403 protein-coding genes, 5 tRNA genes, 2 rRNA genes, 1 other RNA gene and 3 pseudogenes (1 of these 414 running past the window's edge) are annotated in these 407,925 nt (G+C 63.3%); 205 read left to right on the forward strand and 209 right to left on the reverse strand.

The window, feature by feature from the left end:
• From putA to OVA00_RS17050, 6 genes are all read left to right on the forward strand, one after another.
• On the forward strand, nucleotides 1-619 hold the end of the coding sequence (putA, locus tag OVA00_RS17025) for a trifunctional transcriptional regulator/proline dehydrogenase/L-glutamate gamma-semialdehyde dehydrogenase (protein ID WP_268089361.1). The gene continues 3,089 nt to the left of window position 1, outside the view; 619 of the gene's 3,708 nt are visible here — the last part of the coding sequence; its start codon lies off the left edge, out of view; the stop codon is at nucleotides 617-619.
• A 220-nt stretch (nucleotides 620-839) separates the two neighbouring features.
• Nucleotides 840-1,424, forward strand: coding sequence for an IMPACT family protein (locus OVA00_RS17030; protein WP_113504569.1), 585 nt, complete (start codon nucleotides 840-842; stop codon nucleotides 1,422-1,424).
• A gap of 177 nt (nucleotides 1,425-1,601) precedes the next feature.
• Nucleotides 1,602-2,588 carry an aldo/keto reductase gene (locus tag OVA00_RS17035; protein ID WP_268089362.1) on the forward strand — a complete coding sequence of 329 codons (987 nt, stop codon included), beginning with the start codon at nucleotides 1,602-1,604 and terminating at the stop codon, nucleotides 2,586-2,588.
• Between the two features lie 40 nt (nucleotides 2,589-2,628).
• The gene (locus OVA00_RS17040) at nucleotides 2,629-3,060 is read left to right on the forward strand and encodes a DUF1810 domain-containing protein (RefSeq protein WP_113187521.1); all 432 of its coding nucleotides are present in this window, start codon (nucleotides 2,629-2,631) and stop codon (nucleotides 3,058-3,060) included.
• Between the two features lie 492 nt (nucleotides 3,061-3,552).
• The gene (locus OVA00_RS17045) at nucleotides 3,553-3,930 is read left to right on the forward strand and encodes a MerR family transcriptional regulator (RefSeq protein WP_060607201.1); all 378 of its coding nucleotides are present in this window, start codon (nucleotides 3,553-3,555) and stop codon (nucleotides 3,928-3,930) included.
• A gap of 220 nt (nucleotides 3,931-4,150) precedes the next feature.
• On the forward strand, nucleotides 4,151-4,834 hold the full coding sequence (locus tag OVA00_RS17050; RefSeq protein WP_268089363.1) for a hypothetical protein: 684 nt from the start codon (nucleotides 4,151-4,153) through the stop codon (nucleotides 4,832-4,834).
• Nucleotides 4,835-5,069: 235 nt separating this feature from the next.
• On the opposite strand, the gene OVA00_RS17055 is transcribed toward OVA00_RS17050, so the two are convergent.
• From OVA00_RS17055 to OVA00_RS17065, 3 genes are all read right to left on the reverse strand, one after another.
• A tRNA-Arg gene (locus tag OVA00_RS17055) sits at nucleotides 5,070-5,146 on the reverse strand.
• Between the two features lie 321 nt (nucleotides 5,147-5,467).
• Nucleotides 5,468-6,949, reverse strand: a complete 1,482-nt coding sequence (locus OVA00_RS17060; RefSeq protein WP_034797295.1) for a sensor histidine kinase — start codon at nucleotides 6,947-6,949, stop codon at nucleotides 5,468-5,470.
• Nucleotides 6,950-7,396: 447 nt separating this feature from the next.
• Nucleotides 7,397-9,400: a methyl-accepting chemotaxis protein gene (locus OVA00_RS17065; protein ID WP_268089364.1), complete on the reverse strand. Its 2,004-nt coding sequence runs from the start codon at nucleotides 9,398-9,400 to the stop codon at nucleotides 7,397-7,399.
• A gap of 397 nt (nucleotides 9,401-9,797) precedes the next feature.
• On the opposite strand from OVA00_RS17065, the gene rpmH reads away from it, so the two are divergent.
• The 6 genes from rpmH (at nucleotide 9,798) to OVA00_RS17095 (ending at nucleotide 14,626) form a co-directional block, all read left to right on the forward strand.
• On the forward strand, nucleotides 9,798-9,932 hold the full coding sequence (gene rpmH, locus OVA00_RS17070; protein ID WP_060519824.1) for a 50S ribosomal protein L34: 135 nt from the start codon (nucleotides 9,798-9,800) through the stop codon (nucleotides 9,930-9,932).
• A gap of 20 nt (nucleotides 9,933-9,952) precedes the next feature.
• On the forward strand, nucleotides 9,953-10,351 hold the full coding sequence (rnpA, locus tag OVA00_RS17075; RefSeq protein ID WP_268089365.1) for a ribonuclease P protein component: 399 nt from the start codon (nucleotides 9,953-9,955) through the stop codon (nucleotides 10,349-10,351).
• Entirely contained in the window at nucleotides 10,351-12,138 is a 1,788-nt protein-coding gene (yidC, locus tag OVA00_RS17080) for a membrane protein insertase YidC (protein ID WP_034797302.1), read from the forward strand. The genes rnpA and yidC overlap by 1 nt, the downstream gene beginning before the upstream one ends.
• A gap of 159 nt (nucleotides 12,139-12,297) precedes the next feature.
• Nucleotides 12,298-13,230 (forward strand): DMT family transporter, encoded by a 933-nt coding sequence (locus tag OVA00_RS17085; protein WP_060519820.1) that lies wholly within the window; start codon nucleotides 12,298-12,300, stop codon nucleotides 13,228-13,230.
• A 56-nt stretch (nucleotides 13,231-13,286) separates the two neighbouring features.
• The gene (gene yihA, locus OVA00_RS17090) at nucleotides 13,287-13,940 is read left to right on the forward strand and encodes a ribosome biogenesis GTP-binding protein YihA/YsxC (RefSeq protein ID WP_060607324.1); all 654 of its coding nucleotides are present in this window, start codon (nucleotides 13,287-13,289) and stop codon (nucleotides 13,938-13,940) included.
• Between the two features lie 149 nt (nucleotides 13,941-14,089).
• Nucleotides 14,090-14,626, forward strand: coding sequence for a DUF1269 domain-containing protein (locus tag OVA00_RS17095; protein ID WP_034797308.1), 537 nt, complete (start codon nucleotides 14,090-14,092; stop codon nucleotides 14,624-14,626).
• Between the two features lie 13 nt (nucleotides 14,627-14,639).
• Here OVA00_RS17095 and msrB read toward each other — a convergent pair whose 3' ends face one another.
• From msrB to OVA00_RS17115, 4 genes are all read right to left on the reverse strand, one after another.
• On the reverse strand, nucleotides 14,640-15,131 hold the full coding sequence (msrB, locus tag OVA00_RS17100; RefSeq protein WP_090295070.1) for a peptide-methionine (R)-S-oxide reductase MsrB: 492 nt from the start codon (nucleotides 15,129-15,131) through the stop codon (nucleotides 14,640-14,642).
• A 212-nt stretch (nucleotides 15,132-15,343) separates the two neighbouring features.
• A complete protein-coding gene (locus OVA00_RS17105; protein WP_268089366.1) occupies nucleotides 15,344-15,901 on the reverse strand; it encodes a fasciclin domain-containing protein in 558 nt (185 codons plus the stop codon).
• A 166-nt stretch (nucleotides 15,902-16,067) separates the two neighbouring features.
• A complete protein-coding gene (locus tag OVA00_RS17110) occupies nucleotides 16,068-16,787 on the reverse strand; it encodes an anti-sigma factor (protein ID WP_060607221.1) in 720 nt (239 codons plus the stop codon).
• Nucleotides 16,784-17,323: a sigma-70 family RNA polymerase sigma factor gene (locus OVA00_RS17115; RefSeq protein WP_034797319.1), complete on the reverse strand. Its 540-nt coding sequence runs from the start codon at nucleotides 17,321-17,323 to the stop codon at nucleotides 16,784-16,786. Before OVA00_RS17115 ends, OVA00_RS17110 begins: the two co-directional genes overlap by 4 nt.
• A 152-nt stretch (nucleotides 17,324-17,475) precedes the next feature.
• Between OVA00_RS17115 and argB the strand changes: the two genes are divergently transcribed.
• Nucleotides 17,476-18,363 (forward strand): acetylglutamate kinase, encoded by an 888-nt coding sequence (gene argB, locus OVA00_RS17120; protein WP_034797321.1) that lies wholly within the window; start codon nucleotides 17,476-17,478, stop codon nucleotides 18,361-18,363.
• A 64-nt stretch (nucleotides 18,364-18,427) separates the two neighbouring features.
• Here the strand turns inward: argB and bchE are convergent, their stop codons facing one another.
• The 5 genes from bchE to OVA00_RS17145 form a co-directional block, all read right to left on the reverse strand.
• Nucleotides 18,428-19,957 carry a magnesium-protoporphyrin IX monomethyl ester anaerobic oxidative cyclase gene (gene bchE / locus OVA00_RS17125; protein WP_268089367.1) on the reverse strand — a complete coding sequence of 510 codons (1,530 nt, stop codon included), beginning with the start codon at nucleotides 19,955-19,957 and terminating at the stop codon, nucleotides 18,428-18,430.
• 147 nt (nucleotides 19,958-20,104) lie between these two features.
• Nucleotides 20,105-20,875, reverse strand: coding sequence for an isocitrate lyase/PEP mutase family protein (locus tag OVA00_RS17130; protein WP_090295077.1), 771 nt, complete (start codon nucleotides 20,873-20,875; stop codon nucleotides 20,105-20,107).
• A complete protein-coding gene (locus tag OVA00_RS17135) occupies nucleotides 20,872-21,951 on the reverse strand; it encodes a bifunctional transcriptional activator/DNA repair enzyme AdaA (protein ID WP_268089368.1) in 1,080 nt (359 codons plus the stop codon). The genes OVA00_RS17130 and OVA00_RS17135 overlap by 4 nt, the downstream gene beginning before the upstream one ends.
• 57 nt (nucleotides 21,952-22,008) lie before the next feature.
• Nucleotides 22,009-22,923 (reverse strand): DMT family transporter, encoded by a 915-nt coding sequence (locus OVA00_RS17140; protein ID WP_090295078.1) that lies wholly within the window; start codon nucleotides 22,921-22,923, stop codon nucleotides 22,009-22,011.
• Nucleotides 22,924-22,981: 58 nt separating this feature from the next.
• Nucleotides 22,982-23,773, reverse strand: a complete 792-nt coding sequence (locus tag OVA00_RS17145; protein WP_162731809.1) for a sterol desaturase family protein — start codon at nucleotides 23,771-23,773, stop codon at nucleotides 22,982-22,984.
• A 155-nt stretch (nucleotides 23,774-23,928) separates the two neighbouring features.
• Here OVA00_RS17145 and OVA00_RS17150 point away from each other — a divergent pair, with 155 nt between their 5' ends.
• Nucleotides 23,929-24,642 carry a pyrimidine 5'-nucleotidase gene (locus OVA00_RS17150; protein ID WP_090295082.1) on the forward strand — a complete coding sequence of 238 codons (714 nt, stop codon included), beginning with the start codon at nucleotides 23,929-23,931 and terminating at the stop codon, nucleotides 24,640-24,642.
• 168 nt (nucleotides 24,643-24,810) lie between these two features.
• On the forward strand, nucleotides 24,811-25,332 hold the full coding sequence (locus OVA00_RS17155; protein ID WP_162728662.1) for an EF-hand domain-containing protein: 522 nt from the start codon (nucleotides 24,811-24,813) through the stop codon (nucleotides 25,330-25,332).
• A gap of 118 nt (nucleotides 25,333-25,450) precedes the next feature.
• Here OVA00_RS17155 and OVA00_RS17160 read toward each other — a convergent pair whose 3' ends face one another.
• The gene (locus tag OVA00_RS17160; RefSeq protein WP_077962548.1) at nucleotides 25,451-26,350 is read right to left on the reverse strand and encodes an LOG family protein; all 900 of its coding nucleotides are present in this window, start codon (nucleotides 26,348-26,350) and stop codon (nucleotides 25,451-25,453) included.
• 365 nt (nucleotides 26,351-26,715) lie between these two features.
• Here OVA00_RS17160 and dapD point away from each other — a divergent pair, with 365 nt between their 5' ends.
• The 3 genes from dapD (at nucleotide 26,716) to OVA00_RS17175 (ending at nucleotide 30,072) form a co-directional block, all read left to right on the forward strand.
• Complete coding sequence (dapD, locus tag OVA00_RS17165; RefSeq protein ID WP_268089369.1) at nucleotides 26,716-27,573, forward strand: 2,3,4,5-tetrahydropyridine-2,6-dicarboxylate N-succinyltransferase; 858 nt, start codon at nucleotides 26,716-26,718, stop codon at nucleotides 27,571-27,573.
• A 5-nt stretch (nucleotides 27,574-27,578) separates the two neighbouring features.
• Nucleotides 27,579-27,962 (forward strand): DUF805 domain-containing protein, encoded by a 384-nt coding sequence (locus OVA00_RS17170; RefSeq protein WP_034797357.1) that lies wholly within the window; start codon nucleotides 27,579-27,581, stop codon nucleotides 27,960-27,962.
• Between the two features lie 139 nt (nucleotides 27,963-28,101).
• A complete protein-coding gene (locus OVA00_RS17175) occupies nucleotides 28,102-30,072 on the forward strand; it encodes a DEAD/DEAH box helicase (RefSeq protein WP_268089370.1) in 1,971 nt (656 codons plus the stop codon).
• A gap of 164 nt (nucleotides 30,073-30,236) precedes the next feature.
• Here the strand turns inward: OVA00_RS17175 and OVA00_RS17180 are convergent, their stop codons facing one another.
• On the reverse strand, nucleotides 30,237-31,148 hold the full coding sequence (locus OVA00_RS17180) for a LysR family transcriptional regulator (protein ID WP_034797362.1): 912 nt from the start codon (nucleotides 31,146-31,148) through the stop codon (nucleotides 30,237-30,239).
• Between the two features lie 140 nt (nucleotides 31,149-31,288).
• Here OVA00_RS17180 and OVA00_RS17185 point away from each other — a divergent pair, with 140 nt between their 5' ends.
• From OVA00_RS17185 to OVA00_RS17205, 5 genes are all read left to right on the forward strand, one after another.
• Nucleotides 31,289-32,113 (forward strand): alpha/beta hydrolase fold domain-containing protein, encoded by an 825-nt coding sequence (locus OVA00_RS17185; RefSeq protein WP_034797364.1) that lies wholly within the window; start codon nucleotides 31,289-31,291, stop codon nucleotides 32,111-32,113.
• A 79-nt stretch (nucleotides 32,114-32,192) separates the two neighbouring features.
• Nucleotides 32,193-33,395, forward strand: coding sequence for an efflux RND transporter periplasmic adaptor subunit (locus OVA00_RS17190; protein WP_112974825.1), 1,203 nt, complete (start codon nucleotides 32,193-32,195; stop codon nucleotides 33,393-33,395).
• 128 nt (nucleotides 33,396-33,523) lie between these two features.
• Entirely contained in the window at nucleotides 33,524-36,709 is a 3,186-nt protein-coding gene (locus OVA00_RS17195; RefSeq protein ID WP_268089371.1) for an efflux RND transporter permease subunit, read from the forward strand.
• 222 nt (nucleotides 36,710-36,931) lie between these two features.
• Entirely contained in the window at nucleotides 36,932-38,125 is a 1,194-nt protein-coding gene (dapE, locus tag OVA00_RS17200; protein WP_034797369.1) for a succinyl-diaminopimelate desuccinylase, read from the forward strand.
• Nucleotides 38,112-38,711 (forward strand): hypothetical protein, encoded by a 600-nt coding sequence (locus tag OVA00_RS17205; protein ID WP_034797371.1) that lies wholly within the window; start codon nucleotides 38,112-38,114, stop codon nucleotides 38,709-38,711. The genes dapE and OVA00_RS17205 overlap by 14 nt, the downstream gene beginning before the upstream one ends.
• A 10-nt stretch (nucleotides 38,712-38,721) precedes the next feature.
• Here the strand turns inward: OVA00_RS17205 and truA are convergent, their stop codons facing one another.
• The 3 genes from truA to def all read right to left on the reverse strand — a co-directional run bounded on the left by truA (nucleotide 38,722) and on the right by def (nucleotide 41,088).
• Nucleotides 38,722-39,465 (reverse strand): tRNA pseudouridine(38-40) synthase TruA, encoded by a 744-nt coding sequence (gene truA / locus OVA00_RS17210; protein ID WP_192437448.1) that lies wholly within the window; start codon nucleotides 39,463-39,465, stop codon nucleotides 38,722-38,724.
• Nucleotides 39,465-40,400 carry a methionyl-tRNA formyltransferase gene (gene fmt, locus OVA00_RS17215; RefSeq protein ID WP_268089372.1) on the reverse strand — a complete coding sequence of 312 codons (936 nt, stop codon included), beginning with the start codon at nucleotides 40,398-40,400 and terminating at the stop codon, nucleotides 39,465-39,467. The genes truA and fmt overlap by 1 nt, the downstream gene beginning before the upstream one ends.
• A 163-nt stretch (nucleotides 40,401-40,563) precedes the next feature.
• On the reverse strand, nucleotides 40,564-41,088 hold the full coding sequence (gene def / locus OVA00_RS17220) for a peptide deformylase (protein ID WP_034797616.1): 525 nt from the start codon (nucleotides 41,086-41,088) through the stop codon (nucleotides 40,564-40,566).
• Nucleotides 41,089-41,239: 151 nt separating this feature from the next.
• Here def and OVA00_RS17225 point away from each other — a divergent pair, with 151 nt between their 5' ends.
• The 3 genes from OVA00_RS17225 (at nucleotide 41,240) to OVA00_RS17235 (ending at nucleotide 46,149) form a co-directional block, all read left to right on the forward strand.
• The gene (locus tag OVA00_RS17225; RefSeq protein ID WP_060519794.1) at nucleotides 41,240-42,433 is read left to right on the forward strand and encodes a DNA recombination protein RmuC; all 1,194 of its coding nucleotides are present in this window, start codon (nucleotides 41,240-41,242) and stop codon (nucleotides 42,431-42,433) included.
• Between the two features lie 52 nt (nucleotides 42,434-42,485).
• Complete coding sequence (locus tag OVA00_RS17230; protein WP_034797380.1) at nucleotides 42,486-43,385, forward strand: ribokinase; 900 nt, start codon at nucleotides 42,486-42,488, stop codon at nucleotides 43,383-43,385.
• 358 nt (nucleotides 43,386-43,743) lie between these two features.
• On the forward strand, nucleotides 43,744-46,149 hold the full coding sequence (locus OVA00_RS17235; protein WP_110818539.1) for a methyl-accepting chemotaxis protein: 2,406 nt from the start codon (nucleotides 43,744-43,746) through the stop codon (nucleotides 46,147-46,149).
• A gap of 75 nt (nucleotides 46,150-46,224) precedes the next feature.
• Here the strand turns inward: OVA00_RS17235 and OVA00_RS17240 are convergent, their stop codons facing one another.
• Complete coding sequence (locus OVA00_RS17240; protein ID WP_060519791.1) at nucleotides 46,225-47,169, reverse strand: nucleoside hydrolase; 945 nt, start codon at nucleotides 47,167-47,169, stop codon at nucleotides 46,225-46,227.
• 240 nt (nucleotides 47,170-47,409) lie between these two features.
• On the opposite strand from OVA00_RS17240, the gene OVA00_RS17245 reads away from it, so the two are divergent.
• Together OVA00_RS17245 and OVA00_RS17250 are read left to right on the forward strand one after the other, a co-directional pair.
• On the forward strand, nucleotides 47,410-47,841 hold the full coding sequence (locus tag OVA00_RS17245) for an Hsp20 family protein (protein ID WP_034797386.1): 432 nt from the start codon (nucleotides 47,410-47,412) through the stop codon (nucleotides 47,839-47,841).
• Between the two features lie 47 nt (nucleotides 47,842-47,888).
• Nucleotides 47,889-48,146: a DUF1150 family protein gene (locus OVA00_RS17250; RefSeq protein ID WP_034797387.1), complete on the forward strand. Its 258-nt coding sequence runs from the start codon at nucleotides 47,889-47,891 to the stop codon at nucleotides 48,144-48,146.
• A gap of 220 nt (nucleotides 48,147-48,366) precedes the next feature.
• Here OVA00_RS17250 and trmB read toward each other — a convergent pair whose 3' ends face one another.
• The 18 genes from trmB to mutS form a co-directional block, all read right to left on the reverse strand.
• Entirely contained in the window at nucleotides 48,367-49,065 is a 699-nt protein-coding gene (gene trmB, locus OVA00_RS17255; protein ID WP_268089373.1) for a tRNA (guanine(46)-N(7))-methyltransferase TrmB, read from the reverse strand.
• Nucleotides 49,066-49,232: 167 nt separating this feature from the next.
• Nucleotides 49,233-50,501 carry a methionine adenosyltransferase gene (gene metK, locus OVA00_RS17260; RefSeq protein ID WP_089043190.1) on the reverse strand — a complete coding sequence of 423 codons (1,269 nt, stop codon included), beginning with the start codon at nucleotides 50,499-50,501 and terminating at the stop codon, nucleotides 49,233-49,235.
• Nucleotides 50,502-50,704: 203 nt separating this feature from the next.
• Nucleotides 50,705-51,124 (reverse strand): helix-turn-helix domain-containing protein, encoded by a 420-nt coding sequence (locus OVA00_RS17265; protein WP_034797393.1) that lies wholly within the window; start codon nucleotides 51,122-51,124, stop codon nucleotides 50,705-50,707.
• A gap of 146 nt (nucleotides 51,125-51,270) precedes the next feature.
• Nucleotides 51,271-52,866: an apolipoprotein N-acyltransferase gene (gene lnt, locus OVA00_RS17270; RefSeq protein WP_060519783.1), complete on the reverse strand. Its 1,596-nt coding sequence runs from the start codon at nucleotides 52,864-52,866 to the stop codon at nucleotides 51,271-51,273.
• A gap of 229 nt (nucleotides 52,867-53,095) precedes the next feature.
• Complete coding sequence (locus OVA00_RS17275; RefSeq protein ID WP_034797397.1) at nucleotides 53,096-54,256, reverse strand: hemolysin family protein; 1,161 nt, start codon at nucleotides 54,254-54,256, stop codon at nucleotides 53,096-53,098.
• Between the two features lie 12 nt (nucleotides 54,257-54,268).
• Entirely contained in the window at nucleotides 54,269-54,775 is a 507-nt protein-coding gene (gene ybeY / locus OVA00_RS17280; protein WP_060519781.1) for an rRNA maturation RNase YbeY, read from the reverse strand.
• Nucleotides 54,776-54,793: 18 nt separating this feature from the next.
• Entirely contained in the window at nucleotides 54,794-55,849 is a 1,056-nt protein-coding gene (locus OVA00_RS17285; RefSeq protein ID WP_034797402.1) for a PhoH family protein, read from the reverse strand.
• Between the two features lie 27 nt (nucleotides 55,850-55,876).
• Nucleotides 55,877-57,277 (reverse strand): tRNA (N6-isopentenyl adenosine(37)-C2)-methylthiotransferase MiaB, encoded by a 1,401-nt coding sequence (miaB, locus tag OVA00_RS17290; RefSeq protein WP_060607267.1) that lies wholly within the window; start codon nucleotides 57,275-57,277, stop codon nucleotides 55,877-55,879.
• A gap of 71 nt (nucleotides 57,278-57,348) precedes the next feature.
• The gene (locus tag OVA00_RS17295; RefSeq protein WP_089043187.1) at nucleotides 57,349-58,140 is read right to left on the reverse strand and encodes a lysophospholipid acyltransferase family protein; all 792 of its coding nucleotides are present in this window, start codon (nucleotides 58,138-58,140) and stop codon (nucleotides 57,349-57,351) included.
• A gap of 154 nt (nucleotides 58,141-58,294) precedes the next feature.
• The gene (locus tag OVA00_RS17300) at nucleotides 58,295-58,792 is read right to left on the reverse strand and encodes a GNAT family N-acetyltransferase (RefSeq protein WP_060519776.1); all 498 of its coding nucleotides are present in this window, start codon (nucleotides 58,790-58,792) and stop codon (nucleotides 58,295-58,297) included.
• A gap of 6 nt (nucleotides 58,793-58,798) precedes the next feature.
• Nucleotides 58,799-59,458, reverse strand: coding sequence for a tRNA (adenosine(37)-N6)-threonylcarbamoyltransferase complex dimerization subunit type 1 TsaB (gene tsaB, locus OVA00_RS17305; RefSeq protein ID WP_060580662.1), 660 nt, complete (start codon nucleotides 59,456-59,458; stop codon nucleotides 58,799-58,801).
• A gap of 101 nt (nucleotides 59,459-59,559) precedes the next feature.
• Nucleotides 59,560-60,126: a NifU family protein gene (locus tag OVA00_RS17310; RefSeq protein ID WP_034797411.1), complete on the reverse strand. Its 567-nt coding sequence runs from the start codon at nucleotides 60,124-60,126 to the stop codon at nucleotides 59,560-59,562.
• Nucleotides 60,127-60,231: 105 nt separating this feature from the next.
• Nucleotides 60,232-60,723 (reverse strand): universal stress protein, encoded by a 492-nt coding sequence (locus OVA00_RS17315; RefSeq protein WP_034797413.1) that lies wholly within the window; start codon nucleotides 60,721-60,723, stop codon nucleotides 60,232-60,234.
• 166 nt (nucleotides 60,724-60,889) lie between these two features.
• Nucleotides 60,890-61,954 (reverse strand): tryptophan--tRNA ligase, encoded by a 1,065-nt coding sequence (trpS, locus tag OVA00_RS17320; RefSeq protein WP_034797415.1) that lies wholly within the window; start codon nucleotides 61,952-61,954, stop codon nucleotides 60,890-60,892.
• A 111-nt stretch (nucleotides 61,955-62,065) separates the two neighbouring features.
• Nucleotides 62,066-62,458, reverse strand: a complete 393-nt coding sequence (locus OVA00_RS17325; protein WP_060607278.1) for a VOC family protein — start codon at nucleotides 62,456-62,458, stop codon at nucleotides 62,066-62,068.
• Nucleotides 62,458-64,062, reverse strand: a complete 1,605-nt coding sequence (gene murJ / locus OVA00_RS17330; RefSeq protein WP_268089374.1) for a murein biosynthesis integral membrane protein MurJ — start codon at nucleotides 64,060-64,062, stop codon at nucleotides 62,458-62,460. Before murJ ends, OVA00_RS17325 begins: the two co-directional genes overlap by 1 nt.
• Nucleotides 64,059-66,902, reverse strand: coding sequence for a [protein-PII] uridylyltransferase (locus OVA00_RS17335; protein WP_090295106.1), 2,844 nt, complete (start codon nucleotides 66,900-66,902; stop codon nucleotides 64,059-64,061). Before OVA00_RS17335 ends, murJ begins: the two co-directional genes overlap by 4 nt.
• Before the next feature lie 236 nt (nucleotides 66,903-67,138).
• On the reverse strand, nucleotides 67,139-69,892 hold the full coding sequence (gene mutS, locus OVA00_RS17340; RefSeq protein WP_268089375.1) for a DNA mismatch repair protein MutS: 2,754 nt from the start codon (nucleotides 69,890-69,892) through the stop codon (nucleotides 67,139-67,141).
• A gap of 103 nt (nucleotides 69,893-69,995) precedes the next feature.
• Between mutS and OVA00_RS17345 the strand changes: the two genes are divergently transcribed.
• The gene (locus OVA00_RS17345; RefSeq protein WP_060519765.1) at nucleotides 69,996-72,281 is read left to right on the forward strand and encodes an NADP-dependent malic enzyme; all 2,286 of its coding nucleotides are present in this window, start codon (nucleotides 69,996-69,998) and stop codon (nucleotides 72,279-72,281) included.
• Nucleotides 72,282-72,630: 349 nt separating this feature from the next.
• Here the strand turns inward: OVA00_RS17345 and OVA00_RS17350 are convergent, their stop codons facing one another.
• The 5 genes from OVA00_RS17350 to OVA00_RS17370 all read right to left on the reverse strand — a co-directional run bounded on the left by OVA00_RS17350 (nucleotide 72,631) and on the right by OVA00_RS17370 (nucleotide 78,474).
• Nucleotides 72,631-73,521, reverse strand: a complete 891-nt coding sequence (locus OVA00_RS17350; RefSeq protein ID WP_034797430.1) for a GNAT family N-acetyltransferase — start codon at nucleotides 73,519-73,521, stop codon at nucleotides 72,631-72,633.
• A gap of 121 nt (nucleotides 73,522-73,642) precedes the next feature.
• Nucleotides 73,643-75,919, reverse strand: coding sequence for an ATP-binding response regulator (locus OVA00_RS17355; RefSeq protein WP_442780519.1), 2,277 nt, complete (start codon nucleotides 75,917-75,919; stop codon nucleotides 73,643-73,645).
• A 55-nt stretch (nucleotides 75,920-75,974) separates the two neighbouring features.
• On the reverse strand, nucleotides 75,975-76,466 hold the full coding sequence (gene lspA / locus OVA00_RS17360; protein WP_060519760.1) for a signal peptidase II: 492 nt from the start codon (nucleotides 76,464-76,466) through the stop codon (nucleotides 75,975-75,977).
• Entirely contained in the window at nucleotides 76,463-77,323 is an 861-nt protein-coding gene (locus OVA00_RS17365) for a TrmH family RNA methyltransferase (RefSeq protein ID WP_043615629.1), read from the reverse strand. Before OVA00_RS17365 ends, lspA begins: the two co-directional genes overlap by 4 nt.
• Nucleotides 77,320-78,474 (reverse strand): class I SAM-dependent rRNA methyltransferase, encoded by a 1,155-nt coding sequence (locus OVA00_RS17370; protein ID WP_113079945.1) that lies wholly within the window; start codon nucleotides 78,472-78,474, stop codon nucleotides 77,320-77,322. The genes OVA00_RS17365 and OVA00_RS17370 overlap by 4 nt, the downstream gene beginning before the upstream one ends.
• A 308-nt stretch (nucleotides 78,475-78,782) precedes the next feature.
• Here OVA00_RS17370 and OVA00_RS17375 point away from each other — a divergent pair, with 308 nt between their 5' ends.
• Nucleotides 78,783-79,241 (forward strand): SRPBCC family protein, encoded by a 459-nt coding sequence (locus OVA00_RS17375; protein WP_034797441.1) that lies wholly within the window; start codon nucleotides 78,783-78,785, stop codon nucleotides 79,239-79,241.
• Nucleotides 79,242-79,302: 61 nt separating this feature from the next.
• Here the strand turns inward: OVA00_RS17375 and OVA00_RS17380 are convergent, their stop codons facing one another.
• From OVA00_RS17380 to sppA, 3 genes are all read right to left on the reverse strand, one after another.
• A complete protein-coding gene (locus OVA00_RS17380; RefSeq protein ID WP_034797442.1) occupies nucleotides 79,303-79,647 on the reverse strand; it encodes a lipopolysaccharide assembly protein LapA domain-containing protein in 345 nt (114 codons plus the stop codon).
• A 107-nt stretch (nucleotides 79,648-79,754) separates the two neighbouring features.
• Nucleotides 79,755-80,150: an integration host factor subunit beta gene (locus OVA00_RS17385; RefSeq protein ID WP_370689537.1), complete on the reverse strand. Its 396-nt coding sequence runs from the start codon at nucleotides 80,148-80,150 to the stop codon at nucleotides 79,755-79,757.
• A gap of 36 nt (nucleotides 80,151-80,186) precedes the next feature.
• Nucleotides 80,187-81,146, reverse strand: a complete 960-nt coding sequence (sppA, locus tag OVA00_RS17390) for a signal peptide peptidase SppA (RefSeq protein WP_034797445.1) — start codon at nucleotides 81,144-81,146, stop codon at nucleotides 80,187-80,189.
• A gap of 263 nt (nucleotides 81,147-81,409) precedes the next feature.
• Here sppA and lptC point away from each other — a divergent pair, with 263 nt between their 5' ends.
• From lptC to ptsN, 6 genes are all read left to right on the forward strand, one after another.
• Nucleotides 81,410-82,078: an LPS export ABC transporter periplasmic protein LptC gene (gene lptC / locus OVA00_RS17395; protein ID WP_034797447.1), complete on the forward strand. Its 669-nt coding sequence runs from the start codon at nucleotides 81,410-81,412 to the stop codon at nucleotides 82,076-82,078.
• Nucleotides 82,079-82,093: 15 nt separating this feature from the next.
• Nucleotides 82,094-82,654: an LptA/OstA family protein gene (locus tag OVA00_RS17400; RefSeq protein ID WP_034797449.1), complete on the forward strand. Its 561-nt coding sequence runs from the start codon at nucleotides 82,094-82,096 to the stop codon at nucleotides 82,652-82,654.
• Nucleotides 82,655-82,666: 12 nt separating this feature from the next.
• Nucleotides 82,667-83,485: an LPS export ABC transporter ATP-binding protein gene (gene lptB / locus OVA00_RS17405; protein WP_034797451.1), complete on the forward strand. Its 819-nt coding sequence runs from the start codon at nucleotides 82,667-82,669 to the stop codon at nucleotides 83,483-83,485.
• A 194-nt stretch (nucleotides 83,486-83,679) separates the two neighbouring features.
• Nucleotides 83,680-85,170: an RNA polymerase factor sigma-54 gene (rpoN, locus tag OVA00_RS17410; RefSeq protein WP_414436864.1), complete on the forward strand. Its 1,491-nt coding sequence runs from the start codon at nucleotides 83,680-83,682 to the stop codon at nucleotides 85,168-85,170.
• 223 nt (nucleotides 85,171-85,393) lie between these two features.
• Nucleotides 85,394-85,966, forward strand: coding sequence for a ribosome hibernation-promoting factor, HPF/YfiA family (hpf, locus tag OVA00_RS17415; RefSeq protein WP_034797455.1), 573 nt, complete (start codon nucleotides 85,394-85,396; stop codon nucleotides 85,964-85,966).
• Nucleotides 85,967-86,138: 172 nt separating this feature from the next.
• Nucleotides 86,139-86,603: a PTS IIA-like nitrogen regulatory protein PtsN gene (ptsN, locus tag OVA00_RS17420; protein ID WP_034797457.1), complete on the forward strand. Its 465-nt coding sequence runs from the start codon at nucleotides 86,139-86,141 to the stop codon at nucleotides 86,601-86,603.
• Nucleotides 86,604-86,657: 54 nt separating this feature from the next.
• Here the strand turns inward: ptsN and OVA00_RS17425 are convergent, their stop codons facing one another.
• A complete protein-coding gene (locus tag OVA00_RS17425; protein ID WP_268089376.1) occupies nucleotides 86,658-87,470 on the reverse strand; it encodes a helix-turn-helix transcriptional regulator in 813 nt (270 codons plus the stop codon).
• Nucleotides 87,471-87,620: 150 nt separating this feature from the next.
• On the opposite strand from OVA00_RS17425, the gene OVA00_RS17430 reads away from it, so the two are divergent.
• Nucleotides 87,621-88,388: an SDR family NAD(P)-dependent oxidoreductase gene (locus tag OVA00_RS17430; RefSeq protein ID WP_060519753.1), complete on the forward strand. Its 768-nt coding sequence runs from the start codon at nucleotides 87,621-87,623 to the stop codon at nucleotides 88,386-88,388.
• A gap of 11 nt (nucleotides 88,389-88,399) precedes the next feature.
• Nucleotides 88,400-89,635 carry a D-arabinono-1,4-lactone oxidase gene (locus tag OVA00_RS17435; protein ID WP_268089377.1) on the forward strand — a complete coding sequence of 412 codons (1,236 nt, stop codon included), beginning with the start codon at nucleotides 88,400-88,402 and terminating at the stop codon, nucleotides 89,633-89,635.
• 94 nt (nucleotides 89,636-89,729) lie between these two features.
• Here OVA00_RS17435 and grpE read toward each other — a convergent pair whose 3' ends face one another.
• Nucleotides 89,730-90,338, reverse strand: coding sequence for a nucleotide exchange factor GrpE (gene grpE / locus OVA00_RS17440; protein ID WP_034797465.1), 609 nt, complete (start codon nucleotides 90,336-90,338; stop codon nucleotides 89,730-89,732).
• A 262-nt stretch (nucleotides 90,339-90,600) separates the two neighbouring features.
• Nucleotides 90,601-91,680 carry a heat-inducible transcriptional repressor HrcA gene (gene hrcA / locus OVA00_RS17445; protein WP_034797467.1) on the reverse strand — a complete coding sequence of 360 codons (1,080 nt, stop codon included), beginning with the start codon at nucleotides 91,678-91,680 and terminating at the stop codon, nucleotides 90,601-90,603.
• Nucleotides 91,681-91,942: 262 nt separating this feature from the next.
• On the opposite strand from hrcA, the gene rph reads away from it, so the two are divergent.
• From rph to hemW, 4 genes are all read left to right on the forward strand, one after another.
• Nucleotides 91,943-92,662, forward strand: coding sequence for a ribonuclease PH (gene rph, locus OVA00_RS17450; protein WP_034797469.1), 720 nt, complete (start codon nucleotides 91,943-91,945; stop codon nucleotides 92,660-92,662).
• A gap of 15 nt (nucleotides 92,663-92,677) precedes the next feature.
• Nucleotides 92,678-93,073, forward strand: coding sequence for a VOC family protein (locus tag OVA00_RS17455; RefSeq protein ID WP_060519747.1), 396 nt, complete (start codon nucleotides 92,678-92,680; stop codon nucleotides 93,071-93,073).
• A 17-nt stretch (nucleotides 93,074-93,090) separates the two neighbouring features.
• Nucleotides 93,091-93,735, forward strand: a complete 645-nt coding sequence (rdgB, locus tag OVA00_RS17460; protein WP_090300958.1) for an RdgB/HAM1 family non-canonical purine NTP pyrophosphatase — start codon at nucleotides 93,091-93,093, stop codon at nucleotides 93,733-93,735.
• An 81-nt stretch (nucleotides 93,736-93,816) separates the two neighbouring features.
• On the forward strand, nucleotides 93,817-95,001 hold the full coding sequence (hemW, locus tag OVA00_RS17465) for a radical SAM family heme chaperone HemW (protein ID WP_268089378.1): 1,185 nt from the start codon (nucleotides 93,817-93,819) through the stop codon (nucleotides 94,999-95,001).
• 28 nt (nucleotides 95,002-95,029) lie between these two features.
• Here the strand turns inward: hemW and OVA00_RS17470 are convergent, their stop codons facing one another.
• The 6 genes from OVA00_RS17470 to OVA00_RS17495 form a co-directional block, all read right to left on the reverse strand.
• A complete protein-coding gene (locus tag OVA00_RS17470) occupies nucleotides 95,030-95,644 on the reverse strand; it encodes a glutathione S-transferase family protein (RefSeq protein ID WP_060580653.1) in 615 nt (204 codons plus the stop codon).
• Between the two features lie 107 nt (nucleotides 95,645-95,751).
• The gene (locus tag OVA00_RS17475) at nucleotides 95,752-96,123 is read right to left on the reverse strand and encodes a DUF1801 domain-containing protein (RefSeq protein WP_060519741.1); all 372 of its coding nucleotides are present in this window, start codon (nucleotides 96,121-96,123) and stop codon (nucleotides 95,752-95,754) included.
• 27 nt (nucleotides 96,124-96,150) lie between these two features.
• Nucleotides 96,151-96,546 carry a DoxX family protein gene (locus OVA00_RS17480; protein WP_034797480.1) on the reverse strand — a complete coding sequence of 132 codons (396 nt, stop codon included), beginning with the start codon at nucleotides 96,544-96,546 and terminating at the stop codon, nucleotides 96,151-96,153.
• Nucleotides 96,547-96,633: 87 nt separating this feature from the next.
• Nucleotides 96,634-97,905, reverse strand: coding sequence for an RNA polymerase sigma factor (locus OVA00_RS17485; RefSeq protein WP_060608319.1), 1,272 nt, complete (start codon nucleotides 97,903-97,905; stop codon nucleotides 96,634-96,636).
• Complete coding sequence (locus tag OVA00_RS17490; protein WP_034797485.1) at nucleotides 97,902-98,276, reverse strand: YciI family protein; 375 nt, start codon at nucleotides 98,274-98,276, stop codon at nucleotides 97,902-97,904. The genes OVA00_RS17485 and OVA00_RS17490 overlap by 4 nt, the downstream gene beginning before the upstream one ends.
• 122 nt (nucleotides 98,277-98,398) lie before the next feature.
• Entirely contained in the window at nucleotides 98,399-99,358 is a 960-nt protein-coding gene (locus OVA00_RS17495; RefSeq protein ID WP_268089379.1) for a DMT family transporter, read from the reverse strand.
• A 134-nt stretch (nucleotides 99,359-99,492) separates the two neighbouring features.
• Here OVA00_RS17495 and gcvA point away from each other — a divergent pair, with 134 nt between their 5' ends.
• The gene (gcvA, locus tag OVA00_RS17500) at nucleotides 99,493-100,437 is read left to right on the forward strand and encodes a transcriptional regulator GcvA (RefSeq protein ID WP_268089380.1); all 945 of its coding nucleotides are present in this window, start codon (nucleotides 99,493-99,495) and stop codon (nucleotides 100,435-100,437) included.
• A gap of 51 nt (nucleotides 100,438-100,488) precedes the next feature.
• Here gcvA and dnaA read toward each other — a convergent pair whose 3' ends face one another.
• From dnaA to mutM, 4 genes are all read right to left on the reverse strand, one after another.
• Nucleotides 100,489-101,934 carry a chromosomal replication initiator protein DnaA gene (gene dnaA / locus OVA00_RS17505; protein WP_060519887.1) on the reverse strand — a complete coding sequence of 482 codons (1,446 nt, stop codon included), beginning with the start codon at nucleotides 101,932-101,934 and terminating at the stop codon, nucleotides 100,489-100,491.
• Nucleotides 101,935-103,078: 1,144 nt separating this feature from the next.
• Nucleotides 103,079-103,345: a 30S ribosomal protein S20 gene (gene rpsT, locus OVA00_RS17510; protein WP_034797494.1), complete on the reverse strand. Its 267-nt coding sequence runs from the start codon at nucleotides 103,343-103,345 to the stop codon at nucleotides 103,079-103,081.
• 191 nt (nucleotides 103,346-103,536) lie between these two features.
• Nucleotides 103,537-104,310: an enoyl-CoA hydratase gene (locus tag OVA00_RS17515; protein WP_060519737.1), complete on the reverse strand. Its 774-nt coding sequence runs from the start codon at nucleotides 104,308-104,310 to the stop codon at nucleotides 103,537-103,539.
• Between the two features lie 46 nt (nucleotides 104,311-104,356).
• Nucleotides 104,357-105,247, reverse strand: a complete 891-nt coding sequence (gene mutM, locus OVA00_RS17520) for a bifunctional DNA-formamidopyrimidine glycosylase/DNA-(apurinic or apyrimidinic site) lyase (protein ID WP_034797500.1) — start codon at nucleotides 105,245-105,247, stop codon at nucleotides 104,357-104,359.
• 172 nt (nucleotides 105,248-105,419) lie between these two features.
• Between mutM and ubiE the strand changes: the two genes are divergently transcribed.
• The 5 genes from ubiE to OVA00_RS17545 all read left to right on the forward strand — a co-directional run bounded on the left by ubiE (nucleotide 105,420) and on the right by OVA00_RS17545 (nucleotide 109,897).
• On the forward strand, nucleotides 105,420-106,196 hold the full coding sequence (ubiE, locus tag OVA00_RS17525) for a bifunctional demethylmenaquinone methyltransferase/2-methoxy-6-polyprenyl-1,4-benzoquinol methylase UbiE (protein WP_060580649.1): 777 nt from the start codon (nucleotides 105,420-105,422) through the stop codon (nucleotides 106,194-106,196).
• Between the two features lie 5 nt (nucleotides 106,197-106,201).
• Nucleotides 106,202-107,776, forward strand: coding sequence for a 2-polyprenylphenol 6-hydroxylase (gene ubiB, locus OVA00_RS17530; RefSeq protein WP_060608328.1), 1,575 nt, complete (start codon nucleotides 106,202-106,204; stop codon nucleotides 107,774-107,776).
• A gap of 222 nt (nucleotides 107,777-107,998) precedes the next feature.
• The gene (locus OVA00_RS17535) at nucleotides 107,999-108,529 is read left to right on the forward strand and encodes a GNAT family N-acetyltransferase (RefSeq protein ID WP_060519729.1); all 531 of its coding nucleotides are present in this window, start codon (nucleotides 107,999-108,001) and stop codon (nucleotides 108,527-108,529) included.
• A gap of 169 nt (nucleotides 108,530-108,698) precedes the next feature.
• Nucleotides 108,699-108,959: a hypothetical protein gene (locus OVA00_RS17540; RefSeq protein ID WP_034797516.1), complete on the forward strand. Its 261-nt coding sequence runs from the start codon at nucleotides 108,699-108,701 to the stop codon at nucleotides 108,957-108,959.
• A 158-nt stretch (nucleotides 108,960-109,117) separates the two neighbouring features.
• On the forward strand, nucleotides 109,118-109,897 hold the full coding sequence (locus tag OVA00_RS17545) for an SDR family oxidoreductase (protein WP_090300971.1): 780 nt from the start codon (nucleotides 109,118-109,120) through the stop codon (nucleotides 109,895-109,897).
• A 52-nt stretch (nucleotides 109,898-109,949) separates the two neighbouring features.
• Here OVA00_RS17545 and OVA00_RS17550 read toward each other — a convergent pair whose 3' ends face one another.
• Nucleotides 109,950-110,822: a LysR family transcriptional regulator gene (locus tag OVA00_RS17550; RefSeq protein WP_060608333.1), complete on the reverse strand. Its 873-nt coding sequence runs from the start codon at nucleotides 110,820-110,822 to the stop codon at nucleotides 109,950-109,952.
• 358 nt (nucleotides 110,823-111,180) lie between these two features.
• On the opposite strand from OVA00_RS17550, the gene OVA00_RS17555 reads away from it, so the two are divergent.
• The 3 genes from OVA00_RS17555 (at nucleotide 111,181) to OVA00_RS17565 (ending at nucleotide 113,738) form a co-directional block, all read left to right on the forward strand.
• The gene (locus OVA00_RS17555; protein ID WP_034797632.1) at nucleotides 111,181-111,774 is read left to right on the forward strand and encodes an ankyrin repeat domain-containing protein; all 594 of its coding nucleotides are present in this window, start codon (nucleotides 111,181-111,183) and stop codon (nucleotides 111,772-111,774) included.
• Between the two features lie 11 nt (nucleotides 111,775-111,785).
• Nucleotides 111,786-112,256: a nucleoside deaminase gene (locus OVA00_RS17560; RefSeq protein ID WP_112770632.1), complete on the forward strand. Its 471-nt coding sequence runs from the start codon at nucleotides 111,786-111,788 to the stop codon at nucleotides 112,254-112,256.
• 213 nt (nucleotides 112,257-112,469) lie between these two features.
• Nucleotides 112,470-113,738: an MFS transporter gene (locus OVA00_RS17565; RefSeq protein WP_268089381.1), complete on the forward strand. Its 1,269-nt coding sequence runs from the start codon at nucleotides 112,470-112,472 to the stop codon at nucleotides 113,736-113,738.
• 6 nt (nucleotides 113,739-113,744) lie between these two features.
• Here the strand turns inward: OVA00_RS17565 and OVA00_RS17570 are convergent, their stop codons facing one another.
• Nucleotides 113,745-114,521 (reverse strand): bestrophin-like domain, encoded by a 777-nt coding sequence (locus OVA00_RS17570; RefSeq protein ID WP_268089382.1) that lies wholly within the window; start codon nucleotides 114,519-114,521, stop codon nucleotides 113,745-113,747.
• A gap of 212 nt (nucleotides 114,522-114,733) precedes the next feature.
• Here OVA00_RS17570 and OVA00_RS17575 point away from each other — a divergent pair, with 212 nt between their 5' ends.
• The gene (locus OVA00_RS17575) at nucleotides 114,734-115,636 is read left to right on the forward strand and encodes a cation diffusion facilitator family transporter (RefSeq protein WP_034797525.1); all 903 of its coding nucleotides are present in this window, start codon (nucleotides 114,734-114,736) and stop codon (nucleotides 115,634-115,636) included.
• A gap of 5 nt (nucleotides 115,637-115,641) precedes the next feature.
• Here the strand turns inward: OVA00_RS17575 and OVA00_RS17580 are convergent, their stop codons facing one another.
• Entirely contained in the window at nucleotides 115,642-117,222 is a 1,581-nt protein-coding gene (locus OVA00_RS17580) for an ABC-F family ATP-binding cassette domain-containing protein (protein WP_268089383.1), read from the reverse strand.
• Nucleotides 117,223-117,383: 161 nt separating this feature from the next.
• On the reverse strand, nucleotides 117,384-119,195 hold the full coding sequence (locus tag OVA00_RS17585) for a sensor domain-containing diguanylate cyclase (RefSeq protein WP_268089384.1): 1,812 nt from the start codon (nucleotides 119,193-119,195) through the stop codon (nucleotides 117,384-117,386).
• Nucleotides 119,196-119,463: 268 nt separating this feature from the next.
• On the opposite strand from OVA00_RS17585, the gene coaBC reads away from it, so the two are divergent.
• Nucleotides 119,464-120,672: a bifunctional phosphopantothenoylcysteine decarboxylase/phosphopantothenate--cysteine ligase CoaBC gene (coaBC, locus tag OVA00_RS17590; protein WP_060580642.1), complete on the forward strand. Its 1,209-nt coding sequence runs from the start codon at nucleotides 119,464-119,466 to the stop codon at nucleotides 120,670-120,672.
• A 338-nt stretch (nucleotides 120,673-121,010) separates the two neighbouring features.
• Here the strand turns inward: coaBC and OVA00_RS17595 are convergent, their stop codons facing one another.
• Nucleotides 121,011-121,817, reverse strand: coding sequence for a class II glutamine amidotransferase (locus OVA00_RS17595; RefSeq protein WP_034797533.1), 807 nt, complete (start codon nucleotides 121,815-121,817; stop codon nucleotides 121,011-121,013).
• Nucleotides 121,818-122,089: 272 nt separating this feature from the next.
• Here OVA00_RS17595 and OVA00_RS17600 point away from each other — a divergent pair, with 272 nt between their 5' ends.
• The 7 genes from OVA00_RS17600 (at nucleotide 122,090) to OVA00_RS17630 (ending at nucleotide 130,958) form a co-directional block, all read left to right on the forward strand.
• The gene (locus tag OVA00_RS17600) at nucleotides 122,090-123,217 is read left to right on the forward strand and encodes a Gfo/Idh/MocA family protein (protein ID WP_113553024.1); all 1,128 of its coding nucleotides are present in this window, start codon (nucleotides 122,090-122,092) and stop codon (nucleotides 123,215-123,217) included.
• Between the two features lie 247 nt (nucleotides 123,218-123,464).
• A complete protein-coding gene (locus tag OVA00_RS17605) occupies nucleotides 123,465-124,319 on the forward strand; it encodes a MurR/RpiR family transcriptional regulator (RefSeq protein WP_060519708.1) in 855 nt (284 codons plus the stop codon).
• A 124-nt stretch (nucleotides 124,320-124,443) separates the two neighbouring features.
• Nucleotides 124,444-126,381 (forward strand): bifunctional 5-dehydro-2-deoxygluconokinase/5-dehydro-2-deoxyphosphogluconate aldolase, encoded by a 1,938-nt coding sequence (locus tag OVA00_RS17610; RefSeq protein ID WP_268089385.1) that lies wholly within the window; start codon nucleotides 124,444-124,446, stop codon nucleotides 126,379-126,381.
• 73 nt (nucleotides 126,382-126,454) lie between these two features.
• Complete coding sequence (gene iolD / locus OVA00_RS17615; protein ID WP_113293155.1) at nucleotides 126,455-128,308, forward strand: 3D-(3,5/4)-trihydroxycyclohexane-1,2-dione acylhydrolase (decyclizing); 1,854 nt, start codon at nucleotides 126,455-126,457, stop codon at nucleotides 128,306-128,308.
• Between the two features lie 98 nt (nucleotides 128,309-128,406).
• Complete coding sequence (iolE, locus tag OVA00_RS17620; protein ID WP_268089386.1) at nucleotides 128,407-129,306, forward strand: myo-inosose-2 dehydratase; 900 nt, start codon at nucleotides 128,407-128,409, stop codon at nucleotides 129,304-129,306.
• 262 nt (nucleotides 129,307-129,568) lie between these two features.
• Nucleotides 129,569-130,369 (forward strand): 5-deoxy-glucuronate isomerase, encoded by an 801-nt coding sequence (gene iolB, locus OVA00_RS17625; RefSeq protein ID WP_060580637.1) that lies wholly within the window; start codon nucleotides 129,569-129,571, stop codon nucleotides 130,367-130,369.
• 169 nt (nucleotides 130,370-130,538) lie between these two features.
• Nucleotides 130,539-130,958, forward strand: coding sequence for a GFA family protein (locus tag OVA00_RS17630; protein WP_268089387.1), 420 nt, complete (start codon nucleotides 130,539-130,541; stop codon nucleotides 130,956-130,958).
• Nucleotides 130,959-130,976: 18 nt separating this feature from the next.
• Here OVA00_RS17630 and OVA00_RS17635 read toward each other — a convergent pair whose 3' ends face one another.
• Entirely contained in the window at nucleotides 130,977-131,672 is a 696-nt protein-coding gene (locus OVA00_RS17635) for a DUF2268 domain-containing putative Zn-dependent protease (protein ID WP_268089388.1), read from the reverse strand.
• 190 nt (nucleotides 131,673-131,862) lie between these two features.
• Here OVA00_RS17635 and OVA00_RS17640 point away from each other — a divergent pair, with 190 nt between their 5' ends.
• From OVA00_RS17640 to OVA00_RS17650, 3 genes are all read left to right on the forward strand, one after another.
• Nucleotides 131,863-132,669 (forward strand): AraC family transcriptional regulator, encoded by an 807-nt coding sequence (locus tag OVA00_RS17640; protein WP_134885671.1) that lies wholly within the window; start codon nucleotides 131,863-131,865, stop codon nucleotides 132,667-132,669.
• A 94-nt stretch (nucleotides 132,670-132,763) separates the two neighbouring features.
• Nucleotides 132,764-133,681: a DMT family transporter gene (locus OVA00_RS17645; RefSeq protein WP_268089389.1), complete on the forward strand. Its 918-nt coding sequence runs from the start codon at nucleotides 132,764-132,766 to the stop codon at nucleotides 133,679-133,681.
• A gap of 33 nt (nucleotides 133,682-133,714) precedes the next feature.
• Complete coding sequence (locus OVA00_RS17650) at nucleotides 133,715-134,413, forward strand: B3/B4 domain-containing protein (protein ID WP_268089390.1); 699 nt, start codon at nucleotides 133,715-133,717, stop codon at nucleotides 134,411-134,413.
• 75 nt (nucleotides 134,414-134,488) lie between these two features.
• Here OVA00_RS17650 and OVA00_RS17655 read toward each other — a convergent pair whose 3' ends face one another.
• The gene (locus OVA00_RS17655) at nucleotides 134,489-136,072 is read right to left on the reverse strand and encodes a peptide chain release factor 3 (protein WP_034797554.1); all 1,584 of its coding nucleotides are present in this window, start codon (nucleotides 136,070-136,072) and stop codon (nucleotides 134,489-134,491) included.
• Nucleotides 136,073-136,163: 91 nt separating this feature from the next.
• Here OVA00_RS17655 and dut point away from each other — a divergent pair, with 91 nt between their 5' ends.
• Nucleotides 136,164-136,637 carry a dUTP diphosphatase gene (gene dut / locus OVA00_RS17660; protein WP_113187245.1) on the forward strand — a complete coding sequence of 158 codons (474 nt, stop codon included), beginning with the start codon at nucleotides 136,164-136,166 and terminating at the stop codon, nucleotides 136,635-136,637.
• A gap of 204 nt (nucleotides 136,638-136,841) precedes the next feature.
• On the opposite strand, the gene OVA00_RS17665 is transcribed toward dut, so the two are convergent.
• Nucleotides 136,842-137,279 (reverse strand): Lrp/AsnC family transcriptional regulator, encoded by a 438-nt coding sequence (locus tag OVA00_RS17665; RefSeq protein ID WP_060608367.1) that lies wholly within the window; start codon nucleotides 137,277-137,279, stop codon nucleotides 136,842-136,844.
• 130 nt (nucleotides 137,280-137,409) lie between these two features.
• Here OVA00_RS17665 and OVA00_RS17670 point away from each other — a divergent pair, with 130 nt between their 5' ends.
• On the forward strand, nucleotides 137,410-138,327 hold the full coding sequence (locus OVA00_RS17670; protein WP_034797558.1) for a DMT family transporter: 918 nt from the start codon (nucleotides 137,410-137,412) through the stop codon (nucleotides 138,325-138,327).
• Entirely contained in the window at nucleotides 138,324-138,629 is a 306-nt protein-coding gene (locus OVA00_RS17675) for an NIPSNAP family protein (protein ID WP_268089391.1), read from the forward strand. The genes OVA00_RS17670 and OVA00_RS17675 overlap by 4 nt, the downstream gene beginning before the upstream one ends.
• A gap of 39 nt (nucleotides 138,630-138,668) precedes the next feature.
• Here OVA00_RS17675 and OVA00_RS17680 read toward each other — a convergent pair whose 3' ends face one another.
• Nucleotides 138,669-139,301, reverse strand: coding sequence for a LysE family translocator (locus OVA00_RS17680; protein ID WP_060519681.1), 633 nt, complete (start codon nucleotides 139,299-139,301; stop codon nucleotides 138,669-138,671).
• A 174-nt stretch (nucleotides 139,302-139,475) separates the two neighbouring features.
• Here OVA00_RS17680 and OVA00_RS17685 point away from each other — a divergent pair, with 174 nt between their 5' ends.
• Together OVA00_RS17685 and cysK are read left to right on the forward strand one after the other, a co-directional pair.
• Nucleotides 139,476-140,093, forward strand: a complete 618-nt coding sequence (locus tag OVA00_RS17685; protein ID WP_060580631.1) for a LysE family translocator — start codon at nucleotides 139,476-139,478, stop codon at nucleotides 140,091-140,093.
• 136 nt (nucleotides 140,094-140,229) lie between these two features.
• Nucleotides 140,230-141,198: a cysteine synthase A gene (cysK, locus tag OVA00_RS17690; RefSeq protein WP_268089392.1), complete on the forward strand. Its 969-nt coding sequence runs from the start codon at nucleotides 140,230-140,232 to the stop codon at nucleotides 141,196-141,198.
• Between the two features lie 67 nt (nucleotides 141,199-141,265).
• On the opposite strand, the gene OVA00_RS17695 is transcribed toward cysK, so the two are convergent.
• From OVA00_RS17695 to rsmI, 9 genes are all read right to left on the reverse strand, one after another.
• Nucleotides 141,266-142,798: a YifB family Mg chelatase-like AAA ATPase gene (locus OVA00_RS17695; protein ID WP_110818549.1), complete on the reverse strand. Its 1,533-nt coding sequence runs from the start codon at nucleotides 142,796-142,798 to the stop codon at nucleotides 141,266-141,268.
• A gap of 216 nt (nucleotides 142,799-143,014) precedes the next feature.
• Nucleotides 143,015-143,962, reverse strand: coding sequence for a glutathione synthase (gene gshB / locus OVA00_RS17700; RefSeq protein ID WP_112770645.1), 948 nt, complete (start codon nucleotides 143,960-143,962; stop codon nucleotides 143,015-143,017).
• Nucleotides 143,963-144,109: 147 nt separating this feature from the next.
• The gene (locus OVA00_RS17705) at nucleotides 144,110-145,099 is read right to left on the reverse strand and encodes an endonuclease (protein ID WP_268089393.1); all 990 of its coding nucleotides are present in this window, start codon (nucleotides 145,097-145,099) and stop codon (nucleotides 144,110-144,112) included.
• Nucleotides 145,096-146,208, reverse strand: coding sequence for a sn-glycerol-3-phosphate import ATP-binding protein UgpC (locus OVA00_RS17710; RefSeq protein WP_060580627.1), 1,113 nt, complete (start codon nucleotides 146,206-146,208; stop codon nucleotides 145,096-145,098). The genes OVA00_RS17705 and OVA00_RS17710 overlap by 4 nt, the downstream gene beginning before the upstream one ends.
• Before the next feature lie 66 nt (nucleotides 146,209-146,274).
• Nucleotides 146,275-147,117 carry a sn-glycerol-3-phosphate ABC transporter permease UgpE gene (gene ugpE / locus OVA00_RS17715; protein WP_034804459.1) on the reverse strand — a complete coding sequence of 281 codons (843 nt, stop codon included), beginning with the start codon at nucleotides 147,115-147,117 and terminating at the stop codon, nucleotides 146,275-146,277.
• Nucleotides 147,118-147,127: 10 nt separating this feature from the next.
• Nucleotides 147,128-148,132 (reverse strand): ABC transporter permease subunit, encoded by a 1,005-nt coding sequence (locus tag OVA00_RS17720; RefSeq protein ID WP_246801840.1) that lies wholly within the window; start codon nucleotides 148,130-148,132, stop codon nucleotides 147,128-147,130.
• Between the two features lie 5 nt (nucleotides 148,133-148,137).
• Nucleotides 148,138-149,436 carry an extracellular solute-binding protein gene (locus tag OVA00_RS17725; protein WP_112983948.1) on the reverse strand — a complete coding sequence of 433 codons (1,299 nt, stop codon included), beginning with the start codon at nucleotides 149,434-149,436 and terminating at the stop codon, nucleotides 148,138-148,140.
• Between the two features lie 160 nt (nucleotides 149,437-149,596).
• Nucleotides 149,597-149,965 carry a YraN family protein gene (locus OVA00_RS17730; RefSeq protein ID WP_112983947.1) on the reverse strand — a complete coding sequence of 123 codons (369 nt, stop codon included), beginning with the start codon at nucleotides 149,963-149,965 and terminating at the stop codon, nucleotides 149,597-149,599.
• On the reverse strand, nucleotides 149,955-150,884 hold the full coding sequence (rsmI, locus tag OVA00_RS17735) for a 16S rRNA (cytidine(1402)-2'-O)-methyltransferase (protein WP_112983946.1): 930 nt from the start codon (nucleotides 150,882-150,884) through the stop codon (nucleotides 149,955-149,957). Before rsmI ends, OVA00_RS17730 begins: the two co-directional genes overlap by 11 nt.
• A gap of 252 nt (nucleotides 150,885-151,136) precedes the next feature.
• Here rsmI and dnaN point away from each other — a divergent pair, with 252 nt between their 5' ends.
• From dnaN to OVA00_RS17770, 7 genes are all read left to right on the forward strand, one after another.
• A complete protein-coding gene (gene dnaN / locus OVA00_RS17740; RefSeq protein WP_034804468.1) occupies nucleotides 151,137-152,255 on the forward strand; it encodes a DNA polymerase III subunit beta in 1,119 nt (372 codons plus the stop codon).
• Between the two features lie 238 nt (nucleotides 152,256-152,493).
• The gene (pmtA, locus tag OVA00_RS17745; protein ID WP_082005986.1) at nucleotides 152,494-153,096 is read left to right on the forward strand and encodes a phospholipid N-methyltransferase PmtA; all 603 of its coding nucleotides are present in this window, start codon (nucleotides 152,494-152,496) and stop codon (nucleotides 153,094-153,096) included.
• 4 nt (nucleotides 153,097-153,100) lie between these two features.
• The gene (locus OVA00_RS17750; protein WP_060519665.1) at nucleotides 153,101-153,688 is read left to right on the forward strand and encodes a histidine phosphatase family protein; all 588 of its coding nucleotides are present in this window, start codon (nucleotides 153,101-153,103) and stop codon (nucleotides 153,686-153,688) included.
• 3 nt (nucleotides 153,689-153,691) lie between these two features.
• Nucleotides 153,692-154,396 (forward strand): orotidine-5'-phosphate decarboxylase, encoded by a 705-nt coding sequence (gene pyrF, locus OVA00_RS17755; protein WP_034804475.1) that lies wholly within the window; start codon nucleotides 153,692-153,694, stop codon nucleotides 154,394-154,396.
• Between the two features lie 115 nt (nucleotides 154,397-154,511).
• The gene (locus OVA00_RS17760) at nucleotides 154,512-154,799 is read left to right on the forward strand and encodes a DUF1330 domain-containing protein (RefSeq protein WP_034804478.1); all 288 of its coding nucleotides are present in this window, start codon (nucleotides 154,512-154,514) and stop codon (nucleotides 154,797-154,799) included.
• A 120-nt stretch (nucleotides 154,800-154,919) separates the two neighbouring features.
• The gene (locus OVA00_RS17765) at nucleotides 154,920-155,900 is read left to right on the forward strand and encodes a complex I NDUFA9 subunit family protein (RefSeq protein ID WP_268089394.1); all 981 of its coding nucleotides are present in this window, start codon (nucleotides 154,920-154,922) and stop codon (nucleotides 155,898-155,900) included.
• A 240-nt stretch (nucleotides 155,901-156,140) separates the two neighbouring features.
• On the forward strand, nucleotides 156,141-156,302 hold the full coding sequence (locus OVA00_RS17770; protein WP_034804494.1) for a hypothetical protein: 162 nt from the start codon (nucleotides 156,141-156,143) through the stop codon (nucleotides 156,300-156,302).
• A gap of 165 nt (nucleotides 156,303-156,467) precedes the next feature.
• On the opposite strand, the gene OVA00_RS17775 is transcribed toward OVA00_RS17770, so the two are convergent.
• On the reverse strand, nucleotides 156,468-157,274 hold the full coding sequence (locus OVA00_RS17775; protein ID WP_034804497.1) for an undecaprenyl-diphosphate phosphatase: 807 nt from the start codon (nucleotides 157,272-157,274) through the stop codon (nucleotides 156,468-156,470).
• Between the two features lie 161 nt (nucleotides 157,275-157,435).
• Between OVA00_RS17775 and OVA00_RS17780 the strand changes: the two genes are divergently transcribed.
• The 10 genes from OVA00_RS17780 to OVA00_RS17825 all read left to right on the forward strand — a co-directional run bounded on the left by OVA00_RS17780 (nucleotide 157,436) and on the right by OVA00_RS17825 (nucleotide 168,993).
• Nucleotides 157,436-158,128: a glutathione S-transferase family protein gene (locus OVA00_RS17780; protein ID WP_077962684.1), complete on the forward strand. Its 693-nt coding sequence runs from the start codon at nucleotides 157,436-157,438 to the stop codon at nucleotides 158,126-158,128.
• The gene (gene queG / locus OVA00_RS17785) at nucleotides 158,109-159,311 is read left to right on the forward strand and encodes a tRNA epoxyqueuosine(34) reductase QueG (RefSeq protein ID WP_442780524.1); all 1,203 of its coding nucleotides are present in this window, start codon (nucleotides 158,109-158,111) and stop codon (nucleotides 159,309-159,311) included. The genes OVA00_RS17780 and queG overlap by 20 nt, the downstream gene beginning before the upstream one ends.
• Nucleotides 159,299-160,174, forward strand: a complete 876-nt coding sequence (locus OVA00_RS17790) for an SDR family oxidoreductase (RefSeq protein WP_127889737.1) — start codon at nucleotides 159,299-159,301, stop codon at nucleotides 160,172-160,174. The genes queG and OVA00_RS17790 overlap by 13 nt, the downstream gene beginning before the upstream one ends.
• A 460-nt stretch (nucleotides 160,175-160,634) precedes the next feature.
• Nucleotides 160,635-161,009 (forward strand): septal ring lytic transglycosylase RlpA family protein, encoded by a 375-nt coding sequence (locus tag OVA00_RS17795; protein WP_060519659.1) that lies wholly within the window; start codon nucleotides 160,635-160,637, stop codon nucleotides 161,007-161,009.
• Between the two features lie 136 nt (nucleotides 161,010-161,145).
• Nucleotides 161,146-162,432: an RsmB/NOP family class I SAM-dependent RNA methyltransferase gene (locus tag OVA00_RS17800; protein WP_034804507.1), complete on the forward strand. Its 1,287-nt coding sequence runs from the start codon at nucleotides 161,146-161,148 to the stop codon at nucleotides 162,430-162,432.
• 189 nt (nucleotides 162,433-162,621) lie between these two features.
• On the forward strand, nucleotides 162,622-163,902 hold the full coding sequence (locus tag OVA00_RS17805) for an imelysin family protein (RefSeq protein WP_029742958.1): 1,281 nt from the start codon (nucleotides 162,622-162,624) through the stop codon (nucleotides 163,900-163,902).
• A 49-nt stretch (nucleotides 163,903-163,951) separates the two neighbouring features.
• Nucleotides 163,952-165,481 carry a di-heme oxidoreductase family protein gene (locus OVA00_RS17810; protein WP_268089396.1) on the forward strand — a complete coding sequence of 510 codons (1,530 nt, stop codon included), beginning with the start codon at nucleotides 163,952-163,954 and terminating at the stop codon, nucleotides 165,479-165,481.
• Nucleotides 165,481-166,596: an imelysin family protein gene (locus OVA00_RS17815; RefSeq protein ID WP_268089397.1), complete on the forward strand. Its 1,116-nt coding sequence runs from the start codon at nucleotides 165,481-165,483 to the stop codon at nucleotides 166,594-166,596. The genes OVA00_RS17810 and OVA00_RS17815 overlap by 1 nt, the downstream gene beginning before the upstream one ends.
• A 242-nt stretch (nucleotides 166,597-166,838) precedes the next feature.
• Nucleotides 166,839-167,828, forward strand: coding sequence for a magnesium transporter CorA family protein (locus OVA00_RS17820; protein WP_034805161.1), 990 nt, complete (start codon nucleotides 166,839-166,841; stop codon nucleotides 167,826-167,828).
• Between the two features lie 79 nt (nucleotides 167,829-167,907).
• Entirely contained in the window at nucleotides 167,908-168,993 is a 1,086-nt protein-coding gene (locus OVA00_RS17825) for a DUF1513 domain-containing protein (RefSeq protein WP_268089398.1), read from the forward strand.
• Between the two features lie 13 nt (nucleotides 168,994-169,006).
• Here the strand turns inward: OVA00_RS17825 and OVA00_RS17830 are convergent, their stop codons facing one another.
• Complete coding sequence (locus OVA00_RS17830) at nucleotides 169,007-169,561, reverse strand: GNAT family N-acetyltransferase (RefSeq protein ID WP_268089399.1); 555 nt, start codon at nucleotides 169,559-169,561, stop codon at nucleotides 169,007-169,009.
• Nucleotides 169,562-169,645: 84 nt separating this feature from the next.
• On the opposite strand from OVA00_RS17830, the gene OVA00_RS17835 reads away from it, so the two are divergent.
• The 4 genes from OVA00_RS17835 to guaA all read left to right on the forward strand — a co-directional run bounded on the left by OVA00_RS17835 (nucleotide 169,646) and on the right by guaA (nucleotide 173,032).
• Entirely contained in the window at nucleotides 169,646-170,098 is a 453-nt protein-coding gene (locus tag OVA00_RS17835; protein WP_268089400.1) for a TspO/MBR family protein, read from the forward strand.
• A gap of 76 nt (nucleotides 170,099-170,174) precedes the next feature.
• Nucleotides 170,175-170,627, forward strand: coding sequence for a PaaI family thioesterase (locus tag OVA00_RS17840; protein ID WP_034805179.1), 453 nt, complete (start codon nucleotides 170,175-170,177; stop codon nucleotides 170,625-170,627).
• Entirely contained in the window at nucleotides 170,624-171,262 is a 639-nt protein-coding gene (locus OVA00_RS17845; protein WP_268089401.1) for a 5'-methylthioadenosine/S-adenosylhomocysteine nucleosidase, read from the forward strand. The genes OVA00_RS17840 and OVA00_RS17845 overlap by 4 nt, the downstream gene beginning before the upstream one ends.
• Nucleotides 171,263-171,469: 207 nt before the next feature.
• Nucleotides 171,470-173,032 (forward strand): glutamine-hydrolyzing GMP synthase, encoded by a 1,563-nt coding sequence (gene guaA, locus OVA00_RS17850; protein ID WP_034804526.1) that lies wholly within the window; start codon nucleotides 171,470-171,472, stop codon nucleotides 173,030-173,032.
• Nucleotides 173,033-173,133: 101 nt separating this feature from the next.
• Here guaA and OVA00_RS17855 read toward each other — a convergent pair whose 3' ends face one another.
• Nucleotides 173,134-173,580, reverse strand: a complete 447-nt coding sequence (locus tag OVA00_RS17855; RefSeq protein WP_268089402.1) for a MarR family winged helix-turn-helix transcriptional regulator — start codon at nucleotides 173,578-173,580, stop codon at nucleotides 173,134-173,136.
• A 148-nt stretch (nucleotides 173,581-173,728) separates the two neighbouring features.
• On the opposite strand from OVA00_RS17855, the gene OVA00_RS17860 reads away from it, so the two are divergent.
• The 6 genes from OVA00_RS17860 to OVA00_RS17885 all read left to right on the forward strand — a co-directional run bounded on the left by OVA00_RS17860 (nucleotide 173,729) and on the right by OVA00_RS17885 (nucleotide 177,642).
• On the forward strand, nucleotides 173,729-174,487 hold the full coding sequence (locus tag OVA00_RS17860; protein WP_034804533.1) for an alpha/beta hydrolase: 759 nt from the start codon (nucleotides 173,729-173,731) through the stop codon (nucleotides 174,485-174,487).
• A 265-nt stretch (nucleotides 174,488-174,752) separates the two neighbouring features.
• Nucleotides 174,753-175,487: an SDR family oxidoreductase gene (locus OVA00_RS17865; RefSeq protein ID WP_060580615.1), complete on the forward strand. Its 735-nt coding sequence runs from the start codon at nucleotides 174,753-174,755 to the stop codon at nucleotides 175,485-175,487.
• 124 nt (nucleotides 175,488-175,611) lie between these two features.
• Nucleotides 175,612-175,941 carry an ArsR/SmtB family transcription factor gene (locus OVA00_RS17870; protein WP_060580687.1) on the forward strand — a complete coding sequence of 110 codons (330 nt, stop codon included), beginning with the start codon at nucleotides 175,612-175,614 and terminating at the stop codon, nucleotides 175,939-175,941.
• Nucleotides 175,938-176,405 (forward strand): SRPBCC family protein, encoded by a 468-nt coding sequence (locus OVA00_RS17875; protein ID WP_034804539.1) that lies wholly within the window; start codon nucleotides 175,938-175,940, stop codon nucleotides 176,403-176,405. The genes OVA00_RS17870 and OVA00_RS17875 overlap by 4 nt, the downstream gene beginning before the upstream one ends.
• A gap of 118 nt (nucleotides 176,406-176,523) precedes the next feature.
• Nucleotides 176,524-176,937: a GFA family protein gene (locus OVA00_RS17880; protein ID WP_268089403.1), complete on the forward strand. Its 414-nt coding sequence runs from the start codon at nucleotides 176,524-176,526 to the stop codon at nucleotides 176,935-176,937.
• Nucleotides 176,938-177,069: 132 nt separating this feature from the next.
• A complete protein-coding gene (locus OVA00_RS17885) occupies nucleotides 177,070-177,642 on the forward strand; it encodes a 2'-5' RNA ligase family protein (RefSeq protein ID WP_268089404.1) in 573 nt (190 codons plus the stop codon).
• Between the two features lie 66 nt (nucleotides 177,643-177,708).
• On the opposite strand, the gene OVA00_RS17890 is transcribed toward OVA00_RS17885, so the two are convergent.
• Nucleotides 177,709-178,335, reverse strand: coding sequence for a glutathione S-transferase family protein (locus OVA00_RS17890; RefSeq protein WP_034804548.1), 627 nt, complete (start codon nucleotides 178,333-178,335; stop codon nucleotides 177,709-177,711).
• A 171-nt stretch (nucleotides 178,336-178,506) separates the two neighbouring features.
• Between OVA00_RS17890 and OVA00_RS17895 the strand changes: the two genes are divergently transcribed.
• Nucleotides 178,507-179,565 carry a succinylglutamate desuccinylase/aspartoacylase domain-containing protein gene (locus OVA00_RS17895; RefSeq protein WP_060519636.1) on the forward strand — a complete coding sequence of 353 codons (1,059 nt, stop codon included), beginning with the start codon at nucleotides 178,507-178,509 and terminating at the stop codon, nucleotides 179,563-179,565.
• Nucleotides 179,566-179,593: 28 nt separating this feature from the next.
• Here OVA00_RS17895 and OVA00_RS17900 read toward each other — a convergent pair whose 3' ends face one another.
• Nucleotides 179,594-180,067 carry an Lrp/AsnC family transcriptional regulator gene (locus tag OVA00_RS17900; protein ID WP_089043352.1) on the reverse strand — a complete coding sequence of 158 codons (474 nt, stop codon included), beginning with the start codon at nucleotides 180,065-180,067 and terminating at the stop codon, nucleotides 179,594-179,596.
• Nucleotides 180,068-180,308: 241 nt separating this feature from the next.
• On the opposite strand from OVA00_RS17900, the gene tatA reads away from it, so the two are divergent.
• The 5 genes from tatA (at nucleotide 180,309) to OVA00_RS17925 (ending at nucleotide 183,786) form a co-directional block, all read left to right on the forward strand.
• The gene (gene tatA, locus OVA00_RS17905) at nucleotides 180,309-181,478 is read left to right on the forward strand and encodes a tyrosine aminotransferase (RefSeq protein ID WP_034804559.1); all 1,170 of its coding nucleotides are present in this window, start codon (nucleotides 180,309-180,311) and stop codon (nucleotides 181,476-181,478) included.
• 8 nt (nucleotides 181,479-181,486) lie between these two features.
• Nucleotides 181,487-182,119, forward strand: a complete 633-nt coding sequence (locus OVA00_RS17910; protein WP_268089405.1) for a YitT family protein — start codon at nucleotides 181,487-181,489, stop codon at nucleotides 182,117-182,119.
• A 121-nt stretch (nucleotides 182,120-182,240) separates the two neighbouring features.
• Nucleotides 182,241-182,594, forward strand: a complete 354-nt coding sequence (locus OVA00_RS17915) for an ArsC family reductase (protein WP_268089406.1) — start codon at nucleotides 182,241-182,243, stop codon at nucleotides 182,592-182,594.
• A 21-nt stretch (nucleotides 182,595-182,615) separates the two neighbouring features.
• Nucleotides 182,616-183,089: a Cys-tRNA(Pro) deacylase gene (gene ybaK, locus OVA00_RS17920; protein ID WP_090296298.1), complete on the forward strand. Its 474-nt coding sequence runs from the start codon at nucleotides 182,616-182,618 to the stop codon at nucleotides 183,087-183,089.
• A gap of 109 nt (nucleotides 183,090-183,198) precedes the next feature.
• The gene (locus OVA00_RS17925; protein ID WP_060519626.1) at nucleotides 183,199-183,786 is read left to right on the forward strand and encodes a dual specificity protein phosphatase family protein; all 588 of its coding nucleotides are present in this window, start codon (nucleotides 183,199-183,201) and stop codon (nucleotides 183,784-183,786) included.
• A 283-nt stretch (nucleotides 183,787-184,069) separates the two neighbouring features.
• Here OVA00_RS17925 and OVA00_RS17930 read toward each other — a convergent pair whose 3' ends face one another.
• A complete protein-coding gene (locus OVA00_RS17930) occupies nucleotides 184,070-184,525 on the reverse strand; it encodes a MarR family winged helix-turn-helix transcriptional regulator (RefSeq protein WP_268089407.1) in 456 nt (151 codons plus the stop codon).
• A gap of 84 nt (nucleotides 184,526-184,609) precedes the next feature.
• Between OVA00_RS17930 and OVA00_RS17935 the strand changes: the two genes are divergently transcribed.
• The 3 genes from OVA00_RS17935 (at nucleotide 184,610) to OVA00_RS17945 (ending at nucleotide 187,595) form a co-directional block, all read left to right on the forward strand.
• A complete protein-coding gene (locus tag OVA00_RS17935) occupies nucleotides 184,610-185,281 on the forward strand; it encodes a glutathione S-transferase family protein (protein ID WP_268089408.1) in 672 nt (223 codons plus the stop codon).
• Between the two features lie 66 nt (nucleotides 185,282-185,347).
• A complete protein-coding gene (locus OVA00_RS17940; protein WP_268089409.1) occupies nucleotides 185,348-186,253 on the forward strand; it encodes an MBL fold metallo-hydrolase in 906 nt (301 codons plus the stop codon).
• Between the two features lie 88 nt (nucleotides 186,254-186,341).
• Complete coding sequence (locus OVA00_RS17945; protein ID WP_268089410.1) at nucleotides 186,342-187,595, forward strand: aminopeptidase; 1,254 nt, start codon at nucleotides 186,342-186,344, stop codon at nucleotides 187,593-187,595.
• A 90-nt stretch (nucleotides 187,596-187,685) separates the two neighbouring features.
• On the opposite strand, the gene OVA00_RS17950 is transcribed toward OVA00_RS17945, so the two are convergent.
• The 3 genes from OVA00_RS17950 to OVA00_RS17960 all read right to left on the reverse strand — a co-directional run bounded on the left by OVA00_RS17950 (nucleotide 187,686) and on the right by OVA00_RS17960 (nucleotide 189,689).
• Complete coding sequence (locus OVA00_RS17950) at nucleotides 187,686-188,084, reverse strand: VOC family protein (protein WP_034804610.1); 399 nt, start codon at nucleotides 188,082-188,084, stop codon at nucleotides 187,686-187,688.
• A gap of 21 nt (nucleotides 188,085-188,105) precedes the next feature.
• Nucleotides 188,106-188,735: an RNA polymerase sigma factor gene (locus tag OVA00_RS17955; RefSeq protein ID WP_090296431.1), complete on the reverse strand. Its 630-nt coding sequence runs from the start codon at nucleotides 188,733-188,735 to the stop codon at nucleotides 188,106-188,108.
• 75 nt (nucleotides 188,736-188,810) lie between these two features.
• Nucleotides 188,811-189,689, reverse strand: coding sequence for an EamA family transporter (locus OVA00_RS17960; protein WP_034804613.1), 879 nt, complete (start codon nucleotides 189,687-189,689; stop codon nucleotides 188,811-188,813).
• Nucleotides 189,690-189,778: 89 nt separating this feature from the next.
• Between OVA00_RS17960 and OVA00_RS17965 the strand changes: the two genes are divergently transcribed.
• Nucleotides 189,779-190,273, forward strand: coding sequence for a MarR family winged helix-turn-helix transcriptional regulator (locus OVA00_RS17965; protein ID WP_090426724.1), 495 nt, complete (start codon nucleotides 189,779-189,781; stop codon nucleotides 190,271-190,273).
• A 6-nt stretch (nucleotides 190,274-190,279) separates the two neighbouring features.
• Here the strand turns inward: OVA00_RS17965 and OVA00_RS17970 are convergent, their stop codons facing one another.
• The 4 genes from OVA00_RS17970 to OVA00_RS17985 form a co-directional block, all read right to left on the reverse strand.
• Complete coding sequence (locus tag OVA00_RS17970; protein WP_060580606.1) at nucleotides 190,280-190,870, reverse strand: NAD(P)H-dependent oxidoreductase; 591 nt, start codon at nucleotides 190,868-190,870, stop codon at nucleotides 190,280-190,282.
• 165 nt (nucleotides 190,871-191,035) lie between these two features.
• Nucleotides 191,036-191,620, reverse strand: coding sequence for a chloramphenicol phosphotransferase CPT family protein (locus OVA00_RS17975; protein ID WP_268089411.1), 585 nt, complete (start codon nucleotides 191,618-191,620; stop codon nucleotides 191,036-191,038).
• Between the two features lie 66 nt (nucleotides 191,621-191,686).
• Nucleotides 191,687-193,291 carry an exodeoxyribonuclease VII large subunit gene (gene xseA, locus OVA00_RS17980; protein ID WP_034805207.1) on the reverse strand — a complete coding sequence of 535 codons (1,605 nt, stop codon included), beginning with the start codon at nucleotides 193,289-193,291 and terminating at the stop codon, nucleotides 191,687-191,689.
• A gap of 73 nt (nucleotides 193,292-193,364) precedes the next feature.
• Entirely contained in the window at nucleotides 193,365-195,173 is a 1,809-nt protein-coding gene (locus OVA00_RS17985; RefSeq protein ID WP_268089412.1) for a hypothetical protein, read from the reverse strand.
• Nucleotides 195,174-195,321: 148 nt separating this feature from the next.
• Between OVA00_RS17985 and OVA00_RS17990 the strand changes: the two genes are divergently transcribed.
• Genes OVA00_RS17990 through OVA00_RS18005 form a run of 4 tightly spaced genes read left to right on the forward strand, consistent with a single transcriptional unit; the run spans nucleotide 195,322 to nucleotide 197,686 of the window.
• Complete coding sequence (locus OVA00_RS17990; protein ID WP_049811024.1) at nucleotides 195,322-196,383, forward strand: glycosyltransferase family 2 protein; 1,062 nt, start codon at nucleotides 195,322-195,324, stop codon at nucleotides 196,381-196,383.
• Nucleotides 196,380-197,087, forward strand: a complete 708-nt coding sequence (locus OVA00_RS17995) for a class I SAM-dependent methyltransferase (RefSeq protein ID WP_268089413.1) — start codon at nucleotides 196,380-196,382, stop codon at nucleotides 197,085-197,087. Before OVA00_RS17990 ends, OVA00_RS17995 begins: the two co-directional genes overlap by 4 nt.
• A 3-nt stretch (nucleotides 197,088-197,090) precedes the next feature.
• A complete protein-coding gene (locus OVA00_RS18000) occupies nucleotides 197,091-197,459 on the forward strand; it encodes a transporter (RefSeq protein WP_234798717.1) in 369 nt (122 codons plus the stop codon).
• 17 nt (nucleotides 197,460-197,476) lie between these two features.
• Nucleotides 197,477-197,686, forward strand: coding sequence for a hypothetical protein (locus OVA00_RS18005; RefSeq protein WP_034804625.1), 210 nt, complete (start codon nucleotides 197,477-197,479; stop codon nucleotides 197,684-197,686).
• Between the two features lie 4 nt (nucleotides 197,687-197,690).
• On the opposite strand, the gene OVA00_RS18010 is transcribed toward OVA00_RS18005, so the two are convergent.
• Nucleotides 197,691-198,470 carry a helix-turn-helix domain-containing protein gene (locus OVA00_RS18010; protein WP_034804627.1) on the reverse strand — a complete coding sequence of 260 codons (780 nt, stop codon included), beginning with the start codon at nucleotides 198,468-198,470 and terminating at the stop codon, nucleotides 197,691-197,693.
• 77 nt (nucleotides 198,471-198,547) lie between these two features.
• On the opposite strand from OVA00_RS18010, the gene OVA00_RS18015 reads away from it, so the two are divergent.
• Nucleotides 198,548-199,003, forward strand: coding sequence for a hypothetical protein (locus OVA00_RS18015; RefSeq protein WP_051659679.1), 456 nt, complete (start codon nucleotides 198,548-198,550; stop codon nucleotides 199,001-199,003).
• Between the two features lie 66 nt (nucleotides 199,004-199,069).
• Here the strand turns inward: OVA00_RS18015 and OVA00_RS18020 are convergent, their stop codons facing one another.
• Nucleotides 199,070-200,056: a Gfo/Idh/MocA family protein gene (locus OVA00_RS18020; RefSeq protein WP_029742452.1), complete on the reverse strand. Its 987-nt coding sequence runs from the start codon at nucleotides 200,054-200,056 to the stop codon at nucleotides 199,070-199,072.
• A gap of 199 nt (nucleotides 200,057-200,255) precedes the next feature.
• Here OVA00_RS18020 and OVA00_RS18025 point away from each other — a divergent pair, with 199 nt between their 5' ends.
• Both OVA00_RS18025 and OVA00_RS18030 read left to right on the forward strand, forming a co-directional pair.
• Entirely contained in the window at nucleotides 200,256-201,206 is a 951-nt protein-coding gene (locus tag OVA00_RS18025) for an aldo/keto reductase (protein WP_268089414.1), read from the forward strand.
• Nucleotides 201,207-201,225: 19 nt separating this feature from the next.
• Entirely contained in the window at nucleotides 201,226-201,699 is a 474-nt protein-coding gene (locus tag OVA00_RS18030) for a GNAT family N-acetyltransferase (RefSeq protein WP_029742450.1), read from the forward strand.
• On the opposite strand, the gene OVA00_RS18035 is transcribed toward OVA00_RS18030, so the two are convergent.
• Both OVA00_RS18035 and OVA00_RS18040 read right to left on the reverse strand, forming a co-directional pair.
• Nucleotides 201,651-202,286 (reverse strand): hypothetical protein, encoded by a 636-nt coding sequence (locus tag OVA00_RS18035; RefSeq protein WP_060519598.1) that lies wholly within the window; start codon nucleotides 202,284-202,286, stop codon nucleotides 201,651-201,653. The genes OVA00_RS18030 and OVA00_RS18035 overlap by 49 nt on opposite strands.
• Before the next feature lie 80 nt (nucleotides 202,287-202,366).
• Nucleotides 202,367-203,257 carry a LysR family transcriptional regulator gene (locus OVA00_RS18040; protein WP_268089415.1) on the reverse strand — a complete coding sequence of 297 codons (891 nt, stop codon included), beginning with the start codon at nucleotides 203,255-203,257 and terminating at the stop codon, nucleotides 202,367-202,369.
• A 249-nt stretch (nucleotides 203,258-203,506) separates the two neighbouring features.
• Between OVA00_RS18040 and OVA00_RS18045 the strand changes: the two genes are divergently transcribed.
• The 3 genes from OVA00_RS18045 (at nucleotide 203,507) to OVA00_RS18055 (ending at nucleotide 205,358) form a co-directional block, all read left to right on the forward strand.
• Nucleotides 203,507-204,502 (forward strand): aldo/keto reductase, encoded by a 996-nt coding sequence (locus OVA00_RS18045; RefSeq protein WP_034804639.1) that lies wholly within the window; start codon nucleotides 203,507-203,509, stop codon nucleotides 204,500-204,502.
• A gap of 98 nt (nucleotides 204,503-204,600) precedes the next feature.
• On the forward strand, nucleotides 204,601-204,963 hold the full coding sequence (locus tag OVA00_RS18050) for a nuclear transport factor 2 family protein (protein ID WP_034804642.1): 363 nt from the start codon (nucleotides 204,601-204,603) through the stop codon (nucleotides 204,961-204,963).
• On the forward strand, nucleotides 204,960-205,358 hold the full coding sequence (locus OVA00_RS18055) for a VOC family protein (protein WP_268089416.1): 399 nt from the start codon (nucleotides 204,960-204,962) through the stop codon (nucleotides 205,356-205,358). The genes OVA00_RS18050 and OVA00_RS18055 overlap by 4 nt, the downstream gene beginning before the upstream one ends.
• 62 nt (nucleotides 205,359-205,420) lie before the next feature.
• On the opposite strand, the gene pheT is transcribed toward OVA00_RS18055, so the two are convergent.
• The 9 genes from pheT to OVA00_RS18100 form a co-directional block, all read right to left on the reverse strand.
• Nucleotides 205,421-207,847 carry a phenylalanine--tRNA ligase subunit beta gene (pheT, locus tag OVA00_RS18060; protein ID WP_268089417.1) on the reverse strand — a complete coding sequence of 809 codons (2,427 nt, stop codon included), beginning with the start codon at nucleotides 207,845-207,847 and terminating at the stop codon, nucleotides 205,421-205,423.
• Nucleotides 207,848-207,880: 33 nt separating this feature from the next.
• Nucleotides 207,881-208,963: a phenylalanine--tRNA ligase subunit alpha gene (gene pheS, locus OVA00_RS18065; RefSeq protein WP_029742442.1), complete on the reverse strand. Its 1,083-nt coding sequence runs from the start codon at nucleotides 208,961-208,963 to the stop codon at nucleotides 207,881-207,883.
• 52 nt (nucleotides 208,964-209,015) lie between these two features.
• Complete coding sequence (locus OVA00_RS18070; RefSeq protein ID WP_268089418.1) at nucleotides 209,016-209,789, reverse strand: serine/threonine protein phosphatase; 774 nt, start codon at nucleotides 209,787-209,789, stop codon at nucleotides 209,016-209,018.
• A 145-nt stretch (nucleotides 209,790-209,934) separates the two neighbouring features.
• Nucleotides 209,935-210,339: a 50S ribosomal protein L20 gene (gene rplT / locus OVA00_RS18075; protein WP_029742440.1), complete on the reverse strand. Its 405-nt coding sequence runs from the start codon at nucleotides 210,337-210,339 to the stop codon at nucleotides 209,935-209,937.
• Nucleotides 210,340-210,378: 39 nt separating this feature from the next.
• A complete protein-coding gene (rpmI, locus tag OVA00_RS18080; RefSeq protein ID WP_025425550.1) occupies nucleotides 210,379-210,582 on the reverse strand; it encodes a 50S ribosomal protein L35 in 204 nt (67 codons plus the stop codon).
• Between the two features lie 222 nt (nucleotides 210,583-210,804).
• Nucleotides 210,805-212,172 (reverse strand): sensor histidine kinase, encoded by a 1,368-nt coding sequence (locus tag OVA00_RS18085; RefSeq protein WP_134885635.1) that lies wholly within the window; start codon nucleotides 212,170-212,172, stop codon nucleotides 210,805-210,807.
• On the reverse strand, nucleotides 212,169-212,834 hold the full coding sequence (locus OVA00_RS18090) for a response regulator transcription factor (RefSeq protein WP_268089419.1): 666 nt from the start codon (nucleotides 212,832-212,834) through the stop codon (nucleotides 212,169-212,171). The genes OVA00_RS18085 and OVA00_RS18090 overlap by 4 nt, the downstream gene beginning before the upstream one ends.
• Nucleotides 212,835-212,843: 9 nt before the next feature.
• On the reverse strand, nucleotides 212,844-213,302 hold the full coding sequence (locus tag OVA00_RS18095; RefSeq protein ID WP_268089420.1) for a PepSY domain-containing protein: 459 nt from the start codon (nucleotides 213,300-213,302) through the stop codon (nucleotides 212,844-212,846).
• Nucleotides 213,303-213,582: 280 nt separating this feature from the next.
• The gene (locus OVA00_RS18100; protein WP_029742436.1) at nucleotides 213,583-213,771 is read right to left on the reverse strand and encodes a hypothetical protein; all 189 of its coding nucleotides are present in this window, start codon (nucleotides 213,769-213,771) and stop codon (nucleotides 213,583-213,585) included.
• 15 nt (nucleotides 213,772-213,786) lie between these two features.
• Here OVA00_RS18100 and OVA00_RS18105 point away from each other — a divergent pair, with 15 nt between their 5' ends.
• The gene (locus tag OVA00_RS18105) at nucleotides 213,787-214,089 is read left to right on the forward strand and encodes a hypothetical protein (RefSeq protein WP_060519580.1); all 303 of its coding nucleotides are present in this window, start codon (nucleotides 213,787-213,789) and stop codon (nucleotides 214,087-214,089) included.
• A 174-nt stretch (nucleotides 214,090-214,263) separates the two neighbouring features.
• Here the strand turns inward: OVA00_RS18105 and infC are convergent, their stop codons facing one another.
• Nucleotides 214,264-214,800 (reverse strand): translation initiation factor IF-3, encoded by a 537-nt coding sequence (gene infC / locus OVA00_RS18110; protein WP_034804663.1) that lies wholly within the window; start codon nucleotides 214,798-214,800, stop codon nucleotides 214,264-214,266.
• Nucleotides 214,801-215,020: 220 nt separating this feature from the next.
• Between infC and OVA00_RS18115 the strand changes: the two genes are divergently transcribed.
• Both OVA00_RS18115 and OVA00_RS18120 read left to right on the forward strand, forming a co-directional pair.
• Nucleotides 215,021-215,824, forward strand: coding sequence for an alpha/beta hydrolase (locus OVA00_RS18115; RefSeq protein ID WP_268089421.1), 804 nt, complete (start codon nucleotides 215,021-215,023; stop codon nucleotides 215,822-215,824).
• 289 nt (nucleotides 215,825-216,113) lie between these two features.
• On the forward strand, nucleotides 216,114-216,734 hold the full coding sequence (locus tag OVA00_RS18120; RefSeq protein WP_029742432.1) for a transglutaminase-like cysteine peptidase: 621 nt from the start codon (nucleotides 216,114-216,116) through the stop codon (nucleotides 216,732-216,734).
• 74 nt (nucleotides 216,735-216,808) lie between these two features.
• Here OVA00_RS18120 and mbfA read toward each other — a convergent pair whose 3' ends face one another.
• Nucleotides 216,809-217,792: an iron exporter MbfA gene (gene mbfA, locus OVA00_RS18125; protein WP_029742431.1), complete on the reverse strand. Its 984-nt coding sequence runs from the start codon at nucleotides 217,790-217,792 to the stop codon at nucleotides 216,809-216,811.
• A 165-nt stretch (nucleotides 217,793-217,957) separates the two neighbouring features.
• On the opposite strand from mbfA, the gene OVA00_RS18130 reads away from it, so the two are divergent.
• A complete protein-coding gene (locus OVA00_RS18130) occupies nucleotides 217,958-218,788 on the forward strand; it encodes a lipo-like protein (RefSeq protein WP_060580593.1) in 831 nt (276 codons plus the stop codon).
• Here OVA00_RS18130 and OVA00_RS18135 read toward each other — a convergent pair.
• Nucleotides 218,778-220,019, reverse strand: coding sequence for an SAM-dependent methyltransferase (locus OVA00_RS18135; protein WP_268089422.1), 1,242 nt, complete (start codon nucleotides 220,017-220,019; stop codon nucleotides 218,778-218,780). The two genes, OVA00_RS18130 and OVA00_RS18135, sit on opposite strands and share 11 nt — an antisense overlap.
• A 160-nt stretch (nucleotides 220,020-220,179) precedes the next feature.
• Nucleotides 220,180-220,749, reverse strand: coding sequence for an elongation factor P (efp, locus tag OVA00_RS18140; protein WP_029742428.1), 570 nt, complete (start codon nucleotides 220,747-220,749; stop codon nucleotides 220,180-220,182).
• Nucleotides 220,750-220,909: 160 nt separating this feature from the next.
• Between efp and epmA the strand changes: the two genes are divergently transcribed.
• From epmA to OVA00_RS18170, 6 genes are all read left to right on the forward strand, one after another.
• Nucleotides 220,910-221,962, forward strand: a complete 1,053-nt coding sequence (epmA, locus tag OVA00_RS18145) for an EF-P lysine aminoacylase EpmA (protein ID WP_268089423.1) — start codon at nucleotides 220,910-220,912, stop codon at nucleotides 221,960-221,962.
• Nucleotides 221,959-223,011: a lysine-2,3-aminomutase-like protein gene (locus OVA00_RS18150; protein ID WP_268089424.1), complete on the forward strand. Its 1,053-nt coding sequence runs from the start codon at nucleotides 221,959-221,961 to the stop codon at nucleotides 223,009-223,011. Before epmA ends, OVA00_RS18150 begins: the two co-directional genes overlap by 4 nt.
• 169 nt (nucleotides 223,012-223,180) lie before the next feature.
• Nucleotides 223,181-223,612, forward strand: a complete 432-nt coding sequence (locus OVA00_RS18155) for a carboxymuconolactone decarboxylase family protein (RefSeq protein ID WP_034804671.1) — start codon at nucleotides 223,181-223,183, stop codon at nucleotides 223,610-223,612.
• A 1-nt stretch (nucleotide 223,613) separates the two neighbouring features.
• Nucleotides 223,614-224,507 (forward strand): RNA polymerase sigma factor SigJ, encoded by an 894-nt coding sequence (gene sigJ / locus OVA00_RS18160; protein WP_268089425.1) that lies wholly within the window; start codon nucleotides 223,614-223,616, stop codon nucleotides 224,505-224,507.
• An 89-nt stretch (nucleotides 224,508-224,596) separates the two neighbouring features.
• Entirely contained in the window at nucleotides 224,597-226,024 is a 1,428-nt protein-coding gene (locus tag OVA00_RS18165; RefSeq protein WP_268089426.1) for an MFS transporter, read from the forward strand.
• A gap of 85 nt (nucleotides 226,025-226,109) precedes the next feature.
• The gene (locus OVA00_RS18170; protein ID WP_113186880.1) at nucleotides 226,110-226,925 is read left to right on the forward strand and encodes a class I SAM-dependent methyltransferase; all 816 of its coding nucleotides are present in this window, start codon (nucleotides 226,110-226,112) and stop codon (nucleotides 226,923-226,925) included.
• A gap of 71 nt (nucleotides 226,926-226,996) precedes the next feature.
• Here the strand turns inward: OVA00_RS18170 and OVA00_RS18175 are convergent, their stop codons facing one another.
• A complete protein-coding gene (locus tag OVA00_RS18175) occupies nucleotides 226,997-227,659 on the reverse strand; it encodes an OmpA family protein (RefSeq protein WP_268089427.1) in 663 nt (220 codons plus the stop codon).
• A 203-nt stretch (nucleotides 227,660-227,862) separates the two neighbouring features.
• Here OVA00_RS18175 and OVA00_RS18180 point away from each other — a divergent pair, with 203 nt between their 5' ends.
• On the forward strand, nucleotides 227,863-228,501 hold the full coding sequence (locus tag OVA00_RS18180) for an exopolysaccharide biosynthesis protein (RefSeq protein WP_268089428.1): 639 nt from the start codon (nucleotides 227,863-227,865) through the stop codon (nucleotides 228,499-228,501).
• Between the two features lie 117 nt (nucleotides 228,502-228,618).
• Here the strand turns inward: OVA00_RS18180 and OVA00_RS18185 are convergent, their stop codons facing one another.
• The 4 genes from OVA00_RS18185 to OVA00_RS18200 form a co-directional block, all read right to left on the reverse strand.
• On the reverse strand, nucleotides 228,619-228,966 hold the full coding sequence (locus OVA00_RS18185; RefSeq protein ID WP_063894965.1) for a hypothetical protein: 348 nt from the start codon (nucleotides 228,964-228,966) through the stop codon (nucleotides 228,619-228,621).
• Nucleotides 228,967-229,065: 99 nt separating this feature from the next.
• Nucleotides 229,066-230,091, reverse strand: a complete 1,026-nt coding sequence (locus tag OVA00_RS18190; RefSeq protein ID WP_060580588.1) for a histone deacetylase family protein — start codon at nucleotides 230,089-230,091, stop codon at nucleotides 229,066-229,068.
• 293 nt (nucleotides 230,092-230,384) lie between these two features.
• Nucleotides 230,385-230,912 carry a GNAT family N-acetyltransferase gene (locus OVA00_RS18195; protein WP_268089429.1) on the reverse strand — a complete coding sequence of 176 codons (528 nt, stop codon included), beginning with the start codon at nucleotides 230,910-230,912 and terminating at the stop codon, nucleotides 230,385-230,387.
• A 2-nt stretch (nucleotides 230,913-230,914) separates the two neighbouring features.
• The gene (locus tag OVA00_RS18200) at nucleotides 230,915-231,493 is read right to left on the reverse strand and encodes a helix-turn-helix domain-containing protein (protein ID WP_082566367.1); all 579 of its coding nucleotides are present in this window, start codon (nucleotides 231,491-231,493) and stop codon (nucleotides 230,915-230,917) included.
• A gap of 218 nt (nucleotides 231,494-231,711) precedes the next feature.
• On the opposite strand from OVA00_RS18200, the gene OVA00_RS18205 reads away from it, so the two are divergent.
• Together OVA00_RS18205 and lepA are read left to right on the forward strand one after the other, a co-directional pair.
• Nucleotides 231,712-232,953: an MFS transporter gene (locus tag OVA00_RS18205; RefSeq protein WP_029742415.1), complete on the forward strand. Its 1,242-nt coding sequence runs from the start codon at nucleotides 231,712-231,714 to the stop codon at nucleotides 232,951-232,953.
• A gap of 70 nt (nucleotides 232,954-233,023) precedes the next feature.
• Complete coding sequence (lepA, locus tag OVA00_RS18210; RefSeq protein ID WP_370689543.1) at nucleotides 233,024-234,850, forward strand: translation elongation factor 4; 1,827 nt, start codon at nucleotides 233,024-233,026, stop codon at nucleotides 234,848-234,850.
• Between the two features lie 174 nt (nucleotides 234,851-235,024).
• Here the strand turns inward: lepA and OVA00_RS18215 are convergent, their stop codons facing one another.
• Nucleotides 235,025-236,491, reverse strand: coding sequence for an MFS transporter (locus tag OVA00_RS18215; protein WP_268089430.1), 1,467 nt, complete (start codon nucleotides 236,489-236,491; stop codon nucleotides 235,025-235,027).
• Between the two features lie 142 nt (nucleotides 236,492-236,633).
• Here OVA00_RS18215 and OVA00_RS18220 point away from each other — a divergent pair, with 142 nt between their 5' ends.
• Nucleotides 236,634-237,236 (forward strand): TetR/AcrR family transcriptional regulator, encoded by a 603-nt coding sequence (locus OVA00_RS18220; RefSeq protein WP_268089431.1) that lies wholly within the window; start codon nucleotides 236,634-236,636, stop codon nucleotides 237,234-237,236.
• Between the two features lie 190 nt (nucleotides 237,237-237,426).
• Here OVA00_RS18220 and OVA00_RS18225 read toward each other — a convergent pair whose 3' ends face one another.
• The 4 genes from OVA00_RS18225 to OVA00_RS18240 are packed head-to-tail and all read right to left on the reverse strand — an operon-like array spanning nucleotide 237,427 to nucleotide 239,757.
• The gene (locus OVA00_RS18225; RefSeq protein WP_268089432.1) at nucleotides 237,427-237,939 is read right to left on the reverse strand and encodes a GNAT family N-acetyltransferase; all 513 of its coding nucleotides are present in this window, start codon (nucleotides 237,937-237,939) and stop codon (nucleotides 237,427-237,429) included.
• A 26-nt stretch (nucleotides 237,940-237,965) separates the two neighbouring features.
• Nucleotides 237,966-238,529 carry a sugar O-acetyltransferase gene (locus OVA00_RS18230; RefSeq protein WP_268089433.1) on the reverse strand — a complete coding sequence of 188 codons (564 nt, stop codon included), beginning with the start codon at nucleotides 238,527-238,529 and terminating at the stop codon, nucleotides 237,966-237,968.
• Nucleotides 238,526-239,005, reverse strand: a complete 480-nt coding sequence (locus tag OVA00_RS18235; RefSeq protein WP_029742408.1) for a GFA family protein — start codon at nucleotides 239,003-239,005, stop codon at nucleotides 238,526-238,528. The genes OVA00_RS18230 and OVA00_RS18235 overlap by 4 nt, the downstream gene beginning before the upstream one ends.
• Nucleotides 239,002-239,757, reverse strand: a complete 756-nt coding sequence (locus OVA00_RS18240; RefSeq protein WP_060519873.1) for a type 1 glutamine amidotransferase — start codon at nucleotides 239,755-239,757, stop codon at nucleotides 239,002-239,004. Before OVA00_RS18240 ends, OVA00_RS18235 begins: the two co-directional genes overlap by 4 nt.
• A 354-nt stretch (nucleotides 239,758-240,111) precedes the next feature.
• On the opposite strand from OVA00_RS18240, the gene rnk reads away from it, so the two are divergent.
• Nucleotides 240,112-240,516, forward strand: a complete 405-nt coding sequence (gene rnk, locus OVA00_RS18245; protein WP_029742406.1) for a nucleoside diphosphate kinase regulator — start codon at nucleotides 240,112-240,114, stop codon at nucleotides 240,514-240,516.
• A 95-nt stretch (nucleotides 240,517-240,611) separates the two neighbouring features.
• On the opposite strand, the gene OVA00_RS18250 is transcribed toward rnk, so the two are convergent.
• Nucleotides 240,612-241,067, reverse strand: coding sequence for a DoxX family protein (locus OVA00_RS18250; RefSeq protein ID WP_029742404.1), 456 nt, complete (start codon nucleotides 241,065-241,067; stop codon nucleotides 240,612-240,614).
• 215 nt (nucleotides 241,068-241,282) lie between these two features.
• Here OVA00_RS18250 and OVA00_RS18255 point away from each other — a divergent pair, with 215 nt between their 5' ends.
• Together OVA00_RS18255 and OVA00_RS18260 are read left to right on the forward strand one after the other, a co-directional pair.
• Nucleotides 241,283-241,564 (forward strand): SelT/SelW/SelH family protein, encoded by a 282-nt coding sequence (locus tag OVA00_RS18255; protein WP_029742402.1) that lies wholly within the window; start codon nucleotides 241,283-241,285, stop codon nucleotides 241,562-241,564.
• 83 nt (nucleotides 241,565-241,647) lie between these two features.
• Nucleotides 241,648-241,992, forward strand: coding sequence for a YqaA family protein (locus OVA00_RS18260; protein WP_082566375.1), 345 nt, complete (start codon nucleotides 241,648-241,650; stop codon nucleotides 241,990-241,992).
• A gap of 14 nt (nucleotides 241,993-242,006) precedes the next feature.
• Here the strand turns inward: OVA00_RS18260 and OVA00_RS18265 are convergent, their stop codons facing one another.
• Entirely contained in the window at nucleotides 242,007-242,633 is a 627-nt protein-coding gene (locus OVA00_RS18265; RefSeq protein WP_029742400.1) for a ribonuclease D, read from the reverse strand.
• A gap of 107 nt (nucleotides 242,634-242,740) precedes the next feature.
• Here OVA00_RS18265 and OVA00_RS18270 point away from each other — a divergent pair, with 107 nt between their 5' ends.
• From OVA00_RS18270 to OVA00_RS18280, 3 genes are all read left to right on the forward strand, one after another.
• Nucleotides 242,741-243,052 (forward strand): hypothetical protein, encoded by a 312-nt coding sequence (locus OVA00_RS18270; protein ID WP_089043113.1) that lies wholly within the window; start codon nucleotides 242,741-242,743, stop codon nucleotides 243,050-243,052.
• 208 nt (nucleotides 243,053-243,260) lie between these two features.
• Nucleotides 243,261-244,289, forward strand: a complete 1,029-nt coding sequence (locus OVA00_RS18275; RefSeq protein ID WP_112983899.1) for a hydroxyacid dehydrogenase — start codon at nucleotides 243,261-243,263, stop codon at nucleotides 244,287-244,289.
• A gap of 149 nt (nucleotides 244,290-244,438) precedes the next feature.
• The gene (locus OVA00_RS18280) at nucleotides 244,439-246,445 is read left to right on the forward strand and encodes an adenylate/guanylate cyclase domain-containing protein (protein WP_083523744.1); all 2,007 of its coding nucleotides are present in this window, start codon (nucleotides 244,439-244,441) and stop codon (nucleotides 246,443-246,445) included.
• A 3-nt stretch (nucleotides 246,446-246,448) separates the two neighbouring features.
• Here the strand turns inward: OVA00_RS18280 and OVA00_RS18285 are convergent, their stop codons facing one another.
• The 3 genes from OVA00_RS18285 to OVA00_RS18295 all read right to left on the reverse strand — a co-directional run bounded on the left by OVA00_RS18285 (nucleotide 246,449) and on the right by OVA00_RS18295 (nucleotide 249,265).
• Entirely contained in the window at nucleotides 246,449-247,396 is a 948-nt protein-coding gene (locus tag OVA00_RS18285; RefSeq protein ID WP_060580579.1) for an adenylate/guanylate cyclase domain-containing protein, read from the reverse strand.
• A 277-nt stretch (nucleotides 247,397-247,673) separates the two neighbouring features.
• Nucleotides 247,674-247,760: transfer RNA gene (locus OVA00_RS18290), tRNA-Leu, on the reverse strand.
• 77 nt (nucleotides 247,761-247,837) lie between these two features.
• Complete coding sequence (locus tag OVA00_RS18295; RefSeq protein ID WP_326494150.1) at nucleotides 247,838-249,265, reverse strand: phosphomannomutase; 1,428 nt, start codon at nucleotides 249,263-249,265, stop codon at nucleotides 247,838-247,840.
• 223 nt (nucleotides 249,266-249,488) lie between these two features.
• Here OVA00_RS18295 and OVA00_RS18300 point away from each other — a divergent pair, with 223 nt between their 5' ends.
• Nucleotides 249,489-250,016, forward strand: coding sequence for a BA14K family protein (locus OVA00_RS18300; protein WP_089043344.1), 528 nt, complete (start codon nucleotides 249,489-249,491; stop codon nucleotides 250,014-250,016).
• 232 nt (nucleotides 250,017-250,248) lie between these two features.
• A complete protein-coding gene (locus OVA00_RS18305; protein WP_089043108.1) occupies nucleotides 250,249-251,004 on the forward strand; it encodes a hypothetical protein in 756 nt (251 codons plus the stop codon).
• Here OVA00_RS18305 and OVA00_RS18310 read toward each other — a convergent pair.
• Nucleotides 250,993-251,334: a DUF6665 family protein gene (locus OVA00_RS18310; RefSeq protein ID WP_089043107.1), complete on the reverse strand. Its 342-nt coding sequence runs from the start codon at nucleotides 251,332-251,334 to the stop codon at nucleotides 250,993-250,995. The two genes, OVA00_RS18305 and OVA00_RS18310, sit on opposite strands and share 12 nt — an antisense overlap.
• Before the next feature lie 338 nt (nucleotides 251,335-251,672).
• Here OVA00_RS18310 and OVA00_RS18315 point away from each other — a divergent pair, with 338 nt between their 5' ends.
• Complete coding sequence (locus OVA00_RS18315) at nucleotides 251,673-253,265, forward strand: hypothetical protein (RefSeq protein WP_268089435.1); 1,593 nt, start codon at nucleotides 251,673-251,675, stop codon at nucleotides 253,263-253,265.
• A 137-nt stretch (nucleotides 253,266-253,402) separates the two neighbouring features.
• Here the strand turns inward: OVA00_RS18315 and rpsA are convergent, their stop codons facing one another.
• The 5 genes from rpsA to aroA form a co-directional block, all read right to left on the reverse strand.
• Nucleotides 253,403-255,127 carry a 30S ribosomal protein S1 gene (rpsA, locus tag OVA00_RS18320; RefSeq protein ID WP_268090342.1) on the reverse strand — a complete coding sequence of 575 codons (1,725 nt, stop codon included), beginning with the start codon at nucleotides 255,125-255,127 and terminating at the stop codon, nucleotides 253,403-253,405.
• 149 nt (nucleotides 255,128-255,276) lie between these two features.
• Nucleotides 255,277-255,915, reverse strand: coding sequence for a (d)CMP kinase (gene cmk / locus OVA00_RS18325; protein WP_113079403.1), 639 nt, complete (start codon nucleotides 255,913-255,915; stop codon nucleotides 255,277-255,279).
• Nucleotides 255,912-256,154, reverse strand: a complete 243-nt coding sequence (locus tag OVA00_RS39810; RefSeq protein ID WP_326494137.1) for a hypothetical protein — start codon at nucleotides 256,152-256,154, stop codon at nucleotides 255,912-255,914. The genes cmk and OVA00_RS39810 overlap by 4 nt, the downstream gene beginning before the upstream one ends.
• Nucleotides 256,151-256,717, reverse strand: coding sequence for a hypothetical protein (locus tag OVA00_RS18330; protein WP_326494138.1), 567 nt, complete (start codon nucleotides 256,715-256,717; stop codon nucleotides 256,151-256,153). The genes OVA00_RS39810 and OVA00_RS18330 overlap by 4 nt, the downstream gene beginning before the upstream one ends.
• A gap of 23 nt (nucleotides 256,718-256,740) precedes the next feature.
• Complete coding sequence (aroA, locus tag OVA00_RS18335; protein WP_268089436.1) at nucleotides 256,741-258,087, reverse strand: 3-phosphoshikimate 1-carboxyvinyltransferase; 1,347 nt, start codon at nucleotides 258,085-258,087, stop codon at nucleotides 256,741-256,743.
• Between the two features lie 297 nt (nucleotides 258,088-258,384).
• Between aroA and OVA00_RS18340 the strand changes: the two genes are divergently transcribed.
• Together OVA00_RS18340 and OVA00_RS18345 are read left to right on the forward strand one after the other, a co-directional pair.
• On the forward strand, nucleotides 258,385-258,777 hold the full coding sequence (locus tag OVA00_RS18340) for a TIGR02300 family protein (RefSeq protein WP_029742385.1): 393 nt from the start codon (nucleotides 258,385-258,387) through the stop codon (nucleotides 258,775-258,777).
• A 200-nt stretch (nucleotides 258,778-258,977) separates the two neighbouring features.
• A tRNA-Ala gene (locus tag OVA00_RS18345) sits at nucleotides 258,978-259,053 on the forward strand.
• A gap of 32 nt (nucleotides 259,054-259,085) precedes the next feature.
• Here OVA00_RS18345 and OVA00_RS18350 read toward each other — a convergent pair.
• On the reverse strand, nucleotides 259,086-259,616 hold the full coding sequence (locus OVA00_RS18350) for a hypothetical protein (protein WP_143106248.1): 531 nt from the start codon (nucleotides 259,614-259,616) through the stop codon (nucleotides 259,086-259,088).
• On the opposite strand from OVA00_RS18350, the gene OVA00_RS18355 reads away from it, so the two are divergent.
• From OVA00_RS18355 to OVA00_RS18365, 3 genes are all read left to right on the forward strand, one after another.
• Nucleotides 259,585-260,370 (forward strand): YdcF family protein, encoded by a 786-nt coding sequence (locus OVA00_RS18355; RefSeq protein ID WP_034804736.1) that lies wholly within the window; start codon nucleotides 259,585-259,587, stop codon nucleotides 260,368-260,370. The genes OVA00_RS18350 and OVA00_RS18355 overlap by 32 nt on opposite strands.
• Before the next feature lie 107 nt (nucleotides 260,371-260,477).
• Nucleotides 260,478-261,113, forward strand: a complete 636-nt coding sequence (locus tag OVA00_RS18360; protein WP_029742382.1) for a trimeric intracellular cation channel family protein — start codon at nucleotides 260,478-260,480, stop codon at nucleotides 261,111-261,113.
• 104 nt (nucleotides 261,114-261,217) lie between these two features.
• Nucleotides 261,218-261,643 (forward strand): plastocyanin/azurin family copper-binding protein, encoded by a 426-nt coding sequence (locus tag OVA00_RS18365; protein WP_034804743.1) that lies wholly within the window; start codon nucleotides 261,218-261,220, stop codon nucleotides 261,641-261,643.
• Between the two features lie 45 nt (nucleotides 261,644-261,688).
• Here the strand turns inward: OVA00_RS18365 and irrA are convergent, their stop codons facing one another.
• Nucleotides 261,689-262,111: an iron response transcriptional regulator IrrA gene (gene irrA, locus OVA00_RS18370; RefSeq protein ID WP_029742380.1), complete on the reverse strand. Its 423-nt coding sequence runs from the start codon at nucleotides 262,109-262,111 to the stop codon at nucleotides 261,689-261,691.
• Between the two features lie 321 nt (nucleotides 262,112-262,432).
• Here irrA and fabA point away from each other — a divergent pair, with 321 nt between their 5' ends.
• The 3 genes from fabA to fabI are packed head-to-tail and all read left to right on the forward strand — an operon-like array spanning nucleotide 262,433 to nucleotide 265,030.
• Entirely contained in the window at nucleotides 262,433-262,948 is a 516-nt protein-coding gene (gene fabA, locus OVA00_RS18375; RefSeq protein ID WP_029742379.1) for a 3-hydroxyacyl-[acyl-carrier-protein] dehydratase FabA, read from the forward strand.
• 47 nt (nucleotides 262,949-262,995) lie between these two features.
• A complete protein-coding gene (fabB, locus tag OVA00_RS18380; RefSeq protein WP_029742378.1) occupies nucleotides 262,996-264,219 on the forward strand; it encodes a beta-ketoacyl-ACP synthase I in 1,224 nt (407 codons plus the stop codon).
• Between the two features lie 4 nt (nucleotides 264,220-264,223).
• A complete protein-coding gene (gene fabI / locus OVA00_RS18385) occupies nucleotides 264,224-265,030 on the forward strand; it encodes an enoyl-ACP reductase FabI (RefSeq protein WP_029742377.1) in 807 nt (268 codons plus the stop codon).
• Between the two features lie 113 nt (nucleotides 265,031-265,143).
• On the opposite strand, the gene OVA00_RS18390 is transcribed toward fabI, so the two are convergent.
• On the reverse strand, nucleotides 265,144-266,649 hold the full coding sequence (locus tag OVA00_RS18390) for a winged helix-turn-helix domain-containing tetratricopeptide repeat protein (RefSeq protein WP_060519517.1): 1,506 nt from the start codon (nucleotides 266,647-266,649) through the stop codon (nucleotides 265,144-265,146).
• A gap of 139 nt (nucleotides 266,650-266,788) precedes the next feature.
• Between OVA00_RS18390 and OVA00_RS18395 the strand changes: the two genes are divergently transcribed.
• On the forward strand, nucleotides 266,789-267,040 hold the full coding sequence (locus tag OVA00_RS18395; protein WP_060519868.1) for a DUF1127 domain-containing protein: 252 nt from the start codon (nucleotides 266,789-266,791) through the stop codon (nucleotides 267,038-267,040).
• Between the two features lie 13 nt (nucleotides 267,041-267,053).
• The gene (locus OVA00_RS18400; protein WP_268089437.1) at nucleotides 267,054-268,253 is read left to right on the forward strand and encodes an MFS transporter; all 1,200 of its coding nucleotides are present in this window, start codon (nucleotides 267,054-267,056) and stop codon (nucleotides 268,251-268,253) included.
• Nucleotides 268,254-268,287: 34 nt separating this feature from the next.
• Here the strand turns inward: OVA00_RS18400 and OVA00_RS18405 are convergent, their stop codons facing one another.
• From OVA00_RS18405 to rimP, 12 genes are all read right to left on the reverse strand, one after another.
• Nucleotides 268,288-268,509 (reverse strand): hypothetical protein, encoded by a 222-nt coding sequence (locus OVA00_RS18405; RefSeq protein ID WP_029742372.1) that lies wholly within the window; start codon nucleotides 268,507-268,509, stop codon nucleotides 268,288-268,290.
• A 157-nt stretch (nucleotides 268,510-268,666) separates the two neighbouring features.
• Nucleotides 268,667-269,683: a class I SAM-dependent methyltransferase gene (locus OVA00_RS18410; RefSeq protein ID WP_112770690.1), complete on the reverse strand. Its 1,017-nt coding sequence runs from the start codon at nucleotides 269,681-269,683 to the stop codon at nucleotides 268,667-268,669.
• 81 nt (nucleotides 269,684-269,764) lie between these two features.
• Nucleotides 269,765-271,918, reverse strand: a complete 2,154-nt coding sequence (gene pnp / locus OVA00_RS18415) for a polyribonucleotide nucleotidyltransferase (protein ID WP_029742370.1) — start codon at nucleotides 271,916-271,918, stop codon at nucleotides 269,765-269,767.
• 354 nt (nucleotides 271,919-272,272) lie between these two features.
• Nucleotides 272,273-272,542, reverse strand: a complete 270-nt coding sequence (gene rpsO / locus OVA00_RS18420; RefSeq protein WP_029742369.1) for a 30S ribosomal protein S15 — start codon at nucleotides 272,540-272,542, stop codon at nucleotides 272,273-272,275.
• A gap of 270 nt (nucleotides 272,543-272,812) precedes the next feature.
• Nucleotides 272,813-274,525 carry a sensor histidine kinase gene (locus tag OVA00_RS18425; protein ID WP_268089438.1) on the reverse strand — a complete coding sequence of 571 codons (1,713 nt, stop codon included), beginning with the start codon at nucleotides 274,523-274,525 and terminating at the stop codon, nucleotides 272,813-272,815.
• Nucleotides 274,526-274,708: 183 nt separating this feature from the next.
• Nucleotides 274,709-275,644, reverse strand: a complete 936-nt coding sequence (truB, locus tag OVA00_RS18430) for a tRNA pseudouridine(55) synthase TruB (RefSeq protein WP_034804752.1) — start codon at nucleotides 275,642-275,644, stop codon at nucleotides 274,709-274,711.
• Nucleotides 275,645-275,652: 8 nt separating this feature from the next.
• A complete protein-coding gene (rbfA, locus tag OVA00_RS18435; protein ID WP_029742366.1) occupies nucleotides 275,653-276,060 on the reverse strand; it encodes a 30S ribosome-binding factor RbfA in 408 nt (135 codons plus the stop codon).
• A gap of 79 nt (nucleotides 276,061-276,139) precedes the next feature.
• Nucleotides 276,140-276,592 (reverse strand): hypothetical protein, encoded by a 453-nt coding sequence (locus OVA00_RS18440; protein WP_112770691.1) that lies wholly within the window; start codon nucleotides 276,590-276,592, stop codon nucleotides 276,140-276,142.
• Complete coding sequence (gene infB / locus OVA00_RS18445; RefSeq protein ID WP_034804758.1) at nucleotides 276,592-279,303, reverse strand: translation initiation factor IF-2; 2,712 nt, start codon at nucleotides 279,301-279,303, stop codon at nucleotides 276,592-276,594. The genes OVA00_RS18440 and infB overlap by 1 nt, the downstream gene beginning before the upstream one ends.
• A 105-nt stretch (nucleotides 279,304-279,408) precedes the next feature.
• A complete protein-coding gene (locus OVA00_RS18450) occupies nucleotides 279,409-280,116 on the reverse strand; it encodes an RNA-binding protein (protein ID WP_029742363.1) in 708 nt (235 codons plus the stop codon).
• A gap of 5 nt (nucleotides 280,117-280,121) precedes the next feature.
• Entirely contained in the window at nucleotides 280,122-281,741 is a 1,620-nt protein-coding gene (nusA, locus tag OVA00_RS18455; RefSeq protein WP_113293211.1) for a transcription termination factor NusA, read from the reverse strand.
• 46 nt (nucleotides 281,742-281,787) lie between these two features.
• Nucleotides 281,788-282,408, reverse strand: coding sequence for a ribosome maturation factor RimP (gene rimP, locus OVA00_RS18460; protein WP_029742361.1), 621 nt, complete (start codon nucleotides 282,406-282,408; stop codon nucleotides 281,788-281,790).
• 273 nt (nucleotides 282,409-282,681) lie between these two features.
• Here rimP and OVA00_RS18465 point away from each other — a divergent pair, with 273 nt between their 5' ends.
• On the forward strand, nucleotides 282,682-284,316 hold the full coding sequence (locus tag OVA00_RS18465) for an MFS transporter (RefSeq protein WP_029742360.1): 1,635 nt from the start codon (nucleotides 282,682-282,684) through the stop codon (nucleotides 284,314-284,316).
• 109 nt (nucleotides 284,317-284,425) lie between these two features.
• Here the strand turns inward: OVA00_RS18465 and OVA00_RS18470 are convergent, their stop codons facing one another.
• From OVA00_RS18470 to ffs, 5 genes are all read right to left on the reverse strand, one after another.
• Entirely contained in the window at nucleotides 284,426-285,664 is a 1,239-nt protein-coding gene (locus tag OVA00_RS18470) for a lytic murein transglycosylase (RefSeq protein WP_029742359.1), read from the reverse strand.
• A 42-nt stretch (nucleotides 285,665-285,706) separates the two neighbouring features.
• Nucleotides 285,707-286,312: a recombination mediator RecR gene (recR, locus tag OVA00_RS18475; RefSeq protein ID WP_029742358.1), complete on the reverse strand. Its 606-nt coding sequence runs from the start codon at nucleotides 286,310-286,312 to the stop codon at nucleotides 285,707-285,709.
• 162 nt (nucleotides 286,313-286,474) lie between these two features.
• On the reverse strand, nucleotides 286,475-286,798 hold the full coding sequence (locus OVA00_RS18480) for a YbaB/EbfC family nucleoid-associated protein (RefSeq protein ID WP_029742357.1): 324 nt from the start codon (nucleotides 286,796-286,798) through the stop codon (nucleotides 286,475-286,477).
• 39 nt (nucleotides 286,799-286,837) lie between these two features.
• On the reverse strand, nucleotides 286,838-288,706 hold the full coding sequence (locus OVA00_RS18485; RefSeq protein ID WP_060580567.1) for a DNA polymerase III subunit gamma/tau: 1,869 nt from the start codon (nucleotides 288,704-288,706) through the stop codon (nucleotides 286,838-286,840).
• A gap of 45 nt (nucleotides 288,707-288,751) precedes the next feature.
• An RNA gene (gene ffs / locus OVA00_RS18490) (signal recognition particle sRNA small type) lies at nucleotides 288,752-288,849 on the reverse strand.
• Nucleotides 288,850-288,913: 64 nt separating this feature from the next.
• On the opposite strand from ffs, the gene OVA00_RS18495 reads away from it, so the two are divergent.
• The 4 genes from OVA00_RS18495 to OVA00_RS18510 all read left to right on the forward strand — a co-directional run bounded on the left by OVA00_RS18495 (nucleotide 288,914) and on the right by OVA00_RS18510 (nucleotide 291,531).
• A complete protein-coding gene (locus tag OVA00_RS18495; protein WP_029742355.1) occupies nucleotides 288,914-289,366 on the forward strand; it encodes an HIT domain-containing protein in 453 nt (150 codons plus the stop codon).
• Between the two features lie 2 nt (nucleotides 289,367-289,368).
• Nucleotides 289,369-290,349 carry an NAD(+) diphosphatase gene (gene nudC / locus OVA00_RS18500; protein WP_034804765.1) on the forward strand — a complete coding sequence of 327 codons (981 nt, stop codon included), beginning with the start codon at nucleotides 289,369-289,371 and terminating at the stop codon, nucleotides 290,347-290,349.
• Between the two features lie 25 nt (nucleotides 290,350-290,374).
• Nucleotides 290,375-291,082 carry a helix-turn-helix transcriptional regulator gene (locus OVA00_RS18505; RefSeq protein WP_113293214.1) on the forward strand — a complete coding sequence of 236 codons (708 nt, stop codon included), beginning with the start codon at nucleotides 290,375-290,377 and terminating at the stop codon, nucleotides 291,080-291,082.
• An 80-nt stretch (nucleotides 291,083-291,162) separates the two neighbouring features.
• Complete coding sequence (locus tag OVA00_RS18510) at nucleotides 291,163-291,531, forward strand: VOC family protein (RefSeq protein ID WP_113293215.1); 369 nt, start codon at nucleotides 291,163-291,165, stop codon at nucleotides 291,529-291,531.
• 64 nt (nucleotides 291,532-291,595) lie between these two features.
• On the opposite strand, the gene OVA00_RS18515 is transcribed toward OVA00_RS18510, so the two are convergent.
• The 3 genes from OVA00_RS18515 to OVA00_RS18525 all read right to left on the reverse strand — a co-directional run bounded on the left by OVA00_RS18515 (nucleotide 291,596) and on the right by OVA00_RS18525 (nucleotide 293,793).
• Nucleotides 291,596-291,733 (reverse strand): DUF1127 domain-containing protein, encoded by a 138-nt coding sequence (locus OVA00_RS18515; RefSeq protein ID WP_064817013.1) that lies wholly within the window; start codon nucleotides 291,731-291,733, stop codon nucleotides 291,596-291,598.
• A 423-nt stretch (nucleotides 291,734-292,156) separates the two neighbouring features.
• Complete coding sequence (locus tag OVA00_RS18520; RefSeq protein WP_029742350.1) at nucleotides 292,157-293,011, reverse strand: prephenate dehydratase; 855 nt, start codon at nucleotides 293,009-293,011, stop codon at nucleotides 292,157-292,159.
• 26 nt (nucleotides 293,012-293,037) lie between these two features.
• Entirely contained in the window at nucleotides 293,038-293,793 is a 756-nt protein-coding gene (locus OVA00_RS18525) for a 3-deoxy-manno-octulosonate cytidylyltransferase (protein WP_112985465.1), read from the reverse strand.
• Between the two features lie 171 nt (nucleotides 293,794-293,964).
• On the opposite strand from OVA00_RS18525, the gene OVA00_RS18530 reads away from it, so the two are divergent.
• Entirely contained in the window at nucleotides 293,965-294,648 is a 684-nt protein-coding gene (locus OVA00_RS18530) for a c-type cytochrome (RefSeq protein WP_060519503.1), read from the forward strand.
• Nucleotides 294,649-294,794: 146 nt separating this feature from the next.
• Here OVA00_RS18530 and OVA00_RS18535 read toward each other — a convergent pair whose 3' ends face one another.
• On the reverse strand, nucleotides 294,795-295,739 hold the full coding sequence (locus tag OVA00_RS18535) for an AEC family transporter (protein WP_034805271.1): 945 nt from the start codon (nucleotides 295,737-295,739) through the stop codon (nucleotides 294,795-294,797).
• A 241-nt stretch (nucleotides 295,740-295,980) separates the two neighbouring features.
• Here OVA00_RS18535 and OVA00_RS18540 point away from each other — a divergent pair, with 241 nt between their 5' ends.
• The 4 genes from OVA00_RS18540 (at nucleotide 295,981) to OVA00_RS18555 (ending at nucleotide 299,581) form a co-directional block, all read left to right on the forward strand.
• On the forward strand, nucleotides 295,981-296,262 hold the full coding sequence (locus tag OVA00_RS18540) for a BON domain-containing protein (RefSeq protein ID WP_029742346.1): 282 nt from the start codon (nucleotides 295,981-295,983) through the stop codon (nucleotides 296,260-296,262).
• Between the two features lie 242 nt (nucleotides 296,263-296,504).
• Nucleotides 296,505-297,701 (forward strand): CmlA/FloR family chloramphenicol efflux MFS transporter, encoded by a 1,197-nt coding sequence (cml, locus tag OVA00_RS18545; protein WP_268089440.1) that lies wholly within the window; start codon nucleotides 296,505-296,507, stop codon nucleotides 297,699-297,701.
• A 104-nt stretch (nucleotides 297,702-297,805) separates the two neighbouring features.
• Nucleotides 297,806-298,612 carry a MerR family transcriptional regulator gene (locus OVA00_RS18550; RefSeq protein ID WP_112976979.1) on the forward strand — a complete coding sequence of 269 codons (807 nt, stop codon included), beginning with the start codon at nucleotides 297,806-297,808 and terminating at the stop codon, nucleotides 298,610-298,612.
• 39 nt (nucleotides 298,613-298,651) lie between these two features.
• Nucleotides 298,652-299,581, forward strand: coding sequence for a hypothetical protein (locus OVA00_RS18555; protein WP_268089442.1), 930 nt, complete (start codon nucleotides 298,652-298,654; stop codon nucleotides 299,579-299,581).
• Between the two features lie 175 nt (nucleotides 299,582-299,756).
• Here the strand turns inward: OVA00_RS18555 and OVA00_RS18560 are convergent, their stop codons facing one another.
• The 3 genes from OVA00_RS18560 to OVA00_RS18570 are packed head-to-tail and all read right to left on the reverse strand — an operon-like array spanning nucleotide 299,757 to nucleotide 301,204.
• The gene (locus OVA00_RS18560; RefSeq protein ID WP_268089443.1) at nucleotides 299,757-300,380 is read right to left on the reverse strand and encodes a dihydrofolate reductase family protein; all 624 of its coding nucleotides are present in this window, start codon (nucleotides 300,378-300,380) and stop codon (nucleotides 299,757-299,759) included.
• Nucleotides 300,381-300,392: 12 nt separating this feature from the next.
• On the reverse strand, nucleotides 300,393-300,869 hold the full coding sequence (locus OVA00_RS18565; protein ID WP_268089444.1) for an SRPBCC family protein: 477 nt from the start codon (nucleotides 300,867-300,869) through the stop codon (nucleotides 300,393-300,395).
• 2 nt (nucleotides 300,870-300,871) lie between these two features.
• Entirely contained in the window at nucleotides 300,872-301,204 is a 333-nt protein-coding gene (locus OVA00_RS18570; RefSeq protein WP_060519491.1) for an ArsR/SmtB family transcription factor, read from the reverse strand.
• A gap of 84 nt (nucleotides 301,205-301,288) precedes the next feature.
• On the opposite strand from OVA00_RS18570, the gene OVA00_RS18575 reads away from it, so the two are divergent.
• Nucleotides 301,289-301,552 carry a hypothetical protein gene (locus OVA00_RS18575; RefSeq protein WP_060519489.1) on the forward strand — a complete coding sequence of 88 codons (264 nt, stop codon included), beginning with the start codon at nucleotides 301,289-301,291 and terminating at the stop codon, nucleotides 301,550-301,552.
• A gap of 3 nt (nucleotides 301,553-301,555) precedes the next feature.
• Entirely contained in the window at nucleotides 301,556-301,954 is a 399-nt protein-coding gene (locus OVA00_RS18580; protein ID WP_060519483.1) for a DoxX family protein, read from the forward strand.
• A 102-nt stretch (nucleotides 301,955-302,056) separates the two neighbouring features.
• On the opposite strand, the gene OVA00_RS18585 is transcribed toward OVA00_RS18580, so the two are convergent.
• From OVA00_RS18585 to OVA00_RS18615, 7 genes are all read right to left on the reverse strand, one after another.
• Entirely contained in the window at nucleotides 302,057-302,695 is a 639-nt protein-coding gene (locus OVA00_RS18585) for a class I SAM-dependent methyltransferase (protein WP_060519481.1), read from the reverse strand.
• Nucleotides 302,696-302,878: 183 nt separating this feature from the next.
• Nucleotides 302,879-303,751, reverse strand: coding sequence for a sigma-70 family RNA polymerase sigma factor (locus OVA00_RS18590; protein ID WP_060519479.1), 873 nt, complete (start codon nucleotides 303,749-303,751; stop codon nucleotides 302,879-302,881).
• A gap of 103 nt (nucleotides 303,752-303,854) precedes the next feature.
• On the reverse strand, nucleotides 303,855-304,160 hold the full coding sequence (locus tag OVA00_RS18595; protein ID WP_060519477.1) for a putative quinol monooxygenase: 306 nt from the start codon (nucleotides 304,158-304,160) through the stop codon (nucleotides 303,855-303,857).
• Nucleotides 304,161-304,350: 190 nt separating this feature from the next.
• Nucleotides 304,351-304,983, reverse strand: coding sequence for an ATP-dependent Clp protease proteolytic subunit (locus tag OVA00_RS18600; RefSeq protein WP_034804815.1), 633 nt, complete (start codon nucleotides 304,981-304,983; stop codon nucleotides 304,351-304,353).
• 44 nt (nucleotides 304,984-305,027) lie between these two features.
• Nucleotides 305,028-305,384: an SRPBCC family protein gene (locus OVA00_RS18605; protein ID WP_060519474.1), complete on the reverse strand. Its 357-nt coding sequence runs from the start codon at nucleotides 305,382-305,384 to the stop codon at nucleotides 305,028-305,030.
• A complete protein-coding gene (locus tag OVA00_RS18610) occupies nucleotides 305,381-305,695 on the reverse strand; it encodes an ArsR/SmtB family transcription factor (protein WP_034804822.1) in 315 nt (104 codons plus the stop codon). Before OVA00_RS18610 ends, OVA00_RS18605 begins: the two co-directional genes overlap by 4 nt.
• A 185-nt stretch (nucleotides 305,696-305,880) precedes the next feature.
• A tRNA-Ser gene (locus OVA00_RS18615) sits at nucleotides 305,881-305,970 on the reverse strand.
• Nucleotides 305,971-306,352: 382 nt separating this feature from the next.
• On the opposite strand from OVA00_RS18615, the gene OVA00_RS18620 reads away from it, so the two are divergent.
• The 3 genes from OVA00_RS18620 (at nucleotide 306,353) to OVA00_RS18630 (ending at nucleotide 308,661) form a co-directional block, all read left to right on the forward strand.
• Nucleotides 306,353-306,670: a hypothetical protein gene (locus OVA00_RS18620; protein ID WP_113504983.1), complete on the forward strand. Its 318-nt coding sequence runs from the start codon at nucleotides 306,353-306,355 to the stop codon at nucleotides 306,668-306,670.
• Nucleotides 306,671-306,709: 39 nt separating this feature from the next.
• Nucleotides 306,710-307,363 carry a peptide-methionine (S)-S-oxide reductase MsrA gene (msrA, locus tag OVA00_RS18625; protein ID WP_113504984.1) on the forward strand — a complete coding sequence of 218 codons (654 nt, stop codon included), beginning with the start codon at nucleotides 306,710-306,712 and terminating at the stop codon, nucleotides 307,361-307,363.
• 305 nt (nucleotides 307,364-307,668) lie between these two features.
• A complete protein-coding gene (locus OVA00_RS18630) occupies nucleotides 307,669-308,661 on the forward strand; it encodes a BMP family lipoprotein (RefSeq protein WP_034804831.1) in 993 nt (330 codons plus the stop codon).
• A gap of 83 nt (nucleotides 308,662-308,744) precedes the next feature.
• Here the strand turns inward: OVA00_RS18630 and OVA00_RS18635 are convergent, their stop codons facing one another.
• Both OVA00_RS18635 and OVA00_RS18640 read right to left on the reverse strand, forming a co-directional pair.
• Complete coding sequence (locus tag OVA00_RS18635) at nucleotides 308,745-308,954, reverse strand: SlyX family protein (protein ID WP_034804834.1); 210 nt, start codon at nucleotides 308,952-308,954, stop codon at nucleotides 308,745-308,747.
• 75 nt (nucleotides 308,955-309,029) lie between these two features.
• On the reverse strand, nucleotides 309,030-309,761 hold the full coding sequence (locus OVA00_RS18640; protein WP_268089446.1) for a sulfate transporter family protein: 732 nt from the start codon (nucleotides 309,759-309,761) through the stop codon (nucleotides 309,030-309,032).
• 194 nt (nucleotides 309,762-309,955) lie between these two features.
• Between OVA00_RS18640 and OVA00_RS18645 the strand changes: the two genes are divergently transcribed.
• Genes OVA00_RS18645 through OVA00_RS18655 form a run of 3 tightly spaced genes read left to right on the forward strand, consistent with a single transcriptional unit; the run spans nucleotide 309,956 to nucleotide 312,956 of the window.
• Nucleotides 309,956-311,317, forward strand: coding sequence for an amidase (locus OVA00_RS18645; protein ID WP_034804840.1), 1,362 nt, complete (start codon nucleotides 309,956-309,958; stop codon nucleotides 311,315-311,317).
• Complete coding sequence (locus OVA00_RS18650) at nucleotides 311,314-312,225, forward strand: ROK family protein (RefSeq protein ID WP_060609497.1); 912 nt, start codon at nucleotides 311,314-311,316, stop codon at nucleotides 312,223-312,225. Before OVA00_RS18645 ends, OVA00_RS18650 begins: the two co-directional genes overlap by 4 nt.
• Nucleotides 312,222-312,956: a copper homeostasis protein CutC gene (locus OVA00_RS18655; protein ID WP_268089447.1), complete on the forward strand. Its 735-nt coding sequence runs from the start codon at nucleotides 312,222-312,224 to the stop codon at nucleotides 312,954-312,956. Before OVA00_RS18650 ends, OVA00_RS18655 begins: the two co-directional genes overlap by 4 nt.
• Nucleotides 312,957-313,042: 86 nt before the next feature.
• Here OVA00_RS18655 and nagA read toward each other — a convergent pair whose 3' ends face one another.
• Genes nagA through OVA00_RS18675 form a run of 4 tightly spaced genes read right to left on the reverse strand, consistent with a single transcriptional unit; the run spans nucleotide 313,043 to nucleotide 316,901 of the window.
• The gene (gene nagA, locus OVA00_RS18660) at nucleotides 313,043-314,203 is read right to left on the reverse strand and encodes an N-acetylglucosamine-6-phosphate deacetylase (RefSeq protein WP_060609504.1); all 1,161 of its coding nucleotides are present in this window, start codon (nucleotides 314,201-314,203) and stop codon (nucleotides 313,043-313,045) included.
• Nucleotides 314,200-315,222, reverse strand: a complete 1,023-nt coding sequence (locus OVA00_RS18665; protein ID WP_034804852.1) for an SIS domain-containing protein — start codon at nucleotides 315,220-315,222, stop codon at nucleotides 314,200-314,202. The genes nagA and OVA00_RS18665 overlap by 4 nt, the downstream gene beginning before the upstream one ends.
• 33 nt (nucleotides 315,223-315,255) lie before the next feature.
• Complete coding sequence (locus OVA00_RS18670) at nucleotides 315,256-316,020, reverse strand: GntR family transcriptional regulator (protein ID WP_034804855.1); 765 nt, start codon at nucleotides 316,018-316,020, stop codon at nucleotides 315,256-315,258.
• Entirely contained in the window at nucleotides 316,017-316,901 is an 885-nt protein-coding gene (locus OVA00_RS18675) for an N-acetylglucosamine kinase (RefSeq protein ID WP_268089448.1), read from the reverse strand. Before OVA00_RS18675 ends, OVA00_RS18670 begins: the two co-directional genes overlap by 4 nt.
• Nucleotides 316,902-317,099: 198 nt before the next feature.
• Between OVA00_RS18675 and OVA00_RS18680 the strand changes: the two genes are divergently transcribed.
• The 9 genes from OVA00_RS18680 to OVA00_RS18720 all read left to right on the forward strand — a co-directional run bounded on the left by OVA00_RS18680 (nucleotide 317,100) and on the right by OVA00_RS18720 (nucleotide 328,859).
• Nucleotides 317,100-317,996, forward strand: a complete 897-nt coding sequence (locus tag OVA00_RS18680; RefSeq protein ID WP_090296155.1) for an N-acetylmuramic acid 6-phosphate etherase — start codon at nucleotides 317,100-317,102, stop codon at nucleotides 317,994-317,996.
• 57 nt (nucleotides 317,997-318,053) lie between these two features.
• A complete protein-coding gene (locus tag OVA00_RS18685) occupies nucleotides 318,054-319,313 on the forward strand; it encodes an ABC transporter substrate-binding protein (protein ID WP_034804866.1) in 1,260 nt (419 codons plus the stop codon).
• Between the two features lie 342 nt (nucleotides 319,314-319,655).
• A complete protein-coding gene (locus OVA00_RS18690; RefSeq protein ID WP_034804869.1) occupies nucleotides 319,656-320,606 on the forward strand; it encodes a carbohydrate ABC transporter permease in 951 nt (316 codons plus the stop codon).
• A gap of 11 nt (nucleotides 320,607-320,617) precedes the next feature.
• Nucleotides 320,618-321,457, forward strand: coding sequence for a carbohydrate ABC transporter permease (locus tag OVA00_RS18695; RefSeq protein ID WP_060609508.1), 840 nt, complete (start codon nucleotides 320,618-320,620; stop codon nucleotides 321,455-321,457).
• Complete coding sequence (locus tag OVA00_RS18700) at nucleotides 321,454-322,518, forward strand: Gfo/Idh/MocA family protein (RefSeq protein ID WP_060519458.1); 1,065 nt, start codon at nucleotides 321,454-321,456, stop codon at nucleotides 322,516-322,518. The genes OVA00_RS18695 and OVA00_RS18700 overlap by 4 nt, the downstream gene beginning before the upstream one ends.
• Before the next feature lie 13 nt (nucleotides 322,519-322,531).
• Nucleotides 322,532-323,533 carry an ABC transporter ATP-binding protein gene (locus tag OVA00_RS18705; RefSeq protein WP_034804877.1) on the forward strand — a complete coding sequence of 334 codons (1,002 nt, stop codon included), beginning with the start codon at nucleotides 322,532-322,534 and terminating at the stop codon, nucleotides 323,531-323,533.
• 256 nt (nucleotides 323,534-323,789) lie between these two features.
• Nucleotides 323,790-325,013, forward strand: coding sequence for an efflux RND transporter periplasmic adaptor subunit (locus OVA00_RS18710; RefSeq protein WP_034804880.1), 1,224 nt, complete (start codon nucleotides 323,790-323,792; stop codon nucleotides 325,011-325,013).
• Nucleotides 325,014-325,022: 9 nt separating this feature from the next.
• Nucleotides 325,023-328,163, forward strand: a complete 3,141-nt coding sequence (locus tag OVA00_RS18715; protein WP_034804897.1) for an efflux RND transporter permease subunit — start codon at nucleotides 325,023-325,025, stop codon at nucleotides 328,161-328,163.
• A 51-nt stretch (nucleotides 328,164-328,214) separates the two neighbouring features.
• On the forward strand, nucleotides 328,215-328,859 hold the full coding sequence (locus tag OVA00_RS18720; RefSeq protein WP_034804901.1) for a TetR family transcriptional regulator: 645 nt from the start codon (nucleotides 328,215-328,217) through the stop codon (nucleotides 328,857-328,859).
• Nucleotides 328,860-328,916: 57 nt separating this feature from the next.
• Here the strand turns inward: OVA00_RS18720 and purU are convergent, their stop codons facing one another.
• Both purU and polA read right to left on the reverse strand, forming a co-directional pair.
• Nucleotides 328,917-329,771: a formyltetrahydrofolate deformylase gene (purU, locus tag OVA00_RS18725; protein WP_051659688.1), complete on the reverse strand. Its 855-nt coding sequence runs from the start codon at nucleotides 329,769-329,771 to the stop codon at nucleotides 328,917-328,919.
• Between the two features lie 236 nt (nucleotides 329,772-330,007).
• Nucleotides 330,008-333,016: a DNA polymerase I gene (gene polA, locus OVA00_RS18730; protein WP_034805279.1), complete on the reverse strand. Its 3,009-nt coding sequence runs from the start codon at nucleotides 333,014-333,016 to the stop codon at nucleotides 330,008-330,010.
• A gap of 512 nt (nucleotides 333,017-333,528) precedes the next feature.
• Between polA and OVA00_RS18735 the strand changes: the two genes are divergently transcribed.
• From OVA00_RS18735 to OVA00_RS18745, 3 genes are all read left to right on the forward strand, one after another.
• A complete protein-coding gene (locus OVA00_RS18735) occupies nucleotides 333,529-333,972 on the forward strand; it encodes a MarR family winged helix-turn-helix transcriptional regulator (protein WP_060519455.1) in 444 nt (147 codons plus the stop codon).
• Nucleotides 333,973-334,202: 230 nt separating this feature from the next.
• Nucleotides 334,203-335,594, forward strand: a complete 1,392-nt coding sequence (locus OVA00_RS18740; protein ID WP_268089449.1) for a M20/M25/M40 family metallo-hydrolase — start codon at nucleotides 334,203-334,205, stop codon at nucleotides 335,592-335,594.
• A 474-nt stretch (nucleotides 335,595-336,068) separates the two neighbouring features.
• Nucleotides 336,069-337,028 (forward strand): lysylphosphatidylglycerol synthase transmembrane domain-containing protein, encoded by a 960-nt coding sequence (locus OVA00_RS18745; protein WP_034804910.1) that lies wholly within the window; start codon nucleotides 336,069-336,071, stop codon nucleotides 337,026-337,028.
• A gap of 27 nt (nucleotides 337,029-337,055) precedes the next feature.
• On the opposite strand, the gene OVA00_RS18750 is transcribed toward OVA00_RS18745, so the two are convergent.
• Nucleotides 337,056-337,544, reverse strand: coding sequence for a hypothetical protein (locus tag OVA00_RS18750; protein WP_034804913.1), 489 nt, complete (start codon nucleotides 337,542-337,544; stop codon nucleotides 337,056-337,058).
• A 571-nt stretch (nucleotides 337,545-338,115) separates the two neighbouring features.
• Between OVA00_RS18750 and OVA00_RS18755 the strand changes: the two genes are divergently transcribed.
• The 4 genes and pseudogenes from OVA00_RS18755 (at nucleotide 338,116) to dnaJ (ending at nucleotide 344,540) form a co-directional block, all read left to right on the forward strand.
• Entirely contained in the window at nucleotides 338,116-338,466 is a 351-nt protein-coding gene (locus OVA00_RS18755; protein WP_268089450.1) for a hypothetical protein, read from the forward strand.
• Nucleotides 338,467-338,702: 236 nt separating this feature from the next.
• Nucleotides 338,703-340,973, forward strand: coding sequence for a transglycosylase domain-containing protein (locus OVA00_RS18760; protein ID WP_112977002.1), 2,271 nt, complete (start codon nucleotides 338,703-338,705; stop codon nucleotides 340,971-340,973).
• 261 nt (nucleotides 340,974-341,234) lie between these two features.
• Nucleotides 341,235-343,158 (forward strand): annotated as a pseudogene (dnaK, locus tag OVA00_RS18765) (molecular chaperone DnaK).
• Nucleotides 343,159-343,409: 251 nt separating this feature from the next.
• Nucleotides 343,410-344,540 carry a molecular chaperone DnaJ gene (dnaJ, locus tag OVA00_RS18770; protein WP_034804924.1) on the forward strand — a complete coding sequence of 377 codons (1,131 nt, stop codon included), beginning with the start codon at nucleotides 343,410-343,412 and terminating at the stop codon, nucleotides 344,538-344,540.
• A gap of 63 nt (nucleotides 344,541-344,603) precedes the next feature.
• Here the strand turns inward: dnaJ and OVA00_RS18775 are convergent.
• The 3 genes and pseudogenes from OVA00_RS18775 to OVA00_RS18785 all read right to left on the reverse strand — a co-directional run bounded on the left by OVA00_RS18775 (nucleotide 344,604) and on the right by OVA00_RS18785 (nucleotide 347,093).
• A pseudogene (locus tag OVA00_RS18775) lies at nucleotides 344,604-345,499 on the reverse strand (DUF2182 domain-containing protein).
• A 5-nt stretch (nucleotides 345,500-345,504) separates the two neighbouring features.
• Nucleotides 345,505-346,140, reverse strand: a complete 636-nt coding sequence (locus OVA00_RS18780) for a DUF1326 domain-containing protein (RefSeq protein ID WP_034804927.1) — start codon at nucleotides 346,138-346,140, stop codon at nucleotides 345,505-345,507.
• Nucleotides 346,141-346,343: 203 nt separating this feature from the next.
• Complete coding sequence (locus OVA00_RS18785; protein WP_034805296.1) at nucleotides 346,344-347,093, reverse strand: SDR family oxidoreductase; 750 nt, start codon at nucleotides 347,091-347,093, stop codon at nucleotides 346,344-346,346.
• A 133-nt stretch (nucleotides 347,094-347,226) separates the two neighbouring features.
• On the opposite strand from OVA00_RS18785, the gene OVA00_RS18790 reads away from it, so the two are divergent.
• The gene (locus OVA00_RS18790) at nucleotides 347,227-348,126 is read left to right on the forward strand and encodes a LysR family transcriptional regulator (protein ID WP_268089451.1); all 900 of its coding nucleotides are present in this window, start codon (nucleotides 347,227-347,229) and stop codon (nucleotides 348,124-348,126) included.
• 140 nt (nucleotides 348,127-348,266) lie between these two features.
• A complete protein-coding gene (locus OVA00_RS18795) occupies nucleotides 348,267-349,655 on the forward strand; it encodes a serine hydrolase (protein ID WP_218685120.1) in 1,389 nt (462 codons plus the stop codon).
• 49 nt (nucleotides 349,656-349,704) lie between these two features.
• Here OVA00_RS18795 and OVA00_RS18800 read toward each other — a convergent pair whose 3' ends face one another.
• Together OVA00_RS18800 and OVA00_RS18805 are read right to left on the reverse strand one after the other, a co-directional pair.
• Entirely contained in the window at nucleotides 349,705-350,709 is a 1,005-nt protein-coding gene (locus OVA00_RS18800) for an inorganic phosphate transporter (protein WP_034804933.1), read from the reverse strand.
• Entirely contained in the window at nucleotides 350,709-351,353 is a 645-nt protein-coding gene (locus OVA00_RS18805) for a DUF47 domain-containing protein (protein WP_043622835.1), read from the reverse strand. Before OVA00_RS18805 ends, OVA00_RS18800 begins: the two co-directional genes overlap by 1 nt.
• Before the next feature lie 203 nt (nucleotides 351,354-351,556).
• Here OVA00_RS18805 and recF point away from each other — a divergent pair, with 203 nt between their 5' ends.
• The 3 genes from recF to OVA00_RS18820 are packed head-to-tail and all read left to right on the forward strand — an operon-like array spanning nucleotide 351,557 to nucleotide 353,948.
• Complete coding sequence (recF, locus tag OVA00_RS18810; RefSeq protein WP_060580671.1) at nucleotides 351,557-352,681, forward strand: DNA replication/repair protein RecF; 1,125 nt, start codon at nucleotides 351,557-351,559, stop codon at nucleotides 352,679-352,681.
• Between the two features lie 27 nt (nucleotides 352,682-352,708).
• Nucleotides 352,709-353,470, forward strand: a complete 762-nt coding sequence (locus OVA00_RS18815) for a molybdopterin-synthase adenylyltransferase MoeB (RefSeq protein ID WP_034804936.1) — start codon at nucleotides 352,709-352,711, stop codon at nucleotides 353,468-353,470.
• 10 nt (nucleotides 353,471-353,480) lie between these two features.
• The gene (locus OVA00_RS18820; protein ID WP_268090343.1) at nucleotides 353,481-353,948 is read left to right on the forward strand and encodes a GNAT family N-acetyltransferase; all 468 of its coding nucleotides are present in this window, start codon (nucleotides 353,481-353,483) and stop codon (nucleotides 353,946-353,948) included.
• 48 nt (nucleotides 353,949-353,996) lie between these two features.
• Here OVA00_RS18820 and OVA00_RS18825 read toward each other — a convergent pair whose 3' ends face one another.
• Complete coding sequence (locus OVA00_RS18825) at nucleotides 353,997-355,001, reverse strand: 2-hydroxyacid dehydrogenase (protein ID WP_268089452.1); 1,005 nt, start codon at nucleotides 354,999-355,001, stop codon at nucleotides 353,997-353,999.
• A 182-nt stretch (nucleotides 355,002-355,183) separates the two neighbouring features.
• On the opposite strand from OVA00_RS18825, the gene OVA00_RS18830 reads away from it, so the two are divergent.
• On the forward strand, nucleotides 355,184-355,735 hold the full coding sequence (locus tag OVA00_RS18830; RefSeq protein WP_034804952.1) for an SH3 domain-containing protein: 552 nt from the start codon (nucleotides 355,184-355,186) through the stop codon (nucleotides 355,733-355,735).
• A gap of 39 nt (nucleotides 355,736-355,774) precedes the next feature.
• Here the strand turns inward: OVA00_RS18830 and OVA00_RS18835 are convergent, their stop codons facing one another.
• Nucleotides 355,775-356,767 (reverse strand): adenosine kinase, encoded by a 993-nt coding sequence (locus OVA00_RS18835; protein WP_060580534.1) that lies wholly within the window; start codon nucleotides 356,765-356,767, stop codon nucleotides 355,775-355,777.
• 87 nt (nucleotides 356,768-356,854) lie between these two features.
• A complete protein-coding gene (locus tag OVA00_RS18840; RefSeq protein ID WP_034804958.1) occupies nucleotides 356,855-357,283 on the reverse strand; it encodes a VOC family protein in 429 nt (142 codons plus the stop codon).
• A gap of 68 nt (nucleotides 357,284-357,351) precedes the next feature.
• Here OVA00_RS18840 and OVA00_RS18845 point away from each other — a divergent pair, with 68 nt between their 5' ends.
• A complete protein-coding gene (locus OVA00_RS18845) occupies nucleotides 357,352-357,945 on the forward strand; it encodes a TetR/AcrR family transcriptional regulator (RefSeq protein ID WP_060580533.1) in 594 nt (197 codons plus the stop codon).
• A gap of 22 nt (nucleotides 357,946-357,967) precedes the next feature.
• On the opposite strand, the gene nth is transcribed toward OVA00_RS18845, so the two are convergent.
• The gene (nth, locus tag OVA00_RS18850; protein ID WP_034805307.1) at nucleotides 357,968-358,738 is read right to left on the reverse strand and encodes an endonuclease III; all 771 of its coding nucleotides are present in this window, start codon (nucleotides 358,736-358,738) and stop codon (nucleotides 357,968-357,970) included.
• A 22-nt stretch (nucleotides 358,739-358,760) separates the two neighbouring features.
• On the opposite strand from nth, the gene OVA00_RS18855 reads away from it, so the two are divergent.
• A complete protein-coding gene (locus tag OVA00_RS18855) occupies nucleotides 358,761-359,258 on the forward strand; it encodes a DUF2244 domain-containing protein (RefSeq protein WP_034804964.1) in 498 nt (165 codons plus the stop codon).
• Between the two features lie 103 nt (nucleotides 359,259-359,361).
• Nucleotides 359,362-360,249, forward strand: coding sequence for a methylated-DNA--[protein]-cysteine S-methyltransferase (locus tag OVA00_RS18860; protein WP_034804968.1), 888 nt, complete (start codon nucleotides 359,362-359,364; stop codon nucleotides 360,247-360,249).
• Between the two features lie 77 nt (nucleotides 360,250-360,326).
• Here OVA00_RS18860 and OVA00_RS18865 read toward each other — a convergent pair whose 3' ends face one another.
• The 6 genes from OVA00_RS18865 to mepA form a co-directional block, all read right to left on the reverse strand.
• Nucleotides 360,327-360,962 (reverse strand): 2,3-bisphosphoglycerate-dependent phosphoglycerate mutase, encoded by a 636-nt coding sequence (locus OVA00_RS18865; protein WP_060519435.1) that lies wholly within the window; start codon nucleotides 360,960-360,962, stop codon nucleotides 360,327-360,329.
• Between the two features lie 34 nt (nucleotides 360,963-360,996).
• A complete protein-coding gene (gene dapB / locus OVA00_RS18870) occupies nucleotides 360,997-361,815 on the reverse strand; it encodes a 4-hydroxy-tetrahydrodipicolinate reductase (RefSeq protein ID WP_034804982.1) in 819 nt (272 codons plus the stop codon).
• A gap of 21 nt (nucleotides 361,816-361,836) precedes the next feature.
• Nucleotides 361,837-363,672, reverse strand: a complete 1,836-nt coding sequence (locus OVA00_RS18875; RefSeq protein ID WP_051659689.1) for an ABC transporter ATP-binding protein — start codon at nucleotides 363,670-363,672, stop codon at nucleotides 361,837-361,839.
• Nucleotides 363,673-363,784: 112 nt separating this feature from the next.
• The gene (locus OVA00_RS18880) at nucleotides 363,785-364,804 is read right to left on the reverse strand and encodes a glucokinase (RefSeq protein ID WP_268090344.1); all 1,020 of its coding nucleotides are present in this window, start codon (nucleotides 364,802-364,804) and stop codon (nucleotides 363,785-363,787) included.
• Between the two features lie 112 nt (nucleotides 364,805-364,916).
• Nucleotides 364,917-365,297, reverse strand: a complete 381-nt coding sequence (locus OVA00_RS18885; protein ID WP_034805003.1) for a methylglyoxal synthase — start codon at nucleotides 365,295-365,297, stop codon at nucleotides 364,917-364,919.
• A 105-nt stretch (nucleotides 365,298-365,402) separates the two neighbouring features.
• Complete coding sequence (gene mepA / locus OVA00_RS18890; protein ID WP_034805006.1) at nucleotides 365,403-366,455, reverse strand: penicillin-insensitive murein endopeptidase; 1,053 nt, start codon at nucleotides 366,453-366,455, stop codon at nucleotides 365,403-365,405.
• A gap of 231 nt (nucleotides 366,456-366,686) precedes the next feature.
• Here mepA and OVA00_RS18895 point away from each other — a divergent pair, with 231 nt between their 5' ends.
• The 5 genes from OVA00_RS18895 to OVA00_RS18915 all read left to right on the forward strand — a co-directional run bounded on the left by OVA00_RS18895 (nucleotide 366,687) and on the right by OVA00_RS18915 (nucleotide 373,547).
• Nucleotides 366,687-368,546: an extracellular solute-binding protein gene (locus OVA00_RS18895; protein ID WP_268089453.1), complete on the forward strand. Its 1,860-nt coding sequence runs from the start codon at nucleotides 366,687-366,689 to the stop codon at nucleotides 368,544-368,546.
• A gap of 177 nt (nucleotides 368,547-368,723) precedes the next feature.
• Nucleotides 368,724-369,806, forward strand: a complete 1,083-nt coding sequence (locus tag OVA00_RS18900; RefSeq protein ID WP_034805012.1) for a microcin C ABC transporter permease YejB — start codon at nucleotides 368,724-368,726, stop codon at nucleotides 369,804-369,806.
• Complete coding sequence (locus tag OVA00_RS18905; RefSeq protein ID WP_268089454.1) at nucleotides 369,806-370,942, forward strand: ABC transporter permease; 1,137 nt, start codon at nucleotides 369,806-369,808, stop codon at nucleotides 370,940-370,942. The genes OVA00_RS18900 and OVA00_RS18905 overlap by 1 nt, the downstream gene beginning before the upstream one ends.
• Nucleotides 370,943-370,950: 8 nt before the next feature.
• Nucleotides 370,951-372,579 (forward strand): ABC transporter ATP-binding protein, encoded by a 1,629-nt coding sequence (locus OVA00_RS18910; protein WP_034805312.1) that lies wholly within the window; start codon nucleotides 370,951-370,953, stop codon nucleotides 372,577-372,579.
• Between the two features lie 8 nt (nucleotides 372,580-372,587).
• Entirely contained in the window at nucleotides 372,588-373,547 is a 960-nt protein-coding gene (locus OVA00_RS18915) for a 2-hydroxyacid dehydrogenase (protein ID WP_060580526.1), read from the forward strand.
• Nucleotides 373,548-373,692: 145 nt separating this feature from the next.
• Here OVA00_RS18915 and OVA00_RS18920 read toward each other — a convergent pair whose 3' ends face one another.
• The 3 genes from OVA00_RS18920 to OVA00_RS18930 all read right to left on the reverse strand — a co-directional run bounded on the left by OVA00_RS18920 (nucleotide 373,693) and on the right by OVA00_RS18930 (nucleotide 376,382).
• The gene (locus tag OVA00_RS18920; protein ID WP_268089455.1) at nucleotides 373,693-374,547 is read right to left on the reverse strand and encodes a C40 family peptidase; all 855 of its coding nucleotides are present in this window, start codon (nucleotides 374,545-374,547) and stop codon (nucleotides 373,693-373,695) included.
• A gap of 6 nt (nucleotides 374,548-374,553) precedes the next feature.
• Nucleotides 374,554-374,904, reverse strand: a complete 351-nt coding sequence (locus OVA00_RS18925; protein WP_034805040.1) for a MarR family transcriptional regulator — start codon at nucleotides 374,902-374,904, stop codon at nucleotides 374,554-374,556.
• An 86-nt stretch (nucleotides 374,905-374,990) separates the two neighbouring features.
• Entirely contained in the window at nucleotides 374,991-376,382 is a 1,392-nt protein-coding gene (locus OVA00_RS18930) for a leucyl aminopeptidase family protein (RefSeq protein ID WP_268089456.1), read from the reverse strand.
• A 131-nt stretch (nucleotides 376,383-376,513) separates the two neighbouring features.
• Here OVA00_RS18930 and OVA00_RS18935 point away from each other — a divergent pair.
• Nucleotides 376,514-377,340: pseudogene (locus OVA00_RS18935) on the forward strand (tetratricopeptide repeat protein).
• 169 nt (nucleotides 377,341-377,509) lie between these two features.
• On the opposite strand, the gene OVA00_RS18940 reads toward OVA00_RS18935, so the two are convergent.
• The 10 genes from OVA00_RS18940 to OVA00_RS18985 all read right to left on the reverse strand — a co-directional run bounded on the left by OVA00_RS18940 (nucleotide 377,510) and on the right by OVA00_RS18985 (nucleotide 386,614).
• Nucleotides 377,510-378,496: a type II secretion system F family protein gene (locus OVA00_RS18940; RefSeq protein WP_060609557.1), complete on the reverse strand. Its 987-nt coding sequence runs from the start codon at nucleotides 378,494-378,496 to the stop codon at nucleotides 377,510-377,512.
• Between the two features lie 9 nt (nucleotides 378,497-378,505).
• Entirely contained in the window at nucleotides 378,506-379,516 is a 1,011-nt protein-coding gene (locus tag OVA00_RS18945; RefSeq protein WP_060609560.1) for a type II secretion system F family protein, read from the reverse strand.
• 8 nt (nucleotides 379,517-379,524) lie between these two features.
• Nucleotides 379,525-380,991: a CpaF family protein gene (locus OVA00_RS18950; RefSeq protein ID WP_060580522.1), complete on the reverse strand. Its 1,467-nt coding sequence runs from the start codon at nucleotides 380,989-380,991 to the stop codon at nucleotides 379,525-379,527.
• A 17-nt stretch (nucleotides 380,992-381,008) separates the two neighbouring features.
• A complete protein-coding gene (locus OVA00_RS18955; RefSeq protein ID WP_060580521.1) occupies nucleotides 381,009-382,295 on the reverse strand; it encodes an AAA family ATPase in 1,287 nt (428 codons plus the stop codon).
• An 18-nt stretch (nucleotides 382,296-382,313) separates the two neighbouring features.
• The gene (locus OVA00_RS18960) at nucleotides 382,314-383,057 is read right to left on the reverse strand and encodes a CpaD family pilus assembly protein (RefSeq protein ID WP_083523783.1); all 744 of its coding nucleotides are present in this window, start codon (nucleotides 383,055-383,057) and stop codon (nucleotides 382,314-382,316) included.
• A gap of 8 nt (nucleotides 383,058-383,065) precedes the next feature.
• A complete protein-coding gene (locus OVA00_RS18965; protein ID WP_060609563.1) occupies nucleotides 383,066-384,643 on the reverse strand; it encodes a type II and III secretion system protein family protein in 1,578 nt (525 codons plus the stop codon).
• Nucleotides 384,640-385,449 carry a Flp pilus assembly protein CpaB gene (cpaB, locus tag OVA00_RS18970; protein ID WP_034805067.1) on the reverse strand — a complete coding sequence of 270 codons (810 nt, stop codon included), beginning with the start codon at nucleotides 385,447-385,449 and terminating at the stop codon, nucleotides 384,640-384,642. Before cpaB ends, OVA00_RS18965 begins: the two co-directional genes overlap by 4 nt.
• A 121-nt stretch (nucleotides 385,450-385,570) precedes the next feature.
• A complete protein-coding gene (locus OVA00_RS18975) occupies nucleotides 385,571-386,083 on the reverse strand; it encodes an A24 family peptidase (RefSeq protein ID WP_090296116.1) in 513 nt (170 codons plus the stop codon).
• Nucleotides 386,084-386,206: 123 nt separating this feature from the next.
• Nucleotides 386,207-386,392, reverse strand: a complete 186-nt coding sequence (locus OVA00_RS18980; RefSeq protein ID WP_060580518.1) for a Flp family type IVb pilin — start codon at nucleotides 386,390-386,392, stop codon at nucleotides 386,207-386,209.
• 33 nt (nucleotides 386,393-386,425) lie between these two features.
• Complete coding sequence (locus OVA00_RS18985) at nucleotides 386,426-386,614, reverse strand: Flp family type IVb pilin (protein WP_090296113.1); 189 nt, start codon at nucleotides 386,612-386,614, stop codon at nucleotides 386,426-386,428.
• A gap of 257 nt (nucleotides 386,615-386,871) precedes the next feature.
• Between OVA00_RS18985 and OVA00_RS18990 the strand changes: the two genes are divergently transcribed.
• From OVA00_RS18990 to OVA00_RS19020, 7 genes are all read left to right on the forward strand, one after another.
• Nucleotides 386,872-387,285: a pilus assembly protein N-terminal domain-containing protein gene (locus tag OVA00_RS18990; protein WP_090296111.1), complete on the forward strand. Its 414-nt coding sequence runs from the start codon at nucleotides 386,872-386,874 to the stop codon at nucleotides 387,283-387,285.
• A 116-nt stretch (nucleotides 387,286-387,401) separates the two neighbouring features.
• Entirely contained in the window at nucleotides 387,402-388,025 is a 624-nt protein-coding gene (locus tag OVA00_RS18995; protein ID WP_090296109.1) for a TadE/TadG family type IV pilus assembly protein, read from the forward strand.
• 11 nt (nucleotides 388,026-388,036) lie between these two features.
• The gene (locus OVA00_RS19000; RefSeq protein WP_268089457.1) at nucleotides 388,037-388,624 is read left to right on the forward strand and encodes a TadE/TadG family type IV pilus assembly protein; all 588 of its coding nucleotides are present in this window, start codon (nucleotides 388,037-388,039) and stop codon (nucleotides 388,622-388,624) included.
• A 141-nt stretch (nucleotides 388,625-388,765) separates the two neighbouring features.
• Nucleotides 388,766-389,986: a phosphopentomutase gene (locus OVA00_RS19005; RefSeq protein WP_268089458.1), complete on the forward strand. Its 1,221-nt coding sequence runs from the start codon at nucleotides 388,766-388,768 to the stop codon at nucleotides 389,984-389,986.
• Nucleotides 389,983-390,951, forward strand: a complete 969-nt coding sequence (locus OVA00_RS19010) for an adenosine deaminase (protein ID WP_060519403.1) — start codon at nucleotides 389,983-389,985, stop codon at nucleotides 390,949-390,951. Before OVA00_RS19005 ends, OVA00_RS19010 begins: the two co-directional genes overlap by 4 nt.
• A gap of 117 nt (nucleotides 390,952-391,068) precedes the next feature.
• Nucleotides 391,069-391,698, forward strand: a complete 630-nt coding sequence (upp, locus tag OVA00_RS19015) for a uracil phosphoribosyltransferase (protein WP_034805105.1) — start codon at nucleotides 391,069-391,071, stop codon at nucleotides 391,696-391,698.
• Nucleotides 391,699-391,826: 128 nt separating this feature from the next.
• On the forward strand, nucleotides 391,827-392,354 hold the full coding sequence (locus OVA00_RS19020) for a retropepsin-like aspartic protease family protein (protein WP_268089459.1): 528 nt from the start codon (nucleotides 391,827-391,829) through the stop codon (nucleotides 392,352-392,354).
• Here the strand turns inward: OVA00_RS19020 and deoA are convergent.
• The 9 genes from deoA to OVA00_RS19065 all read right to left on the reverse strand — a co-directional run bounded on the left by deoA (nucleotide 392,347) and on the right by OVA00_RS19065 (nucleotide 403,267).
• Nucleotides 392,347-393,663 (reverse strand): thymidine phosphorylase, encoded by a 1,317-nt coding sequence (gene deoA, locus OVA00_RS19025; protein WP_268089460.1) that lies wholly within the window; start codon nucleotides 393,661-393,663, stop codon nucleotides 392,347-392,349. The two genes, OVA00_RS19020 and deoA, sit on opposite strands and share 8 nt — an antisense overlap.
• Nucleotides 393,660-394,466, reverse strand: coding sequence for a purine-nucleoside phosphorylase (locus tag OVA00_RS19030; RefSeq protein ID WP_034805114.1), 807 nt, complete (start codon nucleotides 394,464-394,466; stop codon nucleotides 393,660-393,662). Before OVA00_RS19030 ends, deoA begins: the two co-directional genes overlap by 4 nt.
• Entirely contained in the window at nucleotides 394,463-394,855 is a 393-nt protein-coding gene (locus OVA00_RS19035; RefSeq protein WP_034805117.1) for a cytidine deaminase, read from the reverse strand. Before OVA00_RS19035 ends, OVA00_RS19030 begins: the two co-directional genes overlap by 4 nt.
• Before the next feature lie 4 nt (nucleotides 394,856-394,859).
• Nucleotides 394,860-395,831 carry an ABC transporter permease gene (locus OVA00_RS19040; RefSeq protein WP_043622808.1) on the reverse strand — a complete coding sequence of 324 codons (972 nt, stop codon included), beginning with the start codon at nucleotides 395,829-395,831 and terminating at the stop codon, nucleotides 394,860-394,862.
• Between the two features lie 4 nt (nucleotides 395,832-395,835).
• A complete protein-coding gene (locus tag OVA00_RS19045) occupies nucleotides 395,836-396,969 on the reverse strand; it encodes an ABC transporter permease (protein WP_034805123.1) in 1,134 nt (377 codons plus the stop codon).
• Nucleotides 396,966-398,501 carry an ABC transporter ATP-binding protein gene (locus tag OVA00_RS19050; protein WP_034805126.1) on the reverse strand — a complete coding sequence of 512 codons (1,536 nt, stop codon included), beginning with the start codon at nucleotides 398,499-398,501 and terminating at the stop codon, nucleotides 396,966-396,968. Before OVA00_RS19050 ends, OVA00_RS19045 begins: the two co-directional genes overlap by 4 nt.
• 248 nt (nucleotides 398,502-398,749) lie before the next feature.
• On the reverse strand, nucleotides 398,750-401,062 hold the full coding sequence (locus tag OVA00_RS19055) for a heavy metal translocating P-type ATPase (RefSeq protein ID WP_268089461.1): 2,313 nt from the start codon (nucleotides 401,060-401,062) through the stop codon (nucleotides 398,750-398,752).
• 95 nt (nucleotides 401,063-401,157) lie between these two features.
• Nucleotides 401,158-402,570, reverse strand: a complete 1,413-nt coding sequence (locus OVA00_RS19060) for a coniferyl aldehyde dehydrogenase (RefSeq protein ID WP_442780569.1) — start codon at nucleotides 402,568-402,570, stop codon at nucleotides 401,158-401,160.
• A complete protein-coding gene (locus OVA00_RS19065) occupies nucleotides 402,560-403,267 on the reverse strand; it encodes a lysoplasmalogenase (RefSeq protein WP_268089463.1) in 708 nt (235 codons plus the stop codon). Before OVA00_RS19065 ends, OVA00_RS19060 begins: the two co-directional genes overlap by 11 nt.
• Nucleotides 403,268-403,470: 203 nt before the next feature.
• Here OVA00_RS19065 and OVA00_RS19070 point away from each other — a divergent pair, with 203 nt between their 5' ends.
• Nucleotides 403,471-404,202 (forward strand): alpha/beta fold hydrolase, encoded by a 732-nt coding sequence (locus tag OVA00_RS19070; protein ID WP_268089464.1) that lies wholly within the window; start codon nucleotides 403,471-403,473, stop codon nucleotides 404,200-404,202.
• Between the two features lie 78 nt (nucleotides 404,203-404,280).
• Here the strand turns inward: OVA00_RS19070 and OVA00_RS19075 are convergent.
• From OVA00_RS19075 to OVA00_RS19085, 3 genes are all read right to left on the reverse strand, one after another.
• A tRNA-Met gene (locus OVA00_RS19075) sits at nucleotides 404,281-404,357 on the reverse strand.
• Nucleotides 404,358-404,581: 224 nt separating this feature from the next.
• Nucleotides 404,582-404,696 (reverse strand): 5S ribosomal RNA (gene rrf / locus OVA00_RS19080).
• A 144-nt stretch (nucleotides 404,697-404,840) separates the two neighbouring features.
• Nucleotides 404,841-407,637, reverse strand: a 23S ribosomal RNA gene (locus tag OVA00_RS19085).
• Between the last annotated feature and the right edge of the window lie 288 nt (nucleotides 407,638-407,925).

Below are 407,925 nucleotides of genomic sequence, written 5' to 3' on the forward strand. Positions count from 1 at the left end.
CGGCCGCCTCGTCGCCACCGCCCCGGTCCCGCCGCAGCACAGCTCGGTTCACACCGATCCTGTTCTGCTCGACTTTGCCAAGTGGCTCGACGGCAAGGGTAAAAAGGCGGAAGCCGAAGCCGCCCGCACCGCCGGCAGCAACTCGGCCCTCGGGCTCCACTCCGAGCTTCCGGGCCCGGTCGGCGAGCGCAACCTCTATGCGCTGCATCCGCGTGGCCGCGTGCTGCTGGTTCCGACCACCGAAACCGGCCTCTACCACCAGCTGGGTGCCGCCCTTGCGACCGGCAACACCGTCGTCGTCGACGCGGCTTCCGGTCTGCAGGCTTCGCTGAAGGATCTGCCGGCGAGCATCGCCGCACGCCTTTCCTGGTCGAAGGATTGGGCCGCCGACGGTCCGTTCGCAGGCGCGCTCGTCGAAGGTGACGGCGCCCGCGTGCGCGAAGTCAGCAAGACGATCGCCGGCCTTCCCGGCCCGCTCGTTCTCGTCCAGGCGGCTTCGAGCGAAGAGATCGTCAAGAACCCCGACGCCTATTGCCTGAACTGGCTGCTCGAGGAGGTCTCGACCTCGATCAACACGGCAGCGGCCGGCGGCAATGCCAGCCTGATGGCGATCGGCTGATCGGTTCCATATCTTGCAAAGCGCCCTCTCCCCGTCGTGGGAGGGGGCTAAACTGACTGACATTCCACCAATAGGGCGTCCTCGCCCCTGCACTCGTTCCGGGACAATGGCGAAGTGTGTGCGGTCTCCATCGTGACCGCATCTACCAGAGCACAAGCTGCATCCACCGTGGCGCCGCCCCCAACAATCCGTTATCAGCGTCTGAGAAACGGAAGCAGCCATGTTCACCCTCAAGCGCATCGAAACGGCAAACCAGGACGTCAAGAAGAGCCGGTTTCTGGCCTTTGCCGCGCCCATTACCGATGAGCAGGCGGCAAAAGACTTCCTCGCCGCCCATTCCGATCCCACCGCCAATCACAATTGCTGGGCATGGCGCATCGGCCAGGCCTATCGCTTCAGTGACGACGGCGAGCCGAGCGGTACGGCCGGGAAACCGATCCTCGCGGCCATAGACGGCCAGGAGCTCGACCGCGTCGCGGTCGTGGTCACCCGCTGGTTCGGCGGCATCCTGCTCGGCAGCGGCGGCCTGGTGCGCGCCTATGGTGGCACGGCGGCGTTGTGCCTCAGGGCGGCGGAAAAGATCGAGATGATCGAGACCGTGCGCGCCACCGTCGCCCTCGACTTTTCCGACATGGCGCTGATCAAGGCGCGGCTTCTCGCGCGCGATGTGGCGATCATCAATGAGAGCTTCACCGACAAGGGGCCTGTGCTGACGGTGGAGGTTCGCAAGGACGAGGCGGAGGCGATCCTCGCCATGGTCGTTGACCTCAGCCGCGGCAAGGCCGTGGTTTCGCTGGACGACTAGCCCCTTAGGTCCGAGAAACCCCACAGCGCAGTGCGGACCGCAACGAACGGGTCACTGCCGAAAAATGTGCGCGGTATCCTGCGCCACATCCCGCGCTAATTTACTCGATCCGAACAGTCATATTAGAAGCGCCCCAGCCAGCGTATGATCCGCGACGCACAAACAGGAGACAGCACGATGAAGACGAGAGTTCTTGGCAAGACCGGCGCAACCATATCCGAAATCGGCTTCGGCGCCTGGCAAATTGGCGGCTCCTGGGGCGATGTCAGCGAGGCAGACGGCAAGCGCGCGCTCAATGCCGCGCTCGATGCTGGCGTCACCTTCGTTGACACCGCCGATGTCTATGGCGACGGCCGCTCCGAAAAGATCATTGCAGCGGTGTTGAAGGAGCGCGGGGGCGACAAGCCCTTCGTCGCAACCAAAGCCGGCCGCCGGCTGAGCCCGCATGTTACCGAAGGCTATACCGGCGAAAACATCGAGGCCTTCATTGACCGCAGCCTTTCAAATCTCGGCGTCGAGATGCTCGATCTGGTGCAGCTGCATTGCCCGCCGACCGAGGTCTACTATCGGCCGGAACTGTTCGGCGCGCTCGACCGGCTCGTTGCCAAGGGCAAGATCCGCCACTATGGCGTCTCGGTCGAAAAAGTAGAGGAAGCGCTGAAGGCGATCGAATATCCCGGCGTTGCGACCGTGCAGATCATCTACAACATCTTCCGCCAGCGTCCGCACGAGCTGTTCTTCGCGGAAGCGCAGAAAAAGAATGCTGGCGTCATCGTGCGCGTGCCGCTCGCCTCGGGGCTGCTTTCCGGCAAGATCAGCAAGGATACCGCATTCGCAGCCGACGACCACCGCAACTTCAACCGCCATGGCGAAGCCTTCGATGTCGGCGAGACTTTTGCCGGTGTGCCGTTCGAGGCGGCGCTGGAAGCCGTCGAGCAGCTTCGCCCGCTGGTGCCCGAGGGCGTGCCGATGGCGCAGTTTGCGCTCCGCTGGATCCTCGAGCAGCAGGCGGTCTCCGTGGTAATCCCGGGCGCCCGCAATGAGGCTCAGGCGCAATCCAACGCCGCTGCCAGCGCGCTTGCCGCCATCGACGACGAGACCAAGGCGGCGATTGCCGCGGTTTACGCGCGGCTGGTGAAGGTTCATGTTCATGATCGCTGGTAACTGACGCCTCACCGACGGGGCGACCAAGGGGGGCAGCGACATGAGCGATCCCTTCGATCTGCAGCGGTTCGTCACCGCACAGGACCGCGTCTATGCCGCGGTCCTCGATGAACTCGCGCACGGCCAAAAGCGAACGCACTGGATGTGGTTCGTCTTTCCGCAGCTTGCTGGCCTTGGCCATTCGGCAATGGCAGAGCGCTATGCGATATCCGGGCTCGGCGAAGCGTCGGCCTATCTCGCCCATCCGGTGCTCGGCCCCAGGCTGCGCGAATGCACCGAGCGGACCAATGCGGTTACGGGCAGATCGGCCCACGACATTTTCTCCAGCCCCGATGACATGAAGTTCCGGTCATCGATGACCCTGTTTGGCGAGGTCGAGAAAGACGGGGGGCCGTTCGGAGCGGCGCTTGCGCGCTATTTCGCGGGAGAGAAGGATCGGCGCACTATGGAAATCCTGGCGCAACGGCATTGATGCCGGCGTTCAAGCGCTCAAGATGCGCGTTTCGGCGACCGTCAGAGGTTGGGCGTCGAATGGATCAGGAAGAACAGGATCGTGAAGGCACAAACCGAAAGGCCAGCAACAATCACCAGCAGTTCTTTCATCATATAGCGATACATCGGCACCTCCTTTCTTCAGCGGCCCCTTCCTCCTTCATATAGGAAGCCGAGGGACCGATTTTCACACTTCGGCGTCAAAAGATCGTGAACCCGCCCGCGCTTTCGTGATCGGATTCTTGATCGTTGCAGCCCGGCCCATTGCCGCCGCGACACCGCGCGCGCGCAGTGTAAATCATTATATACTAACATATATTATTGTCTCCTAATCCTTTCGAGGGTCAGCGTTGCCGGAGCTCCCGCTGACGCGCGCGAAACAAGCGGCACGACAACCATTGACGAATGGCAGATTGCCTTCTAAATCTACACCCAACGTCAGGTTTAGATAGGTGCCGGATTGTCGTCGCTCATGCAAATTGGGGAACTGTCGGAACGGGCCGGCGTGAGCCACCGCACGATCCATTACTACGAGCGGCTGGGCCTGGTGAAGCCGGCCGAGCGCGAAGGGGCCGGCTACCGCTACTATGACGAGACCGCCGCGAAACGACTGGAGAAGATCGCGGCGCTGAAACGTCTCGGTCTCAGCCTCGACGAGATCGCCGCTGTCATCGACCTCTATTTCGAGGATGCAAGCGGCATCCGGGGAAAGGAGCGCGTGCTGGAAATCCTGCAAGCCCAACTCGACAAGACGAATGCCCAACTCGACGAGCTCTCGACATTCAAACGGGACCTCGAAAACAACATCGCCCGCATGCACGGGCTGATCTCCGAGGCGCGGCAAAAGTAAGCGCAGCACGAATGGGATTTGGCACATGCATAATCTACACTTGACGTCAGGTTACGCTAGTGGGTTCACTTGCCCTACTGGCTCGGCCCGCGCCGACTCCGCTTCCGTTGTCGGCAACGTCAGCTTCTTGAGCGCTCTCCTTGGCGATCCGCGATCGCAGGGCTCGATCTCATGACCACCTTCCGCCCCCCCCCAAAACCAGACAAAAGGAGCTCTGGACATGCCGCATAGATGCCCTCTCGCGGCCCTTGCCGCCCTCGGCCTTGTCGCCGTCACGGCAACCGCAAACATGGCCCAGGCAGAGACCAAGGCAACGCCAGCCGCGACCGGCAGTGCCCACCCCGCAGCCGCCACCATCGGCGCCTTCATGCCCGCCGGTTACCGCGAGGCAGGCCGCCGAACCGCCGTCGTCGATGGTGAAGCTGCGGAACTCGTCCGCTACGAGCGCGCCGACGGACGCAATGCCGCCCTCGGCGGCGAGCACTTCAGCACCGTCATCGCCGACGACGGCCGCCTCAAGGGTTTTGCCCGGATCGATCTGGACCTAGTCCGCCACCCGTTGCCGACACGCGAGGAAGCGCAGGCAATCGCCATGGACTTCCTGCGTGAAGCGGCGCCGGACCTTCTGCCGGGAATGAGGATCAGCTGGATCGACCCGCATGACGAGCCGCTACGGGTTACCCGCAAGGGACGCACCGAGGACCTGACCCTCACGGGCATGAAGGTCAAGATGCGCAACCAGGCCGACGGCCTCTGGATGTGGGTCATCGTCGGCGCGGACCGCAAGGTCATGGTCTTCGAGCGCGACATTCACTGGATCAGCTTTCCCGGACGCCGCGGAACGGAAAAGTGGCTTCACGATGCCTGGCTCGTCGAGAAGGGCTACAGCCTGGGCCAGTCCTGATCGGTCTACCGGATTGAGGGAACGCGAACCCTCAGGGCCGCTGACTGCTCGATTCGGATCCAATGAAGGAGCGGCACCGCGATTCACCAGCCGCAAGCCTGGCCCGCGGAACGCTGCAAACGAAGACACTTGAAGGATGTGAGAGGCGCGTCGCGAAACGCAAGGTCGCGACGCGCGACCCAGGTGGCGATCCGGAAGAACCGGATCTAGACATCATCTATGCCTTTGAAAAGAATGGCGCACCCGAAGAGATTCGAACTCCTGACCCCCAGATTCGTAGTCTGGTGCTCTATCCAGCTGAGCTACGGGTGCTTTTGCCTGAAGCGGTCGAACCGCTTGCGTGAGCGGTTCTCTAAAGGGTCCTTTCGGGGATTGCAAGCGCCGTTCTGTAAAAAATTTCATTTTTACGACGGCACGCCCGCTTTGCTGTGGACCGAGGCAACCGCGCCGGCGCTGAACCCGCTGGAAAGCAAGGGGTGCCGCCGCAGGACCTGGCTGCGAAAAATAATTGAAGGGTGCCACCTCCGCCGCCCATGCGCCAGACGAGCCGCGCGCGGTGGTCGGTCAGACCCCGCCCAAATATGGAATCACCAACGGTTCCGGCTCGACACTCAAGAGGGTGAATGTGCGGCGCTAATGGCGGAACTTCGAACGGAAGGCGTCGAGCGGCACCGGCCGGTCGGGCAGCTCGATGCGAAACAGCGTGCCCGGCGTCGGCTTTTCGACGAGCGCGATCGTGCCGCCATGGGCCAACACCAGTTCGCGCGCGATCGCCAGCCCAAGCCCCGTGCCTCCGGAGCGCGCCGAGCCGCGGAAAGCGGCGAACAGGTTTTCCCGCGCCTTGGGCGGCATGCCGGGCCCGGTATCATCCACGGAAATGGTGACGACGCTGCCGATGCGCATGGCGGAAACGGCAACGGTGCGTGGGCGGCCATCCTCCGGCTCGTGATTGGTCAGCGCCTGCACGGCGTTGCGGCAGATGTTGTGCACCACCCGGAAGAGCTGCTCGCTGTCGGCGTCGACCTCGAGGTCGTCCTGCATCTGGATCTGGAAATCGATGCCGGATTGCGGATCGATCGCCAGCAATTCGGCGACATCGGAGACCAGCGGTTTCAGCGCAACGAAGCGTCGATGCGGCTCGGCCTCGGTCGTGCGACCGTAGGACAGGACCTCGCGGGTGTAGCCGACGGCGCGGTCGATGGTGCGCAGCAGGGTCGGCGCGAAGCGCTTGACCACCGGGTCGTCCACGTCGGCCAGGCGGTCGGAAATCAACTGCGCCGAGGACAGGATGTTGCGCATGTCGTGGTTGATCTTCGACACGGCGAGCCCGAGTTCGGCCAGGCTCTTCTGCTGCTTCAGCGTCTTTTGCAGCTCGCGCTGCATGCTGGCGAGATGCTGCCCGGCGACGGCGAGTTCGTCGTGCCCCTGCGGCGGCACGAGCACGCGGGCCGGATCGGCCGGATCGTTGGAAAACTCCTGCATGTTGGCCGTCATGCGCCGGATCGGCGCAATCAGCATGCGGTTGATGGCCAGGAAGATCAGCGCCGCGGTGATCAGCGAAATGATCAACGACAGGACAAAGACGTTGCGCGAGTAGACGAGCATGGCCTTGCGCAGGCTCGCATCCTTCATCAGGAGCTCGATCGTCGCATCGCTTTCGCCGAGCGGCCCATAGACGCGGATCACGCGGTCGCCGCCGAAGAGCAGCGTATCGAAAGCATCGCGGATGGCTGCAACGGCTGTGGAATTGGCGACGTCGTACTCGCCCTGGATCTCAAGCGGCATGTCGGTGAGCGCGATCATGCGCGAGGCGTCTTTGCGCCGGATGACGATCGCCTTCGTGCCGGTCGCCATCAGCGTGTCCTTCTGGACGCTGCGCGGCAGTTCGACATTCTGCAGACCATCGACGACGACGGCAGCAGCGGCTGCCGTATTCAGCCGATCCTCGAGCCAGCGAATGCGCATGGTGGCAACCGACGGCGCGAAGATCAGCACTTCCGCCAGCATGACGAAGACAATGGTCAAGAGCAGCAGCTTGCCGGATAGGCCGCGGAAAAACCCGGCACTGGTTCTCAATGCCTCGCCTGCCATCGCCGGACGTGTTTCTTCCGCCATGCCTTACAAACTTTCCTGCCCGTCAACCAAAACGCCTGGGACCCCGTATGAACATCCGGGCCATGGGGCATCGCGCCTGGGGCGCATAATAGGAGATGGCCGCCGTTTTTCCAATCGCAGACGGACCTTAGAGGGTGCGGCATAGGCGCGGCTGTCTCTTCGTCTCGTGCCGTCGATCATGACAAAGGATCGCGTCCCGCCCATTTTTCTCCCCTTGCATCGCCGAAGCAAATTTCGGCGCGCCGCCGCCTCGGCTCGACCTACCTGCACAGAATTGGCATCGGTGTAAGTCACCCAGGGAACAGTTCGAGTGGCGAGCCTTGCGGACGACAAGGACAGCCGTGCGGCCTGATCGAGGGCAAGTCTGGAAGGCTCACGAAACAGAAAGCCCGCGGCACCACCTTATGGCACCGCGGGCTCCAATCACTTGGCAAGGCAATTCGCCGATCAGAACTCTTCCCAATCGTCCTTGGCAACCGCCGCAGCGGAGCCGCCGCCGCCAAACGCGCGGGCGACGTTGCCCATCATGCGGCGGGCGGGCGATGCGACCGGCTGGGCCGTCTCCCGAGCCACGGCGATCGGCCGGACGGCAACATTGTCGACCTTGAAGTAGGCGATCAGGCTCGCGAGATTGTTGGCTTCGCCGGAGAGCTTGTGGGTTGCGGCATTCGCCTCTTCCACCATGGCGGCGTTCTGCTGGGTCACCTGGTCCATCTGGTTGACGGCAGTGCTGACTTCGCTGAGGCCCGTCGACTGTTCGCGCGCGGCCGTCGCGATCGAGTGGATGTGGTCGTTGATTTTCAGGACCCGTTCCTCGATCTCGCCAAGTGCCGAACCGGTCTCCTGTACCAGGCGGACGCCGGTTGCCACTTCGCTGCCCGACTTCGAGATCAGCGACTTGATGTCCTTGGCGGCACTTGCGGCACGCTGGGCGAGCTCACGCACTTCCTGTGCGACGACCGCGAAGCCCTTGCCCGCATCGCCGGCACGGGCTGCCTCGACGCCGGCGTTCAGCGCCAGCAGGTTGGTCTGGAAGGCGATTTCGTCGATCACGTTGGTGATCTGACCGATTTCGCTCGAGGCCTGCTCGATGCGGCCCATGGCGTCGACGGCGTTGCGCACGACGGCCGCCGACTGCGCGGCACTGTGCTTGGCTTCGTTGACCATGACGGTCGCTTCCTGCGCCCGCTCGGTGGAGCTCTTGACCGCAACCGTGATCTGGTCGAGCGCTGCAGACGTTTCCTCAAGGGCTGCGGCCTGCTGCTCCGTCCGCTTTGACAGATCGTCGGCGGCCGAACGCAGCTCGGACGAATTGCCGTTGATCGAGTCGGTGGTCACACGGACCTCGCGCAGCGTCTTTTGCAGCGTGGAAAGGGTTTCGTTGACGTTCTTCTGCAGCTCGGCGAAGGCACCCTGATAATGGCCGTTCATGCTCTGGGTCAGGTCGCCGGCCGCAAGGCTCGCAATCACTCGGCGGGTTTCGGCGATACCGGCATCGACGCTGCCGACCAGCTCGTTGACGCTGCCAGCAAAGCGGTTGAGGTCGTCGTTCTCGTAGTCCTTGCCTATGCGCTTGGTGAAATCACCGGCGGCAGCGGCCGCAACAACGACGCCGATGCTCGACTGCAGGTCGGCGCTCTTTTCACGCAGTACCGCTTCCTGCGCGTTGAGGTCGCGTACGGCCAGGCCGTTCTGCTTGAAGACCTGAACGGCTTCTGCCATTTCGCCGATCTCGTCCTTGCGGCCCACGAAGGGCACGTCCGCGGTGAGATCGCCGCCAGCCAGTTGCTTCATCTTGCCGGTCAACTCGAGGATCGGACGGCTCAAATGGTTCGTAGCGATGTAGAAGGCCGCTCCAATGCCGGCGATGAGGCCAAGGCCGGCGATAGCAAGAATCGTGATGATCACGCTGCGCTCGAAGGTGGCAACGTCAGCCGTCACGACTTCAAGCGTCTTCAGGTTGATGTCGACGACGCCGTCGATCTGCTCCTGGAACGCCTTGCGGTTGGCGCGATTGGCGTCGGTATTGCCCTGCTCGTTGCCAGCCTGCGGTGAAACTTCTTCGCCAAGCCGCGCCGTCTCGACGCGGAAGGTCCTGAATTCCGCGGCGCGGGCGACCAGCGTGTCGAAGGACGCTTTGGTGTCGGCGGGGATCAGCGGGCGCCAATCGGCGAGCAGCGTGTCGATCTTGTCGAGATTCTTGCGAATGCCCTCGGCAAAGGGCTTGGCCTTCTCGATGGTCGGGGCGGCATAGATGCCACGCGATTCCATGACGACCGCGGTCACCAGACGATTGAGGCGTTCCGCGTAGAAGGCGCGCTTCGCCACGTTCTCGTACTGGTGGAACTTTTCGTTGTATTTACTGACAGCAACCAGCGACATGCCGGTCACCGCAACCGCCAGCACGCTCATGATGCCGACGATTAGATTGATCTTACCGCGTATTTTCATCCCGACCTCCACGGAGTGACGAGAGCTTCCGATTATCGGACATGCCGCCGCCCCATATGCACCGGAGGGACCCTAAAATAGGCGTGGTTAATAAAGCCCGTCGCCCTCGACCGGCATTCTGGGGAGATCCAGTTAGGGCTCCATTTACCAATCTCGGCTAGTTGGCCTTCCTTTTCGCGGCCCGACGGATCGCCTTTGGCGGGTGCGCCGGCGCTTTTTGCGGTGCTGTCGCCACTGAATCGCCGCCCGCAATTGACTTTCCGGGAAAATTCCCCTTATAAGCCGCGCACGTCCGGTCAAGCCCTCCTGCCCGAAATGGCGGAGCCATGTCCGATAACGTAAACGCTCCTTGCTACACGCAAACCCAAGAAGGGCCGCACACCGCGGTATTAAATAAATGAAGCGTACCTACCAACCGTCCAAGCTTGTCCGCAAGCGTCGCCACGGCTTCCGTTCGCGTATGGCTACCAAGGGTGGCCAGAAGGTCCTCTCGGCCCGCCGGGCCCGTGGCCGCAAGCGTCTTTCGGCTTAAGCCGAAGTTGCCCGAAACCAGTGTCCGGGCACACGACGTCAGATAAAGACAAAACGACTGTCGGGCGGCTGAAAAGCCGTCCGCAGTTTTTGGCCGTTCGGGCAGGAGAAGGTCGCAGAGGCCCCTTGTTTCTCCTCGAAGTGCTCGACCGCAACGATCCGGAAGGCGAAGCCCGCGTCGGCTTCACCGTCACCAAGAAACACGGCAATGCCGTCGAGCGAAACCGGATGCGCCGACGCCTGAAAGAGGCGGTGCGGCTTTCCGCCGGGTTTGCAATGAAACCCGGACACGACTATGTGATTGTCGCCCGACGCGAACTCCTGAATGCTCCCTTCGACGCCTTGACCCGGGGCCTTCACGAGCGCATCGAAAACAAGCCGAAACAGAAGCGGCCGCCGGCCGGTTCCAGGAAACTATGATGGAAAAAAACCGCAACTATTTCGTGGCGATTGGCCTGTCCGTGCTGATCCTCATTGCCTGGCAGTTCCTTTACGTCAATCCGAAGATGGAAAAGGAACGCATCGCTGCGGAAGCGCTGCAGGCCCAGCAGGCGCAATCGCAGTCGGCAACGCCGACTCAAGCGACGCCGGGCCAGGCTCTGCCGGGCGGCGGCGCGATCCCGGGCGCCGGTGAAAACCGCGACCAGGCGATTGCCAAATCGGCCCGCGTTGCGATCGACACGCCGGCGCTTTCCGGCTCCATCAACCTGACCGGTGCCCGCTTCGACGACCTGAAGCTCAAGGAATACCGCGAGACGGTCGATCCGAAGAGCCCGGTCATCACCCTCTTCAGCCCGGCCGAAACGGTCGACGGCTACTTCGCCGAAATTGGCTATGTCGGCAGCGACGCAACCGGCACCGTGCCCGGCCCGCAGACCGTCTGGACGCTTTCGGGCGGCGACAAGCTGACCGCGGCGACCCCGGTGACGCTGACCTTCACCAACGAGAAGGGCATCACCTTCAACCGCACCATCTCGGTTGACGAACATTACATGTTCCAGGTGGTCGACAGCATCAAGAACGGTGCAGCCGAGCCGCTCAGCCTTTCCTCCTACGGCCGCGTGACCCGCTTCAACAAGCCGACGACGCCGAGCGTCTACGTACTTCATGAAGGCTTCATCGGCGTGCTCGGCGAGCATGGCCTGCAGGAACTGAAGTACGGCAAGATCGAGGACGAAAAGTCGGTCGAGCCGGGCAAGGCAACCGGCGGCTGGCTCGGCATTACTGACAAGTACTGGGCAGCGGCGATCGTTCCGCCGCAGGCAACCCCCTACGACACGCGCTTCACGCACTTCACCGACGGTCGCGCGCGCTACCAGAGCGACTACAAGAGCGACGCGATCACGGTCGCGCCCGGTCAGTCCTCGGAAATCAAGAACCTCGTGTTTGCCGGCGCCAAGGAAGTTCCTGTCGTCGACAACTATGAAGTGGCCTACTCGATCCCCAACTTCGACAAGCTGATCGACTGGGGCTGGTTCTACTTCATCACCAAGCCGATGTTCAAAATGATGGATTTCTTCTTCCGTCTGTTCGGCAACTTCGGCATCGCGATCCTGATTACCACGATCGTCGTCAAGGGTCTGTTCTTCCCGCTTGCCAACAAGCAGTACGCATCGATGGCGAACATGAAGAAGGTTCAGCCGAAGATGGAGGAACTGAAGAAGAAGTTCGGCGACGACCGCATGGGGCTGCAGCAGGCGATGATGCAGCTCTACAAGGAAGAGAAGATCAACCCGCTGGCCGGCTGCTGGCCGATCCTCATCCAGATCCCGGTGTTCTTCGCGCTCTACAAGGTGATCTACATCACCATCGAGATGCGCCACGCGCCGTTCTTCGGCTGGATCCACGACCTTTCGGCGCCGGATCCGACGACGATCGTCAACCTCTTCGGCCTCTTGCCGTTCGACGGTCCGGCCTTCCTGCACCTCGGCGTCTGGCCGCTGATCATGGGCGTTACCATGTTCGTGCAGATGCGCATGAACCCGACGCCGCCGGATCCGACCCAGGCGATGCTGTTCACCTGGATGCCCGTGGTCTTCACCTTCATGCTGGCCTCCTTCCCGGCCGGTCTCGTGATCTACTGGGCCTGGAACAACACGCTTTCGGTGCTGCAGCAGTCGATCATCATGAAGCGCCAGGGCGTGAAGATCGAGCTCTTCGACAATCTCAAGGGCCTGTTCTCGAAGAAGCCCAAACCGGCGGAATGACGCCAGCCGGTAGCACAATCGCAGAGCCCCGGACTTCGGTCCGGGGCTTTTTTTGTTTCCACGCCGCGGCGCGACACGCGGATGGCGTTGACGCGGACGTGCGGTCCGGGCATCTGGCGTTATTGAAATCAGCGCGCCCCTGCTCCAGGACAATTTGTCATGACCGATCCGTCGGCCACCTCCGCCCCGTTCGCCGCCAGCGAGAAGCTTGGCGCCCTGCTCGTCTTCGGCTCGGCCTTCTTCTGGAGCTTTGGCGGCGCGATTGCGCGGTTCCTGCACATTTCCGACAGCTGGACGATCGTCTTCTGGCGCTGCCTGTTTGCCGGCCTGTTCCTGCTCGCCTTCATGCTGGTGCGTGACGGACCGCGCGGCACGGTGGCCCTGTTCAAGGGCATGGGCTGGCCGGGCATCGCCGTCGGGCTCTGTTTCACCATCGCCTCGACCTCCTTCATCATTGCGATCTCCTACACGACGATCGCCAATGTCGTTCTGCTCGGCGCCGGGGTGCCGCTGTTTGCGGCGCTGATGAGCTGGGTGCTGTTTCGCGAGCGGGTCTCGCGCTTCACCTGGGGCGCGATCACCGCCGTCATCTTCGGCGTCGGGATCATGGTCTCGGAAAGCCTGACGGGAACAATGTCACCGGTCGGCGATGCGCTGGCGCTGCTGATCCCCGTCGTCTTCGCGCTGGCAACCGTCATTACCCGCCGATACCCGCATGTGCGCATGACGCCGGCGACCTGCTTCGGCTGCTTTGCCGCAAGCGGCATTGCCGCCAGTCAGTCCTCGGGCCTGGCGGTGACTGGAGGCGAGCTCGCGCTGCTCTTCGTCTTCGGCGCCTTCAACCTCGGGCTTGGCATGGCGCTCTTCGTGACCGGTGCCCGGCTGGTGCCCTCGGCGCTGGCCGCGCTGCTCGGGACGGCGGAAACCGTGCTGGGGCCGCTCTGGGTCGCGATCATCCATGGCGAGGTGCCGAGCAGCCGGACGATCGTCGGCGGCACCTTCATTCTTCTGGCGTTGCTGGCCTACCTGCTCAACGAATTCCGGCGGACGCAAACCATCCCCACACGGCCGGTCCGCACGCCGACGCCTTGACATCCACGGCCAAAACCTCGAAGCCAAGGACTTTCTCGATGAAGGACCGACCGCCGATGGCCGATACCAGACCCAAAGACGACAAGCCGTTGTTCGGCCGGCCGTGGATTTTCATTCGCGGCGTCCCCGCCATGAAATTCCTGCCGCCGGAAGGACCGGCCGAGATTGCCTTTGCCGGTCGCTCGAACGTCGGCAAGTCGTCGTTGATCAACGCGCTGGTCGGCCACAAGGGTCTGGCAAGAACCTCCAACACCCCCGGCCGCACGCAGGAACTCAACTACTTCGTACCGGATGGATTTTCCGGCGAGGCCGACGACCTGCCGCCGATGGCGCTCGTCGACATGCCCGGCTACGGCTATGCCCAGGCGCCGAAGGAACAGGTCGATGCCTGGACAAAACTGGTCTTCGACTACCTGCGCGGCCGCTCGACTCTGAAGCGCGTCTACGTGCTGATCGACAGCCGCCACGGCATCAAGAAGAACGACGACGAGGTGCTCGACCTGCTCGACAAGGCAGCCGTCTCCTATCAGCTCGTGCTGACCAAGACCGACAAGATCAAGGCCGCCGGCGTGCCGCGGCTGATCGCCGAGACGCTCGAAAAGATCAAGAAGCATCCCGCCGCCTTCCCGGAAGTCCTTGCGACTTCCTCGGAGAAGGGCGAAGGGCTCGACGAGCTGCGGGCGGCAATCGGCATCGCGATCGCGCGCTAAGGGGGGCTTCAGGGCGTCCGGCATCGCGCTGCAAGCACCCGCCCATGCGAAATCGATGTCTTTGATCTCTGTCACTACCCCGACATGCAATCCGCTCTATCTCTGCGTTGCGTCCAGAACGGTGGCGCGGCCAGAGATAGGAGTGAGACATGTCCGATTTGATCGTTGTCGGGTTCGATTCCCCCGAGGAGGCTGACAGGGTTCTGGTCCGGCTCGCCGGGCTGAAGAAGGAATATCTGATCGACCTCGAGGATGCGGTGGTCGTCGTGCGCGACACCGAAGGCAAGGTCCACCTCAAGCAGAGCCTCAACCTGACCGCCGTCGGCGCCACCTCGGGCCTGCTCTCCGGCTCGCTCTGGGGCGGCCTGGTCGGCCTCCTGTTCCTCAATCCGCTGGCAGGCTTTGCAATCGGCGGTGCGCTCGGAGCGGGTGCCGGCGCCCTCTCGGGCTCGCTCAGCGACTACGGTATCGACGACGAATTCATCAAGTCGCTCGGCAACACCATCCCGAACAATTCCTCCGCTCTGTTCATCCTGGTGCGCAAGGTTCAGCCGGAAAAGGTTCTCGCCGAATTCCCCGACCTGCGCGGCCGCGTGCTGAAAACGTCGCTTTCGCCCGAACAGGAGCAGAAGCTGCAGGCAGCGCTCTCCGGCACAACAGCGGCTGCACCGCCCGCCGGCGCCTAATCGTCCGGCTGGCTTATCGAGACAGCACGAAGGCGAGCGCCAGGCCATTGATGCAATGGCGCTTGCCGGTCGGTGGCGGGCCATCGTCGAAGATGTGACCGAGGTGGCCGCCGCAACGGCGGCAATGGCATTCCGTACGGGTCATGAGCAGCGAATTGTCTTCCCGTGTCGCCACGGAATTGGGGAGCGATTGCCAGAAGCTCGGCCAGCCCGTGCCACTGTCATACTTCGCCTCGGACGAATAGAGCGGCAATGCACAACCGGCGCATTGGAAGGTGCCCTTGCGCTTCTCGTGGTTAAGCGCGCTTGTAAAGGGGCGCTCCGTGTCCTCGTGCCGAAGGATCCGGTACTGGTCGTCGGTGAGGGCTGCCCGCCATTCGGCATCAGATTTGACGACCTCGAAGGGCTCGATTCCCGCTGCCCATGCAAGCGGCGTGAGCCCGCGCAACGCGAATGCTGCGGCCAATGCCGTGCCTGCCATCAGGAAGACGCGCCGGCTGATCATGCTAACCTCCCACTTGGCCTAAAGCGCGTCACGATCATTCGCGCGGAGCGCTGTACGTTGTCGATTTGTCGGATGTCGCGATAGACGATACCGCCCGGACACACCCGCTGCAAAACAATGCCGTTCAAAGCATCGTGACGCGGTGAAAGGCCATCGGTGATACGACCTATGGTAAGCGCCAGGCCGCCGGCAGCGGCCAGGCGCCGCCGAACTCAGCCTTTCGGCAGGAGCACCTTGTCGATCACATGGATGACGCCGTTCGACTGCTTGACGTCGGCGATCGTTACCGTCGCCATACCGCCGGTTTCATCGGTCAGCATCAGCTTGCCGCCGTCTTCCCTGGCTTTCAGCACGCAGCCGCCGACCGTTTTGACGTCATGCTCGCCGCCGTCCTTCTTGATCATCTCGGCAATGGCCGCCGACATCGCGTCGGCGGCAACGACATGGCAGGTCAGGACCTTGGCGAGCTTGTCCTTGTTCTCCGGCTTCAGAAGCGTGTCGACGGTACCGGCCGGCAGTGCGTCAAAGGCGGCATTCGTCGGCGCAAAGACCGTGAACGGCCCCTTGCCCTCCAGCGTCTTCACCAGCCCGGCTGCCTTGACCGCGGCGACCAGCGTGGTGTGATCCTTGGAATTAACGGCGTTCTCGACGATGTTTTTCTCCGCATACATCGGCGCGCCGCCGACCATCGGATTTTCGGCATGGGCGACGAAGGCACTTGCTGCGAGGACGGACGCTGTTGCGACCAAGCGGATGGCAGACGTGAACATCTTCTCTTCCTTCCTGTTGAGGGAGGCGGCGCATGGGCCGCCCGCCGAAGCTGCCGTTCCCTGTGGGGGAACAAGACAAGCAACGGAAGGACGGGAGAAAGAGTTTCAGGAATTTTCAGGAAAGTTAGTCGATTGATAAATAAGGGTATTTATCGAGATTACGCGCTCAGAGGTTTCGCGCCTTGCCGAGCGCGATGATCGGTCCGGTGGCCACGCCGGTCGGCGAACCGCCGAGCGGCTCGACGCTGACGGCAAGAACCGAGCCGGCGGAGATCCGCGAGCGGAAGGTCGACGGCACGGCGATTTCGCCCTCCCCGGTCTGCGGCAGGACACCGAGCGAGATTGCCGGATTGCTGCCGTTGATCAGCCAAAGTTCGAGGGATTTCTGTTCCGCCTGGCTGGCGGCCACCGGCGTTACCTGCAAGCGGCCCGATGCCCGGTCGAAGCGGGCGACGAGATCGATGGCGCTGCCTTTCCCCGAGAGTTCGGCAACAAGCGAGGCACCGGTCGACCGCGTCTCGAACAGGCCGGCCATGGAGGCGCCCATCACCAGCAGCGCGGCGAACGAGGCAAGCGCCAATCCTCGCCAGAGTGCCAGCGAGTGCCAGAGCCCGCGGGACCGTACAGGTTCCGACCGCAACGTATCGAAAAGCTGCCGTTCGATCGCGGAGAACGTCCTGGGTGGGGGCACCACCGGATCATAGGCGTCGTCGAAGGAGGAAAGGTTGCTCTGCCAGCGGTCGACCATGGCGGCAAAGTTGCGATCGGAAGCAAGCCGGGCCTCGACCTTGCGGCGATCGTCGGCAGACAACACGCCGAGCACATACTCGCCCGCGATCACCTCGTCGCGGCGAAAGTCCCGGCCCTCTGGGGTTGGTGTCGTCATCGCTCCATACACTCTCGCAACTTCAGGAGACTGCGCCTCAACCAAGTCCGCATAGTGTTCAGCGGCACCGCGAAGACGTCAGCCAGTTCCTGGTAGCTCAGGCCTTCGACGTAGGCGCGCCGCACCGCTTCCGCGCGGTCTTCTTCAAGCTCCTCCATGCACGCGTCGATCCGCCTGCCTTCTGCTCTCACGACTGCCAACTTTTCCGGATCGGCAGCAGGATCAGCCAAATCGTAGGCTTCGTCAATCACATTGGCAGCCGGTTTGCGCGCCCGGATGAAGTCGATGGCCTGATTACGCGCTATTGCCGCCAGCCAGGAACCCGCAGCCGCCTGTCCTTGCGAAAACCGGCCAGCCCGCTGCCAAATCTTGACGTAGATTTCCTGCAGCGCTTCTTCCGCCTCGCCCCGATTGCCAAGAATACGCAGGCAGATGCCGAAGAGTTTCGGACTGGTCTGCCGATACAGTTCGGCGAAGGCGTCGCGATCGCCGAGCGAAACGCGGCCAAGCAGGCCGGCTATATCCTCATCGATCATAGAACGCGCCCCGAAGCCTCATCTCTCCAGAGATAGGGCGCAGTTCACTTTGAACCAGCCATATCGTCATTCGGCCTTTATGTTGCTCTCCGATCATTCCATCGATCCGGAACTTGCGCTAAACAGCAGCCGGTATTTTTCGAGGGTCCGCCATGTCCGCCAATGAAAGTGAAATCCAGGCACGCCTGCTCACCCAGGCCCTGCCCTACATGCAGCGCTACGAGAACAAGACGATCGTCGTCAAATATGGCGGCCACGCCATGGGTAACAGCGAGCTCGGTCGCGCTTTTGCAAGCGACATCGCGCTTTTGAAGCAGTCGGGCGTCAACCCGATCGTCGTGCATGGCGGCGGCCCGCAGATCGGCGCCATGCTGACGAAGATGGGCATCGAATCGAAGTTCGAAGGCGGCCTGCGCGTCACCGACGAAAAGACGGTCGAGATCGTCGAGATGGTGCTCGCCGGCTCGATCAACAAGGAGATCGTCGCGCTCATCAACCAGACGGGTGAATGGGCGATCGGCCTTTGCGGCAAGGACGGTAACATGGTCTTCGCCGAAAAGGCACGCAAGACCGTCAAGGATCCGGATAGCAATATCGAGCGCGTCCTCGATCTCGGTTTCGTCGGCGAAGTGGTCGAAGTCGACCGCACGCTGATCGACCTGCTCGCCCGCTCGGAAATGATCCCGGTGATCGCGCCGGTCGCGCCCGGCCGTGACGGCCACACCTACAACATCAACGCCGACACCTTCGCCGGCGCCATCGCCGGTGCGCTGAACGCCACGCGCCTGCTGTTCCTGACGGACGTTCCCGGCGTGCTCGACAAGCAGGGCAACCTGATCAAGGAACTCTCAGTATCCCAGGCCCGCGCGCTGATCGCCGACGGCACGATTTCCGGCGGGATGATCCCGAAGGTCGAGACCTGCATCGACGCAATCAAGGCGGGCGTTCAGGGCGTCGTCATCCTCAACGGCAAGACGGCCCATTCGGTGCTGCTCGAAATATTCACCGAGCGCGGCGCCGGCACGCTGATCGTGCCCTGACGCAACCCGATCGGCAATGACATGACGAGGATCCGGAAGCCGTCTCACACAGCTTCCGGATTTTTTATGCGGCCGCGCTGTCCGATGGATGGCGCCTGCGGGGCGGTAACATCGATTCCTCCTCGCCCTCCTGCGGCGCTCCCCAGAACGCCTCAAGCGACGGCCCGGCGGCGAAATGGCGGCGGCGGAAGGCGAATTCGTAGAGCTCGTGAAACCAGACCCTGCGCCCCATGCGGGTGTACCACCGCATCGAATGGCGCTGCTGCGGGTCGCGGTGCAGGAGGACGCGCGCAAGGGCCTTTGGCCGCGCCTGGATCGCGACCTCGATCAATTTCACGCTCAGAAAAAGCACGACCGGGTGAAGGTGCTTCATCTTCAGCACCTGATGCTTGTAATCCCACTTGCGCATGTCCGGCTCGATGACGGTGCGATCCCTGGCGAGGCCAAAGAACGGGGTCCACCGGTGCGGCGTGACGTAGAGCGCCTGGATCTGGTCCGGGTCGTAGGAAAGAAGTTGCCTGAAACCACGCCAAAGATCGCTCAGGCGTTCCTCCTCGAAGCCGACCACCCAGGTGGCCATTGAAAGAATGTCGTGCTGGCGCAGGAGCGCGATTGCCTGCCGGTCGCTCGTGGTCGTCCCGCCCTTTTTGATCAGCTTCAGCGTCGCGTCATCAGTGTTTTCCATTCCGAGCAGCCAACGCACGACACCGGCCTTGCGATAGAGGCGCAATATGTCGGCATCGCGCACGATATCGTCTGCCCGCGTCGAGCCGACGATCTGCACTGGCACGTTCTCGGCGATCATGGCGTTCAGGAAGGCGAGCCAGCCCTTGCGCGACGAGGTCGGGTTTTCGTCGGCGAGATTGATCAGTTCCACGCCCTCTTCACGGTGGAGGCGGGCGATCTCCTTAGCGAACGCGACCGGATCCCGGTGCCGCCATCGCGTCCAGAAACCGCGCTGGCCGCAATAGTTGCACAAATGCGGGCACCCTCTCGAAAACTGCAGCACGACAGCGCGTTTTCCGCCCCAATAACTGTAGTGCCGATGCTCGATCAACTCCCAGCCGATGCGGTAGGCATCGAGATTGGCGATCGCCTCGGTCGGACGGGTGGCGAGCGCAACCCCGTCATCATCGCGATAGGCGATGCCCGGAACCTCGCTCAAGGGTTCTAAGGATGACAGGGCGCGCACGAGCCGTCGCACTGTCTCTTCGCCCTCTCCCCTGACGATGTAATCGAAGGCGCCGCCCTCGCTTAGAACCTCGCGCCAATGATAGGTCGGGAACACACCGCCATAGATCACCCGGACGGACGGTGCGGTCATTCTGACATCGCTGGCAATACGCTTGGCCGTCGGGTGGGCCGACGTCGACCCCGAATGACCGATCAGCAGAAGATCCGGGCAGTCGTCGAGCACGCGTGCGACAATCTCTTCGAAGCCCAAAGGGCCGAAATCGCAATCGATGAGCCGCACGGCGTGGCCATCATCGATGAGCGGCCCGCCAACGGCGAGCAGGCCGAGCGGCGGAAGATGATCGTCGGGAATACGGCTGCCGATGGCCGTATGCGGCGGATTGAGCAGAACAATCTTCATACGGTGCCTCTTGGGTCGCAAAGAATTGCCAGAGACACGATAAAGCTGAAGATTGCGGAAATAACAGCTCCAGGCTGCGGCCAAAAACGTACGTTTTCGCGGTGAAATCGCGCAACTTGCGCAGCGCGATTTCATCGAGCCCCGAGCTCAGCGCGGAGCGTAGACCTCGGTCGCCGCCGCCTTCAATTCTTCCATCATCACGCGGTATGGGCCCGGACCGTAGCTGGCGCGTGACACGCCGGCGCGGGCGAGCGTCTTCAGGTCGGGTGCGGCCGGGCGCATCATGATGTTGACGGGCAGGATCGAGGCGGCGCAGACCTTGGCGATCAGCGCCTCGTCCACCAGCCACGGTACGAAGAAGCCGCTGGCGCCCGCTTCGGCATAGGCCTTGCCGCGGGCGATCGCCTCGTCGACGAGGCCGGCATGCCGGCTCTCGTCACCCTCCTGCAGGAAGAGATCGGTGCGGGCATTGATGAACAGGGGGATGCCGCGCCGGTCAGCCATCTCGCGGATGGCGCGGATGCGCTCCGCCTGCTTTTCGACCGGGTGCACGCCGCCCTTGCCGACGATCTGGTCCTCGAAGTTGATGCCGATGGCGCCGACGTCGAGGATGCGCGAGACATTGGCGGCACCGGTCGCAGCGTCGTCGGAGTAGGCGCCTTCGAAATCGATGCTGACGGGCAGGTCGGTGCTCGCCACGATCAGGCGTGCGATATCGGCAAGCCAGGCCAGAGGCACCTTCTCGCCGTCGCCGAAGCCGTGGGCGGCCGCCACCGACCAGCTTCCGGTCGCAAGCGCCTTGGCACCGGCCTCTGCCACGGCCTTGGCGCTGCCGGCGTCCCAGATGTTGTAGAGCACTACCGGGTCACCCTTCTTATGCAGGGCGGCGAAGGCGAGCGCCTTTTCCTTCTGGTTCATTGTGTTTCCTCCACCAACAGGCTGACTGGTTTCATTTTCGCCTCGTGCCGAAGCAGCCACTGTTTCCGCCAGAGCCCGCCACCGTAACCGGTCAATGAGCCATCCGCGCCGATGCAACGGTGGCACGGAATGACGATGGCGATCCGGTTGGAACCGTTGGCCTTGGCGACCGCACGTGCGGACTGGATCGTAGCGACCTCGCGGGCAATGTCACCATAGGAACGCGTCCCGCCGGCGGGAATCTTCACGAGCTTCGCCCACACGTTGCGCTCGAAGGGCGTTCCCCCGGGCGCAAGCGGAGTTTGAAATCCGCCCGCCTCGCCGGCGAAATAGCTCTTCAACTCGCCTTCGATCTGATCGATCGGCGCCGTCCGGCCGGGGACGATGGCCGAGCGCGTCGCGCGCTTCAGCGCCTCCAGTTCCGTCGGCAGCGCCTTGCGTTCGTGGAACTCCAGCAAATGGAGGTGCGTCGCATCGGCAACCGCGACCATCGGCCCGATCGGCGTTTCGATCCAGTCGGACGAGAGCAGCGCCCTCCCCTGCGCTGCCGCCGGCGCATCGCCGAGCAGGCGCTGGAAGGCTGCGCGAAACCCGCTCGGCGACTCGTAGCCGGCCTCGAGCTGGGCGTCGATCACCCGACCACCGTCGGCGAGCTGGCGGGCGGCGAGCCCCAGGCGACGATGGCGCGCGAGATCGAGGAAGGTGATGCCGAGCGCGCGCTTGAAGGCACGCCGGACGGTCGAGGGATCAAGCCCGCGGCACACGATGTCGTCCTCGCTCCAACGGCGCTCCGGTGCTGCTTCCAGCGCCTGCAGAAGCTCCTGGACGAGCGGATCCTTGGCGCCGAACGTGGCAAGCGGCCGGCAGCGCTGGCAGGGACGGAACCCCGTCTCCAGGCAGGTGCCGATAGAGCCGACGAAGATCGTGTTTTCCCGCTTCGGCTTGCGGGCCGGGCAGGACAGGCGGCAGAAGACGCCTGTTGTCTTGACGCAGACGAAGGCCGAACCTTCGTATTCGCTGCTGCTCGCCATCAAGGCGTCGTAGAGCGTTTCATCGGAGGGAAGATCGAACAACATGCCGCGGTTCTAGCATGACCACGGCTCGGGAGACGCCGGTTTTCGGGCGTCTATTTTTCAGATCAGCACCAGCATGACGACACCGAGCACGATCAGCAGGCAACCCAATAGCTCCAGTCTGTTGATCCATTCGCGGAAGATGAAAAAGGACGAGGCGAAGGTGAAGAGCATTTCCACCTGGGCGACGACCTTGACGACGGCCGCCTGCTGCAGGGTCATCGCCATGAACCAGCCGAAGGAGGCAGACGCGCCGACGAAACCGACGACAAAGGCCGGCTTCCAGGCAGCCGCGATGCGCGGCAGCTCGTCGCGTTCGCGCACCACGATCCAGATCAGCATGACCACGGTCTGCAAGAGGATGACGAAGCCGAGCGTGAAGCTTGCCTGCATCATGTAGTCGGGTGCCGGCAGGCTCGGCGCCAGTGCCAGCGACGCCGAACGGTAGGCGACGGCCGAAAGGCCGAAGAAGGTGCCGGACAGCAAGCCGATGCCGGCCGTGCGCGAGAATACCGAGGTCACCAGCGTGCGCGCACTCAGGGTCGTGCGCGCCACCGAAATCAGCATCACGCCGACGACCGAGATGGCGATTGCCACCAGCGTGCCCTCGCTCGCCTTTTCGCCGAGGAAAATCAGGCCGAAGAGCGCTGCCTGCGCCGGTTCCGTGCGCGAATAGGCGGTGCCGACGGCGAAGTTGCGGAAGGAGAAGAGATGGACGAGCAGGAAGGTTGCGGCGATCTGCGCCAGCCCCCCGATCACCGCCCAAAGGAAAAAAGTGCCGTTCGGCACCGGAAGCGGACGGCCCACCACCTGCCAGAGCACAACGAGATAGAGGAAGGCGAACGGCAGGCCGAAGCCGAAGCGCACGAAGGTCGCGCCCGTCGTGCCCATGACGCCTTTCAAGTGTTTCTGCATTGCGGAGCGGACGTTCTGAAGGAAGGCCGCGGCGATGGTGATGAGGACCCAGGTTTCCATCGTTTCGAGCTAGCATGCAGGCCGGCTCGTTGCCAAGGACCACCTAACGGACCGGTTGCTAGTCCGCCCTTTCCCGCGCCTCTGCGAGCTCCGTGCTCTCGCTGATCGTGATCCGGGGCGCCTCGTCCTCGAAGGTCTTTACCCGCTGATCGTAGTTCGGCGCGAGCGTTCCGAGCACACGGTCCCAGAAGGAGAAGTAGTTGGCGTAATTGTACCTGAAGCCCGAATGGTGCTGATCATGGAACGTCGTGCACAGCAGCGGAGACGGGTAGCGCGCGGTGGAGGCGGCAAAATACTCGAAGCCGCAATGGCCGATCATGCCGTTGAAATGTTCGAACAGCCGATGGGCGATGAGCACCAGCGGCGGAAACGGCACGACGAAAACGACGACGGCCGAAAAGCTCTGAAGCAGGAAGTTGTCGAAGACGTCCTCGGAATAGGTGCTCCAGATCGTCGGCGCCACGCTTTTATGATGCAGGGCATGCAGCGGATAGAGCCACTTGGTGTGCAGCAGCCGGTGCATGAAATAGAACCAGGCATCGTAGAGGATCATGCTGAGCACGAAGAGCGGCAGGGCGTTCCACCAGGTAAGCGTCCAGGGCGCCGGCGCCCAGCCCTTCTGCTGGGCGTAGAGTCCGATCGTCAGCGGCAGGCAGGCGCTGAACATCGATTTGAGGCTCTGGCGGATCTCGGCGCTGCGGCGCTTGTCGGAACCGCGTCCCTTCTGGATCTTTCGCTCGGGATTGCGCTCGTTGAGCCATGTGATGCCATAGCCAAGCGCGAAATAGGTAACGACGGTGAACGTGTAAAACCCGAACAGAAAGAGCAGATAGAATACTTCGTTCGACATTGGCATCCGCATCCCCGAGCCAAAAACCGCGCGAGCCGGAAGATGCCACGCACAACCGCCAATTCAAAGCGCTAATCTATGCGCCAGCATTACGCCCGGCCCCGCATCGCCATTTTCCCGTTTGCCGCCACGGTCGGTCGTGTCATAAGGCGGTCATGAAAAAGCTCGACCGCCTGCCGACCCGCTCCGAATTCGCCCATGTCACCGACTGGGTCTTCGACCTCGACAACACGCTCTATCCCCACCACGTCAACCTGTTTGCGCAGATCGACCGCAACATGACGGCCTATGTGGCGAAGCTTTTGTCGCTCGATCCGGCCGACGCCAAGAAGCTGCAGAAGGACTATTACCGCGACCACGGCACGACGCTCAAAGGCCTGATGGTCCATCACGGCATCGACCCGAACGAGTTCCTCGAGCAGGCCCATGCGATCGACTATTCGATCGTTCCGGCCGACCCGGCGCTCGGCGAAGCGATCAAGTCGCTTCCCGGCCGCAAGTTCATCTTCACCAATGGCAGCGTTGCCCATGCGCAGATGACGGCCCGGGCGCTCGGGATCCTCGACCATTTCGACGACATCTTCGATATCGTCGCCGCCGACTTCGTGCCGAAGCCCGCGGGCGAGACCTATGACAAGTTCATGAGCCTGCACCGGGTCGATACCCGCAATGCCGTGATGTTCGAGGACCTGCCGCGCAATCTCCTCGTGCCGAAGGCGCTGGGCATGAAGACGGTGCTGCTGGTGCCGCAGAACCTCGAATACACCTTTGCGGAATCGTGGGAAAAGTCGAACGACACCGACGAGCAGATCGACTACGTGACGGAAGACCTCACCGGCTTCCTGCGGAGCCTCCTCACAGATCTCTAGAGTGGCGCTGGCGGACGCCGCAAAGACGGCGTCCCGTCCGCTGCGACACAATTTTGCCGCCGAAAAACCCCTTTTCGGCCAATGACTTAAATTACCAAAGTTTAACTGGCGTCGGCTGCACCCGCGTCTATCCTTGCGATCAGAAACAACCGATCGAAAGGACGCATGATGCCGAACAAGACCCTGATCCTCGGCGTGGCTGCACTCTCCGTCGCCGTCACCGGAATGGCCTCCCCCTCCTTTGCTGCCCGCGAAAAGATGACGCCCGAGCAGCGCGGCCAGCGCATGATAGAGCGCCTCGACACCAACAAGGACCAGAAGGTTTCGCTCACCGAGTTCCAGGCGCGGATCTCCGACAATTTCAAAACCTTCGATACCAATGGCGACGGGCAGATCAGCGCCGAAGAAATGAAGGTCAAGCGCGAGGCCTTCCGTGAGGCGCGCAAGGCCTGGAAGGACGCCAAGGCAAAGACCGGCACGGAGCGCGAGACCGCCCTTGCCAAGCTGAAGGAAGCCCGCCCGGCCATGCTGCCTGGCCTGCGGCCCAAGGCCTTCAAGCGCGTCGATACCGACGGCAACGGCTCCTTGAGTGCCAGCGAGGTTTCAGGCGCCGCGGAAGCCATGTTCAAGCGGCGTGACAAGAATGGCGACGGCGTCATCGACGCGGCCGACTTTACCAAGAAGATCTGACGGGAGCTCTTCTCTCTCCCCACCGCCCGGTGGAGAGGCTCCCGGCTAGCCCATAGCCCCTTGCTCCCCCCAGCGAGGGGCTATGCGCATTGTCGGAGGCGTTCCGCGCGAGATCGTTTCAGCGGCGGCCGTTCGCCATCGGCACCGACTTCGGATCGACCGTTTCGTAGAAGCGGGAGATGATCTCCCAGGCTTCCTCGGCCGTTTCGACGAAGTGGACTAGGTCGACATCGTTGGGCGCGATCGTGCCGAACTCGGCGAGCGCCTCGAAATTGACGATCGAGCGCCAGAACTTTTCCCCGAAGAGAATGAGCGGAACCAGCGCCAGACGCCCGGTCTGCATCAGCGTCATCGTCTCGAACAATTCGTCCAGCGTGCCGAAGCCGCCCGGGAACACGGTGACGGCCTTGGCGCGCAAGAGGAAATGCATCTTGCGGATGGCGAAGTAGTGGAAGTTGAACGACAATTCCGGTGTCACGTAGCGATTGGGCGCCTGCTCGTGCGGCAGCACGATGTTGAGGCCGATCGACGGCGCGCCGACATCATCGGCGCCGCGATTGCCGGCTTCCATCACGCCCGGCCCACCGCCGGTGACGACGACATATTCCTTGTAGTGCAGCTTGGCCGAATGCTCGGAGCAGAGCCGCGCGAACTTGCGTGCTTCCTCGTAATAGACCGAGGCGGCTTCGAGGTTCTTGCGCTGCGTCTCGTTCTTCGCCGCCCAGGCGTCGCCGCCGGGCTCAGGAATGCGAGCGCCGCCGAACATGACGACGGTGGAGTTGATGCCGCGCTCTTCCAGCATCATTTCGGTCTTCAGGAGTTCGAGCTGCAGCCGGATCGGGCGCAGTTCCTCGCGGCAGAGAAAATCGTCGTCGATATAGGCGAGGCGATAGGAAGGCGAAGCCGATTGCGGCGTGACCGGAACGGTCTGTGCGCGTTGCCGGCTCTGCGAGCTGTCGGCCAGCGGATCCCAGACCCCATCTTTGCGGCGCAGAGCGCGCTTCTTCATGCGTGCCATATTCTCGTCTTTCCCGTCGCGTTCCGGACAATCGGCATCTCGTCCAGACGCGTCCTATCCTCAATCCTCGGTCATGAAGGTCGCAAGCGCATCAGCGCGCTGCGGCGGCCTTTGCGCATCCCGAACGGGTACGCGGCGCTGTAGTGCCGTGTTCGCCTCAGTTTGCCAAGCCCCGGCCACTCCAGGGACCTGAAAAGCCCTTCAACTTTTCAGGATCACGTCGTGCAGCCACCGCCGCTCAGGACGTGTCAAGGTCGCTGCAGCAGCTAGATCTGCTGCATAATTTTGTCCTTAAATCGATTCCGATTTTCGGATTTATGCAGTAGAGCTTTCGCAGGATAACCGCCGAACTTTAAGGAATTCCGATGACGAACCACGACCTCGCCTCCCTGTCGCAGACGATCGAAGCCGCCTTTGAAGACCGCGACTCCGTCAACACCGGAACGCGCGGCGCGGTGCGCGATGCCGTCGAGACGGCGCTGAACCTGCTCGACAGCGGCAAGGTCCGCGTCGCACAGCGCGGCGAAGACGGTAACTGGGCGGTCAATCAGTGGCTGAAGAAGGCCGTACTGCTCTCCTTCCGCCTCAACCCGATGGAAATCGTCAAGGGCGGCCCGGGCCAGTCGGTCTGGTGGGACAAGGTGCCCTCGAAGTTCGACGGCTGGAGCGTCAACGAGTTCGAGAAGGCCGGTTTCCGCGCCGTTCCGAACTGCGTCGTGCGCCGTTCGGCCTACATCGCCCCCAACGCCATCCTGATGCCCTCCTTCGTCAATCTCGGCGCCTATGTCGGCGAAGGCACGATGGTCGATACCTGGGCAACGGTCGGCTCCTGCGCCCAGATCGGCAAGAACGTGCACCTTTCGGGCGGCGTCGGCATCGGCGGCGTGCTGGAGCCGATGCAGGCCGGCCCGACGATCATTGAAGACAACTGCTTCATCGGCGCCCGCTCGGAAGTCGTCGAAGGCTGCATCGTGCGCGAAGGCTCCGTCCTCGGCATGGGCGTCTTCATCGGCAAGTCGACCAAGATCGTCGACCGCGCCACCGGCGAAGTGACCTATGGCGAAGTGCCGCCCTACTCGGTCGTCGTCGCAGGTTCGATGCCCTCGGGCTCGACCATGGGCAACGGCCAGCCGGCGCCGAACCTCTATTGCGCCGTCATCGTCAAGCGCGTCGACGAAAAGACCCGCTCGAAGACCGGCATCAACGAACTGCTTCGGGACTGATCGCGATGACACCGGAGGGGCCGCAGCCGAGCATGACCTGGCTGTTCTTCAGCCCCTCCGGTCGCATCGGCCGCCTGCCCTTCTTTCTCTCCTGGCTGTTCTGGTTCCTGATCGGCGGTTTCATGGTCGCCCGGATGGTTGCCAACGAGGGCAATGAGACGGTGCTGGCGCTCTGGACGCTGGCATTCGTCGTCTCGAGCCTCGTCTCGCTGCCCTCCATCGCCATGCTGGCGATCAAGCGCCTGCACGATATCGGCTATCCCGGCCCGCTTTCCCTCACTCTGTTTATCCCGGTCTTGAGCCCGGTCGTCTTCATCGCCCTTTGCCTCTGGCCGGGCGATCAGGGGCCCAACGAGTTCGGCGCGCGCAGCGACGAACCCGGCCCTTGAACCCTTCGCCCCTGTACAAGAACCGCGTGAGCGCGTATGTAGCGCGCCATGACAGGCCCGCGACGTGTTGGCCGCGGCAATTGGCGCCGAGACGATCCATTCGTCCTGGGCTCTACGACCGATATCCGAAAGACAAGATATGACTGAATTCGAAGGGATCGCGCCTGCGATCGCCGAGGCGTTGGCAAAACGCGGTTACAACGAATTGACGCCGGTTCAACAGGCGATGCGCGATCCGGAACTCGCCGGGCGCGACGCCCTGGTTTCGGCGCAGACCGGTTCCGGCAAGACGGTCGCCTTCGGCCTGGCGCTGGCGCCGACGCTGCTTGGCGACGAACGCCGCTTCGGGCCTGCCGGTGCCCCCCTGGCGCTCGCCATCGCACCGACGCGCGAACTGGCGCTTCAGGTCAAGCGCGAGCTTGAGTGGCTCTACGGTGAGACCGGCGCGACGATCGCCTCGTGTGTCGGCGGCATGGACATGCGCACCGAGAAGCGCACGCTGGAACGCGGCGCCCACATCGTCGTCGGCACGCCCGGTCGCCTTTGCGACCACATTCGCCGCAACTCGCTCGACATTTCTTCGCTGCGCGCCATCGTTCTCGACGAAGCCGACGAAATGCTCGACCTCGGCTTCCGCGAAGACCTCGAATTCATTCTCGAAGAGTCCCCGGACGATCGCCGCACCCTGATGTTCTCGGCGACCGTGCCGAAGTCGATCGCAACGCTTGCCAAGAACTACCAGCGCGACGCCGTACGCATCAGCACCGCTTCCGAACAGAAGCAGCATGTCGACATCGAATACCGCGCGCTCACCGTTGCGCCGAACGATCGCGAAAACTCGATCATCAACGTGCTGCGCTTTTACGAAGCGCGCAACGCCATCGTGTTCTGCTCGACCCGCGCCGCGGTCAACCATCTGACCGCCCGCTTCAATAACCGCGGCTTCTCGGTGGTGGCGCTTTCGGGCGAGCTCAGCCAGAACGAACGCACCCACGCCCTTCAGGCCATGCGCGACGGCCGCGCCCGCGTCTGCATTGCGACCGACGTTGCCGCCCGCGGCATCGACCTACCGGGCCTGGAACTGGTCATTCACGCCGATCTGCCAACCAACTCCGAGACGCTGCTTCACCGCAGCGGCCGCACCGGACGCGCCGGTCAGAAGGGCGTCAGCGCCCTTATCGTGCCGGTCAACCAGCGCCGCAAGGCTGAGCGCCTGCTCGACGGCGGCCGGATTACCGCGACCTGGGCACGCCCGCCGTCGGCCGACGAGGTCAGCCAACGTGACGACGAGCGCCTGCTTGCCGATACGAGCTTTGCCGAGCCGATCCGCGAGGACGAACAGGCGATCGTGGCAGCACTTATCGAGCGCCACGGTGCCGAGCAGATGGCCGCCGCCTTCGTACGCCAGTTCCGTTCCGGACGGTCCGCTCCGGAAGACCTGATCGAAGTCGCTGTCGGCGCCAAGCCGCGCCGCGACGAACGCGCACCGCGCGATGATCGTGCACCGCGCGAGGACTTCGGCGCCGAGCGCGCCGACTTCAGCGACGGCAGCTGGTTCTCGCTGTCCGTCGGCCGCAAGCAGAGTGCGGAGCCGCGTTGGCTGATCCCGATGCTCTGCCGTCACGGCAAGCTGACCAAGCGCGACATCGGCGCGATCCGCATGCAGCAGGAAGAGACCTTCGTCGAGATGACCGCCGAAGGCGCCGAACGCTTCCTGTCGGCGATCGGCAAAGACAAGATGCTGGAGAAGGGCATCCGCGTGAAGCCGCTCGCCGGTGCGCCGGATCTGTCGCAGCAGCGCCAGGAAAAACCGAGTTTCTCGAGGGACAAGCCGAACTTCTCCAAGGATAAGCCGGGCTTTGCCAAGAAGCGCCCCTATTCCGACGACGCCGCTCGCAATGACGACCGCGGCGACTTCAAGCCGAAGCGCAAGTTCGAAAAGAAGGCCGCCTATAGCGATGGGCCCGCCCATACCGAGGACAGGCCGCCGGCGAAGGGCGCCGAAAAGCCCTGGGGCAACAAGAAGAAGGGCAAGACGGACGCTGGCAAGGACGGCGGCTTCAAGCCCAAAACCAAGCCGAAGGGCAACGCCAAGAACCGCCAGGGCTGAGCCCGGCGACGGCAACCCAAAAGCCAATCAACAAGGCGCTGCGATCCGATCGCGGCGCCTTTTTTTGTTATTCCGAGGACCGGGGAGCGAGCGGTCCCGGCACTCCGCCCGGACGCTCAGCGCAACGTGGATCATGCATGGCACCGAGCCGGCGCGCGTGACGGTCAGGCAGCGTCGAGCTGCGACTGGGCGACAATCTTGACCACCCAGTCGGCAAAGACGCGCAGCCGGCTGCTCAGGTGCCGGTTCGGCGGATAGACGAGATAGATCGGCATGGGCTCGACTTCCCAATCCTCCAGCACCGGCCGCATGGCGCCGGTCTCGAGGTCCTCGCGCACCATGAAACGCGGCGCCTGAATGACGCCGAGGCCGGCTCGCGCCGCCGCGAGATAGGTGGTGGCTTCATTCGCCGCCACGGCATAGCGGCCGTTCACTTCAATCTCCTCGTTGCCGCGCTTGAAGTAGAACGGCAACTGCTGCCCGGTCTGCGGCCGGAAGTAGCCGACGACGTAGCAGTTCTTCGAGAGATCCGACGGATGCTGCGGGATCGCGTGGCGCGAGAGGTAATCGGGCGCTGCGCAGGCGACGAAGCTCATCTCGGTGATGCGGCGCGCGATCAGGGACTGGTCGGTGAGCGCACCGACGCGAATGGCGCAATCGACATTCTCGGCCACGTAGTCCACCGTCCTGTCCGAGACCCCGAGGTCTATCTGGATGTCGGGATAACGCTTGTGAAACTCCGGTAGCGCGGGGATCACGATCAGGTTGGCAATCGCGCTTGCCATCTCCACCCTGAGCCGTCCCTTCGGCAAGGTCTGGGCGCTCGAAAGACTGCCGTCGAGTTCGTCGAGGTCGGTCAAAAGGCGGGCAGCGCGTTCGTAATAGAGCGCGCCATCGGGCGTTACCAGCACCCGGCGGGTGGTGCGGTTCAGAAGTTTTGTGCGCAGGTGCGCCTCCAATCCCTGGATGAGATTGGTCAATGTCGCCTTGGGCATATTCAGCGAAGCGGAAGCGCGGGTGAAATTTCCGGTTTCGACGACCCGGAGAAAGGCGCGCATGGCCGTGAGCTGGTCCATTTTCAAGAGCCGTAATTGTTCGAGAATGCGAATAGTGTAATCAGATTGAAAAGACTATTCCAGACAGAAGACAATGCTATTCTCCTATCGTGGCGTGTTGTCGCCACATGTGGGTTTGGCTCGGGCCGAAGGCAAGAGAGATGGGCGAACAGTTCAAAGTGGAGACGATGCAGACGGGCCAAGGCTCGTGCACCGCACGCGTCTACCGCGGCGAGACCCTGCTCAATCCGCCGCCGATCGTACTGCACCTGCATGGCGGCTCCTTCGTCGGCGGAACGATCGCTGCCGGCGAGCGCGTTGCCGAGGCACTCGCGGCAGCCGGAGCGGTGGTGATATCTCCGGAATATTCCGCGGCCTGCCTCAATCCCTTTCCTGCGGCCCTCGATGTCGCCTATGCCATGCTGTCGTCGATGCGCGCGCGCTGCCCGCAGTTCGCACACAAGAAGTCGTCGCTGTTCGTGGCCGGCGAAGAGGCTGGCGGCAATGTCGCCGCCGGGGCCGCGCTGATGGCGCGAGACCAGTATCTGACCGATCTCAAGGGCCAGATCCTGCTGTCGCCGATGCTGGATCCGTGCCTGGCAACGGCATCGTTCCGTCAATACTGTCCCCAGTCCTCGGCGCAATCGATCGCCGACGGCTGGCAGCGCTATCTCGGCCAGAACGGTGGCTTCACCCACCCTTACGCCGCGCCGGCCCACTGTACGCGGCTCGCCGGCCTCGTGCCTTCGCTGATCGTGACCAGCGAAGAGTGTCCGATGCGCGACGAGGCTGAAGCCTATGCCGAGCGCCTGCGCAAGGCGGGCGTGGCGGTAGAATCCCACGTGCTGCCCGGACGCGCCGGATGGTTGCCGCAGAACGCAGGCACCGGCGAAAGCTGGTCGGCACAGCAGAAGGAAATTACCGGCATCTTCGCCCGCTTCTTCCAGAAGGCGGGGGCAAAGCCGGCGGAAATGACGGTGCGTTAGGCGGGGCCGCTCAGAGGCTCATTCCCCGATCTGGCATCGAACGCAAAGCGCCGGCTCCCAACCGGCAAGGAGAGAAAAGATGACATCGACAGTGACCCGCCGGGCCCTCTGGGGCGCCGGCCTGAGTATCCTTTTGTCTGTCGGCGGCGCCGCCGCCGTCATGTTCGGCCTGCCGCAGCATTTCGAGGCCGATGCCGCGACCGATGCGTCCGCCGCTCCTCCGCCGGCTGTGCCGGTCTCGGTGGCGCGGGCGCAGTCCAAGCGCATCACCACCTGGGAGGAATTCTCCGGACGCCTTGAAGCGATCGAGCGTGTCGAGGTGCGCCCGCGCGTCGGCGGCGCCATCCTGAAGGCCCACTTCCGCGAAGGCGCGCTGGTCAAGCAGGGCGACCTCCTGGTGACGATCGATCCCGAGCCCTATGCCGCCGCCGTCGAGCGGGCAAAGGCCCAGGTCGAGGCTGCCGAAGCGCGTGTTTCGCTCGCCAAGATCGAGCTCGAGCGCGGCCGCAAGCTGGTGACCACCAGCGCCGTGCCGCAGAGCAGCGTCGACCAGCGCGCCAGCGCCTATGACGAAGCTCAGGCGGAGGTGCGTTCGGCCAAGGCGGCGCTGCGCACGGCCGAACTCGATCTGCAATACACCGAGGTCCGTGCGCCGATCTCCGGCCGCGTCGGCCGGCTCGACGTCACCGCCGGCAACCTCGTTGCTGCCGGTTCCGCCTCGCCTGTGCTGACAACGCTCGTCTCGGTCGATCCGATCTATGCGAGCTTCAACGCCAGCGAAGAAGTGGTCACCACCGCTCTCGCCCGGCTCGCAGCATCGGCCGGCGGCAACGCGATCGAGCGCCTGCCGGTCCAGGTCGGCACCGCCGCCGACGAGGGCACGCCGATCTTGGGCCATATCCAGCTCATCAACAACGAGGTGGATGCGGCAACCGGCACGATCCGGGTACGCGCGGCGCTTGAAAACGCCGACGGCAGGCTGATCCCCGGACAGTTCGTCCGCATCCGCATCGGCGAGCCGGACCCCGAGGAAAAGCTTGTGATCAGCGACCGCGCCATCGGCTCCGACCAGGACAAGAAATTCGTCTTCGTCGTCGGCACCGACAACAAGGTCGAGTATCGCCAGGTGAAGCTGGGGCCGAATTCCGACGGTCTGCGCATCGTCGAAAGCGGCCTGAAGTCCGGCGAGAACATCGTCGTCAACGGCCTGCAGCGGGTTCGCCCCGGCGTCGTCGTGGCGCCGCAGCAGGTCGAGGAAACGACCGCCTCTATCGCCAAGTAATCCCGGCGCCTCTTCGCCCGGTGTGAAGAGGCTCCAGCCAAGGCATCACTCTGCAGACATGGCCGCGCGGCGCGTTTTTTCGCCGCGCCCGCCGGAGGTCTGCCCGAACGCATCCCAAGGGGGATACCATGAACTTCTCACGCTTCTTCGTCGACCGCCCGGTCTTCGCGGGCGTATTATCGGTCCTGATCTTCGTGGCCGGCCTGATCGGCATGACCGGTCTGCCGATCTCCGAATATCCCGAAGTCGTCCCGCCGCAGATCGTCGTGCGCGCGCAATATCCGGGCGCAAACCCGGCCGTCATCGCCGAAACGGTGGCGACACCGCTTGAAGAACAGATCAACGGCGTCGAAGACATGCTCTACATGCAGAGCCAGGCGACCGCCGATGGCCTCATGACGCTGACCGTCACCTTCGCGCTCGGCACCGATCCGGACCAGGCGCAGCAGCTCGTGCAAAACCGCGTCTCGCAGGCCGAGCCGCGGCTGCCCGAGGAGGTGCGCCGCCTCGGCGTCACCACCGTCAAGAGCTCGCCCGACCTGACCATGGTCGTGCACCTGCTTTCGCCCAACGGCCAGTACGACATCAACTATCTGCGCAACTACGGTGTGCTCAACGTCAAGGACCGGCTGGCCCGCATCGAAGGTGTCGGCCAGGTGCAGATCTTCGGCGGCGGCGACTATTCGATGCGCATCTGGATCGACCCGCAGAAGGCAGCCGAGCGCGGCCTTGCCGCAGGCGATATCGCCAACGCGGTGCGCGGCCAGAACGTCCAGGCGGCGGCCGGCGTCATCGGCGCCTCGCCTTCCGTCCCGGGTCTCGACCTGCAGCTTTCCGTCAACGCGCAGGGCCGTCTGCAGACGCCTGAGGATTTCGAGAACATCGTCGTCAAATCCGGCGCCCAGGGCGAAGTGACTCGGCTCGGCGATGTCGCCCGCGTCGAAATGGGCGCGTCCGAGTACTCGTTGCGCTCGTTGCTCGACAACAAGCCGGCCGTCGGCATGGCGGTCTTCCAGGCACCTGGATCAAACGCGATCCAGATTTCGGACGACGTCCGCAATGCCATGGCCGAGATGAAGCTCACCATGCCTGAAGGCGTCGACTACGGCATCGTCTACGACACGACACAGTTCGTGCGCGCCTCGATCGAATCCGTGGTCGACACGCTGCTCGAGGCGATCGCGCTGGTCGTGCTCGTCGTCATCATCTTCCTGCAGACCTGGCGCGCCTCGATCATTCCGCTCGTCGCCGTTCCGGTCTCGATCGTCGGCACCTTCGCCGTCATGTATGTCTTCGGCTTCTCGATCAACGCGCTCAGCCTCTTCGGCCTCGTGCTTGCGATCGGCATCGTCGTCGACGACGCGATCGTCGTGGTGGAAAACGTCGAACGCAACATCGAGCAGGGACTGTCGCCGGTCCAGGCGACCTACCGCGCCATGCAGGAAGTCTCGGGTCCGATCATCGCGATCGCGTTGGTGCTCGTCGCGGTGTTCGTGCCGCTCGCCTTCATCACCGGCCTCACCGGCCAGTTCTATCGCCAGTTCGCGCTGACGATCGCCATCTCGACCGTGATCTCGGCGCTCAACTCGCTGACGCTCTCCCCGGCGCTGGCCGCCCTTCTCTTGAAGGACCACCACGCGCCGAAGGACTGGCTGACGCGGGTGATGGACAGGCTTTTCGGCTGGTTCTTCCGCGGCTTCAACCGGTTCTTCGGGGCAAGCTCGGAAGCCTATGGCCGCGGCGTGGGTCGCATCCTGACGCGCAAGTCGCTGATCATGGTGGTCTATGTCGTGCTTCTCGGCGTCACCTTCACGCTGTTTCGCGCGGTCCCCGGCGGCTTCGTACCGGCGCAGGACAAGCAGTACCTGATCGGCTTTGCCCAGCTTCCGGACGCAGCCACGCTCGACCGCTCGGAAGACGTGATCAAGCGGATGAGCGAAATTGCGCTCAAGCACCCGGGCGTCGAAAACGCCATCGCCTTCCCGGGCCTGTCGATCAACGGCTTCACCAACTCGTCGAACTCCGGCATCGTCTTCGTCGCGCTCAAGCCCTTCGAGGAACGCAAGACGCCTGAACTGTCCGGCGGCGCGATCGCCATGCAGCTCAACCAGGAATTCGGCGTCATCCAGGATGCTTTCATCGCCATGTTCCCGCCGCCGCCCGTCCAGGGTCTCGGAACGACCGGCGGCTTCAAGCTGCAGCTCGAGGACAAGAACGGCCTCGGTTACCAGGCGCTCGACGAGGCGACCAAGGCCTTCCTCGCCAAGGCCTACCAGGCACCGGAGCTGGCCGGTCTCTATTCGAGCTACCAGATCAACGTGCCGCAGCTCTATGCCGACCTTGACCGCGTGAAGGCACGCCAGCTCGGCGTGGCCGTCACCGACGTCTTCGAGACGCTGCAGATCTACCTCGGCTCGCTCTACGTCAACGACTTCAACGCCTTCGGCCGCACATACAGCGTGCGCGTCCAGGCGGATGCGAACTACCGCAGCCATGCCGACGACATCGGCAAGCTGAAGGTGCGTTCGCAATCCGGCGAGATGATCCCGCTGTCGGCGCTTCTGAAGGTCGAGCAGACGGTCGGCGCCGAACGGGCGATCCGCTACAACGGCTTCCTGTCGGCCGACATCAACGGCGGCCCGGCACCGGGTTTCTCGTCCGGCCAGGCGCAGGAAGCCATCGAACGCATCGCCGCTGAAACCCTGCCTCCAGGCATCGGCTACGAATGGACGGACCTGACCTACCAGCAGATCCTGGCTGGCAACTCTGGCATCCTGGTCTTCCCGCTGGCGCTGTTGCTCGTCTATCTCGTGCTTGCGGCCCAGTATGAAAGCCTGACGCTGCCGATCGCCATCATCCTGATCGTGCCGATGGGCATCATGGCGGCACTCGTCGGTGTCTGGCTGACCGGAGGCGACAACAACGTCTTCACCCAGATCGGTCTGATCGTCTTGGTCGGGCTATCGGCGAAGAACGCCATCCTCATCGTCGAGTTCGCCCGCGAACTGGAACTCTCGGGCAGCACGCCGGTCAAGGCGGCGATCGAAGCGAGCCGGCTGCGTCTGCGCCCGATCCTGATGACCTCGATGGCCTTCATCATGGGCGTGGTGCCGCTTGTCATGTCGACCGGCGCCGGTGCGGAAATGCGCTCGGCCATGGGTATCGCGGTCTTTGCCGGCATGATCGGCGTCACCGCCTTCGGCATCTTCATGACGCCGGTGTTCTACGTGCTGATCCGCAAGCTCGCTGGCGAGCGGCCTCTGAAGCACGCGGGAGCCCATATCGAGGCGCCGCATCTCGCACCCGGAGAATAAGCCCTTCTCCATTCCCTTCGCGATCTTCAGGCAGGCCGGATCCTTCCGGCCCGTTGAAGCTGCGGCGCTGCGCCTCCGCCCAGGCGCGGCGCCGTTCTGCGTTCGACGTCACAGTTCCCGTCTCGCGTGCCCCATCCTGCGTGACAGTTCGCTGGCGATCGGATAAACCAGCAGCCTCCATTCCCAAGGCCCTTCGTGGCCATGCAGACGGCATAACGTTAGATGACCTCCACCGATCCGATCGCCAATCTCGCCACCCTCATTCGTTGCCCCTCAGTCACCCCGGCCGAAGGCGGCGCGCTTGCAGCCCTTGAAGCCATGCTGAAGCCGCTCGGCTTCGCGGTCGACCGCGTGATGGCCAAGGAGGCTGGCACGCCCGACATCGAGAACCTTTATGCGCGGCTTGGAACCGAAGGCCCGCATCTGATGTTTGCCGGGCATACGGATGTCGTTCCCGTCGGCGACGAGGCCGCCTGGAGCCACGGTCCGTTTTCGGCCGACATTGCCGGCGGCGAGATGTATGGCCGCGGCGCCGTCGATATGAAGGGCGGCATCGCCTGCTTCGTCGCGGCAATCGCCCGCCATGTCGAAAAGCATGGCGCCCCGAAGGGCTCGGTCTCCTTCCTCATCACCGGCGACGAAGAGGGACCGGCGATCAATGGCACCACCAAGCTCTTGCAATGGGCGGCCGACAAGGGCGAGCGCTGGGATGCGTGCCTGGTCGGCGAACCGACCAACCCGGAGAGCCTTGGCGACATGATCAAGATCGGCCGGCGCGGCTCGCTGTCCGGGCGCATCACCGTTCACGGCGTGCAGGGCCATGCGGCCTATCCTCATCTCGCCGACAGCCCGGTGCGCGGCATCCTGCAGCTGACGCAGGCGCTGATGGACCCGCCCTTCGACAACGGCACCGAGAGCTTCCAGCCGTCCAATCTCGAAGTGACGACGATCGATGTCGGCAACAGTGCCGTCAACGTCATTCCGGCCAAGGCGACGGCCGCCTTCAACATCCGCTTCAACGACACATGGACGGCGGATAGCCTGATGGCCGAGATCATCGCCCGGCTCGACCGTGCCGCGGCAAGCGGTAGCCTGCGTCCGGACCGCGCCCCCGTTCGCTACGAAATCGTCTGGGCGGAGCGCCCGAGCCACGTGTTTCTCACACGCAACAACGCGCTGATCGATTCGCTCTCCGGCGCGGTCGAAGCCGTGACGGGGCGCCAGCCGAAGCTGTCGACGACCGGCGGAACCTCGGATGCGCGCTTCATCAAGGACTATTGCCCGGTGGTCGAGTTCGGCCTCGTCGGCCAGACGATGCACATGGTCGACGAACGGGTCGCCGTCGCCGACCTCGAGACCCTGACCAATATCTATGAAACCTTCATCGCCCGCTGGTTCGGCCATGCCGCTGCTTGATGAGGTGCTTGCCTATATCCGGGGGCTCTGGCTCCTGGCGCAGGGTAACGAAGAAGGCTTCCGCTGGCTCGATTTCAGCGAGAGTGGCCTCTGGCGCTCGTTCACGTCCATGCTCTGGTGCCTGCCGGCGATCGCCGTCACCTGGGCGTCCTGGCGGCTCTACTACCTCTCGGTCATGCCTGATGGCACCACGATCGGCATCGGCTTCATCTTCAAGCTGCTCGTCGTCGATCTCGTCAGCTGGCTCTTGCCGCTGGTGCTGATCGCCATTCTCTCGCGCCCACTCGGATTTGCCGGAGCGGTGGTACCGATCGTCGTTACCACAAACTGGCTCTCGGTTCCGCTCTCCTACGCCATGGCGGTGCCGGCGGCGATCCGTGTCGTCATTCCCGGGAGCCAGGGGCTGACGAGCTTCATCTGGTTGACGCTGCTCGTCATCAGCGTTGCGGTGCTCTTCCGGCTCTTGCGCATGGTGACCGGCAACCAGACGCTGCTTGCCTCGGCGCTGACGGCGCTGTTCCTGTTGCCGTCGATGATGATCGGCGATCTCTTGCAGCGCTTCTTCGGTCTGATCCCGACAAGCTAGGACCTCAGGATCAGTAATCCACCTGAAGGAAATAAAGCCCATCGGGCGGCGCCACGGGGCCGCAGGCCTTGCGGTTGCGGGCCTCAAGCGCTGCCTGCAGATCATCCGGCGTCCACTTGCCTTCGCCCACCAGCTTCAGCGAGCCGGCGAAGGAGCGGATCTGGTTGTGCAGGAAGCTCTGCGCCGTTGCGCGGATCTCGATAACGCCGGCGACAAGCGCGACGTCCAGCCGATCGAGCGTGCGCACCGGGCTCGCCGCCTGGCAATGGGCGGAGCGGAAGGTGGTGAAGTCATGATGGCCGACGAGGCGCTGGGCGCCTGCATGCATGGCTTCATGGTCGAGCGGCTTCGGCACCCACCAGGCGCGCCGGGCTTCAAGCGCCAGCGGCGCGGGCCGCGAGATAATGCGGTAGAGGTAGTGGCGGCGCAGCGCCGAGAAGCGCGCGTCGAATTCCTCGGACACTTCCTCGGCCCCGAGGATCGCCACCCGCTCGCCCGCAAGCCCCAGATGGGCATTTAGCGCGTTGCGCAGCGTGTAGGGCTTCCACGGACGCGTGAGATCCGCATGCATGACCTGGCCACTGGCGTGCACACCGGAATCGGTGCGGCCGGCGCCGCGGATCGACACGGTCTCTCCGGTCAGCGACAGGATCGCCTTTTCGATCGCCCCTTGCACGGACTCTCCGTTGTCCTGCCGCTGCCAGCCGACATAGTCCGAGCCGTCATATTCGACGGTCAGCTTGAACCGCGGCATCAGCCGACCCTCATGCCGGGCGCAACCGGCGTTCCGCGCAGGAAGTCGGCCGCACCCAACGCCTTGCCGCCGGCGCGCTGCAGGCGGGTGAGCCGAACGGCGCCCTCGGCGCAGGCAATCGTCAGATTATCGTCGAGCACCGTGCCGGCCTCGGCCTCGCCGGAAGCGGGCTCCGAGTTCAGAACCTTGATGCGCTCCGGCCTGCCGGCGATCTCAAGTTCGAACCAGGCGCCCGGAAATGGCGACAGGCCGCGGATATGGTCGTGGACCTCGCGGGCGGGACGGGCGAAATCGATGCGGGTTTCCGTTTTGCTGATCTTCTGGGCGTAGACGACGCCGTCCTCGGCCTGGACCGTCAGCGGCAGATCGTCGGCCTCGAGTTTTGCCATCGCTTCCCGCATCAGACTGGCGCCGACCTGCATCAGGCGATCGTGCAATTCGCCCCCGGTCATCGTCTCGCCGATCTGAACCGTCTTGGTGAGGGCGACCGGGCCGGTATCGAGCCCCTTTTCCATCTTCATCACCATCATGCCGGTCTCATGATCGCCGGCCATGATCGCGCGCTGGATTGGGGCTGCACCGCGCCAGCGCGGCAGCAGCGAGGCGTGGCCGTTGTAGCAGCCGAGCTTGGTGCCGGTGAGGATGGCCTCGGGCAGAAGCAGGCCATAGGCGACGACGACGGCGACGTCGGCGTCGAAATCACGGAAGGTCTGGCGGTCCGCCTCGTCCTTGAAGTTGACCGGCGTCAGCACCGGAATGCCCAGAAGCTCGGCCGCCTGGTGCACCGGCGATTTCTGCAGATCGAGCCCGCGGCGGCCACCCGGCCGCGGTGGCTGGGTGTAGACGGCGACGATCTGATGACCTGCCTCGGCAAGTGCCGCCAGTGTCGGCACCGAAAATTCCGGTGTGCCCATGAAGATGATGCGAAGCGACAAGGCGGTAACTCCGTCCTTTCAGATCACTTCATGCGGGGAAACGGCGAAATGATCTCATTCTCTAAAAACAGGACAATTCCAGGAAAGCCGTTTCACGCTCTTCCTGGAATGTTCAATGGGTTCCCGCCTTCAAAATTTCGCGTGATCTACCGCGATCGAAGGCTCAGATCGCCTTTGCGCCGCGCGTCTTGGCAGCCTTGGTGAACTTGCGGATCACCATGTCGCGCTTGAGCTTGGAGATGTGGTCGATGAACAACACGCCGTTCAGGTGGTCGATCTCGTGCTGCAGGCAGGTGGCGAGCAGGCCTTCGGCCTCGATCGTCTGTTCCTTGCCGTCGCGGTCGAGGTGCTTGACGGTGATGACGGCGGGGCGCTCGACCTCGGCGTAGTAGTCAGGGATCGACAGGCAGCCTTCCTCGTAAACCGAATAGGTGTCGGACGAAGCGACGATCTCGGGGTTGATGAAGACAAGCGGCGTCTTCTCGTCGCCCTCTTTCGAAACGTCGAGCACCAGCATGCGCCTGGCGACACCGATCTGGATCGCGGCAAGGCCGATGCCGGGGGCATCGTACATGGTTTCGAGCATGTCATCGGCCAGACGGCGGACGTCCGCGTCGACGGTTTCGATCGGCGTTGAAACCTGGCGAAGCACAGGATCGGGAAGGATGATAAGCGGCTTGATGGTCATGATGCTCCCATAGCCGATCTTTCCATCGACGCGCAAGGAAATTGCCTTGCCACCTGCGGCACCCGCTCGTCCCTCGTCGGGCGTTAACCGCCGCGCACATATGTTCTCGTTTTGATCTACACTTCGCGAGAGAATCTGTTAGGTTTGGCGCATGGAACCCGCGCCCCTTCCCTTCGCCCAGCCGTTGTTTTTCATCGGCACCCTGCCGATTACCCTGGGCCATCTGGCAATTGCCGCCGGCCTTGTGCTGGCTGTTGCCGGCCTGATGGCGCTCTCGCGCCGGCGCAATCCCCGCGACGACGAGCGGCAGGAACAGATGGCAATGCTGCTAGCAGCACAGACGGAGATGCAAGGGCGGGTCGCGGCCATGGCCGAGGTGTTCGGCGCCCGGCAGGCGGAGCTCAACCAGACACTCAGCCAGCGCATCGACGGCATGACCCATCGCATCGGCGCCTCGATCAGCGAGCAGACCAAGGCGACACACGAGAACCTGCGCCGGCTGCAGGAGCGCCTCGCGGTCATCGACACGGCCCAGAACAACATCCAGTCGCTCGCCAAGGATATGGCCGGACTTCAGGCGATTCTATCGAACAAGCAGACGCGCGGCGCCTTCGGCCAGTCGCGCATGGAAGCGATTATCGCCGACGGGCTGCCGATGGGGGCCTTCGAATTCCAGGCGACGCTGTCGAACGGGGTGCGGCCCGACTGCACCATCCGCATGCCGAACGGCCAGCCGCCGTTGGTCATCGACGCCAAATTTCCGCTCGAAGCCTGGAACGCGATGCGGGATGCTCCGACCCCGGAGCGGCGCCAGCAGATCGCCCAACTCTTTCGCCGCGACATGGAAACGCACGTGCGCGACATCGCCGGCAAGTACCTGATCCCAGGTGAAACGCAGGACACCGCCTTCCTCTTCGTACCCTCGGAATCGATCTTTGCGGAGATCCACGAGCATTTCGAAGCGATCGTGCAGAAGGCGCACCGCCAGCGGATCGTCATCGTCTCGCCCTCCCTGCTGCTGCTGTCGATCCAGGTGATCCAGGCGATCCTCAAGGATGCACGCATGCGCGAGCAGGCGCACCTGATCCAGGGCGAAGTCGCGCGGCTGATGGAGGATCTCGGCCGTCTCGATGAGCGCGTGCGCAAGCTGCAGGGCCATTTCGCCATGAGCCAGAAGGATGTCGAGGACATCCTCGTTTCCTCCAGCAAGCTCACCCGCCGCGGCGCCAAGATCGAGGCCTTAGAACTGCAAGCGGAAGGCGGCACACGGGACGCGGACGAACCACGTGCCGCGGTCGACAATCGGGTCGGGCAATTGCGCCTGCGGGTGGTTGACGAGGACTGAGGCTGTCGGGCACTCTCCGGGCCAATTCGCAAAGCCGACAGGATAGTTTCACATGATTACTGTTTTTGGGTCCATCAACATGGATCTGATCGCCACCACCGCACGCCTTCCGAAGCCCGGCGAAACCGTCGCCGGCACCAGCTTCTCAACCGCCGCCGGCGGCAAGGGCGCAAACCAGGCGCTGGCCGCACGGCGTGCCGGCGCGACGGTGCAGATGGCAGGCGCAGTAGGAAAGGACAGTTTTGCTGACGGCGCGCTCGAGCTGTTGAAGGGTGCGGGCACCGACCTGTCGTTGACCAAGACGGTCAGCGAGCCGACCGGCACCGCCCATATCCTCGTCGGCGGCGACGGCGAAAATGTCATCGTCGTCGTCGCCAGCGCCAATGCGACGGTCGATGAAGCCGATGCGGTGAAGGCCGTCGACGGCATGAAGCCCAGCGATACCTTGATGCTGCAGCTCGAAATTCCGGCCGCCTCGGTCGAGAAGGCGCTCACCGCCGCCAAACAGAAGGGCGTGCGTTCGGTCATCAACATCGCGCCGCTGACACCGGACGCAGCCCGCCTCGGCCGCATGGCCGATATCGTCATTGCCAACGAAACCGAATTCGAGCTGCTGGCCGGCAAGAGCGGTATCGGGAGCACTGAGCGCGAAGAAGCGATGAAGGCGCTGCACGCGGAGACCGGCCAGACGGTCATCGTCACGCTTGGCGCCGAAGGCGTGGTGGCCGTACATGAGGGCGAGATCCAGCGCGCCAAGGGCCTGAAGATCGAGCCGGTCGATACCGTCGGCGCCGGCGACACCTTCTGCGGTTATCTCGCAGCCAGCCTCGATGCCGGCATCGCCTTCCCCGACGCTCTGCGCCGCGCAGCAGTCGCCGGCTCTCTCGCCTGCCTGAAGAGCGGCGCCCAGCCCTCGATCCCGCTCGCTGCGGACGTGGCGTCGCGTCTCTAAATCCTGCGCGAAAAAGCACGCACTTGAGACGGGCGAAGTCGCCCGTCTCATTTTTCCCAGGCCCTGGCCCGCATAGATTTCACCCTCCCGACGGCCGCTTGCGCAATCCGGACAGCCGATGTCGCGGACATAAAACTTTGCGTGCAATTTTATGCAAGCGATGCGTAAAACAGCGTCCGTGTTGGCCCTATCTTAAGAATCTCCAGTCTATTCAGGACCGTGAGAAAACCGGCCGAAGCGCCTGGTCGTCTCCAACATGCCGGTCGGCATCTGACGCTCCATGATGGAGTTCACCCCCATTGCGAAATGCGTCCACCGCAGGTGAAAACCTGCGAACCTCCCAGCACGTGAGGATTTCATGTTCAAGTTCCAAGCCAAATCGCTGGCGACCAAACTGATCGCGGTGACAGGCGGCACGATCGCACTTGTCCTGCTTGCCTCGAATTTCGTTCTCATATCCCAGACCCAGGACCGCGTCGAAACGCTGGTCCTCGAACAGGCAGGCGGCGAAGCCCGCGCGATTGCCTCCGACATTGCCGGCGACATCGGCGAGCTTGCAAGTGCTGCCCGCTCGATGGCGGGCATCCTCGGCCGCGCACATGCCGAAAAGTCGCTGGAGCGCACCGGGGTGATCAACATCCTCAGGGCAAACCTCGAGCAGAACCCGTTCGCCTTCGGCAGCTGGTTCGCGGAAGAACCCAAGGCTTTCGATGGTCGCCAGGAAGACCTCGTCAACAACAAGGAACTGGGCGGTAACGACAAGGGCATCTTCACGCCCTACTGGTCGAAGAGCCGCACCAACGAAATCCAGTACTCCACTTTCGGCGCTGACTATGCGGCCGAGTGGTACAAACTCGCTGCAAAAAGCGGCAAGGGTGCAATCACCCAGCCCTACACCGCGCAGGACACCGACGTTCCGACCGCGATGAGTTCGATCGCCTACCCGGTCATGTCCGGCGGCAAGCTTCTCGGCGTCACCGGCGTCGACATTTCGCTCGCCTCGCTCGGCGATGGCCTCTCGAAGCTAAAGCCCTTCGACACCGGCCGCGTCTACCTGCTGTCGCAGACCGGCAAATGGCTGGTCGCGCCGATCCCGGACCTTCTGCTCAAGGAGTATGACGGCGAAGGCAACGAGGTCGTCAAGAACGCGCTCGCCTCCGGCAAGCCGGGCATCATCTCCAACCTCTCCTATGACGGCAACGAGCCCTTCGACCGTCTCGTCTATCCGTTCACTCTCTCGGGCGTGAACACCAGCTGGGTCGTGCTCGTCGACGTGCCGCGTACCGCGATCAATGCGCCGGTCAAGGATCAGACCTACATGATGATCGTCGGCGGCCTCGTCGTGCTCGGCGCTGTGCTGCTCGGTCTCTATCTCGCGGTTCGTGGTTTCGTGCAGAAGCCGCTGGCAAGCCTCGTCAAGGACGTGAACGATCTCAGCCATGGTGACTACACCAAGGCGATCGCCGGCCAGGATCGTTCCGACGAAACCGGTGAAGTCGCCAAGGCGCTCGAAGGCTTCCGCCATCAGCTTGCCGACACCAAGCGCCTCGAAGGCGAAGCCCGCCATGAGCGCGAACAGGCCGAGCGCGAACGCGGCCGCTCGGAAACCGAGCGTGCAGAATCGAGCGCGCTTCAGCGCGACATCGTCGCCCGCCTCGGCAAGGGTCTCTCGCATCTGTCGTCCGGCGATCTCGCATTCCGCATCACCGACGATTTCCCGGGCGAATACGCGCAGCTCAAGCGTGACTTCAACGCGGCGATGGAAAGCCTCGAAGAGACGATCCGCACCGTCAACCATTCGGTCGTCAACATCGGCAACGGCACCAGCGAAATCAGCAGCGCCGCCAACGACCTGTCGCACCGGACCGAACAGCAGGCTGCAAGCCTGGAAGAGACAGCAGCGGCTCTTGACGAGCTGACCTCGCAGGTAAACGCCAGCGCCGAAAACGCCAAGGTCGCCGCCAAATCGGTGGATGTGGCCAGCAGCGATGCCGGACAGTCGGGCGAAGTGGTGCAGAAGGCGATTGCCGCGATGAAGGGCATCGAGCAGTCCTCGCACGAAGTCAGCCGCATCATCGGCGTCATCGACGAAATCGCCTTCCAGACCAACCTTCTGGCGCTGAACGCCGGTGTCGAAGCAGCGCGTGCAGGTGAGGCCGGCAAGGGTTTTGCCGTCGTCGCCCAGGAAGTGCGCGAACTCGCCCAGCGCTCTGCCAATGCCGCCAAGGAGATCAAGACATTGATCAACACCTCGGCCGGCCAGGTGCGCGAAGGTGTTGATCTCGTCGGCAAGGCCGGTGGCGCGCTCGAAAAGATCGCCGAGCAGGTCGTGCAGATCAACGGCCTCATCCGCCAGATCTCCAGCTCCGCTTCGGAACAGGCCGTCGGCCTGAAGGAGATCAACTCTGCCGTCAACCAGATGGACCAGGTAACCCAGCAGAACGCCGCGATGGTCGAGGAAACGACCGCGGCCGGCATGGCGCTCAACGAAGAAGCCCGAACGCTCAACACGCTCGTGGCCCGCTTCCGGGTCGCGCAGGCGACCGCATCGGCCCAACCGTCCTCGGCGGCTATGCTGCGTGGCACGGCCGAGCGCATGCGCGCGGCCGAACGCCCCGCTCCGGTCCCGGCCCCCGCCCGCGAGGCGCGGCCCGCTCCGGCGGCGAACCCATCGCGAAGCAATTACTCGGCTTCGACGCAGCGGGTGCTGACCCAGACCTCCGGCGCCAACGCGCTTGCCCAGGACAACTGGGAAGAGTTCTGATCAACGGAACGACAAAAGAAAACGGCGCCTCTCGGGGCGCCGTTTTTGTTTGGACTACGATGATTGAGCCGAGGCTCAGATGCGAGCCAGCCGCTCGGTCAAAAGGTCGAAGAAGCCCTGGTCGTCGACGAAGCGCATGACCTTGGCGTTGTGCGGCCGGCCGGTGACCTGCCACCAGTCGACGACGGTCATGCCGGCCGTCAGCTCCGACTTGGTCTCGATCTCGACGTTGCAATCGCGGCCGGTGAAAAGCTCGGGGCGCAACAGATAGGCAATGACCGTCGGATCGTGCAGCGGGCCGCCATCGGTGCCGTACTTCTCGATATCGAAGCGCTCGAAGAATTCGAGCATCTCGGCCATGGCGATCGCCGGGCGGCTGCCGATGTCGCGGATCTTCTGGACGCGCGCCTTGTGGGTCAGCACCCGGTGGGTGACATCGAGCGGCATCATCACGATCGGAATGCCCGAACGGAAGACGATGTCGGCTGCCTCGGGATCGACGTAGACGTTGAATTCGGCGGCGGGCGTGATGTTGCCGCCTTCGAAGAAGCCGCCACCCATCATCACCAGTTCCTTGACCCGCTGCGCAATGTCAGGCGCCTTCTGCAGGGCCAGCGCGATGTTGGTGAGCGGGCCGAGCGTGCAGAGCGTCACGGTGCCCTCTGGCTCCTTTCGCAACGTCTCGACGATGAAGTCGACCGCATGCTGCTCCTCGAGCTTCATTGTCGGCTCGGTAAGCTCTGGGCCGTCGAGGCCGGTCTTGCCGTGCACGTGCTCGGCGGTCACCAGCGGGCGAGCAATCGGCTTGTCGGCGCCCGAGAACACCCGAACCTTCGGCCGGTCGCAGAGCTCGCACAGGATGCGCGCATTGCGGGCCGTCAGTGCCAGCGGCACGTTGCCGGCGACCGCGGTGATGCCGAGCAGGTCGATCTCTTCCGGACTGCCGAAGGCGAGCATGATGGCGGCGGCATCGTCCTGCCCGGGGTCGGTGTCTATGATTATCTTTCTCGGCACGGGCACTTTCTCGTCCTCCCTGGACCACGTTGTTCGGCGCGATCGATACGTTGCATTGGGCCGGACGGGAGTAAACGCCCTGGCGTTCCTTTGTCCCATTCCCGGATTCTGCGAGAGCGGACTATGATTTGCGTGCACGCCGGAGGCAAGCGGCTTGCACTCATTGCGCACAGCTACCATATTGCGGAAAGGATGCTGCAAGGCAGGTCCGAACAACGGTCGCTTGATCTCGCAAGGACTTGAAGAATGAGCCGTATTACCCCTTTTACGAGCCCGCTTCTGCTGGGTTTCGATACGATGGAAAAGACCCTTGAGCGGATCGCCAAGGGCAACGACGGATACCCGCCCTACAACATAGAACGCGTTCGCGGCGATGCCTCGACCGACGAACCGGAACGGTTGCGCATCACGCTCGCCGTGGCAGGCTTTTCCGAAGAAGACCTCGAAGTCACCACCGAAGAGAACCAGCTCGTCATCCGCGGCCGGCAGATCGACAACGGCGACCGCGATTACCTGCACCGCGGCATTGCGGCACGCCAGTTTCAACGCACTTTCGTGCTCGCCGACGGCATGAAGGTTCTGGGCGCGGAACTGCGCAACGGCCTGCTCTCCGTCGACCTCGTTCGTCCCGAACCGGTTCGTATGGTAAAGAAAATTAACATTTCAGTCCCAGAGTAGGATAACCGGCGGGATTCTCCCCTCACCGGCGACCACGGAGTGTCACCATGGGACTGAAAGACATCAGCTCGTCGCTGTCGAAGAACGACCTCGCACATCTCGGCGAAGGCGAAATCGGCTACATCCGGAAAATGCGCTCGGAAGAAGTCTCGCGCTGCTTCCCGGAAGCGCCGGAGATGGGACCGGGTATCGATCTCTGGGCGCTCTTCGGCGCCGACGGCACGCCGATCCTTCTGACAGACAACCGTTCCAGCACCTTCTTCAAGGCGGCCGAGGACGATCTGAAGACGGTCACCCTGCACTGACAGGCTGCCGTCGGTGGAGACGGCAATCGGACGTTTGAATGGAAGCCGTCGCTCTCGAGAGCGACGCAAGCGCGAGCGGAAAACCGCTTCGCACCTTTCCTGGAATTGATCTGCTAGTCCGCAAGTCCGGACAGAAAACCGCTTCGCACTTTTCCTGGAATTGATCCTCCAGTCCGCAATTCCGGACAGAAAACCGCTTCGCACTTTTCCTGGAATTGCTTTAGACGCGCCGGAAGGTGAGGTAGGCGGAGCTTCGCCCTTCTCTGCGTGCCTTGGCCTCGTAGCGCGTGCTCGGCCATCCCTCATAGGGCGTCAGCCAATCGGAAGCCGTCTCTGCCGTCCACTCGAAGGCTGCGTGATCGCGGCAGTGCAACAGCGTCCAGTTGACATAGGTATCGATATCCGAGGCGAAGCAGAACACGCCGCCGGGCTTCAGCACGCGGGCGAAGCGATCGAGATTGACCTTGGAGACGAAACGGCGCTTCCAGTGTTTGCGCTTCGGCCACGGGTCCGGATAGAGCAGGTCGATCTGGTCGATCGACGCGGCCGGCAGCCAATCGAGGACCTGGGTGGCGTCGTCGTCATAGAGCCTGACGTTGCTGACGCCGCGCTCCTCGATATGACCGACAAGCTTGGCCATGGAATTGACGAAGGGTTCGACGCCGATGAAGCCGGTCGACTGCGCTTCGGCCGCACGGTGGATCAGGTGCTCGCCGCCGCCGAAACCGATTTCGAGGCGCATGCGGTCCACGCCCTGCGGATAGAGGGTCTTCAGGTCCGCCGGAGGCGGGCCCGAAAGGTCGAGCTTCAGGGTCGGCAACACGGTTTCCAGATGCGCCGCCTGCCGCTCGCGCAACGGCTTGCCCTTGCGGCGGCCGAAAAAGGCCTCGGTTGCTCTGGCGCGGCGCGGTTCGGTCATGTCGTCTTTCCCTTGGTCATACCGATCTGGATCAGGCCAACCCAAAATCAAAATGAACGAAGCGGGCGCTCCTTGTCGGAGCGCCCGCCTTGATTTTCGCAAACGCCTGATAGCAGGACGTTGCGCTATCTTCAATGCGCGGCGTGACGCCGCGCCCCATCGCCTGTTTAGGCGGCAGCGCGGCCGTTGACGGCGCCGCTCTGCTCGATCGCAGCCTTCAGCGGCTTCACGAGGTCGAGCTTCTCCCAGGAGAAGGAACCGTCGCGGCCAGCCTTGCGGCCGAAGTGGCCATAGGCAGACGTCTTGGCATAGATCGGCTTGTTGAGGTCGAGATGACGGCGGATGCCGGTCGGCGACAGGTCCATCGTCTTGCGGATCGCATCCTCGACCTGGTCTTCCGAAACCTTGCCGGTGCCGTGCAGGTCGACATAGATCGACAGCGGCTGGGCGACGCCGATAGCGTAGGACAGCTGGATCGTGCAACGGTCGGACAGGCCGGCGGCAACGACGTTCTTTGCCAGGTAACGGGCAGCATAGGCGGCCGAACGGTCGACCTTGGTCGTGTCCTTGCCCGAGAAAGCGCCGCCGCCGTGCGGTGCGGCACCGCCATAGGTGTCGACGATGATCTTGCGGCCGGTGAGGCCAGCATCGCCATCCGGGCCGCCGATGACGAACTTGCCGGTCGGGTTGATGTACCAGGTGCAGTCGTCGGCGATCTTCAGATCGTCGAGGGCTTCGCGGATATAGGGCTCGACAACCGAGCGAACCTTGGCCGAATCCCAGGTGTCATCGAGGTGCTGCGTCGACAGAACGATCGAGGTGACTTCCGCCGGCTTGCCGTCGACGTAGCGTACGGTGACCTGGCTCTTGGCGTCAGGGCCGAGCTTGGCGACTTCGCCCTCGCCCTTCTTGCGGGCAGCGGCGAGCAGGTTGAGGATGCGGTGCGAATAGTAGATCGGCGCCGGCATCAGCTCGGCGGTCTCGCGGCAGGCGTAGCCGAACATGATGCCCTGGTCGCCGGCACCTTCTTCGCCCTGCTTGTCGGCAGCGCTGTCGACGCCCTGAGCGATGTGAGCGGACTGGAAGTGCAGGAGCACGTCGATCTTCGCGGTCTTCCAGTGGAAGCCGTCCTGCTCATAGCCGATCTCGCGGATCGCCTTGCGGGCGGCAGACTTGAACTTCGAGGGGTTGATGACGTCGTTGCCGTCCTTGTCCTTCTTGAGAAGGCTCGGCGGCAGGCGCACTTCGCCGGCAATTACCACACGGTTGGTGGTCGCCAGCGTCTCGCAGGCGATACGCACGCCCCAGGGATCGACACCGGTCTTGGCCGCTTCGCGGTAGACCAGGTCCACGATCTCGTCGGAGATACGGTCACACACCTTGTCCGGATGACCTTCGGCTACGGATTCACTCGTGAACAGGTAGTTTGCACGCATGCGGGAAGTCCCCTCAATGAAGAAAAAGCGCTGGCACGGTGTTAGTGGTTTTGCGACCGAAAAACAAGCACACAACGACATAAATATATCTTTATATCGCCATTGCGGCCAATCACTTTGGTGCACCGGAGGGAAAGGTGCGCAAGAAAAAAGCGGCACAAATGGCCGCTTTGTTTTTCAAGTCCCGACGGGGAACGTTGGAACTATTCGCTTTCTGCTTCCGCAGCGAGTGCCTTGACGAGATCGACGAGCCGACGGCGAACCTTCGGGTCGGTGATCTTGACGAAAGCGCGGTTGAGCTGCAGCCCCTCGGAGGACGACAGGAAATCGACGACGTAGTTCGAGCTGGAAGCTTCTGCCATGCCGGACTGACCGGCAGCGTTATCGCCCGGGGCATCTTCGAAGAAGAAGGAAACCGGAACGTTCAGGATGCCTGAAATGTTCTGCAACCGGCTGGCGCCGACGCGGTTCGTGCCCTTCTCGTACTTCTGGATCTGCTGGAAAGTGATCCCCAGACTTTCGCCGAGCTTCTCTTGGCTCATGCCAAGCATCGTACGGCGAAGACGAATCCGACTTCCGACATGAATGTCGATCGGGTTCGGCTTCTTCTTGTTTTCGATCATATCTGCGTTCCCAAACACGCTGTTTCGTTTATCCATCGCCCAGCATGAGACCTACGCTCACCGAAGCGACCGCCAGGGTGATAAGGACAGAGCCAGCACAACAAGGACGATGGTGCGGACCACTATGCAATTTTAGGGGTTTTAGGTCAATTCTTCCTAATATTAAAACCAACACGCGAAAACACTGCAACCAGAAGGAGGAAGATCGCACCCAGCCAGAAAACGCGGCTTCGCATAGCGTCGTCCAACGGGGTAGGCATCCTTCCCGGCAGAAGTGTGTCGACCACTCCCCTATAATTGTAGGATAATCCTACCATTAAAACCCCACGTGCATCAACAATTGCTGATATACCGCTGTTTGCCGCTCGGACAAGGGGGGTGCCGGTTTCAACGGCCCTTAATTGTGCCTGATGGAAATGCTGGCGCGGGCCTGGCGTATCTCCGAACCAGGCGTCGTTGGTAACATTGAGAAGCACATCGGCCCGGCGCGCGGCCCCATCGATCTCGTCCGGGAAGATCGCCTCGTAGCAAACGAGCGGATACAGCGTGCGGCCGCTGGGCAGCGTCAGCAGCGAACGGTTCTTGGCCGCTGTGAAGCCACCGGGCATCGACGCGGCGACCGAACTCAGGCCCCAGGAAGACAACAGATCCTCGAAGGGAAGATATTCGCCGAAAGGCACCAGATGCACCTTGTCGGCAGCGCCGATGATCTGGCCCCGACCGTCGATCATGTAGATCGAGTTGTAGTAGCGGGGCGGCAGACCGGCGCCGGCATCCTCTACGCGCACCGCGCCGGCAATCAGGATCTGGTCGTCATCAAGCACCTCGGCGATACGCGCCAGTGCGTCCGGATTGTCGGTGAGGATGAAAGGGATCGACGTCTCGGGCCAGACGACGATATCCGGCCGCTTGCCGTCTTTCTCCGGAGCCACGGCGGTCAAAGCCAGATGCTCCTCGAACACCGCGGCACGCTCGCCGTCATCGAGCTTCTTTGCCTGGTCGATCACCGGCTGGACGAGGCGCACGGTCAGCGGCGGCTCGGGCGAGGCCGGCGCCGGCTGCGCCAGGCGGTAGAAGCCGAAGCCCACATGGCCGGCAAAAAGCACGACGGCGATCGTGAGCCCGATCCGGCTCCCGCGGCCCGTCGCGATCAGGGCGGGAGCGGCAAAGACGAAGACGGCGAGCATGTTGACGGTCGCGAGATTGATGACGCTTGCCGACTGCATCATCAGCGGCATCGGCATGGCCGCATAGCCGATCGCATTCCAGGGAAAGCCGGTAAAAAGGAAGCTGCGCAGCCATTCGGCAAGCCCGAAGCCCAGGGCGAGTGCGGCGATGCGCCCGACGCCGTCGGACCAGAAAAGGCGGGCGATCAGCGTCGCCAACGCATAGAACAGCGCGAGAAAGGCCGGCAGGCCCACGACGGCGAGCGGCAGCGCCCAGGCGAACTCGTCGGCCTCGACGAGCAGCGCATTGCCGAGCCACCAGAGACCACCGAGGAAGTAACCGAAGCCGAACCACCAGCCGACAACCGCAGCCGGCCAGAGCCGGCGGATGAAGCCACCGTCCGGACTTCCGGTCGCACCGTCGAGCAGCCAGACGAGAATCGGGAAAGCGACGAAAGCAAAGGCGAAGATGCCGAAGGGCGGCTGGGCCAGAACCGCGAGCAGCCCCGCGAAGAAAGCAAGCAAAGCCCGGGGGAACCCGGAAAGTAGCATCACCCTGCCAGCCAATCTTGCCATACAGCCTCCAGTCGATCCCGCAGCCTGCCACGGCGAAGGAGCGAAACAACACCCGAATCAATCGGGGCCAGTCTTCCAAAAAACCGGCTGCTTGTCCCCTTTCGGGGCTGGATTAGGGGGCGAGACGACGGTTCCGGCCCTTGGTCGGTGTTTACGACACAGCCTCGGGAGACGTCAAAGGTGGGGGGAGGACTTCCCGCGCGCGCAGAAACGCGCGGGAACCGGACAATTACTGTTCGTCGGCCGCTGCCTCGGGGGCGGCTGCACCGTTGGCGCGATTGAGCGCACCGGTCTCCGCAATCGTCTCGCCTTCCGGTCGCAGGACGCGGCGGCGGGCGGGCGGGCGCTTGCGCATGATGCGGACGCGCTTCACGCGCCGCGGGTCGGCGTCGAGGATCTGGAACTCGAAGCCCGGGATCGCCTGGACGACCTCGCCGCGTACGGGAATGCGGCCCAGCGAAGCGAAGATCAGGCCGCCGAGGGTGTCGACGTCTTCGAGCTGTTCGCGCACGTCGAAGTCGGGACCGATCGCCGCGGCAATCTCTTCCAGCTCGACACGAGCGTCGGCGATAAAGACATCGTCCGAAGTGCGCGCGAACATGACTTCGTCATCGTCGTGCTCATCCTCGATGTCGCCGACGACCATCTCGACGATGTCTTCGAGCGAGACGAGGCCATCGGTTCCGCCATATTCGTCGATGACGAGCGCCATCTGGATACGGGCCGCCTGCATGCGCTGCATCAAGTCGGAGGCCAGCATAGAGGGCGGCACGAAGAGAAGCTGGCGGACGATGCCTGCCTCTTCCAACGACTTGCCGAGATCGACACGCGAAAGGTCGAAACTTGCCTTGGGCGAGCGCGGCGTCTTTTCGGACGCAGCCGTCGTCGACGCCTGGGCCTTGCCGTTACGCCGGCGATTGCGGGCCTGTTTGGTGACGTAGGACAGCAGGTCGCGAATGTGGACCATGCCGCGAGGGTCATCGAGCCCGTCGCTATAGACCGGCATGCGCGAGCGGCCGGATTCCTCGAAGATCACCATCAGCTCGCCGATGGTGATGCTCTGATCGACCGCCTCGATGTCGGCGCGCGGGACCATGACGTCCTCGACCCGGACCTCGCGGAAACGCAGGATGTTGTTGAGCATCGCCCGTTCGCCGGGCGAAAAGACCGTGTTGCTGTCGGCATCGGTCTGCAGCGCGTCAGCAAGATCCTCGCGCAGGCTCGATGGACTTGCGCCGCGCAAAAGGCGCGCGGCCCGGCTCCAGAAGGTGGAAGTGGATTTCGTGCCCTCGTGTCGAGTGGCGGTGCTACTACTGCCCGCCTCCGCCTCTCCGGAGGCATCTGCCTCCTCGGTCGCCAGCGCGACAGGCTGTGTTTTATAATCGCTCATCGGTCCAAACTGTTAATCCGGGGTACGATCCCCGTAGGGGTCAGATAAGCCAAGACGCGCCAAAATGCGAGTCTCCAGGCTTTCCATTCTTTCGGCTTCATCATCTTCCATATGATCATAGCCGAAAAGATGCAGGAATCCATGCACGAGAAGATGCGTCAGATGCTGATCGAAGGACTTCTCGAGCTCCACCGCCTCGCGCTCGAGGGTTTCGCGGGCAACGATGATGTCGCCGAGCATCGGTCCGGGCATCGATCCGGGCGTCACGGGAAAGGCCGGGAAGGACAGAACGTTGGTCGGCTTGTCCTGGTTGCGCCACTCGGCGTTGATCGCGCGCATGGAGGCATCGTCGGTGAAGACGAGCGAAAGCTCCGGCGGCATCTTCGGCAACGGCTGCTTTTCTTCGCTTGCGAGAAAGGCTGCCGCCGCTTCGAGCACGGGCGACGAGAAGGCGAGCAACGCCTCTTCGTCCGGCCAGTTGCCCTCTTCCACGCTGATCTGGATATCCAATGCCGTCATGATCGCAGCGACCGCCTGTTAGCGGTCGCCCTGCTCGCTTTCGTCGTGCACGGCCGTATGGGATTCGTAGGCCTTGACGATGCGCGCCACCATCGGATGGCGAACGACATCGACATCCTTGAAGCGGACGACCGAGACGCCCTCGACCCCTCTCAGGATCTGCAGGGCCTCAACCAGCCCCGATTTAACGCCGCGCGGCAGGTCCACCTGGCTCGGATCGCCGGTGACGATCATCCGGCCGTTTTCGCCAAGACGGGTCAGGAACATCTTCATCTGCATCGATGTGGTGTTCTGTGCCTCGTCGAGGATGACGGCAGCATTGGCGAGCGTACGGCCGCGCATGAAGGCGAGCGGCGCGATTTCGATGACCCCGGCGGTGATCGCGCGTTCGACCTTGTCGCCCGGCATCATGTCATAGAGCGCGTCGTAGAGCGGCCGAAGATAGGGATCGACCTTCTCCTTCATGTCGCCCGGCAGGAAGCCCAGGCGCTCGCCCGCCTCGACGGCAGGGCGAGAGAGCACGATACGATCGACGGCGCCGCGCTCAAGCAGCTGTGCGGCGTGGGCGACGGCAAGATAGGTCTTGCCGGTACCGGCGGGGCCTACGCCGAAGACGAGCTCGGACCGCTCGAGCGCTCGGATATAGGCATCCTGCGTTGGCGTGCGCGCGGCGATCGTCTTCTTGCGCGTCGAAATCTGCGCCATTGTCAATTTGGCTTTACGCTCCATGGTCGGCAATTGTAGCTGATCGTCGGCGGCAACCGCCATACGGATCGCACCCTCGACATCAGACGTATCGATCGACGCGCCGCCCTGCAACCGCCCGTAGAGATAATCGAGAGCACGGCGGGCCTGGTTGGTGGCGACGACGTCACCCGAGATCGCGACGGAATTGCCGCGCGGCCGAGCGTCGATGCGCAGGCGCTCTTCGAGAAGCTTCAAGTTCTGATCGAACTGGCCGAAGAGCTCGCTGGCGAACCGATTGTTCTCGAAGGTCAGCACGAAGTGATTGGCGTCTGTCGCAGTTGTTTTCGACTGGCGCGTGGATGAAGAGATCAATTCGTGTCCGTTCAAGCGGTTCAGGCTCCTTGTTTTCGGTCCTTACCCGATCATCTCCGCAAACAGGCTGTTCGGCCCGGCCTTGATGATTCGCACCTTGATAATGTCACCGATTTGCGATGCTTTTGCATCAACATTCACCGGCTGCAGCCACGGCGAACGCCCGACGAGCTGGCCGGGCATGCGCCCTTCCTTCTCCAAAAGCAGGTCGATTTCGCGGCCGACACAGGACTCGGCAAAGGCGCGCTGCTGGGAAAACAGCAAAGCCTGCAATTTTTCCAAGCGCTTGGCTTTCACGTCCTCGGGAACCTGGTCGCCGAGCTCGGCGCCCGGCGTGCCGGGACGGGTCGAATATTTGAATGAAAATGCCTGTGCATAACCCACGGCTTCGACGAGGCGCATGGTGTCCTCGAAGTCTTCATCGGTCTCGCCGGGGAAGCCGACGATGAAATCGCCCGACAATGCGAGGTCCGGCTGGACGGCGCGGATGCGCGCGATCAGCGCTAGATATTCCGCCGCCGTATGCCTGCGGTTCATCGCCTTCAGAATACGGTCGGAGCCGGACTGCACCGGCAGGTGCAGGTAGGGCATCAGCTTTACCATCGAGCGATGCGCCTCGATCAGGCTGTCGTCCATGTCGCGCGGGTGGCTGGTGGTGTAACGCAGCCGGGCAAGACCCTCGATCTCGCCAAGACGCGAAAGCAGGTCGCCAAGGCCCCATTCGCGGCCATCGGGCCCGACGCCGTGCCAGGCGTTGACGTTCTGACCGAGCAGGGTGATCTCGCGCACGCCGCCCTCGACCAGCTTTTCCGCCTCCGAGACGATCTGGGCGACGGGGCGGGAAACCTCGGAGCCGCGCGTGTAGGGCACGACACAGAAGGTGCAGAACTTGTCGCAGCCTTCCTGAACCGTCAGGAACGCGGTGACGCCGCGCATGCGGGTCTTTGCCTTGTCGGGCGCCGGCAGGTGCTCGAACTTGTCTTCGACGGCATACTCCGTCTGCACGACACGCTCGCCACTGCGGGCGCGCTTCAGCGCCTCAGGCAGCCGGTGATAGGTGGTCGGACCGATCACCAGGTCGACGGCCGGTGCGCGCCGCAGGATCTCGTTGCCTTCGGCCTGCGCGACGCAGCCGGCGACGCCGATCACCATCTCGCGGCCTTCCTTGGCCCTTTCCTTCTTCAGATCGCGCAGGCGGCCGAGTTCGGAATACACCTTCTCTGCCGCCTTCTCGCGAATGTGACAGGTGTTGAGCAGGACGAAGTCTGCGTCTTCCAGCACATCGGTCGAGACGTAGCCGTCGCGCGACAGGGCGTCCGTCATGCGGTCGGAATCGTAGACGTTCATCTGGCAGCCGTAGGTCTTGACGAAGACCTTGCGGGCCGGGGCGCGCTCGTCGCCCGTGGCGGGCGTCGTCGACAGAAGGGCGGTTTCCTGGGTCATGCCGGGTTCTTTAGTGCAAAGCGGTCGGAAGTTGAAGTATTTTCGGCGCAGTCGCCGCTGCCTGGGACGTCTCAGGCCCGCCCACGCAGACGATCCGACAGCATGCTGCGGATGCGCTGCTCGACCGTACGGCTCACCTCCTTGCGATTGGTATGGCGGTCGTAATCGATGGCCTCACCGAAATCGACGTCGACCTCGATCGCGCCCTCACGCAGGATGCCGAGCAAATGCGGCACCAGTTCGGTGTCGCCCGGCCAGGCGGCGATCGGCCGGTTGAAGCGGCCCATCGGCATGCCATGGATACCGGTATAGGAGATCGCGACCGGCTGCACATGCACGAGACCGGTCGGCGAATGCGGCACGGCGGAAGCGGCAGCCCCGAAAAGCGAGGTCTTGATCTCCAGCAGACGGTTACCGTCGGAGGTCGTTCCCTCGGGAAAGAGCACGACGATTTCACCGGCCGCCATGCGCTCGCCGATTTCGCTCACCTGCTTGCCGGTCGAGCGCTTCTGCTCGCGCTCGACGAAGATCGACGCCTGCAGCCGGGCAAGCACGCCGAAGACCGGCCAGCCCTTCACCTCGGACTTGGCGACGAAGACGACGTCGGCAACCGAGGAGAGAACCAGAATGTCCTTCCAGGAGGCGTGGTTGGCGCAGATCAAAAGCGGCCGGCGGCGATCCGCAATGCCATGAACGCGCACCTTTATGCCAAGAAGGTAACAGGCGAGCCGGTGCCAATATCGCGGCAGACGGCGCCGGGGTTTCAGATCAAGCCAGAGGCAGACGACCTGAAGCGGCATCAGCACGAGCGAAACCAGCGCCAGAAGCGCTGCGAAGATCGCGATCCGTAGCCAATTGACCATCCGGGAAGAGTTTTCCTGCGCGAGACCTTGAGAATCGCGATGATCTGGAGCCGAACCGCGGCGCGATCATCGTGACCTGTTCCGATAGGGTAATGCGGGATGCGGGCGGAAGACCGCCTTGGCCTTCCTCATCCTGCCCCTGTCCGTGTCGGGACTAGCGAAGATCGAGCCGCATGACAAGCGCGGCGGTCCGCTGGCCGGCCTTGTCCTGGTAATAGGCGCGGCGTTCGCCGACCTTGTTGAAGCCGAGCTTACGGTAAAGCCCGATTGCCGGCTGGTTGGTCTCGTCGACTTCGAGGAACAGGGCCTCGGAGCCCTTGACCAGCGCTTCACGCATTGCCGCCTGCATCAACCGCCAGCCGAGACCGGAGCGCGCATAACGCGGCTCGACACCGATCGTCAGGATTTCCGCCTCACCGGCAACCGCACGCGACAGGACAAACCCACCGAATGCCGGGCGAAAGCTGCCATTGGTCTGCCGGGCGACAAAGCCGAACACCGTCTCTTGGACCAGAAGCGCATGGATTTCGCCATCGCTCCACGGGGCCGCGAAACGCTGACGGTGCAGCGCCGCCGCGGCAATCAGGTCCGCTTCCTCCAAGGGGAAGATGTCGAACTCGGTGCGGCGGGTGAAGTAATCGGTGAAGCTCATCTCGGTCTATGCTCGGGCAATCGCGAAGCCCGCCTGCGGCTTGGCGTCGGGGCCTCGGAGATATAACGGACGCGGCTTGGCCGAGGCTGGATCGGCAGCGGCACCAAGTTTGGCGACGGCGGCGACATCGATGAGTTCTGAAGGCTTGAGCGGTAGATCGGCAGCGACGAGATGCGCTCCGGAGCCGCCGATGACGCCGTCGAAACCGGCAAATCGTTCGCGCGCACTTTCGACGGAGAGTGCTTCGGGCTCGCCCGTGGCGCTACCGGTCGCATCGAAAGCCTGGAGATAGACCTCGTCCCGCTTGGCGTCGATGGCGACAAGGACGGGCTTTCCGGCGGCCGTCCGGCGCAGCCCCTCGGCGACGACCGCAAGTGTCGAAACGCCGACGGCGGGTTTGCCGAGCGCAAGCGCCAAGCCGCGAGCGGCCGCTACGCCGACGCGAATGCCGGTGAAGGATCCCGGGCCGACAGTGACGGCGATGCGGTCGATAGCGTCAAGCGACCGGCCGGACGCAGCCAATGCCTCGTCGACGAATTCCATCAGCCGTTCGGCGTGTCCCTTGCCGAGATCGGCCCCGGAACGCCCGAGCACGGCTTCCGTTTCGCTGTCATAGACGGCAACGGAGCAACCGGAACCGGACGTGTCGAGCGCAAGTACAATCATTTCAACGCAGGATCTTTCAGACGCCACAAGCCGCAAAGCCGATCGGGCTTTGCGGCAAAATCGATACGCGAAACCGGCGCGCCGGACAGGCGCGCGCTATATCAGACGGCCTCGACGGCCTCCACCTCGGGAACGAAGTGGCGCAGCAGGTTCTGCACGCCATGCTTCAGCGTCGCGGTGGACGACGGGCAACCGGAGCAGGCGCCCTTCATGTTGAGGAACACAGTCCCATCCTTGAAGCCGCGGAAGGTGATGTCACCACCATCCTGGGCGACGGCCGGACGCACGCGGGTTTCCAACAGTTCCTTGATCGTGGCGACGATCGTTTCGTCACCCTCGTCGAAGAACTCGTCTTCCTCGTCGGACTGCTCGGCTCGGCCGCTGCCAGCCATGATCGCCTGGCCCGACATGAAGTGTTCCATGATCGAACCGAGGATCGCCGGCTTCAGGTGCTGCCATTCCTGGCCTTCCTTGCTGACGGTAATGAAATCGTAGCCGAAATAGACGCCGGTGACGCCGGGGATCGAAAACAGCCGTGCCGCGAGCGGCGAGCCGGCGCGTGCTTCTTCCTCGTCGCGGAACTCGGCCGTGCCGTTTTCCAGGACGACCTTGCCCGGCAAAAACTTCAGCGTCGCCGGATTCGGCGTGGCTTCGGTCTGAATGAACATGTCTGTCTCCGTTTCGCCGGAGCGGCATCCGCCCAGCTTTTTAGAATAATTCAAAAGAATATAGGAGCATGGCCGTCTGGTCGCAAGAGCACATAGCGACGCAGGTCAGCTGAGCGCGTCGATCTCCTCGTCCGTCAGGGCATCCGGGATGACCGTGACGGGGATCGGAAAGGCCGCGGCCTTGCCGGCAATGGACGACACCAGCGGACCGGGGCCTTCTTTCGCCGAGCCGGCCGCGAGAACCAGAATGGCGATGTCGCGATCTTCTTCGATCGCCGCGTGGATCTGCTCCGTGGCCGTGCCCTCGCGGATGACGACCTCGGGCTCGATGCCGATCCGCTCGCGGACCGATTGGGACACCTTGGCGAGCGTCGCCTCGGCCTCCTCGCGTGCTTCCGCACGCATGATTTCCTCGACCCCCAGCCATTGCTGGAAGTCGCCGTCGGCGATCACATAGAGCAGGACGAGGCCACCATTGGAATTCTTGGCGCGCATGCCCGCATAGTGCACGGCGCGCCCGCATTCCGGGGTATCGTCTATCACCGCCATGAATTTGCGGCGGTGTCCTTCAAGTCGAGAGAGTCGGGTCGAGACCATAGGGTGAACAATACATCCCGCGCGAGCCGCCGCAAGGTCTGATTTTTGCGTTTCGGACGAGGGCACGGAAAAGTGCCCGAGGCTTTCCGGTCGAGGTTCACTTCGGCTAGCGAAGTCCGACCATCAAAATGAAACTGGGTCCGGGAGTTCCCCGGACCCAATCAATTTACTGCAGGAAGCCGATGATTTCGCGCACTTCGCGCATCGTCTTTTCTGCCCGCGCCCGCGCCCGCTCGCCGCCATCCCTAAGGATTGCGTCGATATGGGCGGTGTCGCCCATCAGGCGGCGCATCTCGGCCGTGATCGGCGAGAGAACCTCGACCGCAAGGTCGACCAGCGCCGGCTTGAAGACCGAGAACTGCTGCCCACCGAATTCGGCGAGCACCTGCTCCTTGGTCTTGTCCGACAGCGCCGCGTAGATACCGACGAGGTTGTCCGCCTCGGGACGACCCTTCAGACCGTCCACTTCGCTCGGAAGCGCGTCCGGATCGGTCTTGGCCTTGCGGATCTTCTTCGAGATCGTCTCTGCGTCGTCCATCAGGTTGACGCGCGAGAGATCGGAGGGATCCGACTTCGACATCTTCTTGGTGCCGTCACGCAGCGACATGACGCGCGGCGTAGCGCCACCGATCAGCGGCTCGACCGGCGGGAAGTAGGCATGGATCGGCTCTTCGCCGACAACCATGTCGACACCGTAACCAGCGCTGCGAATATGCTCCATGAAGTCGATGTTGAACTTCTGGGCGATATCACGCGTCAGCTCCAGGTGCTGCTTCTGGTCGTCGCCGACGGGAACATGGGTGGCGCGATAGACGAGAATGTCAGCCGCCATCAGACTCGGATAGGCCAGCAGGCCGAGCGACGCATTCTCGCGGTCCTTGCCGGCCTTGTCCTTGAACTGCGTCATGCGGTTCATCCAACCGATGCGGGCGACGCAATTGAAGATCCAGGCGAGTTCCGCGTGCTGTGGCACGGCCGACTGGTTGAAGACAATATGCTTGTTCGGATCGATGCCCGAAGCGATGAAGGCGGCGGCGATCGAGCGTATCTGCCCCTTCAGGTCCTCATGCACGAGCTGCGCGGTGATCGAGTGCAGGTCGACGACGCAATAGATGCAATCGTTGTTTTCCTGCAGCGCCACGAACTTGCGGATCGCGCCGAGATAATTGCCGAGATGGAGATTGCCCGTCGGCTGAACGCCGGAGAATACGAGCGGCTTGAATTCGTTCATGTCGTCCTCAATAGGCTGGTGGAGGGCCCCAGGGCCGGCTGGCCCATGTTGCTAACGGCATGGCTTATGCACGGGTGGCGGGAGGCAATCAAGAGGTCGAGAACTGTAGGTTCACGCCGCCGGTTGCAAGAGATCCCAATGGTTGCCGAACGGGTCGCTGAACACGGCTACGGTGCCATAGGGCTCATGGCGCGGCGCTTCCAGAAAGACGACGCCTTCTGCCAGCATCGCCGCATGGTCTCGGGAAAAATCGTCGGTGAACAGGAAGAACCCGACCCGGCCGCCGGTCTGGTTGCCGACCGCCGCCTGCTGGCGTTCGCCGTCAGCCTTGGCAAGCAGCAGCGCCGTTTCGACGGCCCCCTTGGGACGGACGACGACCCAGCGCTTGGTGGCGTCGAGAACGGTGTCCTCCAAGAGATCAAAACCGAGCTTGCCGCAGTAGAAGGCGATGCCGGCGTCATAATCCGGCACGACCAGGGCAATGCGTGCGATCGTCTGGCGCATCAGTCACCCGCCTCCGGCGTTGCTGCAGGCTCCGCAGGCGCTTTCGCGCCCCGCTTGATGTTGCGGCGGATCATGCCGAGGCTCGCGCCGCCGAGGCCGAAGGCGAGCCCGAAGTAGATCACCATGGCGACTGCGACCAGGCCCGTCAGCGTCGTTGCCCGCGTCAGCAGGGACGCGGCAGAGGACAGTTCGAAAGCGAACCAGCCGACAGCGTAATACAGCGCCGCCGCCATACCCGCCGCCGCGAGGACGAGACGCGGGATACGGGTCAGAAGCGGGATGTCCCTGCCCCAATGGCCGCGCCAGACAAGCGTTGCGAAAAGCAGCACGGCATTCACCCAGCCGGCAACGATCTCGGCGGTGGCGATGCCGCTCGCCCCAAGCCGTGGGAACAGGGTGAGCGCCAGGGACACGTTCACGACGACGGAAATCGCGGCGAAGATCATCGGCGTGCGCGTGTCTTCGCGTGCGAAAAAGCCGGGAATGAAGGCCTTGATCAGCACGAAAGCCGGCAGGCCGAGGCCGTAAATTGCCAGGATATGACCGACGATGATGGTCGATTCCGGCAAGAACTTGCCGCGCTCGAACAGCAACCGGACGATCGGCTCGGACATGACGAGCAAAGCGGCGGCGGCCGGCAGCGTCAGGAACAGCGTGAACTCGACCGAGCGGTTCTGCAGGTTCGAGGCCTCGTTGACATTGCCCGAACGCAGCGCGCGGGCGAGTTCCGGCAGAAGCACGGTTGCGACGGCAATGCCGACGACGCCGAGCGGAAGCTGATAGATACGGTCGGCATAGACGAGCGACGACACCGCACCTTCCTGGGCAGACGCAATGTTGGTGTTGATCAGGAGGTTGATCTGGGTGATGCCGCCGGTGATCGCCGCCGGCAGCGCCAGAACGAGCAGGCGCTTCACGTTGGCGGTCATCCTCGGGCGGCGAAGGCCGATCTTGATGCCGGCATCGCGCACGGCGATCCAGACGATTGCGAGCTGGACGAGGCCGGCGGCCATGACGCCCCAGGAAAGCCCATAGCCGACTGCGACCGGGTCCTGTCCGGCATACCAGGCATAGCCGAGCACGCCGATGAGGATGAAATTGAGGAAGACCGGCGCGATCGCCGCCGCGAAATAGCGGTGCAGCGAATTCAGCATGCCCGCCATCATCGCCGCCAGCGACATACAGGCGAGATAGGGGAACATGATCGCCGCAAAGACGATGGTGCTTCCGAGTTTTTCCGGGTCGTCGGCAAAGCCGGGCGCGATCAGGTTGCTGACGATGAAGGGCATCGTCAGTTCCATCGCGATCGTCAGGAACAGGAGCACGGTGAAGAGGACGCCAAAGACCTCCTCGGAGAAACGCCGCGCGCCATCCATGCCGTTCGCCTCGATTTCCCGGGCAAAGAGCGGCACGAAAGCGGAATTGAAGGCGCCCTCGGCAAACAGCCGGCGGAAGGTGTTGGGCAGACGGAAGGCGGTGTTGAAGGCGTCGGCAACCGGGCCGGTGCCAAGCGCTGCCGCCATGAAGGTTTCGCGGATGAAGCCGAACAGGCGGCTTCCGAGTGTCGCGCCGCCGACGGTTGCAAATTTCTTGACCAGACTCATGTTTCGGCTTTTGTCGTTCTGTGAGCGGAGGAAACGCCCGGGGGCGGCGCGATGATGCCCGAGGGCATGCGGTCGCGCGCCTCGTCCCCCTCCCCGGCCATGACGGCCTTGAGGCGGGCGGCAATGTTCATCTGACGGTTTTCACTCGTCACCTTCTGGCCGACGAGATCGGTGACGTAGAAGGTGTCGATCACCTTTTCACCGAAGGTGGTGATGTGGGCCGAGGCGATGTCGAGCGAAAGATCGGATAGCACCGCGGTGATCTCGGACAAGAGGCCCGGACGGTCGAGGCCTTCGACTTCGATCACGGTGAACTTGTTCGACAGCGTGTTGCTGATCGTCACTTCCGGCGTCACCGTGAAAGCCTTGGTGCGCTTCTTCACCTTGGTGCGGCTGGCAATGACTTCCGGCAGCCGCTTGCGGCCCGAAAGCACGTCCTCGATCAGCTTGCCGATGCTCGCTGCCCGGCGCATCTCGTCCTCGTCGACGGCGAACTCGCGGTTGACGAGGATGGTATCGAGCGCACGGCCGTCCGAGGTCGTGAAGATCTGCGCGTCGACGATGTTTGCGCCGGCGGCCGCACAGGCACCGGCAATCACGGTCAAAAGCCGCGGATGGTCGGGCGAAAGCACGGTGATTTCGGTGATCGCGTGGAACTGGTGGGTGCGCACCATCGTCGCCAGCGCCTTGCCGGCGGCATCCGCCTCGCGGATGAAGCGCGCATGCCGGATCTGGTCCTCCAGCGCCACCGTCAGGAGATAGGGCTGGTAGTGCAGGCGCACGTAATCCTCGCGCTCCTTCTCGGACCAGTCCGTCAAGGCCTCGCCGAGCATGACGGCGGCATGGGCCGCACGCTCCTTGCGCGACAGCTCGGAGAAGCCGCCCGACAGCAACAGCTCGGTCTCGTAGTAGAGCGTGCGCAGAAGCTGTCCCTTCCAGCCGTTCCAGACACCCGGGCCGACGGCGCGGATATCGCAGACGGTCAGGACGAGCAGCATCTTCAGCCGATCAAGCGACTGTACCCGCTCGGCAAAGTCGACGATCGTCTTGCGGTCGTTGAGGTCGCGGGTCTGGGCGACCATCGACATCAGCAGATGCTCCTCGATCAGCCAGGCGACCAGCTCCGTCTGCTTCGGCGACAGCCCGAAGCGCGGGCAGAGCTTGCGTGCCACCTTGGCGCCGGCGGTCGAGTGATCCTCCGGCCGGCCCTTGGCGATGTCGTGCAGCAGCACGGCGACATAGAGCGCCTCGCGCTCCTCGATCCCCGGCATCAGCTTGGCGACGAGCGGATGGGCCTCCTCCTCAATGCCGCCTTCGATGCGCGACAGCACGTCGACGGTGCGCAGCAGATGCTCGTCGACCGTATAGTGATGATACATGTTGAACTGCATCATCGAGACGATCTTGCCGAAATCCGGAATGAAGCGGCCGAGCACGCCGGCTTCGTTCATGCGCCGCAGGATCAACTCCGGCTTGCGGCGGGACGTGAGGATCGACAGGAAGAGGCGGTTCGCCTCCTCGTTTTCGCGCAGCGCCGGCTTGATCAGGCTCAGCGACCGCGTGACCTGGCGCAGTGCCGCCGGGTGGAATTCCAGCCCGTTGATATCGGCGATGTGGAAGAAGCGCAGCAGATTGACCGGATCGCGCTTGAAGACATCAGGGCTTGCAAGCGCGATGCGACCGCCGTCGTCGACGAAATCGAGCGTGCCTGCAATCTTGCGGCTACGATGGGTGAAGCGGCCGATGAGCCCGGAAATGCCGGGCGCGTCCTTGGCCTGCTGGTCTTCGAGTGCTGCGCAGAAGATGCGGGTGAGATCGCCGACGTCCTTTGCCACCAGGAAGAAGTGCTTCATGAAGCGTTCGACGGCTGAAAGGCCCGGATGGTCGTGATAGCCGAGTGCCTCGGCGATCTCGCGCTGGATGTCGAAAGAGAGCCGTTCCTCGGATTTTCCGGTGAGGAAATGCATGTGGCAGCGCACCGCCCAGAGGAAGTCCTCGGCCTTCTGGAAGAGCTGGTACTCCTGCCGCGAAAGCACGCCGAGCTTGACGAGGTCGGCGGTGTCCTTCAGCCGGTAGAAGTACTTGGCGATCCAGAACAGCGTGTGCAGGTCGCGAAGCCCGCCCTTGCCTTCCTTGACGTTGGGCTCGACGAGGTAGCGCGTGTCGCCGGCCTTGCGGTGGCGCTCGTCGCGTTCGGCAAGCTTGGCGGCGATGAAATCCGGGCCGGTGTTGCGCACGATCTCATGATCGAAGCGCGTTTCAAGCTCGGCGCACAATGTCTCGGAGCCACAGATATAGCGCGTCTCGAGGATGGCCGTGCGGATCGTCATGTCGGCGCGCGATAGCCGGATGCACTCGTCGATGGTGCGGGTGGCGTGGCCGACCTTGAAGCCCAGATCCCAGAGGATATAGAGCATGAACTCGATCGCCGGCTCGGCCCAGACCGCCTTCTTGACCGGCAGCAGGAAAAGAAGATCGATGTCTGAACCCGGCGCCAGCGTGCCGCGGCCATAGCCGCCGACCGCCGTCACGGCGATCCGGGACGCGGGCGGCGCATTGGCGGCGTCGAAGATCTCGTTCAGCACGAAATCATGCAGCACTGTGATCAGTTGATCCTGCAGCCAGGAAATACGTTCGGCGCAGAGAATGCCGGCACCATCGGCGTTGAACAGCTCGCGGGCCTTCGCCCGGCCGGCGACATTTGCCTGCTTGAAAGCCGCCAGCAATGCCTGACGCATCGGGTCGCGCTGTTCGGCGTGGGCCGAGGCGATGAAGTCGCATTTTGCCCGGAGCGCTGCGACGTCGAGGATTTCGGGAAAGAAGGTTTCGTGTCTGCCCATGAAGTGCCGAGGGGCGTCCTGTCCGACTGGTTGCGTGGTCGTTCGCTGTCAAGCGCTCCTGCATGATCCTTGCGACCGAGGCCGAATAAAGACCACACAACAATTCGAGCGCCGCGCCCGCAAAAGCGTGCGGCGCTGTATAGCCTTTTTACAGACGGCTTGCACAGGAAAAAGGCGTAGCGCCGCTTCGGCCAACGGGTGATAGAGTGCGAGCGGAAAACCGCACGCACGTCCTGTCATCCCGCCTTGGCGGCGCTCAGTTCCTTCTTCAGCGCATAGAGCGCATCGAGCGCCTCGCGCGGCGTCATGTCGTCGGGGTTCAGCGCCTTCAGCGCCTCGTCGATCTTGGAGTTTCCGGCGGGCTTCACCTCTTCACGACGGATCGCCACCTGGAACAGCGGCAGATCGTCGATCAGTTGGCTCGCCGGGTTCTTGCGATCGGCGTCCTCGAGCTTGGCGAGCACGTCCTTGGCGCGAGCCACGACCGAGGCCGGCAGGCCAGCGAGACGCGCGACCTGAATGCCATAGGAGCGGTCGGCGGCGCCCGGACCGACCTCATGCAGGAAGATCACATCGCCGTGCCATTCCTTGACGCGCATCGTCGCGTTCGAGAGACGGCCGAGTTTTTCCGAGAGCACGGTCAGTTCATGGAAGTGGGTGGCAAAGAGGCCGCGGCAGCGGTTCGCCTCATGCAGGTGCTCGACTGCCGCCCAGGCGATCGACAGGCCATCGAAGGTGGCGGTGCCGCGGCCGATCTCGTCGAGGATCACCAGCGAGCGGTCGGTCGCCTGGTTGAGGATCGCCGCGGTCTCGACCATCTCGACCATGAAGGTCGAGCGGCCGCGCGCCAGGTCGTCGGAGGCGCCGACGCGAGAGAAGAGCCGGTCGACGATGCCGATATGGGCGCTCGCGGCAGGCACGAAGGTGCCCATCTGCGCCATGATCGCGATCAGCGCGTTCTGGCGCAGGAAGGTCGACTTACCGCCCATGTTGGGACCGGTGAGCAGCCAGATCGCACCGCCCTCTTCGCCCTCGGGCGGAGAGAGATCACAGCCATTGGCGACGAAGGCATTTGATGCCTGGCGCTTCAGCGCCTGCTCGACCACCGGATGGCGGCCGCCGTCGATGGCAAACATGCGCGAGCGGTCAACGGTGGGGCGGGCATAGGCCTGCTCTTCGGCAAGCACCGCGAGACCGACGGAGACGTCGAGGGTCGCAAGCGCGAACGCAGCCGCCTTCAGCACCTCGGCCGCGGCAACGACCTCCGCCGTCATCTGGTCGAAGGCCGCGAGCTCGATCGACAGCGCCCGGTCGGCGGCATTGGCGATCTTGCTTTCAAGCTCGGCAAGGGCCGTGGTGGTGAAACGCATCGCGTTCGCCATCGTCTGGCGGTGGATGAAGCGGGCGCGGCCCTCGTCCGTGTCGGTCATCGAGCCGGCATTGCCCGCCGTCACCTCGATGAAGTAGCCGAGCACGTTGTTGTGCTTGATCTTCAGCGACTTGATGCCGGTCTCTTCGGAATATTGCAGTTGCAGCCCGGCAATCACCCGGCGCGACTGGTCGCGCAGGCCCCGGACCTCATCGAGCTCGGCATTGGCGCCTTCGCAGACGAAACCGCCGTCACGCTTCAGAAGCGGCAGCTCGTCGCCAAGCGTCGCATCGAGCAGGCCGAGCAGGCCTGCGGGAAGCGCATCGATTGCGGCGCGCGCCTCCTTCAGTTCGTCCGAGAGCGTTCCTGCGGCCATCAACCGTGAAATGGACGCGGATGCATGCAAGCCGGCCTGAATTGCGCCGAGATCGCGGGGGCCACCACGGCCGAGCGCCAGCCGCGACAGGGCGCGCGGCATATCCGGCGCGCGACGTAGCGCATCGCGCAGGTCGCCGGCAAAGGACGGCTGCTCCGCCAGGATCTCGATGGAATCGAGACGCTCATTGATACGGTCCGGGTCGGTCAGCGGCGACATCAGCCGCTCGGCAAGAAGGCGGGCGCCGCCGCTTGTCACCGTGCGGTCGAGCGCCTTCAGCAGCGTGCCCTCGCGCGCGCCGGACAGCGTCTTCACCAGTTCGAGATTGCCGCGGGTCGCCGGATCGATGAACAAGGTCGAGGCGGCACTTTCGCGCTCCGGCGTGCCGAGTGCCGGGCGTTCGGCAAGCTGGGTCTTCTCGACATAGGAGATCGCCGCGGAAGCGGCTGCGAGTTCCGCACGGGAAAACGTGCCGAAGCCATCAAGCGTCTTGACGCCGAAGTAGCGGCTGATGCGCCCTTCCGCCGTGGCGCTGTCGAACAAGACCGCCGGCTGCGGCACGGCAACGCGGCCGAGCACGTCGAAGACGGGCCTTAGTTCCGGGTCGTGAAACACGGTGTCTGCAAGGATCAGTTCGCGCGGCTCGATACGCAGGATGTCCGCAAGCAGCCGGCTCTCGGCGGTCTCGGCGAGGCGGAAGATGCCGGTCGAGATGTCGATCCAGGCAAGCGCGTAGGCAGGCTCGGACCCGCTCTTTATGCGCGCCAGCGCCATCAGATAGTTGGTCTCGGACGGCGAAAGCAGTTTCTCTTCGGTGATCGTGCCTGGTGTAACCAGGCGCACGACGTCGCGGCGCACCACCGACTTGCTGCCGCGCTTCTTCGCTTCCGCCGGGTCTTCCACCTGCTCGCAGACAGCGACGCGGAAGCCGAGACCGATCAGTTTCTGCAGGTAATCGTCGGCCGCATGTACCGGCACGCCGCACATCGGGATTTCCTGACCCATGTGCTGGCCGCGCTTGGTGAGCGTGATGCCGAGCGCGCGCGAGGCTTCGACCGCGTCCTGGAAGAACAGCTCGTAGAAGTCGCCCATGCGGTAGAACAGCAGCGAATCCGGGTTGTTCGCCTTGATCTCGATGAACTGTTCCATCATCGGCGTCGCCGTGGAACGGCTTTCCTCGCTCGCCAATTCGGCTGCGGATAAAACCTCCCCCGCGCGGGTCGAATAGTCTGTCACGAAATTCATGATTGTCCCGAAAAAAGAGATGGCACACTATCGCCAAGGAATTATAGACGACAACCATAAAGAGGCGCGCCGCAAGGCTCGCCCACAGGAGGATTGAGGAAACATGCCGGCCACCGACAAGACCGATCGCACCATGACGAGCGTCACCGCGCAGGAAGCGCTCGATTTTCACTCGCAGGGTCGTCCCGGAAAGCTGGAGATTTCTCCCACCAAGGCGATGGCCACCCAGCGCGACCTGTCGCTTGCCTATTCTCCGGGCGTCGCAGTCCCCGTGAAGGCGATCGCCGAGGACCCCAACACCGCCTATGACTACACGACGCGCGGCAACATGGTGGCCGTGATCTCGAACGGCACGGCCATTCTCGGCCTCGGCAACCTCGGCGCGCTTGCGTCTAAGCCTGTCATGGAAGGCAAGGCCGTGCTGTTCAAGCGCTTTGCCGACGTCGATTCCATCGACCTTGAAGTCGACACCGAAAACGTCGACGAGTTCATCAACTGCGTGCGTTTCCTCGGCCCCTCCTTCGGCGGCATCAACCTCGAAGACATCAAGGCGCCGGACTGTTTCATCATCGAGCAGAAGCTGCGCGAGGTCATGGACATCCCGGTGTTTCATGACGACCAGCACGGCACCGCGATCATCGCCGCAGCGGGCCTCATCAACGCGCTGGCGCTGACCGGCCGCGACTTCAAGACGACGAAGCTCGTCTGCAACGGTGCGGGTGCGGCGGCAATCGCCTGCATCGAGCTCATCAAGTCGATGGGTTTTGCCTCTGACAACATCATCCTCTGCGACACCAAGGGCGTGATCTTCGAAGGCCGCACCGAGGGCATGAACCAGTGGAAGTCGGCGCATGCGGTCAAGACCGACCGCCGCACGCTCGCCGAAGCGCTCGACGGCGCCGACGTGGTCTTCGGCCTCTCGGCCAAGGGCGCCCTTTCGGAAGACATGGTGCGCTCGATGGCGCCGCGGCCGATCATCTTCGCCATGGCCAACCCGGATCCGGAAATCACGCCGGAAGAAGTCGCCCGCATCCGCGACGACGCGATCGTCGCCACCGGCCGTTCTGACTATCCGAACCAGGTCAACAACGTGCTCGGCTTCCCCTATATCTTCCGTGGCGCGCTAGACGTGCGCGCGACGACCATCAACGACGAGATGAAGATCGCAGCGGCTGAAGCGCTGGCGAGCCTTGCCAAGGAAGACGTTCCTGACGATGTCGCCGCAGCCTACCAGGGCAACCGTCCGCGTTTCGGTCCGCAATACATCATCCCGGTCCCCTTCGATCCGCGGCTGATTTCGGCGATCCCGATGGCGGTCGCGAAGGCGGCGATGGAAAGCGGCGTCGCCCGCAAACCGATCACCGACCTCGAAGCCTATGGCCGCCAGCTTTCCGCCCGCCGCGACCCGATCGCCTCGACGCTGCAGCGCATCTACGAGCGCGTCCGGCGCCAGCCGAAGCGCATCGTCTTTGCAGAGGGCGAAGAGGTGCAGGTCATGCGTTCTGCAATCGCCTATGCCAACCAGCAGCTTGGCACCGCCATCCTGCTCGGCCGCGAGGAGCGCATGCGCGAGACGGCAGAGCGCGAGGGCATCGACCTCGACCGCCCCGGCATCCAGATCGTCAATGCGCGGCTTTCCAAGCGCGTCGGCGCCTATACGGACTATCTCTATGCCCGCCTGCAGCGGAAGGGCTTCCTCTTCCGCGACGCCCAGCGCCTGATCAACAACGACCGCAACCACTTCGCCGCCTGCATGGTGGCGCTCGGTGATGCCGACGGCATGGTGACGGGCCTGACCCGCAACTATTCGACGGCACTCGAAGACGTGCGTCGCTGCATCGACCCGAAGCCCGGCCACCGCGTCATCGGCGTCTCGATCGCGCTCTGCCGCGGCCGCACGGTGCTCGTCGCCGACACGGCGGTTCACGACATGCCCTCTTCGGAGGAGCTTGCCGATATCGCCGAGGAAGCAGCCGGCCTCGCCAAGCGGCTTGGCTACGTGCCGCGCGTGGCAATGCTTGCCTATTCCACCTTCGGCCATCCCCAGGGCGAACGCTCTGAGCGGGTGCGCGAAGCGGTCAATATCCTCGACAAGCGCCGCGTCGATTTCGAATATGACGGCGAGATGGCCGCCGACGTGGCGCTCAATGCCCGCGTCATGGAGCAATACCCGTTCTGCCGCCTCTCGGGCACGGCGAACGTGCTCGTGATGCCGGCGTTCCACTCGGCATCGATTTCGACCAAGATGCTGCAGGAACTCGGCGGCTCGACAGTGATCGGCCCGCTGCTCGTCGGCTTCGACAAGTCGATCCAGATCGTCTCGATGTCGGCCAAGGATTCCGACATCGTCAACATGGCGGCGATCGCGGCCTACAACGCCGGCATGTAGGACCGGCATTGCCGGTCCGGCGGCTGCTTCATTCTGGTGCAGCCGCCTTCATTCGGGTCAACGCGCGACCCCGATTGGTAGCAATTCGAAACAACTATAAAGAAGAAAAGCCCGCTTTCCGAAAAGGAGGCGGGCTTAATAACAGGCAATGCATTTATGTTTAAGGTAATGAAAGACGGAGTCTTGGGAACCCTATACCTGTCGACCCCCGGAAGATCGGCAGTTTCTCCATTTATTTTCTCTATTCGTTCGTCATGAAATTAGAGAAGAACATGACAATACATGTCTCTCTTTCGACCTTGAAAGTCAAATCCATCATTAATAATTGGTTAACCTCACCGGGACCCGGTCAGGAGGCGGCGCCACCGAAACGTCCGGCATCTGCGCCGTAGTAGTTGAGGTAGCGGCCCGAGATATTGCTGATCGGCAAAACGATCAGAACGTCGGTGGTGCGGAACGCATGATCGACCACGGCGCCATCGCCGACCATCGCGCCGAGGCGCATATAGCCCTTGATCAACGGCGGCAGAGCGGCGAGCGCCTTCTTGGCATTGATCGCCTCGGCCGGCATCAAATCCATCGTCCGGTGCAGCTCGGGCCGTGCGCTGACGGCCCAGTCGTCGCGGGCGCGGATGTTGTGGTGCAGGAAGGACAGCGCCAGCGCATGCTCGGCCGGAACGACACCCGGGAACGAACCGCAGCCGAACATCGCGTCCATGCCGTATTTGAGCGCATAGGCCCAATTGCCCTGCCACAGGAGTTCGACCGTGCGCTTGGTCCGGTAGTCCGGCAGGACGCAGGAGCGGCCGAGCTCCATGAAGCGCTTGGTCGGATGACGGGCGAGAAGCGCGTCGATCGCGAATTCGGAAGACGAGTAAAAGCCGCCGGAGCGCTCAGCCACATCCTGGCGCAGCAACCGGTATGTCCCGACGATCTGATCTTCGGCGTCGCCTTCGATCGAGGTGTCGAGAACCAGCAGGTGGTCGCAGATCGCGTCCCAGCTGTCGACGTCGCGCTTGCGCCGATCGGCCTCGGGGCCGACCTGCGCCTTCATCTCCTCGACGAAAACCTTGTAGCGCACGGCCTGGGCAGCATCGATTTCCGATGCCGTGCGGGCAAGGCGCGTCTCAAGATTGGCGATCCGGCCAAGCACGTCGGTCGTCGGGACGGCAGCTTTCGTGCCGATGCAAGCCTGAGAAGTGTCAACCACGTTCGCTGAATCCAGTAGCTCGATGGCCATCCGCGTTATCCCGAATCAAATCTGTCTGCGGGGGCTTAGACCACGTTTCTGCAACAACATAGTGACATGAAAGTTGCGTACAACCCCCGCCGCCCGATCAATACCGTAACCATCGCAAGAGTTACCGTTTGCGCAGCAGACGCGCGATCTCCGAGGTCAGCACCTGCGGGTCGGCCGGCTTCGCCAACACCACATCGGCGCCGGCGGCAAGCAGGCGGTCGCGCATATCCTCGCGGATATCGGAAGTCAGCACGATGACCGGCAACCTTGGCAAGGAGCGTATTGCCTCGTCATTACGGATGTGCCGCATGATGGAAAGCCCGTCGCCACCCGGCATATTGAGGTCGGTGACCAGAAGTTCCGGCAAGGCGTTTCCGGCAGGGGCTCGCAGCGTCTCGGCGACCCCCGCGAAGTCGCTGACGAGCTGCACCGCGTGTCCCGAACGCTGCAACAGCGTGCGGATGATCAACGCATTGATCGGATCGTCCTCGGCCAGCAGGATGCCGTGTCCCGGCCGGCGGACGGGTTCAACGACGGGCTCCTCGCGCAGGACCGGCCTGTTGTCGTTGATCGCGTCGCGTTTTTCGATGCCCTTCAGGCGTCCGAGCAGCACTTCAATCAGCGACTTTTCGCGCAAGGGCCGGATCAGCCAGGCCTCGTAGCCATCCATCTGGTTGACGGGGTGGCTGTTGCGCTCCTCCGGATTGATCAGATAGGTGCGGCGAACCTCCAGCCGGCCGATGGCCGGCTGGAGTGCGAGGAGCTGCTCGTACTGCTGCGCATGCCGGTGGTCGACGATCACGTCGGTGAGTGGCGCGCCACCTGCCTGCACATCGGCAAGAACATGCTGGGCTGCGGCAAGCGTCGTTGCGCGATGACAGCGCCCGCCAAGCGTCGCGATGGTTGCCGCCAGCGCCGCCGAGGCCGGTCCATCGGGAGCCATGACCAGCACATGCGACCCGGCGAGGGTGGAGCGGCGCTCCGACGCAATCGCCTCGACTTCGGCAAGCGGCAGGCGGATTTCAAAGCGGCTGCCGCGGCCGGGCGCGCTTGCGGCCGTGAGACTGCCGCCGCAGGCCTGCATGATGCGCCTGGAGATCGCGAGGCCGAGCCCTGTGCCCTTGGCGCGTTGCTCGTCGTTGCCGGCCTGCTCGAATTCCTCGAAGATGCGCTTCAGGTCGTCGGGCGACATGCCCGGCCCCGTATCGTCGATACGGATCCGCACGCAGTCCTCGATCGTGTCGGCGCTGACGAAGACGCCACCGACTTCCGTGAATTTGACCGCGTTGCCGATGACGTTGAAGAGCACCTGGCGCAGGCGCGCCGCGTCGAAAGCCATCAGCGCGGGCACGTCGACGGAAACGGTGGCGCCGATCTCGATGCCCTTCTCGTGGGCGCGATTGGAGAGCATTTCCACGACGCTCTCGATCACGCCGCGCGGATCCTGGCGGCTGGGGCGAAACTGGAAGCGGCCGGCTGAAAGCGACGAGAAGTCGATCAGGTCTTCGACGAGCTGGACCAGAGCGTGGCCGGATTGCTGCATGCCGGCGAGATAGTTCTGCTGCTCGCTCGACAGGCGGGTCTGGCCGAGCAGATGGCTCATGCCGAGAATGCCCGAAAGCGGCGTGCGGATCTCGTGGCTGACGGTGGCGAGCAGCCGCGACTTTGCCTGGCTCGCCTCCTCGGCCCGCCGGCGCGCCGCCTCACGCTCGCGCGCGGCGCGCGCTTCCTCGGTGACATCACGCGCAATGCTGTGACGCATGAGCTTGCCGCTCGCCGGATCGCGGGCGATCACGTCATGCCAATCGAAAAGGCGGATGCCTTCGGCCGCGGCGATGCGCACGAGGTAATGATTGGGCGCAGCCTTCGGCTCGAAGCTCAGGCCGAGGGCGCCGCAGGCCATGCCCCGGACATCCGACCGGCCGCAGACCTGATGGAAGACAGCATTGGCGTGGACGATCTTTCCGTCCATGCCGCGCATGATCGCAAGGTCACCCAGCGCATCGTGAATGGTCGAAAGCAACGCCGAGGTTTCGGAGCGGTGCCAATCCTGGTCCCGCTCCACCTCATCGGAAACCGGCACGCTATCAAACGCGCGGATGGCTTCGACGGCGAGCAGAAGCGCACCGACCACGCCGGCCGCGGCAATCGCCGCGGCGAACAGGTGGAAGCCGGCAGTCATGCCGACGACGAGGACAAGGCCGGAAGCGACCAGGCCGAGCAGCGCCAGGGATACGTAACTAAGCGCAGAGCGCGCGCCGGAAGCCGGCTGCGCCGACACCTGACGGGACGCCGGCCCATCGAGCGGGAGCGCCGAAACCGACGCAGCCTTACCCGCCCGGGCGTCTCTCCCGAAGCCGGTTTCGATCCGCTCTAGCAGTCGTGACGGTTCGCTCATGCGTTCCGGCTAACACGACAGGCGTTCCGAATGACTTCAAGGCTTCGATAAAATCTTAGCGATCCGCTTTTTTCGCGTGCAGTAGTTCGTCAAGAATGATCGCGCCGGCACCGATGGTGATGAAGGTATCGGCCAGATTGAAGACGGCGAAAGACCACGTCTCCGTATAGAACAGGATGTAGTCGATGACGTAGCCGAAGAGCAGCCGGTCGACGAGGTTTCCGAGCGCGCCGGCGATGATCAGCGCATAGCCGAAATGGGCGAAGAACCGATCCTTCGGCGTGCGCTTCCACAGCCAGAGCACAAAGGCGCAGACGGTGAGCCGCATGCCGACGATGAACCAGCCCTCCATGCCTGACAGCATCGAGAAGGCGACGCCGTAGTTGTAGGTGCGGTAGAGCGCCAGCATCGGCACGACATGGACCGCCTGATTGAAGGGCAGGTAAAGCTCGACCAGATACTTGATTACTTGGTCGGCGATGAGCGCGAAGACGATGAAGACCGCGATCGGCAGCGGCCGCGAAAACAGCACCTGCTTCTCGCTCATGCGCGGGCATCCAGGGTCAGAAGGTGGCGGCGCGCCTCGAACAGCATGATGCCGGTGGCAATCGCCAGATTGAGCGAGTCGGCACGGCCGGCCTGCGGGATGCGGGCAAGCGCACCGGCTTCTCGAGCGAGTTCCTCCGGCAGACCCGACTGCTCGTTGCCCATCAGAAGCACGACTGGCTTGGTCTTGTAGTCAATGGTGCGATAGTCGACAGCGCCGGCGAGATGGGTCGCGACGACCTTCACGCCGGCGGATTTCTGCCAGCGGATGAAGTCCTCGACGCTGGCGCGCGCCACCGGCATGGCAAAGACCGAGCCCATGGTCGCACGCACGGTTTCGAGCGAAAACGGATCGGTGGTCTCGCCGACGAGAATGACGCCGGAAGCGCCGGCGGCATCGGCGGTGCGGATGACGGTGCCGAGGTTGCCGGGATCGCGGACGCGGTCGAGCGCCACATAGGTTTCGCCCAATTGCGGCTTCAGGTCCTTCAGCGACTGGTAACGCTGCTCGAAGATGCCGACGACCATCTGCGGATTGTCGCGCCGGGTGATCGTCGACAGCACTTTCTCGCTGACTTCCAACACCAGGCCGCCCTTGGCGAAGGTCTTTGCCGCCACCTGCTCCACGTGCGGCTTGCCCTTGGCCGCCTTGGCATAGATCAGCGTCTTGATCTTCCAGCCAAGGTCGAGCGCGTCGATCACCAGCTTCAGGCCCTCGGCCATGAAGGAGCGCGTCTCGTCGCGGTGCTTCTTCTGCGTCAGCGCGCGGATGTCCTTGATGATCGGGTTGGTGAGGCTCGTGACCTCCTTCACCTGACCGACACGACCGGTGCCGTGTTCGCTTCTGTCGTTCGTCATTGCGGTACCCAGCGGCTGAAGAGTGAGGTCGAAAGCGCCCTGCCCGGCTCGCGACCGTCAAGCCCGCCCTCGCGGATGATGAGTTCGCCCGACTCCACCCGGCCGCCGTGGCCGCGCATCGTCTCGCGCATCAGTTCATGGATCGAGTAGAAGCTCGCCCGGATCGAATAGGCCGTCAACACCAGGCCGCGCGCCTCCGGCGACAGGATCTCGCGGCAGATGTCGAGCATCGCCGCCAGATGGTCGAAAAGCTGCCAGACCTCGCCGTTCGGCCCGCGGCCGAACTTCGGCGGGTCGGTCAGGATGATGTCGTAGCGGCTGCCGCGGCGCTCTTCGCGCTGGATGAACTTCATCGCATCGTCGCAGATCCAGCGGATCGGCAGGTTTTCGGCCCGCGCCAGCTGCTGGTTTTCGCGCGCCCAGCCGATTGCCTTCTTGGAGGCGTCGACATGGGTCACCTCGGCGCCGGCCCTGGCGGCGATCAGCGAGGCGACGCCGGTGTAGCCGAAGAGGTTCAGCACCTTCAGCGGCCGCCCCGCCCTTTCCACCTGATCCTTCACCCAGCTCCAGTGCGCGAGCTGTTCCGGGAAGACACCGACATGGCGGAACGAGGTGAAGCGACCGTGGAAATCGGTGCCGAGAAGCTGCATCGGCCAGGTCTCGCCGAGCACGGCGCCAGGAAAGCGCCAGCGCCCCATGCCGTCTTCGTCGGTGTCGCCGGTGAAGATCGCGTCGGCTTTTTCCCAGACGCTATCGGGCAGGCTGCGCGGCCAGAGCGCCTGCGCCTCGGGGCGCACGATGCGGTAGGGACCGTATTGCTCAAGTTTTTCGCCGGCGCCGCTGTCGATCAGGTGATAGCCGGATGCGTCCGACGTTTCGAGAATGAGCGGTATGCGCTCGGCCGGCTTTTCCCCCGTTCGCCGCGCGATCACCCGCGCCGGCGTTTCCTGTGCAGGCGCATGCTTTGCTGGCTTCTCGCGCGTCTCCGCCGTCTGCGCTGCCGCCGGTCGCGCCGGCCGTTCCTTGAAGCCGCCGCCCTTCGGCGGTGCCGAACGTTTCTGATCGTGGCGGCCGCCGCCACGCGCTTCGGCACCACGGCCCTTGGCCGTCGTCACGGAGGCATTCTTCGACCGCCGGTCCTTTTCCTTCACGCTGAAATCCCTGGGCTTTGTTAGTGCATGGGCCGCCTGCCTGCGCAGTATCCGGGACGGGCCGGCGGACGCCATGAGGTTTGTCGCCGCAGCCTGAAGCCGCGGCATCTCTTGAAGCTGCAAATAGCATCGCTGATGCTCTTGGCAAAGCCGTTTCCGTTTTGCGAAGATAACGCGCAAGAACCCGCTGCGAATTTTCTTGGGCTGGAACCGGCTTCGCGACAAAATTCCGCGGCAGGTCTAGTGTGTCGAAGCGACATTTGCGCGTCGATATCGGGCGCGCGGCGTCGCATGGGGGAGGAAAACGCATGGACATGACCGGCGAAGAGCGGATTGCGGCAGGGCGCGACGCGGTGTGGCGCGGCCTCAACGACCCGGAAATCCTCAAGCGATGCATTCCCGGGTGCCAGTCGCTGGAGATGACGTCGCCAACCGAGCTTGCGGCCGTGGTGAAGATCAAGATCGGCCCGGTCTCGGCCTCCTTCACCGGCAATGTCGTGCTCTCCAATCTCAATCCGCCGCAGAGCTATACGATCTCGGGCGAAGGAAAGGGCGGCATCGCCGGCTTTGCCAAGGGCGGCGCCGACGTCGCCTTAACGGCGGACGGGGACGAAACGGTGCTGCATTACGACGTCAAGGCGGAGATCGGTGGCAAGCTCGCGCAGCTCGGCTCGCGCCTGATCGACTCAACCGCCAAGAAACTGGCGCAGCAATTCTTCGCCGATTTTAGCGCCGCCGTCGGCGGTACGGCGGAAGCTGCGAGCTAAAGAGGCGACGCGGACCGAACGGGCGCCCCGTCTCGGTCTTCGCAGGCTTGTGAACTTCTGATCAGTTCTGCGGCGCTGCGAGCGTCGCCTGGGTTGCGAGCTTTTCCGCCTGGCTGCGGTGTTTCTCCGCCTCGCGGTGCCACTTCACTGCTTCGTTCGCCTCGTTGCGCGCGCGCCGCCGGTACTTGCCCTGGCTGAACCAGGTCGCGGCGGCACCGAGGATGACGCCGACGATGACCGCAAGGAACAGGAAGACGAAGAACGGCGCGCTCACGGAAAGCACGCTGTCTTCCGGCCGGAAGGGGTTCAGCGCCAGCGTTACGCTCTGGCGGTTGGCCACGCTCAGCACAATCAGGATGATAGCGACCGGCACGAGAACAACGATGTTGATCAGTTTCTTGAACATTCAATCGCTCCATCTCACCGACGCCCGTGCGCTTTGCCGGACGCTTGCCGGCAACGGGCCTCGTATAAAAGGGGTCGTTAGGGGTCTCTGGCGACCGCCAAGGATGATCAATCCTCGTCTTCGCCGTTCATGCCCGGGTTGAGCCGCTCGCGCAGTTCCTTGCCGGTCTTGAAAAACGGTACCCATTTTTCCTCGACAAAAACGGAATCGCCGGTGCGCGGGTTGCGCCCCGACCGCGACGGCCGGTTCTTGACCGAGAAGGCGCCGAAGCCACGCAGTTCGACCCGGTTGCCTGCAGCGAGCGCGTCGGTGATCTCATCGAGGACCGCGTTGACGATATTTTCGACGTCGCGGTGGTAGAGATGCGGATTGCGAGCCGCAACAATCTGCACCAGTTCTGACTTGATCACTGTCGCCCCCTCAAATTCTTGTTTGTTTTGCTTTTTCGGTCTGCATTGTGATTTCCGCAAGGCGGTGCGCGGCATTTGCAAAATCACCGACATCGCTCGACGGCTCAGGCTGGGTATATGTCGCCTTGCTCATTGGCCATCAACCTGCCAAACCGAAACAAGACCGTCAAGAAACAACTTGTCGCCTGCAATTTTTTCGAGCCCGCTCATTGCCGGAAAAGCGTCATATCCCAACATCTTGATCCAGTTGCCGACCAGCGCGCCGAGGCCAAAAGGCAGGGTCTTGCGGGGGGCTTCCCAATCGACGATCGGCAGGTCCTTCGACACCTTTTTCTCCGTGAGGAAGGCGCGAATTTCGTCCTCGCCGCCGAGCTTGTCGACGAGCTTGGCCTTTAGCGCCTGGCGACCGGTGAAAATGCGTCCGTCGGCGAGCAGCAACGCATCCGGACGCGGCAACTTGCGGCGGTCGGCAACCAGGTCGACGAACCAGGCGTAGCTGTCGTCAATCATCGACTGGATCATGGCCTTCGCCTCGTCGCTCGCCGGATGGAAGGGCGAAGGTTCCGCCTTCAGCGGCCGCGACTTGATCGATTCCAGGGAGACGCCGAGCTTGTCCATCAACTCCTTGACCTGCGGATACTGGAAGATGACGCCGATGGAGCCGGTGATCGAGCTCTCACCGGCAACGATCGTATCGCCGCCGAGCGCGATCATGTAGCCCGCCGAGGCGGCAAGCGTGCGCACGTCGGAAACGACCGGCTTCTTGGCCGCCACCTTGCGGATCGCCTTATAGATAACCTCGCCGCCATAGGTGGTGCCGCCCGGCGATGAAATGGTCACGACCAGCGCCTTGACGCTATCGTTGTCGGCAATCTTCTGCAGGCGCTCGAGCAGTTCGCGGTCATCCTGGATCAGGCCGGTGATGGCAACGCGCGCCACATGCTGCCTGTTGTGGCCGACGTCGTCGGCAGCCCCGGACCAGGCAAAGATCGCGAGCGCGACGAGGAGAAGCAGCCCCGCGACCACAAAGCGCCAGAAGCTCAACTTCCGGCGCAGGCTGCGGCGATCGGCGATGGCGAGTTCGTCCATGTGGGTTTCTCCCGATTTGTTGGCGCTGCTTCTGTCAGTTTCCGCGGGAACGTGCTATCTGCGCGCGAAGAGGCATATTCCATAGACGCGCTTGACCACGGTTGAAAGCCGCGGCTGGCGTTTTTGCGCTTCACCCGAGTTTTTTTGCGGCGCCATTGTGCGTCAGCAAAAAATATCCATATTTGCGACGACTTACACCAATGTATGTAAATGACCCCCACGTTGGGTCAGCGACAAAAGCAGTAGAACCGACAGGCCCTTCCATGTTGAACCACGCGCCAGCCCCGGGCATCTTTGCCGATACGGGTGCGAGCTCCGCCGACGCCTATGCGCTCGCCGCACGGCATTCCGCGCGCGTGCGCCGCCTGAAGATCATCCTGCCGATCATCGCCGGCGTCATTGCCGTCATTTTTGCCGCCGTGTCCTTCGTGCGCGCGTTCATGCCCGTCGACCTGCAGATCGAGACCGCGACGATCGAGGACGGCAAGATCGTCATGAAGAATCCGGCGATCTCCGGTCGCAACAAGCAGGGCATCAGCTACTCGATGAAGGCCCAGCGGGCGCTTCAGGATATCGCCAACCCCGACATCATCACGCTGCAGACGATCCATGCAGAAATGCCGATGAAGGATTCGATGATAGCGACCGTCGACGCCACCAACGGCATCTATGATCGCGGCGCCAATACGCTCGACATGAACGCCCCGTTCACCATTTCCGTCAATAATGGCATCAACGCCGACTTCCAGTCGGCCTATCTGGACATCAATGCCGGCGAGATGGAAACGAAGCAGCCCGTTGCGATCAGCATGAAGGGTGGTTCGATCATTGCGCAGACGCTGCGAATGACGGATAAGGGACGTATTGTAATTTTCGAGGGTATGGTGAGGGTGAACGTCGAGCCCGCCGCCATCCGCAAAAACGCGAAATAGGACCCGGTGCACTCCATGTCGGTCACAACCGCATCATTTTTCAAGATTTCCGCCAGCCTGGCCATTGCCGGAGCGGGCGCTTTGATTATTGCCTCCGGCGCTTTTGCGCAGGCCACGTCGAGCAAGATGAAGGGCCTTGAGCTGTCCAACGACAAGCCGATCCAGATCGAGAGCGACAAGCTCGAAATCAAGGACCCGGAAAGCAAGGCGATTTTCACCGGCAACGTCAAGGTCGTGCAGGGCACGACGACGCTGCAGGCCGGCAATATGGTCGTCTTCTACAAGTCCGGCGGCGGCTCGGTTTCGAGCGGCGACGCCGACATCGACCGTATCGAGGTCAGCGAGAAAGTATTCCTGAGCTCCGGCACGCAGCAGGCGACGGCCGATACCGGCTCGTTCGACATGACCAAGCAGGTCTTCGTTCTCAAGGGCGACAAGGTCGTTCTCTCCGAAGGCAAGAACGTCTTCGTCGGCTGCCAGCTTAACGTCCAGATGGAAACCGGTGAGGCCCAGCTCGAAGCCTGCGGCGGCCGCGTGCAGATCCAGCTCGACCCGAAGTCCCGCAAGACGAACTGACGTAGACCGCTCGTGCAACTTCCCTTCCTCCACAAGCGCAAACGCGTCCGCAAGCCGTCGGCGACCACTGCGGTCGCTTCCGGCCATGCGGTCGATAAGGCGCGCTATGACGGCACCCTGATTGCCCGCGGACTGACCAAGGCCTATCGCGAGCGTCGGGTCGTCAACGGCGTGTCGCTGGTGGTGCGGCGCGGCGAGGCCGTGGGCCTGCTCGGGCCGAACGGCGCCGGCAAGACCACCTGCTTCTACATGATCACCGGCCTCGTCCCCGTCGACGAGGGTTCGATAGAGATCAACGGCAATGACGTGACGACCATGCCGATGTACCGGCGTGCACGCCTCGGCGTCGGCTACCTGCCGCAGGAAGCGTCGATCTTCCGCGGGCTGACGGTCGAGGAGAACATCCGCGCCGTGCTCGAAGTTCACGACAAGAACCTGGAGCGGCGCGAAAGCAAGCTCAACGACCTGCTCGGCGAGTTCAACATCACGCATCTGCGCAAGTCGCCGGCGATCGCGCTTTCCGGCGGCGAACGCCGCCGTCTCGAAATCGCCCGCGCGCTTGCTACCGACCCCACCTTCATGCTGCTCGACGAGCCCTTTGCCGGCGTCGACCCGATCTCGGTCGCCGACATCCAGGCGCTTGTCCGGCACCTGACCTCGCGCGGCATCGGCGTGCTGATCACCGACCACAATGTCCGCGAGACGCTCGGCCTCATCGATCGCGCCTACATTATCCATGCCGGCGAAGTGCTGACGCATGGTCGCGCCAACGACATTGTCACCAATCCTGACGTGCGTCGGCTCTATCTCGGCGACAATTTCAGCCTCTGAGACCGCCTCGCGGGCGATTCCGCCCGCGAACGCGCTTGACCAAACCTTTCCGATAAGCAATTTTTGGGCCAATTAAGAAAAGGGCCCGACCGGCGACCGGAGAAGCACCGCGGCCCCTGGAGATTTCTCGGGAGTTTCGCGTCAGCATGGCCCTGTCCGCCAGCCTTCATCTGCGCCAGTCCCAGTCTCTGGTGATGACGCCACAGCTCATGCAGTCGATCCAGCTGCTGCAGATGACGCATCTTGAGCTCAACCAGTTCATCGCACAGGAAGTCGAAAAGAACCCGCTGCTCGAATTTCAGGCAAATGACGATCAGGTCGCCCCGGAGCAGGGCGAGATGGCCGGCGGAGACGAGAGAGGCGGAAGCGACGACGGCGGCGGCCAGGCGGATCTCTATGACAGCGCCACGTCGCAAAGCGGCGAGCGGCTCGACGACCAGCTCGATGCCGATTTCGCCAATGTCTTCCAGGACGACACCACGCCGCAACGCGCCGATGCGCCGGAACTGCTTGGCCAGTGGAAATCGATGCCCGGCGGCGGCGAGGGCGAAGATTACGACCTCGACGATTTCGTCGCCGGCCGCAAGAGCCTGCGCGAAACGCTCCTGGAGCAATTGCCCTTCGCGCTGCCGGCTCCTTCCGATCGACTGATCGCGCAGCATCTCATCGATCTGCTCGACGACGCCGGCTACCTGCAGGCGGACCTCGGCGAGGTCGGCGAACGGCTGGGTGCCGCCCATGCCGATGTCCTCAGGGTGCTGCTGACGCTGCAGCAGTTCGATCCGCCCGGTGTATTTGCCCGCTCGCTCGGCGAGTGTCTCGCCATCCAGCTGCGCGCCCGCGACCGGCTCGATCCGGCGATGGAGGCGCTGCTTGCCAATCTCGAACTCCTGGCGCGGCGTGATTTCGCGACGCTGAAGAAGATCTGCGGCGTCGACGAGGAAGACCTGATCGACATGCTGGCGGAAATCCGCAAGCTCGACCCGAAGCCCGGCACCAGCTTCGAGACCAGCGTCAGCGAGGCGATCGTGCCCGATATCGTCGTGCGGGCAGCGCCCGACGGCTCATGGATGGTCGAACTCAATCCGGATGCGCTGCCGCGCGTTCTGGTCAACCAGGACTACTTCGCTTTGGTGTCACGCGGCACACAGAAAAACAGCGCCGACCAGGCCTTCCTCAACGAATGCCTGCAAAATGCCAACTGGCTGACGCGCAGCCTCGATCAGCGCGCCCGCACGATCATGAAGGTCGCCACCGAGATCGTGCGCCAGCAGGACGCGTTCCTCGTCAACGGCATCGGGCACCTCAGGCCGCTGAACCTCAAGACCGTCGCCGACGCCATCAAGATGCATGAATCGACCGTCAGCCGCGTCACCTCGAACAAGTACATGCTGACGCCGCGCGGGCTGTTTGAGCTCAAGTATTTCTTCACCGTCTCGATCGGCTCGGCCGAGGGTGGCGACAGCCATTCGGCGGAATCCGTGCGCCACAAGATCCGCACGCTGATCCACGAGGAGAGCACCGAGGCGGTGCTTTCTGACGACGACATCGTCGACGTCCTCAAGAAGGCCGGCATCGATATCGCGCGGCGCACGGTCGCCAAATACCGGGAAGCGATGAATATCCCCTCCTCCGTGCAGCGCCGGCGGGAGAAGCGCGCGCTCGCCAAGGCCGCCGGTTTCTGAGCACCGGAAGTTAAGGCGCATTAACTTTTTTGCGACCTTCGATTGACTCTCTCCGACACAGACGATATGAGCCCGCCGCAATTGCCGGGGACTGCTCACCCCGGAAGCCTCCGGTGCGACCGGTGGCTGCGACAGAGGCGCGCTCGCAAGTCTGAAAGGCTTGGATGACGGGACCGCTTGGAATAGACTGGCTGCGCAAATCACGAACGAGAGAGGAAACTCCATGAGTGTGCGTGTATCCGGTAAACAGATGGAAATCGGCGATTCGTTCCGCGCCCGCATTGGCGAGCAGATCGAGCAGGCCGTTACCAAATATTTCGACGGAGGATATTCAAGCCAGGTCACTGTGGAAAAATCCGGGCCGCGCTTCAGCGCCGACTGCAAGCTTCATCTCGATACGGGCGTGGTAATGCAGGCGAACGGCCAGGCGAACGATCCACAGGCTGCGTTTGACGCGGCGTCGGATCGCATTGAAAAGCGTCTGCGTCGCTACAAGCGCAAGCTGAAGGATCACCACAACGGCAACGGACAGAACGCTGCCGAGGTGGCTTACACAGTGATGGATTCGGTGCCGTTCGAGGACGACGAAGTTCCCGAGGATTATGCGCCGACCATCGTGGCTGAGAGCTCGAAACAATTAAGGACGATGTCTGTCGCAAGCGCCGTGATGGCGCTCGACATGACGGACGAACCCGTCCTGATGTTCCGCACTCCCGGCAAGGCCGAACTGAATATCGTCTACAGGCGCAACGATGGAAATATTGGCTGGATCGATGCTGCCAATATCAAAGCATGAGCGAAAAAAGAGGGATGCCGGCGTGCCGGCGTCCCTCTCCCGCAACTCAGCGGCCAGGCCGGAAATGTGACTTTTCTGTGCATGGGATCCGCCATGACAAAGATGGTTAGAGCCATTGCGACGCATTTGTGATGATGTTGTCCGGCTCTAACCGGCGAACGAGGACAAAAGAATGGCATTGGCAGGTCTACTGCATCAAAATGCGATCATCCCGGCCATGAGGGCCAACTCGAAAAAACAGCTCCTTCAGGAATTGGCGGCAAAAGCTTCTAAGATCACCGGGGTTCCCGAGCGTGAAATCTTCGACGTGATCCTGCAGCGCGAGCGCCTTGGTTCCACCGGCGTCGGCAACGGCATCGCCATTCCGCACGGCAAGCTCAACAATCTCCCCTCGATCATCGGCATTTTCGCGCGTCTCGACACGCCCGTCGATTTCGAGGCGCTCGACGACCAGCCGGTCGATCTCGTATTCCTGCTGCTCGCTCCGGAAGGCGCCGGCGCGGACCACCTCAAAGCCCTGTCGCGTATCGCCCGCGTGCTTCGCGACCAGGACATGGTCGCCAAGATCCGCTCGAGCGATTCCGCCAGCGCGATCTACACGCTGCTCGACGACGACGCGACCTCGCACGCGGCCTGAGCTTGAACAACGGGGCGCATCCGGCAGGATGCGCACAGTCGCTCGAAGCCTGCTTCAGTAGAGCTGACGCCTGTTCAAATGATCAATGAAAATCCGGAACAGGGCACCCTGGCTCGAAATGCCGAGCCGGCGATAGATGTTCTTGCGGTGGATGCGAACCGTGCCCTCGGCGATGTTCATCACCTTGCCGATCGACAGGTTGCTGTGGCCCCTAAGGATGAGGCGCACGATGTTGCGCTGCTGCTTGGTCAGCCGATCTGAACACAGGCTTTCGAACGCCGCCTCCATCGCATCGTCGCCCTCCTCGGAGGGCGACGGCGCAATCGTCTGGCCCTGCTGGCGCCAGTTCGACCTGATGGCCTCGCGCACGATCGGCTCGTAGACGCGCAGCCTGGCCAGCTCCGTCTCGCTGAAAGGCTCGCCGCCGCGGCCGCGCATCAACGAGTAGGTCGCCTGCAGGCCGCCATCGAGCGGGATGACGAAGCCCACCTCCTCGACGAGAACGCCGGATTCCATCGACACGCAGGGATGCACTTCCGCCGACGACGAGAAGTCGGACTGGAAGAACTGGTCCGGCGCAAGCTCGCGCATTCGCCAGAGCCCTGCCGGCTGGCCGGCACAACAGGCGACGTAAAAGGGATCGAGCAGGTAGGCGCCGCCGAGATAGGCGGAAAGCGCACTTGCCGACACCTTGGCCGTATAGCCGTCATGCAGGACGATCGGCCTTGCATCGTAAGGATAGGCAAACGCGACCGAGAGATCGAAGCCGGTGACCGATCGGAGCATCCGATCGAGCGCTCGGCCGAAATCTTCCGTGCCGATCAGGCCGATCATCGCCGAGATATCGGCGGACTCGCTTGCGAGCATTCCCTTGTCATCCCCCAACCCTACGTATCCCCCATGGGATATCGACAGCCCCTCACTCGTCAACAATAATTCCAGGAGAGTGAGAAACCGGATCCGTCGCGGGTCGTCATCGGCGACCGCTGCGAAGGATGCGCCAAGGGGAGGATTAAGATGGCTGGCAGGCTTTCAGGCAAGGTGGCGCTGATCAGCGGTGGCGCGGGAGGCTGCGGTCTTGCCGCATCCGAGCTGTTCGCGCGCGAAGGCGCCAAGGTCGGCATCGTCGATCTGCCGCGCAGCAAAGGCGAAGAGGTGGCCGCCTCGATCCGCGCCAACGGCGGCGAGGCGATTTTTGCCCCGGCCGACGTCTCGGTGTCGGCCGAGGTGACGTCCGCCGTCAAGGCGGTTGAAGCGGCCTTCGGCGCCATCACCGTGCTCTTCAACCACGCCGGCATCCTCGCCGTCGGTCCCTTCCTCGAAACGGAGGAGGACGAGTGGGACCGGCTGATGGCGGTCAATGTGCGCAGCATGTTCCTGATGACCAAGGCGGTACTGCCAGGCATGCTTGCGGCCGGCGGCGGCAGCATTGTCTGCACCTCGTCGATTTCGGCCGTGGCCGCAACGCCGATGGAGGTGCTCTATGACACCACCAAGGGCGCCTGCCACATGTTCGCCCGCGCCATCGCCGTGGAATTCCGCGACCGCGGAATCCGCTGCAACGCCGTCTGCCCGGGCTTCATCGCCACCGACCACGGCAAGCGCGAGCTCGTCGGGCTCAGCAAATACGGCGTCGACGTTTCGGAAGCGGCGATCGCCGCGCAACAGGGCCGCATGTGCGATCCGAAGGAAGTGGCGAACGCGGCATTGTTTCTGGCGAGTGACGAGGCGAGCTTCATCAACGGCACGCATCTGTTCGTCGACAATTGCTTCACCGCGGTTTGAGGGAGGGGAAAATGCTTCAGGCAGGTGGCCACTGGCGCAACTGGGTCGGAAACCAATCATGCATCGTGCGCCATCGCGGCGCGCCGGAGAGTGAGGCGGCACTTGCCGAAATGGTGCGCGAGGCAACCGCGCAAGGGCTGAACGTTCGCTGCGCCGGTTCCGGACATTCCTTCACGCCAGTGGCGCTTACCAGCGGGCTACAGCTGACACTCTCGAGCATGCAGGGCGTCGTCAACATCGACAGCACCCGCAAGCGCGCGGCGGTCAAGGCCGGCACCACCATCAACCAGCTCGGCAAGGTGCTGAAGGAGAACGGCCTGTCGCTGATCAACCAGGGCGATATCGACAGCCAGGCGCTAGCCGGCGCGCTGACGACCGGCACACATGGCACCGGCGCCAGGCTCGGCAACATGGCCTCGCAGATCGTCGGCATGCGGCTGGTGCAGCCGGACGGCAGCATCCTCGTGGTCGACGAGACCACGCCGGATCTGCTGGAGGCGGCGCGCGTCTCGGTCGGCATGCTCGGCGTGATCTCGGAGATCACATTACAGGCGATGGAGAGCTACAATCTGCATGAAAAGCTCTGGCGCTGCACCTTCGACGAAATGATCGAACAGCACGACGAGCTTGCCGCCAAGCACCGCCATTTCGGTTTCTTCTGGTGCCCGGTTCCGGAGAGCCGCCACTGCTACTGCCTGCCGGACACGGCCTCGGTGTCGACCACGGACAAGACCTCCGACGTCTGCGAGATGAAGGTGATCGACATCACCGAGGAAGCGCCGATGGAGCGCGGGTTCGAGAAGATCGCCTATTCCTCGGAGATCTACCCGATCGAATACGTGCCGAACTTCCACGAGCTCGAATATGCAGTGCCTGTCGCCCACGGCAAGGAAGCGGTAAAGGCGGTGCGCAAGCTGATGCTGGAAAAGCACCCGACCTGCATCTACCCGATCGAGTATCGCTTCACCGCCGGCGACACCGGCTGGATCAGCCCCTTCTTCGAGCAGGATTCGATTACGCTTTCGGTCTCGGGCGAACCGGGCACCGACTATTGGGAATATCTGAAGGACGTGGACACGATCCTCAGGCAGTACGGTTCGCGGCCGCACTGGGGCAAGCTGCATTTCCTCGGCGCCGAGGATGTGACGGCACTCTACCCCCGAGCGGGCGATTTCCGGGCACTGAGGGCCAAGGTCGATCCCGAGGGACGTTTCCTCAACGATCACCTGCAGCAACTGTTCGGATAGCGCCGGCGAACGAACGCACACCGCGACGCTTAGCCCAAACAAGAACGCCGCGCGAAGTTCGCGCGGCGTTCTTGTTGAATTCTGATCGGCAGGATCAGGCGGTCGGCGCGTCGCCGTTTTCGCCAGCGACGACCTTGGGGCCGCCCTTGGAAACGCCGACCATGGCCGGGCGCAGGACGCGGTCGCCGATGGTGTAGCCGGCCTGGACGACCTGTAGCACCGTGTTGTTCGGCACATCCGCATTCGGGATTTCGAACATCGCCTGGTGGAAGTTCGGGTCGAACTTCTGGCCTTCCGGCTCCAGCTTCTTGACGCCGTGACGCTCAAGCGCCGAGAGCATCGAGCGCTCGGTCATCTCCACGCCTTCGATCAGCGTGTTGAGACCGGCCTCACCGGCTTCCTTGGCTTCCGCCGGAATGGCATCGAGCGCGCGGCGCAGGTTGTCAGATACCGCAAGCATGTCGCGGGCAAAGCCAGCAACGGAATAGGACTTGGCATCCTTGACGTCGCGTTCGGTGCGACGGCGCAGGTTGTCCATTTCGGCGGCAAGCCGAAGGTACTTGTCGCGCAGCTCGGCGCTTTCGGCCCGGGCGAGTTCCAACGGATCGGGCTCGGCAACGGCTGCTGCCTCGGCAGCGTCCGGTGCGGCGTCGAATACCTCGTCGGTGGCCTCGGGTCCGTGCTTGTTCGTATCGTCGGTCATGACGTTCTCCGCAGTGTCGTCTCTATTGTCCTTCGCATTTCCACGCCGCAAGCGCGAGCCTGCGTTTCAGCAAAAATGCTTAGGGACTGGATTTGAAGCCGATATCGAGGTTTGGGGCCGAAAAATCAAGGGTTCAATCGCGCTCCTACAGCGCCGCGCGTCTTATCAGACGCGCAAAGGTCGCTGTAGCACTTTGATTTGCTGCATGTCTTTGTCCTTCATCGAGATCGATCAATGAGACATGCAACGACTAAAAGCGCCCTTAGCGCGAAAGCCGCGACATCAACTGCGCGGTATAATCGACCATCGGAACGATGCGCGAGTAGTTGAGCCGCGTCGGCCCGATGACGCCGACGGCGCCGACGATGCGGTCCTCGCCATCGCGATAGGGCGCGACAATCAACGACGAGCCGGAAAGCGAAAACAGCTTGTTTTCCGAGCCTATGAATATCCGCACCCCAGGGCCGCTTTCGGCGAGATCGAGCAGCTCGATCATGCTGTCCTTCTTTTCGAGATCGTCGAACAGCATTCTGAGCCGGTCGATGTCCTCGGCACCCTCGAGGCCTTCGAGCAGGTTGGCGCGGCCGCGCACGATCAGGCGCGCCGGCTTCTCGTCGCCCTCGTTGCCCGACCAGATGGCGAGACCGCGCTCGACAAGATCCTGCGACAGCGCGTCGAGTTCGCCGCGCACCGTCAATTTCACCTTTTCGAGCTGCGCCCGCACCTCGGCGATCGTCTGTCCGGCGAGATGGGCGTTGAGGAAGTTCGCCGCTTCCGTGAGTTGCGAACTGGTGACGCCGGCCGGGAGCTCGATGATGCGGTTTTCCACCTGGTCATGTTCGCCGACGAGCACCGCCAGCGCCTTGGTCGGCGCCAGGCGGATGAACTCGACATGCTTCAGCACCGGATCGGCCTTGGCGGTGATGACGAGACCCGCGCCGCGCGACATGCCCGACAGCATCTGGCTCGCTTCGGTCAAAAGCGTATCGACCGGCTGGGTATGGTCGTCGCGCCGGACATGGCGGTCGATAGAGGCGCGATCTTCGGGCGATAGATTTCCGACCTGCATGAAGGCGTCGACGAAGAAGCGCAGGCCCGTCTGGGTCGGCAGGCGACCGGCGCTGACATGCGGCGAATAGATGAGGCCGAGATCTTCGAGATCGCTCATCACGTTGCGCACGGAGGCAGGCGACAGCGCCATTGGCAAAAGCCGCGACAGGTTGCGCGAGCCAAGCGGCTCGCCGCTCGTCAGATAGGTCTCCACGATGCGACGGAAGATTTCGCCCGAGCGCTCGTCGAGCGCCGCGGCGATTTCCTTTGCTCCGGGATTGCGCAGTACCATGTCACTCCACATATGCAGGCACATCCTGCCGTGGCCGGAATATAGTGTCCCTGCGGTCCGTTGGCAAAAGGGAAAAAACGGTCGAATGTCCGGCTTTCCACCGGATCCCTTTACCTCTGCCATGCTCTGCAGCGCCGCGCATCCTTGGACGCGCCAAAGGTCGCTGCAGCACCTTAAACTGCTGCATAATTTTGTCCCTAAATCGATTTCGATTTAGGGAATTATGCAGTAGAAGGCTCACGAGATACGATAGGAGTTGACGATGCGGCCATCCGGCAGAAAAACCGATCAAATGCGCAAGGTTTCTTTCGAGCGCAATTTTTCCAAGCATGCGGAAGGCTCCTGTCTGGTGCGGTTCGGCGACACGCATGTGCTGTGCACCGCAAGCCTTGAGGAAAAGGTTCCGGCCTGGCTGCGCAATGGCGGCAAGGGCTGGGTGACGGCGGAATACGGCATGCTGCCGCGCGCCACCGGCGAGCGCATGCGGCGCGAGGCGGCCAGCGGCAAGCAGAGCGGCCGCACCCAGGAAATCCAGCGGCTGATCGGCCGGTCGCTGCGCGCCGTGGTCGATCTGCCGGCTCTCGGCGAACGCCAGATCTCGATCGACTGCGACGTCATCCAGGCCGATGGCGGCACGCGCACTGCCTCGATCACCGGCGCCTGGATCGCGCTCCACGACTGCCTGAAGTGGATGGAAGCCCGCAACATGGTCAAGGTCGAGAAGGTCCTGAAGGATCATGTCGCCGCCATTTCCTGCGGCATTTTCGCCAACCAGTCGGTAATCGATCTCGATTACCTCGAAGATTCCGCTGCCGAGACCGACGCCAACTTCGTTATGACCGGCTCCGGCGGCATCGTCGAGATCCAGGGCACGGCCGAAGGCAAGCCGTTCTCGGAAGAGGAATTCGCGAGCCTGATGGGCCTTGCCAAGACCGGCATTGCCGAACTGGTCGCGCTGCAGAAGCAGGCGATCGCCGGCTGAGGAAGGAACGTCAAGATGGCCCCGGCGCTGGAAGGCATTCTCGAGACCGCCCTTTACGTGGGTGATCTCGATGCCGCCGAGGCCTTCTACGGTGGCATTCTCGGGCTCGAAAAGATCACGCGTGCCGGCAACCGCCACGTCTTCTATCGCTGCGGACCGGGCGTGCTTCTGATTTTCAATCCGGCCGAAACGCTGAAGCCGCCGATCCCGCACGGCACGAGCGGCCAGGGCCACATGTGCTTCCGGGTTTCCGCCGCAGCGCTGGACGCCTGGAAGGCGAAACTGGAAGCGGCGGGCATCGCGATCGAAGCGGACACCCGCTGGCCGAACGGGGCGCGGTCCTTCTATTTCCGCGACCCGGCCGGAAACAGCCTTGAATGTGCGGAACCGGGCCTCTGGTCCATCGAATGAACACGAAACGAGACACCATGCGCAAACTGGACAACAAGACGCTGATCGTCGCCAGCCACAACGCCGGCAAGATCCGCGAAATCCGCGACCTGATCGGCCCGCTCGGTTTCGAGGCGAAGTCGGCGGCAGACCTCAACTTCATCGAGCCCGACGAGACCGGCACGACGTTTGAGGAGAACGCCACGATCAAGGCGCTCGCCTCGGCCAAGGCCTCCGGGCTGCCGGCACTTTCGGACGATTCTGGTCTCGCGATCGACGCGCTCGATGGAGCGCCCGGCGTCTATACGGCCAACTGGGCCGAGCGCGAAGATGGCAGCCGCGACTTCGCCATGGCCATGCAGAAGGTCGAAGATGCGCTGCAGGAGAAAGGCGCCAAAACGCCTTCCGAGCGCACCGCCCGTTTCGTCTCGGTTCTTTGCCTTGCCTGGCCGGACGGTCATGTCGAGCTTTTCCGCGGCGAGGTCGAAGGCTTCGTCGTCTGGCCGCCGCGCGGCGGCCAGGGCTTCGGCTATGATCCGGTGTTCCAGCCCAAGGGCTACGAGACCACCTTCGGCGAGATGAGCGCCGACGAGAAACACGGCTGGAAGCCGGGTGACGAAGAGGCTCTGTCGCACCGCGCCCGCGCCTTCAAGATCTTTGCCGAGACCTGCCTCGGAGCCTGATCTGAGCGGGATGAGGAAAAGTGCGTGCGGTTTCCGCCCGCATCCCGCTCTCTACTGAAAGTGACCATGAGAGACGCAATAATGCAAACTGCCACGCTATCGGCGATCGGTGACGGCATGGACCCCGGTTTCGGGGTCTACGTGCATTGGCCGTTCTGCGCGGCCAAGTGCCCCTATTGCGACTTCAACAGCCATGTGCGCCACCAGCCGGTGGACCAGCCGCGTTTCGTTGCAGCTTTCCTTAAGGAAATGGAAGAGGTGCGCGAACTCTCCGGCCCGCGCACGGTCACCAGCGTCTTCATGGGCGGCGGCACGCCGTCCTTGATGGAGCCGTCGACGGTCGATGCCATCCTCCAAGGCATCGCTCGCCATTGGCATGTGCCCGACAGCATCGAAATCACCATGGAGGCGAACCCGTCGAGCGTCGAAGCGACGCGTTTCCACGGCTACCGCGCTGCCGGTGTCAATCGCGTCTCGCTCGGCGTCCAGGCGCTGAACGACCGCGATCTGAAGTTCCTCGGACGGCTGCACAATGTCGAGGACGCGCTGAAGGCGATCCGGCTGGCGCGCAAGATCTTCCCGCGCATGTCCTTCGACCTGATCTATGCCCGTCCGAACCAGACGGTCGAAGAATGGGAGCGTGAGCTGAAGGAAGCCGTCTCCTATGCGGTCGACCATCTGTCGCTCTACCAGCTGACGATCGAGGAAGGCACGCCCTTTTACGGCCTGCACAAGGCCGGCAAGCTGATCGTGCCTGATGGCGAGCAGTCGGCAGTGCTTTACGAGGCGACGCAGGACATTACCGCCGCCATCGGCATGCCGGCCTACGAAGTTTCAAACCACGCCCGCCCGGGTGCCGAGAGCCGGCACAACCTCACCTATTGGCGCTACGGCGACTATGCCGGCATCGGCCCGGGCGCCCACGGGCGCCTGGGCATCGGCAATGGCAAGATCGCTACCTCTACGGAGCGCAAGCCGGAGGAATGGCTGCGGCTCGTCGAGACCCATGGTCACGGCATGATCGAGCGGGAATCCCTCGATCTCGAAGCACAGTCCGACGAGTTGTTGCTGATGGGTCTGCGCCTCAAGGAAGGCGTCGACTTGGCGCGATGGCAGACGCTGTCCGGCCGCGACCCGGACCCGGAGCGCGAGCAGTTCCTGATCGATCACGGCTTCATCGAGCGGCTGGGCAATTCGCGTCTGCGCTGCACGCCGGCCGGCATGCTGATCCTCGACGCCGTGGTCGCTGATCTCGCCTGCCCCTGAGGGCAGGCGGTCTTCGCCGGCTACAGACTCAATCGAACGTTTCACCTGACAGCGGCGTGGCCTGCATCGACGGCCGGCCTTCGAATGCATCGAACCAGCGGGTCAGCCTCGGACGGTTGCGAAACGACGGCAGGTTGCGAAACGCCATCCAGGACAGTGCCGTCGCCAGCGCGATCTGCCCGATATCCACGTCTTCCTCGGGCGATAACGTCTGCTCCAGCCAATCGTAGGTCGCCTCGATCTTTTCTTCGTAGCCCTTGGCGAGTTCCGGATAACGCAGATGTTCGGGGCGCCTCTCCCACTCCCAGCGCAAGCCGATCCCGGTCTGGGCAAGAACCTGCGCCACCGACTGCATGCGCAGCGCCCGCCATCGAGGTTCGCCGACCTCGGGAATCCGCTTGCGTCCCTCATGCAGGGTATCGAGATAGGCGCAGATGACATCGCTGTCGAAGATCGGCTCTTCGCCCTCACGCAATAGCACCGGAACCTTGCCGAGCGGGTTTTCGGCATAGACCTCGTCGTTGCGCCGCGTTGGGCTCGTCTCGTGGTGGATGACTTTCAGCCGGTCGGCAAGGCCGATCTCGTGAGCAAAGACAAGCGCCTTGCGGGCGAAGGGAGAGTGGGTTTGATAGTAGAGGATCATGGCTGCCTCGCGGGATCTGGCGTGAATTCCTGTTCCCGTGAAGAGATATTGCATCGCGGCCGATAAAGGCGCTCTGTTTCTTCGGCCACGATGCAAGTTTGTTTCGTCTAGGCGGCTTTCATCGGATCGCCCTTCAGCCGGTTGAGCTCGATGCCCCTAGCCACCAGCCGGGCGACCTGAGCGTCGTCCACGTCATCGGTGGTGCGCAGGCGAATATAGGCCATGTCGCCCTTGCCGCCGCCCTTCTCCAGGCGTGCGTCGAGATCGAGCATCTCGGCGCCGCGCCAGAAACCGAAGGTCACGTAATCCTTTGCCCCCTTGAGCAGACAGACCGCGCCGCCGGCCTCATAGATGGGATGGCCCCATTTGACGGCGTCATTGAGCGCGCCTGTGGCCAGGAGGGCACCATGCAGGCGCTTCGCCACGTCGGCCGGGACACCGGAGAGGCCGGCAATGTAGTCGTTGACTGTTTTGGTCATGGTCGTCTTTCGAGCGCTCCGTTTCTGTCAGTTGCTGAAGGGAATGAGGGCGCGCAGCCGCGGATCCCGAAGCCAGAGGCCGCCCCAGGCGATCACGCCGAGATAGAAGCCGAAAAGCAGATGGGTGAAGAGCGGGCTGCCGGCCCGCAGATGCGTCGCCATCGCCCCGCCGAGATAGCCGGTGAGCAGAATGGCGCCGAGGATCGAGGTGCGCGGGATCACATAGAGCACCGTGCACAACAATGTGAGAATGCCGAGCAGCCGCGCCAGACCCTGGTCGGCGGAATAGCCGAGCGCGACCATGGTTTCGGTGACGACAGCAAGCGGCACAAGCTTGATGACGGCATCGAAAATCAGGAAGGCGACTAGCACGCCGCTGAGGAAGCGGCCGAGGATGATCGACTTTGCCGTTGGGGCGGGCATAACGAGGCTGGTGGTCACTGATTTCTCTCCTTGGATTTCGTTCTCGGTCCAAGGACGAAAGCGCATGAGGGATCCCGACAGGCACCGTCAGATTTTTCTTTCGGAGATCTCGATACCAGGCGTTTCATCGAGCTTGTCGAGCTGCATGCGGATGTAAGCGCATTCGGCCGCATTGGTCGCAAGCGCAATCGCATGGTCGAAGGCCACACGCGCCTCGCGGACCTTGCCGAGCTGCTTCAGGAGATGGCCGCTCAAACCATGGAAATAGAAATAGCCGGAGAGCTTTTCCGCCAAGGGCGCGATCATCGCCAGCGCGGCTTCCGGCCCCTGACGCTTCGAAACCGCCACTGCGCGATTGAGCGTGATCACCGGAGAGGGCTGCAGCCGCTCGAGCGCCTGGTAGAGCAGGTCGATCTGCGCCCAGTCGGTCTCATCCGCACGCTCGGCGCGGGCATGCAGCGCCGCGATCGCCGCCTGGATCTGGTAGGCGCCCGGTTGGCGGTACTGCATCGCCCTGTCGATCAACGCCAAGGCCTCGTCGATCAGCGAGCGGTCCCACAGGCTGCGGTCCTGGTCATCAAGCAGGATGACGGCGCCATCGGCGTCGAAGCGGGCGCGCGCCCGCGAATGCTGGATCATCATGAGCGCCGTCAGCCCCTTGATCTCCGGCTCGGCCGGGAAAAGCTGAAGCAGCAGGCGTCCGAGGCGGATCGCCTCCTGGCACAGGTCGGCCGAGACGCTTTCCGGGCCGTTCATCGCCGAATAACCCTCGTTGAAGACGAGGTAGATCATCGTGGCGACGGCGGCGAGCCGATCTGACCGGTCGGCCGCATCCGGGGTCTCGAAGGCAAGGCCGGCGGCCGCGACACGCGACTTGGCCCGCGTGATCCGCTGTTCCATCGCCGCCTCGCTGACGAGGAAGGCGCGGGCGATCTGCTTGACAGAAAGGCCCGAGACGATGCGCAGCGCCAGCGCGATCTGCTGCGTTGCCGGCAGCGCCGGATTGCTGCAGACGAACAGCAGGCGAAGAATGTCGTCGCGATAGTGGGAGCCGTCGAGCTGGTCGGCGAGCGCGCCCTCCTGATCCTCGAGGTCGGAAAGAATTTCCTCCGGCGGCAGCGCCGTTTCGCGGGACTGGCGGCGCACCTTGTCGATGCCGCTGTTGCGGCCGACGAAGATCAACCAGGCGGCGGGATCGCGCGGCGGGCCGCTCTTCGGCCAGGTCTTCAATGCCCGGATACAGGCCTCCTGAAACGCTTCTTCGGCGGTGTCGAGGTTGCGGAAATAGCGCAACAGCGCGCCCACGGCCTGTGGCCGGGCCGAAACGAGAGCGAGGTCTATCCAGGCTGTGTCTGTCATGAAGCAAGCTCACTGGGTTTGTAGATGGCAAGAGGACGGATTTCATAGGAGCCAGCGGCCGGATTGGCAGAACTCAGATCACGGGCGAACTCGAGCGCATCATCGAGAGACGCACAGTCGATGACATAGAAACCGAGCAGTTGCTCTTTCGTTTCGGCAAACGGGCCATCGATTACGATCGTCTCGCTGTGACTGTGCCGGAGCGTCGTCGCCGCCGTCGTCGGCATCAAGCGCGCCACCGGCCCAAGCCGGCCTGCCTCCGCATATTTGCTCTGTACGGCCAACAGATCATGCATGACTTTTTCGTCCTGCTCCTTGGTCCAGGCGTTCGTGACATCTTCTTGATTGTAGCAAAACACGGCGTAAAGCATCGGAACTCCAGCTCCTGAAACAAAGACGGTGGCGGCAAGCAATAGCCGACAACCCGGATGAAAAAAACAGGGCCGGTGGTGCTTTCGCCCTCCGGCCCGCAATGCGTGCAAATCAGAAATGCTCAAGCGTTGTCGCGGCACTCTAACTTGGTGTCGACGGCCGGTCGGGAAAAGAGGCGCAGAAGCCGCCCGTCGATCGCCGCCAGACCGGCCGCGATCAAGGTCATGCCCAGGAAGTGCTTGGGTTCCAGCGTTTCGCCGAGGAACAAAGCGCCAAGCAGGATGGCGCTGACCGGGATCAGGAAGGTCACCAGCATCAGGTTTGTGACACCGGCCGTTTCCAGGATGCGGAAGAACAGGACGTAAGCGAGCGCCGTGGAAATCAGCGCGATGCCGACGATCGCCGCCCAGACGTCGAAGCCGGGCATCGGAAGCGTCCAGGGATGATCGATCAGCAGCGACAGCGGGACCAGCATGATGCTTGCGGCCGAGACCTGACCGGTCGCCGTCACGATCGGCACCACGCCCATGCGCTTGAAGCGGCGGGCAAAGACACCCGCGAGCGCATAGGAGAGCGCTGCGCCGAGCACGGCGACCTGGGCAAGCAGGTTCGAACCGAGCCCACCGAGCGCTGCCGGGCCAATCATCATCGCAACCCCGAGGAAGCCGACGACGACGCCTGCAAACCGGTTGGCTGTCAGCTTCTCGTCATCGGTCAGGAGATGCGCGACGATCACGCCGAACAGCGGCGTGGTGGCGTTGAGGATCGAGGCAAGGCCGCTTGCGATATGCGTCTGCCCCCAGACGATCAGCGAGAAGGGGATGAGATTGTTGAGCAGCCCCATCCCGAAGAAGGCGAGCCAAACGCGCGGGTCGCGCGGCATCGACAGTCCCATCAGTCGAACGAAGGCGAGCAGCGCGAGCGCCGCGAGACTGACGCGGAGCGCCACGATCGTGACCGGAGGCAACGCCTTGACGGCGACGCCGATGAAGAAGAAGGAGCCGCCCCACAGAATGGAGAGCAGGATCAACATGCCCCATTCCCGGGCGCCCATGACCTTGACCTGCGTTGCTTGTGTCATTGCCTTAACCCTCGTTTGTTTGTCAGGCTAAACCGTGATGGCATCGACCATCTTGACTTTGTGCCATTATTCTCAGGATATTGAGCTTCGAACAAACGATCATTTCTCGCCGCATGATTGAGTTTGGCTAAACCATGTCGACATACCTTCCTTCGCTTGCCTCGCTTCGCGCCTTCGAGGCCACCGCGCGACATCTAAGCGTTACCAAGGCCGCGCAAGAACTGAAAGTGACGCCTGGCGCCGTCAGCCTGCAGGTGCGCGAACTGGAGCAGGCGTTAGCAGTGACGCTGTTTGAGCGCCGGCCGAGACAGTTGGCGCTGACGGAGGATGGCAGCACCTATTTCACAACGCTCAGGCGCGCGTTCCGAATGATGCGCGAGGCGACCGAGGAACTGACGGCGCGCAAGCGTGCGCCGGTGCTGACGGTCAGCTGCACGCCCACCTTTGCCGCGCAATGGCTGGTGCCGCGCATCGGCGCCTTCGAGTTACAGGTGCCCGGCATCGACGTGCGCATCAGCACCACCAATCGGCTGACCGACTTCAACAGCGATGGGGTCGACATCGCCATCCGTCATGGGCTTGGCCGCTATGACGGTCTTGTGAGCGAACGATTGATCGATGACGACCCGGTGCCGGTCCTTCACCCGGCACTACGCGCCAGGAACCCACTCGACATGCCGGGTGACCTTGCCGCGCATGTGCTCTTGCACGACGTCCATCGTCAGGATTGGAGGCTGTGGCTGGATGCGGCGGGCGCCGACGGGGTGGACGCCGGGCGAGGGCCGGTCTTCGTCAACAGCAACGGCGCGATCGAGGCGGCCAAGGCCGGCGACGGCGTTGCATTGGTGCGCCTGTCGCTGGTCACGCGCGAGCTTGCGGAGGGTGTGCTGGAAGCCCCCTTCCCTGAGGGCGTGATGACCGGGCTTGCCTACCATCTCGTCTACCCGCCGGCCGCACTCGACCGCCCGCCGGTCACGGCCTTTCGCGCCTGGATCATCGAACAGGCACGAGCCGAGCAGGGTGTGGGGAATGCGGCGACCAAGCGTCCGCCGCGGCCGGCACTGAAAGCGGTCCGGTAACATAAAAGAGCCCGGGCGAACCCGGGCTTTTTTTGCGGCAATGCGCCTCGACTATTCGTTGATCAGGCGCTTCAGCAGCTCGATCTCATGGCTGAGCTTGGTGTCGCCCGAGATCAACTCCTCGATCTTGCGCACGGCGTGCAGCACGGTCGTGTGGTCGCGTCCGCCGAAGCGACGGCCGATCTCCGGGAAGGAGCGCGGCGTCAGCGTCTTCGACAGATACATCGCGATCTGGCGCGGCTTGACGATGACACGGGTGCGGCGGTTGGAGACGAGCTCCTGGCGCGAGACGTTGTAGTGCTTGGCGACGACGCGCTGGATGTCCTCGATGCGCACGCGGCGGGGTTCGCCGGCGTTGACGAGGTGGCCGAGCAATTCATCGACGCGCTCGAGCGAGAGCTGCGGCTCGAATGAGCGGCGGAACAGGAGCTGGTTGAAGGCACCTTCCAGTTCGCGGCCGCTGGCGGTCACGTTGCGTGCCACATGGCTCAGGATTTCGCCGGGAATGTCGAGCGAACCGTCGTCCTGACGGGCCGTGTCGAGGCGGCGCTTCAGCATTTCCAGGCGCATGTCGTAGTCCGGGCCGTCCATCTCGATGGCGACGCCGCCCTGGAGACGCGAACGAACGCGGCTGTCGAGCGATTCCAGTTCCCACGGTGCGCGGTCGGCTGCGACGACGACCTGCTTGGCGGAATCGAGCAGCATGTTCAGCAGGTGGCAAAACTCATGCTGGATCGACTTGCCCTGCAGGAACTGCATGTCGTCGATGATCAGGAGATCGATGTTGCGCAGCGACTCCTTCAAGGACAGCGCGTCGTTGTCGCGGATCGCGGTGGCGAAACGCCACATGAAGTATTCGGCCGTCAGGTAGACGACGCGCGGCGCACGCGCGCTCTGCAGCGCCTGGATGGCGATCGCCTGCAGAAGGTGCGTCTTGCCGAGACCGACGCTCGAATGGATGAAGAGCGGGTTGAACCGCACCGCACCGGCGCCGGCTTCCGCAATCGTCCGGGCGGCGGCAAGCGCCACGCGGTTCGAGGAACCCTCGACGAAGTTTTCGAAATTGTAGCGCTGGTCGAGCGGCGAGCCGAAGAGCGGCGCCTGGGTCGGCCTCTGCATGCTTGCGACAGTCGCCGCGGCAACGGTTGCCACCGGCTGGGCTGCGGCCGGACGGCGCGCGGGCTGAGCCGGAGCTGCTTCTGCCGCCTGCGGCAGCGCTTCTTCCTGGGTGGTCGGACGGGCGCCACGGGTTGCCGTGCGCACCAGGATCTCGATCTTCATGATCTCGCCGTCTTCCTGCTGGAAGATCGAGGTGATGAGGTCAAGATAACGGTTGTTGATCCAGGACTTCAGGAACGTGGTCGGCACCGAAAGACGCACAACGCTCTTGGATACGGAATGGAGCTTCAGACGCCCAAACCAGCTTGCAAAGACATCCGGACCGACTTGAGCTTTGAGACGCGCACTTACCCGCTCGAACAGTGCGTCGTGCCTCATGTCGGTTTTTTCCCCCGCCGCCTGAGATAGATTGCTTCCGGCTTGAAATGCGTCTCCTTCTTTCTGAAGTGCGCCCGCCGTCACCAAATTCATCTGCATTTTGCCGCCTTCCAATTCATGTTCAGATGCCGTCATCGCTGCCGGCCTCATCTCTTATGTCCGTCGCCCGCGGCGCCCGTATGGGCCATGCCGCTTTCGCCGAACGTCACAGTCGCAGACGACGCCGGGCTCCTCATCTCCCGCCTCGCTGCGCGCTACGCGCACCCACCTGCCCTGCTGGGCCGGAGGATGTCCCCTCGCGCCTCTCGTCAACAATCCCTTCGACGCGCTCCCGCGCCGTACCGGATCCTCCTCCTCGTCAACAGCTCGTCGCACCCTCGTACGAAGCGATGAGCCGCGCGTTGGACCTTGGCCTCGCGTCGGGCGCCGCTTGCACCCTCCATCGAGGCCTCCTGCATCTTTCCTTTGTCGTAGCCGATCAAAGGGCAAGACAGGCAGCCGTCAAAGCGCCGCAGCGACCTCTAGGCGTCCGACCGGACGCAGGTGCTGCAGATGGCCGCCTCACAATCACAGGACGAAAGTTTCCCGTCCGGAGCGGTATGAACCATCCGGTTTTTTTCACCTTCGACTTGTCTGATTGAACGACGCGGAGCCGCCCTGATACAAAGGACAGAAACATCGAAACCATTTCTTCGAAATGGCCTCTTTTGCTTCTTTTTACAGATGTGGTCCGTGTCCCCTGTGGAGGGCATTTAGGCAGGATCGATGGGCAAGATCAATCGCGATTTTTACGCAACCTTAAGCGCTGGCCGTTGACTCTCCGGCCGCCATTTGCTTGCCGCATTCCGAGTCCGAGAAGAATCCCTGTTGAATCAAGGGTTTTGATTTTTCGCTCTTTGCTTAGCTGGCGAAAAAGAAAAAAAATAAAAATTCGCTTGACTCAGAATGGGCCGAACGGACCCCCAGTCAGAGACATCCTTTTGATAAGGACCTCTCACAAGTCATTGAAATAATTATATAAATCTTGTCATCGCACTGACATAAGCCCAAGCCGCCAGATTAACCATCGCGATGACAGAAGTATGAATCCGAAAAGCCCGGCGCAAGGGCCGGGCTCTCGATTAACAGATTTTTCTTAGCCGGATTAGGCCGAAAGCGACTTTACGCGCTGTGCAAGACGCGAAACCTTGCGCGATGCAGTGTTGGCGTGCAGGACGCCCTTGGTGGCTGCGCGCATCAGCTCGGGCTGAGCTGCCTTGAGCGCTGCGGCTGCAACTGCCTGGTCGCCGGTTGCAATCGCTTCTTCGACCTTGCGGATGAAGTTGCGAACGCGCGAACGACGGGCCTTGTTCACTGCGGTGCGGCGTGCGATCTTGCGGGTCGCCTTTTTCGCCGAAGTTGTATTGGCCATTTGTGCCTCTCTTCGAAAACTGACATGAACTCCGCCCCTCGCCGTGCCGGGTCACTGCGACCTGTCATCAAAGCAATTCGGGAGTATTTCCGGAAAGCCCAGAATGGCGTTCCAAACTGAGGGCGGCGTATAGCGGGAAACCGCCGCCCCGTCAACGCGCAATTTCCAGAATCTGCGCGCCGTGCTCTGGGCTAGCGATGTTTGAACTCCGGTTTGCGCTTGGCGACGAAGGCGGCCATGCCTTCCTTCTGGTCTTCGGTCGCAAACAGCGAGTGGAAGAGCCGACGCTCGAAACGCAGGCCTTCGGCAAGCGTCAGCTCCAGCGAGCGGCTTACGGCCTCCTTGGCCATCATCACCGCGGGCAGCGAGAAGGAGGCGATCTTCTCGGCAGCGGTGAGCACTTCCTCCATCAATTTCTCCGGCGCCACCACACGCGAAACGAGTCCCGCGCGTTCGGCCTCGGCCGCATCCATCATCCGGCCGGTCAGCACCAGGTCCATGGCCTTCGCCTTGCCGACGGCGCGCGTCAGGCGCTGGGAACCGCCCATGCCGGGAATGACGCCGAGGGTGATTTCCGGCTGGCCGAACTTCGCGGTCTCGGACGCAATGATGAAGTCGCACATCATCGCCAGCTCGCAGCCGCCGCCAAGCGCGTAGCCGGAAACGGCAGCGATCAAAGGCTTGCGAGCTGCCGCCACCTGGTCCCAGCCGCCGATGAAGTCGCCGAGATAGCTGTCGACGAAATCGAGCGTCTGCATCTCCTTGATGTCGGCACCGGCGGCAAACGCCTTCTCCGAGCCGGCGAGGACCACGGCGCCGATCTCCTTGTCGGCGTCGAAGGCCTTCAGCGCCGCGGCAAGCTCGCGCATCACGGTCGAGTTCAGCGCATTCAGCGCCTGCGGACGATTGAGCGTCACCAGGCCGACGCGGCCGCGTGTTTCGACCAGCAGCGTTTCGTAGGTCATTTCTGTTTCCTCCGGTTCATGCACCAGACCGCTCACGGACTGGCGTTCATTTCTGGCAGTGCGGGCAATAGAAGGTTGAGCGTCCCGCCTGCACGATGCGGGCGACCGTACCGTCGCAGCCGGGCGTGCGGCAAGCCTGTCCTTCGCGGTCATAGACGGAGAAAGAGTGCTGGAAGTAGCCGAGCGAGCCGTCAGCCTGGATATGGTCCTTCAGCGACGATCCGCCGGCGGCTATGGCATCGGCGATGACCTCGCGGATCGCATCCGTCAGGCGCACGAGCCCCTCCTTCGGCTTGCCGCGCTTGTCGACGAGCGCGCCTGCCGGTTTCAGCGGCGACAGGTGCGAGCGCCAGAGCGCCTCGCAGACGTAGATATTGCCGAGACCGGCGATGTTCTTCTGGTCAAGCAACGCCGCCTTCAGCGGTTGCGCCTTGCCGGAAAAGCGTGCGGCGAGATAGGCGGCATCGAGCACGTTTCCGGTCGGCTCCTCGCCGAGCGCGCGGAAATAGGCGTGGCTCGCCACCGTGTCGCGGCGAGCAAGGTCCATGAAGCCGAAGCGGCGCGGGTCGTTGTAGATCACCCGCACCGGGCCTTGCGCACCGTCGAGATGGAAGATGACGTGATCGTGCTTTTCATCCTTGCCGCGCGGATGGTGGAATTCGCCGGGCGTTGTTGCCGCTGGCCCCACCTCGATGCGGAAGGAACCGGACATGCCCAGATGGGCGATGATCACGTCACCGGCTTCCAGATCGATCATCAGATACTTGGCGCGGCGCGACAGCGAGACGATGCGCTGGCCGGCAACGGTCGAGGAGAAATTCTCCGGGAAGGGAAACCTCAGATCCGGCCGGCGCAATTCCGCATTGACGAGCAGCGCGCCTTCCATGGTCGGCGCCAGGCCGCGCTTGACGGTTTCGACCTCGGGCAACTCCGGCATGAATGCACTCCTTCGATCTCAGCCACCGGATGCGGTGGTTGGCATTTCCTTGGCGGGCTTCTTATCCTATAGGGGTGCGCTATGCCGCAGCCGCAGTCCCGCCCACGAGATAGCGTGTGACGGGCCTTTTCGCTATGGTGCCGGAAAAATTGGTTCAGGTGGAGTTCTTCGTATGACGGATCAGCGCGTATCGGCCGATGGCGGCATGGAAACATCTTTCGGTTTCCGCAACGTCGGCACGGGCGAGAAGCAGCCGCTCGTCAACGACGTCTTCCACAAGGTGGCCAAGCGTTACGACATCATGAACGACGTGATGTCGGCCGGCCTGCACCGCGCCTGGAAGGATGCGATGATCGCGGCCCTCAACCCGCCACGCCGCGAGGGCTACAGGACGCTCGACGTTGCCGGCGGCACCGGCGATATCGCCTTCCGCATCATCGAAGCCTCCGACCGCAAGGCGCATTCGACGGTGCTCGACATCAACGGCTCGATGCTGGCCGTCGGCGCCGAGCGCGCCGAGAAGAAGAAGCTCTCCGCCAATCTCGATTTCGTCGAGGCCAATGCCGAGGACCTGCCTTTCGAGGCCAATACCTTCGACGCCTATACGATTGCCTTCGGCATCCGCAACGTGCCGCGCATCGACGTGGCGCTGAGGGAGGCATACCGGGTGCTGAAGCGCGGCGGCCGGTTGCTCGTGCTGGAGTTCTCCGAAGTGGAAATGCCGCTGCTCGACCGCTTCTATGATGCCTGGTCGTTCAACGCGATCCCGAAGTTCGGCAAGCTGATCACCGGCGATGAAGCGCCCTACCAGTATCTGGTGGAATCGATCCGCAAGTTTCCGAACCAGAAGGACTTCGCGACGATGATCAAGGAAGCGGGCTTCTCGCGCGTCTCCTTCACCAATTACACCGGCGGCATCGCAGCGCTGCATTCCGGCTGGAAAATCTGATCCCGATGAGCACGCCTGGAGCATATATCCGCCTCGCGCGGATCGGCTGGGTTCTCGTGCGCGAAGGCGTCGTCTCGGCCGTCCCGACGGAGCACCTGCCACCCTTTGCCCGTTTCGCCCAGAAGGCGGCCGGACTTTTGGCGCGGCGCAGAGTGCCGGGAGAGGAGCGTAGCGACCGGCTGTCGCGCGCCGTCGCCCGGCTTGGCCCCTCCTATGTGAAGATCGGCCAGTTCCTCGCAACCCGCCCCGACGTCGTTGGCGCGGAGTTTGCCGCAGACCTGTCGCTGTTGCAGGACCGCATGGCGACCTTCCCGCAGAACGAGGCGAAGGCCGCGATCGAGGGATCACTCGGCCGGACGGTCGACGATCTCTATGCCGAGTTTTCCGAGCCGATGGCCGCGGCCTCGATCGCTCAGGTGCACCCTGCGATCGTGATGCGCGACAGCGGCCCTGAGAAGGTCGCGGTCAAGGTCATCCGTCCCGGCGTGCGGCAGCGCTTCGCCTCCGACATCGAGGCGATGTATCTCGTCAGCCATATGCAGGAGCGTTTCCTGCCCTACACCCGCCGGCTGAAGCCGGTCGAGGTGACCAAGACGCTGGAACAGACGACGAAGATCGAGATGGATCTTCGTCTGGAGGCGGCCGCCCTTTCCGAGCTTGGCGAGAACACCAAGGACGATTCCGGCTTCCGCGTGCCGAAGGTCGACTGGGAGCGGACCGGGCGCGACGTCGTCACCATGGAGTGGATCGACGGCGTCAAGATGTCGGACATCGAGGGCTTGAAGGCCGCAGGCCACGACCTCAACCTTCTAGCCGAAGTGCTGATCCAGTCCTTCCTGCGCCACACCCTGCGCGACGGCTTCTTTCATGCCGACATGCATCAGGGCAATCTCTTCGTCGACGATGCCGGCCATATCGTCGCCGTCGACATGGGCATCGTCGGCCGCCTCGGCAAGAAGGAACGCCGGTTCCTGGCCGAGATCCTCTTCGGCTTCATCACCCGCGACTACCAGCGCGTGGCCGACGTGCATTTCGAGGCGGGCTATGTGCCTTCGCACCACGATGCTGCGAGTTTCGCCCAGGCGATCCGCGCGATCGGCGAGCCGATCCACGGCCAGCCGGCCGAAACCATTTCGATGGCGAAGCTGCTGACGTTGCTCTTCGAGGTCACTGAGCTCTTCGACATGCAGACGCGCCCCGAGCTCGTCATGCTGCAGAAGACCATGGTGGTCGTCGAAGGGGTGGCTCGCACGCTCAATCCGCGCTTCAACATGTGGAAGGCCTCCGAGCCGGTCGTCGGCAAGTGGATCCGCGACAATCTCGGACCAAAGCGCATCGTCACCGATTTGCGCGACGGCCTGCATGCCGCACTCAGGCTGGCTGAAGCCGCGCCTGAGATCGCCGCCCGCACGGAGAAGTTTTCGAGCGAGATCATGGCGATGAGCGAAAACGGTCTGCGCTTCGACGCCGAGACCGCGCATGCGATCGGCAAGGCGGAAGCGAAACACACGCGCTCCGGCCGCATCGCGCTGTGGCTCATCGCCGCCACGCTTGTCTATATCGCATGGCAGGTGACCTGATCCCGCCTGCGCCGTATTCGGCGCGGCGGGCTTGTCTTTCTACCCACGCTTGCTATCCTTCCCGCATGGACAATCGCTCTATTCTCACCATGGTGCTTTGCACGCATACCCCAGGGGTGTGCGGGAGACCTGTTGCGCTGACTTAAGCGAAATGTCCCCCACCAACCCTGCCGAGGCGAGCAGGGTTGGGACCTGTTTCCTCGGAACCAAAGAGAGGAAACAATGACTGACGCAACCGACCCTTCAGATATCAACATCCGCGCGGCCCGCGTCGTCGATTTCGAAGCGATCGCGGCGCTGATGAGCCAGCCGGGCATCCGCTCGGGCACGCTGCGCCAGCCGTTCGCCACCCCGGAACAGACACGCAAGTGGTTGGAGAGCCTCTCGGACGACAGCGTCGTCATCGTCGCCGAGCGCGCCGACCGGATCCTCGGCATGGCCGGACTGCATCGCAGCAAGGGGCGCCGGCATCATTCCGCGGCCCTTGGGATCAGCGTCGACGACGACCATCGCGGCGAGGGCATCGGTAAGTCGCTGCTGACCGCTCTGATCGACGCCGCCGATAACTGGCTCGGCATCAGCCGCATCGAGCTTACGGTCTTTACCGACAACGAGCCCGCGATCGCACTCTACCGCAAGGCCGGCTTCGAGATGGAGGGTACGCACCGGGCCTATGCGCTGAGGAACGGTGTGCTGGCCGACGTGTTCGCGATGGCCCGCATTCGTGAGCCTGCGGCGCCGAAGGCCGCTTGAAGGCCGCAACGGCCGGCAACCGGCACGGACTGTGGCCGGCCGATCGCGGTTCAGCGCAACCGCCGGCAGCATCCTGTTCCATCCGGAACTGCGAATATCTCGGCTTGATGCGACTTTCGTCTCATGGATGACGAAGGCTCATCCCAACCCATCCGGAGGAGAGATCATCATGCGCAAGTTCATCGTCGCAGCCGCTGTCGCCATTACCGCTGCCATCTCCTTTGCAGCACCGTCGCAGGCCGGTGGTATTTCGATCGGCTTCGGCAACGGCTACTACGGTCATGGCTGGAGCGGCCGTGTCGGCTACGTCGGCAGCTATTATGGCGGACCCTACTACTACGAGGACGAACCCTATTGCTTCCTGAAGACGGTGAAGCGCTACGACAGCTACGGCAACCGCTACTACAAGAAAATCCGCATCTGCCGCTAAGCGACAGAATGAGGGAGGGCGCTTGAGAGCCCGGCCGCGGTGCGGCCGGGCTTTTGCATTCCGACATCCACTGACGTCAAAACGATTCCGCTGCGAGAAAATCTGGTGTAGCTCGGATGCCAAGCCATTCTGAATTCCGCAATCGAGGAGGGTCGGTCATGGATCTTGGTATCGCTGGAAAACGTGCGCTGGTGCTTGGCGGCAGCAAGGGGCTGGGGCGCGGTATTGCCGAGACTCTCGCCGGCGAAGGCGTCATCGTGGCGCTCACCGGCCGCGACGCGACATCGGCGGCCAAGGTGGCAGGCGACATCAGCCCTTCGGCGCGCGGCTACGCCCTCGACCTCTCGAAGCCCGAAAGCCTCGATGGCCTGCTGGACCAGCTCGAAGCCGATTTCGGCGCGATCGACATTCTGGTGCTGAATGGCGGCGGGCCGCCGCCCTCACCTGCCTCGGTCATCGAACCGGACTTCTGGCGGGCGCAATTCGAGACCATGGTGCTGGCCGGCATGCGCATCGCCGGCCGGCTGCTGCCCGGCATGCGGGAACGCCAGTTCGGGCGCATCATCGCCGTCGCCTCCACCAGTATCCGCGAACCGATCGTCGGGCTCACCGCGTCGAATGCGCTCAGAAGTGCGGTTGCCGGCTGGCTGAAGACGCTCGCCGGCGAGGTCGCTGCCGACGGCGTGACCGTGAACCTGCTTCTGCCCGGAAGGCTTGCCACAGACCGCACGCTCAGCTTCGACCGGATGGACGCCGAAAGCGAAGGGCTTGATATCGAGACGGTCGCAGCCCGCAGCCAACGCGACATCCCGATCGGCCGCTACGGCACGCCGGCGGAATTCGGGGCGGCCGCAGCCTTCCTCGCGGGCCGTCAGGCAAGCTACATCACCGGCGTGGCGCTGCCCATCGATGGTGGTCTCAGCCGCTCGATGCTCTGATACCGTTCTGGACATTTCCGCCGACGGATTGGGGTGAGCTACGAAGGCGAGGTCATACCTCGTCCCGACTGTCATCGCCGATGAGCGCCGAGAGGTCTTCGGCCAACCGCGTGACCAGCGCGCCGGCCTCGGGCCGGTAATAGAGGGCGATCTCCATCGTCTCGATCATCGGCAGTCCTTGCTGCGGCCCCACCGTCCGGTGCCGGTCGTGGACGACGCGGGCCGGCAGCAGGCTGATGCCCAGCCCATCGGCGACCGCCGACTGAATGCTGGCGAGGCTGGAACTGGTATAACTCACGCGCCAGCGTCGCCCTGAGGCATCCAGTGCCGCCACCATGTCGTCGCGATAGAGGCCGCGCGGCGGAAAGACGACGAGCGGCAGAGGATCGAGCGCCAGAACAGGATGGGCGGCGCTGTCGATCCAGCACAGGCTTTCCTGCCACTGTTTCACGGCATCGCCCGTGCCGCGGCGCTGCTTGACGACGACGATATCGAGCTCGCCGCGATCATAGAGCGACCGCAGCTCGCGGCTGAGCCCGCTCGTCACTTCGAGCCTGACATTCTCGTGGCGGCGGGCAAAGGCCGCGAGTGTGCTGGTCGTGCGGCCGGCTGCAAAGTCCTCGGGCAGGCCGAGGCGCAGCGTCGCGGCAACCGATGCGCCCGAGAGAAGCTGCCGCACTTCCGCGTCCAACGCCAGCATGCGCCGTGCATAGCCGATCAACTGCTCGCCCGCTTCCGTCAGGCGGACCTGGCGATGGCTGCGTTCGAGCAGCCGATGGCCGGCCTGCTCTTCCAGCCGCAGGACTTTCTGGCTGACGGTCGACTGGGTGGAATTGAGCCGGCCGGCCGCAGCGGTGAAACCGCCGCAATCGGCCACCGCCGCGAAGGCTTTCAGCAGATCCAGATCGAAAGGTTGAGCATTCATATTTCCACTTGATAGCATTCATACATTTAATTTCCAAATGAATGCGGCACTGCCTATGGTCGCACACGGGAGGGCCACGCCGGGCGCGGGAGACGTTCGGCGACGACGCGTGTCTTGCGCCCTTGAAAAGGTCACGGATCGGCTCAAGTAAGCACGAGATTGCGATGAGCAAGAGCGGCACGGATGGAGCCCTTTCGAGGTTTCCTCGTCCGCTCTTAACCGGAACCATTGCGATCGACCGACCCATTCGGCCGGCCCGCATGATCGGAAAGAACAAATGCGACCAAGACTTTTCGGCTCGCTGATCGGCGCATCCATTGCCGCCTTCAGCCTTGCACCTCAAACCGTGGGGGCCTCGATGCTTGAAAACCAGCTGATCTCCGCCGCCGAGACCGGCGATCCAGACAAGGTCAAGGCGCTGCTCAAGGAAGGCGCGAGCATCGAAGCGCGCGACGCCAGCGGTGCGACAGCGCTGCTCGCCGCCACCCATGAAAATCGCGTCGATGCGGCGCGTGCCCTGATCGAGGCCGGCGCCGACGTCAACGCCAAGGACAAGATCCAGGACAGCCCCTATCTTTATGCCGGCGCGCGTGGGCATCTCGACATCCTGAAGTTGACGCTTGCCAATGGCGCCGACCTCAAGAGCACCAACCGCTATGGCGGAACGGCGCTGATCCCGGCCGCAGAGCGCGGCCATGTCGAGACCGTCAAGACCTTGATCGAAGCCGGCATCGACGTCGATCACGTCAACCGCCTCGGCTGGACCGCGCTGCTCGAAGCCATCATCCTCGGCAGTGGCGGTGAAAAGCACATCGAGATCGTACGCCTGCTGATCAAGGCCGGCGCCGACGTGAACCTTGCCGATGGCGAGGGTGTCAGCCCGCTGACCCATGCCCGCCAGCGCGGCTATGGCAAGATCGAGAGGCTGCTGGCCGACGCCGGCGCACGCTAGAAAGAACTCTCATGACCCAGGAACAGACCTATCTGGCCGAGGCAGTAACGCTTGCCCGCCGCAACATCGAGAAAGGCGGACGCCCCTTCGGCGCCGTCGTCGTCAAGGACGGCGAGATCGTCGGTCGCGGCGTCAACGAGATGTTGTCATCCGGCGACCCTACCTCGCATGCGGAACTGAACGCGTTGCGTTCCGCCGCCCAAAACCTTCGTTCCCCGCGGCTCGAAGGCGCCGCCGTTTATGCCAGCGGCCAGCCCTGCCCGATGTGCCTGGCGGCCATGCGCATGGCCGGGATCAGCGAGATCGCCTATGCGAACTCGAATGCCGACGCCGAACCCTTTGGCCTCTCGACCGCAGCGATCTATGCGGAACTGGCAAAACCGCTCGCCGAGCAGGCCATGCGCTTCCGCCATGTGCCGGTCGACGATGCCGAAACGACACCGCTTTACGCCGCCTGGCAAGAGCGCCTGGCCAAGACTTGAGCCGTCGGGCCAACGCCCGGCCATCACGTTGCGAATAGCCCCGAGGCGGCCGACGGCCGCCTCGGGCTTTTCTGTTCATGCCGGGACCCATTGGGGAATCGACGCCCCCTTGCCGAACACACGTGCCGGCTGTAATCGCATAGGCGTTTCTTCCTTTTGCGCCGCCCCATCCCTTAAGGAGACCGGGCGGTTTCCAGCCAGCAGGTGCCCGTCATGACTGCCTATTCCGAAAAAGCCGGCCGCTTCGTCGCGCTGCTTCTCATCGCGGGCTCCGGTGTGGTGACGATCGCCAAGGGCATGAGCCTGACCTTCCTTGCAATCCGCCTCCAGCGTGACTTCGGCCTCAACCCTGCCAGCATCGGCGCGTTGATCGGCGTGGGTCCGCTGCTCGGCGCGATCGTCAGCCCCTTCGCCGGCACGCTCTCCGATCGGATTGGCCGAAAAGGCGTGTTGGCCGTCGCACTCTTCATGGCCGGACTGGCGCTGGCCGGGCTCGGACTGGCACAATCGATCGCCGCCTTCGCGCTGGCCCACATCGTTTCCGCCGTTGCCGCCGCCGTTTTTGAACCGGTCGCGCGCGCCTTGATGAGCGATGCGGCGCCTGAACATCTGCGCCTCAAGGTTTTCTCCTGGCGTTATCTCGCCATCAATGCCGGCTGGGCGATCGGGCCATTGATCGGCGTATGGGTCGGCGCTGCCTATGTGACGCTTTTCGTCATCGCGGGCGTCATCCACGCAGCCTTCGGTCTCGTACTCTTGCTCACGGTACCGGAGGCGAGCAGCAGGCAGGCTATCGAAACCGAACGAACGTCAGGGAGTGCCGGTGGCTGGCGCGGACTTGTCGCCGCCTTGCGTGACCGACGCCTGGTCTTCTTCGTCGTCGGCGGCACGCTGCTTCTCGCCGTTCACGGTCAGTGGTCCGTGACCCTGTCGCAGTATCTCAATACCGGCTTTGAGGACGGCGTCACGCTTTTTGCGCTGCTGGTTTCGACCAACGCGGTAACGGTGCTGGTCGCCAGCACGCCGGCCCGCTTCGTCATCGAACGGATCGGCGCCCTGCATGCGCTGTCGCTTGGCAGCCTGCTGTTCCTGATCGGCGAAATCGGCTTTGCCGCCTCGTCCGGAATGGAAATGCTCGTCGCCTCGATGATCCTTTTCACCATAGGCGAGGTGCTGGTCGTGCCGTCGGAATATGTGCTGGTCGATGGAATTTCCAACGCCGGCAACCGCGGCACCTATTTCGGTGCCCATTCGCTCTCGACGTTTGGAAACTTCCTCGGGCCGCTCACCGGCGGCCTTGCGCTTGGCGCCGTCGGCGGCGCCGGCATGTTCCTGCTGTTCGGGGCATTTGCGGCGGCAGGTGCGCTTCTGTTTGCGATCGGCCATTCCATACCGCCGCCGCGTCCTGAGGCTGCGCGCACCACAGCGCTCGACGATGGCGCCGCCACGGGAGACCTGCTGCGGCTGGGGCAGTTCGCTTGAGACCGGTTATCCGCCGGTCGCGGGCGACGCGTTGATCTGCTCCTGTACCCGTTCGAGTGGCCCCGGCGCCAGTGCTGCCGGCGGCTGATACGGATTGGAGAAGGCGTAGATCAGGAACAGGATGATGCCGGTATAGGCGCCGAAGAGGCAGAGCAGCAGCAGGTTCCGCCGCCTCGGCGGATAGGCATAGTAGGCGAGCGCGATGAAGATCACGCCGGAGAGTGCCGCGAACCAGAAGATGCTGTCGATCGAGTCCGCGACGTTGCTTTCCCGCTTGGTTCGGCTCTGCGAAACGTCGTGCAGCCGCTCCAGCATCTGGCTGCGCAGGCTCTCCTGACGCTTGTCGGCCGGCACGAGGTTCAGCACATGCTGGTAGGCATTGTCCCAGAACGCCCAGGCCTCATTTGAAAGACGGCCCTTGTCCGCCAATGACTGCCACTCGCCGTCGATCACCTGGGACACGTAGGCGGATATCGCCTGCTGGATCGGTGCCTTGAAGCCTTCACCGTAGCGTGCGGCATCATAGTAGATGTCGGCGATAGCGCCGGCTTCGGTCGCCATTTCGTATTTGAGCTGCTGGTACTCGACCATCTCCTGCGCGAACACGAGCGCAAGGATCAGGCCATGCAGCGCCGAGATCCGGAAGATGACCGAACTGGCCAGCTCCTTTTCATAGCCCTCGGCCTCGCCGCCCATGATCAGCCGCATCAGGAAGTACGCAGCAAGCGTCAGTGCGACCGTGCCGCACACGAAGAGAGCACCTAGCAGCATCTCGACGATCATGTCCCCTCCATAGCCCATTCTCCTGCCGCGGGCCTTCGTCAATTCTGAGCCCACGACCGGCGAAAGACAACTGCATGCCCCGGGCCAGGCCCTGGCGGCTGTCTTGCGGCGGGCCGAAACGCTATGCTTGCAGCGCCATCCACCCGTCTTGCCACCATTTCGACACTGCCAACGCCTAAGCACCGCGCCAAAACTGGAGTAAAAACAAGATCATGAGTGCGCCAAGCGAACAGACAGTCCTCAAACAATCGATCGCGGCCACCGTGGTCGTCGGGGTGACGGGCGTTATCTTCGGTCTGCTATCGGGCTCGGTTTCCATCGTGTTCGACGGCGTCTTCTCGGCCGTCGACGCCTCCATGACCCTGCTTGCGCTTGGCGTGACGCAGCTTATCCCGAAACCGAGCAAACGCTTCCAGATGGGCTTCTGGCACATCGAACCGATGGTGCTGCTCTTCAATGCCGGCCTTCTGACCCTGCTTTCCTTCTACGCGATGGTGAACGCCGTCGGCTCCATTCTGTCGGGCGGCAATCACCTCGCCTTCGACTGGGCGATCGCCTATGCCGCCGTCGTCGTGGTGATCTGCGCCTTCATGTTCTTCTATGTACGCCGGGCGAACCGGCCGATCGGCTCGGAGTTCCTGGCGCTCGACGTGCGCGCCTGGGCGATGTCCGGCGCGATTACCTCCGCCCTGCTCGTCGCCTTTGCGATCGCCGCCGCCTTGAAGGGAACGGCCTACGAATACGTCACGCCCTATGTCGACCCGGCGATCCTGATCGTGCTGACGCTCTGCCTGATCCCGCTGCCAATCCGCACGGTCTTCCAGGCGCTGAAGGAGATCTTCCTCGTCGCACCCGCCGAGCTTGACGAGCGCGTGCGGCAGGCAGCGGCGAACGCCGTCACACGCCACGGCTTTGCCGATTACCGCACCTATGTCGCCAAGGTCGGGCGCTCCAAGACGATCGAGGTCTATCTGATCGGAACGCCCGAAACCAAGGTCGGCACGCTCGCCGAACTCGACCGGATCCGCGCCGAGATCGGCGAGGAGATCGGTGATCCCGGCCATGACCGATGGCTGACGATCGCCTTTACCGGCGACGCGCGCTGGGCGGAATAGTCCCGTCAGGAAAGTTCGATCCGCCTGGTGATGTCGATCGCCTCCAGGAAGGCCCGGTCGTGGCTGACGACGAGCAGCGCGCCGTCATAGGCCCTGAGCCCCGCCTCGACCGCCTCGATGGAATCGATATCCAGATGGTTGGTCGGCTCGTCGAGGATCAGGAGCTGCGGCGGATTGCGACCACCGAGCACGCAGGCCAGACCGGCGCGCAGTATCTGTCCCCCGCTGAGGCCCGAGACCATCTGAAGCGCAGCGTCGGCCCGGAACATGAAACGCGCGAGCGCTGCCCGGCAATCGTTCTCGCTGGCATCAGGGTTGAGACCCCGAAAATTGTCGCGGATAGAGAGCGCGGGATCGAGCAGGCTTACCTTTTGGTCGAGCATGGCGTGATCGACCAGCAGGCGCACGCTGCCGGACCATGGCTGCAGATCACCCGTCAGCAGCGACAGCAGGGTCGTCTTGCCCGAACCGTTGCGGCCGGTAAGCGCAACGCGCTCCGGCCCGACGATCGAGAGCGACAGCCGGTCGACGACCGGCTTCCCCCGCTCATAGCCAACGCCGACGTTATCGACCTGCAGGACGCTGCGACCGGCAGGCAGTCCGGTCGGCGGCAGGCGAACAGTCAGCGGCTGCAGGATTTCGATGCGCTCGCGCGCTTCGACGAGATCGCCGACCGCCTGGTCCCGTCGCCGGTCCGCAAGACGGGCATTGTCGCCGCCGGTCTTTTCGCTGCGCTCCTTCCTGGCGTCGAGCAAGAGCAGCGGTTCGTCGCCCTTGGCGCGCTTGCGGCGGCCGGCGGCATCCTTGCGCGCCTTGCGTTCGACCGTCTCCTGGGTCTTGCGCTCGACCTCGGCCAGACGCCGCTCGGCATCGGCGAGATCGTGGCGAGCAGACGCCAGCTCGATCGCCTTGCGTTCACGATAGTGGCTCCAATTGCCGCCGTAGGTGGTGGCGCCGAGCGTGGTCAGTTCGACGATTGCGTCCATCTCTTCCAGGAGTTCGCGATCATGGCTGACGACGATGGCGCCGCCGCGCCAGCCCGCCATCAGCGCTGCGACGGCCGCCCGCCCCTCGCGGTCGAGATTGTTGGTGGGTTCGTCGAGCAGGATGAAGTCCGGCTCCTTGAAGACGAGCGCGGCAAGCTTCACGCGGGTCATCTGCCCGCCGGACAAGGCGGCAAGGCGCGTTTCCGCCGAAGCGTCCAGACCGACGCGCGCCAGCGCTTCCTCCATGCGGGCCTCCAGCGTCCAGTCGGCGGAAGCCAGTTCGTCCATGGTGGCGCGCCCCTCTTCTGCTTTCTGCAGAACGGCAAGCGCGTCGGTGACGCCGAAGAGATTGGCGACGGTCTCGTCGGCCGCGACCTGAACGGTCTGGCTGAGCACGCCGAGGCTGCCGACGACGCTGACCTTGCCGGCCTGCGGCGTCAGCGTTCCCTCGACCAGTCGCAGCAGGGTGGATTTTCCCACGCCATTGCGACCGACAAGGCCGGTGCGAACGGGACCAAAGCTCAGGTCGAGATCGGAAAGGAGGCTTCGGCCCTCAGGCGTGGACCACGAAATATGGGAGAGTGAAATCGAAGCAGGCATGGATACGGTTTTCCCTGATGGCAAGACGGTTCGGCTTGGCGGTCAGGGTGAAATCCATCGATGCGTGTATCCTGTTCAAATTTCTATCGCGGTCATAGATAGCATCGAATGCGCCCGTTTCAAGGCAGGCCCTTCGATACAGACCTGCGGGGGCCAGGGGATCAGGCGAGGCTGCGCTGCACCTCGTCGTCGCCGAAGACGAGCCCGGAGGCCCGCACGCTCCGGTTTCGGCCGTGGTTCTTGGAGTCGAGAAGAGCGGCATCGGCCCGGGTCAGGAGCGTGGCTACAGGCCCATCGTCCGGCGCCGAGGCAACGCCGACCGAGACCGAAACCGTGCCCAGAATCCGGCCGCGATGCGACAGCGGCGTCGTGCCGATCCGCGTCCGCAGCCGCTCGGCAAGCTCGAAGCCCGCGGCTTCGCCGGCGTCGGGCATGAGCACGGTGAACTCCTCGCCGCCGAAACGGTAGGCACTGCCGGCATCGCCGACCGTGTCGACGATGATCTGCGCGACATACTGCATGACGACGTCGCCGGCATCGTGGCCGAACTCATCGTTGAAGCGCTTGAAGTGGTCGATGTCGATCATGAGGCAGCTGAGCGGCTTGCCGGCCTGCCCGCGCGGCTGCCGGTTCAGCGCCTCATCGAGGCAGCGCCGGTTGAGCAGGCCCGTCAACGCATCGCGGACGGCGAGATTGGTAAGCTTCTCGCGCAACTGAAGATTGGCGACGGCGAGCCCGATATTTTCGGCGATCAGTTCGAGATAGAGGCGCGACGCCTCGACCGCGAACTCCTCCTCAGACCGTTCCTCGAAGTAGAGGAGCCCGATCGTGTCACCCTGGGCCGTCAGCGGCACGCAGAGGCCGATCACGCCTTCATCGTCGAGGTGCTGGCAGGCGATGTCGCTGTGGCCACGGTTGCTGACATGCGGCCGGCCGCGGCGGAGCCCCCAGCAGGCGCTGGACGGAAACGTCGGCGCCGAGTGCTGCGGATCGAGCCAGGTACCGACGCGCGACAGGAGCGTCCGGCTGTCGTTGAGCACATAGAGATGGCCGGCGAGGTTGGGAAAGACCTGCGGCGCGAAACGGGCGACGACCTCGGCCAGTTCGTCCTGGCTCTGGCAGGCCTGCAGCCGGTGCATCATCTGCAGGATGAGATCCTTGGTCTGCTGGTCCAGCCGCCGCTCCGCGTCCAGACGGTCCCGCTCCAGGCCGTTTTCGCGGAAGATATGGATCGCCTTGTTCATCTCGCCGATCTCGTCGCTGCGGCGATCGAGCGGGACTTCCACGGCGTAATCCTGCTCGGCAAGTCTTGTGACGATACCGCTCATGCGGGTAAGCGGCATGGCGACGCGGCGCTTGAGAATGAAATAGAGCACGCTCAGGAACAGGGCGGCGGTGATGCCGAGCATCGTCTTGGCGGCGGCAGCATACCAATCGCTGCGCTCCTGCGCCTCGTTGAGGGCCGCGCCGGTGCGGACGTTGGTCAGGTCCCTGAACCGCGCCACCGTTTCAAGAAGGGCGGTCTGCAGACGCTCGTGCTCGGGCCCAAAGAGCTTTTCCTGCGCGCCGGCGCGGTCACCCTTCTGATAGGCCTCGATGGCGGCAACCTCGACCTTGTCGAGCGCTTCCGCCTCGCGAACGATATCCTGCAAGGCGGCGATCTCCGCCGGCGTCGCGCCAAGATTGGTCGCGGTCTTGGTCGCCTCCTCGCGCCGGCGTTCTTCTTCCTCGGCGCGGTGGAAGGCTTCGAGATGGCGCTCGTCGCCGCGCATCACATAAAGACGTGCCTCGTCACTTCGCGTTTCAGCCCCGAGCGCAAGCTCTTCGCCGAGCGTGTCAAGCACCAGATGTTGCTCAACCGCTTGGCGTTCCTTGATCGCGCTGTCGGTCGACAGGATGAAGGCGGCACCGGAAAGCCCCGTCAGAAGGACGGTCACGCCATAGGCCCAGTTTGTGATCGCATTTATTCGCATGGAAGAAGCTTAGCCCCCGCGGATTGAGAGCGGATTAACCGCATTATCAGGCTTCGGCAACAGCCCCTGCCCCGGTTGACGCAAGCGGCGCGGCTTTTGTTCCGCCCCCTTGACCTGCCGGCCCCTCCGGACACGTTGCGCCCGGCAGATCGCTCAAGTAGGTTCGACATCAAAGGCGTCGGTGAGGCCGGTCGCCTGGACTATTCTGGTATCGCGTAGGCTCGGCAGCCCATGCCGGGCGAGAGGACGGCCGAAGGGCCGGGTGCAAATGACACTGTCGGGCAAGCGTATTCTCCTCATCATCTCCGGCGGCATCGCGGCCTATAAGAGCCTCGATCTCATCCGACGGCTGCGCGAACGCGGGGCGAGCGTGCGGCCGGTCATGACGGCGGGCGCACAGCAGTTCGTGACGCCGCTTGCCGTCGGCGCGCTTTCGGCCTCGCATGTCTATCTCGACCTGTTTTCGCGCGAGGACGAGCAGGACGTCGGCCATATTCGGCTGGCGCGCGAATGCGATCTGATCGTCGTGGCACCCGCGACCGCCGACCTGATGGCGAAGATGGCGAACGGCCATGCGGACGATCTCGCCTCGACCATTCTGTTGGCAACGGACCGCCCTGTCCTGGTTGCGCCGGCGATGAACCCGAAAATGTGGGCGCATCCGGCGACGCGCCGCAACCGGGCGACGCTTGCCAGGGACGGCCTCCGCTTCATCGGCCCGGAAGCGGGCGAAATGGCCGAAAGCGGCGAGGCCGGCGAAGGCCGCATGAGTGAGCCGCTGGCAATCGTCGCGGCCGTTGAAGACCTGCTCTTAGGCGCGCCAAAACCGCTTGCCGGGCGCAGCGTCGTCGTCACCTCAGGGCCGACGCATGAGCCGATCGACCCGGTGCGCTACATTGCCAATCGCTCCTCGGGCAAGCAGGGCCATGCGATCGCCGCGGCGCTAGCAAAGCTCGGCGCCGACGTCACGCTGGTCTCCGGCCCCGTAACGATCCCGGATCCGGTTGGTGTGAAAGTCGTGCATGTGGAGCGGGCCGAAGAGATGCGCGATGCGGTGCTTGCTGCCCTTCCCGCCGATGTCGCCGTCATGGTCGCCGCCGTTGCCGACTGGCGGGTGGCGACGGCCGCCGGCAACAAGATCAAGAAGAAGCCGGGCGAGGCGCCGCCGCCGCTGCAGCTTGCTGAAAACCCCGATATCCTGAAGACGGTCGGCCACCATGCGAAACGGCCAAAGCTCGTCATCGGCTTTGCCGCCGAGACCGAAAACGTCGCCGACAACGGCCGCGCCAAGCTCGAGCGAAAGGGCGCCGACTTCATCCTCGCCAACGACGTCTCGCCGGCAACCGGCATCATGGGCGGCGACCGCAATAAGGTGAAGCTGATCTCACATGCCGGCAATGACGACTGGCCGGAGATGGACAAGGACGCGGTGGCGGAGAAGCTGGCGGCGATGATTGCCGAGCAGCTGGCGCGCTAAACAATCGATCTCATGGCAAATGCCCCTCACCCGAGCCCTCTCCCCGCAAGCGGGGCGAGGGGACGCGGCACACGCGATATCGCGTCCCGTTGGCTGCGGGCTTAGCTTCTCCCGTCTAACCTCGCAATACGAGCGGTCGAACGTAGAATCACGCGTTAGGACAGCAACGTTCCGGCCGCCAGCTCATTGGCGTGAACGATGATAATCGGTCGCTTTCTCGAAGAGCCAGTCGTGGACGAGCGAGCGCCACCCGTCCCTTCTCCCCGCCTGCGGGGAAAAGGTGGCGGCAGCCGGATAAGGGGTGCGTCGTCCTCGTCGAATCCGAAAGCGCCACCGGCTCAGGCCATCTGGCGAGATCTGACCGGCGTGCCCTTGGTCGAAAACAGACGAACATCGACTCCGTTTTCGCCGACGATGACCGCGGTGCCGTCGGGGATTTCGACCCAGGCGCTGTCGTCGTCGTTGAGCGGCTCGGAGACGAGGCAATAGCCACCGCTCGGGCCCATCGGTGCGGCATAGAGCGTCGGCGCCTTCCAGTCGGAGGCGTAGCGCACAGCGTAGAGATCCTGGCCGTCGGAGAAAGCTGCGGTGAAGCGCACCAGCACCTGGCGCTCCAGATGCTCGGCAAGCTGTTCGATAAAGGCGAGCGCCTCGGCGATGGCACCGAGCGGATCGCGGTCGAGCCCGAACTGCATGGCGAGAAGAAACAGGAGCTCCGAATCCGTCGTGCCGGTGCGCGCCGAATAGAGGTCATTGTCGAGCATGCTCTCCATCGGACGGCGCAGATGCTCGAAGTCGCCGATCTGGCCGTTGTGCATGAAGGACCAGCGGCCGAAGACGAAGGGATGACAGTTGTCGCGCCTGGTTCCGCCGCCGGTCGCGGCGCGCACATGGGCGAGGAAGAGCGGCGAGCGGATCTGCCGTGCGATGCTCTTCAAGTTGCAGTCGGACCAGGCCGGCAGGATATCGCGGTAGCGCCCCGGCTCGGGATGGTCGCCGTACCAGGCGATGCCGAAGCCGTCGCCATTGGTGGCGGTTTTGGCCCGTGTCGCGCAATGGGACTGTTCGATCAGCGAGTGCGCCGGAGAGGTCACCAGTTCCTCGAGATACAGCGGCTCCCCGCGATAGGCTGCCCAGCGGCACATGCTGATTTCACTCCAGCTCCGCTCCGTTCACTGCGGAGCGATTCGTTAACCATGACGAAACGCGATGTTCCAACGGAACATGGTAAAAATGCGTTAACACATTCCCCCTTTCGTCAAGGTGAAGCTAACCGGAACGCACAGTTTTGGCTGTTTCAAACGGCACAACGTCGGTATCGCCATCCTATTTCGAACAAACATTCCATATTGACAAAACTTGCAAAATTCATTTCATTTCAGACCAACACGGCAGCGCCGCCAGGGAGGAATTCAGCATGGGCAGCAAGCGCAAACTCGGCATCGGCCTGATCGGCACGGGCTTCATGGGCAAGGCCCATGCGCTCGGCTTCACCATTGCCGCGCGGGTCTTCGACCTGCCCTTCGAGCTCGATCTGGTTTCGGTCGCCGACGTGACCGTCGAGAGTGCCGAACGCGCCCGCGGTCAACTGGGCTTCCGCAAGGCGACCGCCGACTGGCGCGAGCTCTTGACCGATCCGGATATCGACATCATCGACATCACCACGCCGAACCTTTTGCACAAGGAGATGGCGCTTGCGGCGATCGCCCATGGCAAGCACGTCTATTGCGAAAAGCCGCTGGCGCCGACCGTTGCGGAATGCCGCGAGATGGTTGAGGCGGCCGAGAAGGCGGGCGTCGTGACCCAGGTCGGCTTCAACTATCTGAAGAACCCACTGATCTTCCTTGCCAAGGACATCATCGAAAGCGGCGAGATCGGCGAGATCCGCTCGATGCGCGGCATCCATGCGGAAGACTTCATGGCCGACGCGCAGGTTCCGTGGGGCTGGCGCCTGAACCCGGCCAGCGGCGGCGGTGCGCTTGCCGACATCGGCAGCCACATTATCGCCTCCATGCGCCACCTCGTCGGCCCGATCAAACAGGTGCTTGCCGAAACCATCATCCAGATCCCGGAACGCCCGGTGTCCGCTGGCTCCAGCGAAACCCGCGCCGTCGAGGTCGACGACATCACCCGCGCCTTCGTGCGCTTCGAAAACGGCGCCACCGGCAGCTTCGAGGCAAGCTGGATCGCGACCGGTCGCAAGATGCAGCACGATTTCGAGATCTACGGTTCGAAGGGCAGCATCGTCTTCACCCAGGAGCGGCTGAACGAAATCCGCCTCTACAAGATCGGCGATGATATCCGCACCCGCGGCTTCCGCACCATCTGGGCCGGACCGGAGCATCCGCCCTATGGCGCGTTCTGCGTAGCGCCGGGCCACCAGATCGGCTTCAACGACCTGAAGGCCATCGAGGTGAAGGAGTTCCTCGACGCCATCGCCGGCGGCAAGTCTCCCTCGACCGATTTCCGCGAAGGCTACGAGGTGCAGAAGGTGCTTTCGGCGACCTATCAATCGGCCAAGACAAACGAATGGGTGCGGATCTAGGCGGCTTCGACGGCCGGCGTGTCGTAGGAAAACCATCTATTTTTGCACGCACGTCAGGACGCTAAACCGCTACGCACTTTTGCTGGAAATGCCGCCCGTCTTGCTGCGCATTTCCGGACGCAAAACCGCTTCGCACTTTTCCTGGACATGCTCCGAGAAAAATAGAATGCCTGTTCTATCCCGTTCCCGACTAATCGATTAGGGTGAGGCCGAAAGCCAGACTGACATCGAGGGAGACGAGCGAGACATGGCCATGCCGGAAACGACGACAGAGGTGCCGCAGGATTTCGAGGCGCTGAAAGCCGCCATTCTGGAACGCAAGGCGGAGCTGCCGAAACGGCTGCGCCAGGTTGCCGCCTATTCGCTCGACAATCCCGATGAAATCGCCTTCGGCACGGCAGCGAGCATCGCGACTTCCGCCGAAGTGCAGCCGTCGACGCTGGTGCGCTTCGCCCAGCATTTCGGCTTCGAGGGCTTTTCCAGCCTGCAGCAGATTTTTCGCGCCCGGCTGCGTGAGCGCACGCCCGGCTATGAGGACCGGCTGAAGGCGCTCAGCGCCAACGACCACAGCAAGCTCGAAAGCGGTTCGATCTTCAACGGCTTCGTCGCTGCCGCCCACCGCTCGCTCGACAACATCGCCTCCTCGGTGGATCCTGAAGCCTTCGAACGCGCCGTCGATATCCTCGCCAAGGCCGACACCGTCTACCTGATCGCCAAGCGCCGCTCCTATCCGATCTCCAGCTACATGGCCTATGCCTTCGGCAAGCTGAAGGTGAAATACCAGCTCGTCGGCACGGCCGCCGGCATCGACGAGGACATGCTGGCGATGGCAACGAAAAACGATGCCGCCTTTGCCGTCAGCTTCTCGCCCTACGCCTCCGAAAGTGCGGCCCAGGCGCGGCTTCTCGCCGAACGTAAGGTGCCCGTCGTGTCGCTGACGGACTCGGCCTTCTCGCCCTTGGCAGAATCCTCGAAGGTCTGGTTCGAACTGGTCGAGGCCGACCATGCCGGCTTCCGTTCTCTTTCCGCCAGCATGGCGTTTGCCATGGCGCTGACGGTCGCCATCGCCGAGAAGCGCCAGCGCCTCGCCGAGGGCGGCTAGGCAAAACGGAACAGATAGAATGAAAATTCCATATTGACGAAACGTCGGAATTTATGTTTCATACGGCCATCACCCACAGTACGGAAATGGTCGGGCCCGCCAAGGTGTCCGCGGGGAGGAAGCAGTGAGCCAGAACGTTTCGGCACAGGGAGCAAAGCCGCTCGACCTGATCACCATCGGCCGGGCCTCGGTCGATCTCTATGGCCAGCAGATCGGCACGCGGCTTGAAGATGTTTCGAGCTTTGCGAAGTCAGTGGGCGGCTGCCCCTGCAACATCTCTGTCGGCACCGCCCGCCTGGGCCTGAAGTCAGCGCTTCTCACCCGCGTCGGCGACGAACAGATGGGCCGCTTCATCCGCGAGCAGCTCATCCGCGAAGGCGTCGAAACGCGCGGCATCGTCACGGATCCGGAGCGGCTGACGGCGCTCGCGATCCTCGCCGTCGAAAACGACAAGACCTTCCCGCTGCTCTTCTATCGCGACAACTGCGCCGACAACGCGCTTTGCGAAGATGACGTTTCCGAAGAGTTCATCCGTTCCGCCCGCGCCGTGCTCGTCTCGGGAACGCATTTCTCCAAGCCGAACACCGACGCCGCCCAGCGCAAGGCGATCCGCATCGCCAAGGAAAACGGCGCGAAGGTCGTCTTCGACATCGACTACCGCCCGAACCTCTGGGGCCTTGCCGGCCATGACGCCGGCGAGAGCCGCTATATCGCGTCGGATCGCGTTTCGGCGCATCTGAAAACGGTTCTTGCCGATTGCGACCTGATCGTCGGCACGGAAGAGGAAGTGCTGATCGCCTCGGGCGAAAGTGACCTGCTCCAGGCGCTGAAGACGATCCGCTCGCTCTCCAAGGCGACGATTGTGCTCAAGCGCGGACCGATGGGCTGCATCGTCTATGACGGTCCGATCACCGACGACCTCGAAGACGGCATCGTCGGCAAGGGCTTCCCGATCGAGGTCTATAACGTGCTCGGCGCCGGCGACGCCTTCATGTCCGGCTTCCTGCGCGGATGGCTCAAAAACGAGCCGCACGCGACGTCTGCCACCTGGGCCAATGCCTGCGGCGCCTTCGCCGTCTCGCGCCTGCTCTGCGCGCCTGAAATCCCGACCTGGACGGAACTGCAGTTCTTCCTGGAAAAGGGCAGCAAAGAACGGGCCCTGCGCAAGGACGAGGCGATCAACCACGTTCACTGGGCAACCACACGCCGACGCGATATCCCGCTTCTGATGGCGCTGGCGATCGATCATCGCAGCCAACTCGAAGACATGGCCGCCGGCGACCAGGCATTGCTTGACCGCATTCCCGCCTTCAAGGTGCTGGCGGTGAAGGCCGCCGCACAGGTCGCGGCCGGCCGCTCCGGCTTCGGCATGCTGATCGACGACAAGTACGGCCGCGACGCGCTTTACGCCGCCGGCGCCCATCTCGACTTCTGGATCGGCAAGCCGATCGAGCTTCCGGGCTCGCGGCCGCTGCAATTCGAATTCAGCCAGGATCTCGGCAGTCGCCTGATCGACTGGCCGGTCGACCACTGCATCAAGGTGCTCTCCTTCTACCACCCGGACGATCCGGCGGAGTTGAAAGCCCAGCAGGTGGCAAAGCTCCGCTCCGCCTTCGAAGCGGCGCGCAAGGTTGGCCGTGAGATCCTGATCGAGATCATTGCCGGCAAGCACGGCAAGCTCGACGACCAGACCATTCCGCGGGCACTGACCGAACTCTACGATGCCGGGCTCAAGCCGGATTGGTGGAAGCTCGAGCCGCAGGCGAGCCGCGGCGCCTGGGCAGCGATCGATGCCGTCATCGAGGCACGCGACCCGCTCTGCCGCGGCGTGGTGCTCTTGGGCCTCGAAGCGCCCTATGAGCAGCTCAAGGACGGCTTTGCAGCCGCCCGCACTTCGAAGACGGTCCGGGGCTTTGCCGTCGGCCGAACGATTTTCGCCGATGCCGGCCGGGCCTGGCTCGGCGGCATGATGAGCGACGACCAGGCGATCGCCGACATGGCCGGAAAATTCAAGGCCCTGGTCGATCTCTGGCTGCAACTGGGTGAAACAAAGGCGGCATAGGATCGACAGATATCAGTCGATAATGCCGGACAGGGTGGAACGGGACGATTCCACCACGAGGAGGAAACAGATTATGAGCCAGAAGACCGTGCGCCTGACCATGGCCCAGGCCGTGGCGCGGTTCCTGACCCGCCAGATGACCGTCATCGACGGCAAGAAGGTGCCGATCTTCGGCGGCGTCTTCGCTATCTTCGGCCATGGCAACGTCGCCGGCGTCGGCGAAGCGCTGCACGCGATCAAGGACACGCTGCCGACCTACCGCGCCCAGAACGAACAGGGCATGGCGAATGCGGCGATCGCCTTTGCCAAGGCGAGCTTCCGCCGCCGCTTCATGGCCTGCACCACCTCGATCGGCCCCGGCGCGCTCAACATGGTGACCTCGGCAGCACTCGCCCATGTCAACCGCCTGCCAGTCCTCTTCCTGCCCGGCGATGTCTTCGCCAACCGCCGCCCCGATCCGGTGTTGCAGCAAGTGGAAAGCTTCGGCGACGGCACGATCTCGGCGAACGATTGCTTCCGCCCGGTCTCGCGCTACTTCGACCGCATCAGCCGGCCCGAACAGATCATCCCGGCGCTGCGCCGCGCCATGCAGGTGCTGACGGATCCGGCCGATTGCGGCCCGGTAACGCTGTCGCTCTGCCAGGACGTGCAGGCGGAAGCCTACGACTACCCCGAAAACTTCTTCGACGAGAAGGTCTGGGTGCCGCGACGCGTCGAGCCGGATCTCGACGAACTGGCGACGGCGATCGCGGCGCTGAAGGAAGCAAAGAAGCCGATCATCGTCGCCGGCGGCGGCGTGCTCTATTCGGAAGCGAGCAAGGAACTCGGCGACTTCGCCGAACGCCACGGCATCCCCGTGGTCGAGACGCAGGCCGGCAAGTCGGCGCTGCCGCATTCGCATTCGCTCAACATGGGCTCGGTCGGCGTGACCGGCACCACCGCCTCCAACGCGCTTGCCGAGGATGCCGACGTGGTTCTCGCCGTCGGCTCGCGCCTGCAGGACTTCACAACCGGCTCCTGGGCGCTCTTCAAGAACGAGGGCCTGAAGATCATCGGCCTCAACGTTCAGCCTTTCGACGCCGGCAAACACAACGGCCTGCCGCTGATCGCAGACGCCCGCGCCGGTCTCAACCGCATCTCCGGCGGTCTTGGCGGCCACAAGGCCGATCCGAGCTGGACCGCGAAGGCCAAGGCCGGCAAGGCGGAATGGCTGGCGGCGGCCGACAAGGCGACGGCCACGACCAATGCGGCCCTTCCCTCCGACGCCCAGGTGATCGGCGCCGTGCAGCGCGCCCGCGGCGGCAAGAACACGACGCTCGTCTGCGCCGCCGGCGGTCTACCCGGTGAGTTGCACAAGCTCTGGCAGGCGGAAGAGCCCGGCGGCTACCACATGGAATACGGCTTCTCGACCATGGGTTACGAAGTTGCCGGCGGTCTCGGCGTCAAGCTCGCCAAGCCCGAGAGCGACGTGATCGTCATGGTCGGTGACGGCAGCTACATGATGCTGAATTCGGAGATCGCCTCTTCGATCATGCTTGGCGCCAAGTTCACGATCGTGCTGCTCGACAATGCCGGCTACGGCTGCATCAACCGGCTGCAGATGGGTACCGGTGGCGCCAACTTCAACAATCTCTTGAAGGACACCCATCACGTCGAACTGCCGCAGATCGACTTCGCGGCGCATGCCGGCGCGATGGGCGCCGTCACCCGCAAGGTCGGCTCGATCTCCGAGCTCGAAGCAGCGCTCAAGGAGACCGCGAGCGAGACGCGCACGACCGTGATCGTCATCGACACCGATCCGCTGATCACGACCGAGGCCGGCGGCCACTGGTGGGATGTCGCAGTGCCCGAGGTCTCGGGCCGCGCCCAGGTCAACGCGGCGCGCGAGGGTTATGAGAAGGCGCTCGCCGCACAGCGCTTCGGCTAAGATTGCCCTTTCGGCGCCCGCGTTTTCGCGCGGGCGCTTTTCCCGTTTATGCTCACAAAATATCCGCCTTCCGCGGATGGCATCAGAAAGTGAAAGACATGATCCGCTACGGAACTAACCCGATCGCCTGGAGCAACGACGACGATCATTCGATCGGCGCGCATTTGACGCTCGAGGACTGCCTGTCCGATTGCCAGAAGATCGGCTTCGACGGCATCGAGAAGGGCCACAAGATGCCGTCCGATCCGGAAGCACTGAAGCAGAAGCTCGGCTCCTACGATCTCGTCTTCGTCTCCGGCTGGCACTCGACCAACCTGCTCACCCATGACGTCGAGGCCGAGAAGAAGGCGATCCAGCCGCATCTCGATCTCCTGAAGCACAATGGCTGCAAGGTGGCAATCGTCTGCGAAACCTCGAACGCCATCCATGGCGATGACGGAAAGTCGGTCGCCAACGACAAGCCGGTGCTGCCGGCCGACCAGTGGAAGAAGTTCGGCGCCGACCTCGAAGCGATCGCGCAATATTGTGCCGACCAGGGCATCGACCTCGTCTACCATCACCACATGGGCACGATCGTCCAGACCGGTGAGGAAATCGATCTCCTGATGCAGAACACCGGCCCGGCGACCAAGCTGCTGCTCGACACCGGCCACGCCTGGTTCGGCGGTTCCGATCCGGCCGAGGTCGCGAAGAAATACATGCACCGCGTGCGCCACATCCATTGCAAGAACGTGCGTCCCGCTGTCCGCAAGGTCGTCGAGGGCGAAGGCCTCTCCTTCCTCGAAGGCGTGCGCCGTGGCGTCTTCACGGTTCCCGGCGACAGTGAAGGCAGCGTCGACTTCCTGCCCGTACTGAAGATCGCCGCCGAGCACGATTATTCCGGCTGGCTGGTGATCGAGGCGGAACAGGATTCGGCCGTGCGCAACCCTTTCGAATACCAGTCACTCGGGCTGAAGTCGCTGAAGGCTTTTGCCAAGGAAGCCGGGCTCGACAAGTAAGCCGTCACTTTCGGTCGCCGGACTTCGCGGGGCGTGCCCCTCATCCGCGCGGTGAGGGAGGCCCCTCATCCGGCTGCCGCCACCTTCTCCCCGCCGGCGGGGTGAAGGGATATGCCGCGCCCTCCGGTCCCTCGCGACGTAGAGGTGGGGAGCGCGACGCAAACTCCGAAAATCCCCTCTCCCCGCAAGCGGGGAGAGGGCTAGGGTGAGGGGCAGGCCAACCATTCGGCGCGGCTCCAGAAAAAGTATCAGGGAGATCGACATGTCCAAGCTGCTCGTCAAACCGAAGGCCAAATCGGGCCTCATGCAAAACGTGACGCCGGAGAGCGCCGGCTGGACCTATGTCGGCTTCGCGCTGGAACGGCTGAAAGCGGGCGAGACGACCGAGGGCGAGACCGGCGACAAGGAAATCTGCCTGGTGCTCGTGTCCGGCAAGGCGAAGGTCGCCGTCGACGGCGAAAGCCTCGGCGAGCTCGGCGAGCGCATGACCCCCTTCGAGGGCCAGCCCTATGCCGTCTACGTGCCGAAGGGCAGCCGCTGGCAAGCAACCGCCACCTCCGACCTCGACCTTGCCATCTGCTCGGCCCCGGGCGGCGACGGCTTCAAGGCGAAGGTGATCGCACCGGGCACCCATCCGCAGATGACCCGCGGCAAGGGTACCAACACCCGCTACGTCACCAACATCATGCCGGAAGATGACGGCTCGGCGCAGTCGCTGCTCGTCGTCGAGGTGATCACGCCCGGTGGCCATACTTCCTCCTACCCCCCGCACAAGCACGACCAGGACGACCTGCCGGCCGAGAGCTATCTGGAAGAGACCTATTACCACCGGCTGAACCCGCCCCAGGGCTTTGCGATGCAACGCGTCTATACCGACGATCGCTCGCTCGACGAGACCATGGCAGTCGAGGACGGCGACGTGACGCTGGTGCCGAGGGGCTATCATCCGGTCGCTGCCGTGCACGGCTACGACGTCTATTATCTCAACGTCATGGCCGGACCGAAGCGCATCTGGAAGTTCCACAACGCCCGCGAACACGAGTGGCTGTTTACCGGCGTGTAAGCGGCGGCGAACCAAACGGTGGCGCTCCACCGCTCTCCGTCCATGCCGAACGGCGGGGCGAGACGCTGCGATCCTTGAGCCCGATCGCCCAATGAGGCTTCGGGCGGATGAGAGCGGCATAGCCTTTCGCCCGGACCGCCCTAGCTTTCCCGCTTTCAGGGAGGGCTCCATGCATATCGACGGGCAATGCCACTGCGGCTTCGTCACCTACGAGGCGGAGATCGACCCGGCCGATGTCGGGATCTGCCATTGCACCGATTGCCAGCAACTGACGGGATCGGCCTACCGCGTCACCACCGGCACGGAACGGGGGAACTTTCGGCTGACCGGCGGCGAACCGAAGCTCTATGTGAAGATCGGCGCAAACGGGCGGCAGCGGCTGCAGTTCTTCTGCCCGAACTGCGGCTCGCCGATCTACACGACCGGCACCGACGAGGACGCGCTGGAGGTTGGCATCCGGGTGGGAACGATCAACCAGCGCCGGCAGCTCAGACCGCGGTCGCAGATCTGGTGTTCCTCGGCGTTGCCCTGGATCGGCGACGTCAGGAAGCTGCCGGGCCGCGATCGCGACGAGGCGCCTCACGCTTAGCCATCTCGGCCTGAACCATCATGCGGCGACGAGCAGACGATCCTTGAGCGGCGCCCATGCTTCGCCGATCACGACCGATGCCGGCGTCGCCGTCATCTGCGATGGGCGCGCCTGCGGATTGACAGCAAGATAAGTCTTCACCAGATGATAGCCGATCGTGTAGCCGGCCCAGCGCGGCAGAGACCGATCGGTGCCAAAGAACCAGCCTGCGTGATCATAGGTCTCGGCCCAAAGCTCTCGTTCGGCGCGCTCCAACAAACTTTTCCAATCCGCGGCGTTGAGCGCATGATTCCACACATGGCCGTCGCCGCCGTTGATCTCGGCATCGAAAGCATCGGCCAGCCCCTCGCTGACCAGCGCTTCGCCGAGCTTGGAACCATAGCCGCAGGTCGCGTGGCGAAAGGAATGATGCAGTTCGTGCGTCAGCAATTTGCGCACTTCTCCCGCACTAAGGCTCGCCTCGAAATTCTCGTTGCCGGGATCGACCGTGAAGAAGACCAGCGCCCTGCGGTAGCAGGCGCCCGCAACACCGAGTTCAGGGATCGTCTCGCCCGCACGATACTCGACGAGGACATCGATGGGGGCGGCGCTGTCCGAGGCAGAAACCGCCGCGCCGACACGCTCGGCGGTTTCCCGCACGGCCTCCCGTATTCGTTCGTGCCACGGCGCCAGAGACCCGTCCGCTTCGAGAAAGTGAACACGAAGATCCAGCATTTCGACCATCTCCTATTGTCTCAGCCGCCTGGCACCGCAACGTAAGGATGCGGCCGGTGATTGCAACGCCGGAAAGATGAAAGTTTCTACGACCCACCGATGTCAGCCGGAGCAGGAGGCGTCATTGCGATGGCCGGATGCGGCGCCGCGGTGTACAAGACAAAGCTGGAGAACGGAGCAGGCGCGCGGGATGGCAAAGGGCAAAATCAGGATGCTGCGCAGTGCCGCCGCGGGCATAGACGCTGTCGAGGCCGAAACGCGCCAGTCCTTCGCCCGCCACACGCACGATCAGTTCGGCATCGGTCTCATCTATGAGGGCGCGCAGAAATCGCTCAGCGGCCGCGGCATGGTCGAAGCCGGCGCCGGCGACATGATCACCGTCAACCCCGGCGAGGTGCATGACGGAACGCCGATAGGTGATGCCGGCCGCGCCTGGCGCATGCTCTACTTCGATCCCTCGGTCATCGCGACTGCCGCCGAGGATATCAGCCAGGGCCGCGCGCATTCCGGCGAGTTCACTGCCCCCGCCTTCCACGACCGGGAGGTCGCAGATCACTTTCGGGCACTGTTTGCGGCCATCACCGATCCGACGGCCATGGGCGACGCCATCCGGCACGAGGAGCAGCTCCTGCTGCTGCTTGCAGGCGTTCTTGCCACCGGCAGGCGACACCAGCGTGAACGGCCGGCAACAGTCACGGCGGCCAAGACGATGATCGACGACGATCCGACGGCCGCGATCACGCTCGCCGATCTCGCCGCCGAAGCCGGGCTCAGCCGCTTTCAACTGGTGCGCAATTTCGCAAGTGCGGTCGGCCTGACGCCGCATGCCTATATCGTCCAGCGCCGCATCGATCTCGCCCGCCGCCTGATCGGCGGTGGCATGCCGCTGGCGGAGGCCGCGTTCGCGGCCGGCTTCGCCGACCAGAGCCACATGACCCGCGTCTTCGTCAGCAAATATGGCCTCTCGCCGGGCATCTATGCCGAGGCCAAAAAGTAGCGCCCGCAATTCCGTTCAAGACCCGAGCCCTCCCCCGGAGCATTGCTGCATCGGCTGCGCAGCGACAAGCGCGGCGAAGCAACGGAGAACGGACATGTCGGGAAAATTTCAAGGCTATCTCTATCTGTCGCTGGCGATGATCCTCGTCGGTAGTACGGTGATCGCCAGCAAGATCATCGCGACGGGCCTGCCACCGTTCACGGCCACCGCGCTGCGCTTCGCCGTCGCCTTCCCGCTCTTCCTGCTGTTGATGTGGCTCACCAGGACGTCATGGCCGAAACTTAAGGGCCGCGACTGGCTTCTCCTCATCGCCCAGGCCGGCGCTGGCAGCGTCGGCTATACGACGCTTTTGATCGCCGGCCTCAGCCTGACCTCGGCAACCGATGCCGGCGTGGTGATCGGTACGCTGCCGGTGGTTTCCGCCGCCATCGCCATCCTTCTTCTCGGCGAGCGCCCGGACCGCAAAGTGCTTGCGGCGATCGCACTTGCCGCAGCCGGCGTGCTGACCATCGTCTTCAAGCCCGGCGAAGGCGGCACCCATTCGCCGCTCGGCATCGCCCTCATCTTTGGCGCCGTCATATGCGAAGGCCTATTCATCCTTCTCAACAAGCGCGTGAAGACGGAGATCTCGCCGCTGGCTCTTTCGACGCTGATGGCCGGCCTCGGCTTCGCGGTCGCCATCATCCCTGCGCTCTTCGAGACGCATGCGACGGCCGAGATCGACAGGGGCGCAATCGTTGCGGTTCTCTACTACGCCCTCATCCCGACCGTTGCCGGCTTCCTGTTCTGGTATGCGGGATCGGCCAAAGTAAGCGGCACCGAGGCCTCCGTCTTCACGGCGCTGGCGCCCGTTTCAGCCGTCGCCTTCGCCTTTCTCCTGCTCGACGAGCCGGTCGGCGCCCCTCAATTGCTTGGGATCGGCTGCGTGCTCGCCGCCGTCCTCGGCCTGACCCTACCCCAGATCCTCGCCGGCCGAAGGACGGCACGCGCCTTTCCGGTCGCGGAGGTTTGAACCAGAATGAACGCATCCAATTCGAGGACTTCCATGCACTTCCAGCACGCAGACGACATCTGGCGCGATTTCCCGGAGCTGAGCGCCGGCGCGCTTTTCATCGATGGCATAAATGGCGGCGTCTCGGTCGAGGACCATGTTCGCCAGTTCCAGGCGAGCGCAAATGATCGTCTCGGCGCGGGTTCGGAAAGCGACCTGCCCGAGGTCCAGGCGTGGCGCCGGGCCTTTGCCAAGATGGGATTGAAGCCGACACAATACCGCTCGGCAGCCGAAGCCTTGCTCCGCCGCTTCCGCAAGGAAGGCGACCTGCCCTCGATCCATCCGCTGATCGATCTTTGCAACGCCGCTTCGCTCGCCTTCGCCATTCCGATCGCCGTCTTCGACCTCTCCCACGTCAGCGGTTTTCTGCACGTCCGCCGGGCGGCCGGCAGCGAACGCTATCTGACGTTCTCAGGAGAAACGGAGAGCCCCGAACCAGGCGAAGTGATCTTCGCCGATGCCGAGGGGCGGGCGCATGCCCGGCGCTGGACCAACCGGCAGAGCGGTCTTTCGGCCATCCGGCCGCAGACGACGCATGCGCTGATCGTGGCGGAAGCGCTGCACAAGACGGCATGCGAGGACACCGAACGCCTGCTCACGGCACTTTCGCAGGCAATCGAACAGACCTGGGGCGCTCGCCCGAGCATGGCCATGCTCGATCGTTCGTCGCCGCGTTTCGATTTTTCGGTTTAGGGATTTCGTTCGGAAAACGGCGCTTGAGCGCCGCGAGACCGGCCGATGCCTAGGCACCGGCCGGACACAGGACAATCAGGCCGCCTTGGCGACGTGATATTCCTTGATCGCGACCATCTTGATCGCCGGATAGCGCTCGGCTTCGTAGCGCAGCGAGAAGCTGTCCTGCGCCAGGAACACCGGGTCGCCATCGAGATCGCGGGCGATGTCGCCACGACGGGCCGTGACAAACTTGTCGAGTTCGGCCGGCTGGTCGGACGAAATCCAGCGGCAGACAGAGAAGCGCGACATTTCGAAGGATACCGGCAGGCCGTATTCGGCGCTGAGGCGCTCCTTCAACACGTCGAGCTGCAGCGCGCCGACGACGCCGACGATCGCCGGCGAACCGTCTTCCGGCGAGAAGAGCTGCACGACGCCTTCTTCCGCCATCTGCTGCAGCGCTTCCTTCAGCTTCTTCGCCTTCATCGCATCCTCGAGCCGCACGCGGCGCAGGATTTCCGGCGAGAAGTTCGGCACGCCCTGGAACACCAGCGGCTCGCCCTCGGTCAGCGTATCGCCGATACGGAGCGTGCCGTGGTTCGGAATGCCGACGACGTCGCCGGCATAAGCCGTGTCGGCGAGCTGGCGCTGCGAGGCGAAGAAGAACTGCGGGGCGCTGAGGCCCAGTTGCTTGCCGGTGCGCGACAGGCGCGCCTTCATGCCGCGCTCGAGCTTGCCGGAGCAGACGCGCGCAAAGGCGATGCGGTCGCGATGGTTCGGGTCCATGTTGGCCTGGATCTTGAAGACGAAGGCCGTCATCTTGTCGTCGGTCGCATGCACCGTGCGGATATCCGCTACCTGGTCGCGCGGTGGCGGGGCGATGTCGCCAAGCGCATTGATGAGATCGCGCACACCGAAGTTGCGCAGCGCCGAGCCGAAAAAGACCGGGGTCAGATGGCCTTCGAGGAAGGCCTTCTTGTCGAAGGGCTTGCAGGCCTCGATCGCCAGCATCAGCTCTTCGGTAAAGGCGTCGCGCTCGTTTTCCGGCAGGCGATGGGAGGCCATTTCCGGGCCGTTGACCTTGGTCGGGATTTCCTGCGTGTCCGAACCGCGCACGGTGTTGTCGGCGAGGTTGTAGGACCCGCAGAAAGTCTTCGAGCGGCCGATCGGCCAGGTCACCGGCGCGCAGTCGAGCGCCAGCTTCTCCTCGACCTCATCCAGGATCTCGAAGGGATCGCGGCTTTCGCGGTCCATCTTGTTGACGAAGGTGATGATCGGGATGTCGCGCATGCGGCAGACTTCGAAGAGCTTCAGCGTGCGCGGTTCGATACCCTTGGCGGCGTCGATGACCATGACGGCCGCATCCACCGCCGTCAGCGTGCGATAGGTGTCATCGGCGAAGTCTTCGTGACCGGGCGTATCGAGAATGTTGAAGACGTTGCCGCCATACTCGAAGGTCATCACCGAGGTGACGACCGAGATGCCGCGCTCGCGCTCGATCTTCATCCAGTCCGAACGGGTCTGGATGCGGTCCTTCTTGGCCTTGACCTCACCGGCGAGCTGGATGGCACCGCCGAACAGCAGCAACTTTTCCGTGAGCGTGGTCTTACCGGCGTCCGGGTGGGCGATAATCGCAAATGTGCGGCGGCGGGAGACCGCCTCGGCGAGAGTTTCAGCCATGTCGTAAAATCCTGTGAGTTGCCGCGTCCTTTACAGGCTCGGCCCCGATTATGCAATTGACCGAGGCGCCCGTGGCCCGGCTTATGCGGGCATGAGCACGCACACTTCCCTATCCCGCCCGACCCTCAACCTCGTTCGTCTGCCGCACGGCGAAGGCCTGGAGCTTCCGGCCTACGAGACCGCAGGCGCCGCCGGCATGGATTTGCGCGCGGGCGTCCCCGCCGATCGCCCGCTGATGCTCACCCCCGGCAAGCGCGCCCTCGTTCCGACCGGCTTCATTTTCGAAGTGCCCGCCGGCTACGAGGCGCAGATCCGCCCGCGCTCTGGCCTCGCCTTCAAGCACGGCATCACCTGCCTCAACACGCCCGGTACGATCGACAGCGACTATCGCGGTGAAGTGAAGGTGCTGCTCGTCAATCTCGGCGACGAGGAGTTCATCATCGAGCGCGGCATGCGCATCGCCCAGATGGTGATCGCACCGGTCACGCAGGTCACGGTTCGTGAGGGCGACGGCGCAAGCGAGACGGCACGCGGCGCCGGCGGCTTCGGCTCGACCGGCGTCTGATCGACCGACGGCGACCGCTTCGCACTTTTCCCGGAATTGGCCTTTGGGCCGTAATCCCGAACGGAAAACCGCTTCCCACTGTTCCTGGGATTGCTCTCACTTACGCAATCCCGGACGGAAAACCGCTTCGCACTTTTCCTGGGATTGCTCTCACATGCGCAATTCCGGACGGAGAACCGCTTCGCACTTTTCCTGGGATTGCTCTTAAACCAAAGGCGGCAGGCGGCGCTTGACCGGTGTCGACTTGACAATCGAGGTGTTGGTCTGCGCCTTCTCGGCGATCCGGTCGAGGATCGTGTCGAGCTGCGCCATGTCACGCACGTAGAGCTTGGCGATGAAGCAGTCGTCGCCTGTGACCTTGTCACATTCGACGAATTCCGGCGTTTCCTGGATCAGCCTCTCGACGATGTGCAGCATGCCCGGCATCGGTCGCACGCGGATGACCGCCTGCAGCGGGTAGCCGACCTTGGCGGGGTTGAGGGCGATGGTGAAACCGTCGAGGACACCGCGCTCTTCCAGCTTGCGGAGCCGATCCGCAGCGCTCGGCGACGAGAGCCCGGCCTCCTGCGCCAGCTCCTTCAGCGACACCCGGGCATTGGCGGCCAGTATGTCGAGGATTCGTCGGTCAATCTCGTCCAGCATCACGACACCATAAGTCACAACAACAAACAGAACTTCGATAATTAGGCAAGCTAGCACAATTGCCTTCGTTCATCTATGGGAAAGGCCATGAGCACCGGCTATTCTGCGATCACCAATAGGAGCAGAAATCATGAATACCGAGCTCAAACGCGGCAGCATCGAGATGACGGCAGCGATGCTGATATCCGGCACCATCGGCTGGTTCGTGCTGATGTCGGGGCAGCCGGTGACGAGCGTGGTGTTCTGGCGCTGCGTCTTCGGGACCATAACGCTCGTTGCCATTGCCTGGGCGCTCGGACTTCTCGACCGTCGCCACTTCAGCCGACGGATGCTGCTGCTTTCGGTCATCGGCGGCATCGCGATCGTGGTCAACTGGCTGCTGCTGTTCGCCGCCTATTCCCACGCATCGATCTCGATCGCGACGATGGTCTACAACACCCAGCCCTTCATGCTCTTGGGCCTCGGCGCCGTGTTCCTCGGCGAAAAGATCACCGTCACCAAGATCTTCTGGCTCCTGGTGTCGTTTGCCGGCATGCTTGCGATCATTTCGGCCAAGCCTGGCCAAGGCTTCGCGCCTGAAGATTATCTGATCGGCGTGGCCCTTTCGATCGGTGCTGCCTTCTTCTACGCGATCGCGGCGATTGCGACCAAGCTGCTCAAGGGCACGCCGCCGCATCTGATTGCGCTGATCCAGGTGATCACCGGCACCGTGATGCTGGCACCGATGGCGCTTGCCGCACCCGCCCCGTCAGGTGCAACGCAATGGTCGATCGTCCTGACCCTCGGCGTCATCCACACCGGGCTGATGTATGTGCTGCTCTACGGCGCGATCCAGCGGCTGCCGACGCACATGACCGGGGCGCTTTCCTTCATCTATCCGATTGCCGCCATTGTGGTGGACCGCCTCGCCTTCGGGCACCAGTTGCAGCCGATCCAGATCGCCGGCTCCGTCGCGATCCTCGTTGCCGCCGCCGGCATGACTCTCGGCTGGAAACTTCGCCTTCCCTCTTCTATCAGGAAGCGGGAACGCGAAGGGAGAACCGCATGATCACCTGCTACCTGAAATACATTATCGACCCTTACAAGGCGGCCGAGTTCGAACATTACGCCAAGCTCTGGATCCCGCTCGTCAATCGGCTGGGCGGCACGCATCACGGCTACTACCTGCCGCATGAAGGGGCGAACAACATCGCCCTGGCGCTCTTCAGCTTTCCGACCCTTGCCGACTATGAAAACTACCGCCGGGAAATGGCCGCGGATCCGGAATGCCAGGACGCCTTCGCCTATGCCGAGAAGACGCGCTGCATCCTCAGCTACGAGCGCAGCTTCATGCGACCGGTTTTCGAGTAAGCCAGCTCCGGAGTTGAGGGCGGCATCGGCAAGCGCGCGTTAGCGCCGCGCTTCCGAGGCCATGCTCAGCGCAAAGCCGAAGAGCGCCGTCCCCATCGCCCAGCGCTGCACAACCATGAACAACGGCCGCCCGGCAAGAAAAGCGGCGATGCCGCTGGCGGCGAGCGCGATCATGGCGTTGACGGTGACGCTGGTCGCGATCTGGATCGAGCCGAAGACCAGCGACTGGCCGAGCACGTTGCCGAGCTCCGGCCGGATGAACTGCGGCAGCAACGAGAGATAGAGCACCGCTACCTTGGGATTGAGCAGGCTGGTCAGGAAGCCCATGACGAACAGCTTCTTCGGCCCATCCTTCGGCAGGTTCTTGACCTGAAAGGGCGAGCGTCCACCGGGCCTGACCGCCTGCCAGGCGAGATAGAGAAGGTAGGCTGCACCGGCGATGCGAAGCGCATCATAGGCGAGCGGCACGGCCAGAAGCAGCGCTGTGATACCGAATGCCGCCGAGACCATATAGACGACGAAGCCGAGCGCCACGCCGCCGAGCGAAATCAAGCCGGCGCCCGGCCCCTGGCTGATCGAGCGCGAGATCAGGTAGATCATGTTCGGGCCTGGCGTCAGCACCATGCCAAGGGCCAGGAGGGCAAAGCCGATCATATCCTTCAACTCGGGCATGGAGAGGCGCCTTTCGCTCGTTTTCGCCAAGCTCTACGCATTTCGCACCAGCGGACAACGCCAGACTTGTCACCCGGTCAATTTCTTCAGCGGACGCCCGCCGGTCGCAGTTCGGTGATTTCCTTTTTCAGTCGCTTGAGGTAGAAATCGGCATCATCTTCGGAAGGACGTTCCATGACGCTCGCGGCCCTCATCGCCTATAGCGGCGCGCTCTTCATCGCTGCGGCCATTCCAGGCCCCGGCGTGACGGCGCTGGTTGCGCGCGCGCTCGGCTCCGGTTTCCGCGAGACCTTCTTCATGGGCCTCGGCATCGCGCTCGGCGACATGATCTATCTAACCGCGGTCATCCTCGGGCTGGCGCTGATTGCCCAGACCTTCACCACAGCCTTCCTGGTGGTGAAGTTTGCCGGCGTCCTCTACCTCGGCTACATCGCGTGGAAGCTGTGGAGCGCAGGGCTGCTGCCGGAGGACATCAAGGCGAAGCCGTCGACGAGTGCGGCCATGTCCTTTCTGTCCGGCCTGCTGATCACGCTCGGCAATCCGAAGACGATGCTGTTTTACGTGGCGCTCGTGCCGACGCTGATCGACATTCGGGCGATCGGACCCGGCGACTACGGCCTGCTCCTGACCGCCACCTTTCTGGTGCTCTTGAGCGTTCTCGTGCCCTATATGCTGCTCGCCTCGCGTGCGCGTCTGCTGCTCAAGCAACCGAAGGCCCTGAAAGCGCTGAACCGGGTTGCGGCCAGCGTGCTTGCCGGCACGGCGGCCTATATCGCCGTTCGCGCCAGCTGAAAAAACTTTTCCCGAACAACGACTTCGCCAGTGGTTTTTCCTTCGGCGGATCGCTGCGCGGTGTTTGTCGTTCTGGAATTGCGCGATCATTGTTCCTATTCTCGTAGCTCGACAATTTACGCCAAGGGAGAAACCCATGTCCGACACACGCAAGCCCGGCCGCGGCCGCGTCTACTCCTCGATCACGGAAACGATCGGCGACACGCCCATCGTGCGGCTGGACAAGCTTGCCAAGGAAAAGGGCGTCAAGGCGAACCTGCTCGCCAAGCTCGAATTCTTCAACCCGATCGCCTCGGTCAAGGACCGTATCGGTGTGGCGATGATCGAGAGCCTGGAAGCGCAGGGCAAGATTACGCCCGGCCGCACGACGCTGGTGGAGCCGACCTCCGGCAATACCGGCATCGCGCTCGCCTTCGTCGCGGCCGCCAAGGGCTACAAGCTGATCCTGACGATGCCGGAGACCATGTCGGTCGAGCGGCGCAAGATGCTGGCGCTGCTCGGCGCCGAGCTGGTGCTGACCGAGGGCGCCAAGGGCATGAAGGGCGCGATCGCCAAGGCGCAGGAACTGGTCGAGACACTGCCGGACGCCATCATCCCACAGCAGTTCGAAAACCCGGCCAACCCGGAAATTCACCGCAGGACGACGGCCGAAGAAATCTGGAACGACACGGACGGCGCTGTCGACATTTTCGTCTCCGGCATCGGCACCGGCGGCACGATTACCGGCGCCGGCCAGGTGCTGAAGGCGCGCAAGCCTTCGATCAAGGTAATCGCCGTCGAGCCGGAGGAATCTCCGGTTCTGTCCGGTGGCAATCCCGGGCCACACAAGATCCAGGGCATCGGCGCAGGCTTTGCGCCGGCGATCCTCGACACCACGGTCTATGACGAGATCGTCACGGTCAACAGCGCGGAAGCGATCGAGGCCGCCCGCCTTGTCGCCAAGCTCGAAGGCGTGCCGGTCGGCATCTCCGCCGGTGCAGCTCTAACCGCGGCAATCGAGATCGGCCAGCGCGAGGAAAATGCCGGCAAGACCATCGTCGTCATCATCCCGTCCTTTGCCGAACGCTACCTCTCGACGGTGCTGTTCGATGGCCTGGGCGGCTGATCAGGCTGGGATAACTTCTGATCGGAAAGGGCGCCCGCGAGGCGCCCTTTTTTTCCCAGGCACGCCGCTATGCGGCGACGGGCAAGCGTTCCCCGGCGATCCGATAGGAAATCGCCTCGGCGAGATGGATTCGGCCGACCGTCGACGCACCATCGAGGTCCGCAAGCGTGCGCGCCACCTTCAGCACCCGGTGATAGCCGCGGGCGGAAAATTTCATCTTTTCGGCGGCGTCCCGGAGAAGCTGCAGGCCGGCCGCATCGGGTGCTGCGATCTTCTCGATCATCGAGGTTGACGCGCGGGCATTGCTTGTCAGCTCTGGATGTCCGAGGGCGGCGAAACGATCGATCTGCAGCGCCCGGGCACGGGCGACGCGACGAGCAACGACCTCGCTGCTTTCGGCTGCGGCCGGCTTCAGGAGATCGGCGGCGCTGACGGCCGGCACGTCGATGCGGATATCGATGCGGTCCATCAGCGGACCAGAAATGCGCGCCTGATAGTCGGACATGCAGCGCGGTCCACGGGCGCAGCTGCGGCCGGGTTCGCCGGCCATGCCGCAGCGGCAGGGGTTCATGGCCGCGACAAGCTGGATCGCGGCGGGATAGCTGACGCGGTGGTTGGCGCGGGCGATGATGCATTCGGCGGTTTCAAGCGGCTGGCGCAGCGCGTCGAGCACCTGCGGCGAGAATTCCGGAAACTCGTCGAGGAACAGTACGCCGTTGTGCGCAAGCGAGGCTTCGCCAGGCTTGGCGCGCAAGCCGCCACCGACCATGGCGGCCATCGTCGCGGAATGATGCGGCGTGCGGAACGGCCGTCGGTCCGAGAGCTTGCCGCCTGGAAGCTGCCCGGCGATCGAATGGATCATCGACACTTCGAGGAGCTCGGCCGGGTTGAGCGGCGGCAGGATCGACGGCAGGCGGGCAGCGAGCATCGACTTGCCCGAGCCGGGCGGGCCGACCATCAGCAGATTGTGGTTGCCGGCGGCCGCCACTTCGAGCGCCCGCTTGGCGCTTTCCTGACCCTTGATATCGGCGAGATCGGGCAGGTTAGATGCGCCTGAGCGGATCGCGGCCTCGGGTCGCGAAAGCACCTGCGTACCGCGGAAATGGTTGGCGATTGCGATCAGGCTGCGGGGCGCCAGAATGTCGATCTCGGCCCCGGCCCAGGCCGCCTCGGGTCCGCTTTCGGCCGGGCAGATCAGCCCCTTGCCGAGCGCATTGGCACCGATCGCGGCGGGAAGCGCGCCGGCAACGGCAGCAATGGTGCCATCGAGATTGAGCTCCCCGATCACCACATAAGGCGCCAACGCATCGCCGGGAATGGCGCCGAGGGCTGCCATCAGGCCGAGTGCGATCGCCAGGTCGAAATGGCTGCCTTCCTTGGGAAGGTCAGCGGGCGCAAGATTGACGGTCACGCGCTTGGCCGGCAGCGCCAGACCTGAAGCATGAAGGGCGGCCTGCACCCGCTCGCGGCTTTCGGCGACGGCCTTGTCCGGCAGGCCGACGATCTGCATGCCGACCTTGCCCGGCGCGACCATCACCTGCACATCGACAGGCAGACCCTCGATACCCTGAAATGCGACCGTGCTGACGCGCGCGACCATGCTTGCCCCCTTGCCCAGGCAGCCCAGTTATCGGGCGCCACAACCGCCCAGGGTTGCAGGCAGAAGCCTTGCACGGATCGCGCACAAAAACAAGAACAATAACGGAACATTTGAGGAGGCGCGGGTGTGTATCCGGGACGCTTCGGCAAACGGCCGCGGGCGGAAGCCCGCGGCAAGCGCCATCGACCCGAGATGGATCCTAGGCCGAGATCTTGATCAGGCGCGCTTGCGCTCGATCGCATCCCAGAGCAGGCTCGCGACATCGGCGCCGCCGAACTTCTTCACTTCGCGGATGCCGGTCGGCGACGTCACGTTGATCTCGGTCATGTAGTCGCCGATAACGTCGATGCCGACGAAGAGGAAGCCGCGCTCCTTCAGCGCAGGCGCGATGCGGGCGCAGATTTCCTTCTCACGCGCCGTCAGTTCGGTCGGCTCAGGCCGTCCGCCAGCATGCATGTTGGAGCGGGCGTCGTGGTCTGCCGGAACGCGGTTGATGGCACCGACCGGCTCGCCGTCGACGAGCAGGATGCGCTTGTCGCCCTTGCGCACCGCCGGCAGGTATTCCTGGGCGATGAAGGGCTCGCGGAACATCTGGCCGAACATTTCGAGCAGAGAGGACATGTTGCGGTCGTCGCGGGTCGAGTGGAACACGCCGGCGCCGCCGTTGCCGTAGAGCGGCTTCAGGATGATGTCGCCCATTTCCTGGCGGAAGCTAGCGATCTCAGCGGGGTCGCGGGTGATCAGCGTCTTCGGCATCAGGTCGGCGAATTCGGTGACGAAGATCTTCTCCGGCGAATTGCGCACCCAGGCGGGATCATTGACGACCAGCGTCTTCGGATGCAGGCGTTCCAAAAGGTGCGTCGAGGTAATGTAGGCCATGTCGAAGGGCGGGTCCTGGCGCAGCAGGATGACGTCCATGGTCGAAAGATCCACGCGCTCGGCTTCGCCAAGCGTGAAGTGGTCGCCCTTGACGTCGCGCAGCGTCATCGGCTGCACGCTCGCATAGACCTTGCCGTCGCGCAGCGACAGCTTTTCCGGCGTATAGTGGAAGAGGCGATAGCCGCGCGACTGTGCCTCGAGGCTCATGGCGAAGGTGGAGTCACCCGCAATGTTGATGCCCGACACATGGTCCATCTGGACCCCGACATTGACGATTTTCGCCATCTACCCATTCCCTCATGGATCACGCTTAGCGTGATCGATTTCAAACCGCCGGAGCGAATGAGGACGGGAAAACCGCTGCCCTCTGCCGCACTGGCAAAGCCCTCGACATGTAGAATGCGGGCGGGCCTTAGGCAAGGAGAGGCGAGCCTATTCGAAGCCTTCGATCACGCAGGTGATGAGATCGTGATCCGAAAGCGGCCGGCCAGTTTCGTCAAGCGAAGGAATGATCGTGGTCTCGCCGATCTTCAGCCCGCGCGACAGGAACCAGTCGAGCTTCATCGCCCGCTCTGGCCAGCGGGTGATCAGGCTCGGCCGCGTGGTCATCACGTCGAGCGGCCCGCCATAGCGGGTAAAGCCCCTGATGGCGCTCATGGCAAACAGCCCTTCGGCCTCGAAATCGCCGCCGGCATGGTTGCCGGTGTTGAGATCGCCACCGATCATCACCGGCAGGCCGGGGAAAGTCTCGTCGAGTGCATCGATCAATTCCTTGACCTGGCGCTCTCGGTAGACGGCAGTCGTCGCACTCTCGAGATGGGTGGAGACGGCGACGAAGGGTCCGGCTTCCGTCTCGATGACGGCGCCGATCGCACAGCGCTCGCCAAGGCGCGGCTGCTCGCCATCGGTGAACCAGAGGCGTTCGCCCCATAGGCGCAACATGAAGGGCCGGGAGAACGGCACCGCAGCCATCAGCGCATTGCCATGGAACCCCTTGGCGTTGAATTCGTCCTCACAGAACTCACGCTCCGTATCGGAGCCGAGACCCATCTCGATGAACTCGATGCCATACGCATAGTGCATGCCGAGTGTTTCGGCGACTTCGGCGGTCGGGTGACGCTGGCCGGTGCGGGCCATGCCGTTGTCCATTTCTGAAAGAAGGACGACCGGCGCGTTCGTCGCGGCGAGATGGGCGGCGCTTTCGGCCGGAAACAGGCAGCGCTCCAGGTTCCAGGCAGCAACGGTGAACGGGAAGGCGAGCGGCGTATCGGAGGCCGGTGTGCCGCCGACCTCCACGCTGTTCATCTCCGGCCGTGCGGCCATGGCTGCGTCATGGGCGGCAATGGTGCGCACGATCTCGGCAAAGCTGGCGCGGGTTTCAAGCGAAGGAACGGCAAGCTGCTCGACGGTCTTGGAGATCACGATGCGGTCTCCAGGCGTGGCGCTGCAACCGGCGCTTCATTGGCAAACGACGTGCCGCGCTCCAGCCGCTTGCCGGTCTCGGTCGAGAAGAAGTGCAGACGGTCGACGGCGATCGTCACTGCAAGATCACCCGAAAGTGGCGTCTCCGGAGACAGCGCGATGGTGAGCGCCTGGCTCTCGATGGTGCCGTGCACGAGCCGCTGCGCGCCCAGTTCCTCGACATAGTCGACCTGGAACAGCATGGCGTCCTCGCCGACGCCGGCGAGCTTGAGATCTTCGGCGCGAAGCCCAACCGTGACCGGGCCTTCGACCGGCGCACGGTCGCCAAGCGCGATCCTGTAGAGACCGATCTGCAGGTTGCCGCCTTCGATCTCACCCTTGATCAGGTTCATCGCCGGCGAGCCGATGAAGCTGGCGACGAAGGTTGAGGCCGGGCGGTGATAGACGTCGAGCGGACGGCCGATCTGTTCGATGCGACCGCCATTCAGCACCACGAGACGGTCGGCAAGGGTCATCGCCTCGAGCTGGTCGTGGGTGACGTAGAGCGAGGTCGTGCCGAGGCGCTTCTGCAGGCGTTTGATCTCGCCGCGCATGGAGACGCGCAGCTTGGCGTCGAGATTGGAGAGCGGCTCGTCGAAGAGGAAGGCCGCCGGCTTGCGCACGATGGCGCGGCCCATGGCGACGCGCTGGCGCTGGCCGCCCGAGAGCGCACGGGGCTTGCGGGTAAGATAGGGCTCGATCTCCAGCATGCGAGCGGCTTCGGCGACGCGGGCGTCGATCTCGGCCTTCGGCGTCTTGCGGTTCTTCAGGCCGTAAGCGAGGTTTTCGTAGACGGTCATGTGCGGATAGAGCGCGTAGTTCTGGAAGACCATGGCGATGTCGCGCTCGGCCGGATCGACCTCGTTGATCACGCGTGAGCCGATCGTCACCGTGCCCTTCGAAATCGTCTCCAGCCCCGCGACCATGCGCAGAAGCGTGGACTTGCCGCAGCCGGACGGGCCGACCAGCACGATGAATTCGCCGTCCTCGATATCGATCGAGACGGATTTCACCGCCTCGACATTGCCGTGATAGATCTTCGAGACCTCGGCGATGGTAATGGCCGCCATGGCTGCCTCCGTAAGATTGATGTCGTTTCAGGAGCGGGCGGGACTTTTGTCCCGCCACGACCCCGTTTACTTGTCGCTTTCCGTCAGGCCCTTGATGAACCAGCGCTGGAAGATCACGACGATCATGACCGGCGGCAGCATGGCGAGAATCGCCAGCGCAAAGGCCTCGTTATAGTCGGGGATGTTCGAGCCGACCCAGACGAGCAGGATCTGCTTGATGCCGCGCACCAGGGTGAAGAAGCCTTCGTCGGTGGTCATCAGGGTGGGCCAGAGATACTGGTTCCAGCCGTAGACGAACATGATGATGAAGATCGCCGCCATCATCGTGCGCGAGAGCGGCACCAGTACGTCGATGAAGAATTTGAAGGGTCCGGCGCCGTCGATGCGCGCGGCCTCCAGCAACTCGTCCGGCACCGACTTGAAGAACTGCCGGAAGTAGAAGGTGCCCGTCGCCGAGGCGAGAAGCGGCACGATCAGGCCGGTATAGGTGTTGGTCAGCTTCAGCGTGTTCATCACTTCATAGGAAGGAAGGATGCGCACTTCGAGTGGCAGAAGCAGGGTGGTGAAGATCACCCAGAAGAAGAAGGTCGCGAGCGGAAAGCGGAAATAGACGAGCGCATAGGCCGCCAGCATCGACAGCACGATCTTGCCGACGGCGAAACCCAAGCCGAGGATCATCGAGTTCAGCATCATGTTGAAGCCGGTGATCTTGCCGGTGAAGCCGCCCTCGCGCGTCAGTACCGTCTGGTAGGTCTCGACGAAATGGCCGCCCCAGCTGAGGCTGAGACCGTTGCGGTGAATGTCGGCCGCCTCGTGCGTCGAGGTCATGAAGGCGACGACGACGGGCGCCACCATGATGAAGACGCCGAAGAGCAGGATGATGTGGTCGAAAATCTTGGTGCGATACATCGGCCCCACCTCAGTTGTAATGCACGCGCCGCTCGATGAAGCGGAACTGGAAGATGGTGAGCACGAAGACGATCAGCATCAGGATCACTGACTGGGCCGAGGAGCCGCCGAGATCGTTGCCGCGGAAACCGTCCATGTAGACCTTGTAGACAAGGGTGATCGGGTTGTTGGCAGCCTTGTCCTTCACCATCACGTCGATGACGCCGAAGGTGTCGAACAGCGCATAGGTGACGTTAATGATCAGAAGGAAGAAGGCGGTCGGCGCGAGCAGCGGCAGGATCACCGTCCAGAAACGGCGGAACCCGGAGCGGCAGTCGATCGCCGCTGCTTCCCGCACCGAGACCGGAATACCCTGGAGCCCAGAGAGGAAGAAGATGAAATTGTAGGGGATCTGTTTCCAGACCGAGACGACCACCATGGAAAAGGCGGTGTCGAAGTAGTTCAGACCAACCTTGATGTCCCAGCCGAACCAGCGCGCAAGCTCGACGATCGGGCCGATATGCTGGTCGAAGAACATCATGCCGATGAGGCCTGCGACCGGCGGGGCAATGGCATAGACCCAGATCAGCAGCGTCTTGTAGGCGGCGTTGCCGCGGATGACGCCATCGGCCTTGACGGCGAGCAGTAGCCCGATCGACAGCGCAAAGAAGGTGACCAACGCCGTGAAAACGGCGGTGAAACGGGCAATGCCGAGATATTCGCCTGATTTCAGCACGTCGGTATAATTGGTCATCCCGACGAAGGTCGAGCCGAAACCGAAGGGGTCTTCAAGATAGAACGACGACTGGATCGCCTGAACCGACGGCCAGTAGAAGAAGATGAAGATGATCGCGAGCTGCGGCGCGAGGAAAAGGTATGGCAGGAACGGCGAGGAGAACTGCACGCGCTTTGCAGCGCCTTCGCCTCCACTATTCGACTGGCCACCGAAAATCCGGAAGGCGCCGAAGCGACGCCCCCCGGTCTTTGTTCCGGTCCCTCCCCGCGCTGCGGGGAGGAGATCTGTCGCGGTCGACATCGAGATCAGCCGGCCGTCTTGGCGAAACGGGCGAGCAGCTCGTTGCCTTCCTTCTCGATCGTGTCGAACGCGTCCTTGACGGTTGTTTCGCCCGAGAAGATGCGGCCGTATTCGCGTTCCATGATTTCGCGGATCTGCGGGTAGAAGCCGAGGCGGTAGCCCTTCGACCAGTCGCCGGCCGGCAGCATCAGCTGCTTGATGCCGACTTCGGCAACCGGCTTTTCCTTGTAGTAACCATCCTTCTGGGCAAGCTCGTAGGCTGCCTTGGTGATGGCCACATAGCCGGTGGCCTTGTGGTAGAAGTACTGGATCTCAGGCGAGGTCAGGAACTGGAAGAAGTCGGCAACGCACTTGTTTTCTTCATCCGTCTTGCCGGACATGGCAAAGAGTGCCGCGCCGCCGATGAAGGAGTTGGTGCCGGCGCCCTTGATCGAGCCCCAATAGGGCAGGAAGGTTGCCGAGAACGGCATCTGCGCCGTCTTCTGCAGGCCGCCGAACGAACCCGACGAACCGATCCAGAACGCAGCCTTGCCTTCTTCGAAGACCTTCTGGTTGTCGTTCCAGCCGGCGCCGTAGAAGGCGAAGTAGCCTTCATCCTTCCAGGCCTTCAGCTTGTCGAACATCATGACGAGGTTCGGGTCGGTGACCTTCAGCTCAGTGTCGGCGACGGCGTCGTAGCCGTTGTTGTTGGTGGCGAACTGGATGTTGTTGCGGGAGAAGAAGTTCTCCGTGAACTGCCAGGTTAGCTGCGACTGGACGAGCGGGATGTAACCGGCTTCCTTCAGCTTCGGGGCGACGGCCTCGAACTCTTCCCAGGTCTTCGGCGCTTCGACGCCGGCCTTCTTCAGGGCCTCGTCGTTGATGTACATGATCGGCGCGGAGGAATTGAACGGCATGCCGACGAACTTGCCTTCGCTGTCGGCGTAGAAGTAGCGCACGCCATCGATGAAGGCGTTGCGGTCGAAGTTGTGACCAGCCTTGATGATCAGGTCTTCGGCCGGGATGACCGCGCCCTTGGCGTTGATGATCGTGGCGGCACCGGCGTCGAAGACCTGCAGGATGTTCGGCTGTTCACCCGAGCGGAAAGCGGCGATACCGGAAGCGAGCGCTTCCTCGTAGGTGCCCTTGGAAACCGGGGTCAGCGCGCAGGCGCTCTGGGCTTCATTGAACTTCTTGGAAACTTCATTGATGACTTCGCCGTTGCGGCCGGCCATGCCGTGCCACCAGGTAATGTTGGTCGCGGCAAGCGACGAGGTCGCGGAAAATGCAAGGGTAAGGGCTGCGAGCGTAAACTTCTTGAACATGACTAATCCTCTCCACCGGGTTGCGGATGGCAGTGGACTAGTGACCTTCAATGACAGGCCCGTAACGCTTTTATGTCGGAACGATTACAAATTCGAGAATATGTTCCAATGAAGGGCACCCGCGGAACAACGCAATCATTTTCCGTCATTATGCGCCGATTCAGAACGCATCCGGCAGGTGCCGCGGCCAGCCCCAAGGGGTCACGGTGACGATGTCGTAGCGCACGGAAAGCCTGTTGAAATCCGGCTGTTTCGCCAGCCAGAGATCGCTCGCGGCACGGATACGCCTCTGCGCTGTCGCCGTCACGGCGAAGACGCCGTCTTCGGCCGAGCGGCGGGCCTTGACCTCGACACAGGCGATGAGATCGCCGCGCCTTGCGATGATGTCGATCTCGCCAAGCTTGGTGCGATGGCGCATGGCGACGATGCGGTAGCCCTTGAGCAGAAGGCAAAGCGCGGCACGGTATTCGGCGAGATGCCCTCGCCTCAGCGCCTTCAGCTTCCGCTTGTCGCCACCATCAGTCGTCATGGCGCTCCTTCAGGTGAAGCAGCCGGTCATAGAGTTCCTTGCGCGGCAGGCCCGTCTGGCGGGCGGCTTCGGTTGCCGCCTTGCCGGTCGGCATGTCGGCGACCAGGCTTTGCAGCAGCGCATCGACGTCGGCCGCTTCCGGTTCGGGCGCGGCATCAGGAGGGCCTATGACGAGCACGATCTCGCCCTTGACCGGCCCCGCCTGTTCATAATGAGCCGCAAGCTCGCCGAGTGTGCCGCGGCGAAATTCCTCGAAGGTCTTGGTCAATTCGCGGCAGACGGACGCCCGCCTGCCCTCCCCCAAAACGTCGGCCGCCGCCGCAACCGTCGCAGCGATCCGGTGCGGCGATTCGAAGAACAGGATGGTTGCCGGCACGGCGGCGAGTTCCCTGAGGCGATCGCGTTTGGCCTTGTCCTTGGTCGGCAGGAAACCGGCAAAGAGGAAAGCATCGTTCGGCAGACCGGACCCGACGAGGGCTGCAAGCGGCGCCGAGGCGCCGGGAATCGGCACGACGCGATGTCCGGCCTCGATCGCAAGCTGCCCCAGGCGGTAGCCGGGGTCGGAGACCAGTGGCGTGCCGGCATCAGAGACGAGTGCCACCGAACGCCCTTCGGCGAGCGCTGCCAGCAGCCGCGGACCGGCCTCGTCGGCATTGTGCTCGTGGTAGGCGTAGGGCCGATTGGTGATGCCGTAGCGATCAAGCAGAACACGGGTGACCCGCGTGTCCTCACAGGCAAGCACATCGGCGCCGGCCAATGTTTCCAGCGCGCGCAGCGTGATATCGCCGAGATTGCCGATCGGGGTTGCCACCAGATAGAGCGCGGCATCAAGGGGGCGGGCCGGAACGCTCACATTGTGCAGCCGGTAGCTGCGCTCCCTCTGTCCGCCGGCCGGTTCCGCTGTCTTTTGCTTTTCCACCTATAACGTCCTGATCGTGCTTACCGATGTGTCTGTCCGGTCTTTATGAGTGAGCCACCATGGCAGAGCAAGGGCAAGACGACGGGCCCACGTGCCGCATCTGGGGACAGAAGCCCTCAAACCCCTTGCTTTCCGGGCGCTCTTTCTGCCATTTTGCCGGTCCACATCTATCCGGTCGGTCGGCCGGGGCACTCGCAGTTGACGCTCAGGCGGACGTTTCGCCCGCCGGGCAATGGTTGAAAGCGGCATCCCATGCGCATTACTCTCGAGCGATCCAACCTCCTGAAATCGCTGAACCACGTGCACCGCGTGGTGGAGCGGCGAAACACGATCCCGATCCTCTCGAACGTGCTCCTGCGTTCCGACGGCGCCAGCCTCGAAATGAAGGCGACCGACCTCGACCTCGAAATCACCGAGGCGACCCCGGCGCAGGTGGAGCAGGCGGGCGCGACCACCGTGCCAGCGCACCTGCTCTACGACATCGTGCGCAAGCTGCCCGACGGTTCGGAAGTGCTGCTCGCCACCAACGCCGAGGGCACGGCGATGACCGTCGCCTCGGGCCGTTCCAAGTTCTCGCTGCAGTGCCTGCCGCAATCCGACTTCCCGGATCTGACCGCCGGCAGCTTCTCGCATTCGTTCCGCCTCAAGGCGACCGACCTCAAGATGTTGATCGATCGCACCCAGTTCGCGATCTCGACCGAGGAAACCCGCTACTATCTCAACGGCATCTTCGTACATACGGTCGAAAGCAAGGGTGAGCTGAAACTGCGCGCCGTCGCAACCGACGGCCATCGCCTGGCGCGCGCCGACGTCGAGGCGCCATCCGGCTCCGAAGGCATGCCGGGCATCATCATCCCGCGCAAGACCGTCAGCGAATTGCAGAAGCTGCTCGACAACCCGGAACTCGTCGTCACCGTCGAAGTCTCGGACGCCAAGATCCGCCTGACGATCGGCTCGATCGTCATGACCTCGAAGCTGATCGACGGCACTTTCCCCGACTACCAGCGCGTCATCCCAGCCAACAACGACAAGGAACTGCGCGTCGATTGCCAGTCCTTCGCCCAGGCGGTCGATCGCGTATCGACGATCTCGTCGGAGCGCGGCCGCGCCGTCAAGTTGGCGCTGAACGAAGGCCAGATGACGCTGACGGTCAACAATCCCGATTCCGGCAGTGCTACGGAAGAACTGCCCGTCGGCTACGACCACGATCCGCTCGAAATCGGCTTCAACGCCAAGTACCTGCTCGACATTACTTCGCAGCTGACCGGCACGGATGCGATCTTCATGCTGGCAGACCCGGGCTCGCCGACGCTCGTCCGTGATCTGGCCGCTGAAGATGCGCTCTATGTGCTCATGCCGATGCGCGTGTAGCCGGGCCTGACGCGGCGCGAAATGCCAACCCGTCACGCCCGCGCGTGACGGGTTTTTTGTTGGCCGCGGCATCTGCGGACTGTTGATAAGCGAACGCTTTCAGGCGCAGACAGACTTGTTTTTGCCGCAGATGGGGACACATTATGATCAGCGCCGCCGCGGCCGGCCCGAATCACCGGGCGAGGAATTTTGCGCGGACGGCCTGTGCGAGGAGAGGACAGCGGTTTTGAGGGGTTCAATGAATTTGCGCGTGAAGGTGAAGGAACGGCTCGGACGGAAGTTCGACGAAGAGATTCGCTTTTTCAAAGGATGGATGAGCAATGCCAAGGCCGTCGGCGCGATCCTGCCGACCTCCTCCGTCACAGCGCGCCGAATGGCGAGCGTCATCAATCCGGCCTCAGGCCTTCCGGTTCTTGAGCTCGGCCCCGGCACCGGCGTCATCACCAAGGCGATCCTGGAACGTGGCCTTGAGCCGTCCAATCTCGTGTCGATCGAGTATTCGACCGATTTCTACAATCAGCTCAAGACCAACTTCAACGGCGTCAACTTCATCAACGGCGACGCCTTCGATCTGGAACACACGCTCGGCGAACTCAACGGCCAGACCTTCGACAGCGTCGTCTCTGCCGTGCCGCTTCTGAACTTCCCGATGCATCGCCGCGTCGAACTGATCGACGATCTGCTGTCGCGCATTCCGGTCGGTCGGCCGGTCGTGCAGATTTCCTATGGGCCTTTGTCGCCCGTCGTTGCCATGCCGGACCGCTACAGCATCCAGCATCTCGACTTCGTCGTGCGCAACATTCCACCGGCGCAGCTCTGGGTCTATCGCCGGGCGCACTGACGGGATGTTCGGCGTCTACGTCACCCATCCGCAGGTCCAGATCGATCCGGACGTGCCCGTCCCGCAATGGGGACTTTCCACTGTTGGCCGCGAACGCGCGGTCATCACCGCCGCATTGCCCTGGGTGCGTTCGCTCGGACGGATCGTTTCGAGCGACGAAACCAAGGCGATCGAGACGGCACAACTTTTGGCCGATGCGGCCGGCGTGACGGTCGAGGTCCACCACGACATGGGCGAGAACGATCGCTCGGCCACCGGCTTCCTGCCGCCGCCGGAATTCGAGAAGGCGGCCGACTGGTTCTTCGCCAATCCCACCGAAAGCTTCAAGGGCTGGGAGCGCGCGATCGATGCCCAGAGCCGCATCTCGAACGCGGTCTTTCGGATCCTCGGCGATCACGATCCGAAAATCCCGATTGCCTTCGTCGGCCATGGCGGCGTCGGCACACTTCTGAAATGCCGCCTTACCGGCGCGCCAATCTCGCGCGCAGCCGACCAGAAGGGTGGTGGCGGCGGCAATGTCTTCGCTTTCCGCCTTGCGGATCGGACTGTTGCATGCGACTGGACCCCGATGGAACACTGGCAGGGGATTTAGACGATGACCGAAACCGCGCGCGACAGACTGATCGTAGGCCTCGACCTTCCGACGATTGCGGATGCCGAGAAGATCGTGTCGACGCTCGGCAACGACGTCTCCTTCTACAAGATCGGCTACCAGCTGGTCTTTGCCGGCGGCCTGGAATTCGCGCGCGACCTGGCCAAAAGCGGCAAGAACGTCTTCCTCGACATGAAGCTGCTCGACATCGACAACACGGTGGCCAAGGGCGTCGAGAACATCGCCAAGATGGGCATGTCGATGCTGACCCTGCACGCCTATCCGAAGGCGATGAAGGCGGCTGTCGAGGCTGCGAAAGGCTCCGACCTCTGCCTGCTCGGCGTCACCGTGCTCACCTCGATGGACGAGCAGGACGTGATCGATGCCGGCTATGAATACGATCCGCACACGCTGGTGCTGCGCCGGGCCGAACAGGCGCGCGCCGCCGGCATGGGCGGCATCGTCTGTTCAGCGGAAGAATCGGCGGCGGTACGCAAGATCATCGGGCCGGACATGGCACTCGTCACCCCGGGCATTCGCCCGGCCGGCGCGGACAAGGGCGACCAGAAGCGGGTGATGACGCCCTCCGAGGCGCTCAAGGCCGGATCCAGCCATCTCGTCGTCGCGCGCCCAATCGTCGCAGCCGCCGAGCCGCTTGCGGCTGCCCGCGCCATCCTTGCCGAAATGAACGGTGCGCTCGCCCGCTGATGCCGGGCGACACCCGTCGGACCAGCGCGCCCGGTCGATCCGCTTGACCTCGGCCCAAATTTGCCGGAAGTAACACTCCCGTCAGCCTTTCGTGCTGCAAGACGAGGAGCTCAATATGGCCAAGGGATACTGGATCGCACGGGTCGATGTCCGCGACCCCGAGCGCTACAAGGACTATGTAGCGGCCGCAAAGCCCGCCTTCGAGAAATACGGCGCCAATTTTCTGGCACGCGGCGGGCTGCATCATCGGTTGGAGGGTGGCGTTCGCGCCCGCAACGTCGTCATCGAATTTCCATCGCTGCAGGCAGCGATCGACTGTTATAACTCTCCCGAGTACCAGATTGCCGCCGCGATCCGCCAGGAAGTCGCCGACGCCGAGATGGTGGTCGTCGAAGGCGTCTGATCCCACCGCCCCCAACCTTCAGCAGGCTCTGCACGCAGGCGTCGATTGGCCTTCACCTCTCGCGGCTGTTGGGCTATGTAGCAATCAATTCTTTCCGATCCGATCAGGAGTGCACATCCCATGACCTTGTCCAACCTTCCGCCGCTGGTGACGATTTTCGGCGGATCCGGGTTCGTCGGCCGTCATGTGGTGCGCGCGCTCGCCAAACGCGGCTATCGCATCCGCGTCGCCGTTCGCCGGCCGGACCTTGCCGGTCATCTCCAGCCGCTCGGCAATGTCGGCCAGATCTCCTTCGTTCAGGCGAACCTGCGTTACCGTAAATCGGTCGACCGCGCCGTTGAAGGCTCCGATCACGTCATCAACTGCGTCGGCGTGTTGTTCGAGAGCGGCCGCAACACCTTCGATGCGGTCCAGGATTTCGGCGCCCGTGCCGTGGCTGAAGCGGCCCGCGGCGTCGGCGCGACGCTGACCCACATCTCCGCCATTGGCGCCGACGCTTCCTCTGCATCGAACTACGCCCGCAGCAAGGGCCGCGCCGAGGCCGCTATCCTTGACACCAAGCCTGACGCGATCATCCTGCGTCCGTCGGTCGTCTTCGGTCCAGAGGACGGCTTCTTCAACAAGTTCGCCAACATGGCCCGCTTCTCGCCGGTCCTGCCGCTGATCGGCGGCGGCGAGACGAAATTCCAGCCCGTCTACGTGACCGACGTCGCCGAAGCCGTGGCCCGCGCCGTCGACGGCAAGATCGCCAAAGGCCAGACCTACGAACTCGGCGGCCCTGACGTCTTGAGCTTCCGCGACTGTCTCGAGATCATGCTCAACACGATCGACCGCAAGCGCACGCTCGTCTCGCTGCCCTTCGGCGTCGCGTCTCTGATCGGCAGCGTTTCGTCGCTGATCCCCTTCGTCACGCCGCCGCTTACCGCCGACCAGGTGGTGTTGCTGAAATCCGACAATGTCGTCTCCGCAAAGGCCGTATCGGAAGGCCGCACACTTTCCGGCATCGGCATCGACCCGACGATGCTGGAATCGATCCTGCCGACCTATCTGGTGCGCTACCGCCCGCAGGGCCAGTACACCCGCAGCGGCCGCGCCGCCTGATCGGCAGCAGCCCAACGATTTTTTTGAACGGCCGCCGGAACCACCGGCGGCCGTTTTCTGTTGTATTGCGGAAACAGCGTTGCAGTTCTGCCGCAGTCGGAAAAGCGATTGGCATTTACCGCAAATTCAACATGTCCTGATATTGATCATGTCATATCCACCAACTAAACACCGCCTCGCGCCCCCGATCCCAAGGCATGACGGCGGGCGGCGGCATCAATCTCGAAAGGCATAGCGTCCATGGGCAAGTCGATCGCAATCTTTTTTGCGTGTGCGGCACTGATCATTCTGGCTGGCTCGTTCATGGCGCCGAACACGGTCGCCAGCAGCGGCAAGGATTGCGCACCGGCCTATGGCGTCGATCCGTGCACCACGGCATCGATCGACCTTTCCGGCCACTAAGGGCCGGCGCCTCGACGAGGCATCAAAAGTTATTGGCGGGGGCCAGTAGCCGCGTGCGTTTCACCATGAGACGCACGCGGCTTTGTTTTTAGGGCCTGACAACAGGTCAAAGAAAAAGGCGCGTCGGGGACGCGCCTTTTGTCATTCTGAGATCGTCGGTTCCGCTCAGCCAAGCAGCCACAGACCGATCAGGCCGGCGATCCCGACGATGATGCGCCAGATGGCGAAAGGCGTGAAACCGCGCCGCGAGACGAAGTCGAGCAATGAGCGCACAACGAAGATGCCGGCGACGAAGGCCGCAATGAAACCGACTGCAATCAGGGTAAAATCGTCAAAGGAGAGCGCATCGCGGTTCTTGTAGAGGTCCAGCGTAAAGGCGCCGACCATGGTCGGCATCGCCAGGAAGAACGAGAATTCGGCGGCCGAACGCTTGTCGGTGCCCATCAGCAGGGCGCCGGCGATCGTCGCGCCGGAACGGGACGTTCCGGGGATCATAGCCAGGCACTGGAACAGGCCGATCTTCAGCGCCAGCGACGGCGGGTAGTCCATCACGTCGGTATAGCGCGGCTTCAGCGGCAGATGGTCTATCGCATAAAGGATGACGCCGCCGACGATCAGTACGACGCAGATCAGGACAGGCGTCTCGAACAGCACCGTCTTGATGAAATCATGGGCAATGGCACCGATGACCGCCGCCGGCAGGAAGGCGAGCAGCACTGACACGACGAAGCGGCGCGCCTTGATGCTTGTCGGCAACGCCAGCGCGATCGACAGAAGCTTCTGGAAATAGACGAGCAGGATCGCCAGAATGGCGCCGAGCTGGATGAGGACGGCGAAGGTGTTGCCCGGCGACTTGAAGCCGAGGAAGTGGCCGGCGAGAAGGACGTGCGCCGTCGATGAGACGGGGATGAACTCCGTCAGGCCCTCGATCAGACCGAGGACAAGCGCACTGATGATCGATTGATCCGCCATATATGAGAATTTCCTGACAAGTTTTGGAGTGGGAGGAAAAGGCTGATTCGCTTGTGTTTGCCACCACAAATTTCTATAGCTCTAACACATGAGCCGTGGCCAGACGCTTGCGCCGCCACGCTGACGCCCCCAAGCCAAAGCCCTGAGAAGCCAGATCATCGATGCCGACACTGTATCACCACCCCATGTCCGCCGCTTCACGCTTCGTTCGCCTGATCCTTTCGGAATACGGCTACCAGACGGAATTGACGGACGAGCAGCCCTGGGAGAACCGGCGCGACTTCCTGGCTTTGAACCCGGCCGGAACGCTACCGGTCTATGTTGACGACAGTATGAGGGCGCTCTGTGGGGCGACGATCATCTCGGAATATCTCGACGAGACGAACGGCATCATGAAGCGGGATCGCCGCCTTCTGGCCGAGGATCCGTTCCAGCGCGCGGAAATCCGCCGGCTGGTCGAATGGTTCCTGCAGAAGATGGAAGCCGATGTGACGCGGCCGCTGGTGCGCGAGCGGATCTTCAAGCTGCAGATGACGCCGGACCAGGGCGGCGGCGCACCCGACAGCAAGGTCCTGCGGACCTCGCGCGCCAACATCCGCCAGCATATGAAGTATCTCTCCTGGCTTGCCGGCTCGCGGACCTGGCTTGCCGGCGACCGGATCTCCTACGCCGACCTGGCGGCGGCGGCGACCGTGTCGGTGCTCGACTATCTCGGCGAAATCGACTGGTCCGACGCCCCGACCGCCAAGGAATGGTATCAGCGGCTGAAGTCCCGCCCCTCCTTCCGGCCGCTGCTTGCCGAGCGCGTGCGCGGCGTCACCCCCGTTCCGCACTATGCGGATCTCGACTTCTGAGGCGAATACCGTGCCCGGCATCGATGCCAAGGCAGACAGTGAGGAACGGCGCCGGCTGAAGCTGACGGCGTTCCTGAAGGCAGAGGCGGCAAACAAGGGCTTCGATCTCTGTCGCATCACCCGGCCGGATGCCATTCCGCAAGCACCGGCCCGGCTTCGAGACTTTCTCGACGAGAGCTTTCACGGCACGATGGACTGGCTCGAAGAGACAGCCGAGCGCCGTTCCGATCCGCGCACGCTCTGGAGCGAGGTGCGCTCCGTCGTCATGTTCGCGATGAACTACGGCCCGGAACACGATCCGCGTGGCATTCTTGAGCGGACCGATCGCGGTGCGATCTCGGTCTATGCCCAGAACCGCGACTACCACGACATCATCAAGGGCAAGCTCAAGGAAGTCGCGACCCGCTTTGCCGCGCGCGCTGGCGAGGACGTCAAGGTCTTCGTCGATACCGCCCCGGTGATGGAAAAGCCGCTGGCGGAGCAGTCCGGCCTCGGCTGGCAGGGCAAGCACACCAATCTGGTCAGCCGCGAATTCGGCTCCTGGCTTTTTCTCGGCAGCCTGTTCACGACGGCGGACCTCGCCTTCGACGAAGCCGAGCGCGACCATTGCGGCTCCTGCCGCGCCTGCCTCGATGCCTGTCCGACAGACGCTTTCCCGGCGCCCTACCGGATCGACGCGCGACGTTGCATCTCTTACCTCACGATCGAGCACAAGGGGCCGATCGATCCCGAATTCCGGCCGCTGATCGGCAACCGCATCTATGGCTGCGACGACTGTCTTGCCGCCTGCCCCTGGAACAAGTTCGCGCAGGCAGCCTCGGAAATGAAGCTCCGAGCACGCGACGATCTGAAGGCGCCGTCGCTCGAAACCCTGCTTGACCTCGATGATCCGAGCTTTCGCAGCCTGTTCTCAGGCTCACCGGTCAAGCGCATCGGTCGCGACCGGTTCGTGCGGAACGTGCTGATCGCCGCCGGCAATTCAGGCAGCCAGGCGCTGGTTCCCGCAGTCAAGGCCCGCGTCAACGACACCTCAGCCGTGGTGCGGGCGATGGCGGTCTGGGCGCTGTCACGATTGGTCGCGCCTGCGGCGCTTGCGGAATTTGCCGAACAATGCGAGCCAGAGACGGACGAAGACGTCCTCAACGAATGGCAGATCGCGGGAGTGAGCCGATGCATGTCCTGATCCTTGGCGCCGGTTACTCCGGTACGGCAATCGCAAAAGCGATGGCCCCAACGGCCACAAGCGTTATCGGCACCACCAGGAGCGAGGAGAAGGCGGCAAAACTCGAAAGGGCCGGCATCCGCCCGGTGCTCTTCGACGGCGAGACGATCTCCGACGACCTTGCCGTCGCCCTCGGCAAGGCAACTCATCTGATCCAGTCGATCGCGCCCGGTCGCGATGGCGATCCCATGTTCCGCACCACGAGCCCGGACCTCACGCAGATCGCGCCGAACCTCAAATGGATCAGCTATCTCTCAACGGTCGGGGTCTATGGCGACCATGGCGGCGAATGGGTCACCGAGGACATGCTGCGCAAGCCGGTCTCGGCCCGCTCTGTCGAGCGCGTGGAAGCGGAGGACGCCTGGATCGCCTTCGGCAAGAACCAGGATATTCCGGTCGCGGTGCTCAGGCTCTCCGGCATCTACGGACCCGGACGCAACGCCTTCTGCAATCTCGAAAACGGCACGGCACGGCGGCTGGTCAAGCCCGGCCAGGTGTTCAATCGAATCCGCGTCGAGGATATCGGCGCCGCAGCGCTGTTCCTCGCCAACAATGGCACCAGCGGCGTCTTCAACATCACCGACAACGAGCCGGCGCCGCCGCAGGACGTGGTCGCGGAAGCCGCCCGGCTGATGGGCGTCGAGCCGCCGCCGGAAACGCCTTTCGAGCAAGCCGAACTGTCACCGATGGCCCGCACTTTCTATGGAGAAAACAAGCGGGTTTCGAATGCCCGCATGCGTGCGACCGGTTTTGAATTTGCCTTTCCGGATTATCGCGTCTCGCTTGCACAGCTTTGGCAGTCGGGCGCGTGGCGCGGACAGTGAAATGCAATACGGCACCCGCCAGATAGCATAACCCGTAATGCTTATAGAACGTCGATAGTCAGTCCGTCAGTAATGGCCAGGGCTCGGCCATCGCAATTGTGACATTCTTTGGATATTCGTTCGATACTTGGCTAATTTCATACAACCTGCGCGCTAGTAACGAATTTTCGACCATCCGGATTCCGGAAAATTGGTCCAATTCGAAATTTTTAATGAAATTTTTCGTTTACGGGCGGGTTCGGCTCGCGTGCGGAGGCTGGCGAACGCTCAACCCCTGATTCCAAAGAACTCCTGTCTGCGTTTAAACTATTTCAAACAATCTTCGTTTTTGAAATTTCGTCATTTTTTAATAAATCCTAATAGAGCGTAAATGGTTGAAGCACGTTTTTGCCATTTTTCGCCCCAATTAGCGGTTCTCAGAAGTTTTTAACCAAGTGTTTTGACCGAGGGGATCGCCAGTTTGACGCCAGCGAAGATCAAGACGGCTGCCGCTGCAGCGCTATTCACGGCCACTATCGGTCTCGTCTCCGTTTCCGATAGCCATGCAGCCGGCGCCGGTTGCGGCGGCGCATCCTGGTATGCGCTGAGCTCCAAGACCGCCTCCGGCGAGCGCATGAATGCCGCTCACCTGACGGCCGCCCATCGCAGCCTGAAGTTCGGCACCAAGGTGCAGGTCACCAACAAGCGCAACGGCAAGAGCGTTATCGTTCGCATCAACGATCGTGGCCCGTTTATCCGCGGTCGCGTCATGGATCTTTCCAAGGCTGCAGCATCGCAGATCGGCATGGTCCGCTCCGGTACTGCCAGCGTCTGCTATCGCGTCGTCAATTCCTGATCTTGAAATACTGCTACCCGGCCTGCGGGCGGGTGGATCTACTTCGCTAAAGGCCGTTCCCGGCGGTTAATCTTCTCCGCCGTCTTGCTCTTCGATGCCATCGCCGTTACCACGGCGAAAAAGGAGTTGATCGAAGATGCGTTTGGGCGGCAGGCTCGCTGGAGCCATTGAGGTTCTTGAGGATATCGAAAAGCGGAAGCGCCCGGTCGCCGACGCGCTCAAGGATTGGGGCCTTGGCCACCGTTTCGCCGGATCCGGCGATCGCTCGGCGATCGGCAACATCGTCTACGACGCCCTTCGCATGAAGCTCTCCCACGCCTACCTGATGGATAGCGACAGCGCCTCGGCCCTCGGCCACGCGGTGATGTACCGCCAGTGGGGCTTTTCGCCCGAGGCGCTGGCCGCCGAGCTCGATGGCGACAAGTTCGCGCCGGAGGCACCGGCCGAACAGCTTCAAGCCTTCAGGTCGCGCCGGATCGAGGACGCCCCGGCCCATGTGCAGGGCGACATCCCCGAATGGGTCCAAGCCTCCTTTGAAGAGAACTTTTCCGACGACTGGCTGGAAGAAGCCAAGGCGCTCGCCGGCCGGCCGACGCTGGACCTGCGCGCAAACACGCTGAAGGCGTCGCGCGCCAAGGTCCTGAAGGCACTGGAGCGCAGCGGTGCCGAGGCCGCAACGATCGCCCGCAACGGCATCCGCATTCCCGCCGGCGAAGGCGCCTCGCGCCTGCCGAACGTGACCGCCGAGCTTTCCTTCCAGAAGGGCTGGTTCGAGGTCCAGGACGAGGGCTCGCAGATCGTCGCCGATCTCGCCTATCCGCAGGAAGGCGAACAGGTGCTCGACTATTGCGCCGGCGGCGGCGGCAAGACGCTCGCCATGTCGGCGGCGATGAACAACAAGGGCCAGGTGCACGCCTACGACACCGACCGCAAGCGGCTTGCCCCGATCATCGAGCGGCTGAAGCGCGCCGGCACCCGCAATGTCCAGGTGCATGAATCCACCGACAGCCTCGCGCCGCTTGCCGGCCGTTTCGACCGCGTGCTGGTCGATGCGCCCTGCACCGGCACCGGTACCTGGCGCCGTCGCCCGGACACCAAGTGGCGGCTGAACCAGAAGAACCTCGAAGAGCGCATCTCCCAGCAGGAAGAAGCGCTGGCAAGCGCTGCCCAGTTCGTCCGTCCCGGCGGCCACCTGATCTACGTCACCTGCTCGGTACTGCCTGAGGAAAACGAGGCGCAGGTCTACGGCTTCTGCGAAGACAATCCGGAATTCGAGATCCTGTCGGCCGCCGATATCTGGGCGACGCTGTTCGGCACCGACAAGCCGCAGCCCTGGTCGGCGGACATGAAGACGGTGACGCTGACACCCGCTTCCACCGGCACGGACGGCTTCTTCTTCTGCCTGATGCAACGCAAGGGTTAACGCCGTTTGACGATCGGCAAAAGACGCGCATCAGATTGAAAGCGTTCTAAACTATACACTTTGACACAAGTTTGCTTTTGGTTCATGAGAAGCGGGCTCGGCGGGGCCTTTTCTGATGGCTCGACGGCTGAACGACGCCATGTTTTACGGCTCGTTCGACGGCGCCGGGGGACGCAACAGGAGAGGGTCATGACCAAGAAATTTTTCCGAGGCGCCGCGCTGGCGCTGATGACGGCGACCTCGGCGATGGCCCTGCAGCCGGCCCATGCCGCAACCGATGCCGCCGCCGTGGTGAAGCACTACACCGCCGTCGCCCACGCCAAGTTCGAAGATGCGCTGACGACCGCAGAAGCGCTCGACAAGGCCGTTGACGCGCTGATCGCGACGCCGAGCGAAGAAACGCTGAAGGCCGCGCGCGACGCCTGGAAGAAGGCCCGCAACCCCTACCAGGAAACCGAAGTCTACCGCTTCGGCAATGCGATCGTTGACGAGTGGGAAGGCAAGGTCAACGCCTGGCCGCTCGACGAGGGCCTGATCGACTATGTCGATCCGAGCTATGGCACCGAGAGCGACGAGAACGCGCTGTTCACCGCCAATGTCATCGCCAACAAGACGATCAAGATCGACGGCAAGGACGTCGACGCTTCCAACATCACGCCGGAATTCCTGGCGGGCACGCTACAGGAAGCCGGCGGCATCGAAGCAAACGTCGCGACCGGCTACCACGCGATCGAGTTCCTGCTCTGGGGCCAGGACCTGAACGGGACCAAGGCCGGCGCCGGCAACCGCCCCTATACCGACTACGACACCAAGGCCTGCACCGGCGGAAATTGCGACCGCCGCGCCGCCTACCTGAAGGCTGCGACCGAGCTGCTCGTTTCCGACCTCAAGGAGATGGTTGCCAACTGGACGCCGGATGGCGCCGCCACCAAGGCGGTCGAGGCCGACCCGAAGGCTGGTCTCGTCGCCATCCTCACCGGCATGGGCTCGCTCTCCTATGGCGAACTGGCGGGCGAGCGCATGAAGCTCGGCCTGCTGCTGCACGATCCGGAAGAAGAGCATGACTGCTTCTCCGACAACACGCACAACTCGCACCTGCACGACGCGATCGGCATCCAGTCGGCCTATACCGGCGAATATACCCGCGTCGACGGCACGAAGATGACCGGCCCGTCGCTGTCCGAACTCGTCGCCGCCAAGGATGCAGCGCTCGACAAGGAAATGGCCGGCAACCTTTCGACCACGGTCGAGAAGATGCAGGCGATGGCCAAGCGCGCGGAAACGACCGAGGCCTACGACCAGATGATCGGCGAAGGCAATGCCGAGGGCAACGCCACCGTTCAGGCGGCGATCGACGGCCTGATCGCCCAGGCAAAGACCGTACAGCGCGTCATTGCGTCGCTGGATCTCGGCACCGTCGAGCTTGAAGGTTCCGACAGCCTGGATAATCCTAACGCCGTCTTCCAATAAGCTGAAAAGGCGGGCCGCATCGACAAAGACGCGGCCCGATCCTCCTGAGATGAAATCTGGCGCTTTCCGCCTTTGCGCGCTTGTTCTCGTTCAAGCGCTTTTCACGGCCCTGCCCGCCTTCGCCGGCGACGGCCTTTTGACCGAACGCTCCGACCTCAACGACAAGGACCGCCAGCGCGTCCAGGCGGTGACGCGGCCTGCGACCGATTTCTCCAAGGCAGAAACCTTCGAAGCAATGTCCGGCGGTGCCGCGACTTCGATCGCGCCCGTCAATGCCGACAGTTTTTCGCAATTCTCGGCCAATCTCACCTTCCAGGAGGAAGAGGGCTTCAAGCTGGGCAACGCGCTCTTTCGAAAGCTTTGGGTTTCCTCCCCCTCCTCCACACAGGCCTCCGACGGGCTCGGCCCACTCTACAACGCCCGAGCCTGCCAGAGCTGTCACCTGAAGGACGGACGCGGCCGGCCGCCGGAAGGTGCCGTCGATACAACCTCGATGTTCTTCCGCCTGGCGCGGCCGCCCCGCGACGACGAGGAGCGCCGGATGATTGCGGCGCACGAGGTGGTGAACTTCGGCGACGCTGTTTATGGCGCCCAGCTTCAGGATAGCGCCGTGCCCGGCCTTGCCGCCGAAGGCCATCTGAAGATCAGCTACACCGAGGAGCCCTTCACTTTCCCCGACGGCGAAACGGCCTCTCTGCGCCGACCAGGCTATTCGGTGGCCGATCTCGCCTATGGCCCGCTCGATCCGGAAACCACGCTCTCGCCGCGTGTGGCGCAGCCGATGATCGGCCTTGGCCTGATCGAGGCGATCCACGAGGCGGATATCCTCGCCCTTGCCGACCCCGACGATAGGGATGGCGACGGCATCAGCGGACGGCCGGCGCTCACGCGCGAAGCGAGGACCGGCAAGCTCATGCTCGGGCGCTTCGGCTGGAAGGCGCAGAACGCCACCGTGCGGCAACAGAGCGCCGATGCCTTCGCCACCGACATCGGCATCTCTTCACCCGACGCCGACCGCCCGCATGGCGACTGCACCGCGGCCCAGGCAAAATGCCTGACCATGCCGACCGGCGAGCAGGCACGCCTTGGCCCCACAGAAGCGCCCGACCCGGTGCTCAACCTCGTGACCTTCTATTCGGAGAACCTGGCCGTGCCGGCGCGGCGCAAGGCGAGCTTTGCGGAGACACTGCGTGGCAAGAAGGTCTTCTACGAACTCGGCTGCACCAGTTGCCACACACCGAAATTCGTCACCCGCCGGGACGCGGCCAACAAGGCGCAGTCGTTCCAGCTGATCTGGCCCTATTCCGATTTCCTGCTGCACGACATGGGCGAGGGTCTTGCCGACGGACAGCAGGTGGGTGTGGCCACCGGCCGCGAGTGGCGCACGCCGCCGCTTTGGGGCATCGGCTTGACGAAGACCGTCAGTGGGCACACTTTCATGCTCCACGACGGACGCGCCCGCAATTTCACCGAAGCGATCCTCTGGCACGGCGGCGAAGGGCAGAAGGCCCGTGACGCCTTTGCCGCCCTTGCCGCAAGCGATCGCCGCGATCTCCTTGCCTTCCTGGAGTCACTCTGATGCCCCGCACGCATACGCTTACTCTCGCTTTTGCCCTGACCTTGACGGCCGTTTTCCCGGCGGTGGCCCAGGAAGGAAGCGCGCTCTCGCCGCGCGTCGTCAACGAGGCGGCCGTGCCCGCGGTCATGGCCAAAGCCGTCGACGACTTCATCATCCCCGGCTATCGCAACCTCGCGGAAAAGACCGCTGCCGCCACGCAGGCCACGGCCAAGCTCTGCGCGGCGCCGTCGCAGGCGACGGTCGATGGCGCTCGCGTTGCCTTTTCCGAGATGGTCGGCGCCTGGTCGGCGATCGAGGTGGTGAGGCTTGGTCCGGCGCTTGAGCAGAACCGCTTCGAGCGGTTCCTGTTCTACCCCGACCGCAAGAGCACGGGCCTGAAGCAGGTGCAGGCGATCGTTTCGAAGCACGATGAAAGCGCAACGGACGAAGCCAAACTCAAGGGCAAGAGCGTCGCCGCACAAGGGCTCGGCGCGCTCGAATACGTGCTCTATGGCACGGGCGCCGAATCGCTTCTGAACAAGGACGGCGATTTCCGCTGCCGCTACGGCCTGGCGATCACCAAGAACCTCGACACGATCGCCAACGAGTTCCTGGCCGCATGGCAGAAGCCCGATGGCATTCAGGCTGCCTGGAAACATCCGGGCCCTGACAATCCCGAGTTCCGCGACAACCGCGAAGCGGCAACAGAACTGCTCGGCATTCTCGTCCATGGCGTCGAGACGGTGAAGGACCAGCGGCTGAAGCCGTTCTACGAGAGCAAGGACGACAAGGGACATCCGAAGCTCGCGATCTACTGGCGCTCCGGCAACACCATGCCGTCGATCGCCGCCAACGTGCGGGGCCTGAAGACACTGTTCGACGTTGCCGACATGCAGAGCCTTTTGCCGGAAGACAGCCGCTCGGTCGCGGGTTCCGCCGACTTCGTCTTCAAGTCGGTGATCGGCATGGCCGGCAACATCGGCGGACCGATCGATCAGGCGCTCGAGGACAAGGACAAACGGGCCAAGCTCGCCTTCCTGTCGCTCAATACCAATGACCTTCTCGATCGGCTGAACAAGGATTTCGGCGGCGCGATCGGGCTTGGCGCGGGCTTCTCCTTTGCCGACGGCGACTAGAGCGGGATGAGGAATCGTGGGCGCGGTTTTCCGCCCGCATCCCGCTTAAGCGCCGAGTGTTGACAATCAAGGTTTTTGGGCGCAAAGCCCTCCCCGTGTTCGCTCTCGCGGGCACGTTTCACCACAAGGACCAACTCCCAATGAACCCCGACAGTCGAAGTCGAGCCTTCACGCTCACGGCCGTCCGGTCCTGATTGATCAGGGCTTCAGGCGGTCGGATGACTCGCCCTATGGAGCCCAATATGCTGCGCATCTACAAAAGCCAGAACAGCCACCTCGTGCTTGTCGACATGATCGATGGCATCGCCCTGCCGACGCCGGCAATCTGGTACGACCTCTACAATCCATCGGCCGAGGAAACGCGGCTCGTCGAAGGCCAGCTCGGCATCGAGATCCCGACCCGCGACGAGATGCAGGAGATCGAGCTTTCCGACCGCCTCTACCAGGAGGCCGGCGCCGAATTCATGACGATGACGGCCGCCGCCAAGCTCGACAGCGATTATCCGGTCAAGGTGCCGGTGACCTTCATTCTCAAGGGCGCGACGCTGGTTACCGTGCGCCACGCGGACCCGAAGCCGTTCCAGAATTTTTCCAACCGCATCCAGAAGGCCAACGGCCAGATCTGCGAAAGCGGCGAACTGGTGATGCTCGGGCTGCTTGAGGCGATCATCGACCGTACGGCGGATGCGCTGGAGCGCGCCGGCAGCGAGGTCGACGGAATTTCGCGGGATGTGTTCCGCAAGACCAATGCCAGCGCCACCAAGAAGACGCGCGACCTGCAGTCGCTGATCGAGCAGATCGGCCAGAAGGGCGACCTTTTGACGGTCATCCGCGAAAGCCTGGTCAGCATCGGCCGGCTCGTCGCCTATCATGTGGCGCTCGAAGGCATGGGGCCGCGCAAGGCAGGCAAGGAAAGCCGGCAGCGGATCAAGCTGATCCAGCGGGACGCGACGTCGCTTGGTGATCACGCGCTGTTCCTGTCGAACAAGATCAATTTCCTGCTCGACGCGACGCTTGGCCTCATCAACCTCGAGCAGAACCAAATCATCAAGATCTTCTCGGTTGCCGCCGTCGTCTTCCTGCCGCCGACGCTGGTCGCCTCGATCTACGGCATGAACTTCGGGGTGATGCCGGAACTGCAGTGGGAATTCGGCTACCCTGCGGCACTGATGCTGATGGTGATCTCGGCGATCGTGCCCTATTTCTACTTCAAACGCCGGGGCTGGCTCTGAGCGCGCAACCTGCTGCATCGCAGCCCTGAGCGGGCACTCCGCCCAGGGCTTGCAAATTTCCATGACGAGCGAGGATGGCATGACAGCCGCCACGGGCCTGATCGACCGGCGCAGTTTCCTGAGGATGGCGGGCGCGGCCTGGGTGGCGAGCCTCGCGCCTGAGCGAGCCTTCGCCCTGACCAGGGCCGACGCCGTCTTTGCCTCGGCCTTCATGGCGCCGGACGGCAGCTATGGCGTCGCGACGCTGACGGAAGCGGGCGAGATCATCGACCGCACGGCGCTGCCGGCCCGTGCACACGGCATGGCCTATTCGCCCGTCAGCCGCCGCATCGTCGCCTTTGCCCGCAGGCCGGGCACCTATGCGATGATCCTTGCAACCGACGGCACGGCCGAGCCGATCGTGATCACCGCTGCCGACGGCCGGCATTTCTACGGCCATGGCTGCTTCTCGGCAGACGGCAAGCTGCTCTACGCCACCGAGAACGACTTTGCCGCCAATCGCGGCATGGTCGGCATCTATGACGGCAGCGACCACTTCACCCGCATCGGCGAATTCCCGACCTACGGCATCGGCCCACACGACATGACGCTGAGCGCCGACGGGAAACTGCTGGCGATTGCAAATGGCGGCATCGAGACCCATCCGGATTTTGGCCGCACCAAGCTCAATCTCGACCATATGGAGCCGAGCCTGACGCTGGTCGATACGCGAACCGGCGCGCTCGTACAGAAGCACGGTCTGCCGGATGATCTCAGCCGCCTGTCGACCCGGCATGTCGATATCGGTCCGAAGGGCGAGATCTGGTTTGCCTGCCAGTATGAGGGTGCGCGCAGCGACCTGCCGCCGCTCGTCGGCTCGTTTTCCCAGGGCGAAGACCTGAAGTTCCTGTCTCTGCCCGAGCGCACGACGGAAGCGCTGGCGAACTATGTCGGCGCCATCGCCGTCAACCGGAACGAGGGGCTGATCGGACTGACTTCGCCGAAGGGCGGCGTGGCGGTGATGCTCGATGCACGAACCGGTACCGTGCTGACGGAAGAGCGCGTCGCCGATGCGGCGGGGGTCGCCAGAGCCGACCACGGCTTTGCCGTTTCCTCCTATGACGGCCACTTCAAGGCTAACAAGAGCCGAGTGGCCTGGGACCAGCACATCGTGCGGTTGGCTTAGGCCTAAGACGATCTCAGGCCGAAAAACGGCCGTCGCCGGAGAGTTTTGCCAGATCGTTCCAACGATAGGCGGTCTGGTCGTGGTTTTCGCCGCCGAGGCTCACCTGGCCCTGGCCAACGGCAATGGCGCCGAGATGCTCATAGAAGCCCCGATTCGGGTTGCTGGAAAGCACCCAGGCAAAGAGCGACTTGCCGCCAAGCTCCCGGCAGTGACCGGCGACGCTGCGCACCAGTGCCGAGCCGATGCCCGCGCCCTGGAACTCTTTCAGGATGTAAAGCGCATAGAGCTCGCGGTCGAACCGCGGCGGCATCGAGCGCGCCTTGCCGTAATTGGCAAAGCCGATCACCTTGTTCGTGCTCACGTCAACCGCAACCAGATGGAAGACGTCGGCGATGCGCATGCGTCTTGCGTGGCGCAACGCCTGCTCCTCGATGCTCATGGTGTCGAGAAAGGCATCGGAAATCAGCCCGCGGAAGGTCGATCGCCAGGTTTCGACGATAACGGAGGCGATCATCATGATGTCATCCGGGCCGGCCGGCCGGATGTCGATACGTCGGAAGGTCTTCATGGCAGCTGATATAGGTGGTGCATGATGGCTTCAAAACGGCGGTCCCGCTGGAAAGACGGAAAGTCTGTTCTATCTGGCGAGATCATGAACAGAACCATCGTATACGTAGTCTTCATCGCCGCCGTTCTCGGCCTCGGCCTTCTCATCGGCACCAACAACATCCCCGGCGAATGGTACTGGTCGCTGGCAAAGCCAGCCTTCAATCCACCGGACTGGATCTTCGCGCCGGTCTGGTCGATCCTATACGTGATGATCGGCGTTGTCGGCGCCCGCATGTTTCTCGATCATCGGCGCAGCGCCGCCATGCGCCTGTGGCTGGCGCAGATGATCCTCAACTTCGTCTGGTCGCCACTATTCTTCGGCATGCAGGATATAGCGTCGGCGCTGATCGTGATCATCGCGCTCGTGATCGCGGTTGCCGGCTTCGTCGTCGCAAGTTGGCAACGGGATCGCATTTCAGCCCTGCTGTTCCTTCCCTATCTCGCCTGGGTTGCGTTTGCGACGGCGCTCAACAGCGCGATTTTGCTCATGAATTGAACTTGTCCGACCTTCACGACCGTGCCACTGTCCCGCGGGCATAATGATGCCGCCCGACACAAAGGCCCATGGACTGATGGACGACCGTGATCCCCCCGATTTCCGAAAGCGCATTCGCGAGAGCTTCGCGCGGCAGGCGGCGATGCGCACGATCGGAGCCGAACTGACACTTGTCGAGCAAGGCACGGTCGAAATCGAGCTGCCCTTCGACGACAAGCTGACGCAGCAGCACGGCTTCCTGCATGCCGGCGTGATCTCCGCGGCGCTGGATTCAGCCGGCACCTATGCGGCCTATTCGGTGATCGACCCGGATGCCTCGATCCTGACGATCGAGTTCAAGGTCAACCTGCTTTCGCCGGGGCGCGGCGAACGCTTCCTCTTCCGCGGCGAGGTGACAAAGCCCGGATCGACGATCATCGTTTCCGACGGTCGCGGCTATGCGATCCGCTCCGACGGACCGGCAAAGCTGATCGCCTCGATGACGGGAACGATGATGGTGGTGCGCGGACGCGAAGGGATCGAAGGATGAGTTTTGCCGTCAAGGACGTTACCGGACGCAAGGTGCTCTACGTCATGGCCGTGGATGCCGAGTACGGTCCGCACCTGAAAGGCCGGATCAAGCCGCTGATGACCGGCGTCGGGCCGGTCGAGGCGGCCGTCGTATTGACGCGCACGCTTGCCGAACTCGCCGCCGAGCGGGCCCTGCCCGATCTCGTCGTTTCGCTCGGCTCGGCGGGTGCCGCCACGCTCGAACAGACCGAAGTTTACCAGGCGGTTTCCGTCGGCTACCGCGACATGGATGCCTCGCCGCTCGGCTTCGAGAAGGGCGCAACGCCGTTTCTCGACCTTCCGGCCGTGGTGCCGCTGCCGCTGCGCATCCCCGGCGTTCCGGAAGCGCGGCTTTCGACCGGCGCCAACATCGTCTCGGGCGCTGCCTACGAGACGATCGACGCCGACATGGTCGAGATGGAGACCTTCGCGGTGCTGCGCGCCTGCCAGTCCTTCGGCATTCCTTTGATTGCGCTTCGCGGCATTTCCGACGGCAAGGCCGAACTGAAGCACGTCAACGACTGGACGGAGTATCTTCACGTCATCGACGAGAAGCTTGCAAGCGTGATCGACCGGCTGGAGAATGCGGTTTCGAGCGGCGTGATCCCGCTCTAGACCCCGATGGCTTCGGGTCTGGTCGACCCAAAGCCATAAACGTGATCGATGCTCACAAGTCAGAGCGGGATGCGGGCGGAAAACCGCACGCACTTTTCCTCATCCCGCTCCAAAACCCCGGAATTGTCCGGGTGCAATTGAATCGTTGCGTCGATGGCGGGCTTTCATTAAAGGCTCGCCATGATCAAGCTTGTTTGAAGGCACCCAATGACCCAGACAGCCCATCCCGACACCGTTCTCATCGTCGACTTCGGCAGCCAGGTGACGCAGCTCATCGCCCGGCGCGTGCGCGAATCCGGTGTCTATTGCGAAATCGTGCCGTTCCAGTCGGCCGAAGAAGGTTTTCAGCGGCTGAAGCCGAAGGCCGTCATCCTTTCCGGCAGCCCGGCCTCGACGCTCGATATCGGCTCGCCGCGTGCGCCCTCGGTGATCTTCGATTCCGGCCTGCCGGTGTTCGGCATCTGCTATGGCCAGCAAACCATCTGCGCCCAGCTCGGCGGCAAGGTTGAGAGCGGCCATCACCGTGAATTCGGCCGCGCCTTCCTGGAAGTCGAAAAGGAATGCGCGCTGTTCGACGGTCTCTGGTCCCTCGGCTCGCGCCACCAGGTCTGGATGTCGCATGGCGACCGCGTCACCGCGATCCCCGAAGGCTTCGAGGTCGTCGCGACCTCCGCCAACGCCCCCTTCGCCTTCATCGCCGACGAGAAGCGCAAGTACTACGCCGTGCAGTTCCATCCGGAAGTCGTGCACACGCCCGATGGCGCCAAGCTGATTTCCAACTTCGTGCACAAGATCGCCGGCATCAAGGGCGACTGGTCGATGTCGGCCTATCGTGCCAAGGCGGTCGAGGCGATCCGCCGTCAAGTCGGTGACAAGAAGGTGATCTGCGCGCTCTCGGGCGGCGTCGACAGCTCGGTTGCGGCACTGCTGATCCATGAAGCCGTTGGCGACCAGCTCACCTGCATCCTCGTCGACCACGGCCTGATGCGCAAGGACGAGGCGAAGAACGTCGTTGCGATGTTCGAGGAGCACTACAACCTCCACCTCCTGCACGTCGACGCTTCCGACCGGTTCATCGGCGAGTTGGAAGGCCAGAGCGATCCGGAAACCAAGCGCAAGATCATCGGCCGCCTGTTCATCGAGGTGTTCGAGGAAGAGGCAAAGAAACTCGGCGGTGCGGACTTCCTCGCCCAAGGGACGCTCTATCCCGACGTGATCGAAAGCGTCTCGTTTACCGGCGGCCCGTCGGTGACCATCAAGTCGCACCACAATGTCGGCGGCCTGCCGGAGCGCATGAACATGCAGCTCGTCGAGCCGCTGCGCGAACTCTTCAAGGACGAAGTGCGCGTGCTCGGCCGCGAACTCGGCTTGCCCGACAGCTTCATCGGCCGCCACCCCTTCCCGGGTCCGGGCCTTGCCATCCGTTGCCCGGGCGGCATCACCCGCGAGAAGCTCGAGATCCTGCGCGAAGCGGATGCGATCTATCTCGACGAAATCCGCAAGGCCGGCCTCTACGACGCCATCTGGCAGGCTTTCGCTGTGCTTCTGCCGGTGCAGACCGTCGGCGTCATGGGCGATGGCCGCACCTACGAGTTCGTCTGTGCACTTCGCGCCGTCACCTCGGTCGACGGCATGACGGCGGACTTCTACCACTACGACATGGAATTCCTCGGCCGCGCGGCGACGCGTATCATCAACGAGGTCCGCGGCATCAACCGCGTCGTCTACGACGTCACCTCGAAGCCGCCGGGCACGATCGAGTGGGAATAAACGCGCGGACGCATCTGCTGCGTCGGTGATAAAAAATGTTAAAGGGCGTGCTTCGGCGCGCCCTTTTTGCTTCCCGGCACAGTCGCGGCCCGGGTGCAGCGCTACTTCACCGGGTCGCGCATGCCATCGCGGAGTTTCCGCACCCGCTCGTTCAAGTCGATCATTTCCGGCACCGTGAAGCCGGAGTTTTCCAGAAGCGCATCGGTCAGGCAGCCGGTCTTCACGTGGAGGCCGCGCCCTTTCGCGGTGAGGTGGACCTCGACCTGCCGCTCGTCGCTGACGCTGCGATGCCGACCCAGGAAGCCGGCAGCTTCGAGCCGCTTCACAGCCGGCGTGATCGTGCTCGATTCCAGACCCAGCCGATCGGCAATCGCCGAGATCGTCAACCCATCCCTCTCCCAAAGCGTGCTCAGGACGAGATACTGCGTGTAGGTCATACCGAGCGCATCGAGCATCGGCTTGTAGACGCGGTTGATGGCGATCGACGCCGAGTAGATCGAAAAACAGAGCTGGCTGTCGAGCGGCAGCGTTGTCGGTTCTTCAGGCATTCCAACCTCCTTGCGGCGCTTTGCGGCTTCTTCCGCGAAAATAGATATCGCGATAATTAATATCTTTACAAGAAACCGGAGTCGCCGTATACGATGCTTATCGCGATAATTAATGTCGCGCAAAACAACTCAACGAAGGAGACCCGAAATGCTCAAGTCCCTCATCACCGCCGCCGCTTTCGCCCTCTCCGCAAGCGCGCTGACGCCGGCCCAGGCCGCCCCCGCCACCAAGAATGTCGTGCTCGTTCACGGCGCCTTTGCCGACGGCTCCGGCTGGCAGGGCGTCTACAACATCCTGAAGAAGGACGGCTATAACGTCACCATCGTGCAGAACCCGACCCTGACGCTTGCCGGCGATGTCGCGGCCACCAAGCGTGCGATCGCCGCTCAAGACGGCCCGATCGTGCTCGTCGGCCACTCCTATGGCGGCGTGGTCGTTTCGGAAGCCGGCACCGATGAGAAGGTGAAGTCTGTCGTCTACATCGCCGCCTTCGCGCCGGATAAGGGCGAGTCCGTTTCCTCGCTCATCGCCAACCCGCCGGCCGGCGCGCCCGTTCCGCCGATCCTGCCGCCGGTCGATGGTTTCCTCTCGCTCGACAAGGAAAAGTTCGCCGCCGCCTTCGCGGCCGATGTCGATCCTGAGATTGCCGCCTTCATGGCCGACTCCCAGGTCCCGTGGGGGGTCGAAGCGGCAGCCGGCGCCGTCACCGCTCCGGCCTGGAAGGAGAAGCCGAGCTTCTATCTGGTCGCGACCGACGACCACATGATCCCGCCGGCCGCCCAGCGCCAGATGGCAAAACGCGCCGGCTCCACCGTGGTCGAAACATCCGGCAGCCACGCCATCTACGTCTCGAAGCCGGAAGCGGTCGCCAAGCTGATCGAGCAGGCAGCGCAGGCGAGCGAATAAGCGATATCAACCGGCAACGAAGGCAAAAGGGCGAAGCGCGACGCGTCGCCCTTTTGCTTGTCCCGAAGACAATCCGGAAGATCCTGGTGGACGCCATTGCCGGCCCTGTTGCCGCCAGATCTTTGGTTAGAATTTCTGACCGCCCCATGCTCGATCGGCACCTCGATCGAACGGATCGCCCTTTCTATCTTCTGTCTCACCGGCGCTCAGGCCCAACGCCCGAGCCGGACTCAAACAGAAACGCACCTTTCGAAAGGGCATATCCATGGAAAATGTTCACGGGAAAGTCGTGGCCGTGACCGGCGCAAGCAGCGGCATCGGCGAAGCCGCTGCGAAGCTGCTGGCGGCTGCCGGAGCCAAGGTCGTGATTGGCGCACGCCGGTCCGACCGGCTGGAACGCATCGCCGGCGAAATCGCCGGCGCCGGCGGCGAGGTCCGCTTTCGCGTGCTCGACGTTACCGACCGCGGCGACGTCGCCGCCTTCGCCCGCTTTGCCCAGGCCGAATTCGGCCGCCTCGATGTCATCGTCAACAATGCCGGCGTGATGCCGCTGTCGCCGCTGGCAGCGCTCAAGGTCGACGAGTGGGATCGCATGGTCGACGTGAATATCAAGGGTGTGCTCTACGGTATCGCCGCGGCCCTGCCGATCATGAGCGCGCAAGGGGACGGGCAGATCATCAACATCTCCTCGATCGGCGGCCATTCCGTGTCACCGACGGCCGCCGTCTATTGCGCCACCAAGTTCGCCGTCCGGGCGATCTCGGACGGCCTGAGGCAGGAGACCGACCGCATCCGCGTTACCGTCATCTCGCCCGGAACGACGACCTCCGAACTCGCCGATACGATCAGCGATTTGACCGCACGAGAAACCATGAAGGAATGGCGGGCCGTCTGCATCAGTCCTGACGCCATCGCGTCGTCGATCGCCTACGCCATCGGACAGCCCGACGATGTCGACGTCAGCGAGATTATCGTGCGCCCGACGGCGAGCCCGCATTGAGGCTATGTCCTCGGGGGATCAAAGCGACTGAAGGCACGCCTCGAGCGTGCCTTTTCGTTCTGCAGCAGCATTCAAATAAATAGCATTGACTAATCAATTAGTATCTGCTATTTATTTATCCATGATGATCGAAGCCGCTCCCATCACCGCCGTCATGCGCGCCCTTGCCGATCCGACCAGGCGCGCCGTGTTCGAGCGCATCGCCAATGCCGACGAGATCACCGTCGTTGAACTGACGCGCGGCAGCGGCGTGACGCAGGGCGCGATTTCGCAGCACCTCAAGTCGCTGAAACAGGCGGGTCTCGTCGCCGAGCGCCCGGAGGGCCGCAACGTCTATTACCGCGCCGAGCCCGAGGGCCTGGCGCCGCTCGTCGACTGGATGAGCCACTACGGTACCTTCTGGCGTGACCGCTTCGCCAATCTGCGCACCCTTCTCAAGGAGATCGATCCATGACCGACGCAGCAGCCTTGAAACTCGAGACCCAGGATATCGTCGTCGACGAGGTCTTTCCGCATACGCCCGAGACGATCTGGAGGACGCTGACCAACGGCGAATTGATGGGCCGATGGATCATGCCGCCGACCGGCTTCCAACCGGTGGAAGGCACCCATTTCACCTTCCGGACGACGCCCGCCGGCGCATGGGACGGGACCATCCGTTGCCAGGTGCTGGAGGTGCGCCCGCATGAGCGTTTCGTCTACTCCTGGAAAGGTGGCGACGAAGGCAACAGCGGCTATGGCTCGCGTCTCGATACGGTCGTCACCTGGACGCTGACGAAGGTCGACAACGGCACCCGCCTCCGGCTCGTTCATTCCGGCTTCGTCACGCCGAAGAACGACAGCGCCTATGCCAACATGAGCAATGGCTGGCCGAAGGTCCTGTCGCGGCTCGGCACCATTACCGACGAACAGCATTGAAGCCCAAGCCGGGTCGCCATAGCGATCCGCCCCCCCCCGAAACAGGCAAAGTGATTGGTCGGCGTCGCCCTCGCAGCCACGCGAAAGGCTTTGCCGTGCCCGAGACTGGAGCGAATGTATGAGCAAGTCCTATATCGGCGGATGCGCCTGCGGCGCGATCCGCTACGAGATCTCAGGAGAACCGGTCTTCTCCAACGACTGCCAGTGCCGTGATTGCCAGCACGAAAGCGGGACCGGGCACGGATCGCATATGACGTTCCGCCGCGAGGGCGTGAAGCTCGAAGGTCAGGCCTCGCATTGGGACATGGTCGCCGACAGCGGCCATGTGAAGACGCGCGGCTTCTGCCCCAGCTGCGGCTCTCCGGTCTACATGACCTTCTCAGCCATGCCGGAGTTCTTCAGCGTTCGCGCTGCAAGCCTCGACGATCCCTGCCGTTACAGACCGCAAGCGGTGACCTACGCCGTGCGCGGCCTTGCCTGGGACCGCCTCGATCCGAATTTGCAGAAATTTGGCCGGATGCCGACGGAGTAGCGAAACAACAGCGTCAGCCAACGGGTGAAGTCTTCCATTCCCCGCCGGATGTCCTTGGCATTGTCAGCCGGCATCCCCATCTCCGGTCGAGACCACATGTCGTGGCGCGCGACCCGGGCGGCGGAGGGTACCATGTCGTCGAACCAATTCGCATTCGATCTCGGCTGTCCCCAGCCAGCGCCGGCAATCGACATCCTCTACTTCGCGCTGCTTCCGGACGAGCCGGCTGCCACGAAGGCACTGGCGATTGCCGAAAGGGATTTCGCCGACCAGATGGCGGATGGCTTCATCTATCGGCCCGATCGCCTGCACGTCTCTGTCGACAAGCGCTGGCAGGGCCGCGGCTTGCCCGACTTCGCGGTTGCGGATGCGCTGCGGCAGGGTGACCGCGTCGACGTGCCAGCGGTCGAGATCCGCCTCGACAGGTTGGTCAGCAACGGCAATGGCCGCGACCGGCCGCGCGCCCTGACGACGCGCGACGCCGCGCCGGGCTTCAGCACGCTGGTCCGGCAGATCGAGGCGCTCAAACGCCCGCTCATGGCAATCCCCCATATGACGCTCTACCGGAACGATCGGGTCGCGCCGAATCTCCGCGTTTCCGAACCGGTCTCCTGGGTGGCGCGCGAACTCGTTCTGATCCATGCCCGCAAGGGGGCGGGCTCTACGAAGATCCTCGCCCGCTGGCCGCTATTGCCGTCGCGCTGAAGTCCAGGCGGAAGGTAGCCGTACACCTTGGTGATGTGCCAGCCCGGCTCCGACGGGGAGCCCCCCTTACGCGGGCGGAATGAAGGGCTGGCTGATCGTCTGGAACACCGGAAGCGCTTCAAGCATGTCCGCATGCGCCTGCAGACGCGGATAGCGCCCCATCGCGACCAGATCGGGATGCACCTCCTTGAGGAAGCGCAACACGGCCGCAACGGCGATATCCACATGGCCGATGCGCTCGCCGAACCAATAGGCGCCCGTGCTTTGCGCGCGGCTCGTTTCGAGCACTTGAAGCGTCTCTTCGATCTGGCGGCGGCAGCGGTCGACCCAGAGTGCCGAGACCGCCCCGTGCAACCGCTTCTCGTAGAACAGGCTGACGGCCTTGTCGCCGAGGCCCGTGGCAAGCGTCGCGATTCTCAGCACCCGATGGCGCGCCGGTTCCGTTCGCGGGAACAGGACCCGGTCGTCGGAAACGAGACTGTCGAGATAATCGAGAATGATATGGCTGTCGGTAAGCACCGTCCCATCGTCCAGCACCAGCGTCGGCACGCGCGTCAGCGGATTGTAGGCCCGAAGCTCGTCGGCATTGCCGAAGGACGACCAGGGACGGTGTTCGAACGGGATGTCGTAAAGGCTGAGCGCGATGCCCACGCGTCGCACGAAGGGGGAGTCATATTGGCCGATCAGGATCATCTTGGTGTCTCCCACCTGTGCTGGATGCTTCACAGAACAATAGGCCTGCCGATCATGTCAAAGCCAGAGCGACGTCGGCGCAACCCGAAACCGCACCCTAGTTCTTAGCGACTTGCGGAGCGCCTTGGGAATGCCGATAAGCGCGACCAACGAACGATACGGGAGGAGCCCATGGACGTTTCCGAAATCATCATCGCCGGCGATACGCCCGGTATCGAATGGCGCCTGCCGGTTTTCCGTTTCAAGGGCAGAACGGCCGCTGCACCGAAGACCTACATCCAGGCGGCGCTGCACGCCAACGAACTGCCGGGCACCGCACTTGCCCATTTCCTGCTGCAGCGGCTGCAGCAGGCGGAGAAAGACGGCGCCATCCTCGGCGACATCACCGTCGTGCCCCAGGCAAATCCGATCGGCACCGCGCAGTCGCATTTCGGCGAGTTGCAGGGCCGCTTCGACCTCGGCTCACGCACGAACTTCAACCGTGATTTTCCGCTGATCACGCTTGGCGACCGTGACCGGCTGATCGACGATCTCGACCGCTACTCGGCGACGGATCGGCTGAAACGGCAGCTGCTGCATATGGCGCTCGGCGCCGACCTGATGCTCGATCTTCATTGCGACGACGAGGCGCTGCAATACGCCTATATCGACGACGCCTTCTGGCCGGAAGCGGGCGACCTCGCCTCGGCGCTCGATATGGAGGCGGTCTTCCTTTCGGACGGCGAAAGCTCCGCCTTCGAGGAGGCTGTCGCCTATGCCTGGAAATACGAAACCGGGCAGAAGAAGACACGCCTGCCGGGACGCCTCTCGGTGACGGTCGAGCTTCGCGGCACGCGCGACGTCTATCCGGAGCTTGCTCGCAAGGATGCCGAAGGGGTCTTCCGCTTCCTCGTCGCCCGCGGCGTCATTACCGGTGACGAAGAAACAATTGCACCCTTCGCTGGCATCATCGCACCGCTCGACAACATCGAGATGATCCGGGCCCCTGAGGCCGGCGCCATCCTGTTCCACCGGGATATCGGCGAGAGCGTGAAGGCGGGCGATCTGCTCGCAACGATCCTTACGCGCCCCGGCCAGGCGGACGGCGCCCTCGAGGTGCGCGCGCCGCAGGACGGGCTGATTGTCACCCGCGTCTCGACCCGCCTTGCACGCCGGCGCTCGGACTTGATGAAGATCGCCTGCGCTGCGCCGTCGAGCGCCGGGCGCAAACCCGGGTCGCTCGAAGCCTAGGACTTGGGATTGAATGTTCAAGCGGCCGTCACGCCCCCGTGGCGGCCGTCATCTTTGGGCTGTCGAGCAGAATGGTCGAGCGCAACGTCTTGATCTCGGCGATCTGCTCGAATTCGCTCCAGAGCAGGCGTTTGTAATCCGCGACGTCGCGCACCGCGATCTTCAGAAGAAAATCGAAATCGCCGGCGACCGTGTGGCATTCCACCACCTCCGGCATGCGCGACACCAGCTCGATGAAGCGCTGGCCGACCTTGCTTGCGGTGCGCTCCAGCGTCACCTCGACGAAGGCCTGGAAGCCGATGCCGGCTGCCTTCGGATCGACGACCACCGTCTGGCGGATGACGCCGGCCGCATAGAGCCGGGCAAGGCGGCGCGACAACGGCGCCGGCGAGAGCCCGACTCTCGCCGCCAGCGCGTTGTTGCTGAGCGATGCATCCTCCACCAGAAGGCGGATGATCCGCCGGTCGATCTGATCCAGTTCCACCGCCATCTTCTCGACCATCATCGCCCCCAACGCTTCGATTTCGGCTTCAGGAAGTATGCCGCAGCACGCAAATCAGCAAATGAATTGCAGAATTTTGCGCAAATAGCACGCTGTCGATATTGTCTCTGTGGCAAATATCGCATCGATTTTGCGCTTGCGCTGACTTAAGAAGAAAGCCGCAGGGCAGCCGGAGGAACGGCGGCCGGCAGGCTTTCTCGACCGATAACGCATCGCTGCCACTCAAGGGGGAATTTCCGGCATGTTCGACGCTCTGACCCGCCAACCCGATGATCCGTTGCTGGCCCTGATCGGGCTTTACCGCAAGGACGAGCGCCCCGGAAAGGTCGATCTCGGCGTCGGCGTCTACCGCGACGAAACCGGCCACACCCCGATCTTTCGCGCCGTCAAGGCAGCGGAGAAGCGCCTGCTCGAAACGCAGGACAGCAAGTCCTATGTCGGCCCCGAGGGCGATCTCGTCTTTATCGATCATCTCTGGACGCTGGTCGGTGGCGATACCATCGATCGCAGCCATATCGCCGGCGTGCAGACGCCGGGCGGTTCCGGCGCTCTCCGGCTCGCGGCCGACCTTATCCACCAGATGGGCGGCAAGCGCATCTGGATCGGGCTGCCGAGCTGGCCAAACCATGCCAGCATCTTCAAGACCGCTGGCCTTGAGCCCGCCGGTTACCCGTTCTTCGACGTGCCGACGCAAACCGTGCTCTTCGACACCATGATAACGGCGCTCCAGAGCGCTGCCGCCGGCGACGCCGTGCTGCTGCATGCGAGCTGCCACAACCCGACGGGCGGCGTCATCACGCAAGCGCAGTGGATGGAGCTTGCCGCCGTCATCGCCGAGCGCGGCCTGCTGCCGCTCGTCGACCTTGCCTACCAGGGCTTCGGCCGCGGTCTCGACGAGGATGTCGCCGGTCTCCGCCACCTGATCGGCGTCGTTCCGGAAGCGCTGGTTGCCGTTTCCTGCTCCAAGTCCTTCGGGCTCTATCGCGAGCGCGCCGGCGCGATCTTCGCGGTGACGGCCTCCTCGTCTTCGGCCGATACGGTCCGCTCCAACCTCGCCGGCCTTGCCCGCACCAGCTACTCGATGCCGCCGGATCACGGTGCTGCAATCGTGCGGATGATCCTTTCCGACGCCGAGCTCAAGCGTGACTGGCAAGCAGAACTCGAAACCATGCGGCTGCGCATCACCAACATCCGCCGCGCGCTCGCCGAAGGCTTGCGCGATCGCTGGCAGGCGCTCGGCGCCGTCGCCAGCCAGGAAGGCATGTTCTCGCTGCTTCCGCTTGCCGAGGCCGACGTCATGCGGCTTCGGAACGAGCACGGCATCTACATGCCCGGTTCCGGCCGCATCAACATTGCCGGCCTGAAGACGGCGGAAGTCGACGGCGTCATCGCCAACTTCAAGAACCTCTGAGGACCATGATGGCCGAGCACAGCATCGACGCGACAGAAACCCCGACTGAACGCCATCGCCTGTACGAGGATGCGCTGGCGATCCTGACGGGCACGCTGATCATGTCGCTCGGCATCATCATCTACAGCAAGGCGATGCTGCTCACGGGCAGCACGTCGGGCCTGGCACTGCTTCTGCAATATGCGACCGGCGCCGAGTTCTGGCTGGTCTTTTCGCTCGTCAACCTGCCTTTCTACGTCCTGGCGGTCAAACGGCTCGGCTGGATGTTTGCGCTGCGCACCTTCATCGCCGTCAGCCTCGTCTCGCTGTTTTCTCGGCTGACGGCCGGCTGGGTGGAGATCGCCCGGCTTGACCCGATCTATGCGGCGGTCGTCGGCGGCGGGCTGATGGGCATGGGCCTGTTGATCCTCTTTCGCCATCGCACCGGGCTTGGCGGCATCAACATCGTCGCGATCTATCTCCAGGAAAGGTTCGGCATCCGCGCCGGCTATTTCCAGCTGACGGTCGATCTCACCATTCTGGCTGCCGCCTTCTTCGTGTTGCCGCCATCGAACCTGGTGCTCTCGGTGATCGGGGCCGCTGTCGTCAACATGACGCTGGCGATCAATCACAAGCCGGGACGCTACGCCGGCGTGACCTGACGCAAGGTCTCGGTCTTCCCTCCCGCGCATCGGGCGGCTATCACTCCTGCCACGCTTTGAAATTGCGCGATTCCCAGCGGCGCGGCCGTTCGGAATTGCTCGCTGCGGCTGGAGCATGGGAATGACGGTTACGATTTACGGCATCAAGAACTGCGACACGATGAAGAAGGCCCGCACCTGGCTCGACGGCCGGGGCATCGCCTATCGCTTCCACGACTATAAGGCCGAGGCCATCGACCGCCCGCATCTCGAGCGCTGGTGCAAGGAGGCCGGATGGGAAACGGTGCTGAACCGCGCCGGCACGACTTTCCGCAAGCTCGACGAGGCCGACAGGCAGGGCCTCGACGAACAGAAGGCGATTGCGCTGATGCTCGCCCAACCCTCGATGATCAAGCGTCCGGTGCTCGAAGCGGACGGCAATCTGCTGATCGGCTTCAAGCCGGACCTCTACGAGACCGTACTCGCCAAAGCCTGACCCCCATTTGGAGCGACGACGATGTCGAAGACCACGCGCGCCACGCAGATGCTTTCGAAGGCCGGTGTCACCTTCAGCGTGCATGCCTATGACTATGATCCCAATGCGGAGCGCGTCGGCCTGCAGGCAGCCGAGGCGCTCGGCGAGGATCCGAGCCGGGTGCTGAAGACGCTGATGGCTGAAGTCGACGGCAAGCCGGTCTGCTGCGTCGTTCCCTCGGATCGTGAGGTCAGCATGAAGAAGCTCGCCGCCGCCTTCGGCGGCAAGTCGGCGGCGATGATGAAGCCGGCGGATGCCGAGCGGCTGACCGGTTACCATGTCGGCGGCATCAGCCCGTTCGGCCAGAAAAAACATGTGCCGACGGCAATCGAGGAGGCCGCACTTGCCGAAGTGCAGGTCTACATCAATGGCGGACAGCGCGGTCTGCAGGTGCGGCTTGCACCCCGCGACGCCCAAACCGCGCTAAAGGCGATCGCGGCACCGCTCATCGCCTGAGGCACTGCCATCAAAATATCACAGATGCCTTATACGAGCCGCTGATGCGGGGACGAAATGTGCAATTTTTGCATGCACGCCCGCCTTGGAACGGCGTCGGGTCTCTCACATGGCATTTGCAAGATTTCCCAGCGCGAAGCGTCTTCTGAAGCGCCTCGCCGTCGGCACGGCTGCGCTCGTCGCGGCCCTGGTCATCTACCTCGTCGGTCTTCAGTGGACCGGCAATTTCCATACGCTCGTGGCCGGTGAGGTCTACCGTTCGGCACAGCCGACGCCGGAGGCGATCGCCGCCTATTCCAAGGCCTACGGCATCCGCACCATTCTCAACCTGCGCGGCGAAAAGCCGGACGAGCGCTGGTATCGCGAAGAGGTTGCCGCCGCCGAGCGCAACGGTATCCGGCTCATCAACTTCCCCATGTCCGCTTCGGCCGAGATCGACCGCAAGGAAACCGACGCGCTGATGGCGATCCTCAGGGACGCGCCAAAGCCGCTTCTGATCCACTGCAAGGCCGGCGCCGACCGCACCGGCCTCGTCTCGACGATCTACCTGCAGCAGATAGCAGGGGTCGACGAGGAAACGGCCGAGTGGCAGCTTTCGCCGCTCTATGGACACGTGGCCATTCCCTATCTCTCCGGCACCTTCGCCATGGACGAGACCTGGGAAGCGCTGGAGAAGTCGTTCGGGCTGAGCAGCTAGGCGACGACGGCGTCCTAGATTGAGGCTCGCCCCGTCGGGGCCCCTCATCCGGCCTGCCGGCCACCTTCTCCCCGCAAGCAGGGCGAAGGAGACGCATGGCACCCCTTCGTCTCAGCAATGACGACCTCCCTCTCCTGTGACGGCTCCGGTCGGCGGCGCTACGAACAGCACGCCAGCACGCCCCCTCTCCCCACCTGCAGGAAGAGCGCTAAGGTGAGGGGTAACTTGCCTGGAAGGCGCTACCCGATCGTTCGCCGGTACCCTGTTTGAGAACTGACGTGCTCTACCTGAGCTTCGCCAGCAGCGCCGCGAGCTGCCGCGCTTCCGCCTCTGTCAGCCGGGCGCCGACATGGGCCTCTATCGAGGGCCCATAAGTCTGCCACATGCGCGCGCGCAGCGCCCTTCCGGCCTCGGTGACGACAACCCATTGGCCGCGACCGTCGGCGTCGAAGGCTTCGCGACGGACCAACCCCTCTTTGACCAGGCGATCGATCAGGCGGGACAAGTTATACTGCGCGAGCAAGGTGCGCGCCTCGATCTCGAAGGGCCGCAGCCGGCCGTCTTCGGCCTGAGCCAGTTCCCACAACACGTCGTACCAGCCAAGCGGTGGCAGGCTGGCCCCCTTGAAATCGGCCTCGATCCGAGCAAGCACGCATTCCCGTGCGCGCATCAGGCCGATCCAGGCCGCGGTCGTTTCGGGGCCAGGGCCCTTCTCGTCGATTTTCGTCTCTTTGCTCATAGATGCAATTACATCCATCTTGAAAGTCGAAGCAAGCCCACATACATGCATATGCATCTACCTTACCTCAACCGGGAGATTGCCATGCTTACCCTCGTCAGCCACCATCTCTGCCCCTATGTGCAGCGCGCCTCGATCGTGCTCGACGAAAAAGGCGTTCGCTTCGAGCGGACCTATATCGACCTCAAGGCCAAGCCCGACTGGTTCCTGAAGATCTCGCCGCTCGGCAAGGTGCCGCTGTTGCAGGTGCCGCAGCAGAGCGGCGAAACGGTGCTGTTCGAAAGCTCCGTCATCGCCGAATATGTCGAGGAAAGCCAAGCCGGCCCGAAGCTTCACCCCGAAGATGCGCTGGAGCGCGCCCGTCATCGCGGCTGGATGGAATTCGGCTCGTCGATCCTTTCGGATCTCTGGGGCTTCGAGACTGCGAAGGACCGGGAAACCTACGAACAGAAACGCCAGGCGGTGGCCGGCAAACTTGCGACCATGGAAGCGGCACTTGGCGAAGGTCCCTACTTTGCCGGTACACAATTTTCGCTCGTCGATGCGGTCTTCGCACCGATCTTCCGTTACTTCGATCTCTTCGACACGCTTGCAGATCACGGCATTTTCGACGGACTCGATCGTGTCGGCGCCTGGCGCAAGGCGCTCGCCGAGCGGCCGAGCGTCAAGGCGGCCGTGACGCCGGATTACGGTGAGCGGCTGATGACCTTCCTCAGGGAGCACGACGCCTATCTGCTGCGCGCCGGACAGGCATAGCGAAGAGCGCGAGATCACGCCGTCCTTCAGTTTGGCGCGCGCCTGCTCTATGACAGGACGCAAGCCATGCTGGAGGAGCGCCTTGTGACCGACATGATCTCGACCCTTACGGTTCTTGAGCCCTATCCCGGCGTCTATGCCTACTATGACGGGCGCGTTGCCGGAGTGCGGCTCTATTCGCAGGCGGCGAACTGGCTCGATGACGGCGCCTACGAACTCGGCGTCGCCTCCTATGCCATCGTCGACGGCACGCAAGCGCTGGTCTACGACACGCATATCTCGCTCGATCACGCCCGGGCGATCCGCAACCATCTCGAAAGCCTTGGCGTCACCGCGATCCGCGTCGTGCTCAGCCATTGGCACAAGGATCATGTGGCCGGAAATGCGGTCTTTGCCGATTGCGAGATCATCGCCCTCAAGCTGACGGCAGCGAAACTTGAAGAAAACCGCGAGAAGATCGAAACGGCGACGCCGCCGATCCAGCCCCTCGTGATGCCGAACCGCCTGTTCGACGAGACGCTTGCACTGACCGTCGGCGCACGCCGGGTCGAACTGCATCACTTCGCCATCCATAGCGCCGACGGCAACGTGATCTGGCTGCCCGAGGAGAAGTTGCTGCTGGCGGGCGATACGCTCGAGGATACGACGACCTTCATCAGCGAGGCTGATCAGACGGCGACGCACATCGCGGAACTCAAGCGCCTGCGGCAATGGCCGATTGCTCGGATTCTACCCGCCCATGGCGACCGCGAACGCATCGCCAGCGGCGGCTACGGACCGAAACTGATCGATGCCAATCGCGGCTATCTCGAGCGGCTGACGCGCGCGATCGCGACCGGTGCTGCCATCGGCACACTCAAGGAATTCGCCACCGAGGATATCGCCTCCGGCGCGATCCTCTATTTCGCGCCTTATGAGGCTGTGCACAGGAGCAATGTCGAGCGGGTGCGTGCGGCCCTCGGCGCGCGCTGATTGCACTAAACCTCCCGGGCTCTGCCTTCATTTTCGCCGCAAAGCGCTCTAAGTCTTCTTCTTCCGATTTCAGAAAGACAGGTAGATCATGACCTCTCCCGCCAATACGCCCGATCCGATCGACCCGGTGAAACTCGACAAGCTCGCGGAAGTCGCGATCCAGGTCGGCCTGCAGCTTCAGCGCGGTCAGGACCTTGTCATGACTGCGCCGGTCGCGGCGATGCCGCTTGTTCGCCTTATCACCAAGCACGCCTACAAGGCCGGTGCAGGCCTCGTGACGACTCTCTATTCGGACGAGGACACGACGCTTTCGCGTTATGCCTATGCACCGGACGAGAGCTTCGACCGGGCAAGCGACTGGCTGTTCAAGGGCATGGCCGAAGCTTTCGCCGGTGGTGCAGCGCGGCTCGCAATCTCCGGCGACAACCCGATGATGCTTTCGGCGCAGGATCCGGCCAAGGTGGCGCGGGCCAACAAGGCAAATTCCATTGCCTATAAGCCGGCGCTCGAAAAGATCTCGAACTTCGACATCAACTGGAACATCGTTTCCTACCCGAACCCGTCCTGGGCGAAGCTCGTTTTCCCGAACGACCCGGAAGAGGTTGCCGTCGAGAAGCTCGCCAACGCCATCTTCGCCGCCTCGCGCGTCGATGTCGCCGATCCGGTGGCCGCCTGGAAGGAGCACAACGCCAACCTCGCCCGGCGCTCGGCCTGGCTGAACGGCGAGCGCTTTGCCGCGCTGCACTTTACCGGCCCGGGCACCGATCTGACCGTCGGGCTTGCCGATGGCCATCTCTGGTGCGGCGGCGCGTCGGAGGCCAAGAACGGCGTCACCTGCAACCCGAACATCCCGACCGAGGAAGTGTTCACGACGCCGCATGCGCTGCGCGTCGAAGGCCATGTCTCCTCGACCAAGCCGCTGTCGCACCAGGGCACGCTGATCGACAACATCCAGGTGCGTTTCGAGGGCGGCCGGATCGTCGAAGCCAAGGCATCGCGCGGCGAGGAAGTACTGAACAAGGTGCTCGACACCGACGAGGGCGCGCGCCGGCTCGGCGAAGTGGCTCTGGTGCCGCATTCCTCGCCGATCTCGGCAAGCGGCATCCTGTTCTACAACACGCTGTTTGACGAAAACGCCTCGTGCCACATCGCGCTCGGCCAGTGCTATTCCGGCTGCTTCGTCGACGACACCAAGCTGACGCCGGAACAGATCCGCGCCCAGGGCGGCAATTCCAGCCTGATCCACATCGACTGGATGATCGGTTCGGGCCAGGTCGACATCGACGGCGTGCGCGCCGATGGTAGCCGCGTTCCGGTCATGCGAAAGGGTGAATGGGCCTGATCACGGCTCCTCCCCGGTCTCGTCCGACCTGAAAGGCTTGTGGCCGCCGCAACACATGCGGCGGCCTTTTCTATTGGGGAAACTGCCCCTTCAGCCGTTGGCAGCCCGCTTCAGACGCGGCATCTCCGCCGATTGGTAGAGGGACAGCACGTGGCCATCGGGATCGGCGAATTCTGCCGACCAGCCGCCGGGCGCATGGCTCACCGGCGTGACGATGGTGGTTCCCTTTTCAGCGAGGCCCGCGACCACATCGTCGATGCCGCCCTCGGCGAGATCGAACACGACGATCGGTGTGTTGCCCGGCTTGCTCTCCACGACGAAGAAGATCAACTCGACCTCGTCTTCTATCTTCGCCATCAGCCAGGAACCGGCTTCGTCGTCCTCCATGCGCTGGACGTTGAGACCCAGAACATCACGGTAGAAGGCTTCCGTGCGGGTGAGATCCGAGACGAAGTAGCAGATGGCCCCGATACGTGGTTTCGACAACATTGGTTGCTTCCCTTGTGTTTGTTACGCCGGCTTGTTGCCGCCGGTTGCCGTTTCGTGAGACACGCGCGGCGAAAAATTGATCGCGAAGAGATGGCCGTCCGGATCGTGGCTGGCAAAGGCGGCGCGGCCGCCGCGGGTGACCGGCAGCAGGGCCTGGCGGATACGGCCGCTTTCGAGCGGATAGCGAAGTCCGGTCAGCTCCAGATTGGTCTCGACATGGCCGGCATCGCGCCAGGCCCGGCGCAGCATCAGGATGCGCTGGCGCAGCGCTTCATCGGAAATGCCGAGGAGATGACGGATTTCGAGGCGATTGTGGCCGCCGATCGCCAGCAGCATCACGATCCTGAGGCTCGGGGAAAGCGTGACGGCGAAGGCCAGCGGATCGCCAGAGCGCCGCTCTTCCACTTCGGGAACGTCCGCTTGCAGCTCCCGGCGCAAACGGCGAGCAGCGGTGCGCGCCTGCATCGCGGCGAGCTTGCGGAGAACACCGCAGAACCAGGCGCGATCGCCGCCGGTTGGAAAACGCCCTGCCTTGAGCGCGACGATCAGCGCCTCATGTAGCAAATCCTCCGCTTCGGCCGCACGGCGGCTTTGCCGCCTCGCGAAACGGAGGAGATCAGAATAGAGCGCTGGCGTCAGATGCTCGGTCATCAGGGCGTGCGCTTCTTTGAGGATTGACGTTGCCGGCAATGTGAAGCGCATGCGCTGTGGTTGCAAGCCCTGCTTTCAGGCCCGCGCCGGTCGCACCTTGGGGGCGAGTTGCGCGCGCTGGCTGAGCCAGACGCTGACGAAGACGACAAGGATGCCGAGCGCCTGCACCGGCGTCAGTTGCTCGCCGAGCACGCCCCAGCCGAGCAGGATGGCAACGACCGGGCTCAGGAAACCGAGCGGCGAGACGGCAGAAGGTTCGAGGCGCGACAGGCCGCGGAACCAGAGCAGATAGGTGAAGGCGGCGCCGACCAGGCCGAGATAGGCGAGACCGAGGACGTTGGCGGTGGTCAGCGGCGGCAGCGACGGCTCGAAGAACAGCGCCGCCGGCACGAGCATGAGGCCACCGGCGGCCAATTGCCAGGCAGTGAAGGTGAGCGGCGGAACCGGCGGCGCCCAGTGGCGGCTCAGCACCGTGCCGAAGGCCATGGAGACGGCTCCGGCGAGACCAGCGAGCACCCCGAGCGGATCGAGCGCGGCGCCCGGCGTCAACACCAGCAGGGCGACGCCGGCAATGCCCGCAAGGCCGGCAACCACGCTGAGCAGGCGGATCGGCGAGCCCAGGAAGACGCGCGACAACAGGATGACGATCAGCGGCTGAACGGCACCGACGGTTGCGGCGACGCCGCCTGGCAGCCTGTAAGCGGAAACGAACAGCATGGCCCAGAAGAAGGAGAAGTTGAGCGCGCCGAGCACGAAGGTCCGCGGCCACCAGATACCGTCCGGCAGGCGCCGCACAATCAAGAGCAGGAGCAACCCCGCCGGCAGCGCCCGCAGCATGGCGACCGTCAACGGATAGCCAGACGGCAGGTACTCTGTGGTGACAAGATAGGTGCTGCCCCAGATGGCCGGTGCCAGCGCGGTCAAGGCAAGGTCGACGGTGCGGCTCGAACTCATATCTTTACCTCAAGAATCTCTATATCAAGATAAAATGAGGATAACGCGGTTTATCTCTAAGTCAAGATACTCTATGCTGAGATAAATGCATGGAGGGTTTGATGGATCGCGTCGACAGGATTTTGGCCCAATGGCACCGGGAGCGGCCGGACCTCGATGTTTCGGCCATGGGCCTGCTTGGCCGGCTCTCACGGGTTTCGACACATATCGCCCGGGAAATCGAGAAGTCGTTTTCCGAGCGCGGATTGAATGCGTCGAGCTTCGACGTGCTCGCGACGCTTCGTCGGTCCGGACCGCCCTATCGGCTTTCGCCCGGAGACCTTCTGGATACGACCATGGTCAGCTCCGGCACCATGACCAACCGCATCGACCAGCTTGAAAAGGCCGGGCTCGTCGAACGGATCGCCAATCCCGAGGACAGGCGGGGGGTGATCATCGCCTTGACGGACGAGGGCTTGCGCCGTGTCGACGAGGCCGCGACCGCGCATGTGGCCAACCAGCATCGCGTCGTTTCCGCGCTGTCGCCCGAGGAACGCGTGGTGCTCAACGCACTGCTGCGCAAATATCTCGCGACCTTCGAGTAGCCGCGATCACAAACTGGAGGCAAGCCGACGGACACGCTGCAGATGCGCCTTGCGCTTGGCGTCGGTCGCCCGGTCCATGTCGTGCAGCGCGAGCATGCGGAAGTTCAGTCCCTTGGCGCAGAAGGCGGCGATGCCGCGCTTCAAGAGCCGCTTCACCGGATTGCCCATGTAGAGATGCACCACCCACCAGGGCGAGCCGGTCGTCGTCAGCGCCCAGAAGAGCTTGATATTGTGGAGCCGCGGGATGATGCGGCCGCCGGCCGGGTCGTTGTCGAAGGCGATGCCCGGCGCAAAGACGCGATCGAAGAAGCCCTTCAGGATCGCCGGAAAATTGAACCACCATTGCGGGAAGACGAGCACCAGCCCATCGGCCGCCTGCAGCCGGCCGATCCAGTCTGCCGCGCCTGACCGATCATAGGTGTCGGAGAAGTAACTGCCGCGCTCGGCGACGCTGAGGCGCGGATCGAAATCCTCGCGATAGAGATCGAGCAAGTCGACCGAATGTCCCCTCGCCTCCAAGGCGGCGCGCGCCTCACGCGCCACGTTCGCGGCAAAACTGTCTTCGAGCGGGTGGGCAAGCACGAGCAGGATGCGCATGCGGTGTTCCTAACATATCGATCTGGAATCAAGATCCGTCGCCGGGAAAATGAGCTTAAAAATCAACCGAATACAATGCCGTTTTTCGCGACCGTCAGGCCGCGCCGAGGAGGCAGTCATGCGAGCGGACACGCTCGCTCCCTAGACCGCCAGCAGCCGCCTTCTTCAGAACGGGGATTTGCCCGATCCTGGCCGGGCTTCCAGCGCCAGTGTGTCAAAGACGGAGGGCGAGCGGCGCACCGACCATGCGGAAATCAACTGCGCGGCGGCGTCATCGGCGGCCTGTCCCGAACCAAGCTCCAGATCGTAACACTGTCCGACGTGAATGCGGTGAAAATCATCTGCGGCGCTGCCGATCGGCCGGTCGGCGCGAAGCCGTTCGCGCCGGACCAGTTCGTCGAGTTCACAGTGAAGCGCGACAAAAAACACATCGAACGGCTGAAGCATCACCGCGAGCTCAGACGCCCAGCCGGACTCTTCGAGAATGTGCTCCAGCAGGAGATTGTTGCCGGCTGACGCATAGGCGACCAGCGAGCGGTGAAAACCGTCGAAGAAGCGCGCCCGGTGTTCCTTCCAACGAAAATCGCCGCGGCGGAACCGTTCCATTGGCACCATCCCCGAATCGCGAAGATGGTCGATCGAAACATGCCAGAACGGCGCGCCGATCTGCGCCTGGACCGCCCGCGCCAGCGTCGATTTCCCGCTGCTGGAAGCGCCGTGGATGAAGATAATCTTGGCTCGCTCGACCATGCCGGGCTCCGTCACTCTCTTGCGAACGCTGGCGCTACGTCGTCGGCATGACAGCGGGATGACGCGCTAGAACAGGTTACCCTGTTTCGGCGGCTCTCCCGCCGGGTCTGCGGGCTTCGGCTGCTTCTTGCGGGGCGCCGTCGGCGGAGAACCTGGCTCGCCCTCCCCGTCGCCGGCAATCGCCGACACGCGACCGTCGGCAAATTCCAGGCTGAGCGTCATGCCGACCGAGACGGATGCAGCCTGGCGCACCGGCCCGCCTTCGGCATCGCGCACCAGCGCAAATCCGCGCTGCAGGACGTTGCGATAGGAAAGCGACTGCAGGATGCGATCCTGGGCGACGATGACGCTGCGCAGGCGTCGCACGTCTGCGCGCACGGCCGCATCGGACCGGGCAGCAAGCCCGGCGACGCGATCGGATGCCCGATGGATCTGGCCGATGAGGCGCGAGGGTAAGGCGCGCAGCGCAGCGTCGGCCGCAGAAACCCGCGCCTCGCCGCGATGGACTTGCCGCTCGACGATGCGGTCGGCCTTGTTCATGGCGTCGACTAGGCGCTGGCGACGCTCGGAAAGCTTGCCCTTGAGAAGGTCGGCACGCAGCTCGGCAGACACGCGTTCGAACTGACGGCGCTTGTTGGCCGTGTTCATCGTGAGCCCGCGCCCGAGCCCGAGTGCAGCCTCGTCGAAACGGCGGCGCGGCAGCGCCAGCAACTGGTCGAGCGACGGCAGCGCCCGCGCCAGAGACCGCACCGCCTGGCGGCGATTGTCCATCTGGCGTCCGACAGCCGACTTGAGGCGTGCCGACAGGCCGGAGAGACCGGCTTCGAGATCGGCCCTGACCGGCACCGCCATTTCCGCTGCACCCGTCGGCGTCGGCGCGCGCTGGTCGGCGGCATAGTCGATCAGCGTCCAGTCGGTCTCGTGACCGACGGCCGAAATCAGCGGGATCCCGGAGGCGGCGGCGGCGCGCACGACGGCCTCGTCGTTGAAGCCCCAGAGGTCTTCGAGGCTGCCGCCGCCACGCGCGACGATCAGGACATCCGGCCGCGCAATCGGCCCGCCGGGCTCGATCGCGTTGAAGCCGCGGATCGCCGCTGCAACCTCGTCACCCGAGCCATCGCCCTGCACGCGAACCGGCCAGACGACGACATGGACGGGAAAGCGGTCGGCGATGCGGTGCAGGATGTCGCGGATGACGGCACCGGTCGGCGACGTCACGACACCGATCACCTTGGGCATATAGGGCAGCTGCCGCTTGCGATTGGCGTCGAACAGCCCTTCGGCGGCGAGCTTGCGCTTGCGCTCTTCGAGCAGCGCCATCAGCGCGCCGGCGCCGGCCGGTTCCATCATCTCGATGACGATCTGATACTTCGACGAGCCCGGGAAGGTCGTGACCTTGCCGGTCGCGATCACCTCCATGCCCTCTTCCGGACGGAAGCGCAGGCGCGAGAAGGTACCCTTCCAGATGACTGCATCGATGCGCGCCCGATCGTCCTTGAGCGCGAAATAGGCGTGGCCCGACGAATGAGGGCCGCGATAGCCGGAGATTTCGCCGCGCACGCGCACCTGGTCGAAGGCCTGTTCGACCGTTCGCTTGATCGAGCCCGAAAGCTCGGACACCGAGTATTCGGTGAGGTTGCTCGGAGAATCGCTGTCGAAGAAAGAGGCCATCGCCTCTTTTACCGCACCCTTCGCCGAAGGCCAGCACATCCCTCACGCTTTCCACGCGCCAGGGGCGTGGCGCTCAAGGCGCAAGCATATAGAGCCGGATGGGCGAGCCTTCCGAAACCGGCAGGGGCGACAGGAATGCCGGCACGCGCCCGGCGGCGAGATCCGCATAGAGACCACGCGGAGCGCGGGCAGCTATGACCTGCGTTTGAGCGTCAACGGCGCAGAAGGCGAGCACTGGCTGCCCGAGCTGGCGCAACAGGACGGCGGCGGCTCCAGGCTCGGCCAGGCCGATCTTCAGCTCGCGGAGCATGCCGGCGGCATTGCGATGATAGGGCGCGCTGAGCACGCGGTGTTCGGTGCGGCGAAGCAGCGTCGCGCCGATATCCGACGGTCCGACGACCAGCGACGGCGCCAGCCGCCCAATATCGGCAAGGGCGGCGTCGGTCAGGCACGCCTCGCCGTTCGTGACCGCTGCTTCCGCGGCAGCAAACCCGCTGATCCCCTTTTCCGCAAGCGTTCCGGCAACGGCCCACATCGCCGGAACGGAAACGAGCAGTGCTCCGACATAGAGAAGGGAGGCGCGGGCGCCAGCCGTTCCGCCGCTCGACCGCGCACGCAGGTCGGTAAGCAGCAGGGCCATCGGCACGATGGCGAGCAGGTTGGAAAATGCCATGCCGCGGACCTGGACGAGGGCGATCGCCAGGCTCGAAAGCACCAAGGCAAGGAGCACCAGATGGAGATCGATCCGGTCGCGACGCAAGATGCGCCAGAGGCAGATGGCCGAGGCAAAGGCGCCGGTGAAATAGTAGGCGCCGATATTGGTCGGCTCCTGCACAGCGATCAGCGTGACGGAACGGGCTTCGGAGATATGGTCGAGCCAGAGCTCGATGAGCAGCGGATCGAGACCGGCCAGTGGATTGCCGAGGCATTGCGGCGCCACAGACAGGGCGACCGCGGCGACGACGAGACCGCAGAGAGCGAGCGCGCCGAAGCGCAGCGCTGGCGCGCGGTGGCTGACAGTGGCGGCGGCGAGCGCGAGGAGGACGCCTCCCGTCAGCGCCAGCGAATAGAAGGCGATCGAGAGATTGTCGCAGGTCGCGACGAAATAGAGGCGCGGCGGCACGGTCGAAAAGAAGATGACGCTGAGGCCGGCTGTCAGCGACAGGCCGAAGGCGACGGTCGAACGCGCGGCCGTCTGGCCGGCCCAGAGCCACTGGCAGGCAACGATTGCGCAGACGACCGCCACGAGTGGCGTGGTTTCGGCACCTACGGCGATCGCGAGTGCGGCCGCCGCTCCCGCAAGCGCATAATTTAGGGCACGATACCGTCGATCGACGAGCATCGCCGCCATGACCGCGGCCAGCACCAGTTGCACATTGTGGTGATCGATGGCGCCCCCGAGGAAACGGTTCGAGGTGGCGATGAAGATCGCGGTCAGCCCCAGGCAGAAATGCATGGCGACCGTGCCGCCGGCACGGCGTCCGGCGAGCCCCATCGCCGCAAGCAGCCCGACCGCGAGCGCCATCGGCCAGATCGCAAGCGCCAGGACTTCCGCCTGCTCCACGCCGACAAAAGGCCGAAAAATCGACATGAGCCCGGCGATCGGCAGATCGATCAGGCGCGACCAGTGCATCAGCGTTCCGCCCTCGAGCCCCAGGCGGGGCTGGGTGAGGTCGAACCAGCTCTGTCCGGCGAGGAGGTCGCGCACCTCGACCAGGCGCATGGCATCGTCATTGTCGCGGCCGAGATAATCCGGCGCCCGCATGAACTGGGTGACGAGGAAAAGAACCGTGGGCACGCCATAGGCGAGCACCATCCCAAGCAGGCTCGACGAGAGCCGCCGCTGCCTGGGCGTAGTCGCCATTTCCGGTAGTGCCGCCATTCCGCTCGACATAGGTTCCCGCCCACTAGATCGCGTGGATCTTACGTCCCTGCGATCAAGAAAGCGTAAAGCGCGCGGCGGCGAGGCCGGTCGCTTCGACCGGCCCGCGCGGCGCACCTTGGCGTCTTGTTAACACCCTGATCCTATGATGGCGCGATCCAACAGCAACCGAGCCACCTTGATGTTCGACCGCTTCAACATCGCCGTTCTCCTGCCTTGCTACAACGAAGCATCGACCATCGGACAGGTGGTCGAGGGTTTCCAGACGGCACTGCCGACGGCGCGAATTTACGTCTACGACAACAACTCGACCGACGGCACGGCGTTGAAGGCGATGCTTGCCGGCGCGACCGTCGTACGTGAACGCCGGCAGGGCAAGGGGCACGTGGTGCGCCGCATGCTCGCCGATATCGACGCCGACATCTATGTCATGGCCGACGGCGACAGCACCTATTGCCCGACCGATGCGGAAGACCTGATCCGCACCTTGATCACCGAGCGCGCCGACATGGTCGTCGGCACGCGGCGCGGCGTTCACGACGATGCCGGCAGGCAGGGTCACGCCTTCGGCAACAGGCTTTTCAACATTCTGTACCGGGAAATTTTCGGCACCGATTTCAACGACATCTTCTCCGGTTACCGCGTGCTCTCGCGCCGCTTCGCCAAGAGCTTCCCGGCGATTTCCAACGGCTTTGAAATCGAGACGGAGATGTCCGTCCATGCCTCGCGTCTCAAACTGCCGGTCGCGGAGCTTGAACTGGACTATGGCCGGCGCCCGGAAGGTTCCCATTCCAAGCTGTCGACGTACAAGGATGGCGCCAAGATCCTCTGGACCTTCGCCATGCTCATGAAAGAAACGCGGCCCTTCACGTTCTTCGGCGTGATCGCCATGGCGTTCTTTGCGACGAGCATCGGCTTCATGATGCCTGTCTTGCTCGAATATTTCGCCACAGGCCTCGTGCCGCGCATGCCGACCTGGGTCCTCGCGCTGGCCATGCTGATGATGTCGATCATCATGTTCACCGCAGGCCTGATCCTCGATTCGGTCTCGCGCGCCCGCACCGAGCAGCTCCGGCTGCACTACATCGCGACACCGGTACGGGCTGCGCCGCTGGAGAAGGTCGATAGCGGCGTCGCCCTGCCCCGGGGCGAGGACCAGGAAGCCGGCTTGCAGTCGGCACCACGCATTGTGCGGGAGCGCCGCGGATGAACCGGGAAACGACCAACCGCATACGCTTCCTGATCGAAGACGTCATTCCGCCGATCCTCAGGGATTCGCGCCTGTTCAAGGGCATGGCGAGCCTCGCCTGGGGCAAGCACATCGCCCACCTCGCCGACTTTCGCGCACGGGCGCCGTTCCTGTCGGCGAACGAGTACGAGGACCTCTACCGGCAGCACCCGAGAGTGCACGAGGGAACCGACAATTCCGAAGCCTGCGTGCGCAAGATCGCGGCAAGCGTCGTCGGCGACAGCGTCTGCGACGTCGGTTGCGGCACCGGCGTTCTGTTGAAGCGTATCCGGGAAGCCAAGCCCGACCTTAAACGCCTCGCCGGTGTCGACTTCGCCATCGACGATGCGGCCCGGATCGAAGGCATCGAATATCACGCCGCGATGATCGAGGACCTGCCCTTTGCGGACAGTGAATTCGACACGGTCGTCTGCACGCATGTGATCGAGCACATTCTCGACTACCGCAAAGCGATCGCCGAGCTTCGCCGGGTCACCCGCCGGCGCCTGATCATCGTCGTGCCGCGCGAGCGCGAGTACCGCTACACCTTCAATCCGCACTTCAATTTCTTTCCCTATACCCACTCCTTCCTGCGGGCGATGCATCCCGTTCCGGCCGAGCACACATGCGTCGATATCGGCCGCGATATCTTCTATTGCGAAGACAGAACTGCCGCGGCGGAGTGAGGCATGGCGATGAACCTCAATCTCACGCCCACCGTCTGGTTCGGGCTGTTCTTCACGCCGGTGCTGATCTCGGCCGGGCAGATCCTCTTCAAGCTGACAAGCGCGAAGACCGGGAATGCCAGTGCCCAGGGGCTCCTGGCTCTGGCCCTCAGCCCCACCCTGCTGATTGCGCTCGCCGTCTATGGCATCGGCACGATCATCTGGATCTTCACGATCAAGTCGGTGCCACTGACGATCGCCTATTCCTTCATGGCGCTTACCTTCTGCATCGTGCCGCTGCTTGCCGCCGTCTTTCTCGGCGAGGCGGTGACGCTGCGCTACGCCTTCGGCGCCGCGCTGATCATCAGCGGCATGATCATCATCAACTCCTAAGGGGATAAGCGGGCCTCATGATCGTCACCGCATCCTTCGTCCTCGGCATTGCCGTATGCGGCCTCAAATCCGCCCGCGCCTGCCTGTTCGCCGGCACGGGGCTGCTGGCGCTTGCCGGCGCAAACGGCGACTGGATCCAGGCGGCGGCAGCGATCGGCGCTTACAACATGGGCGTCGCGCTGATGATTTGCGGCGCGATTGCCATCGGCCTGGAGCGCGACCGATAGCCGATCATCCCTTGCGTTCGAAAAACGCCCTGGTCTCCTCGTCGGCCGGAAAGAAGGATTCGATCAGCACCCCCTCGACCAGCGCATCCTGGGTCGAGCCGAAGGTCTGAAGCGTGGTGATGAAGCTTAAGCGCAAGCCGCCGATGTCGAGCTCGATCGGCAGCACCGGCAACCGGTCAGTGTCCGGATGGTTTTCGGTCGCACGCGCCACGGCCGGATTGGACGCCGCTTTTTCCAGGCGCTTGCCGAGGCGGCTGCGGGGACCCTGCAGCCAGGCTTCGGTTCTGACCCGCTGCACCAGATCGGCGGCCGCGGCCTCCCAGTTGACGACCAGCTTGCGCACATTGTCGTCACCGAGAAACGTGTCGAGAAAGTTCTCGCCGGGCTGGAACGGAATGTCGGCGGCAACCGCCAAGCTCGCCAGCGCCGGATTAACGACCAGCAGCGTATACTCGTGATCGAGCACCAGCCCCGGATAGGGATCGTGGCGCGCCAGGATCAGCCTGATGGCATTGGCAACGACCGGCGGCATGGCGTCCAGCCCGGCGGCGGGCCGCGTCGCCATGCGCGGTCGATAGCCGGCTGCCGAAAACAGCGTGCCCTGGTCGCGAGCGGGGACTTCCAGCACGGAGGCCAGCCGCAGGATCATGCCCTCCGACGGTTTCGAGCGGCCGGTTTCGAGAAAGGACAGGTGGCGCGCCGAGATGCCGGCGGCAACCGCAAGATCAAGCTGGCTCATGCGGCGATGCCCGCGCCATTCCTTCAGATGTTCACCAAACTGCATGGATCGTGATTCTCCGTTCTGCCGGAGAGTGGCGCGCGCCGGTCGTAAAATCCATTACCTCAGAGGTAATTGGTTTGATGACACCGAACCGGCAATCTCCGGTCATCGACAAACCGATGGAGCCGACGATGAACCTCTCGAACCGCAGCCTGCTCAACAAGACCTTCCTTGCCGACGGCGTCTACTCTCTTGCCGTCGGCGCCGTGCTGATCCTTTTTGCCGCCCCGCTTGCTTCGCTCTTCAGCCCCGCCGCGACAGCGCCGATGATGAAGATCCTCGGCGTCGGGTTGGTATTTTGGGGGATCTTCCACCTTGCCGCGGCGCGCAACGGCGGGCCGGTCGCAGCAGCGGCACGCGTCAGCATCGCTGGCGACATCCTTTGGCAGGTGGCAAGCGTAGCACTGCTGGTCGCGGCTTACCCGTTCCTCACTGTCGCGGGTATCGGCTTCATCGTCATCGGCCTGATCACGGTCGCCGACTTTCTGATCTTCAAGCTGCGCGGCCTTGCGCGGGAACAGGCAGCGATTGCCTGACGGGATGATCGCTGGAGATGAAGAGGAAGGGGCCTGCCGGCAAAACCAGCGGGCCCTTTCCGTTGATCAGATGGTCTCCCAACCGTCCTTGGCGCTGGCGCGGTAGATCGCGTCGATGAATTTCTGATTGAGGCGGGAGTTTTCCAGCGTCACCACTTCCTCGTCCTCGCCCTTGGCCGCGCGGGCGAAAGCCTCCGCCTGGAGCTTGTACTGGCGCGCGTCCTGGAAGCGGAAAAGCTGGGATTGGGCGTGGTTCTGGTTCGTCAACTCCACTTCCTCGCGGCCATAGCGGTCAGCGTTGAAGGGCGACTTCACCTCGATGAAGCCCTTGTCGCCATGGAAGACCATGACCTGGCGGGCCGCCAACTGGGTGGAGATGTAGAAGCTCAGCTCGAAGTCGCCGAAATCGGCGCGCACGCTCGAATAGATATCCGTGCCGAATTCCGGATCGCGATCGGTGTTTGCCTGAACGCGCACCGGCTCCTTGGCCGTGACGAAGCGGGTGGTGATCGTCGGGTATACGCCGATATCCGGCAGACCGCCGCCACCGAGCGCCGGGATGTTGCGCATGTTGTTGGGGTCGCGGTTGAAATAGGTGAAGGCGCCCTGGACGTGGCGGAGCCGGCCGATCGCGCCTTCGGCGATCAGGGAGCGGACCTTTCGCCAGACCGGGCTATAGGTGACCATGAAGGCTTCGGCGATTACGACGCCGTTGCGGTCACGTGCGGCGATGAGCTGGTCGATCTCAGAGGCGCGCAGGGCAATCGGCTTTTCGCAAAGCACATGCTTGCCGGCATTGGCGGCCTTGACCGACCACTCCACATGTTGCGCCGTCGGCAGCGGAATGTAGACCGCATCGATGACATCGGAAGCGAGCATCTCTTCGTAGGAACCGAAGGCGTGCGGCGCGGAGAAGCGATCGGCCATTGCCCGGGCCTTGGCGAAGTCGCGGCTGGCGACAGCCGAGACGACGGCGTTTTCCGCATCCTGAATGGCCGGCACGACGAGGTCGCGGCCGATCCTGGCCGTGGACAGAATTCCGAAACGTAACATGACAAGGCTCCCTGATTTGGTGGCAGAGACTAGCGCCGAGGTACGTACCTAGCAAGCGGCAGTGAGCGGTTTGGCGAAGAAGTACGACGTGCAGAAAATTGCCGAAAGGCGGGTGACAATGTCAGCTTTTCTGCCCTATCTTTCCTTCGCAATCCTCCCGATCGCAACATGCCCTCATCCAGTCCAATGGAGCGAAACCATGGAAAAACTGAGACTTGGCCGCACCGACCTGACAATCGCGCCCCTCGTCTTCGGCGGCAATGTCTTCGGCTGGACCGCCGACGAGAAGACCTCTTTCGCGCTGCTCGACGCCTTTTTCGATGCCGGCTTCAATGCCATCGACACCGCCGATGTCTATTCCTCCTGGGCGCCCGGCAATCAGGGCGGCGAGTCCGAAACGATCATCGGCAAGTGGCTGAAACAGTCGGGCCGGTCGCGCGACAAGGCCGTCATCGTCACCAAGGTCGGCTCGGAGCTCGGCCCCGACCGCAAGGGGCTTTCGCGCCGCTGGATCCTGCAGGCGGTCGAAGATTCGCTGAAGCGGCTACAGACCGACCATATCGATCTTTATCTCTCGCACTGGCCAGACCCCGACACGCCTTACGAGGAGACGCTTGCGGCCTATGACCAGCTTCTGTCCGAAGGCAAGGTGCGGGCGATCGGCGCCTCCAACCTGAACTCGCTGCAACTGCGCGAGGCGCTCGACGTGTCCGCCAACCAGGGCCTGCCCCGCTATCAGGTGCTGCAGCCGGAATATAATCTCTACGACCGCGACGCATTCGAAGGACCGCTGCGCGACCTCTGCATCGCCGAGGAGATCGGCGTCATCAGCTATTTCGGGCTGGCGCGGGGCTTCCTTTCGGGGAAATACCGCACCCACAAGGACCTCGAAGGCTCCGTGCGCGGCAGCGGCGTCGAGAAATATCTCGACGGACGCGGCATGCGCATCCTAGGCGTTCTCGACGACATCGCGGCCAACACGGGCGCGACCCAGGCGGAAATCGCGCTCGCCTGGATCCGGACACGCAAGGGCGTCACAGCGCCGATCGCCAGCGCCACCAGCCTTGAGCAATTGCAAAGCCTCATTCGCTCCGCGGAACTCAAGTTGTCGGACGAGGCGGTGCAAAAACTCAACGACGTCGGTGAGTGACGGGAGCAAAAACCACACAATGGCATTGACGATACGCGCCGCGACTGGCGGCGACGAGGCGGACTGGCGCCGCCTCTGGGCTGGCTATGTCGCCTTTTCCGGCACCGATCTCGCCGAAGACATCATCGACCTCACCTGGAAGAGGCTTATGGATCCCGCCGCACCGCTCTTTGCGCGGCTGGCGATGCTCGACGGGCAGGTGGTCGGCTTTGCGATCTGCCAGGAGCAGCTCGCCACCTTCTTTCGCCGGCCGATCTGCTACATCGAGGATCTCTATGTCGATCCTGCAGCGCGCGGCCAGGGCGTGGCGCGGGCGATGATCGACGATCTCATTGCGCATTGCCAGGAGAAGGGCTGGGACCGGCTCTACTGGTACACCGAGGCCGACAATGCGACGGCGCGGCGGCTCTATGACCGCTACTCCGGCACCGACGAGCATGTGCGCTACAAGGTGAATATCGGCGCAGCCCTCAAATCCGGAAACCCGGCATAGGCCTCGGCGTGGCGGCCGGCCTGGTTCGCCATGCCGGCCTTGGTCAGGACACCGCGCGGCTCGACGAAGCTCATGATCCGGCGCGCCGGCCGCTCGTGCCACTGGATGTTGAAAGCCCATAGCTTTGGGAAAAAGCAGAGCGAGGCGTAGGGCAGATGGTCGTGGATCCACCAGGCGATCGACTGCCAGCCGCCGATCTCGCCGCGTCGATCCCAGACCCAGGGAATGACGATGCAGGCGGTGGCGCCGATGCACCCGTCGGCATCGCGCATGTCCCAGATGTGGTCGGCGGCAGAGGCCGCATTGGTCGAGCAGTTGAGCCCATTGGCATTGCCGAAGCCGTTGACGGCGCGGTTGCGGTAGCCCGAGCGGATGACGAGGCGGCCGAAGGTCGCTTCCAGCGGTTCCAGCAGTTCCTCGCAGAGACGGCGCCCGGCCTCGATCGCCAGATCCGGATCATCGGGAATGTTCGGGATACGGTAGAAGTCGGCGATTTCCGAATGCAGGAAATCGCGAAAGAAGAAGTTTCGAGAAAGCCGCACCCGGCCGAGATCTTCAAGACCCTTCATCGAACCGGGCTTTTTCATAGGCCTTCCTCTCATCAAGACACGAAACCAATGGCATTCCAGATCCGGGCCCGTCGCGCCACCCGATTTTGCGCCGGCTGCTATCCGCTGTGCCGGAAGAAGTCGATGAAAGCGCGCAGTGCCGGCCGCATCTGCCGGCGGCTCGGATAGTAGAGATAGGGGCCGGCATAGGGCGCGCACCAGTCCTCCATGACGCGCACCAGCTTCTCTTCGGCAATCGCGGTCTCGACCCGTGAGAGGAAGAGATAGGCGAGACCGGCGCCGCCCATTGTCGCCTTGATGATCGGCCGGTCCTCGCCAAGGATCAGCGGTCCCTCGACCGATACCGTCAATTCCTCGCCATGCTTCTCGAATTCCCAGCGATAGAGCGTGCCGTTGGAGAAGCGCCGGCGGATGCAGCGATGCTGCGCGAGGTCGCGCGGATGCTGCGGCCGGCCATAGCGTTGGAAATATTCGGGAGACGCGACGACGGCGCTTTCCAGCTCCGGGCCGACCTTCACCGCGATCATGTCGGCCTCCAGGCTCTCGCCGAGCCGGATGCCGGCGTCGAAACCTTCTTCGACGATATCGGTGAAGCCGTCCTCGTTGGCGATTTCGAGCACGATCTCGGGATACCGATCCAGGAAGGCGCCCAGGCGCGGCGCCAGGATCAGATCGGCAGCGAACCGCGGTGCGGTGATGCGCAGATTGCCGGCCGGGCGCTCGCGGGCGTCGGCGGCTGCCTCCAGTGCATGGGCGATCTCGTCGAGCGCCGGCGCCAACCGTTCGAGCAGCCGGCGCCCCTCCTCCGTCGGGGCGACGCTGCGGGTGGTACGGGCCAGCAGACGAATGCCGAGGCTCGCCTCGAGGCTGCCGATGGCGTGGCTGACGGCCGAAGGTGCGACACCCAGTTCGCGCGCGGCACCACGAAAGCTGCCGTGGGCGGCGACGGCGGCCAATACCGCGAGTTGGGAGAGCTGTGTTCTGTTCATTGATCGAAATAATAGAACAGCCCGTGAGAATTGACAGTGATTTTCAGCCGCCCCATCGAGCCCTATTCTTCACATGTCGCCAGCGTCAGGACGAAGCGAGGAGCTCGTCTGGCGATGAGGCAGAGGAACCCGTCGCGCCGCCACAAAAGGGCGTGGGCGGCGGTGCCACCCACCATTTCATGCCTCGGAAGATAGACGTGCGCTCCCAACGCGCTAGCTCCGACGCATGGCAGCCATAAAGGACACGACATGAAGACCCGCAAACTCGGAAGTGAGCTTACCGTCTCCACCATCGGCCTTGGATGCATGGGCATGAGTTTCGCCTATGGCGCTGCGGACGAAGCGGAATCGATCCGCACGCTGCAGCGCGCCGTCGATCTCGGCGTCACCTTCTTCGACACGGCCGAAGTCTATGGTCCCTTCGAGAACGAAAAACTCGTCGGCAAGGCGCTCGGCCCGGTGCGTGACAAGGTGGTCATCGCCACCAAGTTCGGCTTCCGCATCGAGACCGGCGTGCCGAGCGTCCAGGCGATCAGGGGCGTCGACGGCCGGCCGGAGCATGCGAAGGCGGTAGCGGAAGCCTCGCTCAAGCGGCTCGGCACAGATGTCATCGATCTCTACTACCAGCACCGCGTCGACCCTGACGTACCGATCGAGGACACCGTCGGCGCCATGGCCGAGCTGGTGCGCGAGGGCAAGGTGCGGGCGCTCGGTCTCTCGGAAGCGAGTGCCGCCACCATCCGCCGCGCCCACAAGGTTCATCCGATCGCCGCGGTGCAGAGCGAGTATTCGCTGTGGACGCGCGATCCGGAAGAAGACGTGCTTGCCACTTGCCGCGAACTCGGCATCGGTTTCGTGCCATACAGCCCGCTTGGACGCGGCATGCTGACCGGCGCGATCCGCAAAGCCGAGGATCTGGAAGCCGACGATTTTCGCCGCTCGCTGCCGCGGTTCCAGGCGGAGAACTTCGACGCCAACGTCCGACTGGTCGAGACGCTGCAAGCGCTGGCCGAGGAGAAGGGCGTGACCGCCGCCCAGCTGGCGCTCGCCTGGGTCATCAACCAAGGCGATTTCATCGTGCCGATCCCAGGTGCCCGCAAGCTCGACCATCTGGAGCAGAACGCCGCCGCTGCGGAAATCCGGCTCACGGTCGAAGAAACCACCCGGCTGTCCGACGCACTCTCGCCGACCCTGGTCGCAGGAAAACGCTACACCGACGCCTCGCTGGCACTCACCAATCGTTGAGCCAAAATTTCTCTCCGCTCCCGCAGCGGAGAGAATGCCCATCGAAATTCCCGCTGAACGCACTACCTCTGAGCAACAAGCAACTGGGGAGGAGCGGGATGTCCGACGAGCAGGCGATCAGTGCAGTGGTGCACCTCTATGTGGACGGCATGGCATTTGCCAACGAAGGGGCGCTGCGCAAGGCGTTCCATCCCGATGCGGCGATCATCGGCAACTACCAGGGCGCGCTCGAATGGATGACGCGTGACGGCTTCATCAAGGCGATCCTCGATACCGGTGCGGCACCACCCGGAACACAGCCGGAAATGGACGTGCAGATGATCGACATCACCGGCGACGCCGCCACGGTGAAGGTCATCGACAGCTTCGCCGGAGAGCGCTTCTCCGATTACCTGTCGCTGGTGAAGATCGACGGCCGTTGGCTGATCGTCAACAAGATCTATCACCTGCACGCGCAATGACGGACGGCGGACCCGAGGCCAGATCGGCCAGCCGGCTGCTTGCCATCGACCATGTGCAGCTTGCGATACTGGAAGGCGGCGAAGACTTGTCGCTCGGCTTCTATGGCGGGTTGCTCGGGCTGACGGAGGTCGCCAAGCCCGCCAATCTGCTTGGCCGTGGCGGCTGCTGGTTCGAGCGGGGCAGCATCCGCCTGCACCTCGGCATCGACCAGGATTTCGTGCCGGCGCGCAAGGCCCATCCGGCCTTTTTGGTCGACGATCTCGAGCGGATGATCCTCAGGCTCGAAGCCGGCGGCGTGACGATCGCCGAGGACGAGCCGCTTGCCGGCTACCGCAGATGTTATGTCAACGACCCGTTCGGCAACCGCATCGAGCTGATGCAGCGCGCGCAATAGGCCGCAACGAAAAAGGGCCGCTGCGGTGCAGCGGCCCTTCGGTATCCGTTTTGTCGATCGGATCAGGCGCGCAGTACGCCGCCGGTCGTCTTCGTCACATTGGCGACGATCTTGGCGGTGAGCGCCTCGAAATCCTCGTCGGTGAGCGTACGCTCGACCGGCTGGATGGTCACCTCGATGGCGATCGACTTCTTGCCTTCGCCGAGCGATGCACCCTCGAAGACGTCGAAGACGCTGACGCCGGTCACCAGCTTGCGGTCGGCACCCGAAGCGGCGCGCAGGATTGCGCCGGCTTCCACGGCCTTGTCGACAACGAAGGCAAAGTCGCGCTTGACCGCCTGGAACGGCGAGAGATCGAGCGCCGGCTTGGTGCGGGTCGCCTTCTTCTTCGGCTCCGGCATGGCATCGACATAGATCTCGAAGCCGCAGAGTGCGCCGGAGACGTCGAGCGCTTCCAGCGTCTTCGGATGGAACTCGCCGAAGGTGCCGAGAACGATCTTCGGGCCGAGCTTGATCGTGCCGGAGCGGCCCGGATGATACCAAGCGGGACCGCCCGGTTCGAACTGGACGTTGCCCATCGGCACGCCGCAGGCTTCGAGCACGGCAATCGCGTCGGCCTTGGCGTCGAACACGTCGACCGGCTTGCCGCCGCCCTTGGCGGCGTTCGACCAGAGACGACCTGCACCGTTCAAGGAAGCCGTGCCGCGACGAATGCCGCCGGCTACGCGGCGCTGCGCGTCCGCCGTATCGCCTTCATAGGTGCCGGAGACTTCGAAGATCGCGACGTCGCCGAAACCCTTGTCGGCATTGCGCTGGGCAGCCGTCAAAAGGCCCGGCAGCAGCGACGGGCGCATGTCCGACATGTCGGAGGCAATCGGGTTAGCAAGCTTCAGTGCCGGTGCGCCGCCGCCAAAGAGCTTTGCCTGCTCTTCGGAGATGAACGACCAGGTAACGGCTTCGAGCATGCCGCGGCTGGCAAGCGCGCGCTTGGCAAGGCGCGTGCGGATCTGCAGCGTCGTCAGGATCTTGCCGTTGACGGTACCATGGCTCGGCAAGGGGGCTGCAACGATGTTGTCGACGCCGTGGATGCGCATGACCTCTTCGACGAGATCGGCCTTGCCGTCGACATCCGGACGCCAGGAAGGAACCGACACCTTGAAGCGGTCGCCAGAACCTTCCACGCCGAAGCCGAGCTTTTTCAGGATCGAGACGCTTTCCTCGGAGGAAACCTCAAGGCCCGTCAGGCGCTTCACTTCGGAAACCGGGAAGTCGACGATCTTCGGCTCATGGCCGGCATAACCGACCACTTCCGCCTTGGCGGCGGTGCCACCGCAAAGCTCGAGCACCAGTTCGGTGGTGCGCTCGAGACCGGGCACCATATATTCCGGGTCGACGCCACGCTCGAAGCGGTAGCGCGCATCGGTGATGATGCCGAGCGTGCGGCCGGTCTTGGCGATGTTCATCGGGTCCCAGAGAGCCGATTCGATCAGGACGTCGGTGGTGTTCTCGTCGCAGCCGGAATGTTCGCCGCCCATGACGCCGCCGATCGACTCGATCGCCTTTTCGTCGGCGATGACCACGTTGTTGGGACCGAGCTTATATTCGCGCTGGTCAAGCGCCAGCACCGTCTCGCCGTCCTTGGCGCGGCGGACCGTCAGGTTGCCCTTGACCTTGGCGGCGTCGAAGACGTGCATCGGCCGGCCCTGGTCGAAGGTCATGTAGTTGGTGATGTCGACCAGTGCATTGATCGGGCGGAGACCAATCGCCAGCAGGCGCTGCTGCATCCACTTCGGCGACGGGCCGTTCTTGACGCCGCGCACCAGGCGCAGCGAGAAGCCCGGGCAGAGATGCCTGTCTTCGCCGAGATCGAGCGTCAGCTTGGTGGGCGTGTCGCCTTCCACCTTGAAGGCCGGCGCCTTGCGCGCCTTCAAGGTGCCGAGGCCGGAAGCGGCGAGGTCACGGGCAATGCCGTAGACGCTGGTGCAATCCGGCCGGTTCGGCGTCAGGTTGATCTCGATCATCGGATCGTCGAGGCCGGCATAGGTCGCATAGCTCGTGCCAACGGGTGCGTCGGCCGGAAGGTCGATGATGCCGTTGTGGTCCTCGGAGATCTGCAGTTCCTTTTCCGAGCACATCATGCCGCGGCTTTCGACGCCACGGATGGTGCCGACGGCGAGCGTCACGTCGATGCCGGGAACATAGGTACCGGGGGCTGCAAAGGCGCCGACCAAGCCGGCGCGCGCATTCGGTGCGCCGCAGACGACCTGGATCGGAGCGCCGGCGCCGGTGTCGACCATCAGTACCCGCAGCTTGTCGGCGTTCGGATGCTGCTCGGCCGAAACGACCTTGGCGATGACGAAGGGCTTGAAGGCGGCCTTGTCGTCGACGTCTTCCACTTCGAGCCCGATCATCGTCAGGCGCGCGCAGATGTCTTCCAGCGAAGCGTCGGTTTCAAGGTGGTCCTTGAGCCAGGAAAGCGTGAATTTCATGATTTCACCTGTGTCCTAAATATCTACGCGCGATCAGGCCGAGAGACCGCCGAACAGCGTCGGCATGTCCAGCGGGCGGAAGCCGTAATGGGTCATCCAGCGAACGTCGGCGTTGAAGAAGTCGCGCAGGTCCGGCATGCCGTATTTCAGCATGGCGATGCGATCGAGGCCCATGCCCCAGGCAAAGCCCTGGTACTCGTCCGGATCGAGCCCGCCGGAGCGCAGCACGTTCGGGTGCACCATGCCGCAGCCGAGGATCTCCATCCAGTCGGTGCCCTCGCCGAATTTCACGATCGGGCCGGAGCGGTCGCACTGGATGTCGACCTCGAAGGACGGCTCGGTGAAGGGGAAGAAGGACGGGCGGAAGCGCATCGTCACCTGGTCCACCTCGAAGAAGGCCTTGCAGAATTCTTCCAGCACCCAGCGCATATTGGCGACGTTGGCCGCCTTGTCGATGACCAGGCCTTCGACCTGATGGAACATCGGCGAGTGGGTCGCGTCCGAATCCTGGCGGTAGGTCTTGCCGGGGATGATGATGCGGATCGGCGGCTTCTGCGCTTCCATCGTGCGGATCTGCACCGGCGAGGTGTGCGTGCGCAGCACCTTGCGATCGCCGTTCTCATCCGGGTTGAAGAAGAACGTATCGTGCATCTCGCGGGCCGGATGACCTTCGGGGAAGTTCAGCGCCGTGAAGTTGTAGTAATCGGTCTCGATGTCCGGACCTTCGGCGATCGAGAAGCCCATGTCGCCGAAGATCGCGGTGATCTCGTCGACGATCTGGCTGATCGGGTGGATGCGGCCGCGCTCGGCCGGCGAGGAGCGGACCGGCAGGCTGATATCGACAGTCTCGCGCGCCAGGCGCTCGGCGATCGCCTGGTCCTTCAGCGCCGACTTGCGGGCGGCGATCGCTTCGGCGACCGTGTTCTTCAGCGCGTTGATCTGCGCGCCGCGGGTCTGGCGCTCTTCCGGCGTCATGGTGCCGAGCGTCTTCAGGAGCTCGGAGATCGAGCCCTTCTTGCCGAGCGCGTTGACGCGCACCGCCTCGATCGATCCTTCGTCGCCGGCGGCGTCGATGTCCGCCAGGAGTGTCCGTTCCAGTGTTTCCAGTTCGCTCATTCTGTCCTGCCTCGATGCGGGAATGGGTTCGGTTCTATATCGGTTCTTGTCTTCAGGAATGTGATTGCGTCGCACCCGCCAGATAGTCCGTCGCAGCGATGAAACGGATGATATCGTTGCCCTTGCGGAAGCGCAGGACGAAGCGCGCCAGCGGCAGGAAGCGGATGAAGAGCGGCATGATTTCGGTGAGCGCCCGCCTGGCTTCCGCCGGCGCTGCGCGCTTCCAGGCGGCAAGGGCCGCGGCCGGGGTTTCCGGCTGCACGGCCCGGCTCGCCACCTGCAGGAACAGGAGCCAAAGGTCGCGCGCCTGGGCGGTCGCCAGCGGCATGACGCTCGCAGGCACCTCCTCGAAATCGAGGAAGCCGAATTCGCCGTTGTCGATGATGAAATCGCGCGGATGCGGACGTCCGTGGCAGAGACCTGCGCGGTGCAGGCGCCCGAGTTCCGCAGCGCAGCGCACCAGCAGCTGATCGTGCGCGGCGGCGTCGCTGTTGCGCAGCGGCCCCATATGCTTGCTGACCGGCAGACCAAGATGGGAGAGAACCAGCACCTTCGGCCCACGGTAGACGACCTCGGGCGTCATGAAACCGGCCGCGGAGAAGGTCGCGATCTGGCGAACTTCGCGCTCGATCATGCCCTCGACGTCGAGAAGCGGGGACGGCAACAGCACCGGAAGGCCACAGACCCGCGCGACGAAGGCTTGCGTGCGCAGCCAAAGACGAGGGCCCTGACGACGATAGCGCTTGATCCAGACCATACGATCCTTGAGCTCGCAGCGCTCAACGCGCTCCCGGCCGGCTGCAAGCGCTGCCAGCAGAGACGTCATATCGTCGTCATCAAGCTCCGGGACCGCGCATGGTCCCCTTCGATCGTGGTACACTTTCGTCCCGTAAAACAAGAAAAACCCGCGCCAGCCCTGCCAGCGCGGGTTTCCCAACTAATTTCAAAAACGATTTTGGGAAAACGCTGGCTTAACGAACAGCGCTTTCAAACTCGTTTGCCGTGCCGGCTTCCTTGAGATAGGCGAGCGCCTTCTTGGAAGCTTCGACGAGGGCGCCGAATGCTGCCGGCTCATGGATAGCCATGTCGGACAGAACCTTACGGTCAACTTCGATGCCAGCCTTGTTCAGGCCGTCGATGAAGCGGCCGTAGGTCAGGCCGAATTCGCGGACGGCAGCGTTGATACGCTGGATCCAGAGAGCGCGGAAGTTGCGCTTGTTGACCTTGCGGTCGCGGTAAGCGAACTGCTTCGAACGGTCAACCGCTGCCTTGGCGGCGCGGATGGTGTTCTTGCGACGGCCATAGAAGCCCTTGGCTGCCTTGAGCGTCTTCTTGTGCTTGGCGTGAGCGGTTACGCCGCGTTTTACACGTGCCATGTCATGATCTCCTTAACGTGTCCAATATGCCTGAAAGTCTTAGAGACCGTTGGGCAGGTAGTTCTTGATGACCTTCTTGCCATCAGGCTCCGCGAGAACCATGGTTCCACGTGCGTCGCGGATAAACTTGTTGGAACGCTTGATCATGCCGTGGCGCTTGCCAGCAGCTGCTGCACGAACCTTGCCGGTCGCGGTGATCTTGAACCGCTTCTTGGCAGACGATTTCGTCTTCATCTTGGGCATTTTGCTACTCCATTGTTCTTAAGAATCGAAACGGACAGACGAGGTCCATTTCCAGCGTTAAGAACGGCCACGGCATGCCCTGCCGGACCGTTCGGACGGGGGCTTATAACCGCACATCCCGAAAAGCGCAACTGGGGAATCGAAAGAGCGGGCTGCAAGCGGCGATCCAGTGCCTTCGGCGCCTGCGCATGCCGCCTTTTTTTTGCGACGACGCATTGCGCCTCAGGTCGGATCGCGCGGACGCCGGCTGCCGCCGCCGACGTCGAAGATCAGCGCGACCTCGAGACCGCCCAGGGCCGACTGCCCGAGCGACATGGTCGCGCCATAGGCCTCCGCTATATCGGCGCTGATCGCCAACCCCAGGCCATTGCCGGAGGCGTGGCCCGGCGCTGCATTGGCACTATGCCCCCCGCGGCGCATCGCCTGCTCGCGGTCGCCCTCGGCAACCCCCGGCCCATCGTCACCGACCGTGATCCGCACGCGCCCGTCGACCACCTCGGCCGATAGCCGGATCCGCGCCCGCGCCCATTTGGCGGCATTGTCGAGCAGATTGCCGAGACATTCGGCAAGGTCGGCCGGGTCGACGTCGAGTGAAATCGACGGATCGATGTCGACCTCCCAGACGACGTCGCGCTCCGCGGTCACGGGACGCAGGACGCTGACCAGCTTGTTGCCGAGATCGGCGAGTAAGGTCGTTGCCATGCGCTCGACGCCCATGCGGGCCGCCTGAAGCTGGCGGTCGGCGCGCTGGCGTACGAGGTCGACCTGTTCGAGCGCGATGTCGCGCTGGTGTTTCGGCAGGCTTTCGGCGAGTTGCGCCAGCACCGTCAGCGGCGTCTTCAGCCCGTGGGCGAGGTCGCTGGCGCGCGCCCGGGCCTGCGCCAGCGCCGTCGCGCGCTCCGCAAGCAGAAGATTGATTTCGCTGACGAGCGGCTGCACCTCACTTGGCCCGGCCAGGCCAAAATCCTTCTCCTCGCCGGACCGGACGCGGGCGGCTCGTTCCCGCAGCCGCACCAGTGGCAGAAGGCCGAGGGCACCCTGCAGGAATGCGGCGCCGGCAAGCACGACGGCCGTCGCCAGCAGCATCAGCCGGATACGGCCGTGAAAGGCGGAAAGAGCGTCATCGAGTTCGCTGCGCGCAAAGCCGGCAGTAACCGCGAACTGCCTGGCATCCGCGCCTTCGCCAAGCGTCAGGGCCTGGCGGTAGACAAGGATCGGCGCGCCATCCGGCCCCTCCGCTTCGAGGAAGCCCAGGTGGTGCGGCGCCGACGGGCGATCGGCATCGATCACCGTGTCCCACAGGGAGCGCGAACGCAGAGGAGTGCCGCCGTCGCGGTCGAGCTGCCAGTAGCGACCGCCGGCCGGCAGGCTCAGGCGCGGATCGGCCGGCGCGCGCGGCAGCACCAATTCACCGTTGCGCACCCGCACCTGGGCGGCAACCGTATCGACGAGCGTTGCCATTTCGGCGCGGTAGCGCCCGGCAACGTAGTCGGTAAAAAGCCGGCTCAAGGAGAGCCAGACCACCAGCAGAACCAGGCAGATGGCGACCGATGCGCCGATTGCCAGCCTCAGCCGCAACGAGCGGATCATGCGCCACCGTCCGGCAGGACATAGCCAAATCCACGCCGCGTTTCGATCGCACCGCTCTCCGTCTTCTTGCGCAGACGGGCAATCATCGCTTCCACTGCGTTCTTGGCGGCATCATCGTCGCGGCCCTGAACGTGGCTTGCCAGCTCGAGCGGCGTGACAACCTGCCCCTTGCGCTCCACGAACAGTGCAAGCATGCGGTATTCGAGCGGGCTGAGGTCGAGCGGCAGCCCGTCGAAGGTCACCCGGCGCCCCGCCTCGTCGAGGGTGAAGCGTCCGGCAGCACGCACCGACGCAACACGCGGACCGGCGCGCCGCAGAAGGGCGCGCAGCCGCGCCAGAAGCTCCTCGGCCCGAAAGGGTTTCGGCAGATAGTCGTCCGCCCCGGCATCGAAACCGTCGACGCGCTCCATCCAAGAGCCGCGCGCCGTCAGAACCAGAACCGGCGTCTCCAGCCCCGCCTGCCGCCAACGCTTCAGGATCGACAGCCCGTCCATGCCCGGCAGGCCGAGATCGAGGATGACCAGGGTGTAGTTACCGCTCTCCCCTTGCTCCCAGACATCCGGGCCATGGGTGAGCGTATCGACGCCGTAGCCTTCCGCCTCCAGCCGGCTTGCCACATGGGCCGCGATGTTGGGATCGTCCTCCGCCAGAAGAATCCGCATGTCGTTCCTCTAGAACCCGAAAATGTTCACGAACTTGCCGGTTCGAGCATTGATGCGCAGGTTGCGGATCGTGCCCTGCTCGTCGCGGGTGCGGAGCCGGTAAATCTCGCTGCCACCCGATCGCTTGAGATCGACCGCAATGACCTGGCCGTATCTGTCTTCGTCGACCAGCCGGAGAACCTCCTTCAGCGGCAGGATGTCGCCCTTTTCGACGCCGTCGCGCGCCCGCTCCTGATCGCTTCGACGGATACCGCCGGCACCATCCGGCCCTAGGTCTTCGTCGTCATCATCATCATCATCGTCTTCGTCATCATCGTCGTTGCCGTGCCCGCCACCGCCATGCGAGCCACCGTCATCATCGTCGTCGTCATCCTTGGCGAGAGCCGCCATGCCGCCGGGCTGCGGCGCGAGCGAAAGCAGGAGCGAGCAGCAGAAGAGCGCGATCAGGTCTCGTCGTGTCATCGCCATGGCTTCATCCTGTCGCAACTGCTCCTCAGCGTCGGGTCCTTCCAAATGCGTTTGCGCAAGCATCCGCCAGGTGGTTCGTCTGCGGCGACGCCGCGGGCATCGTTCGGGGCGAGCCTATGCCAGCCTTGGCGAGAACGCCAGCGACGCGCATGCCCCCGGCGCCGTTTCGGGCACAAGGGGCATGCGCTTGCCGGGTCGGGCCGCCGGGCGGGCTGGTGACGGCCGACCATCGCTCCGGCGCATGGTGTGGGGCGAATGCGCCGGGCAAATTGTGACTTGATCAGAATGCCGGCCGGATGGAGACGCTGCCGACCGGTCCCGGATTGCGCCGGATATCGCTGTCGTGCGGCTCGACCGTCACGACGCGAACGCCATGTTCGTATTCCACCTCGACCTCGAGCACACGGCCGAGATTGTCGACGGCAACCAGCGAACCATTGCGCAGGCCCCGGAGATTTTCGTCGGTCACCCGCAGCTCAATCTCATGATCATCTCGGGCATCATCGAAGTCGTCGTCGATGTCGTCGAAGCGGTCATCATCATCGTCGTCGCGATGACCGGGGCCACGATCATCGTCATCGTCTCGATCGTTGTGACGACCGTCGTCGCGGTCGTCATTGCCGCCACCACGACCGCCGTTATCGTCGCCGTCATCGTCATCGTCGGCGAGCGCCGTGGTCGAGAAGGGATTCGACGCTCCGGTGGCAACGAGGGAAGCGCCAATCGGCGCCGAAACGAGGCCGCAGACGGCGACCGTAGAAACGAGCAAGGCCTTGCGCAGTACTGAAGTCATGATCTCGGCTCCTTCTCCCGATGCGATGCGGAGAGAATGCCACGGGACGCCTGACAGCTCGCTGAGGGCGATTGTCAGCATTCTGTCAGCAAAGCCCGAAGGATCCCACAAACGAAAAAAGCCGCCCGGAGGCGGCTTTCGTCATCTCGACGGATGGGCGGCATGCGCTTAGCGCGGCGCGAGAACCATCATCATCTGGCGGCCTTCGAGCTTCGGCTCGGCTTCCACCTTGGCAATCGCCTGGGTGTCGTCCTTGACCTGCAGCAGAAGCTTCATGCCGAGTTCCTGGTGGGCCATTTCGCGACCGCGGAACTTCAGCGTGACCTTGACCTTGTCGCCGTCCTCGAAGAACCGGTTCATCGCCCGCATCTTCACGTCATAATCGTGCGTGTCGATGTTGGGACGCATCTTGATTTCTTTGATTTCGACGATCTTCTGCTTCTTGCGCGCTTCGGCCGCCTTCTTCTGGTTGGCGAACTTCAGCTTGCCAAGATCGAGGATCTTGCACACCGGCGGTTCGGAGTTCGGCGCGATTTCCACCAGATCAAGACCGGCTTCCTCCGCCATACGGAGCGCCTGGTCGATCGGGACGGCGCCGATGTTCTGGCCTTCGGCGTCGATAAGCTGAACCCGGGGCACCCGGATTTCCTTGTTTGAGCGCGGCCCCTCCTTGACGGGGGCGTCCGCTTTGAACGGTCTGCGAATGGTCGTACTCTCCTCGAGCTATTTCGAAAAATGTTGTTTAATTCGTTCGCCGGCGCGATCCCAAACGAAGCGCCTGAATCTGTCACCGACGGCAATGTGTGAATTGCGACGGGAGAGTCAATAGCACGGCTTGCAAGGAAAATCACCACCTGTCGATAGCAAGACGAATCTGTTTTAGAAAGAAAATCGCCAGCGAAACGGGCCCTTGGAGAGAATTTGCATGCAGAATACGCCAGCCGAGACGGAAATCAGCTTCATCGAGGTCGGCGCAGCGGAGGCCGCGCGCAAGATCGCGATGCGCGTGCGGTACGCCGACAAGCCGACGGATGGGCAGCCGACACTGGTCTGGCTCGGCGGCTACCGCTCGGACATGACCGGCACCAAGGCGGTCGAAGTCGAGCGCTATGCCATGGAACGGGGGGCTGGCTGCGTGCGCTTCGATTATTCCGGCCATGGCTCCTCCGGCGGCGCCTTCACCGACGGCACGATCTCGCGCTGGCTGGAAGAAAGCCTCGCCGTCATCGATCAGGCGGCACCGGGGCGCGTGGTGCTGATCGGCTCGTCGATGGGCGGCTGGATTGCCTTGCGGGTCATCCAGGAGCTCAGGCGCCGGGGCGACGGAAACCGGCTCGCCGGTCTCGTGCTGATCGCGCCGGCACCCGACTTTACCGCCGAACTGATCGAGCCCAACCTGACGGGTGCCGAGCGGGCCTCGCTTTTAGAACGCGGCTATTTCGAGGAGCCTTCCGAATACAGCCCCGAGCCGAACATCTTTACCCGCGCGCTCATCGAGGACGGCCGGGCCAACCGGGTGCTCGACGGGACGATCTCCACCGGCTGCCCGGTGCACATCCTGCAGGGCATGCGCGACCCCGATGTCCCCTACTCCCACGCCCTGCGGCTGATGGAGCACCTACCCGCCGACGACGTCGTCATGACGCTCATTCGCGATGGCGACCATCGCCTCTCGCGTGAAGAAGACATTGCTAAAATGAAACAGGCGATCGGCACGATGCTCGCCTGAGCCCATGCCGGAATAGCCCTCCCTTTTCGACCGAACCCCAAGGACGAAACCCGTCCTGTGCCGCAGATCCCCTGCGGCGCAACGGTTCGCGTGCGCCCGGTTCCGGTTTTAACCATAAAGTCCGATGCCCCGATTCCGGAGATTGACTCCGCAGCCCCGACGTTATTAACTCTTTATTAACGATTAGAGCAGCGCCGGGGACGAACCTAAACAAGCTGCCTTCAACTCAGGATTGCGCGAATGCGTCCGGACAAAGAGCGTCCGGCAAACCGCGCCGCAGGGGACTTGTATGGCGTCTTGGACTGGGGTTAAGGGAAGTATCGCGGCGTTCTGCGCACTTTTCATTTCAGCAAACACGGCAATCCCCGCACAGGCGGGATCGCCTCCCTGGATGCAGACCGGCTCCGCGACCTCGCAGCCGATCGGCCACTACGAATTCTGCCAGAAGTACAAGAGCGAGTGCAACGTACGCTCCAAGGGAACCGTCGCTGCGCGAGTGACCGAACGAGGCTGGGCAACGATCCGGCAGGTGAACGCGGCGGTCAACCGCGAGATCACGCCGATGACCGACCTGGAACTGCACGGCCGGGACGAAGTCTGGTCCTATCCGGACGGCGCCGGCGACTGCGAAGACTTCGTGCTCGAAAAGCGCAAGCGCCTGATGAGCAGGGGCTTCTCGGCAAGCGACCTGTTGATCACCGTGGTGCGCAAGCCTGACGGCGAAGGCCATGCGGTTCTGACCGTTCGCACCTCGCAGGGCGACTTCATCCTCGATAACCTCGAAAACGGCGTCAAGCTCTGGACTAACACGCCCTACCGCTACCTGAAGCGCCAGGCGTCGAACCACAGCGGCCGCTGGGTCACCATCCAGAACGGCGCGGAAGTCCTCGTTGGCTCGGTCGGCAACTGACCTCAAGACAACACGAAGAGTTTCAAAAAAGGGCCGGTCGAACCGGCCCTTTTTTAGTATCTGCCGCTCGCCCGTCAGGCGTTGCCGATCAGGATGCCGGCCGCGAGCACCAGACCGCCGCCGAGCACCACCTGGAAAGCGGCCCTGAGGAACGGCGTTTCCATGTAGCGGTTCTGGATGAAGGCGATCGCCCAAAGCTCGACGAAGACGATTACCGCTGCAGTCGCGGTCGCCGTCCAGAAATGCGGGATCAGATAGGGCAGCGCATGGCCGAGACCGCCGAGCGCGGTCATGATGCCGGAGGCAAGGCCGCGCTTGATCGGTGAGCCGCGACCGGAAAGCTTGCCGTCATCATGGGCGGCTTCGGTGAAGCCCATGGAGATGCCGGCGCCGACGGAGGCCGAGAGACCGACAAGGAAGGTCTGCCAGGTATCCTGGGTGGCGAAGGCAGCGGCGAAGATCGGGGCCAGCGTCGAGACCGAGCCGTCCATCAGGCCGGCGAGACCGGGCTGAACGTAAGTGAGGATGAACTGGCGGCGCGCGGTCTGGTCCTCCTCGGCGCGCACGTCCTCAGGCGTATGCTCTTCGCCAAGCCGACGGGCGAGCGATTCATGCGACTTTTCGGCGATCGCGAGATCGCCGAGCAGTTTGCGGGTGGCGGCATCCTGGGTTCTGGTGGCGGCCTCGACATAGAAGCGGTGCGCCGCCTCCTCCATCGCTTCGGCCTCCTCGCGCGCCTTTTCGATCGGCATTTCGGCAATCAGCCAGTCAGGCTTGCGCTCGGGGAAGTCGCGCACATGTTCGCGCCGGATCAGCGGGATGCGGTTGCCGAAGCGCTGGACGTGCAGATCGATCAACCATTGCCTGTGGTGGCTTTCCTCCTCCGCCATCTCCTCGAACACTTTTGCCGAGTGGGGGTACTGCGCCCGAAGCGCATCCGCATATGCGAGATAGATGCGCCCGTCGTCCTCCTCGGAGGAGATGGCGAGCGCCAGGATTTCCTGTTCGCTGAGAGACAAGAACGGGCGTTTGGAACGGGAGAAGAGACGGGAAAACATTGGGAGGAAACCTTCTTTAGAATAATTCTAAAATAGAAATGCAGGATCGCACCGTCAAGCCCAAAGCTATGCAATCATGTAACAATCGCTCGACAGAGTGTCGCGGCTCGGCCACCATGCCCGCCAGTTTCGAATCCCCATCCCCTCCCCGGAGCGATCGCCTCGATGAGGACCATCTATCCACTTTCCGAAAGCAAGGACACGCTGCTCGATCGTCTCGGCGCCAGGCTCGCCGCACGCCTGCAGGCGCAGACGTCGGGCTACGAGCCCTACACGCCATCCGATCAGGAAACGCTGGCGCGCACGCTGCGCCCGGGCGACATTCTCCTGATCGAAGGCAACCAGAAGGTTTCGGCAGCGATCAAGTATCTGACGCAATCGACCTGGTCGCATGCCGCCTTCTTTGCCGGTGACCAGATGCCGCTGACGCTCGATCAGGCGACACTGCCCGTCATCGAGCGGCCGCAACTGATCGAGGTAAACATCGGCGAGGGCTGCGTTGCTGTGCCGTTGAAGAAATACGCCTCGTTCAACACCCGCATCTGCCGGCCTATCGCGCTGACGCCGGATGATCGCACAGCACTCGTCGGCTTCATGATCTCGAGGCTCGGGATGAAATACGACCTGAAGAACATTTTGGACATGCTGCGCTATTTCATGCCGACGCCGCCGGTTCCGGTGCGCTGGCGGCGGCGCCTGCTTGCCTTTGGCTCCGGCGACCCGACGCGCGCGATCTGCTCGACGCTGATTGCGGCCGCCTTCGAGCAGATCCGCTATCCGATCCTGCCCGAGGTTACCCGCGCGCCCGGACGGGCGTCCGCGACCTCGACCTATTCACGCGAGGAGATCCTGCATATCCGCCATCATTCGCTCTACACGCCCAGGGATTTCGACCTCTCGCCGTTCTTCGCGATCGTCAAGCCGACGCTGGAGTTCGGCTTCGACTACAAGCGATTACGCTGGCAAGGTGACGGAGAACACCCGTTCAAAGGTTGAGAGCGAGCGCCTGTTCGCGGGCCATGTAATCGCGCTGGCGGTCGGTGATGTAGTCGCGAACGATCGGCGCCGCATCACGCGAGCGCGACAGCTGCATGTGGAAGACAAGCTGGCTGCCGGTGCGGAACATCATCTCGGCACTGATCAGATAGAACTCCCACATGCGGGCAAAGCGCTCGTCGTACAGGGCGATCACCTTGTCGCGGTTCGCGTCGAAGCGCGCGCCCCAATGGGCAAGCGTCGTCGCGTAGTGCACCCGCAGGAATTCGAGATCGCTGACCCAGAGGCTGTTGCGCTCGACGACCTCGAAGACCTCCGACAGTGCCGGCGAATAGGCGCCCGGGAAGATGTACTTGCGAAGCCACGAGCTCGCCATGCCGGGCGGGCTCATGTGGCCGATCGAATGCAGCACCGCCAGGCCGTCGTCCGGCATCAGTGCGTTCAGCTTCTTGAAGAACTCGTCATAGTGATGGACGCCGACATGTTCGAACATCCCGACCGAGACGATGCGGTCGAACGGCCCCTGCACATCGCGATAGTCCTTGAGCTCGAAACGCACCCGGTCCGACAGGCCCGCCTTGCGCGCCCGTTCGGTGGCAAGCGCCTGCTGCTCCTTGGAAAGCGTGACGCCGAGCACCTGAACATCCGCCAGCTGCGCCAAGTACATCGCGAGATCGCCCCAGCCGCAGCCAATATCCAGCACCTTCATGCCGGGCTCCAGGCAAAGCTTGGAGGCAAGCAACCTCAGCTTGTTGCGCTGCGCCGTCTCGAGCGTCTCGTTGGGCTCGCGGAAGTAGGCGCAGGAGTAGAGCATGTTCTCGTCGAGGAACAGCTTGTAGAACTCGTTGCCGAGATCGTAGTGATGCGCGACGTTCTGCTGGGCCTTGCCCTTGGGGTTGGCCTGCTGACGCTTGCGGAAGCGCATTTTTACCGCGCGCAGCAACTTCTGGATCGGGTAGGAGCCGAGCGACAGGCGGTTGATCGAAAACAGCGTCAGGAAATCGCGGAGGGTGGAGCCCTCCTCGAAGCGCATGGTGCCGTCCATATAGGCTTCGCCGGCGACCAGTTCGGCATTGAAGACGAGGCTGCGATAAAGCTTCTTGTCGGTGAGACGCATCGTCACTTCCGGTCCTGGCGTCCCGGAATAAACGTGCCTCTTGCCATCGGCATCGATCACCGTCAGGCGACCCTTGCGAATGAACGACTTCATCATATGCGACAATGGGAACATGCAGGCCCTCTCATGACACGTCGTATCGGCGCCGCATCCTAGCACCCGTTTTTCGAAATGCGCCCCTTAAATTTCTGGTTGCTTATGCGGCCTGCCCGAAACGAAAACGGGGACGGCAACCTTCGCTGCCGTCCCCGTCCAAATTGACCTGGTCGATGCCTCAGTCCTTGGCGCGCTCGACGTAGGAGCCGTCTTCCGTCGCGATGATGACGCGGGTGCCGGCCTGGATATGCGGCGGAACGAGCGTGCGGACGCCGTTCGACAGAATGGCCGGCTTGTAGGACGACGAAGCCGTCTGGCCCTTGACGACCGGCTCGGTCTCGGTGATTTCGAGCGTCACGTGGCGCGGCAGGTCGATGGCGATCGCCAGGCCTTCGTGGATCGAAAGAATGACGGCCATGCCTTCCTGCAGGTAGGCCTTGAGATCGCCGATGTCCTCGGTGGTCATGACCAGCTGGTCATAGCTTTCCGGGTTCATGAAGTGGAAGCCTTCGGCATCTTCATAGAGGAAGGTGTGCTCGCGGTCTTCGACGAAGGCGCGCTCGACCTGTTCGGTCGTGCGGTAGCGTTCGGAGACCTTCACGCCGTCGGAAATGCGGCGCATGTCGACCTGGGTGACCGGCGTGCCCTTGCCCGGGTGGAAGTTCTGGGCGGTAAGCACGACATAGAGCTTGCCGTCGACGTCGAGAACGTTGCCCTTACGGACAGATGAAGCGATGACCTTGACCATTAGTCTTCCTTGTAACAGAGGTATGCGCGACACCGCGGGCCGGAAACACGGGCCCTGAAGGACGCGGAAAGAAGGATTTCGCGCCGCCACTACCCTAATTTCGCGCAAATAGCCAGCCTGAGCCGGTATCTGCACGAAGAAAGCCTGGACTGAACCGATCATGTCGCATGCCTCACCCTGGTGGACACCCGATGTCCATGCCGACCGGCGCCCGTTTCTTCTCGGCCGCAACCGGATCCAATCGGTATTGCGCCGGTTCTTCGAGACACGCGACTTCATCGAGGTCGATACCGCGACCCTGCAGGTCTCGCCCGGCAACGAGGCGCACCTGCATGCCTTCGCGACCGAGGCGCTCAACCACGACGGAACCGGCCATCCGCTCTATCTGCACACCTCGCCGGAATTTGCCTGCAAGAAGCTGCTGGCCGCCGGCGAAGAGCGCATCGCCTGCTTTGCCCATGTCTACCGCAACCGCGAGCGCGGGCCGCTTCATCACCCCGAGTTCACCATGCTCGAATGGTACCGCGCCGGCGAAAGCTACGAGGCGTTGATGCGCGACTGCGCCGAGATCCTGGCGCTTGCGGCGGAAACCACCGGCACCAAGCAGTTCATTTTCCAGGGGCAGGCCTGCGATCCCTTCGCCGCTCCGGAGCGCCTCAGCGTGGCGGACGCCTTCGAGCGCTTTGCCGGCATCGACCTGCTGGCCTCGATCGCCGCCAATGGCGAGACCGACCGCGACCATCTGGCTGCCACGATGGCGACAGCCGGCCTTCGGGTCGCCCATGACGACACCTGGGCCGATCTTTTCAGCCGGGTGCTCGTCGAAAAGGTCGAGCCGCACCTCGGCTTCGGCCGCGCAACGATCCTCGACGAATATCCAACGGCCGAGGCGGCACTGGCGCGTCCTGCCGCACGCGACCCTCGCGTTGCCGAACGCTTCGAGCTCTATGCCTGCGGCGTTGAGCTTGCCAATGCCTTCGGCGAGCTGACGGATGCGCCGGAACAACGGCGTCGCTTCGAAATGGAGATGGCGGAGAAGGCCCGCGTTTACGGCGAGACCTATCCGCTCGACGAGGATTTTCTTGCAGCGCTCGCGATCATGCCCGAGGCAAGCGGCATCGCGCTCGGCTTCGACCGGCTGGTGATGCTGGCAACCGGAGCCGCACGCATCGACCAGGTGCTCTGGGCGCCAGTGGCGGAGACACGAGCGTGAACGCGCACCGCCCGATCAAGACCGCACGCGAACTGGTCGAAACAGGCCTCATCGACAGCGCCAAGGAGGCGGCGGTTGCCGCCGTTGCCGAGCGTTATGCCGTTGCGATCAGCCCCGTCATCGCCGGTCTCATCGATCCCAACGACCCCAATGACCCGATTGCCCGGCAGTTCGTGCCGGATGCCGCCGAGTTGACCCTGCTGCCCGAAGAGCGCGAGGACCCGATCGGCGACAAGCCGCACAGTCCCGTGACCGGAATCGTCCACCGTTATCCCGACCGAGTGCTCCTGAAGGCCGTGCATGTCTGCCCGGTCTATTGCCGCTTCTGCTTCCGCCGCGAAATGGTCGGACCCCAGGGGCTCGGCACGCTGACACCAGCCGAACTCGATGCTGCGATCGCCTATATCGCAAGCCACGAGGAAATCTGGGAGGTGATCCTCACCGGCGGCGATCCGCTGATACTGTCCCCGCGGCGGCTCGGCGAACTCATGGAACGGCTGAAGCCGATCCCGCATGTAAAGGTCGTCCGCTTCCACACCCGCGTGCCCGTGGTCGAGCCGGCACGCATCGACGCCGACCTGATCGCGGCACTCAAAGCCAGCGGCAAGGCGACCTATGTGGCGCTGCATGCCAACCACCCGCGCGAGCTGACGGACGAGGCACGTGCCGCCTCTGCTCGTCTGATCGATGCCGGCATCGTCATGATCAGCCAATCGGTGCTCTTGAGGGGCGTCAACGACGATGCCGAGGTGCTTGCCAGCCTGATGCGCGCCTTCGTCGAAACGCGGATCAAGCCCTACTACCTGCACCACCCGGATCTCGCCCCCGGCACCAGCCATTTTCGCCTGACGATCGAGGAAGGCCAGGCGCTGGTTGCCGCCCTGCGCGGCCGCGTCTCCGGCCTCTGCCAGCCGACCTATATCCTCGACATTCCTGGCGGGCACGGCAAGGCGGTGATCAGCGCTGCCTCGATCGCGGACGAGGGCGGCGGCTGCTACACCGTCACGGATTTTCGCGGCGGCGAGCACAGCTATCCACCGAAAGCCTGATGCACGGCGAGAAATCGCGACTCTCCAAATTATTGAAACTTCTTCAAAATAATCAGCTCATGCATTTTTCTTCGCGTCCTGCGAGAAAAATCATCGAGCCCGCGTCACAGCTGTCCGGCGTCGATCGTCAATTGGTCATAAGCAACACGACAACGATGGAGTTGAGACCATGACCGATACCAAGGCCGTCCGCTACGAACAGGAAATCTCCGACGTGCTCGGCGCGCTCGCCGACGTGCACAAGACCATGGACCTGCACGGGCTCGACCGCACGATCCACAATCTCGTGCAGCTGCGCGCCTCGCAGATCAACCGCTGCGGCTTCTGCGTGAAGATGCACACCAAGGAATCCCGCACCGAGGGCGAGAGCAACGAGCGGCTCGACCGCATCATCGTCTGGGACCAGGTCAATGATTTCACGCCGCGCGAGAAGGCAGCGCTTGCCTGGACCGAAGCTCTGACCGAACTCGAGCCGCGCACCGACTTTGCGCCGCTTCGCGCCGAGCTGCGCCAGCATTTCAGCGAAAAGGAGATCAGCGTCATCACCGCGACGGTGGCGATGATCAACCTTTGGAACCGCATCCAGATCTCGAGGCACTGACATGAACGACCGGCAGCACATGCAGATCTTCGAGGAGGCGCGCCCGCGCCTTCTCGGCCTTGCCTACCGCATCCTCGGCTCGCGTGCCGATGCGGAAGATGCGGTGCAGGACACGTTCCTGAAATGGCAGGAGGTCGACCGGACAACGGTCGAAACGCCGGCGGCGTGGCTGACGACCGCCTGCACGCGGCGCTGCCTCGACCTCCTGAAGGCGGCGCACCGCAAGCGCATCGATTATGTCGGTGCATGGCTGCCGGAGCCGATCCATACGGCGAGCGATGACAATGCCGAGGAGAAGCTGGCGCTGACATCCTCACTGACGACGGCCTTCCTGCTGATGCTCGAACGGCTCACACCGAAGGAGCGCGCCGCCTATCTGCTGCACGAGATCTTCGGCCAGCCCTATGAGGAAGTGGCCGAAACGCTCGACATGCAGGAAACCGCCGCCCGCAAGCTGGTGTCGCGCGCCAAGACCAATATCGGGCTCGAAAAAGCCCGGCACCAGACGCCGCGTGAGCGACAGGACGAACTGCTTTCGGCCTTCCACCAGGCAATCCACGGCGGCAATGTCGCTAGCCTCTCGGCCCTGCTTTCGGCCGATGTGAAGCTGACGGCCGACGGCGGCGGCAAGGTGGCGACCGTGCTCGGAGTGCTCTCGGGCAAGGAGACGGTGCTCGCCTTTATCATCGATCGGCTTACCGAATACTGGTCGCATTACGTCTGGGAAATCGGCGACATCAACGGCGGCCGCGGCATCGTGCTTCGAGACGAAGCGAAAAACGAGATCGCGGCAACCGTCGCCTTCGGCTATGACGGCGACGGAAACGTCAACGACATCTTCATCATGCGCAACCCGGACAAGCTCACGCATTTCGGCGAGGCTGCGCTCCACTGATACTGGCGGCATCGCCCTTGCAAACGTGATCCTCCCCACCGGCCAGGCCGGTCGCACGTTTTCGGCATACCGCTGCATGAGGTACTGACATGCTCGAAAAAACATCCGCAGCCCACCAGGAAACCGGCTGGCGCGCGCTTTTGACCGGCGGGAACGCCGTGCATTCGCTGGTGCTCAGCGGCGGCGTCGCGCTGCACGCGCTCAACATCTACGTCGTGACGACGATCATGCCGTCGATCGTGCGCGAGATCGGCGGGCTCGAATATTACGCCTGGAGCACGACCGTCTTCGTCGCCGCCTCGATCCTCGGCGCGGCCTTGTCGGCCCGGCTGCTTGGTGCCGTCGGCGCCGGCGGCGCTTATGCGATCGGTGCGCTGGTCTTCGGGCTGGGCACACTCCTCTGCGCTGCGGCCCCCTCGATGGCGATGCTGCTCGCCGGCCGCGCGATCCAGGGTTTCGGCGGCGGGCTGCTCTATGCGCTTGCCTATGGCGTGATCCGTGAGGTCTTCCGGCCGGAGCTCTGGACCCGCGCCATCGGCCTGATTTCGGCCACCTGGGGTACGGCGACGCTGGTCGGCCCGGCGATCGGCGGCATGTTCGCGGAGTTTTCCACCTGGCGCGTCGCCTTCTGGTCGCTCTTGCCGCTGACAGCGCTGCTGGCGACCCTCGCCTTCTCGACCTTGCCGCGCAAGGCTGCCGGCGAAGGCGCACGCACGCCGCTTCCCTTGGTGCAACTGGCACTGCTCGTCGCCATCGTGCTTGCGCTTTCCATCGCCAGCACGCTGACCACGGCGGTGGAGCAGGTAGGCTGCGTCGGCGCGGCGATCCTCATGTTCCTGGCACTGCTCGTCGTCGAGAAACGGGCGACAGGCAAGCTGCTCCCCTCCGGCAGTTTCACCCCGACCTCCCCGCTGGCAGCCCTTTATGCTACGATCACCCTGCTGATGGTCGGCCTGCAGCCGGAAATCTATGTGCCGTACCTCCTGCAGGAGCTGCACGGATTGTCGCCGCTGGTAGCCGGCTACATTGCGGCGCTGATGTCGATCGGCTGGACCGCCGGGTCGATGACAAGCGCCCACTGGCAAGGGGAAAGGGCAAAGCAGACGATCTTTGCCGGCCCGGCCTTCGGCTTTGTCGGCCTGGCACTGATTGCGCTGTTCATGCCGATGGCAGGATCGGAATTCATGGTGATCGCCGCGCCGCTCAGCCTCGGCATCATGGCGGTCGGCTTCGGCATGGGCTTTGCCTGGCCGCACATCGTGACGGCCGTCTATGAATTTGCGCCGGAAGGCGAAGCGGAGAAGGCGTCGAGTTCGATTACCACGATCCAGCTCTTCGCCGCAGCACTCGGCGCGGCGCTGGCCGGGCTTACCGCCAATCTCGCCGGCATCGAAACGCCGTCGACGGAAGGCGTGGCGATGGCGACACGCTGGCTCTTCTGGCTGTTTGCGCTGATGCCGGCGCTGGCCGTCCTGACAGCCGGACGTGTCTGGCGGGCGCGCCGAACGGCGAAATAGGCGCCATTGCGGGCCTTCCCCGGGGTGGAGGGCCTGCAAAATGCAAGCTGTGCGGCGGGGTGCATCACGCCCTTGGGAGGAGAGGATGGAAGCCGAGGAGATCGGCCTTCACGGCGTACGGGAGACCTTGCTGGTCACGCTCCAGGCCAAAGCCGCAGAGAGCGCGTTCCCGGATTCCCTGCTCAACGATCACTTTGCCGCCGATCTCATGCGGCGGCTCGCCGGCAGGCCGAAACCGCCCGATGCCGGCCACGACATGACCATCGGCATTGCCGTGCGCGCCCATATGCTCGACCGCTGGGCGCGCGCCTTTATCGGGCGCCACCCGGACGCAATCGTGCTCAACCTCGGCTGCGGTCTCGACACACGTATATTGCGGCTCGATCCGCCCGCGTCCATCGGCTGGTTCGATGTCGACTTTCCCGATGTGATCGCCTTGCGGCGACAGCTTTTCCCGGCGCGCGCCGGCTGCACGACGATCGCCTCCTCGATAACGGAGCGTGAGTGGATCGACCTCGTTCCGGCGGACCGCCCGGCGATCGTCGTCGCCGAGGGCGTGTTTCCCTATCTCTCAGAACACGAGGTCCGCGACGTCTTGCGACGGCTGACCTCCTGTCTTGCCGGCGGGGAAATCGTCTTCGACGCCTACAGCCATCTCGGTATCGAGCTTTTGCGGCTGAGCCCATCGCTGCGGGCAACGGGGGCGGAGCTTCGCTGGGGGCTGGAAAACGCGCAAACGCTGGAACGCGACGTGCCCGGGCTGACGTTGCTCGACGAGATCAGCGAGTATGATTCAGGCCAGGTCGCACGCCTGTCGCCGATGGCGCGGATAGCGGCGCATGTCGTCAGCGCCCTGCCGATGCTGCGCCGGATGGGCCGCCTGTTGCGCTACCGTTTCTAGCCCGGCAAGGCATGAAAAGGGCCGCGCCTTGCGGCGCAGCCCTTCGATTGCAAGCGGTCGCTTTCGGCCGATCAGGCCTTGATCGGCGCGATCGAGATTTCGACGCGGCGGTTCTGCGCGCGGCCGGCTTCGCTTCCGTTGGAGGCGATCGGACGCTCCTTGCCGTAGCCCATGGCCGACATGCGGCGCTGGTCGACGCCCTGGGCCGCCAGGTAGTTGGCGACCGAAGCGGCGCGGCGCTCGGAGAGGCCCTGGTTGTAGGAGGCGCTGCCGGTCGCGTCCGTGTGGCCATCGACGTCGATCATCGTCTTGTTGAACTTGCGCAGCACGATCGCCACCGAGTTCAGCGTGTCGTAGAAGGCCGGGATCACCTGGTCGCGGTCGGTCGCGAACGTGATGTTGGACGGCATGTTGAGGATGATGCGGTCGCCGGCGCGGGTGACCGATACGCCGGTGCCCTGCAGCTGGGCGCGCAGTTCGGCTTCCTGGTTGTCCATGTAGTTGCCGATCAGGCCGCCGCCGAGACCGCCGATTGCGGCGCCGACGAGTGCGGAGTCACGCCGCCCTGCGGCACTGCCGCCAACCAGCAGACCGGTTGCTGCGCCGAGGCCTGCGCCGATCAGCGCGCCACCGGCCGTGTTCGACATCTTCTGCTCGCCCGTATAGGGATCAGTGGTGGTGCATCCCGAAAGATAGATGGCCGCGACAGCCAGAATGGCGCATTTCTTGATCATGGAATCAGTTGTCCCCATTGGTGCTCGAAGTTGCTTCATACTAGCGATTGCGGCAGGAAGATGAAGAGGCGTCCCATTCACGCCAAGGTTTACCGGCAGATCCAGCTTCGCCAGCGGCTGGCGTGGCCATCAGGGCACACAATAACCGATCCTTCACACGCTCTTGATAGGACGGGCACCAAAGAAAAGAGAGGCAAGCTCCAATGGCAATCGAGTTCGGCGACACGCAACGCAGTCTCAGCGACACGCTCAACGGCATGATTGCCTCGATCCGCGGCGAGACGATCACGCTACGCGAGCTGATGACGGAAATCGGCGAACAGGGCTTCCTGCTGCTATGCGCCCTGCTGACGCTGCCGTTTCTGCTGCCGGTGTCGATCCCGGGCGTCAGCACCGTCTTCGGCGCAGCGATCATCCTGATTTCCGTATCGGTCACGCTCAATCGCCTGCCGTGGATGCCGCAGCGCATTCTCGATCGCCGGATCGAAACCGAGAAGCTGGTGCCGACGCTGCAGAAAGGCGCGGATCTCGTTTCCAAGCTGGATCGTTACGTCCGTCCGCGTCTCGGCTTCCTGACGAAGGGCGCGCTGATGAACCGCTTCAACGGCCTGATGATCATGGCCGGCGGCATTCTCCTGATGTTCCCGCTCGGCCTGATCCCGCTGTCGAACACGCTGCCGGGGATCGCGATCCTCTTACTCTCGCTCGGTATCATCCAGCGCGACGGACTGATGGTGGCCGGCGGCTATCTCTTCCTGATCGCGACCACGGTCTACTTCACCGTGCTTGCCTATATGGCCTTTGCCGCCGGTCAGGGCCTGTCGTCGTTCTTGGTCTCCTGACACATATTCACATCAGGCGTGTGGATCGGCCCGGCCAACTGCCGGGCCTTTTCGTTCTGACCATCTGTGGCACGCAATTCCGGACCGAAACCGCTGTACACGTTTCCTGGAATTGCTCTAGGCAGCCAGACCGCCGAAAGCCCGGTAGCTGGCAAAGTCGGTGCGGATGCCGAGCATCTTCATCAGCGCCTCGCGATCGAGGCCGAGCTGGCGGTCGAACTCGATGAGCGCGGCTGCGACCTTCGGCGCGACGTCGGCATTGGCGAATTCGATCATGGTGATGAAGTCAAACTGGCCAGGACCGGCGTGCTGCTCCAGGAACAGGTCCTTCACATATCCATCCTGCTTGCGGATGACGGCCAGCGTCTTGTCGACCAGCTCGACGAACTGCGGCCGCGCTTCCGCCGGCACGGTGTATTTGTTGATGCGGTAAAGCGGCGCCACGCTATTTGATTGACTGCTCATAGCTCTTTTCCTCTCATCTCTTTTTGAACGAGAGCAGTCGTACGACCTCAAGTATAGTTGAGGTCAATAGTGGCAAAACGCTTTTCCGATGACGGAATCCTAGCCGGAAATACCTCTCAGCACGTTGGCGACGTTGAGGCCGATTTCCGGCACGCCGTAGCCCCCCTCCATGCAGACGACGACCGGCAGGCCGGTGCGCCGCAACGCCTCGCCCATGCGCAGATAGTCTTCGGACTTCAGCTGGAAGAACGAGATCGGGTCGCGCTCGAAGGTATCGACGCCGAGCGAGACGACCAGGGCTTCGGCACCGAAGGCCTCGATGCGCGAGAGCGCGTCGGCCATGGCGCCCGACCAGGCATCAAACAGGGTGCCGCGCGGCAGCGGATAGTTTTTCGTCGTGCCGAGCCCGGCACCGGCACCCTCCTCGTCGGCAAAGCCGAGGAAATGCGGGAAGGCCTCGACCGGGTCGCCATGCAGCGAGGCGAAGTAAACGTCGCCGCGTTCGTAGAAAATATCCTGGGTGCCGTTGCCGTGGTGGAAATCGACATCGAGCACGGCGACCTTCTGGGCACCATGATCCCGCAAGCGCTGCGCGGCGCAGGCGGCATTGTTGATGAAGGAATAGCCGCCATAGAGATCGATCGCCGCATGATGGCCGGGCGGGCGGCAGAGCGCGAAGGCGGCACGGCTCCCGGTGTGGATGTGGTCGGCCGCCGAGATGGCGCAATCCATCGCCGCGCGGGCGGCGGCGTAGGTACCCTCAGTGATCGCCGTTTCCGCGGCGAAGGAATAGTAACCGAGCGCGCCGTCGATATCCCTCGGCGGATGCTGGCGCATGCGCCGCGCCGGGAAGCAGGCCGGGATCGCCTCCCCCCTGTAGCCATCAGCGACCCAGCGCGACCAGGCGGTCTCGAGGAAGTCGAGGTAATCGGGCGCGTGCAGCTTGAGAGCGACATCGAGACCGTGACGCTCGGGTGCCACGACATCAAGGAAACCCGCTTCCTTCACCGCCGCCAGGATCCATTCGGCGCGGAACGGCGCCTCGAAAGGCGGCACGAGTTCGCCGCCGAAAAGTTCGGTCTTGGCGTCGCGGAGCTTGTGGTCTTCGGAATAGTAGATGCGCATGGGGGTATCCTGTTCGGGTGCGACTGGCGGGCGCGGGCAACCTACGACAGGAGTCGGGCTGCTGGCCATCTCGGCGTGCGCCCTCATCCGGCCTGCCGACCACCTTCTCCCTGCAAGCGGGGCGACGGAGACGCGCGGCACCCGCTCGCTTCAACAACAGCACTGTTGAAGGGCGATGGCTTCGCCCGACAGCTTTGCGAACTGGCACGTCCCCTCTCCCCGCCTGCGGGGAGAGGGCTAGTCCTCGGTTTCAACCCGAGGGGAGGGGCAATCGCGAGACACAATAAATGCCGCTAAGCCGCAATCCGCTTGTAGAAGAATGTCGTGGCGCAGAGGCCGCCTTCCGGCCACATCGCATAGTCGGGGATGACGCCGACGCGCTCCCAGCCCAGGCGCGGATAGATCGCCTCGGCATCGCTGCCAGTCGCGGTGTCGAGCACCAGTAGCGTCTTGCCACGGGTGGCGGCTTCGCGTTCGACCGCGTCCATCAGCCGGCGTGCCAGCCCTTTGCCGCGGGCGTCGCGATGCACCAGCAGCTTCTTCAGATCGCCGCGGTGCGGCTGGTTCGGCATCTGCGCGACACCGACCTGCACGGTGCCGAGGATGCGGCCTGCAACCTCGGCCACCATCAGCAACGTCTCGCCGCCCGCAACCGCCTCGGCGACGCCGCGCCAGTAGGCAAGCGCGCTCTCGGGCGGATAGGGCTGCATGAAACCGACCGAGGCGCCACCCTCGACGCAATCGGACAGCACCTCGGCGAGCGCAGGGACGGCGGCCAGCGCTTCATTCGCAGACAGCAGGCGGATCTGAATATCGGACATGGTCAAACCTTGGTGCGGCAGAGGATGACGGCGTAGTGAGCCGGCTCATCATGAGGGTTGTGAAAGATGTGTCCCGCCTCCAGCCCCATGAACAGGCAATCGCCTGGCTCGAGCGAATGGAAGCCGGATTCGGTCGTCATTTCGAGCCGCCCGGAAAAGAGCCATAGGTGCTGGGTAATGCCGCGATCGGAGGGTTGCCTCTCGAAGACGACACGGGCACCGGGCGGAAACTCGACCTCGACGATATCGATCGGCGAGCCAAGGCCATCCGGCGAGACGGAACGGCGCAGATAGCCGGATTCCGGATCGCGCCAGAGCCGCTGGTCGGCGCGCCTGGCAAGCGGTGACGCCTCCTCGGCATCAAAGGCAAAGAGTGCTGAAAGCGTGGTTGAGAGCGCGCTGCAGAGCTTGGCAAGAAGCTGGGCGGTCGGGCTCGCCTCGCCGCGCTCGATGCGCGAGATCATCGCCCGGCTGACACCGGAACTAGCGGCAAGCTCGTCGAGCGTCAGGTTCTGTTGCGTCCGCAGCGTGCGAATGCGCTCGCCGATGGCATGTTCGAGGGGATCGGTGACGTTTTCCATTATTTGAGATTGCATTTCTCATATAGTGGAGTCAAGACTGCGAAAGACCGAAAATACAGGCATGCGATGCCGCTTTGGCGACAGCGCAACAAGGGTATTTCGGCTAAGGTGGCAGCTTCGGACGCAGAAACGAGAAAAGCTTTCACTTCAATACTTTAGACAGCCCTCATCCATCACGCCAGCGCACCCGCACGGGCGGCCTCATCGACAGGTTGGACATGACAAAGCAGCCCTCCTCGCTGACCTCGATCGCCAGTATCGTCGCCTCGATGACGGCGGTGGCGATCGGCAACGGCATGATGCTCGCCTATGTGCCCTTCGCGCTGACGCGCTCGGACGCGCCGGACTGGGTGCCGGGTGCTGCGGTCACGATGATCGCCTTCGGCGGGCTGATCGGCTGCGTCATCGCCGGACCGATGATCCGTCGTGTCGGCCATGCGCGCGCCTTCTCCTGCTCGATGGCGCTCGTCATCCTCTCGGCGCTGACGATCGCGCTCGGCATGCATCCGCTCTTGTGGGTACTGGCCCGCGGGCTTTATGGCGCGTCCGGCAACACCAATTTCATCATCGCCCAAAGCTGGCTCAACCATGCGAGCGAAAACCACTGGCGCGGCAAGGCGATGGCGCTGTTCTACATGGCCTATGTCATCGGGCTCGGCACCGGCGCCTGGCTGTTCGGACAGATCCCGGCCGACGGCAACCTGCCGCCGCTCGTCACCATCTTCTTCACAGCGCTCGCGCTCTTGCCGATCGGGCTGACGCGGCTGCCGACGCCACCGCCGCCGGCCAAAGTGAGCATCGACATCCCGATGGTCTGGCGCAATTCCCCCGTCGCCTTCATCGGCGTGCTTGCCGCCGGCGGCCTTTCGATGGTGGTGCAGGGCTTCACGCCGATCTATGCGGCCGCCAACAATGTCAGTCAGAGCGACGTCGCCAATCTGATGTTCGTCATGCAATTCGGCCTCATCGCCATCCAGTATCCGATGGGAACATTGTCGGACCGGATCGACCGGCGCCTGGTGTTGATCGGCACGTGCCTGTTGATCCTTGCTGCCGGCTTCTTCGCGCTTTCGGCGTCGTTCAGCAATCTGCTCCTTCTGATGCTGGTCTTCGCGCTCTTTGCAGGTGCTGTCGAGACCGTCTATTCGATCGCCAATGCGCATGCCAACGACCGCACGGATCCCGCCGATTTCGTACCGCTTGCCAGCACCATGCTGGTCGCCTGGTCGATTGCTGCGACCGTCGTGCCGATGCTGGTGACGCTGCTGACACCGGTGTTCGGGCAGCGCACGTTCATCTATGCGGCGATGGCCGTTGCCGCGCTTTATGCCTTCTTCGTGCTGCTCAGGTTGCGCAAACGTGATGAGGTGCCGGCGGCCGAGCGCGAGAGCTTCGAGATCAGGAGCGCGCAGGTGCCCAATGCCGGCGCGCTCGTCGATGCGGAAGCGGGGGCCGAATAGGCCGATTTATAGTGAACGAAGCCTTCATTTCCCGCTTTGCGGCGGTTGAAGGCACTGCTATATGCGGCCCATGAGCACAACATCTTCGAAGACGCCCCTTTCGCATATCCGCAACTTCTCGATCGTGGCCCACATCGACCACGGCAAGTCGACGCTTGCTGACCGGCTGATCCAGTCCACCGGTGGCCTCGCCGAGCGCGAGATGTCCGAGCAGGTGCTCGACAGCATGGATATCGAGCGTGAGCGCGGCATCACCATCAAGGCCCAGACGGTGCGCCTGCACTACAAGGCCAATGATGGCGAAACCTATGTGCTGAACCTGATCGACACCCCCGGCCACGTCGACTTCGCCTACGAAGTCTCGCGCTCGCTTTCGGCCTGCGAAGGCTCGCTGCTTGTCGTCGACGCGTCGCAGGGCGTGGAAGCCCAGACGCTCGCCAACGTCTACCAGGCGATCGACAACAACCACGAGCTCGTCACCGTGCTCAACAAGATCGACCTGCCGGCGGCCGAACCGGACCGCATCAAGGAGCAGATCGAGGAAGTGATCGGCATCGACGCTTCGGACGCGGTGCTGATCTCGGCGAAGACCGGCCTCGGTATTCCTGATGTCCTCGAAGCCATCGTCACCAAGCTGCCGGCGCCGAAGAGCGACGGCGGCGATGCGGCGCCCTTGAAGGCGCTGCTCGTCGACAGCTGGTACGACACCTATCTCGGCGTCATGGTTCTCGTGCGCATCATCGACGGCACGCTCAAGAAGGGCATGACCATCCGCATGATGGGCACCGACGCCAAGTACACGATCGAACGTGTCGGCGTGCTGACCCCGAAGATGGTTGCGATGGATGCGCTCGGCCCCGGCGAGATCGGTTTCATCACCGCCTCGATCAAGGAAGTGGCCGACACCCGCGTCGGCGATACTATCACCGAGGACAAGCGCCCGACCGCAACCGCGCTGCCGGGCTTCAAGCCGGCACAGCCGGTGGTCTTCTGCGGCCTGTTCCCGGTCGATGCTGCCGACTTCGAGGACCTGCGCTCGGCGATGGGCAAGCTGCGCCTCAACGACGCCTCGTTCTCGTTCGAGATGGAATCCTCGGCAGCACTCGGCTTCGGCTTCCGTTGCGGCTTCCTCGGTCTGCTGCACCTCGAAATCATCCAGGAGCGTCTCGAGCGCGAGTTCGACCTCGACCTGATCGCGACGGCCCCGTCGGTCGTCTACAAGCTGTTCATGACGGACGGCTCGGAACGCGAGTTGCACAACCCGGCCGATATGCCCGACGTCGTCAAGATCGCAGAAATCCACGAGCCGTGGATCCGCGCGACGATCCTGACGCCCGACGACTATCTCGGCGGCATCCTCAAACTCTGTCAGGACCGCCGCGGCATCCAGATCGAGCTGACCTATGTCGGCACCCGCGCGATGCTGACCTACGACCTGCCGCTCAACGAAGTCGTGTTCGATTTCTACGACCGCCTGAAGTCGATCTCCAAGGGTTATGCCTCGTTCGACTACCAGATCACCGAGCACAAGGAAGGCAACCTTGTGAAGATGTCGATCCTCGTCAACGGCGAGCCGGTCGATGCGCTGTCGATGATGGTGCACCGGATGGCAGCCGAAAAGCGCGGCCGCGAAATGTGCGAAAAGCTCAAGGAGCTGATCCCGAAGCACATGTTCAAGATCCCGATCCAGGCGGCCATAGGCGGCAACGTGATTGCCCGTGAAACCATCTCGGCGCTGCGCAAGGACGTAACCGCCAAGTGCTACGGCGGCGACGCCACCCGCAAGCGCAAGCTGCTCGAAAAGCAGAAGGCCGGCAAGAAGCGCATGCGCCAGTTCGGCAAGGTGGAGATTCCGCAGGAAGCCTTCATCGCCGCCCTCAAGATGGGCGACGAGTAAGCGGCAGCGCCGCATGTTTCAACGTTTGAAAGGGCGACCCTCGGGTCGCCCTTTTTGGTTTGTGAAGGTGAGGCGATGCTGGAGCCGCAGGATTATGCGCGCAGGTCTAGTTTCCTGGAGCGAACTACTCCGTTCTTTTGACCCAAGGCGACTCACAGTGGCGTCCCACCCCACCTACTCCGGCAGCTTCTTCGGCAACCAGAGCCAGGCCATGATGCCCAATGCGAGCAGCGACAGGGCGCCGACGCCGGCCGCGATGTGAAGACCGGTGAGGAAGGCGTCCTTGGCCTGCAGCACCGCTTCAGAAGCAAGGCCCGGCTGATCAAGGGTTTCGTTCAGCGTGCCAGCCACGCCGGGGCCGAGCAGCCGGAAGCTGAGTGCCGCCAGTGAACCCAGAAGCGTGATACCGAGCGCATTTCCGAGTTCGTTGCTGGTCTCGGCGATCGAGCCCGCGGCACCGGCGCGTTCGGCAGGCACCGCCGACACGGCGATCTCGGCGACGAGGCTGAAGGAGAGGCCGTAGCCGATGCCCGCAACCACAGTCGAGGCGATGAGCGCTGCCACGCCCGCCTCGGTGCTCGTGAGGAGCGGCAGAAAGAGGCCGGCTGCGATCAGGAAATGCGTCGCAACAAGCGCCGTCTTGCGGCCGACCACATCGACGATGCGCGCTGTCCCGACACAAGTCGCCATCAGCACGACGGCGCCGGGCAAGGTCAAAAGTGCTGCGGTAAAAACATCGAAGCCGAGGATCGATTGCAGATAGATGCCCGAGAGGTAACCGACGGCGGACCAGACGACCAGCGGCAGGAGGCCGGTGAGAATGGCGATGGAAAAGATGCGGTCCCGGAACAGGCCGAGGTCGAGCAGCGGATAGGCGATCCGCGTTTGCCTGCGAAGAAACAACGCGATGGCGAGGACGCCGACGATCCCGGCAAGCGTCTGTAGCGGCGTGAAGCCGTAGGCGGCCGCGGTCTTCAGCGAATAGGTGGTGAGCAGGATACCGGCAAAGGACAGGACAAGGCTTGGCAGGTCAATGCGGCCATAGGTCGTGGAGCGCACCTCGCGAAGCAGAATGGGTGCGGCGACCAGGAAGCCGAGCACGACGGGAACGTTGATCAGGAACACCACGCCCCACTCGAGCCGCTGCAACAGGATGCCGCCGATAACCGGACCGATGGCGAAGCCGGCTGCAAAGGTGGCGGCGAAGATGCCGATCGCCTGCGCCCGCAGTCGCGGATCCGGAAACAGCGCGCTGACGATTGCCAGCCCCGAGGGCAGCAATGTCGCGCCGCCGAGCCCCATCAGCGCCCGGGAAGCAATCAACGCCATGGGCGACTGCGCATAGGCCGCACCGAGCGATCCTGCACCGAAGATCACCGCGCCGATCATGATCAGCTTCAACCGCCCGTAGCGATCGCCGATATTGCCGAAGGCAATGAGCAGCGAACCGACGACGAAACCGTAGATATCGAGGATCCAGAGCGCCTGGTCGGCGGTGGGCAAGAGAGCCGAGGTCACGCGCGGCATGGCGAGATAGAGGATGGAGCCATCCATGGCCACGATGAGGACCAGTGGCAGCACGGCGATGAGGCCGAGCCATGCGCTTCGGCCTTGGGAGTGAGGGAGTGAGACGTCAGTCATTGGGCACGAATCCTTTGCAAACGGCACGCGTCGGCATGCCGCTTCGGCCGCCGCCCGTCAGGCAGGCGGATGGTTGCGGTTGGGAGATATCTTCTATATACTTAAGGTAAGTTACTTTTGGTATATAGTGATGTCAAGCACCATGGAAAGAGACACGGTCACCGCCAAACGCGTTCGCCTCACCCGCGAGCAGCGGCGACGCCAGCTGCTGGACGTCGCCTGGAGGCTCGTTCGCGAGGAAGGGACCGATGTGCTGACGCTGCCGCGCCTGGCCGAGGAAGCGGCCGTCGCCAAGCCGGTCGTCTATGATCATTTCGGAACACGCAACGGACTGCTCGCCGCGCTCTACCAGGATTTTGATGTGCGCCAGACGGTGGTGATGGACGCTGCCATTGCCGCGAGCGACCCAACGCTGGAAGCGACAGTCAGGACGATTGCCGCCTCCTATGTCGACTGCGTGCTCACGCAGGGTCGCGAGATGCCCGGCGTGCTGGCGGCCCTCGCCGGCTCGCCCGAGCTTGCGGCCGTCAAACGGGACTATCAGCTGGTCTATATCGAAAAGTGCCGAAAGGTGCTGGGCCCGTTCATCGGGCAGAGGGGCATCGCACAGGCCGGTTTCTGGGCAATGCTCGGCGCAGCCGATGGCTTGTCCCACGCTGCAGCGACGAGCGAAATCACCGCCGACGAGGCTCAGGACGAGCTTTACGAGACGATCATTGCCATGGTGAACAGAAGCTGCCGTTAGAGCGGCACGCTTTCAAGAGATGCCCTTGGCGAGCGTCGACGCTCTTTTATCGCCGACGCCTCTCGCCAAGGCGTGGGGCCGATCTCCTCAAGACCGATCCACCCTATGATGTCAGCTGCCTCCTGGACTGAACTTCAGGCCCGGGGATGAAGACCGGGAGGGTGGCGCTGCCAGAGCGGCAGTGCTCGCCTCATCCGTCCTCAAGCACGTACCGCTTCGAAATGCGATCCACCAACTGCCCGTCCTTCAGCGGCACCGCCTTGTCGACCTTGTAGTCGACGAAACCCATCTTGCCGTAATAAGTGAGCCCGCTGACGTTGTCCGCACGGATGGTGGCGTTGAGGGCTTTCAGGCCGATCGAGCGGGCGAAGTCGCAGGTGGCCTTAAAGAGCGCCGTGCCGGCCCCAGGCACCTTGTTGTCGGGGCGCGAGAACGTGCCGATGTCGGCCCAATCTTGCGGTATGCCGTCCCACCGGTCGAGCGCCTGGAAGGCGCAAGGCTCACCCGCCTCGTCCTCGGCGACGAAACAACTGACGAAGCCCGGGCCGGCGAGATAGTGCGCCACGAAGCTCTCAGGCGTGAACGGCGTCTGATGGGCCGTGGTGCCACCGATCGCGATGATCTCGTTGAGGAAAGCGCACAACGCAGGTGCATCTTCTGGCCGCGCCGGGCGCACGTGGATCGTCTTCATCTCAATCGTCATCAAAAATCATTCCTCCTGAAATCGCCTTACGTAGACACGCGGCGGAGCGGCCGCGCCGGGTTGCCGGCGACCACGGCGCCGGCCGCCACGTCCTTCGTCACCACCGAGCCCGCACCGACGATCGCGCCATCCCCGATCGTGACACCGCCGAGAATGATCGCGCCGCCGCCGATCCAGACATCGGCACCGATCGTCACCGGCTTGGCGACTTCGAGGCCTTGGCCGCGAAGCACGGCATCCCTGTGGTGCTCGGCGCAATAGATCTGCACGTTCGGCCCCAGCATCGTCCCCGCCCCGATCGCCACGCGGCCGCTGTCGAGGATCGTGCAGCCGGCATTGAGATAGACGCGGGCGCCAAGGTGGATGTTGATGCCGTAGGAGCAATGGAATGGCGCCTCGATGAAGACGTTGTCAGCGACCGCACCGAACAGCACCCGCAGCGCCGACGCCATGTTTCCACGCTCGATCGGCGCCATGGCGTTGTGCTGATGGACAGCATCGCGTGCCGCCATCCGAAGTGCCTCGAGTTCGTCGACGAGGCAGGAGTACCATTCTCCGGCTGCCATCTTGTCGCGTTCGCTGGCTGTCACGCTTTTGCTTTCGCTTCCGCGGCTTCGCGCCGTGCCAGGCTTTCCGGCGGCCACATCGTCTTCATGTCGTAATAAATCTCGAAAGCCGGTGCGCCGCCCTCGAGCGACAGCCAAGCAACCTTGGAGCGGGTGAAGATATGCGCATCCGGCGGGAAGTCCGACGGGCGGTCAAGGCTTGCGATCCGGACGAAGGAAAGCCAGCCGCGCCGGCCGTAGTCGCTCCAGAGGGCCGTCTGGCATTCGGCACAGCGGTAGACATCATGCGGACGGCCGCTGTCCGTCGGAAGCGTCACGACGACCGGCTCGCCCTCAATGAGTTCGATGTTGTCGCGCTCGATCACGCCGTTGACGACGAAGGCGCTACCGACCTGGCGCTGGCAATCGCTGCAATGGCAGCAATTGACGAACATCGGCGCCGCCTTCAGCCGATAGCGGATCCTGCCGCAGAAGCAGCCGCCGTTTAGTGCCTCGCTCATCCGGTAACCTCCTCCAACGCCGGTTCCTCATTCACCGCGCCGCCCTGATGGCGAACGATCGTCGCGACCCAGGCGCGAGCAAGAGACAGGCCCGCGGCATCCGCCTGGCGGCCGTGGCGCGCGGCGTGTTCGCGATAGCGCGCAAGCCAGGTCGGATCGAGCCGCTTGATGGTGTCCGGGAAAGCGCGGTTCCAGTCTTCGACCAGGTGTGTGTCGGCCTCGAAGTGGAATTGGGTGCCGTAGGCGGCGCGGCCGACGCGGAAGGCCTGATGTCGGGTGACGGCGTTTTCGGCGAGATGGACAGCCCCCTCGGGCAGCGTGAAAGTGTCTCCGTGCCACTGGAAGATCGGGAAGCTCTCACCGACGCTGGAAAGGACCGGGTCCTCGGCGCCTTCGCCGCGCACCTGCACCTCGCACCAACCGAACTCCTTGGCCTCGCCCAGCAGGTTCCGGCCCCCATAGGCGCGGGCGAGAAGCTGGCTGCCGAGGCAGATGCCGAGCACGGAACGGCCGCTGTCACCGAAGCGGCGCATCAGCGCGGCAAGATCAGGCAGATAGGGATAGGCGGCATCGTCGAGCGCGCTCTGCTCGCCGCCAAGCACCACCAGTGCGTCGTATCCTTCCGGTGTTTCAGGAACGGCCTCGCCGAGATAGGCGCGGCGGATCTCGATCTCGGCCTTTGCCTCGCGAAGCGCCGTGCCGACCTGGCCGAGCTCGGTCTTCGCCATGTTTTCAACCACCAGCACCCGCATCATCGCATTCCCTTCGCATCGACCGTGGAGATTGACCACGAGCGCGGCCACTGTTCAAGAGGTCACATAGCGATGCGATGATGCGGACGGGTTCATGCGGGCCTTGACTTCGTGAGCGAACTTTCCGACCCTTGGGGCATGATGATGCCGACGATTTCTTCTCATTGCTGCTTCCGGGTGTGCCCGATCGCAGGAACCTGACCCCAGCCCGGACGCTTGCGCTCTCCGGGTCAGGGGAGCCTTTCGCGTCGGCAGAAGAAATTTCCGAGCGCGGCTGAACGAGCGCCTAATCTCCAGAAAACCTATTCGATTGCGCCCTGTCGTGCGCTTCGATTGAACGTGTCAGGTCCCATCATGGCGGCAACCCGCAAGAAACTTCCCCCGATCATCATCAATGCCGAAGACCACAAGCGGCTGACGGCGCTCGCCTCCTCCGCGCTAGAGCGCGTGCCTGATGTCGCCGAGGCACTGCTCTTTGAACTCGACCGCGCCCGCGTCGGCGCGCCCGACGCGCTGCCCGCCGACAGCGTGCAGATGGGCTCCACCGTCGCCTTCGAGGCCGACAATGGTTTTGCCAAGCAGGTAACGCTCGTCTATCCCGGCGAGGCCGATATCGAAGCCGGCCGCATCTCTGTGCTGACCCCTGTCGGCGCGGCGCTGATCGGGCTCTCCGTCGGCCAGTCGATCGACTGGCAGGACCGGTCGGGCAAGGTGCACCGGATGACCATTCGCAGCGTGACGGCGAAGGAAAGCGCCTGAGAGGTCGCGACGGCGAAAGCCTCACCAGCTGCAAGACGAAAACGGGGAGGCCGGTTTTCACCGCCTCCCCGTTTTTCTAAGCGTCGTTCATTCGATCAGAACTGCTTGCCGAGCTTGGCGTCGACAGACTGGCTGTTGGCGCCGCGGATGGCGAAGAAGAACAGGATCGCTGCCCAGAGGATCGACTTCTCCGCGCCGAAGAGGCCCTCACCCTGCACGATGCCATGGAAGTAGACGGTGACGAGCAGCACGATCATGCCGGCAAAGGCAGCCGGGCGCGTCAACAAACCGATCGCGATCAAAATGCCGCCGAAGAATTCGGTCGCGGCGAGCAGCGGCGACCAGAAGACGCCGGGATAGAAGCCGAGGCCCTCGACCATGCCGATCGCGCCGAAGGGATTGGTGATCTTGCCAAAACCGTGAACCGCAAGCAGAGCACCGGCGAGCACACGCAACAGCGTTTCGGCGGATGTATTGAGCGGCAGATAGATCTTTTCCAGCGCCGGCAGGATGGCGCGCGGGCGGGAACTGGAAACGGTGACGTCGGTCATTAAGGGGCCTCTCCGGCGGTTGGGTGCGACAATTTGTGCAATGCCGCATTGTCTCGCCGCGACGACCGCGCAAAGCAAGCTATCCGCCGATAAAAACATGACTAAATTGGTTGACAATCGTGTGAGCGCAGCGTGAGCATGAGCCCCCGGAACGCAGTTGTTTCCAACTGAGGCGACCGCTATGGTCGCCGCCCGAAGCACATCCGAGACACCCGATGGACCAGAAGCCGCGCATCACCATCCTTTACTGCACCCAGTGCAACTGGCTGCTTCGCGCCGGCTGGATGGCGCAGGAACTGCTGCAGACGTTCGGGCAGTCGCTCGGCGAAGTGGCGCTCATTCCCGGCACCGGCGGCAATTTCGAGATCCGCGTCGATGACGCGCTCATCTGGGAGCGCAAGCGGGACGGCGGTTTCCCCGGGCCGAAGGAACTGAAGCAGCGCATCCGCGACATCATCGAGCCGGAGCGCGATCTCGGTCATACGGACAGGAGCTGATCCTGGATTTCGGAATTCTTGCCGGCGTCTTTTCCGCGGCCTTCCTGTCGGCGACGTTGCTTTTCGGCATGTCGGAAGCTGCGATCGTGGCCGCCGCCCTGCACGGCGAAACGAGCCGCCCTGCCCTCTTCATCGCCGCGACATCAGGCAACGTGCTCGGCGCCGTCGTCAATTTTGCGCTCGGGCGTTTTCTGATCCGCTTCGAGGGGCGCCGGTGGTTTCCAGTTTCGCCCACCAATCGGCAAAAGGCAGAGGCGCTCTTTGCCCGCTACGGCCAGCCGGTGCTGCTTCTTTCCTGGCTGCCGGTCATCGGCGACCCACTGACGCTGGTCGCCGGATTGCTGCGCATGAAGCTGCCGCTGTTCCTGCTGTTCGTCACCATCGGCAAGGCCGCACGTTATGCGGTCGTCCTTTACCTGACGCCATAGCAGCCCCGCACAACTCAGCTGTGCGCGAAGATATCCGTCTCGTCCCAGCCAAGCAGGTCAAGCTTGGAGCGCGTCGGCAGGAAGGCGAAGCAGGCTTCGGCATGCTCGATGCGACCATCGCGGATGAGGCGCGCCGTCAGCTTGTCGCGCAGCGCATGCAGGTGCAGCACGTCGGAGGCGGCATATTCGAGCTGCGCCTGCGACAGGGTCTCTGCTGCCCAGTCGGACGACTGCTGCTGCTTGGAAATGTCGACGTCGAGCATTTCCTTGAGGTTGTCCTTGAGGCCGTGGCGATCGGTGTAAGTGCGGGTCAGCCGCGAGGCGATCTTGGTGCAGAAGACCGGCGTCGTCGTCACCCCGAAGGTATGGAAGAGGACGGCGATATCGAAGCGGCCGAAATGGAAGATCTTCTGGCGGGCCGGATCGGCAAGCATGGCGACGAGGTTCGGCGCTTGCTTCTGGCCGGCTGCGATGCGGATCACGTCGGCCGTACCGTCGCCCGGAGACAGCTGCACCACGCAAAGGCGATCACGGCGGGGGATGAGGCCGAGCGTTTCCGTGTCGATCGCGATTGCGCCTCGATAACGGTCGGCGTCGGCTGCGGAGATATCGCCTTCATGGAACCGTATTGCATTCGCCATCGAAAATCCCCAGATCAAACGAAGTGGTGTGGCCTATAGCGCAAGTTTGGCGTCGGCGATACCGTTGTCACGTTCCGCCCGCCGGCTGCCCTTTGAAAGTCCTGACGATGACGTCTTTTCAACCCGCCCTCGCTCTCTCCGCGCTCGCGCTGGCGATCGGGCTGACGGCCATGCCGGCACCGGCGCAGACCTATCGGGACCTGCCGGGCGTGCGCCAGATGGATCCGTTGAATGGTGGTGGCGACCAAACCGTATGCGAGCAGACCTTTGTCGACCGAAACTATCCGTTCGAATCGTCGGCCCGCGGCGGTCCCATCTACGACACGATCTACAACTGCCGCCGTGGCGACGGGCCGGTCTTCCAGGGCAGCGACCTGCCGCCTTCGCTCTATCGGCAGAAGCGTGGTCTCGGCTACTAAGCAAAAACACGACAAACAATCCTCGTGCGAAGACAGCATCGGGACCGCCACGCCGCTTGGCAAGCGGCGGAACTGTTCCTAGCCCACGGCCAGAGCATGGGCATCCTCCGTCTCAGCGCCGCGCAAAGGTCACGGTAGCGCTTTGAAGTGCTGCATGTTTTTATCCTTCGATCGACCCGATCAAAGGAAACCTGCAGTGGGAGGAACCATGCCCGACAACCGGCCGCTTGCCATCAGTGCACCCGCACCACGCACGCTCGATCTCATCTTCACACCGGAAACCCTCAAGGACCTGCATCGCCGCTACCGCATCGTCGAAGCGGACCCGGAGGATATCGCCGGCCTTGGCGACGACGTGCTCGGCAACGCCCACTACATCATCGGCCAGCCCCCGCTCGACCACGCCACCCTCAGGCGCATGAGCCAGCTGAAAGCGATCCTCAACGTCGAAAGCAACCTGATCAACAACATGCCCTATGAGGTGCTGTTCGAGCGCGGCATTCATGTGGTGACCACCGGGCAGGTCTTTGCCGAGCCAGTGGCGGAACTCGGCCTCGCCATGGCGCTCAACATTGCCCGCGGCGTCGTCGACGCCGACCTTGCCTTCCGTGAAGGCCGCGAACTCTGGGGTGGCGATGGCAACCGTTCGGCGCGCCTGCTTTCCGGCTCCGAGATAGGCATCATCGGCTTCGGCGATCTCGGCAAGGCCCTGAACCGCGTGCTCTCCGGTTTCCGGGCGAAAATCCGCGTCTTCGACCCCTGGATGCCGGCCTCGATCCTGCGGGACAATGGCGTTGAACCGGCATCGCTCGAGACCGTGCTGGGCGAAAGCGACTTCGTCTTCGTGGTTGCTTCCGTTACCAGCGAGAACGAAGGCTTCCTTGGCGAGAAGGCGTTTGCCCGCATGCGTCCGGGTGCCGCCTTCATTCTCCTCAGTCGCGCCGGCGTCGTCGATTTCGAGGCGCTGATGGCCGCGGTCGCAAGCGGCCATATCGTGGCGGCGAGCGACGTCTTTCCGGAGGAGCCCCTGCCGCTCGACCATCCCGTTCGCCGCCTGCCGGGCTTCCTGCGTTCGGCGCACCGCGCCGGCGCGCTCGACAGCGCCTTCAAGAAAATGGGCGATATGGTGCTTGAAGACATGGACCTGATGGATCGCGGCTTGCCACCGATGCGCTGCAAGCGTGCCGAGCGCGAAACCGTCGCGCGCATGCGCTCGAAGCCGGTAACGGTGAACTGAGACATTTTTCGCTGCGGATCTCGGCGGGATCGTGCATCCCGCCGATTAACGTGTTTTATGGGATTCGCATTTAACTTTTCTTGCACATGCGATCAACCTTGCACGTTAAGGTCGTCGCCGAGGCATCGTTACGGAATCAGAGAAACGCGATGGTAGACACGGCGCCCGGCGCTCGACAAGGCAAAGCACGCGATGGCTGGAACAGTTCGCTGCGATCGCTGTTCAGCCTCGTCATGGTCGCCATGCTGATCGTCGTTTCCGCGACGCTTGTCGGGCTCGACTACCATCGCTCGCGCAACGCCGCGATCGCTGATGCCGAGGCCAACATGCGCGGCTTCATGAACCGCCTTGTCGACCGGCTGGGCGTGCTCTCGGGCGACACTTCCGCCCTCGTCAATCTCGTCTCCTCCGTCGCCAATTCCTTCCTCGTGCCCCCGCCTGAGCGCATGAACGACAAGGTGGCGGTGCTTCGTGAAGGCATCACCCGCTCGCCGCACATCGATGGGGTCTATGTCGGCTACCCCAACGGCGCCTTCTTTCAGGTCGTCGACCTCAAGCAGGTTGCCTGGCGCATGGCGCTCGACGCGCCCCGTGGCGCCGCCATTGCGGTGCGCTCGATGGAAAGGGACTCAAACGGCAAGCCGCTCCAGCGCGTTCTCTTCGTCGACAAGGACGGCACGCAATTCTCCGAACGGCGGCTACCGCCATCGAGCTTCGACCCGCGCACGCGACCCTGGTATCGCGCGGCCGTCAACGGCAAGGCCGCGGTCTCGACTGGACCCTATGAAAGCGCCACCACCGAAACACTGGGCATGACCATCTCGCAGGCGCATCGCGGCAATCCGCAGATCGTCATCGGCGCCGATGTCGTGCTCGATACGATCACCGACTTCCTCGCCCGCGAACGGCTGACTGCTGGTTCGGTGTCCTTCATCCTCGATGCCGTCGGCCGGCCGATCATCCATTCCGACCGGGTGATGATGCGACGCATCATGGCGGCCAAGGACAAGGACGCCCCGATCGTGCAGGCCGACAGCGACCCGCTGATCCAGAGCATCCGCCAACATCCGCCAGCGCCCGGGAAGGCCGACTTCGTCCAGGTCGGGGACCGCACCTATCTCGTCATGGTAACGCCGCTCGAATCCGCGCTGCTTCTCTCCGGCAACCGCGCCGTGGTGGCCGCACCGCTCGACGAATTAATGGCGGACGCCAACAAGACGCTCGTTCAGGGGCTGGCGATTTCCGGGGCCGTGGTAGCCTTGGCGGTACTCGCCTCGCTGGTGCTGGCGCATCTGATTACCAAGGGGCTCAACCAGCTGACCGCCAGCGCCAACCGGCTGCAGGACCTCGACTTCACCACCCCGATCGATGTTTCCTCGCATGTCAGCGAAATCTCGACCCTCGGCGGCGCCATGAACCGGGCCCGCGATGCAATCTTCACCTTTGCGCTCTATGTGCCGAAGGAACTGGTGCGCAAGGGCATCGAATCCGGCCATTTCAGCGGCCGCTCCGCCTGGCGTCAGGAAGTCACCGCGCTCTTCACCGACATCTACGATTTCACCACGCTCAGCGAACGGCATTCGCCCGAGGAGGTGGTGGCGATGCTGTCGGAGTATTTCGATATCTTCAGCGAGACGGTCGGCGAGCACGACGGCACGATCATCCAGTTCCTCGGCGATTCGGTCTTTGCCATGTGGAACGCCCCGGCACCGGACGACAAACACGCCGAGAATGCCTGTCGGTGCGCGCTCGCGGTCCAGCAGCGCCTCAGCATCTTCAACGAAGCACAGCGCAAGAAAGGACTGCCGGAGTTCCGCACACGCTTCGGCATTCACACCGGCACCGCCGTCGTCGGCAATGTCGGCGCCAAGGAGCGGCTGCAATACACCGCCATGGGCGACACGGTGAACGTCGCCTCGCGCCTCGAGGGCATGAACAAGAACTACGGCACGATGATCATGGCGAGCGGCGCGGTCGTTGCCCATACGGGTGGCACGATCCACTTCCGGCCGCTCGGCACAGCGCAGGCCAAGGGCCGAGCCTCGGCCCTGGAGATTTACGAAGTGCTGGGCGCGGAGCCGAAAGAGCCGGAAGCCCTCGATGACGGCCCGAAGACACACGACAACTTGTCGGCCGGCTCCGAAAGCCGCGAATAGACGTCAGGAGCCGAGGCGGCGGCTCTGCCGGGTGACCCAGCGAATGCCGCCGACCACGGCGAAGGCGAGCAGTGGCCAGACGGCCCAGAAGACGCCGCGCCAGGTCAAGAGATTGATGGTGAGAAGCACCAATCCCGAGAGCACCAGTATGCCGATGCTGCGGTCCACCCACGGGTTGGTCTTGATCCAGGCAAGGCCGGCAAGGATGGCGAGGCCAAGCAGCGGCCAGACGGACCAGAAGGTTCCGTTCCAGGTCAACAGGTTGAGAGCGACCAAGCCAGCGGCAACGATGCAGAGAACCGGGAGCGATCCGCTCCTGATTGCCGCAATCACGCCCACCGGCTCCGGACGCGGCTTGGCCGCCTCGGCAGCGGCTGCTTCAGCACGGCGGCCGAAGGTCTCTGCGGCAAAGGTCGGACGGGGATCGTCCGCGCCGATGCGCACGGCATAGCTCGGCACACCGCCATCGATGTTCTTGACCTCAAGAGGCCCCAGAAAATCGAAACCGACGGCAACCTTGTTGCGCACCTGGTCGTACACGGTATTGGAGATGACGATGCCGCCAGCCGGCGCGGACGCCTGCAGCCTGGCTGCAACATTGACGCCGTCGCCGTAGAGATCGTCGCCCTCGGCGATCACGTCGCCGAGATTGATGCCGATGCGAAACAGCATCTGCTCGTCGGCCGCGCATTTCTCGTTGCAGCCGGCGAGTTCGTTCTGCACGTCGATCGCGGTGCGCAGCGCTTCCACGACGCTCGGAAACTCGGCGATCAGTCCGTCACCCCAGGTGTTGACGACACGGCCCTCATGCGCCTCGATGAGCCTTCCCATGGCATCGCGATGGCGCTTCAACGTGGCGAGCGTGCCCTCCTCGTCGGCGCGCATCAGCCGCGTGTAGTCCTGGACGTCCGCGGAGAATATGGTCGTCAGCTTGCGACGTGTCTCAGACATCGCTTCGTCCTTCTCAAAGCCGCCGCCCCGGCGGACGATAACATGGGACCGCCCTCACGCGGAAAGCCTGCCCTTCATAGCCGATAGAATATCAATGCTGCCGGCCCAAGCTTCAAGGCGCACCACGCGAAAATATCCTGGGCATGCAACCATCCTGGTCGAAGAGCGAGGCTCGGAAGGCAGGAAATCGCCACGGAATCCGGCCAAACGCCAGAAACGAAAAAACCCCGGCGAACCGGGGTTTTCAGAACCAAATCAAATATTTGGTTTGGGAATTTGGTGCCCAGAAGAGGACTCGAACCTCCACACCCTTTCGAGTACCAGCACCTGAAGCTGGCGCGTCTACCAATTCCGCCATCTGGGCGACGAGCGGGTGTGTAAAAGGCTCGAGTCGAAGTGTCAACAGGCTTTTTGAAGTTTTCGTGTCGGAGGACAAAAAACTCAGTTCGAGGCGGTTTTTGCCCAATGCCGGATTGTGGATAGACCGCTCGACAGCAGTCCCTCGGCCGCCTCGGCCGTGTCCGCCTCAACATAGCAACGCATCTCCGGTGCATTTCCGGAGGGGCGGAAGTGAATGATGCGACCGTCGTCAAGCGTCACCCGCAGCCCGTCGATGTCGCTGACGGCGACCGGCCGGCCGATCGGCGCCAGGAATGCCGCGAGATTTTCGTCGCCGCCGCGCAAATAGGCCATCAGGCGGGCGCTGGTTTCGACCGGGAAGTTTTCGAGCCGGTCGCTGAGCGCCACGGGAAGCCGATAGGAGGCGGCCAGCACCGACAGCGAGAGTTTGGCCTCTGCCGCCGCAGCCAGTGCGGCGACGATCGGCAGGACGCAGTCGCGAGTGGGCAGCGGCTGGAGGGTTGCGCCGTTGACGACGAAGGGGCTGGCCGTCAGCGTGCCGCCATTGGCCTCGAAGCCGGCGACCTTGGTCGACCCCTCGTCCAGAGCCTGCTGCATTCCGGCGATCACGAAGGGCGACCCGACGCGGGTACGCAGCACGGAGAGCCCTTCCCTCCGCTCCAGGCCCGAATTCGAGGTGACCGGCGTGACGACAAGCGTCGCACCGAGGAAGCCGCAGGCAATCAGCCCGAGGAGATCGCCGCGCAGCGGCAAGCCGTTCTCGTCCGCGACCAGCGGCCGGTCGCCGTCGCCGTCCGCCGATACAATCGCATCGAGCCGGTGTTCGCGGGCCCATTCCTGAAGGCGTTCGATCGTGTCGGTGGACACCGCTTCGGTATCGACGGGGATAAAGTGTTCCGAACGTCCAAGGGCGACGACCTCGGCGCCAAAGAAGGCGATCAGATCGGCGAGAAGATCCCGCGCGACGGTGCTGTGCTGGTAGACGCCGACCTTGAGGCCGGCGAGCGCGCCGGCGGGCAACAACTGCCGGTTTCGCTGGATGAAGAGCGAGGATGCGCGGGACGCATGGTCCTCACCAATCCCCTGATTGGCGACCGGCACGATCTGCCCGGCGATTTCATCGGCAATCCGGCTGATGGCGACTTCATCTTCCTTGTCGATTTCGCCATCCGGCCGATAAAACTTGATGCCGTTCCGATCAGCCGGGATATGGGAGCCGGTGATCATCAGACCGGCCGCTCCGCATTCGCGGCCATAAAGCGCAAGCGCCGGCGTCGGCACCGTGCCGCAATCGAAGACGCGCAGTCCTTCGCGCGCGAGTGCCGAGGCACAGACTGCCGCGATTTCCGGGCTCGAATCGCGAAAGTCGCGGGCGATCACGATCGGGTCACCCGGCTGGCTGCGCCCGGACGTCAGAAGATAGCGCGCAAACGCGGTCGCGTAGCGGGCCGAAGGCTCACCCTTCAGTTCCTCTGAAAGGCCACGCAGGCCGCTGGTACCAAACTTCAATTGCATCGCATTCTCCGCTGCCCGCTGCCGGGCGAAAAAGGGACAGAAACAAAACGGCGCGCACGCGGGACAAGCGCTTTCCGGGCAAGTTGGCCAAAGGCCGGAGCTCCGAGGCTCCCTTCTGCACGCTCCCTGCCCATTGCCATGAATAAACCAAGAAATGCAAACGTAATACAGACAGGGACACAACCGGAAGGCAGTGCTTTCCGAAAGCGAGGACAAAATGACGGGATTTCGCAATTTCGTTATCGGCTGCAGCTTGGCCGCCGCCTCCCTGATCACCCCCGTCGGACCTGCGCAGGCGATGCCGCTTCAGGCGCCCGACCTTCAGATCAAGGCACAAGGCGACGTCCAGAATGCGCAGTATTACCACCGCCGTTACGGCGGATATGGCGGATATGGCTGGCGCGGCGGTTGGGGGGGCCCCTATTACAGACGCGGATGGGGTAGCCCCTACTATGGCGGCTCCGGCCTGACCCTCTACTTCGGCTCGGGCGGATACTACGGCGGCGGTTACTATGGCGGCGGATACTACCCCCGCTACGGCTACTATCCCCGCTACGGCTACAATCGCGGCTATTATCCCCGCCGTTACTACGGCGGCAACTACTACTATCGCGATCGGTATGTCGGTGGCGGCAACGCCCATGTCAGCTGGTGCCTGTCGCGCTACCGTTCCTACAATCCGGCAACCAACCGGTTCTTGAGCTACGGCGGCGCTTACAAGGTCTGCTATTCGCCCTATCGCTAGAGCGCGGCGCTTCCGCATTAACGCACGAGAAACGCTCTAGCGCCTAATTGGGGCGCGGCCTGGCCGTACCGCCTGCGCACCTTCTCTCCGCCCCGCATTAGCGGGAGTTGGAAGTTTTGCGCGCCATCACCGGCGCTTGCGTGCCCCAACATCTCGGCAGCGCCAGTTAAACCGGCATTAACCGCGAAGGCCTACCGTTTCGAAACGATCCACTGTGCTGTCAGGATGAATCATGCTGCTTCCGACCCAGCAATCTGCCGCAACCGCAACGACCAATCTGGTCGGCTCGATTCTCAAGGACATCGAAAAGCGGCAGACGGAGGAAGAAGAAAAGGCCAAGGGTACAAAGGACGAGAGGTTCCTGAGGGCGCAGGTCGAGCCCGATGGCGCTCAAAAGGCCGCCAACGAGAAGATCAACGGCTACTTCTTCGATCATGCTCGCAACGACGCCAACAACAACCGCGCCGTGCTCATCCGTGAGGTCGGAAAATTTTTCGGCATCGAGCGCGAAACATTCAAGTCCGATTCCGCCTTTGCACGGGAAATCGAGAACCAGCTGAAGCAGCTGGAATTGCCCGCCATTGCGAAAATCGAGGAAGAACTGGGGCTCGACAAGCTCGGACTGTCGCTTACGGAGCTGGTCGAGGCGCTCAAAAACCCCGGCGGCCCGGAAAACGACGCACTGAAGGTTGCGCTCGGCGAAACGAGCGACAAGGGACCTCAAAGCGCTGCACAAGCCGCAAATGCCGTCGACCGCCTGAAAAGCGCGACGGAGCCTGCATCGACCGAGGAAGCCCAGCTCAACAGCCTGCGCGGTGACCCGACGCGCAGAACCGACAAGCTGTCGCTCGACGAAGAGGAGCAGCATCTGCGGGCGCTCCACCTCAAGGACGAGATGGAAAATATCGCCGACCAACGCACGGCAGCCGGCCCCTTTCTGCGCTTCGACGACAACGGCCTCTATAGGCTCGCTGCGCTAAGCCTCTGACGGCTTTCGGCGCACGATGCCGAGCCGCGCCATGACCTCCTTGGGTATGCCATAGCGGCGAACCACATCGCGGCTGTCACGCAGGCCGCAAATCTCCCGCTGAATGAGGAAGGCCCATACGGCATCGGCCGCCTCGTCGAGGGCCCGCTCGCGTAGATCCCTCGTCGCATCTCCCTTCAATGCCGCAAGCGCGGCAAGCGCCTTTTCGACCTTGAGGCCATGCCGGCCAAGCGCATCGGCGCGCTCGGACATCAATTCGTATTCGAGCACGTTGAAGGCGCCGGCCGTCGAGAAGTTCGGGCTTAGGGCTTTTGGGGGACGGACTGTCATCCGAAACTCCTGGCACAGACACCATTCGAGCCTGCAGAGCGGCTCCCTTAAAGATAGGCCCTGCCGACCCGTCCGCAAGCTGGGTCGCGACATGCCGGAAGCCGACATGGTTAAGAATTCATAAACCTCTTTGCCCTAACCTCAAACCATCATGCCGATTCTCCTATCCGCGGCCGAGCCGCGGCTGTCTGGCCATTCGCCACGACGCGCATGAGGCGCCAACCCGCAAGTGATGAACAGAAAGTCGCGCGCAAGCCGAAAAATCGGACCGCGCCCGAGCGCGTTTCGTCGTTCAACGACGAATGGTCAAACCGAGGTCAAGCGAGATGGAGACCAGAATGCTGATACCCATCCAGGCGGCTCGAACCGCGGCCCCAACGGAAGAGACGAGCGCAAGGACGCTGCAACCTGCAGCACCATTGACCGCCAGCCAGCGTGGCGAAGCCATACAGAAGATCCTCGATGCGCTGACTCGGCATCTTTCCGGTCGTGAGATCCTTTCGAAGGACGCGCTGGTGCGGCTGATGGAGGATCTGGCGCGCATCCTGAAGTTCCCGCCACTCCCGCAGGAGGGCGGGCGCGATTTCGTCCGGCGGTTGGTGGCCTTCCTCGAATCGATGCCGACGTCCGACCGGCTGCTTCTGGAGCGTCAGCTTGGCGGGCGCAATCTTTCAATCCGCGTCGGCCTGCTAGCGGACCTGCCGGCGATCCGCAACGGCACGAGCGCGCCGGGCGGCACCGCGACACCCATGCCGGCGCAGGCGCGCGACGTCATCCTGCGCAACCCCTCGCTCCAGCCGGCGCTGCCGTTCAGCCAGACCGCGGCACGCACGCCGCTCGGTGGTGAAGTCGCACTTCTACAGGCTGTGCTGCGCAAGACCTTTGGCGTCGGCAACGATGTGACCGAGCCGCAGGGCGAGGATCTGGACGCGGCCGGAACCGAAGAGCCATCAAAGATCGGAAGCGAAAAGCCCACGGAGCGGGGTGAGGCGCGCGCGAACGCCGCGAAGAGCGCGTCATCGGGCGACACGCCGATCGGGAGCGCTGTCTCGCTGCTTGCGGGCGAAGGCGAGATCGCGGAAGCGGCATCGCTGTCTGGCCCCATCGCCGAGGCCGAGCAGGACCTGCAATCCGGCGAAGTCGGACACGGCGAGACGGAAGCGCCCGCCGGAGAAAGTGCCGCAACACCGCTTGAAGCGCATGGCGCCGATGAAATGGAGGCTGCCGACACGATCGAAGGCGAGGATCCCGACGGCACCTACGGCCCGCTGCCCGATACCGACGAAGAAGACGGCCATAGGACCGCCGCCGCCGGTCGCAACGATCCGGAGGTGCGCTCGGCACGCGTGCTCTCCGAGGCCATCAAGACGCTCATCCGCGACAGCGTGGCCTTGCCTGCCGGCGCGGCCGATGGCGATCCGGGATCGGCGACGCAGCAGACGGACGAGCCGGCTACGCAGCCCCAGCCCGCTGCCAAGGAAGCTGGAATGCGCGTCGCTGTTGCCGCCGCCCGCCAGCGCGCCGTAACGGACGCCGGCACGACCTTGCCGTCGCTGCTCGACGATCGCTCCGAGGAGACCGCTGCACCACCGCGCGGACCCACGGACATTCGCCCGCAACGCGCCACGGACGAGCAGACGGTGCAGCAGATGATCGCCAGGCTGGTGGAAAACGGCCTGCCGCGCGAGGCCATCCCCTTCGCCATGATCCCCTATCCAGTGGCCGCCGGCGAGGTGGAAGGCGAAGACCATTCGCGCGGCATGCCCGGAGGCTCGGGCGAAGATGCAGCGGGTGAGGAAGAAACGGCACAAGAGGGAGGCGACGGAAATCCGGACGACGGAGAGCCGACCGGCGAAGCCATGCCGGAGGGCGAGGCACCGGAAACGCCCGACGCCTACGATCTTTACCGCAGGCTCGGCGGTCTCGGCTAAAACGCCGGTTCAGCCTTAAGCTCGGGCCTAGCTCCATCCAGAGCTGGGGGCCGATTTCACAATTCGGACTTGGTCAGAAAGAAAAACCCGCGGAGATCGCTCTCCGCGGGTTTTCCAATTCAAACGTCAGGCAACGATTATTCGTTGCTCTGGCGGTTCTTCAGAGCGGCGCCGAGGATGTCGCCGAGCGAAGCGCCCGAGTCGGACGAACCGAACTGAGCAACGGCTTCCTTCTCTTCAGCGATTTCCAGAGCCTTGATCGACAGCTGGATCTTGCGGTCCTTCTTGGAGAAGTTGGTGACGCGAGCGTCGACAACCTGACCAACCGAGAAACGCTCCGGACGCTGTTCGTCACGATCACGCGACAGGTCAGCGCGGCGGATGAACGAGGTGATGTCTTCGTGGTTGACGAGCTTCACTTCGATGCCGCCATCGTTGATCGCGATGATCTCGGCCGAAACAACGGCGTTCTTGCGCAGTTCGCCCGAAGCAGCGGCGTCGCCGACTGCATCCTTGCCGAGCTGCTTGATGCCGAGCGAGATGCGCTCCTTCTCGACGTCGACGTCAAGAACAACAGCGCGAACGACGTCGCCCTTGTTGAACTCTTCGATGACCTGCTCGCCCGGACGGTTCCAGTCGAGGTCGGAAAGGTGAACCATGCCGTCAACGTCGCCGTCGAGGCCGATGAACAGGCCGAATTCGGTCTTGTTCTTGACTTCGCCTTCGACTTCGGTGCCAGCCGGATGGCTATGCGCGAATGCCTGCCACGGGTTCTCGAGCGTCTGCTTGAGGCCGAGCGAGATACGACGCTTGGTCGGATCGACTTCGAGAACGACAACGTCGACTTCCTGGCTCGTGGACAGGATCTTGCCGGGGTGTACGTTCTTCTTGGTCCAGGACATTTCGGAGATGTGGATCAGGCCTTCGATGCCCGGCTCCAGCTCGACAAACGCACCGTAGTCGGTGATGTTCGTGACGGTACCGGAGATCTTCTTGCCGACCGGGTACTTCGCACCGATGCCATCCCACGGATCCGACTCGAGCTGCTTCATGCCGAGCGAGATGCGGTGGGTTTCCTGGTTGATGCGGATGATCTGAACCTTGACCTGCTGGCCGATGTTCAGGATCTCCGACGGATGGTTCACGCGGCGCCATGCCATGTCGGTGACATGGAGCAGACCGTCGATGCCGCCGAGGTCGACGAACGCACCGTAGTCGGTGATGTTCTTGACGACGCCTTCGACAACCTGGCCTTCTTCAAGGTTCTGAACGATTTCAGAACGCTGCTCGGCGCGGGACTCTTCGAGAACCGTACGACGCGATACGACGATGTTGCCGCGGCGCTTGTCCATCTTGAGGATTTCGAAGGGCTGCGGGTTGTGCATCAGCGGGGTGACGTCGCGGATCGGACGGATGTCGACCTGCGAGCGCGGAAGGAAGGCAACGGCGCCGTCGAGATCGACGGTGAAGCCACCCTTGACCTGGTTGAAGATGATGCCTTCGACGCGTTCGCCGGCTTCGAACTTCACTTCCAGGCGCATCCAGCTTTCTTCGCGGCGAGCCTTTTCGCGCGACAGAACAGCTTCGCCGAGCGCGTTTTCGATGCGCTCAACGTAGACTTCGACTTCGTCGCCGACCTTGAGCGAGCCGTCCTTCGCCTTCGCGCCGAATTCCTTCAGAGCGATGCGGCCTTCGACCTTCAGACCGACGTCGACAACGGCGACGTCCTTTTCGATGGCCGTGACAATGCCCTTGGCAACATAGCCTTCGGCGAGATCGGTCTTCGCGAAGGATTCTTCGAGAAGCGCTGCGAAATCGTCACGGGTTGGGTTGGTAGCAGACATGGAATCTCCTGCATGCATCTCACGGGGGAGACGCATATGCGCCGGGGGCTGGTGTTGAACAGGCCTGAACCCAGTCCGCCCCATCGAAGGGACAATCCGGCGCGTGGACGGAATTTCAGGCTTATGCAAGAAGAGCGATCCTGACAGTGTCGGGGATGGGCTCTTCTTCAGATCTTCTTGATCAGGGCCGCATCGATCAAAGACTTCGCGGCCTGAAACGCCGCCTCTATACTCATTTCAGACGTATCAAGCAAGTGCGCGTCGTCGGCCGGGCGCAAAGGACTGTCGGCGCGGCCCATATCACGCTCGTCGCGCTTCTTCACATCTTCGAAAATGGCCCCAAAATCGGCCGGCTGGCCGTTGCCGATGATCTCGTCATAGCGACGTTTCGCCCGGACTTCCGGTGACGCCGTGACGTAGAGTTTCACCGGCGCATCCGGGCAGACGACCGTGCCGATGTCGCGGCCGTCGAGCACCGTGCCGGGCTCGCGCAGCGAAAAAGCCCGCTGCGCCTCGACCAGCGCCCGGCGCACGGCCGGCATGACCGCAATCTTCGATGCGGCCTCGCCGATCGCGTGGGCGGAAAGCACCGAGCGATCGAGCCCGGCCAGTTCAACCTCGCGCGCCACCTTCTCGGCGACCGCCTCGTCGTCGAGCGGCAAGCCGCCATCGAGCAGCGCCTTGGCGGTGGCGCGGTAGGTGAGGCCGGTATCGAGATGATGGAAGCCGTATTCCTCGGCGATGCGGCGCGAGAGCGTGCCCTTGCCGGCTGCGGCCGGTCCGTCGATAGCGATGGTGAACGTCATTTTCCAACCTGCATATGTATGTGGTCGTCGTGCCTGGCGGCCCGGCAACCCTGAAACCGAATGGACCCCGCTTCGACGCCAAGTCTCTGCGCCAGATGCGGCTCCACGAAAATCTTCTCGATGCCGAAACCGCTCCCCTCGGCCGAGAGCCAGCGGAGCGCCTCTGCGGTCCGGCCTTCTTCCAGCGGCAAGGGCCGCCACAGCGATTGCAAGAAGTCCAAGTCCCAGCGCAAGGTCAAGAGGTCTTCGCGATCCCGGCATGGGAGAATGCTGTCCGGTCGCGGCTGCTCGAAGGCAAAATAGCCGATCGGCGAGCGGGTCGCCTTATCCTCATAATCGCCCTCGGCATCCTGATAGAAGAACGCGACATCGAGCTTCCGACCGTCCGAATGGGACAAATGCGGAAGAGCGGAAAACCGTCGAAGAACGGAAAGTTGGCGTCGAGCGCCAAGGTGGTCGTTCCGGGGAATACCTGATCCACATGGCGTGACAGGGCAGCGGCCGCTTCCTTCAGTTCCGGAACGACATATTGGCGGTTCAGGACACAGAAGAGCGGCGACTGCATTTTCAGCCGCGACGTGCCGTCGTCGAAACAGGGCAGAGGAACGCGGCCGAAGATCGGCGCAATGGCATAGCTGAGCGCGGTCCCTGCCGCATAGAGGCCGAGAAAGAGCGCCAGAAATACGGCAACGCCGGCTCTCCTTCGACGCAGGAGCCCAAGAGTGACGATCCAGACGGCGCCACCGATCTGCGTCAGCAACGTCAGAAGAACCACGACCGCGAGTGTCAGCAGCCATCTCATTGTTACCGCCGGAATCGTGGGTCTCACGCGATCCTCGCGCCGAGGCTGGTCATGAGGTCCATGAATTCAGGAAAGCTTGTCGCGACCATCGACACGTCGTCGACGGTGACCGGATGTTCGGATGCAAGCCCGAAAATAAGGAAGCTCATGGCGATGCGGTGATCGAGATGGGTGTTTACGGTCGCGCCGGCAGCGCTTCCGAGCCCCTTACCGTCGCGACGGCCGCGCACGACCAGCGACGAGGCGCCCTCCTCGCAATCGACGCCATTGCGCTTCAGGCCCGCGGCGATGGCGGCGAGGCGATCGGACTCCTTCACACGCAGTTCGTCGAGCCCGGCCATGACGGTATTCCCCTCGGCGAAGGCAGCGGCGATGGCGAGAGCCGGGTACTCGTCGATCATCGAGGCGGCGCGCTCTTCGGGAACGGTGACACCGCTGAGTTCCGAGTGCCGTACGCGCAGATCCGCCACGTCCTCCCCGCCAACCTGTCTGCTGCCGATCACCTCGATATCCCCTCCCATCTCCTTAAGCGTCAGGATCAGGCCCGTGCGCGTCGGGTTCATCTGCACGTTGGTGATCGTGATGTCGGAGCCTGGGACGATCAGGGCTGCGACCAGCGGGAAAGCCGCAGACGAGGGATCGCCGGGCACGTCGATCTCCTGGCCGGTAAGCTTGCCGCGACCGTCAAGGCGGATCGTACGGACGCCGCTGACGTCGGTCTCGACAGAAAGTGCGGCGCCAAATGCCTCCAGCATCCGTTCCGTATGATCGCGCGTCATGACCGGTTCGATGACAGTGGTGATGCCGGGCGCGTTGAGACCGGCAAGCAGGACCGCCGACTTCACCTGTGCGGAGGCGACGGGCACGCGATAGGTGATCGGGGCAGGCGTCTTCGGTCCGCGTAGGGTCACCGGCAGGCGATCGCCTGCGGCGGCCCTCACCTGCGTGCCCATTTCACGCAAGGGCTCGAGAACCCGCGCCATCGGCCGGCGGCTGAGCGAAGCATCGCCAAGGAATGTCGTTTCGAAGTCGTAGACGCCCGCCAACCCCATCGCCAGACGGCAGCCTGTGCCAGCATTGCCGAAATCGAGCGGCGCTTCCGGCGCAAGCAGCGCACCGTTGCCGACGCCATCGACGATAAAGGTATCGGCCTCCTTACGAATGCGGGCCCCCATCGCCTGCATCGCGCGGCCGGTGGCCATCACGTCCGCGCCTTGTAGCAGGCCGGTAATGCGCGTCTCGCCGCTAGCAAGCCCGCCCAGCATCAGCGCCCGGTGCGAGATCGACTTGTCGCCGGGGATGCGGATCGAGCCGCGCAGATCGGCGGACTTTCGGGCAGTGGCGGGTCTCGGGCCCGATCCATGAGACATGCGGCATCCTCTGGCCCGAAAGGGCGTTCTTACCGAAGGGCACAACCGCGCCCGCACCGCGGCACTCCTATCACACCCTCGCTGCGTGTTTCCATAAATTGCGGCCGCTCGAGGAGCGCCACAAGGGGCGGGCAAGAGCCGGAAAGCCAGCAACGCCGGGGCTTTGGCGATTTGTCTTTGACAGATGCGGCCAAGACGATTATGGGGACCGGCTAATCATCATAAGCTTGATACCCTTTCCACCCGCCGGCTTTCCGGCAAGCGCCGGCTCGGCCGGCCATTCAAGAGGCTTTGACTGTGGCAAAACCGGAACTTGGAACAAAGCGCATCGACCCGGAAACGGGGCGCAAATTCTACGATCTGAACAGTGATCCGATCGTTTCGCCTTACACCGGCAAGTCCTATCCGCTGTCCTTCTTCGAAGAAACCTCGGTCGCCAAGGTGCTCGAGAAGGAAGAAGAAGAAGAGGTAACGGAAGTCGACGCAGAGAACACCGAAGTCGAACTCGTTTCGCTCGAGGATGCCGATGATGAGGCAGCGGGCGGCGACGACCTGCCGGATCTCGGCGACGACGACGTCGAAATCGACGGCGACGACGATGACGACACCTTCCTGCAGACCGACGACGAAGACGATGACGACGACATGAGCGACCTCATTGGCGTGTCGGACGACGAAGAAGACGTCTAAGCGCTTCAAATGACAAAGAAATGCTCCCGTCCTCGGCCAAAGTGGCCCGGACGGGAGAAAAACGGCCCGGACAAAAAATAAATCCACGGGCCACGCATTTTTCGGCTTGCCATCCTCAAAAAGGGGAAGTAATAAGCCGCCACTCGCCGAGCACAACAGCTCGACGAACTTCCCGGACCGGCCTAGCCGGAACCCGATATGGGGCTATAGCTCAGCTGGGAGAGCGCTTGCATGGCATGCAAGAGGTCAGCGGTTCGATCCCGCTTAGCTCCACCAAAACCTTCCTTCGATTGATCAGTACCCAGTCCTCAGGGACCCTCGTTCGCGGCCATTTCGTCCAGCGAATCCAGGATCATCGTCAGCAACCGGATGATGTCGGCGGATTCGAGCAGAGCATTGCGGATTTCGCGCTCGGACCGTTTGGGTATGGAACCGGCAATGTCCAGCAGGATGTTGGTCACGTCCGGCGCTTCGGTGTTCGGTTCCATGCCTGTCTGCTCGCGCATGCAGCGGATCAGCGCCACTGCGCCTTCAAGCAAACGCTGTGCCTGCACCGGGGTGAGGTCATGGACCTCGTTGGCGGCACGAAACAGCTGCGATCGGAAGCCGGCTATCGTGGTCATCTCGCGGATGATACTCCTTTCGGCTTCAAATGAAAGTGGTGGCCGGGGCCGCCCACGCAACGTTCGGATGAACATGGTGCATGCGTTACCTTGCGCGAACGCGAACAGCCGTTTCGCGCGCAACATCCGGCCGCGCGCCATGCATTCATGATTTGTTAAGCAGCGGAACGCAGAAGCTGGTGCCATGTTTCTGATCTCGAAAATCTTCTGGCTCATTGTGCAGCCGCTGTCGTTCTCGCTGCTCGCCGTCATCGCCGGGCTGCTTGCGACGGCCATCGGCTGGCGCCGCATCGGCGCCGTTCTCGGCAGCCTGGGCGCGCTGGTTCTTTTCGTCAGCCTGTTCACCACCGCTGGCCCCTATGCCCTGCAAGCGCTTGAGGATCGATTTGTGCGCCCGACGCCGCCGACAGCGCTTTCCTGCATCATTGTGCTCGGCGGCGCCTTCGAAAACGAAGTCATGGCAAGCCGCGGCGGCACGGAGCTCAACCAGGCAGCAGACCGCTTCATCGAGACAGCGAGCCTCGCCAAGCGCTATCCCGAAGCACGAATCCTCGTCTCCGGCGGCGATGGCTCGATCAGCGGCGCCTACGAGGGCGATGCGCTGGCCTCGAAGGCGTTCTTCGACATCTTCGGCATTGCGGCCGATCGGGTGATCCGCGAGGAAGATTCGCGCACCACCTTCGAGAACGCGCGCTACACCAAGGATCTTCTGGCTGCAAACGGGCTGACGCAATGTGCGCTCGTCACCTCGGCGTATCACATGCCGCGCTCCGTCGGGCTGTTCCGCGCCAACGACATCGACGTCCTGCCCTGGCCGACCGACTACCGCACCAGCGGCAAGGTGCGGCTTGGCTTCGATTTCACCCAGCCCTCACTGAACGCGCAGCTGACGACGACGGCCGCCAAGGAATGGACCGGGCTCGTCGCCTATTACCTGCTCGGCCGCACTCAGACGGTGCTGCCGCGCTAGACGACCATGACACGCCCCAGTGCAGCAAACGGCAGCGCGCCTCCTGACTTCATCCCGACGGTGCGCTAATGATCTGCGGGAGCCAATCGGGCTGAAACGGAGCGCCCATGCCGATCCTCGAAATCCTCGACTATGCCGGTGTGGCCGTGTTTGCCGCAACCGGGGCGCTGTCGGCCTCGCGCAAGCAACTCGACATCATCGGCTATCTGTTCCTGGCCTCGGTCACCGGCATCGGCGGCGGCACGATGCGTGACGTCGTGCTCGGCGCAACGCCCGTCTTCTGGGTCACCAATCCGACCTATCTTCTGGTCTGCGCGACGGTCGCCGTTCTCCTGTTCTTCACCGCCCATCTCTTCGATTCCCGCTACCGGGTCCTCGTCTGGCTCGATGCGATCGGGCTGTCGGCCTATTGCGTGATGGGTGCGGCGAAAGGCTATGCAGCGACGGGGTCGCCGAGCGTCGCGCTCGTTACCGGCATGCTGACGGCGACGTTCGGCGGCGTGCTTCGCGATCTGCTGGCCGGAGAACCCTCGGTGCTGCTGCGGCCGGAAGTCTATGTGACGGCAGCGCTGATCGGTGCCAGTGCCTACGTGCTGGCGACGATGGTAGGACTACCACTTGTGGCCGCCTCAACGCTCGGCGTGGCCTCGGCCTTTGCCGTGCGTGCCGGTGCGCTCAAGTTCGGATGGACGCTGCCGACCGGCAAGGCGCTGCCGGGCCGCGATCCGGACGACGTGATGTGAGCCTTTCGCACGTGCGTGCCTATGACAGGCGGCGGACAGCGCCGGTATCGTAGTTGATGCGGTGTCGGCCGCCACCCGGGCGGCTTCAGCGAAAGGGATACAGCATGCGTTTCTTCAGCAACAAGCTTGCCGCACTCGCCCTTCTTTGCATGGCCTCGCCGGCATTTGCCGCCACGACCGTCAAGGTCGTCGAAGGTGGTGAAGCGGGCGGCCCGATGACACTGACACTCGACCAGTCGACGATAAAGGCCGGAGAGACTGTCTTCCTGGTGCACAACGACGCCATGACGGAAGAGCACGAGATGGTGCTGGTGAAGCTGAAATCAGCCGACCAGAAGATCAATCTCATCGCGGCCAAGCATCGGGTCGACGAAAAGCAGCTCAAGAGCCTCGGCGAGGTTTCCGAGCTGAAGCCCGGAGCCGACGGCCAGCTGAAAGCCAAGCTCGCGCCGGGCAGCTACGTGCTCCTTTGCAACATCAAAGGACACTACGAGGCCGGCATGCGCGCCAATCTGACGGTGACGGAATAGCGGCGATCGATCGCCATCGCGGCCACCATGACGGTGGCCGCCGGATCAGCGGTCGTTTTTACGGCGCAGACGAATGACCACGTCGACATGGGCGATCTCCATGCCCTCGGGCGGTTCCGGCAGATTGTCGATGTGGATGTTGCTGACCGGAATATCGAGAACCTCGTTCTGGCCCTCGACGAAGAAGTGATGATGGTCCGACACGTTGGTGTCGAAATAGGTCTTGGCGCTTTCCACCGCCAGCACGCGGATCATGCCGGCTTCGGTAAACTGGTGCAGCGTGTTGTAGACGGTCGCCAGCGACACTGGCACGCCGGCCATGACGGCCTCTTCGTGCAGTTCTTCGACGGTCAGGTGGCGATCACCCTTGGCAAAGATCAGATCGGCGAGGGCAACGCGTTGACGGGTCGGACGCAGGCCTGAGTGGCGTAGCCTTTCTTCCGAACTCACTTCTGTTGCTTTCGTCATCAAGGGTCGTTCCATGTATCCCGGCGAAATTCACAATACTTCCTCCGCGATATAACTTTTACGTCCTCGCCTTTCAATAGATTCCAGCCCTGACAGGCGTTGCAAAGCCCGAAAAACCGGTCAAACTCGGGGAATGCTGGCAATTAACTCTGGTCGCGCCCACATTGATCCTGTAAGCGACGGCGGAGTGAAATCGCCATCAGAAGCGATGGAGACCGGACGGAAAACCGCAAGATCCGGGTCGCCACGCTTCATTTCAAGCCGAACTTGCTCTAAAGCAGGTCGGACAACACAATTTGTTACGCGGGGAAACATCTATTCATGACGACCAGACAATCCAGCTTCAGCTATGAGGAAATCCTGGCCTGCGGCCGTGGTGAGTTGTTTGGCCCCGGCAATGCCCAGCTGCCGCTGCCGCCGATGCTGATGGTCCACCGCATCACCGAAATCTCCGAGACCGGCGGCGCCTTCGACAAGGGTTACCTGCGCGCCGAATACGACGTGCGGCCGGACGACTGGTATTTTCCCTGCCACTTCCAGGGCAACCCGATCATGCCCGGCTGCCTCGGCCTCGACGGCATGTGGCAGCTGACCGGCTTTTACCTCGGCTGGCTTGGCGAGCCCGGCCGCGGCATGGCGCTTTCCACCGGCGAAGTGAAGTTCAAGGGCATGGTGCGTCCCCATACCAAGCTTCTCGAGTACGGCATCGACTTCAAGCGCGTCATGCGCGGACGACTCGTGCTCGGCACGGCCGACGGCTGGCTGAAAGCCGATGGCGAGACTATCTATCAGGCAACCGACCTCCGCGTCGGCCTGTCGAAGGATAAGGCCGAGTAAAATCCAGGCCTTTCCGCAGCCAACGAAATAAAGAAAAGGTCAGTACCATGAGACGGGTTGTTGTCACGGGCCTCGGCATCGTTTCCTCGATCGGGAACAATGCAGACGAAGTTACGGCGTCGTTGCGCGATGCCAAGTCGGGCATCACGTTTTCTCCCGATTTCGCCGAGAATGGCTTCAAGTGCCAGGTCTGGGGCGCGCCGTCGCTCGATCCGACCGAACTCGTCGATCGCCGTGCCATGCGCTTCCTGTCTCAGGGCGGCGCCTGGAACCACGTGGCGATGAAGCAGGCGATCGCCGACTCCGGTCTGGAAGAAGCCGTCATCGCCCGCAACGAGCGTACCGGCATCATCATGGGCTCGGGCGGACCGTCCACCCGCACCATCGTTGAAGCGGCCGACATCACCCGCAAGAACGTCAGCCCGAAGCGCATCGGCCCGTTCGCCGTTCCCAAGGCGATGTCTTCGACGGCGTCGGCGACGCTTGCAACCTGGTTCCAGATCCACGGCGTCAACTATTCGATCTCGTCGGCCTGCTCGACCTCGGCCCATTGCATCGGCAACGCCGCCGAGATGATCCAGTGGGGCAAACAGGACGTGATGTTTGCCGGCGGTCACGAAGACCTCGACTGGACCATGTCCAACCTGTTCGACGCCATGGGCGCCATGTCGTCGAAGTACAACGAAACGCCGGCGACGGCTTCGCGCGCCTATGACGCCAACCGCGACGGCTTCGTCATTGCCGGTGGCGCAGGCGTTCTCGTTCTCGAAGAACTGGAGCACGCCAAGGCCCGCGGCGCGAAGATCTACGCCGAAATCGTCGGCTATGGCGCCACCTCCGACGGCTACGACATGGTGGCTCCGTCGGGCGAAGGCGCGATCCGCTGCATGCGTCAGGCGCTCTCGACCGTGAAGGGCGAGGTCGACTACATCAACACCCACGGCACCTCCACCCCGGTTGGCGACAGCAAGGAAATCGGCGCGATCCGCGAAGTGTTCGGCAGCAAGATGCCGCACATCCAGTCGACCAAGTCGCTCACGGGTCACTCGCTCGGTGCGGCCGGCGTGCAGGAATCGATCTACGGCCTGTTGATGATGCAGGCGGGCTTCATCGGCGAAAGCGCGCATATCAGCGAGCTCGACCCGGAATTCGATGGCGTTCCGATCGTTCGCAAGCGCATCGACAATGCCAAGATCGATACGGTTCTTTCGAACTCCTTCGGCTTCGGCGGCACCAACGCAACGCTCGTCTTCCAGCGCTACAACGGATAACACCATGACGGGACTGATGACTGGAAAGCGTGGCCTCATCATGGGTGTGGCCAACAACCATTCTATTGCCTGGGGCATCTCCAAGGCGCTTGCAGCGCAAGGCGCGGAACTGGCCTTCACCTTTCAGGGCGAGGCTCTGGGTAAGCGCGTCAAGCCGCTGGCGGCCGAGCTCGGTTCCGACTTCCTGCTTCCTTGCGATGTCGAAGACATTGCGTCTGTCGATGCGGTCATCGATGCGATCAAGGAACGCTGGGGCAAGCTCGACTTCATCGTTCATGCCATCGGCTTTTCGGACAAGAACGAGCTGAAGGGCCTCTACGCCGACACCTCGCGCGACAACTTCAGCCGCACGATGGTGATCTCCTGCTTCTCTTTCACCGAGATCGCCAAGCGGGCTGCCGAACTGATGGATGAGGGCGGCTCGATGCTGACGCTCACCTATGGCGGCTCGATGCGCGTCATGCCGAACTACAACGTCATGGGTGTCGCCAAGGCAGCGCTCGAGGCGTCGGTGCGCTATCTCGCCGCCGACTATGGCGTTCGCGGCATTCGCGTCAACGCGATCTCGGCGGGCCCGATCCGCACGCTTGCCGGCGCCGGCATTTCCGACGCCCGGGCGATGCTGTCCTGGCAGCAGAAGAACTCGCCGCTGCGCCGCACCGTCACGATCGACGATGTCGGCAGCTCGGCCCTCTACCTTCTTTCGGACCTTTCGCGCGGCGTGACCGGCGAAATCCACTATGTCGATTCCGGCTACAACATTACGTCGATGCCGGCACTCGATGCGCTCAGGACCGCCGACGCAGAGTGACGGCAGCGGCAAAGCCGCTGACTGACGACCCAGCTTCTATAGAAAACCCCGGCGAGACACCTCGCCGGGGTTTCTTTTTTGAGGTCGGCAAGGCCCGACGGCCCGAGACAACATCAGTCCGGAAGGCCGGCCTTGTGGAATCCGTCCACGAAGTGCGCGAGCGTCGCTGCGTCACGAAACGGCTCGGTCGTCGCCCAGAAACCGGTCGTGAAATGCGGGTTGGCGACGAGGAACAGGTCGACCTCGGCGCGTGCCTCGTCGAACCGCCCCAATTGCGCGAGGCTCGCCGCCAGGAAGCGACGCGAGCTGGTGCGGTAGGTCTCGTCCTTGCGCAGCGTCTCGACCGCGGCTTCGTAGTCTCCGGCCGCATACTGCGCCTGGCCGAGTGTCAGATAGTACCAGCTTGCCGGATAGGGGTTCAGCCGGAAGGCCTTGCGAATGTGCTCCAGCCCTTCCTCGACCCGGCCTGCCAGGATCGTGATGTCGGACAATGTCGCCCAGGTGTCGGCTTCGTTCGGGTCAAGCTCGATGGCCCTGGCAAATTCCGCGTCGGCCTCGGCGAAGTTGCGCTCATAGGCAAGCAGATTGGCCAGCACCCAGCGGCAACCGGCGTCGTTGGGATCGATCGCGACGGCTTTGCGCGCCAATTCCAGGGCGATGCCGCGGGTCGGTACGATCGGCTCGCCCCAGTGCACCCAGCCCATCCAGTGGTTCATGGCGAGCCAGCGATAGGCCTCGGCATAATCAGGGTCGAGCGAAACGGCGCGAGTGAGCATCAGATGCGCTTCCCGGGCGGTCTGCGGCGAATCGTCGATCAGCTTGCGCGCCCGCACGCAGAGATCATAGGCCTCGAGGCTCCTGGGGCGATTGCGTGACGGCGGGGTGCGCAGCCGACCGAGCAACGCCTCGACGATCTTGGCCGTCACCTCGTCCTGAACGGCAAAGATGTCTTCCAGGTTGCGGTCGAAGCGTTCTGCCCAGAGGTGCTCTCCGCTCAGCGCATCGACCAGCTGGGCGTTGATGCGTACGCGTCCGGAGGCGCGCCTTGCGCTTCCTTCCAGGAGGTAGCGCACGCCGAGGTCTTCGGCGATCGCGCGTACATCCATCGCCCTGCCCTTGTAGGCAAAGGTGGAATTGCGGGCGATGACGAACAGACCACCGCTCCGGGAGAGATCGGTGATCAGATCCTCCGTCAGCCCGTCCGCGAAGGAATCCTGATCGGGATCGTTGCTGAGATTGACGAAGGGCAGCACCGCGATCGAAGGCCGGCCCGGCAACGGCAGCGGCTTTCGCCCGCCTGCCAGCCGCTCGATACTGCCCATGAAACGGTAGCCGATGCGCGGAACCGTTGAAATCCACTCGCCGCCGTCGGCAGCCCGGCCGAGCAGCTTCCTGAGCTGTGCGATCTGTACTGTGAGATTGCCTTCCTCGACGGCCGTACCAGGCCAAGCCGCGTCCATCAGCTCGGTCTTGGCGAGGATTTCGCCCGGCCTTTCCACGAGCGCTGCAAGCAGCTTCACGCCGCGATGCCCGACCGCAACCGGATCATCGTTCCGCAGGAGCGTTCCCGCACCCGGATCAAGCACGAACGGACCAAAGGCAAAACGTGTATCCTGCATGCGGCGATCTATAGCCCGTTTGGAAGTTTTTGAGAACTTTTTGGAAGGGCTTAAGTACGGCGCCGATCCTATTCCGCAGAATCCAACCTCCTTCAGATCGAGGGTCCCCCCGACCCTCAAAGCCGATAGCGAGGTTGTCATGAACAACGCCCCCTTTTCTCCCATTGCATCGCCTCAGGCCGCGGCGCCTGAGACGCCGAGGAGCCCGACGCGTTCGCATTCCCCTGTCGAGACGCTGAAACGGATGGTCGCCGCCTGGCGTGAACGGAACCAATTTCACCTAGAGCTCGATCGAAAGCTCAAGGGCGATCCGCATCTGATCGACGATATCGGCCTGACGCGACGTCAAGTCGAGGAGGAGCTCGCCAGGCCCTTCTGGCAAGTGCTTTGAGGTGAGCCGCGCAATGACATCGGACCAGCGACCGCCACCGGCGCCGACCCTTGGCGAGGTGATCACGACGTTCCGCAAGGATCAAGCCCCCTGGGCGGCGATGGCGGGTATCATCGCCACCGTTACCGTCTTTGCGGTGGCGCAAGGGCTCACCTATCCGCTGCTCAGCTTCATCCTGGAGCGGCAGCGGACGGCACCCGCCCTGATCGGCCTGTCAGCGGCCATGACGCCGCTGGGGTTCATCCTGTCGGCGCCTCTGATCCCGATGCTTTCGCGGCGGCTGGGCGGCACCCGGCTCGCGATCCTCTGTTCGGTGCTGGCCGCCAGCACGCTTGCCGCCATTGCGTGGACTGACGACGTCTGGGCCTGGATGCCGCTTCGCTTTCTGCTGGGCGTTTTCGCCAATCCGCTTTCCGTGATCAGCGAGACCTGGCTGGTGGCCATTACGCCCGCGTCCCGCCGGGGCCGCATCATGGGTCTCTATTCCTCCGTCGTTTCAGCCGGTTTCGCCATAGGGCCGCTGGCGCTCGGGATGGTCGGAACGGCGGGCTGGTCGCCGTTCCTGATCGGCATCGTGGCCTTTGTCGCCTGCGGTCTGATCTTGCTTGCCCTGGTGTCGCGCCTGCCGGAGATGCCGCAGGATGGGGAAGCAACGTCCGTCGCCGGGTTTTTCGCGCTGGCGCCTTTGTTGCTGTTTGCAGTCGCAACGGCTGCGGCCTTCGAGCAGACCCTGCTTTCGCTGCTTGCGGTCTATGGCGCAGCGCTTGGCAGCAATGAGGAGCGCGTCGCGCCGCTCATCACCTGCTTCATTGCCGGCAACGCGTCGTTGCAGATCCTGCTCGGGCGCCTCTCCGAACGCAGGGGATCGAGGCAGACGATGCTGTTCTGCGTGCTTTCCTCCCTGGCCGGCTGCCTGCTGCTGCCATGGCTGTTCGAAAGCTGGCTCATCTGGCCGCTTGTTTTCGTCTGGGGCGGGGTGACGTTCGGGATCTATACCCTGTCGCTGATCCAGCTCGGCGAGCGATTCAGCGGCCTGACCCTGATCGCCGGCAACGCCGCCTTTGCCTTCGCCTGGGGCCTCGGCGGCATGGTTGGCTCGCCAGCAACGGGCCTTGTCATGCAAGTGACGGGACACCACGGGTTGCCGTTGTCACTCGGCCTGCTCTGCGCCGTCCTTGCGGGGGTATTGGTCGTTGCGAGAAGGCGCGGTTGAGGCGCGCCGGTCCGCCTGCCTTTTGCCGGCAAGCTCAAATCAGGACGAACAGCACGAGCAGAGCCACGATGACCGCCAGCACGACGAAGCCCGTATGGGTCCGGCGTGCCGGGTCAAGCGGCGAGCGATAGAGGCTCTGCAAGAACGACATGGGCACCTCGGAGGTCGCGCCATGTCCCTCGCCCTGCTTGATGTCCTTGGCAATAGCTTCGGCCGCATCCTCGCTCAAGGGCGGCCTGTTCACTCCCGACGTCATGGAACTCATCCTCCGGCAGTAAAACCGGGCACATGGTGAGCCGGATCTGCGACGAAGGCAACGGGCTAACTCTGACTTGCAGCCAGATGCAAAAAAGCCGGGTCATCTGCCCGGCTTTTTCCATTCTCGGATGGCGCAAAATGCGTCCTGCGGCGTCTCAGCGCTTGGCCCAGAGCACCTTGAATCGGGCGTTGCGGCAGGTCTCGCCATATTCCTTGGAATTTTCCGCCAGCACCTGCTCGTAGGGAAGGCCACGATTGGCGACCATCATCAGCTTGCCACCCTGCTTCAGCGCCTTCAGCGCCGTCTTGATGATGGCGACGCCGAGCGACGGCTCAGCCGCGTGGCCTTCATGGAAGGGCGGGTTCATGACGATGAGGTCGTATTTGTCGCGCGGCTCTTCGCTCGTCAGGTCGAACCAGTAGAAGCGTGCCGGCATGCGCGGCGCGTTCGCCATCATGTTGACACGGGCCGCCTCGAGCGCTTCGTGATCGGCCTCAAACAGGTCGATGCCCTTGGTGCCGGGAGACGCCTGGGCGAGCTTCGCCGCGAGATAGCCCCAGCCGGCGCCGAAATCGGCGGCATGGCCATGGAAATCGATCGGCAGACGCGAGGCGAGCAGTTCCGAGCCTGCATCGACGCGATCGTGCGAGAACATGCCGGGCGACGCCTCGTACAGGCCATCGACGCGCACCGGAACCTTGGCAAGCTTGTGCACGGCATCGGCAATATCTTGCGGACGGGTGAACCAGAAGGCGACGCCGTGATACTTCGGCAGGTGGTCGCCGTCCCATTCAAACTTGGCGATCCGCTTCTTCAGCGACTGGATGCCGTCTTCCTTGCCGCCGGCAACGACGATCAGACCGCCCTCGCGTGTGCGCTTCAGCGCCTCGGCGATCCGGTCCTCGTTCTCGCCCTTGTGCTTGCCCGCAAGCACCAGCGTGACGTCGTAGTCCTCGCCGGTGATTTCAGGCGCCACGTCGGCGCGGGCGGCTTCCAGGGCGCGATAGAGCGGCCGCAGCGGCTGCACCGCCGAGATCGACGCCTCGAAGCCCTGCGGCAGCCTGTAGCCCGCCTCGGCGCCGAGGAACAGCACGCGCTCGCCCTCGCCCGGCGGGTCGATCACGCCGCTGTCGAACGGGTAAAACAGGGTCTTCAACGAATCTCGGCTCATCGGTCTATCCGTCATCTTGCTATAAGAAAGGGGCGCGGAGCGATCCGCCCCGCGCCCCGAATGCATTCGGGTGAAGCGCGCTTATTCAGCGGCTTCGCCGTCGCCCTTCTTTTCAGACTTTTCGGCAACGATTTCCTTGCCGGTGGCCTGGTCAACGACCTTCATCGACAGGCGAACCTTGCCGCGCTCGTCGAAGCCCATGAGCTTGACCCAAACCTTGTCGCCTTCCTTGACGACGTCGGTCGTCTTGGCGACGCGCTCGGAGGCGAGCTGCGAGATGTGGACGAGACCGTCACGGGCGCCGAAGAAGTTGACGAAGGCGCCGAAGTCGGCGGTCTTCACAACGGTACCTTCGTAGACCTGGCCGACTTCCGGTTCGGCAACGATCGAGTGGATCCACTTGCGGGCCGCTTCGATTTCCTTGCCGGACGAGGAGGCGATCTTCACGGTGCCGTCGTCTTCGATGTTGATCTTGGCGCCGGTCTTTTCGACGATTTCGCGGATGACCTTGCCGCCCGAACCGATGACTTCGCGGATCTTGTCGACCGGAATGTTCATGACTTCGATGCGCGGGGCGAACTCGCCGAGCTGGCCACGGCTTTCGGAAATGGCCTTGGCCATTTCGCCGAGGATGTGGAGACGGCCGCCCTTGGCCTGGTTGAGCGCGATGCCCATGATCTCTTCGGTGATGCCCTCGATCTTGATGTCCATCTGGAGCGAGGTGATGCCGGCGTCGGTACCGGCAACCTTGAAGTCCATGTCGCCGAGGTGGTCTTCGTCGCCGAGGATGTCGGAGAGAACGGCGAAGCGCTCATCTTCCTTGATCAGGCCCATGGCGATACCGGCAACCGGCTTTGCGAGCGGAACGCCGGCGTCCATGAGAGCGAGCGAGGTGCCGCAGACGGTGGCCATCGAGGACGAGCCGTTGGACTCGGTGATCTCGGAAACGACGCGCAACGTGTAGGGGAACTGCTCGGCTTCCGGGAGCATCGGGCGGATAGCGCGCCAGGCGAGCTTGCCGTGACCGATTTCGCGGCGGCCCGGGGAGCCCATGCGGCCGGTTTCGCCGACCGAGAAGGGCGGGAAGTTGTAGTGCAGCATGAAGCGTTCTTTGTACATGCCGGTCAGGCTGTCGACGTACTGTTCGTCTTCGCCGGTACCGAGCGTGGCAACGACGATCGCCTGCGTTTCGCCGCGGGTGAACAGCGCCGAACCGTGGGTGCGCGGCAGAACGCCGACTTCCGACACGATCGGGCGAACGGTTTCCAGATCGCGGCCGTCGATGCGGCTCTTGGTGTCGAGGATGTTCCAGCGAACGATCTTGGCCTGCAGGTGCTTGAAGACGGCGCCGATTTCTTCGGCCGAATGGGCCGGGTTCTCGATGCCCTCAGGCAGGAAGTGCGCCTTCACCTTGGCCTTGACGGCGTCGACGGCAGCGTAACGGGCAGCCTTCTCGGTGATCTTGTAGGCGTTGCGCAGCTCGTCTTCGGCAAGCGAGAGCATGGCGTTTTCGAGAGCGGAATGATCTTCGGCTTCGAATTCGCGCGGCTCCTTGGCAGCGACTTCAGCGAGCTTGATGATGGCGTCGATGACCGGCTGGAAGCCCTTCTGACCGAAGACGACGGCGCCGAGCATAACGTCTTCCGGCAGTTCCTTGGCTTCGGATTCGACCATCAGCACCGCTTCCTGGGTGCCGGCGACGACGAGGTCGAGGGTCGATTCGTCCATCTCGTCGAGATGCGGGTTCAGAACGTACTGGCCGTTGATGTAGCCGACGCGCGCGCCACCGATCGGGCCCATGAAGGGGATGCCCGACAGCGTCAGCGCTGCAGAAGCGGCGACCATCGACAGGACGTCGGGGTTGTTTTCGAGGTCATGCTGCATGACCGTGACGATGACCTGGGTGTCGTTCTTGTAGCCATCGGGGAAGAGCGGACGGATCGGACGGTCGATCAGGCGCGAGACGAGCGTTTCGTTTTCGCTCGGACGACCTTCGCGCTTGAAGTAGCCACCCGGGATCTTGCCGGCGGCGTAGGTCTTTTCCTGGTAGTTGACGGTCAGCGGGAAGAAGTCCTGGCCCGGCTTCGGCGACTTGGCCGAAACGACGGTGGCGAGAACGACGGTTTCGCCGTAGGTGGCGAGAACGGCGCCGTCAGCCTGACGGGCGATCTTGCCGGTTTCGAGCTTGAGCGGACGCCCAGCCCATTCGATTTCAACCTTGTGGGTATCGAACATGTTCTGTCCTTCGTGTGCGGCGGACCTCTCCGCGGCTGTTACAGCGCGGGCGGTCGAAGGGCCGCATGAAATGGCGCATCACGGGCAAGACAACGGGAGGCTTCACGCTTTAATCGGCTGTTTTCCGCTTTGCCCGACCATCCGCTTTCAGCGGCGTTTCCGGCAAGCAGGGGCCGAAGCATCCTGCAATCCTGCCCCATGACGGGCCATCGGTTGATCCGCGATACCGGCCCATCCGGCTCGCTGGATTCTCTCGTTTAGCCACGTTCCTATGCGGCTGGAGAGTTTAATCGTCGAGCGTTCAACGCTCCATAAAAAAGCCGGCGGGCCGCAAAGACCCGCCGGATAAGTCGCTTAGCGACGGATGCCCAGGGCACCGATCAGCTTGGTGTAGCGCGCTTCGTCTTTCTTCTTCAGATAGTCGAGGAGCGAACGACGGCTGGAAACCATCGCGAGCAGACCACGGCGGGAATGGTTATCCTTCTTGTGGCCCTTGAAGTGTTCGGTCAGGTTGTTGATCCGTTCCGTCAGGATAGCAACCTGGACTTCCGGAGAACCGGTGTCGCCTTCAACGGTTGCAAATTCCTTGATGAGCTGAGCCTTACGCTCTGCAGCAATCGACATCGGATGATCCTTTCGATTTCGAGGATTTCGGGACGCCGTCAGCCGGGATGTCGTCCAGCTGCGGCCGTGAATGCAACGGGCATGCGCCTTTTGCTGGCGTGCCTATAAACGAATTGGATGAAAAAGGAAAGGGTCATGGACCGGCGCCCGGGAGGGCCGGCGGAAGGCCTCAATTGCCGGTCGGGAACGGGTGCATCGGCGGCGATTTCATTCGGCCGCGATCGGGAGGAGTTCGGCCCCGATCGAGGGAGAAAAAGTGACGGCGGCAGGTCATGGCACGTCATCCCCTTCGGCCGGTCGCGGCACGGTGATCCGCCACTCGATGCCGTCGGCATGCATCATCCGCTCGAGCCCCGCATTCAGGGCCATGCCGAGCATGCGTTCGAGCACGAGCGTGCCAAACCCCTTGCGGATCGGATCTGAGGGCTTGCCCGCGAGATCGGCCCCCTCCTCCCGCCAGCGTATGGCAATGCCCTCATCCTCCAGCGACCAGCTCAGCTTGACGACGCCTGACGTGTTGGCGAGCGCGCCATACTTGGTCGCATTGGTCGCGAGCTCGTGCAGCGCCATGCCGAGCGTCTGGGCGATCTGGGTCTCGAGCCGCAAAGGCGGGCCGGACAGGATCACCCGCCTCGGATCGTCAGGCGTGAATGGCTGAAGCTGGTTCTGGGCCAGTTCCCGGAAATCGACCCCTTGGGCGGCGTTGGCGATCATAAGGTCGGTGGAGCGGGCGAGCCCGGCGATGCGCTTGCGGAAACTGTCGGCGAAATCAGCGGCACTCTCGGCCGAATAGACCGACTGGTTCAGCATGGACTGGATCACCGTCAGCTGGTTCTTCGAGCGGTGCGCCACCTCGCGCATCAAGAAACGGATTTCGCTCTCCGCCTTGGTGCGCGCGGCCGCCGCACGGGCCAGAGCTGCCGAGACCTGTTCGACCTCGGCGATCATATGCGGGCGCGGCTCGATCCGCTCGCCGGCGCCAAGGCGGCGGGCATCCTGCGCCACGAGCTTGACGCCCTGCGACAACAGCCGCGCGATTGCCAGCGAACCGGCGATCGCGATGCCGGCAAAGATGATGCCGCCGAGCGAAAGCCACAGGAACGACCAGACGGCCGGAGCATCGACGATCGCCCGCGGCGCCCAAGCGATGATCCGCCAGCCGGTGATCACCGAGAATTCGGTCGCCACCCGGTACTCCGTGCCGTTCTCCTTGATGTTGCGAACGCCGATGCTGATCGCCGGAACCTTGTCGAGGAAGAACGGCTCCCCGGCCTTGACCGCCGCGTCCGAGGAGATGATGACCTTTCCCGCGCCGTCGACGAGGGCCGCGTTCCAACCAGGCGACAGCGTATCGCGGTTGACGGCCTTGGCCATGTTCTCAGCGTTTTGCGTCAACGCCAGCAGATACTCCTCACCGGTCGAGAGTTTTGCCGGCAGATAAACGTTGAACACCCATTTTCCGGCGGTCTTGCCGAAGAAGACGTTGGAGACGAGCGGCGCGCCGCTATTGGTGAAGGCGCGCTCGATGGAGTCCGCATCCGACCCCTTGCCAAGCTCAGTGCCGAAGGGGACGCGGGTGTTAAGCCGCTGCTCGTGCTTGCGATCTATGACGATCAGGTAGGAATCCGTCTGCGCGAGCGCCGTCGAGGCTCTCTCGTAGAAGGCTTGCAAATTGTCGTCCTCGATCGCCCGCGAGGTCGACAGCACCTTCAGCGTCGTCAACATGCCCTCGATATCGCGCTCGACGATGCGCGTCACCGATCCGGTCGAGGCCTGCAGCAGCGAGGTGATGACCTGTTCCTGCGCGTCGACGCTGCGCTTCAGCACGACCAGCGAAAAGATGAAGGCCGGAACGATGGCGACCAGCAGCAGCGACGTCAGATAGAAACTGAACGGGCGGGTCAGCCGATGACGGGCGCGATCAACCATCGCCGCCAGGCCATCGCTTGCCCTGCGCTTTCCTTCCTCCGTCACACCGGTCACCTGCAACGTCCCTTGCGGTTCCCTGCCGTTGGCATCAACGCCTTCGGCGCACGCCGCCGCAAGCGGCGCAACCGCCAAACGGCAACGGAACGCGATACGGAAACGGAATCACCTCGGATGGACTGGGAACCCATGCCGGGATCATGCGTCAAGGATAAAGCAAAGGCAAATGGTTCCGGGTGCTTAGCTTCCGGCGAAGACGCGCTTGGGGCGGAATTCGCCCTCGGCGATCTCACCGATCGCGACCAGCTTGCCGCGCGCCGTGGCATAGGCCTCGGGCGTCGCCAGCGGTGCGTCGCGGCCGCGCAGGATAATGGGATTGCCCATCCTGAGACGGTGCGCCTGGTCGTCATTGACAGGCACGTGCGGCAGGCTGGAAAGCGCCTCGCCGGTCTCGATCAGATAGGCGTCGAGTGCCGCCAGACGTTCCTGGTCGTCCTCGATCTTTTCCAACGCCACCAGGTCGGCAAGCGGCACCATGTCCTCTTCGCCGAAGGGCGCGACGAAGGTGCGGCGCAGCGACGCGATGTGGCCGAAACAGCCGAGGTCGCGGCCCATGTCGCGGGCGAGCGAGCGCACATAAGTGCCCTTGCCGCATTCGATTTCGAAGTGGGCCAGGTTGGGTGCGGCACCCAGCAGAGTCAGCCGGTGGACCTCGACCTCGCGGGCCGGGATTTCGACCGTCTCGCCGTCGCGGGCGAGATCATAGGCGCGCTCGCCATCGATCTTGATCGCCGAGAACTGCGGCGGCACCTGGCTGATGACGCCGGTGTATTTCGGCAGAAGCGCGCGGATTGCCTCTTCGTTCGGCCGTTCGGCCGAGGAATGGGTTACTTCGCCTTCGAGATCGTCGGTGGAGCGTTCCTCGCCCCAGGCGACGGTGAATTCGTAGATCTTGCGGCCGTCCATGACGTAAGGAACGGTCTTCGTCGCATCGCCAAGCGCGATCGGCAACATGCCGGAGGCCAGCGGATCGAGCGTGCCGGCATGGCCGGCCTTCTGGGCCTTGAACAGCCACTTGATCTTCGAGACGGCTTCGGTGGAGCCGAAGTCGAGCGGCTTGTCGAGGATCAGCCAGCCCGAGATCGGGCGGCCCTTGGGCTTACGCGGTTTGGACATGAAATCTACTATTCTTCGTCTTCGCTGGTCTGGTCGAGATCGCGGCTGACTTCCGGCGAACGCAAGAGCTCGTCGATCTTCTTGTAATTGTCGAAGCTCGTATCGTCGCGGAAACGAACGTCGGGCATGTATTTCATCTGCCGGAGCTGCGGACCGAGGCGGCCGCGAATGTACTTGGCATTGCGGTTGAGCGCGTCGATGACCTCGGCATGGTTGGGCACGCCAAGCGGCGTGACATAGGCCGTGGCGATCTTCAGATCCGGTGACATGCGCACCTCCGAAATCGCGATGACGGTCTTCTCGATCACCGGATCGCGGACCTCGCCGCGTTGCAGAACCTGGGTGATGGCAGCGCGCACCTGTTCGCCGACGCGCAGCATGCGCTGTGAGGGGGCAGAGGATGTGGCTTTGCTCATGGTCGTTGCTTTCCAAGGTATTGCGCCCGCTCGGGGCGGCAAACCGTTTTACTCTTCAGCGTAATATACCTTCCGTGCCTCAGGCACGGGTAGCTCTGATTGCCTGCGCCCGCTTTCTTCGACGCAGTCCCAGAAAGACGCCCGTAGCCGTCAACACGAGCGCGGACAGCAATTGGATCAGTTCGAACTGCGGATGTGCGCAACCCTCATTGATGGCCGACTGCCATACCTGGTGCTCGGCATCTCCCCAGGACGTGATGGCCACCAGGAGGAGGAGGCCGCCGAGAAGGCTCCCGACCCAAAGCAGCGCCCGAAGGCGCAAAACCGCTGAACCGGTAACCAGACAGAAAAGCGCCGCCAGGCCGACCCAATTGGTCAGAAAAGCGGCCACCTCGTTGAGAACCGAGAATTTCTGACCATCCCATTCGGGATAGATCTTGTCGCAGACTTCCGCGAAGGCCGGCGTCCACCAAAACGACACAACAGCGGCCAGGGCCGCCGTTGTGCAGATTTGCCGGGCTTTCAGGCCCATTAGAGCGTCCGGGTGATATGCTCGACGCGGAAGCACTCGATCGTATCGCCGGCGCGGATGTCTTCGTAGTTCTCGAAGGCCATGCCGCATTCCTGACCGACATTGACTTCCGAGACTTCGTCCTTGAAGCGCTTGAGGGTCTTGAGCTTGCCTTCGTGGATAACGACGTTGTCGCGAACCAGACGGACACCGACGCCACGCTCGACCTTGCCTTCGGTGACGCGGCAACCCGCGACCTTGCCGACCTTGGTGATGTTGAACACCTCCAGGATCTCGGCGTTGCCGAGGAAGGTTTCGCGACGCTCCGGCGAGAGCAGGCCCGACATCGCCGCCTTCACGTCATCCACCAGATCGTAGATGATGTTGTAGTAGCGGATTTCGATGCCGGCACGCTCGGCGGCCGAACGGGCCTGCGAGTTGGCGCGGACGTTGAAGCCGATGATCGCGGCGTTCGATGCCTCGGCGAGCGAGATATCGGACTCGGTGATACCGCCGGCACCCGAATGCACGATGCGCGCACGCACTTCGTCGGTTCCGAGCTTGTCGAGAGCACCGGCGATCGCTTCGATCGAACCCTGCACGTCGCCCTTGATGACCAGCGGGAACTCCTTGAGACCGGAGGTCTGGAGCTGGGTCATCATCTGCTCGAGCGAACCGCGCGAGCCGGACTGACGGGCAACCTGCTTCTCGCGGGCGAGACGCTGGCGGTACTCGGAGATCTCGCGAGCACGGCTTTCGTTCTCCACGACGGCGAACTTGTCGCCGGCTGCCGGCGTACCGGACAGGCCGAGAACCTCGACCGGCATGGACGGACCGGCTTCCTTGACGTGTTCGCCCTTGTCGTTGACGAGCGCCCGCACACGGCCCCACTGGTCACCGGCGACGATGATCTGGCCCGGACGCAACGTGCCCTTCTGTACGAGGACGGTGGCAACCGCACCGCGACCGCGGTCAAGCTCGGCTTCCACGACCGTACCTTCGGCCGTCCGGTTCGGATTGGCGCGCAGGTCGAGGATTTCCGCCTGAAGCAGGATCGCTTCGAGCAGCTTGTCGAGGTTGGTGCCGTTCTTGGCGGACACTTCCACGTCGAGGACTTCACCGCCCATGGATTCGACGAAGACTTCGTGCTGCAGCAGCTCGGTGCGAACCTTCTGCGGATTTGCCGACGGCTTGTCGACCTTGTTGATCGCCACGATGATCGGAACACCGGCCGCCTTGGCGTGGTTGATCGATTCGATCGTCTGCGGCATCACGCTGTCGTCAGCCGCAACCACCAGGATCGCGATGTCGGTCGCCTGGGCACCGCGAGCACGCATGGCGGTGAACGCCGCGTGGCCGGGGGTGTCGATGAAGGTGATCTTGTTGCCGTTCTGCTCGACCTGGTAGGCGCCGATGTGCTGGGTGATGCCACCGGCTTCGCCGGCCACCACGTTGGCGTGGCGGATCGCATCGAGCAGCGAGGTCTTGCCGTGGTCGACGTGACCCATGATCGTGACGATCGGCGGACGCGGTTCCATTTCTTCGTCCGTGTCCGAAACGTTGAAGATGCCCTCTTCGACGTCGGATTCCGAAACGCGCTTGACCGTGTGGCCGAATTCGCCGGCGATGAGTTCGGCCAGGTCGGCATCGATCAGATCGCCGGGCTTCATCATCTGACCTTCCTTCATCAGGAACTTGATGACGTCAACGGCGCGCTCAGACATGCGCTGCGACAGCTCCTGAATGGTGATGGTCTCGGGCAGGATGACTTCGCGCGAAATCTTCTCGCGGGTTTCCTGCATCTGGCTGCGCTTGAACTTCTCCTGGCGGCGACGCATGGCCGACAGCGAACGGGCGCGCTGGCCGCTATCCTCGTCGGCAGCGGTGGTCAGTGTCAGCTTGCCCTGGCGGCGACCGTCGTCGCCCTTCGGGCGGGCCGGAACCTTGGCAGGCTCGGGACGCACGACCTTGCCGCGCGCCGGACCTGCGCCGGGACGCGGACCACGATCGTCATCCTTTTCGTTGTCGACCTTACGGCCGCGCAGTGCGCCGGCCGGAGCCGGGGTCGGAAGTCCACCTGCCTGGTCGGCGGGCCGTCCGGCCTGCGGGCGGCTGTCAACGCGACGCTCGGTGGAAGCCGGTGCGCGAGCAGCCACGGGGCGCTCTTCAACAACCTCTGCGGCCTTAACTTCGGCTTTGGCTTCGGGCTCGGCCGCCGCGCGGGCTGCTTCCTCGGCAGCGCGGCGTGCGGCTTCTTCCTTCTCCTGCTGGAGACGGGCTTCTTCCTCACGCTTGCGGCGTGCTTCGTTCTCAGCGCGGATGACCGCTTCTTCGGCGTCCCGGATCTGGGCTTCGGCCAGAGCACGGCGGCGCGCATCGATCTCACCGGCGGATAGCTGGTTCAGAACGACACCGACGCGCGGACGATTGGCCTGGTTGGCTTCCTGACGCGTCGAATGCTGCTGCGGCTGCGGCGCCGGGCGACCCGAAGGCTGCGGCTGAGCCGGGCGCTGATCGGCCGGGCGCGCAGCGGGAGCTGCAGCAACCGGTGTGATCGGACGCTCGTCCTTGGGGCGGTGGAAGGGGCGTTTCTTGGTTTCGACCACGACCGCCTTGGTGCGGCCACGGCCCATGTCCTGACGCACGGTCCCCTGCGAAACCCCGTGGGGCTTCAGGGTCAGCGTCTTCTTGCCCGCTGCGCTGCCTGTCTTGTCGTCGTTGTTGTCGGTCATTCCGTTCCGTTCCTAGCGATCAGGGCCGGATGCGTATCACCTGACCCTGTCTTCCAAATTGTCTCAAACAATGTACGCGATGCCAGACTGTGCCGGTGACGCGGGTCATTGCTGTGGCTTGCCAGCGCCGCCGTCGGCCCGGACCGGGACGGATCCTCGGTACTTTTCGAGCATGATTGCGCGCTTCACTACACCTTCACCCGCCTGCCCTGCAAGCGCTGCGGCATGGATAAAAGCATTACTTCCTAAAAGGCCCTCCATTTCCGCCCCGGTGAAGGGACGGAACGAAGGTATTTCCATTTCATCGTCGGCCACAAAGCTCATCGCCTTGCGGGCCTGGTCTATCTTACGCACGCCGTCGGCCGCAGCGTCGGACGCGTGAAACACGGCGAGTGCCGCCAGTCCCCTGACGGCCTGCTCCGTCTTCGTTGCGCCGGAGATGAACTGGGCCGCCTTGCGCGCCATGTTCATCATTCCGGCCAGTTGCTCGGCGAGCAGCCGGTCGACATCGTCGGCGAGCGTCGCGTCGGCCTTGACGTCCGCCTTCAGGGCGCGGGCGAAGAACTTCTTCGCCACCGCCTTCTCAATCAGCGCCCGCTCGGCCTTGACCCAGCAGCCGCGCCCCGGAAGCTGACGCTTCAGATCGGGAACGACGCGACCGTCTGGCCCAGCCACGAAGCGGATCAACTCGTCTGGCGAACCGCTTTCACGGGTGACGATGCAGGTCCGCGTGCTGCCGTTGCGATCCTTCGGCCCCCCATCCGTGGGCAGGGCGTCCGAAGGCAGGCTGTCGGCATGATCAGAGGCGATCATCGTCCTTAAGCGTCCTGCTCGGCGCCTTCGGCAACGTCGATCGGCTCTTCACCTTCGACCTCTTCGCTTGCCAGGTCCTCTTGCGTGATCCAGCCGGCTGCGAGGCGGGCCTGAACGATCATGGCTTCGGCTTCGGCGCGCGAGACGTCGAACTTCGAGAAGGTGCCTTCGAAACGCTTGGTCTCGCCGTCCTTGCGTTCGCTCCAGCCGACGAGATCGTCAGCGGCGCAACCAGCAAAGTCCTCGACCGTCTTGATGCCTTCTTCGCCCAGCGCAACGAGCATCTGGCTCGTCAGGCCGTCGATTGAGCGCAGTTCGTCGGCAACGCCGAGTTCGCGGCGCTTGGCATCCATTTCCGCCTCGATCCGGTCCAGGTACTCGCGAGCGCGGGTCTGGATTTCGTTGGCGGTCTCTTCGTCGAAACCGTCGATCGACGCAATTTCGTCGAGATCGACATAGGCGAGCTCCTCGACGGCGGCAAAGCCTTCCGAAGCCAGCACCTGACCGACCATTTCGTCGACGTCGAGCGCATCCATGAAGAGGTTGGTGCGCTCGGTGAATTCCTTCTGGCGGCGCTCGCTCTCTTCCTGCTCGGTCAGGATGTCGATATCCCAGCCGGTCAGCTGCGAAGCGAGGCGAACGTTCTGGCCGCGTCGGCCGATGGCGAGCGACAGCTGCTCGTCGGGAACGACCACTTCGATGCGCTCGGCGTCTTCGTCGAGAACGACCTTGGCGACTTCCGCCGGCTGCAGCGCGTTGACGATGAACGACGCCGGATCCTGCGACCACGGAATGATGTCGATCTTTTCGCCCTGCAACTCGCCGACGACGGCCTGAACGCGCGAACCGCGCATACCGACGCAGGCGCCGACCGGATCGATCGAGCTATCGTTGGAGACGACCGCGATCTTGGCGCGCGAACCCGGGTCGCGGGCAACCGACTTGATCTGAATGATGCCGTCGTAAATTTCAGGCACTTCCATGGTGAAGAGCTTCACCATGAACTGCGGATGGGTACGCGACAGGAAGATCTGCGGGCCGCGCTGTTCGCGGCGAACGTCGTAGACGAAGGAGCGGACGCGATCACCGTAGCGCATGTTTTCGCGCGGGATCATCTCGTCGCGACGGATGATGCCTTCGCCACGGCCGAGGTCGACGATGACGTTGCCGTATTCGACGCGCTTGACCGTGCCGTTGACGATCTCGCCGACGCGATCCTTGAACTCGTCGAACTGACGGTCGCGCTCGGCTTCACGCACCTTCTGCACGATGACCTGCTTGGCCGACTGGGCGGCGATGCGGCCAAAATCCATCGGCGGCAGCGGGTCGGCGATGAAGTCACCGAGCTTGGCGTCCGGATTGCGATCGCGAGCAAGCTCGAGCGGGATCTGCGTGGAGTAGTCGTCAGCCTTCTCGACCACTTCCAGAAGACGCTGCAGGCGGATTTCGCCAGTCTTGGAGTTGATGTCGGCGCGGATGTTCGATTCCGACCCATAGCGCGAGCGGGCGGCCTTCTGGATCGCGTCGGCCATCGCGGCCAGAACGATCTCGCGGTCGATCACCTTTTCACGCGCGACAGCATCCGCGATCTGCAGAAGCTCGAGCCGGTTAGCACTGACTGCCATGTCTTGTCTCCGTTGGGTTGCAGGGGGCTTTCAAGCTCCGCCCGACTTATTCCTCAATAGGTGAATCTTCGTCTTCGAAATTCTCGTTCGCGGCACGCGCAGCCTTGGCCTTCTTGTCGGCCGTCAGCGCATCGCGGATCAGATCGTCGGTCAGGATCAGCCGCGCTTCGGAAAGCGTGGTGAACGGGATCACGACGACGGGCTCCTCGCCATAGGCCACCTGGTCGCGCTCAAGCCGGAAACCGTCGTCATCGACAGAAACGATCTTGCCGCGGAACCGCTTGCGGCCATCGACCAGAACCGACGTCTCGCATTTCAGCAGGTGACCCTGCCAGCGGAAGAAGTCGGACTTGCGCACCATCGGGCGGTCGATGCCCGGCGACGACACTTCGAGATGATACGCCTTGTCGATCGGATCTTCCACATCGAGCACCGGCGAAATGGCCTTGGAGATCTCTTCGCAGTCCTCGACGGTCATGGTGCCGTCGGTGCGCTCTGCCATGATCTGCAGCGTCATGCCGTTCTGGCCCGACATGCGCACGCGCACGAGCTGGTAGCCCATCGGCACGATCACCGGCTCGATGATGTCGGCGACGCGCTGGTCGAGACCGGTTTCGGTGATCAGGCGGGGTTCATTTGCATTTTCAGCCGTTGTCGTATCGGACAAACGATCATCTCCTCATCGGACCGGCTAATAAAAAAGAGCGGGTCCTGACGGGCCCACTCTTCATCTACCGATCAAGAATTTGAGGCTCATATACGCCCCATCGCCGCAAATTGCAAGGCATTGGGCCGTCCGACGCAAATGGCCGGACGAACCGCCGGCGAGCCTCTTCGCCAACAAGGTCAGTTTCAGCGGGTGGCACTTCGCGTCGTCGGGCCTATAACAGGAGACGAACCGCTTCGAGACGACAATCAAGAAACGAAGAGAGAAGACGAGGTGCCAACCCGTATTTCGCCGCTTGCCCCCTTCAAGCACGACATCTTCCGCACGATATGGATCGCGAGCCTCGCCTCCAATTTCGGCGGCCTCATTCAATCGGTCGGGGCCGCCTGGCTGATGACCTCCATTTCCTCATCGGCGAACATGGTGGCGCTGGTGCAGGCTTCGACCTCGCTGCCGATCATGCTTTTCTCGCTTGTCTCTGGCGCGCTTGCCGACAATTTCGACCGGCGGCGGATCATGCTGGTGGCGCAGTGTTTCATGCTCTTCGTCTCGGCGCTCTTGACGATCTGTGCCTATGTCGGGCTGATCACGCCCTGGCTGCTCCTGCTCTTCACCTTCCTCATCGGCTGCGGCACGGCGCTCAACAACCCGTCCTGGCAGGCGTCGGTCGGCGACATGGTTCCGCGCGAAGACCTGCCGGCAGCGGTCGCGCTCAACAGCATGGGCTTCAACATCACCCGAAGCGTCGGCCCGGCGATCGGCGGCGCCATCGTCGCGGCACTCGGTGCGGCGGCTGCGTTCTTCGCCAATACGCTCAGCTATTTCGCCATCCTCTTTGCGCTGGTGCGCTGGCGTCGCGAGGTGCCGACGAGCACGTTGCCGCGCGAGACGCTGGGGCGCGCCATTTCGGCTGGCCTGCGCTACGTCGCGATGTCGCCGAACATCGGCAAGGTTCTCTTGCGCGGCTTCCTTTTCGGCCTTTCGGCAAGCGCCATCCTCGCTCTTCTGCCGCTCGTCGCCCGCGACCTCGTTCAGGGTGGGCCGCTCACCTACGGCCTGATGCTCGGCGCCTTCGGCCTTGGCGCGATCGGCGGGGCGCTGCTCTCCGCCCGCCTGCGCGAGAAGCTTTCGAGCGAGGCGATCGTGCGCATCGCCTTCACCGGCTTTGCCGCCAGCGCCGCGATCACGGCCTGGAGCACCTATGCCTGGCTGAGCTGTCTCGTGCTGCTCATCTCCGGCGCCTGTTGGGTGCTGGCGCTGTCGCTGTTCAACACCACGGTGCAGCTGTCGACGCCGCGCTGGGTGGTTGGCCGCGCCCTTTCGCTCTACCAGACCATGACCTTCGGCGGCATTGCCGGCGGCAGCTGGCTCTGGGGTACGGCCGCCGAGCAATATGGCGCGGCCAACGCGTTGATGGGCTCCTGTCTGCTGATGTTCGCCGGCGTCGTGGTCGGCTTCCGCCTGCCCTTGCCGGAATTCACCTCGCTCAACCTCGATCCGCTGAACCGCTTCAACGAGCCGCCGCTCGAACTGGACCTGAAACCGCGCAGCGGCCCGATCGTCATCATGATCGACTACGAAATCGCCGACGACGATATCCCGGAGTTCCTGACAACCATGGCGGAACGGCGGCGCATCCGCATCCGTGACGGCGCCGGACACTGGGCGCTGATGCGCGACCTTGAAAACCCGACCACCTGGACCGAGACCTACCACGTGCCGACCTGGGTCGAATATGTGCGTCACAACCAGCGGCGCACCCAGGCGGACGCGGCCGTCGGCGACAGGCTGACGGCGCTGCATAGCGGCAAAGCACCACCGCGCGTGCACCGGATGATCGAGCGCCAGACGATCGTGCCGACCCATTACGAGCGCTACAAGCGCCAGGTGAATGTGGACATGCACTAGCTTGTGCCGGCCCTCGCGCCGATCCCGACCATGCAACGAAAAAGGCCCCGGTGACGGGGCCCTTTCTTTTCGGCAGTCGGCGCACCAGCGCCTCCGGCTGCAATTGGCTCTACCGCAGCTTCGCCTTCAGCGAAGCATCGGGGAAGCAGGTGGCGGCAAGGCCGCTCTTTGCCTGCCAGTCGCCGAGCGAACGGCGCGTCTTGTAGCCGGGGAGACCATCGACCTTGCCGACGTCGTAGCCCTTGGCAACCAGCGCCTTCTGCATCTTCAGAACGTCCGAGCGCAGCATGTTGCCGACGTCGCCCCAGGTGCCGCGGAACGCGCCGCCGCCCGTCGCAATGCGGTCGGCGAGGTTGCCGATGAAGAGCGCGTAGAGGTCGGAGTTGTTGTATTCCTTGAGCACGTAGAAATTCGGCGTGACGATAAACTCCGGCCCATGGCGACCAGCGGGCACCAGCATCATCGAAGATGCGGACAATTCGTGCGACGGAAAGGCCTTGCCGGAAATCCTGACGATCCCCTTGTTCGCCCAACTCGACAGGGGCTGGGCGAGGTCCGGCCCTTCCTGCGCGCAGGAGACGGCTTCGGGAATCGATACTTCGAAGCCCCAGTCACGCTCGCGCTGCCAGCCCTTCTTGACCAGATAATTGGCGATCGACGCCAGGCTGTCTGGCACCGAATTCCAGATGTCGCGGCGGCCGTCGCCATCGAAATCGACGGCATATTGCAGGAAGCTCGACGGCATGAACTGCGGCTGACCCATCGCGCCGGCCCAGGAGCCGCGCATCGCCGCCTCGTCGACATCGCCGCTGTCGAGAATGTGCAGTGCCGCGATCAGCTCGCGGCGAAACAGGTCTGGCCGCGTCGACATAAACGCCTTGGTCGCGAGCACATCGACCACCGGATAAGGGATCTTGGCGCGGCCGAAGCCGGATTCGCGGCCCCAGATGGCAACGATCACCGAGCCCGGCACGCCATAGGTGCGCTCGATCTTCTTCAGGGTCGACGCATGGGTGGAAGCCAGGCTGCGGCCGGTGGCGGCGAGCCCCTGCAGACGCTTTTCCGAGAAGTAGTTTCCGGGCGAGGAAAACTCCGCCTGGCTCTGCTTCTGTTCCTTCGGCTTCGGGAAGCCTGGCGGCGCCAGATCCGGCAGGTCCCAGTTGAGCTTCACGTCGGAAAACGCCGCCTTGAAGGATCCGGCGGAAATGCCGGCCTTCTTCGCCTCCGGCCAGAGATCATTCTGCAGCCAGGTACGAAACTGCGCCTCGACGTCGGCTTTGGTCGCGGCTTGCGCGAGCCCCAGCCAGCCACAGAGCAGCAAGGTCGTCAGTGAAAGAAGTCTCAGCATAAGGCTTCCCCATCGGTTGGATTGCAGCGTCCGAAATGACGCTCAGATCGACGTGCGGGCGCGAAGGGCAGCCGCCAAGGTGCCCTCGTCGAGATAGTCGAGCTCGCCGCCGACCGGCACGCCATGGGCAAGCCGGGTGATCTTCACCTCCATGCCTTCGAGCTGGTCGGTGATGTAGTGCGCTGTGGTCTGGCCCTCGACGGTGGCATTGACGGCGATGATCAGCTCGCGGACGCCGCCATTGGCGACGCGCTGGACGAGACCCTTGATGTTGAGATCGTCGGGGCCGACGCCGTCGAGCGGCGAGAGCGTGCCGCCGAGCACGTGATAGGCGGCGTTCATAGCGCCGGCGCGTTCCAGTGCCCAGAGATCGGACACGTCCTCGACAACGATGAGCACGGAGTGGTCGCGACGCTCGTCCGAACAAACGGTGCAGGGATCGATCGTATCGACATTGCCGCAGCAGGAACAGATGCGGACCTTGCGGTGCGCTTCGCCCATCGCGTCGGCGAGCGGACCCAGCAACTGGTCCTTCTTCTTGACGAGATGCAGGGCGGCGCGGCGCGCCGAACGCGGTCCGAGCCCCGGCACTTTCGCCAGGAGCTGGATGAGTTTTTCGATTTCAGGGCCGGTGACTCGTTTTGCCATGCGGCGCTTTTAGCCCATATCGCGCCGAAACGGAATCGCCTTCGAAACGCCCGCACGCGAAGCGGCGGGTATCGACGCGGTACCCGGCGGCTACCATCGCCGGCGCGCAAATGCTGCGGGCGGCAGACCGCCCTGCTTCCCGAACCTACTGCCCGGAGACGATCAGAAGGGCAGCTTCATGCCGGGCGGGATCGGCAGGCCGGCGGTCAGTTCGCGGGTCTTTTCCGCCTGCACGGCTTCGGCCTTGTCCTTGGCGTCCTTGTGGGCGGCGACGATCAAGTCTTCGAGGATCTCGACGTCGTCTTCCTTGAACAGCGAGGGATCGATCTTCAGGCTCTTGAGGGTGCCCTTGCCGTCGAGGCGAACGGTGACGAGGCCACCGCCGGAGGTGCCGTCGACTTCGAGCGCGGCGATTTCCGCCTGCATCTTTTCCATCTTGGCCTGCATTTCCTTGACCTTGCCCATCATCCCCATGATGTCGCGCATCGTCGTCTCCTGTCTTTCTGTTTCTGCTCGCAGACGGGACTATTCGATGTCGTCGCCAGGGACGATATCGCCGTCGGCGGATTCGGCTGTGGCCGGAGCCTGGCTCTCGACCTCTTCTTCAACGGCGCGAATGCGCACGTCGGTGATCTTGGCGCCCGGGAACCGGGCGAGAATGGCGGCGACATCGGGGTCCTGGCGCGCGTCGTTGACGCGCTGCTCCTGCGCCCGCTGTTCCGCCTCGATCAGCGTCGGCTCACCGGCCTCGCGGCTGTAGCTGACGATCCAGTGGATGCCGGTCCATTCCTTTAGCTTGACGGCCACTTCGCCAAGCAGCGTCTTCGGCGCGTCGTCCGAGACGTTGACGTCGAGACGTCCGGGCTCGATCCGCACGAGCCGCAGAAAGCCGCGCACCAGCGTCTTCAGCTTGATGTCGCGGTTCTTGGCGCAGAGATCGGCGATGTCGGCGATCGAATTGACCGGCACCGACGGCTGCGGCTTGGCCGCAGGCGCCGCCACCGGGCGTTCTTCGATGCGGCCAACGGCAACCGCCTGGGGCGCCACGTCCGGGACGGCGCGCAGCATGGTCGCACCATTGCTCGTCGGGCGCTGCACCGGCATCGGCTGCGATGCCTGCGCCGACACGGACACGGAAGCCTGGGCCTGTGCGCCGCCGCCGTTGCCACCTGAAGGGCCAGGGCGAGCGCCGCCGCCTTCATTGCCGGAAAGTTCCAGCAAGCGCCGCGCGGCCTCTTCAGGCGCCGGCAGATGTGCCGCATGCGCCAGGCGGATCAGCACCATTTCGGCGGCACCCGCCGGGCGCGACGAGCTTTCGGCTTCCGGAATGCCCTTCAGGAGCATCTGCCAGATGCGCGAGAGCGCCGTAACCGCCACGCTCTCGGCAAAGACGGCCCCGCGGGTGCGCTCGATCTCGCTCAAGGACTGGTCGTTGACCGCCTCCGGCACGTATTTCATCCGGGTGACGAGATGGGTGAAATCGGCAAGGTCAGTCAATACGACCGTCGGATTGGCGCCGGCCTCGTATTGTGCGGTGAATTCCTTGAGGGCCGCGGCGACATCGCCTTTGACGACGTGCTCGAAGAGGTCGACGATGCGGGCGCGGTCGGCAAGGCCGAGCATCGAACGCACGGTTTCGACTTCCACAGCGCCGCCGCCATGGGCAATCGCCTGGTCGAGCAGCGACAGACCGTCGCGCGCCGAGCCTTCGGCAGCGCGGGCCACCATCGCAAGCGCTTCCGGATCGAAGGATACGCCTTCCTTGCCCAGGATCGTCGAAAACAGGCCGACGAGATCGGACGCGCTGATGCGGCGCAGGTCGAAGCGCTGGCAGCGCGACAGAACCGTGATCGGCACTTTGCGGATTTCGGTGGTCGCGAAGATGAATTTCACATGCTCTGGCGGCTCTTCGAGCGTCTTCAGCAGGCCGTTGAAGGCCTGGGTCGAGAGCATGTGCACTTCGTCGATGATGTAGACTTTGTAGCGGGCCGAAACCGGGCGGTAGCGCACCTGTTCGATGATCTCGCGGATATCGTCGATGCCGGTGTGTGACGCCGCGTCCATTTCGATGACGTCGACGTGACGCCCATCCATGATCGCCTGGCAATGTTCGCCGGGAACGCGCAGGTCGATGGTCGGCCGATCGATATCCGGTGTCTTATAGTTCAGCGCGCGGGCGAGAATGCGGGCGGTGGTGGTCTTGCCGACCCCGCGCACCCCGGTCAGCATGTAGGCTTGGGCGATGCGGCCGGTTTCGAACGCGTTGGTGAGCGTGCGCACCATCGGTTCCTGGCCGACCATCAGATCGGAGAAATCCTTGGGGCGATACTTGCGCGCCAGAACACGGTAGGCGGCTGGTTTCTCAACGGATGAAATGGACGTATCGTCGCTCATCGACCCTGCCGCTGTTCGAACTCTTGTCCCGACAGGACGGAGAAGGTGGGAGGCTGGCACGATGACCCGTGCCGGAGCTCGTTGGGGCTGCTTCCTTCCGGACCTGACCCGGTTGGCGAGTGGCTCGTCCACCACCAACCTCCCGGCTTCCATATCGGCAATATCGAAAGCAAATGCAAGCCAAGCCGTCAAAAAACTGATATCGATATGCAAAACAAGGCGAATCCGCCATTCTCAATAGCCGAGGAGACCCAGTTGACGACCTTCACCCTCGACGAGCGGCTCGAGCGCGACGGCATTCCGATCGCCTCGATCGGGCTTTGCCAGATGCGGCTGATGAACGACCGCCGCTGGCCCTGGCTCGTGCTCATTCCTCAGCGTGAAGGCATTTCTGAGATCTTCGACCTCACCCCGCTCGACCAGACGATGCTGACCTTCGAGACGACCATGGCAGCGACAGCTCTGAAGAAGGTCACGGGCGCCGAGAAAATCAATATCGGCGCATTGGGTAACATCGTCCGGCAGCTTCACGTGCATATCATCGCCCGCAGCGACGGCGACCCGAACTGGCCGGGGCCGGTCTGGGGCTTCGGCAAGGCGGAGCCGTGGGACGAAAAAGAACATCAGGCCTTCGCAGCCCGCATTCTGGAAAACCTCTGAACATGACGAAATCGATCTTTGACCTTCGCAGCCCGCATCCAGAGCCAAGCACCCTCGTCGCCTTCTCGGAGAATCATCTGGATCGCCAGTCGGAGCACCGGGCCGACGATTGCGTCCAGGTGGCACTGAAGCACCCGGGTGCGCATTTCCTGGCCTTCTCCGGACCGAAGCTGATCGTCAAACATGACGAGAAGATCATCGACCCACTGTTTGCGCCTTATGAGCTCGAAGGTCTCGAACCCGTTCTCGACGAGACGATCCTGCTCGGCTACCTCGCCAACGGCGAGCCCCGGCTGGCCGTGCCGACGGGCCTGACGGACGAGACGATCACCGAGCCCTTCAAGATCGCCGACGGCCGCACCCTCTATCGCCAGCAGATGCTGCCGGAGGAACTGCTCGGCCAGTTCGCGCAAGGCTCGAGCTTGATTACCTGGAATGCCAACAACCGCTTCTGCGGTCGCTGCGCAGGCCCGATGGAAGGCAAGGCCGGCGGCTATCGCCGGGTCTGCACCGCCTGCGGCCATATGGTCTTCCCGCGCACCGACCCTGTCGTCATCATGATGACGATCGACCTTGAGCGCGATCTTTGCCTGCTCGGCCGCAGCCCGCATTTCGCGCCGGGCATGTATTCTTGCCTTGCCGGCTTCGTCGAGCCGGGAGAGACGATCGAAAACGCCGTGCGGCGGGAAACGCTCGAGGAGTCCGGCATCCATATCGGCCGGGTACGCTACCATGCCTCGCAGCCCTGGCCGATGCCGCACACGCTGATGATCGGCTGCTATGCGGAGGCGAAATCAACCGTCATCAAGCGCGACGAGCACGAGCTGGAAGACGTGCGCTGGTTCACGCGCGATGAAACGATCGCGATGCTCGAAAGGTCGACCGGGGTCGCCGACACCGGCGACGCGCATATTCCGCCGCCGAAGGGCGCGATCGCGCACCAGCTGATGCGTGACTGGCTCGCCTGGGGCGAGCGGACATAAGGCGACGGATACAGGGAGATCGACCGTGTCCCGCTCCGAACGGCTGCTCGACCTTCTGCAGGTGCTCCGGCGCTACCGCCAGCCGGTGAGCGGCCAGCGTCTCGCGGAAGAAACCGGCGTCAGCCTCAGAACGCTCTACCGCGATATCGCCAGCCTCCAGGCGCAGGGCGCTGATATCGAGGGCGAACCGGGGCTCGGCTATGTACTCAAGCCCGGCTTCATGCTGCCACCGATGATGTTTTCCGCCGAGGAGATCGAAGCCTTGGTGCTCGGCTCGCGCTGGGTCTCCAAGCGTACTGACGATGATCTCGCGGGTGCCGCAGCAAACGCACTCGCCAAGATCGCTGCCGTGCTGCCCGCCGAGCTTCGTGAGGAACTAGACAGCTCGACCCTGCTCGTCGGCCCGAGCCCGCCCGCCACCAACGGCATCGATATCGCCGCGCTCAGGCGCGCGATCCGCAACGAACGCAAGGTGGAACTCGACTACGTCGACAATGACGGCACCCCGACGCAGAGGACCATCTGGCCCTTCGCGCTCGGCTTTTTCGAGAACGTCCGCATGGTCATGGCCTGGTGCGAATTGCGCCTGGATTTCCGGCACTTTCGCGCCGACCGCATGCAGCAGATGACGGTGACGGAGGCGCGCTATCCCCGCCGCCGCCAGGTATTGATGAAGGACTGGCGCGCGAGCCAAAGCATGTCGGCGTCCAGCCGCCAGAAGGTCGGCTCCTGACACCGCCTTTCGCGGCGATGCTGACAGAAATTGGCAGCCATCACGCCTAGCCTGAACTTCCTGCAACAAGGAGGAAGACCATGGCCAAGGCAAATCTCATCGTTCTCTATGTCAAAGACCCGCTGGCGAGCGTGACGTTCTACCGCAAAGTGCTCGAACAGCAGCCGCTCGTCGAATATCAGACGTTCTCGTCCTTCGAGCTGCCCGGCGGTTTCACGCTCGGGCTCTGGGCCGAGCATACGGTCGCGCCGGAGCCGGCGGCATCGGGCAGCCGGTCGGAACTGGCGTTCATGGTGGAGGACGAGGGCGCGGTGCGCGCACATTACGAGGATTGGAAGGGGAAAGGCCTGTCGATTGCGCAGGAATTGACCGAAATGGACTTCGGTCCGACTTTCGTCGCGCTCGATCCGGATGGTCACCGGCTGCGCGTCTGCCTCTACGATACGTGAGCCAGAGGGTATGCAGCGCGCATCCCACCAGCCTGAAGCGGCGGGATGCGCGAATGGTACGGAATTAGCGGCCGTAAACGGCGGCCTGGATCTGCGAACGCGACAGACCGATGTCGCTCAGTGCGTGATCGTCGAGGGCATTCAGCTCGCGGATCGCACGGCGGGTCTTCGCATATTCCATGATCTTCTGACGGATCTTCATCTTTAACACTCCTTACTTGACGAGCGTCAAATAGGCATTTGCCTAAAATTTGTGTAGCGCCACGATTGCAAACTAGGCATGCGCCAGACGCGTAGCCGGTTAACGAATTTTTGCCACTTTCACCCCCGTAGGGCGTGGCGAAACCAATGATTCTCTCGGAAAATCACCGCGAACGGTACGCTCAGGACTTAAACGTGATGCTCTGAAAACCTTAGCCAGATGGCAGGATCAGATATGTGCGGCGCGAGAAGACCACAACCGCAGGCTTCATTTTGGTCGGAAATCAGGCGCATTCGCGGCCTTCAGGCGGAGCTGAGGGGCCAAGCAGCGTGCTAGCGATAGCGACCGCCTCACCGCTTTGGGAGGCGGTCGAGGCCTGCCTACGCAGGCCTTTCTCAACAACTTGGCGCCGGAGCGGCCTGTTCAGAGAACGCCGCGCATCGGGTGCGCGTTATAGGTTCCGAGGATGCGGACCTTTTCGGAGAAGAAGCGAAGCTCGTCCATGGCATGGCGCACGCCGACGTCATCCGGGTGGCCCTCGATATCCGCATAGAACTGCGTCGCCACGAACCGGCCACCAAGCTGGTAGCTCTCGAGCTTGGTCATGTTGATGCCGTTGGTGGCGAAACCGCCCATGGCCTTGTAGAGCGCTGCCGGGATGTTGCGGACATTGAAGACGAAGGTGGTGATGATCAGCTCTTCGTCGCTGGTGCGGGCGATGCGCTGCTCTTCCCTGGACAGCACGACGAAGCGGGTGACGTTGCTCTCGGTATCCTCGACGTTCTCGGCGATGATTTCGAGGCCATAGAGATCGGCGGCAAGCCGCGGCGCGAGCGCTGCCATCGAGCGGTCGCCCTTTTCGGAGACGAGCTTTGCCGCGCCCGCCGTATCGCCGGCGACGACCGGCTTCCAGCCGTTGGAGCGCACGATCTTGCGGCACTGGCCGAGCGCATGGATGTGGCTGTGCACGGTGCGGATCTCGTCACGCGTGACACCCGGAAGCACCATCAGCTGAAAACGGATCGGCATGAAATATTCGCCGACGATGTGCAGCCGCGATTCCGGCAGCAGGTGATGGATGTCGGCGACCCGGCCGGCGATCGTGTTCTCGATCGGGATCATCGCCAGATCGGCGTCGCCGTTCTCGACCGCGACGAAGGCATCCTCGAAGGTCTGGCAGGGCAGCGGCTCCATCGACGGGAACATGTCGCGGCAGGCCATGTCGGAATTGGCGCCATAGTCGCCCTGGAAGGAAATCCTGTTGGTCTTGGCGGTCACGGTAGCGTCCTTCTCAGGTTCTGATATCAGCGGGTACGGGCAGACAGGATGCGGCGGGCCTTTTCCAGCTCCACCGGCGTGTCCACACCAAGCGGGACCGAATCGACGATCTCGACATCAATGCGCATGCCGGCTTCGAGCGCACGCAGCTGCTCCAGCGATTCGCGGCGTTCGAGCACGGAGGGCTGAAGCGAGACGAAGCGTTCCAGCGCCTGCCGTCGATAGGCATAGAGCCCAATGTGATGATAGAGCGGGCCTTCGCCATGAGGCGCGGTCGCGCGGGTAAAATAGAGCGCACGCAGGCGCGTGTCGGAAAGCGGCGAACCGACGACCTTGACGATGTTCGGGTTGGTCTTCTCGCTCTCCTCGGCGATCGCCACCGTCAGCGTGGCGATATCGGTGGCAGCATTTTCGAGCGGGTTCAGCGCCGCGCGGATCGATGCCGGCTCGACCGTCGGAAGGTCGCCCTGGACGTTGATGACGATCTCGGCTTCGCCGTTCGGATCGGCCTTCCGCAGCGCTTCGTAGATCCGGTCGGAGCCGGACTGGTGGTCGATGCGGGTCATTATCGCTTCGAAGCCGGCCTCGCGCACGACGTCAAAGACCTGCTGGTCGTCAACGGCAACGACGACGCGGCCGACGTCCGCTTCCTGCGCTCGGGTCGCGACCTGGACGATCATCGGCAGGCCGCAAATATCGGCGAGCGGCTTTCCGGGTAGGCGTGTCGAGGCCATGCGCGCCGGAATGAGCACGATGACTTTACCTGAATTTTCGCGATTCATGATCTGGCCTTTCATGATCTGGCCTTCAAAAACCCCGCCGAAAGTGTCAATAAGTCTCAGTTAGGGGCCGATAATCACTGTTGCAACGCAGAGCCAAAAGACATAGGTTCCGCGCGATTTCAAGATAGGCCGGGTTTTTGTTTGCGCCGGTGGCAAAGGGAGCGTTTGCAGATGAATTCATATGTGAACATGGGCGTGGGCGCCTTTCTGGGAACGGTCTTCGTTCTGATGTCCGTGTCCATTGCATCGGAAGGCATTTTCCATTCCGAAGCTCCCGAGAAGGAAGGCTTTACGATCGTTGCGGAAGAAGGCACGTCTGAAGCAGGTGCCGGTGGTGCCGCGGAAGTCGAAGTCGACATCAAGCCGCTGCTGCTCAAGGCCGACGCTTCTGCCGGTGAAGCCGTGTTCAAGAAATGCGCAAGCTGTCACACCGCCGACAAGGGCGGCGCAAACAAAGTCGGTCCGAACCTCTGGGGCCTCGTCAACCGTCCGATCGCTTCGCATGAGGGCTTCAGCTACTCGGCCGGCATGAAGACGTTTGCCGAAGGCGGCAAGGTCGTCTGGGACTACGACCACCTCAGCTACTTCATCGAAGCACCGAAGAAGCACGTTCCGGGCACCGCCATGGGCTTTGCCGGCGTCAAGAAGCCCGACGAGCGCGCCAACCTGATCGCCTGGCTGCGCGAGCAGTCCGACGCTCCGGCAGCACTGCCGGACGCATCTGCCGGTTCTGCCGAAGCCGCACCGGCTGCCGGCGAAGCAGCACCGGCTGCTGGCGCCGAAGGTGCAAAGCCGGCCGAAGCGCCGGCAACCGAAGCCAAGCCTGCCGAGGGCCAGCCGGCACCGGCTCAATAAGTTCAGCGGTCGGAAACGATCCCATGCAAAAGGCCCGGCTCGCGCCGGGCCTTTTCGTATTCGGGGATAGGCAGAGATGTTGCGCACGGAACGTTCAGGCCGATCCAAGCCTCCGCGGCGAAACAGTTTGCCGGAGAGAGCGGTAGTCACATCAGCAGATAGGCCCAGACCGAAACGCTTATGACGCCGAGCGCGGTCGTCAGCGTGATCGTCGAGGATGCCAGCCCATGGCCGACATTGAAATGGTTGGCGATCAGCCAGGCATTGACACCCGTCGGCACCGCCGACGTCAGCACCAGCGCCGTCGTCCAGTTGTCGTTGAGGCCGAGCAGGTGGCAGCTCGCATAGACGACCGCCGGCATGACGGCGAGCTTCAAGACGCTCGTCACCGAAGCGAGCCCGAGATTGCCGGCAAGGCCGTATTTATCCAGCGCCATGCCGATCGAGATCAGCGCCGCGGGTGCCGCCATCGACGCCAGTTGATCGACGACGGTCTTGACCGGACCGCCAAGCGGCTGGCCGATAAGGTGGAAGGCGGCGCCGCAGGCAAGGCCGATCACCAGCGGGTTGCGCACCAGATTGCGGGCGACACCGGCCAAGAGTTGCAGCGGGCTTTGCCCCGGCTTGCCGCCGGCGCGCCGCTCCGCACGCTCCATCAAGAGCGTGCCCGCTATCATCATGACTGGCAGATGCACCGAAAGCAGGATCGAGATCGCAACGATGCCCTCCTCGCCGACGATTCGCGACACCAGCGGCAGGCCGATGAAGACCGTGTTGGCGAAGGCGGAGGAGACGCCAGCGAGAACGCCCATGCGCGCATCCCGCCCGAAGACGAGCGTCGCCGCCACGTGTCCCAACGTCCAGGTCACCGCGACGCCCGAGAAATAGGCGACCCAGAGCGGCCAGGGCGAACCGTCCTTGAAATCCGCTTCCGCAATCGTGCGAAACAGCAGGATGGGCACGGCGACGCGAAAGACAAAATCGCCCAAGGCTTCGCCGACGGCCGGTTTCAGGTAACCCAGGCGCACCAGCAACCAGCCGGCAAGGATCAGGATGAAGATGGGCAGGACGTTCTGGAAGATGTCGGACATGCGCGGGCCCTGGATCGCGATGACCTTGGAGCGGATCGATCCAAGATCTTCGGGGTCTGTTCTCATGAGGTAGAGCGGGAGACGGGCGGAAGACTGCAGATGCTTTCCTCTTTCCGCTCCTGGAATGGTCCTGCCAGCAATAACGTTGTTCGCACCCGCGCCGCAAGCGCGCGAGCAGCGGGCACAGGGAGGGGAACATTCCCCGGCCGCAGGCGTTCCGAAACAGCATGAGGAACGAGCCATGCCGACAGAGAAGTCCATTTATGCGCACAAAGACGACGATCCGCATCTCATCGACGATGCGCTCGCCGACAAGGTGCTGCGCTACATCCAGTATGCGGCGATGATCGATACGCGCGAGATCTCGGTGATGGCGCTCGGCGGGATCGTGGTGCTTTCCGGTCATGTGGCGCAGGCATCCGACATCGCCTGCGCCGGCGATGCCGCAGCATCGGTGATCGGCGTCACCAGCGTCGAGAACCGGCTGGCGGTGATGCCGGGCGCGGCCGAGGCTGATAGCTGAGCCAGGAGTTGCCGTCCGGAAATCCCGATGATAGGACATGCCGGCATGAGATTTCGGCTGGCTTGGCGTTATCGCTGGAGAGCCGCCATAGGAGCCGCAGATGAGGACCGACCCGTCAGCAACCAGGTAAGCCGCAACAACGGTTGAATAAGTTGTTGCGGCGTCTGTCGGCTCACATTCAGAAGATTTGATGAAGTGGCAGATCGCCGCCGAATGGTTTTCATTTGCGCGGATGTTTCATCATGCCCGATCGTAATTCCCTCACCTGGTCCTATTCGCTGCCGGCAGCCCTTTTGCTGATGGCGCCCTTCGATATCCTGGCGTCGCTCGCCATGGACATTTACCTGCCCGTCGTGCCCGACATGCCGGCGATCCTCGGCACGTCGCCCGCAGTCGTCCAGCTCACGCTCAGCCTCTACATGCTGCTTTTGGGGCTGGGTCAGCTGCTGTTCGGCCCGCTGTCCGACCACTTCGGCCGCCGTCCCGTTCTTCTCGGTGGCGCGACGCTGTTTGCGCTGGCCTCGCTGGGACTGGCCGCAACCACCTCGGCACCGGTCTTCGTCGCCTTGCGGCTTGTCCAGGCGGCCGGCGCCTCGGCCGCACTGGTCGCGACCTTCGCGACCGTGCGCGACGTTTACGGCGCACGTCCGGAGGGTGTGACCATCTATGGCCTCTTCAGCGCCATGCTCTCCTTCGTGCCGGCGCTCGGGCCGATCGCCGGCGCGCTGATATCGGGCGCTTTCGGATGGCGGGCGATCTTCCTGACGCTTGCCATGCTTGGCCTTGCAGCACTCGGCCAGGCCTTGCCGCGGTGGTCGGAAACCCGGCCTGACGCCGCGGCACCGATGAGGCCGAGGTTCAGGCCCATGCTCGCAAGTGGCGCCTTCTGGACCTATACGCTTGGCTTCAGCACGGCGATGGGCGCGTTTTTCGTGTTCTTCTCCACGTCGCCACGCCTGCTTATCGATCGCGCCGGTTATTCGCAGCTGGGCTTCAGCCTGGCATTCGCCACCGCCGCCGTCGTGATGATCATCGCCACGCGCTTCGCCAGGAGCTTCGTCACCCGCTACGGGACCTCCGGTTGCCTGGCCCGCGGCATGGCCTTGATCATCCTCGGCGGGCTGCTGCTTGGCGCGGGCGAAGCTTCGGCGGTGCCGTCGTTCCAGAGCTTCGTGCTGCCAATGTGGGTGATCGCCTTCGGCATCGTCATGAGCGCCTCGGTCACCGCCAACGGAGCGCTCAAGGCCTTCGATGCCATCGCCGGGACGGCGGTCGCGCTCTACTTCTCGATCCAGAGCCTGATCGTCAGCCTCATTGCCACCGGCGCCGTTCTCCTGCTTGGCGGTGATACGGCCTGGCCGCTCGTCGGCTATTGCCTCGGCATGGCGACGATCACGCTGCTGGCGCTGGCGTCTCACAACCGGCGCGAAAATCGATAGCCTTGCCCCTCCCGGAGCGGTCGCCTGCTCCGGGAGGTCTTCAACAGGAAAGGCGGCAACATGCCCCTTGACCTCGCCCCTGGGGCTGGCCCCAGACTACCTTCATGACCGATTCCTACTTCCTCGCAGGCCGCTTCGGCGCCGCCACACGATTGTCGCCGAAAGCACTCAGGCTTTATGCCGAGCAGGGCCTGCTGGTGCCTGCCCATGTCGATCCCGCGACTGGTTACCGCTATTACGCCGCCACGCAGGCAAGCCGCGCCAGGCTGATTGCCCGGCTGCGGCAGCTGGGGCTGCCGATCGCCCGGATCGCACGGCTGATCGATCTTCAGCCCGACGTTCGCCTCACGGAGCTGCGCGCGTGGCTGGAGGTGCAGAGCAAACGACTCGAGGATCAGCGCGAGCTGGTGGAGGCAATCATCCGGCAATCGAGCGGCGGCGACGATCCGCTGGTCAGGGCCGTTGCCGTGCGCGACGTCGCGCCTTCGAAAATCGTCTATCGCCAGCACCATGTGACGGTGGATGCGCTCGAGGCCTTCACCGAAAGCGCCGAAGCGGAGATCCGCGGCTATCTTGCGCAATCGGGCAAGAGCGACGACGGACCGATGACGCTGCATTTCCACGAGCCGGTCAATCACGACGGCAAGGGTCTCGTCGAGGTGGCGATCGGCTATGACGGCAGCCTCGAACCCACTGGTGATCTGCGCATCCGCCTTCAGCCGGCGGGACGCGAAGCGTTCCTGGCCGTGGCCGAACCGTTCGAAACCTTTCCGGCCGTGCTCCGCGTCTATGACGCGATCGAAGCCTGGTTCGAGCAAAGCGACGATCTCAGCTGCTTCGGCAGCCCTTACGAAATCTATCCCGGCAGCGGCGGTACCCGCTTCGATGTCGCCTACCCCATCGTGCGTTAACCCAATCCCCGCACGCTCCAATCACTCAAGGACCAACCGATGCAGCACTTTTCCTATGTGGGCTCCGGCCCCTATTGCTACGCCAACTCATTTGCAATGATGTTCGGCGAAGCCGCGCCCTCGACCTCGACCATTGAGCTTGCCACCGGCAGCCCCTTCGGCATGCAGATCGTCGGCGGTACCCTGCCGTTCTTCGACCCCTACGGCTGGGATCCGGAGGCCGGGTTCGACGGCGCGCTGAAGGCGCTCGGCTGGACGTCGCAGGTCAGTAGCGGCGGCGAGCCCGAGGACGCGCTTTCCCGCCTGCGCTCGGCGCTGAAGGATGGTCCCGTCTGGGTCGGCCCGGTGGAGATGGGGCATCTGAGGCACCAGCCCGGCATGACGGGACCGATCGAGGCCGATCACTATGTCGTGGTCCTCGCGATCGACGAGACGCGCGTGCTGATGCACGACCCGCAAGGATATCCCTACGCCTCCCTGCCGCTCCACGATTTCATGACGGCCTGGGGCGCCGAGACGCTGAGCTACGGCGACCCCTACACCATGCGATGGGGATTCTCTCGTGTCGCCGACGTGAGCGAGGTCGAGGTAATCCGCGCCTCGGTGCCGGCCGCGATCCACTGGCTCTCGATGACCACGGACCGGCTGGTGCCGACGGGCAGCCTTGGCAATGCCGACGCAGCCGAAGCGCTCGCCGCTCTGATCGAAGACCATTGCGACAAGAACCTGCGGGCGCACCTCGTGCACTTCGCCGTTCGTGTCGGTGCCCGCCGCGCCGGCGATGCGGCGTCCTGCCTGGCGCGGGCAGGCCTTGCCAAATCCGCCGCCATCGCCGGCGAACAGGCACGGCTGATCGGCGCGCTGCAGTATCCGCTGGTCCTGCGCAGGGATGCCGAGGCGGCCGCAAGCCTACGCCTTCTGGCGCCGACCTACGACCGGCTGTTCACCACCCTGCAAGCCGGGGAGTGATCCCAAAAGCCGCGCAACTCCGGACGGAAAACCGCTTCGCACTTTTCCTGGAATTCGCTCGCTTGGCTGGCGCAATTCCGGACGGAAAACCGCTTCGCACTTTTCCTGGAATTCGCTCGCTTGGCTGGCGCAATTCCGGACGGAAAACCGCTTCGCACTTTTCCTGGAATTGCTCTTAGGCAATGAGCTCCGAGAAGCTTTTCGGTCGCGCCGACTTTGCGTCGCGTACCGTCGCGTAGTGGAGCCCAACGACGCCGTTGTCGTAGTGCTCGCTGCCGATCAGCTGCAGCTCGTTCTTGTCGCGAAGCCGGGCGAACCATGGTTCGCCCGGCGATACGACCGGGTAGACGAAGAAGTGGTAGCGATCGACGAGGCCGAGGCCGATCACCGTCTGCGCCAGGCTCGCGCCGCCGGACAGATGGATATCCCGGCCGGGCTCAGCCTTCAGGTCGGTCAGGTAGCGCGAGAGCGCCGCATCATCAGGAACCACCGCCCGCTCGGCATTGTGCCAGCGGCTGATCGCCTGCTCTTCGGTGCGGGAGAACACGATCTTGCGATAGTCGTGCATACGCCCTGCCATCACCCGATTGGTCTCGCCGCCCGCCTCGTCCTTCAGCGCGCCCGGCCAGTAGCCGACCATCTCCTCATAGGTGGTGCGGCCGACCAGAACCGTGTCGTAGCCGGCGTAGAGACGGTCGATCGCCCGGTATTGTTCGTCGACCACCGTCCCCATCCAGGCAAGCGGATCGTCGAGGCGGCCATTCAGTGTCGTCATCATCTGCAGCACGATATTGCGCATGGGATCGTCTCCTCAGTGAGTTTGCTCGACGAACCGGGCCAGTTGCCCGGCAACCGTTCCCCAGCCGTCGTGAAAACCCATCTCCTCGTGCATCTTCCGGTCCGCGCCGCTCCGATGCATTACATGGGCAGCGTATTCGGTGCCGGCTGGATGATCGCTGAGGGTGATGATCGCCGTCATGAAGGCGTTTTCCGCCGGCCGCCAACCGGCAACGAGCGTGTCGGTGAAGACGATGCGCGAGAGTTCGTCGACCGCGAGAAAACAGGCGTCGATATGCGGCACGAATGCGCCGCCGCCTTCGCTGATCCGCGTCACGAAACTGCCGCCGGGCCTGAGATCCATGTCGATCACCTTGCATCTTGCCGGCTCAGGAACCCACCATCGCTCAAGCCGAGTGGGATCGCTCCAGGCGCGCCAGACCGTCGCGCGCGGCGCCTTGATGATGCGCGCCATCGTCAGGTCGAGTTCAGGATCGGGAGAGCGGATCATGGTCATTCCTCCTCGTGTTCAGTGACGAATTTCTCCAGCCGGTCGGCGCGGCCTTCCCAGAGCGCGCGCTGCGCCGAAAGCCAGCTCTCTACCGCGGCGAACTGCGCCTTCTCGATGGCGCAGGTGCGCACCCTGCCCTCCTTGTGCGTGCGGATGAGCCCGCTGCCTTCAAGGTAGTGGATGTGCTTCAAGAAGGACGGCAGGGCCATGTCGAAGGGTCTGGCGAGATCGCTGATGCTCGCCGGACCGCCGCCGAGCCGCGCAAGCACCGCACGGCGGGTGGGATCGGCGAGCGCCTGAAAGATCACGTCCAATCGGTCTGAATACTGTTCCATAAGGCTAAGTATCACGCGTCAATACTTAGCGCAAGAGCTAACTATTCATCGAACGACCGCCCCCAGCGCCACCCAATTTGTCGCATGGCCGTTTTCTTGACCTCAAGCCTGGTTGAGATTCTACAAACCCCGTCGGTTCAATCGGAAATGGGGGCCGACGTGGCATTGGAAAACCAGATAAGGACTGACAATCCCGGGACTGGAACGGCATCTGCGGGCATCGCCGAGCCCGGCGGCGCCGCAGCATCGAGCGCCGCCTGCTGGCTCGCTGGCCTGGTCGCCATCGCACAGACAACGGCGATTGCGAGCGCGCGCAGGGTCGCCTTTCTCACCGCAAGGCAGGGATGATCCATGTCAGGCCCTATCGCAAGCATTCTCGATTCGCGCGCCTTCGGCATTCTCGCCCGCGTGCTGCTGACGCTCGTCTTCTGGTCAAGCGGCCTTGCCAAGCTCTTCGACTTCAACGCCAACGTCGCGATCATGGAAGGCTTCGGCCTGACGCCGGGATGGCTGTTCAATTCGATGACGTTGATCCTGCAGATCGGCGCCTCTCTGCTGATCATCCTCAACCGTTGGGTCTGGCTTGCCGCCGGGGCGCTCGCCGTCTTCACGGTGCTGACGATCCCGATCGCCCATCCTTTCTGGCTGAAGGAAGGCGAAGAGGCCTTCCGCGACATGACCGTCGCGCTGGAGCACGTCTCCGTGATCGGCGGCCTGGCGCTGGTATCGATCCTGTCGCGCAGGCGTTGAACGTCAACAACCGGCGGCTCGGCAGGACCACTCAGCCCTCGCGGCAGCGCGTGTCTGGAACGCATCGAGACCAGGGCAGCGCGGCTGCTCTGGTCTAACACCTCAGCGCTTCCGGGCGACGATGTAGGGGCGGTTGTCGTTGCTCGCCGATGCGTGATTTTCCGCCGACAGAAGCTCGAAGCCGGCGGCGACGATGTGCCGGCCGAGCTCTGCTGCGCTGAAAGTTCCCGCATAGGGCGCCAGTCCGACGGCCCGCATCGCCGGCAACAGCAGGAGCCGGACGAGCGGGTTCATGTCGCCGACGCAGGGCGTCTTGGAGATGAACACTCCCCTGGAGGCAAGCAGGGTATGGATGTTGTCGAGCGTGGCGGGCAGATCGCGCACGAGATGCAGGTAGTTGAAGCCCAGCACCGCATCGAACTGCCCACGTTCGGCCGCAAGCGTTTCGGCCGTCGCGCTGCGAAAGGCGAGGTTCGGAACCAGGTCGACAGCGTACCTCTCCCGGGCAATGGCGATCATCTCGGTCGAAAAATCGGTTGCAAGGTAATCGCGCACATCGCCCGCCAGCCTAAACGCCGTCGTTCCCGTGCCGCAACCGAGTTCGAGCACGCGGTCATCGGGCAGAAGCATGGCGCGGGTGCGGTCGAGCGTGCGTTCATAGGCGGCCGGGTCCGCGATCGTTCCCTTGGCGTATCGCCGCGACGTCCGGTCCCAGAAACGCGCGTCGCTCGCCAAACTCATGCTGCCTCTCCCCAGAACGCAACCAGTCCCCCCGCGATGCTCGGAGCCGGTGCCACACCGGCCAGGGAAACCTGCCGAAACCCAACGGCTGCCGATACCAGCGAAGGTCCAAGAATAGCGCGGAACCGTCAACATTTGACGGAGAACGGACCCTCAATCGGCAAAGAGCCGCTCTCTCGCAGTTCAAGCCAGGCGAACCCAATCAACGGTTTCAAGCACATAGGGGGCGAAGAGAAAATCGCGGATCGCGGCGATCTCGTCCCGACGCCAATCGAGAACGACGAAATGCGCCGGTTTTTCCATGGGGCCGGCACTGTCGAAAACCAGCATGGCCGGCCGCCCTTCGATTGCGCCGAGCGCGAAACGCCACTTTGTCTCCTGCGCATAGCGGGTGAAATAGCGGCTGATGCCCTCGCGACCCTCCAGCTTCAGCCTGTTGACCAGCTCAAGTTTTACATCGTCGGCCAGCATGGCGCGGATGGCATCGAAGTCGCCGCCCTGAAAGAAGCGCACGAAACTTGCCAGTTTGTGCCGGTTCGCGTCGGACATCAGCGGCAGACGCATATCCTCCGGGCGTTCGGTCAGGAGCCTGAGCGCCACCCTGGCGCGCTGCAGCGCCGATTTGGCCGCCGCCGGCGTACACTCGGCGATAGCGGCGATTTCCTCGATCGAATGGCCGAGCACATCCTTCAGGATCACCGCGCAGCGCTGAAGTTCCGGCAGTTGCAGGAAGGTTTGAAAGCCGATCGCGACGATGTCCGCCTCGGGCAGCGGCGCATCTTCCATGTCATCGAGCAGGGGGACGATCTTGTGCCTGGACCGCCGGCGCAGAAAATCCAGACTGGTGTTGTGGGCGATGCGCAGCAGCCAGCCTTCGAGATTGTCCACCACCACGCCATCCGCCCGCGCCTGCACGGCCTTGATCAGCGTGTCCTGCAGCACGTCCTCACCATCCACGGCCGAGCCGGTCATGCGCGCGCAATAGCGGTGCAGCCGCGGCCGGAGATCCCTCAAGCGATCCTCGAAGTCTTCCGTATTCATGATATCGAGTTCCATCGGGATATCTCCAGGGGCCGGTTCGGACGATAGCGTGGACTGAAGAAAATGTCCGCTGCCTGACCGATCGAAACCGGCTCCGGCAACGCACAGCGGTTCGACATCAGCTGTGATCGCTGAGGACCACCTCACCGATGACCGATTCGAGGCTCGCCAGTTCGAGGATCTGTGGGAAATAGGCCTTCATCCTGACATCGGCGCGCATCGCCTCGACGGCCGCGGGCGTCTCCCATTCCGAATAGATGATGACGCTGGTGCCATCCTTGGCAGCAATCAGCCGGCTCGTCCGCCAGCCGCCGAGCGTGCGGATGACGGTGTCGATGTTGCGCTTCAACAGCGCGATCAACTGCTCCTGCTTGCCGGGTTCGACCTTCAGAACGTTGACGAGAGTGACGGGTGCAGTGGTCATGGTGCTTCTCCTTCGTTGCGGATGCACGAAAGACGAAGCGGAGAGGCGAAACGGATCGCGCGGGCGACGATTTTTTAGCGCCAGGCGATTCGGACGTCGGGGATACTCCCTTGGCAGGGGAGCGCCTTCGAGGGGCTCGGCAGCGGACCATCCGTTATCGGCCGGTAGCCCGCCGAACAGTGACAGACCGTCAGAGGGCAAAGCCGCTGGAGGCCGCCGGCTCGCCGTCGTCGCGAACCTTCAGGATGGTGTCGATCAGGCCCCATTCCAATGCTTCTTCTGCGGTCATGAAACGGTCCCGGTCCATAGCGCGTTCGAACTCCTCGTAGGTCCGTCCGCAATGTTCCGCATAGAGGCGCGTCATGCGCTGCTTGGTGCGAAGGATCTCCTCGGCATGGATCTGCATGTCGGACGCCTGGCCCTGAAAACCGCCCGATGGCTGGTGCACGAGGATGCTGGCATTGGGCAAGGCGGCCCGTTGGCCCGGCGTGCCGGCCATCAGCAGAAACGAACCCATCGACCGTGCGGTCCCCATGCACAGTGTATGCACCGGTGCCCGGATGTAGCGCATAGTGTCGTACATGGCGAAACCGCTGGTCACCACGCCGCCCGGCGAATTGATATAGAGATGGATGGGCTTCTTCGGGTTTTCCGCTTCGAGAAGAAGCATCTGGGCGCAGACCAGCGCGGAGACCGTGTCGTTCACCTCACCGTTGAGAAAGATGATTCGCTCGCGCAGCAGGCGGGAGTAGATGTCGAACGACCGCTCTCCACCGTTCGACTGCTCGACGACCATAGGGACGAGTTGCATCGCTTCGCGCATCGGCGAACTCCATTTATCCAGAGATTGAGGGGAAGCTCGCCGGTCTAGGCGGCGAGCATGAGAGTATCGTTGCTGTTCGCGGCCGTCCTGGTCACGCGACCGCCGCGAACATTCGGCAGTTCGTGGACGATCCGCAGCCGGGTGCCGCCCGAACCAATCGGGGCGATCCGGAATGTGACCGTACTTTCGAGAAACGGAGCTTCGGTTTCGCGCAGCCTGTAGCGGACCTCTTCTCCAGGCACGACGACGGCGCCATCGGGGTCGGCCAATGCCTCTTTCGGTAGCCAGTTCTCGCGAAACGCCGGGATGCTGATTGCGCGCCAGACCTTCTGCGGCGCCTCGTCGAGTTCGTATTCCAGTTCAAGGCTGTTATCGTCCGGGGCGCTGATTTCGCGGTTCATTGGTCCATATCCTTCAGCAAGATCTTCAGAGCTTCGATGCGTGCCGGCCAGTAGGCACGGTATTTCGCGAGCCACTGCGCAATTTGGGCCAGCCCGTCCGGGTCGACTTCGTAGTTTACGAACCGACCTTGCCGCTGCTCCTTCACCAACCCGGCACTCCGCAACACGGAAATGTGCTGGGACATGGCCGGCTGGCTTATGTCCATACCTTCCCGCAAAGCGCTGGCATTCATGCTTCCGTCAGCAAGCTTCTCGAAGATGGCGCGGCGCGTGGGGTCAGCCAGGGCTCGGAATATCTCGTTCTCGATCATGCCAAACACATAAGCACGTACTTATCTCAATAACAAGTGTGCTGTTCAGCAGGAGGAGAAAAGAAAGGACGCGACTTTGCGCGCCAAACGACATTGTCACGGCGCCTCAGATCAATACCCGCCAGTAGATGGGACAAGGGTAGCGCTTAATGCGCATTGGCAATGGAAGCAGAACAAGGGGGAAATGGCGGACAGAGAGGGATTCGAACCCTCGATACGCTTTCACGTATACACGCGTTCCAGGCGTGCGCCTTCAACCACTCGGCCACCTGTCCATCCGTCAGCAGCCGATGGTCAATCCGGCTGGATGGGAAGGGCGGGGCCCTTCGGCGTCAGCCGGCTGAGAACCGGCGGACGCGCGTCTATATACCGATGATTTGCCCGGGATCAACTGCTTTCTGACAGATTATTGACATCTTGTGACGCGGGCGGGTTCCCGGTCCCCATTGTGCACTCCGGGCAAGGGGCTTATCTCTTGCGTCAGGGCGTGTCCGATGCGTCCGGCCCGTCTCGGCCACATCCTCCGGCATGCCAGATTGCCGCATATTTTCATTGTCGGGCCTTGTTCGAGGCACGGGCGATCGGAGAAGATGCGGCAGGGCGACGCGCCGAGCCGATGACCGGCGCCAGCCAGCGAATTGAAGGGAATGCCGTCCGATGCGATTTCTATTGAGGCTGGCGAGCGCCGTCGTGTTGTTTGCCGCCGTGCTTGCCGGTGCCGTCGACGCGATCCAGTCGGTCGCAGCATCGGAACTGGTCATGACGTCGCTCGGCGACGACCTGGAAGCGCTTGGCGCCGACACGGCAAGCTGGGTCCAGTTTGCACAACGTTCCGATACCGCACCGACGATCTGGCACGGGATGCTGCATTGGCTGCTGCAACAGCCGGCCTTTGCGGTGCTGGCGCTGATCGCCCTCGTGCTATGGATAGTCGGATACAAGAAGCGGCCGGCGGCCGGACGATTCGCCGCCTGACGCATTGCAGGCGGCCTTCGCATCGAAAGGAGTGTGCTGATGTTCCTGATCGACATGTTCAACAAGAAAACGATCATGCCGGACGCGCAGACGGCGCTGCCGGGCCGTGACGCCGCGATCCCGACGGCCGAGACACATTTCGTTTCCGGCCGGCCGTTGAAAGGCCCCTACCCCGACGACACCAAGAGCATCCTTCTGGGCATGGGCTGCTTCTGGGGCGCCGAACGATTGCTGTGGAACATCCCCGGCGTCTACGTGACGGCGGTCGGCTATGCCGGCGGGCTGACGCCGAACCCGACCTACCAGGAAACGACGACAGGGCTTACCGGCCATGCCGAAGTGGTCCTGGTCGTCTATAATCCGGAAAAGGTGAAGCTCGCGAGCCTGCTCAGGACCTTCTTCGAGGAACACGACCCGACGCAGGGCATGCGCCAGGGCAACGATATCGGCACCACCTACCGCTCGGCGATCTATGCCTACGACGACGAGCAGTTGGCGCACGCCAAGGCCGCGCGCACCACTTTCCAGACGGCGCTGAAGCACGCCAATCACGGCGGCAGGGTGACGACCGAGATCGGCATGGCGGGACCGTTCTATTTCGCCGAGGACTACCACCAGCAATATCTGGCGAAGAACCCCAGCGGCTATTGCGGCCTGCGCGGCACCGGCGTCAGCTGCCCGATCGGCCACTAGACGCATACCCCGCGGGTGGCATCCCGCGCGCGGTCGCGATACCCACAACCCTGAGGCCGCACCGGACCGACCGGGACACCTTGTCGTGATCTCAAAAAATGCAACAGAACCGGTGCCTTACGAGTGCCGGTATCCGTGGCTTCAATTTTTACCATCTGAAAAATTTTGAGTGTTTTTTTGCCGTGACCGTGCAAGGATGCGCCACCCTAGCCCCAAGGAGAAGGGGGTGGGTTCCGCAGACAGGCTTCCGTCAGGGAGCCGGCGGGAGGACCCAATAAGATCAATAGCGACAACAGGGCTGCACGATGAAAAAAACAATTCTCGGTCTTTTTGCCTTTTCGATGATGTCCGCCACGGCACTGGCCGCCGACATCAAGCCGGCGATCATCTACGATCTCGGCGGCAAGTTCGACAAATCCTTCAACGAGGCTGCCTTTAACGGCGCCGAGAAGTTCAAGACGGAATCGGGCGTCGAATACCGCGAGTTCGAAATCGCCAACGATGCCCAGCGCGAACAGGCGCTGCGCCGCTTCGCCAGCGACGGCAACAGCCCGATCGTCATGGCCGGCTTCAACTGGGCGGCTTCGCTCGAGAAGATCGCGCCGGAATATCCGGATATCAAGTTCGCGATCATCGACATGGTCGTCGAGAAGCCGAACGTCAAGTCGGTCGTCTTCAAGGAACAGGAAGGCTCCTACCTCGTCGGCGTTCTCGCCGGTCTCGCTTCCAAGTCGAAGACCGTCAGCTTCGTCGGCGGCATGGACGTTCCGCTGATCCACAAGTTCGCCTGTGGCTACGTTGGCGGCGCCAAGTCGACCGGCGCTGACGTCAAGGTTCTGGAAGCCTACACCGGCACGACGCCGGACGCCTGGAACGACCCGGTCAAGGGCGGCGAAATCGCCAAGTCCCAGATCGACCAGGGCTCGGATGTCGTCTACCACGCAGCCGGCGGCACCGGTGTCGGCGTTCTGCAGGCAGCCGCAGATGCGGGCAAGCTCGGCATCGGCGTCGATAGCAACCAGAACGCCCTGCAGCCGGGCAAGGTCCTGACCTCGATGCTGAAGCGCGTCGACGTCGCCGTCTACGAAGCCTTCACGGCAGCCAAGAACGACAAGTTCGAGTTCGGCATTTCCAACCTCGGCCTCAAGGAAGACGGCGTCGGCTACGCGCTCGACGACAACAACAAGGCGCTGATCACGCCCGAGATGCTCGACGCGGTGGAAAAGGTGAAAGCCGAAATCATTGCCGGCAAGGTCCAGGTCCACGACTACATGAGCGACGAGTCCTGCCCTTACTAAGAGCAGCGCTTGCGTCATGAAAAAGGCCGCCGGTTCATTGGACCGGCGGCCTTTTTTTGCTTGTCCTGACGTGAGCGCGGCGATCAGTAATGCGGCGGCTTCGTGATTGCCGGCGCGTCGAGCGACTGCTCTTCGAGCGTCAGGAACCTTTCGGTCAGCCGGTCGAGCTTGGCGCGCGCCTGCTCGACCACCTTCCATTGCTCGGCAAGCTGATCGGAAAGCTCCTCGATGGTCTTGGCCTGATGGGCCACGGTCTCCTCGAGGCGGGTGATCCGTTCGTCGGTGTTGCTCATTCTTGCAAACTCCATGGGCGCGCGGCGCCGTTTGCCGGCAGATTGGCCACAGCCGGCCTTATGTCAAGCAAGGCCTTATGCCTTCGCCGCCACACGCAGCGAGAACCCGGGATCCCTAGCCGAAAGACGCTTGTGCAGGTGCACCATCAGGCCGGCGGCAAAGAGCGGCGTCAAAAGGTTGACGAAGGGCACAGCCAGGAAGCCCGCGAGCAGCAGACCGGCGAGAAAGACGGTCGAGCGGTGCTTTTCCCGGAAGAGCCGCGCTTCCGTCGGCGCGCGATAGCGCATCGCCGCAAACTCGAAGAATTCGCGGCCGAGCAGATAACCGTTGACCAGGAAGAAGGCGACGAGATTGACGCCCGGAACGAGCAGCAGCACCAGCGCCAGGAGGTTGCCGAGGATCACGACGCCCAGGAACTTCAGTGAGCCGGCAACCGCCTCGCCGAGCGGCAGCGGCCGTCCTGGGGGCTCGTTCGGATAGTCACGCTTCTCGATGACGTCGGCGACGTCGTCGAGGAAGAAGCCGGCGATCAGTGCGGTGACGGGCGCAAGAAGCAGGGCGAGCGCCAGGGCCAGGCCAAGGCTTGCGAAGATGCCGAGCACGAAGGTCAGCCAGCCGGCCCAGACGGGTGTGCCCGGCATCAGCGTGTCGATCCAGGGCAAGGCGAGCCAGATGAACACTTCGCGCACCGCAAACCCCAGGGCGACAAGCGCAAGGATCGTCAGGCCCAGCACCTTCCAGAAGACCGATCGGGTCTCGGGTGCAAACAGATTGGCAAGCGACAGTCGCGCCGCGTCCAGGATCATCATCGCTCTCCAGCATGGGCCAAGGTTCGATGGTGCATGTAGGCAGAGGCGCTACCGGCGACAAGATAGTCCCGGCAGGCACCCGTCTTTATGCAAGATTCATGCGCCTCGTCTAAGGGAAGCATGGAAAACGCCGGGAGCGGCGATATTGTAGACATACGGGATGCCGGCAGCAGCGCTCCGCGGAGGATGACATGACAGAACAAAAGACACTCGCCAGCCTTTCGGTGCTGGTGCAGAGCGGCAAGCTGGATCCGGTGGAGCTCGCCAAGGAAACCTATGCGGCGATCGACGCACACGGCGATTACGCCATCTTTGTCGAGCTGACGCCGGAGCGCGCGACGCGGGATGCGGAGGCTGCCTCGAAGCGTCTGAGGGCCGGTCGGTCGCTCGGTCTGCTCGACGGCCTGCCGGTCGCCTGGAAGGACCTGTTCGACACCGCCGGCAACGTTACGACCGCCGGCTCGGCCGTGCTTCGGACGAACGCGCCGGCAACGAGCGACGCGCCTGTGGTCGCCGCCGTTTCCGCCGCCGGCATGGTCAGTGTCGGTCGCACCAACCTTAGTGAATTCGCCTTCTCCGGACTTGGCCTCAACCCGCACTACGGCACGCCGCGCAACCCCGCGGCCACCGACGTCGAGCGCATTCCCGGCGGCTCGTCGTCGGGCTCGGCGGTCGCGGTTGCGGCCGGACTGGTGCCGGCGGCCATCGGTACCGACACCGGTGGATCTGTCCGCATTCCCGCAGCCTTCACCGGCATCGTCGGCTACAAGGCGACGCGCGGCCGCTATGCGATGAAGGGCATCTTTCCGCTGGCTGAAAGTCTCGATTCGCTCGGGCCACTCTGCCACACGGTACAGGATGCCGTCTGGGTGGACGCCGCCATGCACGGGCTGACGGCGCCGACCGTGCGCCGCGCCGACCTCTCGAGCATCGCGCTGGTGATCCCGGAAACAGTGGTGTTCGACGATGCGGAGCCGGAAGTCGTCGAGGCCTTCGAGGACGCGATCAAGCGGCTCGAGAAGGCGGGCGTTGCCGTCAGCCGCCGCGCTTTTCCATCCTTCTCGGCCGTGTTCGGGCTGATGGCCCGCCACGGCGCCCTGGTGACGGCGGAGGCCTATGCGCTGCACCGCGAGCGTCTGGCCGGGCCGGAGGCCAACGCGATGGATCCACGCGTCGTCGCCCGCACGCGGCTCGGCGAGAAGATCTCCATGCCCGACTACATCGCTCTCCTCGACGCGCGCGACCAGCTGATCCACGAGACGGTCGAAAGTCTGAAGCCGAACGAACTCATCGCCCACCCGACGCTGCCCCATGTCGCCCCCCCGATCGCGCCGCTTCTCGAAGACGACGAACTGTTCTTCAAGATCAACGGCAAGACGCTGCGCAACACCTCGATCGGCAACTTCCTGGATTTCTGCGGCATCTCCATTCCTTGCGGGCTCGGGGCGGCGGAAATGCCGGTCGGCTTCCAGCTTGCGGCCCCGCATCACCAGGACGACCGGCTGCTTTCGGTGGCGCTTTCGGCCGAGGCGATCATCCGGGGTGAGGCATGATCGTCTGTTTCGATATCGGCGGCTCTGCAATCAAAGGCGCGATCGTGCATTCGCGCGACCGGATCTTTCCGCTACCGCGCCGAACCACGCCGCTTACCAATTTCCGCCAGTTCGTGCAGGCGCTCGAATCGGTTCTGGACGAAGCGGGCGGACACCCGGACTGCGTGGCGATCTCGATCACCGGCGTGATCGATCCCGAGACGCGGCGCATCAAATGCGCCAACATTCCCTGCATCGACGGGCTCGAACTGGTTGCTGAACTCGAGGCGGCGCTGCATCTGCCGGTAAAGATCGCCAATGACGCCGACTGTTTTGCGCTGGCCGAGGCCGGAGCGGGTGCAGGGCGCGGTCATCGCATCGTCTTTGGTGCCATCCTCGGCACCGGGGTCGGCGGCGGCCTTGTCATCGACGGCCGGCTGATCAATGCCGATGGCGGATTCGCCGGCGAATGGGGCCATGGCCCGGCGATCGCGTCGGAGGCCGGGGATCCACCAATGGCGATTCCCGCCTACGCCTGCGGCTGCGGCCAGAAGCGCTGCGTCGATACCGTCGGCGGCGCCCGCGGGCTGGAACGGCTGCACCAGACCGCTCACGGCAAGACGCTTTCGAGCCAAGAGATCATCGAGGCCTGGAAGGTTGGCGACGCCGAGGCGAAACGCACGGTCGACCTGCTCGTCGATCTCGTCAGCTCACCGCTGGCGCTCGTCGTCAACATCACGGGTGCGACGATCGTGCCCGTCGGCGGCGGCCTTTCCAATGCCGAGGAACTGCTCGCCGAGATCGACAAGGCGGTGCGTAGCCGGATTCTGCGGCGGTTCGACCGGCCGTTGGTTGTACGCGGCGAATGCCGGATCGAGCCCGGCCTCATCGGCGCGGCGCTGCTCGGGCTTTCAGGAGACAAGGCATGAGCGACATCAAACTCGAAGTCTGCGTCGACGATGCCGACGGGCTTTACGCGGCCATCGAAGGCGGCGCCGACCGGATCGAGCTTTGCGCCGCCCTTTCCGTCGGTGGCCTCACGCCCAATCCCGGCCTTATGGCGCTGGCTGGCCCGCCACGAGTGCCCGTCTACGCGATGATCCGGCCGCGGCCCGGCGACTTCATTTTCTCAACCGCTGACCTCGACGCGATGCGTCGCGATATCGACGCGGTGCGGGATGCCGGTCTGGCCGGCGTCGTGCTCGGCGCCTCGCTTGCCGATGGCCGGCTCGACACATCGATGCTCACCAAGCTCAGCGGCCATGCGGCCGGACTCGGCATGACGCTGCACCGGGCCTTCGACCTCGTCCCGGATTTCGCCGAGGCGATGGAAATCGCAGTCGACCTTGGCTTCGAGCGCATTCTCACCTCAGGCGGGGCCAGGAGCGCGCCGCAGGCGATCGACCGCCTTAGCGAAATCATCGGCCTTGCCAAGGCCAGGCTGTCGATCATGCCGGGATCCGGCGTCACCCTGAAGACGGTCGACGCTCTGCTCGATCACCTCACGGTCAGCGAAGTGCACTCCTCCTGCTCGATTGGTGAGCCGGCTCAGGATCCACGCTTGGTCGATATGGGCTTCGTTTCCGCCGATCGGCGCCGCACCGATCCGGAGACGGTGCGGGCGATGAAGGTGAAGCTTGCGGCCCGCAGCCCGCGCTGATCGGCGCCTTTCCTTCCCTCAAAGGAAAGACCCGGAGAGCGGAGCGCTTTCCGGGTCTTCTTGTCAAATCTTCTCGTAAGCGGCAATCAGGCTGCGTAGACCTGGTCGCCGCCAATCCAGGTGGAGCCCATGCCGAGTTCAGGCGTGAGCAACACGAAATCGGCGTCCGCTCCGGGCTTCAGCCGTCCCTTGTGAGTGGCAAGCCCCATGGCATCGGCCGGATAGGCGGACGCCATGCGAAGGGCTTCCTCGACCGGGAGGCCAAGCTTCTCGTGCACGAAGCGCACCGAAGACAGCATGTCGATGTCGGCGCCGGCAAGCGTGCCGTCGGCAAGCGTCAAGCGGCCACCTTCGCGCAGGATTTCGCGGCCATTGAGCTGGAAGCTCTTCATGTCGGTGCCGATCGGCGACATCGCGTCCGTGACAAGAAAGATCTGGCCCGGCCCCACCTTGGCGCGCAGCGCCACGCCCATCGACGCCGGCTCGACGTGATAGCCGTCGGCAATCAGGCCCGCATGCAGCGTGCCGGTGGCAAGCGCAGCACCGACCACGCCCGGCTCGCGATGGCCGAGACCGCTCATGGCATTGAAGAGGTGAGTGACGGTACGTGCACCCGCCTTGGCGTAGGCGACCGCAGTTTCATAGCCGACATCCGTGTGGCCGAGGCTGACGACGGCACCGGCATCGGCGAGCGCCTTTACCTGCTCCCTGGTGGCGTTTTCCGGCGCCACAGTCACCATCAGGACACCGAGCGCCTTGGCGCAATCGAGCATTTCGGCGAGATCGGCATCGTCCATCGACCGGATCAGTTTCGGATCATGAGCACCCTTGCGCGCGACCGAAAGATGCGGGCCTTCGAGATGCAGCCCGAGGAAACCGGGCACACCGGCCGCCTTTGCCTCAAGGCCGGCCTTGATGGTGGCGCTTCGGATTTCGCGCGTATCGGTGATCAGCGTCGGCAGAAGCGCCGTGGTGCCGAACTTGGCATGGGCCGAGCAGATCTGCCGGATGCCTTCGACGGTCGGCTCCTCGTTCAGAAGCGCACCACCGCCGCCGTTGACCTGCAGGTCGATGAAACCCGGCACCAGCAGCATGCCGTGGGCATCGATCCGTTCGGCGTCGGCGGGAATGTCGGCCGACGCCACGATCGCCTTGACGCGACCAGCTTCGATGACGAGGGCGCAGCCGTCGTGCCATTCGACGCCGTCGAACAGGCGGGCGCCGGTGATTGCCTTCCTCTCGCTCATCTCGTCTCCGTTACCTTCTTGAGGCTTGCCGGCGCATCGGGATTGAGACCGCGCGAACGCGACCAGGCCTCGACGAAACCGTAGAACGGCAGGATCAGCGTCAGCGCGTCGGTGATCGGGTGACCGGTCTCGACGAACGGCAGGCGCTTGGCCTTGACGGCGAGGTTCGAGGTAGCATGAACCACCGCGCCCTTTTCCGCCATACCGTCGGCAATGCCGGCAACCGACGTCTCGGCCGCATCACGTGCGGCAAGCGTGAGCACCGGGAACTTGGCGCCGACGAGCGCCACCGGCCCGTGCAGCACTTCGGCCGCCGAATAGGCTTCCGCATGCATGCCGGAGGTTTCCTTGAACTTCAGCGCCGCTTCGCTGGCGATGGCGAGCGCCGGGCCGCGGCCGAGCACATAGAGCGATTCGGCTTCGCCGAGATCGTCGGCAAAGGCCTGCCAGTCGAGCTTCACGGCCTTGGCAAACTGGTTCGGCAGGTCGGCGACCGCGCGCTGAAGTGCAGCGTCGCCGGTCCATTCGCCGAGCACGGCAAGGCCGGCGACGATCGAATTGACGTATGACTTCGTGGCGGCAACGGCGATTTCCGGACCGGCCAAGATGTCGAGCGGGTTGGTGCAGGCCTCTGAAATCGGCGACGGCAGCGTGTTGGTGAGCGCGATCGAGACCGCGCCGGCATCGGTCGCAGCCTTTGCCATGGCGACGATATCCGGGCTCTTGCCCGACTGCGAAATCGCGATCGCCGCGGCACCGCCGAGCTTCAGCTTGGCACCGTAGATCGAGGCGAGCGACGGGCCGAGCGAAGCGACGGGCACGCCGGCTTGCAGCTCGATCGCATATTTGAGGAACAGCGCCGCATGGTCGGAGGAGCCGCGGGCGATAGTGACGAGGAAGGCCGGATCCTTGGCGCGCAGTGCGGCGCCGGCGGCCTTCAGCTGGTCGGCGGAGCGTTCCAGCAGACGCTGGGCGGCTTCGGGGATCTCGTCGATTTCTCGGCGCATATTGGTCTGCATGGTCAATTCCCTTTCTTGGCGGAGCCGTCGCTTTTAGGATTCCGACAGCGTCAGTTCCGCGACAAAGTCATAGGCATCGCCCCGGTAGAGCGAGCGGGTGAATTCGACGACGCGTCCCGATGCGAGATAGGAGACACGTTCGATGGAAAGGCCGGCCGAACCGACGGCGACGCCGAGCATCGAGGCATCCGGATCCTTGATGTTGCAGGCGGAGATGCGCTGCACGGCGCGAACCGGTCGCGAGCGGGTCTTGTCGAGCGCAGTATAGAGAGACGAGGTGACGGCCTGCGGGTCCGGCAGGAACTCCGCCGAAATGCTGGCGCGCTCGATGGCAAGCGGCATGTCGTCGGCGATGCGCAGGCGCCCGAGCCGGGCAACCAGCGCGTCGGCCGGAAGACCGAGCGCCATCATTTCATCCGGAGAGGGGTGAAACAGGCCGCGCTCCAGCCAGCGGGCGTGGGTGTTCAGGCCGCGGCGCGCCATGTCTTCCGTGAACGAGGTCAGCCGCGAGAGCGACTGCTGCACCTTGGAGACCGGCTTGACGACAAAGGTGCCGGAGCCGTGGCGGCGAACCAGCAGGCCGTCGCGCACGAGATCGTCCACCGCCTTGCGCACGGTGACGCGGCTGATGTTGGCGTAGTCGGCAAGATCACGCTCGGGCGGCAGAGCGTCGCCGTGGTTCAACTTGCCCGACTGGATCGCGTCTTCGAGCGATTGCCGAAGCTTGAGATAGAGCGGCCCCGACCCTCCGGACTGCAGACCCTCGAGCGGCAGAATGGAAGCGAGCTGGTGCGTCATGCGCCTGCCCTCGCCTGGGTGCCGAAACGCTGGGCGGCAACGGCGACCGATCCGGTCAGCGCGTCGGCTTCCGCCTCGACGAGCAGGGCCTGATGCCGATCGGCAAGCCAGGGGCGATAGAGCGGCGCCAATCCGCCGAGAAGGCACAATCTTTCGCAGCCTCTTGCAACGACGACATCAAGCGCCTCGTCCACTGTGAGGGCAGCGGCTTTCAGGATGCGCACGGCAACCGGGTCGCCGGCGGCGGCGCCTTCGAAAACACGCGGCGCATAGCGGCCGAATTCCCCGGGCTTGGCGAGGCGGGCGAAATCGACGACGTCGCGCGCCTCGTTGTTGAATTCGACAAGGACGCTGTCGGTGACCGCCGAGGCTTCATGAATATTGTCGAAGGCAAGCAGGCTTTCCTGCAGAAGCGCATGGCCGATGCGTGCACCGCTGCCATGGTCGCCGATGGTGAAGCCCCAGCCGCCGACATAGCTGACGGTTTCGCCCTGGCGAAGGATATAGATGCTGCCGGTACCGAGAATGGCGACCGCACCGTCACGATTGCCGAGCGCGCCCTGAAGGGCAATCAAGCCATCGGATTCGATATCGGCTGCGGCGAACGGCAGGCGGCGCTTCACATAATGCACGGCGTCGCCGACATTGTGCCCGGCGACACCGACGATCGCCTTGGCAGCGGTTATGCCCTGGGGATCAAGGCCCGCTTCTATAAAGGCGGCGCGTGCGGCCTCACCGATATTGGCAAGCGCGGTTTCCGGGTCTGTCAGGATATTGGCCGCACCCGCTTTGCCGCGCCCGAGAATGCGCCCGTCCGCCGATGCCACGGCAGCCCGGCAGCTCGTTCCGCCGCCATCGATTCCGATCAGGTAATTTGTCATGAGCACCTCCGCCCATTGAGGATACCAAAAAAATACCAATAACCAAGCCTGAATCCGTCTGCAGTTTCGTTTTCGTTGCAATACGTTGAAATTCAAGGGCTAATTTAGCTGTTTAGTTTTTTAAGACGTCAAAACTTAAATTCTGCTGGACAATTGGTATTTTTTTGGCATTAATTTGACCAAGAGGAGATACAACCCATGCCGTCAGCCAAGACCGAAGAGCGCCACGACAACGCCAAGGGCCTGGATCTTATGCATCCGGCGCTGGCGCTCCGCCTGCTTGCGTCCGGCCAGCAGGCGGCCGCCAAGGCCGTCGACGCGGCGATCGAGTCGATTGCGGCTGCCGCATCGCTCGCGGCCGAATCCCTCGCATCCGGCCGGCGTCTCGCCTATGCGGGCGCTGGCAGTTCCGGCCTGATGGCCATGGCCGATGCGCTCGAACTGCCCGGCACCTACGGCATTCCCCAGGACCAGATCGTCGTTCTGCTTGCCGGCGGCACCGCCAGCCTGAGCGACCTTGCGGGCGGCTATGAAGACGACATGGACCTTGCCCGCAACGACGTCCGCAAGGCCGGCATCGGCGCGGGCGACTGCCTTGTTTCCGTTTCCGCCAGCGGCTCCACCCCTTACGCGCTCGCCGCGGCCGACGAGGCCCGCAAGCTGGGCGCCAAGGTGATCGCTGTCGCCAACAATCCTGGTGCGGCGCTGTTCAAGGACGCCGACGTTTCGATCCTTCTGCAGACGCCCCCGGAAGTGGTTTCCGGTTCGACGCGCATGGGCGCCGGTACCGCGCAGAAGATCGCCTTCAACATGTTCTCGACGCTGGTGGGCATTCAACTCGGGCACGTCCTCGACGGCCACATGGTCAACCTGCGCGCCGACAATATCAAGCTGCACGGCCGCGCAATCCGCATCGTTACCGACATTACCGGCATCGGCGCTGGCGAGGCCGGCCGGCTGATCAACATGGCCTCCGGCTCGGTCAAGGTCGCAATCCTTCTCGCCTCTGGCGCGAAGGACGTTGCGGTCGCGGAGGCGGCACTGAAAGAGGCCAGACAGAACCTGCGCCGGGCGATCGATATCGTCACGGCCTGACATAAGCCTGGGATTCAAACCGCGCCAAAACGGCGCAACATAAGAGGGAGAAGCTGAATGACCCGTACGACTATCAAGGGCCTGCTGCTTGCGTCGAGCATTCTCGGCACGGCCGGGCTGGCGCACGCCGAGGACGTGACGCTGACCATCGAAAGCTGGCGAAACGACGACCTGGCGATCTGGCAGGAAAAGCTGATCCCGGCCTTCGAAGCCAAGAACCCGGGCATCAAGGTCAAGTTCGCCCCGATGGCACCGACCGAATACAATGCCGCGCTCAACGCCAAGCTCGACGCCGGCTCCGCAGGCGACCTCGTCACCTGCCGTCCGTTCGACGTCTCGCTCGAACTTTACAACAAGAAGCACCTCGCCGACCTGACGAGCCTGCCGGGCATGGAAAACTTCTCGCCGGTCGCCAAGTCCGCCTGGACCACCGACGACGGCAAGGCCACCTTCTGCGTGCCTATGGCATCGGTCATCCACGGCTTCATCTACAACAAGGACGCCTTCGACCAACTCGGCATCCAGATCCCGACGACGGAAGCGGAATTCTTCGCTGCCCTCGACAAGATCAAGGCCGACGGTAACTACATCCCGATGGCGATGGGCACCAAGGATCTCTGGGAAGCCGCAACCATGGGCTACCAGAACATCGGCCCGAACTACTGGAAGGGTGAGGAAGGCCGCGCCGCGCTGATCAAGGGCGAGCAGAAGCTGACCGACGAGCCGTGGGTCGAGCCCTACCGCGTTCTTGCCAAGTGGAAGGATTATCTCGGCGACGGCTTCGAAGCCCAGACCTACCCGGACAGCCAGAACCTCTTCACGCTCGGCCGCGCCGCGATCTATCCGGCAGGCTCGTGGGAGATCGGCCTGTTCAACACCCAGGCTCAGTTCAAGATGGGCGCCTTCCCGCCGCCGGTCAAAAATGCTGGCGACACCTGCTACATTTCGGACCACAACGACATCGGTATCGGCCTCAATGCCAAGAGCGCACATGCCGAGCAGGCCAAGACCTTCCTGACCTGGGTTGCTTCGCCTGAGTTCGCCGACATCTACGCCAACGCACTGCCGGGCTTCTTCAGCCTCAACTCGACCCCGGTGAAGATGACCGATCCGCTCGCCCAGGAATTCGTCTCCTGGCGCGAAAAGTGCAAGCCGACGATCCGCTCGACCTACCAGATCCTGGCACGCGGCACCCCGAGCCTGGAAAATGAGACCTGGGTCGAATCGGCCAACGTGATCAACGGCACGGATACGCCTGAGGTTGCCGCCGAGAAGCTGCAGAAGGGCCTCGACGCCTGGTACAAGCCGGCGAAGTAAGACGTAAGCGCAACAGGTTCCCTCCCCTTCTTGGGGAGGGTCGGCCCTACAGCGCCGCACGTTCTGGACGTGCATAGAGCACCTTTAGCCGGATGGATTTAAGGATGCCGTAGGGACCGGGCGGGGCGACATGCCGAATGACGGCACTCCCCCAGCCGAAGCGTCACCGGCCTCCCACAGTGGGAGGCCACCGACGCAGTCGTTTGCAAAAGAACGCGATAGACTTAACCTTCGTCATGAGCCCTCGATAAAGGGGCAGACGGCATGCGGCGCGACCGGCCGCGTGGCGCCGGTGCGCATCATGATTGTTTGGGGACCGGTCTTCTAGAAACGGATGGATCCATGAGTGACGCTCTTTCAGTGCAAGAGGGACAGCCGACCGCAAGGCGGCCGAAACGCTGGCACATCCTCGTCTTCCTGCTGCCGGCCTTCCTGGTCTATTCGGCGGTGATGATCCTGCCGTTGATCGAGACGCTCAGGCTTTCGCTGTTCAACACGGTCGACGGCCAGTCGACCTTTGTCGGCCTTGCGAATTTCCAGACGCTGTTTGGCGAAGAGCGCTGGGCGCACGACTTCTGGAATGCGCTGAAGAACAACGTCATCTTCTTCATCATCCACATGTGCGTGCAGAACCCGATCGGTGTTGCGCTCGCCGCCATGTTGTCGATCCCGAAGCTGCGCTTCGTCACCTTTTACCGCACGGCGATCTTCCTGCCGACGCTGCTCTCCTTCGTGATCGTCGGCTTCATCTGGAAGCTGATCCTGTCGCCGATCTGGGGCGTGGCACCCGGCATGCTCGACCTCGTCGGCCTGAAGTCACTGTTTGCCCCCTGGCTCGGCAAGCCGGGCTCGGCGCTCATCACCGTGTCGCTGATCTCGGTCTGGCAATATGTCGGCATCCCGATGATGCTGATCTATGCCGCCCTGCTCAACATTCCGGATGAGGTGATCGAGGCTGCCGAATGCGACGGCGTCACCGGCTGGAGCCAGTTCTGGAAGATCAAGCTGCCGCTGATCCTGCCCGCCATCGGCATCATCTCGATCCTGACCTTCGTCGGCAACTTCAACGCCTTCGACCTGGTCTACACGGTGCAGGGCGCGCTTGCCGGTCCCGACGGCTCGACCGACATTCTCGGTACGCTGCTCTACCGCACCTTCTTCGGTTTCCAGCTGCAGCTCGGCGACCGCTCGATGGGCGCGACGATCGCCACGGTGATGTTCCTCATCATCCTCGCCGGCGTCTCGCTCTACCTCTTCGTCATTCAGCGCCGCATGCGCCGCTACCAGTTCTGAGGAGACCGGAGATGTCGAAAGCACGCGATTCATTTCTCCGCACCGGCTTCGTGCATGCAGCGCTCATCGCCTACACGCTCATCTCGCTGTTTCCGGTGTTCCTGACGATCATCAACTCGTTCAAGGATCGCAACGCGATCTTTCGGGCGCCGCTGACGATCCCGACGCCGCAGACCTTCAGCCTGATCGGCTATCAGACCGTCCTCGGCCAGGGGGACTTCGCCACCTATTTCCAGAACAGCTTCATCGTCACGATCGTCTCGATCGCGCTGGTGCTGCTCTTCGGGGCGATGGCCGCCTTCGCGCTGTCGGAATACCGCTTCCGTGGCAACACACTCATGGGCCTTTATCTCGCGATCGGCATCATGATCCCGATCCGTCTCGGCACCGTCGCCATTCTGCAGGGCATGGTCGCTGCCAACCTCGTCAACACGCTGACGGCACTGATCCTCGTCTATACGGCCCAAGGCCTGCCGCTCGCAATCTTCATTCTCTCGGAGTTCATGCGCACGGTCTCGGATGACTTGAAGAACGCCGGGCGCATCGACGGGTTGTCGGAGTATTCGATCTTCTTCCGCCTGGTTCTGCCGCTCGTCCGTCCGGCCATGGCAACCGTCGCGGTCTTCACGATGATCCCGATCTGGAACGACCTCTGGTTCCCGCTGATCCTCGCACCGGCGGAAACCACCAAGACCGTGACGCTCGGCTCGCAGATCTTCATCGGCCAGTTCGTCACCAACTGGAACGCGGTTCTGGCGGCGCTGTCGCTCGCCATCCTTCCGGTTCTCGTCCTCTACGTCATCTTCTCGCGGCAACTGATCCGCGGCATCACGGCAGGAGCAGTCAAGTGAGTGCAAGCAGCAAACCGGTCCGGGTCCTCGTCGCGGGGCTCGGCAACATGGGGCGCAGCCATGCGCTCGCCTATCACAACAATCCCGGCTTCGAGATCGTCGGCCTCGTCAACCGCTCGAAGGTGCCGCTGCCGGAGGAACTGAGCGGCTACACGATCCATCCGGACTTCAAGACGGCCCTGGCCGAATTGAAGCCCGAGCTCTGCTCGATCTGCACCTATTCTGACAGCCATGCGGACTTTGCGGTCATGGCGTTCGAGGCCGGCGCCGACGTCTTCGTCGAAAAGCCGCTCGCAACCACCGTCGCCGACGCCGAGCGCGTCGTCGCGGCTGCGAAGAAGCACGGCCGCAAGCTGGTGATCGGCTACATCCTGCGCCATCACCCCTCGTGGATCCGGCTGATCGCCGAAGCGCGCAAGCTCGGCGGTCCCTATGTCTTCCGCATGAACCTGAACCAGCAGTCCAGCGGCCCGACCTGGGAGACGCACAAGTCGCTGATGAAGACGACGTCGCCGATCGTCGATTGCGGCGTGCACTATGTCGACGTCATGTGCCAGATCACCGACGCCAAGCCGGTGGAAGTGCGCGGCATGGGGCTCCGCCTCTCCGACGAGATCGCGCCCGACATGTACAATTACGGCCACCTGCAGGTGATCTTCGAGGATGGTTCGGCCGGCTGGTACGAAGCCGGCTGGGGGCCGATGATCTCGGAAACCGCCTTCTTCGTGAAGGACGTGATGTCGCCGAAGGGATCGGTGTCGATCGTCATGGACCAGAATGCCAAGTCCGACGACATCGACATGCACACCAAAACCGCGGTGATCCGGCTGCACAATGCCGAAACCGGTCCCGATGGCCGTTTCCTGAAAGCCGACGAGGACCTGAAGATGGACGGCGAGCCCGGCCACCAGGAACTCTGCGACCGCGAGCAGGCCTATGTGCTGAAGGCCATTCGCGAAAACATCGACCTCGACCGTCACATGAACGACGCCGTGCAGTCGCTACGCATCTGCCTCGCCGCAGACGAAAGCGTGCGCACCGGCAGACCAGTCAAACTTTAAAGGGGGCAACCAGGTGGGATCGCTTCAACTCAAATCCATCCGCAAGGCCTACGGTAGCCATGAGGTGCTGAAGGGCATCGACCTCGAGGTGAAGGACGGCGAGTTCGTCATCTTCGTCGGCCCGTCGGGCTGCGGCAAGTCGACCTTGCTGCGCACCATCGCCGGTCTCGAGGACGCGACCTCCGGTAGCGTGCAGATCGACGGCACGGAAGTCGGCCACGTGGCGCCCGCCAAGCGCGGCATCGCCATGGTGTTCCAGTCCTACGCGCTCTATCCGCACCTGTCGGTGAAGGACAATATGGGCCTTGGCCTGAAACAGGCCGGCGCTCCGAAGGCGGAGATCGAGGACAAGGTCGGCAAGGCAGCGAACATGCTGTCGCTCGATCCCTACCTCGCCCGTCGCCCGGCCGAGCTTTCGGGCGGCCAGCGTCAGCGCGTGGCGATCGGCCGCGCGATCGTGCGCGAACCGAAGCTCTTCCTGTTCGACGAGCCGCTTTCGAACCTCGACGCGGCGCTGCGCGTCAACACCCGGCTTGAGATTGCCCGGCTGCATCGAAGCCTGAAGGCAACGATGATCTACGTAACCCACGATCAGGTGGAGGCGATGACGCTCGCCGACAAGATCGTCGTCCTCAACGCCGGCCAGATCGAGCAGATCGGCTCGCCGATGGATCTCTACAACCGCCCGGCCAACGTCTTCGTCGCTGGCTTCATCGGCTCGCCACAGATGAACTTCATCGAGGGCGCCCGGCTCGGCGATGTCAAAGCCAAGACGATCGGCATCCGCCCGGAGCACATGGCGCTTTCACGCGAGAGCGGCGACTGGAAGGGCAAGGTGGTGCATGTCGAGCACCTCGGCGCCGACACCATCGTCTATATCGATTCCGAGCAGGTCGGCACCATCACCGTCCGCCTCTTCGGCGAACATCGCTACGCGCCTGACGACATCGTCTATGCGACGCCGACGGTCGGTGCCATGCACCGTTTCGGCGACGACGACCGCGTCCTCGCCTGATGCGTTTTGAGGCTAAGGCCTCATCACAGCTGCGTGAAAACCAGCCGCCACGGGACTAACCCCTTGTGGCGGCTTATTTATTTTTTGAATAGCTGTGCTGAATGACTCTGTTGCGCTGCAAAGCGATTTAACATACATTTGTGTTTGTATATTAGCTTTCCGGTATTTTCCCCAAGCAATACCGGTTCCGCTCCCCTTCACTTCCGGACCGCACGGGCACCTTGCGAGATGCACCTGTCGCCTGCGGTCACCGAATATGGACATCGCTATGCGCATGAACCGACCGACACTGGCCGCCGCCTTGGCAACTGTGATTCTTCTTTCCGGCTGCCAGAAAGAGGAAGCACAACAGGGCGCCGCCGCATTCCCACCGTCCGCCGTCGCGGTCTTCACGACCAAGACCGAAACCCTGCCGATCACCAACGAGCTTCCGGGCCGCATCGCCGCGACCCGTGTCGCCGAGGTCCGTCCGCGCGTTTCCGGCATTGTCGTCGAACGCGTCTTCCAGCAGGGCTCCAAGGTCAATGCCGGTGACGTGCTCTACCGCATCGATCCCGCGCCCTTCCGCGTCCAGGTCGAAAAGGCAGAGGCAACGCTTCGGCGCGCCCAATCCATTCGCCAGCAGGCCCAGCAGAAGGCCGATCGCCAGGAGCAGCTGAAGAAGGCGAACGTCGTCGCCGCGCAGCAGCTGGAAGATGCGGCTGCGCTGCTTGCGACCGCCGACGCCGATGTCGCGATCGCCGAAGCCGGCCTCGCTGCGGCCAAGCTCGACCTGCAATATGCCGACGTGACGGCACCGATCAGCGGCCGCATCGGCCGTGCGCTGATCACCGAAGGCGCGCTCGTCAGCACCAACAGCTCGGAAAATCTCGCGACGATCCAGCAGCTCGACCCGCTCTACGCCGACTTCACCCAGTCGGCGACCGACCTCATCCGCCTGCGCAAGGCGCTCGAGGACGGCCAGATGATGAACGGCGACGGCGAGGAAGCCGAAGTCCAGCTCGTGCTCGACGACGGCACCACCTATGAGCACAAGGGCAAGCTCCTGTTCTCGGAAGCCGCCGTCGACGCGACGACCGGCCAGGTGACCCTGCGCGGCGAATTCCCGAACCCCGACAACGACCTGCTTCCCGGCATGTATGTTCGCGTGCTTGTGCAGCAGGGCGTCGAGAAGGACGCGATCACCGTTCCGCAGCAGGCCGTCCAGCGCAACAACGCCGGCCAGTCGCAGGTTTATGTCGTCGGCGCCGACAACAAGGTCGAGTTCCGCAACGTGACCCTCGGCCGCACGATCGGCACCCGCTGGCAAGTGACCTCCGGCATCAAGGCCGGCGAAAAGGTCATCGTCGAAGGCTTCCAGAAGATCGGCCCCGGTGCCCCCGTCGAGCCGACGGACTGGAACCCGGACGCCAAGCCGACTGCCGAAGCAGCGCAGACGACGGCGGCTGCCGACGAAAAGCCTGCCGAAGCTACAAAGTGAGTTTGATTGATGCCTAGTTTTTTCATCGACAGGCCTATTTTTGCCTGGGTGGTGGCGATCTTCATCATGGTCGCCGGCGTCATTGCGATTCCGCTTCTGCCGGTATCGCAGTATCCTGACGTCGCGCCGCCGCAGATCTCCATCAACACGAGCTACCCCGGCGCCTCGTCGCAAGACACCTATCAGAGCGTCACGCGACTGATCGAAGACGAACTGAACGGCGTCGAAGGCCTGCTCTATTTCGAGTCGACCTCCAGCGCCTCCGGCTCGGTCGAAATCAGCGCCACCTTTGCACCGGGCACCGATCCAGGACAGGCGGCCGTCGACATCCAGAACCGCGTTCGCCGCGTCGAACCGCGCCTGCCCGATTCGGTCAAGCGCCAGGGCGTCCAGGTCGATGAAGCCGGCTCCGGCTTCCTGATGATAGTGGCCCTCACCTCGACCGACGGCTCGATGGACGCCATCGGTCTCGGCGACTATCTAAGCCGCAACGTGCTTAGCGAAATCCAGCGCGTGCCCGGCGTCGGCCGTGCGCAGCTGTTTGCCACGGAACGCTCGATGCGCGTCTGGCTCGATCCGGACAAGATGCTGGGTCTGAACCTGACGGCTGCGGACGTGACCAATGCGATCACGGCGCAGAACGCCCAGATCGCTTCGGGCTCGATCGGCGCACAGCCGAACCCGATCACCCAGCAGATCAGCGCGCCCGTCGTCGTCAAGGGCCAGCTCGAAAGCGCCGAAGAGTTCGGTGCGATCGTGCTTCGCGCCAATCCGGACGGCTCCTCCGTCCGCCTGCGCGACGTTGCCCGCATCGAGATCGGCGGCGAAAGCTACGCCTTCTCGACGCGCCTGAACGGCAAGCCGTCGGCGGCTATCGCCGTCCAGCTTTCGCCGAGCGGCAACGCCATGTCGACCTCGGCCGCGATCAAGGAACGCATGGACGAACTGGCGAAGTTCTTCCCGCAGGGCCTCGAATATTCGGTTCCCTACGACACCTCGCCCTTCGTCGCCGTTTCCATCGAGAAGGTGCTTTCGACGCTGGTCGAAGCGGTCGCGCTGGTGTTCATCGTGATGTTCCTGTTCCTGCAGAACATCCGCTACACCATCATCCCGACGCTCGTCGTGCCGGTGGCGCTCCTCGGCACCTGCGCGGTCATGCTGGCGATGGGCTTCTCGATCAACGTTCTGACCATGTTCGGCATGGTGCTGGCGATCGGCATTCTCGTCGACGATGCGATCATCGTCGTCGAAAACGTCGAACGCATCATGTCCGAGGAAGGGGCAACGCCGAAAGAAGCCACCCGCAAGGCGATGAAGCAGATCACCGGCGCCGTCATCGGCATCACGCTGGTTCTCGCCTCGGTGTTCATTCCGATGGCCTTCTTCCCGGGCGCGGTCGGTGTGATCTATCGCCAGTTCTCGCTGACGATGGTCGTCTCGATCCTGTTCTCCGCACTTCTCGCTTTGTCGCTGACACCGGCGCTCTGCGCGAGCTTCCTGAAGCAGGTTCCGAAGGGTCATCATCACGCCAAGCGTGGCTTCTTCGGTTGGTTCAACCGCTCGTTCGACAAGACGTCGCACGGCTATAGCGGCATCGTGAAGCGCCTGGTCCACCGGACCGGCCGCTACATGATCGTCTATGTCGCGGTGCTCGCCGGTCTCGGCTGGCTGTTCATGAAGCTGCCGTCGTCGTTCCTTCCGGACGAAGACCAGGGCTTCGTGATCGTCATGATGCAGCTGCCGTCGGAAGCAACGGGCAACCGCACGACCGAGGTGGTGGAGCAGGCCGAGAAGATCTTCGGCCAGGAAACGGCAGTCGAACGCATCATCGCGATCAACGGCTTCTCCTTCTTCGGTACCGGCCAGAACGCAGCACTCGCCTTCGTGACGCTGAAAGACTGGAAGGAACGTGACGCCGACAACGCCGCACAGTCGATCGCCATGCGGGCGACGATGGCGATGAGCCAGATCAAGGATGCGATCAGCTTCGCACTGTCGCCGCCGGCGATCCAGGGCCTCGGCACCACCGGCGGCTTCTCGTTCCGCCTGCAGGACCGTGGCGGTCTCGGCCAGGCGGCGCTGTCGCAGGCCCGCGACCAGCTGCTCGGCATGGCTGCTGAGAGCAAGGTGCTCTCCGGCGTCCGCTTCGAGGGCATGCCCGATGCGGCTCAGGTCAGCGTCACGATCGATCGCGAGAAGGCCAACACCTTCGGTGTGACCTTCGCCGATATCAACTCGACGATCTCGACCAACCTCGGCTCGTCCTACGTCAACGACTTCCCCAATGCCGGACGCATGCAGCGCGTGACGGTGCAGGCGGACGAAGGTCAGCGCATGCAGACCGCCGACCTCCTGAACCTCAACGTCCGCAACGCCAATGGCGGCATGGTGCCCCTGTCGGCCTTCGCGACGGTGGAGTGGGTCAAGGCGTCTACACAGACGATCGGCTACAACGGCTACCCGTCGGTCCGTATCAGCGGCGAAGCCGCCCACGGCTACTCCTCGGGTGACGCGATCGCCGAGATGCAACGGCTGGCGGGCCAGTTGCCTGCAGGCTTCGGTTACGAATGGACCGGCCAGTCGCTGCAGGAAATCCAGTCCGGCACCCAGGCGCCTCTCCTGATCGCGCTGTCGTGCCTTCTGGTGTTCCTGTGCCTTGCAGCCCTCTATGAGAGCTGGTCGATCCCGGTGGCGGTGATCATGGTCGTTCCGCTCGGCGTCATCGGTTCGGTGCTCGCCGTGATGATGCGCGACATGCCGAACGACGTCTACTTCAAGGTCGGCCTGATCGCGATCATCGGTCTCTCGGCCAAGAACGCGATCCTGATCATCGAGTTCGCCAAGGAACTGCGTGAGCAGGGCAAGTCGCTGATCGACGCGACGCTGGAGGCGGCACATCTTCGCTTCCGGCCGATCCTGATGACGTCGCTGGCCTTCACGCTCGGTGTTCTGCCGCTGGCAATCGCCACGGGTGCCAGCTCCGGCAGCCAGCGCGCCATCGGCACGGGCGTCATGGGCGGGATGATCTCGGCAACGGTGCTCGCCATCTTCTTCGTTCCTGTCTTCTTCGTGTTCGTCACGAAGCTCTTCAGCCGAAAGAAGGTGGAGAACACACCGACAGCCGCAGAAAACCCGACACCCGCCGAATAAAACAAGACTGGACGGCCCGCCTCTGGCGGGCCGTCGCATGAGGAGGAATGAATGCGCCGAACAAAGGCCGATGCAGAAGCAACAAGACAGAAGATCCTGAGCGCCGCCGAGCGCGTCTTCTACGAAAAGGGCGTCTCGAACACGACGCTCGAAGAAATAGCCAAGGCCGCCGGCGTGACCCGTGGCGCCATCTACTGGCACTTTGCCAACAAGACCGACCTGTTCCTCGCGCTGCACGACGCTGTGCCCTTGCCGCAGGAAGACATGGTCGCCCGCGAGATCGAAGCGGAAGCTGCCGATACACTCTCCATCCTCGAAGGTGCCATGGGCGACTGGCTGGATGTTCTGGCCGCCGACGAGCAGCGCCAGCGCATTCTGACGATCATGCTGCGCACCAATTACGACGGCGACCTGGGCGAGGTCCTCGCCCGCCAGAAGGAACTCGACGAGCACCACAATGTCGTGCTCGAACTCGCTTTTTCCCGCGCGCTTGCCAAGGGGCAGATGCACGAGACCTGGACCCCCGCCTCCGCGACGCGGACCCTGCACTGGATGATGCTCGGGCTCTGTACGGAATGGCTGCTGTTCGGCCGCACCTTCGATCTGACGGCCGAGGGACGCGAGGGCCTGAGCCGGCTCTTTGCCAGCTTCCGCGCGCCGGCCGTTACCGCGACCGCCGTCGTAGCCCGCCTGTAACAGCTGTAGCCGGCACCCCTGTGAGTACCGGCTACATGAAGCGCCTTCCAGAACCCTCTAGCTGAACACGACCGTCTTGTGACCGTTGAGCATGACGCGCCGCTCCAGGTGCAGCTTGACGGCACGCGCCAGCACCCGGCTTTCGATGTCGCGGCCGGTGGCGACGAAATCTTCCGCCGTCAAGGCATGGCTGACGCGTTCGGTTTCCTGTTCGATGATCGGGCCTTCGTCGAGGTCCGGCGTGACGTAGTGCGCCGTCGCCCCGATCAGCTTCACGCCACGCTCATGCGCCTGATGATAGGGCTTGGCGCCCTTGAAGCTCGGCAGGAACGAATGGTGGATGTTGATCGCCTTGCCGTAGAGGCGCTTCGACAGATTGTCGGAAAACACCTGCATGTAGCGGGCAAGGATGACGAGATCCGCGCCGGTCTCCTGGACCAGTCGCAGAAGCCTTTCCTCCTGCTCGGCCTTGTTGTCCTTCGATACCGACCAACAGTGATAGGCGAGCCCTTCGGCTTCAGCCGTACGCCGGCTGTCTTCGTGGTTGGAGACGATGGCGACGACCTCCGCGTTCAACCAGCCGACACGGATCTGGTAAAGCAGGTGCAGGAGCGCATGGTCGAACTTGGAGACGAGGACCAGGATCTTCGGCTTGACCGCAGCATCCGTGAGCGTGGTCCGCATCTGGAAACGCTCGACGGCCGGGCGAAGCGCCCGCTCGACATCACCAGCCTGGACGCTCGCTGCAACCTGGAAGGCGATGCGCATGAAGAAGCTGTTGGTCTTGGTATCCCAGAACTGGTTGCTCTCGGCGATGTTTGCGCCAAGGGCGGCAAGCTCCGTGGTGACGGCGGCGACAATGCCGGGTTTGTCGTCGCAGGACAGGACAAGAATGAAGGTCTTCGGCGCCATGATCTCCTCCGATTGCAGCCGTTTCGGATGAGGCTCGAGCCCCTTCCCAAAGGCTGCCTACGAGGAGTTGAACGCGCCGGCAATCGTTCCGGCTGCGACGGCTGACGCTTTCTATCATCCTGATGGAAAGGCGCCCGGGAGCATGGAATGCCCCCGGGCGCTGCAAGATTCGTCGCATCCGGCTTTTGAGGTTTTCTGAGAGGTTTCCATCAAAAACCCGGCGTGCACCGACTAGATCAGTGCGCCTCGTCCCAGTTGGTCGCCGCGCGCGCATCGACCTTCAGCGGCACCTTCATGTCGAGCGCCGGCATGGCGGCGTTCTCCATCACCGAGACGACGACCGGAATGGTGTTTTCGACCTCGGCGTCCTCGACTTCGAAGATCAGTTCGTCGTGCACCTGCAGCAGCATGCGGGCCGAAAGCTTCGCCTCGGCCAGCGCCGGCTCCATCTTCACCATGGCGCGGCGGATGATGTCGGCGGCCGAGCCCTGGATCGGCGCATTGATCGCGGCGCGCTCGTTGAAGGCACGGTGCGACGGGATCGACGAGCGGATGTCCGGATAGTGGGCGCGGCGACCGAAGATCGTCTCGACGTAGCCGTGCTCGCGGGCAAACACCTTGGTGCCCTCCATGTAGTCGCGGATGCCGGGGAAACGCTCGAAATAGCGCTTGATGTAGTCGCTGGCTTCGGAGCGCTCGATCGACAGCTGGTTGGCAAGGCCGAAGGCGGAGATGCCGTAGATGATACCGAAGTTAATCGCCTTGGCGCGCCGGCGGATTTCGCTCGGCATGCCCTCGACCGGAACGCCGAACATTTCCGATGCGGTCATCGCATGAATGTCGACGCCATCGGCAAAGGCCTGGCGAAGCTGCGGAATGTCCGCAACATGGGCAAGCACGCGCAGTTCGATCTGGCTGTAGTCGGCCGAGACGAGCTTGTGGCCGGGCGTTGCGATGAAGGCGGTGCGGATCTTGCGGCCTTCGGCGGTGCGCACCGGAATGTTCTGCAGGTTCGGATCGGACGACGACAGGCGGCCGGTGGTCGTGGCTGCGAGCGCGTAGGACGTATGCACGCGCTTCGTCTCCGGATGGACGAAGCCTGGAAGCGCATCGGTATAGGTGGACTTGAGCTTGGTCAGCTGCCGCCAGTCGACGATCTTGCGCGGCAGTTCGTGGCCTTCGGCTGCCAGGTCTTCCAGAACCTGTGCCGAGGTCGACCATTGCCCGGTCTTGGTCTTCGAGCCGCCGGCAAAGCCCATCTTGCCGAAGAGGATATCGCCGAGCTGCTTCGGCGAACCGATGGTGAAGGTTTCGCCAGCGAGCTTGTAGATCTCGTCCTCGAGCCCGGCTGCGCCCTGGGCGAGCTCGCCCGAAAGCCGCGAGAGGATCTGGCGGTCGACGGTGATGCCGCGGTCTTCCATGCGTGCCAGAACGGCAACCAGGGGCCGCTCCAGCCGCTCATAGACGCGCATCAGCCCCTTGGCGGCCAATCGGGCCTTCAGGATATGCCAGAGCCTGAGCGTGACGTCCGCATCCTCAGCCGCGTAGGCGGTTGCCCGGTCGATATCGACGAAGTCGAAGGTCACCGAGGATTTGCCGGTTCCGGTGATGTCCTTGTAGGCGATCGGCTTGTGGTTCAGCCAGCGCTCAGACAGCGAGTCCATGCCATGGGTGCCGTTGCCGGCATCGACGACGTAGGACATCAGCATCGTGTCGTCGAAGCTTTCGACGGTGATGCCGTGCCGCTTCATCACGAGGTAATCGTATTTCAGGTTCTGGGCGACCTTGAGGACCGAAGGGTCCTCCAGCAGGCGCTTCAGCCGGCTCAAGGCTTCTGCGACCGGGATCTGGTTTTCGGCGAGCCCGCCGCCGAGCAAGTCGCCGACGCCGGTCTTGTGGATCAGCGGCACATAGGCCGCCCGGATCGAGGCGCCGGTCGGGTCAGCCTTGTGGTCGGCGATCGCCAGCGAGAAGCCGACGAGGTCGGCCTGCATTGCATCGAGCGAGGTCGTTTCCGTGTCGAAGCCGACGACACCGGCTTCGCGCGCGTCCGATATCCACCGGTCGAGAGTGGCGATGTCGCGGATCGTCACATAGGCGCTCTGATCCATCGGCGCCTTGGCGAAGATTTCAGCGCGTGCCGCAGCGAGCGCCTCGGGCGTCGCGTCCGCGCCATTCGCTTCGCCGGCACGCGACAGGACGGCGGCGGCTTGCGCGGCCTCGCCACGGGCGGCAGCCGCGGTGGAGGAGCCCTCGCTGACCTTTTCCGCCCCATCTCCCTTGTCGAGATCAGGGCCGCGCGCCTCGGCGCCCCATTCTACCGGCACCAAGGCTGCTTCAACGGCATCGGCGTCCGTACCGGTCGCGGCGGCGACGCGACGCGTCAGCGTTGTGAATTCCATCGCCTTCAGGAAGGCGATCAGCTTCGGACCGTTCTGCGGCTCGAGGCTCAGCTCTTCGAGCGGAACGTCGAGCGGCGTGTCGGTCTTGAGTTCGACGAGCTGGCGCGACAGACGAGCGAGATCGGCATTGGCGATGATGTTCTCGCGGCGCTTGGCCTGTTTGATCTCGCCGGCGCGGGCCAGCAGCGTTTCGAGATCGCCGTACTCCTCGAGCAGCTGTGCCGCCGTCTTCGGGCCAATGCCGGGAATGCCCGGGACGTTGTCGGTGGAGTCACCGGTCATCGCCTGCAGGTCGATCATCTTTTCCGGCGGCACGCCCCATTTCTCGATCACTTCCGGGATCGAGATCTGCTTGTCCTTCATGCTGTCGTACATCGACACGTTCGAGGTCACGAGCTGCATCAGGTCCTTGTCGGACGAGACGATGGTGACGCCGGCGCCGGCGGCTTCTGCAAGCCGGGCGTAGGTGGCGATCAGGTCGTCGGCCTCATAGCCTTCCTTCTCGATGCAGGGCAGGTTGAAGGCGCGGGTCGCGTGACGGATCAGCCCGAACTGCGGGATCAGATCTTCCGGCGGCGCCGTGCGGTTCGCCTTGTACTGATCGTAGAGCGCATTGCGGAAGGTCTTCGACGAATAGTCGAAGATGACCGCGAAATGGGTCGGCGTGACGCCGACCGAGGTGTCGCGCGCATCGGTGAGCAGCTTCCACAACATGTTGCAGAAACCCGATACCGCGTTGACCGGAAGGCCATCGGATTTGCGGTTGAGCGGCGGGATGGCGTGGAACGCCCGGAAGATGAATCCGGAGCCGTCGACGAGGAAGAGATGATCACCGTTTTTCATGGGCAAATGGATAGCGCGGGGCAAGCCAAAGGTCCATTGCGGTTTTCCCGCCAGACACTACATTCTCCACCGGTCGCGGTGGCCGCGATCGCCACCGCGGATTGCGAAAACGGGGGCTGATTTCGCCTTGGGATCGAGCGCCAAAAGGCTTCGCAAGCGCCCGTTCGGCTTCACGCAAACGTTACATATTTGTAATGTCCGATTCAGCCCCGGTATCCTTGAAAAGCCACATTTGAATCCTCAAATCTTACTCAACGGCACCGAGTGATGCCGTCTTCTGGTGATTGGCCTGTCCCCCGCCCGCACCAGATGAGGACAAAGGCCTTATCCCCCTCTCCGGGCCTTTGTCCCGTTTTCAAAAGACCGTCACGGCGCCGCCTCCGCACCGTGACGGTTTTTTGTTTCTGCCGTCCGATCACCTCCGCTCAAATCCCGGTGAGGACCCGACGGTCTCAAGGTCCATCGCCTGCATTGTAACTTGTCTTCATGGCGGTTCGGGCGTACCGATAGACATGGCCTTCAATCGTATGGAATCTGCGACCTACCTGGCCAGCCTGCTGGCTAAGAGCTTTTCGCGCGCGCTTCACGAGCGCGGCCAGAAGCTTGGTTTCGCGCCCGGTCAGTTTCCCATCCTGCTCGAGCTTTGGGCCGAGGAAGGCCTGACGCAGAAACAACTGCTCGATCGCCTCGACATCGAACAGGCGACGATGGCAAACACGCTCTCGCGCATGGAGCGCGACGGGCTCATCCTCCGCCGCAAGCATCCGCAGGACAAGCGCTCGCAGCAGATCTACCTCACCGAAAAGGCAAAGGAGATGGAGGCGGCCGCCAAGGAGGCAGCGCTTGCCGCCGACCAGTCGCTGCTTGCCGGCCTCAGGAATTTCGAACGCGAACTGATGCTCGAATATATGCGCATGGCGCTCGCGAGCGTGGCACGCAGCGACAGTCGCGCCTGACGCACCACCCCCTTATTATCATTCCATCAAAAAATTTGGCTTAAAGCGGGCGTTCGCCCGTTCTAAAGCAGGGGCAGACGCGTCGATCCGGGCGCCCCGGCGCTCACCTCGCCGACGCGCCAGGCTCTCCGTTCACCGTCACCTGAGACCTCTGCCCAAAATCGCTCAAATCGATTTCGCTTTGGCGGCACATGCAGTAGGTTCCGGCGAAACTTGAAGCAAGGATATGCATGATGGCTGACATCACCCCCGTTCTCGAACGCGCAGACGCCAACCTGCCAAGGAGCCTCGACCGGCTGTTCGACCTCGTTCGGATCAAGTCGATCTCGACCGACCCGGCCTTCAAGGCGGAATGCCGCAAGGCGGCCGAATGGCTGGTGGCCGAACTCAACAGCCTCGGCTTCACCGCATCGGTGCGCGACACCCCCGGCCATCCGATGGTCGTCGCCCACCATGACGGCGCCAAGCCCGATGCGCCGCATGTGCTGTTCTATGGCCACTATGACGTTCAGCCGGTCGATCCGCTGAACCTCTGGGACACGGATCCGTTCGAGCCCGGCATCAAGGAAATCGAACCCGGCCGCAAGGTGATCACCGGCCGTGGCACGGCTGACGACAAGGGCCAGCTCCTGACCTTCCTCGAGGCGGTGCGCGCCTACAAGGACGTGCATGGCGCCCTGCCCTGCCGCGTCACCATCCTGTTCGAAGGCGAAGAGGAATCCGGCTCGCCGTCGCTGAAGCCCTTCCTCGAAGCCAATGCCGCCGAACTCAAGGCCGACTATGCGCTGGTCTGCGACACCAGCATGTGGGACCGCGATACGCCGGCGATCTCCGCTGGCCTGCGCGGCCTCGTCGGCGAAGAAGTCATCGTCCGGGCTGCCGACCGCGACCTGCATTCCGGTTATTTCGGTGGTGCTGCCGCCAACCCGATCCGCATCCTCACCACCATTCTCGCCGGCCTTCATGACGAAAACAGCCGCGTGACGCTGCCAGGCTTCTACGACGGCGTCGAAGAGACCCCGGCCCAGATCAAGGCGGCCTGGGAAACGCTCGGCCAGACGGCAGAGAAGTTCCTCGGCGAAATCGGCCTTTCGATCCCGTCGGGTGAAAAGAACCGCTCGGTGCTGGAACTGACCTGGGCGCGGCCGACCGCGGAAGTCAACGGCATCACCGGCGGCTATACCGGCGAAGGCTTCAAGACGGTGATCGCGGCCGAGGCTTCGGCAAAGGTTTCCTTCCGCCTGGTCGGCAACCAGAACCCGGAAAAGATCCGCGAAGCCTTCCGCGCCTATGTGCGCTCCAAGGTTCCGGCCGACTGCTCGGTCGAGTTCCATGCCCATGGCGGTTCGCCAGCGATCCATCTTCCATACGAATCGCCGCTGCTCAACACGGCGAAGGTGGCCCTGTCCGACGAGTGGCCGAAGCCGGCCGTCATCATCGGCATGGGCGGCTCGATCCCGATCGTCGGCGACTTCCAGAAGATGCTCGGCATGGAATCGCTGCTCGTCGGCTTCGGTCTTTCCGACGACCGCATCCATTCGCCGAACGAGAAGTACGAGCTGCAGTCCTATTACAAGGGCATCCGCTCATGGATCCGTATCCTCGACGCGCTCGCCGCCTGATGATCGGTGCGGGACGGGGCGCGATTTTGTGCGCGCATCCCGCCCGAGCCACTTGACCCCGGAAGCCGTGGCGGAGCTCTCGCCACGGCTTCTTTGCTTTGGTTGCGTGGCTGGAGATGATGCAGCCCTCGCGCGCAAGCTCTCCATCTACGCGCATGCATCGCTGCCCGATCGATGGGATGTCCACGCTTTACCGTTTCCCCTTCACTGTTTCCCGGCGGTTTCTCCGTTGTCGGCGGGCCGTCAATCCTTGACCTCCGGGGTCTCAGGTGCTTCCTTTTTGTGAAACAAATCACAAAGGGAAATCGGATCGTTGGCAAGGGTAAGGACCGAAGCGTCGCGCTGCGGGCGTGACGTTATGACAAAGCGGCTCAGAAAACTGAACGTCTCCGCTCGGAGAAACCCTCCGGCCGCTGCAACGGAAGTGTCCTTGAAACAACCCCGCCACGCCCTCGCATCCATCGCGGCACCGGCATGAAGCGGCTGCAGACCTATTTCTGGCCCGTTGTCGGCCTTCTGGCGATCCTGTTTTCGGTGAACGCGCTCTATCATGAGTTGCGCGGCCTGTCGTTCGACGAGTTTCTCGCAAGCTTCAATGCGATTTCGCTGAGGAGTTGGCTTCTGGCGATCGGCTCGACGCTCCTCGCCTATGCAGCTCTGGCGGCCTACGACCGACTTGCGCTCGACCACCTCGGCCACCGCATTTCGCTCTGGTTCATCACGCTCTGCTCGTTCACGACCTACGCGCTGTCGCACAATCTCGGCGCCTCGGTGTTCTCCGGCGCGGTCGTGCGCTACCGCGCCTACCGTTCCAAGGGGCTTTCCCCGGGCGAAGTCGGCGTTCTCGTCGCCTTCTGCTCCTTCACCTTCACGCTCGGGACCTTGGTTCTATCGGCCGTCGTGCTTCTGGTACGGCCCGACATCATCGAGCGTTTTGCCGAATTCCTGCCGGTCGAAATGTCGCTCACAACCGGCGTGCTCATCCTCATCGTCATCGGGCTCTATGTCATCGGCAGTCTCGTCGGGCTGCCGTCGTTCCGCACGCGCTGGTTCCAGCTGCACTACCCGAAGCCGAAGATCGTTTTCCGGCAGCTGGTGATCGCTCCGGTGGAGCTGATCGGCGCCGCCGGGATCATCTATTTCGCCCTGCCGGAAGCGGGAAATCCGGGCTATATCGTCATTCTCGGGATCTTCCTTGCGTCCTTTTCGGCAGCCCTTCTGTCGCATGCGCCCGGCGGGCTTGGCGTACTCGAGCTGATTTTCATCGCCGCCTTGCCGGAAATGGACCCGGCTGCCGTGCTTGCGGCGCTTGCGATCTTCCGGTTGCTTTACCTCGTCATCCCGTTCGTGCTTGCGCTGATCGTGATCCTGGTGTTCGAGCGGGCGCGTTTCGTGGCGGAGCGCCAGCCGCCGAAGGGGAGCGACCTCCCCTAGGCGAAGGGACCGCGTCCATCACGGATATCAGGGCGCGTTGCAGACAGTGGGCAGCGCCTGCTCGAGCGGCCCCTTCACCTCGTGCAGGCGCGCCGCTTCGATCTGGTAGGGTGTAAACGGCGGCACCTGCAGCGACGGATTGATGATGCGGGCGACATAGCAGCCGGCGAAGAACCGCACCCGCCCCCGCTTCTCGATCGATTTCACCGCGACGGGAACGGCGGAATAGATGCTGCCCGCCCCGGCCTCCGTCTTCACCTTGCCGACCTTGATCTCGACAGACACCGTGCGCTCATAGCCGCGGGTGAAGGCCTTGAAGCCGCCGACGGGTTTCGATTCGCCGAAATAACCATAGGCGCGGGCATATTCCTTGCGGTTGACGGCGTTGTAGAGCGAGCGGACGAGCGCGGCCCCATCGGACCGGTCATCGACATAGGCGACGCTGTCCTGCGCCAGAGCTTCGCCATTCAAGGCTGCAAATGCGCCGAGGGCAAAGACGGTGGATCGAAGCTTCATGGCAGTCCTCCTTTGTCGTGCGGGCAGCCGAACACAACAATGAGGCGAAGTCCATAGCAGGATTCGCGAGTGGATCGATAACGACATCGGCCAGCCACCGTTCGGCGCGGCACCGGCGATCCGTTTGACCTCAGCAAATTTGGGAGGCGGTGGGCGGCGTCACGCCGATGAACAGAAAGCCGCGGGCGTAAGCGCAAAATGAAAAGAGCCCCGTGTGGGAGGAGGTACACGGGGCTCTCGAACTTGATCGGCAGCTGGGAGGAGGAGTGCCGCCGATCCGCATCGGGCGCCGCGGGAGGAGGTGCAGCGCTTCGATAAGTCGTATAATAGTTATGCGCCGCAACAATTTCAAGACATCATTTTGCACTGCACAAAATCGTGAAGGAAAGGCAGGGCCAAAGGCATCGTCCCTGACGTCGGATCGCGGATGGTGCATCCGGAGGACCGCCGCGACCGATAACCTCATAGAAACCACAACTACTGATGGCAGGTTCCTTTTGTTCAGCTTTTTCGACATACATCTACGTGTAAGCCAAGAATAAATTTTCACTCAGTAATTGCAGGCGCTCAAATGAAATTGCTGCTCCAGATTCCGACCGCCCTCATCGTTGTCCTGATTATTGCGACCTGGCTTGCCAGCCTCCGTCTCGTGGTGCTGCCGCCCGGCTCCCTCAAGCTCAAAGCGATGACGGCCCTCGTTTATCAGGGACATGGCTTCCGTCTGATCGACAGCCCGCTCGGCATGTGCGGCCGTCGGGCCTTCCCGGCCGCCGACTGCGAGGAGGTGGCCATGAACCATCTGGGCAAGCGGGTGCTGCTGCGGATGCCTTTCAGCCAATGGCTCTACGATTTCACCGATCCCTATCCGGTGAGCCCCACGGCATCGGTCGAAGAGACTCCGCTTCGAAACGCCATCCAGTGAGAACCGGCGAGCACAGGCTCGGACCTGGAGGCGCATGCGCGCCTCAGCGTCAAGGTTTTGAACCATCAGGCTTTTTCACAACGACTTTCTTAACCACCCCTTAAATTGCCGCATTTAAAGTTCACCCGGTCGCCGTGGCGGATGGGCGTGGGACGCCGTTACCGCCGTCGAAATCGATTGGCCGCAACGATAGCGCCAAGGGCCACCGCTGGGCGGTGAGGGATAGATCAAACGGCATGGCAGCAAGCGGCAGGTCAGGACAGCGGATCGAGCCCTCGTTCGGCGGAAACGAGGACGATGACGACGACGATTTTCGCGTCGAGGCCAGCGACCGCGTGACCACGGGCCGCAAGGCGCCACGCGGCAAATCTTCCGGCCAGACCAACAGGAGCAGCGGCAAGAAGAAGCCAGCCGGCAAGCGCGGCGGCGGCCGTCGCGGCTCCGGTGGCGGTGGCTTGGTCGGCCTTGTCCGCACGCTGTTCTACTGGTGCATCGTGCTCGGCATCTGGGGCGCGATGGGCGTCGGCGGCCTGGTGCTCTACTATGGCGCGCGCATGCCGAGCGCCGAAAGCTGGTCGATCCCCGATCGCCCGCCGAACGTGAAGATCCTTGCCGTCAGCGGCGACATCATCGCTAACCGCGGCACCACGGGCGGCGAAGCGCTTTCGCTCGAAAACATGTCGCCCTATATCCCGCAGGCAGTCATCGCCATCGAAGACCGGCGCTTCTACTCCCATTTCGGCATCGACCCCTTAGGTCTGGCCCGCGCCATGCTGACGAACGTCACTACGGGCCGCATGGTCCAGGGCGGCTCGACGCTGACGCAGCAGCTCGCCAAGAACCTGTTCCTGTCGCCGGAGCGCACGCTGGAGCGCAAGGTGCAGGAAGTCTTGCTCGCCTTCTGGCTCGAGCAGAAATATTCCAAGGACCAGATCCTGGCGATGTATCTCAACCGGGTGTTCTTCGGCTCCAACGCCTATGGCGTCGAAGCGGCCTCGCGGCGCTACTTCAACAAGTCGGCACGCGACGTGAACCTCGGCGAGGCGGCCCTGCTCGCGGGCTTGCTCAAGGCCCCTTCGCGGCTCTCGCCGGCGCGTGATCCGAAGGCGGCGGAAGAGCGCGCCCAGATCGTGCTGGGCGCGATGCGCGAGGAAGGCTTCGTCACCGACAGCGAGATCAAGACGGCGATGTCGCAGACGCCGACCAAGGCCAAGAGCTACTGGTCGGGCGCCGAGCATTATGTCGCCGACATGGTGATGGACCAGCTTCCGGGCATGATCGGCGAGATCAAGGAAGACCTGGTCATCGACACGACGATCGACCTCAATCTCGAGAAGAAGGCCGAGGAAGTGATTGCCGCGACGCTGGACGCCGACGGCAAGAAGCTCGACGCCTCGCAGGCCGCCCTCGTCTCGGTCGACGGCACCGGCGCCATCCGGGCGCTCGTCGGCGGCAAGGACTATGCCGAGAGCCAGTTCGACCGCGCCTCCAAGGCCAAGCGCCAGCCGGGCTCGGCCTTCAAGCCCTTCGTTTATGCCGCGGCCATGGAGATCGGCCGCACGCCGATGTCGATCCGCAATGACGGTCCGGTTCGGATCGGCAACTGGACGCCGGAGAATTACGACCAGAAATATCGCGGCGAGGTGACGCTTGCCGATGCGCTCGCCAACTCGCTGAACACGATCGCAGCCCAGCTGGTCATGGAGGTCGGTCCTTCCAACGTCGTCAAGGTCGCGCACCGCCTCGGTATCGATTCCGAGATGCAGGCAAACGCCTCGATCGCGCTCGGGACGTCGGAAGTGAGCCTCGTCGAACTGACGTCGGCCTATGCCCCCTTCATGAATGGCGGCTTCAAGGCGACGCCGCACGTGATCCGCCGCATTTCCAAGGCGGACGGAACGGTGCTCTACGAAAACACCTACGACAACCCGCCGCGTGTGCTCGATCCGGCGATCGTCAGCGAGATGAACCAGATGCTGCTGCGGGTGCTGACCAAGGGCACCGGCAAGAAGGCGCAACTGAAAGGCTGGGAAGCGGCCGGCAAGACCGGCACGACGCAGTCCTTCCGCGACGCGCTGTTCGTCGGCTACACCTCGAATCTCACGACCGGCGTCTGGTTCGGCAACGACGACGGCAAGTCGATGAAGAAGGTCACCGGCGGCGGCCTGCCGGCCAAGGCCTGGCACGATTTCATGATGGCGGCCCACGAAGGGCTTTCGCCCTCGCCGCTGTTCGGGACGACCGGCGTGCAGCCGGTCTTCGACGACGGCACCGCGCCGCCCCCCGGCGACCTGATGTCCGGGGACCCGGAAGCCTTCCCGGAAGCACCCGTCGGCGTCGATGGCGGAGTCGCGGTCGGGCAGCGTCCGGTCGACCAGGGCGGCGCCCCGTGGGGCGGCCAGACGGCGGACCAAGGCAACGGCGGCATGGTACCGCCGGCCGATGTCGGCCAGACGACCGGGGCCACGCGCCGCACCACGCTTTTCGATATTCTGACCGGCGGCTGAGCCGCCCGTGAACCTCGATTTGACAGGGGATCCGGCCTGTAGGCAGGCTGCGGCCGATGGCCCATTTCGGGCTAGACAAATCCCGGGCTTGCTTTTGCCCCCAAACGCCCCGCAGAATGCCTTGCAGTCCGAAACGCCGGTCCTTATATACGCCGCATCGGCGCAGTCTAAGCTGCGAAGAAATCCAAAGACCATCCCGTTAGGGGCTGTCTCACGAATGCCTGACCGGGTTCCGACAGTCCGCTGCAAGGAGAGAACGACATGGCTAAAGTTATTGGTATTGACCTGGGAACGACCAACTCCTGCGTCGCCGTCATGGACGGTAAAGACGCGAAGGTGATCGAAAATGCCGAGGGTGCGCGCACGACCCCCTCGATGGTGGCATTCAGCGAAGACGGCGAGCGTCTCGTTGGCCAGCCGGCCAAGCGCCAGGCTGTCACCAATCCGGAAAACACGCTTTTTGCGATCAAGCGCCTGATCTGGCCGGACCTTCCAGGACCCGACCACGCAAAAAGACAAGGACATGGTTCCTTACAAGATTACCAAGGCCGACAATGGCGACGCCTGGGTCGAAGCGCACGGCACGGATTACTCCCCGTCGCAGATCTCCGCCATGATCCTTCAGAAGATGAAGGAAACGGCCGAATCCTACCTCGGTGAAAAGGTCGAGAAGGCCGTCATCACCGTTCCGGCCTACTTCAACGACGCCCAGCGCCAGGCAACCAAGGATGCCGGCAAGATCGCCGGTCTCGAAGTTCTGCGCATCATCAACGAGCCTACCGCGGCAGCGCTCGCCTACGGCCTCGACAAGAAGGACGGCAAGACGATCGCCGTTTACGACTTGGGTGGTGGTACCTTCGATATCTCGGTTCTCGAAATCGGCGACGGCGTCTTCGAAGTGAAGTCGACCAACGGCGACACCTTCCTCGGTGGCGAAGACTTCGACATGCGTCTCGTCCAGTACCTCGCCGGCGAGTTCAAGAAGGAACAGGGCATCGACCTGAAGAACGACAAGCTCGCTCTTCAGCGCCTGAAGGAAGCCGCTGAAAAGGCCAAGATCGAGCTGTCCTCGTCGCAGCAGACCGAAATCAACCTGCCCTTCATCACGGCTGACGCTTCCGGTCCGAAGCACCTGACGATGAAGCTGACCCGCGCCAAGTTCGAAGCGCTTGTCGACGACCTGATCCAGCGCACCGTCGCGCCGTGCAAGGCAGCCCTCAAGGATGCCGGCGTCTCGGCTGCCGAGATCGACGAAGTCGTTCTCGTCGGTGGCATGAGCCGCATGCCGAAGGTGCAGGAAACCGTCAAGCAGCTGTTCGGCAAGGAGCCGCACAAGGGCGTGAACCCGGATGAAGTGGTCGCCATGGGCGCCGCCATCCAGGCCGGCGTTCTGCAGGGCGACGTCAAGGACGTTCTCCTGCTCGACGTCACCCCGCTGTCGCTCGGCATCGAAACGCTCGGTGGCGTCTTCACCCGCCTGATCGAACGCAACACGACGATCCCGACCAAGAAGTCGCAGACCTTCTCGACCGCCGACGACAACCAGTCGGCCGTGACGATCCGCGTCTCCCAGGGCGAGCGTGAAATGGCTGCAGACAACAAGCTGCTCGGCCAGTTCGACCTCGTCGGCATTCCGCCGGCACCGCGCGGCATGCCGCAGATCGAAGTGACCTTCGACATCGATGCCAACGGCATCGTGCAGGTTTCGGCCAAGGACAAAGGCACCGGCAAGGAACACCAGATCCGCATCCAGGCATCTGGCGGCCTCTCCGACGCCGACATCGAAAAGATGGTCAAGGACGCCGAAGCCAACGCTGAAGTCGACAAGAAGCGTCGCGAAGGCGTGGAAGCCAAGAACCAGGCCGAAAGCCTGATCCACTCCAGCGAGAAGTCGCTGAAGGATTACGGCGACAAGGTTTCGGAAACGGACCGCAAGGCGATCTCCGACGCGATTGCCGCGCTGAAGACCGCCGTCGAAGCCTCCGAGCCGGACGCCGAAGACATCAAGGCCAAGACCAACACGCTCATGGAAGTTTCCATGAAGCTCGGCCAGGCGATCTACGAAGCGCAGCAGACGGAAGCCGCTCATGCGGATGCCGCCGCCGACGCTGCCCGTGACGGCGATGTCGTCGATGCCGACTACGAAGAAGTCAACGACGAAGACGATCGCAAGCGTTCGGCCTAAGTCGCCCTTCAAACAGACGGAAAAGCCCGGGTTCGCCCGGGCTTTTTTGTTGCCGGTCTCGCCCGTCAGGGCCTGCAATATCGGCGATCGGCACTGTGACTTGCCGCAAACGTACCTTTTCCGACAAAAAACCGTATCTACCGCCGTTCGGGCTATGGTATCGCGCTTCAAGGTTTACTAAATCGGTGGCAAGGTAAACGGGCAGCCGCCGAGCCATCGCGCTGGCTTGCCAACAGGATAATCTTCTACGAATGAAACGTGATCTCTACGAAACGCTTGGTGTTGCCAAGAACGCCGACGAAAAGGAGCTGAAGAGCGCCTTCCGCAAGCTCGCGATGAAGTATCATCCGGACAAGAACCCCGGCGACGCGGCAGCGGAGAAGACCTTCAAGGAAATCAACGAAGCCTACGAGATGCTCAAGGACCCGCAGAAGCGGGCGGCCTATGACCGCTACGGTCATGCGGCTTTCGAGCAGGGCGGCATGGGCAACGGCTTCGGCGGCGGTGGCGCCGGCGGTTTCTCCGACATCTTCGAAGACATCTTCGGCGAGATGATGGGCGGCGGGCGCCAGCGGCGCTCATCGGGCGGCCGCGAGCGCGGCGCCGATCTTCGCTACAACATGGAGATCTCGCTCGAGGAAGCCTTCGGCGGCAAAACGGCGCAGATCCGCGTTCCGACCTCGATCACCTGCGACGTCTGCACCGGCTCCGGCGCCAAGCCGGGCACCAGCCCCAAGACCTGCGGCACCTGCCACGGCTCCGGCCGCGTGCGCGCCGCTCAAGGCTTCTTCTCGATCGAACGCACCTGCCCCACCTGCGGCGGGCGCGGTCAGACGATCACCGACCCCTGCGGCAAGTGCCACGGCCAGGGCCGGGTCACCGAAGAGCGCACCCTCTCGGTCAACATTCCGGCGGGCATCGAGGACGGCACGCGCATCCGCCTTTCGGGCGAAGGCGAAGCCGGCCTTCGCGGCGGACCGTCGGGCGACCTCTACATCTTCCTTTCGGTCAGGCCGCATGAGTTCTACCAGCGCGACGGCGCCGATCTCTATTGCAGCGTGCCGATCTCGATGACGACGGCTGCCCTTGGCGGCAAGTTCGACGTGACGACACTCGACGGTACCAAGTCGCGCGTCACGGTTCCCGAGGGCACCCAGGCCGGCAAGCAGTTCCGCTTGAAGGGCAAGGGCATGCCGGTGCTGCGCTCGGCGCAATCGGGCGACCTCTACATCCAGATCCAGATCGAAACGCCGCAGAAGCTGACCAAGCGCCAGCGCGAACTGCTGCAGGAATTCGAGGAGATCTCCTCCAAGGACAACAATCCGGAATCGACCGGCTTCTTTGCCCGGATGAAGGATTTCTTCGATACGCTGAGCGACTAAGGCTTCAAGCCCGACGACTTCTACAGCGCCGCGCGCCGGAAACGGTTGCGCGGCGCTTCTATTTCAGAGCAAGGCCATGAGCTGCCACAGCCCGGCCAAAACGAGCGCTGCCCCAGCGATGCGAGACAGGATCCTGCCGCCGGGCACGACCTTCTCCGCCAGAACGAAGATGGCGATCGCGGCGATCCACAGCACGTTCATCACCCCGCCGACGAACAGCAGCGCCATCAGCGCCCAGCAGCAGCCGACGCAATAGAGCCCGTGCCGCACACCGAGGCCGAAGGCGCCGCCCGCTTCCCGACGAAAGCCGCCGTGGGACTGGATGAAAAGCAGCGGCGCCTGGCATTGGCTGAGACAGCGATCCTTGAGCGGCGTGAACTGGAACAGGCCGACAGCAGTCAGAACGATGCCGCTGAGGACCGCACTGGCGCTTGCAAGCGCCGGCGTGAGCAACAGGGCGCGATCGAGCAGCCATTGCCCGAGAACGGCGACGAGCGCGAACAGGATCCACGCCGACAGATAGCCGGCGGCAAAGAAACCGGTGGCGGCAAAGGGCTTGCCCTGTTGGGCGGCCTTGCGGCCGACACGGGCATAGAGCAGGATCATCGGCGTCGCCGACGGCACCATCATGCCGACCATCATTACGGCCCACATGACGAGGGCATAGGCGAAGGTCGTGGCGGACCAGGGAGCGGCAACCGCGCCCGCCATCGATGCCATGGCGCCCTGCTGTGCCCCCATGGTCATGGGCTTGTCCGCCGGCATGTCCATGGGCATATATCCATGTCCATGCCGGAGCCCATATCCATGCTGGCTGAAGGAGCCGGGGGAACAGCCATGTCCATGGCCGACGCCAGCCACAGGATGTAGAGCCAGCTGATCGCCGTCAGGGTGACCAGCGCCGCCACGACGATGACGCGGTCACGTCTAAGCAGGGTTTCGAGCGCTGTGTCTCCCATCGGCGTCAGTGGATCACGCCGCTTTCGGTCAAATGCATCCGGGCGAAATGGGCATGCGAATCCGCAAGCGCCAAAGTCAGCGGCCCTTTCGTATCGGCCCATCCGCGCCCGACTTCGCAAATGTCGTATTCGAAGCCATGGGGGAGATTGATGCGCGCCTGATGGGCGGCGCCGGTCACGGGATTGAGGATCGGCTCGCCGCGTGCGGCGATCCAGCCCGGCACGTTCAGCCGCGCCGTTCGGGCGCCAACATCAACCTCGAAATCGATCTCGGCAAAGACCGGATCGTGCATGGTTTCGAAGGTGGTTGCGAAGACCTGGAAGAAGGTCGCGCCGGGTTCGGTATCCTCGCCACTCATAATGCGCAGCAGCGCGCCGCGCTGTTCGTCCGATGCGCGGCTATCGACGATCGGCACCACCTGCCCCCTGCCCTCATGGATCGCGCCCGGCCAGGCGGCGATCAGGCCGCCGCGAAGCCCATCGAGCCGCGTGTCGCCGTGATAGCCTTCCTCGATCTCGAAGGCGCCGACAGCGCTGCAATGGCCTTGGGTCGGCAGAGCGTTGAACTGGCAGGGGCAGCCATAGGCGCAATTGCAATGAATGAACTCACGCCCCTTCATCATCCATCTGACACTCGTCATCGTCTCCTCCTGAGATCTGATCGGTGTTCGTCTCGCGGTTCCCCGCAAACGGATGCCTTTTATTAGAATAGAAAAATATACTCTTCTCCGCCGCCGATGCCAACGGCAGGCGATGGGCAAAGGCGGGAACACGACAGCGCCGCGGGTCGGTCGGACCCGCGGCGCTTGGGTGATCAGGTTTCGAGCTCTTTATCGGTGCCGTCCTAAAGCGTCGCCATGCCGCCATCGACGATCAGTTCGGCACCGACGGTAAAGGTGGCTTCGTCCGAAGCGAGGAAGACCACGGCCTTGGCGATCTCGCTCGCATCGCCGAAACGGCCAAGCGGGATCTGCGCGGCGATCGCATCGACCACTTGCTTGTTTTGTTCGGGCGTCGGGGCGTGGCCGTCATGGAGCGGCGTGCGGATTGGACCGGGGCTGACGGCATTGACCCGGATGCCGCGGCCGATGAGTTCGCCGGAGAGCGTGCGGGCCAGCGACAGCAGGCCCGCCTTGGTCAACGCATAGACGCTGGAGGTCGGCATGCCGATATGGGCGTTGATCGAGGTGTTGAGCACGACCGAGGCGCGCTTGGAGAACACGGGCAGCAGTGCCTGGATCAGGAAGTACGGGCCCTTGACGTTGATGGCGATCGACCGGTCGAAGCTTGCCTCGTCCCACTCTTCGATCGGCTGCAGCTTGGCGATGCCGGCATTGATGAACAGGATGTCGAGCGTGCCGAAGGCGGCACGGATCTTTTCGGCAACGGCCGCCTGGCCGGCGACATTGCCGGCATCGGCCTCGATGATGAGCGCAGCCTCGCCAAGAACGGATCGGGCTTCGGCGATGTTCTTCGGATTGGTGCCAGTGACTGCAACGCGCGCGCCTTCGGCAATGAACTGGCGGGCGGTTTCGAGACCGATGCCGCTGGTGCCGCCGGTGATGAGTGCCGTCTTGTTCTCCAAACGTGACATGATGAAATCCTCTTGCTGGGTTGAGAAGGAGGCCGGTTCGATTGGCCGTCCGTCGATGCCCACAGATATGGCGGAAAACGGTCGTTCGGATTAGTCTCCCAATCGTGGAACTCGAATTCGGAAAAGCCGAACGATGATGAAGATCGAAGGAATAGCTGCCTTTGTCGCCGTGGCCGAAGCCGGCTCGATCAGCGAGGCGGCACGTCGCCTGCGGCTGTCGAAATCCGTCGTCAGCGAAAGAGTGGCAGAACTGGAGCGCGGGCTCAACGCCACGCTTCTCCACCGCACCACACGCAAGCTGACGCTCACCGAGGATGGCATCGCGTTTCGCGAGCGCGCCATCCGGATTGTCAGCGAAGTGCAGGCGGCCGCCAGCGATCTTGCCGAACGCCGCGGGCTGCTGACGGGACCGCTTCGGATCGCGGCCCCCGTCAGCTTCGGCCGAAGGCATCTCGGCCCGGCGCTCTATCCGTTCCTGGCCCAACACCCGGAGATCGAGCTGACGCTTGACCTCGACGACCGACGGGTCGATGCCGCCTCCGAAGGCTACGACGCGATCGTGCGCCATGGCGCGATCGCCGACTCGCGGCTGGTCGTGTGGAAACTTGCGAGAAGCCGGCGCCTGCTGGTCGCCGCGCCCGACTACCTCGACCGGCACGGCACGCCCGCGTCGCTCGTCGAACTCGAGGGCCATCGCGGCATCTTCTACACCAACCGGGGTGCTGCCGACTGGCGCTTCGAAGGACCTGGCGGTGCGACAGTCGTACGGGCCCGCCTGGCGCTTGGCATGAACAATGGCGACATGTTGCACGATGCCGCCGTCGCCGGGCTCGGCATCGCGCTGTTGCCCGCCTTCATCGCCGGTCCGGCCGTGCGCGAGGGGCAACTGAACGAGATCGACGTCGGGCTCAGCCCGGAGCCGGAGTTCATCTACATGGCGCATCCGGAGGGCCGGCGCGCCTCCACCAAGCTCAGAGCCATCGCCCAGCACCTGAAGGAAGCCTTCGGCGATCCGCCCTATTGGGATCCGTGACGGCTCCGCAATCCCGGCACAATCGTTGCGGGCGACGGTATCGCGCCGATCGCCGATCAAGTCTTGACCAAGGCTTGACCGAAACCGGCTGGCATCATCAGCGCATCCCCTGACAACCGAAAATTGGATTCCTATCTTTCATGCGGAACCGCTTTCTGAACTGGATCGTCCTCATGGCGCTTGGCACCAACGCTCACGCAAGTCCGCTTCCCGCTCCCACCGACGCAGAAATTCAGGAGATCCTGGCCGACCGGATCGACAAGCAGCAGCAGTCGATCGGCATCGTCGTCGGTATCATCGATGCCAATGGCCGGCGCATCATCGCCCACGGCCATCCGGCCAAAGGTGACCCGCGCCCCGTCGACGGGCAGACCGTGTTCGAGATCGGCTCGGTCACCAAGGTCTTTACCGCGCTGCTGCTGGCCGACGCGATGGAGAAAGGCGCACTCAGCCTTGGCACACCCGTCGCCACGCTTCTTCCCGAGAGCGTGATCATGCCCGAGGACAAGCAGACGCCGATCACGCTCGGCGACCTCGCAACGCACATGTCCGGCCTGCCGCGATTGCCCAGCAATCTGGTGCCGGCCGACATGAGCAATCCCTATGCCGGCTACGACGCGGCGAAGCTCTATGCTTTCCTCTCCAGTCACAAGCCGCAGCGCCGCCCCGGCGTCGGGCATGAATACTCCAATCTCGGCGCCGGGCTTCTCGGCCACGCGATCGCCTTGAAGGCCGGGGTCTCCTATGAAGACCTCGTCGTCAGCCGTATCGCCGTTCCCCTCGGCATGAAGGACACGGCGATCACGCAGCAGCCCGACTGGGCCGAACGCCGGGCAACGGGCCACGATGCGGCCATGGAGCCGGTGAGCGATTGGGATCTCGACGCGCTGCAGGGTGCAGGCGCCCTGCGCTCGACCGTGGACGATCTCCTGCTTTTCCTTGAGGCGGCCATGGGAAAGACGGCATCGCCGCTCGCTCCCGCCTTCAGCACGCTGCTGTCGACCCGACAACCGCTCGGCAACGGCGATGGCGACCAGCAGGCGCTCGGCTGGGTCGTCTCGGGCAAGGGCGACGAGCAGTTCATCTGGCACAATGGGGGAACCGGCGGCTATAGATCCTTCGTCGGCTACCGTCCGTCGACGGGTGTCGGCGTGGTCGCCCTGTCGAATGCGTCGACCGACGTCGGCGTCGACGACATCGGCCGCCATCTGCTCAATCGCAACGCGCCGCTTGCGCCGCCGATCGTCAAGCGCACGGCCATAGTGATCGACCCGGCGCGCTATGATGCCTATGTCGGCACCTACAGGCTGGCGCCCGACTTCGAACTCACGATCTTTCGGGATGGCGATAGTCTGTTTGCCCAGGCGACCGGGCAGGACCGGCTCGAAATCCTTCCGGAGGCCGAGCACCGCTTCTTTACGAAGCTCATCGATGCCCAGATCAGCTTCACGCTCAAAGGCGACCGTGCCGAAAGCCTGACCTTGCACCAGGGTGGGCAGAGCAGCCCTGCGCCTCGGGTCTCGAAATGACGGGCGCCTCCCGCCTGCTTATGAGGGCGGGAGACGATTTCCAGATCGATCAGAACAGCAGATCGATGGTGAAGTAGGCGAGCGCCGAAATCGCCGCTGCGGCGGGCATGGTGATGAACCAGGCAATGACGATATTGCCGGCAAGCCCCCAGCGCACGGCCGAAACGCGACGCGCAGCACCAACGCCGATGATCGCTCCGGTGATGGTGTGCGTCGTCGAGACCGGGATGCCGAGCCAGGTGGCGGCAAAGAGCGTGATCGCTCCGCCGGTCTCGGCGCAGAAGCCCTGCATCGGATTGAGCCTGGTAATCTTCGAGCCCATGGTGTGGACGATGCGCCAACCGCCGAACAGCGTGCCGAGCGCGATCGCCGCCTGGCAGGTGATCACCACCCAGAACGGCACATAGAACTCCGAGCCGAGATAGCCTTGCGAGTAGAGCAGCACCGCGATGATGCCCATGGTCTTCTGCGCGTCGTTGCCGCCATGGCCGAGCGAATAGAGCGAGGCCGAGACGAACTGCATGACGCGGAAGGTGCGGTCGACGGCAAAGGGCGTCTGGCGCACGAAGATCCACGAAACGATCAGCACCAGCATGAGCGCCAGGAAAAAGCCGATCGCCGGCGACATGAAGATGGCGCCGACGGTCTTCAGGAGGCCGGTCCAGACGATGGAACTGAAACCGGTGCTGGCAAGACCGGCACCGACGAGGCCGCCGATCAGCGCGTGCGACGAACTCGACGGGATGCCGAAGAGCCAGGTGACGATGTTCCAGACGATCGCGCCGATCAGCGCCGAGAAGATCACCAGCGGCGTGACGATGCCGGGATCGATGATGCCCTTGCCCAGCGTCTCGGCCACGTGCAGGCCGAAGAACAGGAAGGCGATGAAGTTGAAGAAGGCCGCCCACATGACGGCATATTGCGGCCGGAGCACCCGTGTCGAGACGATCGTCGCGATCGAGTTGGCGGCGTCGTGCAGACCGTTCAGGAAGTCGAAGAACAGCGCGATGCCGATCAGCCCGACGAGCAACGGAAAGGCGAGCGTCGCATCCATCAGACGTTCTCGATCACGATGCCGCTGATTTCATTGGCGACGTCCTCGAAGCGGTCGACGACCTTTTCGAGCTCGCCATAGATCTCGCTGCCGATGATGTAGGCCATCGGATTGCTGGCGCCGTGGCGGCGGAACAGGTCCTTGAGGCCCTGTTCGTGCAGTTCGTCGGAACGGCCCTCGATGCGGGTGACCTCTTCGGCGATCGCGATCAGGCGGTCGTGATTGGCGCCGATCCTATCGAGCAGCGGAATGGCCTCGGCGATCAGGTGCGCGGCCTTGACGACCGTGGTGCCCATTTCTCGCATGCCGGGATCGAAGCTCTTCTGTTCGTAAAGGCGGATCGTCTTGACGGTCTTGTGCATCATGTCGATGGCATCATCCATCGACTGGATCAGATCCTTGATGTCGCCGCGGTCGAAGGGCGTGATAAAGGACCGGCGCACGGCCAGCAGCACCTCGGCGGTGATGTGGTCCGCCTCATCCTCGAGCGCGACGATCCGGTCGCAGTGTTTTTCCAGATCGTCGCCGCCAGCGAGAACCTTGTCGAGCGCATCGGCAGCACCGACGACGGTGCGCGAATGTTTTGCGAAGAGGTCGAAGAAGCGATCCTCGCGGGGAAGAAGTTTGCGGAACCAGGCCAGCATCACACGTATATCCATCTGTGGATTGTCATGCGGCTGTCATATTTCACTAGGTCCTTTATGAAAAGCACCGAATCAAAGGGGTTTGTCGCCTTTCCCCTGTCGATATCGGCCTATCTTGCACGATATGGCGACGCGCCCCATTTCGCCTTGCCTTGGCAGGCGCTTTCGTCCTAGCTGCGCCCAACGTCGAATCCGGACTGCCGATGCCAAACAAGGTCTTTCTCAACCGCCTGAAGCTTACGGAGTTCCGCAACTATGCGGCCCTCTCGCTTGAGCTCGATCAGCGCCATGTGGTGCTGACGGGGGAGAACGGCGCCGGCAAGACCAACCTCATGGAAGCCGTCTCTTTCCTTTCGCCCGGCCGCGGCCTCAGGCGCGCAGCCTATGCGGACGTGACCCGGGTCGGTGCCGGCGACGGGTTCTCGGTCTTTGCGGAAGTCGAGGGCATGGAGGGAACCGTCGAGATCGGCACCGGGACTGCCGGCGTCACGGAAGGGCAATCCCGGCGGCTGCGGCTGAATGGAACACCGGCAGCGACCGTCGACGAACTGACCGATCACCTGCGCGTCCTCTGGCTGACGCCATCGATGGATGGGCTCTTTACCGGGCCTTCGGCCGACCGGCGGCGTTTCCTCGATCGTCTTGTGCTGTCGCTCGATCCGGAGCACGGCCGTCGCGCCAGCGAATTCGACCGGGCGATGCGCAGCCGCAACCGGCTGCTCGGTGAATTCCGCCCGGACCCTTCCTGGCTGACGGCGATCGAAAAGGAGATGGCCGGTCTCGGCGTCTCCATGGCGCTGGCGCGGCAGGAAATGCTCGGTCTGTTGACGGCGCTGGTCGAGCGCACTGTCGATGAAAGCGTCTTTCCCTCGGCGCGCCTGGCGTTGTCGGGCTTTCTCGACGACGAGGGCCATCGTCCGGCCTATGATCTGGAAGAACAATATCTGACGATGCTGCGTGATGGGCGTCCGCGCGACGCCGCGGCGGGGCGCACGCTCGACGGGCCGCACCGGAGCGACCTGCTCGTGCGTCACCGCGAGAAGGACATGGAGGCAGCACGCTGCTCGACCGGGGAGCAGAAGGCGCTGCTCGTCGGCCTGGTGCTGGCGCATGCGCGCCTCGTCGGCGACATGACCGGCCACGCGCCGATCCTGCTGCTCGACGAGATCGCCGCCCATCTCGACGTCAACCGGCGCGCCGCTCTGTTCGATCTCGTCGACGGCCTTGGCGGCCAGGCCTTCATGACCGGGACGGACCAAGCGATGTTCGAGGCGCTGGGCGAACGCGGCCGCTTTCTGACGGTTTCGCACGGCAGTGTTACGGGATAAGCAGAGGTCACCGAGGAGGATTTTGCCATGACCGGTGAGAACAAGCTCGACCAATCGGAGATCACCCGCTACGCCCGCCATATCGTGCTGCCGGAGATCGGGGGTGCCGGGCAACAAAGGCTGAAGGCGGCCCGTGTGCTGGTGATCGGGGCCGGCGGGCTCGGCGCTCCAGTGCTCGTCTATCTTGCCGCCGCCGGCATCGGCCGGATCGGCATCGTCGACGACGATGCGGTCGCGCTTTCCAACCTGCAGCGGCAGATCATCCACCGCACTGAAGACATCGACCGCGCCAAGGTCGAGCGGGCCGCCGAGGCGATCACCGCCCTCAACCCGCATGTCGGCGTCGACGAACACAGGCTCAGGCTCAACCCCGACAATGCCGAGGCGCTTTTCCGGCAATATGACCTGGTGATCGACGGCTCGGACAATTTCGATACGCGCTATCTCGCCGCCGATACGGCGGCAGCGGTCGGCATTCCGCTGGTGACCGGCGCCGTCGGCCGCTTCGACGGATCGCTGACGGTGCTGATGCCCTACAGCGCCGGCGCCGATGGACGGCCGAACCCCTCCTATCGCGATCTCTTTCCCGAGCCGCCGCCGGCCGGTGTCGTGCCCTCCTGCGCGGAGGCCGGCATCGTCGGCGCGCTGACTGGCGTCATCGGCACCTTGCAGGCGATGGAGGCAATCAAGGTGATCGCCGGCTTCGGCGAACCGCTGGTCGGACGGCTGCTGATGTATGACGCGCTGACGGCACAGTTCAACACCATCCGCTATCGCCGCAGAGCATAGGCCGACCATGGTGCAGATCTTTCGCATCGACGAAGCATTCGACCGCTACGAGGAACTGCTGGCGCTGATCCTTGGCGCCTTCTCCTACATGGACGGGCGGATCGACCCGCCGTCGTCGGCGCATGCATTGAACATCGAGTTGCTCCGGCAGAAGATCGTTGACGAGATCGCCTTCGGCGTCCGCGACGGCGAAAGGCTCGTCGGCTGCATCTTCTGCAAACCGGAGGACGATTACCTCTATATCGGCAAGCTTGCCGTCGCGACTGAGACGCAAGGAAAGGGTATCGGTCGGCTGCTGCTCGCCGAAGCGGAGGCGACGGCGCGTGCCCTGAAGCTGCCGGCGCTGAGGCTTCTCACCCGCATCGAACTCATCGACAATCACCGAGCCTTTGCCGCCTGGGGTTTCGTCCAGAGCGGCACGATGTGCCATCCCGGTTTTACCCGGCCGACGGCGATCGAGATGCGCAAGACACTTTAGCTTCCGGGCTTGAGCGAACCGGATGGACGGCCGCACGGCGTTTCGCGTTCAGTCGCGGCCCGGAAGCACGCGGTCCGGTGGTCGGTGGCCATCGAAGAAGGTGCGGATGTTGATCACCACCTTCTCGCCCATGTCGATGCGGCCCTCAAGCGTCGCCGAGCTCATATGCGGCAGGAGCACGACCTTGCCCTCACCGGCAAGCTTGATCAGCTTCGGATTGACGACCGGCTCGTTCTCGAAGACGTCGAGGCCGGCGCCAGCGATCTTGCCTTCGCGCAGCGACTTGATCAGCGCCGTCTCGTCGACGATGCCGCCGCGGGCGGTGTTGACGATGTAGCTGTCCGGTCGCATCAGCGCCAATCGCCGTGCCGAGAGCAGGTGGTAGGTCGCCGGCGTCGACGGGCAGTTGACCGAGACGATATCGACGCGGGCAAGCATCTGGTCGAGGCTGTCCCAATAGGTCGCCTCCAGCATCTCTTCGGTTTCCGCCTTCACCCGGTGGCGGTTGTGGTAGTGGATCGAAAGGCCGAAGGCCTTGGCGCGGCGGGCGACAGCGGTGCCGATCCGGCCCATGCCGACGATGCCGATGCGCTTGCCGGCAATGCGCCGGCCGAGCATCCAGGTCGGCGACCAGCCAGCCCATTCGCCTTTGCGATCGGTCAGGATCTGCGCACCTTCGGCAAGCCGGCGCGGCACGGCGAGGATCAGCGCCATCGCCATGTCCGCGGTGTCTTCGGTCAACACGTTCGGCGTGTTGGTCACGGTGATACCCTTGCGGGCCGCAGCATCGACATCGATGTTGTCGACGCCGTTGGAAAAGCTTGCGATCAGCTTCAGCTGCGGGCCGGCCTGCTCGATCAGCGCCGCATCGATGCGATCGGTCACCGTCGGCACCAGCACGTCGGCGCGTTTCACCGCGGCAACGAGTTCCGGCTGGCTGCGCGGCGTGTCGTCGATGTTCAGCTCCGCATCGAAGAGCTCGCGCATGCGCGTCTCGACGATGTCAGGCAATTTGCGGGTGATGTAGACCGTGGGCTTCTTCTTGCTTGTCATTGCTGCGACGGGCCTTGTTGACGGGTCCTTAACCAAGTTGGGCGATACTTTCTCCCTGTAGCCGCAATTTCTACCAGACCCCACCGGGAAGACAAACAAAACTCGCGTCGTCGTCCCCGCGATTTCCGCCCGACCCATGGGCCTCAAGTGAACTGCGCCTGCAAAAGCTAGTGCCACGGAAAATGGGCTTCGTCATGCGTCACGTCATTTCCAGATTCTCGCTCTCGTTGATCGCCGCCTGCCTTGGCGCCGCGATCATGACGTCAGCGGCTTACGCTCAGGCCGCCAAGGGCGCCAGCGGGCTGCCGCTGCCGCGCTTCGTCAGCCTGAAGTCCAAGAGCGTCAATCTGCGGATCGGCCCGAGCGTCGATTACGCGGTCGCCTTCCGCTACATGAAGCCGGGCGTGCCGGTCGAGATCATTCAGGAATACGACAACTGGCGCCGCATCCGCGACGCCGACGGCACCGAAGGCTGGGTGAACCAGGCGCTGCTTTCCGGCGACCGCACAGCCGTTGCAGCCCCCTGGATGCGCGGCAAGGGCGAAGGCGTCTTCGTCAACATGCGCCGCGACGCGCAGGGCAATTCCCCGATCGTCGCCCGCATGGAGCCCGGTGTCATCGTGAAAGTCGGCGAGTGCAATGGCGACTGGTGCCATGCCGAAGCGCAAGGCGTCGAAGGCTGGATCGCCCAAGGCGAAATCTGGGGCGCCTATCCGGGCGAGGCCTTCAAGTAAGGCCGCGCCCGTCTTTAACCAAAAATCAATTCGGTCGGATCAGGCGAGACCAGCCTGTTTGGCGGCCGTTTCCAGCGAGACCATCGGCCGCGGCCCGATCTGGCCGATGACGATGCCGGCCGCGAGATTGCCGAGCTTGCTGCAGTCTTCGAGCGAGCGCCCGGTCGTGTAGCCGTGAAGGAAGCCGGCGGCATAGAGGTCGCCGGCGCCGGTCGTATCGACAACCTGGGCGATCGGCGTTGCGGTGACCCGAACGCGTTCGTCGCCGCGCACGACAACCGAACCCTCTTCGCTGAGCGTTACCGCCGCAAGCTTGCAATCCTTCGAGAGCTTCTCCAGCGCCAGATCGAAATCCTCGGTCTCGTAGAGCGCCAGCGCCTCCTGCTTGTTGGCAAAGACGATGTCGACCGTGCCGGAGCGCATGAGTTCCAGGAACTCGTCGCGATAGCGGTGAACGCAGAAGCTGTCCGACAGCGTGATCGCGGTCTCGCGGCCATTCGCGTGGGCGATCCGTGCGGTTTCGCGGATAGCATCCTTGGCGCGCGGCGGATCCCAGAGATAACCTTCGAAATAGGTGACCTTGGCCTCAGCGACGACGTCGGCTTCGACGTCCTCGGGGCCAAGCTCGACGCAGGCGCCGAGATAGGTATTCATCGACCGTTCGCCATCCTCGGTGACGAAGATCATCGAGCGCGCCGTCGGCGGCACGGTTTCGAGCGGCTTCGTTTGGAAATAGACGCCCTGGGCACGGATGTCGTGGGCGAAGATCTCGCCGAGCTGGTCGCTTGCGGTCTTGCCGAAATAGGCAGCGCGGCCGCCGAGGCTGGCAACGCCCGCAGCCGTATTGCCGGCGCTGCCGCCGGAGGCTTCGACCGCCGGGCCCATGCGCGAGTACAGCAACTCGGCTCGCTCGGCATCGATGAGGTTCATGGCGCCCTTTATGATGCCGTTTTCATTGAGAAAAGCATCGTCGCAGCGCGCGATGATATCAACGATGGCGTTGCCGATCGTCAGCACGTCGTATTTTGTCATGAACCTCGTCCGGTCTCCGTGATGGCCGGTGTTCGTTAATACCGGTTTTCCGGCCATTTGGAAGACAAAAGACGCGTGCAGGCGGCTTCACGCCGTAGGAAGCGCGCTTTCCTCATAGGCGGCGGCGAATTCGGCGCTCGGCGGAATGGGCTTGATGATATCGATCAGCACGCCATTCGGGTCGGCAGTGATGAAATGGCGCTGGCCGAAATCCTCGTCGCGCAAGGTTTTGAGGATCGGCAGGCCGGCAGCAAGCGCCTGCGCATAGATCGCATCCGGATTATCGACCTCGAAGTTCAAAAGCAGACCGCGCGTCGGCGCACGCGCCTCCTCGGGGATCGTCTCGTGGCGGTAGTCGAGCACGGCCAACGTCACATGCTCGTCCTCGACCGATTGAAGATGCACATACCAGTCGCTGGTGAAGAGCGCCTGGAAACGGAAGTGATCGACATAGAAGGCGGCGGTGGCGGCAACGTCGGCCGTCATGATGACCGGGTAATAGCTCGTCGATTTCATGGCTTTTCCTCGCTCCGGCAATATCATACAATCTGTATGTTTCTTTAACTAACATACAGGCTGCATGTATGCAACAGGAAATCTCCCGACGCTCCAATCGCGAGCGCTCCGACACGACGCGCGCCGCGATCCTCGATGCCGCCCGCGGCCTCTTCGTCACCAGGGGCTACGCCGACACGTCGACGCCGGACATCGTCGCGGCCGCCGGCCTGACCCGCGGCGCGCTCTATCACCACTTCGAAGACAAGAAGGCGTTGTTTCGCGCGGTGGCGGAACGGGAAGCAATTGCTGTGGCGACGTCGATCGAGCAGGCGACGTCAGGCGACCTTTCGGCCCGCCAGGCACTGAAGGTCGGCGCCCATGCCTATTTCGACGCCATGCGCGAGCCGGGGCGTATCCGCCTGCTCTTGCTCGATGGGCCTGCCGTCCTCGGCAAGCGGGAGATGATGGCGATCGACGTGGCCAACGCGCAGAGAACGCTCGAGGAAGGGATTGCCGAGGCAATGGCTCCGGCCACTGTTTCTGCCGAAAGGCTGTCGGCCATGGCTTCGCTGCTTTCAGCTGCCTTCGATCGCGCGGCGCTCGACATTGCCGATGGCGCGTCGAGCGAGGTCTATGCGGAAACGATCGGCACGCTGATCGACCGGATGGTGTCGACGTAAGGATCAGCGTTTACGGCAGGCGTCAGCTTGCGGCGGAGATCATCTGCGGCGGCAGTTCGACGAGCGACGCCGGGATGTCGCAGGTCTTTTCCGGCGACTTGCAGATATCGGCGATGACACAGCGCTCGCATTCAGGCTTGCGCGCCTTGCAGCAGTAGCGCCCGTGCAAGATCAGCCAGTGATGGGCGTGGTAAAGATACTCGTCGGGGATGATCTTTATCAGCTTGTCTTCCACCTCGTCCGGGGTCTTGCCCGGCGCCAGACAGATCCTGTTGGCGATGCGCAGGATGTGGGTGTCGACGGCGATTGTCGACTGGCCGAAGGCCATGGAGAGCACGACATTGGCGGTCTTGCGCCCGACGCCCGGCAGAGTCACCAGCTCTTCGCGTGTGCGCGGCACCTCGCCGCCGAAGTCGCGGATCAACTTTTCGCTCAGCGCGATGACGTTCTTCGCCTTGTTGCGATAGAGGCCGATGGTCTTGATGTAGTCCCGGACTTTTTCTTCGCCGAGCGCCAGCATCTTTTCCGGCGTATCGGCGATGGCAAAGAGCGCACGCGTCGCCTTGTTGACGCCGGCATCGGTCGCCTGCGCCGAGAGCGCCACGGCGACGACCAGCGTGAAGGGATTGACGTGCTCGAGCTCGCCCTTCGGCTCCGGCCGCTGGATCGAGAAGCGACGGAAGATCTCCTTGAGCTCGTCCTGGCTATAGAGGCTCTTCACCCGCGGCGTGGCGCGGCGGCTCGCCTTCGGTTTTGCAACACCCACGGGCAATTTTGGCTTCACGTTTTTCATGATGCATCTATAGTCAAAGGTCATGATCCATGGCAACGCCACCACCCCATCTGAGGACGCTCCGGTCTTCACCGCCGAGCTCACGCCCTATCGCTCGCTCGGGCGCCGCGGCTTCAAAATGTTCTTCCTGATCGCCGGGCTCCTGAGCCTCGTTCACGGCCTCGTCTTCCTCATCATCGGCGCCTGGCCGGTGGTGTTCTTTTTCGGGCTCGACTACCTGCTGCTGTTCGGCGCCTTCTGGCTGAACAATCGCTCGGGGCTCAGCCGCGAAGAGGTCCGCGTTAGCAGGACGGACGTTTCGGTGCGCAAGTTCACGCCCTCGGGCCAGATCAGCGAGCATCGTTTCAATCCGTTCTGGGCGCGCTTGAATGTCGCCCGGCATCAGGAGATCGGCATCGTCTCGATGACGATCAGCGGCGGTGGCCGCCGAACCGATATCGGCTCGTTCCTCAACCGCGACGACCGCGAGACTTTTGCGCTGGCGCTCTCGGGCGCGCTTGCGACCGTTCGCCGCCGCTGACGCCTGGCGCTTGTGGCGGCATCCCGCCGATCGCATGTTTTCAAGTTTCGGGTGGTTGACGGGGCCAGCAAATGGTTACCTGTGACAAGACAGGAGAAGAGCCATGAACATTGCGACATCCGTACCCACCGACATCACGCCGAAAGGCACCGACTATGATACGGTCAGCCGCGTGATCGAAATGCTCACCGAGGACTATCGCGACCAGCCGTCGCTCGAATCCGTGGCACAGCGCCTGAAGCAGTCGCCGACGCAGCTCCAAAAGGTCTTCACCCGCTGGGCCGGGCTTTCGCCCAAGGCCTTCCTGCAGGCCGTCACGCTCGACCACGCCAAGCGCCTGCTGCGCCAGGAAGACATGCCGCTGCTGGAAACCAGCATCGAAGTGGGCCTGTCAGGACCGAGCCGCCTGCACGACCTGTTCGTCACCCACGAGGCGATGTCGCCGGGTGAATGGAAGGCGCGCGGCGAAGGGCTGACAATCCGCTTCGGCTATCACCCCTCGCCCTTCGGCACGGCGCTGGTGATGATCACCGAGCGCGGCCTCGCCGGCCTTGCCTTCAACGATGCCGGCGGCGAGCAGGCAAGCTTCGAGGACATGGCGCAACGCTGGCCGAACGCCCGCTACATCGAGGACAGCGCGGCGACGTCCCAATACGCCGCGCGCATCTTCGATCCTTCGCGCTGGAGGCAGGACGAGCCGCTGCGCATCTTCCTCATCGGCTCCGACTTCCAGATCCGGGTCTGGCAGGCGCTGCTCAAGATCCCGCTCGGCTGCGCCACCACCTATTCGAACATCGCCGGCAACATCGGCCAGCCGACGGCATCGCGCGCTGTGGGTGCTGCGGTCGGGCGCAACCCGATCTCGTTCGTGGTTCCGTGCCACCGCGCCCTTGGCAAGAGCGGCGATCTCACCGGCTATCACTGGGGCCTGACGCGCAAACGCGCCATCCTCGGCTGGGAAGCCGGCAAGGCGGCCGACGGCACGATCTGATTACAGGCTTCCCAGCATCATCACAGACGCAAAAAGGGGCGCCCAGCGCCCCTTTTTCATTCTCCGTCTGTCAGCGCTCAGTGGGCGCCGGACATGTCGCCGAGCACTTCCTTGGAAGCGACGGTCGAATTGGCGTTCAGCTTGTAGACCATCGGCACGCCGGTCGCGAGGTTGAGCTTCAGGATCTGTTCCTTGCTCAGGCGATCGAGCACCATGACCAGCGAGCGCAGCGAGTTGCCGTGTGCAGCGACCAGGACCTTCTGGCCCGACAGCACGCGCGGCAGGATCTCGGTCAGGTAATAGGGCCAGACGCGTGCGCCGGTGTCGCGCAGGCTCTCGCCGCCCGGAGGCGGAATGTCGTAGGAGCGGCGCCAGATATGCACCTGCTCTTCGCCCCACTTCTCGCGGGCGTCATCCTTGTTAAGGCCCGACAGGTCGCCGTAGTCGCGTTCGTTCAGCGCCTGGTCGCGGATCGTTTCGAGCGAGGACTGGCCGACGGCGTCGAGCACGAACTGGCACGTGCGCTGGGCGCGGATGAGATCCGAAGTGAACGCGATGTCGAACTTGATGCCGTAGTCGGCAAGCGCCTTGCCGCCGGCCTTGGCTTCCTCGACGCCGAGTTCCGTCAGGTCCGGATCACGCCAGCCGGTGAACAGGTTCTTCAGGTTCCAGTCGCTCTGGCCATGCCGGACGAGGACGAGAGTACCGCTCATGTCGAATTCCCCTTGAGACTTGAGAGTGGAAAGGTCAGTTGAGCCCGAGAACGTCGAGCATCGAATAGAAGCCGGGTTTCTGGCCGCGGGCCCAGAGTGCAGCGGTGACGGCGCCGCGCGCGAAGATCGAACGGTCCGTGGCGCTGTGCGAGAGCGTCACCTGCTCGCCTTCGCCGGCAAGAATGACCGAGTGTTCGCCGATGACCGAGCCGCCGCGCAGCGTCGCAAAACCGATCGTGCCAGCCGGACGCGGACCCGTATGACCGTCACGCACGCGCACGGAGTGGTCGGCAAGGGCGATATCGCGCCCCTTCGCCGCCGCCGCGCCGAGAAGCAGGGCCGTGCCCGAGGGCGCATCTACCTTGTGCTTGTGGTGCATTTCGAGGATTTCGATGTCCCAGTCGGCCGAACCCAGCGCCCGCGCCGCCTTCTCCGTCAACACACCGAGCAGGTTGACGCCGAGGCTCATATTGCCCGACTTGACGATACGGGCGTGGCGGGCGGCAGCGCGGATCTTCGCCTCGTCGTCGGACGAGCAGCCGGTGGTGCCGATCACATGGACGATGCGGGCCTGGGCGGCGAGCCCGGCAAACTCGACAGTGCCAGCCGGCGCCGTGAAATCAAGGACGCCTTCTGCTTCGACGAAGGCTTCGAGCGGCTGGTCGGTCACCGGCACGCCGATCGGGCCGAGGCCGGAGAGCTCTCCCGCATCGCGGCCAATGAAGGGGGAACCCGGGCGCTCGATGGCCGCATGCAGGCGAACGCCATCCATCGCGTGAACCGTCCTGATCAGCGTCTGACCCATACGGCCGGCCGCACCCACCACCACGAGCTTCATATCGTTTGCGCCCATCGGTGATTTCCTTCTTGTCCGCTAGTGAATTTCGGCGTCGGCCGGCGCTTCGGGCGCCTCGCCTTCAGGCGACTGCTCTTCCGAAGACTGACCCTGGAGATTGTGGAGGCGAGCGTAGAGACCGTCCGGCCGCCGTGCAAGATCGACATGGGTGCCTTCCTCGACGACGGAGCCATCCTTCATGACGATGATCTTGTCGGCGTTGACGACGGTCGAAAGTCTATGCGCGATCACGATCACCGTGCGGCCATCCATCGCGTGGTCGAGCGCCTTCTGCACGGCGGCTTCCGATTCGGTATCCAGTGCGGAGGTAGCCTCGTCGAGCAGAAGGATCGGGGCGTTGCGCACAAGCGCACGTGCGATCGACAGACGCTGGCGCTGACCGCCCGACAGCGTCATGCCGTTCTCGCCGACCGGCGTATCGTAGCCCTGCGGCTGCGCCAAGATGAACTCATGGGCGTAGGCAAGCCGTGCGGCGTCCTCCACCTCGGCATCCGTTGCGTCGATGCGGCCGTAGCGGATGTTGTCGCGGATCGAGCCTTCGAAGAGATAGGGCTGCTGCGACACATAGGCGATGCCCTGGCGCAGCGACTGCTTGGTGACGTCGGCGATGTCCTGCCCGTCGATAAGGATCTGGCCGGATGCCGGATCGTAGAACCGTGGAATGAGGCTGATGACCGTCGACTTGCCGGCACCCGAGGGGCCGACGAGCGCGGTCGTCTTGCCGCCCTCGGCCACGAAGCTGACGCCCTTCAGCACCTCGTCGCCATTGGGATAGCGGAAGCGCACGTCACGCAGTTCGACAGCGGCATTCGTAAACGCCAGTTCCTTGGCATCGGCCTTGTCGCGCTGGTGCGGCACGGTGTCGAGGATCTCGTAGACCATGCGGGCGTTGACGGCGGCGCGTTCGAGCGAGACCTGAAGGCGCGCCAGGCGGCGGGCCGGATCATAGGCCATCAACAGCGCGACGACGAAGGCGAAGAAAGCGCCAGGCGGCACGTCGGCATAGATGGCGCGGAAGGCCGAATAGGCCAGAACGGCAGAGATGGCGAGGCCCGCGAAGGTTTCGGTCATCGGCGCCGTGCGCTCGCTCAGCCGCGCAATGCGGTTGGCGCGGTTTTCGGCCCGGTCGATGATCGTCTCGACCTTGCCGCGCAGTTCGCCCTCCATGGTGAAGGCCTTGACGATGGTGATACCCTGAATGGTCTCCTGCATCGCGCCGAGAACGCGGCTGTTGACTTCAATCGCCTCGCGCGTGGCCGAGCGCAAGCGCTTGGACACATAGCGCAGGCCCAGGAGCAGAGGAGGCGCTGCGACAAAGACGATGATCGACAGCAACCAGTCCTTGGCAAACATGACGCCGACCAGGCCGATCAGCGTCAGCAGGTCGCGCGCGATCGAGGTAACGGTCAGATTGAGCACGTCGCGAATGCCGCTGACATTCTGGCTGATCTGGGCTGCAAGCTGCGCCGAGCGGGTCTCGTTGAAATAGCCGACGCTGAGCGCCATCAGATGGGCATAAAGGCGGCGCTGGTAGCGCGCGACGATGTTGTTGCCGATCTTCGAAAGCGCGACGGCCTGGCCATAGGTGGCAAAGCCGCGCAGCACGAAGGCGGCAAGGATTGCGCCGCAGACGAGCAGAACGATGTCCGCCCGCTTGTTGGCGAAGGCCTCGTTGATCACGGTTTCCATGATCGAGGCGGTAAAGCCGGTCGTCGCGGCGACCACGGCCAGGCAGCTGATGGCGAAAACATAGCCGCGAATGTGGTCACGACCGTTTTCGGCAATCACCCGCTTGAGGATTCCGCTGATCGTATCGGAGTCGACCGCGTGCTGTTTTTTCTTGCTGGCGCTCAAAAAGCCCGTCTTCCCTGGAACCAATCTGGAGAGCCGGCATCCGGCCCGATCTTTCCCGGCGCTCTATAGTGGTTTGATATCGCTTTGGCGAGTCTTTGCGCGCGCAGCGGGCTCAGCTTCTCCAGCGGCGTCCTTCTGTTGCCACACCGAAATCCCTCGGCGTGCGGGCAAAAGCGGCCAAACCGGAGAGCGCCGCCATCGGGTGAATGACGGCAAAGGTGGGGATCGTCCGCATCAGCGCCGAGTGCGGCGCCTTGTCCTCGAAGGCAGCACGGAAGGGCGACTTCAAGAGCGCCGGCAGGATCTTCTGCGAGATGCCGCCCGCCAGAAAAACGCCGCCACGCGCCATGAAGATCAGCGCCATGTCGCCGGCGACTCGCCCGAGATAGGTCGAAAACAGCGAGATGGTCTCGATCGCCGCCCTGTCGCTGTCGGCCAGTGCGTGCGTCGTTACTTCCGCGGGGTCCGTCAGAACCGGGTCAACGCCATCGGCGGCGCAGACCGCGCGGTAAAGGTTCATGATGCCGCGGCCGCAGAGGATCTGCTCGCCGGCCATGCGGCCTTCGATCGGCTCGAGAAAGGGCCAGATCTGGAAGTCGCGTTCAGTGCGCGGACCGATATCGACATGTCCGCCTTCGCCCGGCACCGGGAACCAGGTATGCTGGGCAAAGATCAGACCGCCGACGCCAAGGCCCGTTCCCGGACCCAGCACGACGCGGGAGGTCATCGGCCGGATGCTGCCGCCGCCGATCTGCACCAGATCCTCATCCGCCGGAGCGGCGACGGCAAGCGCCTGCGCCTCGAAGTCGTTGATGATGAGCACGTCTTCGAGGCCGAGGCTCGAAAGCATGTCCTTCGGACGGATCACCCAGCCGGCGTTGGTCAACGGAATTTCGTCGCCCCGAATCGGACCAGCGACCGCCAGGATCGCCGAGCGCGGCTGCACGGAGGTCTTGTCGAGAATGCTCTTCTGCAGCGCCTCCTCGATCGTCTCGAAATCACCGGTCTTGATCGGCGGCAGCTGCTTCGGGTCGACAAAAGCGTCGATGAGCAGGGCGAAGCGCGCATTGGTGCCGCCGATGTCGCCGATCAGGATCGGAAAAGGAAAGCTGTGTTCACTGGTACCGGACATCGCAAGATCCATCCTGATCGTCATCTTGGGTTGCTGAACTGTCTATCAGACAGAACGGGATGAGGAAAAGTGCGGGAGGATTTCAGTAGAATCCGCCCGCCGGGAGCCCGCATCATCTGGGGTTCAGGTCGATCAACTGCTCGGCCGTTGCACGATTGAGCGCCATCGGAATGTCGTAGACGATGGCGAGGCGCATCAGCGCCTTGACGTCGACATCGTGCGGCATGGCGGTCAGCGGATCGACGAAGAAGATCAACAGTTGCACTTCGCCGGTGGCGATCATCGCGCCGATCTGCTGGTCACCGCCGAGGGGGCCGCTTTTCAGCCGGGTGATATCGAGGCTTGGGCAGACGTCGAGGACGCGACCGCCGGTCGTGCCGGTGGCAACGATCCGCCAGTCAGCCAGAACCGTCTCGTGCGCCTTGGCGAAGTCCGCAAGATCGTCCTTCTTCTGGTCATGCGCGATCAGCGCAACACATTTCCGATCCGCCATGCCGGGCCTCGCATCAATATTTAAATCGATTTGATTGCCCTATACATGAGCGCCACGGGAATGGGAAGGCTGATGCCTCCCCGCCCCGCTCGTGTGTCCTTAATCCTACTGCAGCGTCGGACGCGCCATTGGTACGGGGATATCGGCCGGCGGGACATCACCGGACGCACCGATCACCTGCTCGATGCTATCGTTCGCTGCAGCCGGCGCGGCAGCCCGGTAGGCCGTGCCAAAAGTGGCGGCCGCTTCCGAGGCCGGCGCCGGGCCGTTCAGGACCAGAGCGCAGGCCTTCGGCAAGTCGGCAAGTGTCGTCACCTTCGGCTTGACGGGCTTTGCGTCCGGCTTCTTGGTCGGCTTCGCCCATGGCTCGTCGGTGAACCACCAGGCCAGCGACTTGTCGCAGCCGTCGCCCGCCGGCACTTCCGCCTGATCCTTGCAGGTCGAAGCGCCGGCGGGGCACTTGATGCGGATGTGGAAGTGATAATCGTGGCCGTAGATCGGCCGGACCTTGCCAAGATTCGTGCGGTCGCCCGTCCAGGTATCGCAGAGCTTCTTCTTGATCGCCGGATTGACGAAGACGCGCTCCACCTGCGGGTAGCTCGCCGCCAACATGATCAGCTGCGCGTGCTTCGGCGTCCAGATCGAACGGTCGACCGTCAGGAATTTGTTCTTCTGCAACATCGAGGTGGCGGAGATGTCCTCGCGCTCGCGATAGGTAAGCGTGCGTTGCGGCATCGGCGTCAGCCAGATATCGGCATCGAGCCCGATCTGGTGCGAGGCGTGGCCCGACAGCATCGGCCCGCCGCGTGGCTGCGAGATATCGCCGAGCAACAGGCCCGGCCAGCCGACCTTGTCGGCGGCGTCGTGGGAAAACTGCTCGATCAGCGCGATCATCTGCGGATGGCCCCAGCGGCGGTTGCGCGACAGCCGCATTGCCTGCCAGGTCGGCCCGTCGGTCGGGATGGCGACACCGCCGGCTAGGCATCCCTTCGCATAGAAGCCGTAGGAATTTGCCGCCATCTCGGCAGGCAGGGCCTTGGCGCCGAAAAGCGCCTTGGCCGGCGTTTCGTCCGCCGCGGCGTTGTCGGCGATCAGGAGGCTTGTTCCGAGCAACAGCGCAAGAAACGCCGAGCCGCAACGTCGAAATGGAGCAATCATTGAATTTCGTCCCGTTTGTCTCGCGGCGAGCGGCGCCGTTGTGCGGCATGCCTCTCCGGCGAACCCCGATCCTAAGGCCCCGTCTTTGCCTCAGCCTTACGCGTTACATGGTTGTGAATCACCGGGATGTGACTCAAAAATTTGGCCTGATTTGCGGCAGTGCCTGTCATTTGCCCTGATTTCGCCTATGCTCTCGCAAAAGAAGATTGAAATATAAGGGGTACCGGCTAGATGCCAAACTTCTGCAGGACCGTGAAACCTGGCCTCGCTGCCTCGCTACTGACAGCGGCGTTTCTTCTCCTCCCTCCTGCAGGCAATGCCCAAGAACAGCCCGTCTGGCGCTACGGAACATCGTCAATCGGTGAACTGAAATACAAGCCCGATTTTGCGCGCTTCGACTACGTCAATCCTGACGCTCCCAAGGGTGGAGAGCTGCGCCTGTCGGAGAGCGGTACATTCGATACCTTCAATCCGATTCTCTCCAAGGGCGAGGCGGCGAGCGGCGTAACCTCGCTCGTCTTCGATACGTTGATGAAATCGGCCGAGGACGAGATCACAACCGCCTATGGGCTGCTGGCCGAGGGCGTTTCCTATCCCGACGATATTTCCTCCGCGACGTTTCGCCTGCGCGCCGAGGCCAAGTGGGCTGACGGCAAGCCGGTGACGCCGGAGGACGTGGTTTTTTCGTTCGAAAAAGTGAAGGAACACAATCCGCTTCTGTCCAACTACTACCGCCACGTGGTTTCGGCGGAAAAGACTGGCGATCGCGACGTCACCTTCCGCTTCGACGAGAAGAACAACCACGAAATGCCGAACATCCTCGGCCAGTTCCCCATCGTGCCGAAACACTGGTGGGAAGGCGAGGACGAGAAGGGCAACAAGCGCGACATCAGCCGCACGACGCTGGAGCCGGTGATGGGCTCAGGCCCCTACAAGATTGCGTCGTTCCAGGCCGGCGGCTCGATCCGCTTCGAACGCAGGGACGATTATTGGGGCAAGAGCCTCAACGTCAATGTCGGGCAATATAATTTCGGCGTGATCAGCTATGCCTTCTTCAGCGACAGGAACGTGCAGTTCGAAGCCTTCCGCGCCGGCAACGTCGATTTCTACCAGGACAACAGCGCCAGTCACTGGGCGACCGCCTATGACTTTCCGGCGATGAAGGATGGCCGTGTGGTCCGCGAGGAGATCGAGAATCCGCTGCGCGCAGCCGGCATCATGCAAGCCTTCGTGCCGAACATGCGCCGCGACAAATTCAAGGATCAGCGCGTGCGCGAGGCGCTGAACTACGCCTTCGACTTCGAGGATCTGAACCGCAACCTCGCCTACAACGCCTTCCAGCGTGTCGACAGCTACTTCTGGGGCACCGAGCTTGCCTCCAAGGCTTTGCCGGAAGGACGCGAGAAGGCCATTCTGGAGGAACTGAAGGACAAGGTTCCTCCAGAAGTCTTCACCGCGCCCTACGCGAACCCGGTCAACGGCGACCCGCAGAAGGTGCGCGACAACCTGCGCAAGGCGCTCGCGCTGTTCAAGGAGGCGGGTTATGAACTCAAGGGCAACCGCCTGGTCAACGTCAAGACCGGCGAGCCCTTCAGTTTCGAATTGCTTTTGTCCAACCCGTCCTTTGAGCGCACGGTTACCCCCTTCATCAACAGTGTGAAGAAGATCGGCATCGATGCCCGCATCCGCACCGTCGACGACTCGCAATACACCAACCGCGTCCGAAGCTTCGACTATGACATGATCTACGGCATCTGGGCGCAAACACTGGTACCCGGCAACGAGCAGATCGACTACTGGGGTTCGGCTTCGGTCAATCAGCAGGGATCGAGAAACTATGCCGGCATATCCGATCCGGCGATCGACGAACTCATCCGCAGGATCATCTTCGCGCCCAACCGCGACGAACTGGTGGCAACAACACGGGCCCTCGATCGCGTTCTTCTCGCCCATCACTTCGTGGTTCCGCTGTTCTACTCGCGCTCGGTTCGCGTGGCTTACTGGAACCAGCTCGTCCGTCCGCAGGAACTGCCCTACTACGGAATAGGCTTTCCGGACGCGTGGTGGTCGAAAAACGCCTCCCCCAAATGAAGTCCTTGCACTCGAATGGCGTCTCGATTCCAAATGCAAAAAAACGAATCACTGAAACAAGCCCCGATCCGGGCCTGACAGCCGCAAGGAGACACAGGGATTGAGACACCATAGACGGCTTGCCGACGCTTCGCCGGTCCGGGCCACCGCCCACACGTCGATCGAAAGGCCCGCCTGATGGGTGCCTACATCCTGCGCCGCCTGCTTTTGATGATCCCGACGATCTTCGGGATCATGGCGATCTCCTTCATCGTGGTGCAATTCGCGCCCGGCGGCCCGGTCGAACAGGTGATCTCGGACCTGACCAATGCCGGCGGCTCCGATCGCCTGTCGGGCAGCAGCGGCGACCTGATGCAGGCCGGCGGCGACGAAGGCGGGCGCTATCGCGGCGCTCAAGGGCTTGACCCGGAGTTCATCGCCAAGCTCGAAAAGCAGTTCGGCTTCGACAAGCCGCCGCTCGAACGCTTCGCTACCATGATGTGGAACTATCTCCGCTTCGATTTCGGCGAGAGCTTCTTCCGCAACACCTCGGTGATCGATCTGATCAAGGAGAAGATGCCGGTCTCGATCTCGCTCGGGCTGTGGATCCTTCTATTCTCCTACGCGATCTCCATCCCGCTCGGCATCAAGAAGGCCGTATCCGACGGTTCGGCCTTCGACGTCTGGACCTCGGGCATCATCGTCATCGGCTACGCCGTGCCGAGCTTCCTCTTCGGCATCCTGCTGATCGTCGTCTTTGCCGGCGGCTCGTTCTTCGACTGGTTCCCGCTGCGTGGTATCGTCTCCGACAATTTCTGGGATTTGCCCTGGTGGCAGAAGATCCTCGACTACATCTGGCACATGACGCTGCCGCTGATCACGCTGCTGCTCTCGGCCTTTGCGACGACGACGCTGCTCACCAAGAATTCCTTCATCGACGAAATCAAGAAGCAGTATGTAACGACGGCACGGGCCAAGGGCCTGACCGACGGCCAGGTGCTCTATGGCCACGTCTTCCGCAACGCCATGCTGATCATCATCGCCGGCTTCCCCGGCGCCTTCATCTCGGCCTTCTTCACCGGCTCGCTTTTGATCGAATACATCTTCTCGCTCGATGGCCTCGGCCGGCTCGGCTATGATTCGGTCGTCAAGCGCGACTATCCGATCGTCTTTGCCACCCTCTTCATCTTTTCGCTGATGGGACTGCTCGTCAGCCTGCTGTCGGACCTCATCTACACCTGGGTCGATCCGCGCATCGATTTCGAGCGGAGGGACGTCTGATGGCAAGCCTCGCAACGTCCTCGACCGCTGTGGCGCCGCGCGGCTGGTTGTCACCGGTCAACCAGCGCCGCTGGCAGAATTTCAAGGCGAACCGACGCGGCTACTGGTCGCTTTGGCTGTTCCTGGCGCTGTTCGGGCTCAGCCTGGTCGGTGAACTGATCGCCAACGACAAGCCGATCATCGCCTCCTACAAGGGCGAGCTTTTGTTCCCTGTCGTCATCGACTATCCGGAGGAAAAGTTCGGCGGCTTCCTGGCCGAGACCGACTATCGCTCCGACTTCATCCGCGACGAGATCGAGGCCAATGGCTGGTTGATCTGGCCGCCGGTGCGCTATTCCTACCAGACGGTCAATTCCAACATCCCGCATTCGGCGCCGACCAAGCCGTTCTGGCTGATGGACAAGGAAGAGCGCTGCTCCGCCTACCCTGACAAGACCAACGACCGGAACTGCATCGTCGGAAACCTCAATTGGCTCGGCACCGATGACCAGGCCCGCGACGTCTTTGCGCGCATGATCTACGGCTTCCGCATCTCGGTGCTCTTCGGCCTGACGCTCACCATCGCCTCGGCGGTGATCGGTGTCACCGCCGGCGCCATCCAGGGCTATTTCGGCGGCTGGACCGACCTCCTGATGCAGCGCTTCATCGAGATCTGGTCGTCGATGCCGGTGCTCTACATTCTCCTGATCATCGCCGCGATCCTGCCGCCAGGCTTCTTCATCCTGCTCGGCATCATGCTCTTGTTCTCCTGGGTCGGTTTCGTCGGCGTCGTGCGCGCCGAGTTTCTGCGGGCTCGCAATTTCGAATACGTCAACGCGGCACGCGCGCTCGGCGTCGGCAATGGCACGATCATGTATCGCCACCTCCTGCCGAACGCGATGGTGGCGACGCTGACCTTCCTGCCCTTCATCCTCTCTGGCTCGATCACGACGCTGACTTCGCTCGACTTCCTCGGCTTCGGCATGCCGCCGGGATCGCCCTCGCTCGGCGAGATGATCGCCCAGGGCAAGTCCAACCTGCAGGCGCCCTGGCTGGGGCTGACGGCCTTCTGCGTCATGTCGCTGATGCTGTCGCTGCTGATCTTCGTGGGCGAAGCGACGCGCGATGCCTTCGATCCGAGAAAGACGTTCCGGTGAGCGCGACGATGACAGATCCAATCCTCTCCGTCCGTGACCTTTCCGTCGCCTTTCACCAGGGCGGCAACACCTCCGTTGCCGTCGACCATATCTCCTTCGACATCAGGCGCGGCGAGACCGTGGCGCTTGTCGGCGAATCCGGTTCGGGCAAATCGGTCTCGGCCAACTCGATCCTGAAGCTCTTGCCCTACCCGTCCGCCAGCCACCCGAGCGGCGAAATCGTCTTCAACGGCAAGGACCTGCTGAAAGCCAGCGATGCGGAGCTGCGCCACGCCCGCGGCAACGACATCACCATGATCTTCCAGGAGCCGATGACCTCGCTCAACCCGCTGCACTCGATCGAGCGGCAGATCGGCGAGATCCTCGAACTGCACCAGGGGCTGGAGGGTGCAGCGCGGCGCACGCGCATTCTCGAGCTGCTCAACCAGGTCGGCATCCGCGAGCCGGAGAAGCGGCTGAGCGCCTATCCGCACGAGCTCTCGGGTGGCCAGCGCCAGCGTGTGATGATCGCGATGGCGCTCGCCAACCGACCGGAACTCTTGATCGCCGACGAGCCGACGACCGCACTCGACGTCACCGTGCAGGCACAGATCCTCGAGCTGTTGAAGACGCTCAAGGATGAGCACGGCATGTCGATGCTGTTCATCACCCATGACCTCGGCATCGTGCGCAAGATCGCCGATCGGGTCTGCGTCATGACGAAGGGCAAGATCGTCGAAACGGGACCGACCGCCGAGATCTTTGCCAATCCGCAGCATGCCTACACCCGCCATCTGCTCGCCTCCGAGCCGAAGGGCAATCCGCCGCCGTCTGACGCGTCGAAGCCGATCGTGATGGAAGCCTCTGAGATGAAGGTGTGGTTTCCAATCAAGGCCGGTTTCCTGCGCAAGGTGGTCGACCATGTGAAGGCCGTCGACGGCATCGATCTGAAGCTGCGTGCGGGCCAGACACTCGGCGTCGTCGGCGAATCCGGCTCCGGCAAGACGACGCTCGGGCTTGCGTTGACGCGGCTGATCTCGTCGAAGGGTCGCATCGCCTTCATCGGCAAGGACATCGACCGCTACAGCTTCAACGAGATGCGGCCGCTTCGAAACCGGATGCAGATCGTCTTCCAGGATCCCTACGGCTCACTCAGCCCGCGCATGTCGGTGGCCGATATCATCGCCGAGGGCCTGAAAATCCACGAGCGCTCCCTATCCGACAACGAGCGCGACGCCCGCGTCGCGGCGGCGCTCGAAGAAGTGGGCCTCGATCCCGCGACCCGCTGGCGCTATCCGCACGAGTTCTCCGGTGGCCAGCGGCAGCGCATCGCCATTGCCCGCGCCATGGTGCTTAAGCCGCAATTCGTGATGCTCGACGAGCCGACCTCGGCGCTCGACATGAGCGTGCAGGCGCAGGTGGTCGACCTCCTGCGGGACCTGCAGAGCAAACACGACCTCGCCTATCTGTTCATCAGCCACGACCTCAAGGTCGTGCGCGCCCTTGCCAACGAGATGATCGTGATGCGCATGGGCAAGGTGGTTGAGCAGGGCCCGGCCGAACGCATCTTCAATGCCCCGAGCCAGGACTACACGAAGGCGCTGATGGCTGCCGCCTTCAACCTCGAAGCCGTCAACTTGACCGCGATCCGCCAATAGGTGCCCGAATGTCCGCAAAAAGCCCCGTCATCGTCGATCTGAAGTTCATTCCGGAGGAGGTCGAGGCGGCGCTTCGCGGGGCCTTCCCGGATCGCGAGGTGATCAACCGCGCCGATGCCGTGCACCACAACCGCGACCTCTCCGGCATCGACTATGCAGTCGTCTGGAAATCGGCACCGGACCTCTTCGAAAGGGCACCGGACCTCAAGGTGGTGTTCTCCGGCGGCGCCGGCGTCGATCATGTGCTTACGCTGCCCGGCCTTCCCGAAGTGCCGCTCGTGCGCTTCGTCGACCAGACACTGACGACACGCATGAGCGAATGGGTGGTCATGCAGTGCCTCATGCACCTGCGCCAGCACCGCACCTACGAGGCGCAGGCGGCAAAGCGCGAATGGCGCGACCTGACCCAGCCGGAAGCCGCCGACATCACCGTCGGCATCATGGGCATGGGCGTGCTTGGCCAGGACGCCGCCCGCAAGCTCTCGGCCATGGGCTTCAAGGTCATCGGCTGGTCGCGCAGCAAGCGCGACGTCGCCGGCATCGAGACCTTTGGCGGCAACGAACTCGACAGCTTCCTGGCACGCAGCGACTTCCTTGTCGGCCTGCTTCCGCTGACGCCGGACACCCGCGGCATTTTCAACCTGCGCCTGTTTGCGAGGCTCAGCCGTAACGGCCCGTTCGGCGCGCCTGTCTTCATCAATGCCGGCCGCGGCGGTAGCCAGGTCGAAGCGGACATCCTGAAGGCGCTCGACAGCGGCGTGCTCGCTGGTGCCTCGCTCGACGTTTTCGAGCAGGAGCCGCTTGCCCAGGACAGCCGCTTCTGGACCCTGCCCAACGTCTACGTCACGCCGCACGTGGCGGCATCCTCCGACGTCAAGGCGCTCTTCCGCCATGTGGAGCAGCAGATCGCCCGCTTCGAAGGCGGACAGGCGCTCGAACACGTCGTCGACAAAGTAGCCGGCTACTGATCCAGCGAAAGCGAGGTGCGACGCTTGCCACGCCGAGCCTCCTGGCAGAGACGCAGCGTCGCATTCTGCGACGTGAACGGGTGTTTTGCCTTCATCGGCTACGATTGCGGAGGCTCGCGCCCCCCTACGCTCCGTTAGCGGGCGCTCAGGGACGGCGGTAGCCCGTCGGCTGCTCATAGAGCCAGCCAATCCGCTCGATCGAGGCCTCCAAGCCCTCTCGCGCAACCGTCATCGTGTGACCGTTGGCGTGGATCAGGGTTTCGTCGTCCTCCATCAGCGCGACGTGCCCTTTCCAGAAGACGAGGTCGCCGCGTGTGAGCTCTTCGCGCCCAATCGGCGTTCCCAACCCCGTCGCCTGCATGTCGGAATCGCGCGGCGCCTGCCTGCCGACCATCATCATCGACAATTGCACAAGGCCGGAGCAATCGATGCCGAAGCCGGAACGCCCACCCCACATATAGGGTGTTTCGACGAAGCGGGCAGCGACCGAGACATAGTCTCCCGGCACGACACTGCCGACCTCGATGCAGTGATTGGCGATGACCGCCTGGCCGCCGTCGAGCAGAAAGTAGCGCGTGCCCCTCGTTTCGCGTTCATCGACAACCGTCAACCGGCTGCCCATCGACAGCGGATAGACCGTCGGGAAACGCAGATCATGGCCGGTATAGACGAAGGTGCGCGGCGCCGTCACGATATGGGTCGGGCTCTTGACCACCGGCGCAAGGCAATATTCCGGAAGATAGCCGACATAGCCGTCGAGATCGGCCTTCACCCAACACCAGCTTTCGTTGGTGTCGAGTACCCGAACGGATTCGCCGAGCAGCAGCTCGGTGTCGGTGCCGCAGGCGAGATCGGGCTTGGCCCGCAGGGGCGCAACCGGAACAGAGATGCGCGCAACGCTTCCCTCGACGTAGCGTTCGGCTTGCACGACACCGCGTAGCCGGCTCTCTGCGAGGTCGGGGCGATAGGCGTTCAGGCGGCGATCGGGCGGTGTCGACATGTCTACTCACTTCAGCTGCTTGCGGCCCTGATCAATGATCAGGTCACCGAATTTTTCAAGATAGAGAGCACCCTCGACTGTCCTTTTGATGACGACGTTGCGGCGATCACGCTCGTCGCGGGTGCGATCGACAAGTCCAAGCGCTCCCATGGTGTCGAGCGCGCGGGTGATGACCGGCTTGGTGACCCCAAGCGTCGCCGCCAATCCACGCACGGTGTGCGGCGGCGGCACGAGGTAGATGTGCAGCAGGATCGCCAGCTGCCGCAAGGTCAGGTCGCGGCTGTCGACGCGAACCTGGGCGAGCGACACCGAATGCCAAAGCCCGAGGGCCTGGGAGGGCGTTAGCTCGATCGGCAATGGCGGCTCCTACGCGTGATACTGATCCGCCACGATAGCGGCGGATCGTTACGCAAGCGTTTCTTTGCCGGTTACGCTGGTTGCGGTTACCTCGTCAGCTTCTGGACGTGCTGGTAAAGCGCACGGATTGCCTGCGCCTCCCCGCCAACCGTCGAATGCGGGCGCTCGGACGGAGCCCAGCCGAAGATATCGAAATGGACCCAGCTCTTGGCGTTGGTGACGAAGCGTCGGAGGAAGAGTGCCGCGGTGATCGATCCGGCCATGCCGCCCGCAGGCGCGTTGGTGAGGTCGGCGATGCGGGCCGAGACATCCTTGTCATACCCGTTATAGAGCGGCATGCGCCACATCGGATCGTCGACCTCGAGGCTTGCTTCCGTCAGATCGTGGGCCAGATCGGCATCGTCGGTGAAGAAAGGCGGCAGATCCGGGCCGAGCGCGACGCGCGCGGCACCGGTCAGCGTCGCCATGTCGACGAGCAGATCCGTCTTCTCTTCGTCGGCATAGGCGAGCGCGTCGGCAAGGATCAGCCGGCCTTCGGCATCGGTATTGTCGATCTGCACCGTCAGGCCCTTGCGGCTGCGATAGATGTCGCCGGGCCGGAAAGCATTGGCGGAAATAGAGTTTTCGACCACCGGCACGATGACGCGCAGATCCACCTTGAGCTTGGCGTCCATGATCATCAGCGCCAGGCCAAGGACGTTGGCGGCACCGCCCATGTCCTTCTTCATCAGCAGCATGGAGGCCGACGGCTTGATGTCGAGACCGCCGGTATCGAAGCACACGCCCTTGCCGACGAGCGTTACCTTCTTGTGGCCCTTCTTGCCCCAGCGCAGCTCCAGCAGGCGCGGAGCCTCGGCGCTGGCGCGGCCGACGGTGTGAACCAGCGGGAAGTTCTGCGTCAGCAGCGCTTCGCCGGTTATGACCGAAACATCGGCCTTGTAGTGGGCGGCAAGCGCGCGGAACGCGCCTTCGAGCGCTTCCGGTCCCATGTCGTTGGTCGGCGTGTTGATGAGGTCACGGGCGAGGAACACGCCGGCGAGCTGGCGCTTGATGTCGGTCGCGTCCGCATCGGCGGGGATGAGCAGCGTCGGCGGTTCGCCCTTGGCGGACTTGTAGCGCTCGAAGCGATAGGAGCCGAGGCCGTAGCCGAGCGCCAGCCGGTTGGCCGTCAGCGGTGCCGTTTCGATATGCCATTTGCCGGCCGGCAGCGCCCGCGCCAGCTTGCCTGCGAGGAACGGCGCTTCCGACGGGTTGCTGCCGAGGCCGAAGAGCGCGCCGCCAAGATGGCCGTCGGCGGACGGGATCAACAGCACCGCGCCGGACTCGGCCGTAAAGCCTGCCTTGCGCGCCCAGTCCAAAGCGATCGGGTCGATCGTCCCCGTCTCGATATGCGCCGGCGTGACGGCGAAGATCGGCAGGGTCTTGCCGGCGCTGGTGTTGAACGGCGACGGCCGCTCGATGAACTGATAGGGAGCCATGAAAGTCCTCGGCTGACAGAGATGGAATCGCGCCATTAACGCTCTGTTAGGGTTAACAGATTATTGCTGGAGTGAAAGTTGCGCCGGTGTTGTCTGAAGTTCAGGTGCGCGAATGCATGCTGGGGACACACATGGCCAAATATACGACCTCATCCTCGAGACGCGCCCGTTTCTTGCAGGGCGCGGCGATCGCGCTGGTGGCGCTTTCGCTTGCCGGCTGCGCCAACCAGCCGAAGAAGGAGCTGACGACGGGGTCGATCTCCAGAACGTCAAAACCGGTGCAGTCGATGACCGCGCCTGAGCTTTCGGCCGCTGCCGAAAGCATCGGCCAGGCCTATGAAAAGAACCCCAAGGATCGCGAAGCGGGCCTCAACTATGCCAATCTCCTGCGCATGACTGGCCGCAATGAGCAGGCGCTTGCGGTGATGCAGCAGGTCGCGATCAACCATCCGTCGGACCGCGAAGTGCTCGGCGCCTACGGCAAGGCACAGGCCGCCGCCGGTCAGCTCGAGCAGGCGCTTGCGACAATCGGTACCGGGCGCAGACACCCGACCGTCCGGACTGGAAGCTGAAATCGGCCGAGGGCGCAATCCTCGACCAGCTGGGCCGCGCCCAGGAGGCGCGACTGCGCTACCGCGAGGCTCTCGACCTCAAGCCGAACGAGCCGTCAGTACTCTCCAATCTCGGCATGTCCTATCTTTTGACCAAGGACCTTCGTACCGCCGAAACCTACCTCAAGTCGGCGGCAAGCCAGCCCGGCGCCGACAGCAGCGTGCGCCAGAACCTCGCGCTCGCCGTCGGCCTTCAGGGCCGCTTCCAGGAAGCCGAGACGATCGCCCGCCAGGAGCTTTCCAGCGAGCAGGCGGAAGCGAACGTCGCCTATCTGCGCTCAATGCTTTCGCAGCAGGGCGCATGGAAAGAGCTCGCCAAGGCCGACGACAAGAAGGTCGCCAACTAAAGGCGCGCCGCGTTCGTCAGAGACGCTCTTGGCCCCTCTAGCGCTTCCCATCTACCGCTACCGTCATCCGCAAAGTCAGCCGCGCACATTTGCGCGGCATGCCTTGTCCGCCACCGCGCAAGCAGTCTTCGAACCCATGATTGTAGAGCGCCGACAGCGGCGGCGCTGCCTAGAATTTGTCGGCGACCTGGATGCCCGCCGGTCCAAGGATGACGGCGACCAGCACCGGCAGGAAGAACAGGATCATCGGTACAGTCAGCTTCGGCGGCAGGGCAGCCGCCTTCTTCTCGGCTGCCGTCATGCGCTGGTCGCGGCTTTCCTGTGCAAGCACGCGCAGAGCCTGGCCGATCGGCGTGCCGTAGCGGTCCGCCTGGATCAGCGCCTGGACCACGGACTTCACCTCTTCGAGGCCGGTGCGCTGCCCGAGATTTTCAAGCGCAACCCGGCGGTCGGGCAGGAACGACAGTTCCGCCGTCGTCAGCACCAGCTCTTCCGCCAGCGGCTGCGACTGCGAGGCCACTTCGTCGGCGACGCGACGCATCCCCAGTTCCATCGACACGCCCGATTCGACGCAGATCAGCAGGAGATCCAGCGCATCCGGCCAGGCCCGACGTATCGATGCCTGGCGCTTGGAGACGGCGTTGGCCACCACGATATTCGGCGCGTAAAAGCCGACATAGGCAAAGCCAATCGCGAAGAACAGCCGTACCATCAGCGGCTTGTCGGCAAAATTGCCGAGCACGAAGATGTAGACGAGCGCGACGATCAGGAACAGGAAGGGCAGGCAGAAGCGCGCGAACAGGAAGGTGTTGAGCGCGTTCTGCGAACGGAAGCCGGCCATTTTCAACCGGTTGACCGTGTTGTCGTCGACGAGCGCCGAGCGCAGGTTGAGCCGCTCGACGACCTGCCGGATGGAGGCGTTGTTCTGCCCCCGCAGGCTTGCCCTGCCGTTTTGAACCTCGGTGGCAAGCCGCGCGCGCTCGCGCGCCCGGATCTGTTCGCGCTCGGTGGCAACGGACTTCATCCGCTTCCCGAGATCGCCGCGATCGAACAGCGGCACGATCAGCGAATAGAAGGTTGCGAGCACGGCGAGCGAAACCAGAATGGCGACGACGACGTTGGGATCGGTCAGGGTCTTGATCAGGTCAGTGCTCATCGACGCCCCTCAGATGTCGAAGTTGATCATGTTGCGCATCACCCAAATGCCGATGCTCATCCAGAACAGGCCGGCACCGATGATCAGATGACCGCGGGGGTCGGTGAAAAGCACCATCATGTAGGCGGGTGATGTCAGGTAGACCAAAAGCGTGACGATGAACGGCAGGGCGCCGATGATGCAGGCCGAGGCCTTGGCTTCCATCGACATGGCGCTGACCTTCGCCCGCATCTTCCTGCGCTCGCGCAGGACCCTGGACAGGTTGCCGAGAGCTTCCGAGAGGTTGCCGCCCGCCTGCGCCTGGATGGCGATCACGATGGCGAAGAAATTCACCTCCGGCAGGGGAATGCTGTTGACCATACGGGCGCAGGCCTCGGTCACGCTCAGGCCCACCTGCTGGGATTCCACCACGCGGCGAAACTCGGTCTTGACCGGCTCCTGGCCGTCGGCGGCGATGAGGCGCAGTGCGTCGTTCAAGGGAAGGCCCGACTTGATGGAGCGGACCATGACTTCGAGCGCGTTCGGGAATTCCTCAAGGAACTTCTTGCAGCGCCGCTTGACCAGGTAGCCGATGAACCAGCGCGGCAGGCCGAGACCGGCGATCATGCCAAAGCCGACGGCAATGGGGAGCCCGGCGCCCAATATCAGCACGACCAGAAAGGCGAAAAAACCGAAGAGCGCGCTGAACAGATAAAAGCGCCCGATGGAGATCGACAGGTCCGCCTGGGTGAGACGCACCTTCATCGAGGGGGTGGCTTTGGCCGAGCGCTCCTGCTGTTTCTTTTCCAGTTCCTTCAGCGAATCCTGGACGGATTTTCGCCGTTTCGACAGTTCGCTCACGCGGTCGCGTGCGGCCTTCATCTTGGCGCGGTCGGTTTCCGCCACGCTGATCTTGCGCACGCGGCCTTCCGCCTTCTTTTCGCTTTCGATGCGCGAGAACAGCAGGCCGTAGGCAAGCGCCGCCGCCGATATGGCGACGAGGGCCGCTAGCGCCAGAACGGTGATGTCTATCCCGAACATCGCAGCTCCTAGCCCTTGTCCATCGCGTCGAGGGTCGCGGCCAGTCGCTTGTCCTCGTTGAAGTAGCGCGCGCGATCCCAGAAGTGCGGCCGGCCGATGCCGGTCGACATATGGCGGCCGATGATCCGCCCGCCGGCGTCTTCGCCATCGATCTCGTAGCGCATCAGGTCCTGGGTGATGATCACGTCGCCTTCCATGCCCACCACCTCGGTGATGTGGGTGATGCGGCGGGAACCATCGCGAAGGCGGGACGCCTGGATGATCACGTCCACCGATCCGGCGATGATCTCGCGCACGGTCTTTGCAGGCAGCGTATAACCGCCAAGCGCGATCATTGATTCCATGCGGCTCAAGCATTCGCGCGGCGTGTTGGCGTGGATGGTTCCCATCGAGCCGTCATGGCCGGTGTTCATCGCCTGCAGCAGGTCGAAGACTTCCGGGCCACGCACTTCGCCGACGATGATGCGTTCGGGGCGCATGCGCAGGCAGTTCTTGATGAGATCGCGCATGGTGATCTCGCCTTCGCCTTCGATGTTCGGTGGCCGGGTTTCGAGGCGCACGACATGCGGCTGCTGCAATTGCAGTTCGGCCGTGTCTTCGCAGGTGATCACGCGCTCATCCGTGTCGATATAGCGTGTCAGGCAATTGAGAAGCGTCGTCTTGCCCGAGCCCGTGCCGCCCGAAATGACGATGTTGCAGCGGACGCGACCGATAATCTGCAGGAGAACGGCGCCCTCTGGCGTGATCGAGCCGAAGCGGACCAGCTGCTCGAGCGTCAGTTTGTCTTTCTTGAACTTGCGGATGGTCAGCGCCGTGCCGTCGATGGCGAGCGGTGGGGCAATGACGTTGACGCGGGACCCGTCCGGCAGGCGGGCGTCGCAGATCGGGCTCGATTCGTCGACGCGGCGGCCGACCTGGCCGACGATGCGCTGGCAAATCGAAAGAAGCTGCGCGTTGTCGCGGAACCGGATTTCCGATTCCTGCACTTTACCGGCGACTTCGATGAAGGTCTGGCCGGCACCGTTGACCATGATGTCGGCGATGTCGTCGCGGGCAAGCAACGGTTCGAGCGGACCGTAACCCAGAACGTCGTTGCAGATATCGTCGAGCAGTTCCTCCTGCTCGGAGATCGACATCGCGAAGTTCTTGATCGTGATGATGTCGTTGACGATATCGCGGATTTCCTCGCGCGCGCTCTCGGTATCGAGCTTGGCGAGCTGCGACAGGTCGATCGTGTCGATCAGCGCGGAGAAGACCTGCGATTTCGTGTCGTAGTAGTCTTCCGTCCGCGCCTGCCGCCGTCTTGCCGGCGGGGCGGGCGTCGGCACTCTGGCGCTGGCGGAGGGCGTATCGGCGAGTACCGGCACGGCGCGCTCGACCACCGGCGCTTGCACCGCAGCCACGATCGGCGGAGGGGCGGAAACCGGGGTGCCGCCGCCTTTGCCGAAGCCTTCGTTTCCGCGCTTGCCAAACATCTGCGTAATCCTACGTCCTATTTCCTGCCGAGCGCTGCAAGCATCTTGCCGAGGCCGCCGCGCCGGGCCTTCTTCATCGTCACGCGGCCGGTCAGAAGATGTGCGAGCTGCGAGAAGGTTTCAGCGGCCGGCGCTTTCTTGTCGATTTCGGCGATCATCCGCCCGCTGTTCGAAGCGTTACCGAACAGAGCCGCGTCGAAGGGAATGATGGCCGCGGCTTCGATTTCCAGCGAATCGCAGAACTCGTTGGCGGCAATCTCCGGCCGCTTCGGCATGCCGACCTGGTTCAGCACCAGGTGGGGCGCCTTGTCGTTGGGGCGCAGCCTCTTCAGGGCGTCGAGCAGGTTCTTGGTGTTGCGCAGGCTGGCAAGATCGGGGATCGCCGTGATCACCACCTCGTCGGCTTCGCCGAGCACGGACCGTGTCCAGTCCGTCCACAGGTGCGGAATGTCGAGAACGGAAACGGGGGCGCTGCGCTGCAGGATCTCGAGGATCGGGTGGAAAGCCCCGGTCTCGAAGTCATAGGCGCGGTCGAGCATCGAAGGTGCCGCCAGCAGCGACAGGTGCTCGGAGCACTTGGTCAGCAGACGGTCGAGAAACACCTCGTCCAGGCGCTCCGGCGCAAAGACCGCCTCGGCGATGCCCTGCGGCGGATCCTGGTCGAAATCGATGTTGGCGGTGCCATAGGGCAAGTCGAGATCGGCGAGAATCGTTTCGGTCGAGAACAGGCTGGAGATGCCCCAGGCACAATTGTGCGCGATCACGGACGATCCGCAGCCGCCCTTCGCACCGATGAAGGCGATGCTTCGCCCCAAGGGTTCGGCATCCGGGTCGACGAAGATCGCCGAAACGGCAGTGAGAATGTCCGGCATCGAAACCGGCGCGACCATGTATTCGGAAATGCCGTTGCGGATGAGTTCGCGGTAGAGCCCGATATCGTTGTGCTTGCCGACGAGGATCACCTTGGTGCTGGGATCGCAGACTTCCGCCAGCGGTGCCAGTTCGGTCAGCAGCGACCGCGGTTCCGTCGCCGTCTCGAGAATGATCAGGTTGGGCGTCGATACGGTCGCGAACATGTTGGCGGCGGCATCGATGCTGCCGCTGTTGATGCGCAGGCTCACCTTCGCCATGCGCCGATCCTGGCCGCACCGCTCCATCAGCCGCAACATCGCGTTGCTTTCGCAAAACGCGTGGATCGAAATCCGCGGCAACGGACGAACCTGCTCCAGATCGCTCATACGCGCATCGAAGGACGGGTCGTCCCCCTCGGTCCCAGTCTCGATCCTGTAATCGATGGTACTCATCTTTTCATCCAGCCGATATCAGTTGAAGGTGATGACCGTGCCGTCCTTCTTCTCGGTTCCACGCCAATCCGTGATCACCTGGCCGCGCTGCTCGGCGTCGATCGGCGACATCTGACGCGGACCGAGGAGGTCCGTCGGGTTGGCAAGCTGGGCCGCCAGGTTCGATTGCGAGGCGCAACCGAAGTTGTAGTAGTTCTTGTTTTCCATGGTGTTGAGGTTCATGTCTTCCGGCCAGGTGCCGCAAGGTCCCGTCTGCGCCGTGATCGCCACATAGCTCAGACGGATAGGGGCCGCGTCGCCATAGGGTCCGGCGTCGTAGCTCGTCTCCAGCAACCTCTTGGCCGGTACGCCGGCATTCACCAGCACGCCGCGGATTTCCCGGCGCATCGCCTGGGCGGCGTGGCTGTTGGCAGCGCCCCGCGGCATCATGATCTGCACGACGCCGCTTGCCGAGTTGCGATAGTCGGCCGCAAAACCGGCGATGACATCGCGCGTGCCCTGAGTAAGACGGCGATCGCCCGAGGCGATCGGGATATCGATGACGCGTTCCCCTTCGGCGAGCACAATCGGATGCCGGGTGCGGTAGTCGTCGGGGATGGAGCCGGTCGCCAGATTGTCCCTCGTGCCGCAACCGGCAAGCAGGGCACCGGCCAGCACCAGGACGGCTGCCCGGCTCGTGCGACGGATGAATGTTCCGGACGGACCTGAGGACATGGCGTTCGGCCTTTCGGAATTCACGTGGAAATCGGTTCGAAGCGTCATGACCCAGCCTATTTGTAGATGAAGCCAACGTTGCCGTGGTAACGGCCTGCCGGAGCGGTCGCTTCCGGCCGTCCGTAAATGCGGTTCACGCGGCCGAGGAAGTAACTGTCGAGATCGTTGGCCGGATTGAAGTTGTCGTCAGGCCGGGAGATCGCGCTTCTGGCAACCGGACGGACCAGATAAGGCGTGGCGATGATGACCAGTTCGGTCTCGTTGCGCACGAAGTCCTTGCTGCGGAACAGCGTGCCGAGGACCGGGATCTTCGAAGCGCCCGGCAGGCCAGACATCGCCTGGCGAATGTTGTCCTGAACCAGGCCGGCGATCACGATCGAACCACCGGACGGCAGTTCGACGCTGGTCGATGCCTCACGCTTGCGGATGCCGAGGAAGGTGTTGCCGGGGATCGCGTTCTTGCCGTTGCCGGTGACGACGGATCCCTCGTAGGTAGGCTCGGAGACATTCGTCTCGATCTTCAGGCTGATGCGCCCGGGGCCGAGGACGACCGGCTTGAAGTTCAGGCGGATACCGTATTCGACATCGTTGACTTCGCGTGTAACCTTTTCCTCGCCGGTCTTGTCATCAGTCGTGACTTCCTGGGTTCCGGGCAGGCGAAACTCGCCGCCGACGTAGAATTTGGCTTCTTGGCCCGAAATCGCCGTCAGGCTTGGCTCAGCCAGCGTCCGCATGACGCCGGCCTGCTCCATCGCGTTGATGTAGCTGGAGATCACCGTGCCGCCGACCGTCTTGTTGATGATCGCGTTCACGCCGACGCCGACCGCATCGCCGAGGTTGGCCGGGTTTCGGAAAGCAATCCCGCTTTCGCCGTCGCCAACACGGCCGTTGAAGCCGAGCTGTTTCAGCACCTGGCGGCTGACCTCGGCCACGGTGACCTTGAGATTGACCTGGTCGTCGCCATCGATGGTCAGGAGATTGACGATCTGCGACACCTGCCGGTCTTCGGCGAAAATATCGGCGTCACCATTGTTGCCCTGGGCCGTGATGTTGCGCGTGGTCGCCTCACCGCCCTGAAGGAAGGCCTTGGCAAGGTCGACGGCACGGGTGGAATCGAGCGGTGTGCGCACGGTGCCGGTCAGTACGATGTTGTCCGAGACGATCTCGACATTGATATCGGCGTCGGGAATGAAGCGGCGCAGGTTGGACTGAAGGCTGGAGACATCGCGCTCGACCTCGATGTCGAGGGAGACGATCTCCTCGCCATTGGGACCGAAGACGAAGATGTTGGTCTGGCCGACCGACTTGCCGAAGAGGTAGATGCGCCGCGACGTACGGGTCACGGCGTCGGCGAGAGACGGGTCGGCAACGAGGATATCATGCGCGTCTGCAGGCAAATCGACGACTACGGCCTTGTTCAAACCGAGGCTGACCTTCTTCTTCACGCCGGGGCCGCTTTCGACGATGCGGACGACCGAGGACGCGCCGGCAAAAGCTTCCGTCGGCGCCGGCAGATACATGCCGGTAACCGCCAGGCAGAATGATAGGCCGGCTGCGACAGACGCCCGAAATTTGTTTCCGCTCCGTTTCACCTTATGCCCCGTTCTCACCTGGTTCCTGCTCGTGTCTGTCATTGCTGCGTCTGGCCGACCGTTCCATCGCCCTTGACGATGGAGCCGGACTTGATGACCTGAATGTTCGGTTGGCCGTCACCGCTCAGCAGATAGTCCGCGGCGTCCGTGTCAGACTCCTGCGCATCGGCGACGCTTCGGAGCGCCAGCGAAATACGTTCCGCCATCTGCTGCGCAACCGTCATCACCTTCGACTGGTCGGGCGTAAGTTCCAGCGTGGCCGTGGTTCCAACCACCGCCTTGGTGCCGTCATCCTTTTCCTCGACCTGCTGGTCGATCGCGAGCACACGCACATTGCTGAGCACGGTTTCGGTCAGGTAGAGTTCGCCGTCACCCTTGCGCACCATGATCACGTCGACGCGGTCGTTCGGCAGGATGAAGCCACCGGCACCGGTTGCGACCGTGATTTCGGTCGCAACGGCGCGCTTGCCCGCCGGCAGCAGCGACGACATGATGCGGCTGGACGAATCTGCCACCTTTTCGTGGCGCACGGGTTCGCCGTTGAAGATCGGCAGACGCACGACCGCGCCGCTCAGATCATCGATCGCGGTCGGCTGATTTTCTTCGGTAATGATGCCATCGACCACACCGTCCTTCGGCCAAGCCATCCATTGGATGCTGTCGCCGCCCAGTCGCGATCCGACGGGCAGGCTCTTGCTGGCGACAAGCACGTTGACGGTGGGGGCACGCTCGACGACCGGTTCAGCCATCTGCGGCGCAGGCGCGCCCGTCAGCCTCATCGCCAAAAGACCGGCCATCGCAGCCGAGAGAACGGCCACTGCCAGTATGATGATGCGAACCGGTTTCATGATTGTTTCCGAGCCCCGAAAAAATGCCAGGCTCAGATTGATCAGGAATTGGTGTAATTATGGTTAACGGATTACTTATGAGCGCAGTTAACGAAAGCTGACCAGTCGGCCCAAAGGTCTCTCAAGTCAGCCGCGCGAAGGCCGCCTCCATAAGCGGCGACGAGGGATAGGCGGCAAAGCCCCCAAGCGCGATCGCGATCCCGTAAGGAATTTTCTTGGCCGTGAGCAAAAGCTGCGGGAAAGGAATGCCGCTCGCAAGGATCGTATCCTCCTGCTGGCGCAACAAAAGCACCGCGAGCGTCAGCACGCCGCCGAAGATCGAGACATAGAGCAGGAAGGCCGTCAACGACGACGTCAGGCCGAACCAGATGGCGCAGGCCGTCAGGAGCTTCGCGTCCCCGCCGCCCATCACGTTCGTCGCAAACAGGGCAAAACATGCGGCAAAGACTGCGGCGGCCGCGAGCACATGCAGGCCGATCTCGGCGAACCCCAAGCCGGACATTGGCGCCACCAGGAAAAAGGCACCAAGCAGGATCACCGAAACACGGTTCGGGATCGTCATCGTCAGCAGGTCGGAAAACGCCGCAAATCCCAGGCAAAAGGGAAAGACTACGAAAATGGCGGCTTCAGTCATATTCACGGCCTCCCGAAATCAGATGCACGCGATCTGAGATCCGATCGCAGGATCCATAGATACCGATGGAGCCGCCCTTTTCGGGGGCGGCTCCATCGTCGATCCGCTACGAAAGCTGGATCGTCACAGTTTTCCGGCCGTGCTCGTCGAAACCGTCGTTTCGACCCCGCTGAACGTGGCGTTAATCGCATTGCCGAGCGAACTTGCACCGACAATGAGCGCCACCGAGACGAGGGCGGCAATCATGCCGTATTCGATCGCGGTCGCTCCGGACTCATCCCGCAGCAAGCGGCAGAAAATCGACTTCATCGAAATCCCCTCCGTTCGAGGCGGTCAGCCCGATTACTTGGCTGCGGCGGTCGCAGCATTCGACATCTTGGTGCCGAGGCTGCTGAAGACGGAATTCAGCTGGTTGCCGAGGGTCGTTGCACCTGCGATCAGGGCAACGGAGATGAGCGCGGCAATGAGGCCATACTCGATGGCGGTCGCGCCGGACTCGTCCTTCATCAGACGGGCAAAAATCTTCTTCATGATGATTCTCCTACTTCACGTTTGTTGTTCAGCACTTCCGCCAACTGTTGCCGTTGATCGGATGAACCCCAAACTAGTCCTGGCGCATTGCCATCAACTTAAAGAAGGCGGTTACCTGAAGGTTAACGAAGCATCCCTGATTTTTGGGTAAACGAACAGAAAACGGCAAAGCCTCCGCAAAGCCTCGATAGCGTCGACTTAACGGTTCGTTCACCAAGACCAGTGAGTATGGCATGAACACCACCTAGGGACCCGCCATGACCACGCCATTCGCGACCGGCCGAGCCGCCATTTTCGCATTCGCGATCGCCGCCCTCGCCCCATCGGTTGCCGCTGCGGCCGAAAGCGACTTGATGCGTGTGTATATGGATCATGCGCGCGTATTGAAGCTCGACCGCCCGGTCAGCAAGGTCATCATTGGCAATGCCGAGGTGGCGGACGCGACGGTTGCGGATGCCCGTACCATCGTCATTACCGGCCGCAACTTCGGAACCACCAACTTGGTCATCCTCGATCAGGACGGAAACGCCATCGTCGACGAGCGGATCCTGGTGTCGATCGACGAAGGCAACACAGTGCGCGTCTATAAACAAACGTCCCGCACCGTGCTCTCCTGCACACCAAATTGCGAGCGTCACGCGGAACGCAAAACCACAGGTAGCACCAATTGATTTTTATGGGTTCGAAGCGCGTGATTCGTTAAAATACGCACCATCCCTGAGAACGAAATATCAATGGTTGCTCCATAATCTGCCGCCCGTCTGGCGTAACATGATGGGACGGCGCAATGAACATCGAGCAGGGCACAAGGCGGCCGAGTGCCGCCGAAAACGGGCGAAAAGGCATCTTCAGCCGCTTCCTTCGCAACCGCAAAGGCACGACGAGCATCGAGTTCGCCATCCTCGCGCTTCCCTTCTTCATGGTGATCTTCGCCTCACTCGAAACCTTCGCTGCCTTCTACGGCGACCAGCTCCTGGCGAATGCGACGGAGACGATGGCGCGCAAGGTCCGCACCGGTCAGATCACCTTCGAGCAGGGAAAACTGACCGATATGAACCAGGCTGAGTTCCGCCAGGCATTCTGCGACGAGATCTCCATCCTGATGAAGTGCTCGGCCACCGAAGCCGGCCAACCCTCGCAGTTCTATCTGGACGTCAGGGCGGTCAACGATCTCAGCAAGTTTCCCGTGCTGATCCCGCGGAAGGCCGATTCCACCGACATCGACACGGCCGACTTCAAGTTTGCTCCTGGCGGCCCCGGCTCCTTCAACGTGGTTCGCGCCTATTATCGCTGGAGCGTCTTCACGGACCTCGTCAGGCCGTTCATCACCAACCTGCGGCCCGCCGGCTCAAGCATGCCGAAGGACTATCTCATGGTGGCGACCGCCACCTTCCGAAACGAGAGCGAGTGAGGCGCCCCGCGATGCCGTATTCCGCGTTTGAAATCCTGCGCCTCAAGCCGATCACCAAGGCCCTTGGCGCGCTGCGGCGCGACAGAAGCGGCGTCGGTGCGGTCGAATTCGCGATCGTCGCCCCGCTGCTGGTGATGGCCTATCTCGGCGCCTTCGAACTCTCGGTCGGTTTTACAGTTGCCGGCAAGACCGCGCGCGCCGCAAGCGCTACGGCCGACGTCGTCGCGCAGCAGACGGAGGTCAACAAGGCCTTCCTCGCCAACGTGCCGAACATCGCAAAGAGCATCCTGGCGCCCTACGGAAATGCCAACTACACGCTGAAGATCAGCGGCATCGCGGTCACGAACACCAATGAGGGCACGATCCTGTGGTCGCGCGATCAGGCAGGCGGCACGCCCTACGCCGTCAATACCAAGGTCTCCCTGCCCGCCCAGTTCACAGCGACCAACTCCTTCGTCATTCGCACGGAACTGACCGTACCGCACGAACTCCTGCTCTATGCGCCCAACCTTCAGGCGACGGCAAAGACCATCGATCTCTCCAAGACGGCCTACTTCCACGCACGCCTCTCCCAGCCGATAAAATGCTCGGATTGCTGATCAGACAGACATGCGGCGCAATTGCATTGAGCAACGAGCGGCGCTATCCCTTCGAGATTGCGCGGGTGCCCTAGCGGGCGTACCTGCGCTTTTCCGGAGGTCTCGGGCCGCGATCGCCGCGCGCCCGCTGTCAGGTGCATCATGGCGCGTGCCTTTCTATTCGTTCTCGATTCCTTTGGCATAGGCGGAGCGCCGGACGCCGAAGCCTTCGGCGATCTCGGTGCCAACACGCTTGGCCATATCGCCGAGTTCTGCGCTATCGGCGCTGCCGACCGGCCCGGATTACGCGAGGGGCCGCTCAGCCTGCCGAACATGTCCGCGCTTGGTCTGATCCACGCGGCAAAGCTTGCGACCGGCACCATTCCCCAGGGCATGCCGGTGCCCAATCGCGTTTATGGCGCCTATGGCGCGGCGAGCGAAGTATCGCGCGGCAAGGACACGCCCTCCGGTCATTGGGAAATCGCCGGGACACCCGTCATGTTCGACTGGGGCTACTTCTCCGCCAAAGGCGACGCCTTTCCGCCGGAGCTCGTCGAAGCGATCTGCCGCGAGGCCAACATTCCCGGCATTCTCGGCAACTGCCACGCCTCCGGCACCGACATCATCGTCCGCCACGGGGAGGAGCACATGCGCAGTGGCAAGCCGATTTGCTACACTTCGTCGGACTCGGTCTTCCAGATCGCAGCGCACGAGCAGAGTTTTGGCCTCGACCGCCTGCTCGAGCTTTGCCAGATCGTTCGCCGCCTGCTCGACCACTACAATATCGGCCGCGTCATCGCCCGCCCCTTCGTCGGCACGAGCCCGCAGACTTTTGCGCGCACCGGTAACCGGCGCGACTTTTCGGTGCTGCCGCCGGAGCCGACCATCCTCGACCGGCTGGTGGAGGCCGAGCGCTCGGTTCACGCTATCGGGAAGATCGGCGACATCTTTGCGCATCAGGGCGTGACCAAGCTGACCAAGGCCGATGGCAACATGGCGCTCTTCGATGCCAGCATTGCAGCCATAGACGAGGCCGAGGACAGAAGCCTGGTCTTCACCAACTTCGTCGATTTCGACATGCTCTACGGCCATCGTCGCGACGTTGCCGGCTATGCGGCTGCCCTCGAGGCCTTCGACGCGCGCCTGCCCGATCTCGACCGGCGCCTGCAGCCGGGCGACATCGTCATCCTGACGGCCGACCATGGCTGCGACCCGACCTGGCGCGGTACCGACCATACGCGCGAGCGCGTGCCGGTGCTGATGTTCGGGCCGTCCCTGCGCAGCCGCTCGCTTGGCATTGCCAATACCTTCACGCATATCGGCGAAACCGTCGCCAAGCATCTCGGCATCGCGCCGGGCCACCATGGGAGAAGCCTCATTTGACCGCACATCTGAAGAAGGCGGAACTGCATTGCCACATCGAGGGTGCGACGCCGCCCGAACTGGCTTTGGCCCAGGCCGAGAAATATGGCGTCGACACCAGCGCAATCATCCGCGACAAGGCCTATGTCTGGGAAGACTTCACCAGCTTCGTGAAATGCTACGACGCCATCGCCTCCCTGTTTAAGACCGAGGAAGACTACGCGCTGCTCGCGGAAGCCTATCTGACCGAACTTGCCGAAGCCGGAACGATCTACAGCGAAATCATCGTTTCGCCCGACCACGGCAACACGATCGGCCTGGGTGCCCACGCCTATCTCGAAGGTCTTGCCGCCGGCATGGAAGCGGCCCGGCAGAAGACCGGCATCGAATCGCGCATGCTGATCACGGGCATCCGCCATCTCGGTCCGGAATCGGTGATCAAGACGGCCGAATTCGCCGCCAGGCGCGAACACAAGCTCGTCACCGGCTTCAACCTTGCCGGCGAAGAGCGCATGCATAAGGTCGCCGACTTCGCGCGCGCCTTCGATATCGTACGCGATGCCGGCCTCGGGCTGACGATCCATGCGGGCGAACTCTCGGGCGCCTTCAGCGTTCGCGACGCGCTCGACCACGTGCGCCCGTCGCGCATCAGCCACGGTGTGCGGGCGATCGAAGACGCGGATCTGGTGCGGCGCCTCGCCGATGAGGGTGTGGTGCTCGAGGTCTGCCCCGGCTCCAACATCTCGCTTCAGGTCTTCCCCGATTTCGCGTCGCATCCGCTGTGGGCCCTGCACGAGGCCGGCGTGCGCGTCACGCTCAATTCCGACGACCCGCCGTTCTTCCACACTTCGCTCGCCCAGGAATACGACATCGCCTCCGCGGTGATGGGCTTCAGCGACGATGAGATCAACGGCATGACCAGGACCGCGATCGAAGCCGCCTTTGTCGACGAGGCGACGCGCCAGCGGTTGCTGACGCGGATCTAGGGGTACAGGTCGCGATTTGCCGGCTGGGGATGACGGTCTCCGGTCGGCCAATACCCTTGCGGCGACGGCGCATTCCATGGAAAAAGGACGGATACAAAAAATCCGGAAAGGTGAGCCATGAACGGCGTTACAGTGATCGATCATCCGCTTGTGCAGCACAAGCTGACCATCATGCGCAAGAAGGAGACCTCGACTGCGGGTTTCCGCCGGCTTCTCCGTGAGATCTCGACGCTGCTCTGCTACGAGGTGACGCGCGATCTCGAGCTGACGATGGAGCGCATCGAAACGCCGCTGCAGGAAATCGACTCGCCGGTCCTCGAAGGCAAGAAGCTTGTCTTCGCCTCGATCCTGCGCGCCGGCAACGGGCTGCTGGAAGGCATGCTCGAACTGGTGCCTTCGGCCCGCGTCTCCCATATCGGCGTCTATCGCGACCATGAGACGCTGGAGGCGGTGGAATACTACTTCAAGGCACCGGAGAGCCTGTCAGAGCGCCTGATCATCGTCGTCGATCCGATGCTTGCCACCGGCAATTCCTCGATTGCGGCGATCGACAAGCTGAAAGAGCGCGGCGCCAAGAACATGCGCTTCCTCTGCCTGCTCGCCGCTCCTGAAGGCATCCGCAATTTCCAGAGCGCGCACCCGGACGTGCCGATCTTCACCGCCTCGATCGACAGCCACCTGAACGAACTCGGCTACATCATGCCCGGTCTGGGTGACGCCGGCGACCGCATGTACGGCACCAAGTGATTTTCAGATCCTTAACCAGGATCTGAAATCGATGAGAAAACCGCCGGATCCCGGCGGTTTTTTTATGTCGTCTTAGGCATCGTCGGCTCTACTTGCACGAGCATAAGTTAGATTGAGAGGTGATGTCCATGCTCGTCCGTTTGCTGACATTGGCCGGCGCTGCGGCAGTCGCGGCCATCTTGGTCCCGAACCTTGCGACCAGGTTTCTGTCCCACGCAGACAACGGGAAGACCACACAGGAAGCTGCAGCCCCGCCGACGACCACCGCGAAATACGCGATGGGGCGCAGCGTCGTGCTCGACGCCGACGACAGAGGTCATTTCATTGGCACCTTCCGCATCAATGGGCGAACGGAACGCGGACTGGTCGATACCGGCGCCAGTGCGATCATTATCAACTTTTCAACCGCAAAGCGGCTCGGGATTTCGGCGAGCACGCTCGACTTCGCCGCGGCACGTGTCAACACGGCCAATGGCATCGTCGGGGCAGCGCCGGCGGTCCTCAGCCGAATCGAGATCGGCGGCATATCGGTGCGCGACGTTCAGGCGCTGGTGCTTCCGGACAAGGCGCTCTCGGCGACTCTGATCGGCATGACCTTCCTGAACCGGCTGTCCTCTTTCCGTGTCGAGGACGGCGATCTGCATCTGGTCAGGTGATTTTCGCGAGGATCGGGGACCTCGTCTCCGGCTCGACCTCATCGATCGTGTAGAGTGCCAAAAGGCGTCGCCGGGCCGCTTCCGCCGCCTCCTGGTCTGCCGCGTGAACGAAGGCGATGAGATCGCCCTTCTCGACCCGCGTTCCAAGCGGCTTCAGCGCATCGAAACCGACGCGGTGATCGATCCTGTCGTCTGGATGCGAACGCCCGCCGCCGAGCGCGATGACGGCCATGCCCAGTTCCCGCGTCTCGCAGGCGGCGAGATAGCCGGACTGCTCGGCTTCGACCGGCAGAATGACCGGCGCACGTCCGAGATAGGCGACCGAGCGCTCGATGAAATCCGCCGGTCCACCCAGCGCATGTACCATCTTCCCGAACCGTTCCAGTGCCGCTCCGCTGCCAAGCACTTTGCGCGCCTGGGCTTCACCCTGTTCGGCATCGGCGGCAGCGCCGCCGGCCACCAACATTTCGGCGGCAAAGGCGAGCACGACGGTTTCAAGCCGCGTTCCCTTCTTCCCGCCTCGAAGGAAAGCCAGGCAATTGTCGATCTCCAGTGCATTGCCGGCCGCGTCTGCCAGGGGCTCGTTCATGTCGGTCAGGAGTGCGGAGGTGCGAACGCCGGCGCCATTGGCAACGTCGACCAACGAGCGCGCCAGGATCTCGGCCTCACGCGCATCGCTCATGAAGGAGCCGTTGCCGAGCTTGACGTCCAGCACCAGCGACTGAAGGCCGGCCGCGAGCTTCTTCGACAGAATCGAGGCCGTGATCAGCGGTACCGAATCGACGGTCGCAGTGACATCGCGGATCGCATAGAGGCGCTTGTCGGCAGGCGCGAGATTAGCGGTCTGGCCGATGACCGCGCAACCGATCTCGTCGACCGTCCTGCGGAAGACACTCGCCGACGGCTGGATATCATAGCCGGGTATGGATTCGAGCTTGTCGAGCGTGCCGCCGGTGTGCCCGAGGCCGCGCCCTGATATCATCGGCACGGCGAGCCCGCAGGCGGCAACGATCGGCGCCAGCATCAGCGAGACGTTGTCGCCGACACCGCCGGTCGAATGTTTGTCGGCAATGGGTCGTTTAATGGCGCTCCAGTCGAGTGTTTCGCCGCTATCGCGCATCGCCAATGTCAGCGCGACGGTCTCCTCGCGGCTCATGCCGGAGAACCAGATCGCCATGGCGAAGGCGGCGACCTGCCCTTCGGAGATCGAACCATCCGACAGGCCGCGAACGAAATCCGCGATCTCGGCCGAGGCGAGGTGCTCGCCGTTGCGTTTGCGCCTGATGGTTTCCTGCGGAAGCATCGTCACCCGCGCACCGCGTCGGCCGCGATCATGTCGGCGAGGATCGCGGCAAGCCGCTTGCCGCCGATCGGCGCCATGTCCTTCGTCTCGTGATGGCTGATCTCACCACCGGTCATGCCGGCGCCGAAATTGGTGATCACAGAGGCGGCAACGACGCGGAGGCCGAAGAAGCGCGCGAGGATGACTTCCGGAACCGTGGACATGCCGACCGCATCGGCGCCGAGGATGCGCGCCATGCGGATCTCCGCCGGCGTTTCGAAGCTCGGTCCGGAGAACCACATGTAGACGCCGGCGAGAAGCGGAATGCCGAGGCGCTCGGCGCTCTCCTGCATTCTTTCCGCAAGCTCGGCATCATAGGCATTGGTCATGCCGACGAAGCGATCGTCGCTGTCGACGCCGATCAGCGGGTTGAAGCCCGAATAGTTGATGTGGTCGGATATCCGCATCACCGATCCCGGCGGCAGATCATCCCGCAGCGATCCGGCGGAATTGGTCAGCACCAGGCATTCGATGCCGAGCGCCTTCAGGGTTTCGAGCGGGACGCGCATCGCATTGGCGTCGCCCTGCTCGTAGTAGTGGACCCGACCAGACAGCATGACAACAGGCACGCCCGAGAGCGTTCCGGCCACAAGTTCGCCGGCATGGCCGGAGACGCTGCTGACCGGGAACCCGGGGATTTCGGCGTAGGAGAGGCGCAACGTCTCGTCCAAAGCCTCGACCAGAGAACCGAGGCCAGAGCCGAGCACGATGCCATAGCGTGGAGAGAGGTCCCCGAGCCTGGCTTTCAACAGTTCAGCGGCCGCGGTCATCCGAGAATCTCGGTCTCGAAGCTGTGCGGCAGCAGGTCCGACAGTGCCAGGGTCTTTTTCACGCCGGTCTCGTCGCACAGGAAGATGCGCGTGCTGGCGCCGGAGAACTCCGCCAGCCGCTGGCGGCAGCCGCCGCAGGGCGGGCAGAGCGCCAGCTTCTCGGCAATGACGGCGACTTCCATGATCTTGCGCTGACCGGCCATGACCATATGGCTGATCGCGGTGGTTTCGGCGCACCAGCCCTCGGGGAAGGACAGGTTCTCGATGTTGGCGCCGGTATAGATCTTGCCGTCCTCGGCGCGGATCGCCGCGCCGACCGGAAACTTCGAGTAGGGCGCATGCGCCTTGGCCATTGCGTCACGCGCGGCTTCGAACAGTTCCTTTTCCATGGTTCTAGCGCTCCTTGACATAGGGGACGCCGCCGGCCTTCGGCGGAATGGCCTTGCCGATGAAACCGGCAAGCAGGATTACGGTGAGGATATAGGGCAGCGCCTGCATCAACTGCACCGGCACCTGGCCGATCAGCGGCAGCGGATTGCCCTGCAGACGGATGGCGAGCGCATCTAGGAAGCCGAAAAGCAGGCAGGCAAGCATGATGTTGAACGGACGCCACTTGGCGAAGATCAACGCTGCCAGCGCGATATAACCCTTACCGGCGGTCATGCCCTTGACGAAGCCGGCGGTCATGGCCAGCGACAGATAGGCACCGGCAAAGCCGCAGAGAATGCCGCAGCAGATGACGGCGCGATAGCGCATCCAGATCACCGAAATACCGGCTGTGTCGACCGCGCCCGGGTTCTCGCCGACCGCGCGCAGACGCAGCCCGAAGCGGGTGCGGTAGAGGATCCACCAGCTGATCGGCACCATGGCAAAGGCGACATAGGTCAGGATGAAATGCCCGGAAAGCAGGTCCGAATAGATCGGACCGAGGATCGGGATTTCGCGGATGCTGTCGGCATAGGGGAAGGTGATCGTCTGGAAGCGCGCACCTTCGCCGAGTGCCGGCGTGCGGCCGCCCTGGCGGAACCAGGCCTCGCCAAGGATGACGGTCGAGCCGGCGACGATGAAGTTGATCGCGACACCCGAGACGATCTGGTTGCCGCGCTGGGTGATCGACGCATAGCCGTGCACCAGCGACAGCGCGATCGAGATCAGGATGGCGGCGAGCAGCCCCATCCAGACCGACTGGGTGACGGCCGCAACAGCGCCGGCGGCAAAGGCAGCACCAAGCATCTTGCCTTCAAGGCCGATGTCGAAGATGCCGGCGCGCTCGGTGAACAGCCCTGCCAGCGCTGCGAAGATCAGCGGGACGGATACGCGGATGGTGGACTCGAGGAGCACCACGATGACGTGGAAGAAATCCATGGCTTCAAGCTCCCTTGGTCTGTGCCACGACGGCCGCACGGCGGCTCTGCATCGCAAACAGCCGGGCGATCGCCGGCCTGAACATGTTTTCGAGTGCACCGGCAAAGAGAATGACGAGACCCTGGATGATCACGATCATGTCGCGCGAGATCGACGGCATTTCGAAGGAGATTTCGGCTCCGCCCTGGTAAAGCATGCCGAAGAGAATGGCGGCCGGGATGATGCCGGCCGGATGCGAGCGGCCCATCAGCGCCACGGCGATGCCGACGAAGCCTGCGCCCTGCACGAAGTCGAGCTGCATGCGCCCCTGCTCGCCCATGATCGGATTGAGCGCCATCATGCCGGCAAGCGCACCGGATATCATCATGGTGATGACGGTGATGCGGCTTTCGCTCATGCCGGCGTAGCGCGCGGCCGAAGGGCTGTGGCCCATGGTGCGCATTTCATAGCCGAGCTTGGTGCGCCAGATCAGAAGCCAGACGCAGAAGGCCGCGACCAGCGCCAGCAGGAACGAGACGTTGAACGGCGCCGTGCCGATATCCAGCCCGAAGATCGCGAGCAGCCAATCGAGCTTGGGCAGTTGCCCGCCTTCGGCGAAGGTGCGCGTCTGCGGCGACATCGATCCGAGCGGCTTCAGCACCCGCGTCAACAGGTAGACCATCAGGCTCGAGGCGATGAAGTTGAACATGATCGTCGTGATGACGATGTGGCTGCCGCGCTTGGCCTGCAGCCAGCCGGGCAGGAAGGCCCAGGCAGCGCCGAAGAAGGCGGACCCGAGGATCGCCAGCGGGAACACCACGAACCACGGCATCGTCTGGTCGAGCCAGAGGCAGGCAAGCGCCACGCCGATACCACCGACATAGGCCTGGCCTTCGCCGCCGATGTTGAAGAGGCCGGCATGGAAGGCGACTGCGACGGCAAGACCGGTGAAGATGAAGGTGGTGGCGTAGTACAGCGTGAAGCCGAGATATTCGCCGCGGCCGAAGGCGCCGTTGATCAGGTGATAGGCCGCTTCCAACGGATTTTCACCAACGAGCAACACGACGAGACCGGCGACGAGGAAGGCAACGGCGAGGTTGACCAGCGGGACGAGGCCGTATTCGACCCAGCCCGGAAGCTTAGCATAGGGGGTGCTCATTCTGCGGCCTCCTTGCGGCCTTCAACGCCGGCCATCAGCAGGCCGAGTTCGCCCTCGGTCGCATCCGGATCGCGCTCGCCGACGACACGGCCGGCAAACATGACGAGGATACGGTCCGACAGGGCGCGGATTTCATCGAGCTCGACGGAGACCAACAGGACAGCCATGCCCTGGTCGCGCATCTCGATGATCCGTCTATGGATGAATTCGATGGCGCCGACATCGACGCCGCGCGTCGGCTGGCCGATGATCAGCACATCGGGCCCGCGCTCCATTTCACGCGCCAGCACGATCTTCTGCTGGTTGCCGCCGGAGAAATTGGCGGTCTTCAGCCGCGGATTCGGCGGGCGGATATCGTATTCGGCGATGCGCTGCTCTGCGTCCTTGCGGATCGCATCGACGTTCAGGAAGACGCCGTTGAGGTAACGCTTGTCGTGATGATAGCCGAGGATCGCGTTTTCGCATTCCTCGAACTTCAGCACGAGACCGACATGGTGGCGGTCTTCCGGCACGTGGGCGAGACCACGATTGCGCAGTTCGGAGGGGTCGGCGCGGCCGGTAACGTCGATCGGCTTGCCGTTGAGAAGCACGGAGCCCGACACGGCGCGACGAATGCCCGAAATCGCTTCGAGCAGCTCGGATTGGCCGTTGCCGGCAACACCAGCGATGCCGACGATCTCGCCCGCCCTCAGGTTGAAGGAGACGTTGTCGACCATGGTGACGCCGCGGCCGTCCTTGACCGTCAGCCCCTCGACCGCGAGCTTCACCTCGCCGGGCTTGGCCTCGCCCTTTTCGACACGCAGCAAGACGCGACGGCCGACCATGAGTTCGGCAAGCTCTTCGACCGAGGTTTCAGCCGTCGTGCGCGTTGCTACCATCTCGCCGCGGCGCATGACCGACACCTCGTCGGTGATCGCCATGATCTCGCGCAGCTTATGGGTGATGAGGATGACGGTCTTGCCCTGGTTCTTCAGCTGTTCGAGCACCCGGAAGAGATGGTCGGCCTCAGCCGGCGTCAAGACGCCGGTCGGCTCGTCGAGGATCAGGATATCGGCCCGGCGATAAAGTGCTTTCAGGATCTCGACGCGCTGCTGCAGGCCAACGGGCAGTTCTTCGATGACGGCATCCGGATCGACTTCCAGCGCGTATTCGCGCTCCAGCCGCTTCAGCTCGACGCGCGCCTTGGCAATACCCTTGTTGAGGATCTGGCTGTCCTCGGCGCCGAGCATGATGTTTTCGAGCACCGTGAAGTTCTCGACCAGCATGAAATGCTGGTGGACCATGCCGATGCCGGCGGCGATCGCCGCATTCGGATCGCGGATCGCGACGGGTTTTCCGTCGACGAGGATTTCACCGCTATCGGCCTGATAGAAGCCGTAGAGGATCGACATCAGGGTCGATTTTCCCGCACCGTTTTCGCCGATGATGCCGTGGATCGTCCCTTTGCGGACTTTTAGATTGATGTTCTTGTTGGCGTGGACCGGACCGAAACTCTTGTCGATCCCACGCAGTTCGATGGCAATATTGTCCATATTGGCCTTGCGATCCCCAAACTGGCCCGCTTCGGCATTCTTCCCAGAAACCGTGCCGGCGATTTTTTTACCATTTGGTCTAAGTTTATCATCGATTTTTCGGGGCGAAAGCCCTCAACCGTGATCTCCTTATACTCTCATCAGATCGCAGGTGAGAGTCCAGCGTGAATATACACAGGCACTTGGACGCGAAAAACCGGCGACAACGGGTGCCGCCGGTCCTTCATCTTGGGATTATTTGGTGGTTCTCAGGCGGCTCGTACGGGCCGAAGCAGCCTGAGGGCATTCATCGTGACGAGAACGGTCGCACCGGTGTCGGCGAGGATCGCCGGCCAAAGGCCGGTAACGCCGATGATCGTCGTCACCAGGAAGACCGCCTTCAGGCCAAGCGCAATCGTGATGTTCTGAACGATGTTGCGCATCGTCGAGCGGGAGAGCCGGATCATCGCCGCAACGTCGCCGACACGGCCGTGCAACACCGCCGCGTCCGCCGTTTCCAGCGCCACATCGGTGCCGCCGCCCATGGCGATACCGATGTCGGCCGCGGCCAGCGCCGGCGCGTCGTTGATGCCGTCACCGATCTTGGCGACGTTGAAGCCTTCCGCCTTCAGTTCGCGCACGATGCGTTGCTTGTCCTCGGGCAGGAGCTCCGCACGGACCTCCATGCCGAACTGGCGGCCGATCGCTTCGGCCGTGCGGCGGTTGTCGCCGGTCAGCATGACGACGCGGAGGCCGGCGTCCGTGAGCGCCTTCACACCAGCCGCCGCATCCGGCCGGGGCTCGTCACGCATGGCAATGGCACCGGCAATCACGCCACCGGCGACCAGCACCGAAACGGTCTTACCTTCATCGTTGAGAGCGGCGACGCGCGCCTTTTCGTCGGCCGTCAACGGCGTCCGCTCGGCTGCGGCCTTCGGCGAACCGAAGAACAGCGCGATGCCTTCGACGGTCCCTTCCAGCCCCTTGCCGCCCACCGCATTCACAGTGGCGATATTGGGGATCGCGACGCCATCGGCGGTGCTGCGCTCCAGGATGGCCCGAGCAAGCGGGTGGCTCGATCCCTGCTCCAGCGCTGCGGCAAGACGCAGGACCTTCGCCTCCGACCGGCCGAAGCCAACGATATCCGTCACCTTCGGCTTGCCTTCGGTCAGCGTTCCGGTTTTGTCGAAGGCGGCGGCCGTGACCTTGCCGACATTCTCAAGCACGGCGCCGCCCTTCATCAGCAACCCGCGACGGGCGCCGGCCGAAAGGCTGGCGGCGATCGCTGCCGGTGTCGAGATAACCAGCGCGCAGGGGCAGCCGATCAGGAGGATGGCAAGACCCTTGTAGATCCACTCGTCCCAGGAGCCGCCGGAGAGAAGCGGCGGCAGAACCGCCACAAGCGCCGCGACGACGACGACACCCGGCGTATAGTAGCGCGAGAAGCGGTCGATAAAGCGCTCGGTCGGCGCCTTGCTTTCCTGGGCTTCCTCCACCATGCGGACGATGCGCGCAATGGTGTTGTCGGCAGCGGCGGCCGTGACCCGCACGCGCAGCGCGCCGGAGCCATTGACGGTGCCCGCAACCACGGTGTCATCGACTTCCTTGCGCACCGGCGTGCTTTCGCCGGTGACCGGCGCTTCGTCGACGGCACTTTCGCCGGAGAGAATGACTCCGTCAGCCGGAATGCGGTCGCCGGGGCGAACGAGAATGACGGCGCCCACGCTCAGCGTTTCGGCCGGAACCTCATCCAGCCGCCCATCGCGCTCGACGAAGGCGGATTTCGGAACGAGCGCCGTCAGCGACTGGATGCTGGCGCGCGCCTTGCCGGCGGCCACGCCCTCCAGCAGTTCACCGACCAGGAAGAGCAGGACGACCATTGCCGCCTCTTCCGTCGCGCCGATGAAGACCGCGCCGATCGCGGCGATCGTCATCAGCATCTCGATCGAAAACGGCGTGCCCATGGTCGCAGCGACAAAGGCGCGCCGCGCAATCGGCAACAGGCCGACGAGCATGGCGAGGGTAAAGATCCAGGGCTCGGTCGCCGGGAGCGTCTTGCCGACCGCATAGGCGGCAATCAGCGCCAGGCCGCTGGCAATCGTCAGCTTGCCCTTGCCCGACTTCCACCAGGGACCGCTCGTCGGGCCGTGGTCATGACCGTGAAGGCCCATCGCTGCCGCGGCTGTCTCGCCCTTCTGGCTGGCGTTACCCTCGTGATGATGGGCGTGCTCATCGTGTCGATGACCATGACCATGGTCATGGTCATGACTGTGATCGCCGTGATCGTGGTCGTGGTTATGGTCATGATCGTGTCCGGAACAGACATGCGCCGCTTTCCGCTCCGACGCCTGGCCTGCCTGGATCGGATGCAAACGATAGCCGAGCTTTCCGACCCTGCTCACAATCGACGTCGCAAGATCGTTTTCGTCGGCAAACTTGACCGACATGGTGCCCGCCGATACAGAGACCGATACGTCCTCGACGCCCGACAGCCGGCGCACCGCCGTATCGATCTTGGACGCGCAGGACGCGCAATCCATGCCTTCGACGCGATAACGGGCTTCCCGAATAGTGCTCGCCATAACCTGCTCCTTGCAAATTCTGAAGCAAGGCTACGACCTCTAGCAACTAGAGCTACAAGGCCAAATTGCTGCGTGATTGCAGATTTTTTGGCGAATTATCGCGACAGGAAGCGGATGACCCAGTCGGCGATGCCCCGATAGGGCGGTTTCACCAGGTCGCTCGGCGCCGGATCGAGTTTCCTCAGCATCGGCATCGCCTTGGAGAAGGTCAGGAACCCGTCGCGCCCGTGATAGTGGCCCATGCCGCTGGCGCCGACGCCGCCGAAGGGCAGGTCGTTGCAGCCGAACTGGTAGAGCGTGTCGTTGACGCAGACCCCGCCGGCGACGATACGCGACAGGACGGCCTCGATTTCAACGTTATCGCGACTGAAGCAATAAAGTGCCAACGGGCGGTCGCGATCGCGCACATAGGCGATGGCTTCGTCGATGGAAGCGTAACTGACGATGGGAAGGATGGGCCCAAAAATCTCCTCGCCCATGACGGCGCTGTGGTGGTCCGGATCAAGCACGAGCGTCGGCAGCAGGACGCGTTCCCGCGCTATCGTGTCTGCTGCCCCTTCGAGAAGGGAAACCACCGGATGACCGCGCGCCTCGGCATCCGCAATGAGCCGCTTCAGGCGCTCGTACTGGGCGTCGTTGATGATCGACGTGTAATCGTCGAGACCACGCTTCGACCGATAGCGCGCCACAGCCTCCCGTTTGAGCTGCTCCACGAAAGCATCCCGCCTGCTCTCATGGATCAGCACATAGTCGGGCGCGATACAGGTCTGCCCGGCGTTGAAGAACTTTCCGGTCGCGACGCGCGCAGCAGCCTTGGCGAGGTCTGCGGCTTCGCCGACGATCGCCGGTGATTTGCCGCCGAGTTCCAGCGTGACAGGTGTCAGGTTCTGCGCGGCCGCCGCCATCACCTTGCGGCCGACGGCGGTCGAGCCGGTGAAGAACAAGTGATCGAAGGGAAGGGCGGAGAAGGCTGCCGAAAGCTCGGCGGCCCCCAGGGCAACAGCCACCCGTGTCTCGGGAAAGACTTCGGCAAGCAGCGAGCGAAGGAATTCCGCGGTGCGCGGCGTGTGTTCGGACGGCTTCAGGTACACGTGGTTACCGGCCGCGATCGCCGCCACCAAGGGAGCAAGCGCCAGGTTGACCGGGTAGTTCCACGGCGAAATGATACCGATGACACCGAGCGGCACGAAGCGCACTTCGGCCTTCGCCGGCCATAGCTTCCAACCGGCCTTGCGTCGTTCCGGCCGAACCCAGTGTTTGAGCTTCGCCAGCGTGTGGTCGATCTCCGAGAGTACGACACCCCCTTCGCCAAGCAACGTCTCATGCCGGGCGCGATGACCAAAATCCTCTTCGATCGCCTCGCACATCTCCTCCATGCGGGCGCGCAGGCGATCCCTGAGTCGGCTCAGGTCCGCACGGCGTTGTTCGACGGACGGCCGGTTGTCGCGCCAGGTCGTGCGTAGCCCGTCGAAAGTGGCATGGAGACCTGCGGGGTTGTCAGTGGCTATGGTCATCGGTCGAGCGGGCAAAGAACCATTGGGCTGCGTAGTAGGTGCCAAGCACCCAGAGCGCGTTGAAGGGGATCGCGAAGCGGAAGCGGCCATAGGCGAGTATGCTGTCACTGATCAGGAACAACAGGCCGCCATAGGCGGCGAGCCGTGCCGCCGTTGCCCGGGGCGTTCCCGAAAGCTGTCGGGCGCGGGAAATGGCCTGAGCCGCCATTGCTCCAAGCGCCAGGGCGTAGATGATGACGGGAATGCGCATTTCGTCAGGAAGCGAGGTCCAGAGCCCACCGACAACGGCGAGCGCAACGAGGGCAAAGGCCGCGAAGATGCCTTTGCTTTCGGCAAACTTGGCATCACGGGTGAGTGCGTAAATATAGGTGCAATGGGTCAGCAGAAAGCAAACGAGGCCTGCCAGGAAATAATCACCCGGCAGCATAAGAAAGACATCGCCGGCTGCCGCGAAGACGAGACCGATAGCAACGGCCCAGGCATAGGCGCTGGGTGTTTCAGAGATCGTTCGCAACACCACGACGAGAATCAGCAGCGTTGCTGTCGGCTTCGTCAGATAATGCAGCCAGCGCCAGGCAGAATCGTCGGGGGCGGCAAGCAGGCTGCCGAGGATCGCCAAAGCGGCGCAGACGAAAAAGAGCACGTGGACGGCCCGGCTTCGGTGAACGTCCAAGGTTCCCTGATAACTCATGTCGCGCCACTCCCGCCCTAAGGCCGCGTTTCGACTCTGTTCCGGTCACGGCGATAGTTTCTATTTTTGCGCGATTGTCCAGCGGGGGCATATCGAGCAACACTACACTCCTGACGGACTATTGCGGACATCGCTCCGCTGGTGAACCGTCCGAAGCGCGGCAGGATTGCCCTTTCGCCGGGGGCTGGCTCATAGTGCGTTCCATGATCGCCCATTCCGCCAACGGGCCGCAGCCAAGATCGGCCCCCGAACTCTTGCTGATGCACGCATTGCCGCTTGACGGTTCCATGTGGGCGGAGCAGATGCATCTGCTGCCAGGCGCAACCCATGCCCCGACCCTCTATTCTTCGGGAGAGACGATTGACGCCTGGGCGCGGGCCGCACTCGAACCGCTGAAGGGCGACAATATCATCGTGGTCGGCTGTTCCGTCGGCGGATCATGCGCGCTAGAGGTCGCGACCATCGCACCGCAACGGGTCTCGGCGCTGGTGCTGATCGGCACGAAGGCCAGGCATCATCCCGATCCGACTTTCCATGCCTCTGCGCTCAGGCTGATTGACGAGGAAAGCCCGGAAGCTGCCTGGTACTCCTATTGGGCGCCGCTGTTTTCCCGCACCGCCAGCACGGCAACGGTCGACCGGGCGAAGGAAATGGCGTTACGATCCTCGGCGGCGGAGATAGCAAGGGGCGTTACCGTGTTTCATACGCGGCCGAGCCGGGATCACTGCCTCTCGACGTTTCCAGGGCCGATCACGATCGTGTCCGGAGCGGACGACGTCGCTCCGGGGCCTAGCGCGAGCGCCTTGCAGGCCGCAGCCGCGATCGATGGCCGTTTGCACGTCCTCCCGGCTTGCGGCCATTATGTCCCACTGGAGCGTGCGTTTGCGCTGAATGCCATCCTGATGGACGTGATCGGCTCTTTGGCCCTTGCCTGAGCTTGCAACTTGCGCCTGTGCGCGCCGTTTAAACGTCAAAAAGCCCGCCGGATTTCTCCATGCGGGCTTTTTTTGATTTGGTTGCGGGGGCAGGATTTGAACCTGCGGCCTTCAGGTTATGAGCCTGACGAGCTACCGGGCTGCTCCACCCCGCGCCAAGCGTAAATCCCGATGGGATTTATCGCGGTAACGTAAATCCCGAAGGGATTTATGGTCTGTGCCGAGCAAATTGCGAAGCGATTTGTCTCGTGTAAGGGACGCACTGATGACTTCAGTCTAGCAAAACAAAAGGGCCGCTTGAGGGCGGCCCGTGTTTCGGCTGGGCCGAGGCATGAAGAGAAGGTGATCTTTGTTTTCCGGATTTTCTTGCGCTTTGCAGACCTGGCAGCGACCTACTCTCCCGCGTCTTAAGACGAAGTACCATCGGCGCTGGGGCGTTTCACGGCCGTGTTCGGAATGGGAACGGGTGCAGCCACCCCGCCAGAACCACCAGGTCGGCAAAGCGCAAGATTTGCGTCTAGCGGACGCAAACCGGATGAGAAGCTGGTGAGGTCGGCGTAAACCGCTTGCGGTTTATCGCCTTCACTCGTTTTGTTTTGAACACGTCGCTCATCTGAAGATGAGCATGAGCAATGGGAACGATCAAGCCAATCGAACGATTAGTACTGGTAAGCTTCATGCGTTGCCGCACTTCCACACCCAGCCTATCAACGTGGTCGTCTTCCACGGTTCTCAAGGGAATACTCGTTTTCAGGTTGGTTTCCCGCTTAGATGCCTTCAGCGGTTATCCATTCCATATATAGCTACCCTGCTATGCCCTTGGCAGGACAACAGGTCCACCAGAGATATGTCCATCCCGGTCCTCTCGTACTAGGGACAGATCCTGTCAATATTCCTACACCCACGGCAGATAGGGACCGAACTGTCTCACGACGTTCTGAACCCAGCTCACGTACCGCTTTAATTGGCGAACAGCCAAACCCTTGGGACCTGCTCCAGCCCCAGGATGCGATGAGCCGACATCGAGGTGCCAAACAACCCCGTCGATATGGACTCTTGGGGGTCATCAGCCTGTTATCCCCGGCGTACCTTTTATCCGTTGAGCGATGGCCCTTCCACGCGGGACCACCGGATCACTATGACCGACTTTCGTCTCTGCTCGACTTGTCAGTCTCGCAGTCAGGCGGGCTTATGCCATTGCACTCGACGACCGATTTCCGACCGGTCTGAGCCCACCATCGCGCGCCTCCGTTACTCTTTCGGAGGCGACCGCCCCAGTCAAACTACCCACCATACACTGTCCCGGATCCGGATAACGGACCGCGGTTAGACATCCATGACGATAAGGGTGGTATTTCAAGGATGGCTCCACAAGAACTGGCGTCCCTGCTTCAAAGCCTACCACCTATCCTACACATGCCGACACGAATGCCAGTGTAAAGCTATAGTAAAGGTGCACGGGGTCTTTCCGTCTGACCGCAGGAACCCCGCATCTTCACGGGGAATTCAATTTCACTGAGTCTATGCTGGAGACAGCGGGGAAGTCGTTACGCCATTCGTGCAGGTCGGAACTTACCCGACAAGGAATTTCGCTACCTTAGGACCGTTATAGTTACGTACCGCCGTTTACTGGGGCTTCGATTCAGAGCTTGCACCCCTCCTCTTAACCTTCCAGCACCGGGCAGGCGTCAGACCCTATACGTCGTCTTGCGACTTCGCAGAGCCCTGTGTTTTTGATAAACAGTCGCTACCCCCTGGTCTGTGCCACCCCAACAGACTTGCGTCCCTTGGGGTCACGCTTCTTCCGAAGTTACGCGTGCAATTTGCCGAGTTCCTTCAGCATAGTTCTCTCAAGCGCCTTGGTATACTCTACCTGACCACCTGTGTCGGTTTCGGGTACGGTCTATACGGTGGAGCTATTTCCTGGAACCGCGTCCCCGCCCACACAATCCAATAAGTGTGAACAAGTTAAGCGATCCGTCACTACCACCAGGCCCACGAATATTAACGTGGTTCCCATCGACTACGCGTGTCCGCCTCGTCTTAGGGGCCGGCTAACCCTGCTCAGATTAACTTTAAGCAGGAACCCTTGGTCTTTCGGCGAGAGGGTCTCTCACCCTCTTTATCGTTACTCATGTCAACATTCGCACTTCCGATACCTCCAGGACCCCTCACGGGTATCCCTTCACAGGCTTACGGAACGCTCCGCTACCACACGTCTTGCGACGTATCCTCAGCTTCGGTGCATGGCTTTAGCCCCGTTACATTTTCGGCGCAAAGACCCTTATTTAGACCAGTGAGCTGTTACGCTTTCTTTAAATGATGGCTGCTTCTAAGCCAACATCCTGGTTGTTTTGGGATCCTCACATCCTTTCCCACTTAGCCATGACTTGGGGACCTTAGCTGGAGGTCAGGGTTGTTGCCCTTTTCACGACGGACGTTAGCACCCGCCGTGTGTCTGCCGACTAGTACTCCTCGGTATTCGGAGTTTGGTTAGGATCAGTAAGACGGTGAGTCCCCATAGCCCATCCAGTGCTCTACCCCCGAGGGTATTCGGTCGACGCACTACCTAAATAGTTTTCGCGGAGAACCAGCTATTTCCGAGTTTGATTGGCCTTTCACCCCTAACCACAAGTCATCCCAATCTATTGCAACAGATGCGGGTTCGGTCCTCCAGTTGGTGTTACCCAACCTTCAACCTGCTCATGGCTAGATCACTCGGTTTCGGGTCTAATGCGACGAACTGAACGCCCTGTTCAGACTCGCTTTCGCTGCGCCTTCACCTATCGGCTTAAGCTTGCTCGTCACACTAAGTCGTTGACCCATTATACAAAAGGTACGCTGTCACCCTTGCGGGCTCCAACTGTTTGTAGGCATCCGGTTTCAGGTTCTATTTCACTCCCCTTGTCGGGGTGCTTTTCACCTTTCCCTCACGGTACTTGTTCGCTATCGGTCATGCACGAGTACTTAGGCTTGGAGAGTGGTCTCCCCATGTTCAGACAGGATTTCACGTGTCCCGCCTTACTCAAGGACAATGAGTGTTCTACGTGTAAGGGGCTATCACCCTCTACGGCCGACCTTTCCATGTCGTTCCACTTTATTCCTCATTGCCACTGGCCTGGTCCGCGTTCGCTCGCCACTACTTGCGGAGTCTCGGTTGATGTCCTTTCCTGCAGGTACTTAGATGTTTCAGTTCCCTGCGTTCGCTTCTTACCCCTATGTATTCAGGATAAGATACCTTTAAACAATGCTTGGAAACCTAAGCCGTACTTGCGCACGACTTAAATTTTCCAAGCATTTAAGGTGGGTTCCCCCATTCGGAGATCCATGGATCAAAGCTTATTCGCAGCTCCCCACGGCTTATCGCAGCGTATCACGTCCTTCATCGCCTGTGCATGCCAAGGCATCCACCAAATGCCCTTTTGACACTTGATCGTTCTCATTGCCAATGCTCATCCTTAGCCGCCTTCCCGAAGGGAAGCGGCAACTCGGTTACCTTTTACAACCGAGCCAATCAGATGCCATCGACGTGTTCGACAGGCCTGCTTTATTGGAACCACGCCGAGCGGTTCACTTGCAGCCTGTCTTAAGACCAGCTTCTCGAGATCTGTCCGGTGATGCGCGGTCAGGCAACACCAATCCAGCATGAACACCAGAAGGGCACTCACAAGTGAGCACCCAAACAATGATCATGCCTCAAGGACAAGGCTTCCTTCCTACCTC

Source organism: Ensifer sp. SL37 (genome assembly GCF_026672675.1).
Lineage (GTDB): Bacteria > Pseudomonadota > Alphaproteobacteria > Rhizobiales > Rhizobiaceae > Ensifer > Ensifer adhaerens.

Bases quoted from the DNA above. Each gene is read 5' to 3' on its own strand.
- OVA00_RS18215 (WP_268089430.1), bottom strand. From the start codon at position 236,491: ATGACTGACGTCTCACTCCCTCACTCCCAAGGCCGAAGCGCATGGCTC.
- miaB (WP_060607267.1), bottom strand. From the start codon at position 57,277: ATGACCCAGGAAACCGCCCTTCTGTCGACGACGCCCGCCACGGGCGAC.
- OVA00_RS17910 (WP_268089405.1), top strand. From the start codon at position 181,487: ATGGCCGAGCACAGCATCGACGCGACAGAAACCCCGACTGAACGCCAT.
- OVA00_RS18300 (WP_089043344.1), top strand. From the start codon at position 249,489: ATGACGGGATTTCGCAATTTCGTTATCGGCTGCAGCTTGGCCGCCGCC.
- yidC (WP_034797302.1), top strand. From the start codon at position 10,351: ATGGAAAAAAACCGCAACTATTTCGTGGCGATTGGCCTGTCCGTGCTG.
- argB (WP_034797321.1), top strand. From the start codon at position 17,476: ATGTCCGCCAATGAAAGTGAAATCCAGGCACGCCTGCTCACCCAGGCC.
- dnaJ (WP_034804924.1), top strand. From the start codon at position 343,410: ATGAAACGTGATCTCTACGAAACGCTTGGTGTTGCCAAGAACGCCGAC.
- OVA00_RS17380 (WP_034797442.1), bottom strand. From the start codon at position 79,647: ATGTTCAAGAAACTGATCAACATCGTTGTTCTCGTGCCGGTCGCTATC.
- cpaB (WP_034805067.1), bottom strand. From the start codon at position 385,449: ATGAAACCGGTTCGCATCATCATACTGGCAGTGGCCGTTCTCTCGGCT.
- OVA00_RS18620 (WP_113504983.1), top strand. From the start codon at position 306,353: ATGCGATTTCTATTGAGGCTGGCGAGCGCCGTCGTGTTGTTTGCCGCC.
- dapE (WP_034797369.1), top strand. From the start codon at position 36,932: ATGACCTCCACCGATCCGATCGCCAATCTCGCCACCCTCATTCGTTGC.
- iolD (WP_113293155.1), top strand. From the start codon at position 126,455: ATGAGCCAGAAGACCGTGCGCCTGACCATGGCCCAGGCCGTGGCGCGG.
- OVA00_RS18605 (WP_060519474.1), bottom strand. From the start codon at position 305,384: ATGAACCGCGAAATCAGCGCCCCGGACGATAACAGCCTTGAACTGGAA.
- OVA00_RS17600 (WP_113553024.1), top strand. From the start codon at position 122,090: ATGGGCAGCAAGCGCAAACTCGGCATCGGCCTGATCGGCACGGGCTTC.
- OVA00_RS18855 (WP_034804964.1), top strand. From the start codon at position 358,761: ATGATCCATGGCAACGCCACCACCCCATCTGAGGACGCTCCGGTCTTC.
- OVA00_RS18750 (WP_034804913.1), bottom strand. From the start codon at position 337,544: ATGAAGCTTCGATCCACCGTCTTTGCCCTCGGCGCATTTGCAGCCTTG.
- OVA00_RS17060 (WP_034797295.1), bottom strand. From the start codon at position 6,949: ATGGCGGAAGAAACACGTCCGGCGATGGCAGGCGAGGCATTGAGAACC.
- OVA00_RS18645 (WP_034804840.1), top strand. From the start codon at position 309,956: ATGACAGAACAAAAGACACTCGCCAGCCTTTCGGTGCTGGTGCAGAGC.
- OVA00_RS17985 (WP_268089412.1), bottom strand. From the start codon at position 195,173: ATGGCGGCACTACCGGAAATGGCGACTACGCCCAGGCAGCGGCGGCTC.
- OVA00_RS18790 (WP_268089451.1), top strand. From the start codon at position 347,227: ATGATGAAGATCGAAGGAATAGCTGCCTTTGTCGCCGTGGCCGAAGCC.
- OVA00_RS18035 (WP_060519598.1), bottom strand. From the start codon at position 202,286: ATGAAAAAGCCCGGTTCGATGAAGGGTCTTGAAGATCTCGGCCGGGTG.
- OVA00_RS18920 (WP_268089455.1), bottom strand. From the start codon at position 374,547: ATGTCGACACCGCCCGATCGCCGCCTGAACGCCTATCGCCCCGACCTC.
- OVA00_RS17710 (WP_060580627.1), bottom strand. From the start codon at position 146,208: ATGGCGGCCATTACCATCGCCGAGGTCTCGAAGATCTATCACGGCAAT.
- OVA00_RS19030 (WP_034805114.1), bottom strand. From the start codon at position 394,466: ATGACCGCGGCCGCTGAACTGTTGAAAGCCAGGCTCGGGGACCTCTCT.
- OVA00_RS17575 (WP_034797525.1), top strand. From the start codon at position 114,734: ATGAGTGCGCCAAGCGAACAGACAGTCCTCAAACAATCGATCGCGGCC.
- OVA00_RS18515 (WP_064817013.1), bottom strand. From the start codon at position 291,733: ATGAAGATCCGTCAGAAGATCATGGAATATGCGAAGACCCGCCGTGCG.
- OVA00_RS17230 (WP_034797380.1), top strand. From the start codon at position 42,486: ATGATTACTGTTTTTGGGTCCATCAACATGGATCTGATCGCCACCACC.
- rpmH (WP_060519824.1), top strand. From the start codon at position 9,798: ATGAAGCGTACCTACCAACCGTCCAAGCTTGTCCGCAAGCGTCGCCAC.
- OVA00_RS17375 (WP_034797441.1), top strand. From the start codon at position 78,783: ATGGACATGACCGGCGAAGAGCGGATTGCGGCAGGGCGCGACGCGGTG.
- trpS (WP_034797415.1), bottom strand. From the start codon at position 61,954: ATGAACGAATTCAAGCCGCTCGTATTCTCCGGCGTTCAGCCGACGGGC.
- OVA00_RS18930 (WP_268089456.1), bottom strand. From the start codon at position 376,382: ATGGCTCCCTATCAGTTCATCGAGCGGCCGTCGCCGTTCAACACCAGC.
- OVA00_RS17995 (WP_268089413.1), top strand. From the start codon at position 196,380: ATGAACCGGGAAACGACCAACCGCATACGCTTCCTGATCGAAGACGTC.
- OVA00_RS17915 (WP_268089406.1), top strand. From the start codon at position 182,241: ATGACGGTTACGATTTACGGCATCAAGAACTGCGACACGATGAAGAAG.
- OVA00_RS17750 (WP_060519665.1), top strand. From the start codon at position 153,101: ATGTTCGGCGTCTACGTCACCCATCCGCAGGTCCAGATCGATCCGGAC.
- rpsT (WP_034797494.1), bottom strand. From the start codon at position 103,345: ATGGCCAATACAACTTCGGCGAAAAAGGCGACCCGCAAGATCGCACGC.
- OVA00_RS18675 (WP_268089448.1), bottom strand. From the start codon at position 316,901: ATGACAAATTACCTGATCGGAATCGATGGCGGCGGAACGAGCTGCCGG.
- OVA00_RS18560 (WP_268089443.1), bottom strand. From the start codon at position 300,380: ATGCGCAATATCGTGCTGCAGATGATGACGACACTGAATGGCCGCCTC.
- OVA00_RS18585 (WP_060519481.1), bottom strand. From the start codon at position 302,695: ATGAGTTTGGCGAGCGACGCGCGTTTCTGGGACCGGACGTCGCGGCGA.
- OVA00_RS18470 (WP_029742359.1), bottom strand. From the start codon at position 285,664: ATGCTGAGACTTCTTTCACTGACGACCTTGCTGCTCTGTGGCTGGCTG.
- OVA00_RS17040 (WP_113187521.1), top strand. From the start codon at position 2,629: ATGAGCGATCCCTTCGATCTGCAGCGGTTCGTCACCGCACAGGACCGC.
- OVA00_RS18410 (WP_112770690.1), bottom strand. From the start codon at position 269,683: ATGAGCCGAGATTCGTTGAAGACCCTGTTTTACCCGTTCGACAGCGGC.
- OVA00_RS18565 (WP_268089444.1), bottom strand. From the start codon at position 300,869: ATGATCCGCTCTCCCGATCCTGAACTCGACCTGACGATGGCGCGCATC.
- fabI (WP_029742377.1), top strand. From the start codon at position 264,224: ATGACGGGACTGATGACTGGAAAGCGTGGCCTCATCATGGGTGTGGCC.
- dut (WP_113187245.1), top strand. From the start codon at position 136,164: ATGAGCACGCACACTTCCCTATCCCGCCCGACCCTCAACCTCGTTCGT.
- ubiB (WP_060608328.1), top strand. From the start codon at position 106,202: ATGAGCACGCCTGGAGCATATATCCGCCTCGCGCGGATCGGCTGGGTT.
- OVA00_RS17350 (WP_034797430.1), bottom strand. From the start codon at position 73,521: ATGGCCATCGAGCTACTGGATTCAGCGAACGTGGTTGACACTTCTCAG.
- msrA (WP_113504984.1), top strand. From the start codon at position 306,710: ATGTTCCTGATCGACATGTTCAACAAGAAAACGATCATGCCGGACGCG.
- OVA00_RS17720 (WP_246801840.1), bottom strand. From the start codon at position 148,132: ATGTCGACCGCGACAGATCTCCTCCCCGCAGCGCGGGGAGGGACCGGA.
- gcvA (WP_268089380.1), top strand. From the start codon at position 99,493: ATGTCGACATACCTTCCTTCGCTTGCCTCGCTTCGCGCCTTCGAGGCC.
- OVA00_RS17365 (WP_043615629.1), bottom strand. From the start codon at position 77,323: ATGACGAACGACAGAAGCGAACACGGCACCGGTCGTGTCGGTCAGGTG.
- OVA00_RS17435 (WP_268089377.1), top strand. From the start codon at position 88,400: ATGCTTCAGGCAGGTGGCCACTGGCGCAACTGGGTCGGAAACCAATCA.
- rph (WP_034797469.1), top strand. From the start codon at position 91,943: ATGCGGCCATCCGGCAGAAAAACCGATCAAATGCGCAAGGTTTCTTTC.
- OVA00_RS17065 (WP_268089364.1), bottom strand. From the start codon at position 9,400: ATGAAAATACGCGGTAAGATCAATCTAATCGTCGGCATCATGAGCGTG.
- OVA00_RS18780 (WP_034804927.1), bottom strand. From the start codon at position 346,140: ATGACGAGTGTCAGATGGATGATGAAGGGGCGTGAGTTCATTCATTGC.
- OVA00_RS18155 (WP_034804671.1), top strand. From the start codon at position 223,181: ATGACCGATACCAAGGCCGTCCGCTACGAACAGGAAATCTCCGACGTG.
- OVA00_RS18630 (WP_034804831.1), top strand. From the start codon at position 307,669: ATGAAAAAAACAATTCTCGGTCTTTTTGCCTTTTCGATGATGTCCGCC.
- OVA00_RS18170 (WP_113186880.1), top strand. From the start codon at position 226,110: ATGGAAGCCGAGGAGATCGGCCTTCACGGCGTACGGGAGACCTTGCTG.
- OVA00_RS18225 (WP_268089432.1), bottom strand. From the start codon at position 237,939: ATGACGATTGAGATGAAGACGATCCACGTGCGCCCGGCGCGGCCAGAA.
- OVA00_RS18640 (WP_268089446.1), bottom strand. From the start codon at position 309,761: ATGATCCTGGACGCGGCGCGACTGTCGCTTGCCAATCTGTTTGCACCC.
- OVA00_RS18720 (WP_034804901.1), top strand. From the start codon at position 328,215: ATGCGCCGAACAAAGGCCGATGCAGAAGCAACAAGACAGAAGATCCTG.
- OVA00_RS17970 (WP_060580606.1), bottom strand. From the start codon at position 190,870: ATGCGCATCCTGCTCGTGCTTGCCCACCCGCTCGAAGACAGTTTTGCC.
- OVA00_RS18175 (WP_268089427.1), bottom strand. From the start codon at position 227,659: ATGATCAAGAAATGCGCCATTCTGGCTGTCGCGGCCATCTATCTTTCG.
- OVA00_RS17925 (WP_060519626.1), top strand. From the start codon at position 183,199: ATGGCATTTGCAAGATTTCCCAGCGCGAAGCGTCTTCTGAAGCGCCTC.
- OVA00_RS19070 (WP_268089464.1), top strand. From the start codon at position 403,471: ATGATCGCCCATTCCGCCAACGGGCCGCAGCCAAGATCGGCCCCCGAA.
- OVA00_RS17790 (WP_127889737.1), top strand. From the start codon at position 159,299: ATGCATGTCCTGATCCTTGGCGCCGGTTACTCCGGTACGGCAATCGCA.
- OVA00_RS17945 (WP_268089410.1), top strand. From the start codon at position 186,342: ATGACCTCTCCCGCCAATACGCCCGATCCGATCGACCCGGTGAAACTC.
- OVA00_RS18255 (WP_029742402.1), top strand. From the start codon at position 241,283: ATGGACCAGAAGCCGCGCATCACCATCCTTTACTGCACCCAGTGCAAC.
- OVA00_RS18000 (WP_234798717.1), top strand. From the start codon at position 197,091: ATGGCGATGAACCTCAATCTCACGCCCACCGTCTGGTTCGGGCTGTTC.
- cml (WP_268089440.1), top strand. From the start codon at position 296,505: ATGCCCGATCGTAATTCCCTCACCTGGTCCTATTCGCTGCCGGCAGCC.
- OVA00_RS18025 (WP_268089414.1), top strand. From the start codon at position 200,256: ATGGAAAAACTGAGACTTGGCCGCACCGACCTGACAATCGCGCCCCTC.
- OVA00_RS18830 (WP_034804952.1), top strand. From the start codon at position 355,184: ATGGGCTTCGTCATGCGTCACGTCATTTCCAGATTCTCGCTCTCGTTG.
- OVA00_RS18980 (WP_060580518.1), bottom strand. From the start codon at position 386,392: ATGAAGTCGATTTTCTGCCGCTTGCTGCGGGATGAGTCCGGAGCGACC.
- OVA00_RS17310 (WP_034797411.1), bottom strand. From the start codon at position 60,126: ATGTTCATTCAGACCGAAGCCACGCCGAATCCGGCGACGCTGAAGTTT.
- dnaN (WP_034804468.1), top strand. From the start codon at position 151,137: ATGCGCATTACTCTCGAGCGATCCAACCTCCTGAAATCGCTGAACCAC.
- OVA00_RS17275 (WP_034797397.1), bottom strand. From the start codon at position 54,256: ATGAGCGATTATAAAACACAGCCTGTCGCGCTGGCGACCGAGGAGGCA.
- polA (WP_034805279.1), bottom strand. From the start codon at position 333,016: ATGAAAAACGGTGATCATCTCTTCCTCGTCGACGGCTCCGGATTCATC.
- OVA00_RS17455 (WP_060519747.1), top strand. From the start codon at position 92,678: ATGGCCCCGGCGCTGGAAGGCATTCTCGAGACCGCCCTTTACGTGGGT.
- OVA00_RS19045 (WP_034805123.1), bottom strand. From the start codon at position 396,969: ATGAGCACCCCCTATGCTAAGCTTCCGGGCTGGGTCGAATACGGCCTC.
- pheS (WP_029742442.1), bottom strand. From the start codon at position 208,963: ATGAGCGAACTGGAAACACTGGAACGGACACTCCTGGCGGACATCGAC.
- ybeY (WP_060519781.1), bottom strand. From the start codon at position 54,775: ATGACGGCATTGGATATCCAGATCAGCGTGGAAGAGGGCAACTGGCCG.
- OVA00_RS18880 (WP_268090344.1), bottom strand. From the start codon at position 364,804: ATGTCCGGTACCAGTGAACACAGCTTTCCTTTTCCGATCCTGATCGGC.
- OVA00_RS18095 (WP_268089420.1), bottom strand. From the start codon at position 213,302: ATGGCGATGACACGACGAGACCTGATCGCGCTCTTCTGCTGCTCGCTC.
- OVA00_RS17725 (WP_112983948.1), bottom strand. From the start codon at position 149,436: ATGTTCAAGAAGTTTACGCTCGCAGCCCTTACCCTTGCATTTTCCGCG.
- sigJ (WP_268089425.1), top strand. From the start codon at position 223,614: ATGAACGACCGGCAGCACATGCAGATCTTCGAGGAGGCGCGCCCGCGC.
- OVA00_RS17630 (WP_268089387.1), top strand. From the start codon at position 130,539: ATGCATATCGACGGGCAATGCCACTGCGGCTTCGTCACCTACGAGGCG.
- tsaB (WP_060580662.1), bottom strand. From the start codon at position 59,458: ATGATTGTACTTGCGCTCGACACGTCCGGTTCCGGTTGCTCCGTTGCC.
- OVA00_RS18240 (WP_060519873.1), bottom strand. From the start codon at position 239,757: ATGCGGGTGCTGGTGGTTGAAAACATGGCGAAGACCGAGCTCGGCCAG.
- OVA00_RS17550 (WP_060608333.1), bottom strand. From the start codon at position 110,822: ATGAATGCTCAACCTTTCGATCTGGATCTGCTGAAAGCCTTCGCGGCG.
- OVA00_RS17110 (WP_060607221.1), bottom strand. From the start codon at position 16,787: ATGACGACACCAACCCCAGAGGGCCGGGACTTTCGCCGCGACGAGGTG.
- OVA00_RS18785 (WP_034805296.1), bottom strand. From the start codon at position 347,093: ATGTCACGTTTGGAGAACAAGACGGCACTCATCACCGGCGGCACCAGC.
- OVA00_RS17235 (WP_110818539.1), top strand. From the start codon at position 43,744: ATGTTCAAGTTCCAAGCCAAATCGCTGGCGACCAAACTGATCGCGGTG.
- dapB (WP_034804982.1), bottom strand. From the start codon at position 361,815: ATGGGCGCAAACGATATGAAGCTCGTGGTGGTGGGTGCGGCCGGCCGT.
- OVA00_RS17325 (WP_060607278.1), bottom strand. From the start codon at position 62,458: ATGCGCCAGACGATCGCACGCATTGCCCTGGTCGTGCCGGATTATGAC.
- fabA (WP_029742379.1), top strand. From the start codon at position 262,433: ATGACGACCAGACAATCCAGCTTCAGCTATGAGGAAATCCTGGCCTGC.
- OVA00_RS18915 (WP_060580526.1), top strand. From the start codon at position 372,588: ATGTCCGCAAAAAGCCCCGTCATCGTCGATCTGAAGTTCATTCCGGAG.
- OVA00_RS17195 (WP_268089371.1), top strand. From the start codon at position 33,524: ATGAACTTCTCACGCTTCTTCGTCGACCGCCCGGTCTTCGCGGGCGTA.
- OVA00_RS17880 (WP_268089403.1), top strand. From the start codon at position 176,524: ATGAGCAAGTCCTATATCGGCGGATGCGCCTGCGGCGCGATCCGCTAC.
- bchE (WP_268089367.1), bottom strand. From the start codon at position 19,957: ATGAAGATTGTTCTGCTCAATCCGCCGCATACGGCCATCGGCAGCCGT.
- OVA00_RS17480 (WP_034797480.1), bottom strand. From the start codon at position 96,546: ATGCCCGCCCCAACGGCAAAGTCGATCATCCTCGGCCGCTTCCTCAGC.
- OVA00_RS17595 (WP_034797533.1), bottom strand. From the start codon at position 121,817: ATGTGCCGCTGGGCAGCCTATCGCGGGGAGCCGCTGTATCTCGAGGAA.
- OVA00_RS18350 (WP_143106248.1), bottom strand. From the start codon at position 259,616: ATGAGCCAGAAGATTTTCGAGATCAGAAACATGGCACCAGCTTCTGCG.
- nusA (WP_113293211.1), bottom strand. From the start codon at position 281,741: ATGGCAGTCAGTGCTAACCGGCTCGAGCTTCTGCAGATCGCGGATGCT.
- grpE (WP_034797465.1), bottom strand. From the start codon at position 90,338: ATGACCGACGATACGAACAAGCACGGACCCGAGGCCACCGACGAGGTA.
- OVA00_RS17665 (WP_060608367.1), bottom strand. From the start codon at position 137,279: ATGCTGGACGAGATTGACCGACGAATCCTCGACATACTGGCCGCCAAT.
- OVA00_RS18940 (WP_060609557.1), bottom strand. From the start codon at position 378,496: ATGAGCACTGACCTGATCAAGACCCTGACCGATCCCAACGTCGTCGTC.
- OVA00_RS18165 (WP_268089426.1), top strand. From the start codon at position 224,597: ATGCTCGAAAAAACATCCGCAGCCCACCAGGAAACCGGCTGGCGCGCG.
- OVA00_RS17840 (WP_034805179.1), top strand. From the start codon at position 170,175: ATGGACGACCGTGATCCCCCCGATTTCCGAAAGCGCATTCGCGAGAGC.
- def (WP_034797616.1), bottom strand. From the start codon at position 41,088: ATGACCATCAAGCCGCTTATCATCCTTCCCGATCCTGTGCTTCGCCAG.
- OVA00_RS18885 (WP_034805003.1), bottom strand. From the start codon at position 365,297: ATGGCGGATCGGAAATGTGTTGCGCTGATCGCGCATGACCAGAAGAAG.
- OVA00_RS17845 (WP_268089401.1), top strand. From the start codon at position 170,624: ATGAGTTTTGCCGTCAAGGACGTTACCGGACGCAAGGTGCTCTACGTC.
- OVA00_RS17990 (WP_049811024.1), top strand. From the start codon at position 195,322: ATGGCGCGATCCAACAGCAACCGAGCCACCTTGATGTTCGACCGCTTC.
- rpoN (WP_414436864.1), top strand. From the start codon at position 83,680: ATGACGCCACAGCTCATGCAGTCGATCCAGCTGCTGCAGATGACGCAT.
- OVA00_RS17300 (WP_060519776.1), bottom strand. From the start codon at position 58,792: ATGAGCTTCACCGATTACTTCACCCGCCGCACCGAGTTCGACATCTTC.
- infB (WP_034804758.1), bottom strand. From the start codon at position 279,303: ATGACCGACAACAACGACGACAAGACAGGCAGCGCAGCGGGCAAGAAG.
- OVA00_RS17045 (WP_060607201.1), top strand. From the start codon at position 3,553: ATGCAAATTGGGGAACTGTCGGAACGGGCCGGCGTGAGCCACCGCACG.
- OVA00_RS18525 (WP_112985465.1), bottom strand. From the start codon at position 293,793: ATGAATCGCGAAAATTCAGGTAAAGTCATCGTGCTCATTCCGGCGCGC.
- OVA00_RS18195 (WP_268089429.1), bottom strand. From the start codon at position 230,912: ATGTCCGATATTCAGATCCGCCTGCTGTCTGCGAATGAAGCGCTGGCC.
- OVA00_RS18450 (WP_029742363.1), bottom strand. From the start codon at position 280,116: ATGATCGCCTCTGATCATGCCGACAGCCTGCCTTCGGACGCCCTGCCC.
- OVA00_RS17950 (WP_034804610.1), bottom strand. From the start codon at position 188,084: ATGTTGTCGAAACCACGTATCGGGGCCATCTGCTACTTCGTCTCGGAT.
- OVA00_RS18685 (WP_034804866.1), top strand. From the start codon at position 318,054: ATGACCCGTACGACTATCAAGGGCCTGCTGCTTGCGTCGAGCATTCTC.
- OVA00_RS18845 (WP_060580533.1), top strand. From the start codon at position 357,352: ATGCAACAGGAAATCTCCCGACGCTCCAATCGCGAGCGCTCCGACACG.
- iolB (WP_060580637.1), top strand. From the start codon at position 129,569: ATGTCCAAGCTGCTCGTCAAACCGAAGGCCAAATCGGGCCTCATGCAA.
- sppA (WP_034797445.1), bottom strand. From the start codon at position 81,146: ATGGACGAACTCGCCATCGCCGATCGCCGCAGCCTGCGCCGGAAGTTG.
- OVA00_RS19035 (WP_034805117.1), bottom strand. From the start codon at position 394,855: ATGGAAAAGGAACTGTTCGAAGCCGCGCGTGACGCAATGGCCAAGGCG.
- OVA00_RS17975 (WP_268089411.1), bottom strand. From the start codon at position 191,620: ATGGTCGAGCGAGCCAAGATTATCTTCATCCACGGCGCTTCCAGCAGC.
- recF (WP_060580671.1), top strand. From the start codon at position 351,557: ATGCCAAACAAGGTCTTTCTCAACCGCCTGAAGCTTACGGAGTTCCGC.
- lepA (WP_370689543.1), top strand. From the start codon at position 233,024: ATGAGCACAACATCTTCGAAGACGCCCCTTTCGCATATCCGCAACTTC.
- OVA00_RS17495 (WP_268089379.1), bottom strand. From the start codon at position 99,358: ATGACACAAGCAACGCAGGTCAAGGTCATGGGCGCCCGGGAATGGGGC.
- OVA00_RS17095 (WP_034797308.1), top strand. From the start codon at position 14,090: ATGTCCGATTTGATCGTTGTCGGGTTCGATTCCCCCGAGGAGGCTGAC.
- OVA00_RS19020 (WP_268089459.1), top strand. From the start codon at position 391,827: ATGCTCGTCCGTTTGCTGACATTGGCCGGCGCTGCGGCAGTCGCGGCC.
- OVA00_RS18185 (WP_063894965.1), bottom strand. From the start codon at position 228,966: ATGAGCAGTCAATCAAATAGCGTGGCGCCGCTTTACCGCATCAACAAA.
- OVA00_RS18440 (WP_112770691.1), bottom strand. From the start codon at position 276,592: ATGGGCCTGAAAGCCCGGCAAATCTGCACAACGGCGGCCCTGGCCGCT.
- OVA00_RS17135 (WP_268089368.1), bottom strand. From the start codon at position 21,951: ATGTTGTTCGATCTTCCCTCCGATGAAACGCTCTACGACGCCTTGATG.
- OVA00_RS19000 (WP_268089457.1), top strand. From the start codon at position 388,037: ATGCCGTATTCCGCGTTTGAAATCCTGCGCCTCAAGCCGATCACCAAG.
- mutS (WP_268089375.1), bottom strand. From the start codon at position 69,892: ATGAATTTCGTGACAGACTATTCGACCCGCGCGGGGGAGGTTTTATCC.
- OVA00_RS18965 (WP_060609563.1), bottom strand. From the start codon at position 384,643: ATGACAGACACGAGCAGGAACCAGGTGAGAACGGGGCATAAGGTGAAA.
- OVA00_RS18990 (WP_090296111.1), top strand. From the start codon at position 386,872: ATGACCACGCCATTCGCGACCGGCCGAGCCGCCATTTTCGCATTCGCG.
- ugpE (WP_034804459.1), bottom strand. From the start codon at position 147,117: ATGTATCGCACCAAGATTTTCGACCACATCATCCTGCTCTTCGGCGTC.
- OVA00_RS18040 (WP_268089415.1), bottom strand. From the start codon at position 203,257: ATGAACAGAACACAGCTCTCCCAACTCGCGGTATTGGCCGCCGTCGCC.
- OVA00_RS18550 (WP_112976979.1), top strand. From the start codon at position 297,806: ATGACCGATTCCTACTTCCTCGCAGGCCGCTTCGGCGCCGCCACACGA.
- OVA00_RS18200 (WP_082566367.1), bottom strand. From the start codon at position 231,493: ATGGAAAACGTCACCGATCCCCTCGAACATGCCATCGGCGAGCGCATT.
- OVA00_RS19050 (WP_034805126.1), bottom strand. From the start codon at position 398,501: ATGGACAATATTGCCATCGAACTGCGTGGGATCGACAAGAGTTTCGGT.
- OVA00_RS18005 (WP_034804625.1), top strand. From the start codon at position 197,477: ATGATCGTCACCGCATCCTTCGTCCTCGGCATTGCCGTATGCGGCCTC.
- OVA00_RS17655 (WP_034797554.1), bottom strand. From the start codon at position 136,072: ATGGCTGAAACTCTCGCCGAGGCGGTCTCCCGCCGCCGCACATTTGCG.
- OVA00_RS17190 (WP_112974825.1), top strand. From the start codon at position 32,193: ATGACATCGACAGTGACCCGCCGGGCCCTCTGGGGCGCCGGCCTGAGT.
- OVA00_RS18105 (WP_060519580.1), top strand. From the start codon at position 213,787: ATGATCATCTCGGGCATCATCGAAGTCGTCGTCGATGTCGTCGAAGCG.
- OVA00_RS17695 (WP_110818549.1), bottom strand. From the start codon at position 142,798: ATGGTCGCGCGCGTCAGCACGGTCGCATTTCAGGGTATCGAGGGTCTG.
- OVA00_RS17605 (WP_060519708.1), top strand. From the start codon at position 123,465: ATGGCCATGCCGGAAACGACGACAGAGGTGCCGCAGGATTTCGAGGCG.
- OVA00_RS17855 (WP_268089402.1), bottom strand. From the start codon at position 173,580: ATGCCTGAAGAACCGACAACGCTGCCGCTCGACAGCCAGCTCTGTTTT.
- OVA00_RS18595 (WP_060519477.1), bottom strand. From the start codon at position 304,160: ATGACCACTGCACCCGTCACTCTCGTCAACGTTCTGAAGGTCGAACCC.
- OVA00_RS18485 (WP_060580567.1), bottom strand. From the start codon at position 288,706: ATGAGCGACGATACGTCCATTTCATCCGTTGAGAAACCAGCCGCCTAC.
- OVA00_RS17540 (WP_034797516.1), top strand. From the start codon at position 108,699: ATGCGCAAGTTCATCGTCGCAGCCGCTGTCGCCATTACCGCTGCCATC.
- OVA00_RS17645 (WP_268089389.1), top strand. From the start codon at position 132,764: ATGTCGGGAAAATTTCAAGGCTATCTCTATCTGTCGCTGGCGATGATC.
- aroA (WP_268089436.1), bottom strand. From the start codon at position 258,087: ATGTCTCATGGATCGGGCCCGAGACCCGCCACTGCCCGAAAGTCCGCC.
- OVA00_RS18740 (WP_268089449.1), top strand. From the start codon at position 334,203: ATGATGGCTGACATCACCCCCGTTCTCGAACGCGCAGACGCCAACCTG.
- OVA00_RS18180 (WP_268089428.1), top strand. From the start codon at position 227,863: ATGGCAATCGAGTTCGGCGACACGCAACGCAGTCTCAGCGACACGCTC.
- OVA00_RS17815 (WP_268089397.1), top strand. From the start codon at position 165,481: ATGCCCCGCACGCATACGCTTACTCTCGCTTTTGCCCTGACCTTGACG.
- pmtA (WP_082005986.1), top strand. From the start codon at position 152,494: ATGAATTTGCGCGTGAAGGTGAAGGAACGGCTCGGACGGAAGTTCGAC.
- OVA00_RS18390 (WP_060519517.1), bottom strand. From the start codon at position 266,649: ATGCAGGATACACGTTTTGCCTTTGGTCCGTTCGTGCTTGATCCGGGT.
- OVA00_RS17895 (WP_060519636.1), top strand. From the start codon at position 178,507: ATGGACGTTTCCGAAATCATCATCGCCGGCGATACGCCCGGTATCGAA.
- OVA00_RS17245 (WP_034797386.1), top strand. From the start codon at position 47,410: ATGAGCCGTATTACCCCTTTTACGAGCCCGCTTCTGCTGGGTTTCGAT.
- OVA00_RS18265 (WP_029742400.1), bottom strand. From the start codon at position 242,633: ATGGCGAATGCAATACGGTTCCATGAAGGCGATATCTCCGCAGCCGAC.
- OVA00_RS18955 (WP_060580521.1), bottom strand. From the start codon at position 382,295: ATGAGTACCATCGATTACAGGATCGAGACTGGGACCGAGGGGGACGAC.
- OVA00_RS18090 (WP_268089419.1), bottom strand. From the start codon at position 212,834: ATGCGGATTCTTCTGGCGGAGGACGATCCCAACATCGCGGCCCATGTG.
- OVA00_RS18600 (WP_034804815.1), bottom strand. From the start codon at position 304,983: ATGCGCGAAGCGATGCAACTCGTCCCTATGGTCGTCGAGCAGTCGAAC.
- OVA00_RS17140 (WP_090295078.1), bottom strand. From the start codon at position 22,923: ATGGAAACCTGGGTCCTCATCACCATCGCCGCGGCCTTCCTTCAGAAC.
- OVA00_RS18020 (WP_029742452.1), bottom strand. From the start codon at position 200,056: ATGTTACGTTTCGGAATTCTGTCCACGGCCAGGATCGGCCGCGACCTC.
- OVA00_RS18985 (WP_090296113.1), bottom strand. From the start codon at position 386,614: ATGAAGAAGATTTTTGCCCGTCTGATGAAGGACGAGTCCGGCGCGACC.
- OVA00_RS17770 (WP_034804494.1), top strand. From the start codon at position 156,141: ATGGGCAAGTCGATCGCAATCTTTTTTGCGTGTGCGGCACTGATCATT.
- OVA00_RS17800 (WP_034804507.1), top strand. From the start codon at position 161,146: ATGCGTTTGGGCGGCAGGCTCGCTGGAGCCATTGAGGTTCTTGAGGAT.
- cysK (WP_268089392.1), top strand. From the start codon at position 140,230: ATGTCCGACACACGCAAGCCCGGCCGCGGCCGCGTCTACTCCTCGATC.
- metK (WP_089043190.1), bottom strand. From the start codon at position 50,501: ATGCGTGCAAACTACCTGTTCACGAGTGAATCCGTAGCCGAAGGTCAT.
- OVA00_RS17835 (WP_268089400.1), top strand. From the start codon at position 169,646: ATGAACAGAACCATCGTATACGTAGTCTTCATCGCCGCCGTTCTCGGC.
- OVA00_RS17150 (WP_090295082.1), top strand. From the start codon at position 23,929: ATGAAAAAGCTCGACCGCCTGCCGACCCGCTCCGAATTCGCCCATGTC.
- nagA (WP_060609504.1), bottom strand. From the start codon at position 314,203: ATGAGCGAGAGGAAGGCAATCACCGGCGCCCGCCTGTTCGACGGCGTC.
- OVA00_RS17085 (WP_060519820.1), top strand. From the start codon at position 12,298: ATGACCGATCCGTCGGCCACCTCCGCCCCGTTCGCCGCCAGCGAGAAG.
- OVA00_RS18690 (WP_034804869.1), top strand. From the start codon at position 319,656: ATGAGTGACGCTCTTTCAGTGCAAGAGGGACAGCCGACCGCAAGGCGG.
- OVA00_RS18575 (WP_060519489.1), top strand. From the start codon at position 301,289: ATGGCCGTTTTCTTGACCTCAAGCCTGGTTGAGATTCTACAAACCCCG.
- pyrF (WP_034804475.1), top strand. From the start codon at position 153,692: ATGACCGAAACCGCGCGCGACAGACTGATCGTAGGCCTCGACCTTCCG.
- OVA00_RS18665 (WP_034804852.1), bottom strand. From the start codon at position 315,222: ATGCAGACCAATATGCGCCGAGAAATCGACGAGATCCCCGAAGCCGCC.
- OVA00_RS17650 (WP_268089390.1), top strand. From the start codon at position 133,715: ATGCACTTCCAGCACGCAGACGACATCTGGCGCGATTTCCCGGAGCTG.
- rpsA (WP_268090342.1), bottom strand. From the start codon at position 255,127: ATGCATGCAGGAGATTCCATGTCTGCTACCAACCCAACCCGTGACGAT.
- OVA00_RS18190 (WP_060580588.1), bottom strand. From the start codon at position 230,091: ATGCGCATCTACTATTCCGAAGACCACAAGCTCCGCGACGCCAAGACC.
- OVA00_RS18945 (WP_060609560.1), bottom strand. From the start codon at position 379,516: ATGTTCGGGATAGACATCACCGTTCTGGCGCTAGCGGCCCTCGTCGCC.
- OVA00_RS17205 (WP_034797371.1), top strand. From the start codon at position 38,112: ATGCCGCTGCTTGATGAGGTGCTTGCCTATATCCGGGGGCTCTGGCTC.
- OVA00_RS18400 (WP_268089437.1), top strand. From the start codon at position 267,054: ATGACATCGGACCAGCGACCGCCACCGGCGCCGACCCTTGGCGAGGTG.
- OVA00_RS18860 (WP_034804968.1), top strand. From the start codon at position 359,362: ATGAACATTGCGACATCCGTACCCACCGACATCACGCCGAAAGGCACC.
- OVA00_RS18800 (WP_034804933.1), bottom strand. From the start codon at position 350,709: ATGGATGCGACGCTCGCCTTTCCGTTGCTCGTCGGGCTGATCGGCATC.
- OVA00_RS18250 (WP_029742404.1), bottom strand. From the start codon at position 241,067: ATGACCGACGTCACCGTTTCCAGTTCCCGCCCGCGCGCCATCCTGCCG.
- OVA00_RS17430 (WP_060519753.1), top strand. From the start codon at position 87,621: ATGGCTGGCAGGCTTTCAGGCAAGGTGGCGCTGATCAGCGGTGGCGCG.
- OVA00_RS17180 (WP_034797362.1), bottom strand. From the start codon at position 31,148: ATGGACCAGCTCACGGCCATGCGCGCCTTTCTCCGGGTCGTCGAAACC.
- OVA00_RS17780 (WP_077962684.1), top strand. From the start codon at position 157,436: ATGCCGACACTGTATCACCACCCCATGTCCGCCGCTTCACGCTTCGTT.
- OVA00_RS18010 (WP_034804627.1), bottom strand. From the start codon at position 198,470: ATGCAGTTTGGTGAACATCTGAAGGAATGGCGCGGGCATCGCCGCATG.
- OVA00_RS17685 (WP_060580631.1), top strand. From the start codon at position 139,476: ATGACGCTCGCGGCCCTCATCGCCTATAGCGGCGCGCTCTTCATCGCT.
- OVA00_RS18745 (WP_034804910.1), top strand. From the start codon at position 336,069: ATGAAGCGGCTGCAGACCTATTTCTGGCCCGTTGTCGGCCTTCTGGCG.
- OVA00_RS18950 (WP_060580522.1), bottom strand. From the start codon at position 380,991: ATGTTTGGCAAGCGCGGAAACGAAGGCTTCGGCAAAGGCGGCGGCACC.
- cmk (WP_113079403.1), bottom strand. From the start codon at position 255,915: ATGACGTTCACCATCGCTATCGACGGACCGGCCGCAGCCGGCAAGGGC.
- truB (WP_034804752.1), bottom strand. From the start codon at position 275,644: ATGTCCAAACCGCGTAAGCCCAAGGGCCGCCCGATCTCGGGCTGGCTG.
- OVA00_RS17130 (WP_090295077.1), bottom strand. From the start codon at position 20,875: ATGAACCAGAAGGAAAAGGCGCTCGCCTTCGCCGCCCTGCATAAGAAG.
- OVA00_RS17145 (WP_162731809.1), bottom strand. From the start codon at position 23,773: ATGTCGAACGAAGTATTCTATCTGCTCTTTCTGTTCGGGTTTTACACG.
- OVA00_RS17775 (WP_034804497.1), bottom strand. From the start codon at position 157,274: ATGGCGGATCAATCGATCATCAGTGCGCTTGTCCTCGGTCTGATCGAG.
- OVA00_RS17160 (WP_077962548.1), bottom strand. From the start codon at position 26,350: ATGGCACGCATGAAGAAGCGCGCTCTGCGCCGCAAAGATGGGGTCTGG.
- rpmI (WP_025425550.1), bottom strand. From the start codon at position 210,582: ATGCCCAAGATGAAGACGAAATCGTCTGCCAAGAAGCGGTTCAAGATC.
- OVA00_RS18365 (WP_034804743.1), top strand. From the start codon at position 261,218: ATGCGTTTCTTCAGCAACAAGCTTGCCGCACTCGCCCTTCTTTGCATG.
- ybaK (WP_090296298.1), top strand. From the start codon at position 182,616: ATGTCGAAGACCACGCGCGCCACGCAGATGCTTTCGAAGGCCGGTGTC.
- trmB (WP_268089373.1), bottom strand. From the start codon at position 49,065: ATGACCGAACCGCGCCGCGCCAGAGCAACCGAGGCCTTTTTCGGCCGC.
- OVA00_RS18315 (WP_268089435.1), top strand. From the start codon at position 251,673: ATGCTGATACCCATCCAGGCGGCTCGAACCGCGGCCCCAACGGAAGAG.
- upp (WP_034805105.1), top strand. From the start codon at position 391,069: ATGAACGGCGTTACAGTGATCGATCATCCGCTTGTGCAGCACAAGCTG.
- OVA00_RS18135 (WP_268089422.1), bottom strand. From the start codon at position 220,019: ATGTTCCCATTGTCGCATATGATGAAGTCGTTCATTCGCAAGGGTCGC.
- OVA00_RS18115 (WP_268089421.1), top strand. From the start codon at position 215,021: ATGCAGAATACGCCAGCCGAGACGGAAATCAGCTTCATCGAGGTCGGC.
- OVA00_RS17265 (WP_034797393.1), bottom strand. From the start codon at position 51,124: ATGATCGAAAACAAGAAGAAGCCGAACCCGATCGACATTCATGTCGGA.
- OVA00_RS18975 (WP_090296116.1), bottom strand. From the start codon at position 386,083: ATGACTGAAGCCGCCATTTTCGTAGTCTTTCCCTTTTGCCTGGGATTT.
- OVA00_RS18865 (WP_060519435.1), bottom strand. From the start codon at position 360,962: ATGAGCGGTACTCTCGTCCTCGTCCGGCATGGCCAGAGCGACTGGAAC.
- OVA00_RS18580 (WP_060519483.1), top strand. From the start codon at position 301,556: ATGTCAGGCCCTATCGCAAGCATTCTCGATTCGCGCGCCTTCGGCATT.
- OVA00_RS18205 (WP_029742415.1), top strand. From the start codon at position 231,712: ATGACAAAGCAGCCCTCCTCGCTGACCTCGATCGCCAGTATCGTCGCC.
- OVA00_RS18900 (WP_034805012.1), top strand. From the start codon at position 368,724: ATGGGTGCCTACATCCTGCGCCGCCTGCTTTTGATGATCCCGACGATC.
- OVA00_RS18610 (WP_034804822.1), bottom strand. From the start codon at position 305,695: ATGATCGAGAACGAGATATTCCGAGCCCTGGCTGACCCCACGCGCCGC.
- OVA00_RS18310 (WP_089043107.1), bottom strand. From the start codon at position 251,334: ATGACAGTCCGTCCCCCAAAAGCCCTAAGCCCGAACTTCTCGACGGCC.
- OVA00_RS17515 (WP_060519737.1), bottom strand. From the start codon at position 104,310: ATGACCTACGAAACGCTGCTGGTCGAAACACGCGGCCGCGTCGGCCTG.
- pheT (WP_268089417.1), bottom strand. From the start codon at position 207,847: ATGAAATTCACGCTTTCCTGGCTCAAGGACCACCTTGAAACCGACGCT.
- OVA00_RS18405 (WP_029742372.1), bottom strand. From the start codon at position 268,509: ATGACGTCGGGAGTGAACAGGCCGCCCTTGAGCGAGGATGCGGCCGAA.
- OVA00_RS18650 (WP_060609497.1), top strand. From the start codon at position 311,314: ATGATCGTCTGTTTCGATATCGGCGGCTCTGCAATCAAAGGCGCGATC.
- lnt (WP_060519783.1), bottom strand. From the start codon at position 52,866: ATGGCAAGATTGGCTGGCAGGGTGATGCTACTTTCCGGGTTCCCCCGG.
- OVA00_RS18220 (WP_268089431.1), top strand. From the start codon at position 236,634: ATGGAAAGAGACACGGTCACCGCCAAACGCGTTCGCCTCACCCGCGAG.
- OVA00_RS17385 (WP_370689537.1), bottom strand. From the start codon at position 80,150: ATGTCGGTGATTTTGCAAATGCCGCGCACCGCCTTGCGGAAATCACAA.
- OVA00_RS18015 (WP_051659679.1), top strand. From the start codon at position 198,548: ATGACACCGAACCGGCAATCTCCGGTCATCGACAAACCGATGGAGCCG.
- OVA00_RS17115 (WP_034797319.1), bottom strand. From the start codon at position 17,323: ATGATCGATGAGGATATAGCCGGCCTGCTTGGCCGCGTTTCGCTCGGC.
- OVA00_RS17035 (WP_268089362.1), top strand. From the start codon at position 1,602: ATGAAGACGAGAGTTCTTGGCAAGACCGGCGCAACCATATCCGAAATC.
- OVA00_RS17155 (WP_162728662.1), top strand. From the start codon at position 24,811: ATGCCGAACAAGACCCTGATCCTCGGCGTGGCTGCACTCTCCGTCGCC.
- OVA00_RS17765 (WP_268089394.1), top strand. From the start codon at position 154,920: ATGACCTTGTCCAACCTTCCGCCGCTGGTGACGATTTTCGGCGGATCC.
- ptsN (WP_034797457.1), top strand. From the start codon at position 86,139: ATGGCATTGGCAGGTCTACTGCATCAAAATGCGATCATCCCGGCCATG.
- irrA (WP_029742380.1), bottom strand. From the start codon at position 262,111: ATGACGAAAGCAACAGAAGTGAGTTCGGAAGAAAGGCTACGCCACTCA.
- OVA00_RS17675 (WP_268089391.1), top strand. From the start codon at position 138,324: ATGATCACCTGCTACCTGAAATACATTATCGACCCTTACAAGGCGGCC.
- efp (WP_029742428.1), bottom strand. From the start codon at position 220,749: ATGGTCAAGGTCATCGCTTCATCTGTCCGTAAGGGCAACGTTCTCGAC.
- OVA00_RS17965 (WP_090426724.1), top strand. From the start codon at position 189,779: ATGGAGGGTTTGATGGATCGCGTCGACAGGATTTTGGCCCAATGGCAC.
- OVA00_RS17185 (WP_034797364.1), top strand. From the start codon at position 31,289: ATGGGCGAACAGTTCAAAGTGGAGACGATGCAGACGGGCCAAGGCTCG.
- OVA00_RS17940 (WP_268089409.1), top strand. From the start codon at position 185,348: ATGCTGGAGGAGCGCCTTGTGACCGACATGATCTCGACCCTTACGGTT.
- OVA00_RS17050 (WP_268089363.1), top strand. From the start codon at position 4,151: ATGCCGCATAGATGCCCTCTCGCGGCCCTTGCCGCCCTCGGCCTTGTC.
- OVA00_RS18085 (WP_134885635.1), bottom strand. From the start codon at position 212,172: ATGATCCGCTCGTTGCGGCTGAGGCTGGCAATCGGCGCATCGGTCGCC.
- OVA00_RS18045 (WP_034804639.1), top strand. From the start codon at position 203,507: ATGAAGACCCGCAAACTCGGAAGTGAGCTTACCGTCTCCACCATCGGC.
- OVA00_RS17225 (WP_060519794.1), top strand. From the start codon at position 41,240: ATGGAACCCGCGCCCCTTCCCTTCGCCCAGCCGTTGTTTTTCATCGGC.
- OVA00_RS17345 (WP_060519765.1), top strand. From the start codon at position 69,996: ATGCCGGCCACCGACAAGACCGATCGCACCATGACGAGCGTCACCGCG.
- OVA00_RS17170 (WP_034797357.1), top strand. From the start codon at position 27,579: ATGACACCGGAGGGGCCGCAGCCGAGCATGACCTGGCTGTTCTTCAGC.
- OVA00_RS18050 (WP_034804642.1), top strand. From the start codon at position 204,601: ATGTCCGACGAGCAGGCGATCAGTGCAGTGGTGCACCTCTATGTGGAC.
- OVA00_RS18635 (WP_034804834.1), bottom strand. From the start codon at position 308,954: ATGAGCAACACCGACGAACGGATCACCCGCCTCGAGGAGACCGTGGCC.
- guaA (WP_034804526.1), top strand. From the start codon at position 171,470: ATGACCCAGACAGCCCATCCCGACACCGTTCTCATCGTCGACTTCGGC.
- OVA00_RS19040 (WP_043622808.1), bottom strand. From the start codon at position 395,831: ATGGATTTCTTCCACGTCATCGTGGTGCTCCTCGAGTCCACCATCCGC.
- OVA00_RS17315 (WP_034797413.1), bottom strand. From the start codon at position 60,723: ATGGTCTCGACCCGACTCTCTCGACTTGAAGGACACCGCCGCAAATTC.
- OVA00_RS17730 (WP_112983947.1), bottom strand. From the start codon at position 149,965: ATGACGACTGATGGTGGCGACAAGCGGAAGCTGAAGGCGCTGAGGCGA.
- lptC (WP_034797447.1), top strand. From the start codon at position 81,410: ATGTTGAACCACGCGCCAGCCCCGGGCATCTTTGCCGATACGGGTGCG.
- lspA (WP_060519760.1), bottom strand. From the start codon at position 76,466: ATGAGCGAGAAGCAGGTGCTGTTTTCGCGGCCGCTGCCGATCGCGGTC.
- xseA (WP_034805207.1), bottom strand. From the start codon at position 193,291: ATGGCCTCTTTCTTCGACAGCGATTCTCCGAGCAACCTCACCGAATAC.
- OVA00_RS17545 (WP_090300971.1), top strand. From the start codon at position 109,118: ATGGATCTTGGTATCGCTGGAAAACGTGCGCTGGTGCTTGGCGGCAGC.
- OVA00_RS17105 (WP_268089366.1), bottom strand. From the start codon at position 15,901: ATGTTCACGTCTGCCATCCGCTTGGTCGCAACAGCGTCCGTCCTCGCA.
- rdgB (WP_090300958.1), top strand. From the start codon at position 93,091: ATGCGCAAACTGGACAACAAGACGCTGATCGTCGCCAGCCACAACGCC.
- OVA00_RS17960 (WP_034804613.1), bottom strand. From the start codon at position 189,689: ATGAGTTCGAGCCGCACCGTCGACCTTGCCTTGACCGCGCTGGCACCG.
- iolE (WP_268089386.1), top strand. From the start codon at position 128,407: ATGATCCGCTACGGAACTAACCCGATCGCCTGGAGCAACGACGACGAT.
- mutM (WP_034797500.1), bottom strand. From the start codon at position 105,247: ATGCCGGAGTTGCCCGAGGTCGAAACCGTCAAGCGCGGCCTGGCGCCG.
- OVA00_RS18055 (WP_268089416.1), top strand. From the start codon at position 204,960: ATGACGGACGGCGGACCCGAGGCCAGATCGGCCAGCCGGCTGCTTGCC.
- OVA00_RS17475 (WP_060519741.1), bottom strand. From the start codon at position 96,123: ATGACCAAAACAGTCAACGACTACATTGCCGGCCTCTCCGGTGTCCCG.
- OVA00_RS18540 (WP_029742346.1), top strand. From the start codon at position 295,981: ATGCCGACAGAGAAGTCCATTTATGCGCACAAAGACGACGATCCGCAT.
- OVA00_RS18570 (WP_060519491.1), bottom strand. From the start codon at position 301,204: ATGGAACAGTATTCAGACCGATTGGACGTGATCTTTCAGGCGCTCGCC.
- dapD (WP_268089369.1), top strand. From the start codon at position 26,716: ATGACGAACCACGACCTCGCCTCCCTGTCGCAGACGATCGAAGCCGCC.
- OVA00_RS17875 (WP_034804539.1), top strand. From the start codon at position 175,938: ATGACCGACGCAGCAGCCTTGAAACTCGAGACCCAGGATATCGTCGTC.
- OVA00_RS18480 (WP_029742357.1), bottom strand. From the start codon at position 286,798: ATGCGCGACATCATGGGGATGATGGGCAAGGTCAAGGAAATGCAGGCC.
- OVA00_RS17865 (WP_060580615.1), top strand. From the start codon at position 174,753: ATGGAAAATGTTCACGGGAAAGTCGTGGCCGTGACCGGCGCAAGCAGC.
- OVA00_RS18805 (WP_043622835.1), bottom strand. From the start codon at position 351,353: ATGCTGGCCTGGTTCCGCAAACTTCTTCCCCGCGAGGATCGCTTCTTC.
- OVA00_RS18330 (WP_326494138.1), bottom strand. From the start codon at position 256,717: ATGAGATGGCTGCTGACACTCGCGGTCGTGGTTCTTCTGACGTTGCTG.
- recR (WP_029742358.1), bottom strand. From the start codon at position 286,312: ATGGCAAAACGAGTCACCGGCCCTGAAATCGAAAAACTCATCCAGCTC.
- OVA00_RS18815 (WP_034804936.1), top strand. From the start codon at position 352,709: ATGACCGGTGAGAACAAGCTCGACCAATCGGAGATCACCCGCTACGCC.
- coaBC (WP_060580642.1), top strand. From the start codon at position 119,464: ATGACACTGTCGGGCAAGCGTATTCTCCTCATCATCTCCGGCGGCATC.
- OVA00_RS17580 (WP_268089383.1), bottom strand. From the start codon at position 117,222: ATGCCTGCTTCGATTTCACTCTCCCATATTTCGTGGTCCACGCCTGAG.
- OVA00_RS17820 (WP_034805161.1), top strand. From the start codon at position 166,839: ATGCTGCGCATCTACAAAAGCCAGAACAGCCACCTCGTGCTTGTCGAC.
- OVA00_RS18760 (WP_112977002.1), top strand. From the start codon at position 338,703: ATGGCAGCAAGCGGCAGGTCAGGACAGCGGATCGAGCCCTCGTTCGGC.
- pnp (WP_029742370.1), bottom strand. From the start codon at position 271,918: ATGTTCGATACCCACAAGGTTGAAATCGAATGGGCTGGGCGTCCGCTC.
- hemW (WP_268089378.1), top strand. From the start codon at position 93,817: ATGCAAACTGCCACGCTATCGGCGATCGGTGACGGCATGGACCCCGGT.
- OVA00_RS18495 (WP_029742355.1), top strand. From the start codon at position 288,914: ATGCAAAACAAGGCGAATCCGCCATTCTCAATAGCCGAGGAGACCCAG.
- rplT (WP_029742440.1), bottom strand. From the start codon at position 210,339: ATGGCACGTGTAAAACGCGGCGTAACCGCTCACGCCAAGCACAAGAAG.
- OVA00_RS17805 (WP_029742958.1), top strand. From the start codon at position 162,622: ATGACCAAGAAATTTTTCCGAGGCGCCGCGCTGGCGCTGATGACGGCG.
- OVA00_RS18895 (WP_268089453.1), top strand. From the start codon at position 366,687: ATGCCAAACTTCTGCAGGACCGTGAAACCTGGCCTCGCTGCCTCGCTA.
- yihA (WP_060607324.1), top strand. From the start codon at position 13,287: ATGGCCGATACCAGACCCAAAGACGACAAGCCGTTGTTCGGCCGGCCG.
- dnaA (WP_060519887.1), bottom strand. From the start codon at position 101,934: ATGAGGCACGACGCACTGTTCGAGCGGGTAAGTGCGCGTCTCAAAGCT.
- OVA00_RS18670 (WP_034804855.1), bottom strand. From the start codon at position 316,020: ATGACGCACCAGCTCGCTTCCATTCTGCCGCTCGAGGGTCTGCAGTCC.
- OVA00_RS17860 (WP_034804533.1), top strand. From the start codon at position 173,729: ATGCTCAAGTCCCTCATCACCGCCGCCGCTTTCGCCCTCTCCGCAAGC.
- OVA00_RS17335 (WP_090295106.1), bottom strand. From the start codon at position 66,902: ATGGGCAGACACGAAACCTTCTTTCCCGAAATCCTCGACGTCGCAGCG.
- mbfA (WP_029742431.1), bottom strand. From the start codon at position 217,792: ATGTTTTCCCGTCTCTTCTCCCGTTCCAAACGCCCGTTCTTGTCTCTC.
- purU (WP_051659688.1), bottom strand. From the start codon at position 329,771: ATGGCGCCGAAGACCTTCATTCTTGTCCTGTCCTGCGACGACAAACCC.
- nth (WP_034805307.1), bottom strand. From the start codon at position 358,738: ATGAAAAACGTGAAGCCAAAATTGCCCGTGGGTGTTGCAAAACCGAAG.
- OVA00_RS18535 (WP_034805271.1), bottom strand. From the start codon at position 295,739: ATGTCCGACATCTTCCAGAACGTCCTGCCCATCTTCATCCTGATCCTT.
- rpsO (WP_029742369.1), bottom strand. From the start codon at position 272,542: ATGTCGATTGCTGCAGAGCGTAAGGCTCAGCTCATCAAGGAATTTGCA.
- OVA00_RS18590 (WP_060519479.1), bottom strand. From the start codon at position 303,751: ATGGAACTCGATATCATGAATACGGAAGACTTCGAGGATCGCTTGAGG.
- epmA (WP_268089423.1), top strand. From the start codon at position 220,910: ATGTCGCATGCCTCACCCTGGTGGACACCCGATGTCCATGCCGACCGG.
- OVA00_RS18825 (WP_268089452.1), bottom strand. From the start codon at position 355,001: ATGACAAGCAAGAAGAAGCCCACGGTCTACATCACCCGCAAATTGCCT.
- OVA00_RS18715 (WP_034804897.1), top strand. From the start codon at position 325,023: ATGCCTAGTTTTTTCATCGACAGGCCTATTTTTGCCTGGGTGGTGGCG.
- OVA00_RS19005 (WP_268089458.1), top strand. From the start codon at position 388,766: ATGGCGCGTGCCTTTCTATTCGTTCTCGATTCCTTTGGCATAGGCGGA.
- OVA00_RS17830 (WP_268089399.1), bottom strand. From the start codon at position 169,561: ATGAAGACCTTCCGACGTATCGACATCCGGCCGGCCGGCCCGGATGAC.
- OVA00_RS18030 (WP_029742450.1), top strand. From the start codon at position 201,226: ATGGCATTGACGATACGCGCCGCGACTGGCGGCGACGAGGCGGACTGG.
- OVA00_RS18395 (WP_060519868.1), top strand. From the start codon at position 266,789: ATGAACAACGCCCCCTTTTCTCCCATTGCATCGCCTCAGGCCGCGGCG.
- OVA00_RS18960 (WP_083523783.1), bottom strand. From the start codon at position 383,057: ATGACGCTTCGAACCGATTTCCACGTGAATTCCGAAAGGCCGAACGCC.
- OVA00_RS17030 (WP_113504569.1), top strand. From the start codon at position 840: ATGTTCACCCTCAAGCGCATCGAAACGGCAAACCAGGACGTCAAGAAG.
- tatA (WP_034804559.1), top strand. From the start codon at position 180,309: ATGTTCGACGCTCTGACCCGCCAACCCGATGATCCGTTGCTGGCCCTG.
- OVA00_RS17295 (WP_089043187.1), bottom strand. From the start codon at position 58,140: ATGGTCAATTGGCTACGGATCGCGATCTTCGCAGCGCTTCTGGCGCTG.
- OVA00_RS17490 (WP_034797485.1), bottom strand. From the start codon at position 98,276: ATGCTTTACGCCGTGTTTTGCTACAATCAAGAAGATGTCACGAACGCC.
- rnk (WP_029742406.1), top strand. From the start codon at position 240,112: ATGGCGGCAACCCGCAAGAAACTTCCCCCGATCATCATCAATGCCGAA.
- OVA00_RS17400 (WP_034797449.1), top strand. From the start codon at position 82,094: ATGTCGGTCACAACCGCATCATTTTTCAAGATTTCCGCCAGCCTGGCC.
- OVA00_RS18835 (WP_060580534.1), bottom strand. From the start codon at position 356,767: ATGACAAAATACGACGTGCTGACGATCGGCAACGCCATCGTTGATATC.
- nudC (WP_034804765.1), top strand. From the start codon at position 289,369: ATGACGAAATCGATCTTTGACCTTCGCAGCCCGCATCCAGAGCCAAGC.
- OVA00_RS18355 (WP_034804736.1), top strand. From the start codon at position 259,585: ATGTTTCTGATCTCGAAAATCTTCTGGCTCATTGTGCAGCCGCTGTCG.
- mepA (WP_034805006.1), bottom strand. From the start codon at position 366,455: ATGATTGCTCCATTTCGACGTTGCGGCTCGGCGTTTCTTGCGCTGTTG.
- OVA00_RS17670 (WP_034797558.1), top strand. From the start codon at position 137,410: ATGAATACCGAGCTCAAACGCGGCAGCATCGAGATGACGGCAGCGATG.
- OVA00_RS18910 (WP_034805312.1), top strand. From the start codon at position 370,951: ATGACAGATCCAATCCTCTCCGTCCGTGACCTTTCCGTCGCCTTTCAC.
- OVA00_RS18120 (WP_029742432.1), top strand. From the start codon at position 216,114: ATGGCGTCTTGGACTGGGGTTAAGGGAAGTATCGCGGCGTTCTGCGCA.
- OVA00_RS17560 (WP_112770632.1), top strand. From the start codon at position 111,786: ATGACCCAGGAACAGACCTATCTGGCCGAGGCAGTAACGCTTGCCCGC.
- OVA00_RS17885 (WP_268089404.1), top strand. From the start codon at position 177,070: ATGTCGTCGAACCAATTCGCATTCGATCTCGGCTGTCCCCAGCCAGCG.
- OVA00_RS17555 (WP_034797632.1), top strand. From the start codon at position 111,181: ATGCTTGAAAACCAGCTGATCTCCGCCGCCGAGACCGGCGATCCAGAC.
- OVA00_RS17930 (WP_268089407.1), bottom strand. From the start codon at position 184,525: ATGAGCAAAGAGACGAAAATCGACGAGAAGGGCCCTGGCCCCGAAACG.
- OVA00_RS18270 (WP_089043113.1), top strand. From the start codon at position 242,741: ATGACGTCTTTTCAACCCGCCCTCGCTCTCTCCGCGCTCGCGCTGGCG.
- OVA00_RS18680 (WP_090296155.1), top strand. From the start codon at position 317,100: ATGCCGTCAGCCAAGACCGAAGAGCGCCACGACAACGCCAAGGGCCTG.
- OVA00_RS17535 (WP_060519729.1), top strand. From the start codon at position 107,999: ATGACTGACGCAACCGACCCTTCAGATATCAACATCCGCGCGGCCCGC.
- hrcA (WP_034797467.1), bottom strand. From the start codon at position 91,680: ATGGTACTGCGCAATCCCGGAGCAAAGGAAATCGCCGCGGCGCTCGAC.
- OVA00_RS17760 (WP_034804478.1), top strand. From the start codon at position 154,512: ATGGCCAAGGGATACTGGATCGCACGGGTCGATGTCCGCGACCCCGAG.
- OVA00_RS17175 (WP_268089370.1), top strand. From the start codon at position 28,102: ATGACTGAATTCGAAGGGATCGCGCCTGCGATCGCCGAGGCGTTGGCA.
- OVA00_RS18695 (WP_060609508.1), top strand. From the start codon at position 320,618: ATGTCGAAAGCACGCGATTCATTTCTCCGCACCGGCTTCGTGCATGCA.
- OVA00_RS18905 (WP_268089454.1), top strand. From the start codon at position 369,806: ATGGCAAGCCTCGCAACGTCCTCGACCGCTGTGGCGCCGCGCGGCTGG.
- OVA00_RS18285 (WP_060580579.1), bottom strand. From the start codon at position 247,396: ATGTCTGAGACACGTCGCAAGCTGACGACCATATTCTCCGCGGACGTC.
- OVA00_RS18555 (WP_268089442.1), top strand. From the start codon at position 298,652: ATGCAGCACTTTTCCTATGTGGGCTCCGGCCCCTATTGCTACGCCAAC.
- OVA00_RS17355 (WP_442780519.1), bottom strand. From the start codon at position 75,919: ATGAGCGAACCGTCACGACTGCTAGAGCGGATCGAAACCGGCTTCGGG.
- OVA00_RS18275 (WP_112983899.1), top strand. From the start codon at position 243,261: ATGCCCGACAACCGGCCGCTTGCCATCAGTGCACCCGCACCACGCACG.
- OVA00_RS17250 (WP_034797387.1), top strand. From the start codon at position 47,889: ATGGGACTGAAAGACATCAGCTCGTCGCTGTCGAAGAACGACCTCGCA.
- OVA00_RS18710 (WP_034804880.1), top strand. From the start codon at position 323,790: ATGGACATCGCTATGCGCATGAACCGACCGACACTGGCCGCCGCCTTG.
- OVA00_RS18735 (WP_060519455.1), top strand. From the start codon at position 333,529: ATGGCCTTCAATCGTATGGAATCTGCGACCTACCTGGCCAGCCTGCTG.
- OVA00_RS17640 (WP_134885671.1), top strand. From the start codon at position 131,863: ATGGCAAAGGGCAAAATCAGGATGCTGCGCAGTGCCGCCGCGGGCATA.
- OVA00_RS17890 (WP_034804548.1), bottom strand. From the start codon at position 178,335: ATGATCCTGATCGGCCAATATGACTCCCCCTTCGTGCGACGCGTGGGC.
- OVA00_RS17955 (WP_090296431.1), bottom strand. From the start codon at position 188,735: ATGACCGAGCATCTGACGCCAGCGCTCTATTCTGATCTCCTCCGTTTC.
- murJ (WP_268089374.1), bottom strand. From the start codon at position 64,062: ATGAGTCTGGTCAAGAAATTTGCAACCGTCGGCGGCGCGACACTCGGA.
- truA (WP_192437448.1), bottom strand. From the start codon at position 39,465: ATGCCGCGGTTCAAGCTGACCGTCGAATATGACGGCTCGGACTATGTC.
- OVA00_RS17935 (WP_268089408.1), top strand. From the start codon at position 184,610: ATGCTTACCCTCGTCAGCCACCATCTCTGCCCCTATGTGCAGCGCGCC.
- OVA00_RS18655 (WP_268089447.1), top strand. From the start codon at position 312,222: ATGAGCGACATCAAACTCGAAGTCTGCGTCGACGATGCCGACGGGCTT.
- OVA00_RS18510 (WP_113293215.1), top strand. From the start codon at position 291,163: ATGGCCAAGGCAAATCTCATCGTTCTCTATGTCAAAGACCCGCTGGCG.
- OVA00_RS17470 (WP_060580653.1), bottom strand. From the start codon at position 95,644: ATGATCCTCTACTATCAAACCCACTCTCCCTTCGCCCGCAAGGCGCTT.
- OVA00_RS17680 (WP_060519681.1), bottom strand. From the start codon at position 139,301: ATGCCCGAGTTGAAGGATATGATCGGCTTTGCCCTCCTGGCCCTTGGC.
- OVA00_RS18840 (WP_034804958.1), bottom strand. From the start codon at position 357,283: ATGAAATCGACGAGCTATTACCCGGTCATCATGACGGCCGACGTTGCC.
- OVA00_RS17570 (WP_268089382.1), bottom strand. From the start codon at position 114,521: ATGATCGTCGAGATGCTGCTAGGTGCTCTCTTCGTGTGCGGCACGGTC.
- OVA00_RS17810 (WP_268089396.1), top strand. From the start codon at position 163,952: ATGAAATCTGGCGCTTTCCGCCTTTGCGCGCTTGTTCTCGTTCAAGCG.
- OVA00_RS18360 (WP_029742382.1), top strand. From the start codon at position 260,478: ATGCCGATCCTCGAAATCCTCGACTATGCCGGTGTGGCCGTGTTTGCC.
- OVA00_RS18235 (WP_029742408.1), bottom strand. From the start codon at position 239,005: ATGAGCGAGGCACTAAACGGCGGCTGCTTCTGCGGCAGGATCCGCTAT.
- OVA00_RS17900 (WP_089043352.1), bottom strand. From the start codon at position 180,067: ATGGTCGAGAAGATGGCGGTGGAACTGGATCAGATCGACCGGCGGATC.
- OVA00_RS18070 (WP_268089418.1), bottom strand. From the start codon at position 209,789: ATGACGTCTCTGCTGGCAGCGCTTGCAGCCGGCCGGGAGCGCGTTGAG.
- OVA00_RS17635 (WP_268089388.1), bottom strand. From the start codon at position 131,672: ATGCTGGATCTTCGTGTTCACTTTCTCGAAGCGGACGGGTCTCTGGCG.
- OVA00_RS19065 (WP_268089463.1), bottom strand. From the start codon at position 403,267: ATGAGTTATCAGGGAACCTTGGACGTTCACCGAAGCCGGGCCGTCCAC.
- rbfA (WP_029742366.1), bottom strand. From the start codon at position 276,060: ATGAGCAAAGCCACATCCTCTGCCCCCTCACAGCGCATGCTGCGCGTC.
- queG (WP_442780524.1), top strand. From the start codon at position 158,109: ATGCGGATCTCGACTTCTGAGGCGAATACCGTGCCCGGCATCGATGCC.
- OVA00_RS17485 (WP_060608319.1), bottom strand. From the start codon at position 97,905: ATGACAGACACAGCCTGGATAGACCTCGCTCTCGTTTCGGCCCGGCCA.
- ubiE (WP_060580649.1), top strand. From the start codon at position 105,420: ATGACGGATCAGCGCGTATCGGCCGATGGCGGCATGGAAACATCTTTC.
- OVA00_RS17565 (WP_268089381.1), top strand. From the start codon at position 112,470: ATGACTGCCTATTCCGAAAAAGCCGGCCGCTTCGTCGCGCTGCTTCTC.
- gshB (WP_112770645.1), bottom strand. From the start codon at position 143,962: ATGGCGAAAATCGTCAATGTCGGGGTCCAGATGGACCATGTGTCGGGC.
- OVA00_RS18130 (WP_060580593.1), top strand. From the start codon at position 217,958: ATGAGGACCATCTATCCACTTTCCGAAAGCAAGGACACGCTGCTCGAT.
- OVA00_RS17425 (WP_268089376.1), bottom strand. From the start codon at position 87,470: ATGCTCGCAAGCGAGTCCGCCGATATCTCGGCGATGATCGGCCTGATC.
- fabB (WP_029742378.1), top strand. From the start codon at position 262,996: ATGAGACGGGTTGTTGTCACGGGCCTCGGCATCGTTTCCTCGATCGGG.
- OVA00_RS18995 (WP_090296109.1), top strand. From the start codon at position 387,402: ATGAACATCGAGCAGGGCACAAGGCGGCCGAGTGCCGCCGAAAACGGG.
- OVA00_RS18795 (WP_218685120.1), top strand. From the start codon at position 348,267: ATGCGGAACCGCTTTCTGAACTGGATCGTCCTCATGGCGCTTGGCACC.
- OVA00_RS18530 (WP_060519503.1), top strand. From the start codon at position 293,965: ATGAATTCATATGTGAACATGGGCGTGGGCGCCTTTCTGGGAACGGTC.
- hpf (WP_034797455.1), top strand. From the start codon at position 85,394: ATGAGTGTGCGTGTATCCGGTAAACAGATGGAAATCGGCGATTCGTTC.
- OVA00_RS18755 (WP_268089450.1), top strand. From the start codon at position 338,116: ATGAAATTGCTGCTCCAGATTCCGACCGCCCTCATCGTTGTCCTGATT.
- msrB (WP_090295070.1), bottom strand. From the start codon at position 15,131: ATGATCAGCCGGCGCGTCTTCCTGATGGCAGGCACGGCATTGGCCGCA.
- OVA00_RS17585 (WP_268089384.1), bottom strand. From the start codon at position 119,195: ATGCGAATAAATGCGATCACAAACTGGGCCTATGGCGTGACCGTCCTT.
- OVA00_RS17825 (WP_268089398.1), top strand. From the start codon at position 167,908: ATGACAGCCGCCACGGGCCTGATCGACCGGCGCAGTTTCCTGAGGATG.
- OVA00_RS19055 (WP_268089461.1), bottom strand. From the start codon at position 401,062: ATGGCGAGCACTATTCGGGAAGCCCGTTATCGCGTCGAAGGCATGGAT.
- OVA00_RS17870 (WP_060580687.1), top strand. From the start codon at position 175,612: ATGATCGAAGCCGCTCCCATCACCGCCGTCATGCGCGCCCTTGCCGAT.
- OVA00_RS18280 (WP_083523744.1), top strand. From the start codon at position 244,439: ATGGTAGACACGGCGCCCGGCGCTCGACAAGGCAAAGCACGCGATGGC.
- OVA00_RS18305 (WP_089043108.1), top strand. From the start codon at position 250,249: ATGCTGCTTCCGACCCAGCAATCTGCCGCAACCGCAACGACCAATCTG.